This is a genomic window from Pseudomonas shiyinii, from assembly GCF_056725765.1.
In genome coordinates this window covers 4,405,360-4,857,274 of sequence record NZ_CM161522.1, presented here as the reverse complement: position 1 = coordinate 4,857,274, position 451,915 = coordinate 4,405,360, and the positions used below count along the sequence as shown (strand labels likewise).

The 451,915-nt window shown below is 63.2% G+C and carries 415 protein-coding genes, 1 tRNA gene and 7 pseudogenes; 217 read left to right on the top strand and 206 right to left on the bottom strand.

Annotation, left to right across the window (positions count from 1 at the left end):
* Positions 1–153 precede the first annotated feature (153 nt).
* The 18 genes from mnmG to arsJ all read left to right on the top strand — a co-directional run bounded on the left by mnmG (position 154) and on the right by arsJ (position 18,576).
* Positions 154–2,046, top strand: a complete 1,893-nt coding sequence (gene mnmG / locus ACXHGZ_RS22000; RefSeq protein WP_480461554.1) for a tRNA uridine-5-carboxymethylaminomethyl(34) synthesis enzyme MnmG — start codon at positions 154–156, stop codon at positions 2,044–2,046.
* The gene (rsmG, locus tag ACXHGZ_RS21995; protein WP_084855258.1) at positions 2,043–2,693 is read left to right on the top strand and encodes a 16S rRNA (guanine(527)-N(7))-methyltransferase RsmG; all 651 of its coding nucleotides are present in this window, start codon (positions 2,043–2,045) and stop codon (positions 2,691–2,693) included. Before mnmG ends, rsmG begins: the two co-directional genes overlap by 4 nt.
* 18 nt (positions 2,694–2,711) lie before the next feature.
* Positions 2,712–3,503: a ParA family protein gene (locus ACXHGZ_RS21990; RefSeq protein WP_084855259.1), complete on the top strand. Its 792-nt coding sequence runs from the start codon at positions 2,712–2,714 to the stop codon at positions 3,501–3,503.
* A 9-nt stretch (positions 3,504–3,512) separates the two neighbouring features.
* Positions 3,513–4,385: a ParB/RepB/Spo0J family partition protein gene (locus ACXHGZ_RS21985; RefSeq protein WP_480461553.1), complete on the top strand. Its 873-nt coding sequence runs from the start codon at positions 3,513–3,515 to the stop codon at positions 4,383–4,385.
* Positions 4,386–4,533: 148 nt separating this feature from the next.
* Complete coding sequence (locus ACXHGZ_RS21980; protein WP_084855261.1) at positions 4,534–4,941, top strand: F0F1 ATP synthase subunit I; 408 nt, start codon at positions 4,534–4,536, stop codon at positions 4,939–4,941.
* Positions 4,942–4,957: 16 nt separating this feature from the next.
* On the top strand, positions 4,958–5,827 hold the full coding sequence (atpB, locus tag ACXHGZ_RS21975; RefSeq protein WP_023383137.1) for a F0F1 ATP synthase subunit A: 870 nt from the start codon (positions 4,958–4,960) through the stop codon (positions 5,825–5,827).
* Between the two features lie 143 nt (positions 5,828–5,970).
* Positions 5,971–6,228 (top strand): F0F1 ATP synthase subunit C, encoded by a 258-nt coding sequence (gene atpE / locus ACXHGZ_RS21970; protein ID WP_003097235.1) that lies wholly within the window; start codon positions 5,971–5,973, stop codon positions 6,226–6,228.
* 57 nt (positions 6,229–6,285) lie between these two features.
* Complete coding sequence (locus ACXHGZ_RS21965) at positions 6,286–6,756, top strand: F0F1 ATP synthase subunit B (RefSeq protein ID WP_023383136.1); 471 nt, start codon at positions 6,286–6,288, stop codon at positions 6,754–6,756.
* A 12-nt stretch (positions 6,757–6,768) separates the two neighbouring features.
* A complete protein-coding gene (locus ACXHGZ_RS21960) occupies positions 6,769–7,305 on the top strand; it encodes a F0F1 ATP synthase subunit delta (RefSeq protein ID WP_043214190.1) in 537 nt (178 codons plus the stop codon).
* Positions 7,306–7,326: 21 nt separating this feature from the next.
* Positions 7,327–8,871, top strand: a complete 1,545-nt coding sequence (gene atpA, locus ACXHGZ_RS21955) for a F0F1 ATP synthase subunit alpha (RefSeq protein WP_084855262.1) — start codon at positions 7,327–7,329, stop codon at positions 8,869–8,871.
* A gap of 48 nt (positions 8,872–8,919) precedes the next feature.
* Positions 8,920–9,780, top strand: coding sequence for a F0F1 ATP synthase subunit gamma (gene atpG, locus ACXHGZ_RS21950; RefSeq protein ID WP_023383133.1), 861 nt, complete (start codon positions 8,920–8,922; stop codon positions 9,778–9,780).
* A 27-nt stretch (positions 9,781–9,807) separates the two neighbouring features.
* Positions 9,808–11,184: a F0F1 ATP synthase subunit beta gene (atpD, locus tag ACXHGZ_RS21945; RefSeq protein ID WP_023383132.1), complete on the top strand. Its 1,377-nt coding sequence runs from the start codon at positions 9,808–9,810 to the stop codon at positions 11,182–11,184.
* Between the two features lie 44 nt (positions 11,185–11,228).
* Positions 11,229–11,654 carry a F0F1 ATP synthase subunit epsilon gene (locus ACXHGZ_RS21940; protein WP_084855264.1) on the top strand — a complete coding sequence of 142 codons (426 nt, stop codon included), beginning with the start codon at positions 11,229–11,231 and terminating at the stop codon, positions 11,652–11,654.
* A 113-nt stretch (positions 11,655–11,767) separates the two neighbouring features.
* Entirely contained in the window at positions 11,768–13,135 is a 1,368-nt protein-coding gene (gene glmU, locus ACXHGZ_RS21935) for a bifunctional UDP-N-acetylglucosamine diphosphorylase/glucosamine-1-phosphate N-acetyltransferase GlmU (RefSeq protein WP_480461550.1), read from the top strand.
* A 241-nt stretch (positions 13,136–13,376) separates the two neighbouring features.
* Positions 13,377–14,153, top strand: coding sequence for a DeoR/GlpR family DNA-binding transcription regulator (locus ACXHGZ_RS21930; protein ID WP_084855266.1), 777 nt, complete (start codon positions 13,377–13,379; stop codon positions 14,151–14,153).
* Between the two features lie 2 nt (positions 14,154–14,155).
* Positions 14,156–15,991, top strand: a complete 1,836-nt coding sequence (gene glmS, locus ACXHGZ_RS21925) for a glutamine--fructose-6-phosphate transaminase (isomerizing) (protein WP_480461549.1) — start codon at positions 14,156–14,158, stop codon at positions 15,989–15,991.
* Positions 15,992–16,323: 332 nt separating this feature from the next.
* Positions 16,324–17,328: an ArsJ-associated glyceraldehyde-3-phosphate dehydrogenase gene (locus tag ACXHGZ_RS21920; protein WP_480461547.1), complete on the top strand. Its 1,005-nt coding sequence runs from the start codon at positions 16,324–16,326 to the stop codon at positions 17,326–17,328.
* 9 nt (positions 17,329–17,337) lie between these two features.
* A complete protein-coding gene (arsJ, locus tag ACXHGZ_RS21915) occupies positions 17,338–18,576 on the top strand; it encodes an organoarsenical effux MFS transporter ArsJ (RefSeq protein WP_480461545.1) in 1,239 nt (412 codons plus the stop codon).
* A 16-nt stretch (positions 18,577–18,592) separates the two neighbouring features.
* Here arsJ and ACXHGZ_RS21910 read toward each other — a convergent pair.
* From ACXHGZ_RS21910 to ACXHGZ_RS21880, 7 genes and pseudogenes are all read right to left on the bottom strand, one after another.
* Positions 18,593–18,824, bottom strand: a pseudogene (locus tag ACXHGZ_RS21910) (pyridine nucleotide-disulfide oxidoreductase); the annotation flags it as partial.
* A 6-nt stretch (positions 18,825–18,830) separates the two neighbouring features.
* A complete protein-coding gene (locus ACXHGZ_RS21905) occupies positions 18,831–20,168 on the bottom strand; it encodes an MFS transporter (protein WP_480461543.1) in 1,338 nt (445 codons plus the stop codon).
* A 53-nt stretch (positions 20,169–20,221) separates the two neighbouring features.
* Entirely contained in the window at positions 20,222–21,619 is a 1,398-nt protein-coding gene (bufA1, locus tag ACXHGZ_RS21900) for a BufA1 family periplasmic bufferin-type metallophore (RefSeq protein ID WP_480461542.1), read from the bottom strand.
* Positions 21,616–22,569 (bottom strand): LysR family transcriptional regulator, encoded by a 954-nt coding sequence (locus tag ACXHGZ_RS21895; RefSeq protein ID WP_480461541.1) that lies wholly within the window; start codon positions 22,567–22,569, stop codon positions 21,616–21,618. The genes bufA1 and ACXHGZ_RS21895 overlap by 4 nt, the downstream gene beginning before the upstream one ends.
* A gap of 95 nt (positions 22,570–22,664) precedes the next feature.
* Positions 22,665–23,315, bottom strand: a complete 651-nt coding sequence (gene leuD, locus ACXHGZ_RS21890; RefSeq protein WP_480461540.1) for a 3-isopropylmalate dehydratase small subunit — start codon at positions 23,313–23,315, stop codon at positions 22,665–22,667.
* Complete coding sequence (gene leuC / locus ACXHGZ_RS21885; protein WP_480461538.1) at positions 23,312–24,745, bottom strand: 3-isopropylmalate dehydratase large subunit; 1,434 nt, start codon at positions 24,743–24,745, stop codon at positions 23,312–23,314. The genes leuD and leuC overlap by 4 nt, the downstream gene beginning before the upstream one ends.
* A 93-nt stretch (positions 24,746–24,838) precedes the next feature.
* Positions 24,839–25,738, bottom strand: a complete 900-nt coding sequence (locus tag ACXHGZ_RS21880) for a LysR substrate-binding domain-containing protein (RefSeq protein ID WP_480461536.1) — start codon at positions 25,736–25,738, stop codon at positions 24,839–24,841.
* A gap of 270 nt (positions 25,739–26,008) precedes the next feature.
* On the opposite strand from ACXHGZ_RS21880, the gene ACXHGZ_RS21875 reads away from it, so the two are divergent.
* From ACXHGZ_RS21875 to ACXHGZ_RS21845, 7 genes are all read left to right on the top strand, one after another.
* The gene (locus ACXHGZ_RS21875) at positions 26,009–27,073 is read left to right on the top strand and encodes an iron-containing redox enzyme family protein (protein WP_480461534.1); all 1,065 of its coding nucleotides are present in this window, start codon (positions 26,009–26,011) and stop codon (positions 27,071–27,073) included.
* Between the two features lie 26 nt (positions 27,074–27,099).
* Entirely contained in the window at positions 27,100–28,272 is a 1,173-nt protein-coding gene (locus tag ACXHGZ_RS21870) for an aminotransferase class I/II-fold pyridoxal phosphate-dependent enzyme (RefSeq protein WP_480461531.1), read from the top strand.
* Between the two features lie 13 nt (positions 28,273–28,285).
* A complete protein-coding gene (locus ACXHGZ_RS21865; protein WP_480461530.1) occupies positions 28,286–28,501 on the top strand; it encodes a tautomerase family protein in 216 nt (71 codons plus the stop codon).
* 18 nt (positions 28,502–28,519) lie between these two features.
* Positions 28,520–29,164 carry a glutathione S-transferase family protein gene (locus ACXHGZ_RS21860; protein ID WP_480461528.1) on the top strand — a complete coding sequence of 215 codons (645 nt, stop codon included), beginning with the start codon at positions 28,520–28,522 and terminating at the stop codon, positions 29,162–29,164.
* Positions 29,165–29,219: 55 nt separating this feature from the next.
* On the top strand, positions 29,220–30,257 hold the full coding sequence (locus ACXHGZ_RS21855; RefSeq protein ID WP_480461527.1) for a cyclase family protein: 1,038 nt from the start codon (positions 29,220–29,222) through the stop codon (positions 30,255–30,257).
* 43 nt (positions 30,258–30,300) lie between these two features.
* Positions 30,301–31,512, top strand: a complete 1,212-nt coding sequence (locus ACXHGZ_RS21850) for an MFS transporter (protein ID WP_480461525.1) — start codon at positions 30,301–30,303, stop codon at positions 31,510–31,512.
* A 90-nt stretch (positions 31,513–31,602) separates the two neighbouring features.
* Positions 31,603–33,555 (top strand): aconitase family protein, encoded by a 1,953-nt coding sequence (locus ACXHGZ_RS21845; RefSeq protein ID WP_480461523.1) that lies wholly within the window; start codon positions 31,603–31,605, stop codon positions 33,553–33,555.
* Here the strand turns inward: ACXHGZ_RS21845 and ACXHGZ_RS21840 are convergent.
* From ACXHGZ_RS21840 to lpdA, 5 genes are all read right to left on the bottom strand, one after another.
* A complete protein-coding gene (locus tag ACXHGZ_RS21840; protein ID WP_480461521.1) occupies positions 33,552–34,313 on the bottom strand; it encodes an HvfC/BufC family peptide modification chaperone in 762 nt (253 codons plus the stop codon). The genes ACXHGZ_RS21845 and ACXHGZ_RS21840 overlap by 4 nt on opposite strands.
* Complete coding sequence (locus ACXHGZ_RS21835) at positions 34,310–35,089, bottom strand: MbnB/TglH/ChrH family RiPP precursor modification enzyme (protein ID WP_480461519.1); 780 nt, start codon at positions 35,087–35,089, stop codon at positions 34,310–34,312. The genes ACXHGZ_RS21840 and ACXHGZ_RS21835 overlap by 4 nt, the downstream gene beginning before the upstream one ends.
* A gap of 167 nt (positions 35,090–35,256) precedes the next feature.
* Complete coding sequence (locus ACXHGZ_RS21830) at positions 35,257–36,216, bottom strand: alpha/beta hydrolase (protein WP_480461518.1); 960 nt, start codon at positions 36,214–36,216, stop codon at positions 35,257–35,259.
* Entirely contained in the window at positions 36,213–37,151 is a 939-nt protein-coding gene (gene choX / locus ACXHGZ_RS21825; protein ID WP_480461516.1) for a choline ABC transporter substrate-binding protein, read from the bottom strand. Before choX ends, ACXHGZ_RS21830 begins: the two co-directional genes overlap by 4 nt.
* A 211-nt stretch (positions 37,152–37,362) precedes the next feature.
* A complete protein-coding gene (lpdA, locus tag ACXHGZ_RS21820; protein ID WP_224457464.1) occupies positions 37,363–38,763 on the bottom strand; it encodes a dihydrolipoyl dehydrogenase in 1,401 nt (466 codons plus the stop codon).
* A gap of 209 nt (positions 38,764–38,972) precedes the next feature.
* Here lpdA and cfaB point away from each other — a divergent pair, with 209 nt between their 5' ends.
* On the top strand, positions 38,973–40,157 hold the full coding sequence (gene cfaB, locus ACXHGZ_RS21815; RefSeq protein WP_480461513.1) for a C17 cyclopropane fatty acid synthase CfaB: 1,185 nt from the start codon (positions 38,973–38,975) through the stop codon (positions 40,155–40,157).
* A gap of 1 nt (position 40,158) precedes the next feature.
* Here the strand turns inward: cfaB and cls are convergent, their stop codons facing one another.
* A complete protein-coding gene (cls, locus tag ACXHGZ_RS21810; RefSeq protein WP_480461512.1) occupies positions 40,159–41,598 on the bottom strand; it encodes a cardiolipin synthase in 1,440 nt (479 codons plus the stop codon).
* 127 nt (positions 41,599–41,725) lie between these two features.
* On the opposite strand from cls, the gene ACXHGZ_RS21805 reads away from it, so the two are divergent.
* Entirely contained in the window at positions 41,726–42,253 is a 528-nt protein-coding gene (locus tag ACXHGZ_RS21805; protein WP_480461510.1) for a DUF3617 domain-containing protein, read from the top strand.
* Between the two features lie 3 nt (positions 42,254–42,256).
* Here ACXHGZ_RS21805 and folE2 read toward each other — a convergent pair whose 3' ends face one another.
* A complete protein-coding gene (gene folE2 / locus ACXHGZ_RS21800) occupies positions 42,257–43,144 on the bottom strand; it encodes a GTP cyclohydrolase FolE2 (RefSeq protein ID WP_480461508.1) in 888 nt (295 codons plus the stop codon).
* A 113-nt stretch (positions 43,145–43,257) separates the two neighbouring features.
* Between folE2 and zigA the strand changes: the two genes are divergently transcribed.
* Together zigA and ACXHGZ_RS21790 are read left to right on the top strand one after the other, a co-directional pair.
* On the top strand, positions 43,258–44,463 hold the full coding sequence (gene zigA / locus ACXHGZ_RS21795; RefSeq protein WP_480461506.1) for a zinc metallochaperone GTPase ZigA: 1,206 nt from the start codon (positions 43,258–43,260) through the stop codon (positions 44,461–44,463).
* A gap of 79 nt (positions 44,464–44,542) precedes the next feature.
* Complete coding sequence (locus tag ACXHGZ_RS21790; protein WP_480461504.1) at positions 44,543–45,511, top strand: CobW family GTP-binding protein; 969 nt, start codon at positions 44,543–44,545, stop codon at positions 45,509–45,511.
* On the opposite strand, the gene ACXHGZ_RS21785 is transcribed toward ACXHGZ_RS21790, so the two are convergent.
* A complete protein-coding gene (locus tag ACXHGZ_RS21785; protein ID WP_324813489.1) occupies positions 45,512–45,904 on the bottom strand; it encodes a DUF3301 domain-containing protein in 393 nt (130 codons plus the stop codon).
* Positions 45,905–46,020: 116 nt separating this feature from the next.
* Here ACXHGZ_RS21785 and pdxY point away from each other — a divergent pair, with 116 nt between their 5' ends.
* A complete protein-coding gene (gene pdxY, locus ACXHGZ_RS21780) occupies positions 46,021–46,893 on the top strand; it encodes a pyridoxal kinase PdxY (RefSeq protein WP_480461502.1) in 873 nt (290 codons plus the stop codon).
* A 41-nt stretch (positions 46,894–46,934) separates the two neighbouring features.
* Here the strand turns inward: pdxY and ACXHGZ_RS21775 are convergent, their stop codons facing one another.
* Entirely contained in the window at positions 46,935–47,420 is a 486-nt protein-coding gene (locus ACXHGZ_RS21775; protein ID WP_084855288.1) for an acyl-CoA thioesterase, read from the bottom strand.
* A gap of 322 nt (positions 47,421–47,742) precedes the next feature.
* Here ACXHGZ_RS21775 and ACXHGZ_RS21770 point away from each other — a divergent pair, with 322 nt between their 5' ends.
* Positions 47,743–49,503, top strand: coding sequence for a cation:proton antiporter (locus ACXHGZ_RS21770; RefSeq protein ID WP_224457455.1), 1,761 nt, complete (start codon positions 47,743–47,745; stop codon positions 49,501–49,503).
* 178 nt (positions 49,504–49,681) lie between these two features.
* Here ACXHGZ_RS21770 and ACXHGZ_RS21765 read toward each other — a convergent pair whose 3' ends face one another.
* From ACXHGZ_RS21765 to zwf, 4 genes are all read right to left on the bottom strand, one after another.
* Complete coding sequence (locus ACXHGZ_RS21765; protein WP_480461499.1) at positions 49,682–50,089, bottom strand: SMI1/KNR4 family protein; 408 nt, start codon at positions 50,087–50,089, stop codon at positions 49,682–49,684.
* Between the two features lie 230 nt (positions 50,090–50,319).
* A complete protein-coding gene (locus ACXHGZ_RS21760) occupies positions 50,320–51,168 on the bottom strand; it encodes a Tim44 domain-containing protein (RefSeq protein ID WP_480461497.1) in 849 nt (282 codons plus the stop codon).
* Between the two features lie 189 nt (positions 51,169–51,357).
* Positions 51,358–53,544: a DNA helicase II gene (uvrD, locus tag ACXHGZ_RS21755; protein ID WP_480461495.1), complete on the bottom strand. Its 2,187-nt coding sequence runs from the start codon at positions 53,542–53,544 to the stop codon at positions 51,358–51,360.
* An 86-nt stretch (positions 53,545–53,630) separates the two neighbouring features.
* The gene (gene zwf, locus ACXHGZ_RS21750) at positions 53,631–55,097 is read right to left on the bottom strand and encodes a glucose-6-phosphate dehydrogenase (RefSeq protein ID WP_480461493.1); all 1,467 of its coding nucleotides are present in this window, start codon (positions 55,095–55,097) and stop codon (positions 53,631–53,633) included.
* Positions 55,098–55,201: 104 nt separating this feature from the next.
* Here zwf and hexR point away from each other — a divergent pair, with 104 nt between their 5' ends.
* Positions 55,202–56,068, top strand: a complete 867-nt coding sequence (gene hexR, locus ACXHGZ_RS21745) for a transcriptional regulator HexR (protein ID WP_043209971.1) — start codon at positions 55,202–55,204, stop codon at positions 56,066–56,068.
* 142 nt (positions 56,069–56,210) lie between these two features.
* Positions 56,211–56,429 carry a PA3496 family putative envelope integrity protein gene (locus ACXHGZ_RS21740; protein ID WP_084855293.1) on the top strand — a complete coding sequence of 73 codons (219 nt, stop codon included), beginning with the start codon at positions 56,211–56,213 and terminating at the stop codon, positions 56,427–56,429.
* Here the strand turns inward: ACXHGZ_RS21740 and ACXHGZ_RS21735 are convergent.
* Positions 56,371–57,333, bottom strand: a complete 963-nt coding sequence (locus tag ACXHGZ_RS21735) for a LysR family transcriptional regulator (protein WP_084855294.1) — start codon at positions 57,331–57,333, stop codon at positions 56,371–56,373. The two genes, ACXHGZ_RS21740 and ACXHGZ_RS21735, sit on opposite strands and share 59 nt — an antisense overlap.
* Before the next feature lie 187 nt (positions 57,334–57,520).
* Here ACXHGZ_RS21735 and ACXHGZ_RS21730 point away from each other — a divergent pair, with 187 nt between their 5' ends.
* The gene (locus tag ACXHGZ_RS21730; RefSeq protein ID WP_070093419.1) at positions 57,521–58,936 is read left to right on the top strand and encodes an acetyl-CoA carboxylase biotin carboxylase subunit; all 1,416 of its coding nucleotides are present in this window, start codon (positions 57,521–57,523) and stop codon (positions 58,934–58,936) included.
* An 11-nt stretch (positions 58,937–58,947) separates the two neighbouring features.
* Positions 58,948–60,756, top strand: coding sequence for a sodium-extruding oxaloacetate decarboxylase subunit alpha (gene oadA, locus ACXHGZ_RS21725; protein ID WP_480461491.1), 1,809 nt, complete (start codon positions 58,948–58,950; stop codon positions 60,754–60,756).
* Between the two features lie 189 nt (positions 60,757–60,945).
* On the opposite strand, the gene ACXHGZ_RS21720 is transcribed toward oadA, so the two are convergent.
* Genes ACXHGZ_RS21720 through ACXHGZ_RS21710 form a run of 3 tightly spaced genes read right to left on the bottom strand, consistent with a single transcriptional unit; the run spans position 60,946 to position 62,719 of the window.
* The gene (locus tag ACXHGZ_RS21720) at positions 60,946–61,617 is read right to left on the bottom strand and encodes a GNAT family N-acetyltransferase (RefSeq protein WP_480461489.1); all 672 of its coding nucleotides are present in this window, start codon (positions 61,615–61,617) and stop codon (positions 60,946–60,948) included.
* A 7-nt stretch (positions 61,618–61,624) separates the two neighbouring features.
* The gene (locus ACXHGZ_RS21715; RefSeq protein ID WP_480461487.1) at positions 61,625–62,071 is read right to left on the bottom strand and encodes a GNAT family N-acetyltransferase; all 447 of its coding nucleotides are present in this window, start codon (positions 62,069–62,071) and stop codon (positions 61,625–61,627) included.
* A gap of 18 nt (positions 62,072–62,089) precedes the next feature.
* Positions 62,090–62,719 carry an FMN-binding negative transcriptional regulator gene (locus ACXHGZ_RS21710; RefSeq protein ID WP_480461486.1) on the bottom strand — a complete coding sequence of 210 codons (630 nt, stop codon included), beginning with the start codon at positions 62,717–62,719 and terminating at the stop codon, positions 62,090–62,092.
* 90 nt (positions 62,720–62,809) lie between these two features.
* On the opposite strand from ACXHGZ_RS21710, the gene pdxR reads away from it, so the two are divergent.
* Entirely contained in the window at positions 62,810–64,339 is a 1,530-nt protein-coding gene (pdxR, locus tag ACXHGZ_RS21705) for a MocR-like pyridoxine biosynthesis transcription factor PdxR (RefSeq protein WP_480461484.1), read from the top strand.
* A gap of 196 nt (positions 64,340–64,535) precedes the next feature.
* Here the strand turns inward: pdxR and ACXHGZ_RS21700 are convergent, their stop codons facing one another.
* From ACXHGZ_RS21700 to aspA, 4 genes are all read right to left on the bottom strand, one after another.
* On the bottom strand, positions 64,536–65,639 hold the full coding sequence (locus tag ACXHGZ_RS21700) for a polyamine ABC transporter substrate-binding protein (protein WP_480461483.1): 1,104 nt from the start codon (positions 65,637–65,639) through the stop codon (positions 64,536–64,538).
* 2 nt (positions 65,640–65,641) lie between these two features.
* Complete coding sequence (locus ACXHGZ_RS21695) at positions 65,642–66,682, bottom strand: histone deacetylase family protein (RefSeq protein ID WP_224457445.1); 1,041 nt, start codon at positions 66,680–66,682, stop codon at positions 65,642–65,644.
* Between the two features lie 414 nt (positions 66,683–67,096).
* The gene (locus ACXHGZ_RS21690; protein WP_480461482.1) at positions 67,097–68,089 is read right to left on the bottom strand and encodes an AraC family transcriptional regulator; all 993 of its coding nucleotides are present in this window, start codon (positions 68,087–68,089) and stop codon (positions 67,097–67,099) included.
* Positions 68,090–68,264: 175 nt separating this feature from the next.
* Positions 68,265–69,689: an aspartate ammonia-lyase gene (aspA, locus tag ACXHGZ_RS21685; protein ID WP_480461481.1), complete on the bottom strand. Its 1,425-nt coding sequence runs from the start codon at positions 69,687–69,689 to the stop codon at positions 68,265–68,267.
* A gap of 180 nt (positions 69,690–69,869) precedes the next feature.
* Between aspA and ACXHGZ_RS21680 the strand changes: the two genes are divergently transcribed.
* The 5 genes from ACXHGZ_RS21680 (at position 69,870) to ACXHGZ_RS21660 (ending at position 73,491) form a co-directional block, all read left to right on the top strand.
* Positions 69,870–70,811, top strand: coding sequence for a LysR substrate-binding domain-containing protein (locus ACXHGZ_RS21680; protein ID WP_084855304.1), 942 nt, complete (start codon positions 69,870–69,872; stop codon positions 70,809–70,811).
* Positions 70,812–70,982: 171 nt separating this feature from the next.
* On the top strand, positions 70,983–71,474 hold the full coding sequence (gene purE / locus ACXHGZ_RS21675) for a 5-(carboxyamino)imidazole ribonucleotide mutase (RefSeq protein WP_043209945.1): 492 nt from the start codon (positions 70,983–70,985) through the stop codon (positions 71,472–71,474).
* Between the two features lie 10 nt (positions 71,475–71,484).
* Complete coding sequence (locus ACXHGZ_RS21670; RefSeq protein WP_084855306.1) at positions 71,485–72,567, top strand: 5-(carboxyamino)imidazole ribonucleotide synthase; 1,083 nt, start codon at positions 71,485–71,487, stop codon at positions 72,565–72,567.
* Positions 72,568–72,661: 94 nt separating this feature from the next.
* Positions 72,662–72,910: a GlsB/YeaQ/YmgE family stress response membrane protein gene (locus tag ACXHGZ_RS21665; protein ID WP_084855307.1), complete on the top strand. Its 249-nt coding sequence runs from the start codon at positions 72,662–72,664 to the stop codon at positions 72,908–72,910.
* Positions 72,911–72,957: 47 nt separating this feature from the next.
* Positions 72,958–73,491: a DUF3299 domain-containing protein gene (locus tag ACXHGZ_RS21660; RefSeq protein WP_480461478.1), complete on the top strand. Its 534-nt coding sequence runs from the start codon at positions 72,958–72,960 to the stop codon at positions 73,489–73,491.
* Positions 73,492–73,809: 318 nt separating this feature from the next.
* Here the strand turns inward: ACXHGZ_RS21660 and ACXHGZ_RS21655 are convergent, their stop codons facing one another.
* Together ACXHGZ_RS21655 and ACXHGZ_RS21650 are read right to left on the bottom strand one after the other, a co-directional pair.
* Entirely contained in the window at positions 73,810–74,706 is an 897-nt protein-coding gene (locus ACXHGZ_RS21655) for a D-hexose-6-phosphate mutarotase (RefSeq protein WP_480461477.1), read from the bottom strand.
* A gap of 73 nt (positions 74,707–74,779) precedes the next feature.
* Complete coding sequence (locus ACXHGZ_RS21650) at positions 74,780–75,178, bottom strand: acyl-CoA thioesterase (protein ID WP_003253317.1); 399 nt, start codon at positions 75,176–75,178, stop codon at positions 74,780–74,782.
* 362 nt (positions 75,179–75,540) lie between these two features.
* On the opposite strand from ACXHGZ_RS21650, the gene ACXHGZ_RS21645 reads away from it, so the two are divergent.
* The 8 genes from ACXHGZ_RS21645 to ACXHGZ_RS21610 all read left to right on the top strand — a co-directional run bounded on the left by ACXHGZ_RS21645 (position 75,541) and on the right by ACXHGZ_RS21610 (position 86,013).
* Positions 75,541–76,830, top strand: a complete 1,290-nt coding sequence (locus ACXHGZ_RS21645; protein WP_480461475.1) for an MFS transporter — start codon at positions 75,541–75,543, stop codon at positions 76,828–76,830.
* A gap of 168 nt (positions 76,831–76,998) precedes the next feature.
* Positions 76,999–77,997, top strand: coding sequence for a phosphate ABC transporter substrate-binding protein PstS (locus ACXHGZ_RS21640; RefSeq protein ID WP_480461473.1), 999 nt, complete (start codon positions 76,999–77,001; stop codon positions 77,995–77,997).
* 140 nt (positions 77,998–78,137) lie between these two features.
* The gene (locus tag ACXHGZ_RS21635) at positions 78,138–80,426 is read left to right on the top strand and encodes an ABC transporter permease family protein (protein ID WP_480461471.1); all 2,289 of its coding nucleotides are present in this window, start codon (positions 78,138–78,140) and stop codon (positions 80,424–80,426) included.
* 17 nt (positions 80,427–80,443) lie between these two features.
* Positions 80,444–82,114 (top strand): phosphate ABC transporter permease PstA, encoded by a 1,671-nt coding sequence (gene pstA / locus ACXHGZ_RS21630; protein WP_084855313.1) that lies wholly within the window; start codon positions 80,444–80,446, stop codon positions 82,112–82,114.
* 72 nt (positions 82,115–82,186) lie between these two features.
* Complete coding sequence (gene pstB / locus ACXHGZ_RS21625) at positions 82,187–83,020, top strand: phosphate ABC transporter ATP-binding protein PstB (protein WP_480461468.1); 834 nt, start codon at positions 82,187–82,189, stop codon at positions 83,018–83,020.
* Positions 83,021–83,111: 91 nt separating this feature from the next.
* The gene (phoU, locus tag ACXHGZ_RS21620; protein ID WP_084855314.1) at positions 83,112–83,882 is read left to right on the top strand and encodes a phosphate signaling complex protein PhoU; all 771 of its coding nucleotides are present in this window, start codon (positions 83,112–83,114) and stop codon (positions 83,880–83,882) included.
* A 164-nt stretch (positions 83,883–84,046) separates the two neighbouring features.
* Complete coding sequence (locus tag ACXHGZ_RS21615; protein ID WP_480461466.1) at positions 84,047–84,949, top strand: response regulator; 903 nt, start codon at positions 84,047–84,049, stop codon at positions 84,947–84,949.
* 167 nt (positions 84,950–85,116) lie between these two features.
* On the top strand, positions 85,117–86,013 hold the full coding sequence (locus tag ACXHGZ_RS21610) for a peptidoglycan DD-metalloendopeptidase family protein (RefSeq protein WP_480461464.1): 897 nt from the start codon (positions 85,117–85,119) through the stop codon (positions 86,011–86,013).
* A gap of 151 nt (positions 86,014–86,164) precedes the next feature.
* On the opposite strand, the gene ACXHGZ_RS21605 is transcribed toward ACXHGZ_RS21610, so the two are convergent.
* The 3 genes from ACXHGZ_RS21605 to phoB form a co-directional block, all read right to left on the bottom strand.
* Positions 86,165–87,505: a hemolysin family protein gene (locus ACXHGZ_RS21605; RefSeq protein WP_084855317.1), complete on the bottom strand. Its 1,341-nt coding sequence runs from the start codon at positions 87,503–87,505 to the stop codon at positions 86,165–86,167.
* 291 nt (positions 87,506–87,796) lie between these two features.
* A complete protein-coding gene (gene phoR, locus ACXHGZ_RS21600; RefSeq protein WP_253249311.1) occupies positions 87,797–89,068 on the bottom strand; it encodes a phosphate regulon sensor histidine kinase PhoR in 1,272 nt (423 codons plus the stop codon).
* Between the two features lie 81 nt (positions 89,069–89,149).
* Positions 89,150–89,839: a phosphate regulon transcriptional regulator PhoB gene (phoB, locus tag ACXHGZ_RS21595; protein WP_003253341.1), complete on the bottom strand. Its 690-nt coding sequence runs from the start codon at positions 89,837–89,839 to the stop codon at positions 89,150–89,152.
* A gap of 172 nt (positions 89,840–90,011) precedes the next feature.
* Here phoB and ACXHGZ_RS21590 point away from each other — a divergent pair, with 172 nt between their 5' ends.
* The gene (locus tag ACXHGZ_RS21590; RefSeq protein WP_196155897.1) at positions 90,012–90,383 is read left to right on the top strand and encodes a COG4315 family predicted lipoprotein; all 372 of its coding nucleotides are present in this window, start codon (positions 90,012–90,014) and stop codon (positions 90,381–90,383) included.
* A gap of 109 nt (positions 90,384–90,492) precedes the next feature.
* Here the strand turns inward: ACXHGZ_RS21590 and ubiA are convergent, their stop codons facing one another.
* Together ubiA and ACXHGZ_RS21580 are read right to left on the bottom strand one after the other, a co-directional pair.
* On the bottom strand, positions 90,493–91,383 hold the full coding sequence (gene ubiA / locus ACXHGZ_RS21585) for a 4-hydroxybenzoate octaprenyltransferase (protein WP_196155896.1): 891 nt from the start codon (positions 91,381–91,383) through the stop codon (positions 90,493–90,495).
* The gene (locus ACXHGZ_RS21580; RefSeq protein WP_480461462.1) at positions 91,383–91,940 is read right to left on the bottom strand and encodes a chorismate--pyruvate lyase family protein; all 558 of its coding nucleotides are present in this window, start codon (positions 91,938–91,940) and stop codon (positions 91,383–91,385) included. Before ACXHGZ_RS21580 ends, ubiA begins: the two co-directional genes overlap by 1 nt.
* Positions 91,941–92,060: 120 nt before the next feature.
* On the opposite strand from ACXHGZ_RS21580, the gene ACXHGZ_RS21575 reads away from it, so the two are divergent.
* From ACXHGZ_RS21575 to ACXHGZ_RS21560, 4 genes are all read left to right on the top strand, one after another.
* The gene (locus ACXHGZ_RS21575) at positions 92,061–92,228 is read left to right on the top strand and encodes a rubredoxin (protein WP_011536423.1); all 168 of its coding nucleotides are present in this window, start codon (positions 92,061–92,063) and stop codon (positions 92,226–92,228) included.
* Positions 92,229–92,259: 31 nt separating this feature from the next.
* Positions 92,260–93,408: an NAD(P)/FAD-dependent oxidoreductase gene (locus tag ACXHGZ_RS21570; RefSeq protein ID WP_480461459.1), complete on the top strand. Its 1,149-nt coding sequence runs from the start codon at positions 92,260–92,262 to the stop codon at positions 93,406–93,408.
* A gap of 190 nt (positions 93,409–93,598) precedes the next feature.
* Positions 93,599–93,898 (top strand): HU family DNA-binding protein, encoded by a 300-nt coding sequence (locus ACXHGZ_RS21565; RefSeq protein ID WP_043209915.1) that lies wholly within the window; start codon positions 93,599–93,601, stop codon positions 93,896–93,898.
* Positions 93,899–94,052: 154 nt separating this feature from the next.
* Complete coding sequence (locus tag ACXHGZ_RS21560) at positions 94,053–94,430, top strand: helicase (protein WP_084855323.1); 378 nt, start codon at positions 94,053–94,055, stop codon at positions 94,428–94,430.
* A 134-nt stretch (positions 94,431–94,564) separates the two neighbouring features.
* On the opposite strand, the gene ACXHGZ_RS21555 is transcribed toward ACXHGZ_RS21560, so the two are convergent.
* The 6 genes from ACXHGZ_RS21555 to exbB all read right to left on the bottom strand — a co-directional run bounded on the left by ACXHGZ_RS21555 (position 94,565) and on the right by exbB (position 101,433).
* Positions 94,565–95,968: an aminoacyl-tRNA deacylase and HDOD domain-containing protein gene (locus tag ACXHGZ_RS21555; protein WP_480461457.1), complete on the bottom strand. Its 1,404-nt coding sequence runs from the start codon at positions 95,966–95,968 to the stop codon at positions 94,565–94,567.
* A gap of 202 nt (positions 95,969–96,170) precedes the next feature.
* Positions 96,171–98,249, bottom strand: coding sequence for an ATP-dependent DNA helicase RecG (gene recG / locus ACXHGZ_RS21550; RefSeq protein WP_480461455.1), 2,079 nt, complete (start codon positions 98,247–98,249; stop codon positions 96,171–96,173).
* A gap of 4 nt (positions 98,250–98,253) precedes the next feature.
* A complete protein-coding gene (locus ACXHGZ_RS21545) occupies positions 98,254–99,180 on the bottom strand; it encodes a hydrogen peroxide-inducible genes activator (protein WP_084855326.1) in 927 nt (308 codons plus the stop codon).
* Between the two features lie 94 nt (positions 99,181–99,274).
* Positions 99,275–100,009 (bottom strand): energy transducer TonB, encoded by a 735-nt coding sequence (locus ACXHGZ_RS21540; RefSeq protein WP_480461453.1) that lies wholly within the window; start codon positions 100,007–100,009, stop codon positions 99,275–99,277.
* The gene (exbD, locus tag ACXHGZ_RS21535; protein ID WP_196146529.1) at positions 100,006–100,434 is read right to left on the bottom strand and encodes a TonB system transport protein ExbD; all 429 of its coding nucleotides are present in this window, start codon (positions 100,432–100,434) and stop codon (positions 100,006–100,008) included. The genes ACXHGZ_RS21540 and exbD overlap by 4 nt, the downstream gene beginning before the upstream one ends.
* Before the next feature lie 3 nt (positions 100,435–100,437).
* A complete protein-coding gene (gene exbB, locus ACXHGZ_RS21530) occupies positions 100,438–101,433 on the bottom strand; it encodes a tonB-system energizer ExbB (RefSeq protein WP_480461451.1) in 996 nt (331 codons plus the stop codon).
* Between the two features lie 190 nt (positions 101,434–101,623).
* Between exbB and ACXHGZ_RS21525 the strand changes: the two genes are divergently transcribed.
* A complete protein-coding gene (locus tag ACXHGZ_RS21525) occupies positions 101,624–102,475 on the top strand; it encodes an SDR family oxidoreductase (protein ID WP_084855330.1) in 852 nt (283 codons plus the stop codon).
* A 104-nt stretch (positions 102,476–102,579) separates the two neighbouring features.
* Here the strand turns inward: ACXHGZ_RS21525 and ACXHGZ_RS21520 are convergent, their stop codons facing one another.
* From ACXHGZ_RS21520 to ACXHGZ_RS21500, 5 genes are all read right to left on the bottom strand, one after another.
* A complete protein-coding gene (locus ACXHGZ_RS21520; RefSeq protein WP_480461449.1) occupies positions 102,580–103,305 on the bottom strand; it encodes a hypothetical protein in 726 nt (241 codons plus the stop codon).
* Between the two features lie 57 nt (positions 103,306–103,362).
* A complete protein-coding gene (locus tag ACXHGZ_RS21515) occupies positions 103,363–103,743 on the bottom strand; it encodes a RidA family protein (RefSeq protein ID WP_043209898.1) in 381 nt (126 codons plus the stop codon).
* A gap of 21 nt (positions 103,744–103,764) precedes the next feature.
* A complete protein-coding gene (gene spoT / locus ACXHGZ_RS21510) occupies positions 103,765–105,873 on the bottom strand; it encodes a bifunctional GTP diphosphokinase/guanosine-3',5'-bis pyrophosphate 3'-pyrophosphohydrolase (protein WP_084855332.1) in 2,109 nt (702 codons plus the stop codon).
* 59 nt (positions 105,874–105,932) lie between these two features.
* The gene (gene rpoZ / locus ACXHGZ_RS21505; RefSeq protein ID WP_008091595.1) at positions 105,933–106,196 is read right to left on the bottom strand and encodes a DNA-directed RNA polymerase subunit omega; all 264 of its coding nucleotides are present in this window, start codon (positions 106,194–106,196) and stop codon (positions 105,933–105,935) included.
* Between the two features lie 258 nt (positions 106,197–106,454).
* Positions 106,455–107,327 (bottom strand): LysR family transcriptional regulator, encoded by an 873-nt coding sequence (locus ACXHGZ_RS21500; RefSeq protein WP_480461447.1) that lies wholly within the window; start codon positions 107,325–107,327, stop codon positions 106,455–106,457.
* 206 nt (positions 107,328–107,533) lie between these two features.
* On the opposite strand from ACXHGZ_RS21500, the gene ACXHGZ_RS21495 reads away from it, so the two are divergent.
* From ACXHGZ_RS21495 to ACXHGZ_RS21485, 3 genes are all read left to right on the top strand, one after another.
* Complete coding sequence (locus tag ACXHGZ_RS21495; protein ID WP_084855334.1) at positions 107,534–108,916, top strand: glutamine synthetase family protein; 1,383 nt, start codon at positions 107,534–107,536, stop codon at positions 108,914–108,916.
* 4 nt (positions 108,917–108,920) lie between these two features.
* Positions 108,921–109,676 (top strand): gamma-glutamyl-gamma-aminobutyrate hydrolase family protein, encoded by a 756-nt coding sequence (locus tag ACXHGZ_RS21490; RefSeq protein ID WP_480461446.1) that lies wholly within the window; start codon positions 108,921–108,923, stop codon positions 109,674–109,676.
* A gap of 132 nt (positions 109,677–109,808) precedes the next feature.
* Positions 109,809–111,353 carry an APC family permease gene (locus tag ACXHGZ_RS21485; protein ID WP_084855336.1) on the top strand — a complete coding sequence of 515 codons (1,545 nt, stop codon included), beginning with the start codon at positions 109,809–109,811 and terminating at the stop codon, positions 111,351–111,353.
* 79 nt (positions 111,354–111,432) lie between these two features.
* Here the strand turns inward: ACXHGZ_RS21485 and ACXHGZ_RS21480 are convergent, their stop codons facing one another.
* From ACXHGZ_RS21480 to ACXHGZ_RS21470, 3 genes are all read right to left on the bottom strand, one after another.
* Positions 111,433–112,395, bottom strand: a complete 963-nt coding sequence (locus ACXHGZ_RS21480; RefSeq protein ID WP_480459995.1) for an IS110 family transposase — start codon at positions 112,393–112,395, stop codon at positions 111,433–111,435.
* Positions 112,396–112,645: 250 nt separating this feature from the next.
* Positions 112,646–113,266 (bottom strand): guanylate kinase, encoded by a 621-nt coding sequence (gene gmk, locus ACXHGZ_RS21475; protein ID WP_480461444.1) that lies wholly within the window; start codon positions 113,264–113,266, stop codon positions 112,646–112,648.
* 13 nt (positions 113,267–113,279) lie between these two features.
* Positions 113,280–114,143 carry a YicC/YloC family endoribonuclease gene (locus ACXHGZ_RS21470; RefSeq protein WP_084855338.1) on the bottom strand — a complete coding sequence of 288 codons (864 nt, stop codon included), beginning with the start codon at positions 114,141–114,143 and terminating at the stop codon, positions 113,280–113,282.
* A 226-nt stretch (positions 114,144–114,369) separates the two neighbouring features.
* Between ACXHGZ_RS21470 and rph the strand changes: the two genes are divergently transcribed.
* Positions 114,370–115,092: a ribonuclease PH gene (gene rph / locus ACXHGZ_RS21465; RefSeq protein WP_084855339.1), complete on the top strand. Its 723-nt coding sequence runs from the start codon at positions 114,370–114,372 to the stop codon at positions 115,090–115,092.
* A 25-nt stretch (positions 115,093–115,117) separates the two neighbouring features.
* On the top strand, positions 115,118–115,486 hold the full coding sequence (locus ACXHGZ_RS21460) for a DUF4870 domain-containing protein (RefSeq protein WP_480461443.1): 369 nt from the start codon (positions 115,118–115,120) through the stop codon (positions 115,484–115,486).
* 103 nt (positions 115,487–115,589) lie between these two features.
* Here the strand turns inward: ACXHGZ_RS21460 and crc are convergent, their stop codons facing one another.
* The gene (gene crc, locus ACXHGZ_RS21455) at positions 115,590–116,369 is read right to left on the bottom strand and encodes a catabolite repression control protein Crc (RefSeq protein ID WP_084855341.1); all 780 of its coding nucleotides are present in this window, start codon (positions 116,367–116,369) and stop codon (positions 115,590–115,592) included.
* 80 nt (positions 116,370–116,449) lie between these two features.
* Between crc and pyrE the strand changes: the two genes are divergently transcribed.
* Positions 116,450–117,091: an orotate phosphoribosyltransferase gene (gene pyrE, locus ACXHGZ_RS21450; RefSeq protein ID WP_011536401.1), complete on the top strand. Its 642-nt coding sequence runs from the start codon at positions 116,450–116,452 to the stop codon at positions 117,089–117,091.
* Between the two features lie 153 nt (positions 117,092–117,244).
* On the opposite strand, the gene argB is transcribed toward pyrE, so the two are convergent.
* The 4 genes and pseudogenes from argB to coaBC form a co-directional block, all read right to left on the bottom strand.
* Entirely contained in the window at positions 117,245–118,150 is a 906-nt protein-coding gene (gene argB / locus ACXHGZ_RS21445) for an acetylglutamate kinase (protein WP_084855342.1), read from the bottom strand.
* 30 nt (positions 118,151–118,180) lie between these two features.
* Positions 118,181–119,554, bottom strand: a pseudogene (locus ACXHGZ_RS21440) (phosphomannomutase/phosphoglucomutase); the annotation flags it as partial.
* Positions 119,555–119,690: 136 nt separating this feature from the next.
* Positions 119,691–120,146, bottom strand: a complete 456-nt coding sequence (dut, locus tag ACXHGZ_RS21435; protein ID WP_084855344.1) for a dUTP diphosphatase — start codon at positions 120,144–120,146, stop codon at positions 119,691–119,693.
* A gap of 5 nt (positions 120,147–120,151) precedes the next feature.
* Complete coding sequence (gene coaBC, locus ACXHGZ_RS21430; protein ID WP_084855345.1) at positions 120,152–121,363, bottom strand: bifunctional phosphopantothenoylcysteine decarboxylase/phosphopantothenate--cysteine ligase CoaBC; 1,212 nt, start codon at positions 121,361–121,363, stop codon at positions 120,152–120,154.
* Between the two features lie 125 nt (positions 121,364–121,488).
* Here coaBC and radC point away from each other — a divergent pair, with 125 nt between their 5' ends.
* Positions 121,489–122,169: a RadC family protein gene (gene radC, locus ACXHGZ_RS21425; protein ID WP_480461442.1), complete on the top strand. Its 681-nt coding sequence runs from the start codon at positions 121,489–121,491 to the stop codon at positions 122,167–122,169.
* Positions 122,170–122,309: 140 nt separating this feature from the next.
* Here radC and ACXHGZ_RS21420 read toward each other — a convergent pair whose 3' ends face one another.
* Positions 122,310–123,899 carry an ABC transporter substrate-binding protein gene (locus ACXHGZ_RS21420; RefSeq protein WP_480461441.1) on the bottom strand — a complete coding sequence of 530 codons (1,590 nt, stop codon included), beginning with the start codon at positions 123,897–123,899 and terminating at the stop codon, positions 122,310–122,312.
* A gap of 366 nt (positions 123,900–124,265) precedes the next feature.
* Here ACXHGZ_RS21420 and rpmB point away from each other — a divergent pair, with 366 nt between their 5' ends.
* Together rpmB and rpmG are read left to right on the top strand one after the other, a co-directional pair.
* Positions 124,266–124,502, top strand: a complete 237-nt coding sequence (gene rpmB, locus ACXHGZ_RS21415; protein ID WP_043212989.1) for a 50S ribosomal protein L28 — start codon at positions 124,266–124,268, stop codon at positions 124,500–124,502.
* 11 nt (positions 124,503–124,513) lie between these two features.
* Entirely contained in the window at positions 124,514–124,669 is a 156-nt protein-coding gene (rpmG, locus tag ACXHGZ_RS21410; protein WP_003253507.1) for a 50S ribosomal protein L33, read from the top strand.
* A 67-nt stretch (positions 124,670–124,736) separates the two neighbouring features.
* Here rpmG and ACXHGZ_RS21405 read toward each other — a convergent pair whose 3' ends face one another.
* Positions 124,737–124,940: an I78 family peptidase inhibitor gene (locus tag ACXHGZ_RS21405; RefSeq protein WP_084855347.1), complete on the bottom strand. Its 204-nt coding sequence runs from the start codon at positions 124,938–124,940 to the stop codon at positions 124,737–124,739.
* 80 nt (positions 124,941–125,020) lie between these two features.
* Positions 125,021–125,380: a cupin domain-containing protein gene (locus tag ACXHGZ_RS21400; RefSeq protein ID WP_480461439.1), complete on the bottom strand. Its 360-nt coding sequence runs from the start codon at positions 125,378–125,380 to the stop codon at positions 125,021–125,023.
* A 196-nt stretch (positions 125,381–125,576) separates the two neighbouring features.
* Here ACXHGZ_RS21400 and ACXHGZ_RS21395 point away from each other — a divergent pair, with 196 nt between their 5' ends.
* Positions 125,577–127,070 carry an aldehyde dehydrogenase gene (locus ACXHGZ_RS21395; protein ID WP_480461438.1) on the top strand — a complete coding sequence of 498 codons (1,494 nt, stop codon included), beginning with the start codon at positions 125,577–125,579 and terminating at the stop codon, positions 127,068–127,070.
* A gap of 130 nt (positions 127,071–127,200) precedes the next feature.
* Positions 127,201–128,340, top strand: coding sequence for an MFS transporter (locus tag ACXHGZ_RS21390; RefSeq protein WP_480461436.1), 1,140 nt, complete (start codon positions 127,201–127,203; stop codon positions 128,338–128,340).
* Between the two features lie 108 nt (positions 128,341–128,448).
* Here ACXHGZ_RS21390 and ACXHGZ_RS21385 read toward each other — a convergent pair whose 3' ends face one another.
* Together ACXHGZ_RS21385 and ACXHGZ_RS21380 are read right to left on the bottom strand one after the other, a co-directional pair.
* Positions 128,449–130,005, bottom strand: a complete 1,557-nt coding sequence (locus tag ACXHGZ_RS21385) for a phospholipase D family protein (RefSeq protein WP_480461434.1) — start codon at positions 130,003–130,005, stop codon at positions 128,449–128,451.
* Between the two features lie 59 nt (positions 130,006–130,064).
* Positions 130,065–131,495, bottom strand: a complete 1,431-nt coding sequence (locus tag ACXHGZ_RS21380; protein ID WP_480461432.1) for an aminotransferase-like domain-containing protein — start codon at positions 131,493–131,495, stop codon at positions 130,065–130,067.
* A gap of 178 nt (positions 131,496–131,673) precedes the next feature.
* Here ACXHGZ_RS21380 and ACXHGZ_RS21375 point away from each other — a divergent pair, with 178 nt between their 5' ends.
* From ACXHGZ_RS21375 to ACXHGZ_RS21365, 3 genes are all read left to right on the top strand, one after another.
* Positions 131,674–131,904 carry a DUF1127 domain-containing protein gene (locus tag ACXHGZ_RS21375; protein ID WP_480461431.1) on the top strand — a complete coding sequence of 77 codons (231 nt, stop codon included), beginning with the start codon at positions 131,674–131,676 and terminating at the stop codon, positions 131,902–131,904.
* Between the two features lie 235 nt (positions 131,905–132,139).
* Positions 132,140–133,432 (top strand): NAD(P)/FAD-dependent oxidoreductase, encoded by a 1,293-nt coding sequence (locus ACXHGZ_RS21370; RefSeq protein ID WP_480461430.1) that lies wholly within the window; start codon positions 132,140–132,142, stop codon positions 133,430–133,432.
* 176 nt (positions 133,433–133,608) lie between these two features.
* Positions 133,609–133,962, top strand: a complete 354-nt coding sequence (locus tag ACXHGZ_RS21365) for a YkgJ family cysteine cluster protein (RefSeq protein ID WP_084855422.1) — start codon at positions 133,609–133,611, stop codon at positions 133,960–133,962.
* A gap of 3 nt (positions 133,963–133,965) precedes the next feature.
* Here the strand turns inward: ACXHGZ_RS21365 and ACXHGZ_RS21360 are convergent, their stop codons facing one another.
* Positions 133,966–134,454 (bottom strand): Lrp/AsnC ligand binding domain-containing protein, encoded by a 489-nt coding sequence (locus ACXHGZ_RS21360; protein WP_084855355.1) that lies wholly within the window; start codon positions 134,452–134,454, stop codon positions 133,966–133,968.
* A gap of 154 nt (positions 134,455–134,608) precedes the next feature.
* On the opposite strand from ACXHGZ_RS21360, the gene dadA reads away from it, so the two are divergent.
* From dadA to ACXHGZ_RS21335, 5 genes are all read left to right on the top strand, one after another.
* Entirely contained in the window at positions 134,609–135,910 is a 1,302-nt protein-coding gene (gene dadA, locus ACXHGZ_RS21355) for a D-amino acid dehydrogenase (RefSeq protein ID WP_084855356.1), read from the top strand.
* A gap of 121 nt (positions 135,911–136,031) precedes the next feature.
* The gene (alr, locus tag ACXHGZ_RS21350) at positions 136,032–137,105 is read left to right on the top strand and encodes an alanine racemase (RefSeq protein WP_480461429.1); all 1,074 of its coding nucleotides are present in this window, start codon (positions 136,032–136,034) and stop codon (positions 137,103–137,105) included.
* A gap of 110 nt (positions 137,106–137,215) precedes the next feature.
* Entirely contained in the window at positions 137,216–137,764 is a 549-nt protein-coding gene (locus ACXHGZ_RS21345) for a cupin domain-containing protein (RefSeq protein WP_084855358.1), read from the top strand.
* A gap of 154 nt (positions 137,765–137,918) precedes the next feature.
* Positions 137,919–138,323, top strand: coding sequence for a c-type cytochrome (locus ACXHGZ_RS21340; protein ID WP_224459389.1), 405 nt, complete (start codon positions 137,919–137,921; stop codon positions 138,321–138,323).
* 225 nt (positions 138,324–138,548) lie between these two features.
* Positions 138,549–140,408 (top strand): acetyl-CoA hydrolase/transferase C-terminal domain-containing protein, encoded by a 1,860-nt coding sequence (locus ACXHGZ_RS21335; RefSeq protein ID WP_480461428.1) that lies wholly within the window; start codon positions 138,549–138,551, stop codon positions 140,406–140,408.
* Between the two features lie 117 nt (positions 140,409–140,525).
* On the opposite strand, the gene xpt is transcribed toward ACXHGZ_RS21335, so the two are convergent.
* Both xpt and rep read right to left on the bottom strand, forming a co-directional pair.
* The gene (gene xpt, locus ACXHGZ_RS21330; protein ID WP_084855360.1) at positions 140,526–141,098 is read right to left on the bottom strand and encodes a xanthine phosphoribosyltransferase; all 573 of its coding nucleotides are present in this window, start codon (positions 141,096–141,098) and stop codon (positions 140,526–140,528) included.
* 72 nt (positions 141,099–141,170) lie between these two features.
* A complete protein-coding gene (rep, locus tag ACXHGZ_RS21325) occupies positions 141,171–143,180 on the bottom strand; it encodes a DNA helicase Rep (RefSeq protein WP_224457401.1) in 2,010 nt (669 codons plus the stop codon).
* A 251-nt stretch (positions 143,181–143,431) separates the two neighbouring features.
* Here rep and ACXHGZ_RS21320 point away from each other — a divergent pair, with 251 nt between their 5' ends.
* Positions 143,432–145,096, top strand: a complete 1,665-nt coding sequence (locus ACXHGZ_RS21320) for a putative bifunctional diguanylate cyclase/phosphodiesterase (RefSeq protein ID WP_480461426.1) — start codon at positions 143,432–143,434, stop codon at positions 145,094–145,096.
* Between the two features lie 97 nt (positions 145,097–145,193).
* On the opposite strand, the gene ACXHGZ_RS21315 is transcribed toward ACXHGZ_RS21320, so the two are convergent.
* Positions 145,194–146,582 carry a NorM family multidrug efflux MATE transporter gene (locus ACXHGZ_RS21315; protein ID WP_480461424.1) on the bottom strand — a complete coding sequence of 463 codons (1,389 nt, stop codon included), beginning with the start codon at positions 146,580–146,582 and terminating at the stop codon, positions 145,194–145,196.
* A gap of 157 nt (positions 146,583–146,739) precedes the next feature.
* On the opposite strand from ACXHGZ_RS21315, the gene ACXHGZ_RS21310 reads away from it, so the two are divergent.
* Positions 146,740–147,708, top strand: a complete 969-nt coding sequence (locus ACXHGZ_RS21310; RefSeq protein WP_480461423.1) for a LysR substrate-binding domain-containing protein — start codon at positions 146,740–146,742, stop codon at positions 147,706–147,708.
* 52 nt (positions 147,709–147,760) lie between these two features.
* Here the strand turns inward: ACXHGZ_RS21310 and hglS are convergent, their stop codons facing one another.
* Both hglS and ACXHGZ_RS21300 read right to left on the bottom strand, forming a co-directional pair.
* Positions 147,761–149,146: a 2-oxoadipate dioxygenase/decarboxylase HglS gene (gene hglS / locus ACXHGZ_RS21305; RefSeq protein ID WP_480461422.1), complete on the bottom strand. Its 1,386-nt coding sequence runs from the start codon at positions 149,144–149,146 to the stop codon at positions 147,761–147,763.
* A 176-nt stretch (positions 149,147–149,322) separates the two neighbouring features.
* Complete coding sequence (locus tag ACXHGZ_RS21300) at positions 149,323–150,213, bottom strand: LysR family transcriptional regulator (RefSeq protein WP_084855366.1); 891 nt, start codon at positions 150,211–150,213, stop codon at positions 149,323–149,325.
* Positions 150,214–150,349: 136 nt separating this feature from the next.
* Between ACXHGZ_RS21300 and amaB the strand changes: the two genes are divergently transcribed.
* Together amaB and amaA are read left to right on the top strand one after the other, a co-directional pair.
* Complete coding sequence (gene amaB, locus ACXHGZ_RS21295; RefSeq protein WP_480461420.1) at positions 150,350–151,840, top strand: L-piperidine-6-carboxylate dehydrogenase; 1,491 nt, start codon at positions 150,350–150,352, stop codon at positions 151,838–151,840.
* Positions 151,841–151,981: 141 nt separating this feature from the next.
* The gene (amaA, locus tag ACXHGZ_RS21290; RefSeq protein ID WP_480461418.1) at positions 151,982–153,268 is read left to right on the top strand and encodes an L-pipecolate oxidase; all 1,287 of its coding nucleotides are present in this window, start codon (positions 151,982–151,984) and stop codon (positions 153,266–153,268) included.
* Positions 153,269–153,280: 12 nt separating this feature from the next.
* Here amaA and ACXHGZ_RS21285 read toward each other — a convergent pair whose 3' ends face one another.
* Positions 153,281–154,708: a mechanosensitive ion channel domain-containing protein gene (locus ACXHGZ_RS21285; protein WP_480461417.1), complete on the bottom strand. Its 1,428-nt coding sequence runs from the start codon at positions 154,706–154,708 to the stop codon at positions 153,281–153,283.
* 287 nt (positions 154,709–154,995) lie between these two features.
* Here ACXHGZ_RS21285 and ACXHGZ_RS21280 point away from each other — a divergent pair.
* Positions 154,996–155,193: pseudogene (locus ACXHGZ_RS21280) on the top strand (cysteine hydrolase family protein); the annotation flags it as partial.
* Positions 155,194–155,217: 24 nt separating this feature from the next.
* On the opposite strand, the gene ACXHGZ_RS21275 reads toward ACXHGZ_RS21280, so the two are convergent.
* The 4 genes and pseudogenes from ACXHGZ_RS21275 to ACXHGZ_RS21260 all read right to left on the bottom strand — a co-directional run.
* Entirely contained in the window at positions 155,218–156,129 is a 912-nt protein-coding gene (locus ACXHGZ_RS21275) for a LysR substrate-binding domain-containing protein (protein WP_480461415.1), read from the bottom strand.
* A gap of 202 nt (positions 156,130–156,331) precedes the next feature.
* Positions 156,332–156,625, bottom strand: coding sequence for a hypothetical protein (locus ACXHGZ_RS21270; RefSeq protein ID WP_480461413.1), 294 nt, complete (start codon positions 156,623–156,625; stop codon positions 156,332–156,334).
* Between the two features lie 643 nt (positions 156,626–157,268).
* A complete protein-coding gene (locus ACXHGZ_RS21265) occupies positions 157,269–159,053 on the bottom strand; it encodes a monovalent cation:proton antiporter-2 (CPA2) family protein (RefSeq protein WP_480461412.1) in 1,785 nt (594 codons plus the stop codon).
* 407 nt (positions 159,054–159,460) lie between these two features.
* Positions 159,461–160,105, bottom strand: a pseudogene (locus ACXHGZ_RS21260) (ATP-binding protein); the annotation flags it as partial.
* A gap of 114 nt (positions 160,106–160,219) precedes the next feature.
* Between ACXHGZ_RS21260 and ACXHGZ_RS21255 the strand changes: the two are divergent.
* From ACXHGZ_RS21255 to ACXHGZ_RS21235, 5 genes are all read left to right on the top strand, one after another.
* Positions 160,220–160,903 (top strand): TnsA endonuclease N-terminal domain-containing protein, encoded by a 684-nt coding sequence (locus tag ACXHGZ_RS21255; protein ID WP_480461410.1) that lies wholly within the window; start codon positions 160,220–160,222, stop codon positions 160,901–160,903.
* A 2-nt stretch (positions 160,904–160,905) separates the two neighbouring features.
* Positions 160,906–162,825 (top strand): TnsB C-terminal domain-containing protein, encoded by a 1,920-nt coding sequence (locus ACXHGZ_RS21250; protein ID WP_480461409.1) that lies wholly within the window; start codon positions 160,906–160,908, stop codon positions 162,823–162,825.
* Positions 162,822–163,709 (top strand): TniB family NTP-binding protein, encoded by an 888-nt coding sequence (locus ACXHGZ_RS21245; protein WP_480461408.1) that lies wholly within the window; start codon positions 162,822–162,824, stop codon positions 163,707–163,709. The genes ACXHGZ_RS21250 and ACXHGZ_RS21245 overlap by 4 nt, the downstream gene beginning before the upstream one ends.
* Positions 163,670–164,782, top strand: a complete 1,113-nt coding sequence (locus ACXHGZ_RS21240) for a TniQ family protein (RefSeq protein ID WP_480461407.1) — start codon at positions 163,670–163,672, stop codon at positions 164,780–164,782. The genes ACXHGZ_RS21245 and ACXHGZ_RS21240 overlap by 40 nt, the downstream gene beginning before the upstream one ends.
* A 478-nt stretch (positions 164,783–165,260) precedes the next feature.
* The gene (locus tag ACXHGZ_RS21235) at positions 165,261–166,133 is read left to right on the top strand and encodes a hypothetical protein (protein WP_480461406.1); all 873 of its coding nucleotides are present in this window, start codon (positions 165,261–165,263) and stop codon (positions 166,131–166,133) included.
* A gap of 44 nt (positions 166,134–166,177) precedes the next feature.
* Here the strand turns inward: ACXHGZ_RS21235 and ACXHGZ_RS21230 are convergent.
* The 10 genes and pseudogenes from ACXHGZ_RS21230 to ACXHGZ_RS21185 all read right to left on the bottom strand — a co-directional run.
* Positions 166,178–166,531: pseudogene (locus ACXHGZ_RS21230) on the bottom strand (acetolactate synthase large subunit); the annotation flags it as partial.
* 117 nt (positions 166,532–166,648) lie between these two features.
* Positions 166,649–168,343, bottom strand: a complete 1,695-nt coding sequence (locus tag ACXHGZ_RS21225; RefSeq protein WP_480461405.1) for a hypothetical protein — start codon at positions 168,341–168,343, stop codon at positions 166,649–166,651.
* A gap of 61 nt (positions 168,344–168,404) precedes the next feature.
* Entirely contained in the window at positions 168,405–169,121 is a 717-nt protein-coding gene (locus ACXHGZ_RS21220) for a GIY-YIG nuclease family protein (RefSeq protein ID WP_480461404.1), read from the bottom strand.
* A 250-nt stretch (positions 169,122–169,371) separates the two neighbouring features.
* The gene (locus ACXHGZ_RS21215; RefSeq protein ID WP_480461402.1) at positions 169,372–169,923 is read right to left on the bottom strand and encodes a DUF6037 family protein; all 552 of its coding nucleotides are present in this window, start codon (positions 169,921–169,923) and stop codon (positions 169,372–169,374) included.
* A 54-nt stretch (positions 169,924–169,977) separates the two neighbouring features.
* Positions 169,978–170,322, bottom strand: a complete 345-nt coding sequence (locus tag ACXHGZ_RS21210; RefSeq protein WP_480461401.1) for a ubiquitination-like system serine protease family protein — start codon at positions 170,320–170,322, stop codon at positions 169,978–169,980.
* Positions 170,322–171,698, bottom strand: coding sequence for a ThiF family adenylyltransferase (locus ACXHGZ_RS21205; protein ID WP_480461400.1), 1,377 nt, complete (start codon positions 171,696–171,698; stop codon positions 170,322–170,324). Before ACXHGZ_RS21205 ends, ACXHGZ_RS21210 begins: the two co-directional genes overlap by 1 nt.
* Positions 171,695–172,786 (bottom strand): multiubiquitin domain-containing protein, encoded by a 1,092-nt coding sequence (locus ACXHGZ_RS21200; protein ID WP_480461398.1) that lies wholly within the window; start codon positions 172,784–172,786, stop codon positions 171,695–171,697. Before ACXHGZ_RS21200 ends, ACXHGZ_RS21205 begins: the two co-directional genes overlap by 4 nt.
* Before the next feature lie 241 nt (positions 172,787–173,027).
* Complete coding sequence (locus ACXHGZ_RS21195) at positions 173,028–173,279, bottom strand: DUF1508 domain-containing protein (RefSeq protein ID WP_480464111.1); 252 nt, start codon at positions 173,277–173,279, stop codon at positions 173,028–173,030.
* Positions 173,280–173,468: 189 nt separating this feature from the next.
* On the bottom strand, positions 173,469–174,032 hold the full coding sequence (locus ACXHGZ_RS21190; protein ID WP_480461396.1) for a MarR family transcriptional regulator: 564 nt from the start codon (positions 174,030–174,032) through the stop codon (positions 173,469–173,471).
* A 20-nt stretch (positions 174,033–174,052) separates the two neighbouring features.
* Entirely contained in the window at positions 174,053–175,141 is a 1,089-nt protein-coding gene (locus ACXHGZ_RS21185) for an ATPase (RefSeq protein WP_480461394.1), read from the bottom strand.
* Between the two features lie 1,197 nt (positions 175,142–176,338).
* On the opposite strand from ACXHGZ_RS21185, the gene ACXHGZ_RS21180 reads away from it, so the two are divergent.
* Both ACXHGZ_RS21180 and ACXHGZ_RS21175 read left to right on the top strand, forming a co-directional pair.
* Complete coding sequence (locus ACXHGZ_RS21180) at positions 176,339–176,617, top strand: hypothetical protein (protein WP_480461392.1); 279 nt, start codon at positions 176,339–176,341, stop codon at positions 176,615–176,617.
* Between the two features lie 395 nt (positions 176,618–177,012).
* Entirely contained in the window at positions 177,013–177,423 is a 411-nt protein-coding gene (locus ACXHGZ_RS21175) for a hypothetical protein (protein WP_480461390.1), read from the top strand.
* Here the strand turns inward: ACXHGZ_RS21175 and ACXHGZ_RS21170 are convergent.
* Positions 177,420–178,073: a hypothetical protein gene (locus tag ACXHGZ_RS21170; protein ID WP_480461389.1), complete on the bottom strand. Its 654-nt coding sequence runs from the start codon at positions 178,071–178,073 to the stop codon at positions 177,420–177,422. The two genes, ACXHGZ_RS21175 and ACXHGZ_RS21170, sit on opposite strands and share 4 nt — an antisense overlap.
* A gap of 5 nt (positions 178,074–178,078) precedes the next feature.
* Positions 178,079–179,116 carry an ImmA/IrrE family metallo-endopeptidase gene (locus ACXHGZ_RS21165; RefSeq protein ID WP_480461388.1) on the bottom strand — a complete coding sequence of 346 codons (1,038 nt, stop codon included), beginning with the start codon at positions 179,114–179,116 and terminating at the stop codon, positions 178,079–178,081.
* Between the two features lie 484 nt (positions 179,117–179,600).
* Between ACXHGZ_RS21165 and ACXHGZ_RS21160 the strand changes: the two genes are divergently transcribed.
* Positions 179,601–180,191 carry a sce7726 family protein gene (locus ACXHGZ_RS21160; protein ID WP_480461387.1) on the top strand — a complete coding sequence of 197 codons (591 nt, stop codon included), beginning with the start codon at positions 179,601–179,603 and terminating at the stop codon, positions 180,189–180,191.
* Here the strand turns inward: ACXHGZ_RS21160 and ACXHGZ_RS21155 are convergent.
* From ACXHGZ_RS21155 to ACXHGZ_RS21140, 4 genes are all read right to left on the bottom strand, one after another.
* Complete coding sequence (locus ACXHGZ_RS21155) at positions 180,175–181,203, bottom strand: beta family protein (protein ID WP_480461386.1); 1,029 nt, start codon at positions 181,201–181,203, stop codon at positions 180,175–180,177. The genes ACXHGZ_RS21160 and ACXHGZ_RS21155 overlap by 17 nt on opposite strands.
* Before the next feature lie 786 nt (positions 181,204–181,989).
* A complete protein-coding gene (locus ACXHGZ_RS21150) occupies positions 181,990–182,208 on the bottom strand; it encodes an NADAR domain-containing protein (protein WP_480461384.1) in 219 nt (72 codons plus the stop codon).
* Entirely contained in the window at positions 182,126–182,485 is a 360-nt protein-coding gene (ybiA, locus tag ACXHGZ_RS21145) for a riboflavin biosynthesis intermediates N-glycosidase (protein WP_480461383.1), read from the bottom strand. The genes ACXHGZ_RS21150 and ybiA overlap by 83 nt, the downstream gene beginning before the upstream one ends.
* A gap of 286 nt (positions 182,486–182,771) precedes the next feature.
* The gene (locus ACXHGZ_RS21140; RefSeq protein ID WP_480461382.1) at positions 182,772–183,284 is read right to left on the bottom strand and encodes an Lcl C-terminal domain-containing protein; all 513 of its coding nucleotides are present in this window, start codon (positions 183,282–183,284) and stop codon (positions 182,772–182,774) included.
* Positions 183,285–183,505: 221 nt separating this feature from the next.
* Between ACXHGZ_RS21140 and ACXHGZ_RS21135 the strand changes: the two genes are divergently transcribed.
* Positions 183,506–184,216 (top strand): hypothetical protein, encoded by a 711-nt coding sequence (locus tag ACXHGZ_RS21135; RefSeq protein WP_480461380.1) that lies wholly within the window; start codon positions 183,506–183,508, stop codon positions 184,214–184,216.
* A complete protein-coding gene (locus tag ACXHGZ_RS21130) occupies positions 184,209–184,868 on the top strand; it encodes an RES family NAD+ phosphorylase (RefSeq protein ID WP_480461378.1) in 660 nt (219 codons plus the stop codon). The genes ACXHGZ_RS21135 and ACXHGZ_RS21130 overlap by 8 nt, the downstream gene beginning before the upstream one ends.
* Positions 184,869–185,498: 630 nt before the next feature.
* On the opposite strand, the gene ACXHGZ_RS21125 is transcribed toward ACXHGZ_RS21130, so the two are convergent.
* Positions 185,499–186,674 carry an MFS transporter gene (locus ACXHGZ_RS21125; protein ID WP_480461376.1) on the bottom strand — a complete coding sequence of 392 codons (1,176 nt, stop codon included), beginning with the start codon at positions 186,672–186,674 and terminating at the stop codon, positions 185,499–185,501.
* Between the two features lie 560 nt (positions 186,675–187,234).
* On the opposite strand from ACXHGZ_RS21125, the gene ACXHGZ_RS21120 reads away from it, so the two are divergent.
* Positions 187,235–187,765: a helix-turn-helix transcriptional regulator gene (locus ACXHGZ_RS21120; RefSeq protein WP_480461375.1), complete on the top strand. Its 531-nt coding sequence runs from the start codon at positions 187,235–187,237 to the stop codon at positions 187,763–187,765.
* 50 nt (positions 187,766–187,815) lie between these two features.
* Here the strand turns inward: ACXHGZ_RS21120 and ACXHGZ_RS21115 are convergent, their stop codons facing one another.
* The 9 genes and pseudogenes from ACXHGZ_RS21115 to ACXHGZ_RS21075 all read right to left on the bottom strand — a co-directional run bounded on the left by ACXHGZ_RS21115 (position 187,816) and on the right by ACXHGZ_RS21075 (position 197,789).
* Positions 187,816–189,249, bottom strand: coding sequence for an amidase (locus ACXHGZ_RS21115; RefSeq protein WP_480461374.1), 1,434 nt, complete (start codon positions 189,247–189,249; stop codon positions 187,816–187,818).
* On the bottom strand, positions 189,242–190,570 hold the full coding sequence (locus tag ACXHGZ_RS21110) for an aspartate aminotransferase family protein (RefSeq protein ID WP_480461373.1): 1,329 nt from the start codon (positions 190,568–190,570) through the stop codon (positions 189,242–189,244). The genes ACXHGZ_RS21115 and ACXHGZ_RS21110 overlap by 8 nt, the downstream gene beginning before the upstream one ends.
* Positions 190,548–191,681 (bottom strand): aminotransferase class III-fold pyridoxal phosphate-dependent enzyme, encoded by a 1,134-nt coding sequence (locus ACXHGZ_RS21105; RefSeq protein WP_480461372.1) that lies wholly within the window; start codon positions 191,679–191,681, stop codon positions 190,548–190,550. The genes ACXHGZ_RS21110 and ACXHGZ_RS21105 overlap by 23 nt, the downstream gene beginning before the upstream one ends.
* Positions 191,681–192,550 carry a TauD/TfdA family dioxygenase gene (locus ACXHGZ_RS21100; protein ID WP_480461371.1) on the bottom strand — a complete coding sequence of 290 codons (870 nt, stop codon included), beginning with the start codon at positions 192,548–192,550 and terminating at the stop codon, positions 191,681–191,683. The genes ACXHGZ_RS21105 and ACXHGZ_RS21100 overlap by 1 nt, the downstream gene beginning before the upstream one ends.
* Positions 192,551–192,566: 16 nt before the next feature.
* Entirely contained in the window at positions 192,567–194,081 is a 1,515-nt protein-coding gene (locus ACXHGZ_RS21095) for an AMP-binding protein (RefSeq protein ID WP_480461369.1), read from the bottom strand.
* Positions 194,078–194,689, bottom strand: coding sequence for a thermostable hemolysin (locus ACXHGZ_RS21090; protein WP_480461368.1), 612 nt, complete (start codon positions 194,687–194,689; stop codon positions 194,078–194,080). Before ACXHGZ_RS21090 ends, ACXHGZ_RS21095 begins: the two co-directional genes overlap by 4 nt.
* An 814-nt stretch (positions 194,690–195,503) precedes the next feature.
* Complete coding sequence (locus tag ACXHGZ_RS21085) at positions 195,504–195,629, bottom strand: P-loop NTPase fold protein (RefSeq protein WP_480461367.1); 126 nt, start codon at positions 195,627–195,629, stop codon at positions 195,504–195,506.
* A gap of 869 nt (positions 195,630–196,498) precedes the next feature.
* Positions 196,499–197,350, bottom strand: a pseudogene (locus ACXHGZ_RS21080) (YifB family Mg chelatase-like AAA ATPase); the annotation flags it as partial.
* Between the two features lie 175 nt (positions 197,351–197,525).
* The gene (locus tag ACXHGZ_RS21075; protein ID WP_084855377.1) at positions 197,526–197,789 is read right to left on the bottom strand and encodes an accessory factor UbiK family protein; all 264 of its coding nucleotides are present in this window, start codon (positions 197,787–197,789) and stop codon (positions 197,526–197,528) included.
* A gap of 366 nt (positions 197,790–198,155) precedes the next feature.
* Here ACXHGZ_RS21075 and glnK point away from each other — a divergent pair, with 366 nt between their 5' ends.
* The 3 genes from glnK (at position 198,156) to sutA (ending at position 200,651) form a co-directional block, all read left to right on the top strand.
* On the top strand, positions 198,156–198,494 hold the full coding sequence (gene glnK / locus ACXHGZ_RS21070) for a P-II family nitrogen regulator (RefSeq protein ID WP_002555808.1): 339 nt from the start codon (positions 198,156–198,158) through the stop codon (positions 198,492–198,494).
* Between the two features lie 43 nt (positions 198,495–198,537).
* The gene (locus ACXHGZ_RS21065; protein WP_480461365.1) at positions 198,538–199,869 is read left to right on the top strand and encodes an ammonium transporter; all 1,332 of its coding nucleotides are present in this window, start codon (positions 198,538–198,540) and stop codon (positions 199,867–199,869) included.
* A 455-nt stretch (positions 199,870–200,324) separates the two neighbouring features.
* Positions 200,325–200,651 (top strand): dormancy-specific transcriptional regulator SutA, encoded by a 327-nt coding sequence (sutA, locus tag ACXHGZ_RS21060; protein WP_224457381.1) that lies wholly within the window; start codon positions 200,325–200,327, stop codon positions 200,649–200,651.
* Positions 200,652–200,830: 179 nt separating this feature from the next.
* Here the strand turns inward: sutA and ACXHGZ_RS21055 are convergent, their stop codons facing one another.
* Genes ACXHGZ_RS21055 through lptM form a run of 6 tightly spaced genes read right to left on the bottom strand, consistent with a single transcriptional unit; the run spans position 200,831 to position 205,444 of the window.
* Positions 200,831–201,526, bottom strand: a complete 696-nt coding sequence (locus tag ACXHGZ_RS21055) for an HAD family hydrolase (protein WP_480461364.1) — start codon at positions 201,524–201,526, stop codon at positions 200,831–200,833.
* On the bottom strand, positions 201,523–202,422 hold the full coding sequence (xerC, locus tag ACXHGZ_RS21050; protein WP_480461363.1) for a tyrosine recombinase XerC: 900 nt from the start codon (positions 202,420–202,422) through the stop codon (positions 201,523–201,525). The genes ACXHGZ_RS21055 and xerC overlap by 4 nt, the downstream gene beginning before the upstream one ends.
* The gene (locus tag ACXHGZ_RS21045; protein ID WP_196144629.1) at positions 202,422–203,132 is read right to left on the bottom strand and encodes a DUF484 family protein; all 711 of its coding nucleotides are present in this window, start codon (positions 203,130–203,132) and stop codon (positions 202,422–202,424) included. Before ACXHGZ_RS21045 ends, xerC begins: the two co-directional genes overlap by 1 nt.
* Before the next feature lie 13 nt (positions 203,133–203,145).
* Complete coding sequence (dapF, locus tag ACXHGZ_RS21040; protein WP_084855383.1) at positions 203,146–203,976, bottom strand: diaminopimelate epimerase; 831 nt, start codon at positions 203,974–203,976, stop codon at positions 203,146–203,148.
* A 4-nt stretch (positions 203,977–203,980) separates the two neighbouring features.
* Positions 203,981–205,228, bottom strand: coding sequence for a diaminopimelate decarboxylase (gene lysA, locus ACXHGZ_RS21035; protein WP_480461362.1), 1,248 nt, complete (start codon positions 205,226–205,228; stop codon positions 203,981–203,983).
* Between the two features lie 9 nt (positions 205,229–205,237).
* Complete coding sequence (gene lptM / locus ACXHGZ_RS21030) at positions 205,238–205,444, bottom strand: LPS translocon maturation chaperone LptM (protein ID WP_084855385.1); 207 nt, start codon at positions 205,442–205,444, stop codon at positions 205,238–205,240.
* 269 nt (positions 205,445–205,713) lie between these two features.
* Between lptM and cyaY the strand changes: the two genes are divergently transcribed.
* From cyaY to rnk, 3 genes are all read left to right on the top strand, one after another.
* Positions 205,714–206,046 carry an iron donor protein CyaY gene (gene cyaY / locus ACXHGZ_RS21025; RefSeq protein ID WP_043213409.1) on the top strand — a complete coding sequence of 111 codons (333 nt, stop codon included), beginning with the start codon at positions 205,714–205,716 and terminating at the stop codon, positions 206,044–206,046.
* A 1-nt stretch (position 206,047) separates the two neighbouring features.
* Positions 206,048–206,269, top strand: a complete 222-nt coding sequence (locus ACXHGZ_RS21020; protein ID WP_480461361.1) for a DUF1289 domain-containing protein — start codon at positions 206,048–206,050, stop codon at positions 206,267–206,269.
* Positions 206,270–206,402: 133 nt separating this feature from the next.
* Positions 206,403–206,813, top strand: a complete 411-nt coding sequence (rnk, locus tag ACXHGZ_RS21015) for a nucleoside diphosphate kinase regulator (protein WP_084855387.1) — start codon at positions 206,403–206,405, stop codon at positions 206,811–206,813.
* A gap of 144 nt (positions 206,814–206,957) precedes the next feature.
* On the opposite strand, the gene ACXHGZ_RS21010 is transcribed toward rnk, so the two are convergent.
* The 3 genes from ACXHGZ_RS21010 to ACXHGZ_RS21000 all read right to left on the bottom strand — a co-directional run bounded on the left by ACXHGZ_RS21010 (position 206,958) and on the right by ACXHGZ_RS21000 (position 210,678).
* On the bottom strand, positions 206,958–209,822 hold the full coding sequence (locus ACXHGZ_RS21010; RefSeq protein ID WP_480461358.1) for a class I adenylate cyclase: 2,865 nt from the start codon (positions 209,820–209,822) through the stop codon (positions 206,958–206,960).
* 237 nt (positions 209,823–210,059) lie between these two features.
* On the bottom strand, positions 210,060–210,305 hold the full coding sequence (locus ACXHGZ_RS21005) for a TIGR02647 family protein (RefSeq protein ID WP_084855389.1): 246 nt from the start codon (positions 210,303–210,305) through the stop codon (positions 210,060–210,062).
* 64 nt (positions 210,306–210,369) lie between these two features.
* The gene (locus tag ACXHGZ_RS21000; protein WP_084855390.1) at positions 210,370–210,678 is read right to left on the bottom strand and encodes a hypothetical protein; all 309 of its coding nucleotides are present in this window, start codon (positions 210,676–210,678) and stop codon (positions 210,370–210,372) included.
* Between the two features lie 147 nt (positions 210,679–210,825).
* On the opposite strand from ACXHGZ_RS21000, the gene ACXHGZ_RS20995 reads away from it, so the two are divergent.
* Complete coding sequence (locus ACXHGZ_RS20995) at positions 210,826–211,485, top strand: glutathione S-transferase (RefSeq protein ID WP_465001564.1); 660 nt, start codon at positions 210,826–210,828, stop codon at positions 211,483–211,485.
* Positions 211,486–211,623: 138 nt separating this feature from the next.
* On the opposite strand, the gene argH is transcribed toward ACXHGZ_RS20995, so the two are convergent.
* Positions 211,624–213,018 (bottom strand): argininosuccinate lyase, encoded by a 1,395-nt coding sequence (gene argH / locus ACXHGZ_RS20990; protein WP_070572082.1) that lies wholly within the window; start codon positions 213,016–213,018, stop codon positions 211,624–211,626.
* A 309-nt stretch (positions 213,019–213,327) separates the two neighbouring features.
* Here argH and ACXHGZ_RS20985 point away from each other — a divergent pair, with 309 nt between their 5' ends.
* The 7 genes from ACXHGZ_RS20985 to rsd all read left to right on the top strand — a co-directional run bounded on the left by ACXHGZ_RS20985 (position 213,328) and on the right by rsd (position 219,787).
* Positions 213,328–214,071, top strand: a complete 744-nt coding sequence (locus ACXHGZ_RS20985) for a LytR/AlgR family response regulator transcription factor (RefSeq protein WP_084855393.1) — start codon at positions 213,328–213,330, stop codon at positions 214,069–214,071.
* Between the two features lie 195 nt (positions 214,072–214,266).
* Positions 214,267–215,208: a hydroxymethylbilane synthase gene (gene hemC / locus ACXHGZ_RS20980; protein WP_480461355.1), complete on the top strand. Its 942-nt coding sequence runs from the start codon at positions 214,267–214,269 to the stop codon at positions 215,206–215,208.
* A complete protein-coding gene (locus ACXHGZ_RS20975) occupies positions 215,205–215,975 on the top strand; it encodes a uroporphyrinogen-III synthase (RefSeq protein WP_480461353.1) in 771 nt (256 codons plus the stop codon). The genes hemC and ACXHGZ_RS20975 overlap by 4 nt, the downstream gene beginning before the upstream one ends.
* A 45-nt stretch (positions 215,976–216,020) precedes the next feature.
* Positions 216,021–217,121, top strand: a complete 1,101-nt coding sequence (locus ACXHGZ_RS20970; RefSeq protein WP_480461351.1) for a uroporphyrinogen-III C-methyltransferase — start codon at positions 216,021–216,023, stop codon at positions 217,119–217,121.
* Complete coding sequence (locus tag ACXHGZ_RS20965) at positions 217,118–218,356, top strand: heme biosynthesis HemY N-terminal domain-containing protein (RefSeq protein ID WP_224457370.1); 1,239 nt, start codon at positions 217,118–217,120, stop codon at positions 218,354–218,356. The genes ACXHGZ_RS20970 and ACXHGZ_RS20965 overlap by 4 nt, the downstream gene beginning before the upstream one ends.
* A gap of 222 nt (positions 218,357–218,578) precedes the next feature.
* On the top strand, positions 218,579–219,085 hold the full coding sequence (locus ACXHGZ_RS20960; protein WP_084855398.1) for a disulfide bond formation protein B: 507 nt from the start codon (positions 218,579–218,581) through the stop codon (positions 219,083–219,085).
* A 231-nt stretch (positions 219,086–219,316) separates the two neighbouring features.
* Positions 219,317–219,787, top strand: a complete 471-nt coding sequence (gene rsd, locus ACXHGZ_RS20955) for a sigma D regulator (RefSeq protein WP_084855399.1) — start codon at positions 219,317–219,319, stop codon at positions 219,785–219,787.
* A 9-nt stretch (positions 219,788–219,796) separates the two neighbouring features.
* Here the strand turns inward: rsd and ACXHGZ_RS20950 are convergent, their stop codons facing one another.
* Complete coding sequence (locus ACXHGZ_RS20950; protein ID WP_480461347.1) at positions 219,797–220,459, bottom strand: FKBP-type peptidyl-prolyl cis-trans isomerase; 663 nt, start codon at positions 220,457–220,459, stop codon at positions 219,797–219,799.
* 224 nt (positions 220,460–220,683) lie between these two features.
* Here ACXHGZ_RS20950 and ACXHGZ_RS20945 point away from each other — a divergent pair, with 224 nt between their 5' ends.
* Positions 220,684–221,772, top strand: a complete 1,089-nt coding sequence (locus ACXHGZ_RS20945) for an AlgP family protein (RefSeq protein ID WP_480461345.1) — start codon at positions 220,684–220,686, stop codon at positions 221,770–221,772.
* Here ACXHGZ_RS20945 and ACXHGZ_RS20940 read toward each other — a convergent pair.
* A complete protein-coding gene (locus ACXHGZ_RS20940; protein WP_480461343.1) occupies positions 221,748–222,230 on the bottom strand; it encodes a TIGR02444 family protein in 483 nt (160 codons plus the stop codon). The two genes, ACXHGZ_RS20945 and ACXHGZ_RS20940, sit on opposite strands and share 25 nt — an antisense overlap.
* Before the next feature lie 69 nt (positions 222,231–222,299).
* Between ACXHGZ_RS20940 and ACXHGZ_RS20935 the strand changes: the two genes are divergently transcribed.
* From ACXHGZ_RS20935 to ACXHGZ_RS20925, 3 genes are all read left to right on the top strand, one after another.
* The gene (locus tag ACXHGZ_RS20935; RefSeq protein WP_480461341.1) at positions 222,300–224,210 is read left to right on the top strand and encodes an ATP-binding cassette domain-containing protein; all 1,911 of its coding nucleotides are present in this window, start codon (positions 222,300–222,302) and stop codon (positions 224,208–224,210) included.
* Entirely contained in the window at positions 224,210–224,797 is a 588-nt protein-coding gene (locus ACXHGZ_RS20930; protein WP_480461339.1) for a mechanosensitive ion channel domain-containing protein, read from the top strand. Before ACXHGZ_RS20935 ends, ACXHGZ_RS20930 begins: the two co-directional genes overlap by 1 nt.
* Before the next feature lie 150 nt (positions 224,798–224,947).
* Positions 224,948–225,580 (top strand): LysE family transporter, encoded by a 633-nt coding sequence (locus ACXHGZ_RS20925; protein WP_196144612.1) that lies wholly within the window; start codon positions 224,948–224,950, stop codon positions 225,578–225,580.
* A gap of 33 nt (positions 225,581–225,613) precedes the next feature.
* Here ACXHGZ_RS20925 and ACXHGZ_RS20920 read toward each other — a convergent pair whose 3' ends face one another.
* Complete coding sequence (locus tag ACXHGZ_RS20920) at positions 225,614–226,366, bottom strand: slipin family protein (protein WP_196144611.1); 753 nt, start codon at positions 226,364–226,366, stop codon at positions 225,614–225,616.
* A 2-nt stretch (positions 226,367–226,368) separates the two neighbouring features.
* Positions 226,369–227,715, bottom strand: a complete 1,347-nt coding sequence (locus ACXHGZ_RS20915; protein WP_480461337.1) for an NfeD family protein — start codon at positions 227,713–227,715, stop codon at positions 226,369–226,371.
* Positions 227,716–227,810: 95 nt separating this feature from the next.
* On the opposite strand from ACXHGZ_RS20915, the gene ACXHGZ_RS20910 reads away from it, so the two are divergent.
* The 3 genes from ACXHGZ_RS20910 to ACXHGZ_RS20900 all read left to right on the top strand — a co-directional run bounded on the left by ACXHGZ_RS20910 (position 227,811) and on the right by ACXHGZ_RS20900 (position 229,282).
* Entirely contained in the window at positions 227,811–228,269 is a 459-nt protein-coding gene (locus ACXHGZ_RS20910) for an aminoacyl-tRNA deacylase (protein ID WP_084855408.1), read from the top strand.
* A 61-nt stretch (positions 228,270–228,330) separates the two neighbouring features.
* Entirely contained in the window at positions 228,331–228,573 is a 243-nt protein-coding gene (locus tag ACXHGZ_RS20905; RefSeq protein WP_084855409.1) for a DUF2789 domain-containing protein, read from the top strand.
* A gap of 70 nt (positions 228,574–228,643) precedes the next feature.
* Entirely contained in the window at positions 228,644–229,282 is a 639-nt protein-coding gene (locus ACXHGZ_RS20900) for an NADH:ubiquinone oxidoreductase subunit N (RefSeq protein WP_324816390.1), read from the top strand.
* A gap of 117 nt (positions 229,283–229,399) precedes the next feature.
* Here ACXHGZ_RS20900 and ACXHGZ_RS20895 read toward each other — a convergent pair whose 3' ends face one another.
* The 4 genes from ACXHGZ_RS20895 to ACXHGZ_RS20880 form a co-directional block, all read right to left on the bottom strand.
* Positions 229,400–229,837, bottom strand: a complete 438-nt coding sequence (locus ACXHGZ_RS20895; protein WP_480461334.1) for a CBS domain-containing protein — start codon at positions 229,835–229,837, stop codon at positions 229,400–229,402.
* Between the two features lie 259 nt (positions 229,838–230,096).
* On the bottom strand, positions 230,097–231,830 hold the full coding sequence (locus ACXHGZ_RS20890) for a dipeptidase (RefSeq protein ID WP_480461333.1): 1,734 nt from the start codon (positions 231,828–231,830) through the stop codon (positions 230,097–230,099).
* 154 nt (positions 231,831–231,984) lie between these two features.
* Positions 231,985–232,983 carry an Abi family protein gene (locus ACXHGZ_RS20885; protein ID WP_480461331.1) on the bottom strand — a complete coding sequence of 333 codons (999 nt, stop codon included), beginning with the start codon at positions 232,981–232,983 and terminating at the stop codon, positions 231,985–231,987.
* A gap of 213 nt (positions 232,984–233,196) precedes the next feature.
* A tRNA-Arg gene (locus ACXHGZ_RS20880) sits at positions 233,197–233,273 on the bottom strand.
* A gap of 244 nt (positions 233,274–233,517) precedes the next feature.
* On the opposite strand from ACXHGZ_RS20880, the gene ACXHGZ_RS20875 reads away from it, so the two are divergent.
* From ACXHGZ_RS20875 to ACXHGZ_RS20825, 11 genes are all read left to right on the top strand, one after another.
* Positions 233,518–234,267, top strand: coding sequence for a GntR family transcriptional regulator (locus ACXHGZ_RS20875; RefSeq protein ID WP_224457359.1), 750 nt, complete (start codon positions 233,518–233,520; stop codon positions 234,265–234,267).
* Positions 234,264–235,988 (top strand): fumarate reductase/succinate dehydrogenase flavoprotein subunit, encoded by a 1,725-nt coding sequence (locus ACXHGZ_RS20870; RefSeq protein WP_084853615.1) that lies wholly within the window; start codon positions 234,264–234,266, stop codon positions 235,986–235,988. Before ACXHGZ_RS20875 ends, ACXHGZ_RS20870 begins: the two co-directional genes overlap by 4 nt.
* Positions 235,989–236,141: 153 nt before the next feature.
* Positions 236,142–236,387, top strand: a complete 246-nt coding sequence (locus tag ACXHGZ_RS20865) for a 4Fe-4S dicluster domain-containing protein (RefSeq protein WP_043208219.1) — start codon at positions 236,142–236,144, stop codon at positions 236,385–236,387.
* 123 nt (positions 236,388–236,510) lie between these two features.
* Entirely contained in the window at positions 236,511–237,917 is a 1,407-nt protein-coding gene (locus tag ACXHGZ_RS20860; protein ID WP_480461328.1) for an ABC transporter substrate-binding protein, read from the top strand.
* A 15-nt stretch (positions 237,918–237,932) separates the two neighbouring features.
* Positions 237,933–238,715, top strand: coding sequence for an ABC transporter permease (locus ACXHGZ_RS20855; RefSeq protein WP_480461327.1), 783 nt, complete (start codon positions 237,933–237,935; stop codon positions 238,713–238,715).
* Positions 238,715–239,572, top strand: coding sequence for an ABC transporter ATP-binding protein (locus ACXHGZ_RS20850; protein WP_480461325.1), 858 nt, complete (start codon positions 238,715–238,717; stop codon positions 239,570–239,572). The genes ACXHGZ_RS20855 and ACXHGZ_RS20850 overlap by 1 nt, the downstream gene beginning before the upstream one ends.
* Positions 239,569–240,534 carry a HEAT repeat domain-containing protein gene (locus ACXHGZ_RS20845; RefSeq protein ID WP_480461324.1) on the top strand — a complete coding sequence of 322 codons (966 nt, stop codon included), beginning with the start codon at positions 239,569–239,571 and terminating at the stop codon, positions 240,532–240,534. Before ACXHGZ_RS20850 ends, ACXHGZ_RS20845 begins: the two co-directional genes overlap by 4 nt.
* A complete protein-coding gene (locus ACXHGZ_RS20840; RefSeq protein ID WP_480461323.1) occupies positions 240,534–240,809 on the top strand; it encodes a DUF971 domain-containing protein in 276 nt (91 codons plus the stop codon). The genes ACXHGZ_RS20845 and ACXHGZ_RS20840 overlap by 1 nt, the downstream gene beginning before the upstream one ends.
* A 368-nt stretch (positions 240,810–241,177) precedes the next feature.
* Complete coding sequence (gene gabD, locus ACXHGZ_RS20835) at positions 241,178–242,620, top strand: NADP-dependent succinate-semialdehyde dehydrogenase (RefSeq protein ID WP_084853620.1); 1,443 nt, start codon at positions 241,178–241,180, stop codon at positions 242,618–242,620.
* Between the two features lie 181 nt (positions 242,621–242,801).
* Positions 242,802–244,079 (top strand): 4-aminobutyrate--2-oxoglutarate transaminase, encoded by a 1,278-nt coding sequence (gabT, locus tag ACXHGZ_RS20830; RefSeq protein WP_084853622.1) that lies wholly within the window; start codon positions 242,802–242,804, stop codon positions 244,077–244,079.
* A gap of 138 nt (positions 244,080–244,217) precedes the next feature.
* A complete protein-coding gene (locus ACXHGZ_RS20825; RefSeq protein ID WP_480461322.1) occupies positions 244,218–245,429 on the top strand; it encodes an HDOD domain-containing protein in 1,212 nt (403 codons plus the stop codon).
* 11 nt (positions 245,430–245,440) lie between these two features.
* Here the strand turns inward: ACXHGZ_RS20825 and ACXHGZ_RS20820 are convergent, their stop codons facing one another.
* Positions 245,441–246,472, bottom strand: coding sequence for a GGDEF domain-containing protein (locus ACXHGZ_RS20820; RefSeq protein ID WP_480464109.1), 1,032 nt, complete (start codon positions 246,470–246,472; stop codon positions 245,441–245,443).
* A 99-nt stretch (positions 246,473–246,571) separates the two neighbouring features.
* On the bottom strand, positions 246,572–247,756 hold the full coding sequence (gene desA, locus ACXHGZ_RS20815) for a delta-9 fatty acid desaturase DesA (protein ID WP_480461321.1): 1,185 nt from the start codon (positions 247,754–247,756) through the stop codon (positions 246,572–246,574).
* A 150-nt stretch (positions 247,757–247,906) separates the two neighbouring features.
* On the opposite strand from desA, the gene dibA reads away from it, so the two are divergent.
* Positions 247,907–249,802 (top strand): phosphodiesterase DibA, encoded by a 1,896-nt coding sequence (dibA, locus tag ACXHGZ_RS20810; protein WP_480461319.1) that lies wholly within the window; start codon positions 247,907–247,909, stop codon positions 249,800–249,802.
* Between the two features lie 166 nt (positions 249,803–249,968).
* Here dibA and ACXHGZ_RS20805 read toward each other — a convergent pair whose 3' ends face one another.
* The 9 genes from ACXHGZ_RS20805 to tcyJ all read right to left on the bottom strand — a co-directional run bounded on the left by ACXHGZ_RS20805 (position 249,969) and on the right by tcyJ (position 258,919).
* Complete coding sequence (locus ACXHGZ_RS20805; RefSeq protein ID WP_480461317.1) at positions 249,969–250,613, bottom strand: methionine ABC transporter permease; 645 nt, start codon at positions 250,611–250,613, stop codon at positions 249,969–249,971.
* Positions 250,603–251,709: a methionine ABC transporter ATP-binding protein gene (locus ACXHGZ_RS20800; protein ID WP_480461316.1), complete on the bottom strand. Its 1,107-nt coding sequence runs from the start codon at positions 251,707–251,709 to the stop codon at positions 250,603–250,605. The genes ACXHGZ_RS20805 and ACXHGZ_RS20800 overlap by 11 nt, the downstream gene beginning before the upstream one ends.
* Before the next feature lies 1 nt (position 251,710).
* Positions 251,711–252,511 (bottom strand): MetQ/NlpA family ABC transporter substrate-binding protein, encoded by an 801-nt coding sequence (locus ACXHGZ_RS20795; RefSeq protein ID WP_480461315.1) that lies wholly within the window; start codon positions 252,509–252,511, stop codon positions 251,711–251,713.
* Entirely contained in the window at positions 252,504–253,889 is a 1,386-nt protein-coding gene (locus tag ACXHGZ_RS20790; protein ID WP_480461313.1) for an LLM class flavin-dependent oxidoreductase, read from the bottom strand. Before ACXHGZ_RS20790 ends, ACXHGZ_RS20795 begins: the two co-directional genes overlap by 8 nt.
* On the bottom strand, positions 253,889–255,088 hold the full coding sequence (locus tag ACXHGZ_RS20785) for an SfnB family sulfur acquisition oxidoreductase (protein ID WP_480461311.1): 1,200 nt from the start codon (positions 255,086–255,088) through the stop codon (positions 253,889–253,891). Before ACXHGZ_RS20785 ends, ACXHGZ_RS20790 begins: the two co-directional genes overlap by 1 nt.
* Positions 255,089–255,226: 138 nt before the next feature.
* Positions 255,227–256,453, bottom strand: coding sequence for an SfnB family sulfur acquisition oxidoreductase (locus ACXHGZ_RS20780; protein ID WP_480461309.1), 1,227 nt, complete (start codon positions 256,451–256,453; stop codon positions 255,227–255,229).
* A 248-nt stretch (positions 256,454–256,701) separates the two neighbouring features.
* Positions 256,702–257,457, bottom strand: a complete 756-nt coding sequence (gene tcyN, locus ACXHGZ_RS20775; RefSeq protein ID WP_084853639.1) for an L-cystine ABC transporter ATP-binding protein TcyN — start codon at positions 257,455–257,457, stop codon at positions 256,702–256,704.
* 2 nt (positions 257,458–257,459) lie between these two features.
* Positions 257,460–258,128 carry a cystine ABC transporter permease gene (gene tcyL, locus ACXHGZ_RS20770; protein WP_084853640.1) on the bottom strand — a complete coding sequence of 223 codons (669 nt, stop codon included), beginning with the start codon at positions 258,126–258,128 and terminating at the stop codon, positions 257,460–257,462.
* Positions 258,125–258,919: a cystine ABC transporter substrate-binding protein gene (gene tcyJ, locus ACXHGZ_RS20765; protein ID WP_324819156.1), complete on the bottom strand. Its 795-nt coding sequence runs from the start codon at positions 258,917–258,919 to the stop codon at positions 258,125–258,127. The genes tcyL and tcyJ overlap by 4 nt, the downstream gene beginning before the upstream one ends.
* Before the next feature lie 297 nt (positions 258,920–259,216).
* Here tcyJ and epsC point away from each other — a divergent pair, with 297 nt between their 5' ends.
* Positions 259,217–260,149, top strand: coding sequence for a serine O-acetyltransferase EpsC (gene epsC / locus ACXHGZ_RS20760; RefSeq protein ID WP_084853643.1), 933 nt, complete (start codon positions 259,217–259,219; stop codon positions 260,147–260,149).
* A 331-nt stretch (positions 260,150–260,480) separates the two neighbouring features.
* Positions 260,481–262,442, top strand: coding sequence for a choline transporter BetT (gene betT, locus ACXHGZ_RS20755; protein WP_172402935.1), 1,962 nt, complete (start codon positions 260,481–260,483; stop codon positions 262,440–262,442).
* Positions 262,443–262,559: 117 nt separating this feature from the next.
* Here betT and tauD read toward each other — a convergent pair whose 3' ends face one another.
* From tauD to tauA, 4 genes are all read right to left on the bottom strand, one after another.
* Positions 262,560–263,393, bottom strand: a complete 834-nt coding sequence (tauD, locus tag ACXHGZ_RS20750) for a taurine dioxygenase (RefSeq protein WP_480461308.1) — start codon at positions 263,391–263,393, stop codon at positions 262,560–262,562.
* 70 nt (positions 263,394–263,463) lie between these two features.
* Positions 263,464–264,303, bottom strand: coding sequence for a taurine ABC transporter permease TauC (gene tauC, locus ACXHGZ_RS20745; RefSeq protein WP_480461307.1), 840 nt, complete (start codon positions 264,301–264,303; stop codon positions 263,464–263,466).
* Positions 264,300–265,094, bottom strand: a complete 795-nt coding sequence (gene tauB, locus ACXHGZ_RS20740; protein WP_480461306.1) for a taurine ABC transporter ATP-binding subunit — start codon at positions 265,092–265,094, stop codon at positions 264,300–264,302. Before tauB ends, tauC begins: the two co-directional genes overlap by 4 nt.
* A gap of 125 nt (positions 265,095–265,219) precedes the next feature.
* The gene (gene tauA / locus ACXHGZ_RS20735; RefSeq protein ID WP_480461305.1) at positions 265,220–266,191 is read right to left on the bottom strand and encodes a taurine ABC transporter substrate-binding protein; all 972 of its coding nucleotides are present in this window, start codon (positions 266,189–266,191) and stop codon (positions 265,220–265,222) included.
* Positions 266,192–266,688: 497 nt separating this feature from the next.
* Here tauA and ACXHGZ_RS20730 point away from each other — a divergent pair, with 497 nt between their 5' ends.
* The 9 genes and pseudogenes from ACXHGZ_RS20730 (at position 266,689) to ACXHGZ_RS20690 (ending at position 274,276) form a co-directional block, all read left to right on the top strand.
* On the top strand, positions 266,689–268,005 hold the full coding sequence (locus ACXHGZ_RS20730; protein ID WP_196155507.1) for an OprD family porin: 1,317 nt from the start codon (positions 266,689–266,691) through the stop codon (positions 268,003–268,005).
* A gap of 159 nt (positions 268,006–268,164) precedes the next feature.
* Complete coding sequence (locus ACXHGZ_RS20725) at positions 268,165–268,803, top strand: peroxiredoxin (RefSeq protein ID WP_480461303.1); 639 nt, start codon at positions 268,165–268,167, stop codon at positions 268,801–268,803.
* Between the two features lie 373 nt (positions 268,804–269,176).
* Positions 269,177–269,308, top strand: a pseudogene (locus tag ACXHGZ_RS20720) (DUF3077 domain-containing protein); the annotation flags it as partial.
* A gap of 247 nt (positions 269,309–269,555) precedes the next feature.
* On the top strand, positions 269,556–270,149 hold the full coding sequence (gene ssuE / locus ACXHGZ_RS20715) for an NADPH-dependent FMN reductase (RefSeq protein WP_480461301.1): 594 nt from the start codon (positions 269,556–269,558) through the stop codon (positions 270,147–270,149).
* Positions 270,150–270,241: 92 nt separating this feature from the next.
* A complete protein-coding gene (locus tag ACXHGZ_RS20710) occupies positions 270,242–271,207 on the top strand; it encodes a sulfonate ABC transporter substrate-binding protein (protein WP_480461300.1) in 966 nt (321 codons plus the stop codon).
* Between the two features lie 60 nt (positions 271,208–271,267).
* On the top strand, positions 271,268–272,416 hold the full coding sequence (gene ssuD / locus ACXHGZ_RS20705; protein ID WP_480461299.1) for an FMNH2-dependent alkanesulfonate monooxygenase: 1,149 nt from the start codon (positions 271,268–271,270) through the stop codon (positions 272,414–272,416).
* 10 nt (positions 272,417–272,426) lie between these two features.
* Positions 272,427–273,221 (top strand): aliphatic sulfonate ABC transporter permease SsuC, encoded by a 795-nt coding sequence (ssuC, locus tag ACXHGZ_RS20700; RefSeq protein WP_480461298.1) that lies wholly within the window; start codon positions 272,427–272,429, stop codon positions 273,219–273,221.
* Positions 273,218–274,030, top strand: a complete 813-nt coding sequence (ssuB, locus tag ACXHGZ_RS20695; protein WP_480461297.1) for an aliphatic sulfonates ABC transporter ATP-binding protein — start codon at positions 273,218–273,220, stop codon at positions 274,028–274,030. The genes ssuC and ssuB overlap by 4 nt, the downstream gene beginning before the upstream one ends.
* Positions 274,031–274,060: 30 nt before the next feature.
* The gene (locus ACXHGZ_RS20690; protein WP_003255829.1) at positions 274,061–274,276 is read left to right on the top strand and encodes a TOBE domain-containing protein; all 216 of its coding nucleotides are present in this window, start codon (positions 274,061–274,063) and stop codon (positions 274,274–274,276) included.
* Positions 274,277–274,325: 49 nt separating this feature from the next.
* Here ACXHGZ_RS20690 and ACXHGZ_RS20685 read toward each other — a convergent pair whose 3' ends face one another.
* The 5 genes from ACXHGZ_RS20685 to ACXHGZ_RS20665 form a co-directional block, all read right to left on the bottom strand.
* On the bottom strand, positions 274,326–279,794 hold the full coding sequence (locus ACXHGZ_RS20685) for a hypothetical protein (protein ID WP_480461296.1): 5,469 nt from the start codon (positions 279,792–279,794) through the stop codon (positions 274,326–274,328).
* 84 nt (positions 279,795–279,878) lie between these two features.
* Positions 279,879–280,505, bottom strand: coding sequence for a TetR/AcrR family transcriptional regulator (locus tag ACXHGZ_RS20680; RefSeq protein ID WP_480461294.1), 627 nt, complete (start codon positions 280,503–280,505; stop codon positions 279,879–279,881).
* Positions 280,505–282,082, bottom strand: coding sequence for a glutamate--cysteine ligase (gshA, locus tag ACXHGZ_RS20675; RefSeq protein ID WP_480461293.1), 1,578 nt, complete (start codon positions 282,080–282,082; stop codon positions 280,505–280,507). Before gshA ends, ACXHGZ_RS20680 begins: the two co-directional genes overlap by 1 nt.
* Before the next feature lie 268 nt (positions 282,083–282,350).
* Positions 282,351–282,734 (bottom strand): PaaI family thioesterase, encoded by a 384-nt coding sequence (locus ACXHGZ_RS20670; protein WP_084853675.1) that lies wholly within the window; start codon positions 282,732–282,734, stop codon positions 282,351–282,353.
* Positions 282,734–285,052 carry a Tex family protein gene (locus tag ACXHGZ_RS20665; RefSeq protein WP_480461291.1) on the bottom strand — a complete coding sequence of 773 codons (2,319 nt, stop codon included), beginning with the start codon at positions 285,050–285,052 and terminating at the stop codon, positions 282,734–282,736. Before ACXHGZ_RS20665 ends, ACXHGZ_RS20670 begins: the two co-directional genes overlap by 1 nt.
* 231 nt (positions 285,053–285,283) lie before the next feature.
* On the opposite strand from ACXHGZ_RS20665, the gene ompR reads away from it, so the two are divergent.
* Together ompR and ACXHGZ_RS20655 are read left to right on the top strand one after the other, a co-directional pair.
* Positions 285,284–286,024: an osmolarity response regulator transcription factor OmpR gene (ompR, locus tag ACXHGZ_RS20660; protein ID WP_084853679.1), complete on the top strand. Its 741-nt coding sequence runs from the start codon at positions 285,284–285,286 to the stop codon at positions 286,022–286,024.
* Between the two features lie 124 nt (positions 286,025–286,148).
* Entirely contained in the window at positions 286,149–287,462 is a 1,314-nt protein-coding gene (locus ACXHGZ_RS20655) for an ATP-binding protein (protein ID WP_084853681.1), read from the top strand.
* 87 nt (positions 287,463–287,549) lie between these two features.
* Here ACXHGZ_RS20655 and rimK read toward each other — a convergent pair whose 3' ends face one another.
* Positions 287,550–288,455 carry a 30S ribosomal protein S6--L-glutamate ligase gene (gene rimK, locus ACXHGZ_RS20650; protein ID WP_084853683.1) on the bottom strand — a complete coding sequence of 302 codons (906 nt, stop codon included), beginning with the start codon at positions 288,453–288,455 and terminating at the stop codon, positions 287,550–287,552.
* Positions 288,452–288,934 (bottom strand): retropepsin-like aspartic endopeptidase RimB, encoded by a 483-nt coding sequence (gene rimB / locus ACXHGZ_RS20645; RefSeq protein ID WP_084853684.1) that lies wholly within the window; start codon positions 288,932–288,934, stop codon positions 288,452–288,454. The genes rimK and rimB overlap by 4 nt, the downstream gene beginning before the upstream one ends.
* Before the next feature lie 109 nt (positions 288,935–289,043).
* On the opposite strand from rimB, the gene ACXHGZ_RS20640 reads away from it, so the two are divergent.
* Entirely contained in the window at positions 289,044–289,445 is a 402-nt protein-coding gene (locus ACXHGZ_RS20640; protein WP_084853686.1) for an RNA-binding S4 domain-containing protein, read from the top strand.
* Between the two features lie 99 nt (positions 289,446–289,544).
* Here ACXHGZ_RS20640 and ACXHGZ_RS20635 read toward each other — a convergent pair whose 3' ends face one another.
* Positions 289,545–290,345, bottom strand: a complete 801-nt coding sequence (locus tag ACXHGZ_RS20635) for a phosphatase PAP2 family protein (protein WP_480461288.1) — start codon at positions 290,343–290,345, stop codon at positions 289,545–289,547.
* 107 nt (positions 290,346–290,452) lie between these two features.
* On the opposite strand from ACXHGZ_RS20635, the gene hslO reads away from it, so the two are divergent.
* From hslO to ACXHGZ_RS20620, 3 genes are all read left to right on the top strand, one after another.
* Positions 290,453–291,352: an Hsp33 family molecular chaperone HslO gene (gene hslO, locus ACXHGZ_RS20630; RefSeq protein ID WP_368828777.1), complete on the top strand. Its 900-nt coding sequence runs from the start codon at positions 290,453–290,455 to the stop codon at positions 291,350–291,352.
* Positions 291,353–291,531: 179 nt separating this feature from the next.
* Positions 291,532–293,073, top strand: a complete 1,542-nt coding sequence (locus ACXHGZ_RS20625; protein WP_084853691.1) for a phosphoenolpyruvate carboxykinase — start codon at positions 291,532–291,534, stop codon at positions 293,071–293,073.
* A 156-nt stretch (positions 293,074–293,229) separates the two neighbouring features.
* A complete protein-coding gene (locus ACXHGZ_RS20620) occupies positions 293,230–293,664 on the top strand; it encodes an acyl-CoA thioesterase (protein WP_368828778.1) in 435 nt (144 codons plus the stop codon).
* Positions 293,665–293,738: 74 nt separating this feature from the next.
* On the opposite strand, the gene ACXHGZ_RS20615 is transcribed toward ACXHGZ_RS20620, so the two are convergent.
* A complete protein-coding gene (locus ACXHGZ_RS20615; RefSeq protein WP_368828779.1) occupies positions 293,739–294,224 on the bottom strand; it encodes a YMGG-like glycine zipper-containing protein in 486 nt (161 codons plus the stop codon).
* Positions 294,225–294,413: 189 nt separating this feature from the next.
* A complete protein-coding gene (fdhD, locus tag ACXHGZ_RS20610; protein ID WP_480461285.1) occupies positions 294,414–295,256 on the bottom strand; it encodes a formate dehydrogenase accessory sulfurtransferase FdhD in 843 nt (280 codons plus the stop codon).
* Between the two features lie 174 nt (positions 295,257–295,430).
* Between fdhD and lysM the strand changes: the two genes are divergently transcribed.
* Positions 295,431–295,871: a peptidoglycan-binding protein LysM gene (lysM, locus tag ACXHGZ_RS20605; RefSeq protein WP_480461284.1), complete on the top strand. Its 441-nt coding sequence runs from the start codon at positions 295,431–295,433 to the stop codon at positions 295,869–295,871.
* A 136-nt stretch (positions 295,872–296,007) separates the two neighbouring features.
* Here lysM and yrfG read toward each other — a convergent pair whose 3' ends face one another.
* The gene (gene yrfG / locus ACXHGZ_RS20600; RefSeq protein ID WP_480461282.1) at positions 296,008–296,670 is read right to left on the bottom strand and encodes a GMP/IMP nucleotidase; all 663 of its coding nucleotides are present in this window, start codon (positions 296,668–296,670) and stop codon (positions 296,008–296,010) included.
* A 64-nt stretch (positions 296,671–296,734) separates the two neighbouring features.
* On the opposite strand from yrfG, the gene nudE reads away from it, so the two are divergent.
* Positions 296,735–297,301, top strand: coding sequence for an ADP compounds hydrolase NudE (gene nudE / locus ACXHGZ_RS20595; protein WP_084853701.1), 567 nt, complete (start codon positions 296,735–296,737; stop codon positions 297,299–297,301).
* Positions 297,298–298,128, top strand: coding sequence for a 3'(2'),5'-bisphosphate nucleotidase CysQ (gene cysQ, locus ACXHGZ_RS20590; RefSeq protein ID WP_480461280.1), 831 nt, complete (start codon positions 297,298–297,300; stop codon positions 298,126–298,128). The genes nudE and cysQ overlap by 4 nt, the downstream gene beginning before the upstream one ends.
* Positions 298,129–298,345: 217 nt before the next feature.
* Here the strand turns inward: cysQ and ACXHGZ_RS20585 are convergent, their stop codons facing one another.
* The 3 genes from ACXHGZ_RS20585 to ACXHGZ_RS20575 are packed head-to-tail and all read right to left on the bottom strand — an operon-like array spanning position 298,346 to position 302,018.
* Positions 298,346–298,801: a thioesterase domain-containing protein gene (locus ACXHGZ_RS20585; protein ID WP_480461279.1), complete on the bottom strand. Its 456-nt coding sequence runs from the start codon at positions 298,799–298,801 to the stop codon at positions 298,346–298,348.
* Positions 298,798–300,207, bottom strand: coding sequence for a sigma-54-dependent transcriptional regulator (locus ACXHGZ_RS20580; RefSeq protein ID WP_480461277.1), 1,410 nt, complete (start codon positions 300,205–300,207; stop codon positions 298,798–298,800). The genes ACXHGZ_RS20585 and ACXHGZ_RS20580 overlap by 4 nt, the downstream gene beginning before the upstream one ends.
* Positions 300,204–302,018: a sensor histidine kinase gene (locus ACXHGZ_RS20575; protein ID WP_480461275.1), complete on the bottom strand. Its 1,815-nt coding sequence runs from the start codon at positions 302,016–302,018 to the stop codon at positions 300,204–300,206. The genes ACXHGZ_RS20580 and ACXHGZ_RS20575 overlap by 4 nt, the downstream gene beginning before the upstream one ends.
* Positions 302,019–302,166: 148 nt before the next feature.
* Here ACXHGZ_RS20575 and ACXHGZ_RS20570 point away from each other — a divergent pair, with 148 nt between their 5' ends.
* From ACXHGZ_RS20570 to ACXHGZ_RS20550, 5 genes are all read left to right on the top strand, one after another.
* Positions 302,167–305,064, top strand: a complete 2,898-nt coding sequence (locus ACXHGZ_RS20570) for an aminotransferase (RefSeq protein WP_480461273.1) — start codon at positions 302,167–302,169, stop codon at positions 305,062–305,064.
* Positions 305,065–305,304: 240 nt separating this feature from the next.
* Positions 305,305–306,411 (top strand): agmatine deiminase, encoded by a 1,107-nt coding sequence (gene aguA, locus ACXHGZ_RS20565; RefSeq protein WP_480461271.1) that lies wholly within the window; start codon positions 305,305–305,307, stop codon positions 306,409–306,411.
* A gap of 238 nt (positions 306,412–306,649) precedes the next feature.
* Positions 306,650–307,231, top strand: a complete 582-nt coding sequence (locus ACXHGZ_RS20560) for an alpha/beta hydrolase (RefSeq protein WP_324814302.1) — start codon at positions 306,650–306,652, stop codon at positions 307,229–307,231.
* Between the two features lie 64 nt (positions 307,232–307,295).
* Complete coding sequence (locus tag ACXHGZ_RS20555) at positions 307,296–308,243, top strand: sigma 54-interacting transcriptional regulator (protein ID WP_480461269.1); 948 nt, start codon at positions 307,296–307,298, stop codon at positions 308,241–308,243.
* Positions 308,244–308,419: 176 nt separating this feature from the next.
* Positions 308,420–309,205: a MetQ/NlpA family ABC transporter substrate-binding protein gene (locus tag ACXHGZ_RS20550; protein WP_480461268.1), complete on the top strand. Its 786-nt coding sequence runs from the start codon at positions 308,420–308,422 to the stop codon at positions 309,203–309,205.
* 286 nt (positions 309,206–309,491) lie between these two features.
* Here the strand turns inward: ACXHGZ_RS20550 and ACXHGZ_RS20545 are convergent, their stop codons facing one another.
* Positions 309,492–311,855, bottom strand: coding sequence for a penicillin acylase family protein (locus ACXHGZ_RS20545; RefSeq protein WP_480461266.1), 2,364 nt, complete (start codon positions 311,853–311,855; stop codon positions 309,492–309,494).
* A gap of 87 nt (positions 311,856–311,942) precedes the next feature.
* On the opposite strand from ACXHGZ_RS20545, the gene ACXHGZ_RS20540 reads away from it, so the two are divergent.
* Positions 311,943–312,509, top strand: coding sequence for a sugar O-acetyltransferase (locus tag ACXHGZ_RS20540; RefSeq protein ID WP_084853722.1), 567 nt, complete (start codon positions 311,943–311,945; stop codon positions 312,507–312,509).
* On the opposite strand, the gene ACXHGZ_RS20535 is transcribed toward ACXHGZ_RS20540, so the two are convergent.
* Positions 312,488–313,051 carry a DUF6436 domain-containing protein gene (locus ACXHGZ_RS20535; protein WP_480461265.1) on the bottom strand — a complete coding sequence of 188 codons (564 nt, stop codon included), beginning with the start codon at positions 313,049–313,051 and terminating at the stop codon, positions 312,488–312,490. The genes ACXHGZ_RS20540 and ACXHGZ_RS20535 overlap by 22 nt on opposite strands.
* A 116-nt stretch (positions 313,052–313,167) precedes the next feature.
* On the opposite strand from ACXHGZ_RS20535, the gene bipL reads away from it, so the two are divergent.
* A complete protein-coding gene (bipL, locus tag ACXHGZ_RS20530) occupies positions 313,168–314,097 on the top strand; it encodes a phospholipase BipL (protein ID WP_480461263.1) in 930 nt (309 codons plus the stop codon).
* Position 314,098: 1 nt separating this feature from the next.
* Here bipL and ACXHGZ_RS20525 read toward each other — a convergent pair whose 3' ends face one another.
* Entirely contained in the window at positions 314,099–314,851 is a 753-nt protein-coding gene (locus ACXHGZ_RS20525) for a hypothetical protein (RefSeq protein WP_480461261.1), read from the bottom strand.
* 114 nt (positions 314,852–314,965) lie between these two features.
* Here ACXHGZ_RS20525 and ACXHGZ_RS20520 point away from each other — a divergent pair, with 114 nt between their 5' ends.
* Both ACXHGZ_RS20520 and ACXHGZ_RS20515 read left to right on the top strand, forming a co-directional pair.
* On the top strand, positions 314,966–315,595 hold the full coding sequence (locus tag ACXHGZ_RS20520) for a 2OG-Fe(II) oxygenase (protein ID WP_480461259.1): 630 nt from the start codon (positions 314,966–314,968) through the stop codon (positions 315,593–315,595).
* A complete protein-coding gene (locus tag ACXHGZ_RS20515; RefSeq protein WP_480461257.1) occupies positions 315,576–316,085 on the top strand; it encodes a 2-thiouracil desulfurase family protein in 510 nt (169 codons plus the stop codon). Before ACXHGZ_RS20520 ends, ACXHGZ_RS20515 begins: the two co-directional genes overlap by 20 nt.
* A gap of 107 nt (positions 316,086–316,192) precedes the next feature.
* On the opposite strand, the gene ACXHGZ_RS20510 is transcribed toward ACXHGZ_RS20515, so the two are convergent.
* Positions 316,193–316,675: a substrate-binding periplasmic protein gene (locus tag ACXHGZ_RS20510; RefSeq protein WP_480461255.1), complete on the bottom strand. Its 483-nt coding sequence runs from the start codon at positions 316,673–316,675 to the stop codon at positions 316,193–316,195.
* A gap of 226 nt (positions 316,676–316,901) precedes the next feature.
* Here ACXHGZ_RS20510 and ACXHGZ_RS20505 point away from each other — a divergent pair, with 226 nt between their 5' ends.
* On the top strand, positions 316,902–317,378 hold the full coding sequence (locus tag ACXHGZ_RS20505; protein ID WP_224457301.1) for a DUF4399 domain-containing protein: 477 nt from the start codon (positions 316,902–316,904) through the stop codon (positions 317,376–317,378).
* A gap of 519 nt (positions 317,379–317,897) precedes the next feature.
* Positions 317,898–319,319 carry a group II intron reverse transcriptase/maturase gene (ltrA, locus tag ACXHGZ_RS20500; RefSeq protein ID WP_480460536.1) on the top strand — a complete coding sequence of 474 codons (1,422 nt, stop codon included), beginning with the start codon at positions 317,898–317,900 and terminating at the stop codon, positions 319,317–319,319.
* 83 nt (positions 319,320–319,402) lie between these two features.
* On the opposite strand, the gene serA is transcribed toward ltrA, so the two are convergent.
* Entirely contained in the window at positions 319,403–320,632 is a 1,230-nt protein-coding gene (serA, locus tag ACXHGZ_RS20495; protein ID WP_084853736.1) for a phosphoglycerate dehydrogenase, read from the bottom strand.
* A gap of 169 nt (positions 320,633–320,801) precedes the next feature.
* Between serA and ACXHGZ_RS20490 the strand changes: the two genes are divergently transcribed.
* From ACXHGZ_RS20490 to ACXHGZ_RS20475, 4 genes are all read left to right on the top strand, one after another.
* Positions 320,802–322,199, top strand: a complete 1,398-nt coding sequence (locus ACXHGZ_RS20490) for a D-2-hydroxyglutarate dehydrogenase (protein WP_480461254.1) — start codon at positions 320,802–320,804, stop codon at positions 322,197–322,199.
* Positions 322,200–322,224: 25 nt separating this feature from the next.
* Entirely contained in the window at positions 322,225–322,890 is a 666-nt protein-coding gene (locus tag ACXHGZ_RS20485) for a fumarylacetoacetate hydrolase family protein (RefSeq protein WP_480461253.1), read from the top strand.
* Between the two features lie 231 nt (positions 322,891–323,121).
* Positions 323,122–324,048 carry an SdiA-regulated domain-containing protein gene (locus tag ACXHGZ_RS20480; RefSeq protein WP_480461251.1) on the top strand — a complete coding sequence of 309 codons (927 nt, stop codon included), beginning with the start codon at positions 323,122–323,124 and terminating at the stop codon, positions 324,046–324,048.
* A gap of 91 nt (positions 324,049–324,139) precedes the next feature.
* Entirely contained in the window at positions 324,140–325,051 is a 912-nt protein-coding gene (locus tag ACXHGZ_RS20475; RefSeq protein ID WP_480461249.1) for an SdiA-regulated domain-containing protein, read from the top strand.
* 142 nt (positions 325,052–325,193) lie between these two features.
* Here ACXHGZ_RS20475 and rpiA read toward each other — a convergent pair whose 3' ends face one another.
* Positions 325,194–325,868 (bottom strand): ribose-5-phosphate isomerase RpiA, encoded by a 675-nt coding sequence (rpiA, locus tag ACXHGZ_RS20470; protein WP_084853742.1) that lies wholly within the window; start codon positions 325,866–325,868, stop codon positions 325,194–325,196.
* Positions 325,869–326,010: 142 nt separating this feature from the next.
* Between rpiA and ilvA the strand changes: the two genes are divergently transcribed.
* From ilvA to ptsP, 4 genes are all read left to right on the top strand, one after another.
* Positions 326,011–327,525, top strand: coding sequence for a threonine ammonia-lyase, biosynthetic (gene ilvA / locus ACXHGZ_RS20465; RefSeq protein ID WP_196156492.1), 1,515 nt, complete (start codon positions 326,011–326,013; stop codon positions 327,523–327,525).
* A 38-nt stretch (positions 327,526–327,563) separates the two neighbouring features.
* Positions 327,564–327,989 (top strand): DUF2269 family protein, encoded by a 426-nt coding sequence (locus ACXHGZ_RS20460; protein ID WP_084853746.1) that lies wholly within the window; start codon positions 327,564–327,566, stop codon positions 327,987–327,989.
* 376 nt (positions 327,990–328,365) lie between these two features.
* Entirely contained in the window at positions 328,366–328,845 is a 480-nt protein-coding gene (locus ACXHGZ_RS20455) for an RNA pyrophosphohydrolase (protein WP_029614755.1), read from the top strand.
* Positions 328,846–328,867: 22 nt separating this feature from the next.
* Positions 328,868–331,147 carry a phosphoenolpyruvate--protein phosphotransferase gene (ptsP, locus tag ACXHGZ_RS20450; protein ID WP_084853747.1) on the top strand — a complete coding sequence of 760 codons (2,280 nt, stop codon included), beginning with the start codon at positions 328,868–328,870 and terminating at the stop codon, positions 331,145–331,147.
* A 123-nt stretch (positions 331,148–331,270) separates the two neighbouring features.
* Here ptsP and ACXHGZ_RS20445 read toward each other — a convergent pair whose 3' ends face one another.
* Positions 331,271–332,017: an NRDE family protein gene (locus ACXHGZ_RS20445; RefSeq protein WP_480461246.1), complete on the bottom strand. Its 747-nt coding sequence runs from the start codon at positions 332,015–332,017 to the stop codon at positions 331,271–331,273.
* A gap of 129 nt (positions 332,018–332,146) precedes the next feature.
* Here ACXHGZ_RS20445 and ACXHGZ_RS20440 point away from each other — a divergent pair, with 129 nt between their 5' ends.
* The 3 genes from ACXHGZ_RS20440 to ACXHGZ_RS20430 are packed head-to-tail and all read left to right on the top strand — an operon-like array spanning position 332,147 to position 334,774.
* A complete protein-coding gene (locus tag ACXHGZ_RS20440; protein WP_084853750.1) occupies positions 332,147–332,929 on the top strand; it encodes a sulfite exporter TauE/SafE family protein in 783 nt (260 codons plus the stop codon).
* A gap of 15 nt (positions 332,930–332,944) precedes the next feature.
* On the top strand, positions 332,945–333,754 hold the full coding sequence (gene lgt / locus ACXHGZ_RS20435; RefSeq protein ID WP_480461245.1) for a prolipoprotein diacylglyceryl transferase: 810 nt from the start codon (positions 332,945–332,947) through the stop codon (positions 333,752–333,754).
* A gap of 48 nt (positions 333,755–333,802) precedes the next feature.
* Positions 333,803–334,774, top strand: coding sequence for a thymidylate synthase (locus tag ACXHGZ_RS20430; RefSeq protein WP_480461243.1), 972 nt, complete (start codon positions 333,803–333,805; stop codon positions 334,772–334,774).
* A gap of 125 nt (positions 334,775–334,899) precedes the next feature.
* On the opposite strand, the gene cadR is transcribed toward ACXHGZ_RS20430, so the two are convergent.
* A complete protein-coding gene (gene cadR / locus ACXHGZ_RS20425; RefSeq protein ID WP_084853755.1) occupies positions 334,900–335,343 on the bottom strand; it encodes a cadmium resistance transcriptional regulator CadR in 444 nt (147 codons plus the stop codon).
* Positions 335,344–335,468: 125 nt separating this feature from the next.
* Between cadR and ACXHGZ_RS20420 the strand changes: the two genes are divergently transcribed.
* The 5 genes from ACXHGZ_RS20420 (at position 335,469) to ACXHGZ_RS20400 (ending at position 342,583) form a co-directional block, all read left to right on the top strand.
* Entirely contained in the window at positions 335,469–337,721 is a 2,253-nt protein-coding gene (locus ACXHGZ_RS20420) for a heavy metal translocating P-type ATPase (RefSeq protein WP_480461240.1), read from the top strand.
* A gap of 10 nt (positions 337,722–337,731) precedes the next feature.
* A complete protein-coding gene (locus ACXHGZ_RS20415) occupies positions 337,732–338,601 on the top strand; it encodes a LysR family transcriptional regulator (protein ID WP_224457289.1) in 870 nt (289 codons plus the stop codon).
* Positions 338,602–338,736: 135 nt separating this feature from the next.
* Positions 338,737–339,801 carry a putative 2-aminoethylphosphonate ABC transporter ATP-binding protein gene (locus ACXHGZ_RS20410; protein WP_324815679.1) on the top strand — a complete coding sequence of 355 codons (1,065 nt, stop codon included), beginning with the start codon at positions 338,737–338,739 and terminating at the stop codon, positions 339,799–339,801.
* A 1-nt stretch (position 339,802) separates the two neighbouring features.
* A complete protein-coding gene (locus ACXHGZ_RS20405) occupies positions 339,803–341,527 on the top strand; it encodes a putative 2-aminoethylphosphonate ABC transporter permease subunit (protein WP_480461238.1) in 1,725 nt (574 codons plus the stop codon).
* Between the two features lie 30 nt (positions 341,528–341,557).
* Positions 341,558–342,583 (top strand): putative 2-aminoethylphosphonate ABC transporter substrate-binding protein, encoded by a 1,026-nt coding sequence (locus tag ACXHGZ_RS20400; protein ID WP_480461236.1) that lies wholly within the window; start codon positions 341,558–341,560, stop codon positions 342,581–342,583.
* Positions 342,584–342,678: 95 nt separating this feature from the next.
* On the opposite strand, the gene ACXHGZ_RS20395 is transcribed toward ACXHGZ_RS20400, so the two are convergent.
* The gene (locus ACXHGZ_RS20395) at positions 342,679–344,043 is read right to left on the bottom strand and encodes a GTPase/DUF3482 domain-containing protein (protein WP_480461234.1); all 1,365 of its coding nucleotides are present in this window, start codon (positions 344,041–344,043) and stop codon (positions 342,679–342,681) included.
* Positions 344,036–345,427 (bottom strand): DUF2868 domain-containing protein, encoded by a 1,392-nt coding sequence (locus ACXHGZ_RS20390; RefSeq protein WP_480461232.1) that lies wholly within the window; start codon positions 345,425–345,427, stop codon positions 344,036–344,038. Before ACXHGZ_RS20390 ends, ACXHGZ_RS20395 begins: the two co-directional genes overlap by 8 nt.
* A gap of 53 nt (positions 345,428–345,480) precedes the next feature.
* Between ACXHGZ_RS20390 and ACXHGZ_RS20385 the strand changes: the two genes are divergently transcribed.
* On the top strand, positions 345,481–345,996 hold the full coding sequence (locus ACXHGZ_RS20385; protein WP_480461231.1) for a dihydrofolate reductase: 516 nt from the start codon (positions 345,481–345,483) through the stop codon (positions 345,994–345,996).
* Positions 345,997–346,111: 115 nt separating this feature from the next.
* Here the strand turns inward: ACXHGZ_RS20385 and ACXHGZ_RS20380 are convergent, their stop codons facing one another.
* Positions 346,112–347,503, bottom strand: a complete 1,392-nt coding sequence (locus ACXHGZ_RS20380) for an L-cystine transporter (protein WP_480461229.1) — start codon at positions 347,501–347,503, stop codon at positions 346,112–346,114.
* Between the two features lie 245 nt (positions 347,504–347,748).
* On the opposite strand from ACXHGZ_RS20380, the gene ACXHGZ_RS20375 reads away from it, so the two are divergent.
* The gene (locus ACXHGZ_RS20375; protein WP_480461228.1) at positions 347,749–348,804 is read left to right on the top strand and encodes an HAD family hydrolase; all 1,056 of its coding nucleotides are present in this window, start codon (positions 347,749–347,751) and stop codon (positions 348,802–348,804) included.
* Positions 348,805–348,911: 107 nt separating this feature from the next.
* On the opposite strand, the gene ilvD is transcribed toward ACXHGZ_RS20375, so the two are convergent.
* From ilvD to ACXHGZ_RS20360, 3 genes are all read right to left on the bottom strand, one after another.
* Entirely contained in the window at positions 348,912–350,753 is a 1,842-nt protein-coding gene (ilvD, locus tag ACXHGZ_RS20370) for a dihydroxy-acid dehydratase (RefSeq protein ID WP_480461226.1), read from the bottom strand.
* A gap of 341 nt (positions 350,754–351,094) precedes the next feature.
* Positions 351,095–352,291, bottom strand: coding sequence for a class I SAM-dependent rRNA methyltransferase (locus ACXHGZ_RS20365; RefSeq protein WP_480461225.1), 1,197 nt, complete (start codon positions 352,289–352,291; stop codon positions 351,095–351,097).
* 154 nt (positions 352,292–352,445) lie between these two features.
* Positions 352,446–352,985 carry a type 1 glutamine amidotransferase domain-containing protein gene (locus ACXHGZ_RS20360; protein ID WP_324818858.1) on the bottom strand — a complete coding sequence of 180 codons (540 nt, stop codon included), beginning with the start codon at positions 352,983–352,985 and terminating at the stop codon, positions 352,446–352,448.
* A 192-nt stretch (positions 352,986–353,177) separates the two neighbouring features.
* Here ACXHGZ_RS20360 and ACXHGZ_RS20355 point away from each other — a divergent pair, with 192 nt between their 5' ends.
* Both ACXHGZ_RS20355 and mutM read left to right on the top strand, forming a co-directional pair.
* The gene (locus ACXHGZ_RS20355) at positions 353,178–353,990 is read left to right on the top strand and encodes an HDOD domain-containing protein (RefSeq protein ID WP_224459386.1); all 813 of its coding nucleotides are present in this window, start codon (positions 353,178–353,180) and stop codon (positions 353,988–353,990) included.
* A 4-nt stretch (positions 353,991–353,994) separates the two neighbouring features.
* Complete coding sequence (gene mutM / locus ACXHGZ_RS20350) at positions 353,995–354,807, top strand: bifunctional DNA-formamidopyrimidine glycosylase/DNA-(apurinic or apyrimidinic site) lyase (protein WP_368828803.1); 813 nt, start codon at positions 353,995–353,997, stop codon at positions 354,805–354,807.
* A 121-nt stretch (positions 354,808–354,928) separates the two neighbouring features.
* Here mutM and ACXHGZ_RS20345 read toward each other — a convergent pair whose 3' ends face one another.
* The 5 genes from ACXHGZ_RS20345 to ACXHGZ_RS20325 all read right to left on the bottom strand — a co-directional run bounded on the left by ACXHGZ_RS20345 (position 354,929) and on the right by ACXHGZ_RS20325 (position 359,435).
* Positions 354,929–355,180, bottom strand: a complete 252-nt coding sequence (locus ACXHGZ_RS20345) for a YfhL family 4Fe-4S dicluster ferredoxin (RefSeq protein ID WP_043208655.1) — start codon at positions 355,178–355,180, stop codon at positions 354,929–354,931.
* 109 nt (positions 355,181–355,289) lie between these two features.
* Positions 355,290–355,769: a pantetheine-phosphate adenylyltransferase gene (gene coaD, locus ACXHGZ_RS20340; RefSeq protein ID WP_003249065.1), complete on the bottom strand. Its 480-nt coding sequence runs from the start codon at positions 355,767–355,769 to the stop codon at positions 355,290–355,292.
* 112 nt (positions 355,770–355,881) lie between these two features.
* Positions 355,882–357,480, bottom strand: coding sequence for a GMC family oxidoreductase (locus ACXHGZ_RS20335; RefSeq protein WP_480461222.1), 1,599 nt, complete (start codon positions 357,478–357,480; stop codon positions 355,882–355,884).
* A gap of 25 nt (positions 357,481–357,505) precedes the next feature.
* The gene (locus ACXHGZ_RS20330; protein WP_480461220.1) at positions 357,506–357,991 is read right to left on the bottom strand and encodes a twin-arginine translocation pathway signal protein; all 486 of its coding nucleotides are present in this window, start codon (positions 357,989–357,991) and stop codon (positions 357,506–357,508) included.
* A 13-nt stretch (positions 357,992–358,004) separates the two neighbouring features.
* Positions 358,005–359,435, bottom strand: a complete 1,431-nt coding sequence (locus tag ACXHGZ_RS20325) for a coniferyl aldehyde dehydrogenase (protein ID WP_480461219.1) — start codon at positions 359,433–359,435, stop codon at positions 358,005–358,007.
* A 224-nt stretch (positions 359,436–359,659) separates the two neighbouring features.
* On the opposite strand from ACXHGZ_RS20325, the gene ACXHGZ_RS20320 reads away from it, so the two are divergent.
* Positions 359,660–360,325: a TetR/AcrR family transcriptional regulator gene (locus ACXHGZ_RS20320; protein WP_084853781.1), complete on the top strand. Its 666-nt coding sequence runs from the start codon at positions 359,660–359,662 to the stop codon at positions 360,323–360,325.
* Between the two features lie 36 nt (positions 360,326–360,361).
* Positions 360,362–361,216 (top strand): sulfurtransferase, encoded by an 855-nt coding sequence (locus ACXHGZ_RS20315; protein WP_480461217.1) that lies wholly within the window; start codon positions 360,362–360,364, stop codon positions 361,214–361,216.
* 105 nt (positions 361,217–361,321) lie between these two features.
* Here ACXHGZ_RS20315 and ACXHGZ_RS20310 read toward each other — a convergent pair whose 3' ends face one another.
* The 6 genes from ACXHGZ_RS20310 to ACXHGZ_RS20285 all read right to left on the bottom strand — a co-directional run bounded on the left by ACXHGZ_RS20310 (position 361,322) and on the right by ACXHGZ_RS20285 (position 368,655).
* Positions 361,322–362,317: a hydrolase gene (locus ACXHGZ_RS20310; protein WP_480461216.1), complete on the bottom strand. Its 996-nt coding sequence runs from the start codon at positions 362,315–362,317 to the stop codon at positions 361,322–361,324.
* A 47-nt stretch (positions 362,318–362,364) separates the two neighbouring features.
* The gene (locus tag ACXHGZ_RS20305; RefSeq protein ID WP_480461215.1) at positions 362,365–363,780 is read right to left on the bottom strand and encodes a M16 family metallopeptidase; all 1,416 of its coding nucleotides are present in this window, start codon (positions 363,778–363,780) and stop codon (positions 362,365–362,367) included.
* The gene (locus tag ACXHGZ_RS20300; RefSeq protein WP_480461213.1) at positions 363,777–365,120 is read right to left on the bottom strand and encodes a M16 family metallopeptidase; all 1,344 of its coding nucleotides are present in this window, start codon (positions 365,118–365,120) and stop codon (positions 363,777–363,779) included. Before ACXHGZ_RS20300 ends, ACXHGZ_RS20305 begins: the two co-directional genes overlap by 4 nt.
* A gap of 88 nt (positions 365,121–365,208) precedes the next feature.
* Entirely contained in the window at positions 365,209–365,811 is a 603-nt protein-coding gene (rsmD, locus tag ACXHGZ_RS20295) for a 16S rRNA (guanine(966)-N(2))-methyltransferase RsmD (RefSeq protein ID WP_480461211.1), read from the bottom strand.
* On the bottom strand, positions 365,811–367,307 hold the full coding sequence (locus tag ACXHGZ_RS20290) for a M16 family metallopeptidase (RefSeq protein WP_480461210.1): 1,497 nt from the start codon (positions 367,305–367,307) through the stop codon (positions 365,811–365,813). Before ACXHGZ_RS20290 ends, rsmD begins: the two co-directional genes overlap by 1 nt.
* On the bottom strand, positions 367,300–368,655 hold the full coding sequence (locus tag ACXHGZ_RS20285) for a M16 family metallopeptidase (protein WP_084853790.1): 1,356 nt from the start codon (positions 368,653–368,655) through the stop codon (positions 367,300–367,302). Before ACXHGZ_RS20285 ends, ACXHGZ_RS20290 begins: the two co-directional genes overlap by 8 nt.
* Positions 368,656–368,885: 230 nt before the next feature.
* On the opposite strand from ACXHGZ_RS20285, the gene ftsY reads away from it, so the two are divergent.
* The 4 genes from ftsY to rpoH all read left to right on the top strand — a co-directional run bounded on the left by ftsY (position 368,886) and on the right by rpoH (position 372,992).
* Positions 368,886–370,337, top strand: coding sequence for a signal recognition particle-docking protein FtsY (gene ftsY, locus ACXHGZ_RS20280; protein WP_480461208.1), 1,452 nt, complete (start codon positions 368,886–368,888; stop codon positions 370,335–370,337).
* Positions 370,334–371,005: a cell division ATP-binding protein FtsE gene (gene ftsE, locus ACXHGZ_RS20275; RefSeq protein ID WP_084853794.1), complete on the top strand. Its 672-nt coding sequence runs from the start codon at positions 370,334–370,336 to the stop codon at positions 371,003–371,005. The genes ftsY and ftsE overlap by 4 nt, the downstream gene beginning before the upstream one ends.
* Positions 371,002–372,027 carry a permease-like cell division protein FtsX gene (ftsX, locus tag ACXHGZ_RS20270; protein WP_480461206.1) on the top strand — a complete coding sequence of 342 codons (1,026 nt, stop codon included), beginning with the start codon at positions 371,002–371,004 and terminating at the stop codon, positions 372,025–372,027. Before ftsE ends, ftsX begins: the two co-directional genes overlap by 4 nt.
* Before the next feature lie 110 nt (positions 372,028–372,137).
* Positions 372,138–372,992: an RNA polymerase sigma factor RpoH gene (gene rpoH, locus ACXHGZ_RS20265; RefSeq protein WP_084853798.1), complete on the top strand. Its 855-nt coding sequence runs from the start codon at positions 372,138–372,140 to the stop codon at positions 372,990–372,992.
* A gap of 75 nt (positions 372,993–373,067) precedes the next feature.
* On the opposite strand, the gene mtgA is transcribed toward rpoH, so the two are convergent.
* Positions 373,068–373,766: a monofunctional biosynthetic peptidoglycan transglycosylase gene (gene mtgA / locus ACXHGZ_RS20260; protein ID WP_480461205.1), complete on the bottom strand. Its 699-nt coding sequence runs from the start codon at positions 373,764–373,766 to the stop codon at positions 373,068–373,070.
* A gap of 64 nt (positions 373,767–373,830) precedes the next feature.
* Here mtgA and ACXHGZ_RS20255 point away from each other — a divergent pair, with 64 nt between their 5' ends.
* The 4 genes from ACXHGZ_RS20255 (at position 373,831) to trmB (ending at position 376,087) form a co-directional block, all read left to right on the top strand.
* On the top strand, positions 373,831–374,202 hold the full coding sequence (locus tag ACXHGZ_RS20255; protein ID WP_480461204.1) for a DUF423 domain-containing protein: 372 nt from the start codon (positions 373,831–373,833) through the stop codon (positions 374,200–374,202).
* A gap of 103 nt (positions 374,203–374,305) precedes the next feature.
* Positions 374,306–374,506: a sulfur carrier protein ThiS gene (thiS, locus tag ACXHGZ_RS20250; protein ID WP_084854288.1), complete on the top strand. Its 201-nt coding sequence runs from the start codon at positions 374,306–374,308 to the stop codon at positions 374,504–374,506.
* Between the two features lie 54 nt (positions 374,507–374,560).
* The gene (locus tag ACXHGZ_RS20245) at positions 374,561–375,355 is read left to right on the top strand and encodes a thiazole synthase (RefSeq protein WP_043208630.1); all 795 of its coding nucleotides are present in this window, start codon (positions 374,561–374,563) and stop codon (positions 375,353–375,355) included.
* Between the two features lie 9 nt (positions 375,356–375,364).
* Positions 375,365–376,087 (top strand): tRNA (guanosine(46)-N7)-methyltransferase TrmB, encoded by a 723-nt coding sequence (trmB, locus tag ACXHGZ_RS20240; RefSeq protein WP_480461202.1) that lies wholly within the window; start codon positions 375,365–375,367, stop codon positions 376,085–376,087.
* Between the two features lie 308 nt (positions 376,088–376,395).
* Here trmB and ACXHGZ_RS20235 read toward each other — a convergent pair whose 3' ends face one another.
* The 9 genes from ACXHGZ_RS20235 to ACXHGZ_RS20195 all read right to left on the bottom strand — a co-directional run bounded on the left by ACXHGZ_RS20235 (position 376,396) and on the right by ACXHGZ_RS20195 (position 382,976).
* Positions 376,396–376,722 carry a DUF3392 family protein gene (locus ACXHGZ_RS20235; RefSeq protein ID WP_224457263.1) on the bottom strand — a complete coding sequence of 109 codons (327 nt, stop codon included), beginning with the start codon at positions 376,720–376,722 and terminating at the stop codon, positions 376,396–376,398.
* A 9-nt stretch (positions 376,723–376,731) separates the two neighbouring features.
* Entirely contained in the window at positions 376,732–377,919 is a 1,188-nt protein-coding gene (hemW, locus tag ACXHGZ_RS20230) for a radical SAM family heme chaperone HemW (protein ID WP_480461201.1), read from the bottom strand.
* Positions 377,916–378,512: an RdgB/HAM1 family non-canonical purine NTP pyrophosphatase gene (gene rdgB / locus ACXHGZ_RS20225; RefSeq protein WP_480461200.1), complete on the bottom strand. Its 597-nt coding sequence runs from the start codon at positions 378,510–378,512 to the stop codon at positions 377,916–377,918. Before rdgB ends, hemW begins: the two co-directional genes overlap by 4 nt.
* Positions 378,509–378,943 carry a DUF4426 domain-containing protein gene (locus ACXHGZ_RS20220; RefSeq protein ID WP_084853810.1) on the bottom strand — a complete coding sequence of 145 codons (435 nt, stop codon included), beginning with the start codon at positions 378,941–378,943 and terminating at the stop codon, positions 378,509–378,511. The genes rdgB and ACXHGZ_RS20220 overlap by 4 nt, the downstream gene beginning before the upstream one ends.
* A 32-nt stretch (positions 378,944–378,975) precedes the next feature.
* Positions 378,976–379,596, bottom strand: a complete 621-nt coding sequence (gene metW, locus ACXHGZ_RS20215; RefSeq protein WP_084853812.1) for a methionine biosynthesis protein MetW — start codon at positions 379,594–379,596, stop codon at positions 378,976–378,978.
* A 7-nt stretch (positions 379,597–379,603) separates the two neighbouring features.
* Positions 379,604–380,743 (bottom strand): homoserine O-succinyltransferase MetX, encoded by a 1,140-nt coding sequence (metX, locus tag ACXHGZ_RS20210; protein WP_324813669.1) that lies wholly within the window; start codon positions 380,741–380,743, stop codon positions 379,604–379,606.
* Positions 380,744–380,831: 88 nt separating this feature from the next.
* Positions 380,832–381,422: a YggT family protein gene (locus ACXHGZ_RS20205; RefSeq protein WP_084853815.1), complete on the bottom strand. Its 591-nt coding sequence runs from the start codon at positions 381,420–381,422 to the stop codon at positions 380,832–380,834.
* A 10-nt stretch (positions 381,423–381,432) separates the two neighbouring features.
* Positions 381,433–382,251 carry a pyrroline-5-carboxylate reductase gene (gene proC, locus ACXHGZ_RS20200; RefSeq protein WP_480461197.1) on the bottom strand — a complete coding sequence of 273 codons (819 nt, stop codon included), beginning with the start codon at positions 382,249–382,251 and terminating at the stop codon, positions 381,433–381,435.
* Positions 382,252–382,289: 38 nt separating this feature from the next.
* Positions 382,290–382,976 (bottom strand): YggS family pyridoxal phosphate-dependent enzyme, encoded by a 687-nt coding sequence (locus ACXHGZ_RS20195; protein WP_084853819.1) that lies wholly within the window; start codon positions 382,974–382,976, stop codon positions 382,290–382,292.
* Positions 382,977–383,042: 66 nt separating this feature from the next.
* Between ACXHGZ_RS20195 and ACXHGZ_RS20190 the strand changes: the two genes are divergently transcribed.
* The gene (locus ACXHGZ_RS20190) at positions 383,043–384,035 is read left to right on the top strand and encodes a type IV pilus twitching motility protein PilT (RefSeq protein WP_480461196.1); all 993 of its coding nucleotides are present in this window, start codon (positions 383,043–383,045) and stop codon (positions 384,033–384,035) included.
* A 301-nt stretch (positions 384,036–384,336) separates the two neighbouring features.
* Here ACXHGZ_RS20190 and ACXHGZ_RS20185 read toward each other — a convergent pair whose 3' ends face one another.
* Positions 384,337–384,969 (bottom strand): C40 family peptidase, encoded by a 633-nt coding sequence (locus ACXHGZ_RS20185; RefSeq protein WP_480461195.1) that lies wholly within the window; start codon positions 384,967–384,969, stop codon positions 384,337–384,339.
* A 168-nt stretch (positions 384,970–385,137) separates the two neighbouring features.
* On the opposite strand from ACXHGZ_RS20185, the gene ACXHGZ_RS20180 reads away from it, so the two are divergent.
* A complete protein-coding gene (locus ACXHGZ_RS20180) occupies positions 385,138–385,557 on the top strand; it encodes an NINE protein (RefSeq protein WP_084853824.1) in 420 nt (139 codons plus the stop codon).
* 45 nt (positions 385,558–385,602) lie between these two features.
* Here the strand turns inward: ACXHGZ_RS20180 and ACXHGZ_RS20175 are convergent, their stop codons facing one another.
* The 3 genes from ACXHGZ_RS20175 to ACXHGZ_RS20165 form a co-directional block, all read right to left on the bottom strand.
* Positions 385,603–386,301: an SPOR domain-containing protein gene (locus ACXHGZ_RS20175; RefSeq protein WP_084853826.1), complete on the bottom strand. Its 699-nt coding sequence runs from the start codon at positions 386,299–386,301 to the stop codon at positions 385,603–385,605.
* Position 386,302: 1 nt separating this feature from the next.
* Positions 386,303–388,039, bottom strand: coding sequence for an arginine--tRNA ligase (gene argS, locus ACXHGZ_RS20170; protein ID WP_480461193.1), 1,737 nt, complete (start codon positions 388,037–388,039; stop codon positions 386,303–386,305).
* A 200-nt stretch (positions 388,040–388,239) separates the two neighbouring features.
* Entirely contained in the window at positions 388,240–390,459 is a 2,220-nt protein-coding gene (locus tag ACXHGZ_RS20165) for a primosomal protein N' (protein WP_480461192.1), read from the bottom strand.
* A gap of 168 nt (positions 390,460–390,627) precedes the next feature.
* Here ACXHGZ_RS20165 and rpmE point away from each other — a divergent pair, with 168 nt between their 5' ends.
* The 4 genes from rpmE (at position 390,628) to ACXHGZ_RS20145 (ending at position 394,478) form a co-directional block, all read left to right on the top strand.
* A complete protein-coding gene (gene rpmE / locus ACXHGZ_RS20160) occupies positions 390,628–390,843 on the top strand; it encodes a 50S ribosomal protein L31 (RefSeq protein WP_084853831.1) in 216 nt (71 codons plus the stop codon).
* A gap of 2 nt (positions 390,844–390,845) precedes the next feature.
* Entirely contained in the window at positions 390,846–391,667 is an 822-nt protein-coding gene (locus tag ACXHGZ_RS20155) for a thermonuclease family protein (protein WP_480461191.1), read from the top strand.
* Positions 391,668–391,846: 179 nt separating this feature from the next.
* On the top strand, positions 391,847–393,115 hold the full coding sequence (locus ACXHGZ_RS20150) for a malic enzyme-like NAD(P)-binding protein (RefSeq protein WP_480461190.1): 1,269 nt from the start codon (positions 391,847–391,849) through the stop codon (positions 393,113–393,115).
* Between the two features lie 421 nt (positions 393,116–393,536).
* Entirely contained in the window at positions 393,537–394,478 is a 942-nt protein-coding gene (locus ACXHGZ_RS20145) for an IS110 family transposase (RefSeq protein WP_480464020.1), read from the top strand.
* A gap of 146 nt (positions 394,479–394,624) precedes the next feature.
* Here ACXHGZ_RS20145 and ACXHGZ_RS20140 read toward each other — a convergent pair whose 3' ends face one another.
* Complete coding sequence (locus tag ACXHGZ_RS20140; protein WP_480464106.1) at positions 394,625–397,075, bottom strand: penicillin-binding protein 1A; 2,451 nt, start codon at positions 397,073–397,075, stop codon at positions 394,625–394,627.
* A 163-nt stretch (positions 397,076–397,238) separates the two neighbouring features.
* On the opposite strand from ACXHGZ_RS20140, the gene pilM reads away from it, so the two are divergent.
* The 24 genes from pilM (at position 397,239) to ACXHGZ_RS20020 (ending at position 423,868) form a co-directional block, all read left to right on the top strand.
* Positions 397,239–398,099: a type IV pilus biogenesis protein PilM gene (pilM, locus tag ACXHGZ_RS20135; protein WP_480461188.1), complete on the top strand. Its 861-nt coding sequence runs from the start codon at positions 397,239–397,241 to the stop codon at positions 398,097–398,099.
* The gene (locus ACXHGZ_RS20130) at positions 398,096–398,635 is read left to right on the top strand and encodes a PilN domain-containing protein (protein ID WP_480461186.1); all 540 of its coding nucleotides are present in this window, start codon (positions 398,096–398,098) and stop codon (positions 398,633–398,635) included. Before pilM ends, ACXHGZ_RS20130 begins: the two co-directional genes overlap by 4 nt.
* Positions 398,632–399,648 carry a pilus assembly protein PilP gene (locus tag ACXHGZ_RS20125; RefSeq protein WP_480461185.1) on the top strand — a complete coding sequence of 339 codons (1,017 nt, stop codon included), beginning with the start codon at positions 398,632–398,634 and terminating at the stop codon, positions 399,646–399,648. Before ACXHGZ_RS20130 ends, ACXHGZ_RS20125 begins: the two co-directional genes overlap by 4 nt.
* On the top strand, positions 399,554–400,840 hold the full coding sequence (locus ACXHGZ_RS20120; RefSeq protein WP_480461183.1) for a type IV pilus secretin PilQ: 1,287 nt from the start codon (positions 399,554–399,556) through the stop codon (positions 400,838–400,840). The genes ACXHGZ_RS20125 and ACXHGZ_RS20120 overlap by 95 nt, the downstream gene beginning before the upstream one ends.
* 4 nt (positions 400,841–400,844) lie before the next feature.
* Entirely contained in the window at positions 400,845–401,363 is a 519-nt protein-coding gene (aroK, locus tag ACXHGZ_RS20115; protein WP_084853842.1) for a shikimate kinase AroK, read from the top strand.
* Positions 401,364–401,460: 97 nt separating this feature from the next.
* Positions 401,461–402,558, top strand: a complete 1,098-nt coding sequence (gene aroB / locus ACXHGZ_RS20110; protein WP_084853844.1) for a 3-dehydroquinate synthase — start codon at positions 401,461–401,463, stop codon at positions 402,556–402,558.
* Between the two features lie 15 nt (positions 402,559–402,573).
* Positions 402,574–404,178, top strand: coding sequence for an AAA family ATPase (locus ACXHGZ_RS20105; protein ID WP_480461182.1), 1,605 nt, complete (start codon positions 402,574–402,576; stop codon positions 404,176–404,178).
* 372 nt (positions 404,179–404,550) lie between these two features.
* Entirely contained in the window at positions 404,551–408,996 is a 4,446-nt protein-coding gene (gene gltB, locus ACXHGZ_RS20100) for a glutamate synthase large subunit (protein ID WP_480461180.1), read from the top strand.
* 106 nt (positions 408,997–409,102) lie between these two features.
* Positions 409,103–410,521 (top strand): FAD-dependent oxidoreductase, encoded by a 1,419-nt coding sequence (locus ACXHGZ_RS20095; protein ID WP_196144082.1) that lies wholly within the window; start codon positions 409,103–409,105, stop codon positions 410,519–410,521.
* 228 nt (positions 410,522–410,749) lie between these two features.
* On the top strand, positions 410,750–411,814 hold the full coding sequence (hemE, locus tag ACXHGZ_RS20090) for a uroporphyrinogen decarboxylase (protein WP_084853850.1): 1,065 nt from the start codon (positions 410,750–410,752) through the stop codon (positions 411,812–411,814).
* A gap of 347 nt (positions 411,815–412,161) precedes the next feature.
* Positions 412,162–413,601, top strand: coding sequence for an N-acetylglucosamine-binding protein GbpA (gene gbpA / locus ACXHGZ_RS20085; RefSeq protein WP_480461178.1), 1,440 nt, complete (start codon positions 412,162–412,164; stop codon positions 413,599–413,601).
* Between the two features lie 54 nt (positions 413,602–413,655).
* The gene (locus ACXHGZ_RS20080) at positions 413,656–414,168 is read left to right on the top strand and encodes a cytochrome b (RefSeq protein WP_480461177.1); all 513 of its coding nucleotides are present in this window, start codon (positions 413,656–413,658) and stop codon (positions 414,166–414,168) included.
* A gap of 17 nt (positions 414,169–414,185) precedes the next feature.
* On the top strand, positions 414,186–414,671 hold the full coding sequence (locus tag ACXHGZ_RS20075; protein ID WP_480461174.1) for a type II secretion system protein N: 486 nt from the start codon (positions 414,186–414,188) through the stop codon (positions 414,669–414,671).
* Positions 414,668–416,509, top strand: a complete 1,842-nt coding sequence (gene gspD, locus ACXHGZ_RS20070; RefSeq protein ID WP_480461172.1) for a type II secretion system secretin GspD — start codon at positions 414,668–414,670, stop codon at positions 416,507–416,509. Before ACXHGZ_RS20075 ends, gspD begins: the two co-directional genes overlap by 4 nt.
* Positions 416,506–417,969: a type II secretion system ATPase GspE gene (gene gspE, locus ACXHGZ_RS20065; protein ID WP_480461171.1), complete on the top strand. Its 1,464-nt coding sequence runs from the start codon at positions 416,506–416,508 to the stop codon at positions 417,967–417,969. Before gspD ends, gspE begins: the two co-directional genes overlap by 4 nt.
* Before the next feature lies 1 nt (position 417,970).
* Positions 417,971–419,176, top strand: coding sequence for a type II secretion system inner membrane protein GspF (gene gspF / locus ACXHGZ_RS20060; RefSeq protein WP_480461169.1), 1,206 nt, complete (start codon positions 417,971–417,973; stop codon positions 419,174–419,176).
* A 1-nt stretch (position 419,177) separates the two neighbouring features.
* Positions 419,178–419,624 carry a type II secretion system major pseudopilin GspG gene (gene gspG, locus ACXHGZ_RS20055; protein WP_084853860.1) on the top strand — a complete coding sequence of 149 codons (447 nt, stop codon included), beginning with the start codon at positions 419,178–419,180 and terminating at the stop codon, positions 419,622–419,624.
* Positions 419,621–420,085 carry a type II secretion system minor pseudopilin GspH gene (gene gspH, locus ACXHGZ_RS20050; protein WP_480461167.1) on the top strand — a complete coding sequence of 155 codons (465 nt, stop codon included), beginning with the start codon at positions 419,621–419,623 and terminating at the stop codon, positions 420,083–420,085. The genes gspG and gspH overlap by 4 nt, the downstream gene beginning before the upstream one ends.
* Positions 420,063–420,446: a type II secretion system minor pseudopilin GspI gene (gspI, locus tag ACXHGZ_RS20045; protein ID WP_480461165.1), complete on the top strand. Its 384-nt coding sequence runs from the start codon at positions 420,063–420,065 to the stop codon at positions 420,444–420,446. The genes gspH and gspI overlap by 23 nt, the downstream gene beginning before the upstream one ends.
* Complete coding sequence (gene gspJ / locus ACXHGZ_RS20040) at positions 420,433–421,026, top strand: type II secretion system minor pseudopilin GspJ (RefSeq protein ID WP_480461163.1); 594 nt, start codon at positions 420,433–420,435, stop codon at positions 421,024–421,026. The genes gspI and gspJ overlap by 14 nt, the downstream gene beginning before the upstream one ends.
* A complete protein-coding gene (locus ACXHGZ_RS20035; RefSeq protein WP_480461161.1) occupies positions 421,023–421,880 on the top strand; it encodes a type II secretion system minor pseudopilin in 858 nt (285 codons plus the stop codon). Before gspJ ends, ACXHGZ_RS20035 begins: the two co-directional genes overlap by 4 nt.
* On the top strand, positions 421,873–422,982 hold the full coding sequence (gspL, locus tag ACXHGZ_RS20030; protein WP_480461160.1) for a type II secretion system protein GspL: 1,110 nt from the start codon (positions 421,873–421,875) through the stop codon (positions 422,980–422,982). The genes ACXHGZ_RS20035 and gspL overlap by 8 nt, the downstream gene beginning before the upstream one ends.
* The gene (locus tag ACXHGZ_RS20025; RefSeq protein ID WP_480461158.1) at positions 422,979–423,449 is read left to right on the top strand and encodes a type II secretion system protein M; all 471 of its coding nucleotides are present in this window, start codon (positions 422,979–422,981) and stop codon (positions 423,447–423,449) included. The genes gspL and ACXHGZ_RS20025 overlap by 4 nt, the downstream gene beginning before the upstream one ends.
* Before the next feature lie 71 nt (positions 423,450–423,520).
* Positions 423,521–423,868, top strand: coding sequence for a YgiW/YdeI family stress tolerance OB fold protein (locus ACXHGZ_RS20020; RefSeq protein ID WP_324817429.1), 348 nt, complete (start codon positions 423,521–423,523; stop codon positions 423,866–423,868).
* Positions 423,869–423,904: 36 nt separating this feature from the next.
* Here the strand turns inward: ACXHGZ_RS20020 and ACXHGZ_RS20015 are convergent, their stop codons facing one another.
* Together ACXHGZ_RS20015 and ACXHGZ_RS20010 are read right to left on the bottom strand one after the other, a co-directional pair.
* On the bottom strand, positions 423,905–424,876 hold the full coding sequence (locus ACXHGZ_RS20015) for an IS110 family RNA-guided transposase (RefSeq protein ID WP_480460242.1): 972 nt from the start codon (positions 424,874–424,876) through the stop codon (positions 423,905–423,907).
* 269 nt (positions 424,877–425,145) lie between these two features.
* The gene (locus ACXHGZ_RS20010) at positions 425,146–426,408 is read right to left on the bottom strand and encodes an MFS transporter (protein ID WP_480461156.1); all 1,263 of its coding nucleotides are present in this window, start codon (positions 426,406–426,408) and stop codon (positions 425,146–425,148) included.
* A 121-nt stretch (positions 426,409–426,529) separates the two neighbouring features.
* Here ACXHGZ_RS20010 and ACXHGZ_RS20005 point away from each other — a divergent pair, with 121 nt between their 5' ends.
* Positions 426,530–427,411, top strand: coding sequence for a LysR family transcriptional regulator (locus ACXHGZ_RS20005; RefSeq protein ID WP_480461154.1), 882 nt, complete (start codon positions 426,530–426,532; stop codon positions 427,409–427,411).
* Between the two features lie 38 nt (positions 427,412–427,449).
* Here ACXHGZ_RS20005 and ACXHGZ_RS20000 read toward each other — a convergent pair whose 3' ends face one another.
* From ACXHGZ_RS20000 to ACXHGZ_RS19920, 17 genes are read right to left on the bottom strand one after another with little or no spacing between them, the layout of a single operon-like run.
* Positions 427,450–428,685 carry a beta-ketoacyl-ACP synthase gene (locus tag ACXHGZ_RS20000; RefSeq protein ID WP_480461153.1) on the bottom strand — a complete coding sequence of 412 codons (1,236 nt, stop codon included), beginning with the start codon at positions 428,683–428,685 and terminating at the stop codon, positions 427,450–427,452.
* Positions 428,685–429,413 (bottom strand): 3-oxoacyl-ACP reductase FabG, encoded by a 729-nt coding sequence (gene fabG / locus ACXHGZ_RS19995; protein WP_416767280.1) that lies wholly within the window; start codon positions 429,411–429,413, stop codon positions 428,685–428,687. Before fabG ends, ACXHGZ_RS20000 begins: the two co-directional genes overlap by 1 nt.
* Positions 429,406–429,876: a hotdog family protein gene (locus ACXHGZ_RS19990; RefSeq protein WP_324817096.1), complete on the bottom strand. Its 471-nt coding sequence runs from the start codon at positions 429,874–429,876 to the stop codon at positions 429,406–429,408. The genes fabG and ACXHGZ_RS19990 overlap by 8 nt, the downstream gene beginning before the upstream one ends.
* The gene (locus ACXHGZ_RS19985) at positions 429,873–431,066 is read right to left on the bottom strand and encodes a beta-ketoacyl-[acyl-carrier-protein] synthase family protein (protein WP_480461152.1); all 1,194 of its coding nucleotides are present in this window, start codon (positions 431,064–431,066) and stop codon (positions 429,873–429,875) included. Before ACXHGZ_RS19985 ends, ACXHGZ_RS19990 begins: the two co-directional genes overlap by 4 nt.
* Positions 431,063–431,548 carry a hypothetical protein gene (locus ACXHGZ_RS19980; RefSeq protein ID WP_480461151.1) on the bottom strand — a complete coding sequence of 162 codons (486 nt, stop codon included), beginning with the start codon at positions 431,546–431,548 and terminating at the stop codon, positions 431,063–431,065. The genes ACXHGZ_RS19985 and ACXHGZ_RS19980 overlap by 4 nt, the downstream gene beginning before the upstream one ends.
* A gap of 4 nt (positions 431,549–431,552) precedes the next feature.
* Positions 431,553–433,865 carry an MMPL family transporter gene (locus tag ACXHGZ_RS19975; protein WP_480464105.1) on the bottom strand — a complete coding sequence of 771 codons (2,313 nt, stop codon included), beginning with the start codon at positions 433,863–433,865 and terminating at the stop codon, positions 431,553–431,555.
* A complete protein-coding gene (locus ACXHGZ_RS19970) occupies positions 433,855–434,457 on the bottom strand; it encodes an outer membrane lipoprotein carrier protein LolA (protein ID WP_480461149.1) in 603 nt (200 codons plus the stop codon). The genes ACXHGZ_RS19975 and ACXHGZ_RS19970 overlap by 11 nt, the downstream gene beginning before the upstream one ends.
* Positions 434,454–434,879 carry an acyl-CoA thioesterase gene (locus ACXHGZ_RS19965; RefSeq protein ID WP_084853888.1) on the bottom strand — a complete coding sequence of 142 codons (426 nt, stop codon included), beginning with the start codon at positions 434,877–434,879 and terminating at the stop codon, positions 434,454–434,456. Before ACXHGZ_RS19965 ends, ACXHGZ_RS19970 begins: the two co-directional genes overlap by 4 nt.
* Complete coding sequence (locus ACXHGZ_RS19960; protein WP_480461147.1) at positions 434,872–436,416, bottom strand: HAL/PAL/TAL family ammonia-lyase; 1,545 nt, start codon at positions 436,414–436,416, stop codon at positions 434,872–434,874. Before ACXHGZ_RS19960 ends, ACXHGZ_RS19965 begins: the two co-directional genes overlap by 8 nt.
* Positions 436,397–437,335, bottom strand: coding sequence for a lysophospholipid acyltransferase family protein (locus ACXHGZ_RS19955; RefSeq protein WP_480461146.1), 939 nt, complete (start codon positions 437,333–437,335; stop codon positions 436,397–436,399). The genes ACXHGZ_RS19960 and ACXHGZ_RS19955 overlap by 20 nt, the downstream gene beginning before the upstream one ends.
* Positions 437,332–438,066: a glycosyltransferase family 2 protein gene (locus tag ACXHGZ_RS19950; protein ID WP_480461145.1), complete on the bottom strand. Its 735-nt coding sequence runs from the start codon at positions 438,064–438,066 to the stop codon at positions 437,332–437,334. The genes ACXHGZ_RS19955 and ACXHGZ_RS19950 overlap by 4 nt, the downstream gene beginning before the upstream one ends.
* Positions 438,059–439,738: an ApeI family dehydratase gene (locus tag ACXHGZ_RS19945; protein WP_480461144.1), complete on the bottom strand. Its 1,680-nt coding sequence runs from the start codon at positions 439,736–439,738 to the stop codon at positions 438,059–438,061. Before ACXHGZ_RS19945 ends, ACXHGZ_RS19950 begins: the two co-directional genes overlap by 8 nt.
* Complete coding sequence (locus tag ACXHGZ_RS19940; RefSeq protein WP_480461143.1) at positions 439,735–440,280, bottom strand: COG4648 family protein; 546 nt, start codon at positions 440,278–440,280, stop codon at positions 439,735–439,737. Before ACXHGZ_RS19940 ends, ACXHGZ_RS19945 begins: the two co-directional genes overlap by 4 nt.
* Positions 440,277–440,531 (bottom strand): acyl carrier protein, encoded by a 255-nt coding sequence (locus ACXHGZ_RS19935; RefSeq protein WP_084853898.1) that lies wholly within the window; start codon positions 440,529–440,531, stop codon positions 440,277–440,279. The genes ACXHGZ_RS19940 and ACXHGZ_RS19935 overlap by 4 nt, the downstream gene beginning before the upstream one ends.
* Before the next feature lie 9 nt (positions 440,532–440,540).
* On the bottom strand, positions 440,541–440,810 hold the full coding sequence (locus ACXHGZ_RS19930) for a phosphopantetheine-binding protein (protein WP_084853900.1): 270 nt from the start codon (positions 440,808–440,810) through the stop codon (positions 440,541–440,543).
* A complete protein-coding gene (locus tag ACXHGZ_RS19925; RefSeq protein WP_480461140.1) occupies positions 440,782–441,597 on the bottom strand; it encodes a lysophospholipid acyltransferase family protein in 816 nt (271 codons plus the stop codon). Before ACXHGZ_RS19925 ends, ACXHGZ_RS19930 begins: the two co-directional genes overlap by 29 nt.
* Positions 441,573–442,289, bottom strand: coding sequence for a beta-ketoacyl synthase chain length factor (locus ACXHGZ_RS19920; RefSeq protein WP_480461139.1), 717 nt, complete (start codon positions 442,287–442,289; stop codon positions 441,573–441,575). Before ACXHGZ_RS19920 ends, ACXHGZ_RS19925 begins: the two co-directional genes overlap by 25 nt.
* 316 nt (positions 442,290–442,605) lie before the next feature.
* On the opposite strand from ACXHGZ_RS19920, the gene ACXHGZ_RS19915 reads away from it, so the two are divergent.
* Positions 442,606–443,379, top strand: a complete 774-nt coding sequence (locus ACXHGZ_RS19915; protein WP_224457213.1) for a ParA family protein — start codon at positions 442,606–442,608, stop codon at positions 443,377–443,379.
* On the opposite strand, the gene trxC is transcribed toward ACXHGZ_RS19915, so the two are convergent.
* Positions 443,376–443,810 carry a thioredoxin TrxC gene (gene trxC / locus ACXHGZ_RS19910; RefSeq protein ID WP_480461137.1) on the bottom strand — a complete coding sequence of 145 codons (435 nt, stop codon included), beginning with the start codon at positions 443,808–443,810 and terminating at the stop codon, positions 443,376–443,378. The genes ACXHGZ_RS19915 and trxC overlap by 4 nt on opposite strands.
* A gap of 380 nt (positions 443,811–444,190) precedes the next feature.
* On the opposite strand from trxC, the gene ACXHGZ_RS19905 reads away from it, so the two are divergent.
* Complete coding sequence (locus ACXHGZ_RS19905; RefSeq protein WP_480460242.1) at positions 444,191–445,162, top strand: IS110 family RNA-guided transposase; 972 nt, start codon at positions 444,191–444,193, stop codon at positions 445,160–445,162.
* A 34-nt stretch (positions 445,163–445,196) separates the two neighbouring features.
* Here the strand turns inward: ACXHGZ_RS19905 and selO are convergent, their stop codons facing one another.
* The 3 genes from selO to ACXHGZ_RS19890 all read right to left on the bottom strand — a co-directional run bounded on the left by selO (position 445,197) and on the right by ACXHGZ_RS19890 (position 451,909).
* Complete coding sequence (selO, locus tag ACXHGZ_RS19900) at positions 445,197–446,657, bottom strand: protein adenylyltransferase SelO (protein WP_480461136.1); 1,461 nt, start codon at positions 446,655–446,657, stop codon at positions 445,197–445,199.
* A 165-nt stretch (positions 446,658–446,822) separates the two neighbouring features.
* On the bottom strand, positions 446,823–450,131 hold the full coding sequence (mscK, locus tag ACXHGZ_RS19895; RefSeq protein WP_480461135.1) for a mechanosensitive channel MscK: 3,309 nt from the start codon (positions 450,129–450,131) through the stop codon (positions 446,823–446,825).
* A gap of 35 nt (positions 450,132–450,166) precedes the next feature.
* On the bottom strand, positions 450,167–451,909 hold the full coding sequence (locus ACXHGZ_RS19890; RefSeq protein WP_480461134.1) for a potassium/proton antiporter: 1,743 nt from the start codon (positions 451,907–451,909) through the stop codon (positions 450,167–450,169).
* Between the last annotated feature and the right edge of the window lie 6 nt (positions 451,910–451,915).

Sequence of the window (451,915 nt, the reverse complement as noted above, 5' to 3'; positions counted from 1 at the left end):
AGCTTTTTTAAATTTTTCCTCTTTGTTTTCTTTTGCCCGCCACTCATCCACAGCCTGATCAAAATTTGCGCAAAAGGTTTCTTTAAGCGGGGGGAAGTCCCTATACTTGTCCGCTTACCTTCTCTATTCGCAAAAACAGGCACGAGGTGCGTGGTGGATTTCCCTTCCCGTTTTGAAGTGATCGTCATCGGCGGCGGCCATGCCGGTACCGAGGCTGCGCTTGCGTCCGCACGCATGGGTGTGAAAACCCTGCTGCTGACCCATAACGTGGAAACCCTCGGTCACATGAGCTGCAACCCGGCCATCGGTGGCATCGGCAAGAGCCATCTGGTCAAGGAAATCGATGCGCTCGGCGGCGCGATGGCGCTGGCCACCGACAAGAGCGGCATTCAGTTCCGCATCCTGAACAACCGCAAGGGCCCGGCCGTGCGTGCCACCCGTGCACAGGCAGACCGCGCCATCTACAAGGCAGTGGTCCGCGAGATCCTGGAAAACCAGCCGAACCTGTGGATATTCCAGCAGTCCTGTGATGATCTGATCGTCGAGCAGGACCAGGTCAAGGGCGTAGTCACCCAGATGGGCCTGCGTTTCTTCGCCGACGCCGTGGTACTGACCACCGGCACCTTCCTCGGTGGGCTTATCCACATCGGCTTGCAGAACCATTCCGGTGGCCGTGCCGGCGACCCGCCCTCGATTGCCCTGGCCCACCGCATGCGTGAACTTCCGCTGCGCGTCGGTCGCTTGAAAACCGGTACCCCACCGCGTATCGACGGGCGTTCGGTGGATTTCTCGGTAATGACCGAACAGCCGGGCGACACGCCGATCCCAGTGATGTCGTTCATGGGCAATGCCCAGATGCACCCGCGCCAGGTGAGCTGCTGGATCACCCATACCAACGCGCGCACCCACGAAATCATTGCCTCGAACCTCGACCGCTCGCCCATGTACTCGGGCGTGATCGAAGGTGTCGGGCCGCGCTATTGCCCGTCGATCGAGGACAAGATTCACCGTTTCGCCGACAAGGAAAGCCACCAGGTGTTCATCGAGCCAGAAGGCCTGACCACCCACGAGCTGTACCCCAACGGCATTTCCACGTCGCTGCCGTTCGATGTGCAGCTGGAGCTGGTGCGTTCGATCCGCGGTATGGAAAACGCCCATATCGTGCGGCCGGGCTATGCCATCGAGTACGACTACTTCGACCCGCGTGACCTCAAGTACAGCCTGGAGACCAAGGTCATCGGCGGCTTGTTCTTCGCCGGGCAGATCAACGGCACCACCGGTTACGAAGAAGCCGGCGCCCAAGGCCTGCTGGCCGGCACCAACGCTGCGCTGCGCGCGCAAGGGCGCGAAAGCTGGTGCCCACGCCGTGACGAGGCATACATCGGCGTGCTGGTCGATGACTTGATCACCCTGGGTACCCAGGAGCCGTACCGCATGTTCACCTCGCGCGCCGAATACCGGCTGATCCTGCGCGAGGACAACGCCGACCTGCGCCTGACCGAAAAAGGCCGCGAACTCGGCCTGATCGACGATGCGCGCTGGGCAGCCTTCTGCGCCAAGCGCGAAGGCATCGAGCGTGAGGAACAGCGGTTGAAGTCGACCTGGGTGCGCCCGAACACCGAACAAGGCCAAGCCATTGTGGATAAGTTCGGCACGCCGCTGAGCCATGAATACAGCCTGCTCAACCTGCTGGCTCGCCCGGAAATCGACTACGCTGGGCTGGTCGAAGTGACCGGCGGGGAACCAATCGATCCACAGGTGGCCGAACAGGTCGAGATCAAGACCAAGTACGCCGGCTACATCGATCGCCAGCAGGAAGAGATCGCCCGTCTGCGTGCCAGCGAAGACACCCACCTGCCTGTGGATATCGACTACACCACGATCTCCGGCCTGTCCAAGGAGATCCAGAGCAAGCTCGGCCAGACCCGTCCGCAAACCTTGGGCCAGGCGTCGCGCATCCCTGGCGTGACCCCGGCGGCGATTTCCCTGTTGCTGATTCATCTGAAGAAACGCGGCGCCGGCCGCGAATTGGAGCAAAGCGCTTGAGTTCCCTGGTCACCCCGCAACACGCAGAAGAGTTGTCCACAGGTGCGCGCCAGCTCGGTGTCGAGCTGAGCCCGCAGCAGCACGAGCAGCTGCTGGGTTACCTGGCCCTGCTGATCAAGTGGAACAAGGCCTACAACCTCACCGCCGTACGCGACCCCGACGAGATGGTGTCGCGTCACCTGCTCGACAGCCTGAGCGTGATGTCGTTTATCCACAGCGACACGCAACGTTGGCTCGATGTCGGCAGCGGTGGCGGCATGCCTGGCATCCCGCTGGCGATCCTGCATCCACACAAGCAGGTGACACTGCTCGACAGCAATGGCAAGAAAACCCGCTTCCTCACTCAGGTGAAAATGGAGCTGAAGCTGGACAACCTGGAGGTTATCCACAGCCGGGTCGAAGCGTTCCAGCCCCCGCAGCCGTTCTGCGGGATCATTTCGCGGGCCTTCAGCAGCATGGAGAATTTCACCAACTGGACGCGCCACCTGGGCGACGCGCGGACGCAATGGCTTGCAATGAAGGGGCTGCATCCTGCCGATGAACTGGTAGCATTGCCCGCAGACTTCACAGTGGAAAGCGAGCAGGCCCTGACCGTTCCGGGTTGCCAGGGCCAGCGCCATCTGCTGATACTGCGCCGCAAGGCATGACTGGGAACACACGCAACAATGGCTAAGGTATTCGCAATCGCGAACCAGAAGGGTGGTGTGGGCAAGACCACCACCTGTATCAATCTCGCCGCATCGCTGGCCGCGACCAAGCGCCGCGTGCTGCTGATCGACCTCGATCCGCAGGGCAACGCCACCATGGGCAGCGGTGTGGACAAGCACGAGCTCGAGCATTCGGTCTATGACCTGCTGATCGGGGAGTGCGACCTGGCCCAGGCGATGCATTTCTCCGAGCATGGCGGTTTCCAGCTGTTGCCGGCCAACCGCGACCTGACTGCCGCGGAAGTGGTACTGCTCGAGATGCAGATGAAGGAGAGCCGCCTGCGCAATGCGTTGGCGCCGATCCGCGACAACTACGATTTCATCCTCATCGACTGCCCGCCTTCGCTGTCGATGCTGACCCTCAATGCCCTGGTCGCCTCCGATGGCGTGATCATCCCGATGCAGTGCGAGTACTACGCACTGGAAGGTCTCAGCGACCTTGTGGATAACATCAAGCGCATCGCTGCCCGCCTGAACCCGGAGCTGAAGATCGAGGGCCTGTTGCGGACCATGTACGACCCGCGCCTGAGCCTGAACAACGACGTTTCGGCCCAGCTCAAGGAACATTTCGGCAGCCAGCTGTACGACACGGTCATCCCGCGCAACATCCGCCTGGCCGAGGCGCCGAGTTTCGGCATGCCGGCCCTGGCCTACGACAAACAATCGCGTGGCGCGCTGGCCTACCTGGCCCTGGCCGGGGAACTGGTTCGCCGCCAACGCCGTCAATCACGCACTGCACAAACAACTTAAGGAATCCGCATGGCCGTTAAGAAACGGGGTCTCGGACGTGGGTTGGATGCACTGCTCAGTGGTCCCTCCGTCAGCACGCTCGAAGAGCAGGCGGTGAAGGTCGACCAGAAGGAACTGCAACACCTGCCGGTCGAGCTGATCCAGCGTGGCAAGTACCAGCCACGCCGTGACATGGACCCCGAAGCGCTGGAAGAACTGGCGCACTCGATTCGCAACCAGGGCGTGATGCAACCGATCGTGGTCCGCCCGATCGGTGATAACCGCTACGAGATCATCGCCGGTGAACGCCGCTGGCGTGCCACCCAGCAGGCTGGCCTGGACACCATCCCGGCCATGGTCCGCGAGGTGCCCGACGAAGCGGCCATCGCCATGGCGCTGATCGAAAACATCCAGCGCGAGGACCTCAACCCCCTGGAAGAGGCCCTGGCGTTGCAGCGCCTGCAGCAGGAGTTCGAGCTGACCCAGCAACAGGTCGCCGATGCCGTGGGCAAGTCGCGGGTCACCGTGGCCAACCTGCTGCGGCTGATCTCGCTGCCCGAGGCGATCAAGACCATGCTCGCCCATGGCGACCTGGAAATGGGCCATGCCCGTGCGCTGCTTGGGCTGGAGGAAGATCGCCAGGAAGAGGGGGCGCGGCATGTTGTCGCACGTGGCCTGACCGTACGCCAAACCGAAGCGCTGGTACGCCAGTGGCTCAACGGCAAATCTGATCCGGTCGAACAGGCCAAACCTGATCCGGATATCGCACGCCTCGAACAGCGTCTGGCAGAGCGCCTGGGCTCGGCCGTGCAGATACGCCATGGCAACAAGGGCAAGGGCCAACTTGTAATTCGCTACAACTCCCTCGATGAGTTGCAAGGCGTGCTTGCTCACATCCGCTGAAACAATTCCCGTTGTAGCGCGCAGTCGGAAATCACTACGAAGAGTTGAATAGGGGTTAAACCACCCCTATACTCTGCGCGCATTTTGTCGGCACAAATTATGCCAAGTCATTGCTGACTTGACGGTCGACTTTCGAGGAGCAGTTGTGATGGAAATCCGCACGCCAAACCGCTTGCCTTTCCATCGCTGGGCGGTTTTTCCGGTGCTGCTGGCTCAATGTATCGTGTTTCTGCTGGCAACTCTGGTGTTGTGGCAGTGGCAAGGCGCGGTCAGCGGTTATTCAGGCCTCTGCGGAGGGTTGATCGCCTGGCTGCCCAATGTGTATTTCGCCTGGAAGGCATTTCGCTATAGCGGGGCCAGGGCAGCGCAGGCCATCGTCAAGTCGTTCTACGCGGGCGAGGCAGGCAAATTGATTTTGACGGCAGTGCTTTTTGCACTGACCTTCGCAGGAGTGAAGCCATTGGCGCCGTTAGCAGTATTCGGCGTCTTCCTGCTGACCCTACTGGTCAGCTGGTTCGCGCCCCTGCTGATGAATAAAAGACTTTCGAGACCTTAGGGCGTTTGAGGCAACCATGGCAGCAGAAACCGCTTCGGGCTATATCCAGCACCACTTGCAGAACCTGACCTACGGTCAACTACCAGACGGCAGCTGGGGCTTCGCCCATTCGGCTGCAGAAGCCAAGGCAATGGGCTTCTGGGCGTTCCACCTGGACACCCTGGGTTGGTCCGTCGCGCTGGGTCTGATCTTCCTGTTCATCTTCCGCATGGCGGCCAAGAAGGCGACTTCCGGCCAGCCTGGCGGCCTGCAGAACTTCGTCGAAGTGCTGGTGGACTTCGTCAACGGCAGCGTGAAGGACTCCTTCCACGGCCGCAGCCCGGTGATCGCCCCGCTGGCGCTGACCATCTTCGTCTGGGTATTCCTGATGAACGCCATCGACCTGGTACCGGTCGACTGGATTCCTCAGCTGGCCATCCTGATCTCCGGCGACCCGCACATTCCGTTCCGTGCCGTATCGACCACCGACCCGAACGCGACCCTGGCCATGGCCTTCTGCGTGTTCGCACTGATCATCTTCTACAGCATCAAGGTCAAGGGCCTGGGCGGCTTCATCGGTGAGCTGACCCTGCACCCGTTCGGCAGCAAGAACATCTTCGTGCAGATCCTGCTGATCCCGGTGAACTTCCTGCTGGAATTCGTCACCCTGATCGCCAAGCCGATCTCCCTGGCACTGCGTCTGTTCGGCAACATGTACGCCGGCGAGCTGGTGTTCATCCTGATCGCCGTGATGTTCGGCGCCGGCATCCTGTGGCTCAGCGGCCTGGGTGTGGTGCTGCAGTGGGCGTGGGCTGTGTTCCACATCCTGATCATCACCCTGCAAGCCTTCATCTTCATGATGCTTACCATCGTCTACCTGTCGATGGCTCACGAAGATAACCATTAAGACCGCCTCGCGTGTCTGATAGCCTTCCCCGCCTGTTTGGGGGGAAGGCCAAAAACGTCCGCAAGGGCAGCTGTACCAAACGATTTGTTTTACCGCTTCAAACTAAAAACCTAACCAATACGACGTAAAAGTCGGGAGGAAAGATGGAAACTGTAGTTGGTCTGACCGCTATCGCTGTTGCTCTGCTGATCGGCCTGGGTGCTCTGGGTACCGCCATTGGTTTCGGCCTGCTGGGCGGCAAGTTCCTGGAAGGCGCTGCTCGTCAGCCTGAGATGGTTCCGATGCTGCAGGTCAAGATGTTCATCGTCGCCGGTCTGCTCGACGCCGTAACCATGATCGGTGTTGGTATCGCTCTGTTCTTCACCTTCGCGAACCCCTTCGTTGGTCAGATCGCCGGCTAATCACTCGTTCCCACGAGTTGATTGGTGTGATGGACAAAGACCGAGCGAGGTGTTGGCGTGAACATTAATGCAACCCTGATTGGCCAATCCGTTGCTTTCCTGATTTTTGTGCTCTTCTGCATGAAGTACGTATGGCCTCCGGTCATCACTGCCCTGCAAGAGCGCCAAAAGAAGATTGCCGACGGCTTGGACGCTGCCAACCGCGCAGCTCGCGACCTGGAGCTGGCCCAAGAGAAAGCGGGTCAGCAACTGCGTGAAGCAAAGGCACAGGCAGCCGAAATCATTGAGCAAAGCAAGAAACGCGCTGCTCAGCTTGTCGAGGAAGCCCGTGAACAGGCTCGCGTCGAAGCTGACCGTGTGAAGGCTCAGGCTCAAGCCGAGATCGAACAGGAACTCAACAGCGTCAAAGACGCCCTGCGTGCCCAAGTGGGTGCCCTGGCCGTTGGCGGTGCTGAAAAGATCCTTGGCGCCACAATCGATCAAAACGCGCATGCGGAGCTGGTTAACAAACTGGCCGCTGAAATTTAAGCGAGGGCGATCATGGCAGAACTGACCACGTTGGCCCGACCTTACGCTAAGGCTGCCTTTGAGCATGCCCAGGCCCATCAGCAACTGGCCAATTGGTCAGCCATGCTCGGCCTGGCTGCTGCGGTGTCGGAAGACGACACCATGCAGCGCCTGCTCAAGGCCCCGCGACTGACAAGCGCAGAAAAGGCCGCCGCATTCATTGAAGTCTGCGGTGACAAGTTCGATGCACAGGCACAGAATTTCATTCATGTTGCCGCGGAAAACGACCGTCTCCTGCTTCTGCCGGAGATTGCGGCTCTGTTCGACCTGTACAAGGCCGAGCAAGAGAAGTCCGTGGACGTGGAAGTCACCAGTGCTTTTGCGTTGAACCAAGAACAGCAAGACAAACTCGCCAAGGTTCTCAGTGCACGGCTCAGCCGGGAAGTGCGCCTGCACGCGTCGGAGGATGCCAGCCTGATCGGCGGCGTCGTCATCCGCGCCGGCGACCTGGTAATCGATGGCTCGGTTCGCGGCAAGATCGCGAAACTGGCCGAAGCATTGAAATCTTGAGTTTGAAGGGGCAGCAGAGCAATGCAGCAACTCAATCCTTCCGAAATTAGTGAAATCATCAAGGGTCGCATCGAGAAGCTCGATGTCGGCTCCCAAGCCCGTAACGAAGGTACCGTCGTAAGCGTTTCCGACGGTATCGTGCGGATCCACGGTCTGGCCGACGTCATGTACGGCGAAATGATCGAGTTCCCGGGCGGCGTATACGGTATGGCACTGAACCTGGAGCAAGACTCCGTAGGTGCGGTGGTACTGGGTGCGTACACCTCCCTCGCCGAGGGCATGAGCGCCAAGTGCACCGGTCGCATCCTCGAAGTGCCGGTCGGCAAGGGCCTGCTGGGCCGCGTCGTTGACGCGCTGGGCAACCCGATCGATGGTAAAGGTCCTCTGACCACCACCGAAACCGACGCGGTCGAAAAGGTCGCTCCGGGCGTTATCTGGCGTAAGTCGGTAGACCAGCCTGTACAGACCGGCTACAAGTCGGTCGACGCCATGATCCCGGTTGGTCGTGGCCAGCGCGAGCTGATCATCGGTGACCGTCAGATCGGTAAGACCGCCATGGCGGTCGACGCGATCATCAACCAGAAAGACAGCGGCATCTTCTGCGTCTACGTGGCCGTCGGCCAGAAGCAGTCGACCATCGCCAACGTCGTTCGCAAGCTGGAAGAAGCCGGCGCCCTGGCCAACACCATCGTTGTTGCCGCCAGCGCCTCGGAATCCGCTGCACTGCAGTTCCTGGCTCCGTACGCCGGCTGCACCATGGGCGAATACTTCCGTGACCGCGGTGAAGACGCACTGATCGTTTACGATGACCTGTCCAAGCAGGCCGTTGCCTACCGTCAGATCTCCCTGCTGCTGCGCCGTCCGCCAGGACGTGAAGCGTATCCAGGCGACGTGTTCTATCTCCACTCCCGTCTCCTGGAGCGTGCATCGCGCGTTTCCGAAGAGTACGTCGAGAAGTTCACCAACGGTGCCGTAACTGGCAAGACCGGTTCCCTGACCGCTCTGCCGATCATCGAAACCCAGGCTGGCGACGTTTCCGCGTTCGTTCCGACCAACGTGATCTCGATCACCGACGGTCAGATCTTCCTGGAATCGGCCATGTTCAACTCGGGCATCCGCCCTGCAGTGAACGCCGGTGTTTCGGTATCCCGCGTAGGTGGTGCCGCTCAGACCAAGATCATCAAGAAGCTGTCCGGTGGTATCCGTACCGCTCTGGCTCAGTACCGTGAACTGGCGGCATTCGCCCAGTTCGCTTCTGACCTGGACGAGGCTACCCGCAAGCAGCTGGAGCATGGTCAGCGCGTTACCGAGCTGATGAAGCAGAAGCAGTACGCTCCGATGTCCATCGCGGACATGGCGCTGTCGCTGTACGCCGCTGAGCGTGGCTTCCTGACCGACGTAGAAGTCTCCAAGGTCGGTAGCTTCGAGCAAGCACTGATCGCCTACTTCCACCGTGATCACGCCGAACTGATGGCGAAGATCAACGTGAAGGGTGACTTCAACGACGAAATCGACGCTGGCATCAAAGCCGGTATCGAGAAGTTCAAGGCCACCCAGACCTGGTAAGCCGCAGCGGGGGCCGTGGCCCCCGCTTGCTAACCTGATAGGTGATACATGGCAGGCGCAAAAGAGATTCGCAGTAAGATTGCGAGCATCAAAAGCACGCAAAAAATTACCAGCGCCATGGAGAAAGTGGCGGTCAGCAAGATGCGCAAGGCTCAACTGCGCATGGCTGCTAGCCGTCCTTACGCGGAGCGTATCCGCCAGGTGATCGGTCATCTGGCCAACGCCAACCCGGAATACCGCCACCCGTTCATGATCGAGCGCCCTGTAAAGCGTGCCGGTTATATCGTGGTGAGCAGTGACCGTGGTCTGTGCGGTGGCTTGAACACCAACCTGTTCAAGGCCCTGGTCAAGGACATGAACGAAAACCGCGAACAGGGCGTGGAAATCGACCTGTGCGTGATCGGCAGCAAGGGTGCGACTTTCTTCCGCATCTTTGGCGGCAACGTCGTAGCCGCGATCAGCCACCTGGGCGAAGAGCCATCGATCAATGATCTGATCGGCTCCGTCAAGGTGATGCTGGACGCCTACCTGGACGGCCGTATCGATCGCCTCTCGGTGGTTTCGAACAAGTTCATCAACACCATGACCCAAAAGCCGACGGTCGAGCAATTGGTACCGTTGGTGGCAACCCCGGATCAGGATCTCAAGCATCACTGGGACTACCTGTACGAACCCGACGCAAAAGAGCTGCTGGACGGCTTGATGGTGCGTTACGTGGAGTCGCAGGTGTACCAAGCGGTGGTCGAGAACAATGCTGCTGAACAAGCGGCCCGGATGATCGCCATGAAGAACGCCACAGACAACGCCGGTGACCTGATCAGCGAACTCCAGCTGATCTACAACAAGGCGCGTCAGGCTGCGATCACCCAGGAGATCTCGGAAATCGTCGGCGGCGCTGCCGCGGTTTAACGGTTCAAATATTCAGAGGATCCAGCTATGAGTAGCGGACGTATCGTTCAAATCATCGGCGCCGTCATCGACGTGGAATTCCCACGTGACGTCGTGCCGAGTGTTTACAACGCGCTGAAAGTACAAGGCGCGGAAACCACCCTGGAAGTTCAGCAGCAGCTGGGCGACGGCGTGGTTCGTACCATTGCGATGGGCTCCACCGAAGGCCTGAAGCGCGGTCTGGATGTCGTCGACACCGGCGCTGCCATTTCTGTTCCGGTTGGTAAGGCCACTCTGGGCCGTATCATGGACGTTCTGGGCAACCCGATCGACGAAGCTGGCCCGATCGGCGAAGAAGAGCGTCGTGGCATCCACCAGAAAGCCCCTTCGTTCGCTGACCAGGCAGGCGGCAACGACCTGCTGGAAACCGGCATCAAGGTAATCGACCTGGTCTGCCCGTTCGCCAAGGGTGGTAAGGTTGGTCTGTTCGGTGGCGCCGGCGTCGGCAAGACCGTGAACATGATGGAACTGATCCGTAACATCGCCATCGAGCACAGCGGTTACTCCGTGTTCGCCGGTGTGGGTGAGCGTACTCGTGAGGGTAACGACTTCTACCACGAGATGAAGGACTCCAACGTTCTCGACAAGGTAGCGCTGGTCTACGGTCAGATGAACGAGCCACCAGGAAACCGTCTGCGCGTAGCGCTGACCGGCCTGACCATGGCCGAGAAGTTCCGTGACGAAGGTAACGACGTTCTGCTGTTCGTCGACAACATCTATCGTTACACCCTGGCCGGTACCGAAGTATCCGCACTGCTGGGCCGTATGCCTTCGGCAGTAGGTTACCAGCCGACCCTGGCCGAAGAGATGGGCGTTCTGCAAGAGCGTATTACTTCGACCAAAGAAGGTTCGATCACCTCGATCCAGGCCGTTTACGTTCCTGCGGACGACTTGACCGACCCATCGCCTGCCACCACCTTCGCCCACCTGGACGCCACCGTCGTTCTGTCCCGTGACATCGCCTCCCTGGGTATCTACCCAGCGGTCGACCCACTGGACTCGACTTCGCGCCAGCTGGACCCGAACGTGATCGGCAACGAGCACTACGAAACTGCCCGTCAGGTCCAGTATGTTCTGCAGCGCTACAAAGAGCTGAAGGACATCATCGCGATCCTGGGTATGGACGAACTGTCCGAAGCCGACAAGCAACTGGTAGCCCGTGCTCGTAAGATCCAGCGCTTCCTGTCGCAGCCGTTCTTCGTGGCCGAAGTCTTCACCGGTTCGCCAGGCAAGTACGTTTCCCTGAAAGACACCATCGCTGGCTTCAGCGGCATCCTCAAAGGTGACTACGACCACCTGCCAGAACAAGCGTTCTACATGGTCGGCAGCATCGACGAAGCGATCGAGAAAGCCAAGAAACTGTAATCCCGGCGCCCCGCAAGGGGCGCTAATCAGGTTGAGGCAAGCAGATGGCTATGACAGTCCATTGCGATATCGTCAGCGCGGAAGGAGAAATCTTCTCCGGTCTGGTCGAGATGGTGGTTGCGCACGGCAACCTGGGCGATCTGGGTATCGCTCCAGGCCACGCGCCGCTGATCACCAATCTGAAGCCAGGTCCGATCACGCTGACCAAGCAGGGTGGCGATCGCGAGGTGTTCTACATCTCCGGTGGTTTCCTGGAAGTGCAGCCGAACATGGTCAAGGTACTCGCCGACACCGTGCAGCGTGCAGCCGACCTGGACGAAGCCTCCGCTCAGGAAGCCGTCAAGGCTGCTGAGAAGGCCCTGCATGAGAAAGGCGCGGATTTCGACTACAGTGCCGCATCCGCACGTCTGGCCGAGGCCGCAGCCCAGCTGCGTACCGTCCAGCAGATCCGCAAGAAGTTCGGCGGCTGATACCGCAGGCTTCATGCAGATTGAGAAAAAGGGTAGCCATCGGCTACCCTTTTTCTTTTTTAATCTCCATTACACGGTCATGCCACTGACCGCCCAGGATTGGTAGCCAGTCAATGTCTCTCGATATCGTTATTCTCGCCGCCGGCCAAGGCACCCGCATGCGCTCGGCGTTGCCCAAGGTACTGCACCCGGTCGCCGGCAACTCCATGCTGGGCCATGTTATCCACAGCGCTCGCCAGCTGCAGCCCAAGGGTATTCACGTGGTCATCGGCCATGGGGCGGAACAGGTACGCGAGCGCCTGGCTGCAGACGACCTGAACTTCGTCATGCAGGACAAACAATTGGGTACCGGCCATGCCGTGGCCCAGGCGCTGCCAGCGATTACCGCAGACACCGTGCTGGTGCTCTACGGTGATGTACCGCTGATCGAGGTAGAAACCCTGCAGCGCTTGCTGGCCAAGGTCAGCGACAGCCAATTGGGCTTGTTGACCGTCAACCTCGAGGACCCGACGGGTTACGGCCGTATCGTTCGCGATGAACAAGGCCAGGTCGCGGCGATCGTCGAGCACAAGGATGCCAGCGAGGCGCAAAGGGCGATCAAGGAAGGCAACACTGGCATCCTCGCCATGCCGGCGGCGCGCCTGGCCGACTGGATGGGGCGCCTGTCCAACAACAACGCCCAGGGCGAGTACTACCTCACCGACGTGATCGCCATGGCCGTGGCCGATGGCCTGGTGGTCGCCACCGAGCAACCCCACGACCCGATGGAAGTGCAGGGCGCCAACGACCGTCGCCAGCTGTCCGAGCTGGAACGGCACTATCAACTGCGCGAAGGCCGCCGCCTGATGGCCCAGGGCGTGACCCTGCGTGACCCGTCGCGCTTCGATGTGCGGGGTGAAGTGACCGTTGGGCGCGATGTGCTGATCGATATCAACGTGATCCTCGAAGGCAAGGTGGTGATCGAGGACGACGTCCAGATCGGCCCGAACTGCGTCATCAAGAACAGCACCCTGCGCAAGGGTGCGATCATCAAGGCCAACAGCCACCTTGAAGGCGCTGTGATGGGCGAGGGTAGCGATGCCGGCCCATTCGCCCGTTTGCGCCCCGGCAGTGTATTGGAAGCCAAGGCCCATGTGGGTAACTTCGTCGAGCTGAAAAACGCCCACCTGGGCGAAGGCGCCAAGGCCGGCCACCTCACCTACCTGGGCGACGCCGAGATCGGTGCGCGCACCAACATCGGCGCGGGCACCATTACCTGCAACTACGATGGCGCCAACAAGTTCAAGACCGTGATGGGCGAGGACGTGTTCATCGGTTCGAACAATTCGCTGGTCGCGCCTGTGGAAATCCAGGCCGGCGCTACCACAGCTGCCGGTTCGACCATCACACAGGCCGTTGAAGCCGGTCAGTTGGCGGTCGGCCGGGCACGGCAGCGCAACATCGACGGCTGGAAGCGACCGGAGAAAATCAAAAAGGACTGATTTATCCACAATCGGTTATGCACAGGCCGGCTTATGTGAATAAGCCGGCTTTTTTTGTCCCGCATACAGCTTGTGGGAGCGGGTTTACCGCCAAGACCACGAGGGACAGCACAGTACGAAGGGCTGGGTCATTTCCCATCAGGTACGGCCTGCCCATAAAGATTTATCCACCGCTTGACGAAATGTCGGTCTTAGGTTTTGATTGCAACCATTATCTTTCGAATCGAAACTTAAGCCCGAAATGTCGAAACGAAACACCCCCCAGCGGCGACACAACATCCTGGCTTTGCTCAACGAGCAGGGCGAGGTGAGCGTGGACGCCTTGGCCAAGCGTTTCGAAACCTCAGAGGTGACCATCCGCAAGGACCTGGCCGCGCTCGAAGCCAACGGCCTGCTGCTACGCCGCTATGGCGGCGCCATCCCCGTCCCCCAGGAGATGTTGGTGGAAACGGTGCAGCCGGTGTCGAGCCACAAGCAAGCGATCGCCAAGGCAGCGGTAGGGCGCATCCGCGAACACGCGCGCATCATCATCGACAGCGGCAGCACCACGGCTGCCATGATTCCCCAACTGGGCCGCCAGCCCGGCCTGGTGGTGATGACCAACTCCCTGAATGTGGCCCGCGCCATCAGCGAACTCGAGCACGAACCGGTGCTGCTGATGACCGGCGGCACCTGGGACCCCCATTCCGAATCCTTCCAGGGCCAGGTCGCCGAGCAGGTACTACGCTCTTACGACTTCGACCAACTGTTCATCGGTGCCGACGGCATCGACCTGGCCCGTGGTACCACCACCTTCAACGAGTTGCTCGGCCTGAGCCGGGTGATGGCAGAGGTGGCCCGGGAAGTGATCGTCATGGTCGAGTCGGACAAGGTAGGGCGCAAGATTCCCAACCTCGAGCTGCCCTGGGGCAGCATCAACACCCTTATTACAGACGATCGCCTGCCGATGGAGGCACGCGAACAGATTCAAGCCCGCGGCATCAACCTGATCTGCGCCGCGATCAGCCAGGAGCAATAATCATGTGTGGAATCGTCGGGGCCGTAGCCGAACGTAATATCACCGCCATCCTCATCGAAGGCCTCAAGCGCCTGGAATACCGTGGGTATGACAGCGCTGGCCTGGCGGTCTTCACCCAGGCCGGTGAGCTCGAACGCCGTCGCCGCATTGGCAAGGTCAGCGAACTGGAGGCCGCCGTGGCAGCTGAGCCATTGGCCGGCCAGTTGGGCATCGCCCACACCCGTTGGGCCACTCACGGTGCGCCAAGCGAAACCAACGCCCACCCGCACTTCTCCAGCGATGATGTGGCGGTGGTACACAACGGCATCATCGAGAACCACGAAGCCCTGCGTGAAGAGCTCAAGGACCTGGGTTATGTCTTCGCTTCGCAAACCGACACCGAAGTCATCGTCCACCTGATCCACCACACCCTCAAGACCGTTCCCGACCTCACCGACGCCCTCAAGGTCGCCGTCAAGCGCCTGCATGGCGCCTACGGTCTGGCGCTGATCAGCAAGCAGCAGCCGGACCGCCTGGTCGCCGCGCGCAGCGGCAGCCCGCTGGTGATCGGCCTGGGCCTGGGCGAGAACTTCCTGGCCTCCGACCAATTGGCCCTGCGCCAGGTCACCGACCGCTTCATGTACCTCGAGGAAGGCGATATCGCCGAGATCCGTCGTGACCAGGTGAGCATCTGGGACCAGGCCGGGCACAAGGTTCAGCGCGAGACCGTGCAGTACCACGAAGGCGCCGAAGCAGCCGACAAGGGCGCCTATCGCCACTTCATGCTCAAGGAGATCCACGAGCAGCCGAACGTGGTCCAGCGCACCCTGGAAGGCCGTCTGGGCAAGGACCATGTCATGGTCCAGGCCTTCGGCCCACAGGCTGCCGAGCTGTTCGCCAAGGTGCGTAACGTGCAGATCGTCGCCTGCGGCACCAGCTATCACGCCGGCATGGTCGCCCGTTACTGGCTGGAAGAATTGGCCGGCATTCCTTGCCAGGTGGAAGTGGCCAGCGAATTCCGCTACCGCAAGGTGGTGGTGCAGCCGGACACCCTGTTCGTCTCCATCTCCCAGTCCGGCGAAACCGCCGACACCCTGGCGGCGCTGCGCAACGCCAAGGAGCTGGGCTTCCTGGGCAGCCTTGCCATCTGCAACGTGGGTATCAGTTCGCTGGTGCGCGAATCCGACCTGACCCTGCTGACCCTGGCGGGCCCGGAAATCGGCGTGGCCTCGACCAAGGCCTTCACCACCCAGCTGGTTTCGCTGATGTTGTTGACCCTGGCCCTGGGCCAGGTGCGCGGTACCCTGCAAGCCGGGGTCGAGGCCGAGCTGGTGGAAGAGTTGCGCCGCCTGCCTACCCGCCTGGGCGAAGCCCTGGCGATGGACGGCATCGTCGAGAAGACCGCCGAGCTGTTCGCCGACAAGCACCACACCCTGTTCCTCGGCCGTGGCGCCCAGTACCCGGTGGCCATGGAAGGTGCGCTCAAGCTCAAGGAGATCTCCTACATCCACGCCGAATCCTATCCGGCCGGCGAGCTCAAGCACGGCCCGCTGGCCCTGGTGGACAGCGATATGCCGGTGGTCACCGTGGCGCCGAACAACGAACTGCTGGAGAAGCTCAAGTCCAACCTGCAGGAAGTGCGTGCCCGTGGTGGCGAGCTGGTGGTGTTCGCCGACGAACAGGCCGGCATGACCAACGGCGAAGGCACCCATGTGATCAAGGTGCCGCACATCATCGATGCGCTGGCGCCGATCCTCTACACCATCCCGTTGCAGCTGCTGTCGTACTACGTGGCGGTGCTCAAGGGTACTGACGTCGACCAGCCGCGTAACCTGGCGAAATCGGTGACGGTGGAGTAAGGCGGTTTCATATTCATGGGGCTGGATTGAGACAATAACGTCTGTCACTGAACAAACTGTCACAGCAGCCACGGGAGCCCTCAGGGGCTCCCTGTCCCCTATTTGCGTATCCTGTGCTTCTGCAAATTCAACCAGATGAGTCGCTTAGCTCTTTTGTCTGATCCCAGCTGAAGAGGCCCACCCTGGCGCAGAGCGCTTAGGCTAGATCGGATCTGCCCAGAACGACCTTGGCACTCGGGCCGGTAGCGGTATTGAAATGGCCAAGAGCTGTCGAGGCGCGTTAATCAACGATCCATCTGAACGCTCGCTAATCGCATCTCGAGAACAAGAACATGGCTATCAAAGTAGGTTTCAACGGATTTGGGCGTATCGGTCGCTTAGCGCTTCGCGCGTCTTGGGAGTGGCCAGAATTCGAGTTCGTGCAGATCAATGATCCGGCTGGAGATGCCGAGACCCACGCCCACCTGATCAACTTCGACTCGGTCCATGGGCGCTGGCACCGTGAAGCACGTGCGCAAGGCGACTCGGTGGTGATCGACGGCAAGCGCATCAAGATCACCGCGAACAAGGTGATCGCTGACACCGACTGGTCGGGTTGTGACCTAGTCATCGAGGCCAGCGGCAAGATGAAATCGGTGGCCGTGCTCCAGGCCTACCTGGACCAAGGCGTTAAACGCGTGGTGGTGTGTGCGCCGGTGAAGGAAAAGGGCGCATTGAATGTGGTGATGGGGGTCAACCAGCACCTGTTCGAGCCGGCGCAGCACCGGATCGTTACCGCTGCGTCCTGCACCACCAACTGCCTGGCGCCAGTGGTCAAGGTCATTCACGAGAATCTGGGCATCCGCCACGGCTCGATCACCACTATCCATGACCTGACCAATACCCAGAGCATTCTGGATACGCCACATAAGGATCTGCGTCGCGCCCGGGCCTCAGGCATGAGCCTGATCCCTACCACCACAGGTTCAGCCACCGCGATCGCCGAGATCTTCCCCGAGCTACGCGGCAAACTGAACGGTCATGCCGTGCGCGTACCGTTGGCCAACGCCTCGCTGACCGACTGCGTGTTCGAAGTGGAGCGCGCGACCACTATCGAAGAGGTCAACGCCCTGCTCAAAGCCGCATCCGAAGGCCCGTTGAAGAACATCCTGGGCTATGAGGAACGTCCACTGGTGTCCATCGACTATCGCACCGACCCACGGTCCTCCATCATTGATGCGCTGTCGACGCTGGTGGTGAACGGCTCCCAGGTGAAGATCTACGCCTGGTACGACAACGAATGGGGCTATGCCAACCGTGCAGCGGAGTTGGCTCGACTGGTCGGTATGGCGGAGTAAGCAGCGATCATGAAGGCGTTGTCAGCCCTGTCTTCGGAAGTGCGTCAGTACCTGCTCGTTACCGGCAACTATTGGGCCTTCACCCTCACCGACGGTGCATTGCGCATGTTGGTGGTATTGCACTTCCATACCTTGGGCTACACGCCGCTGCAGATCGCGGCGCTGTTCCTGTTCTATGAGATTTTCGGTGTGATCACCAACCTGGTGGGCGGCTACCTCGGCGCCCGCCTGGGGCTCAATCGCACCATGAACATCGGCCTTGGCATGCAGGTCGTCGCCCTACTGATGCTCACGGCACCAGCAGCCTCGCTGACGGTGCCGTGGGTAATGGCCGCCCAGGCGCTGTCCGGTATCGCCAAGGACCTGAACAAGATGAGCGCCAAAAGCTCCATCAAGCTCCTGGTGCCGGACAGCCAGCAAGGCACCCTCTACAAATGGGTAGCCATCCTGACGGGCTCGAAAAACGCGCTCAAAGGCGTGGGCTTCTTCCTCGGGGGAGCACTGCTTGCGCTGCTCGGTTTTACCCAGGCGGTACTGGCCATGGCGGCGGTGCTGGCCCTGATCTGGATCGGCAGTCTGATCCTGCTGAAAAAGGACTTGGGCAAGGCCAAGGCCAAGCCGAAGTTCCGCGACATGCTATCCAAGAGCCGGGCCATTAACATCCTCTCGGCTGCACGGCTGTTTTTGTTCGGGGCGCGGGATGTTTGGTTCGTCGTGGCACTGCCGGTTTACCTGAGCTCTGCGTTTGGCTGGGATTTCTGGCTGGTCGGCGGCTTTTTGGCCGCCTGGGTAATCGGCTACGGCATCGTCCAGTCGTTTGCTCCCCATATCACCGGCAAGAAGCAGGGTCATATACCCGATGGCCGAGTAGCCTTCATCTGGGCAATCGCCCTGGCCGGACTGCCTGCGCTCATTGCCGTGGGCCTGTCGGCAGGCTGGTCGGCGCAGGTCGTCTTGCTCGCTGGGGTGATGCTGTTCGGCGTGCTGTTCGCTGTGAACTCATCGCTGCACAGCTACCTCATCGTCAGCTATGCCAAGGAAGACGGCGTCTCCCTGGATGTGGGCTTCTACTACATGTCCAACGCCCTGGGTCGCTTGGTCGGCACGCTGCTGTCAGGTTGGGTGTTTCAGGCCTATGGGTTGGAGGCTTGCTTGTGGATTTCCAGCATCTTCGTATTGGCCGCCGCACTCATCTCGATCGCGCTGCCCAGGCACAGTGAAATGGCACAGCAGCAACCTGATCAGTGAGGAAATGCGGGGGCCATCAGGCCCCCGCTTTCACCACAAACTGCTCGATTTCAGCTGCAGTAATGCGCGCTGTGCGGGGCACTCCGATCAAGGTTGCTGATGCAGAACCTGTCCACCGCCACAGCCTGGGCTCACTCACAGATCGGGTCCCTTCGACTTCTACACGTCCTTGCTCAGTAACACCCCCCAAGGCTCGCGAGGTGTCCCAAGGTGGGTTTGAACCCGGTGCACCAGATCACCGCATCCACTCAGTTTTAATGCTCTAACGCATCCGTCCGGATCGGTATTTTGTCATTAGGCAGCCCCCACATGACCACGCCTGCGCACAGGAAGCAAAATGGCGCTAGGACGAGCATCCCCATATAGGTATTACCAGTCACGTCATTGATATACCCCACCAACGTCGGTGCCACGATACCGCTCACCTGACCGATGCTGTTGATGGCGGCAATGCTGACTGCAATCGCCAGGCCATCGAAGGCCTTCTGCGGGATGGTCCAGAAAATCGGAATGGCGATGAAAATGCCTGATGTGGCCAGCACCAGAAAAGCTGTCAGTGCATAGGTCTGGCCATTGAAGCCACATGCCGCCAAGTAGCCGACACCCCCTACCAGCATGCAGCCCCAAAGATAGCGCTTGCGTTCCCCGCTGGCATCCGAGTGGCGTGTGACTATGACCATGCCGATAGCCGCGAACAGATAGGGGAGGGCTGTCAGCAGGCCCACTGTCAGTGGGTTGCTTACGCCGGCTGAGCTGATCAGGTGCGGCATCCAGAAATTCAGCCCGTAGGCCGTCAGTTTGATCATGAAGTACACGCTCGCCAGTACCAGGACTTCCCGCGTGCACAAGACCTTGAGCAATGGCGCCTGCCGTGGCGGCTCGATGCTTTTGTCGTTCTCCAGATTACGCAACAGCACGGTTTTTTCTTCATCCTTCAACCATGACGCGGAACGGATGTCGGCATCCAGCTTGAACAACACCACGATGCCCAGCAGTGCGCAAGGCAGCCCCGAGAGGACGAATAACCAGTGCCAGCCCGCCAGGCCGAGGAAACCGTCGAGGTAGTGAAGGACCAGCCCGGACAGTGGTGCGCCCAGCAGGCCCGACAGTGGAATCGAGAGAAACCAGATGCCATTGATGCTCGCCAGGTGTTTCTTGGGAAACCAGCAGGCCAGGTAGAACAGCAAGGCGGGCCCGAATCCGGCTTCCATCACGCCGATCAGAAAACGCAGGAAGTACAAGGTGTATTCGTCGTAGGCGAATACCAGGCAGGCCGTGGCGATGCCCCATGACACCATGATCCGGCAGATCCAGCTGGGAGCTCCGTACTTTTTCAAGCCGTAGCTGCTGGGCACTTCGAACAACACATAACCGAAGAAGAACACGCTGGCAGCGAAGCCATAGGCAGCATCGCTCAGGCCCAGTTCTGCCTGCATCTGGGCCTTGGCGAAGCTGATGTTGATGCGGTCGAAGTAGGAGAAGAGGAAACAGATGATCGTCAGCGGCAGTATGCGCCAGGCGATACGCCGGTAGAGCAGCAGTTCATGCAGGTCCGTCCCAAGCTCGGTTGCTCGTGGTGCCAGGGTAGTCATGGCAGTTCTCCTGTTTGTAATTGTTGGAAGGAGCCTTGCAGTGGGTATAGCGACTACAGGATGCGGGCCAGGCGGAAACCGATGTTGCGGGCACGCCCGTCTTGCTTGAATGCAGCACGGCTGGCTGAGCGGACGAAGGCGGGGACGTTGCTCCAGGAGCCACCGCGGATCACGCTGCGCTCGCACAATGGTTCGGTCCACGCCCGTTCATCCCGGGGGGCGCCGGTGTAATCGGCGTGCCAGCAATCGGCGGTGCGTTGCCAGACGTTGCCAAGCATGTCGTACAGGCCCCAGGGGTTGGCTGGGAACGAGCCGGTCGGCGCGGTGTTTACCCACTGATCAGCACCTTCGGCTCGGCCTGGGCAGCGTATTTGTGCTGGACAGTCGTCCTGGCCGTAGTTGGCATAACGGCGGGCAATATCGTTACCCCAACTGCGCGCGGTGGTGGTCCCGGCCCTGGCGGCATATTCCCATTGCGCTTCGCTGGGCAAGGCATAGCGCTGCCCGGTCTTGTCCTGCAGCCAAGTGATGTAATGGGCGATATCCGCCGTGCCGACATTGATCACTGGCCGTTCGCCGCGGCCGAACCCCTCGTCGCTAGGGCGATAGCCGGCGCAACCGCCTTCGCTCAGGCACAGGTCCCATTGAGCGAAGGTGATGGGGCGCGTGCTGATGGCGAATGCTTGGCCGATGGCGACCACATGCTGTTGTTCGTTGCCGAAACGTCCTGCTTCATCCGTAGGCGAACCCATGACGAAGCTGCCGGCGGGCAGAGCGATGAGTTCGGGACAACCCACCGCGCAATCGCTGAAGCGCGGCTGGCCGGCATGGGCATGACCTTCGAGCTGCTGTTGCAGCGCTTGCGCCTGATGCCTGTCGACGGCGGTCAGCGGCTGCTGGGCGGCGAGGTAGGCGGACAGGTTGTCGATCTGTGTGTCGTTCAGGTGGCGGGTCGCGGTGTTCATCACCGGGTCGGTGCGCTCGGCGCTTCTGAAATGCCGAAGCTGGTTCGCCAGGTAGCTGGCGTTCTGCCCTGCCAGCGCCGGGTAGTCGCTCGCACCGCCGACCCCGGCCGCACCATGGCAGGCGCTGCAGGCCGGGACTTTGGCGCTCTGGTCGCCAGCGGCGTACAGTTCGCCACCAGCAGCCAGGTCGGCCACCTGGCCGCTGGTGGCCGGAGGTGTCGCACAGGCCTTGGGCTGGGCCGCTACCTGGCCACCTTGGCTGATACAGGTACCTTTGGGCACCATGGTCCATTCGCCCGGGTCGCGGTCGTGTTGTGACATACCCGAGCAGGAGTGGAAGCAGGCGGTGTCCGCGCAATCGTTGTGGCCCTGCATGGCCACGCCATAACACACTTCCATCGCGTCGGGTGGGGGCTGCGTGGCCTGGGCGTGTGCCGCAGTCAGGCCGGAAAGTGCCACTGAAACCAGCATTTCGCGTACGTTCATGAGCGCGCCGCCATTGCCGGACGGCAGTGGCCAAGCGATGTAGGTGGCGGCATGCCTTGCAGGCTCAGCAGATGGCTGTACAGAGCCTGGGCGGGTGGGCACAACCGCTCGCTATCGAGGGCGGCGATGCGCAGGTCATGCGCCGACCATTCGTCTTCCAGGGGGATGGCAACCAGATCGAAATGTTCGCTGACTTCCTCATAAAGCCGCCCGGACATGATGCCAATCCCGAGGTTGGTGGCCACCATACGGCAGAGCGACTTGACGTCCGGCACATGGCCGCGCATGTCCGGGGCGTCGTGGTGCAGGGTTTCGTAACGTTTGTAGATCGAGGCGTAGGCATGCATGCCGATATGGGGATAGGTCAGGGTCTGTTCGAAATCAATAGGCCCGGCGCAGGCAAGCGGATGATCCGGTGCGGTGATCAGTACCAGGCGATCACTGCGGTAGGGCTCGCCCGGCAGCCGTTCGGTACCGTCCAATGAGACGAAGATGGCCAGGTCGGCTGCGCCGGATGCCATGACATCGACCAGTTGCTCGCTTTCGCAGGCCTGCAGGTCGATTCGCACATGACCGTGAGCCTGCATGTAGTCGGTCAGGTCAGCGGCCAGCGACTGACCGATGGCTGATGGGCTGGCGATGATTCGCACCCGGTCGTTGGCGGGCAACTGTCGGACCAGATCTTGGTGAATGTCATGTACACCTTGCAGCATCTGGCGTGCATGGCGCAGCAGGGTATGCCCCGCGCTAGTCAGTTGCATGCCTTGGCCGTTGCGCAGGAACAGTGAAGCGCCCAAGGCCTTTTCCAGGCTCACCAGGCGCTTGCTGGCGGCCGAGAGGGCGATACCCTCCCGGCGCGAAGCGCGGGTCAGTGTGCCTTCTTCACTGATTGCGAGCAGCAGTTTCAAGGTAACGAGGTCAACATGGTACAGGAGGCTAATCGGGCACATGGCTAATCCTTGCTTGCGGCCGGCGGCCGGCTTTTCCATCAGGTGGCCTGGCTCTGGTTGTTGTTGGCTCCAGGCTTCAGGTATCAGTGCTGGCCTCAGGCCAGGCGTTTCAGCAACCAGGGAAAGCGCGCCAAGTGGGCCGCTTCGAAGTCTCTGATTTGTTGTTCCTGCTGTAGTGTCAGGCCGACGTCGTCCAGACCGTTGAGCAGGCAGTGCTTCTTGAAGGCATCGATCTCGAAGCGGGCGCGCCAGCTGCCGTCGATGGTTTGCACGGTCTGGGCTGGCAGGTCTACCTGCAGTTGCATGGGCGAGTGCTGGGCTTCGTACCTGAACAGCCAGTCGACTTCGCTTTCGCTCAGCGCGATCGGCAACAGACCATTTTTGAAGCAGTTCTGGAAGAAAATGTCGGCGAAGCTTGGGGCGATCAGCACCCGAAAACCATACTGCTCCAGCGCCCAGGGGGCATGCTCGCGTGACGAGCCGCAACCGAAATTGGTACGCGCCAGCAGGATCGAGCAGCCTGCATAGCGTGGCTGGTTGAGGACGAAGTCCGGGTTGAGCGGGCGGGTCGAGCAGTCCTGCCCTGGTTCGCCGTGATCCAGATAGCGCCATTCGTCGAACAGGTTCGCAGCGAAGCCGGAACGGCGGATCGATTTCAGAAACTGCTTGGGCATGATCGCGTCGGTATCCACATTAGCGCGGTCCATGGGCGCAATGATGCCTTGCAATGTGTTGATCGGGTTCATTGCTGGCTCCTGTGAAATCCACGAACATCGACGAAGTGGCCGGTAACGGCGGCGGCGGCAGCCATGGCTGGGCTGACCAGATGGGTACGTCCGCCTTGACCCTGTCGGCCTTCGAAGTTGCGGTTGGAAGTGGATGCACAGCGTTCGCCGGGAGACAGGCGGTCATCGTTCATGGCCATGCACATGGAGCAACCGGGCTCACGCCATTCGAAGCCGGCAGCCTTGAAGATGGCGTCCAGGCCTTCCGCTTCAGCCTGGCGCTTCACCAAGCCTGAACCGGGTACCACCATGGCTCGCTTGATGCTGCTGGCCACCTGACGGCCATTGACGATAGCCGCTGCCTCGCGCAGGTCCTCGATGCGTGAATTGGTGCACGAACCGATAAAGATCTTGTCCAGCTGTATCTGACTGATCGGGGTGCCGGCGGCAAGGCCCATGTAGGCCAGGGCCTTCTTGTAACCCTCGCGCTTGACGGGGTCCTGTTCCTGCAACGGGTCGGGTACGCAGCCGTCGATCGCACTGGTCATTTCCGGTGAAGTTCCCCAGGTGACCTGTGGCTTGATCTGTCGGGCGTCTATGAAGACGCTGTGGTCGAAATGCGCATCCGGGTCCGAATGCAGTGTTTGCCAGTACGCCACGGCCTGGTCCCATTGCGCACCGGTTGGGGCCAGGGGCTTGCCGCGTACGTAATCAAGGGTGGTCTGATCGAAAGCGATCATACCTGCTCGTGCGCCTGCTTCGATCGACATGTTGCATACGGTCATGCGCTGCTCCATCGACATGGCGGCGATGGTGGTGCCGCAATATTCGATGGCGCAGCCGGTGGCACCTCCGGTACCGATCACGCCGATTACGGCGAGAATTACATCCTTGGCCGTAACCCCCATCCCCAGCGGGCCGTCGATCTGGACGCGCATGACCTTCATCTTGCGCGCTAACAAGGTCTGGGTGGTCAGCACATGCTCGACTTCCGACGTGCCGATACCATAGGCCAGGCAGGCGAAGGCTCCATGGGTGGAAGTATGCGAGTCGCCGCATACCACGGTCATGCCCGGCAACGTGGCGCCTTGCTCCGGACCAACCACGTGCTCGATACCCTGGCGTACATCATCCATGCCCAGATAGCTGATCGCGTTGCGGTGGGCGTTGCTGGCCAGGGTCTGCACCTGCAGTCGCGAGAACGGGTCGCTGATGGGGCTACCGTCACGCGGGCCGGTGGGTACGTTGTGATCGGCGATGGCCAGGTTCGAGGCCGGGCGCCATGCCGAGCGGCCGCGCATGGCCAGCGCTTCGAAAGCTTGCGGGCTGGATACTTCGTTGATCAGATGACGGTCGATGTACAGCAGGCCAGTGCCATCGACACTGGTGCTGATCAGGTGGGTTTCCCACAGCTTGTCGTACAAGGTCCGCGGTGTGGCCGTTTGAGACATGGGAGTGCTCCGTGCAGATGTCTCAAAATGTTACCAACGCTTCTGCAGGCCAGACGTGTCATATGCACATGGCTCCCATGCCGGTTGTTGAGGTCAATGATCTGCGAGGTAACTGATCAGTCCTCGGGCTGTGGCAGTCAGGCGGGCGCTATCGCGTGAGACCACGATCAGCTTGCGGGTTGCCCAGGCTTCAGCGATGGGCACGATCTTCAGGTCCAGCGCGCGGGTGTTGTATTCAGCCACCAGTTGCGGCACCACGGCGACACCGAGCTCGGCATGGACCATCCGGCACAGCACGTCGAGGCTACGCACCTGGATGGTCAACGACAGGGTCAGGCCTTGCTCGGCGGCCTGAAGATTGAGCAGTTTCATCAGGCTGGTTTCCGGGCCCAGGCCGACCAGGCGCTCTTGGACGATACAGCCCAGGTCGACCGAGCTGAGTGACGCCAGGCGATGCCGAGGTGGCACGATCAGCACCAGGCGGTCGGCGCGATAGGGCCGTGCCTCCATGCTTGCGGGCAAGTCCTGGGCATTGCAGATGCCGATTTCCGCGGTGCCTTCTTCAACACTGCGCAATACCTCGGCGGAGGCAATCTCGTCCACACGGATGTCCACTTCCGGGAACGAGCGCTGGAAAGATGCCAGATCCTCGGGCAGGAATTGCACGATGGCCGAAAGGTTGGCGGCAATCTTCACAGAACCTTTGGCACCTACTTGGAACTGCGAAATCTCGGCGTTGAGATTCTCCAGGCTTTCGAGCACGGCGCGCGCGTGGCGAGCGAGCATTTCGCCGACCGGAGTTACCGAAATCCCTCGGGATTGACGGTGGATCAACGGGGCGCCGACGAGGAGTTCGAGATCGGAGATCCGCCGGCTCACGGCGGAGGGCGTAATACATTCTCGCTCCGCGGCGCGGGCAATGTTCTGCTCTAGGTAGACCGCCAGAAATAGGCGTAGCGAGGTCAGGTCGAACTTACGCGTTAAATTGGTCACGGTAATAAACGATCCTTGTTTATATTATGTTGTTTTGTTATTGGCACGAGGCGCGAATTATCGTAGCAGCTCTCAGTGCCCGTGCCGAATGAAACTTTTGTTAGCCCGCTGGCAGTACGGACCTGCGCCGGATGTTGAGGCTTGTTGAAAATTGGCGAATGGCTAACCGCATTTGAGTCTGGCTAAGGTACGCCCTGAATTCGACGAGTGCGCCAACGCGATAAACCCCGTTGGGCAACGTGCTCGAGATTATCCAGGGAGAGTAAGGTTATGAATCACGTCGATGATCTGCTTACGTTTATCGAAGGCTACCAGGCGCACGGCAGCGCCGGGCGGACACCCTATCTGCTAGATCAGCCGCTTCGCCAGGCGATCTTGGACACTTGTCAGAGCCTTCAGAAACGGGGCCTTGCAGCAGATTCCGAAGCGCTGCAGAAGATTAACGCGGTATTGGCAAATATATACGAGTATCGTTTTTCTTTGCCCGGTGCCAATGCCGTTGATATTGATGTGTCATCGCTTTTCTCCGACGTCTGTGCCCTGCTGGAACCGGTGATACTTGAGGCTGAAATTGCCAAGATTCCCGCTGATATATTTGATCAGTTGCCCACGACCAGTGAAGCGTTCGTCGAATGGCTGAAGCAATACATCATTCAACACCCTGCCGGCTCTCATACCTTCTTCAATTACCTGAAAGATGAAGCCAGCCGTGAGGGCATGAAGATGTTCCTTGCCCAGGAAACCACATTGGACCCACGTTTCGATGACATCCTGGCCTTGATGCAGGTTGGCGTGACCGGTGCCGAGAAGATGGAAATTGCCAAGAACTATTTCGATGAAATGGGCAATGGCCAGGAAGACGAAGTGCATACGGTCCTGTTCAGCAAAGCGCTGACTGCGCTGGGGATCGACCAGTCGTACATCGACCGAATCCTGCTGCCCGAAGCCCTGTTGTGCGGCAACCTTTCCGCCTGCCTGGCCTTGAGTTCGCGTCACCATTACAAGGCCATCGGTTACTTCGGCGTCACCGAATTCCTCGCCCCTCGCCGTTTCAAGAAGATGGTCGCCGGTTGGCGTCGCCTGGGCCTGCCCGAAGCGGGCGTGGAATACCATGACCTGCATATCCGCGTGGATGCCATCCATGGCAAGGGCTGGTTCGACAATGCGATTGAGCCCGCCGCCCGACGCGATCCTGCCTTGATCAAGGAGATCCTGTTCGGTGCGCTGATCCGCCTGAGCTCGTCGCAAGCCTATCTCGACCGCCTGTTGCAGACGGTCACGGGGCTTGGCCATGTGCAGGTGGTGCAGCCGCACGTCGACAGTGCCGTGGCATGAGGGGCGGTGCGATGGAAAGCCCTGTCATGGTGCCCCTGCGTCCTGCTTCGGCATCGCTGGGGCTGGAACGTCTGGCAAGCTCGCAACTGGTAGGGGTTGCCCGTGAGGCATTTTCCCGCACTGGGGTGGACTTCCTGTGTTTTGGCGAAAGTGACCACCCTTGCCCGACAAGCGCGCTACAGGCACTGACCCAGGCGCTGCAGCAAGGGCATACGCGTTACCCGGATATCCGTGGTATCCCAGCGCTGCGTGAAGCGCTGGCGCGCTACCTCTGCGGGCTGCACCAGGTGGCCGTTGACGAGTCGCGCGTCGCGGTGACGGCATCGGGGATGGCCGCGCTGAACGTGGCGTTCGCCAGCCTGGTCCAGGCCGGCGACATCGTAGTGGTGATCGGCCCTTGCTGGCCCAACCCCTGCAACTTGGCTGAGTTACGTGGTGCACGGGTCAGGCGGGTGGCACTGCGCCAGGGCGTCGGCGGCTTCGTCCTCGACCTTGCAGAACTCGAAGCCGCGCTGTGGGGGGCTAAGGTGCTGGTGGTGAATTCACCGAACAATCCCACCGGCTGGACCGCAAGCAAGGATCAGCTGCGTCGCATTCTGGCGATGTGCCGGGCTCAGGGCGTCTGGGTGGTGAGTGACGAAGTCTATTCCCGCCTGACCTACGACGGCCGGACTGCGGCGCCTTCCATGCTCGAAGTGGCGGACGAACACGACCGCCTGATCGTATGCAACAGCTTCAGCAAGGGCTGGGCCATGACCGGCTTCCGGGTCGGTTGGCTGGTGCTGCCGCAGGGCCAGCGCGACGTGATCGGCGAGGTGATCGAGCTGACCCATTCAGGGGTGGCACCGTTCAACCAGTTGGCTGCCATGGCTGCCTTGGCCGATACCGACTTCGTCGAGGGTTTCAGGGCCTATTGCGAGCGTGGGCGGGCCATCGTCAGCAACGCCCTGGCCGGGCTCGACAATGTCGTCTACAGCCCGCCCCAGGCTGCGTTCTATGCCTTTCTCAAGGTGCGCGGCCTGCGCAATAGCCATGAATTCGCATTGAACCTGGTGCGCGAACACGGCGTGGCGCTGGCCCCTGGCACGGCGTTCGGCAGCGATGGAGAAGGCTACCTGCGCATTTGCTTCGCCCAGAAACCGGAGTTGCTCGAGCGAGCCATGACCAAGCTGGTCAAGGCCCTGGGCCAGATTGCCTGAAATAGGAGGTTGCATGCCGTACGTGAATATCAAGGTCACCGATGAAGGTGTCACGCGTGAACAGAAGCAAGCGCTGATCGCTGGTGTGACCACCGTGTTGCAGGAAGTGCTGGGCAAGAACCCGCACACCACGACCGTGGTGATCGATGAGATCAATGTCGACAACTGGGGCCTGGCCGGCGTTGCCGTGCCGGAGTACCGCAGCCGTTTTGCAAAGACCAATCGCTGATAACAAGGAGAAGCAGACATGCTGACAGTTTGGGGGCGTGAACGAGGCCTATGCGTGAAGAAGGTGCTTTGGTGCCTGGAAGATCTGGGCCTGGACTTCGAGCGTATCGACGCCGGCCGGCAGTATGGTCGTACCCACGAAGAGGAATACCTGCGGTTGAACCGCAACGGGCTGGTGCCGACACTGCTGGACGATGAGTTCGTACTGTGGGAATCCAACGCAATCATGCGCTATCTGGCTCGTCGGTACGGCAATGACACTCTGTACCCGCTCGAGCCTCGCCTGCACGCTGACGTCAACCGCTGGCTCGATTGGTCGATGGGCGCATTGTGGCCGGACATCGTGCCACTGTTCACCTCGCTGATCCGCACCGAACCGGCCAAGCGCGATCTGGCCGCGATCAAGGTGCAGTCCGAGCGCATCGCGCGCAACTGGCTGATCCTCGACGAATACCTGCAAGGCAAGCAGTACGTCACCGGTGAGCATTTCACCATCGCTGACATTGCCTTGGGCGTGCTTGCTCAGACCTACGAAACGTTCGAGCTCGACAACAAGCCCGACGCACCGCACCTGGCCGCATGGTACGCACGCATCAGCGAGCGACCAGGCTTCAAGCGTTATGCCGTGCTACCGCCGGAACAAGACCCTAGCGGGCACAAGTGAAGATCAGGTGGCGATGCATGCATCGCCACTTGTGTGTTTTCCTGGAGAACAGTCAATGCGATACAAGACACGTCCCGAGGGTGCCAACTGGGGCGACTTTGGTGCCGACGACCAACTCGGCAGGCTGAACCTGCTGACGCCGGCAAAGGTCCTGCAAGGGGTCGCCGAGGTACGCGAGGGCCGCTCGTTCTGCCTGAGCCTACCGCTGGACCTGCCCGGTGGTTCGAAATGGAACCCGCGCCGGCAACCGCCAGTGCTCAAGCCGGTCACACGCAACGAGCAATCCAACATCGATTACCACCTCTGCCAGGACGACCCGCACTGGACCGATGTGCTCTGTGATCACACCGTTACCTTGTGCACGCAGTATTCCACCCAGTGGGACAGCCTGGCGCAGGTCGGCAGCTTGTACGACCTGCATGGCGACGGGCAACTGCAAAGCTGCTACTACAACGGTTTCGCCGCCACCCCAGATGTATTCGGCGAGGTGGTGCGTGAGCCGGATGCCGAAGGGCAACTGCCAGCGACGCCGGCCAAGGTGCTGGGGGTTGAGCACATGGCTGCGACGGGCGTGCAGGGGCGCGGCGTGCTGATCGATCTGGAAGCGCATTTCGGCCGGCAGCGACGGCGCGTCGGGTTCGAGGACATCTTGAAGGTGATGGAGCTCGATGGCGTTGAAGTCGAGCCGGGCGACATCGTTCTCTTCCATACCGGCTTCGCCCAGATGCTGGTGGATATGGGGGGAGACCCTGATGTGCATTTGCTGGAGCGCTCGTGCGTCGAGCTGGACGGACGCGATCCGAAACTGCTGGAATGGGTGAGCAGCAGCGGTATCGCCGCCATTGCCGCCGACAATCATGCGGTCGAGGCCTATGACCCGATGGACAAGCTGGACCTGCCGGCCTACCCGATTCTGCCGTTGCACAACCTGTGCCTGTTCAAGCTTGGCATCCACCTCGGTGAATTGTGGCACCTGACGCCGCTGGCGCACTGGTTGCGCGCGAATGGGCGTAGCCGCTTCCTGTTGACCGCCCCGCCGCTAAGGCTGACGGGTGCGGTCGCTTCACCCGTTACACCTGTGGCAACGGTCTGATAGGCCGAAGACATTTTCAAACCGTATCGCAGGAGCGAAGGCAATGCAGTGGCAACGTAACCTGGCAATCTGTTTTTTTGGATCGTTCATCAACATTGTTGCCATGACCGTGCTGCTGCCGTTCCTGCCCATTTATGTGGAGCACCTGGGCGTCACAGGCGATGCCGAGATTGCCCGCTGGTCGGGCATCGCCTACGCCGCGACCTTCTTCAGCGCAGCTTTGGTGGCGCCACTCTGGGGACACCTGGCGGATCGCTACGGCAGCCGGCAGAACCTGATCCGGGCAAGTTTCGGCATGGTGATCAGCATGGGCCTGATCGGCATGGCACAGAGTGTCGAGCAACTGGTGGCACTGCGCCTGCTGGTCGGCCTGGCGGGTGGCTACACCTCTGGTTCCTACGTGCTGGTGGCAGCGCAAACGCCGAAGGACCGTTCGGCCTGGGCGCTGGGCGTACTGTCCTCCGGGATCATGGCTGGCGGTTTGGTCGGCCCGCTGCTTGGCGGGGTGCTGCCCAACATCGTCGATATCCGTACCATCTTCCTTGGGGCCAGCGGGTTGATCTTCTTCAACTTTTTGGCCACCTGCTTGTTCATCACGTCGTCCAAGGTGCTGACGAAGACCAGCAAGACCACTGTCGCCAGCGAGGCCGCGGTGCGACCAGACATGTCCATCGTCCTCACCATGCTGCTGGTGGCCATGATCCTGATGATGGCCAACATGTCGATCGAGCCGATCATCACACTGTATGTGCGCAGCCTCGGCGTGAGTGCACAGTCGGTCACGCCGCTGGCCGGCCTCTGCATGGCGGCATCGGCCCTGGGCAGCATCCTTTCGGCACCACGCCTTGGGAAATTGGCTGATCGCATCGGTGCCTTGAAGGTCATCGTGTTGTGCCTGACCATTGCCGGCTTGCTGTTGATTCCCCAGGCGCTGGTCACTGAGGCCTGGCAGTTGGTCGCCTTGCGCCTGGCGATGGGGCTGGCGCTGGGAGGGCTGATCCCCTGCGTGTCGGCGGTGATCCGGCAGAACGTTGGCGCGCACAGGGTCGGCAAGATGCTCGGCTACTCCACCTCGGCCCAGTACCTTGGGCAGGTCGCCGGCCCAATATTGGGTGGCTTCGCCGCCGGTTCCCTGGGCCTGCGTTTCGTCTTCGGTGCCACCAGCCTGGTGCTGCTGGCAACGGCCGGCTGGTGCTTGTTGCTGTTGTTGCGCGGCCAAATGGACGGCAACAAGACCTCACTCAGTGACAGCTGACCCAGCATGATGTTTGGGCACTGCTGCAGTGCCCATTTGGCAGCTTGAGCAACCAGGTAATCCATTAAGGTGGTGGTACGGAGGATTACTATGAATACCACCATCAACTTGGCAGGACGCATTCTTTACCTGAGCGATGACCCACAGATCATGCAGCGGCAATTGCAAGGCGAGGACTTCAGCCTCGCCCAGGCCGAACCGCTCAGAGACAACATTTCCACCGACGAGATCACGCCGGTCACCGTGATGCTCGACTATGATGAGCGTCTCGGTCGCTTTCCTTATGTAGGCTTCAAGTCAGCGGACACGCTGCCGGTCGGCGTCGATCAGGTCCGCCAGGGTGGTTTCAGCGTCACGGTGGCGGGCAGCCGTTATGGTAAGGGGTCTTCCCGTGAATCTTCACCGCTGGCCGAGTTGTCGGCGGGTATCCGCCTGATCGTGGCTCGCAGCTTCGAGCGTATCTACCAGCAGAACTGCGACAATCTGGGCATCCTGACCACCACGGACTTCGGTGTGCTCGATCGGATCGCTGCTGGCGAACCTATCTACCTCGAGGAATTCCTGGAGGGGCGTGATGAGCTGACCCAGCAGATTATTCGCAGCGGCGGCCTGCTCAGGTACAGCCGTAGCCTGGACTGGTCGGTCAACGGAGGGGCTCCAGCGTCGCGAACGGCTGGGCAAAAAACGCTGGTGGAAAAGATCATTGAACGCCACCTCCATGCCCAGTCACCGAAGCCTGAAAGGGGCGCTGGCGTATTCATCCGCGCCGACCTGCGCTTCAGCCACGACTACTTCACCGGCATGTGCGCGCACCTGCTGCATCAGGCCTATGGCGAGCCGGCATCGCTGGTCGATCCGCAGAGCATCATCACCTTCGAGGACCACCTGGTCCTGGCCAGCGAAAGCGTGCCGCATATCGAGCAGAACCTATTGCCTGGCATCCGCCACCTGGTCGATGGCCACGAGCGTTTCAGCCGACGCTACCCGGTGCGCAGCCATGGTGCGGACAAGCAGCGTGGTGGCTCCGAAGGCATCTGCCATGCCTTGATGATCGAACGCTATGCCTTGCCGGGCCAGGTAGTCATCGGCACCGATTCGCACACCCCGCACTCCGGGGCGTTGGGTTGCCTGGCCTTCGGCGTGGGCGCCAGCGATATGACCCACAGCTGGCACACCGGGCACGTACGCTGCAAAGTACCGGAAACGCTGCGTATCGAGGTCAGTGGGGAACTGGCCGAAGGGGTCATGGCCAAGGACCTGGTGCTGCACCTGCTGCGCCTGGCCTTCATACGCCAGGGCAAGGCCATCGGGTGTGTATTCGAGTTCGGCGGCTCGGCTGTCCGCAGGATGAGCGTCGATGAACGAGCGACCCTCACCAATATGGTGGCCGAGTTGGGTGGTATGACAGGTATTGTCGAGCCAGACGATAAGGTCGTGGAGTTCCTGCGCGAACGGCGCGGCGTCGAGGTACAGCTGGAACCGTGGATGAGCAGCGACCCGGACGCTGTGTACCGAGATGTGCTGCAAATCGATGCGTCGCAAGTGGGTGTGATGCTAGCGGCGCCCGGCGACCCCGGCAATGGTGTGGCAATCTCCGACGTGGCCGGCCCAGTGCGGGTAGACATCGCCTATGGCGGCTCCTGCACGGCAGGCAAGCGCAGCGATTTCGACGCCTATCACGAGGTGATCCAGTGGGCCCAGGCCAACGGCATCGTGCCGGCGTCGCACACCAGGTTCTTTCTCCAGTTCGGTACCGCCGATGTGCATGACTATTGCCGGGACCAAGGCTACCTGGAAACCTTCCGCCAGGCCGGTGTGCAGTTGATCATGCCGGGCTGTGGCGCCTGCGCGAACTGTGGACCCGGCCAGTCGACTTCAGCTGACCAGGTGACTGTCAGCGCCATTAACCGCAATTTCCCTGGACGTTCAGGGCCGGGCAGCGTATGGCTTGCCAGCCCCTATACCGTGGCGGCAAGTGCCCTGGCAGGCAGCCTGACCAGCTTTACGCAGTTGCAAAGCCGCTATGCTGCGGCAGCAGGCTAACCCACCAACAGCTGATCCATCGCCCAGCGGCGCAACAATGCGCCGCTTTGCTCGATGCGCTGCGCATCGGGGTAATCGACAGGGTGGTGGTCATAGGCGACCAGTATCGCCTTTTCCAACGAGCAACCCACTTGCAGTGCCTGGAGCGCGGCATATTCATAAGGCGGCACCCAGCGTACCCCTACCTGCCAGCACCGCCGATGCACGAGAAATTGCGGTAGCGCTTGCTGCGCGTCTTCAGGCGTCAAACGAGCATACGCGTGGTAGGCCGGCCAGGAACTGTTCAGCAATTGACAGGCCGGATGCAGCCCTACTCCGCGCTGCAGGCCTGCCTGGCCGGCGGCGAGGATCTCCGTCGAACTCAAGGCAGGGCTATTGGCTGCACGGTTGCAGCAGTGTACGGCCCACTCCAGGCGAGCCAGCATGGCCAAGTCCGACCCTCTGCCAAAGGCAGGCTGTTGCTCGAGAAAATCCCCAAGTCGGTCACCAAATAAGCCCAGGTCGCCTTCGGTGGACGGATGGTTGCGCCCATATTGTTCGCACAGCTGCGCAAAGACCATGGCCGGCAGCTGCTCACGCAACTTCGGATAGATCAGGCCCAAGGTGCGTTGCTGCTGGGCGGCCAGACGTCGCCGATAATGGTCGATGCCCTGGCGTGCCTGGTCTGATGTGATCCAAGCCTCCAGCGCGGTCTCATCGGAGCCGTTCAAGGCAGCGGCGAAATCCGCCTGCAGGCGAGCCAGTTGTTCCAGTGTCACGCCAGGCAACGCGCGGCCAGCGTGCGGGCGATCTCGACCTGCCCCAGCAAGACATCCAGACCAGGCAGGCGCACGTCCCACTCGATCATCGTAGGCACTGGGCCAAACCGGCGCAGGGCGTGTTGATACAGGTCCCACACTGGCGGCTCGATCATCGAGCCATGATCATCGATCAACCGCCCCTGTTGTCTGCTGAAGCCTGCCAGGTGAATTTCGCCGACCAAGCCCGGCTCGATATTGTCGAGTGCTTCGAATGCGCTCTCGCCATGGTTGTGCTCGTTAACGTACAAGTTGCTCAAGTCCAGCAAAATGCCGCAGCCGCTGCGTCGAGCCAATTCACATAGCAAACGGGCTTCGCTGTACTGATCCATGCGATAGCGCAACAAGGGGGCAAGGTTTTCAATCAGCAATTGCCGGTCCAAGCGCTGCTGTATGTGGATCAAGCGCGGCACCAGCAACGTCAGCGTGGCGTCGACCATAGGCAGCGGCAGCAAGTCATTGAAATGGCGGCCGCCATGGCTGTTCCAACACAGATGTTCTGAAATCTTAAGTGGGCGCAGTGCCGAGCATAGCGCTACCAGTCGTTCGATAGCGGCTTGCGGTGGGTTGTCCAGCGAGCCCAGCCCCAGGCCAACGCCGTGCAGGCTAAGCGGGTAGCGCTGGGCGATCTGCTCCAAGACATGGCGGTCCCAGCCACCGTCGGCGAAGTAATTCTCGGCATGTACCTCCAGCCAGTCCACCTCGACCTGGCTGTCGAGAAAAGCCTGGTAATGCAAAGGCCGTAATCCTACTCCGATAATGGGCTGTGTCATGTCGGTGAGCCGCTAAGGGTAAGGGGGCTAGCCTAGCATGGGCAGCACGGCGAACAGCGAGTGGCCCCCTGCCGATTGGGCATGGGAGACGTGCAAGCGCAGCAAGCCCGTTCAGATCCATGCCAACCTCATCAACGCACAGAAGGCCACTGCTGAACGCTTTGTGCCGGACAGGTCATCCTACCTGCCAGCATTTCGAACAACGCCTCGTACAAGCGCTCCACCTCTGGCAAACCCCTCGCCCGCAAGCACCCATGCACCAGCCCGTGGCCTGGAAAATAATCCACAGCCACCCCATCGCCACGTAGCCGCTCGGCATACAGTCGCCCATCGTCACGCAGGGGATCGAACTCGGCGACGCTGATAAAGGCTGGTGCCAGCCCGCGCAAATCATGCGCGCGCAATGGCAATGCCAGAGAGCTCCCGGTGAGTTCGGGCAGGTATGCGTCCAGGCACGCCTGCAGGTCCTCGCTGGACAACAGCGGCGCATCGGCGCACTCGCGTCGCGAAGCAGTGTTCTCGTCACCAAGGGCTGGATAGATCAATACCTGGGCGCAGGGCTGCTGCTCATCGGCATCCCGTAACGCCAGGCACAAGGCAGCGGCGAGGTTGCCACCGGCGCTGTCGCCGACCACTGCCATGCGCGCGCAGTCCACAGGCTCGCCGACAAGGCCATTACGCAATGCATGCCAGGCCGCGAGGCTGTCCTCCAGTGCGGCGGGGAAGGGATGTTCCGGTGCTAGCCGGTAATCCACCGCGACTACGAGCAAACCTAGCCGCGTGACCAGTTCTGTACAGAAGAACGCGTGCGAATCGAGGCCGCCGAGCATCCAGCCGCCTCCATGCAGGAACAGCACGGTGGGCCAACCGCCCGGCGGCGCCGGGCGGGCTGGGTAGAACAACCGCAACGGTGGCAACTGGACACGCTTCAGGTCGCGTACCTGCACGCCTGCCGGGGCCGGTGGGGTGAAGGCCGCTGCCATGCGCGAATAGGCCGTGCGTTGAGCGGCGAGCGACGAGTCGGCCACGGCGAAGGCGCGGGTGCGCTCGATGAAGGCCGTCATGCCGGCCGACAGAGGGTATGGGGTCATTGCTGGCTGGCGACCAGCGTTGCGTCGGCCGGTTTGCCCTCGAAGGTGGTCACCCCGGCGAGCCAGGTCGATACCTGCTCAGGGTGGGCCTTGAGCCAGGCGCGGGCGGCCTCCAGCGGCGCGGTGCGGTCCAGGATGGGTTCCATCACCTGGCTGACGCCCTCGCTGGTGAAGCGCAGATTGTGCAGCAGCTTGGCAACGTTGCCGCACTGCTGCTGGTAGCCGGCGGCGGTCATGATCGAGACCGTGGCAGAACCTTCGTTCGGGCCGAACGCATCGTCGCTGCCGGAGAGGTATTTCATGTCGATCTGCAGGTTCATCGGGTGTGGTTTCCAGCCGGCGAACACCACCCATTTCTGCTGATTGACGGCGCGCTTTACCGCCGTGAGCATGCCGGCCTCGCTGGACTCCACGCCCTGGAAACCTTTGAGGCCGAACTTGTCCTGGTCGATCATCTGTTGGGTGATGCGGTTCATGCCGCTGCCCGGTTCGATCAGGTAGATTCGGTTGTTCAGCTTGTCACGGAACCTGGCGATATCGGCGAAGGTCTTCAGGCCTGCGTCATAGGCGTAGGTGGGGACGGCATAGGTGGACTGCGCATCGCTCAAGGTGGCTGGGCTGATGACGTCGATCTGCTGCTTGTCGAGGTAGGGCTTGGCTACCGATTGCATGGTCGGCTGCCAATAGCCGAGGAAGATGTCGAGGCGTTTCTCGGCCATGCCGGCGAGGATGATCTGCTGCGAGGCGCTGGTCTGCTTGACCTTGTAGCCCAGGCTGTCGAGCAGGGCCTCGACCACTGCGCTGCTGGCGACCACATCGGTCCAGTTCACCGAGCCCATGCGCACGTTCTGGCAGGCGGCCGGCTCGGCGGCCCAGGTACCGCTGGCAACGCTCAACAACGCAGCGCAGGTGGCCGCTGTGATCGATCGCTTCATGACTTCTCCCTCGGGACGTTATCGTTGTTATGTCGTGGGGCCCCGCGCAGCGGTGGCTGTCGCTCACGTTACGGGCAGCCTGAAATAAAAAATCGCACTGAGGCGACTCGCAGTTGCACGGTGGCGACCGTGGAAACCTTAGCCGAGCAGGAAAAAAAGAAAGGGCGAACACCTGTGTTCGCCCTTTTGATGCACCCTCGTTTCGATGCGATCAGATTTGCATGGCCATGCCATCCACGTTCATCGCAGCCTGGCGCAGTGCCTCGGAGCGGGTCGGGTGAGGGTGGCAGGTGAGGGCGATGTCCTCGGCCGAGGCGGAGAACTCCATGGCCACGCAGAACTCGCCGATCATCTCGCTCACGCTTGGGCCCACCAGGTGCACGCCCAGCACCTCGTCGGTGTTGGCATCGGCGATGACCTTGGCGAAACCTTCGGTTTCATGGTTGATCTTGGCGCGGCTGTTGGCGGTGAAGGGGAACTTGCCGACCTTGTAGGCGCGGCCTTCGGCCTTGAGCTGTTCTTCGGTCTTGCCGACGCTGGCCAGTTCCGGGCGGGTATAGATGACGCCTGGGATCAGGTTGTAGTTGACCTCGTGGGCCTTGCCGGCGATACGCTCGATGCAGGAGACCGCCTCGTCCTCGGCCTTGTGCGCCAGCATCGGGCCGGACGTGACATCGCCGATCACCCAGATGCCTGGCACCGAGGAACGGTGATGCTCGTTGGCCAGCATGCCGCGCTTGTCGGTTTCAAGGCCGACGCTTTCCAGGTTCAGGCCTTGGGTGTAAGGGCGGCGGCCGATAGCCACCAGCACGTAGTCGGCCTGCAGGGTTTCGGCCGCGCCGCCGGCTGCAGGTTCCAGCGTGAGGCTGACGCTGTCGGCCGATGGGGTGGCCTGGGTCACCTTGCTGCCGAGCTTGAAGGCCATGCCTTGCTTGGCCAGGGCTTTCTGCAGGGTCTTGGCGGTTTCCTCGTCGGTACCGGGGCAGATACGGTCCAGGTATTCGATCACGGTCACTTCGGCACCCAGGCGGCGCCACACCGAGCCCAGTTCAAGGCCGATCACGCCGGCACCGATCACCACCAGGTGCTTGGGTACCTGGGGCAGCGACAGGGCGCCGGTGGAGTCGATGATGCGCTGGTTGTCGATGGTCACGCCTGGCAGCGGGGTGGGTTCGGAGCCGGTGGCGATGACGATGTCCTTGGCCTGCAACGTGGTCTCGCTGCCGTCCTCGGCCTTGACGATAACCTTGCCGACGCCGTCGAGGCGGCCCCAGCCCTTGACCCAGTCGACCTTGTTCTTGCGGAACAGGTATTCGATGCCCTTGGTCAGGCCGGTCACGCTTTCGTCCTTCTGCTTCATCATCTGGGCCAGGTTGAGCGTAGGCTTGACCTCGATTCCCAGGTGGGCGAACTCCTCGCCGGTGGCTGCTTCGTAGAGCTCCGACGCATGCAGGAGCGCCTTGGATGGCATGCAGCCGACATTCAAGCAGGTGCCGCCGAGGGTCGAGCGACCCTCCACACAGGCGACGCTCATGCCCAGCTGACCGGCGCGGATCGCTGCATTATAGCCACCGGGGCCGCCGCCAATGATCACCACATCATAGGATTTCATGGGTTTACTCCAGGAGTGAAGAAGCGCAAGAGGGCCACAAGATTAGTCTGCACAAGGAAAGTTGTATACAAAAATGCCTTCAATTTGTTTCGGATGCTTCTAGACCAAGGTCTGCATTCACGGAAACTTCCCACGAATGAACTACCCTGTTCCCGGTGACGTCCCAATTAGAGGCGCGACGTCTGGAAAAATGAAAGGGAGGGTCATTCATGCTTGCGCAACTTCCACCTGCGTTGCAGAGCTTGCACTTGCCTTTGCGTCTGAAGCTGTGGGACGGCAACCAGTTCGACCTGGGGCCGAGCCCGCAGGTCACCATCCTGGTCAAGGAGCCTCAGCTGATCTCCCAGCTGACCCATCCGAGCCTGGATGAACTGGGTGCCGCCTTTGTCGAAGGCAAGCTTGAGCTCGAAGGCGATATCGGGGAAGTCATCCGGGTCTGCGACGAGCTCAGCGAAGCCTTGCTGGAGGACGAAGACGAAACACCCCCTACGCGTACCGCGCATGACAAGGACACGGACGCTGAAGCCATTTCCTACCACTATGACTTGTCCAACGAGTTCTACCAGCTCTGGCTCGACCAGGACATGGCCTATTCCTGTGCCTACTTCCGCGAACCGGACAACACCCTCGACGAGGCCCAGCAGAACAAGTTCGACCACCTGTGCCGCAAGCTGCGCCTGCAGGCCGGTGACTACCTGCTCGACGTAGGCTGTGGTTGGGGTGGGCTGGCGCGGTTCGCCGCGCGTGAGTATGGCGCCAAGGTGTTCGGCATCACCCTGAGCAAGGAGCAGCTGAAACTGGGCCGCCAACGGGTCAAGGAAGAAGGGTTGGCCGATCAGGTCGACCTGCAGATCCTCGACTACCGGGACCTGCCCCAGGATGGACGGTTCGACAAGGTGGTGAGTGTCGGTATGTTCGAGCACGTCGGCCATGCCAACCTCGAGCTGTATTGCCAGAAGCTGTTCGGTGCCGTGCGCGAAGGCGGCCTGGTGATGAACCACGGCATCACGGCCAAGCACGTGGATGGGCGCCCGGTAGGGCGGGGGGCGGGTGAGTTCATCGACCGCTATGTCTTCCCCCATGGCGAGCTGCCGCATGTGTCGATGATCAGTGCGCGTATCTGCGAAGCAGGGCTTGAAATCGTTGACGTGGAAAGCCTGCGCCTGCACTACGCCAAGACCCTCAACCACTGGAGCGAGAACCTGGAGAACCAGTTGCACAAGGCGGCCGCCCTGGTGCCGGAGAAGACTTTGCGCATCTGGCGACTGTACCTGGCCGGCTGTGCCTATGCCTTCTCCAAGGGCTGGATCAACCTACACCAGATCCTCGCGGTCAAGCCTTATGCAGACGGGCACCACGACCTGCCTTGGACCCGCGAAGACCTCTACCGTTAACTCAAAGGATCGGCGATATCAGCCGCGCGATACGCATCCCGAGCCGTTGCAGGCGATGCGTATCGCGGCTGTCGTCGGCACTGATCTCCCTGGCCTCTTCGAAATCCTTCAGCAACATGGCCTCGACCTGGTCGGCGAAGGTGCGGTCCACGGTCAGCAGTGTGATCTCGAAATTCAACCGGAATGAACGGTTATCCAGGTTGGCACTGCCGATCGCACTGACCTCGTCATCCACCAGCACCACCTTCTGGTGCAGGAACCCTGGCTGGTAGCGGAACATTCTTACACCAGCACGTACCGCCTCGAACGCGAACAGGCTGGAGGCGGCGTAGACGATACGGTGGTCCGGCCGTGCCGGAATGAGGATACGTACATCGACCCCGCGCAGCACCGCGAGGCGCAGTGCCGCGAATACCGCTTCGTCGGGGATGAAGTAGGGGCTGGTGATCCATACCCGGCGGGTGGCCGAGTGGATAGCTTCGAGGAAGAACAGCGCACAGGTTTCCTGGGCATCGGCCGGGCCGCTGGCCAATGCCTGGCACAGCACACCGTTTTCCGGGTAGGTGTCGGGCAGGATCAGTGGCGGCAATTCACGCGCGGCCCAATACCAGTCCTCGGCAAACGACTCCTGCAGGCAGGCCAGCACTGGGCCGCTGACCTGTACATGGGTGTCGCGCCAAGGCGATAGCCGGGGATGTTCGCCGAGGTATTCGTCACCGACGTTGTGTCCACCCAGAAAGCCCAGCAAGCCATCGACCACCACGATCTTGCGATGGTTGCGGAAATTGACCTGGAAGCGGTTGAACCAGCCGCGGCGCGTGGCGAAGGCATGGATCTGCACACCTCCATCGCGCAGGGCCTGGCTATAGCTGGCCGGCAGCGCATGGCTGCCCACCCGGTCGTACAACACATAGACGCGCACCCCCTCGGCGGCCTTGCGCAGCAGTAGCTGTTGCAGCTTTCGGCCGAGGGTGTCGTCATGGATGATGAAGAACTGCACCAGGACCGCTTGGCGTGCCTCGGCGATGGCGGCGAAGATCGCGTCGAAGGTGGCCTTGCCGTTGATCAACAGCTTCACCTCGTTGTTCGCCAGGCAGGGCATGGGCCCCAGCTTGGGCATCGCGCGTAGGGCGGCATAACTCAGCGACTCGCGTGCCGTCAGGGCTTCCTCCACCCAGGGCCGCCAATTGAGGTTGGCCATGGCCACGTGCATCTCCTGATTGGCCTGGCGCCTGGCCTGGATGTAGGCATAGAAGGAGCGAGCACCGAAGACCAGATAAGGAATCAGTGTGAAGTAAGGAATGAAGAAGAGCGACATGGCCCAGGCGATCGCGCCCTGGGCGGTGCGTACGGTGAATACGGCATGCAGCGCGGCGACGATGCCGAGCAAGTGAATCAGGCCGAGTACATAGCCGAAAAAATAGGGGCTGTGGTAGTCCATACGCATCCTGCTTGCTGAGAGCACCGGGATAACAGAGCATGTTCCAGGCCCGCCTTGCAACCCGGAAGCGGAAATGGCGTCTAAGGCTCAACCGGCCAGTAGCCGGTCTTTCGAGGAGCATTCATCCATGAAGATTCGTCTGCCATTGTTGGCCCTGGCATTGGGCCTGGGTGCGCCATTGGTGCAAGCGCAGATGCTGCAACCGGGCTTGTGGGAACTGACCACCAGTAACATGCAGGTCGATGGTAAGCCGTTACCCAATATGGAGTTCATGCTCGGGCAGCTGAAGAACCTGCCACCGGAGCAGCGAGCCATGATGGAAGGGGTATTGGCCAAGCAGGGGATCACCCTGGCGGGAAAAGGCGTGCGTTCGTGCCTCACGCCTGAGCAGGTCAAGACTGATGACATCCCCTTGCAGGACCCTCAGTCCGGCTGCACCCAGAAGATCACCGAGCGTACGGGCAACGTATGGAAGTTCCAGTTCAACTGCCCACGAGCCCAAGGTAACGGTCAGGCAACCTTCCTCAGCGATCGAGAATTCCTGACCCAGGTCAGCGGTACCTTCAATGCCTCCGGTGTACAGCAGCACGGCAGCATGAACACCCGGGCCGTTTGGCTGGGCAGTGATTGTGGTGCGGTAAAGCCACGCAGCTGAGCATCACCAGCGGTATTGGCTGGCAGCAACCGCATCGTGGGCATGCAGGCTTTCTGCATGTTCCACACGCAGGCTGAAGCCAGCCGTCCAGTCCACTCCACGCAATGCCTGGTGCAGCCATCGCGCGGCGTCCTCGCAGAACATCAAGTTCTGGCCATTGGCCAAGGCGAATGCCTGTTCATCGGCGCGCTTTACCGCGGTCTGCACGGCTGTGCCCAAGGCTGCCTCGATCGTGTCGATCAGTTCGGTAATCGGCAGTTGAGCTAGGTTATCCCGTAGTTGAACGCGGACATGTGCTTGGCTGCGCTGGCTGTGTGGCGTGGCGACGATGCCCTGGTTGCTGCCTAGCCATTCCAACATTGCGGCTTGGTCGGGCATTTGTGTGGGGAAGTCGGTGAGAAATTGCTGTTGAATCAGCTGCCGGGCAAGCGCGGCGGAGCAAGGGCAAGTGGATGAATACGGCACCACAACGGATAGTTCCACGTGGAACATTTCATATTCGATCTTCGCATCAAGGGTAACGGGATAGCTCTTCCAGCCCGCCAAGGGGCTGACCAAGGCGGGCCGCTTCAGTAGGTGATCGAACCGTAGGCTCACATAGGCCGCAGACGATAACCCCTCATGGGTCGAGAGGAAGTCGGCCAGCAACCGGCGTAACGACAGCGGATTCAGCTCGGCCTGCTCGAGGGCTTCCAGCGCCAGGTACAGGCGCGACATGTGGATCCCTCGTGAAACACCATCTTCCAGATTGACGCCGACGTCTGCTTGCCCGCAGAGAACGCGGTCTTCATAGCGTAACGGCAAGGCGATGCCCTGCATGCCAACCCAGTCCAGGGGGAGCGTATGAGGTTGGGTTTGGGTGGCGATATCGGGAAGGGTCAGGCTGGTCATCTTGGCGATCCTGGTGAATGCAGCAGCGGCGCACGGGCTTGGCGAAATTGTATTGTTATAATATAACGTATGCAACGCATCGCTTCGAATGCCTTTGCCCGATGAGGTCCCCCATGCCCAACCGTCTCCCTGTCACCGTGCTGTCCGGCTTCCTGGGCGCCGGCAAGAGCACCTTGCTCAATCATGTACTGCGCAATCGCGAAAACCTGCGGGTGGCCGTGATCGTCAATGACATGAGCGAAATCAACATCGACGCCAGCGAAGTACAGCGAAACGTCAGCCTCAACCGGGCGCAAGAGAAGCTGGTGGAAATGAGCAATGGCTGCATCTGCTGCACCTTGCGCGAGGACTTGCTCGAGGAAGTGGCGAAGCTGGCGCGTGAGGGGCGTTTCGACTATCTATTGATCGAGTCCACCGGTATTTCCGAACCCCTCCCAGTGGCCGAAACGTTCACCTTCCGTGACGAGCAGGGGCGCAGCTTGTCCGATATGGCGCGCCTGGACACCATGGTCACGGTCGTCGACGGCCTCAACTTCCTGCGTGACTACCAGGCCGCCGACAGCCTGGCCAGCCGCGGCGAAACCCTGGGCGAGGAGGATGAGCGCTCGATCACTGACCTGCTGGTCGAACAGGTGGAATTCGCCGATGTGCTGCTGCTCAGCAAGATCGACCTGATCAGCCAGCATGAACGCGAAGAACTGATGGCTATCCTGCGCAGCCTCAATGCCCGGGCGCAGATCATCCCCATGGTCATGGGCCAGGTGCCGCTGGAACGCATCCTCGACACCGGCCTGTTCGACTTCGAACAGGCGGCCCAGGCCCCTGGCTGGCTACAGGAATTGCGTGGCGAGCACGTGCCGGAAACCGAGGAATACGGGATTGCGGCCACCACTTGGCAAGCTCGTCGGCCTTTTCACCCTGAGCGCTTCCACGACTTTATCCACAGCGAGTGGACCAATGGCCGCTTGCTGCGTTCGAAGGGGTTCTTCTGGCTGGCCAGCAAGTTCCAGGAGGCGGGCAGCTGGTCCCAGGCCGGTGGCATGATGCGCCATGGCATGGCAGGACGTTGGTGGCGCTTCGTTCCACGAGAGCACTGGCCACAGGACGAGGAGAGTACTGCCGCGATCCTCAAGCATTGGGCAGCCGAAAGCGGTGATTGCCGGCAAGAGCTGGTATTCATCGGCCAAAACGTCGACTTCAAACAGTTATCCACAGAACTGGAAGCGTGTTTGTTGACCGACGAGGAAATGGCGTTGGGCGAAATGGCCTGGCTTCGTTTCAACGACCCTTTCGGGCCTTGGTATGAAGAGGTGGCTTGAGCCTGTGGATATCAAGGACGCTTGACGGGCTTGATCGAAGGGGCATAGTGGGACGACCGCTTTTTCCAGGCACTTTCCCATGCTGCAGAACATCCCTACCCATGTGATCGCAGGCCCATTGGGCGCGGGCAAGACCAGCCTGATACGTCAGCTGTTGGCCCAGCGCCCTTCGAATGAACGATGGGCGGTCCTGGTCAATGAGTTCGGCCTGGTGGGCCTGGATGCGGCGCTTCTGAGCCGTGACAACGAGGGTATTGCCATTGGTGAAGTCGCCGGTGGCTGCCTGTGTTGCGTCAATGGCATGCCGTTTCAAGTCGGCCTGGGGCGTTTGCTGCGCAAGGCCAGGCCCGACCGCTTGTTCATCGAACCGTCCGGGCTTGGCCACCCGGTGCAGTTGCTTGACCAGCTCCGGCTGGCCCCGTGGTCAGGTGTGCTGGCAGTGCAGCCGCTGCTGATGGTCCTGGATACCCAGGCCTTGGCACGTGGCGAGCCATTGCCGGAAGCACAACAGACGGCCTTGGCGGCTGCCGGAGTGCTGGTCTTCAACAAATCGGCGTCTGTGGATGAACAAAACCGCCTGTTGATAAGTGCTCGATTGCCCCATTTGCCAGCCTATTGGACAGAGCATGGGGCATTTGCGTTGGATCATCTACCGAGCAGCGCTCTTGCATTGACAGAATCTGTGGATAAATCACCGGTGGATGAACCTGCGCCCGCCTTGAACGTGCTTTGGCCCGATCCACGCCAACCTATCTGTCTCGCTCAGGCCGGGGAGGGGGGATGGAGTATTGGTTGGCGCTGGCACCCTACGCAGCGTTTCGACTCGGGCCGCTTGGAGCGGTTTCTGCAAGCCTGGCGGTGGCGACGGGCCAAAGGTGTTATCCACAGCGCGATTGGCTGGCAGTCGTTCAACGCCCTCAACGGCGAGGAACTGAGCTGGCAGCCGAGCGAATGGCGCAAGGACACGCGGCTGGAACTGATCTTCGACCAGCCCCAGCCGCTGGACAGCTTGAAGGCCGCATTGGCTGCCTGCTGCCTGGATGACTGATCAGTTATGCCAGCGGTTGTGTTCCTGGCGCCACTGCTGCATCTCGATGACGTTGTCCGATCTGGGTGGCGTCTTGATCTCGAACGGGTAGGGTGCCAGTTCGATCTGCAGGGTGTGGGCGCCGAATTGGGTGACGGTACCCGGATGGCGTTGCTCGCCGGTGACGGTGAATTCGAACCCATAGATACGAGCCAGGCGCTTGCGCCCGTTGGCGTCGCGTACGAACCCGATGCGCTTGAGCGCGACGTTATCGTCGAGCAACTCGAGGTCGAGCTTGGCGCAATGCTGCTTGACCCGCGCGAGCGCCTTCTCGCGTAGCCCATGGTTGTGCCATAACCAGGCGCCGGCGGCGGCTACCACCATTAGGACGAACAGGTTCTCCAGGGTCAACATTTGCTTATGCTCCAAACAGGTCGGTCCAGCTTAACTGTGTCCCTGGCCTGTCGTACAGGTGGTAATCGGGTTCATACTGCGCGCCGCATACTTTTGAAACAGCTTTGGGAAATCGCATGAAACGTACACCGCATCTGCTTGCCATCCAGTCCCACGTGGTCTTCGGCCATGCCGGAAACAGCGCGGCGGTGTTCCCCATGCAACGGGTCGGCGTGAATGTCTGGCCACTCAATACCGTGCAGTTCTCCAACCATACCCAGTATGGCCAGTGGGCCGGCGAAGTGCTTGCTCCAGCGCAAATTCCTGCGTTGGTGGAAGGCATTTCCAACATCGGCGAGCTGGGTCACTGCGACGCGGTGTTGTCCGGATACCTGGGCAGTGCCGAACAAGGGCGTGCGATCCTGGCGGGTGTGCAGCGGATCAAGGCGGTGAACCCAAGGGCGCTGTACCTGTGCGACCCGGTCATGGGCCATGCGGAAAAAGGCTGCATCGTCCCGGAGGAGGTGAGCGAATTCCTGCTCGATGAGGCCGCTTCGGTCGCGGACATCCTCTGCCCGAACCAGCTCGAGCTGGACAGTTTCTGTGGCCGCAGGGCCCAGTCCCTGGACGATTGCGTAGGCATGGCCCGCGGCCTTCTCGAACGCGGCCCGAAGGTGGTGCTGGTCAAGCACCTGGCCTACCCGGGGCGCGCCGAGGATAGCTTCGAGATGCTGCTGGTTACCGGCGAAGGCTGCTGGCACCTGCGCCGACCGCTGCTGGCCTTTCCGCGCCAGCCGGTAGGCGTGGGTGATCTGACCTCGGGGCTGTTCCTGGCACGGGTATTGTTGGGCGAGAGCTGGGTCCAGGCCTTCGAGTTCACCGCTGCGGCCGTGCATGAGGTGCTGCTGGAAACCCAGGCCTGCGCCAGCTACGAACTGCAGCTGGTGCGAGCCCAGGATCGTATCGCCCATCCGCGCGTGCGCTTCGAGGCGCAACGTTTGGCGATCTAGGTCTCTCCAGCTGCTGCTTGTCCTTGCAGGCTCGGCAGGGATTAGATGGAGTCGGTCTTGAGGTTCTGGTAGCGCTGCTCCAGCTCCTGGCGGATCTGCCGGCGTTGCTGGCCCTGCAGGAAGCGGCGTTTTTCTTCGCTGGTTTGTGGCTGGCGAGGCGGTACCTGCACTGGTCGGCGGTTGTCGTCGACCGCGACCATGGTGAAGAAACAGCTGTTGGAGTGGCGCACGGAGCGTTCGCGGATGTTCTCGGTCACCACCTTGATGCCCACTTCCATCGAGGTATTGCCGGTGTAGTTGACCGAGGCGAGGAACGTCACCAGCTCGCCGACATGCACGGGCTCGCGGAAGATCACCTGGTCTACGGACAACGTCACCACATAGGTGCCGGCATAGCGGCTGGCGCAGGCGTAGGCGACTTCGTCGAGGTACTTGAGCAGGGTGCCGCCATGTACGTTGCCCGAGAAATTGGCCATGTCCGGGGTCATCAGGACAGTCATCGTCAACTGGGCGTTTCCAGGTTCCATAGTGTGCTCACGGGTTGGTTGCGCTGAAACGGGGCGGGTATCTGCAGACACTTCTGTTTCCCCTCAATGTGGTTTCACATCCTGGTACGGGACGTCGGCCGAAGCGCCATCGTCACGCGAATCATGCCATCGCTGGCGACGAAATCGCCGATCTGTTTCTTCATATTGCATCGGCTTTCCGCACACAGGCGCGATGTTAACCTGAGCGAGCCCATGCAACTTGGGCTTTCCTGCATTGAAACAGTATGTACTTGCTGCTCGCTCGGGTTTGCCTCGGCAGAGGAGCGGTCTGCCCCGGCAACGAGAAAAGGAGTCCCTCGCCATGCATGCCATCAGCTTCATTCAGGACCTGGCCGTGATCATGCTGGTGGCCGGGGTGGTCACCATTCTTTTCCACCGTTTCAAGCAGCCTGTCGTGTTGGGCTACATCGTCGCCGGCTTCATCATCGGCCCGCACACACCGCCTTTCGGCCTGATCCACGATGAAGACACCATCAAGACCCTGGCTGAACTCGGAGTGATTTTCCTGATGTTCTGTCTGGGCCTGGAATTCAGCTTGCGCAAGCTGTTCAAGGTCGGCGCCACCGCTTTCATCGCGGCCTTCCTGGAAATCGTCCTGATGATCTGGATCGGTTTCGAGATCGGCCGCTGGTTTGGCTGGAACACCATGGACTCACTGTTCCTGGGCGCGATTCTGGCTATTTCCTCGACCACCATCATCGTCAAGGCGCTCAACGACCTGAAGATGAAGCACGAGCGCTTCGCCCAATTGATCTTCGGTGTACTGATCGTGGAGGACATCCTTGGCATCGGCATCATTGCCCTGCTTTCAGGCATCGCGGTCAGCGGTACGGTCAGTTCGGGCGAGGTGTTCTCCACGGTGGGCAAGCTTTCCCTGTTCATGATCGTCGCCCTGGTCATCGGCATCCTGCTGGTGCCACGGCTGCTGGCCTACGTGGCGAAGTTCGAAAGCAACGAGATGCTGCTGATCACCGTGTTGGGCCTGTGCTTCGGCTTCTGCCTGTTGGTGGTCAAGCTCGAGTACAGCATGGTCCTGGGGGCGTTCCTGATCGGCGCGATCATGGCCGAATCCCGGCAGTTGCTTAAGATCGAGCGTCTGATCGAACCGGTACGCGACCTGTTCAGTGCCATCTTCTTCGTGGCCATCGGCCTGATGATCGACCCGCGCGTGCTGGTCGACTACGCCTGGCCGATTGCGGTAATCACCGTGGCGGTGGTGCTGGGCAAGATGCTGTCGTGCGGCATGGGGGCCTTTATCGCCGGCAACGACGGGAGGACCTCATTGCGGGTGGGGATGGGCCTTTCGCAGATCGGCGAATTCTCCTTCATCATCGCGGCCCTGGGTATGACCTTGCAGGTCACCAGTGACTTCCTCTACCCCGTAGCGGTGGCTGTCTCGGCCATTACGACGTTACTCACGCCCTACCTGATTCGCGCCGCCGACCCCTTGTCGCTGAAGCTCGGCAAGGTGGTGCCCGCTCGGCTGGCACGGGTGTTGTCGCTGTACGGTGAATGGCTGCGCAGCATCCAGCCTCATGGGGAAGGCGCCATGGTGGCTGCGATGATCCGGCGCATCCTGTTGCAGGTGGGTGTGAACCTGGCGTTGGTGATCGCGATCTTCTTCAGTGGCGGTTATTTCGCTGAGCGTATCGGCACCTGGCTCATGGAGTGGGTCGGTGATATCAGTCGGCAGAAGGCGTTGATCTGGGGCGCCGCGCTGTTGTTGTCGCTGCCGTTCCTGATTGCTGCCTACCGCAAGCTCAAGGCGCTTTCGATGTTGCTCGCCGAACTGGGCGTAAAGCCCGAGATGGCCGGGCGGCATACCCAGCGTGTGAGGCGAGTGATTGCCGAGGTGATTCCGTTGTTGTCGCTGTTGGTAATCTTCCTGCTGCTGTCCGCGCTTTCGGCGAGCATCCTGCCGACCAACGAGCTCTTGCTGGTGATCGCAGTGGTAGCGGCAGTCGTGGTGGCGTTGCTGTGGCGTTGGTTCATCCGGGTTCATTCCCGCATGCAGATCGCCCTGCTGGAAACGCTGGACAACAATCGTGACCAAACCCATTGAGGGGGAGGGCTTTCTGCGCTTGATTTGATCGAAGTCCGAGGGGATGGAGCGGTAGCGACGCGGCCAAGCGCAGAAAGCCAGGCGATTCTACGCGGAGTGGTGGCTAAGAGCCATGCTTGGCATGTAGGCAAAGCCTACAAAGACTGTAGGCTTTTGCTGGCCCTGTGCAGCGCAGGTGTCAGCTTTCCAGCCAGATATCCCTGGCCCAATGCCAGACAGATTCCCAGTTGTCTTCGGCGATGGCTTCTTCATCGCCATCCCATAGGACCACGGTGCCGTCTTCCTCGACACAGTAGTAGTTGTTGCCGTCCTGGCACAGGGGGATCAGGTCCCGGGGCACGCCCGCGTCCCAGGCGTTCGCGGCAACGTCTGGCAAATAGGTGTGGGACTGCGGATCGGTGACGGTGACAGGTTCCAGGCTGCCATAGACCACGTCGCTGACGGTCAGCAGAAATTCCTTGAACACGAAGGGAATATTGATGAACAGCTGCTCTTCGATCTCTACCAGCAAGTCCTCGTCTGGCAGCTCCAGCGGCACGGGGACTGGCTCATTGGCTTCCCGGAGTTGTTCGATCACTTCTTCCACGGCTTACATCCTCTGACCTTGATGACAACGCTGCGCGTTATACCCTAGTAGGCCAGTCTGCCAAAAGCAAAAACCCCGGGCAGGGGCGGAAACAAAAAGCTTGGGGCCGCTTTGCGGCCCTATCGCGGGACAAGCCCGCTCCTACAAGAACGGTGCAACACCGAACGCCAGGAGCGGGCTTGTCCCGCGATAGGGCTGCAAGGCAGCCCCAATATTTGCCAGACGAAGAATCAGCCGTTCTGGCGGATACCGGCGAGCAGCCAAGGCTGGTTCTCGCCCTGTGCACGCTCCATATGCCAGCTTTCGCTGAACGCTTCGCCCTGGTCGAAGCGCGAGGTCTTCGAAACGCCGTGGAAGGTCAGGGTCGCGATGGTCTTGTCGGCGCGGTCATCGACGCCTTCGAGCTGCACATCGAGGTTGTCGATGTAGGTGGATTGGAAGCCATCACCCAGGTCGGCACGCTCGCGCTTGAGGAATTCGAGCATCTGCGGGGTGACGAACTCGGCAATCTTGTCCATCTCGTTGGCATCCCAGTGTTGCTGCAGCGACATGAAGTGGTTGCGTGCGGCGCTCAGGAAGTTCTGCTCGTTGAACCAGGCCGGTGCGTTGATCACCGGTGCGGCGGCAGGCGCTGCGGCGCCACCGAAGACCGACGGCTGGGCTGGCTGGGCATGGCTTTCACGCTGGTAGGGTGCGTGGCCGGCGGCAGCGTGCTGCGGCTGCTGCTGACGACGACGCGCGGCGATGAAGCGGAACACCAGGAAGGCGATCAGGCCCATGATCAGGAAGTCGAGGATCTGCATGCCCTGGAAGCCGTCGCCCATGAACATGGAGGCCAGCAGGCCGCCCGCGGCGATACCGGCCAATGGGCCCAGCCAGCGCGAAGCACCGCTGGCGGCGGCCGGAGCACGGCCAGGAGCGGTCGGCGCGGCGGCCGGCGTGGTTGGCGTAGCCTGGCGGGTCTGGTGGATAGGCGCGGAGCCCGAGCTCTTGCCGCCGCCGAAACGCTTGGCGTTGGCGTCCAGGCTCAGCGTCAAGCCGACGCACAGCGCCAGTACGATGCTAAGAAAACGTTGCATAGATGGGATTTCCCCTGTGGGTGGATTGCACGCGCGTCATGTTGCACAGGTTATTGTGCACATGACCAGCGCCATAATGTTTCCATCTTTTGCCTGATGGGCCTGTACCCAAGCCCATTCAGTGCATAGGACCTTTCGTCAGTGGACGAAAGAAAAGTCTACAAGCGGCTGGAAGCCTTGCGTCCGGTATCAGATCGCTTCCAGTTTGGCGTAACCCAGCATCAGCCACTTGCTGCCCTCGGCGAAGTTGACCTGCACCCGTGCCTGGGCACCCGAGCCTTCGAAATTGAGGATCACGCCCTCACCGAACACCGAATGCTGCACCCGCTGGCCCAGGGTGAAGGCCGTTTGCGGAATGCTGGCGTTGGCGAACAGGCTGCTCGAGCTGCTCTGGTTCCCGCCGAAGGGGCGACTGACGCTATTGGACAGACGCACTTCCTGTACCAGCCCTGCCGGAATTTCCCGTACGAAACGCGACACCTTGTTATAGGTTTCGCTGCCATACAGGCGACGCGTTTCGGCGTAGGTCATGATCAGCTGGCGCATGGCCCGGGTGATGCCCACGTAAGCCAGGCGACGTTCCTCTTCCAGGCGGCCGGGCTCTTCCAGGCTCATCTTGTGAGGGAACAGGCCTTCTTCCATGCCTACCAGGAACACATAGGGGAACTCCAGGCCCTTGGCGCTGTGCAGCGTCATCAACTGCACGCTGTCTTCATGTTCGTCCGCCTGGGCATCGCCGGCTTCCAGGGAAGCATGGCCGAGGAAGGCCGACAGTGGCGAAAGGTCGGCATCCTCTTCGCTGGTCTCGAAGTTGCGTGCGGCGCTGACCAGTTCCTCAAGGTTTTCTACCCGTGCCTGGCCTTTTTCGCCTTTTTCTTCCTGGTGGTAGATGATCAGGCCGGACTGCTCGATGACGGTCTGGGTCATCAGGTGCAGTGGCATGTCCAGGGTCTTGGCTGCGAGGTTTTCCATCAGCTCGATGAAGGCGCCCAAGGCGCTTGCCGCGCGGCCTTTCAAGGCTTTGGCGGCGAGCAGTTGGCACATGGCCTCCCACATTGACAGCTGGCTATGCCGGGCGTGGTCACGGATGGCTTCGACGGTTTTCTCGCCGATGCCACGCGGCGGCACGTTGATCACCCGCTCGAGGGCAGCATCGTTGCCGCGGCCCTCGAGCAGGCGCAGGTACGCCATGGCGTTCTTGATTTCGGCGCGCTCGAAGAACCGTTGGCCGCCGTAGATGCGATAGGGAATGCGTTCGCGCAGCAGGGCTTCTTCCAATACCCGCGACTGGGCGTTGGAGCGATACAGGATGGCGATGTCGTTGCGCGCATTGCCTTGCCTGATCAGGCTCTCGATCGTCTCGACCACATAGCGTGCTTCGTCGTGTTCGTTATAGGCGGCGTACAACGTCAGCGGCTCGCCTTCGCCCATGTCGGTCCAGAGTTCCTTGCCCAGGCGCCCGCTGTTGTTGGCGATCAGGGCGTTGGCCGCCTTGAGGATGCCGCCGGTGGAACGGTAGTTCTGCTCCAGACGGATCAGCTCGGCATCAGGAAAATCGGCCGTGTACTGGTGAATGTTCTCGATCTTGGCTCCGCGCCAGCCATAGATCGACTGGTCATCGTCGCCCACGGCCATCAAGCTGCCGCCGTTCTGGCCAGCCAGTAGGCGCAGCCAGGCGTACTGCACAGCGTTGGTGTCCTGGAATTCGTCCACCAGCAAGTGACGGAAGCGTCGCTGGTAATGCTCGAGCAGCCCAGGGTGGTCGCGCCACAGGTCCAGGGCGCGCAGCAGCAACTCGGAGAAATCGATGACCCCGGCACGTTCACAGGCCTGCTCGTAGGCTTCGTAGATACTGCGCATGGTGCCCAGGAACAGGTCGCCGCCGGCCTGGATATGCTGCGGGCGCAGGCCTTCGTCCTTCTGCCCGTTGATGAACCACTGGGCCTGGCGTGCCGGCCAGCGCTGCTCGTCGAGGCCAAGCTCGCGAATCACCCGCTTGACCAGGCGCTGCTGGTCGTCGCTGTCGAGAATCTGGAAGTTCTGCACCAGGCGCGCTTCCTGCCAATGCGCACGCAACAGGCGGTGCGCAAGGCCGTGGAAGGTCCCGACCCACATGCCCGCTGGGTTGATGCCCAGCAGCTGCTCGATCCGCTGGCGCATTTCGGCGGCGGCCTTGTTGGTGAACGTCACCGACAGGATCGAATGCGGCGAAGCCTGCTCGACCTGAATCAGCCAGGCGATGCGGTGCACCAGCACGCGGGTTTTACCGGAACCGGCGCCAGCAAGCACCAGCTGACGCCCAAGCGTGGCCGCGACGGCCTGGCGTTGGGCATCATTGAGGGAGTTCAACAGGAGGGAGAGGTCGTCTGTGTGCATCCGGCCATTCTAGGGCCAAGCCGGTTAAGGGACAAACACCTACTGTATGAATATTCACCTTTTGATGTTGTCGCTCATCGGGTCGCTCATGACGCCCGGTCGCCGGTTGGGCTTCGATACCACTGGTTGCCATGCCTGGCCAGCAAACTGTTGGCCTGCTCTGGCCCGTTGCTTCCTGCAGCGTAGTGGCGAGGAGGCTGGAAGTGCTCCTCCCAGCCCTTGAGGATCGGGTCGATCCAGGCCCAGGCGGCTTCCACTTCGTCACGTCGCATGAACAGCGTCGAGTCCCCTTCGAGCACGTCCAGCAACAAACGCTCGTAGGCCTCCCAGCGGCGGGTCTGGCCGAACACCTGGGCCAGGTTCAGGTCCAGCTCGACCGGCGCCAGGCGCATGCCTTTGCCCGGGCTCTTGGTCATCATGCGCAGGCTGATGCGCTCCTCGGGCTGCAGCTGGATCAGCAGCTGGTTGACTTGGCCGCCGTTGAACAACTCGTGTGGCACCGGTTTGAATTGGATGACGATCTGCGATGAGCGCCGCGCCATGCGCTTGCCGGTACGTAGGTAGAAGGGCACGCCGGCCCAGCGCCAGTTGTCGATATGCGCGTGCACGGCGACGAAGGTCTCGGTGTCGCTGTCGTTGTCCACATCCTTTTCGAAGTAGTAGGCCGGCACTTCCTGGCCGCCGATGTGTCCGGCGCCATACTGGCCGCGCACGGTCTTGTCCTGCACGTCCTGGCCGGTTATCGGCTTTAGCGCCCGCAGGATCTTCACCTTTTCATCACGCACCGCCTCGGCGTCGAACTGCGCCGGTGGCTCCATGGCCACCAGGCACAACAGCTGCAATAGGTGGTTCTGCAGCATGTCGCGGGTCGCTCCCGCGCGGTCGTAGTAGGCGCCGCGGTTCTCCACGCCCAGGGTTTCGCACACGCTGATCTGTACATGGTCGACCTGGCTATTGCGCCAAACCGGCTCCAGCAGGGCATTGGCAAAACGCAGTGCCATGAGGTTCTGGACCGTTTCCTTGCCCAGGTAGTGGTCGATGCGAAACACCTGGGTCTCGTCGAATACCGCACCAATGGCTTCGTTGATCGCCGTGGCCGACTCCAGCGAGTGGCCGATGGGCTTCTCCAGCACGATGCGTGCTTCGCTGTCGGCAAGGCCGGCGATGCGCAGGTGGTTGGCGATGGGCACGAACAGGTTGGGTGCGGTGGCCAGGTAGTAGATGCGGGCCAGCCCTCCAGGCTCGCCCAGGTAGCGCGCAAGGCGCACGAAATCGGCGCTTTGCAAGGCATCCATGGCGAAATAGTCCAGGCGTGCACAGAAGCGCCGCCAGACATCTTCTTCGAAATCGTTGCGGGCGATCTGGGCCCGACAGTTACGTTCGGCGAGCTTGAGATACTCGTCCCGTGGCAGGTTGCGCCGGGCCAGGGCGATGATCCTCACGGCGTTGTGCAGGCGGCCCTCGCGATACAGGTGATAGAGCGCCGGCAGCAGTTTGTGCAGGGCCAGGTCGCCCGTACCACCGAATACCAGGATGTCGCAAGGAATAGTCAAAACCACCACTCTCCACATTCGTTTAGCTGGGCGGGTCGCGGGTCTTGTAGTATAACTACAAGAAAGCTACATCCCGGCCAGCCGATCATAACCGAGTCCAGCCTGTGAATCTGTTGCAACATATCGCCCAATCGCGCCATTTGCTGCGCAAATCGGAACTGAAAGTGGCCGACCATGTGCTGCTCGATCCGGCTGCCGTCATGCACAGCTCCATGGCCGACCTGGCTCACAGCGTTGGGATCAGCGAGCCGACCATCGTACGTTTTTGCCGGGCGATCGGTTGTTCGGGCTTCCAGGATCTCAAGCTCAAGCTGGCGCAGAGCCTGGCTGCTGGCGCCAGTTTCGGGCAGTTCGCGATCCATGAGGACGACTCGGTCGCCGACTACAGCCTGAAGATCTTCGATACCACGCTACATACCTTGATGGAGGTGCGCGAACACCTCAATCCCCAGGCCTTGCAACAGGCGGTAACCGCCATGGCCCAGGCCCAGCGCGTGGAGTTCTATGGCTTTGGTGCTTCCGGTGCGGTGGCGGCCGATGCCCAGCACAAGTTCTTCCGCCTGCTGCTCAGTGCCGCGGCCTATTCCGACCCGCACATGCAGGCCATGTCTGCGGTGACGCTCAAGCCTGGCGATGTGGCGGTGTGCATTTCCCAATCGGGCCGCTCCAAGGACCTGCTGATCACGGCCAACCTGGTGCGTGAAAGCGGGGCCAACCTGATCACCCTGTGCCCGAGCCAGACGCCGTTGGCTGAATTGTCCACCGTCAACCTGGCCATCGATGTGCATGAAGATACCGAGATCTACACCCCGCTGACCTCGCGTATCGCTCACCTGGTGGTGATCGACGTGCTGGCGATGGGCGTGGCCATGGCCCGCGGGCCGAGCCTGGTCAACCACCTCAAGAGCGTCAAGCGCAGCCTGCGCAGCCTGCGGCTGTCGCCCAAGTCGATCAAGGCTACCGACGACTGATCGCTGTAGCCTGTGCTGGCGCTTTCGCCCGCGAAAAGGCGGTATAGGCAGGAAAATTCACGATTCTGTCACCAAACCACCGCAAAACCGTAAACCCCCAAGGCCAGTCTGAAACTCCCGCATCCTTTCTGGGAGACAGGCAATGGCACGTGATCATGACGGTTCGTACCAACCCAGCGCCAAGGCTCGCAAGCAGCAGGAAAAGGACCAGCGCCGCATGGAGTTCCGCCGCGCGATCGAAAGCTACTGCGACCAGCGCCAACTGCTTCGCGAGATCACCGATTACCCTGACCTGCAAGACATCACGGTATGGCAGGTATCGGCGGCATCTTCCCCGAAAATCGCTCCACAAGCCCGCTGATCTTCGCACGTTCATTGCGGATGAACGCCAGGAACGCCAACGCCACCGGCGACTGACGCTTGGCCTTGGACTGCACCACGCACCAGCTGCGATACAGGGGTAGTTCTTCGACCGGCAACTCCTTCAACACGCCGGTGGCCAGCTCCATGTTCACGGCGTGGCGAGTCAGCAGGGCGACGCCCAGGCCTGCGATCACGCACTCGCGCTGGGCGTCGGCGGAGGCGACTTCCAGGGTCTGGGTGAAATGCACACGCTTATCCTTGAAGTATTCTTCGCAGGCCTTGCGCGTGCCCGAGCCCTGCTCGCGAACCAGTAGCGTGTGAGGCTCCAGGTCCTGCAGGCGGAGTTTTTCCAGCTTGCACAGCGGATGGTCCGGCGGTGCCACGGCAACGATAGGGTTGTTCAGGAACGGCATGAATTCCAGGCCCATGTCCTGGGGCACCATCGACATGATGATCAGGTCGTCGCGGTTGTCCGAGAGGCGCCGGATCGCCTGGGCGCGGTTGACCACCGTCAGGGTCAGGTTGACCTCTGGGTGGCGCTGCTTGAACGCGGCGAACAGGTGCGGCACGAAGTACTTGGCGCTGGATTCGATCGCCAGCTTGAGTTGCCCCTGCAGCGAGCCCTGCATGTCCGACAGCTGCATGTCGAGGTTTTCCAGGCGCCCGAAGATGTCCCGGCTGGCGCGTTGCAGGGCTTCGGCCGCCTCGGTGAGGTACAGCTTCTTGCCGACATATTCGAACAACGGCTGGCCGACCAGCTCTTCGAGCTGGCGGATCTGTAGACTTACGGCGGGTTGCGTCAACGCCATCTCTTCGGCCGCCCGGCTGTAGGAGCGCAGGTCGCACACTTCGTTGAAGATCTGCAACTGCCTTAAAGTCATGCGCATCAATGACTTACGCATTTTCCCCCGCCTCCGCGCAATACCTTGTTACGGCACTATAAGCTTTTGCTAATGCCGACCCTAACAAATATTGATTTTTGTTTATCAACCTACAGCGCTAGGGTGAATGTGCGACTGGCCAGCAGCGTCTGGTCACGCCGACCGGCAGTACCGGCTCGTGTGTTCCATCGGCTTTGGGAAGACTCCAGTGATAAAAAAAATCCTGATCGCCAACCGGGGTGAAATCGCAGTTCGGATCGTGCGTGCGTGCGCCGAGATGGGCATTCGCTCCGTGGCGATCTATTCCGACGCCGACCGTCATGCCTTGCACGTCAAGCGCGCCGACGAGGCCTACAGCATCGGTGCCGAGCCCCTGGCCGGCTACCTGAACCCGCGCAAGCTGGTGAACCTCGCTGTGGAGACCGGCTGCGACGCCTTGCACCCAGGTTACGGTTTCCTTTCGGAAAATGCTGAGCTGGCGGAAATCTGCGCCGAGCGTGGCATCAAGTTCATCGGGCCGGCCGCTGATGTCATTCGCCGCATGGGCGACAAGACCGAAGCGCGTCGCACCATGATCCAGGCCGGTGTCCCGGTCACCCCCGGTACCGAAGGCAACGTCGCCGATATCCATGAGGCCCTGGCCGAGGGCGACCGCATCGGTTACCCGGTAATGCTCAAGGCTACGTCCGGTGGCGGCGGCCGTGGTATCCGTCGCTGCAACAGCCGCGAGGAACTGGAGCAGGCCTTCCCCCGCGTGATTTCCGAAGCGACCAAGGCGTTCGGTTCGGCGGAAGTGTTCCTGGAGAAGTGCATCGTCAACCCCAAGCACATCGAGGCGCAGATCCTGGGTGACAGCTTCGGCAACGTGGTGCACCTGTTCGAGCGCGACTGCTCGATCCAGCGCCGTAACCAGAAGCTCATCGAGATCGCCCCAAGCCCCCAGCTGACCCCGGAGCAGCGTGCCTACATCGGCGACCTGGCCGTGCGCGCAGCCAAGGCAGTGAACTACGAGAACGCCGGTACCGTGGAGTTCCTGCTCGCCGATGGCGAGGTGTACTTCATGGAGATGAACACCCGTGTGCAGGTGGAACACACCATCACCGAGGAAATCACCGGCATCGACATCGTTCGCGAACAGATCCGCATCGCCTCGGGCCTGCCCCTGTCGGTCAAGCAGGAAGACATCCAGCACCGCGGCTATGCATTGCAGTTCCGTATCAACGCCGAAGATCCGAAGAACAACTTCCTGCCCAGCTTCGGCAAGATCACCCGTTACTACGCGCCCGGCGGCCCAGGCGTGCGTACCGATACCGCGATCTACACCGGCTATACCATCCCGCCGTTCTACGACTCCATGTGCCTGAAGCTGGTGGTCTGGGCGCTGACCTGGGAAGAAGCCATGGACCGCGGCCTGCGGGCCCTGGACGACATGCGCGTGCAAGGCGTCAAGACCACCGCCGCGTATTACCAGGAGATCCTGCGCAATCCGGAATTCCGTAGCGGCCAGTTCAACACCAGCTTCGTGGAAAGCCATCCGGAACTGACCAACTACTCGATCAAGCGCAAACCCGAAGAGCTGGCCCTGGCCATCGCCGCCGCCATTGCTGCACACGCAGGCCTGTGAGGAACCGAATAATGTCCAAGAAAATCTTTGTCACCGACACAATCCTGCGCGACGCCCACCAGTCCCTGCTGGCCACCCGCATGCGCACCGAAGACATGCTGCCGATCTGCGACAAGCTCGACAAGGTCGGCTACTGGTCGCTGGAAGTCTGGGGTGGCGCCACTTTCGATGCCTGCGTGCGCTTCCTCAAGGAAGACCCATGGGAGCGCCTGCGCAAGCTGCGCGCCGCACTGCCCAACACCCGCCTGCAGATGCTGCTGCGCGGCCAGAACCTGCTGGGCTACCGTCACTACAGCGATGACGTGGTCAAGGCCTTCGTCGCCAAGGCTGCGGTCAATGGCATCGACGTGTTCCGTATCTTCGACGCCATGAACGACGTGCGTAACCTGCGCGTGGCCATCGAGGCAGTCAAGGCTGCCGGCAAGCACGCCCAGGGCACCATCGCCTACACCACCAGCCCCGTGCACACCATCGATGCCTTCGTGGCCCAGGCCAAGCAGATGGAAGCCATGGGTTGCGACTCGGTGGCGATCAAGGACATGGCCGGCCTGCTGACCCCCTACGCTACCGGCGAGCTGGTCAAGGCGCTGAAGGCCGAGCAGTCGCTGCCGGTGTTCATCCATTCCCACGATACCGCGGGCCTGGCCGCCATGTGCCAGCTCAAGGCGGTGGAAAACGGTGCCGACCACATCGACACCGCTATCTCCAGCTTCGCCTGGGGTACCAGCCACCCGGGCACCGAGTCGATGGTCGCCGCCCTCAAGGGCACCGAGTTCGACACCGGCCTGGACCTGGAGCTGCTGCAGGAAATCGGCCTGTACTTCTATGCCGTACGCAAGAAGTACCACCAGTTCGAAAGCGAGTTCACCGCCGTGGATACCCGCGTGCAGGTCAACCAGGTCCCGGGCGGCATGATTTCCAACCTGGCCAACCAGCTCAAGGAGCAGGGCGCGCTCAACCGCATGAACGAAGTGCTGGCGGAAATTCCGCGGGTGCGCGAAGACCTCGGCTTCCCGCCGCTGGTCACCCCGACCTCGCAGATCGTCGGTACCCAGGCGTTCTTCAACGTGCTCGCCGGCGAGCGCTACAAGACCATCACCAACGAGGTGAAGCTGTACCTGCAAGGTGGCTATGGCAAGGCGCCGGGCGTGGTCAACGAGCAGCTTCGCCGCCAGGCGATCGGTAGCATCGATGCGATCGACGTGCGCCCGGCCGACTTGCTCAAGCCGGAGATGGCCAAGCTGCGTGCCGAGATCGGCAACCTGGCCCGCTGCGAGGAAGATGTGCTGACCTTCGCCATGTTCCCGGACATCGGCCGTAAGTTCCTCGAAGAGCGTGAAGCCGGCACCCTGGTTCCTGAAGCCCTGCTGCCGATTCCAGAAACGGGCGCTGTGGCCGGCCCGGGCGGCGAAGGTGTGCCGACCGAGTTCGTCATCGACGTACACGGCGAGACCTACCGCGTCGACATCACCGGTGTAGGTGTGAAGGCCGAGGGCAAGCGCCACTTCTACCTGTCCATCGACGGCATGCCGGAAGAGGTGGTCTTCGAGCCGTTGAACGAGTTCGTCAGCGGTGGCGGCAGCAAGCGCAAGCAGGCCAGCGGCCCAGGCCACGTAAGCACCACCATGCCGGGCAATATCGTCGATGTGCTGGTCAAGGAAGGTGACACGGTCAAGGCCGGCCAGCCGGTGCTGATCACCGAAGCCATGAAGATGGAGACCGAGGTCCAGGCGCCGATCGCCGGCAAGGTCACCGCCATCCACGTGGCCAAGGGCGATCGTGTCACGCCGGGCGAGATCCTGATCGAGATCGAAGGCTGATCGAAGCCTTCGACGACAAGCGGTTTACCTCATGGGGAGCGATATGCTCCCCTTTTTTTGTGCTGCCTCTTGTACGCAATCGCGGGGCAAGCCCGCTCCCACAGGCTGGACTGCTCCCGGTACCACTTTCTTGGGGCCGTCGACCTTGTGGGAGCGGGCTTGCCCCGCGATTGCGTCAGTTCTGGCGACTCAGTCCGTGCGGCAAGCCTCCAAAGTCTTCAATTGCCCGCCAGGCCGCTGATTCTCCTCGCTCAACCAGCGCTCGAACCCCGCTGCCACCGCCGGCCATTCCTCGTCGGTAATCGAATACCAGGCAGTATCGCGATTGTGGTCCTTGACCACCATGTGATTGCGGAACACCCCTTCGAAGACGAAGCCGAAACGCTCGGCTGCACGCTTGGAGCGGGCGTTGGCGTTGTTGCATTTCCATTCCAGGCGACGATTGCCCAGGGCGAAGCCGAGCTTGCCCAGCAGGTAGACCGCCTCGGTACCTTTCGGGGTGCGCTGCATGGCAGCGCCAAAGGCGATATGGCCGATCTCGATGCGGCCATGGTCGGGAACGATGGACATCAGGCTGAGAATACCCTGCACCTGGCCGTTGGCGCGGTCGATGACGCTGTAGAACAGCGGGTCGCGGCCTGTTGCATTGCCTTGCAGCCAGCGATCGAAGGCCTCGCGTTCGCTGAAGGGGCCATAGGGCAGGTAATCCCATAGGGCAGGGTCGGAGCCTGGGCCCTGCAAGACCGTCCACAGGTCTTCGCCGTGGCGTACCGGGTCGAGCTTCTCCAGGCGGATGAACCGGCCTTCGATGGGCTCGGCCTTGGGTGTTGCGGCGGGCTTGAAGTTCAGTGCGTCGCGCATGGTCGGCCTACAGTGGTTTACGGAATTGAATGAAACCTGGCCGTTCGGCGACCTGTTCGTACAGGCTGATCGCGGTGGCGTTGGTTTCGTGGGTCAGCCAGTGCACCTTGATGCAGCCGGCGGCCTTGGCGGTGGCATAGACATGCTCGATCAGTTGCCGGCCGATACCCAGGCCGCGCTGCTGGCCATCCACGTACAGGTCTTGCAGGTAGCACGAATTTTCGATGCTCCAGTTGGACCGATGATAGATCCAGTTGACCATCCCTACCGCCTTGCCATCGACCCACGCCAGGGCCGCATGGGTAGGCTCGTTCGGGTCGAGCAGGCGTTGCCAGGTGCTGGCGCTGACGGCTTCCGGCAGTTCGGTTTCATAAAACCGTAGGTAGGCCTGCCACAGGGCGAGCCAGGCAGCATGGTCGGTGGCGCTTACTGGGCGCAGGACAATCTCGGACATGGTGGTTTTCCTTTTCCTTCAGAGTGAATGCATGTGTGCGGCAAGCTGGTTGTCCAGGTGATCCGCGCTGGCGGCCAGGCCTTCGCGTACGCCTCGGATATCCTCGGCCGAGCGGTTCTGGCTGAGCTTGCGCGCGCCTTGCAGGCGGGTGATGGGCACGCGAATGCCGACGATGGCGCGAAGCATGCCGTCTAGGTAGTCGCGCGGGGCATCGCTCACCTTCCAAGGCTCGGCGCGCCCTTGTTCGTGACGATCGCTCAGGCGGCTGACAAGCTCGAGCAGGCGAGGGGCGTCGTGGAACACCTCGACCGGGCCGTAGGCATGGACGGCCAGGTAGTTCCATGTCGGCACTACCTTGTGATGCTCGGCTTTGCTCGGGTAGTAGGACGGGCTGACGTAGGCATCGGCGCCGGCGAATACCAGCAAGGCTTCACCGCCCTGGGCCAAGGCCTGCCATTGAGGGTTGGCCCGGGCCAGGTGGGCATAGACGGTCCCATATTCGCCTTCATGAGGTGCGAGCAAAACCGGCAGGTGGGTCGCCAGCAGGCCTTGTTCGCCATGGCTGACCAGTACGGCGAGGCGGGTGTCGAGCATCTGCTGGTGCAGGCGCTCGAGATCATGTTCCTGGTGGGGCTTGGCGTTGTACATGGCGCAGGTCCTTGTTCGATGGCTCCATCCTAGGCAGGCTATTGGTACCAGGTAAGAGCCAATAGCAGCTGTTTTGATAGGTCCAATACCATGCATGAACGCCCCTTTGCGTTGCCCTTCGACCCTGCCGGTATCGTGCTGGACCGCCGTCGTGGGCTCAGCCAACAGCTCTACCAGGCGCTGCGGGCAAGGGTGTTGGATGGTCGCCTGGGCAGCGGTACGCGTCTGCCGGCGACGCGTGACCTGGCTGCGATGCTGTCGCTTTCACGCAACAGTGTGGTGCGTGCCTATGACCAGCTATACGCCGAAGGCTATATCGAAAGCCGGGTCGGCGATGGCACCTATGTCAGCCAGCTTCCGAAACTATCCACACAACTGTCCACAGGGTTATCCCAGGGTTTATCAACAGGTTTATCCACAGTTTGCGTATCTGATACTGAGGATTTATCCAGCTCAGGTCGCTCTGGAAGCGCCATGGAGCGCCTGAAAACCCATCATCTTCCGCCGCCACGTACAGGTGCGCCGCGCGCATTTCGCGTCGGAGTTCCGGCGTTCGACCTGTTTCCTTTCCAGCTCTGGGCCAGGCTGCAAGCGGGTTTCTGGCGAAAACCGGATGCCGCACTGTTGGGCTATGGCGACCCTGCGGGTGAACCGCTGCTCAGGGGACTCATCGCCGCCTACCTACGTCGCTCGCGCGGGCTTGCTTGCACGGCTGAACAAATTGTGATCACCAGTGGTGCGCAAGAGGCCATAAGCCTTTGTGCACAGTTGCTGTTGCAGCCGGGCGACGAGGTAGCTGTGGAAAACCCTGGATACCGCGCGGCAGGTCATACCTTTGCCTTGGCCGGAGCCTGCGTGCGAGGCGTACCTGTGGATGAGGAAGGCCTGGACTGCGAACGCCTGGCGCAATTGGCCGAGTGCCGGCTGGCCTATGTCACACCGGCGCACCAGTACCCCACCGGTGTCACCATGAGCCTGGCCAGGCGGCTGTCGCTGCTGGACTGGGCCGAGCAGCGCAACGGTTGGGTGATCGAGGATGACTACGATGGCGAGTACCGCTACAGCGGCGCGCCCCTGGCGCCCCTCGCTGCCTTGGACCGGCAGGGGCGGGTTCTGTACGTGGGTACCTTCGGCAAGATCGCCTTTCCTGCCCTGCGCCTGGGTTACCTGGTGCTACCCCAGTGGCTGGTACAGCCGTTCAGCCAGGGGCGAGCACTGGCGGTGCGGCATTCGGAGATAGGTAACCAGCACGTCATGGCGCAGTTCATGGCCCAAGGGCATTTCCAACGGCACATCCGGCGCATGCGCAAGGCAGCGCTGGCACGGCGCAATGTGCTCAAGGCGGGTTGGCCTACCGGTGTGCCCGGATTGGGCGATATGCCGGAGGTGGCGGCGGGGCTGCATGTGCGGGTGGCTGTGGATAACTATGCGAGAGAGCAGGAACTGGTGGCGTTGGCCGAGGCGGTTGGCGTGGAGGTCAATCCGCTGAGCAGCTACTGGCTGGAAGACAGCGAGGTGCCTGTGGATAAACGAGCGGGGCTGGTGCTGGGGTTTGCGGCGGTGCCGGAGGCCCAGATTGCGGATGCGTTGATGCGGGTGCGCAGGGCATGGAGAACATGAGCGCCCGAAATCGCCGGCAAGCCGGCTCCCACAGGTCTGGCGGTGTTTCTGAAAACACGCAGGACAGGTGAAGCAGCTGTCTTGAGTGGCTTGCCCCGGCCCTATCGCGGACAAGCCAGCTCCCATAGGCCAGGCGGTGTTTTTGAAAACAGCGCAGAACAGGTGGGAGCCGGCTTGCCGGCGATCGGGCGTTAGGTCAGGTCCCGGACTTGATCCGTGTCCAGGCCCGGGTCCGTGCCCGCTCGGCGTCGCGCGGCAAGGGCTTCAAGGTATACAGCTTGGCCATCGCCTCGGCGGTCGGGTACAGGTTGGGGTTGTTGCGGATCGCCGGGCTGACCTTGTCGGTGGCATCCTTGTTCGGGTTGGGGTAGCCGACGAAGTCGCTGATCGGTGCGATCACCTCCGGCCTCAGCAGGTAGTTGATGAAGGCATGGGCGTCTTCCGGGTTGGCGGCATTCTTCGGGATGGCCAGCATGTCGAACCAGATCGGCGCGCCTTCCTTGGGCAGGCGCATGTCCACCACCACGCCGTTCTTGGCGTCGCGAGCACGGTTGGCTGCTTGCGAGAAGCTGCCCGAATAGCCCACGGCCACGCAGATATCGCCGTTGGCTATGTCCGCCATGTACTTGGAGGAGTGGAAGTAGGTGATATGCGGGCGGATCTTGAGCATCAGCGCTTCGGCTTTCTTGTAGTCGGCCGGCTTCTCGCTGTTGGGCGGCAGCCCAAGGTACTGCAGGGCCAGCGGCAAGATCTCCGACGGCGAATCGAGCAAGGCCACGCCGCACTGCTTGAGCTTGGCGATGTTCTCTTCCTTGAAGATCAGGTCCCAGCTGTCCACCGGGGCATCGTCACCCAGCGCGGCCTTGACCTTGTCGGGGTTGAAGCCGATCAGCACGGTGCCGTACATGTAAGGTACGGCATGCTTGTTACCGGGGTCGTTGGCCTCGATCAGCTTCATCAGCGCCGGATCCAGGTGCTGCCAGTTGGGCAGCTTGCTGCGGTCCAGGGGCTGGAACACCCCGGCCTCGATCTGCTTGGCCAGGAACACGTTCGACGGGACCACCACGTCATAGCCGGAGTTGCCCGTGAGCAGCTTGGCTTCCAGGGCTTCGTTGGTGTCGAAGATGTCGTAGATCAGCTTGACGCCGCTGTCCTGCTGAAAGTCCGTCAGGGTTTGCGGCGTGATGTAGTCGAACCAGTTGTACACCCGCAAGGTGCGCTGTTCGGCTTGGGCCTGCAGGGCGCCGGCCAAAAAGCCGGCGGCGAGGAGCGGGGCGAGCAGACGCGTGAGACGGGCCATGGTCAGGCTCCTGGCTGGGTGCGCTGGAAGCCTTCCAGCACGTTGACGGCATTGATACCGATTTCTTCCACAGCGTAGCCGCCTTCCATGACGAACAGGGTCGGCTTGCCCAGGCGGCCGATGCGTTCGCCCATGGCCAGGTAGTCGGGGCTGTCGAGCTTGAACTGGGAAATCGGGTCGTCCTTGAAGGTGTCCACGCCCAGGGAAACCACCACCACGTCCGGGGCGTAGGCGGCGATGCGCTGGCAGGCGTCTTCCAGCGCCTGGCTCCAGGCTGCCCAGTCACTGCCGGCGGGCAGGGGGTAGTTGATGTTGCAGCCTTCCCCGGCGCCTTCGCCGGTTTCGTCGGCATAACCGAGGAAGAACGGGAATTCGTCCTGGGGGTCGCCGTGGATCGAGGCGAAGAATACGTCGCCGCGCTGGTAGAAGATGTCCTGGGTGCCGTTGCCATGGTGGTAATCGACGTCCAGGATGGCGACCTTGCGGTGGCCTTGGTCGAGGAATGCCTGGGTCGCGATGGCGGCGTTGTTCAGGTAGCAATAACCGCCCATGACCTCGGCGGCGGCGTGGTGCCCTGGTGGGCGGCATAGGGCGAAGGCCGAGTGTGCGCCTTGCTGGATCGCCGCTTGGGCGGTAAGGGCAACCTGGGCTGCGCTGTAGGCGGCTTGCCAGGTACCGGCGGTGATCGGTGCGCCGGCATCGAAGCTGTAGTAGCCCAGCTCACCGTGCAGCCCGGTTGGCTTGACCTTGCGCAGTGTGCGCGCCGGCCAGGTGAACGGCAGCAGGTCGCCTTCCTGGCCCAGTTCGGCCCAGCGCGCCCAGGCGCCTTCGAAGAAGTCCAGGTAGTCGGCGCCATGCACCCGCAGCAGCGGGGCGCGGCCGAAGTCGCGCGGGCCTTCGATGGGGCCGAGGTTGCGCTTCTTTACTTGGTCCAGGACATGGTCGGCGCGCGAAGGCATCTCGAAGCAGGGCATCAGCTTGCCGTCGATCAGCTCGCAGCGGCCGTGGTGCAGGCGGTGATCATCGGAATAGATCGTCAGCACGTTGTTGTTCTCCGGTTTTTACTGGCGTGCCTCATTGTGTGAGGTGGCGTGGCCGGGGAGAACGACGGAAACGGCCAAAAGGGGATCGATGTGGCCAACGCCGGTGTGCGGCTTTTCTAGGCCCAATCGCCGGCAAGCCGACTCCCACCTGTTCTGCGCTGTACCTGTGGGAGATCACCCAGCCCTTCCGGGCTGCGCTGTCGCGCAGAGAACAAGCGGCCAATGCTGCCCCAGTGGGAGCGGCGGTGCGGCGGTCCGACTTGTCCCGCGATCAAGGGCGAAGCCCTTGTCAGGCGACGGTGATATCGGGGCCGGCCTGATCGCGGGACAAGCCCGCTCCCACTGGGTGCAGCAAATCAAATGGTCATGCGTTGTTCTATGAGAGCCGGAAAGCCGGCGATTGGGTCAATGCAGTCAGCCGCGAAAATGACTGGGCGCTACGCCGCTCCAGCGTTGGAAGGCATGCCGAAAACTCGCCGTCTCGCTGAAGCCCAGGGTTTCGGCGATGCGATAGATCGGCATTTGGTCCTCGGCCAGCAACTGCTTGGCCCGCTCGAAGCGCAGCTCATCGAGCAGTTGCTGATAGCTGCACCCCAGCGCCTGCAGGTGCCGGCGCAAGGTGCGCGAGGAGCAGTTCATCTGCCGCGCCAGGCCTTCGAGCCCTGGCGCGGTGTCCAGTTGCTGGAGCAGCAGCTGGCGAATGCGCCCCAGCCAGGCCTGGCGCCCGGTGAATTCCAGGTTGAGCTGCCGGCAGCGTTCGGCCATGGCCTTGTGGGTGATGGGGTCGGCCAAGGGCAGGGGCATGTCCAGCCAGCGGCGCTCGAAGGCGAATGCGTTGTCGCTGGCCGCGAAGCCCAGCGGGCACTGGAAGGCGTCTCCATACAGGTGATGGTACCCGGGCCTGAGGTACTCGAAGCGTGCCGCCAGCAGCGGTAGGGGTTTGCCCAGCAGGTCATCGCAGATGACCTTCAAGGAAACCAGGCAGAACTCCACGTTGAAAGCTGCCAGTTCCGGGCTGTCCCGGTAGTCGCTGGCGCTGAACCAGACCCGCTGGCCGTCATCCACCAAGCGCAGCTGGAAGGCGGTGCCCAACAACGCCGGGTAGCGCAGCGCCAGGCGCAGGGCGTCACCCAAAGTGGCACTGGAGAGTAGGGCGTAACCAAGCATCCCGTAGCACGACACATGCATGCGCCGGCCCAGCTCCAGGCCGATCTCCTCGCGCAAGGCCACGGCGTTGGCGCATACCTGCAATTCCTGCTGGGTGGTGATGCGCGCATCGGCATGGCCCAGGTCCGCCAGCGCGATGCCGCTGCCGGCCAGCAACCGCGAGGCATCGCAGCCTTCTTCCTGGAAGACCTTGAGTATCAGCGAAACCGCGTTGAGGGTGGTGAGGTGGCTGTGCAGCATGCTCGGTATCCCGTTGGGCTGGGAGGCATTATGGAGCAAGTTGTGTGCCGGGCGAGACAACCCTGCGACCCTGTGAAGGGCGGGCATAAAAAAAGGGCCCAAAGCGTTGCTCGGGCCCTTGAAAGGTTGAGAGGTGTCTAGTCCCTCGACCTGGTGAGACGTTTCAAGCCGTCGGTTACGCCTTCAGCGGAACCAGACGTGGGGCGATCATGTTCTCTGGACGCAGGATGTCGTTGAGCATCGCTTCGTCCAGCAGCTGTTCCTCGCGCACCAGTTCCAGCACGCCGCGGCCGGTTTCCAGGGCGACGCGGGCGATACGGGTGGCGTTTTCGTAGCCGATGTACGGGTTCAGGGCGGTGACCAGGCCGATCGAGTGCTCGACCAGTTCACGGCAGCGCTGTTCGTTGGCAGTGATGCCGACGATGCAGTGCTCGCGCAGCATGTCCATGGCGCGCTGGAGCAGGCGGATGGAGTCGAAGATCTTGTAGGCGATCAGCGGTTCCATGACGTTGAGCTGCAGCTGGCCGCCTTCGGCGGCGACGGTCAGGGCCAGGTCGTTGCCCATGATGGCGAAGGCGACCTGGTTGACGGCTTCCGGGATAACCGGGTTGACCTTGCCTGGCATGATCGAGCTGCCTGGCTGGCGAGCCGGCAGGTTGATCTCGTTGATGCCGGTGCGTGGGCCGCTGGAGAGCAGGCGCAGGTCGTTGCAGATCTTCGACAGCTTGACCGCGGTACGCTTGAGCATGCCGGAGAACAGTACGAAGGCACCCATGTCGGAGGTCGCTTCGATCAGGTCGGCAGCCGGGACCAGTGGCTGGCCACTGATGGTCGCCAGGCGCTGCACGGCCAGGGCCTGGTAGCCTGGGTCGGCGTTGATGCCGGTACCGATCGCGGTACCGCCCAGGTTGATCTCGGTCAAAAGGTCAGGCGCCAGGGAACGCAGACGGTTCAAGTCTTCGGTCATGGTGGTGGCGAAGGCGCGGAATTCCTGGCCCAGGGTCATCGGCACGGCGTCCTGCAGCTGGGTGCGGCCCATCTTCAGTACGTGATCGAATTCCTTGCCTTTTGCAGCGAAGGCCTGGATCAGGCTGTCGAGGCTGGCCAACAGGGCATCGTGGCCCAGCAGCAGGCCCAGACGGATGGCCGTCGGGTAGGCGTCGTTGGTCGACTGCGCCATGTTCACGTCGTTGTTCGGGTGCAGGTACTGGTACTCACCCTTCTTGTGGCCCATGGCCTCCAGCGCGACGTTGGCGATGACCTCGTTGGCGTTCATGTTGGTAGAAGTACCAGCACCGCCCTGGATCATGTCCACCACGAACTGGTCGTGGTATTCGCCGCGGATCAGGCGGGCGCAGGCCTCGCTGATGGCAGCGTGCTTGGCATCGCTCAGGTGGCCCAGCTCACGGTTGGCGTCGGCAGCGGCCTGCTTGACCATGGCCAGGGCCACGACCAGCTTCGGGTAGTGCGACAGCGGAACGCCGGAGAGGTGGAAGTTGTTGGCAGCGCGCAGGGTCTGGATGCCGTAGTAGGCATCGGCAGGGACTTCAAGGGTACCAAGCAGGTCTTTTTCGACGCGGAACGATGCAGCGGAGGACATGACGGATATCATCTCGATTTAAACCCGGCACCAGCCGGAATGGCGCCAATCCTAGGCCTGGGCGGATTTTGCGGCCAATGCTGTTGCACGCTAACCTATGCACAAACGGCATACCGATTCATGTGACGCCAATTGACAATCGAGCGTGTCCCATTTTGGTGCACGCTGGGAGATCGCTTCATGAACCTCGAAAGCAAGTGGTTGGAGGACTTCAGCGCCCTGGCCGCTACCCGCAGTTTTTCCCAGGCGGCGGAACGCCGTTTCGTGACCCAGCCAGCGTTCAGCCGACGGATCCGCAGCCTTGAGGCTGCCTTGGGCCTGACCTTGGTGAATCGTTCCCGCACGCCTATCGAACTGACCGAGGCCGGGCAGCTGTTTCTGGTCACCGCGCGTACCGTTGTCGACCAATTGAGCGAAGTTCTCCGGCATTTGCATCACCTGGAAGGTGGGCAGGGCGAAGTGGTGCAGGTGGCGGCGGCACACTCCCTGGCGTCGGGGTTCTTCCCACGTTGGGTCGCTCAGTTGCGCAACGATGGCTTGAACATCGCCACCCGCCTGGTCGCCACCAACGTAGGTGATGCGGTGCATGCACTGCGCGAAGGCGGTTGCGACCTGATGCTGGCCTTCTATGACCCGGACGCTGCCCTGCAGATGGATGCCGAGATCTTCCCGTCGCTGCACATGGGCACCACGGAAATGTTGCCGGTGTGTGCGGTGGGGGCCGATGGCAAGCCGTTGTTCGATCTCGAGGGTGAAAGCAGCGTGCCGTTGCTGGCCTACAGTGCCGGTGCCTTCCTCGGACGTTCGGTGAACCTGCTGCTGCGCCAGCGCAACCTGCGCTATACCACAGTCTATGAAACCGCCATGGCCGACAGTCTCAAGAGCATGGCCCTCGAGGGCATGGGCATCGCCTGGGTACCGCGGCTGTCGATGCGCGGCGAGCTGGAGCGTGGCGAACTGGCGATCTGTGGGGGCAGCCAGTGGCACGTACCACTGGAAATCCGCCTGTACCGCTGTGCCCTGGTGCGCAAGGCCAACGTACGCTTGCTGTGGCGTAAGCTCGAGGGCGGTACGGCAACTGCGCCAGTTGACCCAAAAGTCAGCCAAACCCCCGAAAAATAAGGCCGACAGTTGGTCGCCGGGGTGCCTTTACGGCACTGCCTTACGGTATACTGCGCGGCCCCTGGACCGGATCGATCCGGTCATTGATCAGCAAACAAGCCACGCCGGTCGTCCCGCGTGGCTTGTTGTTTTTTGACGCGCCCGCGGGCGCACAAGCGAAGAGGCTCGACGATGAGTGCACTGGTTGGCGTGATCATGGGCTCCAAGTCCGATTGGTCCACCCTTAGCCACACCGCCGATATGCTGGAAAAACTCGGCATTCCCTACGAGGTGAAGGTGGTTTCCGCCCACCGTACCCCGGATCTGCTGTTCCAGTACGCCGAGGAGGCCGAAGGCCGCGGCATCGAGGTGATCATCGCCGGTGCCGGTGGCGCTGCCCACCTGCCAGGCATGTGCGCCGCCAAGACCCACCTGCCGGTGCTGGGCGTGCCGGTACAGTCGTCGATGCTGTCGGGTGTCGATTCGCTGCTGTCGATCGTGCAGATGCCGGCAGGCGTGCCGGTCGCCACCCTGGCCATCGGCAAGGCCGGCGCGATCAACGCGGCACTGCTGTCGGCGAGCATCCTGGGCGCCAAGTACCCGCAGTACCACGCGGCACTCAAGCAGTTCCGCACGGAGCAGACCGAAACCGTCCTGGACAATCCGGACCCGCGCCAGGCCTGAGGCTATCAACATGAAGATCGGTGTAATCGGTGGCGGCCAGCTGGGCCGCATGCTGGCCTTGGCGGGAACGCCGCTGGGCATGAACTTCGCTTTCCTCGACCCCGCCCCGGACGCCTGCGCGGCGCCCTTGGGCGAGCACCTGCGGGCCGACTACGGCGACCAGGACCACTTGCGCCAGCTGGCTGACGAAGTCGACCTGGTGACCTTCGAGTTCGAGAGCGTCCCGGCCGAAACCGTGGCCTTCCTTTCGCAGTTTGTCCCGGTCTACCCGAGCGCCGAAGCCCTGCGCATCGCCCGTGACCGTCTGTTCGAGAAGAGCATGTTCCGCGACCTGGGCATCCCGACGCCGGCCTTCGCCGACATCCTGTCCCAGGAAGACCTGGACGCCGCCGTGGCCAGCATCGGCCTGCCGGCGGTGCTCAAGACCCGTACCCTGGGCTACGACGGCAAGGGCCAGAAGGTTCTGCGCACTGCCGATGACGTGGTGGGCACCTTTGCCGAACTGGGCAGCGTGCCGTGCCTGCTCGAAGGCTTCGTGCCATTCACCGGCGAAGTTTCGCTGGTGGCCGTGCGTGGCCGCGATGGCGAAACCCGCTTCTACCCGCTGGTGCACAACACCCATGAAAGCGGCATCCTGCGCCTGTCCGTAGCCAGCCAGGCGCACCCGCTGCAGGCCCTGGCCGAAGACTATGTCGGACGCGTGCTGCAGAAGCTGGACTACGTGGGCGTGATGGCCTTCGAGTTCTTCGAGGTGGACGGCGGCCTGAAGGCCAACGAGATCGCGCCACGGGTGCACAACTCCGGGCACTGGACCATCGAAGGCGCCGAGTGCAGCCAGTTCGAGAACCACCTGCGCGCCGTTGCCGGCCTGCCGCTGGGCTCCACCGCCAAGGTCGGCGAGAGCGCCATGCTCAACTTCATCGGTGAAGTGCCTGCGGTGGACAAGGTCGTGGCCATCGAGGGCTGCCACCTGCACCACTACGGCAAGGCGTTCAAGGTCGGTCGCAAGGTTGGCCATGCCACCCTGCGCTGCGCCGACATGGCCACGCTCAAAGGCAAGATCGCCGAAGTCGAAGCGCTGATCGCCGGCTGATTGAACCTCTGCCCCGGCAGGCCCTCTGAAATGGCAACAAGCCAAAGCGCTGTCTAGGCTTTGGCTTGTTCCATTTCATTGCAGAGGGATCGCCATGGGTATCATCGGAACCATCTTCATCGGCCTCATCGTCGGCCTGCTGGCCCGCTTCCTCAAGCCTGGGGACGACAGCATGGGCTGGATCATGACCATCCTCCTGGGCATCGCCGGCTCCCTGGTCGCCACCTACGGCGGGCAGGCCCTGGGTATCTACCAGGCGGGCCAGGCCGCCGGTTTCGTTGGCGCCCTGATCGGCGCCATCGTCCTATTGGTGATCTACGGATTCATCAAGAAACGCGGGTGACTGGTTTAGAATGCCCGGCAATTCACCCGAGTTGCCGAGCATTCTCCATGCGTGCGTTTTTCCTTGCTTCCCTGTTGTTGGCCAGCACCCTGGCCCATGCCGAATTGCCCGAGACCGACTGGCTGGAGCTGATGCCCAAGTCGGACCAGAAGGCGCTCGAGCAGATGCCCGAGATCGACCACAGCTCCCCCGAGGCCATGGGTACCTTCACCGACAAGGGTGGGCTCAAGCAGGCCAAGGGTTTGCCGGCGGTGATGTACTCGACCAAGACCGTGGCGGCCATGAACGGCAGGCAGATCCGCCTGGGCGGGTATCCGGTGCCATTGGAGAGCGATGCCAAGGGCAACAGCACACTGTTCTTCCTGGTGCCATACCCCGGCGCCTGCATCCACGTACCACCGCCGCCACCGAACCAGCTGGTGCTGGTGCGCTATCCCAAGGGGCTGAAGATCGACGACATCTACACGCCGTTGTGGGTCAGTGGGACGCTGAAGGTGGAAAAGGTCAGTAATGACCTGGCGGATGCGGCCTATGCCATGGATGCGCGGACGGTGAGGGTGGTGGAAGACGCCGATCTCTGATTTTCTTTCCGGCCCAATCGCCGGCAAGCCGGCTCCCACCTATGCTAGGGACACCGCCATACCTGTGGGAGATTACCCACCCCTTCGGGCTGCGCTGTCGCGCAGAGAACAAGCGGCCAATGCTGCCCCTGTGGGAGCGGCGGTGCGGCGGTCCGACTTGTCCCGCGATCAAGGGCGAAGCCCTTGTCAGGCGACGGTGATATCGGGTCCGGCCTAATCGCGGGACAAGCCCGCTCCCACAGGGTGCAGCAAATCAAATGGTCATGCGTTGTTCTATGAGAGCCGGCTTGCCGGCGATTGGGTAACGCAGAGGCCCCGCTACAAGGCCTCGCTGCCGATGGTGACGCTCAGTACGTGGCTTGCCCCGGGCGCCAGGGTCACCACGTCATCCCACACGTTCGCCGTCTCGATGCACAGCATCCGCTGCCAGCCATCATCCGCCATGTCTGGCAACGCCTTCGCGCGGTCGGCCCAGGGGTTCCAGATCACCGCAGAACGCGAACCAGTGCTTTGCAAGGTGATGCGGCGGTTCCAGTGCGGGTCGACGATCTTCAGCACGGCAGGCACCTGCAGGTAGATGCGGTCGGTTTCGCCGGCGAAATCCAGCGCGCCATGTTGCTGGCGCAGCGCCCAATCGGCCAGGGTTTCGATATAGCCCAGGCTCTCCACGCCTTCGACGCTTGCCTGGCGTACATCGCTCACGGCGAAGTAGCTGTGCAGCGCCTGGCTGAGGGTGACGCTGTCATTGCCCATGTTCTGGCTGCGCAGGGTCATCTTCAGCTGCGTGCCCATTTCGATCAGCAGCTTGAGCTCGACGTCATGGGGCCAGCCGGGCAGGTCGCCCTGGGCCTCGGGCAGGCTGAACTCGATGCGCAGGCGTTCGTCCGCTTCCTCGATACCCAGCAGCTGCCAGTCACGGGTGCGGGCCAGGCCATGGGCGGGTGCCTGTTCGCCTTGGTACATGGCCTGGACGGCCTGAGGGTTGCGCTGCAGGTTGCCGAACCAGGGCCAGCACACCGGCACGCCGGCGCGTACCGACTTGCCCTGGCGGAAGATGGCCTGGTCGCTGAGCCACAGCAGCGGCGGCTCGCCCAGTCGCTGATAGCTCAGGACCTGGGCGCCCTGTTGGGCGATCAGCAGTTCTGCATGCGCGCTGGTGATGCGCCAGCAGTTGAGCTCGCCGTGTTGTTCCGTTTCGACCTGGAAGGTAGCCATTGCGCTTGTCTCGTTGGGATGCAAATGAGGCCTTGGACCTCATGCCTTGCAACGAGTTTAACGCGCCTGTGGCTCAGCGACGAGGGACGGAGCGGGTGCGGCCACTGCCATCGATGGCGACGAACACGAAGACGGCTTCGGTGACCTTGCGCCATTCGCTGGACAGCGGGTCGTCGCTCCACACTTCCACCATCATCTGGATGGAGCTGCGGCCGATTTCCAGGGTCTGGGTATAGAAGGACAGCTGCGCGCCCACGGCGACCGGTACCAGGAACGCCATGCGATCGATGGCCACGGTGGCGACACGGCCACCGGCGACACGGCTGGCCATGGCCGTGCCGGCCAGGTCCATCTGGGCTACCAGCCAGCCGCCGAAGATATCGCCGAAACCGTTGGTTTCGCGCGGCAGGGCGGTAATCTGCAGGGCCAGGTCGCCCTGTGGGATGGGATCTTCTTGTTCGAGCTCAATCATGCGGTGGGGGCCTCGGACCCGTGACGCTTCGTTGGTTGGCGCAAAGAACGGACGCCGGGAAAACGATTCAGCTGAAAACATACTACGCTGATTTCGCTTCGGTGGGCGGCCAAAGGGAAACTCTGCGAAACCGCCTGAAACACTTGACCGGCGTTTTCGCACAACATCCCATGAGAGGCGCAACCTTTTCCTACGAGCGGCCAGTATATAGACCTGAACAGCCAGCGACGACCGTGCATTCATGAATATCTGTATGGATTTTGTACCGCTATGAGTCGCCTGCGGCAATTTGTTATCTTCGCCGGCGACATCCTCCAGAAGCCGCATGACAAACGGCCTGCACGACAATAAAGAGAAAAGCCATGACCTCCGTGCCGAGCAGTATCGAGCAGCCTTCGCGGCCGCTGACCCGCAGCGACTATAAAACCCTTTCCCTGTCCGCCCTCGGTGGAGCGTTGGAGTTCTACGACTTCATCATCTTCGTGTTCTTCGCCACGGTGGTCGGCAAACTGTTCTTCCCCGTCGACATGCCTGAGTGGCTGCGCCTGATGCAGACCTTCGGCATCTTCGCCGCCGGCTACCTGGCCCGGCCGCTGGGCGGTATCATCATGGCGCATTTCGGCGACCTGCTCGGGCGCAAGAAGATGTTCACCCTGAGCATTTTCATGATGGCGGTGCCGACCCTGGTCATGGGCTTGCTGCCGACCTATGCACAGATCGGCCTGTGGGCGCCGATCCTGCTGTTGGCGATGCGCGTGGTCCAGGGCGCCGCGATCGGTGGCGAGGTGCCAGGGGCCTGGGTGTTCGTGTCCGAGCACGTGCCGGCCCGTAACACCGGCTATGCCTGCGGCACGCTGACTGCCGGCCTGACCTCGGGCATCCTGCTCGGTTCGTTGGTGGCCACTTTGATCAACACCCTCTACAGCCCCGATGAAGTGGCGGCCTACGCTTGGCGTATTCCTTTCCTGTTGGGGGGCGTGTTCGGGCTGGTAGCGGTGTACCTGCGGCGCTGGCTGCATGAAACGCCGGTATTCGCCGAGATGCAGCAACGCAAGGCCCTGGCCGAAGAACTGCCGTTGCGCGCGGTGCTGCGCGACCACCGCGGCGCGATCATCCTATCGATGCTGTTGACCTGGTTGCTGTCGGCGGCCATCGTCGTGATCATCCTCATGACCCCGGCGCTGCTGCAGAGTCTTTACCAGGTCAGCCCCACCGATTCACTGAAAGCCAACAGCTTGGCCATCGTGCTGCTGAGCGTCGGCTGCGTCGCAGCCGGCAGCCTGGCCGACCGTTTCGGCGCCGGGCGGGTGTTCGTGGTGGGCAGCCTGCTGTTACTCGTGTCTTCGTGGGTGTTCTTCCACAGCCTGCCGAGCCGGCCTGACCTGTTGTTCCCGTTGTATGCGATCACTGGCCTGTGCGTGGGGATCGTCGGCGCGGTGCCCTACGTCATGGTCAAGGCATTCCCGCCGGTGGTGCGGTTCAGTGGGCTGTCATTCTCCTACAATTTGGCCTACGCGATCTTTGGCGGGTTGACGCCGATGGTGGTCACGGCGCTGCTGAAGTTCAGCCCGATGGCGCCGGCCTATTATGTGGCCGGGCTGTGCGCCGTTGGCCTGTTGGTGGGGGTGTACTTGTTGGCGACCAAGCGCTGATCCGGGCCTGAACAACCGCTCGCTGTAACATCCTGCAAAGGCCATCCCGGTTTCCGGTGATGGCCTTTCATCCAATTGTCACATTCGAGTCATAGAGTGTTCATGCGGCCTGCAGATACTTGGGCCCGTTCCATCTCACACCCCAAATATTCCTGCTAGGAGTTAGGCATGAAACTGAAGCGTTTGATGGCGGCCCTCACGTTCGCCGCCGCTGGCGTCGCTACCGCCAATGCGGTTGCCGCCGTCGATCCTGCAATCCCGACCTACACCAAGACCACTGGCGTATCGGGCAACCTCTCCAGCGTCGGTTCCGATACCCTGGCGAACCTGATGACTCTGTGGGCCGAGGCCTACAAGAAGGAATATCCGAACGTAAACATCCAGATCCAGGCTGCCGGTTCTTCCACTGCGCCACCCGCGCTGACCGAAGGCACCGCCAACCTTGGCCCGATGAGCCGCAAGATGAAGGATGTCGAGCTGCAGGCCTTCGAGCAGAAGTACGGCTACAAGCCGACCGCCATCCCGGTCGCCGTCGACGCCCTGGCTGTGTTCGTGCACAAGGACAACCCGATCAAGGGCCTGACCATGGCCCAGGTCGATGCGATCTTCTCCTCCACCCGTCTGTGCGGCGGCAAGGCCGACGTGAAGACCTGGGGCGACATCGGCGTGACCGGCGACCTGGCCAACAAGCCAATCCAGCTGTTCGGCCGCAACTCGGTATCCGGTACCTACGGCTATTTCAAGGAAGAAGCCCTGTGCAAAGGCGACTTCAAGCCTAACGTCAACGAACAGCCTGGCTCGGCCTCGGTCGTGCAGTCGATCAGCAGCTCGCTGAACGGCATCGGCTACTCGGGTATTGGCTACAAGACCGCCAGCGTCAAGACCGTACCGTTGGCCAAGAAGGAAGGTGGCGCGTTCGTCGAAGATAACGAAGCCAACGCCCTGAACGGCACCTACCCGCTGTCGCGCTTCCTGTACGTCTACGTCAACAAGGCCCCGAACAAGCCTCTGGCCCCGCTGGAAGCCGAGTTCGTCAAGCTGGTGCTGTCGCAGGCTGGCCAGCAGGTCGTGGTGAAGGACGGCTACATCCCGCTGCCGGCCAAGGTGGTCGACAAGACCCTGGCTGACCTGGGCCTGTCCCACGCCGGTAACGTTGCAAAAAAGTAAGTAACTGAGGAAGGGGCCGGTGCTTGATGCCCGGCCTTTTCCACGAATTCCCAGTCCGAAGCCAGGGCTCCTGAGCGGCGGGCTTTTTTGCGTCACTGCATTGTCATGTTTTTGTCATACGGGACCGCTAGGGTGTGCGCATGAATGATCTGGCCAACTCCACAATGACCCAAAATTCTCCCCCCGTGCGGATTGACTTCAATACGCCCGAGCTGCAACGCAAGCGGCGCCTGCGTGCGCTGAAGGACCGTCTGACCCGCTGGTACGTACTGGTGGGCGGGCTTGCCGTGCTGGCAGCCATCACCCTGATCTTCTTCTACCTGGCCTATGTGGTGCTGCCACTGTTCCAGGGCGCCACGCTTTCCAGCAAGAAGGCCCTGGAGCCGACCTGGCTGCAACAGGACGCCGGCAAGCCGCTGATGATCGCCCTCGAGGAGCAGAACCTCGTGGGCATGCGCGTTTCCGACAAGGGCCAGGCGCTGTTCTTCGACACCAAGACCGGTGCCGAGGTCAAGCGCATCGACCTGCCGCTGCCGGCGGGTGTCCAGGTAGCCTCGATCAGCGCCGACCAGCCGGGCAGCCCGATGGTGGTGCTGGGCTTGTCCAACGGCCAGGCGCTGGTGTTCAACCACAGCTACAAGATCACCTATCCGGACAACAAGAAGACCATCACCCCGGCCATCGACTTCCCGTATGGCCAGCAAGCGTTCACCCTGGACGACCAAGGCCGTGCCCTCGAACACGTCAGCGTCAACGTCAACGGTGACACCCTGCTGCTGGCCGGCTCTACCGGTTCGCACTTGCAGGTGGTCGAGCTGACTCGCGAAGAGAACATGATGACCGGCGAGGTCACCAGCGAGCAGACCCGCATCGACCTGCCGCAGATGACCGAGACGGTCAAGGCCATCTTCATCGACCCGCGCCAGCAGTGGCTGTACGTGGTCAACGGCCGCGCCACCGCCGATGTCTTCAGCCTGCGCGAGAAGAGCCTGAACGGGCGCTACAAGCTGTCCGAGGACGGCGATACCGAGATCACTGCCAGTGCCCAGCTGGTCGGCGGTATCTCGCTGATCTTCGGTGATTCCAAGGGCGGCCTGAGCCAGTGGTTCATGGCCCGTGACCCGGATGGCGAGTCGCGCTTCAAGCTGATCCGCAGCTTCCAGATGGGCAAGGCGCCGGTCGTACAGATCGATGCCGAAGAGCGTCGCAAGGGCTTCATCGCCCTGGACAGCGCAGGCCAGCTGGGCGTGTTCCACAGCACCGCGCACCGTACCCTGCTGGTCGAGCCGGCTGCCGAAGGTGCCGGTATCCTGGCCCTGTCGCCACGCGCCAACCGCATCATCATCGAACAGGGTGGCAAGCTGCTGCCGCTGAGCCTGAAGAACCCGCACCCTGAAGTGTCCTTCAGCGCGCTGTGGGGCAAGGTCTGGTACGAAAACTACGACGAGCCGAAGTACGTCTGGCAGTCCACCGCGTCCAATACCGACTTCGAGCCCAAGCTGAGCCTGTCGCCGCTGACCTTCGGTACCCTGAAGGCCGCGTTCTACGCGATGATCCTCGCCGCACCGCTGGCCATCGCCGCCGCCATCTACACCGCCTACTTCATGGCCCCAGGCATGCGCCGCAAGGTCAAGCCGGTGATCGAACTGATGGAAGCGATGCCGACGGTGATCCTGGGCTTCTTCGCCGGCCTGTTCCTGGCGCCATACCTTGAAGGCCACTTGCCGGGCGTGTTCAGCCTGCTGCTGATCCTGCCGATCGGTATCCTCGTTGCCGGCTTCACCTGGAGCCGCCTGCCCGAGTCGATCCGCCTGCGCATCCCGGATGGCTGGGAAGCGGCGATCCTGATCCCGGTGATCCTGGTGATCGGCTGGTTCGCCCTGTACATGAGCCCGTTCCTCGAGACCTGGTTCTTCGGCGGCGACATGCGCCTGTGGATCACCAACGATCTGCGTATCACCTACGACCAGCGCAACGCCCTGGTAGTCGGTATCGCCATGGGCTTCGCGGTCATCCCGAACATCTACTCTATCGCCGAGGACGCCGTGTTCAGCGTGCCGCGCAGCCTGACCCTGGGCTCCCTGGCCCTGGGCGCGACGCCCTGGCAGACCCTGACCCGCGTGGTCATCCTCACCGCCAGCCCGGGTATCTTCTCGGCGCTGATGATCGGCATGGGCCGTGCGGTGGGCGAGACCATGATCGTGCTCATGGCCACCGGCAACACCCCGGTCATGGAGCTGAACCTGTTCGAAGGCATGCGCACCCTGGCCGCCAACGTGGCCGTGGAAATGCCCGAATCGGAAGTCGGCGGCAGCCACTATCGTGTGCTGTTCCTCGCCGCCCTCGTGCTGCTGATGTTCACCTTCATCATGAACACCTTGGCCGAGCTGATTCGCCAGCGTCTGCGCAAGAAATACTCGTCGCTTTGATAGAAAGGTAGAGATCCGTGAAAAAGGATTCCCTCAAAGGCTGGTTCAAGAGCGGCGCCCCCGGCGTCTGGATCAGCGGTGGCGCGGTCGCCATGGCGGTGATCATGACCGTCGGCCTGCTTGCCGTGATCGCCGTCCGCGGCCTGGGCCACTTCTGGCCGGCCGACCTGATCCAGGCCACCTACAAGGTGCCCGGCCAGGGTGACCATGTGATCATCGGTGAGGTGGTGCAAAAGGAAGAAGTGCCACGCGCCCGCCTCAAGGGTGCCGGCCTGCCGGTGCCGGAGGAAGGCCCGGAGTTCATGACCCGCGAGCTGGTCAAGGTCGGTAACCGCGACCTCAACGGCAGCGACTTCACCTGGCTGGTCGGCGAGTGGCTGGTCGACCAGCAGAAGCCTGCCGACCTGATCGCCCTGGAGCGTCGTGAGTGGGGCAATTTCTACGGCTACCTGGTGAGCGTCAAGGAAGAAGGCCGCGTGGTCGCCGAAGGTGCGGGTGCCTGGGCCGAGCTGCAGGCGCGCCTCAAGCGTGCCGACCAGCTGGCCTCCGAGCTGCAGACTCTCGAGAAAAAGGACATCGGCGCCATCAACCATGGCCTGGAGCGCCTGCGCTTGCAGACCCGCAAGCTGGAACTCGACGGCAAGCTGGACGCCGCGGCCCAGGCCGATATCGAAGCCGATCGCGCCGAGCTGAACAACCGCTACAAGGCCATCGAAGAGCGCCTGACCGGCCTGCACCAGGCCTTCTCCCGCGACAGCCTGGTGGCCCGCGACGGCAATGGCCGCGAAGTGGAGATCAACCTGAGCAAGGTGGTCCACGCGTACCAGCCCAACGGCATGTCGGTCATGACCAAGATGGGCGTGTATTTCAGCAAGGTCTGGGAGTTCCTCAGCGACGACCCACGTGAAGCCAACACCGAGGGCGGTATCTTCCCGGCTATCTTCGGCACCGTGATGATGACCCTGATCATGGCCGTGATCGTCACCCCGTTCGGTGTGCTGGCGGCGGTCTACCTGCGCGAATACGCCAAGCAGGGCCCGGTGACGCGCCTGATCCGCATCGCCGTGAACAACCTCGCTGGCGTACCGGCGATCGTCTACGGTGTGTTCGGCCTGGGCTTCTTCGTCTATGTGCTGGGCGGCTCGATCGACCGGCTGTTCTTCCCCGAGGCGCTGCCAGCCCCGACCTTGGGCACCCCGGGCCTGCTGTGGGCCTCGCTGACCCTGGCATTGCTGGCCGTGCCGGTGGTGATCGTGGCTACCGAGGAAGGCCTGGCGCGGATCCCGCGTACCGTGCGCGAAGGCTCCCTGGCCCTGGGGGCGACCAAGGCCGAGACCTTGTGGAAAATCGTCCTGCCGATGGCAAGCCCGGCCATGATGACCGGCATGATCCTCGCCGTGGCCCGTGCCGCGGGCGAAGTGGCACCGCTGATGCTGGTGGGGGTGGTGAAACTGGCACCGTCGTTGCCGGTGGACGGCAACTACCCGTACCTGCACTTGGACCAGAAGATCATGCACCTGGGCTTCCATATCTACGACGTCGGCTTCCAGAGCCCCAACGTCGAGGCTGCGCGGCCGCTGGTGTATGCCACCGCGCTGCTGCTGGTGCTGGTGATCGCCACCCTCAACCTCTCGGCGGTGTGGATCCGTAACCACCTGCGCGAGAAGTACAAGGCCCTCGACAGCTGATCCTGATTGCAAGCGTGCCGCCCGTGAGCCGGGCGGCCCTTTGAAACGAATTGATAGCGTATGGAGTTGACCATGCAGCAAGAATCCCACGCCCACGGCATCGACATGTCCGCCCTGGGCCGCGACAAGCAGAGCCTGCGCCTGGCTGAAGAAACCGTGGCCATCGAAGTACCCGGCCTGTCCCTGTTCTATGGCGACAAGCAAGCCCTGTTCGACGTGCAGATGAATATCCCCAAGCAGCGCGTGACCGCCTTCATCGGCCCCTCCGGTTGCGGCAAGTCGACCCTGCTGCGCACCTTCAACCGCATGAACGACCTGGTCGACGGTTGCCGCGTGGAAGGCGCCATCAACCTGTATGGCCACAACATCTACCACAAGGGCGAGGACGTGGCCGAGCTGCGCCGCCGGGTCGGCATGGTGTTCCAGAAGCCCAACCCGTTCCCCAAGACCATCTATGAAAACGTGGTCTACGGCCTGCGTATCCAGGGCATCAACAAGAAGCGCGTGCTCGACGAGGCGGTCGAATGGGCCCTGAAGGGCGCCGCGCTGTGGGACGAGGTCAAGGACCGCCTGCACGATTCGGCCCTGGGCCTGTCCGGTGGTCAGCAGCAGCGTCTGGTCATCGCCCGCACCATCGCCGTGGAGCCCGAGGTCCTGCTGCTCGACGAACCGTGCTCGGCACTGGACCCGATCTCGACCCTGAAGGTCGAGGAGCTGATCTACGAGCTCAAGTCCAAGTACACCATCGTCATCGTGACCCACAACATGCAGCAGGCGGCGCGTGTCTCGGACTACACCGCGTTCATGTACATGGGCAAGCTGGTCGAATTCGGTGATACCGACACCCTGTTCACCAATCCGGCGAAGAAGCAGACCGAAGACTACATCACCGGTCGCTACGGCTAATCCCCGGCTCCCACAGGATGTGTGCTGCTGTGCGGCACCCGGGAACGATACGAATTACTTGAAGCTTGCAGCTTCTTCGCGGAGCGAAACGATGATCAACAAAGAGAGCCTCACCCATCACATCTCCCAGCAGTTCAACGCCGAGCTCGAAGAGGTGCGCAGCCACCTCCTGGCGATGGGCGGCCTGGTCGAGAAGCAGGTCAACGACGCGGTCACCGCGCTGATCGAGGCCGATTCGGGCCTGGCCCAGCAGGTCCGTGAAGTCGACGAACAGATCAACCAGATGGAGCGCAACATCGACGAGGAATGCGTACGCATCCTCGCTCGCCGCCAACCGGCAGCCTCCGACCTGCGCCTGATCATCAGCATCTCCAAGTCGGTGATCGACCTGGAGCGCATCGGCGACGAATCCACCAAGATCGCCCGCCGCGCCATCCAGCTGTGCGAGGAGGGCGAGTCACCCCGTGGTTACGTCGAGGTGCGCCACATCGGCGACCAGGTGCGCAACATGGTGCGTGATGCACTGGACGCCTTCGCCCGCTTCGATGCCGACCTTGCGCTGTCGGTGGCCCAGTACGATAAGACCATCGACCGTGAATACAAGACCGCGCTGCGCGAGCTGGTCACCTACATGATGGAAGACCCGCGTTCGATCTCCCGCGTACTGAGCGTGATCTGGGCCTTGCGTTCGCTGGAGCGCATCGGCGACCACGCGCGCAACATCTCCGAGCTGGTGATCTACCTCGTGCGCGGCACCGATGTACGCCACATGGGCCTCAAGCGCATGAAGGCCGAAGTGCAGGGCGAAGCGGCGGACGATGCCGAAATCGCTAATGTTCCGGCGCAATCGGACGATAAGTAAGGTTGCTCCCGAGCATCGACGCCCGGCCTAGGCCGGGCGTTTTCGTTTGCGGTCGGGCAGCCGGCAGGCACCCGCGAACGATGAGAGAAGTCCCGGCGTGACCCATGGTTTGGCAAATGGCCATCAGTCGGCGGTAAGCTAGTCGGGGTTCAAGAGGAGTATCGATGAGTAAGGTCAACGTGCTGGTCGTGGATGATGCGCCGTTCATTCGCGACCTGGTGAGGAAGTGTCTGCGCAATGCCTTCCCGGGCATCGCCATCGAGGACGCGGTCAATGGTCGCAAGGCCATGACCCTGTTGGGCAAGGAGCGCTTCGACCTGGTCTTGTGCGACTGGGAAATGCCGGAAATGTCCGGCCTGGAACTGCTCACCTGGTGCCGCCAGCAGGCCGAGCTCAAGGACCTGCAGTTCATCATGGTGACCAGCCGTGGCGACAAGGAGAACGTGATCCAGGCCATCCAGGCCGGTGTATCCGATTTCGTGGGCAAGCCGTTCACCAACGAGCAATTGCTGACCAAGGTGAAGAAGGCCCTGACCAAGCTGGGCAAACTCGAAGGCCTGATGAACAGTGCGCCGGCTCGCATCAATTCGGCATTCGCCAACGATTCGTTGAGCGCACTCACCGGCGGGCGGGCCGAGACGGTCAAGGCCCCCGTGGCGGCCGTCGCGGCGCCCAGCAAGCCGTTGATCAGCACACCGGCGCCCAAGAGTGCGGCGGCAACGGCCCAGAGTGGGCGTGGCCAGGGCCAGCTGCGGCTTTCCAGCGGTACCCAGGCGTGTGTGATCAAGGCCTTGAGCCTCAAGGAAGCCTTGCTGGTGGTACGCCGCGGCACGACCTTGCCGCAGGTGCTCGAAGGCGCGGTGCTGGACCTGGAGCAGGGCGAGAATGCCGAGGTGGCACGCCTCAATGGCTATCTGCATGCGGTGGCTGCCCTGGAGGCCAAGCCCGACAGCGACTGGCTGCAACTGACCTTCAAATTCGTCGACCAGGATGCACAGAAGCTCGACTACCTGTCGCGGCTGATCGCCCGTGGCACCGCCCAGAAGCACTTCACCCCTGGCGCCTGAGCTATCGCAATCGCGGGACACACCGCTCTCACAGGCACACTGCGACCCTGGAGGAGCGGGCTTGTCCCGCGATGAAGACAGCCGACCAATTCCCGACCAACTGCAACACCTCGCCTGAAAGTGGCTGCTAGGCTTCGATTCATAACAACTATCAAAAAGCCACTATCATGCCCGCCCGCCTGCTGCTGTTCTGTGCCTTGCTCACGGCCTCGGCGTCGAGCCTGGGCATGACCCTCTACAAAACCACCGATGCCTTTGGTGTGGTGTCCTACTCCGAAAACCCGCTGCCTGGCGCCAGGCCGTTCGTACTGCGCGAACCCATGATCGAGCGTCTGGACAGCCAGGTACGCTTGCGCGTCGTGGAGGTTGCCGGGGGTACCCGCTTCTTCGCGCGCAACGAGTTGTTCGCCCCGGTGGAGGTCGAGCTTCGCCTGTATCGCCTGGTCGATGCCCAAGGTGGCAATGCGCCCCGGATCATCCGGCGTGTGGTGCCGCCGCGTTCGAGCCAGGCGCTGACCGTGGTGACCGCCGTGCCGGGCGGGCGCCTGCGTTATGAGACGAAATTCCGCCATGCCTTGGGCGACCCGAGCAAGCGACCCCAGGCCTTCCGCTATCCGTTCCCCTGGCGCGGTGGCCCGTTCCGCTTGAGCCAGGGGCCCAACGGGCGTTTCAGCCATTTCGGGCCCAAGGGGCGCTACGCGATGGACATCGCCATGCCCGAAGGCACGCCGATCGTCGCGGCGCGCGAAGGCGTGGTGGTGAAGGTGGAGAACCGCCAGCATGGTCGCGGCAACAACCCGGCGGGCAACTTCGTCAGGATTCTGCACCCGGACGGCACCATGGGGGTGTACTTGCACCTGATGCGCGGGTCGGTGGTGGTCAGCGAAGGGCAGCGGGTGGCCCAGGGCGCGCTGCTGGCCAGGTCGGGAAATACCGGCAACAGCAGCGGGCCGCACCTGCATTTCGTGGTGCAGCGCAATGTGGGGCTGGCGCTGGAGTCGATTCCCTACCGCTTCAACCGGCCGATTGGCGGGTTGCCGGATTTCACGGCAGGGAACCCTTGATTCGTATTGCCCGAGCCGATGCCCTGTAGGAGCGGGCTTGTCCCGCGATCAAGGGCGAAGCCCTTGCCAGGCGACAGAGATATCGGGCCAGGCCCAATCGCGGGACAAGCCCGCTCCTACAGGGTTCAATGGTGCATCTGGGAAAGAGCGCTCAATCGAGCTTGAGCACCTTGGCCAGCACGATCTTCGGCCCTTTCATCTTCTTGATGATGATGCGCAAGCCTTCGACTTCCAGCACTTCCTCTTCCTCCGGCACGCGCTTGAGCGTTTCGTATACCAGCCCTGCCAGGGTTTCGGCCTCGATGTGGTCCAGGTCAACGCCCAGCAGGCGCTCGACCTTGAACAGCGGCGTATCGCCACGTACCAACAGCTTGCCGGGCTGATAGGCGAGGATGCCGCGCTCGGTCTTGCGGTGTTCGTCCTGGATGTCGCCCACCAGCACTTCCAGCACGTCCTCCATGGTCAGGTAGCCGATCACCTTGCCGTCGGCCTCCTCGACCAGCACGAAGTGCGCGCCGCCCTTGCGGAACTGCTCCAGTAGTTGGGCCAGCGGCATGTGCCGGGACACCCGCTCCAGAGGGCGTGCCAGCTCGTCGAGGTCGATGGTCGCGGGCAGGTGGTCGAGTTCGGCCAGCTCCAGCAGCAGGTCCTTGATGTGCAGCAGGCCGGTGAACTCCTCGCGCTCGGCGTCGTAGACCGGGTAGCGGCTGAACTTGTGACGGCGCACCAGCGCCAGGATCTCCTTGAGCGGGGCATGGGCATCGATGCTGACCATGTCCTCGCGGGAGTTGGCCCAGTCGACCACTTCCAGCTCGCCCATCTCCACGGCCGAGGCCAGCACACGCATGCCCTGGTCGCTCGGATCCTGGCCGCGGCTGGAGTGCAGGATCAGCTTGAGCTCTTCGCGGCTGTAGTGGTGCTCATGGTGTGGGCCGGGCTCGCCCTGGCCAGCGATGCGCAGGATGGTGTTGGCGCTGGCGTTGAGCAGGTAGATGGCCGGGTACATGAGCCAGTAGAACAGGTACAGCGGAACGGCCGTCCACAGCGACAGCAGTTCGGGCTTGCGGATCGCCCACGACTTGGGTGCCAGCTCGCCGACCACGATGTGCAGGTAGGAGATCACGAAGAAGGCGACGAAGAAGGAGATCGCCTTGACCAGCTCCGGCGTGTCGACGCCCACAGCGGCCAGCACCGGCTCGAGCAGGTGGGCGAAGGCCGGCTCGCCGACCCAGCCCAGGCCCAGGGACGCCAGGGTGATACCCAGCTGGCAGGCTGACAGGTAGGCGTCCAGTTGATTGTGGACCTTGCGCAGAATGCTGCCCCGCCAGCCATGCAGCTCGGCGATGGACTCGACGCGGGTGGCGCGCAGCTTGACCATGGCGAACTCGGCGGCCACGAAGAAGCCGTTGAGCAGCACCAGGAGGAAGGCGAAGAGAATCATGCCGAAATCGGCAAAGAGAGAGATGAAGCTGAAACCAGGGGAAGGGTCCATGATGGAGTTTTTACGGGGTCCGTCTTGATAATGGTGAGAAAAAAAGTGCCAGCGATGGCTGGCACAGGGGATCCAATGTAGCGGCTGGAGCTGCAAAAGCAAAGGGTAGTGGTCTTGTTGGGGCTGCTTTGCGGCCCAATCGCCGGCAAGCCGGCTCCCACATCTGTTATTCGCTCCTTGTGGGAGCAAGGTCTTGAGTTGCTTGCCCCGGCTCTGTCGCGGTGTCGCTGAAAACAGCGCACGACAGGTGGGAGCCGGCTTGCCGGCGATTGGGCTGCGAAGCAGCCCCTCTCAGTGCTTACCGTTGGCCAATTGCGCCGGCGCGAAATGACACGTGAAGGTACTGCCATGCCCCGGCACGCTACTGATCTCAAGGCGCGCACGATGGCGCAGCAGCACGTGCTTGACGATGGCCAGGCCCAGCCCTGTGCCGCCGGTGTTGGAGGCGCGGCTGGAGTCGACCCGGTAGAAGCGTTCGGTCAGGCGCGGCAGGTGCTTGGCATCGATGCCGATCCCTGAGTCCTGCACGGACAGGTGGGCGCCTTGGTCGTCGGCCCACCAACGAACCCGGATGGTGCCTTCGTCCTGGGTGTACTTCACCGCATTGAACACCAGGTTGGAAAAGGCACTGCGCAGTTCCGACTCGCTGCCCTTCAAACGCACCCCTGGCGCGGCGTCCAGCGTGATGCGCTGGTTGCGCGGGCCGGATAGTGCCTGGGCATCGCTGGTGATCGATTGCAACAGGGCGTCGACCGCCACCGGCTGGTTGTCCGAGGGGTAATCGGTCGCCTCGAGCTTGGCCAGCAGCAGCAGGTCGTTGAGCAGCGTCTGCATGCGCGAACCTTGCTGGCTCATCTGCTGCAATGCCCGGTTCCAGCGTGGGTTCACGTCCTCGACGTTGTCGAGCAAGGTCTCCAGGTAGCCGGTGATCACCGTCAACGGCGTGCGCAGTTCGTGGGAGACGTTGGCGACGAAGTCCTTGCGCATCTGTTCGAGCTGGTGGATACGGGTGACATCGCGTACCAGCATCAGGTGCTCGTTGTTGCCGTAGCGGGTGATGTGCAGTTGCACACGCAGACGGTCATTGATCGGCGACGGGATTTCCAGCGGCTCGAGGTAGTTCTCGGCCTCGAAGTATTCCTTGAAGCGCGGGTGGCGTACCAGGTTGGTGACCGGCTGGCCCCCGTCCTGCGGGGTCTTGAAGCCCAGCAAGGTCTCGGCGGCGCGGTTCCACCACTCCAGGTTGCCTTCGCTGTCGAGCATGATCACCGCGTCGCGCAGCGCCGCGGTGGACTCCTGGACGCGGTCGATCACTGCCTGCAGGCGGCCACGCACGCGTTGGTCGCGGCGCTGCAGGTGGTAGATGCTGTCGAACACTTCGCCCCACAGGCCGTAGCCGTCGGGCGGGGCTTCATCGGGCTGGTGGTTGCGCAGCCAATCGTGCAGGCGCAGCAGTTGCTTGAGGGTCCAGCCCAGGTAGAGCGCAAGGCCGATGGCCAGGCTCCACCCGTAGTAGCCGCTGACCAGCCCGCCGACCAGGCAGACGGTGATCAGCAGCAGCATGTGGCGAATCAGGGTCGCGTGCCAGTTCTGGTTCAATTGACGGTCCTTGTACAGCGGCTTGCGGCGTGGCTTCGGGCTGGATCAGCTCTTGGTAGAGAAGCGGTAGCCGGTGCCCCGGACGGTTTGTACCAGATTTTCGTAGGCTTCACCCAATGCCTTGCGCAGGCGGCGGATATGCACGTCGACCGTGCGTTCCTCGACATAGACGTTGCCGCCCCAGACCTGGTCGAGCAGTTGACCGCGGGTATAGGCGCGCTCCTGGTGGGTCATGAAGAACTGCAGCAGGCGGTATTCGGTGGGGCCCATCTCGGCCGGCTTGCCATCGATGGTGACGCGGTGGCTGATCGGGTCGAGCAGCAGGCCGCCGACTTCGATCGGCGCTTCGCTGTCGCTCGGGCCGGTGCGGCGTAGCACGGCCTTGAGCCGGGCCACCAGTTCGCGTGGCGAGAACGGCTTGGTGATGTAGTCGTCGGCGCCGACTTCAAGGCCCTGGATCTTGTTGTCCTCTTCACCTTTGGCGGTGAGCATGATGATCGGGATATCACCGGTCAGCTCGTCACGCTTGAGGCGCCGCGCCAGTTCGATGCCCGAGGTGCCGGGCAGCATCCAGTCGAGCAGGATCAGGTCCGGCTTGCGATCGACGATGATGGCATGGGCTTGCTGGGAGTTCTCCGCTTCCAGGCAGTCATAGCCGGCCATTTCCAATGCAACGGCGATCATCTCGCGAATGGGCGCTTCGTCGTCGACGATCAGAATGTTTCTGCCAACCATGCTTGATACCTCTCCCGGGAACTGTGTCTGGCCCGCATTAGATAACGGAATTATTGCAGCTGTGTGACAGGCCATTGGCGTTTATGGCGACATTCCATGACTGGACTAGGCTTGAAAGGGCCGCCGAGGCGGTGTTTCAGCCCCCACTCCCCCCGAAACGATGGTGATTCCAATGACACGACATACGCTGAGCTGGATGGCCCTTTTCGCTGCGCTGGCGCTACCGGGGGTGGCGTCTGCCCACCACGCGATGGAGAAGGATGGCATGTGGGTCGATCATGCCGGCATGACCCTCTACACGTTCGACAAGGATGCCGACGGCAAGTCCATGTGCAACGGCGAATGCGCCAAGAACTGGCCGCCGCTGCTGGTCAAGCCCGACGACGAAGCCGCCAAGGACAAATGGACCCAGGTCACCCGTGACGACGGGGCCAAGCAGTGGGCCTATGACGGCAAGCCGCTGTACACCTTCATCAAGGACAAGAAGGCCGGGGACAAGACCGGCGATGGCGTGAAGGACGTCTGGCATATCGCCAAGCCTTGAAGCTACGGGCCCAATCGTCGGCAAGCCAGGTCCCACTGTTGGTGGCACTGAGCCCTTGTGGGAGCCGGCTTGCCGGCGATTGGGCTGCAAGGCAGCCCCCTGAGCCCCTTCAGCGCAACGCGTAATCCAGCACCACGCCGATGAAGATCAGCATCCCCGCCCAGTGATTGTGCAGGAACGCCTTGAAGCACGACTCCCGGTCCAGCCTGCGCGTCGACCAGTACTCCCAGGCAAAGCACGCCGCCGCCGCCAGCAAGCCCAGGTGGAACCAACCGCCCATGTCGAAATGGCTGCCGGCGAGCAGCAGGCACCCCAGCGAGAGCATCTGCAGTGTCAGGATGATCGTCCGGTCGGCCTCGCCGAACAGGATCGCCGTGGACTTCACGCCGATCTTCAGGTCATCGTCACGGTCGACCATGGCGTAGTAGGTGTCGTAGCCCACGGTCCACAGCAGGTTGGCGATGTACAGCAGCCAGGCGCTGGCCGGCAGCTCGCCACCTGCGGCGGTGAAGGCCATGGGGATGCCCCAGGAATAAGCAGCGCCCAGCACCACCTGGGGGTAATAGGTGTAGCGCTTCATGAACGGGTAGCAGAATGCCAGGGCTACTGCACCGAACGACAGCCACACGGTCCTGGCATTGGTGCACAGCACCAGCAGGAAGCTCACGCCGACCAGGATGGCGAACAGCATCAGCGCTTCGCGGGGCTTCACCCGGCCACTGGCCAGCGGTCGGTCAGCCGTACGCTTGACGTGGCCGTCCACCTTGCGGTCGGCGAAGTCATTGATGCAGCAACCGGCTGCGCGCATCAGCACCACGCCCAGGCCGAAGATCAGTACGTTGGCCAGGGTCGGCGAGCCGTTGCCGGCGATCCATACCGCCGACAAGGTCGGCCACAGCAGCAGGTAGATGCCGATCGGGCGGTCCATGCGGCTGAGCTGGATGAAGTCCCAGGCCCGAGGGTGCAGGCGGTTGAACGACTTGAGCAAGTGCAGGTACATCAGCGGTTTTCCTCCTTGGCCACGCGCCACAGCTCTGGCAGAAAAACCTCGGCCACCAGGACGTCGAGGTTGTCACGTTCGAAGCGCGAGCGCCGCCCCCACAAATCGTCATGGACTACGTCGAGCGGCAACCAACTCCGTGGATAGCGGCAAACCTCGATAGGATGACGAATGAACGCCTGGTCGCAGAACAGCAGTTCGCCCAACGAGCGGCTGCCCAGCGTTTCCAGGTCCAGGCCGCCCCGTTCCAGGGCGCTGCGGCTGGCCACGCTGCGGGCGAATACCCATGGTTGGCCATGCCCGCGCAGGTACACCTCGCGCACCCAACCTTCGGCGCCTGGCGCGAGGCCCAGCGCTTGGCATTCATCATCACGCAGCGATTGCCAGCCTTCGAACAGCGGGTCGACGGCGAAATGGTCTTGGGACAGATGGACCAGCCGGCGGGTCAGGGAGCCTTCATCGAACAGCCAGCCGAGGGTCGGCTGGTCGACATCGGTTGCCAGCTGTGAATACGGCAGCCACGCGACAGCGGCTGCTTGCGGGGATTCGTACGACACGTCGATATGCTTGTTACAGCCAGAGAGGCCGCGAGCTTAGCATGATTGCCCCGACTGCTTGCATAATGGCGGCCGCCCCTACAGGCAGTCAGCACATTAAAGACGAGGAAAACCAACCCCATGAAAAAGTGGCAATGTATTGTCTGCGGCCTGATCTACGACGAAGCCGAGGGCTGGCCGGACGACGGCATCGCCCCAGGCACTCGCTGGGAAGACGTGCCGGAAGACTGGCTGTGCCCCGACTGCGGTGTCGGCAAGAGCGACTTCGAAATGATCGCCATCGGCTGATCGCAACCCATTCAACGAGAGGAAGCACGACATGACGTCCCCTGTGGTGATCATTGGTACCGGCCTGGCCGGTTACAACCTGGCCCGCGAGTTTCGCAAGCTCGACGACCAGACGCCGCTGCTGCTGATCACCGCCGACGACGGTCGTTCCTACTCCAAGCCCATGCTCTCCACGGGCTTTGCCAAGCACAAGGATGCCGACGGCCTGTGCATGGCCGAGCCGGGCGCCATGGCCGAGCAGCTCAAGGCCGAGATCCGCACGCACACCCGCATCAGCGGCATCGATCCAGGGCACAAGCGCCTGTGGATCGGCGAGGAAGCGGTCGAGTACCGCGACCTGGTGCTCGCCTGGGGTGCCCAGACGGTGCAGGTGCCGATCGAAGGCGATGGCGGCGACCTGGTGTTTCCCATCAATGACCTGGAAGACTACGCGCGCTTTCGTGCCGCAGCGGCAGGCAAGCGCCGTGTGCTGATCCTCGGGGCCGGCCTGATCGGTTGCGAATTCGCCAACGACATGAGCCTGGGCGGCTACGAAATCGATGTGGTCGCGCCTTGCGAACAGGTGATGCCGACCCTGCTGCATCCCGCCGCGGCCAGCGCTGTGCAGGCTGGCCTGGAAGGCCTGGGCGTGCGCTTCCACCTGGGGCCCGTATTGACCCGGCTGCAACATGCTGACGACGGCCTCGAGGCGCATCTGTCCGATGGCAGCGTGATCGCCTGCGACCTGGTTGTGTCGGCCATCGGCCTGCGTCCACGCACCGACCTGGCTGCCGCTGCTGGCCTGCAGGTCAATCGTGGTGTGGTGGTGGATCGCCAGTTGCGTACCTCCCACGGCAATATCTTCGCCCTGGGTGACTGCGCCGAGGTCGATGGGGTCAACCTGCTGTATGTCATGCCGCTGATGACCTGCGCGCGTGCCCTGGCTCAAACCCTGGCCGGCAACCCCACCGCCGTGGCCTACGGGCCTATGCCGGTCACGGTCAAGACCCCGGCCTGCCCGCTGGTGGTTTCGCCGCCACCGCCGGGCCATGAAGGTGTCTGGCAGGTGGAGGGACAGGGCGCCGACCTCAAGGTGCTCTGCCATGCGGGCGACGGGAAGCTGCTGGGCTACGCGTTGACTGGCACGGCGGTGATGGAGAAGCTGGCGCTGAATCGGCAGTTGCCACCCTTGATGGCATAAATAGCGGGCGCTCTGTCGGGTATGGCCTGTCCTTGGCGCGACAATGGCCGCCCAGGCACTGGCGCGCCTTCGGTGGGCGTGCCATCCTCACTTCCGTCTGCCGCAGATTAGAGCCTGCGGTGCCTTTGAACGCTGCTTCACACGGCAGCACGGCAATAACAACAAGAAATCCCGTCCAAGAGGCTTCACTATGCGTAAACCAGAACTCGCCGCTGTTATCGCCGAAAAGGCCGATCTGACCAAGGAAAAGGCCAACCAGGTCTTGAATGCCATCCTCGACAGCATCACCGGTGCGCTGGACAAGGACACCGTCACCCTGGTCGGTTTCGGTACCTTTGAAAAACGTCATCGTGGTGCTCGCACCGGCAAGAACCCGCAGACCGGCCAGCCGGTCAAGATCAAGGCCAGCAATACCGTGGCTTTCAAGCCTGGCAAGAACCTGCGCGACAGCGTCAACCAACCTGCCAAGCCAGCAAAGAAAGGCAAGTGATCGGTTTTCGATAATCACCTTATCCGAACGGGCGCCCTGGGCGCCCGTTGTGCATTCTGGGAAACGGAAAAGCCCCGAAACAGCAGAGTTGCATTCCACGTCCGATAAAAGGATAAACTGCGCGGCTCAGTCACTTTTTAGTCGAGGCGTGTAGATGAAGTTTCGCTTCCTGCTCTGGGCCATGGGGCTGCTGATGGCTCGGGCCAGCCGCAACAACCCGGCGTTTCAGCAACAATTGCGGGACAAGGACCTGGTCTTCCAGATGCAGACCCTCGACGGCAAGGTGGGCCGACACTTCATCGTCAGTGGCGAGCGCATCAGCAGCAAGGGCGGCCTGCATCCCCAGCCGGCCTTCGCCATCGCCTTCAAGGACGCGGCCTACGGCTTCAACACGCTGCAGGCTGGCAACAAGCAGCTGGCCTTCATGCAAGGGATCCAGGATAAGAGCATACAGATCAAGGGCAACCCGGCACTGGTCATCTGGTTCCAGGGCCTGATGAAATACCTGAAGCCGAAGAAAAAAGGCCGATAGGGCGGCTGCTCGGGCCAATCGCCGGCAAGCCGGCTCCCACAAGTAAGCGGCGTCTCTGAAAACAGCGCAGGACAGGTAGGAGCCGGCTTGCCGGCGATGAGGCGCAGCAGGCGATACAGGTCTACCCGCGCGACTCAATGCGGCGTGTGGAACTGGGACGCCAGCTCGCGCAGCAGGGTCTCGGCCTCCAGCACCTTGGTCACTGCATCTTCCGCTTTCTCCCGGGTCAGGCTCAGGCGTTCGAGCAAGGCATCCGGAATCTCTTCCTGGGGCCCGGTGCCGATGCCCCGGGCACGTAACAGGCGTACCGCCAGGCATACCAGGTTGGGGAAGGCTGCATATTCGCCGTCATAGCTCGGGTCGTGCTGGAAGCGCAGCGCGGCGGAGAGCTCTTCCGGCATGTCCCACAGCTTCATCAACCAGGCGCCGATCTGTTCACGACTGATGCCCAGCAGGTGCTGTTCCACGAAGGTGTGGCACAGGTGTGGGTTGACCTCGAGGTGGCGGCAGATCAGTGAAAAGTGCGGCGGGAAGACGTGGGCCAGCAACAGGTAGCCGAAGTTGTGCAGCAGGCCAGCCAGGTAGGTCAGGCCTGCCTCGGGGCGCTCGGCACGGGGCATGGCCCGGGTCAGGCCTTCGATCACCGCGGCGGTGTAGATCGACTGTTGCCAGTACGGCGTGGCTTCCTGCGGGTGGTCCTTGGGCAGGCTCAAGGTCTTGCCCAGCGCCAGGCCCAGGGCCAGGTTGATCACCAGGTCGAAGCCCAGCACACGGACGATGGCGTCTTCCACCGAGCGGATCTTGCCGGGAGACGCGTAGTAGGGCGATGCGGCCCAGCTGACCACCTGGGCCGCCAGGGCCGGGTCGGTTTCCACCACACCGGTGATGTCGTCGATGCTGGCATTGGGGTCGACGCGCAGTTTGATGATCTTCTGCGCCGTGTCGGCCAGCGGCGGGATCTCGATGGTCTGTTCCAGGCGTTGCTGGATACGGCGAGCGGTAAAGGCCTGGACGGCGCGGCTGATTTCCTTGGAGTCGTCGTCGGGGCGGTCCAAATTCGGGCGAATGGCCTCGATCTGTTCCCCGAAATGGCCGGCGCTTGCCTTGGCCAGCATGCGCTTGAAGTCTTCACGTGGAATCTCGAGCAGCAGGCCGCGCTCGCCGGACTGGATCAGCAGGTTGTCGGCCTGCAGCAGGCTGGCTTCGTAGAGGCACGGGTAGCTGGTCAGGGCCGGGATCCCGGGCAGGGTCTTGAGGGCGTGTTTGTCGAGCATATGCTTGAGGCGCGCCACCGGCACGGCTACCAGCTTGCGCCCGGTCAGCTCGGTCAGGCGGTTGAGGTCCAGCAGTTGGTCCTGCGGGAACAGCACCATCAGGGCGCCGACCTCGTCGTCTAGGAGAATCGCCTGGACACGTGCGCTGGCCGGCAGTTGCGTATGCTCGGGTACTTCGCGGTAGGGCACGCCAAGCTTGTCGAGCAGCAGCCGGATGACAGACGGTGCGTGTGGGGTTGCGGTGTCCAGGGCAACTTCAGTCATGGTCTGTGTCCACGGTTTTCTTTAAACGCGAAGTATAACCAGCCTGGGCCGGGGCTGGATCCATTCTGTTTCAGAACGAATAGGGTTCCCCTTGTAGGAGCGGGCTTGTCCCGCGATTGCGATGTCGGCTTCACTGCCGCAATCGCGGGGCAAGCCCGCTCCTACAGGAAGGCGGACAACATTAGAACGAGCCGGCTTGCCGTCAAACCTGCCCGTACTGCTGGCCATGGCGCAACCAGCGGTCGAGCAGCGGGCTGACGTGGTCCGGCCAGCGTGCCAGCAGCGCCTGGGCGGCATCGCGCACTGCCGGGAGCAGGTCGGCGTCGCGCATCAGGTCGGCCACCTTGAACTGGAGTAGGCCGGTCTGGCGGGTTCCCAGCATTTCCCCGGGCCCGCGCAACTCCAGGTCTTTTTCGGCAATCACGAATCCGTCGTTGGTTTCGCGCATGATGCCCAGCCGTTCGCGGCCGATCTGCGACAAAGGCGGATGGTAGAGCAGCACGCAATGGCTGACGGCGCTGCCCCGACCCACACGGCCGCGCAACTGGTGCAACTGGGCCAGACCCAGGCGCTCGGGGTTCTCGATGATCATCAGGCTGGCGTTGGGCACGTCCACCCCCACCTCGATGACCGTGGTGGCGACCAGCAGCTGGAGGTTGCCGGCCTTGAACTCGGCCATCACTGCGGCTTTCTCGGCCGGTTTCATGCGCCCGTGGATCAGGCCCACGCGCAGTTCGCCCAGGGCGCTGCCGAGCTCCTCGAAGGTGCTTTCGGCCGCTTGGCAGGTCAGCTCCTCGGACTCCTCGATCAAGGTACACACCCAGTACGCCTGGCGCCCTTCGGCGCAGGCGGCGCGCACCCGCTCGACCACTTCGAAGCGGCGGCTGTCGGCCACCAGCACGGTATTGACCGGGGTACGGCCAGGCGGCAGTTCGTCGAGTACTGAGGTGTCCAGGTCGGCGTAGGCGCTCATGGCCAGTGTGCGCGGGATCGGCGTGGCGGTCATGATCAACTGGTGTGGGCACAGCTGGCCGGCCACGCCCTTCTGACGCAGGGCCAGGCGCTGCTGCACGCCGAAACGGTGCTGTTCGTCGATGATCGCCAGGGCCAGGTGGCGGAACTTCACTTCCTCCTGGAACAGGGCATGGGTGCCCACTACCATCGGCACGCCGCTGGCGATCTGCTCCAGGGCGCTGGCGCGGGCCTTGCCCTTGAGCTTTCCGGCCAGCCAGGCCACTTCGATGCCCAGGGGCTCGAGCCAGCGCTTGAAGGTCAGGTAATGCTGTTCGGCGAGGATCTCCGTGGGTGCCATGAGCGCCACCTGGTAGCCGGCCTCCAGGGCCTGGAGCGCGGCGAGGGCGGCGACGACCGTCTTGCCAGCTCCGACATCGCCCTGGACCAGGCGCATCATCGGCTCAGGCTGGCTGAGGTCGTAGGCGATCTCGTTGGCGACCCGTTGCTGGGCGCCGGTGGGGTTGAACCCCAGGTTGGCCAGGTACTGAGCCGGCAGGCGACTGGCCTTGGGCAAGACCGGGGCGCGCAGGGTGCGCAGGCTTTCACGCAGGCGTTGCTGGGAAAGCTGGTGGGTCAGCAGCTCTTCGAAGGCCAGGCGGTGCTGGGCCCAGTGCTGACCCTCGGCGAGCTCGTCCAGGTCGGCGTCGGCCGGAGGGTTGTGCAGGTAGCGGATGGCATCGTCCAGCGGCGCCAATTGGTAGTCCCGGGCCAGTTCCGCAGGCAGCCAGTCGGGCAGGCTGCGCGGACCGAGCATGGCCAGGCTCTGCTGGCAGAGCAGACGCAGGCGTTGCTGGGTCAGGCCTTCGGTGGTGGGGTAGATCGGCGTCAGGGTCTGCTCCACCGGTGGTGCTGGTTCGCTGCCATTGAGCGCGCGGTATTCCGGGTGGTAGATCTCCAGCCCCGAGGCACCGGGGCGGGCCTCGCCGTAGCAGCGCAGGTGGGTACCGCGCTTGAGGCCTTCCTTCTGGGCATTGCTGAAATGGTAGAAGCGCAGGCTCAGCACGCCGGTACCGTCACCCAACCGCACCACCAGGCTGCGGCGCTTGCCCATGGTCACGTCGGCACCGCTGACCACGCCCTCGATCACCGCGTCCTGGCCCGGGCGCAAGGCTCCGATGGGCACTACGCGGGTACGGTCCTGGTAGCGCAGGGGCAGGTGGAACAGCAGGTCCTGCAGGTTCTCCAGGCCAACCTTGGCCAGTTTCTCGGCCATGGCATCGCCCACGCCCTTGAGGGCGGTGACCGGGACGTTCGACAGCTCGGTCATGGGCTCAGGCCGATTTGTCCGCGGGCGGCTTGGCGACCGAGCAGAGGCGGATCGAGTCGGCGAGGATCTCGATGGCCTTCGGCCTCGGGAAGCTGGCGCGCCAGGCGATGGCCACGGTGCGGAACGGCGAGGGCGGCGTCAGTGGGCGCACTTCGATCACACCAGGGGCGTAATGGTGGCTATGGACAGCCGATAGCGGCAGGATCGATACACCCAGGCCCGAGGCGACCATGTGGCGGATGGTTTCCAGCGAACTGGACTCGACCGTGGTGTGCTTGGAGCCTTCGCCGCCCTTGTTGATGGTCGGGCAGGCCTCGAGCACCTGGTCGCGGAAGCAGTGGCCTTCACCAAGCAGCAGCAGGCTCTTGTCGTTGAGCATGGCCGTGTCGATGGTCTTCTTGGCGGTCCAGGGGTGGTCGGCTGGCATCAGCGCGTAGAAGGGCTCGTCGTACAGCGGCAGGGTCAGCACGTCGGCCTCGTTGAACGGCAGGGCGATGATCACTGCATCCAGTTCGCCGTTGCGCAGTTTCTCGCGCAGTACGTGGGTGAAGTTTTCCTCGATGTACAGCGGCATCTGCGGGGCGACCCGGTGCAGCTGGGGAATGAGGTGGGGGAACAGATAGGGGCCGACGGTATAGATGGCCCCGACCTTCAGCGGCGCGGTCAGCTGGTTCTTGCCGGCCTGGGCCAGTTCACGGATGCCCTGGGCCTGTTCCAGCACCTTCTGGGCCTGGGCGACGATGCTTTCGCCGACCGGGGTCAGGCGCACCGCGCTCTTGCTGCGTTCGAAGATCAGTACACCGAGCTCGTCCTCGAGCTTCTTCACCCCGACCGACAGGGTCGGCTGGCTGACATGGCAACGCTCGGCGGCGTGGCCGAAATGCTGCTCCTGGGCGAGTGTGACGATGTAGCGTAATTCTGTGAGGGTCATAACGTGCGTCCATGAAGTTGCGGCCCCAGCATAGCGGCTGCAATCGATAGACGCACGTTATCAGACTTGCCGTTTTGTGACAGAAGCAAACGCCTCAGCGGCGGTCCAGCGAGTAGACGAACGGTGCTACCACCTCGATCTGGCCATTGTTCAGCAGCTCCTTCGGCGGCTTGGGTACAGGCTGCGCCCGGCGGATCATCTCCAGGGTCGCCCGGTCCAGCGCCGCGCTGCCCGAACCACCGGCGAGGGCGAACGACAGTACCTTGCCATCGGCATCGACCACGAAACGCAGCCGGTTGATGCCTTGCAGGCCGCGACGGCGTGCGTCTTCCGGGTAGCGCTTGTACTTGGCCAGGTGGCGCAGCAGGTCGCTCTGCCAGGTCGGCAAGGCTTTGCTGTTGGCCGCGACGCTCGGTGCCGGTGCTGCCGACTTCTGCGGTGGCGTGTTGCTTGGCGGCGTATCGACGACTTCTTCCTTGGCCGGCGGCAGGTCCTTCGGCGGCTCAGGCTTCTTCTCGGGCTTGGGCGGCTGCGGCTTGGCCTTCGGCTTGGGCGGCTTGGGAACGGCGATCTTCGGCTTGGGCGCTTCCACCAGCTTGGGCAGCGGTGGCTCTTCGACCGGGGCCGGAGGCTTCGGCGCAGCCTTGGGCGGTGGCGGTGGTGCTGGCGCAGGAAGTGGCGCCAGCTCGACCATCATGGCTGCCGGCGGCAACTCGATGGCCTGGGGTACCGACCAGTTCAGCGTCAGCAGTACCGCCAGGGCGTGCACGCCCAGCACGATCGCCAGGCTGACGCCGTAGCGCGCCAGGTTGGACCGTGTGTTCGTCATTGCTTGGCTGCCGTTTCGAGGCCGACCAGGCCGACCTTGAGGTAGCCGGCCGCGCGCATGGTGTTCATCACATCCATCAGGTCGCCGTAGTCAACACCCTTGTCGGCCTGGAAGAAGATGGTGGTTTCCTTGTCGCCCTTGGTCTTGGCGTCGAGCATCGCACCCAGCTGGTCACGCTGGGCCACCTCGTCATCGCCGACGTACAGCTTCTTGTCGGTCTTGACGCTGACGAACACCGGCTTCTCGGGCCTTGGCGCCGGCTTGGCGCTGGAGGCAGGCAGGTCGACCTTGATGTCGACAGTGGCCAGTGGTGCCGCGACCATGAAGATGATCAGCAGCACCAGCATCACGTCGATGAAGGGTGTGACGTTGATTTCGTGGTTTTCGGCGAGGTCGTCGCCACCTTCGTTGAGATGCAGGCCCATGGCTTACCCCACTTTGACCACGTGCGGGGCGACGCGCTCGCTGCCCTGGTGGTCCAGGTCGCGGCTGACCAGCAGCAGGACCTGCGCCGAAGCGTCGGAGACCTGGGCCTTGTAGCCGGCGATGGAGCGGGCGAAGACGTTGTAGATGACCACGGCAGGAATCGCCGCGACCAAGCCCAGGGCAGTGGCCAGCAGGGCTTCGGCGATGCCGGGGGCGACCACGGCCAGGTTGGTGGTCTGGGTCTTGGCGATGCCGATGAAGCTGTTCATGATGCCCCACACGGTACCGAACAGGCCCACGAAGGGTGCGGTGGAGCCGATGGTGGCAAGCATTCCGGTGCCGCTGCTCATGCTACGGCCGCTGGCGGCGACCAGACGCTCCAGGCGGAAGCTCACGCGTTCCTTGATACCTTCCTTTTCGCGAGCATTGGCCGACAGGCGCATTTCATCCAGGGCATCATGGACCAGGGTGTGGGCCAGGGTGCCTGGCTTGTTGGCGGCGTCGCTGGCTTCCTTGAGGCTGGCGGCCTTCTTCAGGAGTGCGATTTCACCGCGCAGGCGACGCTTGGCGCCCATCAGCTCGAAGCCCTTGGCGATCCAGATGGTCCAGGTGATCAGCGAGGCGATGGCCAGGCCGATCATCACGGCTTTGACGACCACGTCGGCGTTCTTGTACATGCCCCATGGGGACAGGTCGTGGGCCATGCCCAGGGAGGTGTCCTCGACCAGGGCCTGGACGTTCTCGTCGCCAGCGGCCTGGGCATCGGCCGGTGCGGCAGCGGCGTTGGCATTGGTGGTGTCGGTCGGCGCCTTGGCATCGGTTGCCGGAGCCTGTACGGGAGCTGCAGGGGCTGCGGCGGCTGCCGGGGTGTTGGTGGCGGGTGCGACAGGCTCATCGGCCATGGCGGTCGGGGCCAGCACCAGGCTGAGCGTCAGCGCGGCGATGGCGCGCCAGGCGCGCGACGTGGTTGGCGAAGCGGAGGGTTGAGTACGTGTCATGCTGGCCGGACCTGATGAAGAAAAAGATTGATGTTCCCCACGGCCTCGAGACAGGCCGAGAACAGACAGGGCGCCATTATTGCAAGTAATTCTTGTTAGCAGAAGTAATAAAGTTGCCTTTTTTAACCAACGTCTAGCCGCCCATCGATTAATCCGGCTAGCCTGAACCTTTGGCCTTGGGAGTGTGGAGATGTCGGAACCATCCGTGTTGATCGTGGGCTGTGGCGATGTAGGTGGCCGCCTGGCGCGACAACTGCTTGCCCAGGGTTGGCAGGTCAGCGGCTTGCGGCGCTCTGTCGAGCACCTTCCGGCTGGCGTATGGCCGATCGCCGCCGACCTGGCCGAGCCGACGATTCCAGCGGCTTGGCCGGCGCGGTCGCCGGACTACCTGGTGTATTGCGTGGCGGCCAGCCAGCACGACGAGGCGGGCTACCGACAGGCCTATGTCGAGGGGCTGCGCCATGTGCTGGGTTGGTTGGCGGAGCGTGGACAGCGGCCGCGACGAGTGCTGTTCGTGTCCAGCAGCAGCGTGTATGGCCAGGCCGATGGCGAATGGATCGACGAGCGCGCGGTCACCGAGCCCCAGGGCTATTCGGGGCGGGTAATGCTGGAGGCGGAGCAATTGGCACTGCACAGTGGGCTGCCGGCCTCCATCGTGCGCCTGACCGGCATCTATGGCCCGGGGCGCGAATGGTTGCTCAGTCAGGTACGCCAAGGTTACCGCGTGGCCGAGGAGCCACCACTGTACGGTAATCGCATCCATGCCGAGGATGCCGCGGGGTTGATCGCGTTCCTGCTGCAGGCCGATGCGCAGGGTGTGGCGCTGGATGACTGCTATATCGGCGTGGACGACGACCCGGCGCCGCTGGCCGATGTGGTGGCCTGGTTGCGCCAGTACATGGGGGTCACCGAGTGGTCGGACGAGCAGCGGGTGCGCCGCACCGGCAGCAAGCGGTGCAGCAATGCGCGGGCCAGGGCGTTGGGCTGGATGCCGCAGTACCCGAGCTACAAGGACGGCTATGCGGCCATCCTGAAGGGGTAGGCTTCAGTGCCCAATCGCCGGCAAGCCGGCTCCCACAGAGGTGGTGCCTGCCGCACCTGTGGGAGCCGGCTTGCCGGCGATTGGGTCATCGAAACCGATAAAGGTCAGTCGCGCTCCAGCACCCACTGCCGAGCACCTGGCGCCAGTTGCGGCTTCTCGTCAGGTTGCGCGCGGTTGACGGCCTGAAGGATCTCCAGCGTGTCGTCATCGCGCTTGAAAATCCAGGGTGCCCCGCGCCGGTCGCGCTCCAGCCACAGGCTGTCGTTGTCGCCGCCCATGTCGGCGCAATCGCCGGCCAGGCACAGGGCGTAGCGGTCGAGGTTGGGCAGGCCTGTCACCCTGCCGTTCTCGGCAAAGCGCACCACCGCCCCCTGGCCGGGGCCTTCAATGATCTTCCAGTCGCCGCCCAGGTAGGCCTTGTACAGAGCCTTTTCAAAACTGCCGCCCAGCGGGGCGTTGGCGGGTGCGGCCTTGACCCGTACGAACGTTTGCTTTTCGCCGGCCTGCGAGGTGGTGCGCAGGGTGTCGCCGTCCAGGTTCAATTGTTCGGTCTGGCCGCCAGAGAAGCTGGCTTGCCATTGGTCTTCCTTGGCACTGAGGTAGCCGTCGACCGCCTCGAAGCCATTGCTGTAGCTGGCCTGCTGGTTGGCGACGTCGATCTTCCATTCGAGTACCGGCCCGTGCTCGTTCAGGGCCTGGTGCAGGCTGCCGCCATCGGCGGCATCGATGGCGTCCTGATTGATCCAGGTGCCGTTGTAGTCTTCGGGCTTGTGGCTGGCACAGCCGCCCAGAAGCAGGGCTGCCAGTGCAAGGGAAAGGGCGTGGCGCATGGTGCTGGAACCTTGGGGAAGGGAAGGTGACGGGCGGGCAGCCCGTCACCACGGGCATCACTCGATGACCAGGATCGCGTCCATCTCGACCTGCGAGCCTTTCGGCAGCGCGGCAACGCCGATGGCGGCACGGGCCGGGTAGGGCTGTTCGAAGTAACGGCCCATGATCTCGTTGACCTTGGCGAAGTGGCTCAGGTCGGTGAGGAAGATGTTCAGCTTGACGATGTCCTTGAACGAACCACCGGCAGCCTCGGCCACGGCCTTGAGGTTCTCGAAGACCTGGACGGTCTGGGCTTCGAAGCCTTCGACCAGTTCCATGGTCTTCGGGTCCAGCGGGATCTGGCCGGACATGTACACGGTGTTGCCGGCCTTGATCGCCTGGGAGTAGGTGCCGATGGCGGCTGGGGCCTTATCGCTGTTGATGACGGTCTTGGTCATGATGACTCCTTGGTTGACGGACTACGTACGCATGCGGGTGATGCGGACCACGCCGGTCAGGGTACGCAACTTCTTGATCACGCGGGCCAGGTGCACGCGGTCGCGCACGCTGACCACCAGTTGGACCACGCTGATACGGCCGTCGCGTTCGTCCATGCTGATTTTTTCGATATTGCCGTCGGCGGCGTTGACGCTGCTGGCCAGCAGCGCGATCAGGCCGCGCTGGTGTTCCAGCTCGACGCGCAGCTCGACATTGAATTCGCCGGTGATGTCCTTGGCCCAGGAGAGCTGCACGCACTTCTCCGGGTTGTGGCGGATTTCACTGATGTTACGGCAGTTTTCCAGGTGCACGACCATGCCCTTGCCTGCCGAGAGGTGGCCGACGATCGGGTCGCCTGGGATCGGCGTGCAGCACTTGGCGTAGCTGAGCACCAGGCCTTCGGTACCACGGATGGCCAGCGGGCCCTCGGGGGCCGGCAATTGTTCGCCCTCGGCGGACAACAGGCGGCGGGCGACCACATAGGCCATGCGGTTGCCCAGGCCGATGTCTTCGAGCAGGTCTTCGATCAGCTCCAGGCGGTACTCGGCGAGGATGGCCTGGATGCGCTCCGGGGGGATTTGCTCCAGGCTGCTGTCGAAGCCGGTGAGCACCTTGTTCAGCAGGCGCTCGCCCAGGCTGATGGATTCGGAGCGGCGTTGCTGCTTGAGGGCGTGGCGAATGTGCGTGCGTGCCTTGCCGGTGACCACGAAATTGAGCCAGGCCGGGTTCGGCCGTGCGCCCGGGGCACTGACGATCTCCACGGTCGAGCCGCTCTGCAGCGGCTCGGACAGGGGCGCCAGGCGGCGGTTGATACGGCAGGCGATGCAGCTGTTGCCCACATCAGTATGCACCGCGTAGGCGAAGTCGACGGCGGTGGAGCCTTTGGGCAGCTCCATGATCCGGCCCTTGGGCGTGAAGACGTAGACCTCGTCCGGGAACAGGTCGATCTTCACGCTTTCGATGAATTCCAGGGAGTTGCCGGCGCGTTGCTGCAGCTCGAGGATACCCTTGACCCACTGGCGGGCGCGGGCGTGGTTGCCCTTGGGCTGCTCGTCCTCGTTGGACTTGTACAGCCAATGGGCGGCGATGCCATTGTTGGCCATCTCTTCCATTTCGCGGGTGCGGATCTGGATCTCGATGGGCACGCCATGCATGCCGAACAGCGTGGTGTGCAGCGACTGGTAGCCGTTGGCCTTGGGAATCGCGATGTAGTCCTTGAAGCGACCAGGCAATGGCTTGTACAAGTTGTGCACGGCGCCAAGCACGCGGTAGCAGGTGTCGACCTTGTCGACGATGATGCGGAAGGCGTACACGTCCATGATCTCGTTGAAGGCGCGGCGCTTGCCGCGCATCTTCTTGTAGATGCCATAGAGGTGTTTCTGCCGACCGCTGACCTCACCCTCGATGCCGTCTGCCGCCAGGCAGTTGGCCAGGGAATGCTCGATCTTGGCGACGATTTCCTTGCGGTTGCCACGGGCGCTCTTGACTGCGCGGTGGATCAGCGAGGAGCGCATCGGGTGCATGGCCTTGAAGCCGAGGTCCTCGAACTCCACGCGCACGTTGTGCATGCCCAGGCGGTTGGCGATGGGGGCGTAGATCTCGAGGGTTTCCTTGGCGATGCGTCGGCGTTTTTCGCCCGAAAGCACTTCCAGGGTGCGCATGTTGTGCAAGCGGTCGGCCAGCTTGACCAGGATCACGCGGATGTCGCGGGCCATGGCCATGGCCATCTTCTGGAAGTTCTCGGCCTGGGCCTCGGCCTTGGTCTCGAAGTTCATCTGGGTCAGCTTGCTGACCCCGTCGACCAGCTCGGCGACCGTCTCGCCGAACTGCTGGCAGAGGGCTTCCTTGGCGATGCCGGTGTCTTCGATCACATCGTGCAGCATGGCGGCCATCAGGCTCTGATGGTCCATGTGCATGTCGGCCAGGATGCTGGCCACGGCCAGCGGGTGGGTCACGTAGGGTTCGCCGCTGCGGCGGCGTTGGCCATCGTGCGCCTGTTCGGCGTAGAAGTAGGCCCGGCGGACCAGGTTGACCTGGTCGGGGCCGAGATAGGTCGACAGCCGTTCGGCGAGGGCTTCTATACCCGGCATGGGGTCACCTCCTGCCGAGGAAGAATGCCTTGTGCCGCGCGACGTCGACCGGGCATGAATCAGACAGCCTCGTTGTTTTCGTCCTCGAACGCGGCGAAGACCGGATCTTCGGTGACGATCTCTTCGGCGGCGATGAACTCAGGGGTGACGATACCTTCGGCGATTTCGCGCAGGGCGACGACAGTTGGCTTGTCGTTTTCCCATGCTACCCGCGGCTCTTTGCCGCCGGTGGCCAGTTGACGGGCGCGCTTGGTCGAGAGCATGACCAGCTCAAAGCGGTTATCCACGTGTTCCAGGCAGTCTTCAACAGTTACGCGGGCCATGGTCTTCCTCAGTAGCAAATGCGGTAGGCGTGCAGCCCAGATTGGGCAGGCGGACTCGATAGTTTAAAAAATCACCAGCCAATAGGGAAGGGTTGTTTTGTCGAGTGGTCACCTTCAAGCCCTGTGTTGCCTTCTTCGCGGCTGAAGCCCACACAGGGGCAGCATTGTCCTCAGGCTCATCACTGCACCCAGTGGGAGCGGCTTCAGCCGCGAAAGGGCCGGAACAGACACCCTCGATACCTGAGCCCGACGATAACCTCAGAGCATCGCGTCACGCAATCGCGGCGTCAGCTCCTCGAACAGCGTCTGCACCGAGCGTAGCGCCCGGCAATCCGGGCGGGTCAGCAGCCACAGCTGGGTATCGCAGCCCGGCAGGGGGCCGCTCAGGGCTTCGACTTCCGGCAGGGCGTCGACCATGTAGTCGGGCAGCGCCGCCACGCCCAGGCCGGTGCTCACCAGCTGGGCGATGGTCGACATGCTGCTGCACTGGTAGCGCGGGTTAAGCCCCGGATACTGCTGGTTGCGCCAGACCACCGTGGGGTGATCCTGCATGGAGTCGTCCGGGGCGATCCACGGCACGTTGTTGTGCGACTCGGCCAGGCGTTCGCGCCACTGTGGCTGGCCGCAGACCACATAGGACGTGGCGCCCAGGCAGCGGCCGACCAGGTGTTCCGGCGGCGTGTTGGTCAGGCGCAGGGCGATGTCGGCATCGCGCCGGCTGAGGTTGGCAAAGGTATTGGAGGTGCCCATCTCCAGCGACAGGGCCGGGTAGTTCGACATGAAGTCGGCCAGCGCCGGCAGCAGCAGGCTGTGCATCACCGCCTCGGTGCAGGTCAGGCGGACGGTGCCGCTGACCACCTGTTCACCGCTGGTCAGGGCGATACGCGCGGCATCGAGGGCCTGTTCGGCACGCTCGGCCTGTTCGGCCAGGGCCTGGGCGGTATCGGTAGGCAGGTAGCCTTTGCGGCTCTTGACGAACAGCGCCGTGCCCAGCGCCGACTCCAGCCGGCGGATGGAGCGGAACACGGTCGAGACGTCGACCTTCAGCAGCTCGGCGGCCTTGGCCAGCGAGCGACCGCGCTCCAGGGCGAGCACCAGGGAGAGGTCCGCATGGGTAATCTGGTATTGCATCGATGCACGCTCTGTTTGCCGTAATGCCAATGTCTGTTGCGTAGGTGCCATTTTATAGTGGAACGGCACCCGGTAATCAATGCGCCGGATCCGCACCCTATCCCCACGATGGGACAGTGAAAAGAACAACAGTACAACCATCGCCGCCCGCAAGGCGCCAGCCGTATCCCTCCACATCGCCGCCCCGAATCAAAGGATGTACAGCCATGACGTCGGTCACTCCGTGCGCCAGTTCTGCCAGCGAGATGAATGAATTCCTAGAGGCTCATCCGGATACGCAGTTCGTCGATCTGCTGATCTCCGACATGAACGGGGTGGTCCGTGGCAAGCGCATCGAGCGCGCGAGCCTGCACAAGGTATACGAGAAAGGCATCAACCTGCCGGCGTCGCTGTTCGCCCTGGATATCAACGGCTCCACCGTCGAGAGCACCGGCCTTGGCCTGGACATTGGCGATGCCGACCGTATCTGCCGCCCGATCCCGGGCACGCTGTCCGACGAGCCCTGGCAGAAGCGCCCCACCGCCCAGTTGCTGATGACCATGCACGAGCTGGACGGTGCGCCGTTCTTCGCTGACCCGCGCGAAGTGCTGCGCCAGGTGGTCGGCAAGTTCGACGCATTGGGCCTGGATATCTGCGCGGCGTTCGAGCTGGAGTTCTACCTGATCGACCAGGACAACCTCAATGGCCGCCCACAGCCGCCGCGCTCGCCGATTTCCGGCAAGCGCCCGCAGTCGACCCAGGTGTATCTGATCGATGACCTGGACGAATACGCCGACTGCCTGCAGGACATGCTCGAGGCTGCCAAGGAACAGGGCATTCCTGCCGATGCCATCGTCAAGGAAAGTGCCCCGGCGCAGTTCGAGGTCAACCTGCATCACGTCGCCGACCCGCTCAAGGCCTGCGACTATGCGATTCTGCTCAAGCGCCTGATCAAGAACATCGCCTACGACCATGAAATGGACACCACCTTCATGGCCAAGCCCTACCCGGGCCAGGCGGGCAATGGCCTGCACGTGCATATCTCGCTGCTGGACAAGAAGACCGGCAAGAACATCTTCGCCAGCGCAGACCCGCTGCAAAGCGAGGCGCTGCGCCACGCCATCGGTGGCGTGCTGGAGACCATGCCGGCATCCATGGCTTTCCTCTGCCCGAACATCAACTCCTATCGCCGCTTCGGTGCGCAGTTCTATGTGCCCAATGCGCCGAGCTGGGGCCTGGACAACCGCACCGTGGCCCTGCGCGTGCCGACCGACAGCAGCGAGAACGTGCGCATCGAACACCGCGTGGCCGGAGCCGATGCCAACCCGTACCTGATGCTTGCCGCGATCCTGGCCGGCATTCACCACGGCCTGACCAACAAGGTCGAGCCGGGCGAGCCGATCGAAGGCAACTCCTACGAGCAGCTCGAGCAAAGCCTGCCGAACAACCTGCGCGATGCACTGCGCGCACTGGATGACAGCGAAGTCCTCAACCAATACATCAGCCCGGACTACATCGACATCTTCGTGGCCTGCAAGGAAAGCGAGCTGGCCGAGTTCGAAGTGTCGATCTCCGACCTCGAGTACAACTGGTACCTGCACACGGTGTAAGCCCATGAGCGCAAATGCGGTCCCTCTGATCGGTGTCAGCGCCTGCCGCCAGCAGGTGGGGAAGAACTCGTCGCACACGGTGGGCGACAAGTATGTCGAGGCGGCCGGCTTTGCCGGGCTTCCGCTGATCCTGCCGGCGCGCGACGGGGGCAGTGACCCCCAGGCGCTGGTGGCGCGGCTCGATGGCATTCTTTTTACCGGCTCGCCTTCAAATGTCGAGCCGCATCATTACAATGGCGCCCCCAGCGTGGAAGGCACTCGGCACGACCTCGCGCGTGACCGCCTGACCTTGCCTTTGCTGCAGGCGGCCATTGCCGCCGGCGTGCCGGTGTTCTGCATTTGCCGTGGCTTCCAGGAACTGAATGTGGCCCTTGGTGGTTCACTGCACCAGCGTGTGCAGGAACTGCCCGGCTACCTGGACCACCGAGAACCTGAGGATGCACCCCTTGAGGTGCAGTACGGCCCTCGACATCCCGTGGCCATCGAGCCGGGCGGGTTGTTCGAGGGCTTGGGCCTGGCTGCGCAGTTCGAGGTCAACTCGCTGCACAGCCAGGGCATCGACCGCCTGGCCCCTGGGCTGCGTGTCGAGGCGCGGGCCCCGGATGGCCTGATCGAAGCGGTGTCGATGCCTGACGCTCCGGGCTTCGTGCTCGGGGTGCAGTGGCACCCGGAATGGCGTTTCGCCGAAAACCCGGTCTCCCGGCGCCTTTTCCAGGCGTTCCGCGAGGCCTGCATCGCCCATGCTGCACGGGAGGGTTAACGGCAGAAGCATTCTGACGTCATTACCCGAAGGTCTCGGATGACCCGCTCCCCTGCAACAGCTTTCAATGAGTGAAGCGGGCCTTGTTCGCAAGGCCCGTGAAAACAATACCAATAGTTACGGCAAATACTCATGAGCGAATACACTGAAGCCGGCCGCCCACCCGACGTGGCGACCGACGCAGGCAACACCCAGCGCGCCAGCAAGGGCCTGGCAAAGGGCCGCCTGGGCCTGCTGGCCAGCGTGGTGCTGGGCATTTCCACCATCGCGCCGGTCTATACCCTGACCGGCGCCCTCGGGCCGACCGTACGTGAGGTGGGCGCCCACCTGCCGGCAGTGTTCATCGTGGGCTTCTTGCCCATGCTGCTGGTGGCTCTTGGCTACCGCGAGCTCAACGCCGCCGAGCCTGACAGCGGCACGTCATTCACCTGGTCGGCACGTGCCTTCGGGCCGATGATCGGCTGGATCGGTGGCTGGGGGCTGGTCGTCGCGACCACCATCGTGCTGTCCAACCTGGCGGGCGTGGCCGTCGATTTCTTCTATTTGTTCCTCGGCCAGATCACTGGGCAACAGGCGTTGGCCGCGTTGGCGGACAACCTGTTGATCAACGTGGTGACCTGCTGCGTGTTCATCGCCCTGGCCGTGTGGATCTGCTGCCGAGGCATGGGCACCACCATGACCGTGCAGTACGGCCTGGTCGCTCTGCAGCTGCTGGTGCTCATCGGCTTTGCCTTCGCCGCCTTCGGCGAGACCACTGCGCCGCCACCGCTGGCCTTCGACCTGTCCTGGTTCAACCCGTTTGGCGTCGAGTCGTTCTCGGCGTTCGCCGCTGGTCTGTCGCTGTCGATCTTCATCTTCTGGGGTTGGGACGTTTGCCTGACGGTCAGCGAGGAGTCGATCGGCAGTGACGAGGTACCCGGCAAGGCCGCCACCTGGACCGTGCTGCTGATCCTCGGCCTTTACCTGGTCACTGCCATCGCCACCCTGCAATTCGCCGGGATCAGCGACGTCGGCCTGGGCCTTGGCAACCCGCGCATCCAGGAGAACGTCTTCGCCCACCTGGCCGGCCCGGTCATGGGGCCGCTGGCGATCCTGATGTCCATCGCGGTACTGGCCAGCACCGCCGCCTCCTTGCAGTCGACCTTCGTCTCGCCGGCGCGCACGCTGCTTGCCATGGGCTACTACGGCGCCGTGCCGCAGCGTTTCGCCAGTGTCTGCCCGCGCTCGCAGACTCCGCGTTACGCCACCATCTGTGCCGGTGTCGCCGCGGCGGTGTTCTACGTGACCATGCGCACCCTCAGCGAGAACGTGCTGGCCGACACCATCACGGCCCTGGGCATGATGATCTGCTTCTATTATTCGCTGACGGCCTTCGCCTGCGTCTGGTATTTCCGAGACAGCCTGTTCGACAGCGTGCGCCACTTCTTCATGCGTGGCCTGTGCCCGCTGGTGGGTGGGGTGATCCTGTCGGTGATCTTCGTGCGCACCGCGATCGACAGTGCCTCACCGGACTTCGGCAGCGGCTCGCATGTTGGCGGGTTGGGGCTGGTGTTCGTGATCGCGGCGATCATCTCGGCGCTGGGGATCGTGCTGATGGTGCTGTCGCGCTGGCGCGCGCCGGCCTATTTCCTGGGTGCCACCTTGCAGCAGCAGGCCAAGCTTCGATTGCAGGAGTGATGAAAAAGGGGCTGCCTTGCAGCTCAATCGCGGGCCAAGCCCGCTCCCACAGGGTTCGTCAACGGCCTTGTGGGAGATTCTATGGTTGTGGGCAAGCATTTTTAGCTGTTCTGGTGACGTATTCGCCCTGGCTCTTCAGTAGGGCGAATGCGACTCTGGCGAGCTTTCTGGCCAAGATCACCAGGGCCTCAGTAGTGGCCTTACCCTTGCCCCTATGGTGTGCATAAACGTCTTTCCAGACCGCTGATCGACTAGCTGACATGGCCGCATTGTGCAAAAGGCGTCGTATCTCAGAACAACCCCGTTTGGTGAGCCGCCGACGGCCAGTTTTTTGCCCGGAGTCAGAGATTTGCAAGTCCATGCCCAAGAAAGCGATGAATGAATCACCATTCTTGAAATCCCCCCGGATAAACGCTGTCACCAACCCCACAGCGGTCAAAAATCCGATGCCTTCTATCTTTTGGCAACGGGCGACCTGCTCGCTTAATCCTGCTTCGCGTACCAACTCCTTGAGCTTTTTCTGAAGCAGTACATCGAGTTTCTCCATGCTCTTGGCAAAGGATTTGAACACGGTCTCAAGGCTTCTCTCATTGGACCAGCTTTGCGTCAAGGCGGTGCGTGCCGAGACCAGCGAGGCGCGGCGACGCAGAAGGCTCTGGAGCTTGCCGTAGACGGCTGGAGGTGGGCTCCAAGGACGTAGTCCACTGCCTTCGCGGGAAAGATAGCGAGAGAGTAGATAAGCGTCAGAGGCGTCCGTCTTCACCCGACCACCGACGCTCTTTCGATAGTTACTGAGCTGGAAGCCATCGACCACGTAGACTTCAAAGCCTTTTTCATAAGCCATCTCCACCAGGTCGAGATGGTAGGTATTCGTTGCTTCGACGCAGATAGCGGTATTGGCGGGTTGTTGTCCCAGCCATTTCTTGATTTCGGGTTTGGTATTTTTCAGCGAGGACTGTTCATCACGGTCTTCGAAATGGACAACCAATTCGACTTTGGCCACATCCACACCAATGATGAATTGGCTTACCTGCATTGCCATTGGCCACACTCCCACGTATGGTTTTTCTGCTTGGAGGGGTTTTCACCAAGAGGCGCTGGCTTGCTTCTATCGTCGCTTGCAAACGATGCATTCTTTATCGGCGCTTTGGTGAAGGGGTGGGGCGATGTCTCCCACGGTCTGTACTGCGGCTAACAGTCAGAATCGGCTTTTTCGTCCCACCACCCCTTCAAGTATCACCATACAAGCGGGCTTGGCCCGCGATTGGGGCGCAAAGCGGCCCCTTTTGCTTTCAGCCGATCAGTTGCTTGAGCAGTGTTTCATGACGCTGCTGCTGTTTCTTCAACCGCAGGCGGTTGGCAACGAACACCGCCTTCAATTCGTTCAGCGCCACGTCGAAATCATCATTGATGATGACGTAGTCGTACTCGTCGTAGTGCTGCATCTCGCTGACCGCTTCCTTCATGCGGCCTTCGATGATGGCCTCGCTGTCCTGGCCACGGTTGTCCAGGCGCTGGCGCAGGGCCTGCTGGCTCGGCGGCAGGATGAACACCGACAGTGCCTCGGGCATCAGCTTGCGCACCTGCTGTGCGCCTTGCCAGTCGATTTCCAGGATCAGGTCGTAGCCTTGTTCGAGGGTCTGCTGCAACGCGCTGCGTGAGGTGCCGTAGAAGTTGCCGAAGACTTCGGCGTGCTCGAGGAAGTCGCCTTGCTCGATCAGGGCCTTGAACGCCTCGTGCTGGACGAAGTGATAGTTCACCCCGTGCTGCTCGCCCGGGCGCATTGCGCGGGTGGTGTGGGAGACCGAGACGCGGATTTTCGGGTCGTCCTTGGTCAACGCGGTGACCAGGCTGGTCTTGCCGGCACCGGAAGGGGCCGAGACGATATAGAGGGTGCCGCTGCTGTGGTTCATGGTAGGGGTGGCCTTACTCGATGTTCTGTACTTGTTCACGCATCTGTTCGATCAATACCTTGAGGTTGACCGCCGCCTGGGTGCTGCGTGGGTCGAACGCCTTGGAGCCCAGGGTGTTGGCCTCGCGGTTGAGTTCCTGCATCAGGAAGTCCAGGCGCCTGCCGGCGGCGCCGCCGGACTTGAGCACCCGGCGCACTTCGGTGATATGGGTGCTGAGGCGGTCCAGTTCCTCGGCGACGTCGCTCTTCTGCGCCAGCAGGACCATCTCCTGCTCCAGGCGCTGCGGGTCGAGCTCGGCCTGCAGGTCGGCGAAGCGGTCGAGGATACGTTGGCGTTGAGCGGCCAGCATCTGCGGCACCAGGGCGCGTAGGGTGGTGACTTCGGTAGCCATGCTGTCCAGGCGTTCGTTGATCAGCCGGGCCAGCTCGAGGCCTTCGCGCTGGCGCCCGGCCTTGAGCTCGGCCAAGGCTTCGTCGAACAGGGCCATGGCTTCGGCGTTGAGAGCCTGGGGATCGCTGGCATCGCCCACCAGCACGCCCGGCCAGGCCAGGACTTCCAAAGGGTTGAGCGGTGCCGGTTGCTTGATCAGCCCGGCGACGGTTTCCGCAGCGGCCACCAGCTGTGCGGCACGCTCGCGGTCGACCTGCAAGGGCTTGCCGGTGCTGTCTTCGCTCAAGCGCAGGGTGCACTCCACCTTGCCCCGCGACAGGCCCTGGCGCAGGCCTTCGCGCACGGCGCCTTCCAGGTCGCGCAGGGCCTCGGGCAGGCGCAGGTGGGGCTCCAGGTAGCGGTGGTTGACCGAGCGGAGCTCCCAGGCCAGGGTGCCTTGGCTGCCGGCGCGCTCGACTCGAGCAAAAGCGGTCATGCTGTGCACCATGGAGAGTACCTCGCGAAATCTGAATGAACGGGGAAGCCTTTCGGCTGCAAGGCGCGGGATTGTAACGCAGTGCGGCGTGGGCGCCCAATCCACCCATGTTACAGACAGCCTGGCGCCGGTGTAGGGAAAGACGACAGGCTGCCGGGCCGCGACAATAGGCATGTCCTCCTGGGGCGGCGGGCCTTATAATGCTCCGCAGATTCAAGTCCCGGTACAGGTATCCCAGATGAAACGTCCAAGTGGTCGCGCCGCCGATCAGCTCCGCTCGATCCGCATCACCCGCAACTACACCAAGCACGCCGAGGGGTCGGTACTGGTCGAGTTCGGCGACACCAAGGTCGTCTGCACGGTCAGCGTCGAGAATGGTGTTCCCCGCTTCCTCAAGGGCCAGGGCCAAGGCTGGCTGACCGCCGAATATGGCATGCTGCCGCGCTCCACCGGCGAGCGTAACCAGCGCGAGGCGAGCCGTGGCAAGCAGGGTGGCCGTACCCTGGAAATCCAGCGCCTGATCGGCCGCTCGCTGCGCGCCGCGCTGGACATGAGCAAGCTGGGCGATATCACCCTGTACGTCGACTGCGACGTGATCCAAGCCGACGGTGGTACCCGTACCGCTTCGATCACCGGCGCCATGGTCGCCCTGTGCGACGCCCTGGCCGTGATCAAGAAACGCGGCGGCCTCAAGGGCGGCAACCCGCTCAAGCACATGATCGCTGCCGTGTCCGTGGGCATGTACCAGGGCGAAGCGGTGCTCGACCTGGACTACCTGGAAGACTCCGCCGCCGAGACCGACCTGAACGTGGTCATGACCAGCGCCGGAGGCTTCATCGAAGTGCAGGGCACCGCAGAAGGCGCTCCGTTCCAGCCGGAAGACTTCAACGCCATGTTGGCCCTGGCCCAGAAGGGCATGAACGAAATCTTCGAACTGCAAAAGGCCTCGCTGGCCGATTGATCGCTACGCCAAGGAGGTGTGGAACATGAACGAACCTGATCTGCCGATCACGCCGCCCAATGCCGAAATCCGGCAGTGGGCGATGTTCTGCCACCTCTCGGCGCTGATTGGCCTGGTGGTGCCGCTCGGGCACCTGCTGGGCCCATTGGTGATGTGGATCTGGAAGCGTGAACTGGACCCGTTCATCGATGCCCAGGGCAAGGAGGCGCTGAACTTCCAGATCAGCGTGACCATCGCTGGGTTCATCTGCTTCCTGCTGATGTTCGTGCTGGTGGGAATCGTGCTGTTCGCCATCCTGACGGTGGCGGTGCTGGTTCTGGCCATTGTTGCGGGGGTCAAGGCCAATGAAGGCAAGCCTTACCGTTATCCGCTGATCTGGCGGCCGATCAAGTAAGGCTGGTTGCCCCAATCGCCGGCAAACAGGCTCCCACAGGGGCCTGCACAATCCCTGTGGGAGCCGGCTTGCCGGCGATTGGGCTGCAGGGCAGCCCCAACGGTCAGATGGTCAACGTCCAGTCGTAGTCCACGATCAGCGGTGCATGCTGGGAGAAGCGTGGCTGGCGCGGCAGGCGTGCATTGCGTACGAAGCGGCGCAGGCCCGGGGTGAGGATCTGGTAGTCGAACCGGTACCCCAGGTTGAGCATCTCGGCCTGTTCGTTGTCCGGCCACCAGCTGTACTGGTCGCCTTCACGGCTGACTTCGCGCAGGGCATCGACATAGCCCATGTCGCCGACGATCGCGTCCATCCAGGCGCGCTCCGGCGCCAGGAAGCCCGGCGATTGCTGGCTGTCGCGCCAGTTCTTGATGTCCAGCTTCTGCTGCGCCACGTACAACGAGCCACAATAGATGTACTCGCGACGCTTGCGGCGCTGCTTGTCCAGGTACTTGGCGAAGTCGTCCATCAACTTGAACTTCTGGTTCAAGTCTTCGTCGCCGTTCATGCCCGAAGGCAGCAGCAGGCTGGCAATACTGACTTTGTCGAAATCTGCTTGCAGGTAACGCCCGTAGCGGTCGGCTGTCTCGAAGCCCAGGCCGGTGATGACTGCCTTGGGCTGCATCCGCGAATACAGTGCCACGCCACCTTGGGCTGGCACCTCCGCGTCGCAGGCGTAAAGGAAATAGCCATCGAGCTGGAAAGCTGGGTCGTCGAGTTCAAAGGCCGAGGCGCGGGTATCCTGAAGGCAGATGACGTCGGCATTCTGGGCTTGCAGCCAGCTGAGCAGTCCACGCTCGGCCGCAGCCTGAATGCCATTTACGTTCACACTGATGATCCGCATAAATGGCCCCAAAAATCTCGTGCGTGTATGATACCCGAGCTCAACTCATTTAGCTAAATCCGTGGTATTCGGGACTCTTCATGCAGCCGTATCAGCGCGACTTCATTCGTTTTGCCATCGATCGCGGGGTTCTGCGCTTCGGTGAGTTCACCCTGAAATCGGGGCGTACCAGCCCGTACTTCTTCAATGCCGGCCTGTTCAATACAGGTTCGGCCCTGGCCCAACTGGGGCGTTGCTATGCGGCGGCCATCGTCGACAGCAAGATCCCGTTCGACGTGCTGTTCGGCCCGGCCTACAAGGGTATCCCCCTGGCGGCGGCGACCGCCGTGGCCCTGGCCGAGCAGCACCAGCTCGACGTGCCTTGGTGCTTCAACCGCAAGGAAGCCAAGGACCACGGCGAAGGCGGCAGCCTGGTCGGCGCCCCGCTGGCCGGTGACGTGCTGATCATCGACGACGTGATCACCGCCGGTACTGCCATCCGCGAGGTCATGCAGATCATCAATGCCCAGCAGGCCAAGGCCGCAGGCGTGCTGATCGCGCTGAACCGCGAAGAGCGCGGCAATGGCGAGCTGTCGGCGATCCAGGAAGTCGAGCGCGACTTCGGCATCCCGGTGGTCAGCATCGTGTCGCTGACCCAGGTGCTGGAGTTCCTGGCCGACGACCCGCAGCTCAAGCAGCACCTGCCGGCTGTCGAGGCCTATCGGGCGCAGTACGGGATCTGATCAGGATCAATGCAAGCAAAAAAGGCGACCCTCAGGTCGCCTTTTTTGTAGCCGTTGTGCGTACAGGCCTTATCGCCGGCAAGCCGGCTCCCACAAGGATTGCACTGCCCCCCTGTGGGAGCCGGCTTGCCGGCGATGGGGGCTGCTGACGACTCAGGAGCGCTTGGTGTTGGTGATCAGGGTACCGACACCGCTGTCGGTGAAGATCTCCAGCAACACGGCGTTCGGTACGCGCCCATCGATGATGTGCGAGCTGTTCACGCCGCCTTGCACCGCTTCCAGGGCGCACTTGATCTTCGGCAGCATGCCGCCGTAGATGGTGCCGTCGGCGATCAGTTCGTTGACCTGCTCGGTGGTCAGGCCCGTCAGCACCGTGCCTTGCTTGTCCATCAGGCCGGCGATGTTGGTGAGCAGCATCAGCTTCTCGGCCTTCAGCGCCTCGGCCACCTTGCCGGCCACCAGGTCGGCATTGATGTTGTACGATTCGCCGTTCTTGCCCACGCCGATCGGGGCGATCACCGGAATGAAGTCGCCCTTGACCAGCATGTTGAGCAGGTCGGTGTTGACGCTTTCCACTTCACCCACATGACCGATGTCGATGATTTCCGGCTGGGTCATCTCCGGGGTCTGGCGGCTGACGGTGAGCTTCTTGGCGCGGATCAGCTCCGCATCCTTGCCGGTCAGGCCAATGGCGCTACCACCATGGCGGTTGATCAGGTTGACGATGTCCTTGTTGACCTGGCCGCCCAGCACCATTTCCACCACGTCCATGGTCGCCGAGTCGGTGACGCGCATGCCATCGATGAAATGGCTTTCGATCGACAGGCGCTTGAGCAGGTCGCCGATCTGCGGGCCGCCACCGTGCACGACCACCGGGTTGATGCCCACGGCCTTCATCAGCACGATGTCACGGGCAAAGCCGGTCTTGAGCTCTTCGCTCTCCATCGCGTTGCCGCCGTACTTGATCACCAGGGTCTTGCCGACAAAGCGGCGAATGTAGGGCAGTGCTTCGGACAAAACCTCGGCTACATGGGAAGCGGCATCGCGATCGAGGGTCATGCAGGGCTCCAGGTAAGGAACGGATAGTCGTCAGAACGGCAGTTGCAGGCCTGATTCGACCCGCAGCAACTGCTCGCGGAATACAGCCTTGATACGTTGCAGTTCGGCGTCGCTGTCGGCCTCGAAGCGCAGCACCAGCACCGGCGTGGTGTTGGAGGCGCGGACCAGGCCCCAGCCATGGGCGTAGTCGACCCGCACACCGTCGATGGTGGTGAGGTTGGCATCGCCCCAGGCAGCGTCGCGTTGCAGTGCATCAATGATGCTGAATTTACTCTCGTCGGTCACATCAATATTGATTTCCGGCGTGGAAATATCGTTCGGGAACGCAGCGAACAGGCTTTCAGCGTCCTGGCCGGCCTTGCTGAGGATCTCCAGCAGGCGCGCGGCGCTGTAGATGCCGTCGTCGAAACCGTACCAGCGTTCCTTGATGAAGATATGCCCGCTCATCTCGCCGGCCAGCAGCGAGCCGGTCTGCTTCATTTTCTTCTTGATCAACGAATGGCCGGTCTTCCACATCAGGGCGCGGCCACCGTGTTGTTCGATCAGCGGGGTCAGACGGCGGGTGCACTTGACGTCGAAGATGATCTCGGCGCCTGGGTTGCGCGACAGCACGTCCTGGGCGAAGAGCATCAGCAGGCGGTCGGGGTAGACGATGTTGCCGGTATTGGTCACCACGCCCACGCGATCGCCGTCACCGTCGAAGGCAAGGCCGATGTCGGCACCGGTTTCCTTGACCTTGGCGATCAGGTCCTCGAGGTTCTCGGGCTTGCCCGGGTCCGGGTGGTGGTTGGGGAAGTTGCCGTCGACCTCGCAGAACAGCGGGATGACCTCGCAGCCCAGGGCTTCGATCATCTGCGGGGCGATGACGCCGGCGGCGCCGTTGCCGCAATCGACCACGACCTTGAGCTTCTTGGCCAGTTTCACGTCGCCGGTGATCTGCTGGAAGTAGCGCTGGAGGATCTCGACCTTCTCGACGCGGCCTTCGCCACGGGTGAGGTCATTGGTCTTGAGGCGGGTCAGCAGGGCCTGGATCTGCTCGTTGGCCAGGGTGTCGCCGGCGATGACGATCTTGAAACCGTTGTAGTCAGGCGGATTGTGGCTGCCGGTGAGCATCACGCCGGACTTGCCGGCCAGTACATTGGCGGCGTAGTACAGCGCCGGGGTCGGCACCAGGCCGACGTCGCTGACCTGGCAGCCGGCATCGGCCAGGCCCTTGATCAGTTGTTCCACCAGCATCGGGCCGGACAGGCGGCCGTCGCGGCCAACCGAGACCTGGGGTTCGCCCTGGGCCAGGCTCTGGGCGCCGATGGCGCGGCCGATCCAGTAGGCGGTCTCGCCCGTCAAGGTCTTGCCGACCACACCGCGGATGTCATAGGCGCGGAAGATGCTCTCGGGCAGTGCGGGTACCAGGTGGGCCATGTCGTTCATCTCTGGGGGTGCTCCAATAATCAAAGGCTTCTGGGCAGGCGCAAACTGAACGCTTGGACGGTGCATTTGCCAGAGAGTTCGCCATCCATGGCCCAACGGTCGGTCTATCGGCTCAGTGGCTACCGGAATGGCCGAAGCCGCCCGCGCCGCGCTGGCTCTCGTCGAACGACTCGACGATGTCGAAATGCGCCTGCACCACCGGTACCAGTACCAGCTGGGCGATGCGCTCGCCGATGGCGATGGTGAAGGGCGTCTGGCCGCGGTTCCAGCAGGAGACCATCAGCTCGCCCTGGTAGTCCGAGTCGATCAGGCCGACCAGGTTGCCCAGCACGATGCCGTGCTTGTGGCCCAGGCCCGAGCGCGGAAGGATCATGGCGGCCAGGCCCGGGTCGCCGATATAGACCGACAGGCCGGTTGGGATCAGCAGGGTCTGGCCCGGCTCCAGGACGGTGTCTTCCTTGAGCATGGCGCGCAGGTCCAGGCCGGCGGAGCCGGGTGTGGCGTACTGCGGCAGCGGGAATTCGTTGCCCAGGCGAGGGTCGAGGATCTTGGCTTGAAGAGCGTGCATGTAACTTATTGAACCTGGTTGAGCCGTTCGGCGATGAAGGCGACCAACTGACGAGCGATCTTGCCCTTGCTGGTCTGCGCGAAGAGGGTCTGGTGCTGCTGGCGGTCGATCACGGTCAGGGCGTTTTCCTCGCTGTTGAAGCCGATGCTGGGGTTGGCCACATCATTGGCGACGATCAGGTCGAGGTTCTTGTCCTTGAGCTTGCGCGTGGCGTAATCGAGCAGGTGTTCGGTTTCGGCGGCGAAGCCGACGCTGAACGGGCGGTCGGCACGGCCGGCGATGGTCGCAAGGATATCCGGATTGCGCACCATCTGCAGCAGCATGCCGTCACCGGTCGTAGGATCTTTCTTGAGTTTTTGCGGGGCGACGACTTCCGGGCGGTAGTCCGCGACCGCGGCCGAGGCGATGAACAGATCGCACGGCATGGCCGCCTCGCACGCCGCGAGCATGTCCCGTGCGCTGACCACGTCGATCCGGTTGACCCGGTCGGGGGTCGGCAGGTGCACAGGACCCGTGACGAGGGTCACCCGAGCGCCGGCTTCGGCGGCCGCCTCGGCCAGGGCGAAGCCCATCTTCCCCGAACTATGATTGGTGATGTAACGCACCGGGTCGATGTTTTCCTGGGTGGGGCCGGCGGTGATCAGCACGTGTTTGCCGGTCAGTGCCTGGCGTTTGAAGCTCTCGGCTGCGCACCAGGCAAGGTCCGTGGCCTCGAGCATGCGCCCCAGCCCCACGTCGCCGCAGGCCTGGCTGCCGGAGGCCGGGCCGAACACCTGGATACCGCGGCTCTTGAGCAGTTCGAGGTTGGCCTGGGTGGCCGGGTCGCGCCACATGGCCTGGTTCATCGCCGGGGCGACGGCCACGGTGGCATCGGTGGCCAGCACCAGGGTGGTCAGCAGGTCGTCGGCCATGCCTTGGGCCAGGCGTGCCATGAGGTCGGCGGTGGCCGGGGCGATCAATACCAGGTCGGCCCACTTGGCCAGTTCGATGTGCCCCATGGCCGCTTCGGCCGCGGGGTCGAGCAGATCCATGTGCACCGGGTGGCCGGACAGCGCCTGCAGGGTCAGCGGGGTGATGAACTCGGCACCACCTCGGGTCATGACGACGCGCACCTGCGCACCGTGTTCCAGGAGTCGGCGAATCAGCTCGGCGCTCTTGTAGGCGGCGATGCCGCCACCCACGCCGAGAACGATGCGCTTGCGATACAGCCGCTGCATAGGCTTGCCTTTTTCCAGTGAAAGCGGGCGGCGACGACAACTGCCTGCGGCAGAACGTCGCATCTACGGAGCGGGATAGATTAACACAGGGCCGAAACGGGCCGCAGTAACACGCAAGGAGGGGTATGAACATCAGGGAGTGGCCGGCGGATGAACGGCCGCGGGAGAAACTGTTGCAACGCGGTGCGGCCGTGCTGTCCGATGCCGAATTGCTTGCTGTATTACTGGGCTCGGGTGTAGCCGGGCGCAACGTGCTGGACCTTGCGCGCGGGCTGTTGGCGCGCTTTGGCGGGCTCAGGCAGTTTCTCGAGGCCGGCCGCGAAGCCGTACTGCGAGAGCCAGGCATGGGACCTGTGAAATACGCGCAGTTGCAAGCCTTGCTGGAGATCGGCAGGCGTTATCTGGGTGAGTCCATCGAGCGTGAGCCGGCCCTGGAGAGCCCGGCGTCTGTGCGGCGCTACCTCAAATCCATGCTGCGCCATGAGGCCAGCGAGGTATTCGGCTGTCTGTTTCTGGACACCAAGCACAGGCCGATTGCGTTCGAGATCCTGTTCAGAGGGACGGTCAACCGAGCGGACGTCTACCCCCGTGAAGTGGTGCGGCGCTCATTGCTGCACAATGCGGCGGCGTTGATCTTGTGCCACAACCATCCTTCGGGCAACAGCGAGCCGAGCCAGGATGACGTGCACCTGACGGTTTCGCTGAAGCGGGGGCTGGCATTGATCGATGTGCGGGTGTTGGATCACATCATCATTGGCGACGGGGAGCCGCTGTCGATGGTCGAGCAGGGGTGGCTCGTAACCTAGCTATCCCCAGGCCCTCACCATCCTGGAGCGGCCTTGTGCCGCGAAAGGGCTGCGCAGCAGCCCCTTGCCTCGTGGTGGGCAGTAGAGCCCTGGGGCCGCGTTGCGGCCCTTTCGCGGCGCAAGGCCGCTCCTACAGGGCTTTAGCGATTGACGGAGACCTTGCTGAAGTCCAGCCGCCCGAACGGGCTCACCTGGTACCCCTCCACCCCCTGGCGCAGCAGCGTGGCCGCAGTCGGGTGGGCCAGCGGTAACCAGAGGGCCTGCTGGTGGATCAGCGTCTGCGCCTGCTGGTACAGACGGCTGCGCACGCTCTGGTCGTTGGTGGTGCGTCCGGCGCTGATCAACTGGTCCAGGCGGTTGTCGCAAAAGCGCGCGAAGTTGGTCCCCGACTTTACCGCCGCGCAGGAAAACTGCGGGCTGAGGAAGTTGTCCGGGTCGCCGTTGTCGCCTGCCCAACCCATGAACAGCAAGTCATGCTCGCCAGCCTTGGCCCGGCGGATCAGCTCGCCCCATTCGATGACGCGGATCTCGGCCTTGATGCCGATCTTGGCAAGGTCCGCCTGGAGCATCTGCGCGCCCAGGTTCGGGTTTGGGTTGAGCAGGCTGCCCGAGGGGCGGGTCCAGATCGTCGTGGCGAAGCCGTCTGCCAGCCCGGCCTTGGCCAGCAGCGCCTTGGCCTTTTTCAGGTCCAATGGGTAGCCGGTCAGGTCCTTGGCGTAGCTCCAAGTGTTGGGCGGGTAGGGGCCGTTGGCTGCGGTGGCGGTGCCCTCGAACACCGCCTTGAGGTACGCGGGCTTGTCGAAGGCAAGGTTGATCGCCTGGCGCACCTCGGGCTTGTCCAGTGGCGGATGCTGGCTGTTGAGGGCGACGAAGGCGGTCATGAAGGCAGGGGTGGACGCGACCTTGAGGCTGCCGTCCTTGCCGGCTTCGGCGATATCCAGCGGCTTGGGCGACAATGCCACTTGGCATTCGCCACGCTTGATTTTCTGCAGGCGTACGTTGGCGTCTGGTGTGATGGCGTAGATCAACGGGTCGATGGTCGGCTTGCCAGCAAAGTAGTCGGGGTTGGCGCGGTAGCGCACCACGGCGTCCTTCTGGAAGCGCTGGAACACGAACGGCCCGGTGCCCACCGGTTGGCTGTTGAGCTTCTCCGGCGTGCCAGCCTTGAGCAGCTTGTCGGCATACTCGGCGGAGTAGATCGAGGCGAAGCCCATGCTCAAGGTGGCCAGGAAGGTGGCATCCGGGTGGGTCAGGGTGAAGCGCACGGTGTGCGGCTCCGGTGCCTCGATCAGCTTGATCAGGCTGCCCAGTTGCAGCGACTGGGCGTGCGGGTAGCCGCCCGCAGCGGTCTTGTGCCAGGCATGGGCGGGGTAGAGCATGCGCTGGAAGCTGAACAGCACGTCGTCGGCATCCAGCGTGCGGCTGGGCTTGAACCAGGGCGTGGTATGGAACTTCACGTCGTTGCGCAGCCTGAAGTCGTAGACCGTGCCGTCATCGGACACCGTCCAGCTTTCGGCCAGGCTGGGCACCACCTTGCCCAGGCTGGCATCGAACTCCACCAGGCGGTTCATCAGCACGTCTGCCGAGGCATTGGTGGTGGTCAACGAATTGTACTGGACCACGTCGAAACCTTCGGGGCTGGCCTCGGTGCAGACGGCAAGCGGCGCTGCCTGGGCGAGGCCCGTGGCGAACAGGGAAGCGAACAACAACGAAAGGGCGGCGGCACGCATGGTGGCTCCTTGGCTGGCCAGATGGCCCATTTTATCGATCTATGCAGTCGGAAACGTCCTACCCTAGTGTGCACATCGCTAAATGACCACCCTCTTTTTCATGGGCACGGCGACGAGCGGTCGACAGCGCGCAGGGCTTGTCGCTATGCTGGCCTGGCGCGCTCGGCCCATTCAGGCAACGCATCTTCTGTTGTTGTGGCCGAGTCTTTCTGGTATAAAGCAGCGCTCTTTTCTAGGGGCACGGTCTGTCGCGCAAGCGGATCCGGTCGATAAGACCCCCGGAAACACGGCGCCTGGCGCCATAGACTGAGAGATTAAGCGGCCAACCCATGCCGGGTTGGGCATGTGGTTTTAGAGGGCTGAGGCATGTCGAGAGTCTGTCAAGTTACCGGTAAGGGTCCGGTAACCGGGAACAACATTTCCCACGCAAACAACAAAACCCGTCGTCGTTTCCTGCCGAACCTGCAGCACCACCGTTTCTGGGTTGAATCCGAGAAGCGTTTCGTGCGTCTGCGCGTTTCCGCCAAGGGCATGCGTATCATCGACAAGCGCGGTATCGATGCCGTCCTGGCCGACATCCGTCGCGCTGGCGCCAAGGTTTAAGGGAGAACATCATGCGTGAATTGATCCGTCTGGTTTCGAGTGCCGGTACCGGCCACTTCTACACCACCGACAAGAACAAGCGCACCACCCCGGACAAGATCGAGATCAAGAAATACGATCCGGTCGTTCGCAAGCACGTGGTGTACAAGGAAGCCAAGATCAAGTAATTGATCGGCGACCTAAAAAAACCCGCTTCCGTGAGGAAGCGGGTTTTTTTATGCCCGGCGTTCAGCTTCAGTTGAACGCGAAGCCCGAAACCGCGCCGCTTGCATCGACACGTACATGCACGCGTTCGGGGTCGAACTCACGCGTGGACATTTCATTGGGGCCTACCACGCGTGTGCGACCGGTGACCTGGGTGATGGCGGTTTTGATCGACCCTTCATAGGGAATGCCGACCAGGTGTTGCAGCGCTTGCACGACTTCTTCATTGGTCATGGGGGTACTCCTTGGTTGATGGATTGCCCGGATGGGCCGGGCCATCCTCTCGCCAGGGGAGCTTGCGCCTGCGTTAACTATTACTTTTGTTCGAACATGACGTAGATCTTGCGGCAAGGCTCGAGGACTTCCCAGGTGCCCTTGAAGCCTGCAGGAATCACGAAACGATCACCGGTACGCAAGGTCTTGGCATTGCCGTCCTGGTCGCGCAGCACCGAGACCCCTTGGGTGATTTCACAGTACTCGTGCTCGGTGTAGTTCACCGTCCATTGGCCGACCGCACCTTCCCATACACCGGCGGCGAACTGGCCGCAGGGGCTTGAGTAGTGGTTGTAGACTGCCTGGTCGGGTTCGCCCTTGAGGATTTTCTCCGCCGCTGGGCGATAGCGTTCTGCCTCGGTGAGTGCCTGGGCGAAATCGATGATGCTGTTGATGGTCATGGTGAGGCCCTCTTGTTGTTTAATAAAATGCACATCAGTAGGCTTTTAGGCCTTTCGTGTCAAATATATTGATAGTTTTACCGGGCTGGTTTAGGGTGGCGGGTGCCAGTATGCGCTTGTCGCCCGGCCAGAATTTTCGACAACGTCGTGATGTCCTCAGTACGGCGTTGCACCTTAACAAGAGGAGGAGTTTCGTATGACCACCCTGACTCGTGCGGATTGGGAACAGCGTGCCCAACAACTGAAGATCGAAGGTCGCGCCTTCATCAACGGCGAATACACCGATGCCGCATCCGGTGAAACCTTCGACTGCCTGAGCCCGGTGGACGGACGCTTCCTGGCCAAGATCGCCAGCTGCGACCTGGCCGACGCCAACCGTGCCGTCGAGAATGCCCGCGCCGTGTTCGAATCCGGCGTCTGGTCGCGCCTGGCCCCGGCCAAGCGCAAGGCCACCTTGATCCGTTTCGCAGGCCTGCTGCGCGAGCACGTCGAAGAGCTGGCCCTGCTGGAAACCCTGGACATGGGCAAGCCGATCGGTGACTCCTCCACCATCGATGTCCCAGGTGCCGCCAACGCCATCCACTGGACCGCCGAAGCCATCGACAAGGTCTACGACGAAGTCGCCCCGACCCCGCACGACCAGCTCGGCTTGGTCACCCGCGAGCCGGTGGGTGTGGTGGGTGCCATCGTGCCGTGGAACTTCCCGCTGCTGATGGCTTGCTGGAAGCTCGGCCCGGCCCTGGCCACCGGTAACTCCATCGTGCTCAAGCCGTCGGAAAAGTCACCGCTGACTGCCATCCGCATCGCCCAGCTGGCCATCGAAGCCGGTATTCCGGCTGGTGTGCTGAACGTGCTGCCTGGCTACGGCCACACCGTGGGCAAGGCCCTGGCCCTGCATATGGACGTCGACACCCTGGTGTTCACCGGCTCCACCAAGATCGCCAAGCAGCTGATGGTCTATGCGGGCGAGTCGAACATGAAGCGTGTCTGGCTGGAAGCCGGCGGCAAGAGCCCGAACATTGTGTTCGCCGACGCGCCTGACCTGAAGGCTGCCGCCGAGGCCGCTGCCAGCGCCATCGCCTTCAACCAGGGCGAAGTCTGCACTGCCGGCTCCCGCCTGCTGGTCGAGCGCTCGATCAAGGCCCAGTTCCTGCCGATGGTGGTCGAGGCCCTGAAGGCCTGGAAGCCGGGCAACCCGCTGGATCCCGCGACCACCGTCGGTGCGTTGGTCGATACCCAGCAGATGAACACCGTGCTGTCCTACATCGAGGCCGGCCACCAGGATGGCGCCAAGCTGCTGGCTGGCGGCAAGCGCACCCTGGAGGAAACCGGCGGCACCTATGTCGAGCCGACCATCTTCGACGGCGTGACCAACGCCATGAAGATCGCCAAGGAAGAGATCTTCGGCCCCGTGCTGTCGGTGATCACCTTCGACACCGCAGAAGAGGCCGTGGCCATCGCCAACGACACGCCATACGGGCTGGCTGCCGGCATCTGGACCTCGGACATTTCCAAGGCCCACCAGACCGCCCGCGCTGTGCGCGCCGGCAGCGTGTGGGTCAACCAGTACGATGGCGGCGACATGACCGCGCCGTTCGGCGGCTTCAAGCAGTCGGGCAATGGCCGTGACAAGTCGCTGCACGCACTGGAGAAGTACACCGAGCTGAAGGCGACCTGGATCAAGCTGTAATTCAGCGCGGACGCTTCGCGGGTAAACCCGCTCTCACAGGTTTCATATCGCCCTTAATAATGGCGTAGTACCTGTGGGAGCGGGTTTACCCGCGAATGGGGTTCTGAAAACTAAGCCTAGGAGGGCTGCCATGCGTTGGGGAACCTACTTTGCCGTACTGGCCTCGGTACTCAGCGTTGGGCTCGCGCTCGGCGTGAGCATGCCGTTGGTGTCCCTGCGCCTGGAGGGCTGGGGCTACGGTGGGTTCGCCATCGGCGTGATGGCGGCGATGCCAGCTTTCGGTGTGCTGCTCGGTGCCAGCCTGGCCAGTCGCCTGGCCGGGTGGGTCGGCGTGCCGGCTGCCATGCGCCTGTGCCTGTGGGGCGGCGCCTTGTCGATCGGCCTGGTGGCGCTGTTGCCCAGCTATCCGTTGTGGCTGGCGCTGCGCCTGGCGATCGGCATGGCCCTGACCGTGGTATTCATCCTTGGCGAAAGCTGGATCAACCAACTGGTGATCGAGCAGTGGCGGGGACGGCTGGTGGCGCTGTATGGCAGCAGCTACGCGTTGAGCCAGCTGGCCGGGCCACTGGTGCTGGGGCTGCTGGGCTCGGACGACGATTTCGGCTTCTGGGTCGCGACGGTCTTGCTGCTGTGTGCGCCGTTGCTGCTGTTGAGGCGCGGTGGTGCTCCGAGCACCGATGCGTGCAGCGTCACCTTTGGCGACCTGTTCGGTTTCTGTCGGCGCCTGCCGGTGATCGCCTGGGCCATTGCCCTGTTCGCTGCGTTCGAGGCGATGATCCTGACGCTGTTGCCGGTGTACTGCCTGCAGCAAGGGTTCACGGCAGAGGTGGCATTGTTCATGGTCAGCACCGTGGTGGTGGGCGATGCGGTGCTGCAGCTGCCGATCGGTGCCCTGGCCGACTGCATGTCGCGGCGGACCCTGTTCAGTGGCTGTGCCCTGGCGTTGCTCGTTTCCAGCCTGGCGATTCCGCTGGCCTTGCACACGCCTGCGATCTGGCCGGTATGGGTGCTGTTCGGCGCCAGTGCCGGTGGCCTGTTCACCTTGTCGCTGGTGTTGATCGGCGAGCGTTACCGGGACGATGAGCTGGTGCGCGCCAATGCGCATGTGGCGCAGCTGTGGGGCATAGGTTGCCTGCTCGGGCCGCTGATCGCTGGCGCAGGGAGCCAATGGATCAGTGGGCATGCATTGCCGTGGCTGATGGCGGCGGGGGCGGCAGGGCTGGTGGTGTTGACCCGCCGGCGGGATGCCTTCGAGCCTGCTTCGGCCTGATAAGGAATTTGCGCCCATTCGCGGGTAAACCCGCTCCCACACGTTATGCAGGGCTCTCAATGACAGCGCTGTACCTGTGGGAGCGGGTTTACCCCGAATGGCGGCGGCTCACAGCATCTTCTCCAGCCCCACCGCCTTGCTGATCCAGGCATTGAAGCGCCGCCACAGCCCGCCTGGCTCGGAGGTGAGCATGCGCCGCTTGCCGTTGTCCTCGGTCACCCATACCACTTGGTCGCCCACCAGTTTTGCCTGGTAGCTCAGCGCCGGCGCCATGCCTTCGACAGCCATTTCCCGGGTGTATTCGGCCAGTTCCGGGCTGTCCACCAGTACGCCGACCTCGGTGTTCCACAGCACGGAACGCGGGTCGAAGTTGAATGAGCCGATGAAGGTCTTGCGCCGGTCGAAGACGATTGCCTTGCTGTGCAGGCTGGAGTCGGAGCTGCCGCGAAAGCTCAGGCTGCGATAGGCACTGGGGTCGCCCGGCTGGCGGCGCAGCTCGTACAGCTGCACGCCGTGTTCGAGCAGGGCACGGCGGTAGGGGGCGTAGCCGCCATGCACCGCCGGCACGTCGGTGGCTTCCAGGGAGTTGGTCAGCAGCTTGATCGAGGTGCCCGCATCGGCTCGGCTGGTGAGGTACAGCAGGCCGGACTCCCCCGGCACGAAATACGCGGACACCAGGATCAGTTCGTGCTGTACCTTGGCCAACTCCGGTGCCAGCTGCTGGGTCATCAGCAGGTGCGGGTCCGGCTCGTCCTGGGCCAGAACCTTGCTCGGTGAGTCCCACAGGGCCTGGCTGTGGGCCCAGATCAGCTCGTTGCGCCAAGTGTCCAGGCGTGGGCGGGACTGGTAGGCCATCAGTCGGTCGTACAACGCTTTGTGTTTGACCCGTGCCTGGGCCAGGGAGATTTCCAGGCGTTTGCGGCTGGCGCGCAGGTCGGCTGCGTCTGGTTGGCGCCAGAGGAAGTCGCCGATCGGCCGGCTCAGGGCGCTGTTCCAGTACTGGTCGAAGCTGTGCCCGAGCTGCTCGGCCACCGGGCCCACGCCGAGCAGGTCGATATCGGTGAAGTTCAGGTTGGGCTCGGCATCGAAATATTCGTCGCCGATGTTGCGCCCACCGACGATGGCCATGCTGTTGTCCACCAGGAACAGCTTGTTGTGCATGCGCCGATGCTGGCGCGACAGGTTGAACAGCCGGCCCACGGCGCGGGTGGCCCCCGTGCTGCGTCCCAGGTGCAGGGGGTTGAATACGCGGATATGGATGTTCGGGTGGGCGGCCAGGGTGCCCATCAGCGTGTCCAGGCCGTCGCTGGTGGTGTCGTCGAGCAGGATGCGTACCCGCACGCCGCGGTCGGCGGCACGCAGCAGTTCATGCACCAGGGCGCGGGTGCTCAGGCCGTCATGGACGATGTAGTACTGCAGGTCGATGCTCGCCTGGGCGTTGCGAATCAGCTCGGCGCGGGCACGAAAGGCCTCGTTGCTGTTGGGCAGCAGGCGGAAACCTGAGCGGCCCTCGTAAGGCGCGGCCTGGCGCTGCACCGAGCGGCCGAAGGCCGAATCGCTGGCCGGCAGCGCCTGGCTGACCTGGCGTGGTGTGCCGACGCTGGCGCAGCCCGACAGGCCAAGCAACAGCGCCAGCAAGAGAGGCAGAGCTCGCTGGAGTCTCAAGGGTAGAACGTCCTGTACAGCAAAGGCCTATGGGTTGGACCGTGGAGGGCGGCGCAAAGTTACGCTGGGCTTTCGTCCGCTTCCAGTAGACGAAGGGCGGTTTCGCCCACCTTGCGCACAGCGTCTTCGATCTGCGGCGTGGGCCGTGCGGCAAAGTTCATGCGCAGGCAGTGCCGGTACTTGCCCGACGCCGAGAAGATGCTGCCAACCGCAATCTGCACCCCCTGCTCCAGTAAAGCCCGGTTCAGGCGTAGCGTGTCGAAACTTTCCGGCAATTCGACCCACAGCATGAAGCCGCCCTGGGGCCGGCTGGCGCGGGTGCCTGCGGGGAAGTAGCGGGTGACCCAGTCGCTCATCTGGTCGCGGCCACGCTGGTACTGGCTGCGCATGCGTCTTACGTGGGGGTGGTAGTGCCCAGCCTCGATGAAGTCGGCGATGGCCAGCTGCGGCTGACAGGCCGTGCTGCCAGTGCTGATGTACTTCATGTGCAACACCCGCTCCAGGTAGCGCCCGGGTGCCACCCAGCCGACCCGCAGCCCCGGCGCCAGGGTCTTGGAGAAGGAACTGCACAGCAGCACGCGGCCGTCTTCGTCGAACGACTTGATGGTCCGCGGGCGAGGGTAGGTGTAGGCCAGGTCGCCGTAGACATCGTCTTCGAGGATCGCCACGTCATAGCGCTGGGCGAGGTTCAGCAGGGCTTTCTTGCGCGCCTCCGGCATGATGTAGCCCAGGGGGTTGTTGCAGCTGGGGGTGAGCTGGATGAGCTTGATCGGCCATTGCTCCAGCGCCAGTTCCAGGGCCTCCAGGCTGATGCCCTGGAGCGGGTCGGTAGGGATCTCCAGGGCCTTCATGCCCAGGCCCTTGAGGGTCTGCATGGCGCCATGGAAGCTGGGCGATTCCACCGCAACGATATCGCCTGGCTCGCATACGGCGCGGATACTGGTAGACAGCGCCTCATGGCAGCCCGTGGTCACCACCAGGTCGGCCGAGCCCAGACGGCAGCCGGAATCCAGCATCAGCCGTGCGATCTGCTCGCGCAGGGCGAGGTTGCCGTGGATGTTGTCGTAGTACAGCCCCGGCATGTCCTGGCGTCGGCTGAGCTGGGCGAGGCTGCGCAGCAGGGGTTTCAAGGTCGGGCTGTCGATGTCGGGCATGCCGCGACCCAGCTGCATGACATTCTTCTGCGGTGTGCTGCGCACCAGTTCCAGCACCTGCTCCCACTGGGAGATATCCACCGGCCGCTGGGCCGGGCGGCTGACGGCGGGAAGGGCAGGGAGGCTGCGGTCTTCGGCGACAAAATAGCCGGACTTGGGCCGCGGCGAGACCAGGCCATTGTCCTCGAGCAGGCGATAGGCCTGCTGCACCGTGCTCAGGCTGACCCCATGTTCCAGGCTCAACGCACGCACCGAGGGCAGGCGCTGGCCGGGGCGGTACAGGCCTTGTTCTATGCGGGCGCCGAGCAGTTCGGCGAGGTTGAGGTAGAGCGTCACGGCATACTCCTGCGCCAAGTGGGCATGCAGACCAGTACAGATCGGCTGAAAATACAGCATTCAGGGCCCGCCCGGCCAATTCTGTATGGAAATAATAAATCCGTATTGGATCTGTATGGCCTTGGGTGCCGACGGGCATGCTTCTCCTACAGTATCTACTGATCGGGAGAGGGCAGCGATGGACGGCATGAGCGATGTGCGCTTGCAACTGTTGGCCAAGGAACTGGACGCCGGGCAGCGGGACAAGGTCTATGGCGCACCGGCGGGCCTGGGCCGGTGGGGTTTGATGGTGCATCGCTGGCGCACCCGCAGGCACTTGTTGCAGCTCGACGATGCCCAGCTTCGGGATATCGGGCTCAGTTGGGCGCAGGCGCGGGAGGAAGGACGCAAACCCTTCTGGAAACGTTGAACACGGTCCCCTGTAGGAGCGGGCTTGCCCCGCGATCGGGCGCGCAGCGACTGTAAAATCAGCCACTACGTTTCACCCGTTGGACCTTGTTTTCCTGGTTTACGGCCGCTGCGCGCCCGATCGCGGGGCAAGCCCGCTCCTACAGGGGACCGCGTCAACCTGGGTTGCCGGTTGCCCGCCCCAGAGCCCCGGCTTATCCTCCTCGCCTAGCCCACCTGCCCCAGGACCCAACCCGATGATCCACAGCGCGCAGCACGCCGCCTCCTACTATGCCGCCAGCAGCGCGCCCCACCCTGACCACGCCTTCCTGCAAGGCGACCATCGCGCTGATGTCTGCATCGTCGGTGGCGGTTATTCCGGCCTCAATGCCGCCATCGAGCTGGCCGAGCGCGGGCTTTCGGTGATCCTGCTGGAGGCGCGCAAGATTGGCTGGGGCGCCAGCGGGCGTAACGGTGGGCAGTTGATCCGCGGGGTCGGCCATGGGCTGGAGCAGTTCCTGCCGGTCATCGGCGAGGACGGCGTGCGCAGCATGAAGCTCATGGGCCTGGAGGCTGTGGACATCGTCCGCGAGCGCATCGAGCGCCATGCCATCGCCTGCGACCTGACCTGGGGTTACTGCGACCTGGCCAACAAGCCGGGCGAACTGCAAGGCTTTGCCGAAGACGCCGAAGAACTGCGCAGCCTGGGCTATCGCCATGAACTACGCCTGGTGCAGAAGGACGATATCCACAGCGTGGTCGGCTCCGACCGCTATGTCGGCGGCTTGATCGACATGGGCTCGGGGCACCTGCACCCGCTGAACCTCGCACTCGGCGAAGCCGCCGTGGCCAGCCGCCTGGGCGTGGGCCTGTACGAACAATCGGAAGTCGTTCGCATCGACTACGGCCCCGAAGTGACCGTGCATACCGCCCAGGGCCGCGTACGTGCCAAGACCTTGGTACTGTGCTGCAACGCCTACCACAACGACCTGAACCGCGAACTCGGGGGCAAGGTGCTGCCCGCCGGCAGCTACATCATCGCCACCGAGCCGTTGGGCGAAGAGCGTGCCCGCCAGTTGCTGCCGCAGAACATGGCCGTGTGCGACCAGCGCGTGGCCCTGGACTACTACCGGCTCTCTGCCGACCACCGCCTGCTGTTCGGCGGCGCCTGCCATTATTCCGGTCGCGACCCGCAGGACATCGCCGCCTATATGCGGCCCAAACTGCTCAAGGTCTTCCCGCAGCTGACCGACGTGCGTATCGACTACCAATGGGGCGGCATGATCGGCATCGGGGCCAACCGCCTGCCGCAGATCGGCCGCCTGGCCAGCCAGCCGAACGTCTATTACGCCCAGGCCTATTCCGGCCATGGCGTGAACGCCACCCACCTGGCCGCGCGGCTGCTGGGCGAGGCCATCAGCGGCCAGCACAGCGGGCGCTTCGACCTGTTCGCCAGGGTGCCGCATATCACCTTCCCCGGCGGCAAGCTGCTGCGCTCGCCGCTGTTGGCCCTGGGGATGCTCTGGCATCGCCTGAAAGAGCTGGCCTGACACCCCTTTGTAGGAGCGGCCTTGTGCCGCGAAAGGGGGGCGCAGCGCCCCCCAGAACTTCAGCTTCGCTGCATAGGTTGCCGGGGCCGCTTTGCGGCCCATTCGCGGCACAAGGCCGCTCCTACCGAAGGGCGGCGCGATATAATCTGGTCAATTTTCCAGCTTTGTACCCGACCATGTCCTGCAACAGCCACAAGATCCATTTCCTGCGCGAACTGATCCCTTCCTTCGAATGCGAACCCGGCTGCCACGACTGCTGCGGCCCGGTCACCACTTCGGCCGAAGAGATGGCCCGCCTGCCACGTAAACCCCGCGCCGAGCAGGATGCTGCGCTGGAGCGCCTGGACTGTGTGCACCTGGGCCCCAACGGCTGCACGGTCTACGAAGAGCGCCCGATGATCTGCCGCCTGTTCGGCACCACGCCACGCCTGGCCTGCCCGCGGGGACGGGGGCCCGAACAGATGATCGAACCCGAGGCCGAGCAACTGGTGCATCAGTTCATTGCCAGCACCCGCCAGGTGCTGGTCTGAACCTTATTCCGGAATTGGCAGGCAGAGGCTTTCCTTCACCTCTTCCATGACGATGTAGCTCTTGGACTCGCGCACATGCGGCAGCTTGAGCAGGATGTCGCCAAGCAGTTTGCGATAGGAGGCCATTTCCGAGATACGCGCCTTCACCAGGTAGTCGAAGTCGCCGGAGACCAAGTGGCACTCCAACACGTGGGGCAGCTTGAGCACCGCGCGGCGGAACTCCTCGAAGGTGTCGCCGGACTTGTAGTCCAGGCTGATCTCGACGAACACCAGCAGGCTACCCTTGAGGTGCTGCGGGTTGAGCCGGGCGTTGTAGCCCATGATGATCCCCTCGCGCTCCAGCCGGCGTACCCGCTCGGTGCATGGCGTGGTGGAAAGGCCGACCTTTTCGCCCAGTTCGGTGAACGAGATGCGCCCGTCGTTCTGCAGGATGCGCAGGATATTGCGGTCGATCTTGTCCAGTTCACGCTTGCTCTGGTGCTGGGTTCTCATAGGGGATGCCCCTCCGTGAAAGGCGATTTTGCCGAGAATTCTCGCCAAATATAGGCTTTTATATAGTGAAATGCACTGGCTATTCCTCCATATACTGCGCCCATCCAGCCATTTCAACAAAAGTCTGCGGTTGACCGCGTGCGAGGGATAAACAATGCGAGTTCTGGTACTTGGTAGCGGTGTGATCGGAACCGCCAGTGCCTACTATCTGGCCCGGCAAGGTTTCGAAGTGACGGTGGTCGACCGCCAACCAGCGGTGGCCATGGAAACCAGCTTCGCCAACGCCGGCCAGATCTCGCCCGGCTATGCCTCGCCCTGGGCCGCCCCTGGCGTGCCGCTGAAGGCTATCAAGTGGCTGCTCGAGCGCCACGCCCCCCTTGCCATCAAGCTTACCGGTGACGTCGATCAGTACCTGTGGATGGCGCAGATGCTGCGCAACTGCACGGCCAACCGCTACGCGGTGAACAAGGAGCGCATGGTGCGTTTGTCCGAGTACAGCCGCGACTGCCTCGACGAACTGCGCGCCGAAACCGGTATCGCCTACGAAAACCGCTCCCTGGGCACCACCCAACTGTTCCGTACCCAGGCGCAGGTGGATGCCGCCGCCAAGGATATCGCCGTGCTCGAACAGTCCGGCGTGCCCTACGAGCTGCTCGACCGCGATGGCATCGCCCGCGTCGAACCTGCCCTGGCCGGGGTGAAGAACATCCTGGCCGGTGCCCTGCGCCTGCCCAACGACCAGACCGGCGACTGCCAGCTGTTCACCACCAAACTGGCCGAAATGGCGGTCAAGCTGGGCGTGGAATTCCGCTTCGACCAGAACATCCAGCGCCTGGATTTCGCTGGTGACCGCATCAACGGTGTATGGATCGACGGCAAGCTGGAAACCGCCGACCGCTACGTGCTGGCCCTGGGCAGCTACTCGCCGCAAATGCTCAAGCCGCTGGGTATCAAGGCGCCGGTTTACCCGCTCAAAGGCTACTCGTTGACCGTGCCGATCACCAATGCCGACATGGCGCCGACCTCGACCATTCTGGATGAAACCTACAAGGTCGCCATCACCCGGTTCGACAACCGAATCCGCGTGGGTGGCATGGCCGAGATCGCCGGCTTCGACCTTTCGCTGAACCCGCGCCGGCGCGAAACGCTGGAGATGATCGTCAATGACCTCTATCCTCGCGGCGGCGACCTGAGCCAGGCCAGTTTCTGGACCGGCCTGCGCCCGGCCACCCCGGATGGCACCCCGATCGTGGGCGCCACCCCGTACCGCAACCTGTTCCTGAACACCGGTCACGGTACCTTGGGCTGGACCATGGCCTGTGGCTCCGGTCGCCTGCTGGCCGATCTGATCGCGCGCAAGAAGCCGCAGATCAGTGCCGAAGGCCTCGACATTTCCCGTTATGGCAACAACCGGGAAGTGGCCAAGCACGGCCAGGCTGAGCCTGTGCATCAGTAACTGGCCTGCTTCACCGGCCCTGTCACCGGCAAGCCGCTCCCACGCCAGCCCTGTGTGGGCGCCGGCTTGCCGGTGACAGGGAAAAACCGATTTCAACCTGAACCACCATAAGGCTGCCGCCATGCGTCCCGCCCGTGCCCTCATCGACCTCCAAGCCCTTCGCCACAACTATCGCCTGGCCCGTGAACTGTCCGGTGCCAAGGCCCTGGCCGTGATCAAGGCCGATGCCTATGGGCATGGCGCAGTGCGTTGTGCCCTGGCCCTGGAAACCGAAGCCGATGGCTTTGCGGTGGCCTGCATCGAGGAAGCGCTCGAGCTGCGTGCCGCCGGGATCAAGGCGCCGGTGCTGCTGCTAGAAGGTTTCTTCGAAGCCAGCGAGCTGGCGCTGATCGCCGAGCACGACCTGTGGTGCGTGGTGCAGTCGCTGTGGCAGCTGGAAGCGATCGAGCAGACAACCGTCCACAAGCCATTGACCGTCTGGCTGAAGATGGACACCGGCATGCATCGTGTCGGCCTGCACCCGAAGGATTACCAAGAGGCCTACCAGCGCCTGCTGGCCAGCGGCAAGGTCGCACGCATCGTGCTCATGAGTCACTTCGCCCGGGCCGATGAACTGGACGCGGACGCCACGTCGCAGCAGGTGGCGGTGTTCGAAGCCGCCCGCCAGGGCCTGACCGCCGAATGCAGCCTGCGCAATTCGCCCGCGGTCCTGGGCTGGCCCCAGGTACCGAGCGACTGGGTACGCCCGGGCATCATGCTCTACGGTGCCACGCCCTTCGAAGTCTCCCAGCCCCAGGCCGAGCGCCTGCAACCGGTGATGACCCTGCAATCGCGCGTCATCGGCGTGCGTGAACTGCCGGCCGGCGAGCCGGTGGGCTACGGCGCCAAGTTCATCACCCCACGCCCGACCCGGGTCGGCGTGGTCGCCATGGGCTATGCCGATGGCTACCCACGCCAGGCGCCCACCGGCACCCCGGTGATGGTCGCCGGCAAGCGCAGCCAACTGATCGGGCGGGTGTCCATGGACATGCTCTGCATCGACCTGACCGACGTGCCCGAGGCGACCCTCGGCAGCCCGGTGGAGCTGTGGGGCAAGCAGGTGCTGGCCAGCGAGGTGGCGGCCCAGGCGGGCATGATCCCGTACCAGATCTTCTGCAACCTCAAGCGCGTACCGCTGGACTATATCGGCGAATAAGCGGCCGAAGCGGACAGGCTGCGGGGTAAAGTGTTGTAAATACTGAACGGCATCGCCATCATATCGTTCACACTTTGCTCCCACCTCGACCGTTTCAGGAGGCTCCAGCTTTGGACGTCGGTGAACGACTGCAAGCCATCCGCAAGCTCAAGGGCCTGTCCCAGCGTGAACTCGCCAAGCGCGCGGGCGTTACCAACAGCACCATCTCGATGATCGAGAAGAACAGCGTGAGCCCGTCGATCAGCTCCCTGCGCAAGGTGCTCAGTGGCATTCCCATGTCGATGGTGGAATTCTTTTCTGTCGAGCTCGCCCCCGAAAGCCCCACCCAGATCGTCTACAAGGCCCATGAGCTGATCGACATCTCCGACGGTGCGGTGACCATGAAACTGGTGGGCAAGTCGCACCCCAACCGGGCCATCGCCTTCCTCAATGAGGTGTACCCGCCTGGCGCCGACACCGGTGAGGAAATGCTCACCCATGACGGCGAGGAAACCGGCATCCTGCTGGAAGGGCGCCTGGAGCTGGTGGTCGGTACCGAGACCTTCGTCCTCGAAGCAGGCGACAGCTATTACTTCGAAAGCACCCGGCCGCACCGTTTTCGCAACCCCTTCGACGAGCCTGCCCGGCTGATCAGCGCAGCGACACCATCGAACTTTTGATCCAGCGCAGTGCATTGTTGCGGCAATATCCCTTTCCCTTGTGGGGTCGTTTCACGGGCCCTGGGTTCCCGCTATACTTTCAAACGCTCGCAGATCCGTGGCCGCGGGCGTGATTAGCCACCATGAGGGTGTTCGCGTGAACCAAATCAAGAAGATGCTGGCCGTACCAGCAGCCGTATTCGCCCTTTGGGCAATGAGCGCAACCGCTGCGACCAACGACGACCTTGCCAAGCGCCTCGAGCCGGTCGGCCAGGTGTGCGTCCAGGGCCAGGAATGCAAAGGCATGGCCGTGGCTGCCACTGCAGGGGGCGGCGGCGCCAAGACACCGGACGAAGTCATTGCCAAGCACTGCAACGCCTGCCATGGCAGCGGGCTGCTCGGCGCACCGAAGATCGGCGACACCGCCGCCTGGAAGGAACGCGCGGACCACCAGGGCGGCCTCGACGGCATCCTGGCCAAGGCCATCACCGGCATCAACGCCATGCCGCCGAAAGGCACCTGCGCCGACTGCTCCGACGAAGAGCTCAAGGGCGCCATCAAGAAGATGTCGGGGCTTTGAGCCGAGCCTGATATTCGCAAGCCCGCCTTTCATGGCGGGCTTTGTATTCTAGGGCTCGCCGGCCCAATCGCGGGACAAGCCCGCTCCCACAGGTTCAATGCTACCCTCCAGAGCGGCGCGAAACCTGTGGGAGCGGGCTTGTCCCGCGATGGGCCGGCATGTTCAGCAACCTGTCCAAAGCCCTTGTCCAATCCCTGCATGCATGGATGTTCACAGGAGGCCTAGATGACGCAACGCGTTTCCATCGAACAAGCGGTAGAACAGGTCCTCGCCCGCCTGCCAGCCCATATCCACATGGGCCTGCCGCTGGGCCTGGGCAAGCCCAATGCCTTCGTCAACGCGCTCTACGCCCGGATACGCGAATGCCCCGAGCGCCAGCTGACGATCTACACCGCCCTCAGCCTCGGCCGACCGCCGCTGGGCGATGGGCTGCAGCGGCGCTTCCTGGAGCCGTTCGTGGAGCGGGTCTTCGCCGACTACGAAGAGCTCGACTACCTTGCCGACCTGCGCAACGACACCCTGCCTGCGAACATCCGCATCGAGCAGTTCTTCCTGCAGCCGGGCAGCCTGCTGCACAGCGAAGCGGCGCAGCAGGATTACGTCAGCAGCAACTACAGCCATGCGGCGCGCGACATCAACGCCAAGGGTTTGAACCTGGTCGCCCAATTGGTGGCCACCACGCCCGAGCGCCCAGGCCAGCTCAGCCTGGCCTGCAACCCGGACATCACCCTCGACCTGCTGCCGATGCTGGCCCGCCGCCGCGCTGCGGGCGAAACCATCCTGTTGCTCGGCCAGGCGCACACCGAGCTGCCTTACATGCCTGGCGATGCCGAGCTTGGCGAGGACGACTTCGACCTGTTGATCGAGGCGCCCGAGCGGCGGCGGTTGTTCTCCACGCCGAACATGCCGGTATCGACCCAGGACCACTGCATCGGCCTGCATGCCAGTGCCCTGGTACGCGATGGCGGCACCCTGCAGATCGGCATCGGCGCCATGGGCGATGCGGTGGCTGCCGCGCTGCTGGCCCGCCAGGGGGACAACGCCGGTTATCGTGCCGTGCTCCAGGCGTTGGACGTCACCTCTTGGCAGGTTCTGATAGACCGTGAGGGAGGTCTGGATGCCTTCGCCGAGGGGCTCTACGGTTGCAGCGAAATGTTCGTCAATGGCCTGCTGGCGCTGGTCGAGGCAGGGGTGATCCGGCGCCCGGCCGATGAGCGCGGGGTCCTGGTGCACGGCGGGTTCTTCCTGGGCCCGCAGGCGTTCTACCAGCGCTTGCGGGAAATGTCCCTCGAGCAACGTAGGCGCTTCGCCATGACCGGCATCGGCTTCATCAACGAGCTGTATGGCCAGGAAGCGCTCAAGCGCCGCCAGCGCCGCGATGCCCGCTTCGTCAACACGGTGTTCGGCATGACCTTGCTAGGGGCTGGCGTGGCCGACCAGCTCGAGGACGGTCGGGTGCTCAGCGGCGTAGGCGGGCAATACAACTTCGTCGCCCAGGGCCATGCCCTGGAAGGCGGGCGCTCGATCCTGCTGCTGCGCAGCTGGCGCGAGGCAGGGGGCGAGGTCACTTCCAATCTGTTCTGGAGCTACGGCCATTGCACCATTCCTCGGCATCTGCGCGACATCGTGGTGACCGAATACGGCATCGCCGACCTGCGCGGGCAGACCGACAGCGAGGTGATCGCCAGGTTGCTGGCGATCAGCGACTCACGCTTCCAGCCGCAATTGATGGAGCAGGCCAAGGCAGCGGGCAAGCTGCCGAAAGACTTCCAGCTGGATGCGCGCTTCACCGACAACACGCCCGAGCGCCTGGAGGCGATCCGCGAGCAACATGGGCGGTTGTTCCCGGAGTATCCACTGGGGTGCGACTTCACGGCTGAAGAGCGGGATTTGCTACGCGCGCTGAACTGGCTCAAGAGCAAGTTCAAGCTGAGCGAGGTGCTGGAGCTGGGCAAGGCGGCGTTGGACGCGCCCGCACCGGAAGCCTACGCGGCGCAGTTGGCGCGCATGGGGTTGGAGCAGCCGCAAGGGCTCAAGGAAGAGCTCTACCAGCGGCTGTTGCTGGCAGGGTTGGCGGCAACCTGATGAATGGCCGGGGCTGCTGTGCAGCCCTTTCGCGGCACAAGGCCGCTCCTACAGGGAACGCGATCTTCTGGAGCGGCCTTGTGCCGCGAAAGGGCCGCACAGCGGCCCCTATGGTCATCACTCGATGAACGTGACCACGCCACCTTCCAGCGACTTCACCCGGGCCAGCGACTCGACGCGATAGCCCTGGCGATCCAGTTCGGCACGGCCGCCCTGGAACGATTTCTCGATCACGATGCCCAGGCCAGCAACGGTGGCGCCGGCCTGCTTGATGATCGAGATCAGCGCCTGGGAGGCTTTGCCATTGGCCAGGAAGTCGTCGATCACCAGCACGCGGTCGCTGCTGTTGAGATGGCGTGGCGAGATGGCCACGGTGTTCTCGGTCTGCTTGGTGAAGGAGTACACCGAGGCGGTCAGCAGGTTCTCGGTCAGGGTCAGCGACTGGTGCTTGCGGGCGAAGATCACCGGCACGCCCAGTTTCAGGCCGGTCATCACCGCTGGGGCGATACCGGACGCTTCGATGGTGACGATCTTGGTCACGCCCGAATCGGCGAACAGGCGGGCGAACTCGTCACCGATCAGCTGCATCAGCGCCGGGTCGATCTGATGGTTGAGAAACGCGTCGACTTTGAGAACCTGGTCGGAAAGCACGATGCCTTCTTCGCGAATCTTCTGCTGCAGTGCTTCCACTGTGGTATTCCTCGATGTAGCAAAGGTGGCCGCAGCCAGGGCCGCGACAAAGGTTTAAAGAGTAAGGGTTGGTCAGCGTTTGAGCATTGCCCGGATGTCGGCCAGTGCGTTGTTACCGCGAGCGGCCTTCACCTCGACTGGCGCATCGTCCAGGCCTTCCCAGGCCAGGTCGTCCGGCGGCAGTTCGTCGAGGAACCGGCTGGGCGTGCAGTCGATGATTTCGCCGTACTGCTTGCGCTTGGCGGCGAAGGTGAACGCCAGGGTCTGGCGCGCGCGGGTAATGCCCACGTAGGCCAGGCGCCGCTCTTCCTCGATGGTGTCGGCCTCGATGCTGGAGCGGTGCGGGAGGATTTCCTCCTCCATGCCCATGATGAACACGTAAGGGAATTCCAGGCCCTTGGAGGCATGCAGGGTCATCATCTGCACACCTTCGGCGTTTTCTTCCTCTTCCTGCTGGCGCTCGAGCATGTCGCGCAGTACCAGCTTGCCGATGGCGTCCTCGATGGTCATGTCACCCTCTTCGTCCTTCTCGAGGGTGTTCTTCAGGGCATCGATCAGGAACCAGACGTTGCTGATACGAAACTCTGCGGCTTTGTCGCTGGCAGTGTTCTGGCGGATCCAGTTCTCGTAGTCGATGTCGCGGACCATGTCGTGCAGGGCGGCGATCGGGTCTTCCAGGGCCACGCGCTGGCGCACCCCGTCGAGCCAATGCTTGAAGCGCTGCAGGCGCTCTGTATAGCGAGCATCGAGGTGCTCGCCCAGGCCCAGCTCCTCGCTGGCGGCATACATCGACACGCCACGCTCGGTGGCATAGTTGCCGAGCTTTTCCAGGGTCGTGGAGCCGATCTCCCGGCGCGGTACGTTGATCACCCGCAGGTAGGCGTTGTCGTCGTCCGGGTTGACCAGCAGGCGCAGGTAGGCCATGAGGTCCTTGACTTCCTGGCGACCGAAGAAGCTGTTGCCGCCGGAGAGGCGGTAGGGCACCTGGTGGTGCTGGAGCTTGAGCTCGATCAGCTTGGCCTGGTAGTTGCCCCGGTAGAGGATCGCGAAGTCGCTGTAGGGCCGGTCGGTGCGCAGGTGCAGGGTGAGGATCTCCATGGCCACGCGCTCGGCCTCGGCTTCCTCGTTCTTGCAGCGGATCACGCGGATCTCGTCACCTACACCCATTTCGCTCCACAACTGCTTTTCGAAGGCGTGAGGGTTGTTGGCGATCAGCACGTTGGCGCAGCGCAGGATGCGGCTGGTGGAGCGGTAGTTCTGCTCCAGCATCACCACCTTCAGGGAGGGGTAGTCCTCCTTGAGCAGCATGAGGTTTTCCGGGCGGGCGCCACGCCAGGCATAGATCGACTGGTCGTCGTCGCCCACTACGGTGAACTGGTTGCGCATGCCGATCAGCATCTTCACCAGCAGGTACTGGCTGGCGTTGGTGTCCTGGTACTCGTCCACCAGCAGGTAGCGCACGCGGTTCTGCCAGCGCTCCAGGACATCCTTGTGTTCCTCGAACAGCTTCACCGGCAGCAGGATGAGGTCGTCGAAGTCCACCGCGTTGTACGCCTTGAGCGTACGCTGGTAATGGGTGTAGACGATGGCGGCGGTCTGCTCGCGCGGGTTGCGCGCCTTTTCCAGGGCCTCGGCCGGCAGGATCAGGTCGTTCTTCCAGGCACCGATCATGTTCTTGATCTCGTCGATGCCGTCGTCGCCGGAGTATTCCTTCTGCATGATGTCCGACAGCAATGCCTTGATGTCGGTCTCGTCGAAGATCGAGAAGCCAGGCTTGTAGCCCAGGCGTTCGTGCTCCTTGCGGATGATGTTCAGGCCCAGGTTGTGGAAGGTGCACACGGTCAGGCCGCGGCCTTCGCCGGGGCGCAGCAGGGTGCCGACCCGCTCCTTCATCTCGCGCGCCGCCTTGTTGGTGAAGGTCATGGCCACGATGTACTGGGCACGGATGCCACAGTTCTGGATGAGGTGGGCGATCTTGCGTGTGATCACGCTGGTCTTGCCGGAGCCTGCACCGGCGAGCACCAATAGAGGGCCGCCGACGTAGTCACAGGCTTCCTGTTGCCGGGGATTGAGTCGGGACATGCTAGAAACCGGGGGTCACCAGAAAATAGCCGCGCATTCTAGCAGGCATGGGGCGGTTGTGGCGCGACCGTCTGACAGTGTGACGCAGTGCATGAATCAGATTTGCCGCTTTCGTCGGTTTCGCGCAGGATGCACGACATAATGCGTCGGGGTGCTGGCCAAGGAATGGCACCTGGAGTAAAAATCATTTTCACTCATGAGGTGGGGATGCCTGCGCTCGCCGTTCTACCGTCCAAGCCTGAGGAGCCCGCTTGTCCACGCCTGTCGAACCGTTGCGTTTGCTGCTGTTGGCCGATGAGCCGGAATGGGCCGCCCTGCTGCGCGAGTGCTTGCAGCCGTTGGCGGGCAGCGCGGTATTGCTGACTGCACCGAACTGGGAGTCGGTCGACAGCCTGTTCGCCCATGATCGCCAGGCTGTAGTGCTGGCCACTCCAGCCCTGCAGCCGGCACCAGGCCGCTGCGACCTGCCGACCATCCTGCTGCTCGACCACGAGCCCGAGACGCCGCCGGCAGCGGTCAGCGACTGGCTGGTGCGCGGGCAATTGAACAGCGATGCCCTGCGCCGCTCCCTGCGGCATGTTCGCGAACGAGGTGTGCTGGTGGCTACGCTGCAGCGCCTGGCCGAGCAGGACCCGTTGACCGGCATCGCCAATCGCCAGGGCTTCCAGGCCCTGTTGACCGCGCGCCTGGCGCAGAACGAAGGCCGTGGTGTCGCCCTCGGCCACCTGGACCTGGACAACTTCCGTCACGTCAACGATGCCCTTGGCCACCAGGGCGGCGACCGGCTGATCCTGCAGGTGGTTGCACGCCTGAAACAGCAATTGGAGGCGGGCGACCAGCTGGCCCGCCTGGGCAGCGACGAGTTCGCCTTGCTGATCGACACCCGGCGCGATGCCAACCGCGCCGAATGGGTGGCCGAACGCATTGTCGAGGCCTTGGCCGAACCCTACTGGATCGACGGCGAAAGCCTGCTGCTCGGTTGCAGCCTGGGCCTGGCCCACGCCCGGGCCCAGGCCGGCGCCGACCCGCTGATGTGGCATGCCCATATCGCCATGCGCCAGGCCAAGGGCAGCCAGGGCTGTACCTTCCATGTGTTCAACGAACGGATCAACCGCAACGCGCGCAGCCTGGCCGACCTGGAAGGTGAGCTGCGCCGAGCGCTGCGCCGTGACGAACTGGAGTTGCATTACCAGCCGCGGCTGAGCCTCGCCGACGGGCGGATCGTCGGGCTCGAGGCCCTGGTACGCTGGCGCCACGCCGAGCGCGGGCTATTGCCACCGAGCGAGTTCGTGCCCCTGGCCGAACAGAGCGGCTTGATCGTACCGCTGGGCTACTGGGTGATTTCCCGCGCCCTGCGCGATATGCAGGCCCTGAACGAAGGCGGCCTGGCGCCACTGCACATGGCGGTGAACCTGAGTTTCCGCCAGTTCCAGGACAGCCAGCTGCTGGCCACCTTGAGCCGCCTGATCATCGAGCATGGCGTCGACGCACGTTGGTTGGAATTCGAACTCACCGAAACCGCGGTGATGCGCCGCAACGAGTTGGTACAGCAGACCATGGACGCCCTGGGGCGCCTGGGAGTGCGCTTTTCGCTGGACGACTTCGGCACGGGCTTTTCATCGTTCGTGCACCTGAACAGCCTGCCGATCACCTTGCTCAAGGTCGATCGCAGCTTCGTCGCCGGTATGGAGCTGCGCGAGGAGAACCGCAAGCTGGTGCATGCCATGATCAACCTGGCGCACAACCTCAACCTGGAGGTGGTCGCCGAAGGGGTGGAAACGCAGGAACAGTTGGCGTTGCTGCAGGGGTTTGGCTGTGATCAGGTGCAGGGCTTCCTGGTCAGCAAACCGTTGCCGGTGGACGAGTTGGTGAGCTACCTGCAGCAGGCGACCGGGCCGCAGGTGGTGAGCCTGTAATTGAAGGGGAGGGCTCGCCCTCCATCGCGGCACAAGGCCGCTCCTACAGGCGCGTGCTGACTGTAGGAGCGGAAAGGGCCGCAAGGCGGCCCAGGGCTCAAACCGACACTACTTCAGCTGCTGTCTTCTGCGCCTTGCCCAGCAACCGCCGCGTCCGCCACTCGAAGCCGATGGTCAGTGCCACTGCCGCGCAGGCCAGGCCCAATGCCAAGCCCCACCACACACCCACCGCACCGCCACCGAGGGTGAAGGTGAACAGCCAGGCGCTGGGCGCGCCCACCAGCCAGTAGCAGCACAGGCCGATGAGGAAGGTGGTCTTGGCGTCCTTCAGGCCACGGATCGAGCCCATGGCGATGGTTTGCATGCCATCGAACAGTTCGAACCAGGCCGCCACCATCAACAGGTTCACGGCCAGCTGGAAGATCGCCGCGAAGGCCGGGTCGTTCCGGTCGATGAACAACGCCACCAGTGCCTCAGGCAGCAGCCAGAACAGCGCCGCGAAGGCGAACATGATCATTGCCCCGAAGCCGATTCCCACCCGCCCGGCACTTCGTGCTGCCAACAGGTTGCCTGCACCGTAGTACAAGCCCACACGCATGGTCACGGCATAGGAAAGCCCCGTCGGCACCATGAACGCCGTGGAGACGATCTGCAGGGCGATCTGGTGCGCCGCCAGCTCTGTGCTGCCCAGCACACCCATGCACAGGGCGGCGAAGGCGAACAGGCCGACTTCTACCATGTAGGTGCCGCCGATCGGCAAGCCCAGGCGCCACAGCTCGCGCAGCGCCGGCAGCGAAGGCCGCGACAGGCCCTTGCGCAGCGGGTAGTCGGCATAGGCCTTGTGCCAGCGGATATACAGCGCCAGGGCGATGGCCATGCCCATGGACACCACGGCGGTAACCAGGCCGATGCCCATCAGGCCCAGCTTGGGCAGGCCGAACATGCCTTCGATCAAGGCGTGGTTGAACAGGTAGTTGAGCACCGTGCCCACCAGGCTGATCACCATCACCGGCGTCGAACGGCCCAGGGCGCTGGTGAAGCCGCGCAGGGCCATGAACGTCAGGTAGCCGGGCAGGGCCAGAGGCAGCAGGGTGAGGAATTCCATGGCCGAGGCGACGTTCTCGGGCTTCTGGCCGAACAGCAGCAGGGCCGGCTCCAGGTTCCACAGCACCAGCCCGGCCCCCAAGGCCAGGCCCCAGGCCAGCCACAGCCCGTTCTGCGCCAGCCGGGTCGCGCCGGGCACATCGCCTGCGCCCTGGCGAATGGCGACCAGTGTGCCGACGGCGGCAATCACACCCAGGCAGAAGATCGACACGAACGAATAGCTGGCCGCGCCCAGGCCGCCACCGGCCAGGGCCTGGGGGCTGATACGGGCCATCATCAGGGTGTCGGTCAGCACCATCAGCATGTGCGCCAACTGCGAGGCGATCAGCGGGCCGGCCAGGCGCAGCAGAGCCTTGAGTTCGGTGGTGGGCGCGACATGCATGGAGGTGTCCTTTTTCCGGGTCCTGTTGAGCGAGGCATCGATTCTGAGGCTTCGGTCAACTTTGCACAAAAGGATAAAAGCGATCGTTGGCATGAGTTGAACTCATGTATGTATGATCCATTGCATTCCATTGGTGTTCCCGCAGGGCAGGTGCGAAATGTCCCGTCAGCTTCCCCCGCTGTATGCGTTGCGCGCATTCGAAGCCGCTGCCCGGCTGAGCTCGTTCACCCGGGCCGGCGAGGAGCTGTCCATTACCCAGAGCGCGGTCAGCCGGCACATCCGCACCCTGGAGGAGCACTTCGCCTGTCGCCTGTTCGTACGCAACGGGCGCAGCCTGCAGCTCACCGAGGCGGCGCGGGTACTGCTGCCAGGTGTGCGCGATGGCTTCAGCGCGTTGGAGCGGGCCTGCGATACCTTGCGCGGCGAGGACGACATCCTGCGCATGAAGGCCCCTTCGACCCTGACCATGCGTTGGCTGTTGGCGCGCCTGAGCCAGTTCCGCCACCAGCAGCCGGGCAACGAAGTGCAGCTGACCAGTGCCTGGATGGATGTGGACCACGTGGACTTCAACCAGGAGCCCTTCGATTGTGCGGTATTGCTCAGCGACGGGGTGTTCCCGGCCGACTGGGAAGTGCGGCGGCTGTTCTCGGAGCTGTTGATCCCGGTGGGGGCACCCGACCTGCTCAAGGACGGGCCCTGGGACGAACGACGCCTGGCGGGTATCGAGTTGCTGCATCCCACGCCCGATAAGCGCGACTGGCGTGCCTGGCTGGCGCGCATGGGGCTTGCCGACAAGGTCTCGCTCAAGGGCGGGCAGGTGTTCGATACCTTGGAGTTGGGCATGATCGCGGCGGCACGTGGCTATGGCATTTCCATGGGCGACTTGCTGATGGTCGCCGAGGATGTCGCCCAGGGGAGGTTGAGCCTGCCGTGGCCGACGGCTGTGCCCAGTGGCATGGATTACTACCTGGTGTGGCCACGCACGCGGCCTGGGGGAGAACGGTTGCGTCGGTTGAGTGCATTTCTGCAGGAACAGGCTGCGGCGATGAACCTGCCGGATGTGCGTATCCTCGAGGGCCAATCGCGGGACAAGCCCGCTCCCACGGCAAGCGTACAGTTCTCGTGAACAGTGGCGAACCTGTGGGAGCGGGCTTGCCCCGCGATCGCGACCTGAAGCCTTACAATGCGCCCAGGTTCAGCGCCTGGGCACAGGCCTGCAGCGACCGCTGCTCGCTCTGGGCATACAAGGCCAGCTCATCCTGCACCTTCATTTGCAGCGCTGCTTCGAAGGCAGCGCGGTTGGCATTGCTGCCATAGTCGGCCTGGGCATCGTCGCCCAGGTTGGACTGGAAGATCCCCGCCGCGCTCACCGGCAGGAAGTCCTCGTACACCAACGCCTCGAAGTGCACATGGCCGGCGTCGATCAAGCCCTGCAAGGTGGTCGGACGGCCCTGCTGATCACGCTCGGCCAAGCCCTTCTCGGTCGCGAAGTAACGGAAGTACGCCAGCCCTTGCTCGCGCATCTGCGCCAGGTCATCGGGAAACTCGGCGAAGTGCTCGGCCAGCAGCGCCATATAGCGTTCGGCATTGGCCTCGGCCGGCACGCCGCCCAGGGCGGCGCGGGTGGCGTCGAGCAGGCGGTCGTAGAGCTGACGGCCTTTGGGCGTCAGCGCCGCGCCACGCTGTTCGATCTCGCCGAAGCGTGCCGTATGGCTGCCTTGCGCGTCGCTGAAGGCGACCTTTTCCTGCAATGCCTTGAAGCTGGTCTGGCGTAGCAGGATCGGGTGACGGCGGGTGGGCGGGCCTTCGACCACCGCCTTGGGCGGGATGCCCTTGGCCGGCATGCCCAGCTGGATGGCGTCGATGTCCAGGGTGCGCGGGGTCAGGTGGTTGATGTGCGGGCCTTTGAAGGCCACCACATCGGCGATCAGGCGATGCTGATCGTGCAACTGCTGGTATTGCTCGGCGGTCACCGTCGCGTCCTGGTGCCAGCGGAAGGTGTGCAGCGCTTCCTGGACGAAGGCCTCGGCATCGGCAGCGCCCAGGCCACCGTCGCGCTCGCATTGGGCGATCAGTTCAAGGGCCCGTGGACTGAAGATCTTGCGCTTGGCCAGGATGCCCTGGGCCAGCTCGCGCAGGTGCGGGTTGTCGATCAGCTCCAGGCGCAGCAGGGAAGTGAACACGCGGAACGGGCTGATGTGCAGCGACTGTTCATGCACGGCGCGGAAGGCGGTGGAATGCACCGGCACGCCGGCCGAGCTCAGGTCGTAGTAGCCCACCGGCTCCATGCCCATGACCGCGAACAGCCGGGCGATGGTCGCCAGCTCCTCGGCGGTGCCGACGCGGATGGCACCATGGCGCTCCTGGTCGAGGCGCTCGATCTCACCGGTCCAGCGCAGGGCCTCGGCGACCGTGGGCTGCTGGCTCATCACCTGCTGGTTGATTTCGCTCACCAGCTCCAGCAGCGTGCCGTACAGGGGCACTTCCTGTTTGTACATGAGCGACATGGCGGCAGAGAACTGCGCACGGATGCTGTCGGGGCTGACGAAATCATGGGCGGGCATCGCTAGCTTCCTGGAGGTGAGTGGATACCCGTACATGAAAGCGGGGAATGCACCTCCCCCACAAGCGAAAAAAAGTGCAGGTGTCATTCCTTTTGCGATTGATGATGGCGAGTGTTGCGCCATCCCTGTAGGAGCGGGCTTGCCCCGCGACGGCCCGCAAAGCGGGCCGATAACAGTCAGCCCTGCAATTGCTCCCGAACCCACTCCACTAATGCCCGCACCTTCGGCACCTCCGCCGCATGTTCGGCAAAGGCCAGGTAATGGGCCCCGGGGCTCTTCATCGCATAGTCCCAGGCCACCACCAGGCTGCCCTCGGCCAGTTCCTTGCTCACCAGGTAGCGCGGCACCAGCGCCACGCCACAACCGGCCTGGGCTGCACTCAATGCCATGTAGAACGTGTCGAAGCGCGGCCCGTGGTAGCTGTTGTCGGTGTGCAGCCGCTGCTCCAGGAACCATTCATGCCAGGCCTCTGGCCGCGAGGTGCTTTGCAGCAGCACCAGCTCGGCCACTTCGCTGGCATCGTGCAAGGCTCGCCCCTGCAGCAGCTCGGGTGCACACACCGGCACGACCTCCTCGCCGAACAGTTCCACGCAGGTGGCGCCCGGCCAGGTGCCCTGGCCATAGAAGAACACCGCGTCGGCCGAGCCCTGAAGCAGGGCGAAAGGCTCCATCTCGTTGCGGATGTCGAGATGGATGTTGGGGTGGCGCTTGCCGAACCCCTTCAAGTGCGGGATCAACCAACGCACACCGAAACTTGGCTGGGTGGCTACCTTCAAGACTTCGGTCTGCTCGCCGTAGGTCAGTACGTAGCGGCTGGACATGTCCACCTGGGTCAGAATCTTGTTGACCTCGGCCAGGTACAGCGAGCCCGCGGGCGTCAGTTGCAGGCGCCGGCGAATGCGCAGGAACAGGTGGTGACGGAGCATTTCCTCGAGCTGTGCCACCTGCTTGCTGACCGCGCTCTGGGTCAGGTGCAGTTCTTCGGCGGCACGGGTGAAGCTCAGGTGACGGGCAGCGGCCTCGAAGCACTGCAGGGCAGTCATCGATGGCACCAGGCGTTTGGACATAGCGGTCTCTACGGCGGATTGTTCATTACCTGGCGGAATGATATGCGGAATAAAGGTCGTTTGTTGCGCCAGTGTCATCGGATTAATACTGATCCACATCAGGTTTTCAACCCTCCACCTTCTGTAGGAGAAGCACATGGTCGCTGGATTGCTCGAGCGCCTTGGCGTTGCCGCCGAGGCTTACACCCAGGGTGACTACCCTGTTCACACGCCGATCGACGGCAGCCAGATCGCCTCGGTGAAGCTGCTCGACAAGGCCCAGACCACCGCGCGTATCGACCAGGCGCAAAAAGCCTTCGAGGCCTGGCGCAACGTGCCGGCCCCGCGCCGCGGCGAGCTGGTGCGCCTGTTTGGCGAGGTATTGCGTGCCCATAAGGCCGAGCTGGGCGAGCTGGTGTCCATCGAGGCCGGCAAGATCACCCAGGAAGGCCTGGGCGAAGTCCAGGAAATGATCGATATCTGCGACTTCGCCGTCGGCCTGTCGCGCCAGCTGTATGGCCTGACCATCGCCTCCGAGCGCCCGGGCCACCACATGCGTGAATCCTGGCACCCACTGGGCGTGGTTGGCGTAATCAGCGCCTTCAACTTCCCGGTTGCGGTCTGGGCCTGGAACACCGCGTTGGCCCTGGTGTGCGGCAACGCCGTGGTATGGAAACCGTCCGAGAAGACCCCGCTGACCGCCCTGGCCTGCCAGGCGTTGTTCGAAAAAGCCTTGAATGCCTTTGGTGAGGCGCCGCAGGGCCTGAGCCAGCTGGTGATCGGCGGCCGTGAAGCCGGCGAAGCCCTGGTGGACGACCCGCGCGTACCGCTGGTGAGCGCCACCGGCAGCACCCGTATGGGGCGCGAAGTCGGCCCGCGCGTCGCGGCCCGCTTCGGGCGCAGCATCCTCGAGCTGGGTGGCAACAACGCCATGATCCTGGCCCCGAGCGCGGACCTGGACCTGGCCGTGCGCGGCATCCTGTTCTCGGCGGTCGGTACCGCCGGCCAACGCTGCACCACCCTGCGCCGCCTGATCGTGCACCGCTCCATCAAGGATGAGGTGGTTGCCCGTGTCAAAGCCGCCTACGGCAAGGTACGCATCGGTGACCCACGCAAGGACAACCTGGTCGGCCCGCTGATCGACAAGCAGTCCTTCGACGCCATGCAAGGCGCGTTGGCCAAGGCCCGCGACGAAGGTGGCCAGGTGTTTGGCGGCGAGCGCCAGCTGGCCAGCGAATACCCGAACGCCTACTACGTTTCGCCGGCCATCGCCGAGATGCCGGGCCAGAGCGACGTGGTGCGCCACGAGACCTTCGCCCCGATCCTCTACGTGCTGGCCTATGATGACTTCGAAGAGGCCCTGCGCCTGAACAACGAAGTGCCACAAGGCCTGTCCTCGTGCATCTTCACCACCGACATCCGCGAGGCCGAACGCTTCCAGAGCGCTTCGGGCAGCGACTGCGGCATCGCCAACGTCAACATCGGCACCAGCGGTGCGGAGATCGGTGGCGCCTTCGGCGGCGAGAAGGAAACCGGCGGTGGCCGTGAGTCCGGCTCGGATGCCTGGAAGGGCTACATGCGTCGGCAGACCAACACCGTGAACTACTCGCGCGAGCTGCCGCTGGCGCAGGGGATCGTGTTCGACTGATGATCGCACGCGGGGGCTCTGCCCCCGTATCGCGGGACAAGCCCGCTCCCACAGGGCTCAGCGCAATCCTGTGGGAGCGGGCTTGTCCCGCGATGGGTCGCAATGCGGCCCCAACAAGAACAACATTGCTGGAGCCGGGCCATGTCCGAACTGCGTCAAGAATGTCTGTGGGAATTCGTCACCAAGCCAACCGTCGCCACCCAGGCCCTGGCCGGTGAGCACAAGGCCGATGTCTGCGTGATCGGCGGTGGCATCACGGGCCTGTCGGCGGCGATCCACCTGCTCGAGCAAGGCAAATCGGTGATCCTGCTGGAGGCCTGGAAGATCGGCCATGGTGGCTCCGGACGCAACGTCGGACTGGTCAACGCCGGTACCTGGATCCGCCCCGACGACGTCGAGGCGACCCTTGGCCTGCAGCAGGGCAGCCGCTTGAACAAGGTGCTTGGCGAAGCTCCGGGCGAAGTGTTCGCCATGATCGAGCGCCTGGGCATCGACTGCCAGGCCCAGCACAAGGGCACCCTGCACATGGCGCACAATGCCACCGGCATCGCCGACCTGGAGGCCCGCCATGCCCAGTGGAGCCGACGCGGCGCCGACGTCGAACTGTTGACCGGCACGCGTTGCCAGGAATATTGCGGCACCGACAAGATTTCCGCCGCGCTGCTCGACCGCCGCGCCGGCACCATCAACCCGATGGGGTACACCCAAGGCCTGGCCGCTGCCGTGGTACGCCTGGGCGGCCAATTGTTCCAGCAGTCCTCGGTCCAAGGCCTGGAGCGCGACGGCGATGGCTGGCGGGTGAATACCGCCCGTGGCTCGGTGCGTGCCGACAAGGTGGTGATTTCCACTGGCGCGTACACCGAAGGCGAGTGGAGCAACCTGCAGAAGCACTTCTTCCGGGGCTATTACTACCAGGTCGCGTCCAAGCCTTTGCAAGGCGCGGCGGCGGACAAGGTCCTGCCCCATGGTCAAGGTTCCTGGGACACCCGTACCGTGCTCAGCAGTATTCGCCGCGACGACCAGGGCCGCCTGTTGCTGGGCAGCCTGGGCCGGGTCGACAACAAGCCGGCCTGGTTCGTGCGCAGCTGGGCCGACCGCATCCAGAGCCATTACTACCCGGAATTGGGCAAGGTCGAATGGGAAATGCACTGGACCGGCTGCATCGACTTCACCCCCGATCACCTGATGCGCCTGTTCGAACCGGCCCCTGGGTTGGTGGCGGTGACCGGCTACAACGGCCGCGGCAACACCACCGGCACGGTGATCGGCCGGGCGTTTGCCGAATTCCTGCTCAAGGATGACCCGGACAGCCTGCCGATCCCGTTCTCGCCGATGAAGCCGGTGAGTGCCCCCTCGTTGCGTACCGCGTTCTATGAGTCCGGGTTCTCGCTGTATCACGCGGGCCAGTGCCTGCGGGTAGTGCTGTAGGCGCGTCGAGGCTTACTTGTGCAACCAGCTCAGGAACCCGCCTTTCTTCACTTCCGGCGGTTTCTGCAGCAACAGTGATTCCCGGCTCTGGCGGCGGAACCGCTGCAGTTTGGTCAGTGCCGACTGCACCTCGCCACGCTTGACCAGGCAGCTGCGTACCTGCTCCTTGTCGATGCGATAGAGCAGGCAGCCGGTCAGCGTGCGGAACTCGGCGAAGGACGCCTCGTCGTCGGTCAACCCTTCGATCCCCAACACCTCGCCCGGCCCCATGCGCCCGGCCTCGACCAGCCGCTCGCCATCGCGGATCGAGGCCGAGACCACACCACTGCCGATCACCAGCAAATGGTCGGAGTGCTCGCCCACGCCGAGGATCACCTGGTCGGCCAGGTATTCCACGGCTGTCATGCGCTGGCTCAGGGCATCGCGCTCTTCGCCGGTCAACGAGCGGAACACCCGCACCTCGTCCAGCAAGTCGCGTTGGCGACTTCGTGGTGGCAGGGCCAGGTCGACGTTCCACATCACGCCGCTGGCCTCCAGGTGGCGGTGGGCCAGGTCGAACAGCTGGTTACGCACCTCGGTCTTGCGTTCCATGCTGGCGACGAAGCCGCTGGCCTCGTACTCCACCGACTCGAGGGTCGAGGCTTTCACCGTGACCTTGGGCTTGGGCGTGGCCAGCAACGCGCTGGTGCCCTGCAGCGCCTTTTCCAAAGCATCGAATACCCGTTTGGGCCGCATCTTGGCCGGCACCACCACGCTGATCGATACCCCGTGCACATCCGCCGGGCGGCTGAAGTTGAGCAGCCTGGCTTTGGCCACCACCGAGTTGGGCACCACGGCCAGGCTGCCGGTGCCGGTGAGCAGCCGCGTGGCGCGCCAGTCGATGTCCAATACCTTGCCTTCGGTGCCGTCGATGGAGATCGAGTCGCCGATCTGGTAGGGCCGCGTGGTGTTCAGCACGATGCCGGAGAACACGTCCGCCAGGGTGCTCTGCAACGCCAGGCCGATGACGATGGCCATGACGCCGGAGGTGGCCAGCAACCCTTTGACCGGCAGTTGCATCACGTAGGCCGCCGCGGCCACCACCGCGGCGAGAAAGATCAGCGCGCCCAGCACGTCCTGCAGTAGACGCCCACCATGGCCGCCTCGCGCCACCAGCAGCAGGCCGAACACCACCGTGACCGTACGCGCGCCGAACAGCCACCAGGCGATTTCCAGCAGGGTGGCGATCAGGTTGCGCGGCACATCGTCTGGCCAGGGCGCAGGTTGCAACGGGCTCAGGCCGGCGGTGAGCAAGACCCAGCTGAACAGCAGGAAGATCACCAGCCGGGCAGCGATGCGACAGGCCCGGCGCTCGACCGGGATCAGCTGCCAGAGCAGCAAGTCCAGGAGCACCAGGCAGGCGCCGAGCAGCAGCGGTGAGGACTGGATGAAGGCCAGCATGATGGTCTCGGTTCAAGGACGGATGGGGGAAGTAAAGAGCACGTTGGGCAGGCAGGCAATGGATGGCGCCATCGGTCCGTACGCGGGTAAACCCCACAGGGATTTCGCAAGTCTTGAGAGCGGCCCAATCTCGGTGGGAGCTGGCGACAGCCTGCGATGGGCTGCAAAGCAGCCCCAAGACTTCAAATGGTGGAGCCCCTGAAGACTCAAGGGGCCGCTTTGCGGCCCATCGCAGGCTGTCGCCAGCTCCCACGAAGCAAGCGGAGCCTGGGCCGTATTTGCACGAGTATTTCAACCTACCGACCATCCTCACCACCAGCTTAGAGCAAGGCCCCAACGGCCCGCTGGTGCCGGAGCTCAAGGCCATGCTCCCGGACGCGCCCTACATCGCCCGTCCTGGCCAGATCAACGTCTGGGACAACGAGGACTTCGTCAAGGCCGTGAAGGCCACCGGCAAGAAGCAATTGATCATCGCCGGTGTAGTACCGAAGTGTTTGCTGGTGAACGCGTCACGCCATATCGCTGACCGCGAACTCTTCCGCCAGGTGATCGATCAACGCCCGTACCGACGGTAGCAGCCCTCGCCGCGACGGGAAGATCGCATGGACAATCCCGCAGCGTGGCTGCCAGCCCGGCAGCATCTCCACCAGCCTGCCTGCCGCCAGGTCTTCACGGACTGCCACTCGAGGCAAGTGTGCGATACCGACACCTGCCACGACGAAATTACGCAAGGTGGGCAGGTCGTCGGTGACCACCTTCGGCGTATGCGTGATCACCAGCTTGTCCTTCATGTGCTCGTTCTCGTACAGCTCCCACTGGTATTCGCGCTGCGAGCCACCCCAGTGCAGGCTGGGCAATTGCCCCAGCATCTGTGGATCGAAGCCCTCGGGCAGTTGCTCGAGGAACGCCGGCCGGCCGACCAGGCATTGGGTGCTGTTGCTCAGCACCTTCATCACCATGTCGGTGTTCTCCAAGGGTGGGAAGCGTACCCGCAAGGCCAGGTCGAAGCCTTCATGGAGCAGGTCGACCCGGCGGTTGGTGCTTTCGATGAACAACTCCACCTGCGGGTACTTGGCCATGTAGCGGGTGAGCATCGGCCCGACCCAGGCATTGAGCAGGGTCGTGGGGCAACTGATACGTACCAGCCCACGGGGCTCGCTGCGGTTGCGCTCGATGATCTCCGCCGCCCCCTCGGCCTCCACGCGCATGGCCAGGCAGCGCTGGTAGTAGGCCTGGCCGATCTCGGTCAGCGAGCAGTGCCGGCTGGTGCGCTGCAGCAGGCGCACGCCCAGGCGCTCTTCCAGGTCGGCGATGCGCCGGCTGAGCTTGGACTTGGGAATGTCCAGCGCCCGGCCAGCCGGGGCGAAGCCGCCGTGCTCGACTACCTGGGTGAAGTAGTAGAGGGAATTGAGGTCTTCCAATGATCGTCTCCGGATGCGTGGCTGCCTGTACTGGCCTCTTCGCGGCTAAAGCCGCTCCGTTGTGGGGCGGCTCCAGATGCGAAAGGGCTGGCGTAGATAGTACAAAACAATCGTCCATGAAACAGAACGCCAGCTGAATCGCGCCGGCTGCGGTTAATATCAGGCAACTCGATGGGTGGTTGCCTGGGGTGGTGGCAATACCTCAATTCACGGGCTGCGATTCGATCCCATCCAGCAGCGCCTCAATCAACCCCTCTGCCATTTCGACTGCATTCAGGGTGCTCCAGAACAGGCTCTTGCCGGTTTCGTCCAGGTGTTCCAAAGCCTTGTAGCCACAGTCGTAGGCACCTCGCAGATACTGTGCGACGTGTACAAGGGCGTCATGGGCGGATACGTCCGGATTTACCGTGAACAATGGTGGATGGCCGGCGTCGCAGCGGCTGAAGGCACGTTGTGTGGTGTTGGGGAGGGGTGGATCGGGGACGATCTTTTTCATTGCAGTGTGCTCTCTAGGTTGTACTGCAACCATTCGTTTCCACGCGAAGGGTGGCAGTTGTACGCGGGGTGGAAAACCGGTGAGAGGCAACCCGGTAGGCCATACGGCCTCCCGCGCACAACTGCCATTGAAGACAGCACCTCAGACCTAGACGGGTTTCCACACCCGATCGCTGAACCGACAGCGACCCGGCAAGCCTAGAGAGCAGGCTTTCCCCGGACAATCAGACGGGCGTCGACACGGTGTGTACGATAAATCCCCACGCTGCACGCATACGTAGGAAATGGCTCGCGATGAAGTAGGGCGTTGCTGAGAGGTTTGTGTTTTGAAGCTGTGCACGGGCTATCGGGTGACCGCCTTTGAGGGGGTAGCGCTTATGAGATCGAGCGCCGCCCGCGCGGCGCATCGCGAGCTACGCTCGCTCCTACGTTTATTTACGGCCAGTAACGCCTGTGACAGGCGCGCGCGACCGCCTGGTTCATACGACACGATATTGCGTCTGGCGCCAAAGCGTTCGCGCGAAAATGCCACAGGATGGACTGGCCCGAAACAAACGTAGGAGCGAGCGTAGCTCGCGATGCGCCGCGCGGGCGGCGCTCGATTTTGAAGGCGCTACAACTCCCAAGACCTACGCCACAAGGGCTCAATCGGTATCCGATTCAAACAACCGCTCCAACTCCAACCGCGCCTCCTTGGCCGTCTGCATCACCTTGGCCCGGTCATCGCGAACCTGCCCTTGGGCGACCAGCACCTCTTCGTCATGCTGGGCGAACCGTTCGATCCGGTCGGCTGCCTGTTCGTCGCTCAAGCCCAACCCCACCAATGCCCGGCGGCTCATCTCCAGGCTGGAGTAGAACGTCTCGCGGATCGGCTCGGCGCCTACATCCACCAACTTGTGCACATGCTGGCGGTTGCGTGCGCGGGCCAACACCTTCAGGTGCGGGTATAGGCGCTTGACCCGCTCCGCCGTGCGGGTGGTGACGTCTGGGTCGTCGGTGGTAATGACGAAATATTCCGCCTCGCCGACCTTGGCTGCATGCAGTACTTCCGAGCGCAGCGGGTCGCCGTAGAACACCGGGGCCTGCTCGAACATGCGGGTCATCTCGATGGCGTCCACAGACGTTTCCAGGGCGATGAAGGGGATTTTCTGGGCGCGCAGGATGCGCGAAACGATCTGGCCCATGCGGCCCATGCCGACGATCACCACCCGTGGCGTGTCGGTCTGGATCTGCTTGTACTGCTCGGGCACCTCACGCGTGGCTTGCGGGCGCTTGAGGGCGCGGGCGCAACCGAGCATCAGCAGGGGCGTGATGGCCATCGACAGGGTGATGGTCATCAACAGCAGGTCGTAGGTCTGGGTGTCGAACAGGCCCTGGTCCTTGCCCAGCTTGAACACCACGAAGGCGAATTCACCGCCCGCCGCCAGCACCATGCCCAGGCGCAAGGCACTGGTGCTGCTCAGGCCTGCGACGCGGCCGACACCGATCAACAGCGCCAACTTCACCGCGACCAGGAGCAGGGTCAGGCCCAGCAGTACGAAGGGCATCTCCAGCAGCAAGCCCAGGTTGGCGCCCATGCCTACGCTGATGAAGAACAGGCCCAGCAGCAGCCCCTTGAACGGTTCGATTTGCGACTCCAGTTCGTGGCGGTATTCGGAGTCCGCCAGCAGCAGGCCGGCGAGGAAGGCGCCCAGGGCCATGGAAATGCCGGCTTCCTCCATCAGCCAGGCGGTGCCGATCACCACCAGCAATGCAGTGGCGGTCGAGACCTCAGGGATGCCGGTACGGGCTACGGTGCGGAACACCGGGCGCAGCAGGTAACGGCCGCCGACGATGACGATGGCGATGCTGGCGAACACCTTCAGGCCATGTTCCAGGCTGTCGCCCTGGCTGGTGTCCGGGCCGCTGGCGGCCAGCAGAGGGACGAGGGCGATGAGCGGGATCGCTGCGATGTCCTGCATCAGCAGGATGGCGAATGCCAGGCGCCCGTGAGGGGCGTTGAGCTGCTTGGTTTCCGCCAGGCTCTGCAGGCCCAAGGCGGTGGACGACAATGCCAGGCCCAGGCCGAGCACGACCGCTGCCGGCAGCGACTGGCCGAAGCCGAACAGGGCGATGGCGCCGATGACCGCGCCAGTCAGCAACACCTGGGCGGTGCCGACACCAAACACCGATTTGCGCATCAGCCACAGGCGTTTCGGCGACAGCTCCAGGCCGATGATGAACAGCAGCAGAACTACACCCAACTCGGAAATATGCGCGACGCTTTCGGTATCGCGGATCAGCCCCAGGGCCTGTGGGCCGATGGCCACGCCAGCGAGCAGGTAGCCGATCACTGCGCCCAGTTGCAGACGCTTGGCCAGTGGGACTGCCAGGACAGCGGCGAGCAGGAAGATCACTGCGGTTTGTAGAAGGCTGCCTTCGTGGGGCATTGCTCGGGCTCCTTGAGCGGCTTGTAGGGGGTTGGTGCAGCAGTATCAGCTTACGCCAGGGTAAGCGAGGGGAGCATTTTCGTCCGGGGATCGAAACAGGACAATCCAGGTTTCCCGAGAAGCAGCGTTCTGTCATTGGCACCTTTGCAGGCCCCCATCGCGGGACATGCCCACAGGGATTTCGCGAGTTTTTAGAGCGGCGCAATCTCGGTGGGAGCTGGCGGAGCCTGCGATGGGCTGCAAAGCAGCCCCAAGCCTTCAAACGGTGGAGCTCTTCAGACTCAAGGGGCCGCTTTGCGGCCCATCGCAGGCTCCGCCAGCTCCTACACGTCATCGCCACCCTGAGCACGGCGGCAAACCTGTGGGAGCGGGCTTGCCCCGCGATGGAGTCGCCTGCATTGCCGTGGTCAGGAACCAGGCCGATACTGCAGCGCTTCGGCCAGGTGCGCACGGCCAATGCGCTTCACCTGCTCGAGATCAGCCAGCGTGCGGGCCACCTTGAGCAGGCGATGGGCTGCGCGCAACGACAAGGTCAAACGCTCGCAGGCACCTTCCAGCCAGGCCTGGTCGGCAGGCTCCAGTACGCAGTGGTGGCGCAGGCCATTGAGGTCGAGAAAGGCATTGGCGCACCCTTGGCGGCGTTGCTGCAGCTCGCGGGCCTTGGCCACCAGGCGGGCGACGCTGGCGCTGGAGTCGCCGCTGGGTTCGTTGGTCAGCACCGTGCTTTCCCGTGCCACGGTCAGATGCAGGTCGATGCGGTCGAGCAGGGGGCCGGAAAGCTTGTTGCGGTAGCGCTGGATCTGTTCGGTGCTGCAGCGGCAGCGCCCGGTGGGGTCGCCCAGGTAGCCGCACGGGCAGGGATTCATCGCAGCCACCAACTGGAAGCGCGCCGGGAAGCGGACCCGGTCCTTGGCCCGCGCCACCACGATCTCGCCGGACTCCAAGGGTTCGCGAAGTACTTCGAGTACACGCCGCTCAAACTCTGGCAATTCGTCCAGAAACAGCACGCCATGGTGCGCCAGGGTGATCTCTCCTGGTTGCGGCCGGCTGCCCCTGTAGGAATCTGAATAAAATGCGACAACTGTGTCCTGAACACCTTGATTTCTCAGTGGCACGTCCAGTGATAGCTGCGACGTATTTCTTAAATAGCTGCGACGGACCTAAGAATGGCTTCAAATAACCGCGACAAACCTAGACCAATCCCGGTCCGTCCGATCAAACCCACCAAGCGCAGCGTGTCCGGGGTTTTTCCGTTCCGCGGCGAGGGCGGTATTCCGTATGAATCGCTTCTTGAGCGGGACTTCATCCTTCGCACTGAATTTTCGATGGATGTCCTAGCGATCACGTCGCAGCCAGTGGCGATCCCGTTCAGTGTCAATGGGCGCTCATATACCTACACGCCTGATTTCCTGGTCCAGTTCCGGCTCGGTGATCGTGGTCTCAATGACTGGCCAAAGCCCTTGCTTGTTGAAGTAAAGCCGGAGGCCGAGTGGCGGAAAAATTGGCAGGCATGGCTTCCGAAATGGAAAGCCGCCTGGCGATACGCTCGGGACCAAGGGTGGATTTTCCACATCCATGACGAGTCGAGAATTCGGGACACCGCACTACAGAACATCAAGTTTCTGGAGCGTTACGAGCGAATGACTTTCGCTCCCGAAGACAGCGACTGGATCATCGAGTCGGTGAAGAAAATGGGCGTAGCTCCCGTCCATTACCTGCTGGCGTTGCACTCCTGTGACTACTACCGAGCTGAGTGTATTAGTCATCTGTGGCATCTCATAGCTACTCGGCGGCTAACCTGCGACATTCGCCTTCCTCTGAACAATTTCCTAGAAGTTTGGGTGGTTTAACCATGGACAGTGAAAATCCAGATAGCCAGTTGGTCCCCTATGAGCCTGACCGGAGCCAGGTGACTATTGAGGTGGGGGCGATCGTCGCCCATGGTGACTCTGCGTATCGGATTTCTCAGATCCTTGATTTCCGCACCGTAGTTGGCGTGGAACTCGATTCGGGTAAAGCCGCTGCTCTACCCATCGGAAGCCTGAGAGCGGTTAAGCGGGAGCGGGTTGATGGCCTGTACGCGAATTATGATATTTCGCTGATTGGTAGCGAGGATTGGGCGGAGGCTCAAAGGCGTTACTCTGCTATCCAGCCGCTGCTAGGCAGCACGATTGTGGGGCGGAGTGACGCCCTTGTCAGGGCTAATGCGATCGGCGTAGATGTTGCTACCTTGTATCGCTGGATCAAGCGATACAAGGATTGGGGCGAAATGCTGGCGCTGGTTCCGCGCAGGAGAGGATGGCGAGAGGGTAGCTCGCGTCTATCAGAGGAAGTGAACCAGATCATCGAAAAGGTCATCACCAACTTCTACTTGAAGCCCCAGCGCCCCACGATACCGGCCACGATTCAGGCAATCGTTGATGCCTGTGAAGAGGCGCAACTCACCCCGCCAGGTAAGACGGCTATCCGGGCAAGGTTAAAAGGTATCCCAGACAAAGCGTATCTCCGTGGCCGAGGCTTTGCGGAAATGGCCCGGAACAAATACACCCCCACTCCCGGCTCCTTCCCGGATGCAGACTACCCTCTTGCAGTCGTGCAGATTGACCACACGCCTATGGACATTCTGTTGGTCGACGATGTCCACAGGCGCTCAATCGGTAGGGTATGGATCACCTTCTCGATCGACGTTTTCAGCCGAATGATCACTGGCTACTACTTGTCGCTTGATGCTCCAGCAGGGATTTCGGTGGCGATGTGTGTCGCGCACGCCATTCTGCCCAAGGAGGAATGGCTTCTCGCACATGGCGTCGAGGGAGACTGGCCGGTTTGGGGCAAGCCCAAGATCTTGCATGCGGATAATGGTCCCGATTTTCAGAGCCAAGACGTTAAGAAATCATGCTCGAACTACGGGATCGAAAACCGGTTCAGGCCAGTGAAACGCCCGCGCTACGGGGCGCATATTGAGCGTCTCATGGGCACCTTCGCTCAAACGCTGAAAGACATGCCAGGGAGGACCTACAGCAATAAAGCCGAGCGCGACGGCTATGATTCGGAGAGGCATGCTGCGCTGACTTTCGATGAGTTCGAAACGTGGTTGATCAGGGAAATTCTGATTTACAACGAGTCCTACCATTCGAAGATTTTCATGAGTCCGCGCAGAAAGTGGCATATCGGCATATTTGGCAATACTGATCAAGACCCCTTGGTTGGGATCCCACCTCGGCCGACTGACCCCTTCACTCTGCAGAGAGACTTTTTGCCGTCTTTTGATCGGACTGTTCAACACTACGGTGTACAGATTGATCTCCTCTATTACTCCGAAGCCTTGAGGCCTTGGATCAATGCCAGGGACCAGAATACGGGTAAAGCGCAGACATTCGTTTTCCGTCGTGACCCTCGTGATATCAGCTTCATCTGGTTTTTTGATCCACTGCTCAAGCAATACTTCAAGGTGCCTGCCTCGAACCAGGCGTTTCCGGCTGCCAGTATCTGGGAGTACAAGGCGGCCAAGAAGCGTGCAGTTGACGAGGGCCGTGCCGATATCAACGAAATGCTGATCAAGCGTTACATCCTTGAAAACCGAGAGTTGGTTGCAAAGGCCGAAGCGCAGACAGCCAAGACCAGACGACAAGCCCAGCGGCACCGGGTGCATTCGAAAGGTAAGACCCCCGCCGAACCAAACCCTCAGAAGGCCAAAATTGCTCCTGCCCCTGCGAGGGCGTTCGTGAACATGGTGGATGGCGACCTTGACGACTTCGGTGATATCTCATGACTCAGTACAAACACATCCATCCCGAGTTTCGACCTGTCATGCTCCAGTCGGATCAAGGGCGTATTGATTTTCTCTATGAGCCACGTTGGATCGGCTATCCCGTAGCGCAAAGGTTGATGGACCTCCTGCATCATCTGATGACCGTACCGAAGCGGCCCCGAATGCCCAATCTTTTAGTTGTGGGGAGCTCCAACAACGGTAAAACAACCATTCTCACGAAGTTCGACTCACTATACGGTGAGGGCTATACCGACTCTGAGGGGGAGCCTGTCAAACCCATCATCAGGATCGATGCTCCTCCTTCCGCTGATGAGCGATCGCTCTACTGTGCGATTTTGGAGCGATTTTGGGCGCCCTATCGGACGACGGATGCCATTCCAAAACTGCGATATCAGGTGATACACCAGATGCGTCAGAATCAAGTGAGGATACTCATCATCGATGAGTTTCATTCCATGCTGGAGGGAACGCCCAGAAAGCAGCGAGAGATGATGAACGTCATCAAGTTGCTTTGTAACGAGCTTGCGATACCGGTCATCGGTGTAGGGACGGAAGACGCTGTCCGGGTGTTACATACTGATCCTCAGCATGCGAGCCGGTTCGATGTATTTCCCTTGCGGAACTGGAAGATGGATGTGGAGTTTCAGCGATTTCTGAAAGGGTTCGAATCCGTACTCCCGCTGCGTGAGGCCTCTGGGCTTTTCACGCCTCATTTGGCAGGCCTGCTGCATGGCATATCTGAAGGGAACACTGGTGACTTGCACAGGCTTTTGGTTGAGTGCGCCACGGAGGCGATTCGTTCGGGTAAGGAGAGGATTGACGCTGACATCATCAAGAGCAAGTCATGGCTTCAACCTACTCGTGGCATTCGCGAATTGATGTAGTAAATCCGCAGTGGCCGAAAGCAAGGAGCTTGCTGGTTGATGAGCTCCTTTCTTCTTGGCTCATCCGCAATGCTTTTGCGCATGGCTGTTCACCGATGACGCTCACCGGAAGTCTATGGCCAGGCTGGCGATGCTGGACTGTTGATGTAGATAGAGGAATTCTGCCTGAGCGGGCGTTGTCGTTGGCTAAAATGACAGGTGTCGGAGTATCAGATATCTGTGCCGCGACCCTACACCCCATTGCATCAGCCATAAATCCAGACCTGGATTCCAAGAAAGGCATGTGGCCATGGATCCTAGCTCTTGGAGAGCGTAATCGGCGCCATGCCGGCGGCCTGCAATGTTGTCCTGTTTGTATGTTGGAGGGCACGCCCTACTACCGAGTCTCATGGCGCTTGGCTTGGCACACTTGCTGTGAAAAGCACTTGGTGAGACTGATCGATCGCTGCCCAAGATGCGGCTCACCACTACAACCTCATAACCTGCTGCAGATCGACTCAAATTGCGCCCATTGTGACCGCTGTCATATCCCGTTGAGCACTTCATCTCATGAGCTTGGGTTCGCCCCTGGTGCTCTCGCCTTTCAGTATGCAGGGGATGACGCCATTAATGGCGTAAACCACGATACGGATGCATCCTGTGACCCAGTCGCATGGTTTCAGCGGGCACGTTTTATTTTTGGGGTACTAAGGGTTTCCAGTACGAACGATTCAAAAACCTTTGCGTGCTTTAGGGAAGCCTTCAACCTCGGTCATCTTGCTCGTCCTGACTCTGGCCTACCGATTGAAATGCTTTCGGTTCAAGAAAGAATGGATTTCCTAGCGGCAGTTTGGAAGGTTGTTGAGATGGGCGAGCACCAGTTGATTGAGGTGATTCAAGCCTGCTCCCTGCCTCGACACTCTGTTCCAGTACCGGCCGGATATGTCTCGCCTGCGTTGCAGGAAATGATCAATAAGCTTCCGCCAGGTAGTGCAAGAACGCGTGCAGCCAAGCGCATGCGATCTCCAGTTTCACGGCAGACCGTTGAAAAGCTGTGGGCCCGCTTGAAACGAAAGGTATATCGAGATGGCTGAGGGGCGTTCGGTAGAGCGTGCCTGCTGTTCGGTATGTGGTCAGAATATGCAGAAAGCTCACCGTGTCTATTTCAGCGTGCGCTACTGCAAGGGTTGCTACGCCAATCTCGTCTCTGCCCCATGTGTTCGCTGCCGGCGTACCGGGAGGCCGCTAGGACGGATCACGCCCTATGGGCCCGCTTGTAACTCCTGCGCTCACTACTTCACTGACGCACGGCCCTGCGACATATGTAATGCGCCCTCGACGCGCCTCTCTAAAAAAAGCATTGGTGATAGGGAGCTGAGCTGCTGCCCAAAATGTGCGAGCAACGCGCAGACATGCCCAAGCTGCGGGCGATACCGAGTATTGATCGATGGCCGTTGCGGTGTCAGGGAGTGTCGGCTCTGTACGCAGGTGGGTAGCATCCAATGCCGAACCTGCGGCGAGATCTCCCCGGCCGGATATGGGGTTGAATGTCGAAATTGCTACAGTCGCCGTGTGTTCCAGAAGCGTCTGCAGATCAACATTGAGGCACTCACTCATGATGGTTTTCGTGAGGCTTATACCGAGTATGGCGCGTGGCTTCTCGCTCGGGCCGGCCCGGCGAGGGCGGCCCGGCTGATCAATCGCCATCTGGAAAGTTTTCGGGAAATGAACGCTCTCTGGAGGAAGTTACCCACTTATCAGGAACTGCTGGAAGCCAAAGGTGCGCTTTGGATAAGGCGTGCGAAACTGCCGGTGCAGTGGATGATCGAGGAACGTGCGATGCAGATCGATGCCGCGCTGAAGACTGAGCTAACAGAGACGCGTCGTATCGACGGCATCCTCGCTTCTGTGCCTTCGGAGACAGGTCGAAATCTGCTCGAGAATTACCGCCTCCACCTTGAATCTAAACCCTATAGACGAGCGAATTCCCTGAGGTCTATTCGGATGGCACTTCGTAGTGGGGCAAATCTTGTTCTCGCCAGTGAGACAACTGGCAACCCGTTTCCGACTTCGCATTCGTTGAGGTCATTGCTGACCGAAACACCAGGGGTCGCTGCTTCCCTGAGCAGCTTTGTCAGCTTTCTGAACAAATTTCATGGGGCTGCCATCGAGTTTCCTGAGGATAATCGCGATGCCATCATGCGTAGGCGCAGTCGTTTTGAAAGAGATCTCAGATTGCTCATGGACGAGGCTGTTGCGGGTACAGATGTCCTTGATCGGTGGCAGGTGGCTGCCTTGGGTTACTTCCATGGCGTGGCCAAGGTCCATAAAAAGGAGATGCCGCTGATAACTTTTCCTGATCAGGATGGGCTGCTCGTCAAGCTGAGGGGACAGGACTACTGGATCCCATTACCACTCGGCGCAGGTGGTGAAGGGCACGGTTAACGTGTGTCGCTAGTTTTGAGCTCGAGACCAGCCTGAAAGAAGGCTATGTCCAAAAGACGTTCTTGGGGGAAGACAGGGACGCGGTCATCATCGGCGCCTTCGGTAATCTGGGCCTCGTGCGCATCACGGATGTATATCAGGCGGGTGAAGTCCCACTGCGCGGTGGCTTTCAGCTCCTCGCTGATCTGCTATACGGCGTTGGCGATGTCGTCGATCACTTTCACCAGTGGGAAGTACACGCCATCGACCTGTGCGGAGCGAAAGCTGCTGTAGATGACCTCGGTGCCGCCAAGGATCATGAAAAACGGCGGTTTCTCGATCACCTGGTCGATGTTGATGATCAGGTCGGCCGCTTCAATGGCCCGGTGAACGAAGTCGCCGGACGACAGCGCGGCGTTGGCGGCACTGATCATGTCTGTCGCTGGTTGTGTTGCATTCTTGAATGGCCAGGGCCTTAATCGGTTCGGATGGGCGGCCCACAATGAGGGATTTGCGTGCGGAGTTTCGCACGCCCATTAGTATCCGATTAGCTTGCGCAGATGGCTAAGAACTACCGTGCCGAAAGGCTGAGGGCCTTCTTCCTTGGGGCGGTGGACAAAGGTGCGGTGTGGGTAGTTGGACGTCTGAGTTGATTTGATCCGACAATCATTTGCAATAATATTATTAAAGATTACCGCCAACTCTGTATCAGCTACATTTTTATTGGATGGAAGCTCTACCATGAGGCCTCTGTAGCTATCTTCGGCGTGCTTGATTATACCGTTGTCATCTGTGGAACTCCTGGGTTTTCGGTAGAGCTCCAGAATATAAATATGTCTCCCGTTCACCATCATTCGAATGATCAGTACGCGCTTTGGCATGCGGGTGGAAATTCCCTTATTATTGGGAGCGAAGCTCAAATGCTCAAATCTTGGCACTCCCTCGACTTGGAAGCCAGACTCTTTCGTATACCAGCCTACCTCACTGATATACTCGGGAAGGCTCTGAGCCAGAGATAGGCAGGTCTGCCACATCTGTGCAATTATTCCTTCTGGTGTAGCTTCTGGCGAGATATGTTCGCTTTTTCCTCCGCCTTTGCCATTACCCCGGGCGTCTCCAGGGGCAAGTCGATCCTTATCACTTCCAGGCACCGGTCGACCTGTTCGGCCAGGAATCCATTTCTTTCTATGGTGAATTTTTCGCTTTGGTCCGATGGTTCGGAAAGGCGGGTCATAAACGACCCGTGAAGTCTGGCTGTTGGGCGCTTCGGTGCTGGTGAGGGATATTGTTACGGTAGAGGAGCCCGGCGTAAGCTTGCGGGAATAGGGGCGTCCAGCGCTCGTACCTTGTTCTCCTGCATCCTTTGTGTAGCGTTTATATTCAACCGTAATCGGCGGACCATCAGGGTTGCTCAGTCCGTCGATCCTCAGCAATAGAAAGGTGTTGCGGTCGATTCGATAACCGTGCCCCTCTATCTGTCCCCAGCCCTTGAACCAAGGGGCGACCTGGATGAATGCTTGGGCGCCAGGTTTGAATTCTGCTTGTAGTTTATTATGAAGACGTTGGCATAGGCCTCGGGTATAATCGTCGTACATGGCATGTGCAAGAAACGGAGCCTCGCGGATCGACACTCCACGTTCTAGCTTTAGCAGAAGCTGTTCTGAGTTTGGATCAAACTCATAGAAATACAGATCCCTGATCTTTTCGAGACCATAGGTCGCAAGCAGTCGCGCGGTTTCTGAGCTTCTCCCATAGCATCGGGTTAAGAACTCTAGGCACGGCACTAGTATTCTTTGACCTGTTTTTGTCTCTAGTTGGATGAGCCAGCTGGATCCGCAATGTTTAGGAAACTGCTGCATGTAGCTTTCGAAAAGTCCGGCCGACCTAGCCGTCACCAACTTCCAGTGCCCTGGTTCGAAGTTGACTGTTGTCTGTCGCAGCCGATCCATGCCGATTTCGCCGGTCAAGTTACCTTGCGCCCAGACTGTTCCTGCCCTCAGGCTTCCCAAGTGTGAAATCGCCACATTTACATGGACGTATGAGCCAAAATTATTGTCCGGATGAAGTGTCCTGAACGTGACTTCGGAAAGCGGGACGGTGTTCGGGCTATGATTTTTCTGCAGACCGCCATGCCAGCAGACCACTATTTGGCCTCGAACTTGCGCAAGCTCTTTAAAGTGAAAATTGCTCGATCCGATTCCTGGCTTGCGAATTTTGTAAGGGTCTAGCATCAGCGCCTCGAGCAGGGGACAAGGAGGCTGAGTACACAGCTATAGCACTGGAATGACTTTCTCATGTGTCGAAGTCCATTTCGGCCTGAAGAGGAGGTGCCTCCTTGGCATACAGTGGCTGCAGGGTGAGCTTTTTCATGATGATGTCGGCTAGCGGTATCGACATGGCTTGTACCTCTGCCACCGGCCAACTCATTGGCTGGCCAGGTAGGCTTTCAGGCTTAGGGAGCCTTCCCCAGTTGTGGACGTCAGGCGCCTCAAATCCAGCCTTCAGCGCACACTCGAGCCAGTAACCTTCAAAGTGGGTTGCATTACTTTGGGTGCCTGCAACCCAGGTCAGTACGGCAGCCCGAACGTCCACTTGCTCGTGTTTTGCCCATTCGAATAGCGCGTACGAACTGTGTCCTACTCGCGCGTGATTGAAATGCTCTCGCAGGCGCTTGCGCAGATTGGCTGCCTGGCCGATGTAACAGGCTTTACGAGAACCGTCATCGCTCTGTGCGGTCAGCGCATAAATCCAGTAGCCGGCCGTCTCCGTCCGAAGCAGGATTTTCTCAGGGCTTAGCGATGGACGGTCTTTGAAATCGAAGCGGACTCTGAACCGCTTTCCGCTCTTGCACAGGAAGCCGGCGTAGTCACGACCGTTACGCGTGACGCTTAGGTCGTTGCTTGCGGCTATTGCGAGTAACTGGTGTCGAGTTCGAATCAGCCCAGCATCAATCGCGGCCTGCATAGTGCTCTTTAGCCGCCTGGCATGTTCGATCGCTTCCCGGTCCATTTGGGCTCCTGGTGGCTCTTTGCAATCAGAGCCTACGGTCAACAACATGAGGAAGGCAACTCGTGCGTGGGGCAAAGCAGCCCCCCAGAACGCACCGGCCCCATTTCTCGACTACTGTTTGATGGCTATTGGCCTTGTTGTCTCAGGCTCACACGGGATTGGGAGCGGACGGATAGCGTCATTGGCGCAAGTGATGCTAGGAGTTCGCTTGTATCCCAAACAGCCACATTGGCTTATTGACGGTCCTAGCTTATTTCCAGGATCTATCAAGATCCTCTGCGCTCCATCTGGATGACGCCCGGTGTTTGATGCTGAACGCATATGCTTGCGGCCCTAAGAGTTTCAATGTCTTTTCTAGGTTCTCGCTTCGAGGGCTTCTATCCGTCCAGTAGATCCACGCGTCGAAAAATGGTCGGTCCCGCTCCTCGAGGTCATGGCGAAGATTCAGTATCTGTACTGTCGAAGGCATCCTGCCTGGTTCGGCCTCATCTGGTACCGACAGGTCCAACGCTTGGAAGAAACGTGAGGTACTGAAGCCTTGGGTAGATAGCCCGTGAGTTCTTAGGAGATCCAGTAGCTCGTTGAGGGTGCCTTTGCTCAAATAGCTCGACAGATGAAAATCATTGGAGATCGGGAACAGGAAGAACCTGGGACTCACTCCCCGCGAGGTCAGCGAGAGCTCGTAGCCCCCTCGCATGGAGAACAAGCAGTCGAAGCTGGCCGCTCCATTTGTGAAGAGAAATTGTTGCATATCGACATCCAGCGCTTGCATGCTCTGCGCCAGTCGTTCCAATCCATTCATGTGCATTAAATTTTCCTCTCGTAGTGCTGGGTGCAGTTGTTCGGGTGTAATTGCTTAACTGCACCAGTGAATACGGCCTTTTTTGAGCCAGAAATGTGAGCGGCAGCCGTTATTCAGCCACACAGAGGGGTGAAGCGAAGGGTGACCATCAGCGTCGACCGTGTAGTCCCATCGCGGCCTCGCTTCATCAATAACCAGAAGCTCGATCGTTCGGCCGCACCCACAGGGACACTGCATCCCGACACACCAGTCTTCGCTGCCATCCTGAGCCAAAACAATCGTGCGAATCGGCATTTCGGGCGGCAGAGAGTCCCCCTTGACGACGATGAGCCGCCGAGGGGGAAGCAGGTGGTCAAATTTCAGAACGACTTTGCGTAGGAATGCCTTGAGCATGCTCATCAAACAACTCCCAGGGCCGGAAGGCCCAGCAGAGGCTCGGAGTCGCCTTGTGCAAGAGTAGGAGACGCGCACCGTGGGAGGTCGCGTTCGGCTTCGTACTCCTCGTAGCCCCCGGAGAGCGAAAACCGAGTGCGTGCATATTTATGGTTGGGATCTTCACGGAAGGGGAAGACGCGAGCGACAAACTCGTTCACGCATGCGCTGGCCGCGCGCATGTTCAACGTGATAACGGACGGCGCCTCTTCTGGAATCCCTGAGATGTACCCCTGCTTTACCTGCTCACTGTGGGCCATGGGGTCCGTGTTCTTCAGTTCCTCGGCACTCAGCGACTGGGCGGTGTAGACCTCTCTGGCGAAGAGCGTTGAGCCGCCTGGCTGAACGTAGTCGATTCGCCCCAGCACATCATGGATTCTCCGTACGCCCGTGTTGGACAAGCGTGTCGGGATGGTTACGCCCACATCGAACAGAGGGAGAAGGAAGCTCGATGCCATAAGGTCGCAGATCAGCCTTCCCTGATGCGAATCAACGCAGCAGAAGAGTACGTCGGCGTCGGCCACAGCCAACACTGCTTCCCTGCTCATCACAGTATCGTTGATGGCCTTGACGATGTTGGAGCCGCGGATTCGTTCGATGGCATCGGCGAAAACGTCGACCTTGGGCCGGCAGTTCTCTGCGTCTGCAAGCGTGGAGTTGAGGATGCGGTTGAGGTTCTTATATTCGACCTGGTCGTGGTCGATCAGAATCAACCGGCCGACGCCAAGTCGGGTGAGTTGCTCTGCCACAATCGAGCCCGTTCCCGACACACCAATGACCGCTGCGGTGAGGTGACCGAGACTGGCAGTCATATCGGAGGTGAAAGCTAATGGTGGTGGCTGATCAGAGCCGTCAGGGAACCAGTAACGAATGTCATCGCCTGGGACCGTCACCATGTCGATGTCTTCGGGAGAGCCGCCGTTGTGGTAGACCCGCGCCCGCATGGCCCCGTTAGGGGTCATGATCGCTGAACCGTGGATCGCTTCGACCCCTTGGTACAAAGACACCATAGTGCCCGAGTCACTGTCATCATCGACCTGGGAGAACTGGAACAGTCCTCCAGGGTGAGAATGAACAAGGATGATCGAACGCTTTTGATGGAGCGCTTGATCAATCGCCTGCTCGAGGTAATCGCCTGGCCAGGTGATCGAGTGGGGTTGCCTGACCGCGCACTCCTCGTAGGGCACCAGAATCAGTTCCTTCGACAGGAGCTTGAATGCGGAACCAGGGGTGCGGGTACAGATGAGGATAGCGGCGGCCTCTTTACCGTCCCCCGGGAACAGGTGTTCCCGGAGAGCAGTATAGATCTCGGCCGTCAGTACGAGGCGAGATCCGTTGTTCACTGGTCAACCTCCTTGTGGAGGCAGCCATCGGCCATCGCCAGCTGGGTCATGACGTTGTCGGTCGTTGGGTTCCACGCGCGGTGGCGAGACCAACGCTGGAAGGGGACCCCATCAACGTTCACCGTCGCTTCTGTTTGGGGGATCAGGGCGCCGTCAGCCTTACGGACCGCTGGGTACAGGTAGAACATGTCCATGGCGGTGCTGGGGTAGGTCGAGGGGATGCTCAGTGCTAGTTGAACGGCTTCTTCGGAGAAGCCGCGTGGCAGCTGGTAATCGTGGATCAGCAACCAACGGCCACCGTCGCTGGCCAGCCGGGTTTCCCAGTGGTACCCCACAGCGTTCAGGTGCTGCTCGTCGCGATCAAGCAGTTTGAACTCGCGGCGAACCGGCTGAGCTGCCTCGCCGTTGCTCACGTCCTTCTGCGTCAGACGCAGCTTCTCGATGCCTGCCGGGCGCAGATCGATCTGGTCGTCGATAGTCAGGGCACGCTTGGGTTGATCACGAACGATCAAGAAAATCTGCCAGTTATGGTTCGGGTCCAGGCTCGCGGCCGAGATGGCCTCACGTACCGAAATGACCGGCTTCGAGAAGTCGTAGTTCTCGCCCTGGATATTCAGCTTCCAGATCGCCTTGCGGGTGATGAAGCGTTCGATGCCAGCCTCATCCAGGTCAATGAGCTGGTTGTCTTCGACCTCTAGGTCGACCTCATCCTCCCGCTCCAAGAGCAGACGTTTAGCTGGGTCAACCTCGGCGAGCTTGCGGACGGTATGCCCGGAGATTTTTGCGCATGGCCACTCCAGGCGAGCGCCGTCGACAGTCAGGATGTATTTGCGGTCAGACTCGATGACGATGAAGCGGTTTACGCCGTCCTGCAGCGTGACCAGTTCCTCTGGGCGGATATCTTCCTGAGCACCCGAGTCGAGCAACTGCAGCACGATCGGCAACTGGTCAGGCTTGAAGTGAGCTGCAGCGGCGATCTGCGCACCGTTAACCTTACGGTCATCGAGACGGACTTGGCGGAACTTCAGATCATGGCCTGCCACCTCAACGGTGAAAGGGATCGGGTGACACGATTGTTCATTTTGCATGGGTAAAACCTCTTTATTTTCCGCACACAGGCGGCTAGTTAGCTTCGTGGAGGGAAGCCAGATTTAGCCGTAGAGGAGGAGAGTCCCAATCAGTTCTTGACTGGTGCGGAACACGCGGAGATACTCATGCTTCGCTTTGAGGCATCCCGACTCAGACCTAGCGCAATGTGGCGTTGCGCTAGGTTTCTCACCTACGTTGTATCGTTCTTCTTTCTAGGCACTCGCTGGTTCTTCTTACCTCCTATCTCAAGTCGTGAATCCGAGCTGCGGAAGCATACCGCTTCACGGCGCTGATGACTTTTTCCCTTTCCTCAGCCGAAGTGCATCCTGGCCCTTGGCTGATAGTCTTGTTGTTCGAAGCTCTAAGGCAGAACGTGAAGCCCGACGCATCGTCAAACCGGTTGTAGAACCTGTCATAAGGCGAGTGCTCTCGGCACGATTCAATCCCTCTGATACAGCCAGCGAAGGCCTTGTGGGGTTCGCTTCGCAGCATCACCTGGTTGTCTGCTGCCACGAACTGGTAGAACCAGCCCCCTCCCTGCAGCCTGTGAACCTCGAACCTCGCTTTCATCGTTGAGCCCCTTGTTACTCAAATCTCGTTCAGTGATTCTGTTTACCGGAAGCCCAAAAAAAATGGAGGCATGTGCAGATCATACCTCCATTTCTCGATAAAGCAACCCCTTTAAGCAGAATTGCCGATCACCTTGTAAACGAATTCCTTACCGCCGCTGCCAGCGGACATCTCTACACGTGTGATGAAGCCTTCTTCTGACAGGCGTTTGAGGCGCGTACTGGCGTTCTGAACGCTCATTTCAAGAGCCTGAGCAACCTGTGTAGTGGTAACGGAACGATTAGACAGGACTACGTTGAGGAGGGGGAGACTCGACGGCGAAGGTTCGGGACCCACGAATCTACATTGGTCGTTCACCCAGCATGTAACACGAAAATCTCCAGATAGCGCAGCACCTTCTAGGTTTGCGATAATATCCTCATCGGCTAAGTCGCAGATAAAGAAAGAGATTTTCTTTGCATATTGTTTAAAGGTGAATATAAGTGACTCACGAAGAAAAGAAACATCGGCCCCATCAATATTCTTGAGGGAGATGCCAATTGTTTTAATGCCTACTAGTTTGGCAATGTGTTCCAACAATTGAGCATGAGCCTTTCTACCCCTAAGCGTACCATAGGGGTTGCTGCTTCCGTCCGTGAAGTCGCGAAGGGCGATTATGTAAGTTTTCTCGTTCATGGCATGAGTTTAACCAGAATTTATTTATCTGTCAAGTTGAATTCAAATACTATGTGTGTGCCTAGAAGTTTCGGTAAGCCTACACGCCAACTATGTTTGTATAGGTCATGGTTTTTATAAGTAAGCGTTACTGAAAAATCTTCTTGTCTAATACTGACTTTAGCATTTAGGCTTTCGGCCTGTCCTGAGCTTATATTTAAACCGGCGCCGCCTCTTCCGCGCTTGCTCAATCCGCCCTTACGCATTGCATGGATGATAAGTTGTGCATCGGACGCCTCCAGCGATTCTGGAAATTGGTCCGCAACCTCAGGATAGTGAACCGCTAGTGCAGGTCTGAGAGTCTGACAAATGCCTTTTCCAGAGTCAGAAACCACCGCGACAATAGACGTTGAGCCTTTCAATTTGTAGCTCTGGAGCCCGGCAAATCCGGGAATAATGGTCTCAGAGTGCTCTTCTGCGTTTCCAATCAGCTCACCAAAAACCGTATGCAACTTGTTGGCGTGAAGGTCGCCAAAAGCTTCGGCAAAGCTAAGTTTGAACCGTTCAGGAACGTTGTCGTCGCTTGCTGCATCGATAGGAAGAAGCTCGACAAGGTTCTTGTTGTTTGCTTTCAATCCATCGGAATTTAAGCTGGCGGGGCGACGCGGGAGCACTTTTACACTTCTATCGAGTCGCTCGAAGAAATAGGCTCGCTTTAGATAGGAAAGTGCTTCAGGATTTTCGCTGAAATCGAGCTCAACTATAGGTTTTACTTTAGCTAGCTGATTTGCTAGCGCAAGGATTCTAGCAGCAGCGCAAAAAAGTACCTTACGCTCCTTAGGGATTTTCAGCACAATGTGCCCGTGTCCACAATCTAGCGGCGAGCCGTGTTTGGCTAGAGAACGTTCAAAATGCTCTTGTGTGATCCAAGTGCTACTTGCTGTGAACTCTATTTGAAGGCATGCATCTTTCTTCAACAACCATGCAGAGTTTTCGTTCTGTACGAATTCCTCGAGGTTGTCGTAAAGAAATTTTGTAACGTCTCGGCGTTCGACATTTAAACGCTTGGCGATCTCCCGAGCCTTCAGCGCTGGGCTACCACTCAATATTTGGACAATCCGTTTCCGCATGGATGTTCGCTTAGCTCATTGATAATCGATTGTCTCGAAGGGTCCAATACCATTTGGGCCTTCCTGCACTTGGCGCTGGCCAGATGGGTGCGGGATTATACAGACAGACTGGTGAGGTCGAAATGCCACCAGTCGCTTTTATAGATTGTCGCCCTAGACCGCTGGAGCTGGATGAAACTGACGTTCTGGGTTAGCTGGCAGCAAATGGAGTCTGCAGCACAGCGGGTTCTGCGAAAGGGCAATTTTTAAAGAGCGTGTAGCTCGAAGCTTGAGCTAGCAGTGACAGTGGGAGCGGCGAGCAGGTTCAACCTTAAATACTGTATGAATACACAGTACTCTAGTAAGCCTCAGGATCGCAAGCACATTACGGAAGCGTGAAGGGTTTGAACACCTGAAAGCGCTTTTAGGGGCTGCACTTGTTGTAGTCCATTCGACTGGCAATCAGGTGTAGCAGTCGGTCTGCTTCCAGATTTGCTCTGGCCGAGGCCTGTATAATGGAAATTGACTTTTAGCGATCCAGTAGCGGACCAGGTGCGATCTAAGGCCCTACTACGTGGCGGGTATTAAATGCGCATGCTTACCGTTAGTCGGGCCAAAGCAGACACTGAAGCGAATTGGGGATGACGTTTGCCGGAGTCATGAGCCGCCGTCTTTGTCCGTAAGCGAGGGAGGCTCGTCCTGCTCTGTCTTTACAAGACTACGGCGGGCTGGAGACGACGATGTATCTACTAAGCTCATCTTCTAATACCCAACGCCTACGCGCCTCCCTGGTCCAGCTTCCGTCGGGAGTAGTGGTGGGCGTCTCAAGGCGAGTCGAGGAGCATTGATATGCAATGCGACGTGTTCAGGTTGTCAACACGCCTCGATACCGGTGAGCTACAGTTCGCCGCTCTCCAAGCGCGTTGGGGATTGGGTAGCCAGCATAACGGAGAACAGTCCCGCTCCATCTCTGCGGGGGCTGTTTCTTCGCTACCCTTGCATATTTCAAACAGGAGCGTCGAATCCAAGGCTTGTTCGATCAGAACGACCCGGCAGCGACCTCTGACGACCTCGGCTTGTTAGCCGGGGAAAAGTGCCGCAGCAACTGACCGGCATTCGCCATTTCGTTTGTGCTGCCAGCTTCAGTGGCGATTCGATCTGCGAAATCTATGGGGCAGATGCTGGATTTCTCGGTTTACGTCGAGCAGGGAGTTAAAGATGAACGACGACGTCTATCCACAGGCCGACCACTATCGCTCATGCTATCGGACCATCCTTCGTAGCGTGGATGAGCGGTATGATATTCGAGGATATGTTCTGGCAGAGATGGTGAAAGCCTGCCTTCAAAATCGTGCCAGCCTACCTGCGGTGCATCGCTCCTTTTTTGCGGTATATGCGTCAGCGGAGGCGATGAGTTTTCTGGAAAAAAGCACGGCCAGACTGCTGTTTGGCCCAAGCGGACGCTTCTCGCCAGGGGAATATCGGTATTCAACGTAGCATTCCCGGGTTCCTGCCAGCCCCTTCCAGCGACTCGTGCAAGCACGCCACCATCTCGTTAGACTGGCTCTGCTGTATCAGTGAGGCGGACCCTCTAGGGAGTTATCGAAGCACGCGAGCCGCTTATACACCGGTCATCGATGCCCTTCGCTCCGACTACGACGCAGAAGCTGCAGGCGGCCTTCCTGAAATCAATTGCGACCAATCGAAGGCTTCGTAGCCACTCTCCATTGAGCGAGTTCATATTCCTAACGCGACAGGAACCTAAATCCAGCGTGTCTTGTTTGCGGCGGCTGCCTGGCTGAGCTGCCTCTGTTACCTGGAGCTTCCTTTTGTCGATAGTCGACAATTGCGTTGATCGCACTGGCATGATGGTCCGAAGGCATGGCCGTGCTATGCATCCAATGGCCAGTTTCGAGAGTTTCGCTCCTGCGGCGACGGAGATGAGGTCTATCGCAACGGACACTCAGCAACAGAGGCTACAGTGTGCTCGACGGAAAATACTACAGAGCGGCGATTGGCTCTCTGCAGATGAACTGTCGGCGCTCGCGTCGCCTGGCGATCAAATCAGTGAAGCAAACCTTTCTCTCTGGCGTCGTACCGATCAGATTTTTGCCATAAGCAGCGCTGGAATAGACTATTTTCCGCGGTACGTGTTGGACACAGAGCATGGTTATCAACCTGTCCCAGATATCCACATCGTCATACGTGTGCTCAAGACGATGAAAAGCGATTGGGAGATGCTGGAGCGACTCAACGCCGAGATCAAGCGCCGCACCGATGTCGTGGGTAATTCAAAGGGCTAGGCAGTAAGCGGCACGATACCTTTTAATTCCAAGGACACCCATAGCTGACGAGTGTCTCGATGTAACTGACCCAGATAGCTGGCCAGCGCATCCAGTACGCTCGATTCGTCCGCAGCCTGTGAGCGTCCGAACGCCATGCTCAGTGTCATATCGACGTCGCTGCGAGCCCGGACTTTTGCTGAAACCTGCTCAAACTTGCTATGTTTCAGAATCAGTACCAATGCTTCTTCGAGGCAGATCAGGCGCGCCCACAGACTGTCTGTGGCTTTTTTTGCGTCAATCCTGGACAAGGCGACAAATGCCTTCTTATCCCCGCTAAGCATTCGGTCATCGGGGCTTTGGTACAGTGCAGCAAACAGGACCGCCTCGCCCGAATCGATATCGGGGCGCTCTACGTCCAGGAAAAAGTTGGATTGATCGACAAGCACTTCAACTATTTTGGCATGCCGTACCAGCTCTTTAGCCTGGGTGACCGCCGCATCTGATCCCAGCTTCTTCAACGCAGCCGAGGGGTTGTTTAACCGGAGCTGGAATGGCAATTGAGGCAGAATGGCCATATCGGCCAGACTGCAACCCAAGGCTTGGGCGAGCTCATTGATGAGCTCGTACTGGCACAGTTTTCGAGCTGCGTCACTATCGAGGAGGTACAAGGCGCTTACTCACCAAATCCCTGGATTGTCAGAAGGTATTCTTTGTTCTCGGTGCTTAACTCGTCCAGAGAGATGCCATCGAGAAAGTACTGCTGGATCACATCTATCGCGCTTGGCTGTGAAGGGCTGTAGCCCAAAGCCTGATTGGCGCGAGCCCAGTCGTTATGCTTTTTGGCATACGAAAGGATCAGATGCCCAGGATCAATCCCAAGCGCTCGTCCGAGTACAACTGCTTTGGCCGCGAGTGCGGTACCGGAAGAGAGGCGACCCACCGAGTCAAGAGGCTTCGAATGCCCATTGCGGATCAGGGCCAGTGCGAAGGCATCTGCCTCCTTTTCCTCTGAATCTTTACGTTGGCTGGAGACCTCGATCAGCGAGTCTGTAACCTCAGCCATATCCTCGTCGATCAACACGCCATCGGCTCCCAAGTGTCCCCTGAGGATGTGGCCAAGTTCATGAGCTAAGACAAAGAGCTGCCGTGAGTGCTGCGGGCTGCTGAAACCCAAAACAATGACTGGACGGCCATCGACGCTGACAGTCATGCCGATCATACGCTTACTGGATTTGGGCAGGTCTTTTAGGTAGAGCACGGGAATGCCATGCGCCCAGCAGAGCCTCAGCACTCCCTCAAAGTCGACGTATTGTTTTCCAGACAGTGCGAGGATCTCGTCACGCAGCTCCTTGGGATCTGCCGAGGGGGCCATGTAACGGGCTTTGGCACCGAATAGTGCCAGCTTGGAAATGGCCAGGCCCAGACCGGCAGCCACATTGAGCTCCGCCTCGGCGGTATCAGTTCGTCGCTTGAACCTGGCCCCGCGCGCATTGGCCTCTATGTGAAGTTCGCCGTCCACTCCAAAGCGAGCCTCGAGCCCGAGCCTTTGTTTAAGGATCAACGCGAACTGCAGGGCTCCTGCACTGGTCTTGAATAGGCTGTTATCCCACCAGTCGGGTAATAGCTTCTCAATGTAGGCGCGCGGGTAGCCCGCAGCTTTCAAAGAGTTGAAAGCTGACTTCACTGTCACCGGGGTGGAAGCCTCATCCATAGCTCCTCCTGTTTAACTCGGTACTTAGTGCCATTTTCACAGAGACGCCTTTTGGTGGGCAAACAGCAATTGAGCCAGGAGCTTGGCGTGCTGTTCTGAGCCGTCCCAGATGGACCCAAGAGCATCCATCAGGATAGATGAGCTACGTGGGTCGACCTGCTCGGCAAAAATCGAAATTTCTGCATAAGAGCATAGGCGTTTGATCGTGCTGCTGACCCGTCGCGGATGTCCATTGAGATTACGGAACACCTGCGACTGGTTGATGCCTGTAGCCCTTGAAATAGCTGAAGTCGAGGTTAGCCCGCATCGGTCGAAGTGCTGACGGAGCTCAACCTGGAGCTGGCGAATGTCTTTTATGCGATTCATTAAATAATAATAGCATATTTGCATAGATGCCTGGCTAGTGTATCATTTCAGCGGGGCTGGCCGAATGGGTTACACTATTCAGCTGTGTATTGGCGACGTTTCTATCAGGGTTACATCAATGCGTGAGGCACAGATCAAGCGAGCATTGGCGCATCATCTGGATTGTGTCCGCGACAGCATGTCGAGCATGATCCTGGAGGAGTTGCAGCTCAATGGCGGCGAGATCCGTGCCGACGTAGTCGATGTGCACGACATGCACTGCTACGAGATCAAGAGCGAAGGCGACTCGCTGAAGCGGTTGCTGGGTCAAGGTTGCCGTTACGCACGAGTCTTTGATCACGTCACCTTGGTCACCACCGAGCGCCACCTCAAAAAAGCAATACCCATGCTGCCGAAGTGGTGGGGAATTTTGCTGGTCCCGGAGAACGAGGACGCCGCCTTCAAACAGGTGCGTGTCGCCAAGCCCAACAAGGGCCACGAACCCGAGGTCTTGGCAACACTGCTCAACCGAGACGAGTGCATGTCGATCTTGGAGGCGCGCAGCTCGCTGCGCGGATGGCGTGGAAAAAGTCTCTACGTGCTTCAAGAGCGAGTGGCTGAATTACTCACTCTTGATGAGCTCAGGGAGATGGTGCGCAGTTACCTCATGAAGCGGGGCGAGGCCCATGTGGCAGCCGAGCCCTACGACTTGTTCAGTACTGCTCTTTGACGACAAAAGCGATGTGATGGATCCAGGCTTCTGTCAGATGTGCCGTGGCGCCTGACTTCTTGTTTCGATCTGGCACGCTGTCGTCCGCTCTGATCGCCATCTGACGATCGCCGAGGGAGAAGTCGCCTCCTTTGAAGTCCTCGGCGTACTGGTTTACCAAAATCACTGACAAGTCGATGGAGTCCTGCTTGCGCTTTCCCGTGGCCTTGAGGATCAGCCAATCCTTGGCCCGGGTGTATCGCAGGGCGACCTTCTTAGCGATCTTTTTCAGGATTTCCTCCGTCCACTTTGGCGACAGGATGCCGTAATCGGAATAGCCGAGCCCAATTTCTGGCACTGCCGTATTGAGCTCCTTCCAGAGCTTCCAGTCATTGCGGTCGTACTCTGCCATGTTCGCCACTTCAAGCAGGCTTTCGGGGTAGGCCCCAGAGGTGAGGTGCACGGTCTGGAAGCCAAATGCCTTCAGTTTCCCCAGGGCATCCGCGAATGAGCGCAGGGACTCAGGCGACCAGGTTGCAGGGCATTCGCCGAGATCAACCATCAGTCGCGGTTCCACCTTGAGTTGGCCAAGCATCTCGCAGGCCTTCTCAGCTCGGGTCAGATGATCCTGCCCCAACGCAAAACCTTCCAACCGCAGCCGAATCACGACCGTCTCAAAGGTTGAAAGCAGCCGTTGCATGCTCTCGCTAAGTTCCAAGGCATCACGGGAATCTATTACGGGGATGATGGGGTAGTTCTTGTCGCCGGCAACGGTGAGAAACGACTCGAACTCGCTCATTCGACGGCCGATCAGTCGACCCGACGGGTCTGCGTAGTCCACCAACACCGTGCCTTTCCAGTAATGGTAAACCTCGGACATCAGCAGCTCATGGTAAGTCACCCCCCTGACCTCGATGCAAGGCCACACGTGGTCAGTGAGTTCCTCGGCTACCGCCGAAAGCGCCTTCTGCTCGGCTTTTTGCCACTTGATAACCGGGATATAGGGCGGATGGCTGGTGTAATGAATCGGCATTTCCTCTCCTTGGCGCGCGGCACTATTGTGCCATCATATTACTGTGGCTCGACCGGGCAAGCGAGGGGGTGTCTCTGGTAGTGGTGTTGAAGGCAATAAAGTTCGGCACCCACCAATTTAGATTGATACTGTCGAGAATCCGGCAGGGCAAGACTCCAGGCTGAAGCCCGGGAAGAGATGGCCGGGCAAGGCGCCCAGTCAGTGGGTTCGTTGGTATGAGGAAGATTGCCCGTGGCTTGGGTGTGTCAGAAGCGGTCGCCTCTCGGGCCCATCGTCGTCACTACACGGTTCATTCCCCCAGGCAGCTATCCAAGAGACGTGCTCCAAAGTTGCTAACGGGCATCAGTTGGATTCCTCAGTGCGGAGTCGAGCGGCTTGGGCAGGCGGCGCCTCACCAGCCACAGCTGAGGCTGACGCTTAATACGCATTGACTGCGTCGGCTCGAAGCCCGATGGTTTGCGTAGAGATACCCTCGTAATTCGTGGATGTGGAATGAATCAGCTTCAGTGAGCGGGAGGAAAAACATGGCCAGGCAAACGGCCCAGGACCGGGCCAGACGTTTAGAGCAGGGCCGTTGCCCTATCCATGGCATCGACATGCCTCAGGTGGGATTGAACACTGGCGGCCCAGGCCTTGTGGTGGAGTGCCCGAGAAAAGACTGCAACATCCGGGGGAAGAGTCTTGAACCTTCAGGCCCGGTCGATTTGCTTGCCGAATTCGAAGGGGTCATCGCTTCAGGCGACGTGTGAAAGGTGCTCGGCCGCGAGCATAGTCAGGTCCTGGTGTTTAACTTTCAGTCTGGGCCGTCTGCAGTTGTGCCCGAACTTGCTCGAGCACCACCCCCCAGCGATTCTGGCCGTTCCACGTTTCTGGGTTAAGAATCCGAGGATCATGCTCGGCCAGGCCGACGCCCCAGATGCGGTCATAGGTTGGCCTCGACCAGTTTCGTTTCCCCGGTGGCGAGAAGGGCCGCTTTGAGAGCCGGGTTCTGAGAGAACTTTGCATAGCAACCGTGGGCTACGATGCGTACGCGACGTTCCGCCCAGAGGGGCTCTATGTAACCGGCGACTGACCGTCCTAACGCCTTATGGTCTCGAGGATTGGTTACCAACAAGTTCTTGCGAGCAGTTTCCTCGTCACCAAAGAGTTTCGCCTTCGCGAACATCATCATTTGCTCCATGCAGCAGAAGCGTACGCCTTTGACCTCGAACTCCGACCGGAACCAGTTTGAGAAAGGATCATGTTCGCGGAAGAAGATTGTCATGTTCCCTTTGGTGATCATCAGCGCTATCCCATTTTGGCGTTACGTTGCACCAGGTTGCCCTGGACTGTTTGTCGAGGACTGCATTATTGCCGAAGGGGGAGCGTGCCAGAAGCCAGATGCGGGCACAGGCTGGCCGTGCCTTGGGACGACGAGGATAGTCAGGATTGGGCCGAGTTTCGGTGGCTGGAGCTTAGGAAGATCAACGACTAACGACGACGAAGCGCCCGACCAAAAATGTGGGGGAGTCAACTGCAACAGGCGTGAAACTGACGGCTGATCGAGGGCTGGATCTGGAGCTTGCCGTTTACGGAAGGAGTCTCCGGAACGGGCGCACCAGGCGCGCTCCGAACTTGACGTCTTCGAAGATCCAGCCATTGTCGAAATAAAGGCCCAAGGCACAGTTGGCGCCAGACTGAGTTGACGACCAGTAGACACAGTTCTTGGCAAACGATTCAGGCGCGATCTTACACGCATGGTGAAGCGCGTCGATGGCTGGCAGGAAGAAGTCGGTGTGCCCTTCTGCCGTGAAGCCAATCGCAGCAATCGCGGCAGGGTGTCGTCCTTGCTGTTTGATAAGCAAATCAGTATTTGCTTGCCCGTCAAACCGACAGATTGCTGTGCCCACCACGCCGTCGTCGCCGTAAGTGTGGCGCCCTGGGGCATCGTTGGCGGCTGCGATCGTGTGAAACGCGCCGTCAGCATATTGGAGCAGGCCTAAGTAGATGCCACCTTGGCCTGGCCACATTTCGCCGATAGGCGGCGGTGAGAGCGTCACTGAGAGGTTGCTCAAGGTAGGTTGCTGGTGGATAAGAGTCATGGTCTTGGCTCCTGGAAGGACTGCCTGCGATTGTCTCCGGCGAGGGAGCGTGCCACTAGCCGGTGCCTGCCCTTTGAACCCAGGGTCCTCCATGGTGCTACGCACTGAAATCGAACGAGGCCGGTTATCGGTCCAGGGGGCGATTGTGTTGCTCGTTGACCGCAGCTAGATTAGATTGGTTATTGCCGTAAACGGTAATACAGGTCATTCCAGAGGTTGTCATGGCAGAGCCAGCAGACGTCATCCAAATCAGCCGTCCCGTCACCCGCACCGGCGACCAGATGTTTGATGTGCACGTTGGCGAGAGCATCGGTACTTTGGAGACGATCAACATCGAGGGTACTTACCACACCTGCATTGTCATCTCCGTGCACAGCAACTCCGAAGCGTCCGTTGATGCGCTCGTCCACACGTTGGATATGGTCGGCCAGCAGTTCCAGTCTCGGGTCGAAGAAGTCGGGCGTGAGTCCATCAAGCGGATCGTTGAGGTCTTGGTGCCAACCAAGCCGGTCTCCTCATCAAAGCTCCTTCAGGCCAAGATGCTGATGAAGGCGAAAACCGCGGTGCTCGAAAGCGGTGATTGGGTCACGGCGTCGGAGATTGCCGATCTGGCTCAGCTCAGCGCCAGCAATCCGTCCTCGCAGCCCAGCAAGTGGAAGCGGGAGAAGCGTATCTTTGCTATCACCCACAACGGCACCGACTACTTTCCGCTGTACGGCTTGGACGAGACGCGTGGTTATCGTCCTCTGTCTCAGCTTAAGGACGTGATCATGGTGCTCGAGTCCGCCAAGGATGCCTGGCAGATGGCGTATTGGTTCATGTCCAATAACAGCTGGCTGGCATCCAAGAGGCCGCAAGATCTCTTGCGGTCGGACCCGGAGCGTGTCATTGAGGCCGCGCGGGAGGAAGTCGCGGAGATCTCGCATGGCTGATCAGTCCAAACCTGATAAGCCACCGGCCACACTCCACCTATCCCACTTCGTCATGCCCTCCGGCACCTTGTTGCACCGCGTACACCAGGAACGCTTCGGTGCGACGGAGTACAACCCCACGAGGGGCGGCAACGCCCGGTTCAGCCCGCTGACCGATGCCGCGGGAGCGATCGTTCCGACCCTTTACGCCGGGAGCACGTTCCATTGTGCGGTGATGGAAACGGCATTTCATGACGTGAGCTACGCCCCGGGGCTGAAAACTTTCCAGCAGAAGCGACTCAATGGCCTGAATCACTCCGTCATCCGCACAGCCAAAGACCTGACACTCGTCGATCTTTCGACCAAGGCACTTCGGCGACTGGGCATTGAGCGCCAGCACCTAATAGATACGCCTGCCTCGGAGTACGATTACACCAGGTCCTGGGCCAAGGCGATTCATCAGCTTGCGCCAGAGGCGCAAGGGCTGCGCTGGGTCTCTCGCCAGGATGACCAGGCCCAAGCCTATATCCTCTTTGGTGATCGCGTGAGTGAGGGGGCGCTAGTAGAGCATGATGTCGGGCGTGATCTGCAGGACGATCCCGGCACTTTCGGGCAGCTGCTATTGCTGGCGGAGATGATCGGTGTCCTGCTACTCCCAGAGGAGGAGCCCTGACAGGGCACAGGGCTCCCTTGACCGAATGGCCGAGCGTAGTCACCCGGCCCCAGCGTTCCCCGTTACGCGGTGATGCCCAGACTGACATCCTTGATCGCGTTCTCAAATTGCTCCTCGATCCGCGCCAGGTCGTCTGCCACTGTCTTGTCGAGCCGCTCCTCGACGAAGCGGGGAAGGTGTAGGAGTCTGAATAAGATGCGACGGATGACGCCATTCACCCTGATGCGCAAAGCATCACGTTCATCTCAGTCTCATCACCCGCTATCGCTGCCGGTACGAACACCACCCCGGTGTCACTCACTCCGAAGGACATCGCCACTCTGGAAAATGTTTTCCATCTGGATTGGAAACGCAGAACCAGTGAATCTTGTTCACTTAGTCATTCTCGAATGGCAGTAAAGTGGAGTACGACAGCTCGTCACCCTCTACGGCGGCAAGCACTTGGTCAAGCACTGTGGGAAATTGCAACTGACTTGACCGAGTGTTTGCAAGCCACTTGACAACCTGTTTGCATTCGTCTTGACCAGCCATTTGCATCGGATGTGAGCAGCGCACGGGTACGTCTTGACCGGCAAAAATCGACCCAGAGCGGACGCCCACGGTTGATCCCACCTCCAGCATCGGAAGTTTTCAAGTATCACTGGCAAGCTTAATTGGACGATGGGTATTAGGATGGAGGAAGGCGCTTAGGGCAAGCAGTACCACAGACCCTATGATCATTAAACCCCAGGCCCAATACAGGGAGCTAAGGTGGTCCCGTAATAAACCTGCGATTACTGGCATTGTCGCAGCGATGATATAGCCACCACCTTGTACAAAGGCCAAGAGTTCGCTGGCACTTTCGGGAGAGCTAGCGTGATCTAAGGTGACAATCAGCGTCAACGGGAACAGCGCACCAATACCCAGGCCCAGGCATACAATCGCGATCAACGCGAGCTGATTTGGAGCGGCAATCAAGCAAGTTAAGCCACTAATCAAAAGTAAAATTACCAAGATCAGGAGAGGTCGCCGGTCAGGGAAGCGATGGATTAGCGAGGACACCAATAGCCCAGCTATTACTTCCGTAAGCGTCAGAGCACCGAGCAGATAGCCAGAATCTGCAGCTGCCCATCCGACCTGGATGTAAAATGGCGGTAACCAAGCCAGTACTAAAGTGTAAGCGCCTGTACCGATACCAAAAAATACTAACAGCAACCATGCTTGTGCATTGCGATAGGGCAAGCTTACCGATGCAGAATAGGGGGAGGTCCGACCAGCGGCAAGAACCCAGGCAACCAGTGCGAGTACTGCGGGTAGGGCTGCGAACCCCAGCGTGAGCTTCCAGCCAAAAAACGCTGCGCCAGGTGCGGCTGTGGCTGCTGCCAAAGCAGCTCCGCCCATAATGCCCGTAGTGAACAATCCCATCAGCATACCGGCGCTTTCTGGATGGCTACGTTTGATAAAAGCGGGCATGAGCGCTTGAATGAAAGCAATGCCGATGCCACCCAGCATGGCCGTAGCGATGATTGATCCGGCAGAATCGACATAGATACGAGCGGCACAACTCAAGGCAATCAGCGTTATACCCATTCCTACACCTTTGACTTCGCCAACTATCCGCAGAAGCCATGGTCCAGCCAAGGCAAACAAGCCCATCATCATTACAGGCAGGGTCGTCAAAAGCCCCCCTTCCGCATTAGATAACCCAAGGTCGTCCTGCATAAGATCTAACAGTGGACCGACCGAGGCCATGATGGGGCGCAGATTGATGCCGACCAACACCGCCAGCAAGATAACGCACGCTTTTGAAGGAGAATCACGCAACATGGGGTTGCTCCAGCAGAGAATTCGAGGTCGCGGGATCGATCGCCAAGGTGCGGCGATGACGGGATAAATAGTCATGTTCGTAAGCCTGGGAGGCAGGTCGCTCCAGACAACCAGACTGGATAGCGAACCGAGGGCTTTGGGGCCGAATGGGTGGCTGTCCATTGGTTAGATAACGCCGATGTTGCGCGTAGTGATCATGTTCTTGATTCTGCTCGGCGACACCGTTGTGGCCACTTCGATACATTAGAGAGAGAAGGCAACATCCGCTTGCTCGACTTGAACGGTACTCCCTTGGGCTAGTCCATAAAACCGCGTAGATTCCCTGACCTGCATTCATGATGCCTCCTATGCATCTGAGCCGCATTGCCTAAATGGAAGGTTACGTATACCCTCAATAAAACAAGCAATGCCTTTTTTTATTCTTGTGAAGGGATCTTATTTTGTCAAGCAAACAGTTTGAAAATTCAGAGGGGACGCTACAGTCCACGGGCGATCGCCTTCTGCAGTTGCTCAAGTCGAGGGGCCCACAACAGGCGTCGGTTGCAGGCGGGTTGTTGGGCATGACCTCAGAAGCTGCCCGGCAGCAGTTCGTGAAACTCGCCAGCTCAGGCCTCGTGGTGGCGTATTCCGAGCCGCGTGGTGTTGGGCGCCCGGCTCAGTATTGGCAGCTTACGAGCAAAGGCCACGCCCGGTTTCCGGATGCACACTCCGAGCTAACCATCCAGTTACTGAACTCTGTGAGAAAGACTTTTGGCGAAGCAGCTATTGATAAGCTGATCGATGTCAGAGAGCAGCAAAACCTGGAGAACTACCGAGCTGCTTTAAGCTCGGCACAAACCCTTGCGGAAAAACTGCAATGCCTGGTCGAGGTCCGTACGCGAGAAGGCTATATGGCCGAATATCATGAAGAAGGAGAGGGTTTCATTTTCATTGAAAACCATTGCCCTATCTGCTCGGCTGCGACAGTGTGCCAAGGCTTTTGTCGCTCGGAGTTGGAAATTTTCGAGAAAGTCTTGGGCGCAAAGGTGGAACGAATTGAACATATCCTGCTGGAGGCGCGCCGCTGTGCATATCGTGTAATGCCCGCTTAACTACAAAAAATCTGTGGGTCAAGGAACTTGACCCACAGAAGCGTAGTGAGTCAGCTCTCTACCAGCTCGGGCACGGACTGGAGAGCAGTGCTGACATGGGCGGGCTCCCACTTGGGAAGTACCTCCTCCAGCTGCCGAGCGAATGCAAGTAACTTAGCTTCCTGCCAGTGCGCGGACACGATCTGGATGCCTATTGGCATACCTGTCGATTGATCTGTACCTGCCCGAAGTACAACCGCGGGCGAGCCAGAAAGACTGAACGGGAAAACAAATCCATACTTCGAGCGATCCTCAAGAGATTGGCCGTGCCTGAAGGCGATATCTGGGTAAACCGGAGTAATCAGCAAGTCGTACTTCCGGAAGAACGCGGCAAGTTTGTATTTGAACTGATCAAAGGCAATCCAATCCTGCTTCATTTCGAGGGTGCTGGGGCATACCTCCTCACTCATGTCAATCAGCCCCTGGAGCTGAGGCGTCGTTGTAGACTTTCCGATGTCTTTTAGAAGCTGCTTCCAACCATGGCCTCCATCTCCTCCCGTAATGAAGAGACGCCACATTACTTCGCTCGCTTCTTCGAACTGGTCAGGACAAGCTTCGGTGATGTCCTCGGTGAACTCTGGAATGAGACGAAGGACCTCTGTCAGAACAGCACTCACCGATGCGGCAATCGGCAAGCGCTCGCTTCCCATAAGGAAAGCGACACGAGGCTTGCTCTTGGCGGGTGGCTCGACTGGCCATGGAGCATCAACGGTGTCTGGATCGTGGCCGTCTGGCCCGGCAATCAACCGGCCCATTAGTTCCAGGTCGGCAACGTGCTTCGCCATCACCCCGAAGCTTGACGTATGGTGGAATAGCCCTGCGCGCTCTCTTGGGAACTGACCGGTAAGAGGTACACGTCCTTGGGTCAGTTTCAAAGAACAGATGCCCGTAAAATGCGCAGGTATACGAACACTGCCTCCAGCATCTGAAGCCAGCCCCGCCGGCGACAAGCCTGCTGCAATTGCAGCAGCCTCACCACCACTGCTGCCTCCAGGAGTGCGCGATACGTCATAGGGATTGTTGGTCCGGCCATAAACCAGATTGTTACTCTCAAACGACATGCACAACTCTGGAACATTGGTCAGTCCCAAAATGATCGCGCCGGCCTGACGAAGCCTGGCGACAGCCGTTGCGTCTACCTCGCTGGGACCACTCATGAACTCGGCTACACCACGGGACAAGGTGAAACCTTTTACATGCAAGACGTCTTTGATAGTGATAGGAACACCGTGCAATGGACCTAGGCTGGTACCATTGGCGGCCATTGCATCGGCTGCCGCGGCCTGCTGCACCAGGGCTTCACGTTCGGGCCGTTGAATGATGGCATTGAGAGCAGGGTTCAGCGCATCAATCTTGCTGAGATAATGTTCAACCAACTCGACGCTGGTGATCGTGCCACGTTGAACGTGTTCTGCCATTTGCACCAATGTCAGGCCTTCAATCATCTTTGCTTCCTTTCGGTAAAATTGCGTAAGGCAATTTGTAAAGGTTTGATATCACGCCGCTGAGCAGTTTCAGCTTCCAACGTGGTTGCGAGCTCACAGAGTCCAGAACCTTCTCCAGCTCAGTCAGCACGTGCTCGACCTGTGCCACGGTAATGGTCAAGGGTGGGTAGAAGCGCAGCACTGGTTGTTTTGCCTTCTCATTCATAGAGTGTCCGGCATGAATGCCCTTGCGGCCGAGCGCGGTGCAAATCAACGCCTCATACACCGCTCCGTTCAAGCGAATGCCGGTCATCAAGCCGATAGCGGGAGCATCTTTAATGACGGTAGGGTATTTGTTGGCGAGGCGTTGCAACCCTGTGCCCAGGACGTTGGCAGCAGCCTTGGATTTTTCAATCAGACGTTGTGATGTCAACACCTCAATAGCAGCTAACGCCACAGAGCACGCATAAGGCTGGCCACCCTGACTGGTCGTATCCATTGCCGAATGATGGGAGAGGTGTGCGCCATAAAGGATGGCACCAATGGCCGCGTATCCGCCGGTTAGCCCTTTGGACAAAACGATGATGTCAGGCAAAACATCTTCATATTCAATCGCAAACCATTTGCCGCAACGGCCAAAGGCTGTCTGGATTTCATCGGCCACAAGCAGGGCGCCTGCAGCGCTGCAGCGCTCACGGATGCGTTTGAGGTATCCAGCTGGCGGCAGCCGCAAATATGCGCCCCCCAAAATGGGCTCTATGAAAACTGCGGCGGTATCGGTCGTGATCGCTGACTCCAGTGCCTGGAAGTCGCCATAGGGTATGAACACAACGTCCTGTCGGTTCAAGCCCAGTTCATTACTGGCATGCTGTTGACCGAGGATATTCATGGTGGCGAGCGTTTTGCCATGATACGACTGCTGCATCACCACGATCCGGTTTTTGGGCGCCCGTGTCGCGAGCACGTAGCGGAGTACCTGCTCGATGGCCTCGGCGCCGGTCATCGTGTAGCGAACCTGATCCCACTCACCGGGTACGATCTCACGAAGTTTTTCAGTCAATCTGATTTGCTCGGTAGACACTGTACCCGCCGGTACAGCGGCGAGGGTGCCCAATTGTGCTGCCGCAGCAGCACGCACCACTGGATTTCCATGACCAATCAGGAAGATCCCGTAGCTGCAGGCGCAATCGAGATACTCGGTACCGCGGTGATCGGTGACCAGGCAATCATTGGCGCTCTGCTCCACGCCAGTATTTGCGATTCGGTAGAGCTTGGCGGCAGAGGGAGTCCAGTGCTGGTAGCAAGCGTTAATCCAGGCATTACGCGACTTTTTGGTAAGCATTTTTCAACAAGTCCAGAATGGAGTGGGCGACAGACGAAACAACTTCCTTTCGCGCAGTGAGTGGTGGCCGAATGATCAACTCAGCACCTTCAGGTGAACTTAGGTGAAAGCCAGCCTGACCCAGATTTGCATGGACCTCTCGGGCATGTGACTCATTGGCAAAGGTGAGTGATACCCAGCCCCCGAACCGTGTTGGGGCAAACTCCTGCAGGGCCAGTTCTATCAACTTTCCATTTTCTGCCGCGTTGTTCCAAAGTGACTGCGTTTGAGCGAAATGCAGCGCAGCCAGTGCCGCGACACAAGCCGGTGGGTTACCGGCGGTCGTGCTGCCATGCTTGGCGGGTGAGCTACGGCCATACACAGCATTTGCCAGTTCGTGGCGCGTGGTGTAGGTACCAATTGGGATACAGCCGCCACCGAGGTTGTTGCCCATGACGATCACATCCGGCGTACCACCATATAGGGTGTGAGACAGCTTATGGCCCAAGTGCCCCAGACATGTGTCCAAGTCGCTGTAGATGCTCAGCACACCATGCTGCGAGGCTGCACGCTGAGCTCTATTGATGCTAGCGAGGGGCATGAACATTCGTTGATCGGTTTCCGACTTCGTGAAGGGACCATGGCAAAACGCGAAGCAATCCTCCCACGCGTCAAAGGCCTCTAGTTCTGCCGCCGTGGAGATCGGGATGATGCGGATCCCCAAGTAGGCCGCGAGTTCACGTTGGGCCGCTGATGGTTTGAGTAATTGCCCATGGCTCATTTGACCGTAATGGTTGTGGGCTACGTATGCTAATGTCTTGCGTCCTGGGCTTAGCGCACGCGCCAGTTTAAGGGCTCCCTCGAACGCTTCATCGCCACTGTTACAGACATAGCTGTTTTGGTAGCGAGGTCCCAACCAGGTCGACAGCGTTTCGCAAAGCTGCAACAGCGGGGTGCTCAGCAGTACGCGGCTGGAAAGACCAACACGGTTCTGGATTTGCTCTATTGCAGCGTCCTGGACTTCCTTGACCTGGTAACCAAAGCCACCGGACAAGTCATAGTTGATGTCACCATTGCTCAACCAGAATGTTTCGCGTTCCGCCTTTGACACGACTTTAAAATTCATCTTCATCACCGGTAGCTCAGTGCATTGAAAATTGTCCGCTGCGAATCCACTATTCGCTCTCGACCGTGCATTACCCTGCGATTGTCAATCATCACGACATCGCCATCTTGCCAACCCACCCTGTGTGTATGTCGAGCAGTCACTTCCTCTACTTCTTCCAGCAAGGAGGGTGCAAAGCGCTCACCATCGGCAAAGTCAATGATGGGTTTTTCGTAGTTGAATGACGGGCCAAGAATGCTATTGGCAAAGGCTTCTTTGTCGCTAAAAACCGATGCCTGAATCGCGGAAACGACAAAGGCATACGAAACACAATCGTCCTTTTCGTGATAAGTGACACTGGTGCCAGGGTCCGATGAGACGATCGCTACTAGGTCGGAGAATTTCACGTCATCTATATGCCGAATAGATGGGTTGTAATGACAGACAATGCGACGCCATTTGTCGCCTGGCACGGTACGACGGTAACGAATCGGTTTTTTTCGGAATTTTTCAGCCAGTCCGGCTGAAAGATCGCGCAGCACCGATTGGCCATCACATAACGTCGTTTGTGAGCCGACTTTCGGCGCATTCTGGCAGTAGAACCAAGTCAAATCTGGCCAAATAGGAGCGTTACCATTCTCGCAATGAAGCCCCACTGCATCCATACCTGCATCGACCAGCTGTGCTACGCCACCTTCAATGGTTCTTCCCGGGTCGAGGCTGAGTTTCGAACTGTGTTGTTTGACAAAAGATGTGAAGGTGTGCAGGTCTTGGAAACAGTCGCGAAACATCACCACGCCATAGGTTTTCAGGGCGTCGAAGACTGCAGCCGTGTCCATGTCCATAATGTGCGGATGCTTGACTATCTGATGCGCGGTATAAATTTTTTTATCCATGTCATTGAACTCCTTTTCAATGAGTTGAAGCAGCCTCGTGTTCTTCAGCGGCAGCGGCTGTCAGGATTCGCCGTTTCTCGATCAGGGTCTTGGTGGCTAACGCCTGCAGTAAGGGGGCATCCTCATGCAGCACGCGCAGTTTTTGTGGACGTTCGACTTCAGAGAACCATTCCTTGGACCATTGCTTTACCTGCTCGACATCGAAGTGGGGAGAGACCACTAGCGCTATTGTCAGCTCGGCATTGGTTCCTAGGTAAAGGATGGCCTCCTTCACGCCTGGTTGTTCACGGAAGGACATTTCCACCTGTTCTGGAGAAACGTTCCTCCCGTTTGGCAGACAGATGAGGTTTTTCGCCCGACCTATGACATACAGGAAGCCGTCTTCATCAATTTGGCCCAGATCGCCGGTATCCAGCCAGCCGTCAGCGCCTACCTGACATGCGCTCGGATCGACCCAGGAGTAACCCGCAAATATCGAAGCGCTCCTGATTTCGATACGGCCTTCACTGTTTATACGTACTTCAACGTGCGCTAATGGCTTGCCAACGCTGCCTATTTTCCTTGCTTGGGAAGTGCTGACGCTGATCACCGAGCCGTTTTCGCTAAGCCCATAACCCTCATATACCGTAATGCCCAGCCGCTCGAGGCGCTCGAGTGCGCGTGCACTTACCGGAGCACCACCTGCTGTGATGTGCAGGTTGGTCTTAAAGTAGCTAGCCAGTGCCGTATCGTTTTCTACACGTGCCAGTAGTGCCTCAAGCATGACCGGAGGCACGGTCATGGCAGTTGCACCACAGTCGATCACACGCGTAATCAGCGCTTGCATATCCACGTTGGGCTCGCCGATCAGGGGAACGGTCGGCGGCAGAAATTGAATCTTGCCTCCGCTGAGCAAGGGTAGATAAACGGCGGTGACTTGCTCGATAAGCAAACTTAGCGGAACCAGGGAAAGGTAATGCTTATGTATGGGCCGAGGAACTCGTTCAAGTAGCGAATGCAGCATCACACTCAGACCGCCCAGGCTTTGCTTCACACCTTTGGGACGGCTGGTGGTTCCTGAGGTGTGAATGATTTTGCACACCCAGTCGGCAGACCGGGTTTGCCGTGTGCCGGTTGGGTGAGGGTGGGCATGCTGATAGACATCCTTGACGCAGATTGCATTCAAGGTGGCCAACTCCCATTTCTCCTCCAGCACCTGTCTGCCCTTGGTATCTACCAAAAAAGCCGTGCATCGGTGGGCAAGAAACTCTGCCTGATAGCGGCTAAAACCTAGTGGTAAGGGCAATGTGGTGTAACCAAATGCAAGGCATGCAAGGTCGGCGATTACCCAGTCTGCGCTATTGGACATTACGATTCCGATCACAGCATCCTGGTCCAGGCCTGATGCCACCAAGTGTTCGCCTAACTGCATAACGCGCTGATAAAGGGTTTTACCATCAATGAATTCGGGGCGATTGCTTGAGCAGTCAATGATACGGATTGCATCGGGTTTAGACTGAATTTCATCAAGCATGTGTTGGATGAAGTTCATGATGCGATACTCCGAAGCTCAGGCTGGAGGTGGAATTCAGTGTGCAGCATGGTTTCGCGATAATGCGACTCCATTTCATTTAGCCTGATATAGCCCGTGATGGGTTGATCGTCGTAGTAACTTCCCCAGGTTATTCCCTCGGTGCGAGGGGCTCGATTCATGTCTGCCGAGCAAATGGGCACAAAATTAACTTTGCACTGCATCATGACCTGAATCGAACGAGGGTTCGAGGTACACAAAAGGTATCGAGCCCCCAGGCACCAACTGACCACAGATAGCATTTTGAACATGCAGCGGCCAGCAGCGCTGTTCACCGACGCCACGCTGCCGATCTCGGCGACTGTGCTTCGCTCGACCCTTCTGCTTTCAAGGCCGGAAAGAATTTTTTCGCAATTTTCATTGATGTAGTTTTCTGAAAACAGCTTTCCTTCACCAGCAAACCATATTCCGGCACAGGCCTGTATGGATTTCTCATCCTCTGACACAATTAGGAAATAATCGGGGGACGGAGCTATTACAGCGCCATAAGCATTTTTGTACCGCAACTTTACAAATTCCTGTGCCGCACTCCATTGCGGAGATTGGCGCTTTACTAGATGCGCACGCACTTGAATTTCCTCATCGGCTGAGTTTGGATGCACGACGGCTAGCGTATTAACCATCAACTCTTTGCGGCAATAAAAATGTAACTTGTCTCAACTAGTTGGTGAGCGTTTCCAATCGCTTCGCTAGACCGGCAATAGGAATAGCACAGCGATTTTGAATATTCCAATTTTTTCTTGTTTTTTTGGGGCGATCAATGCAAGTTATTGATTCACAAAGATTTAGTCTTCTTGCTGAGAGGTGCGCCGCGCGGGGGGGGGCGTATCCTATCTTGTCATGCGCATCACAGAGCCAATAGTATTAGCAGTACAATGACCATTCAAAAGCGTGAGGCCGACGGCTGTATGCACTCGATTGGTTTCTTTCGCGCTGAGTATGAGTGTCGGCAACTGCATGATCTGCAAAATGGAAACTCTATAATTTTTCATTCAGCTGGAATAGTTGAGCAGGTAACCCAATCTCTTTTCACTTACCTGAAGCAAGATCTCAGTGTATCGAAAACCCGGATGGATCGGCTTTGACAAGAGATTCCACCGCCCTCCTTGCACGCCTCCACATCGCGCTACTCGAAATTTCGAGGATTTCTGACCGGAGACTTTCCACATGAACAAGGAGTGCTCTTTCAAATCAGGTACTGCCGGAACTGCAGGCGAAATTATCAAACGGCCTGCAATCTATCCTGTTAGGAGGACCTTCTAGATTACTCTCGCGGAAAAACGAAGCGGCTTATCTCGACCAACGCATGATCCAGAAACGGAAAACCCCCGTAGATACGGGGGACTACACGTTGTCTCAAACTTTATTGTTTTGTGTCGATCTTTATTGTTCAAAGCCACTGGCTTCCAGTTGCTCAATCACCAGGTGCTTCAAGGATGATTTTCCGTAGCCCCATCCTCCACGGATCGCAAAAACGCGGCCCTCTCGGAGGCTGAGTTCGGAAAGCACCCGGCAATCCGATGAGCGAAATCACCTCTCCTGAGTTTGTCTTCGGATGCCGATCGAATGGGGGCTTCTGATCCGATTTCTACTGACTGGACCGAGGCAGGCTCCTCAGTCGCCTGGACCCGACATGTAGCAATCCAATTTTTAAGGTTCGTCAGTATGTCGGTCATCGGATTGAGCCTCCACGAGATCGCAATAAAAGGGATACCTTGGAAGGCACAGCGTGCTGCCTGGTTGTGCCGTCGATTGGCTACCGGCTGGGCGGGGTGGTCCGTTACGAGGAGGCCAGTTATCACCGACAAGATGCCGAAAAATTCCAAACATCACTTAAAATCCGTCAGTAAGCGCGCCTCACGGCACGCCAATCGCGGCAGTGTCTATCACAGGGACACCAACGTTGGACCGATCTGCTGTTCAACCACGCCTGTACCAGTGTGTCCAAGTTGCTCGAGCTGAGCTCCCAAGTCACCAGCATCGAGCATGGTGCACCCGAACTTACTGATCCAGCTGGAGGCCTGGCGCACATCGCCACGCTGATCCTCTCCGGTGTCGATCTTGATGATGTTGAAAAGGGTCGGCTGGACCTGCGCGTCAATCTGGCATTGTTATGCGCTGCGAATCACCGACGGATTGGAATTTGCATCGCTACGTCGCGCAGTGGAAGATGTTCTAGACCCTTACTGACCGGTGATGGCACACAGGTTTCACTCCTGCTGCGCTTGGTCGGTCGCAGCTGCAGAATCGTAGTCTCATCCGTCAGTAGCTGCGAGCGTACAAAGGAGGGATTGCGGGCTGTCGAGCGTGGATTGCTGATGAGTGGCTGCGGCAGGCTCGTCGCAACAATTCCAGGAACGTCGCATTTATTTAAGAATCCTACAGCCCCCGCCCACCAGGGCCGGTCCTGACGCTGAGTGATGAGGGTGTCGGAAAGGCCTCTGCGGCCAGCAGTCCAGCGGCTTGTGGCCGCTGACCGACTGGATCGCCGCCACTTCCAGGGCTTCGCGTTCATCCAGCGGGGGAAGCAACCCGGGCAGGCGGCTGGCGAGCAATGTCTTGCCGGTACCTGGCGGGCCTGTAAAAAGCAGGTTATGGGCTCCCGCCGCCGCCACCAGCAGCGCACGCTTGGCGGCGGCCTGGCCTTGTACTTCGCTGAGGTCGGGGTAGGGCCGGCTGCGCAGCAGCAAGCCGTTGGCCGCATAGGGTGGCAGGGGCACCTGGCCGTTGAGATGGGCGACCAGCTCCAGTAGATGGCCCACCGCATAGACCACCAGGCCGCTAGCCAGGCTCGCCTCTTCCGCATTCTCCTTCGGCACGACCAACGCCCGCCCGGCCTCCCGTGCCGCCAGCGCTGCCGGCAAGACGCCCTGTACCGGGCGCAACCCACCCGACAAGGCCAGCTCACCGATGCACTCGATCTCGCTCAAGGTCGCCACCGGCACCTGGCCATTGGCGGCGAGGATGCCCAGGGCGATGGCCAGGTCGTAACGGCCGCCGTCCTTGGGCAGGTCGGCGGGCGCGAGGTTCTGGGTGATGCGTCGGTTGGGGTAGTCCAACCCGGAGTTGACGATGGCGCTGCGCACCCGGTCCTTGCTTTCCTTGACCGTGGCTTCGGGCAGGCCGACCAGGGTCAGGGTTGGGAGGCCATTGGCCAGGTGGGTTTCGACGCTGACAGCGGGTGCCAGCACCCCGACCTGGGCGCGGCTGTGGACGAGGGCGAGGGACATGGACACTCCGTGGTCGCTTGTGAGGAACCGCTTCCTGCGGTTTGGCAAGCATAGAGCGCCTGGGGGAGGGTAATCGCGAAAGAGTGCGTCGGGGTTTTGCAGCGAAACGGGTCAAGGTCAGGTTTGGGCCGCTGTGCGGCCCTTCGCGGATGAACCCCCACAAGGGTTCCGGCTGTCATTCCTGGGCAGGCGGCGCGACCCGGGCCTCCAGCTCGGCCAGTTGCTTCTCCAGCGCTTCCAGGCGGGCGCGGGTGCGCGCCAGGACGACCATCTGGCTGTCGAATTCGTCCCGGCTGACCAGGTCCAGCTTGCTGAAGGCACCTTGCATCAGGACCTTGAACTGGCTTTCCAGTTCGGCGCGGGGTTGGGCGGTGTCGCCGCTGAACAGGCGGGAGGCCTGGTCGCTCAGGGCGTCGAGGAAGGCTTTTGGCGCGAGCATGTTGGGCTGTCCGCTGAATCAATGAGAAGGCGGGCAGTGTAACACGCGCCCCGGCGGGGCTCGCGCTGCACAGGTTTTGCGCAATACGCCAGGCCAGCATGCACCAGAATTGTGCGCCTTTTGCCTGATGGCGATTGGCCAAGCATTCGAATTTACAGTAACTATTTGTTTTTTATGGCTTTGTTCGAACTGGCAAGGTTTCTGCTAAGACCTCTGCGAGCCATGCACTGATGCAGTTCCTTGAACTAGGCAGCGCGCATGCGATGCCAGATGCCGCCGACGGCGCGTTACAAAGCCAGGCGCTGCGCTTAGACTTGAGACGGGTTTGTTTTCCTGGGGCAAGTCCACCAAATCGGGAGAAGTTTCATGAAGCTAGTCACTGCCATCATCAAGCCGTTCAAGCTGGACGACGTGCGCGAGTCGCTGTCGGAAATCGGCGTGCAGGGCATCACCGTGACCGAAGTCAAAGGCTTCGGTCGGCAGAAAGGCCATACCGAGCTGTACCGCGGTGCCGAGTACGTGGTCGATTTCCTGCCCAAGGTGAAGATCGACGTCGCCATCGACGACAAGGATCTTGACCGGGTCATCGAAGCCATCACCAAGGCAGCCAACACCGGCAAGATCGGTGACGGCAAGATCTTCGTGGTCAATCTGGAGCAGGCCATTCGCATCCGTACCGGCGAAACCGATACCGACGCGATCTAAGCAACACAGCCTCACCAAACCCAACGCCCCAGGAGAAAACAACATGACTCTGCGCAAGATCGCAGGGCTAGGAGCCCTATTGTCCCTCGTAATGCCCGGCCTGGCCCTGGCAGAGGAAGCTGCCCCGGCGCTGAACTCCGGTGACACCGCCTGGATGCTCACCGCCACGGCGCTGGTGCTGTTCATGACCATTCCGGGCCTGGCGCTGTTCTACGGCGGCATGGTGCGCTCGAAGAACGTGCTGTCGGTGATGATGCAATGCTTCGCCATCACCGGCCTGATGAGCATTCTCTGGGTCATCTATGGCTACAGCCTGGCATTCGATACCTCCGGTATGGAAAAAGGCGTGGTCAACCTCAATTCCTTCATCGGCGGCTTTTCCAAGGCGTTCCTCAGCGGTGTCACGCCTCAGAGCCTGACCTCGGCTGCCGCGCTGTTCCCCGAAGCGGTGTTCATCACCTTCCAGATGACCTTCGCCATCATCACCCCGGCGCTGATCGTCGGTGCTTTCGCCGAGCGCATGAAGTTCTCTGCGATGTTGGTGTTCATGGGCGTGTGGTTCACCTTGGTCTACGCACCGATCGCCCATATGGTCTGGAGCGGTGACGGTGCACTGATGTGGGACTGGGGTGTACTGGACTTCGCCGGTGGCACCGTGGTGCACATCAACGCTGGTATCGCAGGCCTGGTCTGCTGCCTGGTGCTGGGCAAGCGCAAGGGCTACCCGACCACGCCGATGGCCCCGCACAACCTGGGCTATACCCTGACGGGCGCCGCGATGCTGTGGATCGGCTGGTTCGGTTTCAACGCAGGTTCCGCCGCCGCTGCCAACGGCACCGCCGGCATGGCCATGCTTGTCACCCAGATCGCCACCGCCGCCGCGGCCCTGGGCTGGATGTTCGCCGAATGGATCGGCCACGGTAAACCCAGCGCCCTGGGCATCGCCTCGGGTGTGGTCGCCGGCCTTGTGGCCATCACGCCGGCTGCTGGTACCGTCGGTCCGATGGGTGCGCTGGTGATTGGCCTGGCTTCGGGCGTGATCTGCTATTTCTGCGCAACCAGCCTCAAGCGCAAGCTCGGCTACGACGACTCTCTGGATGCCTTCGGCGTACACGGGGTCGGTGGCATCGTCGGTGCCATCCTCACCGGCGTATTCGCAGCGCCTGCCCTGGGCGGCTTTGGTGCGGTCGAAGACATAGGCGCACAGGTCTGGGTGCAGACCAAGGGCGTGCTGTTCACCGTGGTCTACACCGCCATTGCCACCTACGTGATCCTCAAGGTGCTCGACGGCCTGATGGGGCTGCGGGTCAATGACGAAGAAGAGTCGGTCGGCCTCGACCTGGCTCAGCACAACGAACGCGGCTACAACCTGTAACCGCAACGCGGTAGAAAATCGCCCGGTTCGCCGGGCTTTTTTTTGCCTGGAATTCGCTATTTGGCGTAGGGCAAACGGTTTACCCGGCACGTTCGTGACATTCGTAAAAAACTTACAGGTTGCCAGGCGTTCAGGGAGCTTTGCTTTTTTCACGAGCGCGCTAGAATGCGCGCCGAAGGGTGTTTGATGAGCTGTCCACACTCTTCTCAACCCTTTGCTAGGCTTGCAATAGCGCATGGCCAGCAGGTAATTGCCGGCGCTTTTTTCCGGCCGATGGCTCGATGATTTTTCAGGCACTGCCAGGAGCAGGGCCTGTAGGGCGGCAGTCTCCCATCAGGAGATGGATGCCCGGGCAGTGGCCAACCCACGGCCAGTTGAATTTTCACTGGTGGACGCCGGTCTACGGCTCCACTGGTCTATAACTAACCTGCTTTTCGCAAGTCATGAGGTAGAACATGAGCGACGACGATCTGGAAAATGACGACCTCGAAGTAGGCGACGAAGACGAGGCCGATGAGGGCCTTGAAGCTGCAGCCGACGACGGCGCGGAAGATGCCGGCGAAGACGACAGCCCCGCACCTGCCGCCAAGGGCAAATCCAAGGCAGCAGTCTCGGTAGACGAGATGCCGAGCATGGAGGCCAAGCAGAAGGAGCGCGATGCGCTGGCCAAGGCCATGGAAGAGTTCCTTGCACGTGGTGGCAAGGTTCAAGAGGTCGAAGCCAACGTGGTCGCCGATCCGCCCAAGAAGCCGGACAACAAGTACGGCAGCCGCCCTATCTGAGTGGCTGGATGCAAGAAAGCCCGCCGTCGCTGCGGGCTTTTTTGTGTATGGCGATCCGGTGGTTAGTGCTGCCCCTGTGGGAGCGGCCTTGTGCCGCGATCAAGGGCGAAGCCCTTGCCAGGCGACGGTGATATCGGGTCGGGCCTAATCGCGGGGCAAGCCCGCTCCCACAGACCCGTTCACCGCCAGCGGGTCAGGATGTCCGGCAACTGGGAAAGCCGTTGGATCTCGGCATCCGGCGCCTGCTCGCCCGCCCAGGCCTTGCCCTGGGGGTTGAACCACACCGCCCGTAGCCCGGCGCGCTGGGCGCCAGCGATGTCGTCACCGGGATGGTCGCCGATGTGCACGGCAGCGCCGGCCTCCACCTCGCCACGGCGCAGGGCCTCCAGAAACGGTGCCGGGTCCGGCTTGCCGATGCCCAGGTCCTCGGCGCACAAGGCGAACCGGAAATAGTCCGCCAGCCCCAGGCGACGCACATCGGCGTTGCCATTGGTGACCACGCCGAGGATGTACTGGTGACGCAGAATCTCCAGCACCGGTTGCACCTCGGGGAACACCTCGACCTGGTGACGGGCATGGAGGAATACCTCGAACCCTTCGTTGGCCAGTTCCTGGGCCTGTTTTGCGCTGTAGCCGACTTCTTCCAGGGCATGGAACAGCACCCGGCGGCGCAGGGCGCTGATCCGGTGCTTGAGGCCAGGCTCGGCCTGTACCAGACGCTCACGGATGGCGAACAGGTGTTCGACCGGGATCGGCCCCAAGCTCGGGGCGTTGGCCTCGAGCCAGTCGCGCAGGACGATCTCGGCGCTGGCGATCACCGGTGCGGTGTCCCACAGGGTGTCGTCCAGGTCGAAGGTGATCAGCTTGATGCTCATGAGTCTGTGCCTTTGCTGCGTTTGGCCCGAGGATGGGCGCTGTCGTACACCGCGGCCAGGTGTTGGAAGTCCAGGTGGGTGTAGATCTGCGTGGTGCTGATGTCGGCGTGGCCGAGCATCTCCTGCACGGCGCGCAGGTCCTGGGACGACTCCAGCAGGTGGCTGGCGAAGGAATGGCGAAGCATGTGCGGGTGCAGGTGCTGGCCGAGCTCCCGCTCGCCGGCAGTCTTGACCCGTACTTGAATGGCGCGTGGGCTGAGGCGGTTGCCCTGGCGGGTGACGAACACGGCATTGTCCCGTGGGGCGCTGATGCCGCGCAGCTTGAACCACTCCTGCAGGGCCTCGCGGGCTTTGCGGCCGACCGGCAGGACGCGGGCCTTGCCGCCCTTGCCCAGGACCTGGACCAACCCGCCGGCCAGGTCCAGGTGCTCCATGTCGAGGTTGGTCAGCTCCGACAGGCGCAGCCCGGACGAATAGAGCAGCTCGAGGATGGCCTGGTCGCGTCGGGCGATGAAGTCGTCATCGACGCCGCCGTCGAGCAGTTGCAGTGCGCGGTCGGTATCCAGGGTCTTGGGCAGGCGCCGTTCACCTTTGGGTGGCGATAGGCCGTTGGCTGGATCGTGCTGGCACAGGCCTTCGCGGTTGAGGTAGCGGTACAGGCCCCGCACTGCCGAGAGCAGGCGTGCCAGGCTGCGCGACGACTGGCCGTGGTGGTGCTGGCGTGCGACCAGCTGGCGCAGTTGCTGTACCTGCAGCGCCTCCCAGCCGTCGATGCCTTGGCTGTTGCAGTATTCGATGACCTTCTGCAGGTCGCGACGGTAGGCCAGCAGGGTGTGGTCGGACACCTGGCGCTCGTTGCGCAGGTGTGCGCAATAAGCCTCCAGCTGGCGTTCCATCAGCGCACCGGTCGCAGGGTCTGGGTGAAGCGTGGGACGACACGGCCGAGCACTTCGGCGATGTAGCCGAGGAACAGGGTGCCGACGCTGCTCTTGTAGTGCTGCGGGTCGCGGCTGCCGATTGCGAGCACGCCATGCAGCCCCTGGTATTCCAGGGCGGCCACGGCACTGGAGCCGACTTCCTTGCGTTGCTCCTCGCCGAACAGGAAGGCCAGCTCGTGCTCGCGCAAGTTGCCGCTGACCGTCTTGCCACTGCCCAGGAGCGCGCCGATGGCCTGCTGGGCCTCGCCATTGCTGGCCCAGCGACCGACCGGGGCGGCCGTTTCGCCGAACAGGATCAGGCTGACGAAGGGCACCTGGAATTCCTGGCGCAGGCTGTCCTCGACCGCCATCACCACTTCCTCCAGGCTGCCTGCGTCGAGCAGGTCGAGGATCAGCCGTCGGGTCTTGTCGAACAGCCGGTCGTTGTCCCGGGCCACGTCCATCAACTGCGACAGGCGATGGCGCATCTCGATGTTGCGGTCGCGCAGCAGCTTGAGCTGGCGTTCCACCAGCGACACGCTGTCACCGCGCTGGTGCGGGATGCGCTGTTCGACCAGCAACTCGTCGTGTTCGGCGAAGAAGGTCGGGTGGGCGCGCAGGTAGGCGACCACGGCCTCGGCATCGAGGTCCTGGGCCTGCTTGGGTGCAGCCTGGGGCTGATCGGTCATGGCGGTTACTCGCTTAAAGACGAACCTGTCCTTCGTAGACGCGCACGGCGGGGCCGGTCATCAGTACGGGCTTGCCGGGGCCGGCCCATTCGATGTTCAGGCGCCCGCCCGGCAGGTCGATGGTCACCGGCGAATCCATCCAGCCTTGGCTGATGGCGGCCACGGCAGCGGCGCAGGCGCCGGTACCGCAGGCCTGGGTCTCGCCGGCGCCACGTTCCCACACGCGCAGGTTGGCGCGGTGGCGGTCGATGACCTGGATGAAGCCGGCGTTGACCCGCTGCGGGAAGCGCGGGTGGTGTTCGATCTTCGGCCCGAGTTCATGCACCGGCGCGGTGCGCACGTCGTCGACACGCAGCACCGAATGGGGGTTGCCCATGGAAACGGCGGCGATCGAATGGACCTGGCCGTCGACTTCCAACGGGTAGCTCAGGGCCTGTTTATCGGCGACGAAGGGTATTTCAGCCGGGACGAAGCGCGGAGGGCCCATGTCGACGCACACCTGGCCATCGTTGCGCACGTCCAGCTCGATGATGCCGCCCTTGGTTTCCACGCGGATACGCTTCTTGGCGGTCAGGCGCTTGTCCAGCACGAAGCGGGCGAAGCAGCGCGCACCGTTGCCGCACTGTTCGACTTCGGAGCCATCAGCGTTGAAGATCCGGTAGCGGAAATCCACGTCCGGGTTGCTGGGGGCCTCGACGATCAGCAGCTGGTCGAAGCCCACGCCAGTGTGGCGGTCGCCCCACTGTTTGGCGTGCTTGGGCTGGATATGCGCGTGCTGGCTGACCAGGTCCAGGACCATGAAGTCGTTGCCCAGCCCATGCATCTTGGTGAAACGCAGCAGCATGGGGTCACTCCGGGAGCAGGCTTTCGCCGGCGAACAGTTCGGCGATGGTTTCCCGGCGACGGACCTCGAAGGCCTGGTCGCCGTCGACCAGCACTTCGGCACAGCGGCCACGGGTGTTGTAGTTCGAGCTCATGACAAAACCATAGGCGCCCGCGGACTGGACAGCCAGCAGGTCGCCTTCGGCCAGGTTCAGCACGCGGTCCTTGGCCAGGAAGTCACCGGTCTCGCAGATCGGGCCGACCAGGTCGTAGCTGCGGCCTTCGCCCTGGCGTGGCTTGACCGCGCTGACACCCATCCAGGCCTGGTAAAGGGCTGGGCGGATCAGGTCGTTCATCGCCGCATCGATGATGGCGAAGTCCTTGTGTTCGGTGTGCTTGAGGTATTCGACCTGGGTCAGCAGCACGCCGGCATTGGCGACGATGTAGCGGCCAGGTTCGAACACCAGGGCCAGGTCGCGCTCGCCTACGCGCTCGCGGATCGCCTTGATGTAGTCGGCCACCAGCGGCGGCTGTTCGTCGCGGTAGCGCACGCCGACGCCGCCACCCAGGTCCAGGTGACGCAGGTGGATGCCGCACTCGGCCAGGCGGTCGACCAGCACCAGCAGGCGGTCGAGGGCATCGAGGAACGGCTCGACGGTGGTCAGCTGCGAACCGATATGGCAGTCGACACCGACCACATCCAGGTTGGGCAACTGCGCGGCGCGTACGTAGATGGCCTCGGCGTCGGCAATGGCGATGCCGAACTTGTTCTCTTTCAGGCCGGTGGAGATGTACGGGTGGGTACCGGCATCGACGTCCGGGTTAACTCGCAGCGACACCGGTGCGACCTTGCCCATCTCGGCCGCCACGACCTGCAGGCGTTCGAGCTCGTCGGTGGACTCGACGTTGAAGCAGTGCACACCCACTTCCAGGGCGCGGCGCATGTCGTCGCGGGTCTTGCCGACGCCGGAGAACACCACGCGGTCGGCACGCCCGCCGGCGGCCAGCACACGCTCCAGCTCACCGCCGGAGACGATGTCGAAGCCCGCGCCCAGGCGCGCCAGGACGTTCAGCACGCCCAGGTTGGAGTTGGCCTTGACCGCGAAGCACACCAGGTGCTCGACACCTTGCAGGGCGTCGGCGTAGCTGCGGTACTGGGCTTCGATGTGGGCACGCGAGTAGACGTAGGTGGGGGTGCCGAAACGTTCGGCGATGGCCGACAAGGCCACGCCTTCCGCGAACAGCTCACCGTCGCGGTAGTTGAAAGCGTCCATTGGATTTCCTTACTGCTCGGGCTGCGGCTCTTGCTGGGCGGGTTCGGCGGCATCGACCGGTGCAGCCGGCTCGGCAGCTTGATGCTGGTGCGACTTGTGGCTGTCCTTACCGTCCTTGCCTTCTTCAGGCAGGTACAGAGGGCCCTTCTGACCGCAGGCCGAAACGAGGCAGGCAACCGCGACCAGCGCCGCGAGGGAGGAAATCAGGCGCTTCATTGGCGAATCCTTTGAAATATGCAGTATTACGCCCGAGTATACCGAGCGCCTGCGGGCTTGCCTATGCAAGGACCGGTCCGCCTGGCGGACATACAGCCTGCATGCTGTTGGCGGGTGAACTCGTTCCGACTGGGCCGAACGCTGGGCTGCGGGAGCGGTTCTACCTACGAACGGAGCGCCGCCGACCCAGATGCTAACCTTTGCATTCGCCGGCGAGCGCCCGTATCTTGCCCGGCTTGCCGTAAGCAGCCAATTTCGAGGTTCCTGCAATGAGTTTGAGCGAAGCGCGTTTCCACGACCTGGTCGACGCGACCCAACAGGCCCTGGAAGACCTGTTCGATGAAAGCGGGCTGGATGTGGACATGGAGAACTCCGCCGGGGTGCTCACCATCAAGTTCGACAGTGGCAGCCAACTGATCTTCAGCCGTCAGGAGCCGCTGCGCCAGCTGTGGCTGGCCGACCGCTCGGGGGGCTTCCACTTCGATTATGACGAAGAGAGCGGCAAATGGGTCTGCGAGAAGAGCGAGGAGCTGCTGGGCGAGATGCTCGAGCGCATTGTCTGGGAGCGCGCCGGCGAGAAGCTGGACTTCGACGAGATCTGAGATGAGCGAGCAACCCCGGCCGCCCAAGCCGCTGTACAGCAACGTAAGCCCGGCGGTGCCTTCGCCGTGTGTCAGCGTTTGCCGGCTCGACGAGCGCAGGGTCTGCACCGGTTGTTTCCGTCATGTGGAACACATCCGTGAATGGCGCTCGGCAGACGACGAACGGCGCCGCCAGATCTGCCGCGAAGCCCAGGTGCTACGGGCGCAGCACAGCACTCGATGATGCCATGGGCTTGAGTATTTGCCCGGCTGTGGTAGTGTCGGGTTTGCGTCGTTGACGCCAAAAGCATTCACAAACCCCGCCCTTGGGCGGGGTTTTGCTTTATCTGCCTGTTAAAAAGGAGTCTGACTGGATCATGAGCACCAAGCCTTCCCTCATCCTCACCCGATTGGACGTACAGCGTCTGGAGCGTCTGATCGACAGCCTCGACGAAAGTACGCCGGGTGTGCTCGCCTTGCAGGACGAGCTGGACCGCGCCGAGCAGGTGGTGGGTCACGAGGAGGTCCCGGCCGGGGTGGTGACCATGAACTCGCGCGTGCACTGCCGCGAGGAAGCCAGCGGCAAGGACTATCACCTGACCCTGGTGTACCCGAAGGATGCCGGCGGCGAAGGCAAGGTGTCGATCCTCGCACCGATCGGCTGCGCGCTGCTGGGGTTGTCGGTGGGCGAGCAGATCGACTGGCCGGCGCCGGGCGGCAAGACACTCAAGCTGACGTTGCTGGAGGTCGAGTACCAGCCGGAAGCGGCGGGTGATTTCGACCTTTGAACGGTAGGGTAGGGGCGAATGCCTGCCAGTTAAGGCCCCATCGCCGGCAAGCCGGCTCCCACCTGTCCTGCGCTGCTGTTGTAGACACCGCGGAACCTGTGGGAGCCGGCTTGCCGGCGATAGGCTGCAACGCAGCCCCCGATCTCAAGGCTCCCGCACCGCCTGCAACTGCTCCAGCCCTTCATTCAACGCCTTCTCCAGCTCGGTCTTGTAGCGCAAGTACAGCGCAGTCGAACCCTGCTCATCCTCCAGCAGCTCGGACAGGTCCAGGTCGGTGATGTAGCAGCGGTAGCTGCCCGCACTGCGGCGCTGGCCAAGAATCTGGCGGGCGACCACGGCATACAGCTGGTCGCCATGCTCCAGCTGGGAAAACTCCAGCTGGTCGCAGTAGAGCGTCACATGCACCTCGTCATCCGCACCGGCCTGCAGGATCGCCTGGACTTCATAGCCACCTCGGCCACCCTCTTCGTTCGGCACAGGCCGCGGCTCCAGGCTACGCGCCTTGCCGTTGCCCGACGGCAGCAGCTGGTAGTAGAAGATCTCCAGCGACGCCTGCTGCAGGCTCTCCAGCGGCAGCTGGGCGTCGCGGCGAACCACCACCGAGCGCAAGAAACGTTGCAACGGTAGCAGCAGGTGCGCCTCGTCCTGCAAAGGCAGGCGCTGTTGCCACAGCGCGTTGTATTCATCGAGCACATACAGGTCGGCCCAGCCCTCGAACAGGCGGTAGAACACCTGGATGCAATGGGGGCGTCCCTGTTCCAGCAGCAGTGGCAGGTCATGATCCTGCAAGGCATTGGCATCCAGGTGCAGGGGGCTGTAGGCGCCACGCTCCTCGCCCAGGCACGCCAGCACCGCCTCGTGGTCGGGGAGCGTGGCGAGGGTGACCTGGCCGGGCTCGAGCTCCAGCACATGGGTATGCTGCGCAACCTGCAGCAGGTAACGGTGGTTCAGGCCCTGGTCGAGCAACTGTTGTACGGTGGCGAAGATGCCCTCGACCCGTTGGGTGATGGCCTGGGCGCGGTTGTGGCAGAAGCAGCGCACCCGCAGGCGCGGGCGATGACGGCGCTGGCCGAGGCTGTTGAGGTAGTCGCGCAGACAGCGCACCAGGGCGTGTTCGCCGTCGTAGCGGTGCACCAGCACTTCGTTCCAGCTGTTGAGGGTGACCTGGTCCAGGGTCAGCACCAGGTTCTCGCGCACGCCCGCGTAGCTCAGCGAGTCCGTGCGTTCGGTGGTCATCAGGATGTTCAGGTCGCGATGCTGGCGCAACGGGTCGATGCCGACATTGACCAGCAGCAGGATCTCGTCGGCCACGCTCGGTTGCAGCAGGCGGATCTCGCTGACGGTTTCCAGTGGCAGTGCGATCGTGTGTTGCAGGGCGCCCAGCAGGTTGAACAGCTCGAACTCGGTCAGGTCACTGCTTCCAGGGTGCAGCGCCAGGCGTGTGCTGCTGTCGATCACGCCATTGCGATGGGCCCAGGTGAGCAGCTCGAGCAGCTCGCGGCAGCGTTTGATGGGGCTGAAATGCTCCCATTCGTGCACGCCCAGGTTGCCGTTGTACAAGCCCCAGTGGCAGGTGCCGGGCTCCTTTCGGTTGGGCGATTGCACTAGCGTCAGGGTGTCCTCGGCCAGGTCCGGTGCGATGCCCGGGTTGATCACCTCGATCTTGCCGGCGCGGCGTTCGAAGGCTGCATACAAGCGGCGGCCCAGGACGTTGAGGTCGCGTTGGTCGGCCCGGGTGCTGGCGTTCTGGCCGCGGGCGAACTGGGTGAGGAATCGGTAGCTGTGGTTGAGCTCGGCTACCAGCTCACGGCGTTCGACGGCGACTTGGCGCACCTTCCACTGGGCACGGCTGTCGAGCATCGCCAGTTGGCGTTCGTCCCAGCCCCATTCCCCGGCCAGGCGTTGCAGCAACTGGCGTTGCCAGCCACCGGCACGGGCGCGGCCGTGCTCGCTGAGCTTCTTGTTGACCTTCAGGTACAGGCTGCGCCGTACCAGTTCGAGGCGTGCGGTTTCGCCACGGCCTTGCAGGTAATGTTCGATACGCCGGTAGACCATCACGTACGGGTCCAGGGCGTCCAGGTCCAGGTGGTTGGCGAACACTGCCTGCTTGTAGTCCAGGCTCAGGCAGCGCACGCCAGGGTGCTCGCTGGCGTAGGCCTCGGTCAGCAGGAGCTTGAGCAATGATTTGTAAGGTGAGTCGATGCCCTTGAACAGCTGCCACAGCCCGGCACCGACGAACTCGCCGGGCGGAATGTGCGCCAGATGACCGAGGTCGAGGTCGTCCTCGGCACGGATGAAGCGCTTGGACAGCAGCGTCTGGGTGTAGGCCCGGTAGTTGTGCTCTTCGTACACCGGTACCAACCACCATAAGGGCGTACGCCCGCCCAACCAGATGGCGGTGCGGTAGAACTCGTCCAGCAGCAGGTAGTGCTGGGTGGTGCCGCAGTCATCCGAGCTCAGCTGGCCATTGCGCTCGCCGTCGACGAACCCCTGGGGTTCTATGAGAAAGAAGTGCGCCTCCGCGCCTTGGCTGGCCGCCCAGGCCTCGAGCAGCTGGCATTTGCGCCGCAGTTCGGCCAGTTCATGTTCGCCAAGCCCCGGGGCATGGCACACCCATACATCCATGTCGCTTTGCTCGGCCTGGGCCAGCGTGCCCAGGCTGCCCATCAGGAACAGGCCGTGGATGGGCTGCGGCACATTGCCCTGGCGGGCTTTGTGGGTGAAGGAGCGCGTCAGGCGCTGGGCCTCGGCCAGCAACTGCGGGCCGGGCTCGAAGCCGGACAGGCCGGCGGGGGTGTTGCCCGAGACGTAGCCTGGCAACAGCGGGTGATTGACGTGGAACAGCAGCGGCAACAGGGTCAGCACGTGTTGCTGGCGTGCCGAAAGGCCTTCCCGTGCCCGCTCCAGGCGCTCCTGGTTGACGTGCAGGAAGCGCGCACGCAGTTTCGCCAGTTCCTTGCGGTCGATGCCTTGGTCGAGGTCGGGGCAGATTTCGTGGGGGCGGTTCATTGCGTACTCAGGGCTTCCAGGCGCTGCGGCGAGTTTAGCCTGAGTATTGCAGTCGGATAAGCGATAAGTGGCTTTTTGACGTCATTTTCCTGCTGCTGCCGCCCCCTCTGTGGGAGCGGGCTTGCCCCGCGATCAAGGGCGAAGCCCTTGCCATGCAACTACGATGGCAGGGCTGGCCCAATCGCGGGACAAGCCCGCAGGGGAGGAGGCGTGGTATTCCTGAGGCGCGGGTTTGGCTCAGGCCGGTTGTGCCGCCTTGAGGATGGTCAGCACCTGCTGGACACTCTGGGCGGCATCGAGCCCCAGGCTGGTCAGGTAGCCGCCGTCGGGCTGGTCGGTGAGTTGCTTTTCGTACAGGCGCCGGGCGGCAGCCACCAGGGCAGGGGAGGCATTGCTGTGGACCTTGATGCCTTCCTGGTGGGAATCCAGGTTGAACAGGGCGAGGACTTCCAGTTCGGCGATCAGTTCGGGGGTGAAGGACATGGCGACTCCTGACTTCCAGACGAGGACGGAGGCACCGTGGTCGGTGCCTGATCCTGGAGTGTAGTCAGGCTTCGTCGTTGTCGCCTTGATCTGCTTCAGGTGGAAGCTCGGGCAGGGCGCGCAGGGCGTTCTCGTACCACTCGCCATTGAACGGACGGTCTTCATCGAGCATGGCATCGATCTCGATGGCCAGCACGTGGGCCATGAGGTTGAGGATGTCCTCGCGCTCGTAGCCGACCAGGGTCAGTTTATTGAAGGTAGCCTTGGCCGCTGGCGGCTCGCCGCTTTCGATCTGGTTCTCGATGGCCTGGGTCAGGGTCGCCTCGACGAAGGCTTCCTCTTCATTATTGTCGATGTCGCTGGGCTCGCTCATGGCTGTGCTCCTGGGATGGGATGCACAGTGTGCCATGCCCGCGTCGGCGATGCCTGGCCATCGACCTGGCGGATGATGCTGGCCAGCCGCAGGCGATGGGGCTATAAACAGCCGGCTCATCCCACTACGGCCTGGAGGCTGTAACCAATGCTCAAGCTACATGGATTTGCCGTCAGCAATTACTACAACATGGTCAAGCTGGCCCTGCTGGAAAAAGGCCTGCCCTTCGAAGAAGTGCTGCTCTTCCCCAGCCAGACGCCGCAGTCCCTGGCCATCAGCCCGCGTGGCAAGGTGCCGGTGCTGGAGACCGAACATGGCTTTCTCAGCGAGACCAGCGTGATTCTCGACTACATCGAGCAGACCCAAGGTGGCAAGCCGCTGCTGCCGGCCGATGCCTTCGCCCAAGCCAAGGTGCGTGAGCTGCTCAAGGAAATCGAGCTGTACATCGAGCTGCCGGCGCGCACCTGCTACCCGGAAGCCTTCTTCGGCATGGCGGTTGAGCCGGTGGTCAAGGAGCGTGCCCGCGCCGACTTGCTGGCAGGGTTCGCCACGCTCAAGCGCAATGGCCGTTTCGCTCCCTATGTGGCGGGCGAACAGATGACCTTGGCCGACCTGATGTTCTGCTTCTCGGTGGACCTGGCCTGTGCAGTGGGCAAAAAAGTGCTGAACATCGACTTCCTGGCGGATTTCCCGCAGGCCGAGGCGTTGATGAAGACATTCGCGGACAATCCGCACGTGGCGCAGATCGCGGCAGACAAGGACGCGGCGATGCCGGCGTTCCTGGAGATGGTGCGCGGCAAGCGTTGAGATGAGAAGGGGGCTGCTGTGCACCCCAATCGCCGGCGAGCCGGCTCCCACAGGTACGGCGGTGCCTCTGAAAACAGCGCGAGGCCTGTGGCAGCCGGCTCGCCGGCGATTGGGCCGCCAGGCGGCCCCAAGGGTGACTTAGCGTGAAGCCAGCAGTGCCTTGCCGCGTGCCACGGCTGCACGCACCTGGGCCGGAGCGGTGCCGCCGATGTGGTTGCGCGCATTGACCGACCCTTCCAGGGTCAGCACGGCAAACACATCCTGCTCGATCTGGTCGCTGAACTGGCGCAGTTCGTCCAGGCTCATCTCGGCCAGGTCCTTGCCGGTGTCCACGCCGTATTTCACCGCGTGGCCGACGATCTCGTGGCAGTCGCGGAACGGCAGGCCACGGCGCACCAGGTAGTCGGCCAGGTCCGTGGCGGTGGAGAAGCCGCGCAGGGCCGCTTCACGCATGATGGCGTGCTTGGGCTTGATCGCCGGGATCATGTCGGCGAAGGCCCGCAGCGAGTCGCGCAGGGTGTCGGCGGCGTCGAACAGCGGTTCCTTGTCTTCCTGGTTGTCCTTGTTGTAGGCCAGCGGCTGGCCTTTCATCAGGGTCAGCAGGCCGGTCAGGGCGCCGAACACGCGGCCGCTCTTGCCGCGCACCAGCTCCGGGACGTCCGGGTTCTTCTTCTGCGGCATGATCGAGCTGCCGGTGCAGAAGCGATCGGGCAGGTCGATGAACTGGAACTGGGCGCTGGTCCACAGCACCAGTTCTTCGGAGAAGCGCGACAGGTGCATCATCGCCAGGCTCGCCGCGGCGCAGAATTCGATGGCGAAGTCGCGGTCGGAAACACCGTCCAGCGAGTTGCCGGCCACGGCCTCGAAGCCCAGCAGCTTGCAGGTCAGCTCACGGTCGATCGGGTAGGTGGTGCCTGCCAGCGCGGCGCTGCCCAGGGGCATGCGGTTGGTGCGCTTGCGGCAGTCGACCAGGCGCTCGTAGTCACGGCTGAGCATTTCGAACCAGGCCAGCAGGTGGTGGCCGAAGGTGACCGGCTGGGCCGTCTGCAGGTGGGTGAAGCCCGGCATGATGGTCTCGGCTTCGCGCTCGGCCTGCTCCAGCAGGCCCTGCTGCAGGCGGGTGATCTCGGCGAGGATCAGGTCGATCTCGTCGCGCAGCCAGAGGCGGATGTCGGTGGCCACCTGGTCGTTGCGGCTGCGACCGGTGTGCAGCTTCTTGCCGGTGATGCCGATGCGGTCGGTCAGGCGTGCTTCGATGTTCATGTGCACGTCTTCGAGGTCCACACGCCAGTCGAAGCTGCCAGCCTCGATCTCGCCCTGGATGGTCTTCAGGCCATCGATGATGGCATCGCGCTCGGCATCGGTGAGCACGCCGACCTGCGCCAGCATGGTGGCGTGGGCGATCGAACCCATGATGTCGTGACGGTACAGGCGCTTGTCGAAATCGACCGAGGCGGTGAAACGGGCGACGAAGGCGTCGACGGGCTCACTGAAGCGGCCGCCCCAGGACTGATTGGTCTTGTCGGTGCTCATGGATTCACTCGTTGAAGGCGTGAACGAAAAAAGTGGCGCCGATCATAGCAGGGTTGGGGCACGCGCCGCAGGGCGCTGGTCGAGAGAATCCGCCGAAAATGCGTGCCAGCATCGGATGTGGGGATATTCAACGATTGAACGGCAGTGTTCCACGAAGCGTCTACAGTTGGACAAAGGACTGGCAGCGAATCTGTCAGGTCAGTGAATCTTTGGCCATCGCATCGGTCTAGAGCGTGACCGCGCTGTCGGTCACCCTACATCTGTCTACGCTATACCCATGCGAGACTCACTCAGGAATCCAGCGTAATCATGAATGTCCTGATCGTTGATGACGAACCCCTGGCCCGCGAACGCCTTGGCAGGCTGCTTGGCGAGCTGGAGGGCTACACCGTGCTGGAGCCCAGCGCCACCAACGGCGAGGAGGCCCTGGCCTTGATCGAAAGCCTCAAGCCCGATGTGGTCCTGTTGGACATCGGCATGCCCGGCGTTGATGGCCTGCAGGTCGCCGCCCGCCTGTGCGAACGCGAGGCACCGCCGGCGGTGGTGTTCTGCACCGGTGATGATGAATACGGAAGCCAGGCCTTCAAGGACAGTACCCTCAGCCACGTCACCAAGCCCATCCAACCCCAGGCCCTGCGCGATGCCTTGCGCAAGGCCGACAAACCCAACCGTGCCCAGCTCGCCGCCCTTACCCGGCCTGCCAATGAAGGCGGTGGGCCGCGCAGCCATATCAGTGCAAGGACGCGTAAAGGCATCGAGTTGATCCCGTTGCCCCAGGTCATCTATTTCATCGCCGACCACAAGTACGTGACCTTGCGCCACGAAGCCGGCGAGGTCCTGCTGGACGAGCCGCTCAAGGCCCTGGAAGACGAATTCGGTGAGCGCTTCGTGCGCATCCACCGTAACGCGCTGGTCGCCCGTGAACGTATCGAACGCCTGCAGCGTACGCCGCTGGGGCATTTCCAGCTGTACCTCAAGGGCCTGGACGGTGACGCCCTGACCGTCAGCCGCCGCCATGTGGCCGGCGTGCGCAAGATGATGCAGACCCTCTGAGCCTGCTGCGGCCCTATTGGCGGCAAGACGGCTCCCACAGGAATACCGCCAGGTTCGCGCATTGCACCATTTCCGTGGGAGCCGGCTTGCCGGCGATTGGGGTGGCCCAGGCAACAAAGGATCCTGACCCATATCTGCAAGCGACCCCGACGATGCTGTTATCATCGACAGCATTTCTTTGGTTCGGGGCGTTCCATGTCCACTCGCGAAATCCGCATTGCCACCCGTAAAAGTGCCTTGGCCCTGTGGCAGGCCGAATACGTCAAGGCCCGCCTGGAACAGGCCCATCCTGGCCTGGTCGTGACTTTGGTGCCCATGGTCAGCCGCGGCGACAAGCTGCTCGACGCTCCGCTGGCGAAGATCGGCGGCAAGGGGCTGTTCGTCAAGGAGCTGGAAACGGCCCTGCTGGACAACGAAGCCGACATCGCCGTGCACTCGATGAAGGATGTGCCCATGGACTTCCCCGAGGGCCTGGGCCTGTATTGCATCTGCGAGCGTGAAGACCCCCGCGATGCCTTCGTTTCCAACCGTTTCTCCAGCCTCGAAGAACTGCCGGCCGGCAGCATCGTCGGCACCTCCAGCCTGCGCCGCCAGGCACAGCTGCTGGCTCGCCGCCCAGACCTGCAGATCCGCTTCCTGCGTGGCAACGTCAACACCCGTCTGGCCAAGCTCGATGCCGGTGAATACGACGCCATCATCCTTGCCGCGGCCGGCCTGATCCGCCTGGGCTTCGAAGACCGTATCCGCTCCAGCATCAGTGTCGAAGACAGCCTGCCAGCGGGCGGGCAGGGCGCAGTGGGTATCGAGTGCCGCAGCGCCGACCAGGCGATCCATGCCCTGCTGGCGCCTTTGCATCACGTCGACACCGCCGACCGGGTGGTGGCCGAGCGGGCCTTGAACAAACGTCTGAACGGCGGCTGCCAGGTGCCGATCGCCTGCTACGCGGTGCTCGAAGGCGAGCAACTGTGGCTGCGTGGCCTGGTCGGCCAGCCCAGTGGTGGCACCTTGCTGGTGGCCGATGCCCGGGCGCCGCGCGGCGAGGCCGAGGCGCTGGGTGTGCAGGTTGCCGAGGCCCTGCTGGCACAGGGCGCCGAGGCGATCCTCAAGGACGTATACGGCGAGGCCGGCCACCCGTGAACCCCTGGCGCCTGCTGCTGACCCGCCCTGAAGAGGAGTGCCAGGCGCTGGCGCAAAGCCTCGCGCAGGTGGGTATCGCCAGCAGCAGCCTGCCGTTGCTGGCCATCGCGCCTGTTACGCTCGAGACGCCGCAGACCGGGATGCTTGCGCAACTGCAGGCGTACCAGGCGATCATCGTGGTCAGCAAGCCGGCTGCTCGCCTGTTGCTCGAACACCTGGCCACGGCTGGCCTGAAGCCGCCATGCCGGGGCTGGTTCACGGTGGGCGCGGCCACGGCCCAGGTGCTCGAGCGCCACGGCCTGCACGCCAGCTTCCCAGCCCAAGGCGATGACAGCGAGGCCTTGCTCGCGCTGCCCCAGCTGCGCGAGGCTATCGCCGAGGTCGCCAGGCCACGGGTTTTGATCGTCCGTGGTGTGGGAGGTCGCGAACTGTTGGCCGGGCGTCTTGGAGAGCAAGGTGCTAGTGTCGATTATCTGGAACTGTATCGCCGCAACCTGCCGGAGTATCCGGCCGGTACCCTGCTGCGCCGCGTCGAGGCGGAACGCCTCAACGGTCTGGTGGTCAGCAGTGGGCAGGGCCTCGAGCACCTGCTGCAGCTGGCGGGCACCGATTGGCCGCGCCTCTCGCACCTGCCATTGTTCGTGCCGAGCCCCAGGGTCGCCGAACAAGCCAGGGCGGCAGGCGGCCAACAGATTGTGGATTGCCGTGGCGCCAGTGCCACGGCCTTGATTGCTGCGGTGCAGCGAAGTGCTGCACCTGCCGACTAAGGCGCTAAGCTGTATGCGACGCGCCCCCATGCAAAGGATGGATACGTGAGCGAAACTGTCTTGTCCAACAACGAACAACCTACGGCGTCCGAGACGCCGGAATCCACCTCCGCCACGCCTGCCAAGCGCTCTGGCAATGGCTTGGCGCTGTTGGCTCTGCTGCTGGGTGCGGCTGGGGTCGCAGTCGGTGGTTGGGGCGTCTGGCAGGTTCGCCAGCTGCAAGGCACCGAGCAAGGCCAGGGCCAGCACCTGCAAACCCTCAACGAGCGCACGGCCGCCTTGCAGCAGCGCGAACAGCAGATCAGCGCCCAGCTGGCCAGTCTGCCGGCAGCCAGTGAGCTGGAAGATCGCCGGCGCCTGGTGGCCCAACTGCAGGGCGACCAGCAACGCCTGAGCCAGCGCCTGGAGACGGTGCTCGGCGAAAGCCGCAAGGAATGGCGCCTGGCCGAGGCCGAGCACCTGCTGCGCCTGGCGACCCTGCGCCTGTCGGCCCTGCAGGACATCACCAGCGCCAAGGCGCTGGTCGAAGGCGCCGACGAGATCCTGCGCGAGCAGAGCGACCCGGGCGCCTTCGCCGCCCGCGAGCAACTGGCCCGCAGCCTTGCGACCCTCAACAGCACCGAACAGCCGGATCGCACCGGCCTGTTCCTCAAGCTCGCCGCCCAGCGCGAGCTGGTCCAGCAACTCAGCGCCCAGGCGCCGGAGTTCGAAACCAAGGCTGACGCCCTGGGGGCACTGACCGCCGACGGCGACGGTGCCAGCCGCCTGTCCCAGTGGTGGGCCGAGATCTCCAAGTACTTCCAGATCGAGTTCAATGCCGATGAGAACGTGCGGCCGCTGCTGTCCGGGCAGTCGCTGAACCAGTTGCGCCTGGCCCTGAGCCTGACCATCGAACAGGCCCAATGGGCCGCGCTCAATGGCGACGCCAAGGTCTATACCCAGGCTCTGGACGATGCGCGCAGCGTACTGCTGGCCAACTTCAACGCCGACAACCCGCAGAGCAAGGCCATGCTTGCCAGCCTCAACGAACTGGCCGAGCAGCCGGTCTCGGTGGTCACCCCTGACCTGAGCGAGAGCCTGGCGGCGGTGCAGGCCTATATCCAGCGCAGCCACCTGCCGGCCGAAGCCGAAGGGGGCAAGCCATGAAGCGTGTCTACCTGCTGGCGGTACTGGCGATCGTGGTGGCCGCGGCATTGGGCATCGCGGTGGCCAAGCACAGCGGCTATGTGCTGATCGCCTATGGTGGGTTCCGTTACCAGTCCGGGCTGTGGGCGGCCTTGGCGGCGCTGGTTGCCGTCGTCGTGGTGCTCTGGTTGCTGCGTTACCTGGTGGGCCTGGTGCTGACCTCCACTGGCGTGGTCAACCCTTGGTCGCGCCGCAACCGCAGCCGGCGCACCCGCATCGCCATCGAGCAAGGCCAGCTGGACCTGGCCGAAGGCCGCTGGGCCAGTGCCCAGCGCCACTTGCACCGGGCGGCCGAGGCCGAGCGCCAGCCGCTGCTCTACTACCTTGGCGCGGCGCGTGCCGCCAACGAACTGGGCCGAGCAGAGGAGAGCGACAACCTGCTCGAGCGTGCCCTCGAGCGCCAGCCACAGGCCGAACTGGCCATCGCCTTGACTCACGCGCAGCTGCAGATGGACCGTGGCGATATCGGCGGCGCCCATGAAACTTTGCTGGCCATGCAGGAGCGCCACCCGCACAACCCGCAGGTGCTGCGCCTGCTGCATCGCCTGCACCTGGAGACCGGTGACTGGTCGGCCCTCATCCGGCTGCTGCCCGAGTTGCGCAAGGGCAAGGTGCTGCCAGCCAAGGAACTGGCCGAACTGGAGCAACGTGCCTGGGGCCAGAACCTGGGCTTGGCCGCGACCCGCGGCGAAGACCCGCAGGCGGCCCGGCAGGCACTGGAACGAGCCTGGCAACAGCTGACCGCTGCCCAGCGCCAGGAGCCGCAGTTGGTTTCGGCGTATGCCGAGCAATTGCGCCAGGTCGGAGCCCAGGGCGAGGCCGAGCAGGTGCTGCGCGCTGCCCTCAAGCGGCAGTATGAAAGCCACCTGGCCCGGCTGTATGGCCTGGTGCGCGGTGACGATACCGCCCGCCAGTTGCAAACGGCCGAGGGCTGGCTCAAGGAGCACCCACAAGACCCGAGCCTGTTGCTGACCCTGGGGCGGCTGAGCCTGCAGAACCGCCTGTGGGGCAAGGCCCGTGACTACCTGGAGAGCAGCTTGCGCATGGAGCGCAACCCGGAAGCCTGTGCCGAATTGGCCCGCCTGCTTGCCGGGCTTGGGGAAACCGAGCGCAGCAACCAGTTGTTCCAGGAGGGCCTGGGCCTGCTGGACGAGCGCCTGCTAGCCCTGCCTCTACCCGAAGGCGTGCGTGCCTGACCCGACACAAGTGCCCATGCCACCCCGTGGGCACTTGTGTCAGTAACTTCTCCGGTGGCATCGCCAGTGTTTACGCTGGCCTGCTTCGGAAACTTCCTACAGGAAATTGAACACTTTCCTTTTTCAATCAGGGACTTGTCTTCCCGGTAGTGCCTTGAAACAAAGCGTGTCTTTCCTCTACCGTTCCGGACTACTTCATCCAACCCGGGACTTTCCTTGCCCATGCTGCCGGCCCGTTTGCGCGTCTTCTTCCTACCAGGCTGGCTCGCCTCGATGGCGGTCCTGATCGCCTCTTTCCATCTCGAGCATGTGTTGAACCTGGTGCCATGTCCGCTGTGCTTCAGCCAGCGACTGCTGTTGGGGATGTATTCGCTGATCTGCCTATGCGCCATTGTCCACAGGCCGCAATTGCGTGGCAGTCGCAACTATGCCGGGCTGGCGCTGGCCAGTTCGGTGGGGGGCGCGTTGCTGGCGGCGCGGCATGTCTGGCTGCAGGGAGCGGGTGCGGTGGTCGAGACCTGCCAGATGCCGTTCGGGCGGGTCGTGGAGCAATCCTGGCGCGAGGCCTTGAGGCAACTTCTGTTCGGTGGCCCCGACTGCACCTCGTTGACTTGGAGCTTCATCGACCTGACCCTGCCCGAATGGAGCCTGCTGGCCTTCCTGCTGTTATCGACGCTACCCCTGGGGTGGTTGGTTGCGTATCGCTTGCACATGATCGACAAAGGTTGACCCATGGCAAGCGCGATGGGATTGTTCGACCAGCGGTGCCCCGGAAGGGGATTAAACGCTTGTATGAACTTTGTCCGCTGCGTACCTTGAAGGCCAGCACGCGCGGGAATAATCTCCCAGCACGCATACCGAAAACACAACTGCTCGATGCCGTCCTGCTGATGTCACCTTTGTGCTGCGGTGTTTATGCGCGAGGTGCAGCGGCATCAACCCAGAAGGGATGAGATAGCCATGCTCGATAGTTGTCAGAACGCTCAGGAACGCTGGGGTGGGGTTCACAAGCTGATCGATCGTTGGCTCAAGGAGCGGGAGGAGCTGGTCAAGGCTTTTCGCACCTTGCGCGATGCCAAGCCAGCCTTTGCCGACAAGGACAAGAACCGCGACTTCTGTGCGGTGCTGGTCGATTATGTGTCGGCGTGGCATTTCGAAGTCTGCGAACAATTGGTCACGGAGGCCAAGGCGTTCGGTGACAACGAGGCTCTGAAGCTGGCCGAGGATATCAATCCGCGAATCAATGACATTACCCAGATCGCCCTGGCCTTCAATGACCATTGCGAGAAAGGGGAATGCAAGGACACAGAGCGCTTCGCCGAAAAACTGGGCAAGCTCGGCAGCTTGCTGCATGAGCGCTTCGAGCTGGAAGACTGCCTGATCGAAGTGCTGCACAACGCGCACAAGGAAGAGAGCGCGGTGCAGGCCTGACGGCCTGTGTCAGTTGGCGACCGCCAGCAGTTCGATTTCAAACACCAGGGGCGTGTAAGGGGCGATCAGGTCGCCCGCGCCTTCGGCGCCATAGGCCTGCGCCGAGGGGATCACCAGGCGCCACTTCGCCCCTGCCTTCATGCGCGGCAAGGCTGCCTGCCACCCTTCGATTACCGAATCCAGGCTGAACCACTGCGGTTGCAGGCTCTGGTCGAAGACCGAGCCGTCCGGCAGTTTCCCCACGTAGCGTACCTGCACCTTGCCGCCGGCCCTGGGGGCGTCGCCATTGCCACGCGCCAGTTCAGTGTAAAGGATGCCCCCGTCCAGCTCATGCATGCCGGCGCGCGCCCGCTCGCTGGCCATGAAGCGTTTTTCGTCCGCCTGTAGCCGCTCGATCTCGGCCTGCTCTGCCGCTGCGTTGGCCCGTTCCTCGTGCTGCTGGAGGATGGCCTGCATGCGCGGCTTTTCCAGTTTCAGTGGCTGGCCTTGGTAGGCCTGGCGCAACCCTTCGAGCAGTGCATCGAGCTGTAGGCCGGGAACTTCGGCGCGCAGGCGCTCACCGAGGCTCGCGCCCAGGCTGTAGGCCAGGTCATGGTCATTGGCAGGGGTATCAGGATCGGCCAGGGCAAAGGGGGCTGCCAGGCACAGGCTCAGGACAAGATAACGAGGCACGTTCAACTCCGGTTGGGAGGAACGGAAAGTATGCCAGCCTTGTTGATGAAAGATATGTAAATATCAGCAACACTTTATTGACCAACTACACTTGCACCGAGCTGCAAGATGACAACTTTGCCCAGGCATGCAACGCGGCATCAATATTACGGTCAACATGCCCTAGCGGCGTAAGCAGCAGAAGCATAGTATGAGCCGCACTCTCGTCAGCCAGGAGGTAAGCCATGTCGGCCAAGAAGAAGCCAGTCAGTACGCCGTTGCACCTGCTCCAGCAACTTTCGGGCAGCCTGCTCGAACATTTGGAAGATGCCTGCTCGCAAGCGCTGGCGGATGCCGAGAAACTCCTGACCAAGTTGGAAAAGCAACGTGGCAAGGCGCAGGAGAAACTCCACAATGCGCGCCTGAAGTTGCAGGACGCCGCCAAGGCCGGTAAAGCCAAGGCCCAGGGCAAGGCCCAGAAAGCAGCCGGCGAACTTGAAGAGTTGCTCGATTCGCTCAAAGAGCGTCAGGCACAGACTCGCACTTATATTCAACAGCTCAAGCGCGATGCCCAGGAAAGCCTGAAGCTGGCTCAGGGTGTCGGCAAGGTACGCGAAGCCGCCGGCAAGGCGCTTGACCAACGTGCCGCCGCTGCCAAGGCTCCGGCGCGGGTGGTGGCCAAGCCTGCGGCCAAGGCGCCGGTGAAAGCCGCGGCCAAACCGGCTGCCAAGCCGGCCGCCAAAGCGGCCCCAGCCAAGGCTTCCGCTAAACCGGCTAGCGCTCGCACTGCCGCTGCCAAACCTGCTGCAAAACCGGCCGCCGCCAAAGCCGCTGCTGCCAAGCCGGCTACCCGCAGCGCCGCCAAGCCCGCAGCCACGAAGACTGCTGCTGCCAAACCAGCCGCGCGTACCGCTGCTGCCAAACCCGCTGCGACCAAAGCTGCCGCTGCCAAGCCTGCTGCCAAAGCCACCGCTGCCAAGCCAGCTGCCGCCAAGGCCGCTGCCGCGAAGCCCGCAGCCAAACCAGCCGCCACCAAGGCTGCTGCCAAGCCCGCAGCCAAACCTACCGCGGCCAAGAGCGCCGCCGCCAAGCCGGCTGCCAAACCCGCTGCTGCCAAGGCCACCGCTAGCAAGCCCGCAGCCAGACCCGCTGCGGCAAAAGCCCCGGCCAAGCCAGCTGCAGGCAAGCCTGCCGCCAGCAAGCCTGCCGAAACCAAGCCATCCACGCCGGCGGTAAGCAGCAGCTCGGCGCCAGCGACCCACTCGGCGGCACCGGCTGCCGCTTCGCCAGCACCGGCCAGCAGCCCGGCTCAGTCGCCTTCGTCGGCGTCCTGAAGCCCTTCGGCCACGACGCGCAGTTGACGCAGCGCGTCGTGGTCGCGGGCCTGCTCTGGCGCCAGCCAGGGCAGCCAGTCTTCCGCAGGGTGGCCCTGCGTAGTGGGCCATGCCTGTGCCCGCTGCTCCAGGCGTGCCAGCAAGGTGCGCTCGGCCTCCAATTCCAACCCTTTCACTCGCTCGCGCAACGCCGCCAGCTGCGGGTCGTCCTGCACGCCGGCACGCCACTGTTGGCGTAGCGTTCGCAACGGCGTCACGACCTGGTGTTGCCAGGGCGCGGCAAGCTCCTGCAGTGCACGCACCCGCTCGGCATCCGGCGCCACGCCACGCGCTCGCAGCCAGGTGCCGCACAGCAGCAGGCAGACATCACCGCCCAGTGCCTGCAAGGTCAGGCAGGCGCTTTCAACCCCCGGCCGGGTGTACAGGGCCAGGGCGTAGTTCCACAAATCGTCGTGCATGTTCGGGCTCGCCAGTGGTCAAGGTGGCCTGTGTGCTCCAGTGGGAAGCTGATAGACTCCGCGACCATCATGATCAGACTATCCAACCTCACTTTACAGCGTGGTCCGCAGCGCTTGCTAGAAGGCGCCGAGATGACCCTGCACGCCGGTCACAAAGCCGGCCTGATCGGCGCCAACGGCGCCGGAAAATCCAGTTTGTTCGCCTTGCTGCGTGGCGAGCTGTCACCCGATGGCGGCGACTGCCAACTGCCGGCCGACTGGCGCATCGCCCACATGCGCCAGGAAGTCGATACCCTCGACCGCCTGGCCGTGGACTATGTGCTCGACGGTGACGTGCGCCTGCGCAAGGTCCAGGCTGAACTGGCCGCCGCCGAGGCTGCCCATGATGGGACCGCCCTGGCACGCCTGCACAGTGAGCTGGACAGCGCTGACGGCTATACCGCCGATGCCCGAGCACGCAAGTTGCTGGCCGGGCTCGGGTTCACTGCCGAACAGATGGATCGCCGCGTCGGCGACTTCTCCGGTGGCTGGCGGATGCGCCTGAACCTGGCCCAGGCGCTGATGTGCCCGTCCGACCTGCTGCTGCTCGACGAACCCACCAACCACCTGGACCTGGACGCCATCCTCTGGCTGGAAGACTGGCTCAAGGGCTACCCCGGCACGCTGTTGCTGATTTCCCACGACCGCGACTTCCTCGATGCGGTGGTCGACCATGTGGTGCACGTCGAACAGCGCAAGCTCAACCTCTACAAGGGCGGCTATACCGCCTTCGAGCGCACCCGGGCCGAGCGCCTGGCGCAGCAGCAGCAGGCCTACGAGAAGCAGCAGGCTCGCCGTGCGCACATGGAGAAGTACATCGCCCGCTTCCGCGCCCAGGCCACCAAGGCTCGCCAGGCGCAGAGCCGGATCAAGGCATTGGAGCGGATGGAAGAGCTGTCGGCGGCCCATGTGGATTCGCCGTTCGACTTCGTCTTCCGTGAGTCGGAGAAGATCTCCAACCCCTTGCTCGACCTTTCCGAAGGTCGGCTCGGTTATGGCGACAAGGCCGTTCTGGAGAAGGTCAAGCTGCAGCTGGCCCCCGGTGCCCGTATCGGCCTGCTCGGCCCCAACGGCGCCGGTAAGTCGACCCTGATCAAGAACCTGGCCGGTGAACTGCAACCGCTTGCCGGGCGCCTGGTCCGTGGCGAGAACCTGGCCGTGGGCTATTTCGCCCAGCACCAGCTCGACTCGCTGGACGACAAGGCAAGCCCGTTGCTGCACCTGCAACGCATCGCACCTGCCGAGCGCGAGCAGACCCTGCGTGACTTCCTCGGTGGCTTCGACTTTCACGGCGACCGCGTCGACGAGCCTGTGGTGAACTTCTCCGGTGGCGAGAAGGCGCGCCTGGCCCTGGCGTTGATCGCCTGGGAGCGGCCCAACCTGCTGCTGCTCGACGAACCGACCAACCACCTGGACCTGGAGATGCGTCTGGCCCTGACCATGGCCCTGCAGGAATTCAGCGGCGCGGTGGTGGTGGTTTCCCACGATCGTCACCTGCTCAAGAGCACCACGGATGACTTCCTGCTGGTGGCCGACGGCAAAGTCGAGGCCTTCGATGGCGACCTGGACGATTACAGCCGCTGGCTGATCGATTACCGCCAGCGCAGCGCCCCTGCCGGCAATGCCCCCGTCAACCCGGACAAGACCGACAAGAAGGCCCAGCGCCAGGCTGCCGCCGCCTTGCGCCAGCAACTGGCGCCACACAAGCGCGCAGCCGAGAAGCTGGAAGCCGAGCTGAACCAGGTGCACGGGCAATTGGCCGAGATCGAAGCCGCCCTGGGCGATGCCAGCCTCTACGAAGCGGCTCGCAAGGATGAATTGCGTGACCTGCTGGCCCGCCAGACCAAGCTCAAGCAGCGTGAAGGTGAGCTTGAGGAAGCCTGGATGGAAGCCCTGGAGACCCTCGAGAGCATGCAGGCCGAACTCGAGGCGCTGTCCTGATGGAGGCGTTGCGTTCGCTGCTGCCGGGGCAATGGATGGATGCGTTCTGGCTGGGGTTGCAGATCCTGCTGATCCTGGTCGCCGCGTTCATCCTGCAGCGGGTGGTCGCGCGGGGCCTGAAGAGCCTGGGCGAGCGCTACCCGCTGCCGCCGGAGCTGCTGGTGCCGGTGCGTGGTGCCCTGCGCTGGCTGATCATGGGCAGCGCATTGTTGTTCGTGCTGGAGCGCATGGGCGTCTCGGCCACGGTGCTGTGGACGGCCCTGTCGGGCTTCGTGGCCGTGGCAGCGGTGGCGTTCTTCGCCATCTGGAGCGTGTTGTCCAACCTGCTCTGCGCGGTGCTGATCTTCACGGTCGGGCCGTTTCGCATCGGCGATGTGGTCGAGCTGGTCGATACCCTGGACAAGCCCGGGGTCAAGGGCCGGGTGATCGCCATCAACCTGTTGTACACCACGCTGATGGAAACGCCCGAGGCGGGCGGGGCGCTGGTGCAAGTGCCGAACAGCCAGTTCTTCCAGAAGGCTGTGCGCCGCTGGCGAGGGACCGAGGTGCCGGTCGTGACCAAGGGTGAGGCGGTCGAGGCTGATTGATCGCTGGAACCGTATCGGGCTCGGCGGTATGCCTGTGAGAGCGAGTTTACCCGTGAAAAAGCCTGCACCGGCACCCTAAAAATCGCTGGTTATTTTTTCGCCAAGACCGTAGCTTAACGTTTTGCAACATTTGTTCGAGCGAGGTGTGCGATGTCGATGGAAACCTGGTTGGCCTTTTTTGCCGCATGCTGGGTGATCAGCCTGTCGCCGGGTGCCGGGGCCATTGCCTCGATGTCTAGCGGGCTGCAGTACGGTTTTTGGCGTGGCTACTGGAACGCCCTGGGCCTGCAACTGGGCCTGATCGTGCAGATCGCCGTCATCGCCGCTGGTGTCGGCGCCATCCTCGCGGCATCGGCCACCGCCTTCCAGCTCATCAAGTGGTTCGGTGTCGGCTACCTGGTGTACCTGGCCTACAAGCAATGGCGCGCTTTGCCCATGGACATGAGCGACTCCTCTGCCGTGCGGCCGATCGGCAAGCCGTTGAGCCTGGTGTTCCGTGGCTTCCTGGTCAACGTCAGCAACCCCAAGGCCCTGGTGTTCATGCTCGCGGTGCTGCCGCAGTTCATCAACCCCCATGAGCCGTTGCTGCCGCAGTACCTGGCCATTACCGCGACCATGATCACCGTCGACATGCTGGTGATGGCTGGCTACACAGGGCTCGCAGCCCGCGTGCTGCGGTTGCTGCGCACACCCAAGCAGCAGAAGCGCCTGAACCGCACCTTCGCCGGGCTGTTCATCGGTGCGGCGACCTTCCTGGCCACCTTGCGCCGCGCGCCGGTCTGACCTGCCGCAGACGGCCCTGCAGAGACAGGGCCTTCACGGCTGTTTATCGACCAACCCCTTGAGCAGGTCCACCGGCAGCGGAAAGACGATGGTCGAGCTCTTGTCCCCAGCAATCGTTCCCAGGGTCTGCATGTAGCGCAACTGCATCGCTCCCGGCTCCTTGCCAAGCATCTGCGCGGCCTGCATCAATTTCTCCGAGGCCTGCAATTCCCCTTCGGCATGGATCACCTTGGCCCGCCGTTCGCGTTCGGCCTCGGCCTGGCGGGCGATGGCGCGCACCATCGACTCGTTGAGGTCGACGTGCTTGATCTCGACGTTGGCCACCTTGATACCCCAGGCATCGGTCTGGGCGTCGAGCACCTGGCGAATGTCCGAGTTCAGTTGCTCGCGCTCGGCCAGCAATTCATCGAGCTCATGCTTGCCCAGTACTGCGCGCAGGGTGGTCTGGGCCAGCTGGCTGGTGGCACTGAAGAAGTCCTCTACCTGGATGATCGCCTTCTGCGGGTCGAGCACGCGAAAATACACCACGGCATTGACCTTGACCGAGACGTTGTCGCGGGTGATCACATCCTGGGTCGGCACATCGAGTACCACCGTGCGCAGGTCGACCCGCACCATCTGCTGGATACCTGGGATCAGGAGGATGAGCCCAGGCCCTTTGACCTGCCAGAAGCGCCCCAGCTGGAACACCACACCACGCTCGTATTCGCGCAGGATGCGCAGGGCCGAAAGCAGCAGCAGGCCCAATACCGCCAGCACCGCGCCGAAACCGAATTGAACGAACATCGTCACTCTCCTTGCGCGCCGGGCGCGATGGCGCTGACCTCCAGCATCACGCCACGGCGGGCTGTCACGCGCACATGTTGCCCAGTTTGCAACGGGGTCGTGCACTGGGCTTGCCATTGTTCGCCCTGGGCCTGCACCGAGCCGCAGAACGGGTTGTCCGCCATTACCTGGGTCACCGTGACCAGGCTGCCGACCAGGCCGGCATCGCCACTGACCAGGGCGCGTTGCCGCGCCTTGATGGCCATGCCCAACACGCCGCCGAGCAGCAGGGCCGAGACCACTGCCAGGGCGACGATCAGCGCCAGCGGGATGCCGAAGCCAGGGGCGTCGGTATCGATCAGGATCACCGCGCCCACCACGAAGGCGACGATGCCGCCGAAACCGACCACGCCGAAGCTCGGCAGGAACGCCTCGGCGATCATGAACGCTACGCCGAGCAAGACCAGGGCCACCCCGGCGTAGCTCACCGGCAACAGCTGCAGGGCGTACAGCGCCAGCAGCAGGCAGATACCGCCCACCACGCCGCCGACACCGGAGCCTGGGTTGATGAACTCGAACAGCAGGCCGTAGATGCCGATCATGATCAGGATCAGCGCCACACTGGGGTTGGTGATCACCGCCAGCAGGCGAGTGCGCCAGTCGGGCAGGTGTTCGACCACGGCCGCTCCTGCCGTGTGCAACTGGCGGGGCTGGTCGGCGGCGACCAGGGTCTTGCCGTCCAGTTGTGCGAGCAGCTCGGGCAGGTCGTGGGCCACCTGGTCGATGACCTTGATGCGCAGCGCCTCGCTGGCCGACAGGCTCACCGCCTCGCGTACCGCCTGTTCCGCCCAGTCGGCGTTGCGCCCGCGCAGTTGGGCCAGGCCGCGGATATAGGCTGCGGCATCGTTGACCTGCTTGCGGGCCAGGGCATCGTCCTCGCTGGGCCCGTCTGGCGCCGGTTTGCCAGGCGACGGCGCACCAACCTGCACCGGCGTGGCCGCGCCCAGGTTGGTGCCCGGGGCCATGGCCGCCACGTGGCTGGCGTACAGGATGTACGTCCCGGCGCTGGCTGCGCGGGCGCCGCCGGGAGCGACGAAGCTGGCCACCGGCACGGGGCTGGCGAGGATGGCCTTGATGATCTGACGCATGGAGGTATCCAGCCCGCCGGGCGTATCCAGGCGGATCACCACCAACTGCGCACCTTGTTCCTGGGCCTGTTCCAGGCCTCGCACCAGGTAGTCGGCACTGGCCGGGCCGATGGCGTCGTCTACGCTCAGCACCCAGACGCTGGCGCCGGGCACCGCCTGGCCGCCCGGGACGGTGCCGAGCAACAGCACAAGCAGCAGCCAACGCCAGCAGCGAGCGATCACCTATCGTCACCTCGTCAGGTCCTGTCAACGAAGTTTAGTCGTGCCTGCCGGACCACGGCCTAAACTTGCAGATGGGGGTAAACCGGAGGTGCATCATGCGTATGGCCAAGACCCTGCAGCAGCGCCTGGACAAGGCCAACTGCGATTACGACATCATTCCCCATCCTCACTCGGCCACGAGCCTGGAGTCGGCGCGCACGGCCGGCGTTCCCGCAGAGCGGGTCGCCAAGTCGGTGATGCTCGACGACCGCCATGGCAACTACATCATGGCCGTGCTACCGGCCAACCGGCATCTGGATATGAGCAAGATCCGCATGTCCGGCGCCTGGCAGCTGACCCGCGAAAGCGGCTTGCCGACCCTGTTCGGCGACTGCGAGCGTGGCGCCGTGCCAGCGCTTGGCGATGCCTATGACATAAAAATGTTGCTCGACCCGAGCCTTACCCGCCAGGGTGATGTCTACCTGGAGGCGGGTGACCACGATCACTTGATCCACATGAGCATGGAGCAGTACCTGAAGCTGGTTCCGCATGCCGAAGTGCGCGAACTGTGCTGATGTCCCTCAACCCATTGCCGGGCTGGCGTCGTGGACGACCCGCCCGGCCGCAGGAGGAATCATGGAAGCACCGATCCATCCGTTCGCCGAACTGTTCAAGCAACTGGGGCTGGCGGACGATGCCGAGAGCATCGACAAGTTCATCACCACCCACTCGCCGCTCAAGAATGAGATCAAGCTGGTGGATGCGCCGTTCTGGACCGAGGCCCAGCGCGCCTTTCTCAAGGAAAGCGTGATAGACGACGCCGATTGGGCCGTGCCGTTCGATCAACTCAACGAGGCGTTGCGCCGACCCAGGCAATAAAGCGCCGAGTGGCACCTGATGGGTGATGGGGCCGTTGCTATGCTCAGGTAAAACAACAGGGGATAGCGTGATGAAAGATCCCTACGCATCAGGTTTCTGGTGCTCCGTGACGATCCTGGGCATCCTGACGGCCGGTTACTTCTACGGTATCCGCCATGTCCACTCCATGGGCCACGCGCTGCAGTTCATGTATGCCGCTGCCGCGATCACGGCGGCAGCGGTGCTCTGCGTGCTGGCATGGATCGCCTGGCAGCAGTTGCGCTTGAACAAGCGCGAGGTGAGCCAGGGCCATACGCTGTTGGCCATCTGGAACACCAAGGTCGCGCTGCGGCGCGTCGAGACCGTGTTCGACCGTTATTTCTGGGGCAGCTACTGGCATTCCGGGCGGACTTTCGAGGAGGTCATGGGCGAGCTCAAGGGCACGCCGCTGGAACAGAGCCTGGATGCGCTCAAGCGCCAATGCCGGGAGCTTGACCGGGAGGTCCATGACCACCAGCATCGCTGGCTGGCCAATGCCCGCGACCTTTCCAGCGTGGCCACGGCCATGGCTCGCGAGCGTTACCAGCTGGACTTGTGCGACTCGCAAGGGCGCGAGGGCGGCAACACGGCCGTGCTCAACCGCGACTTGGAAGTGCTGGTGTACACCTGGTCAGCGCGCCTGCGCAGCTTCGACCATCAGTTGGACGAGCTGGAGCGTGCTTACCATTGAGGGGTAGGGGCTGCGTTGCCGCCCGATCGCGGCACAAGGCCGCTCCTACATCGATTGGCGAGTTTCCTGTAGGAGCAGCCTTGTGCCGCGATCGGGGCGCGAAGCGGCCCAACCCGCTTACTCACCGCGAATGTACTGCTCCAACTGCAGGATCAGGTTGGCCTGCTCGGCAATGGTTTCCTTGACCAGGTCACCGATCGACAGCAGGCCGAGCAGCTCGCCATTGCTCACTACCGGCAGGTGGCGCAGGTGGCGGTTGGTCATCAGGTTCATGCAGTACTCAAGGTTCTGCTTGGGCTCGACCGTGACCACCGGCGTGCTCATGATCTCGCGCACGGGGGTGGCGGCCGAAGAGCGGCCCTTGAGCACCAGCTTGCGGGCATAGTCGCGTTCGCTGACGATCCCCACCACCTGGTTGTCTTCCACCACCGGCAATGCGCCGATGTTTTTTTCTGCCAGCAGTTTGAGGGCGTCGAGCACCGAGTCGTCAGGGCCGATGGTGTAGACGGTCTGATGCTGTGACTTGGTCTTGAGCAATTGTTCGACGTTCTTCATACGGGCCTCTGCAGGTGGAAAAATCGAGGGGTCGATTTAACTAAAGCATCCGGCATGCCGACCTGCACGGCAATGCAGGAAACGGCATCGACGCGATTGAAAAACGTCATGGCAGTCACCCCGGCATCGTCTGTTGGGGCTGCGCTGGTTCTGTAGGAGTGGGCTTGTCCCGCGATCAAGGGCGAAGCCCTTGCCATGTAATCGCGTGGTCGGGCCGGCCCAATCGCGGGACAAGCCCACTCCTACAGGAGGGAACACTTCAGAGCTTGGGCATCTGCCCGATCCGCGCGACCATCTCGCTGATGATCTGCAAATCGAGCATGAACTGCTCCACGGTCTTGAACTCGTTGTCGTTGTGCCCGGTGTACTTCACGTTGGGCATGGCCAGGCCGAATTGCACCCCATTGGGCAGGTCATGCACCGAAGTCGCGCCGGCGGAGGTGCCGAACTCGTGGGGCAAGCCGAGGTTTTCGGTGGCCACGTCGAGCAGGGCCTTGACCCACTCGCCTTCCGGGTTGCGGTACATCGGCTCGTCGAGGCTGTAGTCGAAGGCCACCGACGTATGGCTGCCACGTGCCCAGGTGCCCAGCTTGTCAGCCAGGTCGTCCTTGATCGCGGCGATCGGCTTGCCTTTCGGGATGCGCAGGTTGACTGCGAGTTTCAAGGCCTTCTGGTCGAGGCCGACGTAGGTCAGCGAGGCGGTCAGCGGGCCCATGAACGCATCCTCGAAGCCCACGCCCAGCTTCTTGCCCAGGTAGTCCAGGCCCCAGTTGTCGGCCGCGTAGCGGGCAGCGTCGGTGATGTGGTTGTGCTTGAGCGGCACCTGGTCACCGAGGCCATTGAGGAAGTCGAGCATGCGCGCTACCGGGTTGACCCCCGACTCCGGCTCCGAGGAGTGGGCCGAGACGCCGGTGACGGTCAGGATCACCTCCTTGCCGGCTACCTTGGCATCGATGGTGAAGTCCCCACCGTTGCGCTTGACGTACTCATCGCCCGCTTTCTTCAGGCCCTCGGCCAGTGCGGCTGGGTTGTCGCCGAGCAAGGTCGCCACCGAGGTGGAGGGGATCTGGTTGGTGGCCAGCCCGCCTGTGAGCTGGGTGACTTCCGCGCCCTTGCCGGTGGCCGGGCGTCGACGGAAGCTGGCCATCACGGTGCCGTAGCCTTTTTCCGCGATCACCACGGGGTAGCCGCCATCCAGGGCCAGGTTGTAGTTGGGCTTGGGGTTGCGGGCGAAATAGTAGGGGATGGCCTCGCCGGTGGTTTCCTCGGTGGTGTCCACCAGCAGCTTGAACTGGCGGGCCAGCGGCAGCTTTTCGTCCTTGGCCACTTTCAAGGCGTACAGCGCCACGACGATACCGTTCTTGTCGTCCTCGGTGCCGCGGCCATACATGCGGTCGCCGACCAAGGTGACCTTGAACGGGTCCAGGCGCGTGCCATCCTCGAGCTTCCAGTTGGCCGGGTTCACCGGCACCACGTCAGCATGGGCGTGGATACCGACGACTTCCTTGTCGTTGTCACCCAGGGAGATCTCGTAGACCCGGTTGTCGATGTTACGGAAGGTCAGACCGAAACCCTCGGCCAGCGCCTTGATCTTGTCGGCGATCTTGAGGAACTCGGGGTTCTCGTGCTGCGGCACGCCCTCGACCTGGAAGGTCGGGATGGCCACCAGTTCACGCAGGGTCTCGGTGGCGGCCTTGCCGTACTTGATGCGGGTGTAGAGACCGAGCAGGCGGTTGATTTCATTCTGCTGGTCGGCGGACAGCGGCTTGTTGGCCAGGTAGGCCTTTACCGTGGCGGCGAGGTTGTCCGCCTTGGCCAGGTCGCTGTCTGCCAGCTTGCCGAGGAACTGACGGAAGCCAGCCGGGTCGCTGCCGTCGTATGCCTTGAGGATAGCGGCCGATTGCTGTGGCGTGAGGTTGGCCTGGGCCGGGCCGGCGAACAGCCCAAGGCTGGCGAGCAGTAGCGTGGCGGTGGTGAGTTTTTTCAGGGTCATGGGTCAGCGCAGTCCTTCGCAGATCATGGGAAGTGGAGCCCGCTCCGTAGGAACGGGAAGGCACCCACGCTAACACCAATGACCTGCCTCAGGGGAGAGGCACAATGGCACTGACGCACAAACGAAAGAGCCGGAAACTCTTCGAAGGGTTGCTCTAAATCCTTATCTGCCAGAACGGATCTTCTTGCCAATCACGCGGAAAGCCCATGGCATGCAATGGGACTTCCGGAAACTCGGCCAGTAAATCATGAAGACGACGATCCCAGCTGGTATGAGGGCTCACTTGGCGCATCAACAAGTTGAGGATGCACAAAACGGTGAATACACGAGCATGTTGACCAGGATGTTGGAGGTGCTTGGGCCAGAGGAAAGTGACGGATCTAGGCAACTCAGGACGAATCCCCAACTCTCGATTCCACAAGCGTGCATGATGGGCACAAATATTCCGAATGGTGGTGAGGGTGTGCAGCCAGGATTGCAGGAGAGGGCCGGGCAACGCCAACCGACGAGCAATAGCTTTACGATCAGCATCCCTGGCTAAGCCTTTGAACAAGTGGGAAAGGTCACCTAGAGTGATTTCTTCCATCGCAGCCCAAGCGGGCATCAGCGCCGGCGTGTCATAGCTCAGGGTGTAGTGGCGTGCATAGCTTTCCTTGCTTCTCAAGCTTTTAAGCTGCTGTTTGCGAAGCATGGGCATGCTGGATGTATCGATGCGTTGGCATTCTCGTAGATAGTCGCGGCGAGCCTTTTCTTGTTTGTCTCGTATCGCGCCGAGAAGCTCTTGGTGACGATAGCCGCGTTGGAACAGCTCGCGCTCCAAATACCAATGCGCCCCATGCGCAGGTCCCATGTGGTTGCTGATTGCGGTGCGTGTCGCTACTTCAATTCGCTCGACCGCGTCGATGACCAGCAATCGTAAGCGACGATCAAAATCGTATAAGCGGGTAAGTGAGCGCAGCCTGGTTCCTGGTTTGAAACCGTGGTCCGGATCATCGGAAACCTGAAAGGGGCGCATATAGGGCGTAAGGCGAAAGAAGCTGACTGCCTCCAGAAAACAAAGCGCTTTGGTTTCGTTTTGAATAACAAGCCCGCGCCCTCTTAGCAATGCCAATTGCTCGGGAACACTAATCGCGGGCTTGAGAAAGCGCTTCATAAGGGATTGGCCAGGCAAAAAAAACCCGCTCAATTTGTGCATGGTTGCCGAGGCAACCAGAGGCATGGCGGGTGTGTTGTGGCCAAGGTTATGGAGCTGCGCCCAGTTTTGCAAGACGCTTGACGCTGCGCTGACCGGTGGAGATGTAAACGCATCTTGCAAGGCTTCAGCACAAACGAAAAAGCCCCGGGAAATCTCCCAGGGCTTCAGGTATGGCGCACTCGGCGGGATTCGAACCCACGACCCCTGCCTTCGGAGGGCAGTACTCTATCCAGCTGAGCTACGAGTGCAACGGGGCGCATGATACCCATCTCCGGGGGTTGCGTCCATCGCCTTGATCTGTAGCTGTTTTTGCCACAAGACGGTGATGACCCCATCGTGGGGCGAGCCCGCTCCCACCAGAGGGCGCTCAGCGAGCCCGCAATGAGCGCTGCCATAATGTTATGCGATATCGGTATTTCCCATGCCGTTCTTATGCTTGCTATTCTCTCATCACAACTTGTTATAACAAGTCAGCCTACAGCGAAGAGAACCATGGCCGAACTGCTCCCCTTGTCCCCGGTACCGCTCTACACCCAGCTCAAGGAAGTGCTGCGCGAGCGCATCCTCGATGGCACCTACCCACCCCACAGCCGCATGCCGTCGGAAAGCGAACTGGGCAAGGCGTTCGATGTCAGCCGTATCACGGTACGCCAGGCCCTGGGCGACCTGCAGAAGGAGGGGCTGATCTTCAAGATCCACGGCAAGGGCACCTTCGTGGCCAAGCCCAAGGCATTCCAGAACGTGACCCACCTGCAAGGGCTGGCCGAGTCCATGACCCAGATGGGCTACGAGGTGCTCAACCGGCTGCGCAGTTTCCGCCATGTGCCGGCCAGTGCGCTGGTGGCGGCGCGGCTGCAGGTGGAGGAGGGCAGCCTGGTCACCGAGATCCGCCGGGTGCGCTTGATCAACCGCGAACCGGTGTCGCTGGAGCTGACCTGGCTGCCCAAGGCCGTAGGCGAGAAGCTGGAGAAAGCCGACCTGGCCACCTGCGACATCTTCCTGCTGCTGGAGAACGATTGCGGCATCCCGCTGGGCCATGCGGACCTGGCCATCGACGCGGTGCTCGCCGACCGTGACCTGACCCAGGCGCTGGAGGTCGAGGAGGGCTCGCCGATCATGCGTATCGAGCGCCTGACCCACGCCGCCGACGGCACGCCGCTGGACTTCGAACACCTCTACTACCGCGGCGATGCCTTCCAGTACCGCCTGCGCATCGACCGCCAGAAAGGAGCCAAGGCATGACCCTCGACACACGCGACTACGACATCATCGTCATCGGCGGCGGCACTGCAGGGCCCATGGCGGCGATCAAGGCCAAGGAGCAGGACAAGACCCTGCGCGTGCTGCTGCTGGAAAAAGCCAACGTCAAGCGCAGCGGTGCCATCAGCATGGGCATGGATGGCCTGAACAATGCGATCGTCCCCGGCCATGCCACGCCGGAGCAGTACACCAAGGAAATCACCGTGGCCAACGACGGCATCGTCAACCAGGCCGCTGTGCATGCCTATGCCACCCACAGCTTCGAGACCCTCGAGCAATTGGACCGCTGGGGTGTGAAGTTCGAGAAGGACGAAACCGGCGACTATGCGGTGAAGAAGGTCCACCACATGGGCGCCTACGTGCTGCCCATGCCTGAGGGCCACGACATCAAGAAAGTGCTCTATCGCCAGCTCAAGCGCGCGCGGGTCGAGATCAGCAACCGCGTGGTCTGCACCCGCGTGCTGCTGGACGCTGAAGGCGCTGCGGCCGGGGTGATGGGCTTCGACTGCCGCAGCGGCGAATTCCAGGTGATCCGCGCCAAGGCGGTGATCCTCGCCTGTGGCGCGGCCGGGCGCCTGGGCTTGCCGTCGTCGGGCTACCTGATGGGCACCTACGAGAACCCGACCAATGCTGGCGACGGTTATGCCATGGCCTACCACGCCGGGGCGGAGCTGGCGAACCTGGAGTGCTTCCAGATCAACCCACTGATCAAGGACTACAACGGCCCAGCCTGCGCCTATGTCACCGGCCCCTTGGGCGGCTACACGGCCAACGGCAAGGGTGAGCGCTTCATCGAGTGCGACTACTGGAGCGGGCAGATGATGTGGGAGTTCCACCAGGAGCTGGAGGGCGGCAACGGCCCGGTGTTCCTCAAGCTCGACCACCTGGCCGAGGAAACCATCCAGGACATCGAGCAGATCCTGCACAGTAATGAACGCCCCAGCCGTGGCCAGTTCCATGCCGGGCGCGGTACCGACTATCGCCAGCACATGGTGGAGATGCACATCTCCGAGATCGGTTTCTGTTCCGGGCACTCGGCCTCGGGCGTGTGGGTCAACGAGAAGGCCGAAACCAGTGTGCAAGGCCTGTACGCTGCCGGAGACATGGCGGCGGTACCGCACAACTACATGCTGGGCGCGTTCACCTATGGCTGGTTCGCCGGGGTCAACGCTGCCCGCTATGTGGCCGGGCGCGCGCTGGCCGAGGTGGACCCGGCCCAGGTCGAGCGCGAGCGCGAGCGGGTGTTCGCCCCGCTGCGGCGTGAGCACGGCCTGCCGCCGGCCCAGGTGGAGTACAAGCTGCGGCGCATGGTCAACGACTACCTGCAGCCGCCGAAAGTGACCAAGAAGATGGAAATCGGCCTGGCACGCTTCGCCGAGATCGAACGGGACCTATCGCAGATGAAGGCCAATAACCCCCATGAGCTGATGCGCGCCATGGAGGTGAGCGTGATCCGCGACTGCGCCGAAATGGCCGCGCGTGCCTCGCTGTTCCGCGAGGAGAGCCGGTGGGGCTTGTATCACCACCGGGTCGACTTCCCCGAGCGCAACGATGGCGAGTGGTTCTGCCATTGCCATCTGAAGAAGGACGAGGCCGGGCGGATGACCAGTTTCAAGAAGCCGGTGGAGCCGTACCTGATTCCCCTGGACGCCCAGGAACAGAGCGCATACGACCGGCTGCGAGTGAAGGCCGACGCCGCGTGAATGGGGCCGCTGTGCGGTCCAATCGCGGGGTCAGGCCGGTCCCACAGGCTGGCTCACCCAGGAGACACCTGTAGGAGCGGGCTTGCCCCGCGATTGGGCCGGTAGCCTTTCGACAACCAACCATGCGAACCACAGGCTTCAAGGAGCCCTGAGATGGCCTACCAACCCCAAGAAATCTTCTTTCGCAGCAACGCCCCGGTCACCATCGACGAAGACAAGTGCATCGCCGAAAAAGGCTGCACCGTCTGCGTCGAGGTCTGCCCCATGGACCTGTTGGCGATCAACCCAGCCACCCAGAAGGCCTACATGGCCTTCGACGAATGCTGGTACTGCATGCCGTGCGAGAAAGACTGCCCGACAGGCGCAGTGAAGGTGGATATCCCCTACCTGCTGCGTTGACACCATGCAACCCGCCATCCGGCCCGCCGCCGGACGCCATTGGAAATGCCCCCTCGTTTCCCACCACCGCGCCAGGTGGCGGAGACGATGCCAACACTCAAGAACGATTCGAGGGGAAACATCATGCGCCTTGCAGCAACCGTGGCCGGCCTCGTGCTGGCAACCTTTGGCCTGAACGCCAACGCCGAAACCATCCGTGTCGCGATCGGCACCCAGGACACCACCATCAACTGCGCCACTGGCGGCCTGTTGATCCGTGAACTGGGCCTTCTGGAGAAGTACCTGCCCCATGACGGCAAGTACAAGGACGCGACCTACCAGGTCGAATGGAAGAACTTCACCAGCGGCGCGCCGCTGACCAACGAGATGGTCGCCGGCAAGCTCGACTTCGGCGCCATGGCCGACTTCCCCGGCTCGTTCAACGGGGTCGCGCACCTGGATGCGGGCAAGCGCAGCCTGTTCATCAGCGTGTTGTCCGGCAGCGTACAGGGCAGCGGCAACGGCATCGTGGTGCCGGCGGCGTCGAACGTGCAGTCGTTGGCCGAACTCAAGGGCAAGACCATATCCGTGCCGTTCGCCTCCACCGCCCATGGCATGTTGCTGCGCGCGGTCGCCGCCCAGGGGTGGGACCCACAGAAGGACGTGCGGATCATCGCCCAGGCGCCAGAAATTGCAGGTTCCGCCCTGCGCAGCAACCGCATCGAGGCCCACGCCGATTTCGTGCCTTTCGCCGAACTGTTCCCCAACCGCGGCTTCGCCCGCAAGATCTATGACGGCGCCCAGGCCAGTGCGCCGACCTTCCACGGCGCCCTGGTCGATGCCGACTATGCCAGCCGCTACCCCGAGGTGGTCACCGCCTACCTGCGCGCCAGCCTCGAGGCCGACCGCCTGATCGCTGCCGAGCCTGAGAAGTACAGCGAGCTGATCGAAAAAGTCACCGGCATCGAGGCCGAGGTCAACTACCTGTTCCATGGCCCGCTCGGCCTGCAGACGCGCGACCTGACCTGGAAGCCTGAATACCGCAAGGCCGTAGCCACGTCCATCGAGACCCTCAAGCTGTTGAAGAAGACCGACCGTGGCCTGGATACCGCCCGGTTCATCGACGACCAGTACATCCGCGCCGCCTTCAAGCAGGCCGGCCTGGACTACGACAAGGCCCTGGCCAACTACGCCCCGTTGCCGCTCCAGGCCAACGACGCGCTGACGGGCCAGCCGATCACCGACTTCACCCGGCTGGCGCAGATCTGGGTGCGAGGCGAGGACAAGGTTCGTCACTACGCCTCCCCACAAGCCGCGCTTGGCGCCTTGGCGCAGCTGGAGCAGGAGGGCAAGGACATCCGTGCCATCTATGCCCAGGCCGCCGACAGCGGCATCAAGCTGCTGGCAAACCAAGCCTGGTTCGTGCGCAATGCCAAGGGTGAACTGGCGGCCTTCCTGCTCAAGGACCAGGCCGAGCAGTACGCCAAGGCCCACGGCGGCGAAGCGCTGGACTTCGCCAATGCCAACCGCAAGCTGCTCGCCCAGCGCTGATCCGGAGATGCCCTGATGACCCGCGATCTCACGCGCTGGCCGCTGCGCCTGGCCTCGCTGCTGGCCTGCCTGCTGTTCTGGCAGCTGGCCGCTCGCCACAAGCTGGACCTGGGCCTGGTCACCTTCACCTACGTGCCAACGCCCGATGCCGTGCTCGCCGCCGCCTGGCAATTGCTGGCCTCCAACGCCCTGCTGGCGCACCTGGGCAGCAGCCTGGCACGGGTGTTCACCGGTTACCTGGCCGCCGCCGTGCTGGGCGTGGCGCTGGGGTTGCTGGTCGGTCGCTCGAAATGGGCCGAGGCTACGCTGCTGCCACCACTGGAGGTGCTGCGCCCGATCCCGGCGGTGGCCTGGATTCCGTTGGCGATTCTGATGTTCCCTTCGTCGGAGCTGTCGATGGTGTTCATCACCTTCACCGGTGCGCTGTTTCCGATCCTGCTCAACACCGTGCATGGCGTCGAGGCGATCGACCCGCGCCTGGTTGCCTCGGCGCGCAGCCTGGGGGCCGGACGCTGGTCGATCCTGCGTGAAGTGGTGTTGCCAGGGGCCTTGCCCAGCATCATCACGGGCCTGGCCATTGGCATGGGCACTTCGTGGTTCTGCCTGGTCACCGCCGAGATGATTTCGGGGCAATTCGGTATCGGTTACTACACCTGGGAGTCCTACACCCTGCAGAACTACCCGGACATCATCGTGGGCATGCTGTTGATCGGCGTATTGGGGATGGGCAGCAGCAGCCTGGTCAGGTGCCTCGGGGCGCTCGCCACGCCCTGGTACCGTGCGCGGAGGGCAGCCTGATGAACGGCTACCGACAGACGTTGGAACCCGGGCGCATCGAGGCATGCGGCGTGTCGATTCGCCTCGGTCAGGGGCGGGATGCCTTCGAGGCGGTGCAGGCCCTGGATTTCTCTATCGCCCCGGGGGAATTCGTGTGCATTCTCGGCCCGTCCGGCTGCGGCAAGTCGACCTTGCTCGGCGCCCTGGCCGGCCACCTGGCCCCAAGCAGCGGGCAGCTGGACGTCGATGGCCTGGCCATCGACGGTCCTTCACCCCAGCGCGGCATGGTGTTCCAGCACCACACCCTGCTGCCCTGGCGCAGCGTGCTCGACAACGTCGCCTTCGGCTTGAAGATGCAGGGCGTTGGCAAGGCCGAACGCCAGGCGCGCGCCCGGGACATGCTCCGGCTGGTCGGGCTGGAGGATTTCGCCAGCCGTTGGCCGAGCCAGCTTTCCGGGGGCATGCAACAACGCGCCGAGATCGCCCGGGTGTTGATCAACCGCCCACGCCTGCTGTTGATGGACGAACCGTTCGGTGCCCTCGATGCCCAAACCCGTTCGCGCATGCAGGAGCTGTTGCTGGAGATCTGGAGCGGCATCCGTACCACCGTGGTGTTCGTTACTCATGACATCGACGAGGCGCTGTTCCTTGCTGACCGCATCCTGGTGATGAGCCCGCGCCCTGGCCGCTTCATCGACGACCTGCAACTGACCTTCCCACGCCCGCGCCGCGCCAGCCTGCTGACCAGCCCGGCGTTCACTCATCTCAAGCGCCATTGCCTGGCACTGCTACGCCACGAGGAAGGCCGCGAACTGCCGCGCCTGACGCCCTTGGGCTTGCCAGGCACCGACCACCCATCGCTGCGGATTGCCCTATGACCGAACGAACCACCGACAACCCCGACATCCACCAACTGCTGCCCCGCCTGGCTGACACCGACGCGGGGGTGCGGCGCATCGCCCTGATCGAACTGGCCGACCTGGAAGACCCGGACGGCCTGCCCTGGCTGACCGACGCCCTGCTGGTGGACAGCGACCCCGAGGTGCGCGTCGAGGCCGCGCGTTTGCTGGAAGCCTGGGAAGCACCCGAAGTGGTACAGGCGCTGTGCGCGGCCCTGGCCGACACTGCCGAGCCGGTGCGCCAGGCGGCGGCCCAGAGCCTGAGCGAGCTCAAGTCCCTGGAGACCGGCCTGCTCATCCTGCCCTGGGCCGAGCATGCCGATGGGTTCGTGCGCGCCAGCGCGCTGCGGGCGCTGCGCGAGCTGCGCCTGGAAGAGGCTGCAGCCCCTGCCTTGAGGGCGCTCGATGACGCGGAGGCTGCCGTACGCCGTGAGGCGGTGGGTATCCTCGGCTGGCTGAAACATGCGCCTGCCTTGCCGGCCCTGGCCCGGTTGGCGACCGAGGAAATGGACACCGAGGTGCGCCGCGCCGCGATCGGTGCGCTGGGGCTGGCACGTGATGCGGGTGTGCTGCCGGCGCTGGTCATGGCATTGCGCGACGAGGCCTGGCAGGTGCGCGAGGAGGCGGCCACCACGCTGGGCAAGGTCGGCCTTGGCGAGGCGGGCCCGGCCTTGGTCGAGGCGCTCGAGGACGCTTACTGGCAAGTGCGCCTGCGCGCAGCCCGGGCCTTGGGTCGGCTGCGCCACGACGCGGCGCTGGAGCCCCTGGCCAGCTTGTTGGGCCACGGCATCGCGAACCTGCGCAAGGAGGCAGCCCTGGCCTTGGGCGAGCTGGGCCAGGCCCGGGCATTGCCTGCATTGCAGGCCGCCGAAGCCGATGCCGACCCGGAGGTGCGCAAGGCCGTGCGCATTGCCTTGGCCCAGTTGCAAGGCGCGGTGTGATGGACGCGCCCAGTGCCGTGCGCAACTTGCGTGGGCAAGGCGAACTGGCGGTGCAGTGGGGCGAGACCTGGCAGGTGGTCAGCCATGCGCGGCTGCGCGGTGCCTGCCCCTGTTCGCAGTGCCGGGCGGCGGCATTGCGGGGTGGGATCGCCCTGGTACGCGAAGATGTGCGGGTGGAGCGTATCGCGTTGCAAGGGTATGGGGTGCAACTGGTCTTCAGCGACGGGCATGACCGGGGCATCTACCCATGGAGCTATCTGCGTAGCCTCGGGTAGGGCTGCGCCGGCCGTTGGTCCCTACGCCATTCTTCCTTCATGACACTGGGCTAACCTGTACTGGCCTCATCGCCGGCAAGCCGGCTCCCACCTGCCCTGCACTGTTTTCAGAGACACCGCCGTACCTGGGGGAGCCGGCTTGCCGGCGGTAGGAGTGGCCACCGATGTTCAACCGTTCGTTCTTTTTTTCGAACAGCCTATTGTCCAACACCCCAGCAGCCGCTTAGCATTCCGTTTGAGATTTCAAACGCTCGATGCCCAGGCGTTGAACACCCCTGGTGCAAGAATTCCTGATGGCGCCCCCAAGGTGCCTTTCAACAATCAATAATCAGCCCCGTCCGTGCACGGTGCTTTCAAGGGAATCCGACATGCAGCTCAAAGACGCTCAGTTGTTCCGCCAGCAAGCCTTCATCAACGGTGAGTGGCTGGACGCGGACAACGGTCAGACCATCAAGGTGACCAACCCGGCCACCGGTGAAGTCATCGGTTCCGTGCCGAAGATGGGCGCCGCCGAAACCCGCCGCGCCATCGAGGCTGCCGACAAGGCCCTGCCGGCCTGGCGCGCACTGACCGCCAAAGAGCGTGCTGGCAAGCTGCGTCGCTGGTTCGAGCTGATGATCGAGCACCAGGACGACCTGGCCCGCCTGATGACCACCGAGCAGGGCAAGCCACTGGCCGAAGCCAAGGGCGAGATCGCCTACGCCGCCTCGTTCATCGAGTGGTTCGCCGAAGAAGGCAAGCGTGTCTACGGTGACGTGATTCCTGGCCACCAGCCGGACAAGCGCCTGATCGTCATCAAGCAGCCGATCGGTGTCACCGCCGCCATCACCCCGTGGAACTTCCCGGCCGCGATGATCACCCGTAAAGCCGGCCCGGCCCTGGCCGCTGGCTGCACCATGGTCCTCAAGCCTGCTTCCCAAACCCCATACTCCGCCCTGGCCTTGGTCGAGCTGGCCAACCGTGCCGGCATCCCGGCTGGCGTGCTGAGCGTGGTGACCGGCAGCGCTGGCGAAGTCGGCGGCGAGCTGACCAGCAACGCCCTGGTGCGCAAGCTGTCCTTCACCGGCTCCACCGAAATCGGTCGCCAGCTGATGGAAGAATGCGCCAAGGACATCAAGAAGGTCTCCCTGGAGCTGGGCGGCAACGCGCCGTTCATCGTGTTCGACGACGCCGACCTGGACAAGGCGGTCGAGGGCGCGATCATCTCCAAGTACCGCAACAACGGCCAGACCTGCGTCTGCGCCAACCGTATCTACGTGCAGGACGGCGTCTACGACGCATTCGCCGAGAAGCTCAAGGCCGCTGTCGCCAAGCTGAAGATCGGTAACGGCCTGGAAGAAGGCACCACTACGGGGCCGCTGATCGACGGCAAGGCTGTCGCCAAGGTCCAGGAGCACATCGAAGACGCAGTCTCCAAGGGCGCCAAGGTGCTGTCCGGCGGCAAGCTGATCGAAGGTAACTTCTTCGAGCCGACCATCCTGGTCGACGTACCGAAGAGCGCTGCCGTGGCCAAGGAAGAAACCTTCGGCCCGCTGGCGCCGCTGTTCCGCTTCAAAGACGAAGCCGAAGTCATCGCCATGTCCAACGACACCGAGTTCGGCCTGGCTTCGTACTTCTACGCCCGTGACATGAGCCGTGTGTTCCGTGTCGCCGAGGCCCTGGAGTACGGCATGGTCGGTATCAACACCGGCCTGATCTCCAACGAAGTGGCACCGTTCGGTGGCATCAAAGCCTCGGGCCTGGGCCGCGAAGGTTCCAAGTACGGCATCGAGGACTACCTCGAGATCAAGTACCTGTGCATCAGCATCTGATCACGTACTGAATTTCCCTCTGCCAGCGGGGCGCGAGAGCGACGTCTCGCTGGCCTTTTTGACACCGTAGTACTTGGTGGCCAGGGCGTTCACGACAGTCGATCAACGAATACTGTGCGTGGTCGCATCCAGCCACCCCCGAATAACAGCGCCATCTTGAGTCGGCGCGAATGAGGGCATTATGAGCAAGACCAACGAATCCTTGATGCAACGCCGTGTCAACGCCGTCCCACGTGGCGTTGGCCAGATCCACCCGATCTTCGTCGACACCGCGAAGAACTCGACCGTGATCGACGTTGAAGGCCGCGAACTGATCGACTTCGCCGGCGGCATCGCAGTACTGAACACCGGCCACCTGCACCCGAAAGTGGTTGCCGCCGTTCAAGAGCAGCTGACCAAAGTCAGCCACACCTGCTTCCAGGTTCTGGCGTACGAGCCCTACGTAGAGCTGTGCGAGAAGATCAACTCGATGGTCCCGGGCGACTTCGCCAAGAAGACCCTGCTGGTCTCCACCGGTTCCGAAGCCGTCGAGAACGCCGTGAAGATCGCCCGTGCCGCCACTGGCCGTGCCGGCGTGATCGCCTTCACCGGCGGCTACCACGGCCGCACCATGATGACCCTGGGCCTGACCGGCAAGGTCGTGCCGTACTCCGCTGGCATGGGCCTGATGCCAGGCGGCATCTTCCGCGCCCTGTTCCCGAGCGAACTGCACGGCATCAGCGTTGACGACGCTATCGCCTCGGTCGAGCGCATCTTCAAGAACGACGCCGAGCCACGCGACATCGCTGCCATCATCCTCGAGCCGGTACAAGGCGAAGGCGGCTTCCTGCCAGCGCCGAAAGAGTTGATGAAGCGCCTGCGCGCTCTGTGCGACCAGCACGGCATCCTGCTGATCGCCGACGAAGTCCAGACTGGTGCTGGCCGTACCGGTACCTTCTTCGCCATGGAGCAGATGGGCGTCGCGCCTGATCTGACCACCTTCGCCAAGTCCATTGCCGGCGGCTTCCCGCTGGCCGGTGTGTGCGGCAAGGCCGAGTACATGGACGCCATCGCCCCGGGCGGCCTGGGCGGCACCTATGCCGGTTCGCCGATCGCCTGCGCCGCGGCCCTGGCCGTCATCAAGGTGTTCGAAGAAGAGAAACTGCTGGACCGCAGCAAGGCTGTGGGCGAGCGCCTGACCACCGGCCTGCGCAAAATCCAGGAAAAGCACCCGATCATCGGTGATGTCCGCGGCCTGGGCTCGATGATTGCTGTGGAAGTCTTCGAGAAAGGCACCCACACCCCGAACGCTGCCGCAGTCGCCCAGGTTGTGGCCAAGGCGCGTGACAAGGGCCTGATCCTGCTGTCTTGCGGCACCTACGGCAACGTCCTGCGTATCCTGGTTCCGCTGACCGCGGAAGATGCGCTGCTGGACAAGGGCCTGGCGATCATCGAAGAGTGCTTCGCCGAGCTTGCCTGAATGTGACAGGCGTCAGAAAAAAACCCGCTTCGGCGGGTTTTTTTTATGCCCAATACCGGAGCGGAACGCTATCGTTGTGCCATGGATTCGCTTGGATGCTGCGACGGATCGCATGTAAAGGATTGCCAGGAGTCGCCGATGAGCGCTGCAAACCCCACCCCGCCTTGTGTCCTGATCGCCGAAGGCGATCCCTGGGTGCGCGACATGCTCCGCGAGATGCTGCTCAGCGTGCGTTGCGATGCACGCCTGCAGGTCTGCGCCGACGGCCCGGAGGCCCTGGCCGCGCTGGCGAGCAAGCCCGACCTGATCATCGCCGCCCGTGAGCTGGCCGGTGTCGATGGCCTCGACCTGCTGCGCAACGTGCGGGCCAAGGGGCACAAGCCCGCGCTGCCGTTCATCCTGATGAGCGAGCGCAACGACAGCGCCAGCGTGCATGAAGTGCTGCCGCTGCACCCCACGGCCTACCTGAGCAAACCCTTGGACCTGGACACCCTGCGCCAGCGCCTGGAGAAACTGCTGCTGGACGTCGGCGAACAGATCGCCTGCCCGGTGGCGCCATTGCCGCCGGGCATCACGTTGGCGGCCTACCTGGAGCAACGCCGGGCCAGTGCCGATGGCGGCCCACTGTTCGCCGATGTGCAGGTGGCGATCAAGCGTGCACTCGATCCCCATGGGCTGGACCTCAAGCTGCTCGAGCAGGAGCTGCGCAACGACCCGCAGATCACCGCGGTATTGATCGCTGCTGCCAACAGCGCCGCCCTGCACAGTGAAGTACCGGTGCAGACCCTGTTGCAGGCCTTGGGCAAGCTGGGCAGTACCCAGAGCATGAACCTGATCCTGGGCCTGACCCTCAAGCGCAGCGCGCGGCTGAGCGACCCGATGCTGGCCGACCCTGCGGCCCGTTACTGGGACCTCTCGCTGCACACCGCCGAATATGCGCGCAGCCTGGCGCGCCTGCTGGAACTGGAAGAAGAGCGGTGCTATTGCGCAGGTTTGCTGCATTGCCTGGGTGACCTGGCGGTGCTGCGTTGCCTGCAGGAGTGGCGCCTGGCCGGCGGCGAACTGGACGAGGGCCAGGTGCAACGAGCGCTCGACGAATACGGCGCCGCCTTCGGCTCGGCGTTGCGCACGCGCTGGCGTTTGCCGTTGGGGCTGCGCGAACTGATCGCGGCGATCTACCAGTTGGGCGGCGGGGTGTATTCGCGGGAGATCCTGGCCATGAACCTGGCCGGTCAGTTGTCGCGGCTGCCGGCCGGGCAGGGGCTGGAGAAAGTGGCCAGCAACAAGACGGCGCGGTTGCTCAAGCTGGGGTTGGCGGAGTTGAGCCGGCTGCGCAAGGTCGAGGGCTGAATGTCAGGAATCTATGCCCGAACGATCTGGTTCTTGCCCTGGCGCTTGGCCTGGTACATGGCCGCATCGGCGCGGGCGAACAGGGCGTCGATGTTGTCGTCTTCATCGGTCAGCCCGGTCACGCCCTGGCTGACCGTGACGCCATAGGTTTCCTGCCCATGGTTGAAACGCTGGCGCTGGATCTCCCGTTGCAGGCGGTCGGCGATCTGTTCGGCGATTTCGGCGGTGCAACCGGGAAACACGGCGGCGAATTCCTCGCCACCGATGCGCCCGAACAAATCACCTCGGCGTAGTACGGCGCGGCCGCTGTCGGCGATACGCTGCAGCACCTGGTCGCCTTCCTGGTGGCCGTAGCTGTCATTGATGCGCTTGAAGTCGTCGATATCCAACAACAGGAAGGCCAGGGGCGTGCCTTCCTCGCGGGCGGTTTCCAATGCCTGCCGGGCGCACTCGAAGAAGTGCCGGCGGTTGCTGCTCTGGGTCAGCACATCGGTGGTGGCCAGGCGCTGCAGCTCGCCTTCGAGCTGTTTTTTCTCGGTGATGTCCTCGGCGATGCCGACGATGATCACCCGCTGGTCCGCCTCGCGCTGCTGGTTGACGTAGCATTTGTCGCTCAGCCAGCGTATCTCGCCGGCTGCATTGATGATGCGGTACTCACGGTTTTCCACCGCGCCATGGAGCAGCACCTGGGCCAGGCTGTGCTCGGCGTATTCAAGGTCATCGGGGTAGATGCTGTCGCGCCACTCGTTGTAGTCGGCCAGCACCAGGCCGGCGGGGCGGCCGAAGATACGCTCGTAGGCGGGGCTTACATAGAGCACCCGGTGGGTTTCCCAGTCGAAGGCCCAGAGCACGACATTGACGCTGTCGAGCAGGGAACTGTAGAGCTGCTCGCGTTCGCTCAGGCGGGCGACCTCGCCCTGGGCATGGAGCAGGGCGAGCAGGGTTTGGGCGGTTTCCGGCGGTGCAGTGCCGGGTAAGGTTGGAGTGAGGTCTTTGGCCATGAGCACGGAATGGTTCTCGGCATTGAAGCGTGCGGCCACGATCCGGCCCGCCACGCGGGCGATATGCCGGATTTGAGTCGGGAACAGGCGGCGAAGTTCCGGGCGGCACGCCCTGTCGCAGGGCGTGCCGATCAACGGCGATCAGGCCCCGGTAGGGCGTAGGGAATAGGTCTTGAGTTGGCCGGCGAAGTCGCGCAGGGCGTGGATGCCGCTGGCCTCGGCCTCGTGTACCCAATCCTTCATGGCGGCCAGCATGTCGTGGCCGTTGGCGCTGGTGCGCGCCCAGATCTGCTGCAGGGCCAGGCGCTTCTCATAGATGGTCTTGAGTGCCTGGCTATGGGCGAGCATGGACTCGATGCGTACGTGATGACGGTCTTGCAGCAGGCTGGTTTCACGCGACAGCAGGCGTTTGGCGTGGCGCAGACGATGGCGCACCGAAGCGTCGACCCGTGCCAGTTCCTGCTTGACCAGGGGCGCGATGACCAGCTTGCGGTACTGGGCCATGATCTGGAACCGGTTGTTGAGGATCGCCATGGCGGTGTCCATGTCCAGGTGCGCCTTGCCTGCGACCTGGTGGGCGATGGGGGCCACACGCTGCACCTTGGCCAGGCGCAGCAGGCACAGCAGGCGGATCCACATCCAGCCCATGTCGAATTCCCAGCGCTTGACCGAGAGCTTGGCCGAGTTGGGGTAGGTGTGGTGGTTGTTGTGCAGCTCCTCGCCACCGATCACGATGCCCCAGGGCACCAGGTTGGTGGCGGCGTCGCGGCATTCGAAGTTGCGGTAGCCCAGCGCGTGGCCCAGGCCGTTGACCACGCCGGCAGCCCAGAACGGAATCCACATCATCTGGATCGCCCAGATGGTGATGCCGATGGTGCCGAACAGCAGCAGGTCGATGGCTGCCATCAGCGCGATGCCACCGAACTTGTAGCGCGAGTAGAGGTTGCGCTCGACCCAGTCGTCCGGGCAGTTCTTGCCGTAGATGCGCAGGGTCTCGGGGTTGCGCGCCTCCTCGCGGTACAGCTCGGCGCCCTTGCGTAGCACCGTACCCAGGCCCTTGTGCACGGGGCTGTGCGGGTCGTCGGGGGTTTCGCACTTGGCGTGGTGCTTGCGGTGCACGGCCGTCCATTCACGGGTGTTCTGCGCAGTGGTCAGCCACAGCCAGAAGCGGAAGAAGTGCTTGAGACCGGCGTTGAGCTCCAGCGCGCGGTGGGCGGAATAGCGATGCAGGTAAAGGGTGACGCTGATGATCGTCACGTGGGTCATCAGCAGGGTGACGCCGACCAGTTGCCAGGCCGACAAGTCGAGCAGACCGTAGTACCACATAGGTGTAGAAACCCTCGAAAAAACAGGGGAACAGCGCTGGCATTATCCCTGGGTGGCGAAATAAAACCAGTCGACCTTTCCGCTAGCAAGTCACGGCATGTTTCAGCCTTTATAATGCCCCATTATTTTTCATGGGCTTACCCACCCGACATGTCTGTTTCCGTTCGCGACGCCTTGCGCATGGCTGCGTTGTACCTGGTGTTCTCGATGCTTTGGCTGGTGGCGTCCGAGCACGTGTTGCAGGGTTTGTTCCTGGACCCGCAGTTGCTGGCGGCAGGGCGCATGGCCAACGTATTCGTGTGGATGCTGGTCAGCGCCGCGCTGATCTTCGTCTCGCGGGCCCGCCTGCTCAAATTCATTGGCATCGGCGCCCGCCTGCGCAGCGAGGACCGCGAACGCCTGCGCATGGCCGCTGCGGTATTCGACAGTACCCTCGAAGGCGTGCTGGTGACCGACAGCAGTGGCCTGATCGTGCACGTCAACCGTGCCTTCATGCGCATCACCGGCTACAGCCGGGACGAAGTGATCGGCCAGCGCCCGAGCAAGTTCAAGTCCGGCCGCCATGGCGCGGGGTTCTATCAGCAGATCTATGCCGCGCTGGCGGAAAAGGGCGAGTGGAGCGGGGAGATCTGGAACCGGCGCAAGAGCGGTGAAATCTACCCGCAATGGCAGACCATCTGTGCCATCCGCGACGACAGCGGTGCCCTCAGCCACTATGTGGCAGTGTTCAGCGACATCAGTGCGATCAAGCACTCCGAACAGGAGCTGGCCTACCTGGCGCACCACGACCCGCTGACGGGCCTGCCCAACCGCCTGCTGTTCAGCGACCGTGCCGAGCAAGCCCTGGCCAATGCCCAGGCCAGCAAGCGCGGCTGCGCGTTGCTGCTGCTGGACCTCGACCATTTCCAGAGCATCAACGATGGCCTCGGTCATACCGTGGGCGACCAGTTGCTCAAGCTGGTGGGCGAGCGCCTGCGCGAAACCGTGGGCAGTGGTGTGACACTGGCGCGTCTGGGCGGTGACGAATTCGGTGTGCTGGCCGAGGGCTGCGAGCAGGTGGGGCAGGCAGCGACCTTGGCCCAGACCCTGTTGGAGCAGATGCGCGAGCCGTTCGTGTTCGATGACCAGCGCTTGTTCGTAGGTGTCAGTATCGGTATCAGCCTGTTCCCCAGCGATGCACAGAGCGCTGCGCAACTGCTGCGCAACGCGGACGCGGCACTGGGCAAGGCCAAGCACAACGGCCGTGCCTGCTATGCGTTGTACACCGAAGAGCTGACGGCCCATGCCCAGCACCGGGTCGAGACCGCCGGTGAGCTGCGCAGGGCCCTCGAGCACCAGGAGCTGCGGGTGTTCTACCAGCCGGTGCACGACCTGTTCAGCGGGCAGCTGGTCGGCGTCGAGGCGCTGGTACGCTGGGAGCACCCCACCCGTGGGCTGGTGTCGCCGGGGGAGTTCATTCCCATCGCCGAGCGTACCGGCCTGATCGCCGAGATCGATGCCTGGGTGCTGCGCCAGTCGTGCCGGCAGATGGTGCAGTGGCAGCGTGAAGGGCGCCAGTTGCGCTTCGTTGCGGTGAACATCTCCGCCCGGCTGTTTGGCCAGCGGGAGCTGTACCGGCAGGTGGCCGAGGTGCTGCATGACACCGGGCTGGATCCGGCGCTGCTGGAGTTGGAAGTCACCGAGAGCGCGGTGATGGAGGACCCGGAAGTGGCGCTCGAACAGCTGCACCGGCTGCGTGAGCTGGGGCTGAACCTGGCCATCGACGACTTTGGAACCGGCTACTCGTCGTTGCTGCGGCTCAAGCGCCTGCCGGTGCAGAAGCTCAAGATCGACCAGGGCTTCGTCGCCGGGCTGCCTGAGGACGAGGACGACATCGCCATCGTGCGGGTGATCATCGCCCTGGCCCGAAGCATGGGTATGCAGGTGCATGCCGAAGGGATCGAACAGGCCGAGCAGGCACGGTTCCTGTTGGAACAGCAGTGCGATGTGGGGCAAGGGTATTGGTTCGGGCGACCCGTGCCGGCGGGCGACTTGCGCTGGGGTTGAACGCGATCGACTGCGCTGCCGCGCAGAGAACAAGCGGCCGATGCTTGCCCCCTGTGGGAGCGGGCTTGTCCCGCGATCACGGGCGAAGCCCTTGCCAGGCGACGGTGATATCGGGCCCGGCCCAATCGCGGGACAAGCCCGCTCCCACATAGTGGTTCCAAGTGACCTAACGCTTGTTCAACCTCTTGGCCAGCCGGTCGCCACCCAGCTGGATCACCGCGACCAGCGCCACCAGCATGGCGATCACGGTCAGCATGATCTGGCTGTCGAATCGCTGGTACCCATACCGGTAGGCGATATCGCCCAGCCCACCGGCACCAATGGCGCCGGCCATGGCCGAGGAGTTGATCAGCGTCACCAGGGTGATGGTGAAGCCACCGACGATACCCGGCAGCGCCTCGGGCAGCAGCACATGCCAGACGATGTGCCAGCGCCGGCAGCCCATGGCCTGGGCGGCCTCCACCAAGCCATGGTCGACCTCGCGCAGGCTCACCTCGGCGATACGGGCGAAGAACGGCGTGGCGGCGATGGTCAGGGGTACCACCGCGGCCCACACACCGTAGGTGGTGCCGACCACCAGGCGGGTGAAGGGGATCAGCGCGACCATCAGGATCAGGAACGGGATCGAGCGGAACAGGTTGACGATGGCGCCCAGCGTGCGGTTCAACGTCGGTGCCTCGAAGATTCCGCCCTTGTCGCTGGTCACCAGGAACACCGCCATCGGGACGCCGACCAGCAGGGCAACCAGCGATGACACACCCACCATCAGCAAGGTATCGAGCAAGCCTTCGAGCAGGCGATCAAACCACATAGCCCAGTACCTCCGCGTCCTCGGCCCAGCTGCGGGCACGTTCGAGCAAGTGCGACACCTCATGGGGCGAGCCTTGCACCGACAGGATCAATTGCCCCAGGGCATGGGCGCCGATGGTCTCGATGCCGCCTTGGAGCAGGCGCACCCGGCCGCCGAGATCGGCGAACAGGTCCGACAGCGCCGGCTCGCCCAGCAGGCTCAGGCGCAGCACCACGGCAGCGCCTTTCCCAGGCTCCGGGCGTAGGCTGGCCTGCAGCGCGGCAGGCAGCCTGGCTTGCAAGGGTGCCAGCAGGGTTCGGGTCACCTCGTGCCGGGGTGTGCCGAATACCCGCCAGACTTCGCCCTGCTCGACCACCTCGCCGCGTTCGAGTACCACGACCCGGTGGCAAATATCGCGGATCACGGCCATTTCATGGGTGATCAGCACCACAGTCAGGCCCAGGCGCTGGTTGATGTCGCGCAACAGCTCGAGGATCGAGGCGGTGGTTTCCGGGTCCAGGGCCGAGGTGGCTTCGTCGCACAACAAGATCTCGGGGTCGTGCACCAGCGCGCGGGCGATGCCGACACGCTGTTTTTGCCCGCCGGACAGTTGCCCCGGGTATACGTCGTGCTTGTGCGCCAGGCCCACCAGCTCCAGCAGTTCACGCACCTTGCGGTGGCGCTCGGCCTGAGGCACGCTGGCCACCTTCAGGGGCAACTCGATGTTCTGCCAGACCGTCTTGGCCGACATCAGGTTGAAGTGCTGGAAGATCATGCCGATGCGCCGGCGCAGGGCGACCAGCCGCTGTTCGTCGAACGCGGCGATGTCCACCTGGTCGATCAACACCCGGCCCTGGCTGGGCTGTTCCAGGCGGTTGATGGTGCGCAGCAAGGACGACTTGCCGGCACCGCTGCGGCCGATGATGCCGAAGATCTCGCCGCGGCGGATGTTCAGGTCGATGCCGTGCAGGGCGGGCTGGTCCTGCCCTGGGTAGGTCTTGCCCAGGCCGATGAAGCGGACGTGGGCTTCGTTGACCTCCGGGCGTAGAGCCTGCTGGCGGGCCAGGGGCGGCGAAAGGTTCGAAAGGGGCGCCCCGAGGGCGTTGGCGCTGCTCATCTCAACCCTCCCAGCCGGCCTGGTAGAGGCTGCCATGGGCCTTGTCCAGGGCTGCGCGCACCGCCGGCGAGTGCTGGTAGATATCGACGAACTTCGCCAGGCGCGGGTCGTCCTTGCTCTGCGGGCGAATGACGAACTGGATCACGTACTCCTTGTTCTCCAGGCCGTCGAACAGCAGTGCCGAGGTGGCGTCGAAACTATTGGCCAGGCGGATATAGGCCGGATAGCCCTGGACCAGGTCGGCGTCGTCATAGGCCCGCACCAGCTGCACCGCCTCCACCTGGAGGATCTTCAGTTTCTTCGGGTTGGCGATGATGTCTTCCTCGGTCGCCTTGTAACCCACGCCCGGCTTGAGCGTGATCAACCCGGCCTTGGCCAGCAGTTGCAGCCCGCGGCCGCTGTTGATCGGATCGTTTGCGATGGCCACGCTGGCGCCCTCGGGCAGTTCGCTGAATTGCTTGTACTGCTTCGAGTACAGCCCGACGTTGTTGATGATGCCTGGGGCGTAGGGCACCAGGTCGAAACCGGCGGCGGCCTTGGCGTTCTCGAGGAAGGGAATGTGCTGGAAGTAGTTCACGTCGATGTCACCGCTCTGCAGGCTGACATTGGGCGCGATCCAGTCGCTGAACTCGATCAGCTTCACCTCCAGGCCCTGCTTGTGCGCCTCCTCCACGGCTGCTTCCAGTGGAATGGCGAAGGCGGCGGTGGTGCCGATCTTCAGGGGTTCGGCGCCGAGTGCGCCGGTGACGATACCCAGGGACAGGGCAGCGGCCGCGACGGGCCGGAACAGTTTCTCAAGCATGGTGCAGGGCTCCAGTCGGGGTGGTGGGGGTGCGGTAGGTGGCGCCGGGGTGGTCGGCGGGCAGGTGGGGGTGGCTTGCCTGGAACAGCTTCTGACGCAAAGTGCCCTGTGCGTAGGCGGTCTTGTAGCGGCCGCGACGTTGCAGCTCGGGTATCACCAGGTCGATGAAGTCCTCGTAGCTCTCCGGAGTGACGGTACGGGTCAGGTTGAAACCGTCCAGGCCGGTCTGGTCGATCCAGTCGATCAACTGCTCGGCGACCTGCCCAGGTGCGCCGACCAAGGTCACGTAGCGCCCGCCCAGGGCGTGTTGCTGCAGCAGGCGGCGGCGGGTCCAGGCGCTGTCTTGCAACTGGCGGGTGGCGGATTGGATGGCGTTGCCCTTGGCGAAACCGATCGGCTCGTCGAGCCCGTAGGCGGCGAAATCGATGCCGGTGGAGCTGGCGAAATGCGCCACGCCTGCTTCTGCGCTGGCATGGCGCAGATACTCGGCATGCTTGGCGTGGGCCTCGGCCTCGGTAGGTGCAACGATCACCGTGATGCCCAGGAAGACCTTGATCGCCTGTGGGTCGCGGCCCGCGGCCCTGGCTGCGGCGCGCACGTTGTCGACCTGGGCGCGGGTGGCTTCCTGGCTCTGGCCACCGATGAACACGCATTCGGCGTGGTGCCCGGCGAAGGCCAGGCCACGGGGCGAGCTGCCGGCCTGGAACAGCACCGGGGTGCGCTGGGGCGAGGGTTCGCACAGGTGGTAGCCCTCGACCTTGTAGAACTCGCCATGGTGGCGGACCTTGTGCACCTTGTCCGGCTGGGCATAGACCCGGCGTTCGCGGTCAACGACCACTGCATCGTCCTCCCAGCTGCCTTCGAGCAGCTTGTACAGCACCTGCAGGTATTCGTCGGCCTGGTCGTAGCGCCGATCGTGCTCGGGTTGTCGCGCCAGGCCCATGGCCCGGGCGGCGCTGTCCAGGTAACCGGTGACGATGTTCCAGCCGACCCGGCCGCCGCTCAGGTGGTCGAGCGTCGACAGGCGCCGGGCGAACAGGTAGGGCGCTTCGTAGGTGAGGTTGGCGGTGACGCCGAAGCCCAGATGCTCGGTGACGGCAGCCATGGCCGAGACCAGCAGCAACGGGTCGTTGACCGGCAGCTGGACGGACTCTTTCAGGGGCACGTCAACGGACTGCCCGTAGACATCGTAGGTGCCGACGATGTCGGCAATGAACAGGCCGTCGAACAGCCCGCGCTCGAGCAGGCGTGCCAGGTCGGTCCAGTAGGCCAGGGTCTTGTATTGGGTCGAGGTGTCCCGAGGGTGGGTCCACAGACCATGGTTGATATGCCCGACGCAGTTCATGTTGAAAGCATTGAGCAGGATGTGCCTGGCCATCAGATGGTCCCTCGACGTGGCGGGTTTTCCCCGTTGAGGTAGTAGTTGCCGATGGCGTGGTACTTCCAGCGCACCGGGTCGTGCAAGGTATGTACCCGGGCGTTGCGCCAGTGGCGGTCGAGGTTGTGCTCGGCCAGGGTGGCCTGGCTGCCGGCCAGCTCGAACAAGGTGCTGCCGGCGGCGAGGGAAATCTCCGTACTGATCGCCCGGGCCTCGGCCACGGCGATGGAGGCGGCCGCGACATTGTCGGCACTGCTGTCGTCGCGGGCCCGGTCGAGGTATTCGCCGGCCCGCTCCAGCAGCGCTTCGGCCGCGTGCAGGCGGATGGCGAGGTGGCCGAAGCTCTTCAACGTCAACGGGTCATCGCTGGCCTTGTCCAGGCCGGCGTCGATCCACGGTCGGCTGCGTGTACGCACGAAGTGCAGGGCGTCGTCGAGTGCGGCGCGGGCGATGCCGGTGTCGATGGCGGCATGAAGGATCTGCGCCAGGGGGCCGACCGGGGTGGGGCGCTCGAAGGCGCTCTGGAAGGGCACGACATCTTCGCTGCGCACGGGCACGTTGTCGAACACCACCGAACCACTGCCGGTGGTGCGCTGGCCGAAACCGCTCCAGTCGTCGATCACCTTCAGGCCGGGGCTGTCGGCAGGCACGAACACCAGGTGTTGCACGCCGTCTTCATCCACCACCGAGGTGGGGATACGCTGGGCGTACAGCGCGCCGGTCGCATAGAACTTGCGGCCCTCGATGCGCAGGCTGTCGCCCTCGCGTATCAGGCGGGTGGTGCGATCGTGGGCGGTGCGGGTACCCAGTTCTGCCAAGGCATTGCCGAAGCGCTGGCCAGCCAGTACCTCGGCATAGAGGCGCTGCTGCTGATGCAGGGTGCCGTTCACGCGGAGCACTTCCAGGGCATAGAAATGATTCTGCGGGATCTGCCCCAGGGCGGCGTCGCCCTGGGCAATACGGGCCACGACCTTGGCCAGGGTGACGTTGGACACACCTGCACCGCCGAAGGCCTTGGGTACGCTGATGGCCCACAGGCCAGAACGGGTGAACAGGTCGAGTTCAGCGTGAGGCAGGCGGCGCTCGCGGTCGCGCAGGGCGCTGTCGCGGTGCAGGTAGTGGGCGATGTCCTCGGCGACGGCCAGGGCCTGGGCGTCGGAGGTGATGAGCGCCGGTTTGGGCGTGGTCAATGCGTTCATGTGTTTCTCCAGTGGGAGCGCCGGGGCCGCTTCGCGCCCCTTTCGCGGGGCAAGCCCGCTCCTACAGGAGAACGCATACCCCTGCAGGAGCGGCCTTGCGCCGCGAAAGGGCTGCGTAGCAGCCCCAGGGCTCGCCAATCAGATCCAGGAATGCCGCGCAGGGCGTGTGCCGTTCAGGTGCCAGGCACCCACGGCGTGGTATTTCCAGCGCACTGGGTCATGCAAGGTGTGCACGCGGGCGTTGCGCCAGTGCCGGTCGAGGTTGAACTCGGCGAGGGTGGCACGGCTGCCGGCCAGTTCGAACAGCTTCTCGCTCGCCTGCAACGCGACCTCGGTGGTCAGCACCTTGGCCTCGGCCACGGCGATCGAGGCTCGTGCCGCGCCGTCCTCGTCCACCGGGCCGGCATTGATTTCGTCGAGCACGCGCGCAGCCTTGCACAGCAGGGCCTGGGCGGCATGCAGTTCGAGCTTCAAGCGGCCGATGTCGGCGATCACGTAAGGGTCGTCGCTGGCGCGCTCTACCTTGGCCTCGATCCACGGGCGGGATTTTTCCCGCACGAAGCTGATGGCATCCTCGATGGCCGCTTCGGCGATGCCGGCATCGATGGCCGCCTGGATCAATTGCGAGGCGGCGCCCTGGGTGCTGGGCACCTCGCGCAGGCGCCAGCTGTCGATCACCAGGTCGGCTTCGACCGGCACCTGGTCGAGCAGGACGGTGCCGCTGGCCGTGGTGCGCTGGCCGAAGCCAGACCAGTCATCGACGATCCGCAGCCCTGGGCTGCCCCGGCGTACGAACGCCAGGCGCTGGCGGCCTTCATCGTCCAGAGCCTTGACTGCCACCCAGTGGGCGAACAGGGCGCCGGTGGAGTAGAACTTCTCACCGCTGATGCGATAGCGATCGCCGTCGCGGGTGATCCGTGCCTTGAGGGTCAGGGTGTCCTTGGTGGCACGCTCAGGCCCGGCGTTGCCGATGCGCCAGCCGTCGAGCACGGAGCGAAAGAGCACCGCCTGCTGGGCCTCGGTGGCGGTCAGGCGTAGCAGTTGGATGATGCCGAAGTGGTTTTGCGGAATCTGCCCCAGGGCCGGGTCGGCGGCGCTGATCAGGCGGAAGACTTCGGCGATGGTCTCGAAGGAGACCTCGGGGCCGCCATGGGCCTTGGGGATGCTGATGCTGCCCAGGCCGCTGCGGGTGAACTGTTCGATTTCCGTCCATGGCAGCTTGCGCTGCTGGTCGCGGCGCGCGGCCTGCTGGCGGGCGGTATGTGCCAGTTCGCGGGCCGCTTGCAGGGCCTGGGCGTCGTTTTGCAGTACCGTGGCCGGCAGCAACAGGGGCGAGCTGTCGAGATCGCTGGTGGACCTGACCATTCCTTACCTCACAAAGTTGAAAACGTCGCCGGTGGCGACAGACATTTGCTGGTCCGGTGGTCCGGTCTATATACCGTATGCGCTTATAAAAACTTTATGAACTAACTTTTTGGACTATATATAGAAGTTTGCATCTTGTTGGCCGAGCATTGCGCAATCGCCGGCGAGCCGGCTCCCACAGGGTTCGGCACAGCCCGTGTGGGAGCCGGCTTGCCGGCGATTGCGTCATTCAGTAGAACGTTGAAAACTCAGCCTGCCGCTGTACCCAGAAACTTGCGCAGGAACTGCCGCGTGCGCTCTTCCCTGGGGTTGGCGAACAGTGCCTTGGCTTCGCCCTGCTCCACGATCACACCCTTGTCGAAGAAGATCACCCGGTTGGCCACGTCCCGGGCGAAGCTCATCTCGTGGGTGACGATGATCATGGTGCGCTTCTCCTCGGCAAGGCCGCGGATGGTCTCCAGCACCTCGCCGACCAGCTCGGGGTCGAGTGCCGAGGTCGGTTCGTCGAAGAGGATTACCTCCGGCTCCATGGCCAGGGCCCGGGCGATGGCCACCCGTTGTTGCTGCCCGCCGGACAGGCGCCGTGGGTAGGCGTCTTCCTTGCCGGCCAGGCCGACCTTGGCCAGCAGCCGTCGACCCAGTTCGATGGCTTGGTCGCGGGGCGTCTTCTTGACGATCACCGGCCCTTCGATGACGTTCTCCAGCGCCGAGCGGTGGGGGAACAGGTTGAAGTTCTGGAACACGAACCCGGCCTGCTGGCGCAGGCGGCGGATCGCACCTTGCTGGCTGCCCAGCGGGCGGTTGGCGTCGATGCTGATGTCACCGATCTGGATGCGCCCGGCGTCAGGCGTCTCCAGCAGGTTGAGGCAGCGCAGGAAGGTGGTCTTGCCCGAACCGCTGGGGCCGATGATGGCCACCACCTCGCCGGGCTGGACCGTCAGGTCGATACCGTCGAGCACGGTGTGGCCCTTGAACTGCTTGGTCAGGCCTTGTACTGCGATCATCTTCAGTGCTCCTGGTCATGCTGGTTGACCCGCGCTTCCATGCGGTTCTGGAAGTGCGCGAGGATGCTGCACAGGACCCAGTAGATCACGGCAACGGCCAGGTACATGGTGAAGACCTCGAAGGTCCGTGCGGTGATCAGCTGGGCCTGGCGGAACAGCTCCGGCACCTGGATGGTCGCTGCCAGGGCGGTGTCCTTGACCAGCGAGATGAAGCTGTTGCCCAGCGGCGGCAAGGCCGTGCGCATGGCCTGGGGTAGGATTGCCCGGCGCATGGCCTGGGTGCGGGTCATGCCGATGCTGGCGGCGGCTTCCCATTGGCCACGGTCGATCGAGGAGATCGCCGCGCGCAGGATTTCACAGATGTACGCCGCCATGTTCAGCGACAGGCCGATCAGTGACGCCGGTATCGGGTCGAGCTCGATACCGATCTGCGGCATGCCGAAGTAGATGACGAACAGTTGCACCAGCAGCGGCGTGCCGCGGAAGAACGACACATAAATCCTGGCCAGCCAGTTCAGCGGCAGGATCTTCGACAGGCGCATCAAGGCCAGGGCAAAGCCCAGGACCAGCCCGAAGAACATGCCGCCGACACTGAGCAGCACTGTGTAGCCAGCGCCCTTCAACAGGAAGGGCGTGGAGTCGATGACGAGTTGCAGGCTTTCGGCGATCATTTGGTGACGTCGGCACCGAAGTATTTCTCGGACAGCTTGGCCAGGGAGCCATCAGCCTTGAGCTTGTCCAGCGCCTTGTTGATCGCCTCGAGCAGCTCAGGCTCGCCCTTGCGCAGGGCCACGCCCGACTCCAGGCGCGAGAAGGCCTCGCCGGCGAGCTGGGTGTCCTTGGCTTTCTGCGCGTACTCCAGGGCGGCCAGGCGGTCGATCAGGATCGCATCGATGCGGCCATTGCGCAGGTCGGCGAACTTGCTCGGGTCGTCTTCGTAGGTGCGCACGTCAGCTTGCGGGACGTCTTTCTTCACCCACTGCTCGTAGTTGGTGCCCAGGCCCACGCCGACTTTCTTACCGGCCAGGTCCTGCGCGGTCTTGATGTTCAGCTGCTCGGCCTTCTTCTTCAGGATCAGGGCCTGGATGCCGGAGATGGTGTAGGGCTCAGAGAAGTCGTACTTCTTCTTGCGCTCATCGGAAATGGTGACTTGGTTGACCACCACGTCCAGGCGCTTGGACTCGAGCGCGGCGAGGATGCCATCCCACTTGGTCGGCTGGATCTTGGCCTTGACGCCCAGCTCCTTGGCCAGGAGCTCGGAAAGCTCCACTTCGAAGCCGGCGAGCTTGCCGTCTTCATCGACGAAGCTGAACGGCGGGTAGGTGCCTTCCAGGCCGATGCTGATGCTGCCTTTTTCCTGGATGTTCTTCAGCTGCTCGCCGGCGAAGGCCTGGCTGAACAGGCCGGTGCCCAGCAGGAGGGCAAGGCTGGCGTTGAGAAGTGGCTTGGTGAATCTGGTCATGGCTGGGCCCCGCGCTTGTTGTGGAAGTAGTGGGTGGCGACTATAGGGGTGGGCTTATTAGGCCTGGAAATAATAAAAACTTATTTTGTTATTTCTTTTCTGTGTTTTGTCGAGGGTTCGGCAGCCTTTGAGGGTAGGCCACGAACGTCAGTTCGTCGTCTGCTTATACCCGACTTAGCGCAGGATGGAATAAAGCGTTGTTTTTTCCAAGAGACGGATTTGCCGTAGAGTGGATCGCACCGGCGGCGTCATTCCCCAAAGAGGCTTTCCAACAAGCCGCCGAGCCAGGAGAACACCGTGAGCGAACATCCATCCACAGGCCGTTGGCAACTGCAGGGTATCGTCAGTGACTTGCGCAGTGCCCGCGAACAATGGCGAACCCGCAACGGCCGCAGCAGCGGCGAGCAGGGCGGGCGCGAGCTACCGTCGCGCGAGGCCATGCGGCACATCCTCGAGCAATTGTGCGGGGCATTGTTTCCCATGCGCCTGGGGCCGGTGGACCTGCGTGAAGAGAGCGAGGACTTCTATGTCGGCCATACGCTGGACGCCGCGCTGACGGCATTGCTGGCCCAGGCACGCCTGGAGCTGCGCTACGCTGCGCGCCAGGGCAAGGCCGAGGTGACGGATGTCGACGCCCATGCCCTGCACCTGATCCAGGGCTTCGCCGCCGCCTTGCCGGGGTTGCGCGTGCTGCTCGATACCGACGTACTGGCCGCCTACCAGGGCGACCCGGCGGCGCGCAGCGTCGACGAGGTGCTGCTGTGCTACCCCGGTATCCTGGCCATCATCCACCACCGCCTGGCCCATCACCTGTACCAGGCTGGCCTGCCGCTGCTGGCGCGGATCAGTTCAGAGCTGGCCCATTCGGCCACCGGCATCGATATCCACCCTGGCGCGCAGATCGGCCCGAGCTTCTTCATCGACCATGGCACCGGTGTGGTGATCGGCGAGACGGCGATCATCGGCGAGCGGGTGCGCATCTACCAGGCCGTGACCCTGGGCGCCAAGCGCTTTCCGGCGGACGAGACCGGCATGCTGCACAAGGGCGAGCCGCGCCATCCGATCGTCGAGGACGATGTGGTGATCTATGCGGGCGCGACCATCCTGGGGCGCATCACCATCGGCAAGGGCTCGACCATCGGCGGCAATGTCTGGTTGACCCGCAGCGTGCCTGCCGAGAGCAACATCACCCAGGCGAATCTGCAACTGGAATGCGAGGGGCAAAAGTAAGCCTGGGCCTCAAGGGTTGGCTGTGCCGACGCAATCGCGGGACAAGCCCGCTCCCACAGGGAAGGCGCTGTGCTTGAGCGCAGTGAAGATCCTGTGGGAGCGGGCTTGTCCCGCGATTGCGGCTTGAGGTTCAACGGTCGGGCAAGGTCGCATTGAACGCCGATCCATGTTTAACTTGAACGCTTGTTCAAAGTAAAACGCTGGTCCATTGCCGGTGTTCAACAGGAGGCCCCCCTTTGCTGAACCCGTTCAATCCGAACCTTTCACCGCTCCACGAGGTGCACACCTCATGAGTGCACCGACACCCTCACTTGCCAATGGCAAGATCCGCATGAACCCCCCGGTGTTCTATTTCGCGGCAAGTTTCATCCTCATCTTCGGCCTGGTGGTCATCGCCAACCCCACCGCAGCAGGCGAGTGGCTGCTCGCGGCGCAGAACTGGGCGGCCAATACCGTGGGCTGGTACTACATGCTGGCCATGACCCTGTACCTGGTCTTCGTGGTGGTCACCGCCTTGTCCGGCTACGGCAAGATCAAGCTCGGTGCCGACCACGACGAGCCCGAGTTCAGCTACCTGTCCTGGGCCGGCATGCTGTTCGCCGCCGGCATCAGCATCACCCTGTTCTTCTTCTGTGTCTCCGAACCGCTGACCCACATGATGCAGCCGCCCCAGGGCGAAGGCGGCACGGTGGAGGCCGGGCGCCAGGCGATGGAGCTGCTGTTCCTGCATTGGGGCCTGCACGGCTGGGGCGTGTTCGCCTTCGTCGGCATGGCCCTGGCCTACTTCGCCTACCGGCATAACTTGCCGCTGGCGCTGCGCTCGGCCCTGTACCCACTGATCGGCAAGCGCATCAATGGCCCGATCGGCTACGCGGTGGACGGCTTCGGCATCATCGCCACGGTGTTCGGCCTGGGCGCCGACATGGGCTTTGGCGTACTGCACCTGAACGCGGGCCTGGACTACCTGTTCGGTATCAGCCACAGCCAGTGGGTGCAGGTGATCCTCATTACCCTGATGATGGGCGCCGCGGTGGCCGTGGCGGTCGCCGGGGTGGAGAAGGGCGTGCGGGTGATGAGCGACATCAACCTGTTCCTGGCTTGTGCGCTGCTCTTGTTCGTGTTGTTCGCAGGCCCTACCCAGCACCTGTTCAATACCCTGATCCAGAACCTGGGCGATTACCTCGGTGCCTTGCCGCGCAAGACCTTCGATGTGTATGCCTACGGCGAGAACCGCGACTGGCTCGGCGGCTGGACCGTGTTCTACTGGGCCTGGTGGATTGCCTGGGCGCCGTTCGTTGGCCTGTTCATCGCGCGTATCTCCCGCGGGCGCACCATCCGTGAATTCGTCTTCGGCGTGCTGCTCATCCCGCTGGGCTTCACCCTGGCGTGGATGTCTATCTTCGGCAACAGCGCCATGACCCAGGTGCTCGACCATGGCCTGACCGCCCTCGGCCAGTCGGCTTTGGAAAACCCGTCGATGAGCCTTTACCTGCTGCTGGAAACCTATCCGTGGAGCAAGGCGGTGATCGCGGTGACGGTGTTCATCAGCTTCGTGTTCTTCGTCACCTCCGCCGACTCTGGCACCGTGGTGCTCTCGACCCTGTCGGCCAAGGGTGGCGAGGCCGATGAGGACGGCCCGAACTGGCTGCGCATCTTCTGGGGCGCGATGACCGCGCTGGTGACCATCGGCCTGCTGTTCGCCGGCAGCATCGATTCGCTGAAGTCGGCGGTGGTGCTGACCTCGCTGCCGTTCTCGCTGATCCTGCTGTGCATGATGTGGGGGCTGCACAAGGCGTTCTACCTGGAGTCCCAGCGGCAGATCGCGCAGATGCATTCGCTGGCGCCGTTCGCCGTGTCGCGCCGTGGCCGTGGTGGCTGGCGCCAGCGCCTGAGCCAGGCGGTGCACTTCCCATCGCGCGACGAGGTGTACCGCTTCATGGACGACGTGGTGCGCCCGGCCATCGGCGAGGTGAGCGAGGTGTTCATGCAAAAAGGGGTGAACCTGATCACCCAGGACGACCCCAGCCACGACAACGTCAGCCTGAAGATCGGCCTGGGCGAGGAACAGCCGTTCATCTACCAGGTGCAGATGCGCGGCTACTTCACGCCTTCGTTCGCCCTGGGCGGGCTGGGCACCCAGGAGTTGAAGAACCGCCGTTACTACCGTGCCGAGGTGCACCTGGCCGAAGGTAGCCAGAACTACGACCTGGTGGGCTACAGCAAGGAGCAGATCATCAACGACATCCTCGACCAGTACGAGCGGCACATGCAGTTCCTGCATCTGGTCCGCTAGATCGCTGGGGCTGCGCTGCAGCCCAATCGCGGGACAAGCCCGCTCCTACAAAAGACCGCGATCGCCTGTAGGAGCGGCCTTGTGCCGCGAAAGGAGGCCGCAGGCCTCCCGCTCCCATCAGAACGGCGCATCCCCCAGGATGGTCGCCCGATGCATCACCCGCCGGTTCGGCCGGTAGTCGTCCACCGCGAAATGCTGGGTCACGCGGTTGTCCCAGAACGCCACGTCATTCTCCTGCCATCTCCAGCGAATGCTGAACTCCGGCCGCGTGGCATGGGCGAACAGCAGCTTGAGCAGCGCCTCGCTTTCCTGCTCGTTCAATTCATTGATCCGCGTGGTGAACCCTTCGTTGACGAACAACGCCTTGCGCCCGCTGACCGGATGGGTGCGCACCACCGGGTGCGACAGTGGCGGGTTGTTGCGTCGGGTGGCCTCCCAGCGCGCCAGGTCTTCGGCGGTGGTGCCGAAGCGCTCCAGTGGGAATGACTTGGTGAAATCATGGGTCGCGGTGAGGCCGTCGAGCATCTCCCGCAGCGGCGCCGACAGCGCCTCGAAGGCCGCGATACCGCTGGCCCAGAGGGTGTCGCCACCGAAGGCCGGCAATTGTTTGGCACTGAGCACCGCGCCCAGGGCAGGTGTCGGCAAAAAGGTCACGTCGGTGTGCCACACGGCGTTGTCGCGGACGTCGGTGACCGCCGTATCCAAGATCAATACCTGGGGCGTTTCCGGCACGTTGGGGTAGATCGGGTGGATGTGCAGGTCGCCGAACTGGGCTGCGAACCTGGCCTGCTGCGCAGGTGTGATCGGTTGGTCGCGGAAGAACAGCACCTGGTGCCTGAGCAGCGCCTGCTCGATGGCGTCGCGTTGCTCGAGGGTGATGTCGCGGCTCAGGTCCACGCCGCTGATCTGGGCGCCGAGCGCGGGGCTCAGGGGGGTGATGGTCAGGCTCATGTCGGTCTCGCTTGAAGGGTGTGTGCCGGTCGGTCAGATCGGGTGGTGGCTTTTGCGCGGGTAAACCGGGTCAGTGGCTCTGCCCATGCCAGGGCACCAGCTTGCGTTGCAGGGCGCGCAGGCCCATTTCCAGGGCGAAGGCGATCAGGGCGATCAGCAGGATGCCCAGCACCACCACGTCGGTGACCAGGAACTGCGCCGCCGACTGCACCATGAAGCCCAGGCCGCTGGTGGCGGCGATCAGCTCGGCGGCCACCAGGGTCGACCAGCCGACGCCCAGGCCGATGCGGATGCCGGTCAGGATGTCGGGCAGTGCGCTGGGCAGGATCACGTGGCGAACCAGCTGGGCTCGGGTCGCGCCCAGGGACTGCGCGGCGCGCAGCTTGGCCGGGTCGACCGTGCGCACACCGGTGGCGGTGGCGATGGCGATCGGGGCGAAGATGGCCAGGTAGATCAGCAACACCTTCGACAGCTCGCCGATGCCGCACCAGATCACGATCAACGGCAGGTAGGCCAGCGGTGGGATCGGCCGGTAGAACTCGATCAGCGGGTCGAGGATGCCCCGGGCCACGCGGTTGTGGCCGATGGCGATGCCGATCGGAATGGCGCTGAGGATGGCGGCAGCCAGGGCCAGGCCGATGCGCCCGAGGCTGGCGCCCAGATGTTGCCAGAGGCTCGCGTCCATGTAGCCCTGGGTGAGCAGGGCCCAGGCCTTGGCCAGGATGTCGGCAGGCGAGGGTAGGAACAGCGGCTCGATCCAGCCGGCCGCCGTCACCAGCCACCAGGCCAGCAACAGGGTGGCGAGGGTCAGGGCGCTGATCCAGCGGGTGGGCAGCGGGCGGCGTGCGTTGGGTGTGACGGTTGGCCGGGCGACAGGCTTGTCGCTGACCGGCAGGTCCAGGCTGCTCATGCGGGCTCCTGCCGACGGGCGGCGTCGCGTTGGGAAAACACCCGCGCCAGCACGTGCTCGCGGGTCTCGATGAAACGTGGGTCGGACTTGATCGCCCGCGCCGATTCGCCGGCGGCGTAGCGCTGCCCGAAATCCAGCTGCAGGCGCTCGACCACCCGCCCTGGGTTGGGGGCCAGCAACACCAATTCGCTGGCCAGGAACACGGCTTCCTCGATGTCATGGGTGATCAGCAACACGGGCTTGGCCGTGCGCTGCCAGACCTGCAGCAGCAGTTCCTGCATCTGCTCACGGGTGAACGCGTCGAGGGCGCCGAAGGGTTCGTCCATCAGCAGCACCCGCGGGTCTGCCGCCAGCGCCCGGGCCAGGCCTACGCGTTGCTTCTGGCCGCCGGAGAGCTGCCAGATGTGGCGGTCGCCGAAGCCTGCGAGGTCGACCAGCGCCAGCAGCTCGCGGGCCTTGGCTTCGCGCTGGGCGCGAGGCATACCAGCCAGTTCCAGGCCGAAGGCGACGTTGCCCAGCACGTCCTGCCAGGGCAGCAGGGCATCGTCCTGGAACACCACGCCGCGTTCGGCACCGGGGCCTTCGACCGGCTTGCCGTCAAGGGTGATGCGGCCTGCGCTGGGGGCGACGAAGCCGGCGATGAGGTTGAGCAGCGAGGTCTTGCCGCTGCCGGAAGGGCCCAGGGCCACCAGCAACTGGCGTGGCCCGAGGCTCAGGTTGATGTCGGCCAGCACCGGGGCGTCGGTGCCGGGGTACTGTGCGCTGATGCGCTCCAGCTCGAGCAAGGCCATGGCAGGCTCCGTCGTGAATACTGCTGTTGATCAGGACCGCGGCACACCCTAATCGCGGGAGGTTTTGCGGTGATCTTTGTAGGAGCGGGCTTGTCCCGCGATTGGCCGCACAGCGGCCCCCGTGTTCAGTTGGGCAGGTATTGCGCGCTGACGTACGGCGAGTAGTCCGGCAGCACTGCTTCGACCTTGCCTTGCTGCTTGAGGAAAGTGGCGGTGTCGGTCAGCGCCTGGGTGGTCGGCGCGCCCAGGGCACTGGCCTGGTCGGCTGCCAGCGGGTACACGTTGCCCTGCAGCAGCACCGGGATATCCGCAGGCTTGGCGCCCGACAGCTTGGCCAGCTTGCTGACGTTGTCCGGGTTGGCCAGCCAGGCGTTCGGGTCCTTGCGGTAGTCGGCGTAGGCGTCGAGGGTGACTTTGGCGAACGATTTGACGATGTCGGGGTGCTTGGCGGCGAAGTCCTTGCGCACGATCCATGCATCGAAGGTCGGCGCACCCTTGCCGGCCAGCTCGCCGGAGGTGATCAGCACCTTGCCGTTTTCCTTGGCCACGCCCAGGGCCGGGTCCCAGACGTAGGTGGCATCGATGTCGCCACGCTTCCAGGCGGCGATGATCGCCGGCGGCGCGAGGTTGAGGATCTGTACCTTGGCTGGGTCGATGTTCCACTGCTTGAGCGCCGCCAGCAGGCTGTAGTGCCCGGTGGATACGAACGGCACGGCGACTTTCTTGCCGACCAGGTCTTGCGGGGTCTTGATGCTGTCGCGGGCCACCAAGGCCTCGCCAGCGCCGATCTGGGTGGCGATCAGGAAGGTTTCCACTGGCAGCTTGCGAGTGGCGGCGGCGGCCAGGGGGCTGGGGCCCAGGTAGCCGATCTGCACGTCGCCGGAGGCGACGGCGGTGATCACATCGGCGCCGTTGTCGAACTTGCGCCAGTCGATGCTGGCCTGGCTGGCTTTCTCGTAGGTGCCGTCGACCTGGGCGACCTTGGCCGGGTCGACGGTGGTCTGGTAGGCCACCGTCAGGTCGGCAGCCTGGGCCAACCAGCTGGTGCTGGCGAGGGTCAGGGCAGCGAACAGGCGCAGCGGAGTGTGCGGGGTCATGGGTGAACTCCTCGTCAGGCAATGGGGCTTGAATGACGAGGAGACTAATTGATCTAAGAAATCAAAAATAAATAACTTTTGGTCATTAGCTTAGGAGGCAAATGAATCGTACCGACGTGCAGCCGGCTGAGCGCGATGGCGAAATCCTGACCAGCTGCTAGGCTTTTTCGATTTTGCGGGAGGTGGAAGGCGCCTATAGGCAAACGTTTGCAAATAACCTAAAGGAATGAAATCACCTTGCCGATACAACTTTTGGCTGTAATGGTTCCAAAGATATTCCCTAAAAGTCTTAGAAATTCATAAAACAGTCATTTTGGATTTATAGGATTGTCATTATCCTGTTTGCGCAGACGGCGTCTTAGACCTTAGTCGCGAAACGGTTTGTAACGATTGACTTGGCGGACATGGGTTGGTGCTAAATCGGCCCATCCCGGTGAGCAGGGCGTCAGACCCTGCCACCTGAGACGCATAAAAATTAGAACGTAGAGGAGCAAAACATGTACAAGTCCAGCCTGGCTCTGGCCGTGGCACTGGGGGTTCTCGCCCAACAAGCAGGTGCTGCAGGGTTCGTCGAGGACAGCAAGCTGTCCCTCAGCTCGCGCACCATGTACTTCAACAATGACAATCGTGAAGCCCATAGCGATCCTCGCCCGGACCAGCGTGAATCCGGCCAGGGCTTCAAGCTCGACTACATTTCGGGCTTCACCGAAGGTACTGTGGGCTTTGGTGTCGATGCTCAAGCGCTGTGGGGCATCCATCTGGATGGTGGCCAGGGTTATCACAAGGGTGGCTTCTTCCCTGACGATGGCGACGGCTCCGCGAGCCAGTGGGCGCGCTTTGGCGCCAACGCCAAGGCCCGCTTCTCCAAGACCGAGGCGCACTTCGGTAGCGCACTGGCACCGAACCTGCCGATCCTGGTCTCCAACGATGGTCGACTGCTGCCGCAGACCTTCGAGGGTGGCACCATCACCTCGAAGGAAATCGACAACCTGACCATCAACGCCGGCCAGCTGACCCATGCGATGGGCCGTGCCTCGAGCAACCGTACCGGTCTCTCTGTCCAGGGCGCTACCCAGGAAAGCAACAAGTTCCGTTACGCCGGTGCTGACTGGAAGGTCACCAAGGACCTGACCCTGCAGTACTACTACTCCAACCTCGAAGACTTCTACAAACAGCACTTCCTGGGCGCGACACACGTGTTCCAGATCGCTGACGACCAGTCGTTCAAGACCGACCTGCGCTACTTCGACAGCAGCAAGGATGGCCGCAACGGCGAAGCGGGTTACGAGTTCAAGAACAACAATGGCTACGCCAAGAACCCTGGCGAGGTTGATAACAAGACCTGGTCGGCCATGTTCACCTACACCCTCGGTGCCCACTCTCTGATGCTCGGTCATCAGCAGGTCAGCGACGATGGCGGTTTCGTATGGCTGAACCAAGGCAGCTTGGTTGATGAAGGCGCGGGCGGTTCTAGCTTCTACCTGTTCACCGACAGCATGATCAACCAGTTCGCCAAGGCAGGTGAGAACACCACCTTCGGCCAGTACTCCTACGACTTCGCGCGTCTGGGCGTACCGGGCCTGAAGGCGTCCGTGGCCTACTTGCGTGGCGAGGATGGCCGCAGCACCAATGGCCATGGCACCTTCAGCGAATGGGAGCGTGACGCACGTATCGATTATGTGCTGCAGGAAGGCACCCTCAAAGGCCTGGGCTTCAGCCTGCGCCAAGGTGTCTACCGTGGTACCGGTTCGGGATCGGCGAACGACCAGGACCAGACTCGCTTCATCGTGAACTACACTTACAACTTCCTGTAAGCCGTAGTCGAAAAGAAGCCTCGCCTAGCGCGAGGCTTTTTTGTGACTGACATCAGATATGCATTTCAGTAATAAATAAATCAGTATTTATTCTTTTTATTTTTATGAATGAGCAGGCACAGTGAACCCATAGACCAGACACAGCCCAGGAGCCCACCCATGAGCCTGAAACTCGGCGACATCGCCCCCGATTTCGAACAGGATTCCAGCGCCGGCAACATCCGTTTCCACGAGTGGCTGGGCAACAGCTGGGGCGTGCTGTTTTCCCACCCGGCCGACTTCACCCCGGTGTGCACCACCGAGCTGGGCCTGACCGCCAAGCTCAAGGACGAATTCGCCAAGCGTGGCGTCAAGGCCATCGCCCTGTCGGTGGACCCGGTCGACTCGCATACCCGCTGGATCGACGACATCAACGAGACCCAGAACACCGTGGTCAACTTCCCGATCCTCGCCGACGCCGACCGGAAGGTCTCCGACCTGTACGACCTGATCCACCCCAACGCCAGCGACACCCTGACGGTGCGCTCGCTGTTCGTCATCGACCCGAACAAGAAGGTGCGCCTGACCATCACCTACCCGGCGAGCACCGGGCGCAACTTCAACGAAATCCTGCGGGTGATCGACTCGCTGCAATTGACCGACAACCACAAGGTGGCCACGCCAGCGAACTGGCAGGATGGCGATGAAGTGGTAATCGTGCCGTCGCTCAAGGACGAGGACGAAATCAAGCAGCGCTTCCCCAAAGGGTACCGGGCGGTCAAACCCTACCTGCGTCTGACCCCGCAGCCGAATCGTTAGGATCCTTCGTTGCAATGCTCTTGCCATAGCAGGGATTTTGGGCCGTTTCGACGGCCCTTTTTATGGTTTTGAGGGTGTGTCAGGGCTGCCCGGTGTTCGTCGTGAAAAGGTTCAGCGCCTATTCGATCGAGCGCCGCCCGCGCGGCGCATCGCGAGCTACGCTCGCTCCTACGTTTGTTTACGGCCAGTAACGCCTGTGACAGGCCCGCGCGATCGCCTGGGTCGTACGACACAATCTTGCGTCAGACGCCAAAGCGTTCGCGCGAAAATTCCACAGGATTAATTGGCTCAAAACAAACGTAGGAGCGAGCGTAGCTCGCGATGCGCCGCGTGGGCGACGCTCGATCTGTGCATCACCTTAAATCCCAAGGCATGCATCCGTCATCTGGCCTGTGAGGCCGAAATGGAAGGCGATCGGATTGCGGGCAGTACGACCCGGATCCTCAGTGCCATGGCCAAGGCGTTGATCGATGATATGGAGATTGGGATGAGTCGTAGGGCCTAGAGGCCCGCCTTGCAGCCCTTTCGCGGCACAAGTCCGCTCCTACAAGGCCAGCATGCGCCAATCCATGTAGGAGCGGCCTTGTGCCGCGAAAGGGCTGCAAAGCAGCCCCAGCACATATATTTCAATATGAAATAAACAAATGAAAAAATATGATTTCTAGATATATGTGACAGGCTGTTAATGTCGATTCCATTCCAGCGGGGCCAACCCCTCGCGGTCCCGTAATCGAATCGAAGGAAGCGTTTCAATGCTGGTTGTTTCTATCGGTGGTAGCCCCAGTCTTCGTTCACGCTCCGGCGTGCTGCTCGAGCGTTCGCGCCAGTGGCTGCAGGGCCGAGGCGTGGAGGTGGTGACCTTCCAGGTACGCGAATTCCCCGCCGAGGACCTGCTCCATGCCCGCTTCGACAGCCCGCAGGTGCAGCACTTCCAGCAACTGGTCGCCCAGGCCGATGGCCTGGTGGTCGCCACTCCGGTGTACAAGGCATCGTTCGCCGGCGCTCTGAAAACCCTGCTCGACCTGCTGCCCGAGCGTGCGCTCGAACACAAGGTCGTGCTGCCCATCGCCACCGGCGGCAGCATCGCCCACATGCTGGCGGTGGACTACGCACTCAAACCGGTGCTGTCGGCGTTAAAGGCCCAAGAGACCCTGCAAGGGATCTTCGCCGACGACAGCCAGATCGCCTACGGCGAGCACGGCAAGCCGGCGCAGGTGGCCGATGCGCTGCAGGCGCGTCTGCTGGACTCGCTGGAGCAGTTCCACGGCGCCCTGGCTCGACGCCCCAACCCCGTAGCCCCGGGAGTTCTTAACGAACGCCTGCTCACCGCTCGCTGGAGCATCTGAGCCGGCAGACCGCTTCACCGCTTTTCCACCTTACTCGCCCGCCAACGAGGCAAGCAGGTGCAACCCGAACCCAACTCGCACAGGAGAGCGCCATGCGCACAGTCTTCTTGCGTCGTGGTCTGGTCGCCCTGTTCGCGGCGGCTGTGTCCTTCGGCGCCATCACCCAGGCTCAGGCCGAAAGCCTGCGTATCGGTTACCAGAAATACGGCACCCTGGTGCTGCTCAAGGCCAAGGGCACCTTGGAAAAGCGCCTGGCCGAGCAGGGCATCCAGGTCCAGTGGACCGAGTTCCCCGGCGGCCCGCAGCTGCTCGAAGGGCTGAACGTCGGCTCGATCGACTTCGGGGTCACCGGCGAGACGCCACCGGTGTTCGCCCAGGCAGCGGGTGCCGATCTGCTCTATGTGGCCTATGAGCCGCCAGCCCCGTACAGTGAGGCGATCCTGGTGCCCAAGGGCTCGCCCATCCAGTCGGTGAAGGCACTCAAGGGCAAGAAGGTCGCCTTCAACAAAGGTTCCAACGTGCACTACCTGCTGGTCCGCGCCCTGGAAGATGCAGGCCTGAAGTACAGCGACATCCAGCCGGTTTACTTGCCGCCCGCCGATGCCCGCGCTGCCTTCGAGCGGGGCAGCGTCGACGCCTGGGTGATCTGGGACCCGTACCAGGCCGCCGCCGAGCAGCAGCTGCAAGCCCGCACCCTGCGTGACGGCAAGGGCCTGGTGGACAACCACCAGTTCTACCTGGCCACCCGTACGTATGCCACGGCCCACCCGGCAGTGATCAATACCCTGGTCGATGAAGTGCGTGCCATTGGTGAATGGTCCCAGGCCAACCCGCAGGAGGTCACCGACCAGGTGGCGCCGTTGCTCGGCCTGCCGGCCGACATCACCCTCACCTCGGTCAAGCGCCAGGGCTTCGGGGCCACGCCGCTGACGCCCGAGGTGGTCGCCGCGCAGCAGAAGATCGCCGACACCTTCCAGGCCCTGAAGCTGATCCCCAAGCCCTTGAGCATCAAGGATGTGATCTGGACACCCCCAGCCAAGGTCGCCAGCGCGCCTTGACCGATTCGCCAGCGCCGGGGCGTGGCCCCGGCCCGAGCCAACCTTGAGGAGACAACTCCAATGAGCCTGAACATCTTCTGGTTCCTCCCGACCCATGGTGACGGCAAGTACCTGGGCACCACCGACGGCGCCCGGGCAGTCGACCACGGCTACCTGCAGCAGATCGCCCAGGCGGCCGACCGCCTCGGCTTCGGCGGCGTGCTGATCCCTACCGGACGCTCCTGCGAGGACTCCTGGCTGGTGGCGGCGTCGCTGATCCCGGTGACCCAGCGCCTGAAGTTCCTGGTGGCCCTGCGTCCCGGCATCATTTCGCCCACCGTGGCGGCGCGCCAGGCGGCGACCCTCGATCGCCTGTCCAACGGCCGGGCTCTGTTCAACCTGGTAACCGGCGGTGACCCGGACGAGCTGGCCGGCGATGGCCTGCACCTGGACCACGAGGCACGCTACGAGGCGTCGGTGGAGTTCACCCGCATCTGGCGCAAGGTACTCGAAGGCGACGTGGTCGACTATGCCGGCAAGCACATCCAGGTCAAGGGCGCCAAGCTACTCTACCCGCCGATCCAGCAGCCGCGTCCGCCGCTGTATTTCGGCGGCTCGTCCGATGCCGCCCAGGACCTGGCCGCCGAGCAGGTCGAGCTGTACCTGACCTGGGGCGAGCCGCCCGCCGCGGTGGCCGAGAAGATCGCCCAGGTTCGCCAGAAAGCCGCAGCCCTGGGGCGTGAGGTGCGCTTCGGCATCCGCCTGCATGTGATCGTGCGTGAAACCAACGCAGAGGCCTGGGCGGCTGCCGACAAGCTCATCTCGCACCTGGACGACGACACCATTGCCCGTGCCCAGGCGTCCCTGGCGCGCTTCGATTCGGTTGGCCAGCAGCGCATGGCCGCCCTGCACGGTGGCAAGCGCGACAAGCTCGAGGTCAGCCCCAACCTGTGGGCCGGCGTCGGCCTGGTGCGCGGCGGTGCCGGTACCGCGCTGGTGGGCGATGGCCCGACCGTGGCGGCGCGGGTCAAGGAGTACGCAGCGTTGGGCATCGATACCTTCATCTTCTCCGGTTATCCCCACCTGGAAGAGTCGTATCGGGTCGCCGAGCTGCTGTTCCCGCACTTGGATGTGCAGCGCCCCGAACAGCCCAAGAGCGGCGGTTACGTGAGCCCGTTCGGCGAGATGGTGGCCAACGACATCCTGCCCAAGTCCGTGGCGCAGAGCTGAGGGCCTGGTCATGAGTCGTGCAACCTCTTCCTGGTCGAAGCGCCTGGCACCCTGGGTCTTGCCACTGCTGCTGTTGGTGGTGTGGCAACTGGCGGTGGCCAGCGGCTGGCTGTCGACCCGCATCCTGCCGGCGCCGAGCGCGGTGGTCAGCGCAGGCGTCGAGCTGGTGCGCAGCGGCGAGATCTGGACGCACCTGGCCATCAGCGGCTGGCGCGCTGCCTTGGGCTTTTTGATCGGCGGCAGCATCGGCCTGGTGCTGGGTTTCATTACGGGCCTGTCGAACTGGGGTGAACGCCTGCTCGACAGCTCGGTGCAGATGATCCGCAACGTGCCGCACCTGGCGCTGATCCCGCTGGTGATCCTGTGGTTCGGCATCGATGAGTCGGCGAAGATTTTCCTGGTGGCGCTGGGGACCTTGTTCCCGATCTACCTCAACACCTACCACGGTATCCGCAACGTCGACCCGGCCCTGGTGGAGATGGCGCGCAGCTATGGCCTGTCGGGCCTGGGCCTGTTCCGCCAGGTGATCCTGCCGGGGGCGCTGCCCTCGATCCTGGTGGGCGTGCGCTTCGCCCTGGGCTTCATGTGGCTGACGCTGATCGTCGCCGAGACCATCTCGGCCAACGCGGGCATCGGCTACCTGGCGATGAACGCACGGGAATTCCTGCAGACCGACGTGGTGGTGCTGGCCATCGTCCTGTACGCCGTGCTCGGCAAGCTCGCCGACCTGGCCGCCCGAGGCCTGGAGCGTGTCTGGCTGCGTTGGCACCCGGCCTATCAAGCAGCGAAGAAGGAGGGCGCATGACCGTGCTCAAGGAACAGCCGCCGCGCCTGCTGCGCGGCATCCCCCTGGCGGTGCAGGGCGTGCGCAAGGCGTTCGGCCCGCGCGAGGTGCTGGGGGGCATCGACCTGCACATTCCGGCTGGCCAGTTCGTCGCTATCGTGGGGCGTAGTGGCTGTGGCAAGAGTACCTTGCTGCGCCTGCTGGCGGGCCTCGACCAACCCAGCGCCGGCCAGTTGCTCGCCGGTGCCGCGCCCTTGGATCAAGCCCGCGAGGAAACCCGACTGATGTTCCAGGACGCGCGCCTGCTGCCCTGGAAGAAGGTGATCGACAACGTCGGCCTGGGCCTTTCCGGCAACTGGCGCGCCGATGCCCTGCAGGCGCTGGAGGCCGTCGGCCTGGCAGAGCGGGCCAATGACTGGCCGGCTGCGTTGTCGGGCGGCCAGAAACAGCGCGTGGCCCTGGCCCGGGCGCTGATTCACAAGCCGCGCCTGTTGCTGTTGGACGAGCCGTTGGGTGCGCTGGATGCGCTGACGCGGATCGAGATGCAGCAACTGATCGAACGCCTGTGGCACCAGCATGGCTTCACCGTGCTGCTGGTCACCCACGACGTCAACGAGGCCGTTGCCGTGGCCGACCGGGTGATCCTGATCGAGGATGGCGCCGTGGGCCTGGACCTGGCCATCGACCTGCCCCGGCCAAGGGCCCGTGGCTCGCATCGCCTGGCGGCGCTGGAAAGCGAAGTCCTCGACCGTGTTCTTGCCGTCCCGGGCACACCGCCCGAGCCGGAACCTGTAGCGCCTTTGCCCACGCAGTTGCGTTGGGCGCATTGACCCCTGTAGCCATCGAGAAGGAATCAAGCCATGACCATCAAAGCCATCAACGTCCGCAACCAGTTCAAAGGCACCGTGAAGGAAATCCTCGAAGGGCCGGTATTGTCGGAAATCGACGTGCAGACCGCCTCCGGCATCGTCACGTCGGTGATCACTACCCGTTCCGTGCGTGAGCTGGAACTGCAGGTAGGCAGCGAAGTGATCGCCTTCGTCAAATCCACCGAAGTGTCGATTGCCAAGCTGTGAGGCATGACGCCCGGGCCGATTGCCAGCCCGGGCGTCAGCCGGTTCAGGCCTACGCCGGGCGCAAGCCACCGAACAGCGCATTGGCCTGGGCTTCGGTCAGCGGGCCGCGCCAGGCATTTGTTTTCTGGTTTCGCTCACTCGCCAGTTTCAGATGGCCAGCCTCCAAACCGCCGAACTGCTGGCGTGGCCGCTTCTTGAAGTGAAAATGCGCATACCAGAGGGTATTGCCCGTGGTGCTGTCGGTGATCTGGTACTCCTCCAGGTATTCGATGGGCTGGCCCTGCTTGTTCTTGGCAGGATCAAGAACTCGCGACCACGTAAGGGTCACTTCACCTTCGGTCTTGAGGTACTCCAGGTGACCCGCCGTGGGGGTTTGCGTGGCTTTGGTCTGCTCGATCCTCAAGCGTCGTCCCAGCGCATCCAGCTGCGTAGCTGAGTTTTCCAATCGGCGCACCATATCGCGCAGGGCATCGGAGATGTCTCCACCCGCCTGGTCTGTGATCGACGTGGCGAGTTCACGCAGCGGACTGGCGCAACCCTTTGCGTAGTCTTCCAGGTCTTGGGGAAGCATGTTCAGTGTTTTGTAGCGCTGCAGGGACGCTTCCACGTCCGGGACTTTGGCCAAGCGGCGTTGAGCCGCGGTTTCCAGTTGTTGCAGCGTGGCATTGTAGCCTGGGCGGGTGGCTTGGTTGCTCCGCCAGGTGCCTTGTGGCGTTCTGCTGAAGACCGCATGGGCTTCGTTCGTGGCATTGTTGGCGATCTGCATCTGTCGCTGGCCATCCACGGTGCCTTCGCGACCAATGTACAGCTGCTGGTCCTCGGTCTCGAACAGGCGTGGCTTGCTTGCCCCTCTGCGGGAAGGAGGGGCGGCTGGGCGCGGAGCGGTCGCGGCGAGCGCCTGTTCCGTTTCGCGGAGCAGGAGTGATAGTTCAGTGCGCATCTTGCTGATCGCGTTGGCCTGGACATGGTCCGGGTAAGTGTCTTTCCAGATGCGCATGCACGTATCGAAGCGTCGATAACGCTCCTGCAACTGGTTCAGGAGGCGATGTTCCTGACGACGGCTGAGGTTGACCAACCACAGGTCGCCATGACTGAACAGGGCGCTGCGTAGCGCGGTGAGTTCGGTGTTGAGATGACGCAAGAAGACGATGTCGAACACCGCGTCCGGGGACATCAATGTCGAGCCCAGGGCTGACAGGCGGACCACCCGATAACCCTCCGGGTGCAGTGGGATATCCAGCGCGTCAAGGTCCTGGATGTAACGCGTCAGGTTATCGCCTTGCATGTGGCTTCTCAGCCTTGTGCTGCGCCGAAGTTCCTGTTCGAGCTCACCCAGCGTGGTGGCCAGCTCGCTGTTCGCTCGTTGCATGTCGATCACGAGGGTACGTGCTTGAGCGTGGGAGGTGAGGGCATCGAAATCGGCGTCCTGGAATGACACGGCTCGCCTGAATCGTTCGGACATGCTCAGGTACAGCTGCTCGATCAGCTTTGGATGCTGTCGTCCCAGGTCGAACGCGATTTCGTGGATGAAGCCTCGTGTATTGGTTCGGCCGATATCGGCGCGCAGGGACCTCATGCGTTCCAGGGCCTGTTCATGAAAGTCCAGGTAGTTGCGCAGATGGACCACCAAATCGTCCCGGGCGTTGTTGACCACGGCGTCTGAAGCACGCGGCCCCACAGGGCCGTTGGGGCCTATACCCTGCGCTCGGTTAAGGGCATCGGCCTTGGCCGAAACCTGTGCCCTGTGGGTCTGCCTGTTGGTGTGGATCTCGCTCAGGATATCCAAGGGCGTCAACTGCCTCGGTTGCAGGCCGAGGGCGCCCCGCAGGCTTGCCAGGCCACGGTCGTAGAACGCACTGATGTACGCTCCACCACCCGCCAGCCCGCTGTCGACCAGATGACCGGTCAAGCTGCCATGGGTTTCCCAGACACCCGTGTCGCCGAGGCGTACCGGCTGCTTGTAGGTGCGAGTGGCAGTGGCTTTCAGGCGCCAGGTGAGGTGGGTGTTGTCCCATTCGACCTGGTAGTAGCGACCGTTGCGGATGATGTAGTCAGCCTTCGATTCTACCTGACGGTGAACACCGACGCCGTTGGCACTGGGGTGGAGGGTCCAAGGTCCTGTCGGCACGTCGGTTTCGTAGCCGCTGAAGGACGTCGAATGTTTGTAGTGAGCCGCTTTGAGGGTGGTGCTTGCCAGTTGCCTTTGCTGGGTTCGCACACGCGCCAGCTGGCTTACGTTGGCGGGAAGTGCTGCGCTTGGCGTCAAATCCATGAGCGCGTCGACCAGCGACAGAAACACGCTGTTCAGATGTTCGATACCGTTTGCCGAGTCGCCACGAAGAAACGCCTCGACACTGGCGTTGGCGGCATGCCAGCCGTCATACAAGGCGACGCCCGAGCCCACCAGAGGGACGAAACCCAGGGCCATTTTGATGTAGTCGTACACGCGACCATGACGGATGGCCTCGGACTCCAGGTACAGATCGACCTGGCTACGGGAAGTGGCGCGGTTCTCCTGGATCAGGCGGCCCATGACCAGGTTCGCCTGATAGGTGGCGAGCAGGCCGGGCAGCTTGATGCCAGGCGCGATGAACCCCGAAAAGCTTTTGCTCAGGGCCGTATTGATGTAGGCCAGGTGGTCGGCCAGGGCATCATCGAGCGGCAGCTTGGCCAGGTAGCTGCGCATACTCTCGGCCAGCGCCATGTGCTCAAGGGCCCGGCAGGCTAGCGTTGGGTTCTCATGTTGGCTGATGACCTTTCCGTCGGGCGCATCGGGCAACAGCATCAGAGTCGGACCTGTCGCCGCCTGCAACAGGAAAATGCCCGAGAGGGTCACTGCTGTGCTGGTACCATCGGCCGCGGTGCCAGGGCGCAGGACCACCGAGTGGAAATTGATGGTGGGGGCCCCATCGGTACGCGCTTGTTCCTGGCAAAACAGCTCGAGCATGCGCTGACCCGCTGCATCCAGGGCGTCCGGCTGGCTAAGGGCGATGATTCTGAGCTGGTGCACGAAGGGGGCTCGCAAGGTTTCCTGGCGATGCTCGCTTTCGAAGGCAGTCTCTTCCGATAATCCTTTGAAAGTGTCGATGATGCGTTGCTCGTAGGCGTTGGGCAGATCGAGCTTTTTCACCAGGTTGACGATGTAGGTCAGGCTGACGCCGGCGCGAATCTCTGGCTCGACCGGGCCGTCTGAAAAAAGAACGTTGGCATTGGTCAGGCGCAGTTTCAGGTCATCGTCGAGCGCCCACAGCAGAAAATTCGCCAGCTCGATGGTGCTGCGCGACTTGCTGAATACGACGACTTCCTTGAAGGCATGGCCGATACCGGACTCCCCCATAGGGATGCGTTGTCGGCTGATGCTGTCGGCGATATCCAGTTTGATGACCGGAATCGTCTTGGCGTCGAAGTCTGTGCGCAGTTGCTGCTCCAGTGCGCTGCGTGCGAACTTCCCACGCTCGGGGAGATCACGTTCGAGCAATTGGCTGGACGCCAGCATGGCGCCGCGCAGCGCCTGTACTTCGGCGGCCAGTTGGGCACCTGAGGCGGGGGCCAGGCTGCGCAGTGACGCCAGGTGGGTGCCGATCCAGTCGGTGCGGTTTCGCTCGGCCTGGCGGGCAAGGGCCAGCCTGCGCGCCAGGTTGGTACCCAGCCCCAGGCGTGCCTCGACCGCTCCCAGCGACGGATCCTGTGGCAGGCTGGCCTGGATGGTCTGGATGCAATAGTCGAATGCATGGGTGGTGATCGGCTGGCAGACGAGCTCCAGGGATTGGGGGTGATCGTACAGGGCATCGAGCAGCGCCTGGGGGCCTTGCGGCCAAGCGCCGTGCACCAGGGATTCGGGCCAGGCACCGCACAGAGTGGCTTGCACGCGCTCGGCCAGTTGCGCCTGGCTTTCAAGGTGCATCAGCCCGCCTTCACGCCCGGCCAGGAACACCAGCCATGAGCGGTCCGGTTCGAGCGTATCGGTATCCGGCACGCCCTGCAGTGCCAGCAGGCCAGTCAATTGCCATGATCTCGAGCCGACCTTGATGTGTACGGCATAGGGTTGCACCCTGCGCTGAAGGCTGGGTTCGGGGCGTTCCACGAGCTGTTCTACCCAGCTCAGGTGCTTGTCTCGCAACTCGCCCAACAGGTGTTGGAAACGCGCCTCGCCTTTCAGTGCGCGCGCCAGAAGCTGGCTCAGATGGTCGAACCGGCTGGCATCTGTGTGCTGCTCACTCCACGTTGCCGAGTTGATGCTCGTCGGCAACTGGGAAAACAACTGCTCGAACTGGGTGGCAATGGCATCAAGTTCTGCCTGGTGGTCCCTGAGCTTGGCCATCTTGTTCGAGGACGGGGCGGTGTCATCACCCAGGTAGGCTGCAAGAAGCTGTTCCTGCCGTGCGACGCGCTGCTTGCGCCAGCCCAAGGGGAGCCTGACAGGCAGGGCGTCGAAGTGCAGCTCATCCATGGCCAGTTGCTGATCATAGGTGATAAGCGAATCGATCTTCTGTTCAAGTGTTTTAGTCAGGGCTGGACGTGGATCGAATGCTCGTTTTTCTTCCCAGGCCTGGAGTGTCGTCCAATCCAACGGGTCGGTCTCGCTTTCCTGTGCGGCTTCGGTCAAACGGTTCGAGGTGATGCGCTGCTTGTGGGCCAGGATTTCATCGACCCATTCGCCAAACCCATCGCCCTTGGTATCGACCCAGTCGATGGCACTGTCGTCGCTTCCCAGCACCAGAGGAGAGGCGGGTGCTGGCCAGAGCATGTAGCGATTGCCGTGGAGCCAGGTGCGTAGGTCGTTCTGGTCGGCGAAGGTGTGGATTGTGGTGTCCCCGTCGGGCCTGTACAGCAGCCAGCGGGCTTCTTCGGCGCGGGGCTTGATGAGCAGTGTGGTGATGCAGGTCTCGGCCTTGCCGTCGGGATGTACCCAACGAGCCAGCGCGTACTCAGAGGGCGAATCGGGCTGGCCCTGGAGCCAGGCCGCCGTATTGATCTGATCGAGCCCGAGCGCCAGGTCCAGGCTCGCGGCGAAATGCTTGTGCAGTGACTGTGCTGCATGGGTTTTGCGGGAAACAGCCTTGCCTGGCATGCGACCGGACCAGTAGGCGGTCCAGGCCGAGATGCCGGTGCCGGCCCAGACGGGTACAAGCCCGGATTGCCAGTCATCGGCTGTCCAGGTGGCATAGGGAGAATCTTCAGGAAACCCCCAGGGTTGCCAATTGGCGAAGGGCGTGGCGAATGCGGGGCTGGCCAGGATCCGGGCAGCAAGGGTCAGCAACGTGACTTGGCCGGAGTCATGTTTCAGGCCGCAGGCGTAGGGGTCGACTTTAAACTGACGTTCGAGTTGGTACCGCAAGGTGTCCTTGAGCCGAGGGGCTTGCGCGTCCAGTTTTTGCAGCGCCTCGGCTGCATCCAGGCGGCGTTGCCTGGCGACGCGCAGCGCTTCGCCACGACCTGCGCTGATTGCCGGTACCGGTGGAGTGAGCGCAGCAGTCGAGTCGAAGGATAGAAAGTCGGATGGGGTGGTATGGGGCATGAGTGCCTCTCTGAAATGGTGGCATGTGGAAAAAGCCACTATTTCAGCGAGTGCAGGAATCGATAGGTGTTATATATGCACCGATCAGCGCTTGGGCAGGAAAGGCGGCAAGTACAGCCCCAGATAAGCCTCGAACACCCGCTTGCCCTCTTCGGCCATGCGCGGGGTGATCGCCCCGTGCAACTGCACCGACCGTGCATAAACCCGGTCGCTCAACTCCATGGCCAATGCGAACACATCCACCTCCGTCGGCATGGCGGGCAGCTGGAAATGCTGGTCGAACAGCTTGTGCATCAGTTCACCCAGCTCCATGTCGTGCAGGCGGTCGGCCTGGACCACTTCGCTCAGCCCGTGCTGGGCCAGGATCAGCTGGCGCGCTGCGGCGTCCTCGTTATAGATATCCAGCATGCGTTGTTCGACCAGTCGCGAGAGGTCGTGCCAGGTGCTCAGAGCTGAGCTGTCGATCGGCGCGCAGAGCGCTTCGCGAAAGGCCAGGTGCACATCGGCGGTCAGGGCTTCGAGCAGCGCCGGGACGCTGGCGAAGAAGTGATAGACCGACGAGGGGGGAATCTGCGCCCGCTCGGCCACGCTGTAGATCGACAGGCCTGCCACGCCCTGGTCGGCCAGCAGCTCACGCGCCGCCGCCAGGATCGAAGCGATCCTGGCCTGGCTGCTGGCGCGGGGCTTGCGCGGGCTGACGGTGCGGCTCATCAGTTGCTGATCGCCAGGATACTGGCCTGGTAGGCGCCGACGAACAGGTCGAAGTCACCGACTTCCTGCTGTTCCAGACGCGATTGCTCGGCCAGCGATTCGCGCGCCAGGGTCTCGAAGGCCTGTTGGCGTTCGATATCCAGCGGCTGCTCACGGAAGGTCTCGGCGTGCAGGCGGCTCTGGCGTAGCGCGAACTGGACGAAGGTCTCGTCATGCTCGGTCATGCGCGCCAGTACCTGGGCCGACGGCGTCAGCGAGGCGTCGTCGACCTTCGCCTGCTGTGCGGCCAGCGCCTTGGCGTGCTCGTCGCCACCCTGGGCGCGGTCGAGCAGCTCGGCCAGTGGCGCGATGCGGGTGATCAGCTCGCTGGCCCAGTCGCGCAGGCCGATCGGTTGACCATCGCGGTGCAGTTCCAGGCCGGGGCGACGGCCTTCCTTGACCACGGTGAGGAAGTTGCTGGTGCACTGGCCGCACTCACCATTGCCCAGCTGCGGGCTGTCGTTGAGTGCGCAGAACAGCAGGAAAGCGTCGAGGAAACGCGCCTGGGGCAGGTCGATGCCCACCGGCAGGAACGGGTTGATGTCCAGGCAGCGTACTTCGACGTACTGCACACCACGGGACATCAGTGCCTGGATCGGCCGCTCGCCGGTGTAGGTGACGCGCTTGGGCCGGATGTTCGAGTAGTACTCGTTCTCGATCTGCAGGATGTTGGTGTTCAGTTGCACCCACTCGCCATCCTTGTGGGTGCCGATTTCCACGTAGGGCGGGTAGGGCGTGCCTACCGCCTTGCGCAGGCTGTCGGTGTAGCTGGCCAGGTCGTTGTAGCACGGCGTCAGGCCCGCCTGGGCGTTGCTCTGGTAGCCCAGGTCGCTCATGCGCAGGCTGGTGGCATAGGGCAGGTACAGGGTCTCGGCGTCCAACTCCTCGAGCTGGTGCGGGTGACCGCGCAGGAAGCCTTTGTCCAGTGCCGGCGATGCGCCGAACAGGTACATCAGCAGCCAGCTGTAGCGGCGGAAGTTGCGGATCAGCGCGATGTACGCCGCCGACTGGAAGTCGCGGTCGTTCTGCTCGCTGCCTTCAGCTTCGCGTAGCAATGGCCACAGCGCCTCGGGCAGGGAGAAGTTGTAGTGGATACCGGCGATGCATTGCATGGTACGGCCGTAGCGCAAGGCCAGGCCCTTGCGATAGACATGCTTGAGCTTGCCGATGTTGGAGCTGCCATATTCGGCGATCGGGATGTCCTCCTCGGCCGGCAGCGCGCAGGGCATCGAGGGGCTCCACAGGTATTCGTCGCCGAGCTTGGTGTAGACGAAACGGTGGATCTGGTCGAGGCTCTCGAGCACTTGGGCCGGGTCCGCCAGGGCTGGAGTGATGAACTCCAGCAGCGACTCGGAATAATCCGTGGTGATCTGCTCGTTGGTCAGCGCCGAACCCAGGGCTTCGGGGTGCGGGGTCTGGGCCAGGCGACCTTCGTCGGTCACGCGCAGGCATTCGCGCTCAATACCGTGCAGGCACTGCTTGAGCAGGGGGAGATTGGCGCCGAGCAGGCTCAGGCGGCGGTTGAGGAGTTCGCTCAAGATGGATTCCTTCACGCGTCAGTCGCCCCAATATGGGGGTAGAGATGACGGTCTACAAGGGTAGGGACAAAGGAACTGGCGTTGTCGCCTGGTTTACGCGGTTCCAGCGCTTGTTTGTCTGGCTGTCGCCGCGTGCCCCATCGCGGGACAAGCCCGCTCCCACAGGGTTCGGCGTGATCCTGTGGGAGCAGGCTTGTCCCGCGATGGAGCGCGCAACGGCCCCAGGCTTTCATTGCTGCTGAAAATACCGCAGATAAGCCTTGGTGAGCTAGAGAACGGCGAAGGTTCCTTGCGCCTTGGCCACGAGCTTGTCGCCCTGGAATACGTCGGCGTCGACCACGAGGGTGCGGCGCCCGGCGTGCAGCACACGTGCCGTGCACACGACTTCGCCGTCGCTCACGGCTCGCAGGTAGTTGATCTTGCATTCGATCGTCACGCTCTGCTGGTCGAAGCCATGGCTGGCCGAGCAGGCCAGACCCATGGCGATGTCCACCAGGCTGAAGATCGCCCCGCCATGCAGCTTCTGGCCGCGGTTGCGCAGGTGCGGCTCGAGTGCCAGGGCCACCTCGGCCACGCCTGTTTCCAAGCGTTGCAGGCGGCAGCCCAGGAGCTGGCTGAAGGCGCTTTCGACGTATTCGGCCGGAACGTCCATCACTTCTTCTTCAGTTGCTTGGCATTGGCGAACAGGGCTGCCATGGCATTGTTGGCCGGCGCCGCGGCGGTTTCGCGCTGGCGCGGCGCCTGCTGCGGACGGTTACCGCTGCCCCGGTTGCTGCCCCGGTTGCCATCGACCTTCTCGCCTGGGGTATCGCCCATACGCATGGACAGGCCCACGCGCTTGCGCGGGATGTCCACTTCCATGACCTTCACCTTGACCACATCACCTGCCTTGACCGCTTCGCGGGGGTCCTTGACGAACTTCTCCGAGAGCGCCGAGATATGCACCAAGCCGTCCTGGTGCACACCGATGTCGACGAAGGCGCCAAAGTTAGTGACGTTGGTCACCACGCCTTCGAGGATCATGCCCGGCTGCAGGTCCTTGAGGTCCTCGACGCCGTCCTGGAACGTAGCGGTCTTGAACTCGGGACGTGGGTCGCGGCCAGGCTTGTCCAGTTCCTGGAGAATGTCGGTGACGGTGGGCAGGCCGAAAGTCTCGTCGGTGAACTTCTTCGGGTCCAGGCGCTTGAGGAAGCTGCTGTCACCGATCAAGGAACGGATGTCGCGGCCGGTATCGGCGGCGATGCGCTGCACCAGCGGGTAGGCCTCAGGGTGCACCGCCGAGGCGTCCAATGGGTTGTCGCCGTTCATCACCCGCAGGAAGCCTGCGGCCTGTTCGAAGGTTTTCTCGCCCAGGCGGCTGACCTTCTTCAGCGCCGCGCGGGTGGCGAACGGGCCATTGGCGTCGCGGTGGGCGACGATGTTCTGGGCCAGGGTCGCGTTGAGGCCGGAAATGCGGGTCAGCAAGGCCACCGAGGCGGTGTTGACGTCTACGCCCACGGCGTTCACACAGTCCTCGACCACGGCGTCCAGGCCGCGGGCCAGCTTCACCTGGGAGACGTCGTGCTGGTACTGGCCGACGCCGATGGATTTAGGGTCGATCTTCACCAGCTCGGCCAGCGGGTCCTGCAGCCGGCGGGCGATGGACACGGCGCCACGGATCGAAACGTCCAGGTCCGGGAACTCACGGGCGGCCAGTTCAGAGGCCGAGTACACCGATGCGCCGGCTTCGGAGACCATGATCTTGGTGATCTTCAGGGCTGGGTATTTCTTGACCAGTTCGGCCACCAGCTTGTCGCTTTCGCGGCTGGCGGTGCCGTTGCCGATGGCGATCAGCTCCACCGAGTGCTTGGCACACAGGGCCGCGAGGATGGAAATGGTGCGGTCCCAGTCGTTCTTCGGCGCGTGCGGGTACACCGTGGTGTGATCCAGCAGCTTGCCGGTGGCGTCGACCACGGCGACCTTGCAGCCGGTGCGCAGGCCCGGGTCGAAGCCCAGGGTGGCACGCGGGCCGGCCGGGGCGGCCAGCAGCAGGTCGTGCAGGTTATGGGCGAAGACGTTGATCGCCTCGCCTTCGGCGTTGTCGCGCAGTTCGCCGAACAGGTCGGTTTCCAGGTGGGTGTACAGCTTGACCTTCCAGGTCCAGCGCACCACCTCGGCCAGCCATTTGTCGGCCGGGCGGTTGCGGTTGTCCAGGCCGAAGTGGCTGGCGATCATCAGCTCGCACGGGTGCAGGGTGCCTGGCAGCTCTTCGCCCACCTTCAAAGAAGCGCTGAGCACGCCTTCGTTGCGGCCCCGGAAGATCGCCAGGGCGCGGTGCGAGGGTACGTTGCGCAGCAATTCGTCATGGGCGAAGTAATCGCGGAACTTGGCGCCTTCCTCTTCCTTGCCCGCCACCACGCGGGCGCTGAGTACCGACTCCTGCTTGAGGAAGCCACGCAGCTTGTCGAGCAGGGCGGCGTCCTCGGCGAAGCGCTCCATGAGGATGTACTTGGCGCCCTCCAGCGCGGCCTTGACGTCGGCCACGCCTTTTTCGGCATCGACGAAACGCGCCGCTTCGGTCTCCGGGGTCAGCTGCGGGTCGCCGAGCAGGCCGTCGGCCAGCTCGCCCAGGCCGGCTTCCAGGGCGATCTGGCCTTTGGTGCGGCGCTTCTGCTTGTAGGGAAGATAAAGGTCTTCCAGACGGGTCTTGGTGTCGGCGAGCTTGATTTCGCGGGCCAGCTCCGGGGTCAGCTTGCCCTGTTCCTCGATGCTGGCCAGGATGCTGGCACGCCGCTCGTCGAGCTCGCGCAGGTAGCGCAGGCGTTCCTCCAGGTGACGCAGCTGGGTGTCGTCCAGGCTGCCGGTCACCTCCTTGCGGTAACGGGCGATGAAAGGCACCGTCGAGCCTTCGTCCAACAGGGCCACGGCCGCTTCGACCTGCTGTGGGCGAACGCCCAGTTCCTCGGCGATACGGCTGTTGATGCTATCCATGAGAACCACCTGACAAATTGAGAATGCTGGAGGCCGCGAAGGGGGCGTACAGGCCCGGCGGCGCTGGATGAAAGCGGCGCATTATACCCATCGTGCCGAGCTTGCGGTGATGGCGCCGGGCCAGCGCGGGCCGGATGGGAACTGGCGCCAGGGGAAAAATCTGCTAACAATGCACACGGCACGCATGGCAGTGGCTACGCCATAATGCGCGCGATACCAAAGGAGTTTTTCATGACCAGCACCGCAAACACCGCCGAAGGCGACAAGATTCTCATCGTCGATGACGATCCGGGGCTGAGCAGCCTGCTGGAGCGTTTTTTCACCAGCAAGGGCTACCGCGCCCGCACGGTGCCCAATACCGAGCAGATGGACCGCCTGCTGTCGCGTGAAGTCTTCAACCTGGTGGTGCTCGACCTCATGCTGCCCGGCGAGGATGGCCTTGCAGCCTGCAAGCGCCTGCGTGCGGCGAACAACCAGATCCCGATCATCATGCTCACCGCCAAGGGCGACGAACTCAGCCGCATCAAGGGCCTGGAGCTGGGCGCCGACGACTACCTCGGCAAACCGTTCAACCCTGATGAACTGGTCGCACGGGTCAAGGCCGTGCTGCGTCGTCAGGCACCCTCGGTACCGGGTGCGCCCGGCAGCGAGGAGGAGACCGTCACGTTCGGCGACTACGAGCTGTCGCTGGCCACCCGTGAGCTCAAGCGCGGCGAAGAAGTCCATATGCTGACCACCGGCGAATTCGCCGTGCTCAAGGCCCTGGTGATGCATGCCCGCGAGCCGCTGACCCGCGACAAGCTGATGAACCTGGCCCGTGGCCGTGAGTGGGATGCCTTGGAGCGTTCCATCGACGTGCAGATCTCGCGCCTGCGCCGCATGATCGAGCCAGACCCCTCCAAACCGCGCTACATCCAGACTGTGTGGGGCGTAGGCTACGTCTTCGTGCCGGACGGAAACACCAGCAAATGACCTTCAGCCTGCAGGCTTGCCAGCACGCGGCAGGGCGACCCGAATGGGTCGCCCTGTTTGCGTCTGAGGCAGGCTTGCAGCCCGGCGAGCCTTCGCCCGCGACCGCAGCGCAGTAGTTGTCCAGATGAAAACGCCCCTTTGGTTCCCACAAAGCTTCTTCGCCCGCACCCTGTGGCTGGTGTTGATCGTCGTCCTGTTTTCCAAGGCACTGACCTTGGTGTACCTGTTGATGAACGAGGATGTGCTGGTCGATCGCCAGTACAGCCATGGCGTGGCGCTGACGCTGCGCGCCTACTGGGCGGCCGACGAGGAAAACCGTGAGAAGATCGCCGAAGCCGCCGGCCTGATCCGGGTGACCGGCGCTGGCGTGCCCGAGGGCGAGCAGCACTGGCCCTACAGCGAGATCTACCAGCGCCAGATGCAGGCCGAGCTGGGCGAGGATACCGAAGTACGCCTGCGCATCCATGCGCCACCTGCCTTGTGGGTCAACGCGCCCAGCCTGGGCCCGGGCTGGCTGAAGGTTCCGCTGTACCCGCACCCGCTGCGCGGGCAGAAGATCTGGAACGTGCTGGGTTGGTTCCTGGCCATCGGCCTGTTGTCCACCGCTTCGGCATGGATCTTCGTGCGCCAGCTCAACCAGCCGCTCAAGCGCCTGGTATTCGCCGCCCGGCAACTGGGCCAGGGGCGCAGCGTGCGTCTGCCGATCAGCGATACACCAAGCGAAATGACCGAGGTGTACCGGGCATTCAACCAGATGGCCGAGGATGTCGAGCAGGCTGGGCGCGAGCGTGAACTGATGTTGGCGGGGGTCTCCCATGACCTGCGCACACCGCTGACCCGGTTGCGCCTGTCGCTGTCGCTGTTGGCCAACGACAGCGAGCTGACCGATGACATGGTCCGCGATATCGAGGACATGGACGCCATTCTCGACCAGTTCCTGGCGTTCATCCGTGATGGCCGCGACGAGCCGGTGGAGGAAGCCGACCTGGGCGACCTGGTGCGCGAAGTGGTGGCGCCGTACAACCAGCCCGAGGAGCGGGTGCGGCTGTGCCTGGAGCCGATCCCGCCATTCCCGCTGCGTCGGGTGTCGCTCAAGCGCATGCTGGGCAACCTCATCGGCAACGCCTTGCACCATGCCGGCAAGGGCGTCGAGGTGGCGGCCTATGTATCGGGCGACCAGAGCGCGCCCTATGTGGTGCTCAGTGTGCTGGACCGTGGGGCAGGGATCGACGAGTCGGAGCTGGAGACCATCTTCAACCCGTTCATCCGTGGGGACCGTGCCCGCGGTGGCAAGGGCACCGGGCTGGGGTTGGCGATCGTCAAGCGAATCGCGGCGCAGCATGGCGGGAATGTGGAGCTGCGCAACCGGTCGGGTGGCGGGATCGAGGCGCGGGTGAGGTTGCCGTTGGGGTTGTTGCTGCCGCGTAATGCAGTGTGACGCATACACGCCCAATCGCCGGCAAGCCGGCTCCTACAGGGATGGCGCAGGGCCTCTTGTGGGAGCCGGCTCGCCGGCGATTGGGCTTTACCCTTTTCCCTTGGTCCGGGTCTGGTTGGGCCCGCCGTTCTTCTCCAGATGCCCGATGATCATCCCGGCCACATCCTTGCCGGTGGTGACTTCGATGCCTTCCAGCCCAGGCGATGAGTTCACCTCCATCACCAGCGGCCCATGATTGGAGCGCAGGATATCCACGCCGGCCACGCTCAGGCCCATCACCTTGGCCGCGCGAATGGCGGTCATGCGCTCCTCCGGCGTGATCTTGATCAGGCTGGCGACACCACCGCGGTGCAGGTTGGAGCGGAACTCGCCAGGCTTGGCCTGGCGCTTCATCGAGGCGATGACCTTGTCGCCGACGACGAAGCAGCGGATATCGGCACCGCCCGCTTCCTTGATGTATTCCTGGACCATGATGTTCTGCTTCAGGCCCATGAAGGCCTCGATCACCGACTCGGCGGCCTTGGTGGTTTCGCACAACACCACGCCGATGCCTTGGGTGCCTTCGAGCACCTTGATCACCAGCGGTGCGCCGTTGACCATCTGGATCAGGTCGGGAATGTCGTCCGGCGAATGGGCGAAGCCTGTGATCGGCAGGCCGACGCCACGTCGCGACAGCAACTGCAGCGAGCGCAGCTTGTCTCGCGAGCGGGCGATGGCCACCGACTCGTTGAGCGGGTAGACCCCCATCATCTCGAACTGGCGCAGCACCGCGCAGCCGTAGAAGGTGACCGAGGCGCCGATGCGCGGGATCACCGCATCGAAGCCTTCCAGCGGTTTGCCACGGTAGTGGATCTGTGGCTTGTGGCTGGCGATGTTCATGTACGCACGCAAGGTATCGATCACCACCATTTCATGACCGCGCTGGGTACCGGCTTCGACCAGGCGGCGGGTGGAATACAGACGCGGGTTGCGCGATAGCACAGCGATCTTCATGCAGCACCTGTAACAGGGGAAAGGGTGGCCGGGAAGGCCGGTTTGTCCTGGACGTACTTCACGCCTGGGTTGACCACCAGCTGGCCGTGGATCAGCGCCTTGGAACCCAGCAGCAACCGGTAGCGCATGTTCTTGCGACAGGCCAGGGTGAACTCCACCTCCCAGACCCGGTCGCCCAACGCCAGCGGTGTGCGGATCACATAGCGGACCTGGGCCTGGCCGTTGGAGCTCTTGATGGTTTTCATCGTGACCAACGGCGCCTCGCAGCGGCGATGGCGCAGCTGCACTACCGAGCCCAGGTGGGCGGTGAAACGTACCCAGGGCTGGCCGTCGCGCTCGAACGGCTCCACGTCGGTGGCATGCAGGCTGGAGGTGCTGGCGCCGGTATCGATCTTGGCGCGCAGGCCGGCCAAGCCGAGGTCGGGCAGGGCGACCCACTCGCGCAGGCCGATCACAGTCAGATGGTCAAATGTCTTCACGAAACACACCCTGCGGATGAGGTGGTGAACTGTAAGCGCGGCGCGGACTTTTTGCATCCGCAAGTTACGGTAGTACAGTTCCGTTAAAGACAGAATTCGAGGTGGCGCAATGGCACACAAGCCAGAAGAAGACGACAAGGTCCGCCTGGACAAATGGCTGTGGGCGGCGCGGTTCTACAAGACCCGCGCCTTGGCCAAGGCAGCGATCGAAAGTGGCAAGGTGCACTGCCGGGGCGAGCGCTGCAAGCCGGGCAAGGAGCCGCGGGTCGGCGATGAGTTCGTGCTACGAACAGGCTTCGACGAGCGCACCGTGGTGGTCAAGGCGCTTTCCGATGTGCGCCGTGGCGCGCCGCAGGCGCAGGCGCTGTACGAGGAAACCCAGGAGAGCGTGCGCAAGCGCGAGCAGGCCGCCGAGATGCGCAAGGCCGGGGCCATGGGCGTCACCACCGATGGGCGCCCGACCAAGAAGCAGCGGCGGCAGATTCATCAACTGCAGGGCAGTTACGACTGAAAGGCCCAATCGCGGGGCAAGCCCCACAGATTGTCAGCGTGGTGCCCCTGTAGGAGCGGGCTTGTCCCGCGATTGGGCTGCGAAGCAGCCCCAGGTCGATCAGGCACTGCGTATGACGCTCATCCGCCCAACCAGCGGCAACCGCGCCAACACCCCGAACAACGGCGCGGTCCAGCGCAGCAGCGCTGCGCTGGCCTTGGCCACCAGCGGTGTATAGCAGCTCCAAGCCAACGCCAGCAGCGCCATCAGCAGCCCGCCGATGTAGTCGTCCTGCCCCCAATGGGCGCCTGCCACCAGGCGCGGCAGCATGAACAGCAGCGCCAACCCCCAAATTGCCAGGCGCTGCACCAAGCCGCGGCTGAACAGGTTCATGAACAGCGCCCAGATCAGCAGCACCGAGGCGTGGTCACCCGGAAAACTCTGGCTGGAGCGGTCCTTGAGTTCCCATTTCGCTTCCAGGTTCGGGTAGTAGTCGCTCAGGTGCACGACGTTGTCGAAGACCATCGACGGGCTGTTATGTTGCCAGCCCATGATCGTCACCCACTTGGAAAACAGCGCACGAATCACCACTAAGAGAATCAGCGTGACGAGAAAGCCCAGGAAGGCTTCGCGTACCTGACCCGCTTTGAACACCCAATTGCCGCGGATCAACAGGGCCAGCAGGATGAGGCCAACGACGATATCGAATGGGCGCAGGCTGCCGACGGTCCAGATATAGCGCCAGACCGTGTTGTCGGCCAGCGGTGCATTGAGGCTGTGGAACAGCCATTCGTCGAAAGTCAGGCACAAGATCTGGCCAAAGGGCCATAACCAGAAACACAGTAATGCAACAGACACCAAGGTGCAGGCCAGCAAAGGTCCCCAGGACCACCTTGCTTGGAACAGTGGTCGATTGTCCATAAAATACCTCTATTACCAGCGGGTTCGAGCATCTTGTGAATGCTCTCCAACAGGGCCTCGTAAACCCTTGTAATCATTTTGTCATCATTTTCAGATAGCCAGAACCTATGAGCGATTTGCCCGATACCGATTTCACCCAGCGTTTCATCTTCGACGACCGCGATATCCGCGGCGAGTGGGTGGCGCTCGACCAGAGCTATGCCGACGTCCTGGCCCGTCATCCCTACCCGCAACCGGTCGCCTCGCTGCTCGGCGAGCTGATGGCCGCCACCGCCTTGCTGGTAGGTGCACTGAAGTTCGATGGCCTGCTGATTCTCCAGGCGCGTTCGGCCGGCCCTATCCCCCTTTTGATGGTGGAATGCTCGGGCGAACGTGATATCCGCGGCATGGCACGCTACGAAGAAGATCAGATTCCCGATGGCGCGACCCTGGCCCAGCTGATGCCCGACGGCCACCTGACCCTGACCATCGACCCGGTCAAGGGCCAACGCTACCAAGGTACCGTCGACCTCGATGGCACCAACCTGTCCGAATGCTTCACCAACTACTTCGTGCAGTCGCAGCAGCTCAATACCCGCTTCTGGCTCAACGCCGAGGGCGGCAAGGCGCGTGGCCTGCTACTGCAGCAACTGCCCCGCGACCGCCAGCCTGACGACGAAGAGCGTGAGGAAAGCTGGCAGCATGTGGTAGCCCTGGCCAGCACGTTGAAGCCTGAAGAGTGGCCGCTGGACAACGAAACGCTGCTGCATCGCCTCTACCACGAAGATGCCGTGCGCCTGTTCGACATCCAGCCGCTGCGCTTCCGCTGCAGCTGCTCGCGCGAGCGCTCCGGCAACGCCCTGGTCAGCCTCGGCGAGCAGGATGCCAAGGCGCTGGTCGAGGAGTGCGGCGGCAAGGTCGAGATCGATTGCCAGTTCTGCAACGAACGCTATTTCTTCGATACGAGCGATGTGGCGCAATTGTTTGCCGGTGGCGGTACCGAGCTTCCGTCAGATACTCAGCACTGAAACGTTTAACTACAGGAAAATCTCCTGTCGAATTGCGCAAAAGCGCAGTTCTGACAGGAGGGGCCTACTTTTTTTGGGCTTTTCTGGCATAATCCGGCCACTTTTTTCGCTGTAGTAGTTTAAAACAGACGACTACAAAACGTTTGGAGCACTCGGCCTCGGGCCGGATGGGGTATCTCATGACGCAAGCCAACAACACCGTGTACACCGACCTGACCGTCGATGAACTGGTAAAAGAAGCGCTGTCCCGCGGTGAAGGCGAGCTGGCCGATACTGGCGCACTGGTCGTGAAAACCGGTCATCGTACCGGTCGTTCGCCGGCAGACCGTTTCATCGTCGACGAGCCCAGCACTTCCTCCGCCATCGCCTGGGGGCCGATCAACCGCAAGTTCCCGGCTGACAAGTTCGATGCCCTGTGGGCCCGCGTCGAGGCGTTCAACAACGCCCAGGAACACTTCGTTTCCCACGTTCACGTAGGCGCTGCCGCCGAGCACTACCTGGCGGTCAAGATGACCACCCAGACTGCCTGGCAGAACCTGTTCGGCCGTTGCCTGTTCATCAACCCCGCCCAGTACAACCCGGCTGGCCGTGAAGAGTGGCAGGTGCTGAACGTCGCCAACTTCGAATGTGTCCCCGAGCGCGACGGTACCAACTCCGACGGCTGCGTCATCATCAACTTCGCCCAGAAGAAAGTGCTGATCGCCGGCATGCGTTATGCCGGTGAAATGAAGAAAGCCATGTTCTCCGTGCAGAACTTCCTGCTGCCAGCTGCCGACGTGCTGCCGATGCACTGCGCGGCCAACATCGGCGAAGCGGGCGACGTGACCCTGTTCTTCGGCCTGTCCGGCACCGGCAAGACCACCCTGTCGGCCGACGAAAGCCGCTACCTGATCGGTGACGACGAGCACGGTTGGGGCGAAGGTGTTGTCTTCAACATCGAAGGCGGCTGCTACGCCAAGTGCATCGACCTGTCCGAGAAGAACGAGCCGGTCATCTGGAAAGCCATCAAGCATGGCGCGGTGCTGGAGAACGTCGTGCTCGACGACGCCAAGCACGCCGACTACGCCGACGGCAGCCTGACCCAGAACAGCCGCGCCGCCTACCCGCTGGAGCACGTCGAGAAGCGTTCCGAGAAGAACCTGGGCGGCGAGCCGAATGCGGTCATCTTCCTGACCTGCGACCTGACCGGCGTACTGCCTCCTGTGTCGATCCTGAACAACGAGCAGGCGGCCTACCACTTCCTGTCCGGCTACACCGCGCTGGTCGGCTCCACCGAAATGGGCTCGGGCGGCGGCATCAAGTCGACCTTCTCCACCTGCTTCGGCGCCCCGTTCTTCCCGCGCCCGGCCGGCGAATATGCCGAACTGCTGATCAAGCGCATCAAGGGCTTCGGCTCCAAGGTCTACCTGGTCAACACCGGTTGGACCGGTGGTGGCTACGGCGTTGGCAAGCGCTTCAGCATCCCGACCACCCGTGCCGTGATCGCCGCGATCCAGAGCGGTGCCTTGGTCGGTGCCGAGACCGAGCACCTGGACATCATCAACCTGGATGTGCCGAAGGCCGTGCCGGGCGTCGAAACCGTCCTGCTCAACCCGCGCAACACCTGGGCTGACCCGGCTGCCTACGACGAAGCCGCCAAGGGCCTGGCCAAGCTGTTCATCGAGAACTTCCAGAAGTTCGATGTCTCCGAGGCCATCAAGGCCGCAGGCCCGCAGCTGTAAGCTGTAGCCGGCACGGATCAAGAAGCCGCCCTTTGGGGCGGCTTTTTTGTATCCGATACGAGTGCAATGGTAAGGTCGCTGACGTTAGGCCGGGCCGCCGCTCCTTGGCCCTGCACGATGCTATCTTCACTTTGGGTAACCAAGCCTGGGTAACCTATGACCGAATCCCCTCAGCGCAGCCATTTCAACCATTTCCATCCCATCCTCACCCGCCCGCAGGATAACGACCTCAATGGCCACATCGCTGGCGCCACGGTGCATGGCTACTTCGAGACGGCGCTGCAGGCGTTCCTTGTGGAACAGGCCGAGCTGGACCTGCGTGACGGCGAGCTGGCTGGGGTGGTGATCAGTTCGGCGGCGCAGTTCTATGCCCTGCCAGGGTTTCCTGATGTGCTGGAAGTGGGCCTGGGCGTGGCGCGCCTGGCGGGCAGTACCGTGGAATACCGCCTGGCGCTGTTTCGCCCCGGCGAGGCGCAGGCCCTGGCGGCAGGTACCTTGGTGCAGGTGTTCGTGGAGCGTGCGTCGGGCCAGCCGGTGGCCTTGGCCGATACATTGCGCATGACCCTGGTGGGCCTGCAGCTCAACGGCTGATCATCGATCCACCGCAAACGAAAAGGCCCTGCCGGTCAGGGCAGGGCCTTCTTGTGGACTAAGCTATTCAGCGATCAGTCGTCATAACGCCAGTGGCGCTTGTGCTTGCGATGGCCGTAGTGGTGGCCACGGTCCCAGTGGCGACGGCCATCATAGTCGCGACGATAACGGCGACGATCGTCCCAATCGTCTTCGTCGGCCTTGTTGCCCAGGTAGTTACCCAGCGCACCACCGACGCCACCGCCTGCGGCTGCACCAATGTGGCTACCAGTGGTGCCCCCCATCGAACGACCGACCACGTTACCGCCGGCAGCGCCCAGAGCGCCACCGATGGCGGCTTCACCGCGCTGGCGCTTGTCGGCACCCAGGGCACCGCCGGCCGCACCGCCCAAGCCGGCACCAATGGCGCCGCCGGTGCTACCACCGATGGAGTTGCCCACTACGGAGCCGAGTACCCCACCCAATGCGCCGCCAATGCCGGCCTCGGTATTGCCGCCTGCCATGGCAACGCCGCTGAGCAGGCTAAAGGACAACAACAGAATCGAGGAGTACTTCTTCATTCAAGAGAGCCTCATAGGGATGACGAGGCGAATGTGAGGCTCGGCGAGGCGTCTGGCAATTGAAATCCGACGAGTAGCACGAGTTGTACACAATTCTCTAACTTATTGTTTTCTATATGGAACTTTCTTCATTTTCGCGTGTCTGAGCTATTTGAAACCAAGCCCTGCCCACCCCGGACAGGGCTTTTTTCATGGCTGTTTGCCAGCCTCCATGACCGGGCTGAACACGCGCGGCGGGCTGTGCTTGGGCAGGTGGATCAGGTTGAGGTTGTGTTTGCGCGCCCATTGCAGCGCCAAGCCGGTAGGGGCCGAGAGGCTGACCAGGGTCTGGATGCCGGCACGCAACACTTTCTGGATCAGTTCCAGGCTGCAGCGGCTGGTGACGATGGCCAGGCCGCCGTCGGTGTCGATGCGCTGGCGCAGTAGGGCGCCGATCAGCTTGTCCAGGGCATTGTGCCGACCGATATCTTCGCGGCCCATGAGCAGTTGGCCTTGTCGGTCCATGAACAGGGCGGCATGCACCGCGCCGCAATGCTGTCCCAAAGGCTGGTAGGCATCGATGCGTTGGCGCAGGCCGGCCAGCCATTGAGCTGGCGGCAGCGGTGCACCGGGCAGTTCGGCCAGCTCCGGCAACGCCTGCTCCAGGGCTTCGACGCCACACAGGCCGCAACCGCTGGTGCCGGCCAACTGGCGGCGCTGGTGCTTCAGGTTCCAGAACGCACGGCTGGAGATCTCCAGGTCCGCATACAAGGCCGAGCCGCTGCCGGACAGCTTCACGTCATAGATTTCATCGGTGCTTTCGACAATGCCGCTGCCGACACTGAAGCCGACCGCGAAGTCTTCCAGGTCGGTGGGGCTGACCAGCATCACCGCCTGGTTCAGGCCGTTGTAGGCGATGGCCAGGGCGACTTCCTCGGCGAGCGGGGTCGAGTCTGCTGCACCATCGGTGAGCTGCACGTAGTCGTAGGTATTGCTGGCGGCCGGCAGAGCAGCAGGCATGGATGCCGCGCAGACCGGGGGTTTGCTGTTCATCAGGGCGGATCACCGGCGGCTTTGTTACGGCACAAGCCTATGCCCCTGGGGCAGTGGCGTCCAGTTGCCAGGTTCTATGCCGTGATAGAGCGGATTGATCGGCTTCCGGGCGGCAGAGTGGGCAAAGCTGTCCTAGACTCCTGCTTCCTGGAATTCACCATCAAGGAGTGTGACATGAGCCTGTTCAGTTTCGTGAAGGAAGCCGGCGAAAAGCTGATCGACCTGCTGACACCCGGTAACGCCAATGCCGAGGAGCAACTCAAGAAGCATGTAGAAAGCGTTGGCCTGGGCAACCCGAACATTTCCGCCACGGTCGAGGGCGATAAGATCATTCTCAAGGGCGAGGTTGCCAGCCAGGAGGAGAAGGAGAAGATCATCCTGGCTGCGGGCAACATCGACGGCGTCGCCACGGTGGATGACCAGATCACCGTCACCGGGCCGGTGGCCCAGGCAGCGCGCTTCGTCACGGTGAAAAAGGGCGACACCCTCAGTGCCATTGCCAAGGCCGCGTACGGCGATGCCAACCAGTACAACAAGATCTTCGAGGCCAACAAACCGATGCTCAAGCACCCGGACAAGATCTACCCGGGGCAGGTGCTGCGTATTCCTGACTGACCCTATGCCGTAACCTGTACCGGCCCTAGCGCGGGACAAGCCCGCTTCCACAGGGGCAGCATTCGCTCGTGCCCGTTGCAAGGCAGTTGATGCGACGGTGACCCCTATGGGAGCGGGTTTACCCGCGAATGCCTTGTCACAGTCCCGCCAGCAACGCCCGGTAATCCTCCACCGCCGCGAACTCCTGGGTATCGCGTGGTCCCGCCTTGCTGTCGGGTTCACGCACCGCCAGCAGGTGCTGCACACCAAAGTGCCGTGCACTGCGCAGAATCGCCAGGGTATCGTCGATGAACAGGCTGCGCGCGGGCTCGAAGCCGATATCCGCCTGCAGCGCATCCCAGAACTGCGCGCTTTCCTTCGGGTAACCGTAGTCATGGGAGCTGATCAGCCGCTCGAAGTACGGCGCCAGCTCCACCCGCTCCAGCTTCAGCGACAGCGAGTCGCGATGGGCGTTGGTGATCAATATCACCCGTTTGTCGGCCTTGCGTAGCGCCTCGAGGAAGGTGTCGGCATCCGGGCGCAGGGCGATCAGGTCGGCGATTTCCTGCTTGAGCTCGCGGATCGGCAGCTTCAGCTCGCGGCTCCAGAAGTCCAGGCAGTACCAGTTCAGGGTACCGGCGTTGCGCTCGAACAATGGCTGCAGCTCCAGCTCCGCCATGGCCCGGCTGATGCCGTGCAGCTCGGCATAGCGCTGGGGCAGGTGTTCCAGCCAGAACTGGTTGTCGTAGTGCAGGTCGAGCAGGGTGCCATCCATGTCCAGCAGGACGGTATCGATGGCGGACCAGGGAAGAACAGGCATGGGAAACTCTCGATCGGTCGGCAAGCCACGGTATAGTAACCCGTTCACGCCAAGGAGCCGCCCCATGCGCCAGAAACCCACCGTACTCGCTCGCGAAATCGTCGCCAGCAGCCGCCTGTTCCGCGTCGAAGCCGTGCAGTTGCGCTTTTCCAACGGCACCGAGCGGACCTACGAGCGCCTGGTCGGCCGCGGCAACGGCTATGGTGCGGTGATGGTGGTGGCGATGCTCGACGCCGAGCATGCGGTCCTGGTGGAAGAGTACTGTGGTGGCACCGACGAATATGAATTGTCGTTGCCCAAGGGCCTGATCGAGCCGGGGGAGGACGTGCTGGCGGCCGCCAACCGTGAGCTCAAGGAGGAGGCAGGTTTCGGCGCGCACCAGCTGGAGCACCTGACCGAGCTGTCGCTCTCGCCTGGCTACATGAGCCAGAAGATCCAGGTGGTGCTGGCCACCGACCTTTATGAAGAACGCCTCGAAGGTGACGAGCCGGAGCCGATGCGCGTGGACAAGGTCAACCTGCGCGAGCTGTCGGCCTTGGCCATGCACCCGCAGTTCTCCGAAGGCCGGGCCTTGGCGGCGCTGTATCTGGCTCGTGACCTGTTGATCCAGCGGGGGCAGTTGAGCGCATGAACGACCAGCAGCTGATGCTCGAAGTGGTAAAGCTGGCCCGCCTGGCTGGCGAGTCGATCCTGCCGTTCTGGCGTGCCAACGTGGCGGTGACCAACAAGGCGGACGATTCGCCGGTGACCGCGGCCGACCTCGCTGCCCACCGGGTGATCGCCGAGGGCTTGCAGGCCTTGGCGCCGCACATCCCGGTGCTGTCCGAAGAAGACTGCGACATCGCCCTGGGCGAACGCCGGGCCTGGACACGCTGGTGGTTGGTCGACCCCCTGGACGGCACCAAGGAGTTCATCGCTGGCAGCGAGGAGTTCACGGTCAACATCGCCTTGATCGAGCGCGGCGAGGTGGTGTTCGGCGTGGTGTCGATGCCGACCAACGGCTGCTGTTATTTCGGCGGCCGCCAGTTGGGTGCATGGCGCGCGCAAGCGGGCGCCGAGGCCGAGCCGATTCAGGTGCGCCGGCAACCGCCACAGGAAGGGCGTTTCACCGTTGTGGCCAGCAAACGGCATTCCAGCCCGCAGCAGGAGGCGTTGCTGGGTGGGTTGGGCAGTGCGGTCGGGGAGCTGGAGCTGGCCAACGTGGGCAGCTCGCTGAAGTTCTGCCTGCTGGCCGAAGGGGCAGCCGATTGCTATCCACGGCTGGCGCCGACGTCGCAATGGGACACTGCTGCCGCCCAGGGCGTGCTCGAAGGCGCTGGGGGCGAGGTGATAGGCCTTGATGGCCAGCCGTTCCGCTATCCGGCGCGTGAATCGTTGCTCAACCCGTTCTTCCTCGCCTTGCCGGCTGCGGCGCCGTGGCGTGCGGCACTGTTGCAGTTGGCTGCTGCGATCGGTTGAGGTTGGGCGGGGCGGCGGTGCAGCCCCATCGCCGGCAAGCCGGCTCCCACAAGAATATGCCGTACACCCGGTCCCGGTGGGGGCAACTGCCTTGAATGCTAGCCCCGGCCCTATCGGTGGCAAGCCAGTTCTCACCGGTAGGGCGGGGTCTCTTAAAGCAGCGCAGGGCAGGTGGGAGCCGGCTTGCCGGCGATGGGGCGCGAAGCGGCCCTATATGTCAGCGATGCAACACGTACTGCCCGCTGAATTTCACGGCAGGCGCGTCACTGCCAGCATTGCACACCACCGTCTCGAGGGTCAGCCGCGCCCGCCCTCGGCGCTGGTACATCGCCAGGAAGCGCTCCCAGGTCTTCTTGTCCGGCGCCGGGCAACTGGCGATAGCCGCCCCGGTGACCGGTAGCGGATAGCTGATCTGGCCTTCCTGGATGACGATATGCCCATCGTCGATACCCAGCTCGCGCAGGCGCAGGTGCAACCAGCCCCAGCCCACCAGCACCGCGGCGCAATACAGGCTGCCGCCGAACATGGTGCTCTTGTGGTTGACGTTGGGCGCCAGCGGCAACTGCAGGCGCAGGCGCTGGTCGTGCCAGTCGATGACGGCCATGCCCATCTCGCGGGTCAGGGGAATGTCGTTATGCAGTACGGACTGCAGGTACTGGCTGTCGCTGGTCATGGGCGGTTGTCCTCCGGGTCGTCTTGCCCGCTGGCGCTGTCGGCGAAGCTCAGGCCGTGCTTGCGCAGCTTGTCGTGCAGGGTCTTGCGCGGAATGCCGAGGGCCTCGGCCAGGCTGCGCATGGAGCTGTGTGGCTGAGCCAGTTCGGCAGCGATCAGCGAGCGCTCGAAATGCTCGACCTGTTCGCTGAGGTTGCCGGTTCGTACAGGCTCGGCGGTGGCGGGGGCAGCAGGCGCCTGGCCATCGAGGGCCAGCTCCAGGCCCAGGGCGAAGCGTTCGGCGGCGTTCTGCAGCTCGCGCACATTGCCTGGCCAGTCGTGGCGCAGCAGCAGGGCGCGATGGGCGGGTTGCAGGCTGTTGGCCGGCAGGCCATGGCGCTGGCTGGCGGCATCGGCGAAATGCTGGAACAGCACCAGGATATCGTCGCCGCGCTCGCGCAGGGGCGGGATGCGCAGGGGCGCCACGTTCAGGCGGTAGTACAGGTCGGCGCGGAAGCGCCCCTGGTCGGCGGCCTGGCGCAGGTCCTCCTTGGTGGCGGCGATGATGCGGATATCCAGCGGGATCAGCTGGTTGCCGCCCAGGCGCTCCACCACGCGCTCCTGCAGAAGGCGCAGCAGCTTGACCTGCACATCCAGGCTCATGCTTTCGATTTCGTCGAGGAACAGCGTGCCCCCGTTGGCGAATTCGAACTTGCCGATACGGCGCTTCTGCGCCCCGGTGAAGGCGCCCGGCTCATGGCCGAACAGTTCGCTTTCGACCACCGACTCGGCGAGCGCGCCGGCATTGATCGCCACGAACGGGCCGTCGCGACGGCTCGACAGGTCGTGCAGGGCGCGGGCCACGACTTCTTTGCCGGCACCGGTTTCGCCAAGGATCAGCACGTCGGCGCGGGTCGCAGCCAGGGCACCGATCTGCTCGCGCAGGCGCTGCATGGCCGGCGACTGGCCGACCAGGCGCGCGGACAGCTCCTGGCGGTCGCTCAGGGCCAGGCGCAGGCTGCGGTTGTCCAGCACCAGGCGGCGCAGGGCCAAGGCGCGGCGCACGCTGTCGAGCAGGGCATCGCTGGCGAAGGGTTTTTCCAGAAAGTCATAGGCACCGGCGCGCATGGCCTGCACGGCCAGCGGCACGTCGCCGTGGCCGGTGATCAGCAGCACCGGCAGCTCGCTGTCGCGCCCGTGCAGTTGTTCCAATAGTTGCAGGCCATCGATGCCGGGCATGCGGATGTCGCTGACCACCACGCCAGGCCAGTCCGGCTCGATACGCTCGGCCAGCCCCTGGGCATCGGCCAGGGCCGCGACCTTGAGCCCGGCCAGGTCCAGGGTCTGGCCCAGGGCCTGGCGCAGGTGCGGATCGTCGTCCACCAGGATGACCTGGGTGCGGCTGTCGATCTGTGTCTCGGTCGTCATGCCGAGGGGTCCTCCGAAGATTGCAGGTTGGCGCCGGGCTTGGCCACGCGCAGTCGCAGGGTCAGCAGGGCGCCGCCTTCCGGGTGGTTACCCAGCAGCAGCTCGCCGCCCAGGGCATGCATCAGGCTTTCGCAGATGGCCAGCCCCAACCCCAGGCCCTGGGTGCGGGTCTTGGTGGTGAAGAAGGGCTCCTTGGCATGCTCCAGGGCCTGGCGGCTGAAACCGGGGCCATTGTCGCGAATGTACAGGTAGACGCAGTCATCCTGGCGTTCGGCACTGAGCCATAGCTTGCGTGGGTTGGCTTTTTCGGTGAGTGCGTCGAGGGCGTTGGCCAACAGGTTGCCAAGTACCTGGCGCAGGCGCGTTTCGCCGGCCTGCACCCAGAGTGTGGCCTCGGGCAGGTCGCGTACCAGCTCCACGGCCATGGCCCGGCGACGCTTGGCCAGCAGCGCCAGGGCATCGTCCAGCGCCGGCTGCAGGGCCACGCTTTCCGGCGCGTGCTGGTCGCGGCGGGCAAAGGCACGCAGGTGGGTGATGATCGAGGCCATGCGACCGGTCAGCTCGCCGATCAGCTTGAGGTTGCCGCGTACGTCCTCGGTGCGCTGGTGGTCCAGGAGGATCTCGGCGTTCTCGGCATAGCTGCGGATCGCCGCCAGGGGCTGGTTGAGTTCATGGCTGATGCTCGCCGACATGGTGCCGAGCACCGACAACTTGCCCGCCTGGACCAGTTCATCCTGGGCGCGCACCAGCTCCTGCTGGGCCTGTTCGCGCTCGAGCACTTCTTTCTTCAGCCGGGTATTGAGGCCCTCGAGGTCGGCGGTGCGCTCCATGACGCGTTGTTCAAGCTGTTGGCGCCCGCGCGCCTCGAAGTCGATGCGGTCGATGTAGTGGCGCCGACGCTGCATCACCAGGCCGGCCAGCAGCATCAGCACCAGCAAGGCGCCAGCGCCGATGGCCATGACGGTCTGCACCGAGCGATCGACCAGGATGCGCGGGGCAAGGATGCTGACCTGCCAGCCGGTCTCCTTGATGTCGCGGGTCTGTACCAGCCAGGCGGCAGGGTTGAGGTTCAGCGGCTGGGGCGCCTGGGTCGGGTAGGGCTGGATGGCGACGATCGCCTCGCGCTCGGCCGGGGTCAGCTCGCGGGTGGCGCGGAAACGCCAGTCCGGGCGGGAGGTCAGGACCACCACGCCGTTCTGGTCGGTCAGCAGCAGTTGCTCGGGCGTACGTCCCCACAGGGTCTCGGTGTGGTCGAGGTCGACCTTGACCACCAACACGCCTACGACCTTGTCCCGGTCGTGCACCGCCGCAGCGAAGAAGTAGCCGCGCTTGGCCGACGTGGTGCCCTGGCCGAAGAAGCGCCCCAGGCGCCCCTCCATGGCTTCGAGGAAGTAGGGGCGAAAGGCGAAGTTGCGGCCCACGAAGCTGTCGTGCTTGTCCCAGTTGGACGCCGCCAGGGTATTGCCGCTGACATCCATCAGGTACATCACCTCGGCGCCGGTCTGCCTGGCGATTTCCTTGAGCAGGCGGTTGGCGTTGGTGATCGCCTCGGTCTTGAACGGGTCGTGCAGCGCACCGCGCAGGGCCGGCAGGTCGCCGAGGATGCGCGGCAGGGTCTCGTAGCGGTGCAGGGTGCCCAGCAGGTTGGCGACATAGAGGTCGAGGGTCTGGCGATTCTGCGAGGCCAGCTCATCCTGGTAGTAGCGCTCGGCCAGGTGATGCAGCGGCCAGAGCAGGGGTGCCAGGCACAGGGCCAGCAGGGCGAGGCTGCGCCAGCGTGGGCGTCGTGGAGGCGTTTGGGTTGGAATCATCTATACGGGCGCCAGAAGGATCTGGCGCAATTATGCGCTACTTGCGTCTGTCCACCAGCGCCGCATAGCCATGCTTTTGTCATCGGCCTCTTGTATATCGCCGTGAGCAGTGGCGATATAGGCGACAAAAAAACCGAGGTTCCCTCCCATGCCCTTGAGCACCCTGATCCAGCGTTCCAGCCAGCCCAGCCCCTCGCTCAGCGAAGCCCAGGCCCACGCCCTGCTGCGAGCGCACTACGACCTGGCAGGGCGCTTGCAACCGTTGGGCAGCCAGCAGGACTTGAACCTGTTGTTGGACTGCGACCAGGGGCGCTTCGTGCTCAAGGCCTGCCACGGCAGCTATGCCCAGGTGGAGCTCGAGGCGCAGCATGCGGCGCTGGCCTACCTGGGCGAACAGGGCCTGCCGGTGCCACAGGTGCGCCGGGCGCGCGCTGGCCAGGACCTGCTGGCCGTGGAGGTCGACGGTCAGCCACTGCGGGTGCGCCTGCTCGACTACATCGATGGCCAGCCGCTGACCCGTCTTGCGCACATGCCGGCAAGGCTGGTAGCCGAGCTGGGCGCGCTGTGCGCCCGGGTCGACCAGGCCCTGGCCGGCTTCGATCACCCTGGCCTCGAGCGCACCCTGCAATGGGACCCGCGCCACGCCCAGGGGCTGATCGAACACTTGCTGCCGGTGCTGGGCGACGAGCGCCGCCAACGCGTCGAGCGCGTCACTGGCTTGGCCGTCGACTGTCTGCAGCCGCTGGTGGTCGATCTGCCGACCCAGGCCGTGCACCTGGACATCACCGATGACAATACCGTCTGGGCGCGTGACGAGGCGCGCCAGTGGCAGTTGCAGGGCGTCATCGACTTCGGCGACCTGCTGCGCACCTGGCGCATCGCCGACCTGTCCGTCACCTGCGCGGCGCTGCTGCACCATGCCGAAGGCGACCCGCTGCGCATCCTGCCGGCCGTTCGTGCCTATCACGCCGTCAACCCGCTGCAGGAGGCCGAACTGCGCGCTCTGTGGCCGCTGGTGCTGATGCGTGCCGCCGTGTTGGTGCTCAGCAGCGAACAGCAGTTGCGGGTCGACCCGGGCAATCAATACATCCGCGATAACATCGCCCATGAATGGGCCATCTTCGATACGGCCGCTGCCGTGCCGCTCGCCCTGATGGAAGCTGCGATTCTCCAGGCCGCGGGCGGTGCGCTGGCGCCTCTGGGGCTGGCTGGATGCGCGCCGTTGATCCCGGCCCTGGTGGGGCAGGCGGTGACACGCGTCGATCTCGGGGTGCTCAGCCCGCACTGCGAGGCGGGCAATTGGGAGCAGCCGGGCTTCGACCAGCGGCTGCTGGCTGCCCAGGCAGGCCCGGCCTGTACCCTGCACGGCCAGTATCGGCTGTCGCAGACCCATATCGACCGCCCCGAGGAGCCAGCCACCTGCGCCTTGGGCGTGGAGCTCAGCGTACCGGCCGGCACCGCGCTGCAGGCCCCTGAGGCGGGCACCTGGGAGCGTACCGGGGACGGTCGCGGACGATTGCGCACCGCAGCCTGGAGCCTTTGGCTGAGCGGGCTGGAAGAGGCGCCGGCAGACGGCCAGGCGCTGGCCAAGGGGCAGCCCTTGGGACTGACCTGCGGCTTTCTCAATGTCCAGTTGTGCCGGGGCGACGAACAGCGCCCGCCGTTCTTCGCCACGCCGTCCCAGGCCGACGCCTGGCTGGCCCTGTGCCCGTCGCCGCGCGCCCTGCTCGGGTTCGATTGCGACGCCGAGCCGCTGGTCGATGCCCAGGCCTTGCTGGCGCGCCGCGATGCCAGCTTCGCCCGTTCGCAGAAGCATTACTACGCCCAGCCGCCGCATATCGAGCGTGGCTGGCGCAACTACCTGATCGACATGCAGGGCCGCTCCTACCTGGACATGCTCAACAACGTTGCCGTGCTGGGCCATGGCCATCCGCGCATGGCCGCCGAGTCGGCACGCCAGTGGTCGTTGGTCAATACCAACTCACGCTTCCACTATGCGGCCATCGCCGAATTCTCCGAGCGCCTGCTCGAGTTGGCACCGGAGGGCTTCGACCGGGTGTTCCTGGTCAACAGCGGCACCGAGGCCAACGACCTGGCCATCCGCCTGGCCTGGGCCTACAGCGGTGGGCGCGACCTGCTCAGCGTGCTGGAGGCCTACCATGGCTGGTCGGTGGCCACCGACGCCATCTCCACCTCCATCGCCGACAACCCCCAGGCCTTGGAAACCCGCCCGGACTGGGTACACCCGGTGGAAGCGCCGAACACCTTCCGCGGGCGCTTCCGTGGCCCGGACTGTGCAGCGGGCTACCTGCGCGATGTCGATGCCAAGCTTGCCGACCTGGATGCTCGTGGCCGCCAGCTGGCCGGTTTCATCTGCGAGCCGGTGTATGGCAATGCCGGCGGCATTGCCTTGCCGGCAGGCTACCTGCGCGAAGCCTACGCCAAGGTACGCGCCCGCGGCGGCGTGTGCATCGCCGACGAGGTGCAGGTCGGCTATGGCCGCCTGGGCGAGTATTTCTGGGGCTTCGAAGAGCAAGGCGTGGTGCCGGACATCATCACCATGGCCAAGGGCATGGGCAATGGCCAGCCGCTGGGCGCGGTGATCACCCGCCGTGAGATTGCCGAGGCCTTGGAGGCCGAGGGCTACTTCTTCTCTTCGGCCGGCGGTAGCCCGGTCAGTTGCCGTATCGGCATGGCGGTGCTGGATGTGATGCAGGAGGAGGGCTTGTGGGAAAACACCCGGGAAGTCGGGCGCTATTTCAAGGCCCGCCTGCAGGCGCTCGTCGATAAACATCCGCTTGCCGGTGCCGCCCACGGTTCCGGTTTCTACCTGGGTCTGGAGCTGGTGCGCGACCGCCAGACCCTGGAGCCGGCCACCGAGGAAACCATGGCCCTGTGCAACCGCCTGCGCGACCTGGGCATCTTCATGCAGCCGACCGGTGATTACCTGAACATCCTCAAGATCAAGCCACCCATGTGCACCACGCGCGCCAGCGTGGACTACTTCGTCGATTGCGTGGATCGGATTCTCGGCGAAGGCCTCTAACACCTGCATTAGTAGCCACCTGAGCCGATTGTTATCGGCTTTGGTGGCGTTTTTATGGGCGAAATATTTTGTCCTACGGCTTCTAAGTTCGATTTTTATCGAGTATATAATGAGGTACCGAACAGGGCAGCTGGGCAGCCTATCGCGGCACAAGCCCGCTCCAGGGGGCTGCGTTTTCCCGACGCCCCGATTGATCAACGACCTGGCGCAGTCGGCGCCGGGCTTTTGCAGAGGTTACCGATGAAGACCCTCAATTCGACCCCGCGTGCCGACGGTTTCCACATGCCCGCCGAATGGGCACCACAGACCCAAGTGTGGATGGTCTGGCCGGAGCGCCCGGACAACTGGCGCCTGGGCGGCAAGCCGGCGCAGGCCGCCCACGTGACCCTGGCCAAGGCCATCGCCCGCTTCGAGCCCGTGACCGTCGCGGTCTCCGCTGGCCAGTACGAGAACGCTCGCCGTCAACTGGATATCCCCAATATTCGTGTGGTGGAAATCAGCAACGACGACGCCTGGGTACGTGATACCGGCCCGACCTTCGTCATCAACGACCACGGCGAAGTGCGCGGGGTGGACTGGGGCTTCAATGCCTGGGGCGGTTTCGATGGCGGCCTGTACGCACCCTGGAACCGTGACGAGGAGCTGGCCGCCAAGGTCCTGGAAATGGAGCGCTGCCAGCGCTACCACACCGAAGGCTTCGTGCTCGAAGGCGGCTCGATCCATGTCGATGGCGAAGGTACCCTGATCACCACCGAAGAGTGCCTGCTCAACCGCAACCGCAACCCGCACCTCTCCCGCGAGCAGATCGAAGAGGTTCTGCGCGAGCATCTGGCGGTGGACACCATCATCTGGTTGCCGGATGGCCTGTACAACGACGAGACCGACGGCCACGTCGACAACTTCTGCTGCTATGTCAGCCCAGGCGAAGTGCTGCTGGCCTGGACCGATGACGTCAACGACCCGAACTACGCCCGTTGCCAGGCTGCCTATGACGTGCTGAAGAACAGCCGCGACGCCAAGGGCCGCGAGTTCGTCGTGCACAAGATGCCGATCCCGGGCCCGCTGTATGCCACCGAGGAGGAATGCGCCGGTGTCGACCAGGTGGCTGGCAGCCAGGAGCGTGACCCGTCGGTGCGCCTGGCCGGTTCCTACGTCAACTTCCTGATCGTCAATGGCGGCATTATCGCGCCGAGCTTCGACGACCCGGCGGACGCTCAGGCACGCACGATTCTGGCCAAGCTGTTCCCGGACCACGAGGTGGTGATGATCCCGGGGCGCGAATTGCTCCTGGGTGGCGGCAACATTCACTGCCTGACTCAGCAGCAGCCGGCGCCGGTCAAGCGCTGAATTCAGCGCTTGTGATCATTGGGGCTGCTGTGCAGCCCTTCGCGGCACAAGGCCGCTCCTACAGAGATCCTGCGTGCCTCTGCGTCTTCTCTTTATGTAGGAGCGGCCTTGTTCCGCGATGGGCCGCCTCGCGGCCCTTTGGATTCTAGGTTATAAGTAAATATCTTCTTATTCCTTTACTGATATAAACGCCTCCCTATACTTGAGCCCAAGCACGCAAACTTCTGGAGGCGTCCCCATGCGCAATGAGTCGATTCGTTACCTGATTGTGCCGGGCTGGCAAGGATCGCCAGACAACCATTGGCAAAGTCACTGGCAGCGCAGCCTGCCCAACAGTGCCCGGGTCGAGCAGCACGACTGGCTCACCCCGCAGCGGCATGACTGGGTGCACGCGCTGGAGCAGGCGATCGCCGCCGAACGCTCGCCGGTGATCCTGATCGCCCACAGCCTGGGCTGCATCACTGTCGCCCACTGGGCTGCGCAGGCAAGCCCAGCCCTGCTGCGCCAAGTGCACGGGGCGCTGCTGGTGGCGCCGGCGGACGTGGAGCGGCCGACCTGTGCGCCGGCGCTGCGCAATTTCGCGCCGATCCCGCTGCAGGCCCTGCCGTTCCCCAGCCAGGTGGTCAGCTCCGACAACGACCCGGCGGTGAGCGTGCCGCGTGCGCTGCACCTGGCACGGGCATGGGGCGCCGAGGCGGGGCTGCTGGCCAACGCCGGTCACATCAACGTCAAGTCCGGCCACGAGCGTTGGGAACAAGGCTTCGCCTACCTCTACCGGCTGCAGGGTCGGATCGAGCAGCGGGCCTTGCGCCGCGCCTGATCCACCACCGCGTCCCTGAATACCTTGACGCCCGGCCGGCAACGGCCTCGGGCGGGAGCTCGTCATGACTGTGCACAACGCTTTCGGCCAGCCGCTGCTGACCTTTCCCGAACTGGACAAGAGCCCGCTGAGCATCCGTGCCAAGGCCCTGGTGTTCATCGACCCGCGCTCGCAACAGTTGCGCGACGCCCTGGAGCGCCTGGCGCTGCAACCGGTGCCGGTGTTGATCCGCGGCGAGACCGGCACCGGCAAGGAGCTGTTGGCCCGTCAGGTGCATCGGGCCAGCGACCGTGGCGGCTTGTTCGTCTCGGTGAGCTGCGCGGCGATCAGCCCGACCTATGCCGATGCCGAGCTGTTCGGCTACAGCGCCGGTGCCCAGGGCGGGACGGCCGGCGGCCGGGCCGGCTGGTTCGGTTCGGCCAACGGCGGCACCTTGTACCTGGACGAGATCGCCGACCTGCCGCTGGCGATCCAGGGCAAGCTGCTGGCGGCGCTGGAAAACCGCGAGGTCACCCGTGTCGGTGCCCAGCGGCCGCAACCGGTGGACGTACGCTTGGTCGCCGCCTCCAGCATCGACCTGGCCCAGGCCGTGCGCGCCGGGCATTTCAACGAACGCCTCTACCATTACCTGCGTGAAGGCCAGCTGGAGCTGCCGGCGTTGCGCGAGCGGGTCGGGGACATTCTGCCGTTGGCCGAGTATTTCGTAGGTATCTACAGCGTGCGTCTGGGCCGCTCGGTGCCGCTGATCAGCGAGGCCGCGCAGCAAGCCCTGGAAGCCCATGCATGGCCGGGCAATACCCGGGAGCTCGAGAACGTCATCCATTTTGCCCTGCTGGTGAGCGAGGGCGGGCAGATCCTGCCAGAGCATCTGGACCTGCCGGACACCACACCCTTGTCCAGCCTGGCCCGGCAGCTCGAGCAACTGGTCCGCAGCCGCGATCCGCAGACCCGGCATGCCGTGCGCCGGTTGCTGGAGGACTCATTGACGGGCCTGAACGCCTCCGCACGCTAGGGCAGGCGGTCCGCTCATGCTCGAAGCCTATAATGGCCGTTTGTTTTTGGAATAAGCAGCTAAGCAAAAGATATTGTTAAGGAATAAAAATTCCCGGTATCGTCCGTTTCACGCCCCTGCCGAAGGGGCACCGACTTCGCCACTTCGATGGCATCAGCTTGATAACAAGGATCACCATGAAAAAGACCCTGCTGACCGCAGCCCTGGCCGCAGCCCTGTCGCTGACCGGCTTCGCCAACGCCGCTGAAAAACTGGTGGTAGCTGCCACCCCGGTGCCCCACGCCGAGATCCTCGAGTTGATCAAGCCGACCCTGGCCAAGGAAGGCGTGGACCTGCAGATCAAGGTCTTCACCGACTACGTGCAGCCCAACGTCCAAGTCGACCAGAAGCGCCTGGACGCCAACTACTTCCAGACCCTGCCGTACCTGAAGAACTTCAACGAAGGCAAGGGCACGCACCTTGAAACCGTCATTGGCGTGCATGTCGAACCGTTCGGTGGCTATTCGAAGAAGGTCAAGAGCCTGGCTGACCTGGAAGAGGGCGCCACCGTCGCGATCCCCAACGAAGGCAGCAACAGCGGCCGTGCACTGCTGCTCTTGCAGAAGGCTGGCCTGATCACCCTGAAAGACCCCAAGAACGCCCTGGCCACCCCGAAGGACATCGCCGAGAACCCGAAGAAGCTCAAGTTCCGCGAGCTGGAGTCGGCCATGCTGCCGCGTGTGCTGGACCAGGTTGATCTGGACATGATCAACACCAACTATGCCCTGGAAGCTGGCTTGAACCCGGCCAAGGACGCCCTGGTGATCGAGGGCAGCGACTCGCCCTACGTGAACTTCCTGGTCGCCCGCCCGGACAACAAGGACAGCGAGGCCATCCAGAAACTGGCCAAGGCGCTGACCAGCCCAGAGGTAAAGGCATTCATCGCCAAGAAATACAGCGGTGCGGTATTGCCGGCGTTCTGATTCAAGCGCCTGGAAACGACAACGCCGACGCATCTTGCGTCGGCGTTGTCGTTTCTGCGGGGACCAATCAGCGCGAGTTGGCCAGCGCCCGGCGCAAGGCCAGGAGCCATTGAAGCTGTTCGTTGGAAACCGGCGGGCAAGAGCTGTTCATTGTTGTCGTTCCAAGTGAGGGCCGTACGGGTCAGAGCTCTTGGAAAAGGTTTTTGCCAGAAAGATCCCGTGCGGGCGCAAATTTCCGGCTAATCCGACGAGCGTGATACTGGGGCTGCGTAGCAGCCCTGTACATTCATCCGCCGGGCACCAGCCGTAGCGTGCTCTGGGCCGGAATCTCCCCCATCCGTACCCTGTGATAGCGCCCTTCGATGTAATCCTGCGCCTGGTCGTCGTAATGCCGGTCGAAGGGCACGCCGCTTTGCCCTACGGGGTTGATGGTCAGTGCGGCGCCGGGGTCGGCGAAATCGATCAGCCGCCGGGTCGAGGGGCCGTAGTTGACCGGCCAGGGGGCTGGGCCGATCTTCGCCGACAGGTTGTTCGGCACCTCGTGGCTGCCGGGCGCGGCGAACGGGCCGACGTTGAACAGCAGGTTCAGCGGCTTCTTCGCGCTCAGCGGGTGGTTGTGGGTCAAGGTGTGGGCCTTGCCCCATTGCCAGCTGGCCGGGTCCTTGCCCATCACCTCGCGCAAATGCGCGAGGCTGCGCTGCCAGGCCAGCCGGACGATGGCAGTACGGTCGGTGTGCTCGTTGCTGCCTTGCATGTTCCACCAAGGCGCATCTGGGTCGGCAGCCAAGCGCGGCAGGGCGGCATCGATGAGGCGGGTATTGATCAAGGCCGGGAACCAGGTGTCGCCGAGTTCATCGTGCAGGGCGGTGAAGGCCAGGTCGTAGAGGAACTGGTTGAACAAGGTCGCGCTGGTGGAGCCCAGCGGGTAGTCCCCGCGCCAGGCGGCCAACTGCTCCACCAGTTCCTTTTCCTCATCGCCCTGGGCGATGGCGCGCAAGGTGCCCAGCAGCGGCGCCAAGGTCCTCGGGCCATAGTCCGTGGCGTCGTCGAGCTGCAGGGCCTGGCTGTTCTGGGTATCCCATTTGATGCTCGGGTCGGCCAGGTGCCGGTCGAGCTGGCGGCCGCGGTCCGGCAGGTTGTAGTAGCCCGGGATTGGCACCACCGCTGGGGGCTGGGCATTTGCCGAGACGATGTAGCCGCTGGCGGGGTTCTCCTGCTGCGGGTTGACGCTGAAGGGGTAGAAACCGAGCTTGTCGGCCTGGGCCGTGCTGCCGTCGAGGATGAAGGCCGGGTCGACGCCGTCTGGGCGGATCGGCAGTTGCGCGGCCGCCCACCAGCCGATATCGCCCCGGGCATGGGCCCAGACCAGGTTCAGCCCGGGCGCCTGGACCTTGGCTGCCGCCTCGCGCATCTTGGCCAGGGTGTCGGCGCGGTTGATCTGGTAGAAGCCGTCCAGGATCGGGTTCTCGGTTTCCAGGAACGCCCACCACATGGCGATGGGCGTGGCGCCGGCGGTTTCGCCCAGTACGGCATTGACGATCGGGCCGTGGTGCGAGCGCTGCAGGGTGATGCTCACTGGCGCTTCGCCCTTGACCGCAATCTGCTGTTCGCTTCGCTCCAGTGGCTGCCAGCGGCCATCGATACGCACCTGGGTCGGGTCGTCCGGGTTGACTTGCTCGGCCACCAGGTCGACATCGTCGTTCTGGAACATGGTCAGGCTCCAGCCGAAGTCGTGGTTGTGGCCGAGCAGGGCGAAGGGGTTCAAGGCTTGGAAGTAGCCGTACAGGTTGAAGCCCGGCGCCGACAGCTCCGCTTCGTACCATACGGCCGGCACGGCGAAGCCGATGTGCGGGTCGCCTGCCAGCAGCGGTCGGCCGCTGCCGGTGCGGCTGCCGGCGACGGCCCAGGCATTGCTGCCTTCGAACTGGGGTAGGTCGGCATCGGCCAGGGCTTCGTGGCTCAAGCGCGCCAAGTGCTCCAGGCTGCGCCAGTCAGCGGTCGCCAGGGGCCTGGCCAGGGCGCCTTCGGGCTGCCAGCGCAGGTCGAAGATCTTCAGGTAGTCGGTACCGAGCTGGTCGCGTACATAGGTGAGCGCCGGCTCGGTGCGAAACGCGGCGGCGAAGCTGTAGGCCAGGTAGCCGGCGATGCTGAGGGTGTCCTCGGCGGTGAAGGGGCGCGGCGTGATGCCCAGCAGGTCGAACTCCATGGGCCTTGGGTGGCTGGCCTGCCATTGGTTGACGCCGTCCAGGTAGGCTTGCAGAGCCTGCCAGGCGGGTGATTGCCGGTCCTGGCGCTGGGCCATGCGCGCGGCCTGCTCGCGAATGCGCAGGCTGCGGAACAGGGTATCGGTGGGCAGCAGTTTGGCGCCCAGCACCTCGGCCAGTTCGCCCCGGGCCAGGCGGCGCAGGATCTCCATCTGGAACAAGCGGTCCTGGGCGTGCACGTAGCCCAGGGCGCGGTACAGGTCTGGTTCGTTGCCAGCCAGCAGGTGAGGCACGCCGCGGGCGTCGTAGCGCACGCTGACCGGCGCCTGCAGGCCAGCGATGGCGACCTCGCCCTCGCGCTGCGGTTGCTTGCTCTGCACGTACCAGAAACCGGCACCCACGGCGGCGGCGACCACCACTGCCAGCAGGGTCAGGCTGCGCTTCATCGAGACTCCTTGTGCACTCGAGCGAAAAATGTGGTCCGATCATCGACGGATTCGCGAACTCAGCATAGCCCCCTGGAAGGAGTCTCCATGTCCCTGAGCGAAAAACAGAAAATGCTGGCCGGCCAGCTCTACCACGCTGGGTGCCCTGAGCTGCAGGCCGAGCAGATCGCCAACAAGCACTGGATGCACCGCTACAACAACAGCGCCGACCTGCTCAACGATGCCCGCCACGGGCTGTTGGTCGCGCACTTCGCCCATGCGGGCAGCGGTGCGGTGATCCGCCCGCCGTTCTACTGCGACTATGGCTACAACATCAGTGTCGGCGCCAATACCTTCATCAACTTCAACTGCGTGATCCTCGACGTGCTGCCCGTGCGCATCGGCGAAGACTGCCAGATCGGCCCGGCGGTGCAGATCTATACCGCCGACCACCCGCTCGACCCCGAGGTGCGCCGCACGGGGCTCGAAAGCGGGCGGCCGGTGACTATCGGCGACAACGTGTGGATCGGTGGCGGGGCGATCATCCTGCCGGGGGTGACCATCGGCGACAATGCGGTGATCGGCGCCGGCAGCGTGGTGACCCGTGACGTGCCGGCGGGCGCGATCGCGGTGGGCAACCCGGCGCGGGTGCGTCAGCCGGCCCAGGGGCAATAGCAGCCCTGGGCCAGGGTGTTGGACGCATTGACCGAACGGCCCTCGAGCAGTGCCTTGAGGATCGGCTCGACGAAGCTGTTGCTGGCATTGCACACCGCGCCTTCGCTGTAGGGGCCGAAGTAGGCCAGGCGGCCTTCTCGGTCCCAGATCGCCACGGCGGGCGAGGCGGGGATCCGCTCGCTGCCGGGCAACAGGGCCAGGGGCTTGAGGCCGGTGAGGTTGGCCGGCAACTGACCGTGGCTGCCGGCTTTTTGCACGACATGGAAGCTCACGCCCTGGGGTGCGAAGTGTTCGACCAGTTCACCCAGGTGTTGCTGGTTGCCGACGTTACAGGGGCAGGCAGGGTCCCAGAAATGCACGACCCGGATCGGCCCTGGGCCAGCGTGCTCTGGTGGCAGCTGCAGTTGGCCGCCTTCGAACAGTGTGGCCTGGTTGTCGAAGGGGCGCAGGTAGCGGGCCTGGAAACTCGCGTAGGCCCACCAGAGGGCGGCCGCGCAGAGCAACAGCGCGAGGGTGGTCAGCAGGGTTTTCCGGATAGGCATGGTGTGTTCGCATGGCTGTGGGGCGCCGCAGGCCCGTAGAAAGCGGTCTAGCTTGCCACGATGCGACCCAGGGCTGAATATCACAGGTCAATACTCGCTTTGCCGTGGATGTACCGATGCCTGCCTCTTTTCACCCTGACCTGCTGCGCGCCAGCCTCTGGCCCTTGGCCGACCGCCAACCGTTGTCGCCCCAGGCGCGGGAGTACCGGCATTATTACGGTCTGGACCTTCCCGCACGGCAAAGCTGGCTGGGCGTGTTCCAGGCGGCGGAGTTCGAGCTGGTGGGGCAGGTGTGGTTGCCGCAGCAACCGGTGGCGACCCTGTTTCTGCTGCATGGCTACTACGACCACATGGGCCTGTACTGCCATGTGGTCGAATGGGCCTTGCAACAGGGCTTCGCGGTGATCAGCTGCGACCTTCCCGGGCATGGGCTGTCCAGCGGTGAGCGGGCCAGCATCGCCGACTTCGGCATCTATCAGCAGATGCTCGATGCCTTGTTCGAGCAGGCGCGTAAGCTCGACCTGCCGCGCCCCTGGCACCTGTGCGGGCAAAGCACCGGCGGGGCGATCGTGGTCGATCACCTGCTGCACCGGGGCGAGCAAAGCCCGGCCGATGGCCAGGTGATCCTGCTGGCGCCCCTGGTGCGGCCTCGGGCCTGGCATTGGTCCAAGTTCAGCTATTGCGTGCTGCGCCACTTCGTCAACGGCATCGAGCGGCGCTTCAGCGAGAATAGCAACGACCCGGCCTTCCTGCCGTTCCTCGAGGCCGACCCACTGCAGCCACGCCAGCTACCCACCGCCTGGGTCGGTGCCCTGGTGGCCTGGGTCAAGCGCATCGAGGCCGCGCCGCACAGCCTGCGGCGGCCGTTGATTGTACAAGGGGAAGCGGACGGCACGGTGGACTGGCCCTACAACCTCAAGGTGCTCAAGGCCAAGTTCGCCGACCCGCAGATCCTGCTGCTGCCCGAGGCCAGGCATCACCTGGCCAACGAACTGCCGGGAATCCGCCAGCGCTACTTCGCCTTCCTCGACCAGCGCCTGGGTTGACTCAGTTCAGGTCGGCAGCGTTCTGGCCGACGGCCAGGCCCGCGCGCACGGCGGCGATGGCGGCCTTGTAGTAGGCCTGGCCGTCGGCCGATTCGGCGAAGGTGGCGAACGCTTCCAGTTCGGTGTCGGAGAGGTCGCGATAGACATACAGCAGGGTATTGTTGAGGTCTTCGCCGATCTGCTGCATCAGGCGTTGCCGCTGGCCATCGAGCAGGCCTTGGGCCTGGCCTGCGCCGAACAAGCCGGGCAGCATCGAGCTCAGGCTGTCGGCCGCCACGCCGGCAATCGCCAGGCTGACCTCGGCACCGGCCTCCCGAGCCGGCAGGGCCTGGGCCAGGTGACCGATGATCAACAGGCGGTTATCACTTGCCTGGATCTTCGGCAGGCCCTTGGCATGCTTGGCCAGTTGGTCCTTGCGTGTGGCCAGCAGTTCGGCAGCCACCACCTTGCGCCCCAGGGGCGACTGGAAAAAGGCCAGTGCGGGCGACGGGTTCGGCAGGTTGGCGCGCAATTGCGCCTGGGCCCGGCGGTCGATGGCCTGGGCCTGGAAGCGTTGGTTGCTGTTGTTGACCAGCGCCTGGTAGACAGCCGGAGGCAGGCTGTTCTTGTAACGCTGCTGGGCGGCGCTCACCGCGTCGGTGAAGTGGGCGCGCTGGTCGGGCCAGCCGGCGGCCTTGTACAACTGGTCGAGGCTGTCTGCCCAGACAGGCATGGTGCAGCACATCATCAGCAGCAGGGAAAACAAACGGCGCATTCAGGACTCCTGTCGGCAGGCCGCTATTGTCCGTGGCGCGGCGGGGCTTTGTCGAGACGCCGATGACGGTTGGCGGCCAAGTGGCGCTGTCGGTTTTCATGGCGAGTGGATACTATGCGTCATCATCTCTCTCTTGAGTATCCGATGCTTTCCAACATTGTCGATGAGCTGGCCAACCACGGTTGGAGCCGGCAACCCTTGTTTGTGCCTGCTGCACTGACTCGCGTCTTGGCGGCCGAGTGTCGACAACGTTCTGCCGAGGGCGAGCTGAGCCCTGCCAGCGTGGGCCGTGGCATCGGGCAGGAGGTGCGCGAAACGATCCGTGGCGACCATATCCAATGGATCGAGCCGGGCCAGTCCGAGGCCTGCGATCGCTACCTGGACATCATGGAAGGCCTGCGCCAGGCATTGAACCAGGGCCTGTACCTAGGGCTCGAAGATTTTGAATGCCACTTCGCGTTGTACCCCCAGGGCGCGTTCTACCGTCGCCATCTCGATCGCTTTCGCGACGACGACCGGCGCGCGGTGTCGGTGGTGCTCTATCTGAACGAAAATTGGCATCCCGAGGATGGAGGGCAATTGCGCATGTTTCTCGCCGATGGGGTGGAGCACGACGTGCAACCGGAAGCGGGCACTCTGGTGGTGTTCCTGTCGGGCGACATCCCCCACGAAGTATTGCCGGCTGGGCGCGAGCGCCTGTCCTTGACCGGCTGGTTCCGTCGCCGTGGCAGCGACCTGTTCTGAGTCGGCCAAGGTCCTGGTCAGCGCCTGCCTGCTGGGGCAGCCGGTGCGCTACGATGGGCGCGACAGTGGCCACCCCGACGTGCTGCAGCGCTGGCAGGCCGAAGGGCGCGTGGTAGCGCTTTGCCCGGAGGTGGCCGGCGGCCTGCCGACACCGCGCCCGCCTGCGGAAATTCCGGGTGGGCAGGGCGGGGCCGTGCTGGATGGCCAGGCCCAGGTCGTGACGGTGGCTGGAAGCGATGTCAGCGCAGCGTTCTTGGCGGGTGCACGGCAGGCCCTGGCCTTGGTCCGCCAGTATGGCATCCGGGTTGCAGTGCTCAAGTCGGGCAGCCCGTCCTGTGGCAACCGGTTGACCTATGACGGGACGTTCAGCGGGGTGAAGGTCGCGGGTGAAGGCGTGACCACGGCACTGCTGCGGCGCGAAGGGGTGCAAGTGTTCAGCGAGCTGGAGTTGGACGCTGCACAGCGGGCGCTGGCTGACTTGGAGAATTGAGGCGGCTGTACGGCCACTCGCCGGCAAGCCGGCTCCCACAGGTATGGCGGTGTTGCTAAGGACAGCGCAGGGCAGGTGGGAGTTGGCTTGCCGGCGAAAGGGTAGGGTTACTGGCCAGCGGCCGTCTCTCGTGCACCCTTGAGCCACTTTTGCTCCAGCGCCGCCAGCCGGCCGTCTTCCTTGATCCGTTGCAGGGCATTGTTCACTGCGGTTTCGAAGGCCGGGTTGTCTTTCTGGAACGGAATCACCCGGGCCTCACTGCCGTAAGGCTCGCTGACGGCCAGTTGCGAGGCCTGCTCGGGCTTGGGCTGGTCGAGCGCAATGTCGAACTTGCCGCTCTCCACGCCCGGGATCGCTTCTTCTGCAGGGGCTTCGATGAATTCGGCGCGTACGTCCAGCTCCTTGGCCAGTGCCTGGCCCAGCTCAACGTCGAAGCCGGTCAGGTGTTCGTTCTCCTTGAACGCGTAGGGCGGTGTATCCGCTTGCACGGCAATGCGCAGTTCGCCCCGGTCGTTGACCTCGTCTATCAGTTCGGCCTGGGCCAGTGGACTGATCGCAAGTGCCAGCAATATGCCAATGCTCAACCGCATGAATGCCCCCATTCTTGTTTGGCAGATGAATTTAATGCCGCAGCTTTGTGCCATGCCGCGGTCACGGTGCAGGCTAAGACCTCCACGCGCTTCCAATGTTTAGCTGCAGTCCAAATATTTCTCGCCACCGCCGACGAGACCTTTGCACACAATTGAACTATGTTGTTCTAGCGCCGCCGTTCGCCTATGGACAGTGGTCAATGGAAGTGAAACACAGGAGAAGTGAATGAACAGCCTATTTTCGCGTGCTGCCGTTGCCGGCCTGCTGATGGGGGCGTCGGTTCTGGCCAGCGCCGCGGATGCCCTGAAGAGCCAGGAGCCGCCCCAGGGCGCCAAGGTCTTCATCGTTGCCCCTGCCGATGGCGCCACCGTCGACAAGACCTTCACGGTCAAGTTCGGCATCGAAGGCATGGGGCTCAAGCCTGCAGGCGACCAGACGCCGCATACGGGCCATCACCACTTGCTGGTGGATGTAGACAAGGCACCTCTGGCCGACCAGCCGTTGCCCACCAGTCTGATGCCGGAAAACAACGCCCCGCTGCCGGCCGGCCCGCAAGTGCTGCACTTCGGCAAGGCCCAGACCGAGGCCACCATCACCCTGACACCGGGCAAGCACACCTTGCAGCTGGTGCTGGGCGACATGTACCACGTGCCGTTCAAGCCGAGCGTCGAGTCGCAGAAGATTACCGTGACCGTGAAGTAACGGCTGGAGACTTCGCGGGTTTACCCGCGAAGCAGGCGCTACTGAACGCATAGGCACAAAAAAGGGAGGCCACCCGGGCCTCCCTTTTTCATGGTGCGCCAGGCATGGCGCGTTGCGCGCAAGCGCAACCCGCTTGGCTGTGGTGGTCGAGTGGGTGACTTGGAGGTGAAAGTCCTCTACACACCCGGCAAGGGGAAGTGTTAGCCAGAGGCAAGGGTGTCGCGGGTGACTGCGAATCTGAAGGAAGCCCGAGGCAAAATGCTGGCCTGACGTACAGGAAGCGGATTAGGCGGCGCAGCGGGGTAAGACGGCTATGATCGTCAAAGCCCAATACTTGCACGGAACGCTGCGACGTAGATCCGACAGGCATAAGCAGGAAGGTCACGCGAATTACCCTGGGAGATCTGCATGTTTGCCTTTGTGCTACCGAGCGTCGAGAGGCGACGGGATGAATGTGCAGAAGTCAGCCGAGGCCGTAGTAAGTGACGGCTAACCACGTCACCAAGGGCCGAACAGGTTATGCCGCCAGTAGGCGTCACTGTCTCGTTGGTAGCCGCAATGCAGAAATTTCCCACAGCGGAAACTGTTATTCCGAGTCCTGGCCAGAAGTCGAGGATGATGCATGACAGTGCAAAGGTATCGACGGCGTCAGTGGCGTGGACGAACGCGGAGCCGGACACGCTGATGGAGCGGGTGCTTGCACCGACGAACCTCAAGCGTGCGTATCAACGCGTGGTCAGCAACAAGGGAGCGCCGGGTGCCGATGGCATGAAGGTCGCTGACTTGGCGGGCTATGTGAGACAGTATTGGTCAATCCTCAAGGCCAGGTTGTTGGCCGGCGAATATCATCCCCAGACAGTGCGAGCGGTTGAAATTCCCAAGCCGCAGGGCGGCACCCGGCAACTGGGAATTCCCAGCGTCGTGGATCGCCTGATCCAACAAGCACTACTGCAACAGCTCACGCCTATCTTCGATCCGCTGTTTTCGGACTACAGCTACGGCTTTCGTCCAGGCAGAAGCGCCCATCAGGCTGTAGAAATGGCTCGAACCCACGTGGCGGCAGGTCATCGCTGGTGTGTGGAACTTGATCTGGAGAAGTTCTTCGATCGGGTCAACCACGACATACTCATGGCCTGTATCGAGCGCCGGATCGAAGACAAGCGCGTGCTCAGGCTCATCCGCCGCTACCTCGAAGCCGGGGTCATGTCGGGCGGCGTCGTTAGCCAACGGCGGGAAGGGACGCCGCAAGGTGGCCCGCTTTCGCCTCTGCTGTCGAACATCCTGCTCGATGAACTCGACCGAGAGTTGGAGCGACGGGGCCATCGCTTCGTACGATATGCCGATGACGCGAACATTTATGTGCGCAGTCCTCGTGCTGGCGAGCGAGTGATGGACGGTGTGGAGCGCTTCTTGAGCCAGCGCCTGAAACTGACGGTGAATCGAAAGAAGAGCCGTGTCTCAAGGGCTTGGAAGTGTGAATACCTGGGCTATGGAATGAGCCGGCACATACAGCCGAGACTGCGTGTGGCGATGATGAGCCTAGGCCGCATACGTGACCGGCTGAGAGAATTGCTACGCGGTGCGCGGGGTCGCAAGGTGGCAAACGTCATCGAGTGGATAAACCCTGTGCTGCGAGGCTGGGCGAGTTACTTCCAGCTCAGCCAGAGCAAGCGGCCGCTTGAAGAGTTGGATAGCTGGGTCAGGCACAAACTTCGCTGTGCCATCTGGCGACAATGGAAGCGGCCCTCTACGAGGGCGCGCAACCTGATGCGTCTGGGGTTAAGCGAGGAACGGGCCTGCAAATCAGCCTTCAATGGCCGAGGCCCATGGTGGAACTCCGGAGCGCCACATATGAATCAGGCGCTGCCGAAGAAGCTATGGAATCAACTCGGACTGGTCTCGATACTGGATACGATCAACAGGCTTAGCCGCATAACCTGAACCGCCGTGTACGGAACCGTACGCACGGTGGTGTGAGAGGACGGCGGGTCAGGGCCCGCCTCCTACTCGATCAGCGGTATCGCTTAGAACAGCACGCGGGAACGGATGGTGCCCTTGACCTGCTGCAGCTTCTCCTGCGCCAGGTCGGAGTACTCGGCATCCACGTCGATGACCACGTAACCGACTTTCTCGTCGGTCTGCAGGAACTGGCCGGAGATGTTGATACCGTTTTCGGCGAACACTTTGTTGATCTCGCTGAGCACGCCCGGGATGTTTTCATGGATGTGCAGCAGGCGGTGCTTGCCAGGGTGCGCCGGCAGGGCGACTTCCGGGAAGTTGACCGACGAGACGGAAGTGCCGTTGTCGCTGTACTTGACCAGCTTCTCGGCCACTTCCAGGCCGATATTGGCCTGGGCTTCGGCAGTGGAACCACCGATGTGCGGGGTCAGGATCACGTTGTCCAGGCCACGCAGCGGGCTTTCGAACTGCTCGTCATTGGAGCGTGGCTCGACCGGGAACACGTCGATGGCGGCGCCGATCAGGTGCTTGTCCTTGATGGCGGCAGCCAGGTGGTCCAGCTCGACCACGGTGCCACGGGCAGCATTGATCAGGATCGAACCCTTCTTCATCGCGCGGATTTCCTTCTCGCCGATCATCCACTGGGTGGACGGCAGCTCAGGCACGTGCAGCGAGACGATGTCGGCCAGGCCCAGCAGCTCGTGCAGGCTGGTCACCTGGGTGGCGTTGCCCAGCGGCAGTTTGGTCAGCGGGTCGTAGAAGTACACCTGCATGCCCAGGCTTTCGGCCAGGACCGACAGTTGGGTGCCGATCGAGCCGTAGCCGACGATGCCCAGCTTCTTGCCACGGATCTCGAAGGAGTTGGCTGCGCTCTTGATCCAGCCACCGCGGTGGCAGGAGGCGTTCTTCTCGGGGATGCCGCGCAGCAGCAGGATGGCTTCGGCCAGCACCAGCTCGGCGACGGAACGGGTGTTGGAGTAGGGGGCATTGAACACGGCGATGCCGCGCTCGCGAGCCGCGGCCAGGTCGACCTGGTTGGTGCCGATGCAGAAGCAGCCGACTGCAACCAGCTTCTTCGCGCAGTCGAAGATCTCTTCGGTCAGCTGGGTGCGGGAGCGAATGCCGATGAAGTGGGCGTCGGCGATCTTTTCCTTCAGCTCGGCTTCCGGCAAGGAACCAGTGAGGTATTCGATGTTGGTGTACCCGGCAGCCTTGAGGGTATCGACCGCATTCTGGTGCACACCTTCAAGAAGAAGGAACCTGATCTTGCTCTTGTCGAGAGAAGTCTTGCTCATCTGCGTAAACCTGTATCCCGGAGAAAAAATGGCAGGGGGTAAAGCGGCGCGGCGTCGGCCTTAGCACGAACGGCGGGAGCGCTATGCTAGCATACGCGACAGACACTGAGCTTATCCCGACAGGTGAAGAGTGCTCAGGGTGACTATGAATAGTTCGAGAGTTCTACCGATGACCCACACAGCGGTACTTGATGAGCTGATGACCCTGGTCGACCCGAGCAAGGTCCTCACCGACCCGGCTTCGCTCGAGGCCTACGGCAAGGACTGGACCAAGCACTATCCACCGGCACCCTCGGCGATCGTCTTCCCGCGCTCGATCGAGCAGGTGCAGGCCATCGTCGCCTGGGCCAACCGCCACAAGGTCGCACTGGTGCCCTCGGGCGGGCGTACCGGCCTTTCCGGCGCCGCAGTCGCTGCCAATGGCGAAGTGGTGGTGGCCTTCGACGCCATGAACAAGATCCTGGACTTCAACGCCTTCGACCGTACCGTGGTGTGCCAGCCAGGCGTGGTCACTCGCCAGCTGCAACAGTTCGCCGAGGAGCACGGGCTTTACTACCCGGTTGACTTCGCCTCGTCCGGCTCCAGCCAGATCGGCGGCAACATCGGCACCAATGCCGGTGGGATCAAGGTCATTCGCTACGGTATGACCCGTAACTGGGTCGCTGGCATCAAAGTGGTGACCGGTAAGGGCGAGCTGCTCGAGCTGAACAAGGACCTGATCAAGAACGCCACCGGCTACGACCTGCGCCAGCTGTTCATCGGCGCCGAGGGCACGCTGGGCTTCGTGGTCGAGGCGACCATGCGCCTGGACCGCGCCCCGCGCAACCTCACCGCGATGGTCCTGGGCACCCCTGACTTCGACTCGATCATGCCGGTGCTGCACGCCTTCCAGGGCCGGCTCGACCTCACCGCGTTCGAGTTCTTCTCCGACAAGGCGCTGGCCAAGGTCATGGGCCGCGGCGACGTGCCGCCGCCGTTCGAGACCGATTGCCCGTTCTATGCCTTGCTGGAGTTCGAAGCCAGCAACGAGGACGTGGCCAACGAAGCCCTGGCCACCTTCGAGCACTGCGTCGAGGAGGGTTGGGTCCTCGATGGGGTGATGAGCCAGAGCGAGACCCAGTTGAAGAACCTGTGGAAGCTGCGCGAGTACATCTCCGAGACCATCTCCCACTGGACGCCTTACAAGAACGACATCTCGGTCACTGTCTCCAAGGTACCGGCGTTCCTGCGCGACATCGACGCCATCGTCGGCCAGCACTACCCGGATTTCGAAGTGGTCTGGTACGGCCATATCGGCGACGGCAACCTGCACCTGAACATCCTCAAGCCCGACCACATGGCCAAGGATGAGTTCTTCGCCCGCTGCGCCACGGTGAACAAATGGGTGTTCGAGATCGTCGAGCGCTACAACGGCTCGATCTCCGCCGAGCACGGCGTGGGCATGACCAAGCGCGACTACCTGGGCTACAGCCGCTCTGCTGCCGAAATCGTCTGCATGAAGGCGATCAAGGCGGTATTCGATCCAAACGGCATCATGAATCCGGGTAAGATCTTCGCTCCTGAATAAAAAGCAGTATCCAGAGGAGTCGGCCATGAGTTACCAGCACCAGTACCTAGACGGCACGCGCATCCACTTCCCGCTGGGCAAGGTGGTCTGCATCGGCCGTAACTATGCCGAGCACGCCAAGGAGCTGGACAACCCCATTCCCAGCGAGCCGCTGTTGTTCATCAAGCCAGGCAGTTGCGTGGTCCCTCTGGAAGGTGGCTTCAAGATCCCCAACGACCGCGGCGCGGTGCATTACGAGGCCGAGATCGCAGTATTGCTGGGCAAGCCGTTGTCCACCCACCCATCCGAGGAAGAGGTGCGCGACGCCATCTCCGGGTTCGCCCCGGCCCTGGACCTGACCCTGCGCGACGTGCAGGCCAGGCTCAAGGAAAAGGGCCTGCCATGGGAGCTGGCCAAGAGCTTCGATGGCGCCTGCGTACTGCCGCCGTTCGTGGTCGCCGACAGCTTCGAGGACCTGGCCGATATCGGCATTCGCCTGTCGATCAACGGCCAGGTGCGCCAGGACGGCAACAGCGCCCTGATGCTCAACCCCATCGTGCCGATCATCCAGCACATCGCGGCGCACTTCTCGCTGCAGCCGGGCGATGTGATCCTTACCGGTACGCCGGCGGGTGTGGGCCCGCTGGAAGTCGGAGATGAGCTGGTGCTGGAGTTGCCGGGGGCGAGCCGGTTCGAAAGCCGGGTGCTCTGAACTGCGTATGGCTTGAGGTTTTTTTTGGGGCCGCTGTGCGGCCCTTTCGCGGCACAAGGCCGCTCCTACAGGCGCGGCCGTGTAGGAGCGGCCTGTGCCGCGAAAGGGCTGCAAAGCAGCCCCATCGACGATTTGCCATTTTTTTCACAAAGCATCTGGATAATCCTGCCGATCACCTTCGTCCGCCGGCGTTATGGAGAACTTCGGCAATCTATCCAGGAAGCATCGTCGATGGCCGTCTCCCCCAGCGCTCCCGTTCCTCCCCTGCACAAACGCAGCATTTTCCGGCGCTGGCAGCTCTGGCTCGGCCTGGCCGTGGTGCTCGGCTACGGCCTGTCGGTGATCATGCATTGGGATGACCGCGGCCTGCTGTGGCTCAAGGAAGGCATGGAAAGCAAGGCCGAGCGGGTGGAAAGCGTCTGGTTACCGGACTACGTGGCGGATATCGAGGCCAAGGTCCTGCCGGGCATGTCCGACGACGAGCCGTCGGACCTGGCGTTCAACCCTCTGACCCGTACTCTGTTCGCCGTGATGGGCAACAACCCCTTCCTCGTCGAGTTGAACCTCGACGGTGAGGTGCTGCGCAAGATGCCGCTGGTGGGCTGGGACAACCCGGAGGGTGTCGCCGTATTGGCCAACGGCCAGTTGGCGATCGTCGACGAGCGCAAGCACGACCTGACCCTGGTGACCGTGGATGCCCATACTGCCAGCCTGAATCATGCCGACTACCCGCACTACGACCTGGGCGAGTCAGCCAACAAGAACAAGGGCTTCGAGGCGGTCGCCTGGGATCCGGCGCACCAGCGGCTGCTGATCGGCGAGGAGCGCCCACCGAAGCTGTATACCTGGGCCACCGACGGCAAGAGCCCGTTGACCGGTGACAAGCAGGCGCTGCCCAGCGATGAGCTGGACCTGCGCAACCTCTCGGCGCTTGGCGTAGACCCTCGCACCGGCCACGTGCTGGTGCTGTCCGCAGACTCCAACATGCTGCTCGAGCTGGATGAAAAAGGTGAGCAGGTCAGCTTCATGACCCTGTTGGGGGGCTTCAACGGGCTCGAGCGTACCATTCCGCGCGCCGAAGGCGTGGCCATGGACGACCAGGGCACGCTGTACATGGTGAGCGAACCTGACCTTTTCTACCGATTCAGAAAAAACTGAAGCGGTCCGTCGTTTTTTCAGTAGTGGCATTAAGCTTTATTTCAGCTGATTCGTGGTTAGATTCGTCATTCTTTTGTCGAGTCTGCCCCCAATGCGCCGTCGCCCACGCCTTTTACGTATCCTGGTCTTGCTCCTGGCTGGAGCGCTGCTGCTCGCCGGCCTCGCGGCCCAGGAGTTTCGCCTGTTCGAGCGTGGCTGGTTCAACCTGCGCACCTGGTGGCAACCCGCTGAGCTGAGCATGGGGCTCGATCGCTACCAGGTCGTGGTGGAGGGGCAGCCCATCGAAGGGCTGGACGATGACATCTCGGCGCTGACCTACGACCCGGACCGCAAGAGCCTGTTCACCGTCACCAATGCCCGTTCGGAACTGATCGAGCTTTCTCTGGACGGCCGCATCCTGCGCCGTGTGCCGCTGACCGGCTTCGGCGACCCCGAGGCCGTCGAGTACGTGGGGCCCAACAGCTATGTGATCACCGACGAGCGCCAGCAGCGGCTGATCCGCGTGCGCCTGGACGATGACACGCTGTTTCTCGACGCCAACGACGCCGAGCAGCTCACACTGGGTATTGGTCTGAACGGCAACAAAGGCTTCGAGGGCCTGGCCTACGACTCCGTGGGCAAGCGCCTGTTCGTGGCCAAGGAACGCGACCCCATGATGATCTACGAGATCCACGGTTTCCCCCACGACAAGCCCGAACAGCCCTACGCCGTGCATGTGGTGCAGGACCGCAAGCGTGATTCGCGGTTGTTCGTGCGTGACCTGTCGAGCCTGCAGTTCGATGAGCGCAGCGGCCACCTGCTGGCGCTGTCGGACGAGTCGAGGCTGGTGCTGGAGCTGGATGTGAAGGGGAGGCCGCTGAGCACCCTGTCGCTGAACAAGGGCTTCCAGGGCCTCAAGCGCAGCGTGCCGCAGGCGGAGGGCATCGCCATGGACGATGCCGGGACCATCTACCTGGTCAGTGAGCCGAACCTGTTCTACGTGTTCAAGCAACCAGCAGATTGATACGTCCATTGGAGCGGCCTTGTGCCGCGATCGGGCGCGAAGCGGCCGTAAACCCTGAAATCTCGGTCTGTCTGGGTTACCGAGGTGGCAAGTTTTACGGCCGCTTCGCGCCCGATCGCGGCGCAAGGCCGCTCCTACAGGATTATTCGGCCTTGAGGCTCTTCACGCCTTCGGCGGTGCCCAGCAGCAACAGGTCGGCCGGGCGCGCCGCGAACAGGCCGTTGGTGACCACGCCGACGATGGCGTTGATCTGGCGCTCCAGGCCCACCGGGTCGGTGATCTGCAGGTTGTGCACATCGAGGATGACGTTGCCGTTGTCGGTCACCACGCCTTCGCGGTACACCGGGTCGCCGCCGAGCTTGACCAACTGGCGCGCTACATGGCTGCGGGCCATCGGGATCACTTCCACCGGCAGCGGGAAGGCACCCAGCACCGGCACCAGCTTGCTGGCATCGGCGATGCAGATGAAGGTCTTGGCCACCGCCGCGACGATCTTCTCGCGGGTCAGGGCCGCGCCGCCGCCCTTGATCAGGTTCAGGTGCGCATCGCTTTCGTCGGCGCCGTCGACGTAGAACTCCAGCTCGCTGACGCTGTTGAGCTCGTAGACAGGAATGCCATGGCCTTTCAGGCGCTCGGCGGTGGCCTCGGAGCTGGCGACGGCGCCGTCGAAGGCGGTCTTGTGCTTGGCCAGGGCATCGATGAAGAAGTTGGCGGTCGAACCGGTGCCGACGCCGACGACGCTTTTCTCATCCAGCTTGGGCAGAATGAAGTCGACGGCAGCCTGGGCGACGGCCTGTTTGAGTTGGTCCTGGGTCATGCGGGCTCCGAGAGGGCGGGAGTTCGAAAGCTGCCTATTATAGCGGCAAGCGCCAGCAAAACCTCGGTTTCGCTGTGGTCGCCCGACGTGGCGCTGGGGTAGACTCCCAGGCCTTGTCCCGCGGCCCAGTGATGCTTTCCCGATGCTCGAACAGTACGTCAAGAAGATCCTCACCTCGCGCGTCTACGACGTCGCCGTCGAAACCCCGCTGCAGAGCGCCGGCCAGCTGAGCAAACGGCTGGGCAACCAGGTCTTGCTCAAGCGCGAGGACCTGCAGCCGGTGTTCTCCTTCAAGATCCGCGGGGCGTACAACAAGCTGGCGCAGCTGAGCCCGGAAGAGCTGGCCCGTGGCGTGGTCACCGCCTCGGCCGGCAACCACGCCCAGGGCGTGGCCCTGGCCGCACGGGAGCTGGGCATCAAGGCGACCATCGTGATGCCCAAGACTACCCCGGAGATCAAGGTCGAGGGCGTGCGCTCGCGCGGTGGTAAGGTGGTGCTGCATGGCGATTCCTTCCCTGAGGCGCTGGCCTATTCCCTGAAGCTGGTGGATGAAAAAGGCTTCGTCTACATCCACCCCTATGACGACCCGCACACCATCGCCGGGCAAGGCACCGTAGCCATGGAGATCCTGCGCCAGCACCCAGGCCGTCTGGACGCGATCTTCGTGCCGGTCGGTGGCGGCGGCCTGATCGCCGGCATCGCCGCCTACGTGAAGTACCTGCGCCCGGAGATCAAGGTGATCGGCGTCGAGCCGGACGACTCCAACTGCCTGCAGGCCGCCATGGCTGCCGGCGAGCGGGTGGTGCTGCCACAGGTCGGGCTGTTCGCCGACGGCGTGGCGGTGGCGCAGATCGGCCAGCATACCTTCGACATCTGCCGTCACCATGTGGATGAGGTGGTGACGGTCAGTACCGACGAGATCTGTGCGGCGATCAAGGATATCTACGACGATACCCGCTCGATCACCGAGCCTGCCGGCGCCTTGGGCGTCGCGGGCATCAAGAAGTACGTGGAGCTGCATGGGGTGACGGGCCAGACCCTGGTGGCCATCGATTCCGGCGCCAACGTCAACTTCGACCGCCTGCGCCATGTGGCCGAGCGCGCCGAGCTGGGCGAGAAGCGCGAGGCGATCATCGCTGTGACCATTCCTGAGCGCCCGGGCAGCTTCAAGGCTTTCTGCGAGGCCATCGGCAAGCGCCAGATCACCGAGTTCAACTACCGGTACCACGCCGACAAGGAAGCACACATCTTCGTCGGCGTGCAGACCCATCCGGAAACCGACCCGCGGGCCGCCCTGGTGCAACAGCTGGTCGAGCAAGGGTTCCCGGTCACCGACCTGACCGATAACGAGCTGGCCAAGCTGCATATCCGCCACATGGTCGGCGGCCATTCGGCGGGGGCCAGCGACGAGATGGTGCTGCGCTTCGAGTTCCCGGAGCGCCCGGGTGCTTTGTTCAACTTCCTGACCAAGCTGGGCGGGCGCTGGAACATCTCCATGTTCCACTACCGCAACCATGGTGCCGCCGATGGCCGGGTGGTGGCAGGCCTGCAGGTGCCCGACGACGAGCGCCACCTGGTGCCTGCGGCCCTGGCCAAGATCGGCTACCCGTACTGGGACGAGACCGACAACCCAGCCTACAAGCTGTTCCTGGGTTGAGCGACTAAGCTTGGCCTAACACTCAAGGACGTGAAGCAATGGAATACCTGACCACCCTCAAGGCCGCGCACATCGCCGCCACCGTATTGCTGCTGGCCGGCGCCCTGGGCCTGGCCGCCTGGACCCTGCTCGCTCGGCGGCGTGGCGATGAGCAGGCGTATGGCAAGTTGCTGCGTCGGCCGCTGGTGTTCGTCTGGTTGCTGATGGGGCTGTGCCTGGTGAGCATGCCGTTCACCGGCTGGTGGCTGGTGCACCTGGTCGGCTGGCCGCTGGGCCAGACCTGGATCCTGGCCTCGAGCGTCATCTATACGCTCGGTGCGTTCAGCGCCTGGTGGTTGCTGGTGCGCCTGAACCGGCTGCGCAAGGCCGAGCCTGTCGGGCTTCGTTTTACCCTGGCGCTGGCGGTGATCAGCGGGGTGTGCTTGCTGTCCATTGCCGGGCTGATGGGCGCCAAACCGGTTTGAACGGGAAGGGCGTCTGGTTTGGGGATGTGGTGCCCGTGAGATCGAGCGCCGCCCGCGCGGCGCATCGCGAGCTGCGCTCGCTCCTACGTTTGTTTCGGGCCAGTAACGCCTGTAACAGGCGCGCGCGACCGCCTGGTTCGTGCGACACGATATTGCGTCATGCTCCAAGGCGTCCGCGCGAAAATCCCCCAGGCATAATTGGTCCGAAACAAACGTAGGAGCGAGCGCAGCTCGCGATGCGCCGCGCGGGCGGCGCTCGATCTACCAGGCACCATAACCCTCAAACCATACTCCCGAACAAAGCTTGGCGGGCGCGTTGCTGCGCTCGTGAGCTTTGTGGAACAATGCGATGACATGCGTTTGCGAGGTTGCTGCCGTGATCGACCCGGATGGTTTTCGCCCCAATGTCGGGATCATTCTCACGAATGATGCCGGGCAGGTGCTATGGGCTCGCCGGATCAACCAGGATGCCTGGCAGTTCCCCCAGGGTGGCATCAACCCTGACGAGACGCCGGAAGATGCCCTGTACCGCGAGTTGAACGAAGAAGTGGGCCTGGAGCGCGAGGATGTGGAAATTCTTGCCTGCACCCGTGGCTGGTTGCGGTATCGTTTACCCCAGCGACTGGTGCGCACCCATAGCCAGCCTTTGTGCATCGGTCAGAAACAGAAATGGTTCCTGCTGCGCCTGGTGTCCAACGAGCAGCGGGTGCGCATGGACCTGACCGGCAAGCCGGAATTCGACGGCTGGCGTTGGGTCAGCTACTGGTATCCCTTGGGCCAGGTGGTGACATTCAAGCGCGAGGTCTATCGCCGCGCCTTGAAAGAGCTTGCCCCGCGCCTGTTGACGCGCGACTGACGACGGAGTCCGACCCCGAGCCATGCTCAATACGCTGCGCAAGATCGTCCAGGAAGTTAACTCCGCCAAAGATCTCAAGACGGCGTTGGGGATCATTGTCTTGCGCGTCAAGGAAGCCATGGGCAGCCAGGTCTGCTCGGTCTACCTGCTCGACCCGGACACCAACCGCTTCGTGTTGATGGCCACTGAAGGCCTGAACAAGCGCTCCATCGGCAAGGTCAGCATGGCCCCCAACGAAGGCCTGGTCGGCCTGGTCGGTACCCGGGAAGAGCCGCTGAACCTCGAGGACGCCGCCGCCCACCCCCGTTACCGTTACTTCGCCGAAACTGGCGAGGAGCGCTTTGCCTCCTTCCTCGGTGCACCGATCATCCACCACCGCCGCGTCGTGGGCGTGTTGGTCATCCAGCAGAAGGAGCGCCGCCAGTTCGATGAAGGCGAGGAAGCCTTCCTGGTCACCATGAGCGCCCAGCTCGCCGGCGTGATCGCCCATGCCGAGGCCACCGGCTCCATCCGCGGCCTGGGCCGTCAGGGCAAGGGGATCCAGGAGGCCCGTTTCGTCGGCGTGCCCGGTTCGCCGGGCGCTGCCGTCGGCAGGGCCGTGGTGATGCTGCCGCCGGCCGACCTGGAAGTCGTCCCGGACAAGACCGTCGAGGACATCGACACCGAACTCAAGCTGTTCAACAACGCCCTGGAGGGCGTTCGCGCCGACATGCGCAAGCTGTCGGCCAAGCTCGCCACCCAGCTGCGCCCTGAAGAGCGCGCGCTGTTCGACGTCTACCTGATGATGCTCGAGGATGCCGCTCTCGGTGGCGAGGTGATCGAGGTCATCAAGACCGGCCAGTGGGCCCAAGGCGCTCTGCGCCAGGTCGTGGGCGAGCACGTCAACCGTTTCGAGCTGATGGACGATGACTACCTGCGCGAGCGGGCTTCGGACGTCAAGGACCTCGGCCGCCGCCTGCTGGCCTATCTCCAGCAAGCGCGCTCGCAGTCGCTGGTCTATGCCGACAACACCATCCTGGTCAGCGAGGAGCTGACCCCGGCCATGCTGGGCGAGGTGCCCGAAGGCAAGCTGGTAGGCCTGGTCTCGGTACTGGGGTCGGGCAACTCGCACGTGGCGATCCTGGCGCGGGCCATGGGTATCCCGACGGTCATGGGCCTGGTCGACCTGCCGTATTCGAAGGTCGACGGCATCGAGCTGATCGTCGACGGCTACAAGGGGGAAGTGTTCACCAACCCGGGCGAGGTGCTGCGCAAGCAGTACAGCGACGTGGTCGAGGAAGAGCGCCAGCTCGCCCAGGGGCTGGATGCCCTGCGCGAACTGCCCTGCGTCACCCCGGACGGCCACCGCATGCCGCTGTGGGTCAACACCGGCTTGCTCGCCGATGTCGCCCGTGCCCAGCAGCGCGGCGCCGAAGGCGTGGGCCTGTACCGCACCGAAGTGCCGTTCATGATCAACCAACGCTTCCCCAGCGAGAAGGAACAGCTGGCGATCTATCGTGAGCAGCTGCAGGCGTTCCACCCGTTGCCGGTGACCATGCGCAGCCTCGACATCGGTGGCGACAAAGCGCTTTCGTATTTCCCGATCAAGGAAGAAAACCCCTTCCTTGGCTGGCGCGGTATCCGCGTCACCCTCGACCACCCGGAAATCTTCCTGGTGCAGACCCGCGCCATGCTCAAGGCCAGCGAGGGCTTGAACAACCTGCGCATCCTGTTGCCGATGATTTCCGGCATCCATGAGCTGGAAGAGGCGCTGCATCTGATCCACCGCGCCTGGGGCGAGGTGCGGGATGAAGGTACCGACGTGCCGATGCCGCCGGTCGGGGTGATGGTCGAAATTCCTGCGGCGGTCTACCAGACCCGTGAGCTAGCACGCCAGGTGGACTTCCTCTCGGTCGGCTCCAACGACCTGACCCAGTACCTGCTGGCGGTCGACCGTAACAACCCGCGGGTCGCCGACCTCTACGACTACCTGCACCCAGCCGTGCTGCAAGCCCTGCAGACGGTGGTGCGTGACGCCCACGCCGAAGGCAAGCCGGTGAGCATCTGTGGTGAGATGGCCGGTGACCCGGCTGCGGCCGTGCTGTTGATGGCCATGGGCTTCGACAGCCTGTCGATGAACGCCACCAACCTGCCGAAGGTGAAGTGGATGCTGCGCCAGATCAACCTGAGCAAGGCCAAGGAGCTGCTGACCGAGGCCATGGCCCATGACAACCCGCAGGTTATCCACAGTGCGTTGCAGCTGGCCCTGAAGAACCTGGGGCTGGCGCGGATGATCGGGCCTGGGGCCAACAAGACCCTCTGACATTTCCCTTTTGGGCTGCTTCGCAGCCCATCGCGGGGCAAGCCCGCTCCTACACCGACCGCGTGGAGCGCCCAATGCTGTGTTGTAGGAGCGGCCTTGTGCCGCGAAAGGGCCCCCCATTCGCTAGACCAGAATCTCCACTTCTCCCAGATGGCCACCAAACGGCCCGAAACTGCGCTCGATCATCCGTCGCCGCCCCTGAGCATCCACGATCAGCACCGTACTGGCCCGTGTCCCGTAGTTCTGGCTGGCGATAAACACACTCGACAGTAGCTTCTCGGTCGCCAGCCCCACACCGGTCTCCGGCAGATCCGCTTCCGGTGCAGGCTCGCCATCACCCAGCAACCCCAGCAGCCGCTGCGGGTCCGGGTCGTCGAGCACGGCCTGCAGCCCTCTGCGTGCCTTGATCAGTTTGGGCCAGGGCGTATCCAACCCGGCATTGGACACGCCATATATACCCGGCTCGAGCAGGCGCGGCGCCACCTCGCGGGCATGCAGGTAACCCAGCCGCTCGCCGTCGCCCACCAGCAGGTTGAACCCTGAATACTGGCTGGCGCGGCTGGCCACCTGGTCCAGGTAGGCGTCCACGTCCAGCGTGCCACTGAGGTAGGCCGCCACCAGTTCGCCACGGGAACGCGGCCCAAGGGGCTGGCCGGGGTCGCGAATGTTGGTCAGTGCGGCGAACCGACCGTTCGGGCCGACACCCAGCCAGGTGCCGCCGGCTTCCAGGTCGCGCCCGGCATACACGCCGGGGGCATCTTTCCAGGCCTCCAGGGCCTGGGTGGGCCGGGCATAGAATTCGTCGCGGTTGGCCGCGACGATCAGCGGCAGGGCATGCCCTGGCCGCCAGGCGAACACGATCAGGCACATGGCAGGGCCTCGGTTGTTTTGGCCACTCTACCGGCTGGCCCGTGTCGATCCAACATCTGACACAGAGTTCACTAGAGCCCCAGGGCTGGCATCCGTTACCATGCCGGATTGTTTCCATGGGGACGGCGAATGGAATTCGTACTCTATCTGTTGTTGGGCGCATGTGCCGGCGTACTGGCGGGCCTGTTCGGCGTGGGCGGTGGCATCATCATCGTGCCGGTGCTGGTGTTCAGCTTCACCTTGCAGGGCTTCGACCCGTCGGTGCTGACCCACCTGGCCGTCGGTACCTCGCTGGCGACCATCGTCTTCACCTCCATCAACGCCGTGCTGGAACACCAGCGCAAAGGCGCGGTGCAATGGCCGATCTTCGCCTGGATGACCCTGGGCATCCTCATCGGTGCCGGCATCGGCGCCAAGACCGCCTCATTGATCCAGGGGCCGATGCTGCAGAAGATCATCGGCGTGTTCGCCCTGGTGATCGCCGTGCAGATGGCCCTGGACCTCAAGCCCAAGGCCAGCCGTGGCATCCCCGGCAAGCCCGGGTTGGTCGGCGCTGGTGGGGTGATTGGCTGGGCCTCGGCGATCTTCGGCATCGGCGGCGGCTCGCTGACCGTGCCGTTCCTGACCTGGCGCAGCCTGCCGATGCAGAAGGCCGTGGCCACCTCCTCGGCCTGCGGCCTGCCGATCGCCCTGGCCAGCGCCCTGAGCTTCATGTGGCTGGGCTGGCACGACGAGCACCTGCCGGCCCACAGCCTGGGTTACGTCTACCTACCTGCGCTGGTGGGTATTGCCGTGACCAGCATGTTTTTCGCCCGCTTCGGCGCGCGCCTGGCACACCGGTTGTCGCCGCGTCTGCTCAAGCGCCTGTTTGCCGCGCTGCTGTTCTGCGTCGGCCTGAGCTTCCTGATTTGACCTAGAGGAACCACCATGCTGCCTTACCCGCAGATCGACCCCGTGGCCGTGGCCATCGGCCCGCTGAAAATCCATTGGTACGGGTTGATGTACCTGATCGGCATCGGCGGTGCCTGGCTGCTCGCCTCGCGTCGGCTGAACCGCTTCGACCCCACCTGGACCCGCGAAAAACTCTCCGACCTGGTGTTCTGGCTGTCGATGGGCGTGATCGTCGGCGGGCGCCTGGGCTACGTGCTGTTCTATGACCTGCACCAGTACCTGGCCAACCCGACCTTGATCTTAGAAGTGTGGAAGGGCGGCATGTCATTCCATGGCGGGTTCATCGGCGTGATGCTGGCGGCGCTGTGGTTCGGCAAGCGCAACAACAAGTCGTTCTTCGAACTGATGGATTTCGTCGCCCCACTGGTGCCGATCGGCCTGGGCGCCGGGCGCATCGGCAACTTCATCAATGCCGAGCTATGGGGCAAGGCCACCGACGTGCCTTGGGCGATGATCTTCCCGCCGTTCAGCGACCCGGCCCAGCTGCCGCGTCACCCGTCGCAGCTGTATCAGTTCGCCCTCGAAGGTGTGGCATTATTCGTCATCCTCTGGCTGTACTCGCGCAAGCCGCGCCCGACCATGGCCGTCTCCGGCATGTTCGCGTTGTTCTACGGCATCTTCCGCTTCATCGTGGAATTCGTGCGGGTGCCCGACGCCCAGCTGGGCTACATCGCCTTCGGCTGGTTGACCATGGGTCAGCTGCTCTGCGTGCCGATGATCGTCGGCGGCATCTTCCTGATCTGGTGGGCCTACAACCGTAAACCGACGGCCAAGGCCACCGTTTGACTCTCACGGCAGGGGCGATCCTCCTGCCGTTCTTGCTACAGGTAAGCCATGAAACAGTATCTAGACCTGGTCCGCGACGTCATCGAAAACGGCACGTTGCAGGAAAACCGCACCGGTATCCGCACCATCAGCCTGCCGGGCGCCATGCTGCGTTTCGACCTGCAAAAGGGCTTCCCGGCCATCACCACGCGCAAGCTGGCGTTCAAGTCGGCGATCGGCGAGATGGTGGGCTTCCTGCGCGGCGTGAAGAACGCCGGCCAGTTCCGCGAGCTGGGCTGCAAGGTCTGGGACCAGAACGCCAACGAAAATGCCCAGTGGCTGGCCAACCCGTTCCGCCAGGGCCATGACGACCTCGGCGAGATCTACGGTGTGCAGTGGCGCCAGTGGCCGGGCTACAAGCGCATCCCGCTGAGCAACCCGGCTGCCATCGAAATGGCCGAGAGGGCCGGTTTTCGCCGGATCGCCCAGGACGAGGAAGACGGCCAGGCGTTCGTCATCCTGTACAAGGCCATCGACCAGGTGCGCCAGTGCCTGGACACCATCGCCAACGACCCGGGCAGCCGGCGCATCCTGTTCCACGGCTGGAACTGCGCCCAGCTCGATGAAATGGCGCTGCCGCCGTGCCACCTGCTGTACCAGTTCCACCCCAATGTCGAGACGCGGGAAATCTCCCTGACCCTCTACATCCGCTCCAACGACCTGGGCCTGGGCACGCCGTTCAACCTGACCGAGGGCGCAGCGCTGCTGTCGCTGTTCGGCCGCCTGACCGGCTATACCCCACGCTGGTTCACCTACTTCATCGGCGATGCCCATGTGTATGAGAACCACCTGGACATGTTGAACGAGCAGATGAAGCGCGAGCCGCTGGCAGCGCCGAAGCTGGTGATCAGCGACCGGGTACCGGCCTTTGCCGAGACGGGCAAATACGAGCCCGAGTGGCTGGAGCAGATCGAGCCGAGCGACTTCTGGCTGGAAGGGTACGAGCACCATGCGCCGATGACGGCGCCGATGGCGGTCTGACCTCTGGATCGTCGGGGCTGCTGCGCAGCCCATCGCGGGGCAAGCCCGCTCCTACAGGTTTGGCGCCGATCCTGATCTTGTGCTGTGTCTGTGGGAGCGGGCTTGTCCCGCGATGGGCCGCAAGATCAATGTCCGTGGCTGCGCCCCACATGCGAGTGTTCGGTCTCGGGCACCGATACCGCCCCGTTCGTCTCCAACTGTTGCAGGATCGCGCACTCCGACCCTTTGGCATTGCATCGCTGGCGCAACTCCACCAGTTGCGCCTGCAACGCCATCAATCCATCGATCCGCGCCTGCACATGCTCGATATGTTCGTCGATCAGCGCATTGACGCTGCCGCACGAGCCATCGGGGCTGTCACGTAGCGTCAGCAGGCTGCGGATCTCGTCCAGGGTCATGTCCAGTGTGCGGCAATTGCGGATGAAGGTCAGTCGCTCCACGTGGGCCTGGGTGTAGAGCCGGTAGTTGCCTTCGGTGCGTGCCGGTTCCGGCAGCAGTTGCTCGCGCTCGTAGTAACGGATGGTCTCCACGGCGCAATCGGTGGCCTTGGCCAGTTCTCCGATCTTCATGGCGAATCTCCAGGGGAGGGGTTGACCCTATAGTGGCTACAGGGTGTTCACTTGGCAACAACCCACTTTGTAGACGCGGGCTTGCCCGCGCCTACAAAGGCCAGTGCTCAGTTAAGGACGCGTCCATGAACCAGCCTGTCAGCCATGAACACACGCATGACCACGCCCATGACCACGGCCAGGAAGGCCATCGCCATGATGCCCACGCCCACAGTTGCTGCAGCGCCGCGGCGGCACCTGCCAGGGTGAAACTGACCCAAGCGGCCAGTGCCGGCGCTCGGCTCAGCCGCTTCCGCATCGAGGCGATGGACTGCCCTACCGAGCAGAGCCTGATCCAGGACAAGCTCGGCAAGCTGGCCGGGGTCGAGCAACTGGAATTCAACCTGATCAACCGGGTGCTCGGTGTGCATCACACCCTGGGCGGCACCGCTGAGATCGAACAGGCCATCGACAGCTTGGGCATGCATGCCGAGCCCCTGGCCAGCGAGGACGACGGTACCCACACCGCACCGCAGCCCGGCAAGACCCGTTGGTGGCCGCTGGCGCTTTCCGGCGTGGCGGCGATCGCCGCCGAGGTGGTGCACTTCGCTGACCTGGCGCCGGAATGGGTCGTTGCCGCCCTGGCGCTGGTGGCCATCCTGGGCTGTGGCCTGGGGACCTACAAGAAGGGCTGGATCGCCCTGAAGAACCGCAACCTCAACATCAACGCCTTGATGAGCATCGCCGTCACCGGCGCGGTGTTGATCGGCCAATGGCCGGAAGCGGCCATGGTCATGGTGTTGTTCACGGTCGCCGAACTGATCGAGGCACGTTCGCTGGACCGTGCCCGCAACGCCATCGGTGGCTTGATGCAACTGAGCCCGGACATGGCTACGGTACGACAGGCCGATGGCCAGTGGCGTGAGGTGGAGGTTCGTGAGGTTGCCTTGGGGGCGTTGGTGCGGGTGCGCCCGGGCGAGCGCATCGGCCTGGATGGCGAAGTGGTCAGCGGGCAATCGAGCGTCGATCAGGCGCCGATCACCGGCGAAAGCCTGCCGGTCGAAAAGGCGGTGGGCGACAAGCTGTTCGCCGGTACCATCAACCAGGCCGGCGCGCTGGAGTACCGCGTCACGGCCCTGGCCGGCCAGTCGACCCTGGCGCGCATCATCAAGGCCGTCGAAGAGGCCCAGGGCGCCCGGGCACCGACCCAGCGCTTCGTCGACCAGTTCTCGCGTATCTATACGCCGGCGGTATTCGTCGTGGCCCTGGCGGTGGCGATCATCCCGCCGTTGTTCATGGCCGGCGCCTGGTTCGACTGGATCTACCGTGCCCTGGTGCTGCTGGTGGTGGCATGCCCGTGCGCACTGGTGATCTCCACGCCGGTGACCATCGTCAGCGGCTTGGCCGCCGCGGCGCGCAAGGGCATCCTGATCAAGGGCGGAGTCTACCTGGAGGGCGGCCGCAAGCTGGACTTCCTCGCCCTGGACAAGACCGGCACCATCACCCATGGCAAGCCGGTGCAGACCGACAGCAAAGTCCTCGATCCGTTGTTCGAAGGCCGTGCCCAGGCCTTGGCCGCGAGCCTCGCGGCGCGCTCCGACCACCCGGTTTCTGGGGCCATCGCCGAGCTGGCGCGAGCGCAAGGCCTGGCTTTGGAAGAGGTCGGCGAATTCACCGCCCTGGCCGGCCGTGGCGTGCGCGGTGAAATCGGGGGCGTGCGCTATCACCTGGGCAACCATCGCCTGGTCGAGGAGCTGGGCCTGTGCTCGCCAGCGCTCGAGGCCGAGCTGGATCAACTGGAGCGCCAAGGCAAGACAGTGGTGCTGCTGCTCGACGGCTCCGGCCCGCTGGCGCTGTTCGCCGTGGCCGACACGGTCAAGGACAGCAGCCGCCAGGCCATCGCCGAACTGCACGCGCTGGGCATCAAGACTGTCATGCTGACCGGCGACAATCCGCACACGGCCCAGGCCATCGCCGCCCAGGTGGGCATCGACCGCGCCGAGGGTAACCTGCTGCCTGCGGACAAGCTCGGCAGCATCGAGCAGCTGTATGCCCAGGGGCATCGTGTGGGTATGGTCGGCGATGGCATAAACGACGCACCGGCCCTGGCCCGTGCCGAGATCGGTTTCGCCATGGCGGCCGCGGGCACCGACACCGCCATCGAGACCGCCGATGTGGCACTGATGGACGACGACTTGCGCAAAATCCCCGCCTTCGTCAGGCTGTCGCGCCAAAGTGCGGCGATACTCACCCAGAACATCGTGCTGGCCCTGGGTATCAAGGCGATTTTTCTGGCGATCACTTTCGCCGGCTTGGCGACCATGTGGATGGCGGTGTTCGCCGACATGGGCGTGAGCCTTCTGGTGGTGTTCAACGGCTTGCGCCTGCTGCGCAAATAGAGGTTTCGCGATGCTGAGCGCCGAGCTCAAGGCTTTCTACATGGTGGCCCGCCTGGGCAGCATTACCCTGGCCGCAAAGAAGCTCGGGCTCAGCCAGCCCACGGTGACCACGCAGATCCGCAACCTGGAGAGCCAGTACGCGGTGGAGCTGTTCTACCGTGGCGGGCGGCGCCTGGTGCTGAGCGAGGAGGGCGCACGGTTGCTGCCGATGGTCAAGGCGTTGCTCCAGCAGGAAGCCGACATCGAATTCGAACTGCGCAACAGCGGCCAGGCCCAGGGCGGCTTGCGCATCGCAGCCACCGCACCGTACTACATCCTCGACCTGGTGAAGGTCTTCCGCGAACGCCTGCCCCAGGTGGGGCTGACGGTGGAGATCGGCAACTCCCAGCAGGTGCTGGAAATGCTCGAGGACTACCGGGTGGACATTGCGGCATCGTCGCAGCTGGTGGAGGACAATCGCCTGGTGCGCAAGGTGTTGGGGGCCGACCCGCTGGTGGTGGCGGTGCACCGCAATCACCCGTTGGCCCATCGGGAAACGGTGTCGATCGAGACGCTGGCCGGGCACTGCCTGTTGATGCGCGAGCAGGGCTCGACCACCCGCAAGCTGACCGAACGGATGCTCGAGGAGGCCGGGATCGGTGGCGGGACGCTGCTGGAGATCGGCAGCCGCGAGTCGATCCGCGAGGCGGTGTTGCGCAACATCGGCATCAGCATCATCGCCCGCCATGAAGTGCCGCATAACCCGGAGCTGCGGGTGCTGGCACTGGACAATGCGCCGGTGATGCATGAGTACCTGTATTGCCTCAAGGAGCGGCGCCAGGCCAGGTTGCCAGCGGCCTTCCTGGGCGTGGCGCAAGAGGTGGTTGGGTCGCAGTTCTAGATCGGTGTTGGCCTCTTCGCGGGTAAATTCATTACAAAATTTTTGAATAGCACTATCGGCTGCTTTTGCCTCCTAGCCACATAACCTTCGCATTGAGTTCCTAGCATGGGCCCATCTGTTCGATGAGGCCCTGTCATGAACAACGCCATCACCACCCCGGGCGCACAAATGAAAGTGCGCGGTATCCACAAGCGCTTCGGCGCCTTCACCGCGCTGAACGATGTGTCCCTGGACATCGCCGCAGGCGAGCTGGTCTGCCTGCTCGGCCCCTCGGGCTGTGGCAAGACCACTCTGCTGCGTTGCATCGCCGGCCTGGAGCGCCAGGATCGCGGCGAGCTGTACATCGGCGAGCGCGACATCTCCGAGCTGCCGCCCCAGGCCCGTGACTACGGCATCCTGTTCCAGTCCTACGCGCTGTTCCCCAACCTCACCGTCGAGGCCAACATCGCCTACGGCCTGACCGGCTGCAGCCGCGAAGAGGCCCGCCATCGAGTGGCCGAGATGCTCGAGCTGGTCGGCCTTTCCGGCAGCGAGAAGAAGTACCCGGGCCAGTTGTCTGGCGGCCAACAACAGCGCGTGGCCCTGGCCCGCGCCCTGGCGCCGGCGCCTTCGCTGCTGTTGCTCGACGAGCCGATGTCGGCCCTCGATGCCCGCGTGCGCGAGCACCTGTGCACCGAGCTGCGCCAGCTGCAGCGTCAGCTGGGCATCACCACCTTGATGGTGACCCACAACCAGGACGAAGCCATGCTGATGGCCGACCGCATCGCCGTGATGAACCACGGCCAGGTCGAGCAGTACGCCACACCGCAGGAAATCTACGACCAACCCGCCACGCCCTTCGTCGCCGAGTTCGTCGGCCAGGGCAACTGGCTGCCATTCCAGCGCAGCGGCGAGCATCACGCCCAGGTCGGTGACGTGAACATGCGCCTGGCACCGGGCGTCGTGCAGGCTGGCAGTGGCCGCCTGTTCTGCCGGCCGGAGGCGATCACCGTCAACCCGCCGGTGCATGAGGAAAACCTGTTCCCGGCCCTGGTACGGGAAATCACCTTCCTCGGCAACCGCTGCCGCATGAGCTTCGAGCTCAAGGCCCTGCCAGGCCATTCCCTGCTGGCGGAAGTGGCCCCCGAGGCCATGCCGCGCCTGGGGTCCCAGGACATCTGGGTGGCTCTGCCACCGCGCAGCCTGCAGGTCTTTGCCTGAGATGGCCGCGCCCATGTCCGTGCCGATCGCCCAGGCCAAGGCTGCGCCCCGCAGTGGTGTGACCCTGGGGGATCGCCTGTTTGTCGTCGGCGGCAAGAGTCTGTTGCTGGCCCTGCTCATCCTCGCCGTGCTGATGCCGTTGTTGGCGATCTTCTGGCGCGGCTTCAATGGCGAGGCCGGCCAAGGTGGCGGCCTGGTTGCGGCCCGCGAGCTGTTCGCCAGCGAGAATTTCCACTGGTTGCTGGGCAACAGCCTCAAGGTCGCCTTCAGTGTCGCAGCCATCGTCGTGCCGCTGGCCTACCTGTTCGCCTACGCCCTGCAACGCACCCTGATACCGGCCAAGGGCCTGTGGCGCGGGATTTCCCTGTTGCCACTGCTGGCGCCGTCGATGTTGCCGGCCATCGCCCTGGTGTACCTGTTCGGCAACCAGGGTTTGCTGCGCGGGTTGTTGTCCGACAACGTCTATGGCTTCTGGGGCATCGTCCTGGGCGAGGCCATCTACACCTTCCCCCATGCCTTGATGATCCTGCTCTCGGCACTGTCGCTGGCCGATGCCCGGCTGTTCGATGCTGCCTCGAGCATGGGCGCGGGGCCCTGGCGGGCGTTTCGCAGCGTCACCTGGCCGGGCACGCGCCAGGCGGTGTTCGCCGCGTTCTGCCTGGTGTTCACCTTGACCATCACTGATTTCGGTGTGCCGGTGGTGGTGGGCGGCGACTACCAGGTGCTGGCGCTGGAGGCCTACAAGGCTGTGGTGGGCCAGCAGCAGTTCGGCCGTGGCGCGCTGATCGGCATGGTCCTGCTGGTGCCGGCGCTGCTGAGCTTTGCCGTGGATGCCTGGCTGCGTCGTCGCCAGGGCGAAGCGATGAGTGGCCGTGCCCAGGTGTTCCAGCCCAAGCCTTCGCGCAGCCGTGACGCCTGCTTCCTGGTCATCGTGTTGCTGGTGTGCGCGGTGCTGCTGCTGGTCATCGGCATGGCGGTGTATTCGTCGCTGGTCAAATTCTGGCCCTATAACCTGTCGCTGTCGTTCAAGCACTACCTGTTCGACGACACCGCCGGTGGCGGCTGGCTGGCCTATCGCAACAGCGTGACCATGGCCGTGGCCACCTCGCTGATCGGCAGCGTGGTGATCTTCACCGGCGCCTACCTGATGGAGAAGACCCAGGGCCAACGGCTGCTCAACCAGGCCTTGCGCCTGCTGAGCTTCATCCCCATGGCCGTGCCTGGGTTGGTGCTGGGCCTGGGCTACGTGTTCTTCTTCAACCTGGCAGGCAACCCGCTGCACGTGTTCTACGGCGGCATGGCGCTGCTGGTGGTATGCACCATCGCCCACTACCTGACCACCGCGCAGATGACCGCGACCACCGCGCTGCGCCAGCTCGACGGCGAGTTCGAAGCCGCTGCACTGTCGCTCAAGGCGCCGCTGTACAAGCATTTTGCCCGGGTCACCGTGCCGATCTGCCTGCCGGCGCTGCTGGACATCATCCGCTACCTGTTCGTCTCGGCGATGACCACGGTGTCGGCGGCGATCTTCCTGTACAGCCCCGACACCATCCTCGCCGCCGTCGCCGTGTTGAACATGGACGACGCCGGCAACGTGGGCGGCGCTGCCGCCATGTCGACCCTGATCCTGCTGACCAGCGCGACGGCCTCGCTGCTGCTGGCCGGTGCTTCCCGCGGCCTGCTGCGCCGCTCCCAGGCCTGGCGCCAGCGCGCCCCCGGCCACTGACCGACTGCCAACCCTGTAAGGAACCGCATCATGTTCAAGCCCCTCGCACTTGTCGCTGCCGTATCCGCCGTGTTCAGCCTGCAGGCTTCGGCTGCCGCGACCCAGCTGACCGTGTACACGGCCCTCGAGGCCGAGCAGCTCAAGCTTTACAAGCAGGCCTTCGAGAAGGCCAACCCGGACATCGAGATCAAGTGGGTGCGCGACTCCACCGGCATCATCACCGCCAAGCTGCTGGCCGAGAAGGACCGCCCGCAGGCCGATGTGGTCTGGGGCTTGGCGGCCTCCAGCCTGGCGATCCTCGACCAGAACGGCATGCTCGAAGCCTATGCGCCCAAAGACCTGGGCAAGATCTCGCCGAACTACCGGGATGCGGCCAACCCGCCGGCCTGGGTCGGCATGGACGTATGGGCCGCGACCCTCTGCTTCAACACCATCGAGGCCGAGAAGCAGGGGCTGAGCAAGCCGGTGAGCTGGCAGGACCTGACCAAGCCTGAGTACAAGGGCAAGATCGTCATGCCCAACCCGGCCTCGTCCGGCACGGGCTTCCTGGATGTCAGCGCTTGGTTGCAGACCTTTGGCGAGCCGCAGGGCTGGGCCTACATGGACGCCCTGCACCAGAACATCGGCCAGTACGTCCATTCCGGGTCCAAACCGTGCAAGCTGGCGGCGGCCGGCGAATTCCCGATCGGTATCTCGTTCGAGTACCCGGCCGTGCAGCTCAAGCGCCAGGGCGCGCCGCTGGACATCGTCCTGCCGAAGGAAGGCCTGGGCTGGGAGATCGAGGCCACCGCCGTGATCAAGGGGTCGCCGAAGGCCGATGCGGCCAAACGCCTGGCCGACTTCTCGGCAAGCCCGGCCGCCATGGAGCTGTACAAGGAGAACTTCGCCGTACTGGCCGCGCCGGGTATCGCCAAGCCGCAGACCGAGTTGCCGGCGGACTACGAGCAGCGCCTGATCAAGAACGATTTTGCCTGGGCGTCGAAGAACCGCGACGAGATTCTCGCCGAGTGGCGCAAGCGCTATGACGGCAAGTCGGAGAAGGTGGCCCAGCAGTAAACGTTCTGCGAGGCCTGCGGCCTCGAATCGCCGGCAAGCCGGCTCCCACCGGGCCTTGGCCATCCCTGTGGGAGCCGGCTTGCCGGCGATTGGGCCTAAAGGTCCTTCACCAAGGCTTCGAGCTGCTCCTGCCGTTCGGTCTGGTTGAGCCGCGCCCCAGGGTTGAGCGACGACCACTGCGGATGCGCCCGCGCACGCTTGAGTGCTTCGGGCAGCTTGCCCTCGCGCCAGGTGCTTTCATCCGGTTGACCCAGGCGAATGCTGTCCTGCGCCGCGTGCCCGCGGCTGTCGAGGGCTGCGATCAGCTGCTGTTGGCGCAACGCCAACAGGCGCAGCACGGTGTCGTCCACGGTCAGCTCACGCTGGCCCTTGAGCTTGCCCATCAACCGCGACCCATAGTTGCGCGCCGTCTGCAGCGCACCGCCGGCAATGGCCCCGGCCAGCGCTGCGGCGCCCAGGGTCAGGCCGCCCACCAACAGGTCCACACCGGCGCCGGCGGCGGCACCGGCCGCGACGCCGCTGCCCAGGCGTACGCCGAGCAGCTTTAGGGTTTCGGGGTTGAACAGATCGTCCCCCCAGCGCCCGTCCAGCAAGGGCAGGTCGCTGGCATGGGCGTCCTCGCGACGGAAGGCGTAGAGCTTGAGCAGCGCCTCGACGCAGCGTTGCTCCCGTTGGCGCACATCGTGGCGCAGGGTTTCGATGGCCCGGGCCTCGGCGGCCGGCTCGGCGGCTACGCTGCGCCGGCAGGCGGCGCAGTCGAGCAGCAGCTCGGCGACCAGGCGCCTGGCACCCTGGCGCCGGGCCAGGCGCTGGGCCTGCTGGTCATCGATCAGGCGTTGCAGGGCAAGGCGGGCATCTTCGAGCAGCAAGGCCAAGCTCTCATACAGACGGCGCTCGCCATCCTCCGGTGGCGCCACGCTGTCGAACCGCACCAGCGCGTGCAAGCCCAGGCGGGCCAAGGCCTCGCGCCACTCCGGCTCGCGGTGCTGGCTGCTGGCGACGAAGTTGAGCACCGGCAACAGCGGCTTGCCGCAACCGGCCAGGACTTCCAGTTCGTCGCGGTACTTGGCCAGCACCGGCTCGCGGGCATCGATCACGTAGAGCCCGGCATCGCTGGCCAGCAGCTGTCGCAGTACCTTGGCTTCCTGCTCGAAGCGCTGGCGGGCCTCGCTGCCCTGCAGGAAGCGCTCCAGCCGCGCCGGGCCATCCAGGCGTTCGCCGGGGCGTTCCAGGCGCTCCAGGTAATCGAGCAGGGCGATGGCGTCTTCCAGCCCAGGTGTGTCGTACAGCTCGAGCAAGGGCTGGCCATCCACCGACAAGCGTGCGCCCTCCACATGGCGGGTGGTGCTGGGGCGATGGGATACCTCGCCGAAGCCGACGTCACGGGTCAGGGTGCGCAGCAAGGATGTCTTGCCGACGTTGGTATGGCCGACCACGGCCAGCTTCAGGGGCTCAGTCATGGCCATGCTCCAGCCAGGTCAAGGGTGCGGTATCGGCATGGGGCAGGCCGAGGCGATCGAGGGCGTCGTGCCAGTCGCCCAGGCGGTCGGCGTCCAGCGCTTGGCCGGGAAGGGCCTGGAGCAGCCAGATCCGCGTGGCACCGGCGTTGCGTGCCAGCTCGGCCAACAGCGCGAGGCTGCCGCGATCTGGCGAGCGGCGCGGGTCGCAGGCAATGGCCAGGCGTGCCGGCGGGAAGCGGCTGAGCTGCTCCAACAGCTTGTGGCGTGACTCGCGACTGTCGAGCACGCCGGCATTGCCGATGCTAGGGGGCAAGGCCGGTGGCCAGGGGCGCTGGTCGTCCAGCTCCAGGCCGACCAACAGGGCGCCGCCGTCCTGGGTATCGCGCTGGGCTGCCTGGAACTGCGGCAGGGCCTCGGGGGCCGCATCTTGCACGCCGAGCCGCTCGCTGCTGGGCATCAGCACATCGCGCAGTTGGCTGTAGCCCGGCAGGTTCAGGTCCAGGGCCAGGCGCTCGCGCCCCTGGTGCCAACGCCACAGGCACAGGGCGGTCAAGAGTAGGCGTGGCAACAGCCCATACACCAGCACCACGCCAAGCAGCCAGCTGGCCCAGGCCTGGCGCGCCAGCTCCAGCGCTGGCGAGGTGTCGCCGCTGGCGCGGATCATGGCCTCGTCCGGCACGGCGAAGCCCAGCAGCGACGGCAGTGCGCCCAGGGCCTGGGTCAGGCCAATGAAGGGTTCGGCGGCCAGCAGGGTAGTTTCCCAGACGAAGCCGTAGCGTCGGGTGGCCAGCAGGGCCAACAGCATGCCCAGCGCGACCGCCATCGCCAGCAGCCACAGGCCGTGCACCAGCACGCCCAGCAGCCAGCGATTAAGGCGTTGGCGCTGCAGCATCACCAGCAGGGCCGGAGCCAGGTGCGCGGCCTTGGCGTCGCGCGCCAGGCGCTCGCTGAGCCATAGCCACAGGCGGCCAAGGCCCGCACCCTGCTCGCCGGCCAGCAGCAGGCCCGCTGCCCAGCCCAGCAGCATCAACAGGTTCAGGCCAAGCAGGCTGCCCAAGGCCCAGAACACATTCACCGGGCGCTGGCCATCGCCCAGGGCCGCCAGGCCCAGGCCTGCGCCGCTGAGGGTGGCAAGCAGCAACAGGGCCAGCAAGGCCAGGCGCGCGCCTTGTTTCCAATGGCGCAGGGCATCGGCCATGCCATCGCGTTCTGCCAGCCACAGGGCGCGGGTTTCGATGCGCGCCGCCAGGTCGCCACCTTGCTGGCGGGCGCGACGGTTGGCTTCCTGGTCCTCCAGGGGGCCGGCCTGTTCTTCACGCAGGCGCACCGCTTCGGTGAGCCAGCGTTTGTCGAATCGGGTGGGTGCAGTCACGAGCTCTTCCATTGCGCAGGTCAGGGCAAAGCATAACCCAGGCGCTGGGTGCTATCCTCGCCAGCATGAATACATCACTCCCTCTCAGCCTGATCGCGGCGCTCGCCGAGAACCGCGTGATCGGCATCGACAATTCCATGCCCTGGCACCTGCCGGGGGATTTCAAATACTTCAAGGCCACCACCCTGGGCAAGCCGATCATCATGGGGCGCAAGACCTGGGACTCGCTCGGGCGGCCGCTGCCGGGGCGGCTGAACATCGTGGTCAGCCGCCAGCCGGGGCTGGTGCTGGCCGGGGCCGAGGTGTTCCCGTCGCTGGAGGCCGCGGTGACGCGCGCCGAGCAGTGGGCGCAGGAGCAGGGGGTTGGCGAACTGATGCTGATCGGTGGCGCCCAGCTGTATGGGCAGGCGCTGGAGAAAGGGCTGGTGAAGCGGATGTACCTGACCCGAGTGGAGCTGTCGCCGGAGGGGGATGCGTGGTTCCCTGAGTTCGACAAGGCGCAATGGGCGCTGATGTCGAGTGAGCCGCAGGTGGAGGAAGGCAAGCCCGCCTATCATTTCGAGGTCTGGGATCGGGTTTGAGCGCGCTGGGGCTGCTTTGCAGCCCTTTCGCGGCACAAGGCCGCTCCTACACCCGCTGCGCGCTATCTGTAGGAGCGGCAGCGCCGCGAAAGGGCCGCACAGCGGCCCCAAAGCCTCAGGATTGACTCAGCTGCGCATGCTCGTCGCCTGCCAGCACCTCCTTGTCGGTCTCTTTCAACAGCTGGCTGGTCACCACCCCCGCCATCATCGACCCATTCACGTTCAACGCCGTGCGGCCCATGTCGATCAGCGGCTCCACCGAGATCAGCAGCGCCACCAGCTCTACCGGCAGGCCCATGGCCGGCAGCACGATCAGCGCGGCGAAGGTCGCGCCGCCGCCGACGCCGGCCACGCCCGCCGAGCTGAGGGTGACGATGGCCACCAGGGTGGCGATCCACAGCGGGTCGAAGGTATCGATGCCCACCGCCGGGGCGACCATCACCGCCAGCATGGCGGGGTACAGGCCGGCGCAGCCGTTCTGGCCGATGGTCGCGCCGAACGAGGCGCTGAAGCTGGCGATCGACTGCGGCACACCCAGGCGACGGGTCTGCGCCTCGATGTTCAGCGGGATGCTCGCGGCGCTGGAACGGCTGGTGAAGGCGAACGTCAGTACCGGCCAGACTTTACGGAAGAAGCGCAGCGGGCTGACGCCGGTCGCGGCCAGGACCAGGCCGTGGACCACGAACATCAGGCCCAGGCCGAGGTACGAGACCACCACGAAGCTGCCCAGCTTGAGAATGTCGTCCAGGTTGGAGCTGGCCACCACCTTGGTCATCAACGCCAACACACCGTAGGGGGTGAGTTTCATCACCAGACGCACCAGGCGCATCACCCAGGCTTGCAGGGTATCGATCGCGGCCAGGGCGCGGCTGCCCTTGTCGGCGTCGTCCTTGATCAGCTGCAGCGCTGCCAGGCCCAGGAACACGGCGAAGATCACCACGCTGATGATCGAGGTCGGCTTGGCCCGCGCCAGGTCGCCCACCGGGTTGCTGGGGATGAACGACAACAGCAGCTGCGGGATGTTGAGGTCGGCGACCTTGCCGGCATAGTCGCTGTGGATGGCCTGCAGGCGGGCGCTTTCCTGGGCGCCGGCGACCAGCCCCTCGGCGCTGAGGCCGAACAGGTTGGTCAGGACGATGCCGACCAGTGCGGCGATGGCGGTGGTCAGCAGCAGCGTGCCGATGCTCAGCACGCTGATCCTGCCCAGCGAGGAGGCATTGTGCAGGCGCGCCACGGCGCTGAGGATCGAGGCGAAGATCAGCGGCATGACGATCATCTGCAACAGGCCGACGTAGCCGTTGCCGACCAGGTCGAGCCAGCCGATGGTGGCCTTGAGGACCGGATGGCCGGCGCCGTAGAAGGTGTGCAGCACCAGGCCGAACAGTACGCCCAGCACCAGGCCGAGCAGGACTTTCTTGGCCAGGCTCCAGTCGGTACGGCGGGTTTGCGCCAGGCCCAGCAGCAAGGCCAGGAACGCCAGCAGGTTGAGTGACAACGGCAGGTTCATTGAAGCTCCAGGGTAAAGCAGAAGGGGCACCGCCTCTGGATGAGCGATTGCGAACGGAAATGCTAACAGCCTGAAAACAAACGAAATTATATCTAAATCGAATTTGCTTAGTCGTTATTGGAATATGCGAGTGTCGTTTTTGGGATGTCAGGTGGCGCTTCAAGCAGGTTGAAGGTCGTTGTCGGAGCCTTGTGCAAGGAGGGCTTTGTCTAGCGTTGCAGATCCACTGTTCAGGAGAACTTGCAATGAAGTCTGCTCCGAAAGTCCTCGCCGCGGGCCTGGCCCTGCTGCTCAGCGTCGAGACATGGGCCACCGAGCTCAAGCACTGGCCCGCAGAGGCCGCCAAGCAGTTGGACAGCATGATTGCGGCCAATGCCAACAAAGGTAACTACGCAGTCTTCGACATGGACAACACCAGCTACCGCTTCGATCTGGAAGAAGCCCTGCTGCCGTTCATGGAGAACAAGGGCCTGATCACCCGTGACAAGCTCGACCCCTCGTTGAAGCTGATGCCCTTCAAGGACACCGCCGAGCACAAGGAGAGCCTGTTCAGCTACTACTACCGGCTGTGCGAAGTCGACGACATGGTCTGCTACCCCTGGGTTGCCCAGGTGTTTTCCGGCTTCACCCTCAAGGAGCTGAAGGTCCAGGTCGACGAGATGATGGCCGCCGGCAAACCGATCCCTGCCACCTATTTCGAGGGCGACCAGGTCAAGCGCATGGAGGTGCAGCCGCCGAAGGTCTTCACCGGGCAGACCGAGCTGTTCAACAAGCTGATGGAGAATGGCATCGACGTCTATGTGATCTCCGCCGCGTCCGAGGAACTGGTGCGGATGGTCGCCTCCGATCCCAAGTACGGCTATAACGTCAAGCCGCAGAACGTCATCGGCGTGAGCCTGCTGCTCAAGGACCGCGCCAACGGCCAGCTGACCACGGCACGCAAGCAGATCGCCGAAGGGGGCTATGACCCGAAGGCCAACCAGAACCTGGAGCTGACGCCCTACCTGTGGACCCCGGCCACCTGGATGGCGGGCAAGCAGGCCGCGATCCTCACCTATATCGACCAGTGGAAGAAGCCGGTGCTGGTCGGCGGCGACACGCCCACCAGCGATGGCTACATGCAGTTCCATGGTGTGGATGTAGGCAAGGGCGGCATCCACCTGTGGATCAACCGCAAGGCCAAGTACATGGACCAGATGAATGGCATGATCGCCAAGAACGCTGCGGCCCAGGCCAAGGAAGGGCTGCCGGTGACGGCGGACAAGAACTGGGTGATCGTGACGCCGGAGCAGATCCAGTAACACCTTGGGGCTGCCTTGCAGCCCTTTCGCGGCACAAGGCCGCTCCTACAGGGATCACGCAGACCTCTGTAGGAGCGGCCTTGTGCCGCGAAGCGGCCCTCTTGGCCTTACAGCCCTTCGAGCATCGCCTTGTTGCGCACCGCACCCTTGTCGGCGCTGGTGGCCAGCAGGGCATACGCCTTCAGCGCGGTGGTCACCTTGCGTGGGCGGGCTTCGGCCGGCTTCCAGCCTTTCTTGTCCTGCTCGATGCGCCGGTGGGCCAGCTCCTCGTCGCTGACCAACAGGTTGATCGAGCGGTTGGGAATGTCGATGAGGATCTTGTCACCATCGCGCACCAGGCCGATGGCGCCCCCTGCAGCGGCTTCCGGCGAGGCGTGGCCGATCGACAGGCCCGAGGTGCCGCCGGAGAAGCGGCCATCGGTGAGCAGGGCGCAGGCCTTGCCCAGGCCCTTGGACTTCAGGTACGAGGTCGGGTAGAGCATTTCCTGCATGCCAGGGCCGCCCTTCGGGCCTTCGTAGCGGATGATGACCACGTCGCCTGCCTTCACTTCGTCGGCGAGGATGCCGCGCACGGCGCTGTCCTGGCTCTCGAAGATCTTGGCCGTGCCTTCGAACACCAGGATCGACTCGTCGACACCGGCCGTCTTCACCACGCAACCGTCCATCGCGATATTGCCGTACAGCACCGCCAGGCCACCCTCCTGGGAGTAGGCGTGCTCGACGCTGCGGATGCAGCCTTCGGTGCGGTCGGTGTCCAGGGTCGGCCAGCGGGTCGACTGGCTGAAGGCAACCTGGGTCGGGATGCCGGCCGGGCCTGCCTTGAAGAATTCATGCACGGCCGGCTCGTTGGTCTGGGTGATGTCCCACTTGGCGATGGCTTCTTCCATGCTCGGGCTGTGCACGGTCGGCAGGTCGGTGTGCAGCAGGCCGCCACGGGCCAGCTCGCCGAGGATGCTGATGATGCCGCCGGCGCGGTGCACGTCTTCCATGTGGTACTTCTGGATGTTCGGCGCCACCTTGCACAATTGCGGCACCTTGCGCGACAGGCGATCGATGTCACGCAGGTCGAAGTCCACCTCGGCCTCCTGGGCCGCGGCCAGCAGGTGCAGGATGGTGTTGGTCGAACCGCCCATGGCGATGTCCAGCGTCATGGCGTTCTCGAAAGCCTTGAAGCTGGCGATGTTGCGCGGCAGGACCGAGGTGTCGTTGTCGCCGTAGTAGCGCTTGCACAGCTCGACGATGGTGCGTCCGGCGGTCAGGAACAGCTGTTCACGGTCGGCATGGGTGGCCAGGGTCGAGCCGTTGCCCGGCAGGGCCAGGCCCAGGGCCTCGGTCAGGCAGTTCATGGAGTTGGCGGTGAACATGCCGGAGCAGGAACCGCAGGTCGGGCAGGCGCTGCGCTCGTACTCGGCGACTTTTTCGTCGGATGCCGAGGAGTCGGCGGCGATGACCATGGCGTCGACCAGGTCCAGGCCATGGCTGGCCAGCTTGGTCTTGCCGGCTTCCATCGGGCCGCCGGAAACGAAGATCACCGGGATGTTCAGGCGCAGGGCGGCCATCAGCATGCCGGGGGTGATCTTGTCGCAGTTGGAGATGCATACGATGGCGTCGGCGCAGTGGGCGTTGACCATGTACTCCACGGCGTCGGCGATGATCTCGCGGCTCGGCAGCGAGTACAGCATGCCGTCATGGCCCATGGCGATGCCATCGTCGACGGCGATGGTGTTGAACTCCTTGGCCACGCCACCGGCGCGTTCGATCTCGCGGGCCACCAGCTGGCCCAGGTCCTTCAGGTGCACGTGCCCTGGGACGAACTGGGTGAACGAGTTGGCGATGGCGATGATCGGTTTCTTGAAGTCTTCGTCCTTCATCCCGGTGGCGCGCCACAATGCACGGGCGCCGGCCATGTTGCGGCCCTGGGTGGAAGTCTTGGAACGATAATCAGGCATGAAGCACTCCTGGCGGCTGAATCAGGTCACGAATAGGGGAGTGAGCTTCTCTTTTCCTTGACGCCGAGGCCGGTTGCCGCTGGCACGGATGGGGGTCGAAGACCGCGCGGGATCGCCGCAGGCTCGACCAGAGCTCATAAACCCGCCGGGGATGACTGGCGATGAATGGGTCGATTCTACACCGCTGGCGCCCGGAGGGAATGGGCATATGGATGGTCGGCGGCCTCTGCCTCGGGGATCGCGACGTAGGCAGTGGATCGCTGAGTGAAACGGGGGCCGCGTTGCGGCCCTTTCGCGGCGCAAGGCCGCTCTACAGGGTTTGGCGTATGCAGGAGCTGCCATCAGCTATTGGGCAGCAACCGGCAGGTGATGCTCTTGATGTAGCGGGTCTCGGCGATGGCCGGGTGGACCGGATGGTCCGGGCCCTGGCCGCCGCGCTCGAGCAGCTGCAGGTTGCGGTCCAGGTGGCGGGCGCTGGTCAGCAGGATGTTGTGCAGGTCGTCCTCGGGCAAGTGCATCGAGCACGAGGCGCTGACCAGGATGCCGTCCTTGGTCAGCATGCGCATGGCCTGTTCATTGAGGCGGCGGTAGGCGGCCTCGCCGTTCTTCAGGTCCTTCTTGCGTTTGATGAAGGCGGGTGGGTCGGCGATGATCACGTCGAAGCGCTCCTCGGCCGCCTTCAGCTCACGCAGGGCCTCGAACACGTCGCCTTCGATGCAGGTCAGCTTCTCGGCGATGCCGTTGAGCGCTGCGTTGCGCTCCACGCCATCGAGGGCGAAGCCCGAGGCATCCACGCAGAACACTTCGCTGGCACCGAACGCGCCGGCCTGCACGCCCCAGCCGCCGATGTAGCTGAATAGGTCCAGCACGCGCTTGCCCTTCACGTACGGCGCCAGGCGCGCGCGGTTCATACGGTGGTCGTAGAACCAGCCGGTCTTCTGGCCGTCACGCACCGGCGCTTCGAACTTCACACCGTTCTCCACCAGCGGTACCCAGTCCGGTACTTCGCCGTAGACCGTCTCGACGTAGCGTTCCAGGCCTTCGGCATCGCGGGCCGCGGAGTCGTTCTTGAACAGGATGCCGCTGGGCTTGAGCACCTGTACCAGGGCGGCGATCACGTCGTCCTTGTGGGCTTCCATGGTGGCCGAGGCCAACTGCACCACCAGGATGTCATGGAAGCGATCGACCACCAGGCCAGGCAGCAGGTCCGAGTCGCCGTAGACCAAGCGGTAGCAGGGCTGGTCGAACAGGCGCTCGCGCAGGGACAGGGCGACGTTCAGACGGTGCACCAGCAGCGACTTGTCCAGCGGCAGCTTGGCGTCGCGCGACAGCAGGCGAGCGCAGATCAGGTTGTTGGGGCTTACCGCCACCACGCCCAGCGGCTTGCCGGTGGCCGTCTCGAGGATCGCCTGCTGGCCGGCGCGCAGGCCTTGCAGCGGGGTCGCGGCAACGTCGACTTCATTGCTGTAGACCCACAGGTGGCCGGCGCGCAGGCGGCGGTCGGCATTGGCTTTGAGGCGAAGGCTGGGCAGGGACATGACGTCGCTCCGGGAAAAAAGAGCGGGATTATAGCGCGTTGATGGAGGCGCAGGCGTTGGCCCTGTCGGAATTTCAATGCTCTTGAAGGCCCAATCGCCGGCAAGCCGGCTCCTACCGGAACGGGTGCACGGCCCTTGCCGGCGATTGGGGGGCTCAGGCTGCCAGGGCCTTGACCAGCTGTTCGCTGAACGCCGGGATATCATCGGGCTTGCGGCTGGTGATCAGGTTGCCGTCGACCACCACCTCCTCGTCCACCCAGTTGCCGCCGGCGTTGCGGATATCATCCTGCAAGGTCTTGTAGCTGGTCAGTCGGCGCCCCTGGGCCAGGCCGCACGACACCAGCAACCAGGCGCCATGGCAGATCACTGCCAGCGGCTTGTTGGCCGAGTCATGGCTCTTCACCAGTTTCTGCGCCGCCGGAATGATCCGGATGGTATCGGAGTTCTGGACCCCGCCGGGCAGTACCAAGGCATCGTAGAGATCGAGGCTGGCCGCTTCGAAGGTGGCATCCACGGCGAACTCGTCCGCGGGTTTGTCATGGTTCCAGCCGCGTACGCTGCCTTCCTTGGCGCTCAGGATGTCGACCACCGCGCCGTTGCGTTCCAAGGCCTCGCGAGGGCCGGTGAGCTCTACCTGCTCGAAACCGTCGGTCACCAGGAAAGCCACGCGCTTGCCGTTGAGTGTTGCGCTCATGGGAGTGTTCTCCTTTTCGGGATGGGCCTGTGAAAGGAGGCCCGCAAGGCGTGGGGAAAGTTCCGGCGCAACGCGCCAGTGGGTGCCCCGTCGGGCGGACGAGGGTAGAATTCACCGTCCTTACCGAGTGTGCGCCCCATGTCCCAGGAACTCAGCCCCGAACAGATCCAGCAAGCCCTGCAAGGGATCAGCATTCCACCGCAGCCGCAGATCATGGTCGACCTGCAGTTCGAGCAGTACATGCCCGACCCTGACCTGGAAACCATCGCCCGGTTGATCGCCCAGGACCCAGGCCTGTCCGGTGCCTTGCTCAAGCTGGTGAACTCGCCGCACTTCGGCCTGGCCAACAAGATCGGCTCGATTCAGCGTGCAGTGAACCTGTTGGGCAGCCGCTCGATCATCAACCTGATCAATGCCCAGTCGATCAAGGGCGAGATGAGTGACGAAACCATCGTCACCCTCAACCGCTTCTGGGACACCGCCCAAGACGTGGCCATGACCTGCCTGACCCTGGCCAAGCGCACCGGCATCCAGGCGGTTGACGAGGCCTACACCCTGGGCCTGTTCCACGATTGCGGCGTGCCGTTGATGCTCAAGCGCTTCCCCGACTACATGGAGGTGCTGGAGGCGTCCTACGCCAATGCCGGTATGGACACGCGAGTGGTGGACACGGAAAACCGCACCTTCAACACCAACCATGCGGTGGTGGGCTATTTCACCGCCAAGTCCTGGCGCTTGCCGGAGCACATCAGCTCGGCGATCGCCAACCATCACAACGCCTTGGCGATCTTCCGCGACGAGTCTTCGCGCAACACCCAGCTCAAGAACCTGCTGGCGGTGCTGAAGATGGCCGAGCATATCTGTGCATCCCACCGGGTGCTGGGCAACCAGGCCCAGGACCACGAGTGGGACGTGGTCGGCCCGCTGGTGCTCGACTACATCGGGCTGTCGGAGTACGACTTCGAACACCTCAAGCAAACCATTCGCGAATTGGGCGGGCACTGACACCATGCCGGAACTACCTGAAGTCGAGACCACCCGGCGCGGCATCGCGCCGTACCTGGAAGGCCAGCGGGTCAGCCGCGTACTGGTACGCGACCGGCGCCTGCGCTGGCCGATCCCCGAAGACCTGGACATCCGCCTGTCCGGACAACGCATCGTCACCGTGCAGCGGCGGGCCAAATACCTGTTGATCAATGCCGAGGTCGGCACCTTGATCAGCCACCTGGGCATGTCGGGCAACCTGCGCCTGGTGGAGCAGGGCCTGCCCGTGGGCAAGCACGAGCATGTGGATATCGAGCTGGAATCGGGGCTGGCGCTGCGCTACACCGACCCGCGCCGTTTCGGTGCCATGCTGTGGAGCCTGGACCCGCTCAACCACGAGCTGCTGGTGCGCCTGGGGCCGGAGCCCTTGACCGACCTGTTCGATGGCGAGCGCTTGTTCCAGTTGTCCCGCGGGCGGTCCATGGCGGTCAAGCCCTTCATCATGGACAACGCCGTGGTGGTGGGCGTGGGTAACATCTACGCCACCGAGGCGCTGTTCGCGGCTGGCATCGACCCACGACGCGAAGCCGGGGGGATTTCCCGGGCGCGCTACCTGAAGCTGGCGATCGAGATCAAGCGGGTGCTGGCCGCGGCGATCGAGCAGGGCGGGACCACGCTGCGCGACTTCATCGGCGGCGATGGGCAGCCGGGGTACTTCCAGCAGGAGCTGTTCGTGTACGGGCGGGGCGGGCAGCCGTGCAAAGTGTGCGGCACGCCGTTGCGCGAGGTGAAGCTGGGGCAGCGGGCAAGCGTCTATTGCCCGCGCTGCCAGCGCTGAGGCGTTTCGCTGTACCCCTGAGCGGCCTTGTGCCGCGATCAAGGGCGAAGCCCTTGCCATACACATGTGCCGGCCCCATCGCGGGACAAGCCCGCTCCTACAAGAGTCCTGAGGCTACAGGTCAAGCCTTGCCGGTGATGCGCTTGTACTTTTCCATCAGCTCGTCATGGGTCTCCGGGTGGGCTTCATCCAGGGGGATGCAGTCGACCGGGCAGACCTGCTGGCACTGCGGCTCGTCGTAGTGGCCTACGCACTGGGTGCACAGGTTGGGGTCGATCACGTAGATCTCTTCGCCTTGGGAGATGGCCGCGTTCGGGCACTCGGGTTCGCAGACGTCGCAGTTGATGCAATCGTCGGTGATGATCAGGGACATGGGGGCTCCGGCCGGGGCTCTTGGCCCGGGCATGTATCAAACCAGTGGGCACAATTGTGCCGCATTCGCGCCCGCAGTGCACGCGGGCGCGATGATCAGGCAGTGGCGGTCACTTCTTGAAGCGTTCGGTCAGCGCGTCGGCCACCACTGGGTGGACGAACTTGCTGATGTCGCCGCCCAGCGCGGCGATTTCCCGGACCAGCGTCGAGGAAATGAACGAGTAGCGCTCCGAAGGCGTCAGGAAGAGGCTCTCGACGTCCGGCGCCAACTGGCGGTTCATGTTGGCCAGCTGGAACTCGTACTCGAAGTCCGACACCGCGCGCAGGCCGCGCAAGAACACATTGGCACCTTGTTCCTTGGCGAAGTGCGCCAGCAGGCTGGAAAAACCGATGACTTCGACATTGGGCAGGTGCTTGGTGACCTCACGGGCCAGTTCCACGCGTTGTTCCAAGGGGAACAGCGGGTTCTTCTTCGGGCTGGCCGCCACCGCGATGATCACATGGTCGAACAGACGCGAGGCGCGCTCGACCAGGTCGCCATGGCCTTTGGTAATGGGGTCGAAAGTACCCGGGTACAACACTCGGTTCATCGCGTCATCCTGGCTGGGAGTGCGTTGGGGAGTCGGATGGTAGCGCAGCGACTGCGCCCGGCCAAGTCGCGCGGCCGATTGGGGGCACTATAGACAGCCAGCCCGTGGCTTGTCATGCGCCCTGTGCCAGTCGGCTGGCCAGGGCCTCGCTGAGCAGGGCGCAAAGGGCATAGACCGACAGTTGCGGGTTGGCACCGATGCTGGTGGGGAAGAGCGAGCCGTCATGGATCGACAGGTTCTCCAACTGGTGGTGCCGCCCAAGGCTGTCGCACACCGCCTGGCGCGGGTCTTCGCCGAGGGCACAACCACCCATCACATGGGCACTGCCCAGGCGGGTCCGGAAGGGCTCCAGGCGCAGCTCGTCGATCATCGCCAGGGTGGGGGGCAGTGCACTGGCAAAGCGGGCATCGCTGTGTACTGGCATCACCCGGGCAGCCCCAGCGGCGAACTGGATCTGCGCCATGCTCCGGTAGGCCCGGAGCAGGCCATCGCGCAGGTAGTCGGTGAGCGGGTAGTCGAGCACGGGCGAGCCGTCGCCGCGCAGCTCCACCTGGCCGCCCTGGCTTTGCGGGTGGAAGCCATCGCGTAGCAGCGCCAGCATCACGTGGGTATGGGGCAGTTCGGCCATGCGCCGGGCGTTTTCCTCGCCGTAGGCACCCAACAGCGTGCTGGCAAGGGCCGGGTGCAGCGGGGGCACCTCCAGTTTGTAGCCGATAGGCCCGTCGACGCCGCCTTGCCACTGGAACTCGTCACTGTAGATCGATTGGGGGGCGCCGTAGTACGGATCGATGCGCTCGCCGAACACGGCCGCGCTGAAATTGACCAGGTGCAGGAAGGTGCGCTTGCCCAGGCGCTGGTGCGGATCGGGGGCCTCGGACCGTAGCAGCAGGGCCGGGCTGTTGATGCCGCCGCCGGCCAGGATGTAATGCCGGGCCCGTACGCGGACTTGATGCCCGTTCGGCGCTATCCCCTGGCTGTCGAGCGCTTGGCACAGCAATTGGGAGATGCGTTCGCCGTTGTGCTCCAAGCGCTGCGCACGGGCCAGGTACAGCAGCTCGCCGCCCTGCTCGAGCGTCGCCGGGATGCGCGTCACCAGCATCGACTGCTTGGCATTGACCGGACAGCCCATGCCGCAGTAGCCCAGGTTGCGGCAGCCGCGCACGTTGCGCGGGATCACTGCCCAGCGGTAGCCGAGTGCTTCGCAGCCACGGCGCAGCACATCGTTGTTGGCGTTGGGCGGCATGATCCAGGGCGTGATGCCAAGGTCTTGCTCGACGCGTTCGAACCAAGGGCGCAGCGCTTCGCTGTCCAGCCCCTTCACGCTGTGCTCGCGTGCCCAATGCTCGAGGGTTTGCGCAGGCGTACGGAAGCTCGATGTCCAGTTCACCAGGGTGGTACCTCCCACGGCACGGCCCTGGAGGATGGTGATGGCGCCATCCTTGCTCATGCGCCCGAGGCCTTCCTGGTACAGGTGGGCGTAGGCTTCGTTTTCCAGCAGATGGAAGTCGCTGCTGGTCTTGAGCGGGCCTTCCTCGATCAACAGCACCTTGAAGCCTGCGGCACTGAGGATGTGCGCGCTGGTGGCCCCGCCTGCGCCGCTGCCGATCACGGCGACGTCCGCCTCCAGCGTCAGGTCCTGGCTCAGCCGCGAGCCATCATGGGTGATCCAGCCGCGGGCAAGGCCTTGGCGAAACGGGTCGGTCGTAGGCATTCGGGGGTGCTCTTGTGGTGAGGGGTCAGACCTTCGGCGGCCCGGGGTAGCCGCAGGCGGCCCAGGCCTCGGGGCGCTCGTACCAGGCCATCAGCAGCAATTGCAGCAGCGAGGCATGGCCCATGCGCAGCAGGTCCAGCGAACTGTTGCTCCAGCGGCGCAGGAAGGCGTTCACCTGGGCGGGGCTGGCGGTTTCCCAGCTGGCCCAGATGCCGGTCAACGGGCCGCGGGTCAGCGGCAGGCTGAGCACGTCGAGCAACTGGCGGGTAAGCTTGAGCATCTGTGGCGACAGCGCAGCGAGCTTATGGTCCAGGCTGTGCAGCACCAGCGGCGTGGAGGCCTGGGTGCCGGCAAGCACCACCGGTATCAGTGCACTGAGCACCGGCAGGTCATCGTCGCGCAGCACGCGCAAGCCCGCTGCCGGTGCCTGGGGCGTGCAGCCAACCAGGCTGGCAGTGGCCAGGAAGGCGCTGGCGCCGAGGCTGAAGGCAAGCAGGTCACGGCGGTGCATGGGCGGGCCTCGCTCAGCGGATGAACAGTTTGAAGACCAGGCGCTGCAAGGCTTTGCCATAAGGCGGGTAGATCAGCCGGGCGGCGTTCAAGCGCTGCTTGGCCAGCACGGCCTTGGCCTTGCTGAAGGTCAGGAACCCCTCGTGGCCATGGTAATGGCCCATGCCTGAGGGGCCGATACCGCCGAATGGCAGGTCGTCCTGGGCCACGTGCAGCAGGGTGTCGTTCAGGCAGACGCCACCGGAATGGGTATGGCTCAGCACATAGGCCTGCTCGGCACGGTCATACCCGAAGTAGTACAGCGCCAATGGCCGTGGGCATGCGTTGATATAGGCCAATGCCTGCTCGAGGGTGTCGTAGGGCACCAGCGGCAGTACCGGGCCGAAGATCTCGTCCTGCATCACCTGCATGTCGTCGCGTACCTCGAGCACCAGGTGGGGCGGCAGGCGCCGGCCCTGGCGGGGTTCGCCGGGGTAGAGGTCGAGCACCCGGGCGCCTTTGTCACGGGCGTCGGCCAGCAGGAGCTCCAGGCGTTGCAGCTGTCGCGGGTTGATGATGGCGCTGTAGTCGGGGTTATCGGCGATGCGTGGGTACAGCCGGTGTACGGCGCGCCGGTAGGCCTCGGCAAAGGCGTCCAGGCGCTCGCGGGGTACGAGCGCATAGTCGGGGGCGACGCAGGTCTGCCCGGCATTGACCAGTTTGCCGAAGGCGATGCGCTCGGCGGCGGTGTCCAGGAGCACGCTGCTGGAGACGATGGCCGGCGATTTGCCGCCCAGCTCGAGCGTGACCGGCGTGAGGTTCTGCGCGGCCGCCGCCATCACATGGCGTCCCACGCCAGTGGCGCCGGTGAACAGCAGGTGATCGAAGGGTAGGCGGGAAAAGGTCTGGCCGACCTCTACCTCGCCGAGCACGACGCTCACCAGGTCGTTGGGAAACACGCGTTCCAGCAAGGCCTTGAGCAGCACCCCAGTGGCTGGCGTGGCTTCGCTGAGCTTGAGCATCACCCGGTTGCCTGCGGCCAGGGCGCAGGTCAGCGGGCCGATGGCCAGGAGCAGCGGGTAGTTCCAGGGCACGATGACGCCCACCACGCCCAAAGGCTGGTAGAGCACCTGGGCACGGGCCGGCTGGAAGGCCAGGCCGACCTTGCGTCGAGAGGGTTGCATCCAGCGCTGCAGGTGTCGCTCGGCATGGCGAAGTCCTTGGACGGACGGCAGCAGCTCAGCCAGCCGGGTCTCGTCGGCACTGCGGCCTTCGAAGTCGCGATCGATGGCCTCGATCAACGGTTGTTGGTGCTCCAGCAACAGCTCGCGCAGGCTTTTCAGCCATTGCCGGCGCTGGGCGGCCGGAGGCATCGGGTTTGCGGCGAAGGCAGTGCGCTGAGCGGCGAACGTCGCCTGTAGGTCGAGGTCGCAATGCATAGGAGACTGGCTGATTGGCGAGTTCATGGCGGCTCCGCGAAGGTGCGTTATGCCTAGAGCCTATACTCTAATTTTTGCCTTGTGCAGCCCAGAAGGGCCAGGTACCGAATTACTTATCGGCAGCTGGCCCTGCCGGAGCGGGCTGCGATCCGCCAAGCCAGAGGTGCTGCAGGCAAACACCACACAAACCATCGGTACATCCTTTGGCCGATACGCCGTAAGATGAAGCATCGCAGAACATGGAGCTGAGCATGGCCCCGCGCATGAAGACCCGAGAGCGCATCGTGCAGAACAGCCTGGAGTTGTTCAACCAGCAGGGCGAACGCAGCGTCAGCACCAACCACATTGCCGCGCATATGGAAATTTCGCCCGGCAACCTGTACTACCACTTTCCCAACAAGCAAGCGATCATCGCCGTGCTGTTCAGCCAGTACGAAGAGCTGGTGGACAGCTTCCTGCGCCCGCCGCAGGGGCGGGCCGCCACGGTCGAAGACAAGCGTTTCTACCTCAAGGCCCTGCTGGCCGCGATGTGGAACTACCGTTTCCTGCACCGCGACCTCGAGCACCTGCTCGAGAGCGACCCTGAGCTGGCGGCCCGCTACCGGCGCTTCTCCCAGCGTTGCCTGCAGCAGGCCCAGGCCATCTACCGGGGGTTCGTCGATGCCGGCATCCTGGCGATGGACGCGGCGCAGATCGAATCGCTGACCATCAACGCCTGGATTGTCCTGACATCCTGGGTGCGTTTTCTCAGCACCACCCGCGAGCATTCCGCCCACCTGGGCGAAGAAGCCTTCAAGCGCGGTGTCTACCAGGTGCTGTTGCTGGAGCTGGGCTTCGTCACGCCCAGTGCCCGCACCGCCGTGGATGCCCTCTGCGACGAGTTCCACGTTCCCTTCAACCAGGCCCTGGAGCAATGAGCCAGGGTTTTTCGTGCCATCGATCAGGAGATTGTCATGCCCCTTGCGCAATTGATCACCCCACTGCAGTTGGCCGAGCGCCTGGAAGCGCCGGGGCTGGTGGTTCTCGATTGTCGTTTTGCCCTGGAGGATGTGGATTACGGCCAGCGCAGCTATGCCCAGGGGCATATCGCCGGCGCGCACTTCGCTGACCTGGAGCGTGACCTGAGTGGGCCGGTGGTCAAAGGCCATACTGGCCGTCATCCTTTGCCTGACCCGCAGCGGCTGCAGGAGCGATTGCGCGACTGGGGCGTGGACAACGACAGCCAGGTGGTGCTGTACGACGATGGCCCGGGTGCATTTGCCGCCCGCGCCTGGTGGCTGCTGGCCTGGCTGGGCAAGCGCGATGGCGTGTGCATTCTCGATGGTGGCCTGAAGGCCTGGCATGCGTCACACCTGCCGTTGAGCCTCGACCCACCGGCCCGGCGCGAAGGGAACTTCACCGGCAAGCCGGACATGAAGCTGGTGATCGATGCCGAACACCTGGCCAAGCGCCTGGACGCGCCGGAACTGACCCTGATCGATGCCCGCGGCTTGCCGCGTTTTCGCGGCGAGGTCGAGCCGATCGACCCTGTGGCCGGGCATATTCCCGGCGCCCAGTGCGCGGCGTTCACCGACAACCTGGGGCCGGATGGGCGTTTCCTGCCTGTGGACCAGCTCAAGCAGCGCTTTGCCGAAAAGCTCGCAGGCCGGGCGCCGGAACAGCTGGTGGCGTACTGCGGGTCCGGTGTGACCGCGTGCCACAACCTGTTCGCCCTGGCGTTGGCGGGGTATCCGCTGGGGCGGCTGTATGCAGGCTCGTGGAGTGAATGGATCAACGACCCGTCGCGTGGCGTGGCCAGGGGGGACTGAGCTGGCCCCGATCGCCGGCAAGCCGGCTCCCACAGGTATGGCGGTATATCGGAAAACAGCGCAGGGCAGGTGGGAGCCGGCTTGCCGGCGATAGGGCCCTGGCGTTCAAGTCCCCTCGGCCAGCCATTGCGGGATCCTGCGCTCAAGGTAATACCCTGGGTTACGCAGGCTCCCCTCGACAAATCCCACATGCCCGCCACGTGCATGCAGCTCGAAATGAGTCTGCGGCGCCAATTCGTCCCTGCCGGGCAGGCTGTGCCTGAACACGAACGGATCATCGCTGGAATGGATGATCAAGGTCGGCGTTCGGTTTCCGCCCAGGTAATAGCGGCTTGACGCACGTCGGTAATAATCATGGGCGTCGCGAAAACCATTGAGCGGTGCCGTGATCTTGCCGTCGAAGTCCCAGAAGGTGCGCAGGTTGCGCAACGACCCCAGCCTTTCCAGTTCGGCCAGGCCCTCGAGGTGGCCGTTGTCGCGAAAATGCTGTTGCTTGCGCTGTACGTACGCCCGCATTTCGCGCATGAAATGTGCCTGGTAGACCTTGGAAAACCCCAGGCCGATGCGATCGGCGCACTGGTCCAGGCGAAACGGCACCGACACGGCGACCGCCGCTTCCAGTTGGCTGGCCGAGCCACTTTCGCCCAGGTACTTGAGCAATACATTGCCCCCCAACGAATAGCCCACCGCATACAGCGGCGCCAGGGGGCGTTGGGCGCGCAGGTGGCGAACGGCTTCAGCCAGGTCTTCGCTCGCGCCGGAGTGGTAGCTGCGCGCCAACAGGTTCGGTTCACCGGAGCAACCACGCCAGTTCACCGCGACGCTGGCCCAGCCGCGTGCCTGCAACGCCTGTTGCAAGCCTTTCACATAGGGTGAGTGGGACGAGCCGGTCAAGCCGTGCAACACCATGACCACAGGCGTATCGGCCTGGTGCGGGCCGTGCCAGTCGAGGTCGAGGAAGTCGCCATCGGCCAGCCACAGGCGTTCGCGGGTACGTGATAGGTCGGCGAGCTTGCGCCACAGCGGCCCCCACAACGTTTGCAGATGCGGGTTGGAGAGGCCGGCGGCGGGAACGAAACGGGCTGGGGCAGGGCTTGGCATGCTGGGCGACTCGTGTTGTGCCTGTCTAGCTTGCCATGAAGTGTTGCCTATGGGTGGGGCGGTTCGCCAATGGTCGCAGTTGTGGGCAGCGGTTGCTGCTCGACGGAGGGCCCAAGGCTGGCGAAACAGGCGTGCTGCATGTCCAGCCCGCGGGCAGCCTGGCGGATGTCCTCCGAGGTCAGCGCCGCGAGTTTATCCAAGAGCGTCGCCAAGTGATCGGCGGGCAGGTTCTGGTTGCCAAGGTTCACCAGGCCTATGGCGAGGGCTGCGCTGTTGGCCATGGCGCGTAGCAGCTTGCCCGCGGTCTGATTCAGGGCGAACTGGCATTCGCCCAGTGTGGGGCCATGCTGGATAAAGCAGTTGACCAGGTCCGATACCAACGCCTGGGAAGCATCCCGGTATTGCGGTTGGACCTCCCACATGATGTGCCAGAGGCAACCGGCATCCATGGGCACCAGGTTGGAGCTGACGGCATAGGTGAGGGCTCGGCGGGTGCGCAGTTCCGTCGTCAGGCGCGACTGGAAACTGCCGCCGAGCATTTCATCGGCCATCAACAAGGCTGGATAGTCCGTGTCGGTGGGGTAGGCGCGCAGTGGGAGGGTAAGCAGGACCGTGGTGCTGGCCCCGGATCGCTCGATATGCAGTGGCTGGGCCTTGGCCAGGGGCAGTGGAGCGGGCGTGGTTGACATCCACTGGCGTGGCAACGCCTGGGTCAGGGACGCGACGAGGGTTTCGGCTTCTTCAAGCGACAGGTCGCCGACCAATCCGATTTCGAGGTTTTGGGCTGAATAGGCCTTGCGATGGAAAGCGACCACTTGTTCCGGTGTTATACCGGCAAGGCCCTCGGGTGTGCCGGCAGGCGAGGTTGCGTAGGGATGCCCGCTGAACAGACGGCGCGCAGTCTCCTCGAACAGCAGGGCTCGTGCGCTGCGGCTGTTGCTTCGATGGTAATTGACCAGGCGTTCGCGGATTTTCCCGATATCGGCGTCACGAAAGGCCGGCTTGGCGACCATCGCAGTGACCAGCTGCATCGCACCGTCACGCAGCGCAGGCGTACTCAGGCCTCGCAGGCTGACGATGGCGCAGTCCTGGCTGATTTTTCTATCCAGGATCGCGCCTAGCCCCTCCAATCGATCGGCGAACCGGGCCGCGTCGAGGTCCCCTGTGCCTTGGTCGAGTGTGTAGAGTGCGAGTGCCGCCAGCCCGTGGGTGTCACCATCAGCGGCACTGCCCGCCTTGAAGCGCAGCACCAGGTCGAAGACGGGCCTGTCGTGAATGGGTACGAGATGAGCCTGGGTGCCCTCTTTGGTACGCCATCGATGGATTTCAGCCGAGAGCGGTTGAAGGTGCGTGAAATCGATGCCCTGGAGCGAACTCAGGCCTACCAACTGCGTGTCGAAGCTGTAATCCGCCGGGGACCGGCAGGTTTCATGTGCTGCGGAAGAAGTGGGCGTATCGGTCATGCTGGCGCTCCTTGCAGAAGGTAGGTTGTTGTCAGGCGTTCCCGGGACAAGTAATTGGCCGCGACCTGTTGCAAGGTCGTGCTGGACAGGTTCTGAAGGATGCGTGGTTCCTCTGCCAAGGCGGTCGGGTCCAACCCGGCCGCAGCAGCATGTCCGATCCGCGTTGCCTTTTCCTCGAGCGTGGCGCTTTCATGGAGTTCACGGGCAAGCAAGCGGAGTTTCTGGCGTTGGAGTACGTGCTCCGGCAAGGGTGCGCTTCGCAGCTCATCGATCAGTTGCCAGATCTCGACAGCCGCTTGCTGAGGCGTGGCGGCGCTGTTGGGTGGCATGAATGCCATGAGGGTGAACAGCGAGTCCCCCTGCAACTGGTGGTCATAGCTGACAGAGGCGGTTCTGAGGAACAGGCGGTCGCGGACCAGGCGACTGTAGAGCAGCGCACTGAAGCCATCGCCGAGAATCGCTGCGAGCAGGCGCAGGGCTAGCATCGTCTCCACCGAGGGCGCAGTGGCGTGGCTCGGGACGTTGAACGACATGAACAGGGCATTGGGGAGTGTCGGATCGACGAGCTGTTGGTCGCGTTCCTTGAGCTCGCCTGAGTGCCGAAGCGAGGGTTTGTCACGCAATGGCACGGGCGGCAACGCCGCGAAGTAGGTTTCGACCTGCTGGCGAAGCTGCTGCAGGCCGGTCGCTCCAACAACCACGAGGCTCGCATTGTTGGGGTGGTACCAAGTGCGGTACCAGGTATGGACCGTCGCTAGGTCCATGTCCGCCAGGTCGATCGCATGGCCGAAGCTGGGCTCGGCATAGGGTGTGTCGCCGTGGGCAAGTTTCTGGTGCTGTTCATATGCTCGTTGCAGCGACGAGCCACCTACCTTCAGGCGGCGTTCGCTTTCGACTACTTGGACTTCCAGCTCGAACACTGTCTGGTCGAGGTTTGCAGTGGCCATGGCGTCTGCCATCAGTTCCAGTGCCACCGGCAGCCGGGCGGCGGGCAAGGTGATTTCAAAAACGGTGGAATCACTGTGGGTGGTCGCGTTGGCTACACCGCCCAGGCGAGCGATCAGGCGCGAATAGAGCCCTGCCGGTAACTTGCTGCTGCCTCTGAATATCAGGTGCTCGAGCAGGTGGGACAGGTTCGAGCGCCCAGGCGGTTCGTGGCTCACGCCGATGTGATACCAGATCTGGACCGCCACCAATGGTGCACTGTGGTTTTCGCACAGGTAGACCGAAAGGCCGTTGTCCAGGGTGAAATGCTGGATGGCAGGCATCCTGACAGATGCGAGCACGCCCAGGCTGTCGGAGATCGCCTCGGCGTCGGGGCGTTGCAAGAGAGAAGGCATCGCTGAAGTGCTCTTGTGGGTATAGGCCGGAGCAGCTTCAGCGAAAGGGGGAGACCGCCTGCGTTACATAGTTAGGCAGGCGGTGGCATCAGCCTCGTTGCCAGAGGGCGTAATGCACCTGCCCGGTCTTTTTCTCCCTGTGCAGGCGCCAATTGCCGGGCATCTGCAGGGAGGAGGGCGCGGCTTCGCTCTCGGTGTAGATCCAGGCCTGTTCACGTAGCCATTGGTTTTGCTCGAGCAGGTCGCAGGCGTTGGTCAATAGGTCCTGATGGAACGGAGGGTCGAGGAACACCAGGTCGAACTGCTGCTTCGCCGGGTTCTGCAGATAGCGCAGGGCGTCGGTCTGCAGAATCTGGCCACGTGGGCAGCGCAGGATCTCGAGGTTGTTCTTCAGGTTGGCGATGGCCGCCGGGTTGCTGTCCAGGGCCACGGCATCCTCAGCCCCGCGGGACAGGGCCTCGAGCACCAGGGCACCGCTGCCGGTGAAGGCGTCGAGTACCTGGGCACCCTCGATATAGGGCGCCAGCCAGTTGAACAGGGTTTCGCGCACGCGGTCCGGCGTCGGGCGCAGGCCTTCGCCGTCCGGCACGGCCAGGCGACGGCTGCGCCACTCGCCGGCGATGATGCGCAGGTGGCCTTGCCCCTTGCTGTGGGCCGGGCCCGGGCGGGCGGTGTGGGTTGGCTTGGCCATTAGTGCTCCGGTACGCCAAGCGGTTGCTCGGCGGGTTTGTCAGTGGGCGGTGGCAGCGGTTTCTGCGCCACGGTCGGGCCGACGGTGACGATCACCAGCTTGTCCACGGCCAGGTGCTTGTTCAGTGCCGCCTTGACCTGTTCGGCGGTCAGGGCTTGGGACTGCTGCATGAAGTCCTCCAACCAGGTCAGCGGCAGGTTGTAGAAGCCGATGGCACCCAGCTGGCCGACGATGCTCGAATTGCTGGCGTTGGACAACGGGAAGCTGCCGGCCAGCTCGCGCTTGGCATCGTCCAGCTCTTGCTGGGTAGGGCCCTGCTCGAGATAGTCGGCGAGGATGCCCTGGACCAGCTTGAGGGTCGCTTCGCTGAGTTCGGCGCGGGTCTGCAGGTTGATCATGAACGGGCCGCGTACCTGCATCGGGCTGAAGGCCGAATAGACGCCGTAGGTCAGGCCGCGTTTCTCGCGTACTTCGCTCATCAGGCGAGTGCCGAAGGCACCGCCGCCGAGGATCTGGTTACCCAGGGACAGGGCCGGCCAGTCCGGGTCCTGGCGGTCGATGCCCATCTCGGCGAGCATCAGGTGGGTCTGCTTGCTCGGGAAGTCGATGTGGGCCAGGCCCGCCTTGGGCTCGGCAGGCTCAGCGGGCTTGGGCAGCGCCGGGCCCTTGGGCAGGGCGGCGGACACCTGGGCGGCGATGGCTTCGGCTTCGGCGCGGCTGAGATCGCCGACCAGGGCGATCACTGCGTTGCCGGCTGTGTAGGCCTTGGCGTGGAAGGCGCGCAGCTGATCCAGGGTGATGCCGGGGACGCTCTGGGCAGTCCCATCGCTCGGGTGGGCGTAGGGGTGGTCGCCGTAGAGCTTGGCGAACAAGGCCTTGCCGGCGATCTTGCCTGGGTTCTGCTTTTCGTACTCGAAACCGGCCAACAGTTGGTTCTTGATGCGCTTGAGGGCATCCTCCGGGAAGGTCGGCTTGCCCACCACGTCGGCGAACAGCTTCAGGGCCGGCTCGCGCTTGTCCGGGGTGCTGAGGCTGCGCAGCGTGGCCACGGCCATGTCACGGTAGGAGCCGTTGCCGAAATCCGCCCCCAGGCTTTCGAAGCCCTGGGCGATGGCGGTGACGTCCTTGCCGGCCACGCCTTCGTTGAGCATGGCGTTGGTCAGTGTCGCCAGGCCCGGCACGTCGCCGTCCTGGCTGCTGCCGGCGGCGAAGGTCAGGCGCAGGTCGAACATCGGCAGCTCACGGGCCTCCACGAACAGCACACGGGCACCTTCGGCGGTGTTCCAGTTCTGGATGTTCAGCGTGCGCCGGGTAGGCGCCTTGCCGTCCAGCTCGGCCAAGGACTGCAGGGTATTGGCCGGGCGGGCCGCCGGGGCCTTGCCTTCGGCGCTGCTGCCCGATTGGGCCGGGCGGGCGAGGATGAGGGCCAGGGCCACCACCACGGCGATGATGCCGAGGCCAAGCAGGGTATAGCGGGGGGCGCTGCGATCACTCATGAGCGGACTCCTCGGGCAGTACATGGGCAACGCTCAGGCGTTCGCGGGTGAAGTAGGTGCGTGCGGCGTCCTGGATGTCCTGCGGGGTCACGCGTTTGAGCTCGTCCAGTTCGCTGTCGATCAGCTTCCAGGACAGGCCCACGGTTTCCAGCTGGCCGATGGTGGTGGCCTGGCTGCTGATGGAGTCGCGGTCGTAGACCAGGCCGGCGATCACCTGGGCGCGCACGCGCTCGAGTTCCTCGGCGGTAGGCGGCGTGGTCTTGAGTTCGTCGAGCAGTTGCCAGATGCCTTTTTCCACGTCGGCGAGGGACTTCTGCTTCTGCACGTTCGGCGTGGCCGAGATCATGAACAGGCTGTCACCCCGGGTGAAGGCGTTGTAGCCTGAAGAGGCACCGGCCACCAGCTCCTGGCCGCGCTCCAGGCGCGCCGGCATGCGCGCGCTGTAGCCGCCGTCGAGCAGGGCAGAGATCAGGCGTAGGGCATGGACGGTGCGCGGGTCCTTGGCAGTGGCCAGGCCCGGTACGTTGAAGCCGTAGATCAGGCTCGGCAGTTGGGTGCGTACATGCAGGGTCAGCTGGCGCAGGCCCGGCTCGGCCAGCTCCAGGGGCAGCTTGGCCGGAGGCACCGCGCGCTTGGGAATGGCACCGAAGTATTTCTGCGCCAGGCCCTTGACCTCCTCGGGCGTGACATCGCCGACCACCACCAGGGTGGCATTGTTCGGCGCGTACCAGGACTCGTACCAGTGACGCAGCTCCTCGACCTTCATGCGCTCCAGGTCGGCCATCCAGCCGATGGTCGGCGTGTGGTAGCCGCTGGCCGGGTAGGCCATGGCGCGGAACAGTTCGAAGGCCTTGGCGTTGGGCTGGTCGTCGGTGCGCAGGCGGCGTTCTTCCTTGATGACCTCGATCTCGCGGCTGAACTCGTCGGCCGGCAGGCGCAGGCTGGCCAGGCGGTCGGCCTCCAGCTCCAGGGCCACCGGCAGGCGGTCGCGGGCGAGCACCTGGTAGTAGGCGGTGTAGTCGTCGCTGGTGAAGGCGTTTTCCTCGGCGCCGAGGTCGCGCAGGATGCGCGAGGCCTCGCCCGGGCCGACCTTGGCGCTGCCCTTGAACATCATGTGCTCGAGGGCGTGGGACAGGCCGGTCTGGCCCGGCGTCTCGTAGCTGGAGCCGACCTTGTACCAGATCTGCGAGACCACCACCGGCGCGCGGTGGTCCTCGCGCACGACCACCTTCAGGCCGTTGTCGAGGATGAACTCATGGGTGGGTTGCAGATCGGCGGCCAGGGCCGCGAACGGCAGGCAGAGCGTGCTGAGCAACAGGCCAGCGGCGCGGCGGGCTAGAGCATTCATACGTTGGATAACCTGTACGGCGGCCCGCTTGGCTTAGCGTCGGCGGGCCAGGAGGTGCTAGGATACTGATCCGGTTGCCTGGCGACCATGCCTGTCGCCGTTCTGGCCTGCGGGCTTGGCGACAAAATATTGCGCATGAACCAGCCGGATTCAAAATAGTCTGTTCTGCGTTTAGAGAATTCCCGATGCGCCACTGGTGGCCCATCGCTACCCTGAGATAGCCGTCTTCCATGTTTGGTTCCAACGACGACAAAAAAGCGCCGGCCGAGGCTGGCGAGAAGAAAGGCCTGTTCAGCTGGTTTCGCAAGAAGCCGCAGCAACCTGTCGCCGAACAGCCACAAACCCCTGAACCGCAGGCCGTAGAACCGGCTGCGCCGCAGACCCCCGTCGAGCAGCCCGAGGTTGCTCCGGTCGAGCCCGTGGCCCCGGTCGTGCAAGCGCCAGCTCCCGAGCCCGTCGCCTCCGAGCTCCTGCAGGCGCCACGGCCGGAGCCGGTCGCGTCCGTGCCGGTGCAGGCGCCTGCACCGGAGCCTGTGGCGTCCATACCGCTGCAAGCCGTGCAACCGGTCGTGGAACCGGTGCCCGAGCCCACTGCGCCGGTCAGCAACCTGGTGTTGCCGGTAGCCGAAGAACCGGTGGCCCTGGTGCCGGACCTCGAACAGAAAGCGCCGCCGGCCATTCCCGAGCGCCCTGTCGCCGAGCCTGAGTCCGAGCCGGCCGCTCCGGCACCTGTCGCCACCGAGCAAGCCAAGGTCGGCTTCTTCGCCCGCCTCAAGCAGGGCCTGTCCAAGACCAGCGCCAGCATCGGCGAGGGCATGGCCAGCCTGTTCCTGGGCAAGAAAGCCATCGATGACGACCTGCTCGACGAAATCGAGACCCGCCTGCTGACCGCCGACGTGGGCGTCGAGGCCACCTCGGTGATCGTGCAGAACCTGACCCAGAAGGTCGCCCGCAAGCAGCTGGCCGACGCCGATGCGCTGTACAAGTCGCTGCAGGAAGAGCTGGCCGCGCTGCTGCGCCCGGTCGAACAGCCGCTGAAGATCCAGTCGCAGACCAAGCCCTACGTGATCCTCGTGGTCGGCGTGAACGGTGCCGGCAAGACCACCACCATCGGCAAGCTGGCCAAGAAGCTGCAGTTGGAGGGCAAGAAGGTCATGCTGGCGGCCGGCGATACCTTCCGCGCTGCGGCGGTGGAGCAGCTGCAGGTGTGGGGCGAGCGCAACCAGATCCCGGTCATCGCCCAGCACACCGGTGCCGACTCGGCCTCGGTGATCTTCGATGCCGTGCAGGCCGCCAAGGCTCGCGGCGTGGATGTGCTGATCGCCGACACCGCCGGTCGCCTGCACACCAAGGACAACCTGATGGAAGAGTTGAAGAAGGTGCGCCGGGTCATCGGCAAGCTCGATGCCGAGGCGCCCCATGAGGTCCTGCTGGTACTGGACGCCGGTACCGGGCAGAACGCAATCAGCCAGGCCAAGTACTTCAACCAGAGCGTCGAGCTGACCGGCCTGGCCCTGACCAAGCTGGACGGTACCGCAAAAGGCGGAGTGATCTTCGCCCTGGCCAAGCAGTTCAACCTGCCGATCCGCTTCATCGGCGTCGGCGAAGGTATCGACGACCTGCGCACCTTCGAAGCCGAGCCTTTCGTCAAAGCCTTGTTTGCCGAGCGGGAGCATCCATGATCCGATTCGAACAGGTTGCCAAGCGCTATCCCAACGGCCATGTCGGCCTGCACGAGCTGAGCTTCCGGGCGCGCCGGGGCGAGTTCCTGTTCGTCACCGGCCACTCGGGCGCGGGCAAGAGCACCTTGCTGCGCCTGTTGCTGGCCATGGAACGCCCCACCAGCGGCAAGCTGATGCTGGCCGGCCAGGATCTGGGGCAGATCAGCAACGCACAGATTCCTTTCCTGCGTCGGCAGATCGGCGTGGTCTTCCAGAACCACCAACTGCTGTTCGACCGCACGGTGTTCAACAACATCGCGTTGCCGCTGCAGATTCTCGGGCTGTCCAAGCCCGAGATCGCCAAACGCGTGGATTCGGCGCTGGAGCGTGTGTCCCTGAGCGATAAGGGCGAGCTGTTCCCGGCGGACCTCTCCACCGGGCAGCAACAGCGGGTGGGCATCGCCCGCGCCATCGTCCACCAGCCGGCCTTGCTGCTGGCCGACGAACCCACCGGTAACCTCGACCCGCGCCTGGCCGCCGAGATCATGGGCGTGTTCGAGGACATCAACCGCCTGGGCACCACGGTATTGATCGCCAGCCACGACCTGGCGCTGATCGCGCGCATGCGTCACCGCATGCTGACCTTGCAGCGCGGTCGCTTGATCGGCGATGGGGAGGCCGGGCAATGAACACGACACGTACGCCGAAGGTCTCCGAGCGCGTCGCGCCGAAAGCCGCCGACCCGCAGCCGAACAAGCAGCGCGGCGGCCATGACGATGACGGCCCGGATTTCCGCACTCTGTTGCATGCGTGGCTGGAAAGCCACCGGGCCAGCCTGGCCGACAGCCTGCGCCGCCTGGGCAAGCAGCCGATCGGCAGCTTCTTCACCTGCCTGGTCATGGCCGTGGCACTGAGCATGCCCATGGGCCTGTCGTTGCTGCTCAAGAATGTCGAGAAACTCGGAGGCTCCTGGCAGCGCGCCGCGCAGATCTCCCTGTACCTCAAGCTCGATGCGGGCAGCAAGGAAGGCGAGGCACTGCGTGACGAGATAAAAGGCATGCCCGGCGTGGCCGATGCCCAATATGTCAGCCGCGAGCAGGCGCTGGAGGAGTTCCAGCAGCAATCCGGCCTGGGCGAGGCCCTGCGCGAATTGCCAGACAACCCGCTGCCCGGCGTGGTGGTGGTGACCCCCACCGAAGTCGACAAGCCGGCCCTGGAAGCCTTGCGCCAGCGCCTGTCGGAGTTGCCACGGGTCGAGGTAGCGCAGTTGGACCTGGTGTGGGTGGAGCGCCTGGCGGCGATCCTCAAGCTGGGCGATCGCTTCGTGTTCGGCCTGGCTGTGATGCTCGTATCGGCCCTGTTGTTAGTAATCGGTAACACAATTCGTCTACATATCGAGAACCGCCGCATCGAGATCGAAGTGATCAAGCTGGTAGGCGGTACCGACAGCTACGTCCGTCGCCCCTTCCTCTACATGGGCGCGCTCTACGGCCTGGGTGCCGGCGTGCTGGCCTGGGGCATCCTGGCCTTCTCGCTGGACTGGCTCAACGATGCGGTCGTGGACCTTTCCGGGTTGTATGGCAGTGATTTCGCCCTGGCAGGTGTACCAGGGTCGGATGGACTTTCGCTCTTGATCGGTGCTGTACTGTTGGGGTATATCGGTGCGTGGATCGCGGTCGCTCGTCACCTGAACGAGCTGGCACCACGATAATGTTTTTACGCCAGCATTGACTTTCTTATCATTCTGGGAACTTGTTTCGCGGTTTCCGGTCAATGTTGGCAGTGCCCAAAAGGCACGAGTTCGTGAGTCGGAGGTACTTAATGACCACTTCGTTGCAACCTGCCTATGCCCTGGTTCCCGGTGCAAACCTGGAAGCCTACGTGCACACGGTCAACAGCATCCCGTTGCTGACGGTCGAGCAGGAGCGTGAACTGGCCGAGCGTCTCTACTATGAGCAGGATCTCGAGGCCGCTCGGCAAATGGTGATGGCCCACCTGCGTTTCGTCGTACATATCGCCCGTAGCTATGCAGGCTATGGGCTGGCCCAGGCCGACCTTATCCAGGAAGGCAACGTTGGCCTGATGAAAGCTGTAAAGCGTTTCAACCCGGAAATGGGCGTGCGCCTGGTGTCCTTCGCAGTGCACTGGATCAAGGCCGAGATCCATGAGTTCATCCTGCGCAACTGGCGTATCGTCAAGGTGGCGACCACCAAGGCCCAGCGCAAGCTGTTCTTCAACCTGCGCAGCCAGAAGAAGCGCCTGGCCTGGCTGAACAATGACGAAGTCCATCGCGTGGCCGAGAGCCTGGGCGTGGAGCCGCGTGAAGTGCGCGAGATGGAAAGCCGCCTGAGCGGCCAGGACATGGCCTTCGACCCGGCCGCCGAGGCCGACGATGACAGCGCCTTCCAGTCGCCTGCACATTACCTGGAAGACCACCGCTACGACCCGGCCGTACAGCTGGAGGATGCCGACTGGAGCGACAACTCCACCAGCAACCTGCACGATGCCCTGCAGGGCCTGGACGAGCGTAGCCGGGACATTCTTTACCAGCGCTGGCTGGCCGAGGAAAAGGCTACCTTGCATGAGCTGGCGGATAAGTACAGCGTATCGGCGGAGCGTATCCGTCAGTTGGAAAAGAACGCGATGAACAAGGTCAAGGCGTTGATCACGGTCTGATCACCCTTGGCTGGATGTACAAAGCCGCTGCTCTCGGAAGAGGCAGCGGCTTTTTTGTCGGGGGTGTCCCAGCGTTCAGGGGCGAAGCTGCATCAGGTAGCTGGGCCCGCCCAACTGGCTCATCTGCCGGCGGATCCAGCCGGCGCGGTTGGCCACATAGGCACTGGGTCGGCTGGCACTCCACTTCAACGGGCTGGGCAGCACGGCCGCCAGTTGCGCGGCCTGTTGGCGCGAAAGGCGGCTGGCATCCACACCGAAGTGGTAGCGGGCAGCCGCCTGGGCGCCGAATACTCCTTTGCTCCATTCGGCGCTGTTCAGGTAGACCTCCAGGATCCGCTGCTTGGACCAGAACAGCTCGATCAGCGCCGTGAACCAGGCCTCCAGCCCCTTGCGCAGCCAACTGCGGCCGGACCACAGGAACAGGTTCTTGGCCACCTGCTGGGTCAGGGTGCTGGCCCCGCGGATCTTGCCGCCGCGCTCGTTGTAGGCCAGCGCAGCCTGGATGGCCGGCAGGTCGAAGCCCCAATGGTTGGCGAACTTCTGGTCCTCACCGGCGATGACCGCCACCTTGAGTTCATCGGAGATCCGCTCCCAGGGCGTCCAGTCCCGCTGCAGGTCGATCGGCTCGCCGCTGACCCATGACTGCACCTTGCGCTCGACCATCAATGCCGTACCCGGCGGCGGCACCCAGCGCAGGGCCAGCACCACGACGATGCTGCCGGCGGCGAACCAGAGCAGGGCGCGGACGAGGCGGCGGATTAGGGATGACAACATAGCGATGGCTTGGCCGGACCGGTGGAACGGGCCATTATACAGACCCGTTTCCAGGAGTCGTCCCATGCTTCGCAGCTTCCTGATACTCGCTGCCTTCTTCGGCTTCACCGGCGTGGGCCTGGGGGCTTTCGCCGCCCATGGCCTGAAGAGCCGCCTGAGCGCCGATTACCTGGCGATCTTCCAGACCGGCGTGACCTATCAACTGGTGCATGCCCTGGCCCTGCTTGGCGTCGCGCTGCTCTCGGTGCACCTGCCCGGGCGCCTGGCCGGTTGGGCCGGTGGGCTGTTCGCCATTGGGATCGTGCTGTTCTCCGGCAGCCTGTATGTGCTGACCCTAAGCGGCCTGGGCAAGCTTGGTATCATCACACCCATCGGTGGCCTGTGTTTCCTGGCCGGCTGGTTGTGCCTGGGGCTGGCCGCCTGGCGCCTGAGCTGACCAAGTGGTCCACAATCGCGACTAATGGCGTCGGCCACCCTTGGGTTGGCATGCGGATCGGGGCTAGAATGCGGACCCCCAAAGCACAATGGTGGCCGTGCGCATGCGCATTCAACTGAACGGTGAACCTTACGAATTGCCCGATGGCGAGAGCGTCGCGTCCCTGCTGGGCCGGCTGGAGCTCGCCGGCCGCCGGGTGGCGGTGGAACTGAACCTGGATATCGTCCCGCGCAGCCAGCACGAAAGCACGCAGCTGAGCGAAGGCGACCAGGTCGAAGTGGTCCATGCCATCGGTGGCGGCTGAGTCCCGCCTGGCGATTCACCTGCAAGCCCTGCAACCTTTTCCAGAGGATCCACGATGAGCAACGTTCGTAGCGACAAGCCCTTCACCCTGGCCGGGCGCACTTTCCAGTCGCGCCTGCTGGTCGGCACCGGCAAGTACCGTGACATGGAAGAAACCCGCCTGGCCATCGAAGCCTCGGGTGCCGAGATCGTCACCGTTGCCGTGCGCCGCACCAACATCGGCCAGAACCCGGGTGAGCCGAACCTGCTCGATGTGCTGCCGCCGGACCGCTACACCATCCTGCCGAACACTGCCGGTTGCTACGACGCCGTCGAAGCGGTGCGCACCTGCCGTCTGGCCCGTGAGCTGCTCGACGGCCACAATCTGGTCAAGCTGGAAGTGCTGGCCGACCAGAAGACCCTGTTCCCCAACGTCATCGAGACCCTCAAGGCCGCCGAAGTGCTGGTCAAGGACGGTTTCGACGTGATGGTGTACACCAGCGACGACCCGATCATCGCCCGTCAACTGGCCGAAGCCGGCTGCATCGCGGTGATGCCGCTGGCGGGCCTGATCGGCACCGGCCTGGGTATCTGCAACCCCTACAACCTGCAGATCATCCTGGAAGAATCCAAGGTGCCGGTGCTGGTCGATGCCGGCGTAGGTACTGCTTCCGACGCCACCATCGCCATGGAGATGGGCTGCGAGGCAGTGCTGATGAACTCGGCCATTGCCCATGCCCAGCAGCCGGTGCTGATGGCTGAGGCCATGAAGCACGCCATCGTCGCTGGTCGCATGGCCTACCTGGCCGGGCGCATGCCGAAGAAACTCTATGCCAGCGCCTCGTCGCCGCTGGAAGGTCTGATCAAGTAAGAGCCCCTGATGACTGAATCGCAAGACACGCCGATCACCACCGACGGCGAAGCCCGCCCGCACCGCCGCATCAAGAGTTTCGTGATGCGCGCCGGGCGTATGACCGAAGGCCAGCAACGCGGCCTGGAGCAGGGCGGCCCCCTGTTCATCCTGCCCCTGGCCGACAGCCCGGTGGACTACGACCAGGTGTTCGGCCGTTCGGCGCCGCGCACCCTGGAGATCGGCTTCGGCATGGGCCATTCCCTGCTGGAGATGGCCGCGGCCGCGCCTGAGTTGGATTTCATCGGTGTCGAAGTGCACCGTCCGGGTGTCGGTGCACTGCTCAATGGCGTATTGACCCAGGGCCTGAAGAACCTGCGGGTGTACGATTGCGACGCCATCGAGGTGCTCAACCGCTGCGTGGCCGACAACAGCCTCGACCGTTTGATGCTGTTCTTCCCCGACCCATGGCACAAGGCTCGCCATCACAAGCGCCGCATCGTCCAGCCGGAGTTCGCTGAGCTGGTGCGTCGCAAGCTCAAGGTAGGCGGCGTGTTCCATATGGCTACCGACTGGGAGCCCTATGCCGAGCACATGCTGGAGGTGATGAAGGTCGCGCCGGGTTACCGTAACCAGTCGCCTGATGGCACCTATGTCCCACGCCCGACAGAGCGCCCGATCACCAAGTTCGAGCGCCGTGGCGAGCGCCTTGGCCATGGTGTTTGGGACCTGAAGTTCGAAAAGGTCGAGTGATCGGTTTTCAATAAACCGCCCTCAGGACGGTAACACCAGCCAGTCAAGCCTTATCGGCTGCACTTGGGGCTGCTTTGCAGCCCATCGCAGGCAAGCCGGCTCCCACAAGTAAGGCGTCAGCCTCGAGGACAGCATTGTCCCTGTGGGAGCGGGCTTGTCCCGCGATCAAGGGCGAAGCCCTTGCCAGGCGACGGTGATATCGGGCCCGGCCTAATCGCGGGACAAGCCCGCTCCCACAGGGCGCCGCAAATCAAATGGTCATGCGTTGTTCTGTGGGAGCCGGCTTGCCGGCGATGGGCCTCAGCGGATCAGCCGCGGCGGTCTGCCACCACGCCGATCAGGACCAGCACCACCAGCAGCACCGGCGCCAGGGCGTAGTTGTTGAACTGGGCCAGCCCCTTCACCACCCAGGGCGTTGCGTAGATCAACGCGGCGCCGCTGCCGATCATCACCAGCAGCGCCATGAAGGGCACGCGCAGGGCGCCGGCCAGGCCACCCAGGCGTCCTTCCACCCAGCCCTTGATGTCGGTGCCGAACAGCACCAGCAGACAGCCTACCAAGGCCAGGGAGATTTCCGACAGGTTGCTGCGGCTCCAACGAGAAACGGTCGCGAGCAGGTCAAGTACCAGATCCATGGGTCATCCTTAGGTCAAGAAGTACTGCAACAGGTCATTGAGAAACAGCTGGCCCCGGGGCGTAGCCACCAGCCGATCCGGTTCGACCTGTAAAAGGCCCTTTCGTTCTGCCTCGTGCCTGGCTTCTGCCAACTGCGAAAGCGCAAGCCCGGTGCGTTGGCTGAACAGCTCGGCTTCCACCCCGTGGGTGAGGCGCAGGGCGTTCATCAGGAACTCGAACGGTAGCTCGTCCACCGGTAGCAACTTTTCCCCGGCTTTGAACGGCTTGGCCAGGTTCAGGTAGTCCTTGGGCAAACGGGTCTTCCAGGTGCGCAGGATGCGCCCATCGGCGAAGGTCAGTTTGCCGTGGGCGCCGGCACCGATACCGATGAAGTCGCCAAAGCGCCAGTAATTGAGGTTGTGCCTGGCGGCGCGGCCCGCCTGGGCATAGGCCGAAACTTCGTACTGCTGGAAGCCGTTCACGGCCATCAAGGCCTGCCCGGCTTCCTGGATGTCCCACAGGATGTCGTCTTCGGGCAACTGCGGTGGCTGGTTCCAGAATACGGTGTTCGGCTCGACGGTCAGCTGGTACCAGGACAAATGGGTCGGCCCCAGGTCGATGGCTTGGCGCAGATCTGCCAGGGCATCCTCCAGCGACTGGTCGGGCAGGCCGTGCATCAGGTCCATGTTGAAATTGTCGAAGCCGGCTGCCCGTGCCATGCCGGCAGCGCGGACCGCCTCGTCGCCGTTGTGGATGCGCCCCAGGGCCTGGAGCTTGGCTGGCTGAAAGCTCTGCACGCCGATGGACAGGCGGTTGATGCCCGTTTGCCGGTAGGCCTTGAACTTCTCTTGCTCGAAGGTCCCGGGGTTGGCCTCGAGGGTGATCTCGATGTCCGTGGCGAACGGGATGCGTTGCTCTACGCCGCGCAGCAGTCGCCCCAAGGCATTGGCGCTGAACAGGCTCGGCGTGCCGCCGCCGAAGAAGATCGAACTGAGCTCGCGGCCCTGCACGGCGGCCATCTCCTGGTCCAGGTCGGTCAGCAGGGCATCGACATACGCCTCTTCCGGCAACTCAGGGCCGGCGGCATGGGAATTGAAGTCGCAATAGGGGCATTTGCGCACGCACCACGGAATGTGGATATACAGGGCCAGAGGTGGCAGCGTGGCGAAACCCGCCGCACCAGGATGGCGCGGCTGGGTGGACAGCGTTTCGGTCATTTCAGGCCCAGACGTTGACGCAGCAGGGCCATGGCGCGGGCGCGGTGGCTGAGCTGGTTCTTTTCCAGGGGGCTGAGGTCGGCGCTGGAGCACTTGCGCTCCGGAACCCAGAACAGCGGGTCGTAGCCGAAGCCGTGCTCGCCGCTGGCTTCGAACAGGATGCTGCCGTGCCACAGGCCTTCGCAGAGGATGGGCAATGGGTCCTCGGCATGACGCACCAGGGCCAGGACGCAGACGAACTGCGCGCCGCGCTCCTCGATCGGAACGTCCTTCAAGGCTTCGAGCAGCTTGGCGTTGTTCGCCGCATCGCCTTTGCCATCGGCGTAGCGCGCCGAGTAGATGCCCGGAGCGCCGCCGAGGCAGTCCACCGCAAGGCCCGAGTCGTCCGCCAGGGCGGGCAGGCCGGAGATGCGTGCGGCATTGCGGGCCTTGAGGATGGCGTTCTCGACGAACGACAGGCCGGTCTCCTCAGGCTCCACCTGGCTGAATTCGCCGATCGAGCGCAGGTGCACGGACTCGCCGAGCATGGCCTGCAGTTCCTTGAGTTTGCCGGCGTTGTGGCTGGCCAATACGAGTTGCTGGAAATTCATCATTCGCCTGGGAACACTTCCTGGTTGAAGCTGAGTTTATGGCTGACACCGCCGGTTTCGACGTTGACGTCGAAGGTCAGGGTTTCCGGCTGTTCGATCTTGAACTGGGCGATGTAGTACACCGCGCCCTGGTCGCTGATCTGCTTGAACGACAGCGGGCTGCTACGCCCGGTCAGGTCCTTCACCGTGCCGCTGACCACCGCCATGCCTGGCTTGCCGGCCTTGAGCACGGCAATGTTGAGCACGCCCTGGTTCTTGCTGCGGGTCAGGCCCGTGGCGGCGGCCACGTCCGGCTGCAGCATGCTCGAGGTGAAGGCGCTGTAATGCACCGTGACGTCGCCGAAGACTTCCTTGCGCTCCGGCCTGGCGGGGTCTGCGGCCAGTACCGGCAGGGCCAGGCACAGGCTGATCAGGAATAGGGCTAGGCGACGCATGGTGCAATCCTCCAATGGGTTGGACGCGAGGTTCAGACCGCGACCTGATGTTCTGGCAGGCCGCGGCTACTGACGCGATAAATGCCGATCTCCCCTAGAAGATTAGGCCATAGCCGGCCCGCCCACCCATTACGGTGCAGATGATCGACCGCCAGACGGTCGATGACCTTGGCGTTGCGCTCGTGGCACAGCTCTTCGAAGTCGGCGAAGGTGCAGAAGTGGATGTTCGGCGTGTTGTACCAGGTGTAGGGCATGAAGTCCGAGACCGGCATGCGACCTTTGGTCGCCAGGTACCAACGGCAACGCCAGTGGCCGAAGTTGGGGAAGGTAATGATGCATTGACGCCCCACACGCAGCATCTCGTCGAGGATGCGGTCGGGGTACTCCACGGCCTGCAGGGCCTGGGTCATGACCACCACGTCGAAGCTGTTGCTGGCGAAGTTGCCCAAGCCCTTGTCCAGGTCCTGCTCGATGACGTTGACGCCCTTGGCCACGCAGGCGGCGATGTTGTCGGCGTCGATCTCCAGGCCATAGCCGGTGACCTGCTTGCGCTCGCGCAACGAGGCCAGCAGTTCGCCGCTGCCGCAGCCCAGGTCGAGTACCCGGCTGCCGGCGGGGATCCAGTCGTGGATGATTTCCAGGTCGGCTCTCATGCTGTCCTCAGATGGCGATGCGGTTCATGTAGTTCGCGAAACCCTGCATGTAGCGAGGCGTGGGGATCAGGAAGGCATCGTGCCCGTAAGGTGAGTCAATCTCCAGGTAGCAGACGTTCTTGCGTGCTGCCATCAGGGCGTCGACGATCTCCCGCGAACGCGCCGGGGAGAAGCGCCAGTCGGTGGTGAATGACATGATGCAGTAGTCCGCCGAGACGTGTGCCAGGGTAGCGGCCAGATCGCCGCCGTGGCTTGCGGCCGGGTCGAAATAGTCCAGCGCCTTGGTCATCAGCAGGTAGGTATTGGCGTCGAAGCGCCCGGAGAACTCCTCGCCCTGGTAGCGCAGGTAGCTCTCGACCTGGAACTCGACACTGTGGAAGTCGTAGTTGAGCTTGTCGCTCTTGAGCTCGCGACCGAATTTCTCACCCATGGAGTCGTCGGACAGGTAGGTGATATGGCCGACCATGCGCGCCAGCATCAGGCCGCGCTTGGGAATCACGCCTTGGTCCTGGAACGAGCCGCCGTGGAACTCCGGGTCGGTGAGGATGGCCTGGCGTGCCACCTCGTTGAAGGCGATGTTCTGTGCCGAGAGTTTGGGGGCCGAGGCAATGTCCACGCAATGGCGAACGCGGTCCGGGTAGCTGATGGTCCACTGCAGCGCCTGCATGCCGCCCAGGCTGCCGCCGACCACGGCGGCCCACTGGCCGATGCCCAGGCGGTCGGCCAGGCGCGCCTGGCTGTGTACCCAGTCTTCCACGGTCAGGACCGGGAATTCCGCGCCGTAGGGCTTGCCGGTGGCCGGGTTGATGCTGCTCGGGCCGGTGCTGCCGTTGCAGCCGCCCAGGTTGTTCAGGCTGACCACGAAGAAGCGGTTGGTGTCGATCGGTTTGCCAGGGCCTATGCAGCTGTCCCACCAGCCCGGCTTGCGGTCGGTAGGGGCGTGGTAGCCCGCGGCATGGTGGTGGCCGGACAACGCGTGGCAGATCAGCACGGCATTGCTGGCAGTACTGTTGAGGGTGCCATAGGTTTCGTAGACCAGCTCGTAGCTGGCCAGGGAGCGGCCGCAGGCCAGGGCCAGCGGCTCATCGAACCGGGCGGTTTGCGGTGTTACCAGACCAACGGAATCTTCGGGAAGGACAGTGGACATCGACCCTGCTCACGCTTGACGGAGGCGTAAGTCTAAAGAGGGCCACCCCCAGCGGCAAGCGAAGGCTTGCCGCTGGGGGCAAGGTCGGTCAGATCATTCGCCACAGCTCTTGTGGCATGCCAGCGTAGGCGGCCAGCGGGGGCATGACGAACGACTGGATCACCTGGATCGCCAGGAATGCGAAGATCGGCGAAATGTCCATGCCGCCGAGGTTCGGGACCAGGCGACGGAACGGCGCCAGCACCGGTTCGCTGATCTGGTAGGCCAGTTCGGCCGCCGGGTTGTGGCTGTTGGGGGCGACCCAGGACACGATCACCATGACGATCATCGCCACCCAGAAGATCTTCAGGAACAGCGAGGTGACACCGATGATCGCCCACATCAGCAGGTGCAAGACGTCGCCGAAGGTACCGTAGCTGACCATCAGCACGAAGGCCATCAACAGCGCCTGGATCACCACCGACAGCACCAGGGACGAAGTGTCCAGGCCACCGACGCTGGGGATGATGCGGCGAAGCGGCTTGAGCAGCGGCTGGGTGGCGCGCACCGCGAACTGGCTCAGCGGGTTGTAGAAGTCGGCCTTGACCAGTTGCAGTACGAAGCGTAGCAGGACGATCACCAGGTACAGGCTGACCAGGGTTTGCACCACGAAGATCGCGGCGCCGGACAATGCATTCATCGACAGCTCCTTATTTGCCCAGTTGCTCGGCCAGTTCGGCGGAACGTTTTGCTGCGGCCTCCAGTGCCTGCTCGACGATGGCCTCGAAGCCATTGCCTTGGAACGACTTGATCGCAGCCTCCGTGGTGCCGGCCGGCGAGGTCACGCGGCGGCGCAGTTCGGCGGCGTCGACGTCGCTGGCTACGGCCATGTGCGCGGCGCCCAGGGCGGTCTGCAAGGTCAGCTGGGAGGCGGTTTCGCGCGGCAGGCCGAGCTTCTCGCCGGCGGCGGTCATGGCCTCGATCAGCAGGAAGAAGTAGGCCGGGCCGCTGCCGGAAACGGCGGTGACGGCATCGAGCTGCTGCTCCTGCTCCAGCCACAGCACGGTGCCCACGGCAGACAGCAATTGCTCGGCCTGCTGGCGCTGCTCGGCCGAGACTTCGACGGTGGCGTACAGGCCGCTGGCGCCCTGGCGCAGCAGGGCCGGGGTATTGGGCATGCAGCGCACCACCGGGCGGGCGCCGAGCCAGGCCTGGAGGCTGGCGCAGGTGATGCCGGCAGCGATGGAAACGATCAGCTGGCCTGGGGCGAGGTGTGGCTGCAGGGCTTGGCACACGGCCTTCATGACCTGGGGCTTGACCGACAGGACGATCACGTCTGCGCCGGTAATGGCCTGGGCGTTGTCTTCGAAGGCTTCGATGCCATGCTCGGCGCTGATCCGCGCCCGGGTCTCGGCGCCCGGGTCGCTGGCGCGGATCTGCGCGGCATCCAGGCCCTGGGCACGCAGGCCGCCGATCAGGCTGGCGGCCATGTTGCCGGCGCCGATAAAGGCAATTCGTGTCTTGCTCATGTCAGGTCCTTGAGGGAGAGAGTGAGTAAAGCATGGATTCAGGCGGCGCCGTAGTCGCGCGCCCCGAACAGGGCGGTGCCGATACGTACCCAGGTCGCTCCCTGGGCGATGGCGGCCTCGAGGTCGTGGCTCATGCCCATGGACAAGGTATCCAGGCCTAGGCCAAGGCCTTCCTGCAACTGGCGCAGGCTGGCGAAGGCGGCCTCCTGGGCGGCGCGGTCATCGGTGGGCTCGGGGATCGCCATCAGGCCACGCAGGCGTAGCCGGGGCAGGGCCGCCACGGCCTGGGCCAGGGCTGGCAGGTCGGCGGGGGTGCAGCCGGACTTGCTGTCCTCGCCGCTGACATTCACCTGCAGACAGATGTTCAGCGGCGCCAGGCCCTCGGGGCGTTGTTCGGACAGGCGTTGGGCGATCTTCAGGCGGTCCACGGAATGTACCCAGTCGAAATGCTCGGCAATGGCCTTGGTCTTGTTCGACTGAATGGGGCCGATGAAGTGCCAGATCAAGGGCAGGTCATCGAGCTCGACCTGCTTGGCCAGGGCCTCCTGGAGGTAGTTCTCGCCGACATCGCGCACGCCTGCAGCGTGGATCTCGCGGATGGCGCTGGCCGGTTTGGTCTTGCTCACCGCCAACAGCTGGACGCTGGCCGGGTCGCGTCCGGCGGCCTGTGCTGCGCTGTCGATGCGAGCGGCGAGGGCGGAAAGGTTGTCTGCTATGGTGGACATGGAATCGATGCCGACGGCTCTGTGGTCTGCGGCATTCTACCTGCTTGATGGCCTTTGGGGAGTCTCATGGATGTGACCGACCTGCTGGCCCGGGCCAAGGCTGCGGGGGCGTCTGACCTGCACCTGGCCGCGGGCGAAATTCCCATGCTGCGCCTGGATGGCCAGCTGCAGCGCCTGGACCTGCCGCCCCTGGCGGCCTGCGCCCTCGAGGATGCATTGGCGCCGCTGCTGGACCAAGCACAGCGGCGCCAATGGGCGAGTGGCGATGAGCTGGACCTGGCCGTGACGCTGCCGGGCCCTGTGCGTATCCGCTTGAACCTGTACCGCCAACGCAATGGGCCCGGGGCGAGCCTGCGCTTGCTACCCAGCCGCGTGCTGACCGTGGATGAGCTGGGCCTGGAGGAAGTGTTTCAGCCTGTTGCGCAGTGGCGCGACGGCCTGGTGCTGGTCGGCGGGCCGACCGGCAGCGGCAAGTCGTCCACCGTGGCGGCCCTGGTCGACAAGCTCAACCACACGCACGCCTTGCACATCATCACGCTCGAAGACCCTGTTGAACTTATCCACAGCAGCCAGCGCAGCCTGGTCAGCCAGCGTGAGATCGGCCGCGACTGCCGGGATTTCGCCCAGGGGCTGCGCAGCGCCTTGCGTCAGGACCCGGATGTGATCGTGATCGGTGAATTGCGTGACCTGGAGAGTATTCGCCTGGCCTTGCGTGCGGCGGAAACCGGCCACTTGGTGCTGGCGACCGTGCACACCCGCTCGGCGGTGAACAGCATCGACCGGTTGGTGGAGGTGTTTGCCGCAGAAGAAAAGGCGCTGGTACGGGCGATGCTGGCGGAGTCGTTGCGCCTGGTGGTGGCGCAGGTGCTGGTCAAGCGTGTGGGCGGTGGCCGGGTGGCTGCACGGGAAGTGCTGGTGGCGACGCCTGCGGTGCGCAACCTGATCCGCGAGGGGCGGATGGCGCAGTTGCAGTCCGTGATGCAGACCGGGGCGGCGGCGGGGATGAAGACGATGGAGATGGCGTTGCAGGCGTTGCGAGAGCGGGGCGAGGTAGCGTAACGCGGTCACGGACGGACGTCGGAGGGGCGGGCCGGGCCCGATATCGCTATGCCTGGCAAGGGCTGCGCCCTTGATCGCGGGACAAGCCCGCTCCCACAAGGGACCACGTACTGCCGGGCGGGTATTGTTCTCCAGGATCCAGTCATAAGCTGTGCTGACTACACAATTCAGACAGATCGCCTCCCCTGTGGGAGCGGGCTTGTCCCGCGATCAAGGACGAAGCCCTTGCCAGGCAGTGGTGCTAAATGCTTGTCCACAACGACTGAATCACCCACAAGGAGCAGGGCCTATGGGGACAGGTTCAGCGCTTGGCCAGTGCCAGCGTCTGTTCTTTGGGTAGCACCCGCTTGGCCACCACGTAATGCCGTTGCCAGTACGGCTTGCTCAAGGTATCGATGCTCACCCGCTTGCCGGTCCGCGGCGCGTGGATGAAGCGGTCGTTGCCCAGGTAGATGGCCACGTGATTGACCCGGCGGCTCTTGATGTTGAAGAAGATCAGGTCGCCTGGCTTGAGGTCGCTCTTGGCCACCTTGACGCCATGCCCGCGGGCCATGGCATTGGAGGTGCGCGGCAGGTCGACGTCGGCGACATCGGTGAAGGCGTACTTGACCAGCCCGCTGCAGTCGAAGCCCTTGCTCGGGCTGCTGCCGCCCCAGCGGTAGGGCGTGCCGAGTACATTGACGGCACGGCTGAGCACATTGCTGCTCTGCTTGGCCGACATCATGGCCACAGGCAGTTGGCTGGAGACCTTGGCGGCGTTGCTCGGGCGAGCGCGCAAGCTGGTCAGCTTGATCGGCGTGCGCTTTACGGTGCTACTGGCGTTGGTGGTGTAGCCGGTAAACCCGTTGGGAAGACGTTGCTCACGGTTGGTGGCGTGGGCGGCCAGGGGTAACAGAAGGCAGAGGGTCAGCCATGTCTTGAACAAAGGCGGCATAGTTGAAACTCTTTTAGGTATGTGTTGGCTGTATGGCGCGCAACTCTATAACACCTACGGTGGGTTTTTCGTTCCGTTGGTCGATTGCGCGGGTACCATACGTCGGCTTCCAAGGAAAAAGTCACAAATTTCCTTAGAAAATTTTTCACTAACCCAAGGAGGACAAGCATGAATGGTTATCAACAGGGGGCGCCGTTGCACGACACCCACAGCAAGGTCCTGGGTTATCTCTTGTGGATCTTCGGCTTTACCGGCTCGCACCGCTTCTACTACGGCAAGCCGATCACAGGCACCCTCTGGTTCTTCACCTTGGGCCTGTTCGGCATTGGCTGGCTGATCGACCTGTTCCTGATTCCATCGATGGACCGCGAGGCGGACATGCGCTTCCAGCCAGGGAGGGTGGACTACAACCTGGCATGGATCCTCCTGACCTTCCTGGGGATCTTCGGTGCGCATCGCCTTTACCAGGGCAAGTGGATCAGCGCCTTGATCTACCTGCTCACCGGTGGCCTGTTCCTGGTGGGCGTGCTGTATGACTTCTGGACCCTCAACAGCCAGATTTCCCAGGTCAACGCCGAACGCCGCTGACAGAAAAAAGGCCTTGTCGCGTGGGGCGGCAAGGCCTTCTTTTGTTTACTGGCGGGTCTGTCGTTGCTGCAACAGCAGGTTGCCAAAGCCTGCCCCGGCCAGTTGCTTCTGTGCCCCGGTCAGCTGTTCACGGTTGCTGAACGGGCCGACCAGTACGCGGTACCAGGTCTCGTCCTTCACCGTCCCCGACTCCACCTTGACCGACTGGCCGAGCAGGATGATCTGCGCCCGGACCTTGTCGGCATCGGCCTGCTTGCGGAACGAGCCGGCCTGGAGGAAGAACTGCGTGGTCGCTGCCGGCTTGATCACCGGGGGCGCAGGCGGAGGTGTCTGCCCCATCAGGGCGGCCTGGGCGCGGGCGGTGTCGATCTTCGCCGCTTCCGCCGGTGTGACCGGCTTGACCGGTTGCGCCGGCACCGGTGGAGTTTTTTCCGGCACGGCTTCGGGCGGCACGATGACCTCCGACTCCGGCAGCAGCGTATAGAAGTCGTACTTGGGCTTGACCGGCTGCTGCTGCGCAGGCGCGCTGCCTTTACCGGCTTCGGCGACCTTCGCAGGCTTCTGCTGCTCGGGCTTGGTGCGCTTGATGTCGTCGCCGCCAGGCTCGAGCTTCATCAGGAAGACGATGAAGGCGCCGACGGTCAGGCCGACCGCCAGCCAGATCCAGCCCGGGATCGGCTGTTTGGCCGGTGCCTGGTTACGGCTGGCGCCACGCTTGGGTGCGGGTTTTTTCTTGGCAGCCAACTTACATGCGCTCCAGGGTTTCCAGGCCGAGCAGTTCCAGGCCCTGCTTGAGGGTCCGGCCGGTCAGGGCGGCCAGGCGCAGACGGCTCTGTTGCTGCTCGGCGGTCTCGGCGGCGAGGATCGGGCAGTTCTCGTAGAAGCTGGAGAACAGGCCGGCGATGTCGTACAGGTAGCTGCACAGCACGTGTGGGGTGCCCTTCTCGGCCACGTTGTTGAGCACTTCGCCGAACTGCGCCAGGCGGGCGGCCAGGTCCTGCTCGTGGGCAGCCTGCAGGGTGATCTTGCCCTCGACTTCGTCAAAGCCCTTGCCCAGCTTGCGGAACACACTGGCCACGCGGGTGTAGGCGTACAGCAGGTACGGCGCGGTGTTGCCGTCGAAATTGAGCATCAGCTCGAAGTTGAAGCTGTAGTCGCTGGTGCGGTGCTTGGACAGGTCTGCGTACTTCACTGCGCCGATGCCGACCACTTCACCGATGCGGCGCAATTCGTCCTCGGACAGGCTCGGGTTCTTGTCCTTGACCAGGGTATAGGCGCGTTCCTTGGCCTCTGTGAGCAGGTCGATCAGCTTCACGGTGCCGCCGTCGCGGGTCTTGAACGGGCGGCCATCGGCGCCGTTCATGGTGCCGAAGCCCATGTGCTCCATCTGCATCGGGTGGCCGACGAAACCTGCACGGCGGGCGACTTCGAATACCTGGTTGAAATGCAGGGCCTGGCGCTGGTCGACGAAGTACAGGGCACGATCGGCCTTGAGCACATTGCTGCGGTAGCGTACGGCGGCAAGGTCGGTGGTGGCATAGAGGTAGCCACCGTCGGCCTTCTGCACGATCACCGGCAGCGGCTCGCCTTCGGCATTCTTGAATTCGTCGAGGAATACGCACTGGGCGCCCTGGTCCTCGACCAGCAGGCCCTTGGCCTTGAGGTCGGCCACGACATTGGCCAGGTCGGCGTTGTAGGCGCTTTCGCCCATCACATCGGCCATGGTCAGTTTGACATTGAGCAGCTCGTAGGTCTTCTGGCAGTGGGACAGGGAGATGTCCTTGAAGCGTGTCCACAGAGCCATGCACTCGGGGTCGCCGGCCTGCAGCTTGACCACCAGGCCACGGGCGCGGGTGGCGAATGCTTCGGACTCGTCGAAGCGCTTCTTGGCTGCGCGGTAGAAGTTCTCCAGGTCCGACAGTTCGTCGCTGGTGATCGGGTTCTCTTCCAGGTAGGCCAACAGCATGCCGAACTGGGTGCCCCAGTCGCCCACGTGGTTCTGGCGGATCACCTGGTCGCCGAGGAACTCCAGGACCCGGGCGACGCTGTCGCCGATGATGGTCGAGCGCAGATGGCCGACGTGCATTTCTTTGGCCAGGTTCGGTGCCGACAGGTCGATCACCACCTTCTCGCTCGGGCCGGCCTTGCGCACGCCCAGGTGATCGTCGGCCAGGGCGGCGTCCAGGCGGTTGGCCAGCGCCTGGGTGTTCTGGAAGAAGTTAAGGAAGCCTGGGCCTGCGATTTCGACCTTGGTGATGTCGTCGCTGGCCGGCAGGGCATGGATGAGTTTTTCGGCCAGGTCGCGTGGCTTCATGCCGGCGGGCTTGGCCAGCATCATGGCGATATTGCTGGCGAAATCGCCGTGGGTTTTGTCCCGGGCATTTTCCACCTGGATCGCCGGCGTCAGCCCTTCAGGCAGCACGCCGTCGGTGACGAGTTGGGTGAGGGCTTGCTGGATCAGCTGGCGAATGGTGTCTTTCATGGCGTTCTCTTTTCGACCGCAAGCGCGGTGGGGCGCTTCGATGCGCAGGTGGAAAAACTGGGCATTATCCGTTCCCGGGGGCGTGTTGCCAACCTTTGGTGCTGCATGGTCCGGCCCTATCGCCGGCTACAGGTACGGCGTTGTCTCTGAAACAGTGCAGGGCAGGTGGGAGCCGGCTTGCCGGCGATAGGGCGATCGGTTCAGTACAGGTCGACCGGGTCCACGTCCAGCGACCAGCGTACCTGGCGCCCTGACGGCATGTGCTCCAACACTAGCAACCAGGCGCTGATCAGTCGATGCAAAGGCGCCCGGGCATTGGCCTGGAGCAATAATTGCGCGCGGAAGCGCCCGGCCCGGCGCTCCATGGGCGCCGGTACCGGGCCGAGCAGCTCGATACCGTGCAGGTTCTGCTCGGCCAGCAGGCGTTCGGCCGCGGCGCAGGCCTCGTCGAGAAAGCTCTCCGCCTGGCCCGGCTTGTGCGCCTCGGCGCGCAGCAAGGCCAAATGGGCGAAAGGGGGCAGGCCTGCAGCCCGACGTTCGCTCAGGGCCTGTTCGGCGAAGGCGAAGTAGCCCTGCTCGGTCAGCTGCACCAGCAAGGGGTGCTCGGCCAGGTGGGTCTGGATGATCACCTTGCCTGGCTCCTCGGCCCGCCCGGCGCGGCCGGCCACCTGGACAATCAGCTGGGTCATGCGCTCGCTGGCGCGGAAATCGCCGGAGAACAGGCCGCCATCGGCGTCGAGGATGGCCACCAGCGTCACCCGGGGGAAGTGGTGTCCCTTGGCCAGCATCTGCGTCCCGACCAGGATGCTGGGCTGGCCGCGCTGGATGGTGGTGAACAGGTTGTGCATGGCGTCCTTGCGCGAGGTGCTGTCGCGGTCGACGCGTAGGACAGGGTAGTCGGGGAACAGCGTTTTCAGGCGCTCCTCGGCCCGCTCGGTGCCCGCGCCCACCGGGCGCAGGTCCACATGGGCACACTGCGGGCACTGGTGCGGCAAACGCTCGTCGTGGCCGCAATGGTGACAGCGCAGCACACCGGAGCGTTGGTGTACGGTCATCCGCGCATCGCAGCGTGGGCATTCGCTCAGCCAGCCGCAGTCATGGCACAGCAGCGTCGGGGCGAAGCCGCGGCGGTTGAGGAATACCAGCACTTGTTGGCCGGCTTCCAGGGTCTGGCGGATGGCTTGCTGCAGCGGGCCGCTGATGCCGCTGTCCAGGGGCAGGCTGCGCACATCCAGGCGCAGGAAACGAGGGGCACGTGCGCCGCCGGCGCGCTGGTTCATGCGCAGCAGGCCGTAGCGCCCGCTGTGGGCGTTGTGCAGGCTTTCCAGCGAGGGCGTGGCGGAGCCGAGCAGGATCGGGATGTTTTCCTGGTGGGCACGAACCACGGCCAGGTCCCGGGCGTGGTAGCGCAGGCCTTCTTGCTGCTTATAGGAGCCGTCGTGCTCCTCATCGATGATGATCAGGCCGGGGTTCTTCATGGGCGTGAACAGCGCCGAGCGCGTGCCGATGATGATGTCGGCCTCGCCATCGCGGGCCGCCAGCCAGGCATCGAGGCGCTCACGGTCGCCTACCGCCGAGTGCAGCAGGGCGATGCGGGCATTGAAACGCTGCTCGAAACGCGCCAGGGTCTGTGGCCCCAGGTTGATCTCGGGGATCAGGATCAATGCCTGCTTGCCCGCTTCCAGGGTTTCGCGGATCAGCTGCAGGTAGACCTCGGTCTTGCCGCTGCCCGTCACCCCGGCCAGGAGGAAGGCGTGGAAGGCGCCGAAGCCCGAGCGCACGGCATCGAAGGCAGCCAGCTGCTCCTCGTTCAGGGGCAGTTCCGGCTGTGCCAGCCAATGTTCGTGACGGGCCTGGGGCAGGTGGCGGCGTATTTCCACCTGGACCAGTTCCTTGGCCAGCAACAGATCCAGGCTGTCCTTGTTCAGGCCCAGCTTGGCCAGCAGGCTGTGGGCGACACCGTGGGGGTGTTGCGACAACGTCTTGAGGGCTTCGCGCTGGCGCGGTGCGCGGGCGATACGCGGGTCTTCCAGGCGGGCGCCGGGCGCCACGTGCCAGAAGCGCTCCTGGCGCATTTCGGCCGGCTCGCCCTGGCGCAGCAGGGTCGGCAGGGCCCAGTTCAGGGTGTCGCCCAGGCTGTGCTGGTAATACTGCGAGGTCCACAGGCACAGCTTGAACAGCGCGGCGGGCAGCGGCGAGACCGGGTCGAGCAGGGCGCTGGCAGGCTTGAGCTTGTCTGCCGGGACTTCGCTCTTGTCGCAGACTTCCACCAGCACGCCGATCATCTCCCGGCGCCCGAACGGCACGCGGATGCGCATGCCTGGCACCAGCGCCTGGCGGGCCATGCTGGCCGGAGCCCGATAGTCGAACAGGCGACGCAGGGGCGAGGGCAGGGCAAGGCGCAGGATGACGTCGGACACGCGGAAGGTCTCTGGAGGGCATTTCGGAATCCGCCGAGACTAGCAGACGACAGTCGGTGATCGCGACACCTTGCGTTGGCGTGATGCTCTGGTATTATTCGCCGCCTAATTACGTGCGGTATTCAACAATTGGTGTTGGGTGGCGGCACGCAGCTCGAGGAAGTGACGATGAAACCAGAAATTCACCCGAATTACGAAGTAGTTGCAGTCACCTGCAGCTGCGGCAACAAGTTCGAGACCCGTTCGACCCTGGCCAAGCCTCTGTCGATCGACGTCTGCTCCCAGTGCCACCCGTTCTACACTGGCAAGCAGAAGGTCCTGGACACCGGTGGTCGCGTACAGAAGTTCGCCGATCGCTTCGGTATGTTCGGTACCAAGAAGTAATCATGCGTATGGCGAACCCCTCGGGTTTCGCGCTGCTGCAGAAAAAGGCGCCCCTTGTGGGCGCTTTTTTTGTGGGCGCGATCTGGCACCTCCCCGCCCTGGCCTACTGCCCCCTCCCCGACAAACCGCAGCAAGTGGCGGTGCGCCAGGTGGTCGATGGCGACACCTTGCGCCTGAGCGATGGGCGCAGCGTGCGAATGATTGGGCTCAACGCACCGGAAATCGGCCGCAAGGGGCGCACCAGCGAACCCTATGCCGAGGCCGCCAAGCGCCGCCTGCAAGCCTTGGTGAAAGCCAGCGACGGGCGCGTCGGCCTGGTGCCGGGCGTGGAGTCGAAAGACAAGTACGGGCGCACCTTGGCGCATATCTATGGTCGCAATGGCGACAATCTCGAGGCGGTATTGCTCAGCGAGGGGTTGGGCTATCGGGTCGCGGTGGCGCCCAACGTCACCCTCGCTCCCTGCCAGCAGCAAGCCGAGCAAGCGGCCAGGGCAGCCCGAACCGGGCTCTGGCGGCAATCGCCGGTGCTGGGTGACGGCGATGTGCGACAGTCTGGGTTCGCCATCATCAGCGGCAAAGTCCAGGGCATCGAGCGCAATCGTGGCGGCGTCTGGCTCGATCTTGGCGAGCAAGTGGTGCTGCAGGTTCCCGCTCGTCTGCAACGCAACTTCCCGGCAAGGTTCTTCGATAATCTCAAGGGACGCCAGGTCGAGGCGCGTGGCTGGGTGCTGGATCGTTCCCGCAAGGGCGGCCTGAAGCCAGGGCAGCGGCGTTGGTTGTTGCCATTGACCGATCCGAGCATGTTGGAGCGTGTTTCAGGTTAAATAGTTGTAGACATTTCGCTATTGGATTGTACACACTTGATGGCGTATGCCCCGTGGGTTATAGCGTAAAGTCGTAGGCTAAAGGCCTTGACACAAGTGACCGGGCAGTCTTGTAGCCCCCCGGCTCTTTGCGTATCCTCGGCGGTCCGTCAGAACAGTAAACAAGCGGAATGCCCACCATGTCAGACCTGAAAACCGCCGCTCTCGAATATCACGCTCAGCCTCGCCCGGGGAAACTGAGCGTCGAGCTCACCAAGCCAACCGCAACCGCTCGTGACCTGGCCCTGGCCTACAGCCCGGGCGTCGCCGAGCCGGTGCGCGAGATTGGCCGTGACCCAGAGCTGGCCTACAAGTACACCGGCAAGGGCAACCTGGTCGCGGTGATTTCCGATGGTACCGCCATCCTCGGCCTCGGCGACCTGGGCCCGCTGGCCTCCAAGCCGGTCATGGAAGGCAAGGGTGTTCTGTTCAAGCGTTTCGCCGGTATCGACGTGTTCGACATCGAAGTCGACTCGGAAAGCCCGCAGGCCTTCATCGACACCGTCAAGCGCATCTCCATCACCTTCGGTGGCATCAACCTGGAAGACATCAAGGCGCCTGAGTGCTTCGAGATCGAGCGCACCCTGATCGAGCAGTGCGACATCCCGGTCTTCCACGATGACCAGCACGGTACCGCGATCGTCACCGCGGCCGGCATGATCAACGCCCTGGAAATCGCCGGCAAGAAGCTCGAAGACGCCAAGATCGTCTGCCTGGGTGCCGGCGCTGCCGCCATCTCCTGCATGAAGCTGCTGGTCAGCATGGGTGCCAAGGTCGAGAACATCTTCATGATCGACCGTACTGGCGTCATCCACGCCGGCCGCGACGACCTGAACCAATACAAGGCCCAGTTCGCCCACGCCACCGACAAGCGCACCCTGGCTGACGCCCTGGAAGGTGCCGACGTGTTCGTCGGTCTGTCCGGCCCGAATCTGCTGAGCGCCGAAGGCCTGAAGTCCATGGCGGCCAACCCGATCGTGTTCGCCTGCTCGAACCCGGACCCGGAAATCGCCCCGGAACTGGCCCACGCCACCCGCAACGACGTGATCATGGCCACCGGTCGTTCCGACTACCCGAATCAGGTCAACAACGTACTGGGCTTCCCGTTCATCTTCCGTGGTGCCCTGGACGTTCGCGCCAAGCGCATCAACGAAGAAATGAAGATCGCTGCCGCCATCGCCCTGAAGGACCTGGCCAAGCTGCCGGTGCCGAAGGAAGTGTGCGACGCCTACGGCGTACAGGCCCTGGAATTCGGCCGTGAGTACATCATTCCGAAGCCGATGGACCCACGCCTGATCACCGTCGTCTCCGACGCCGTGGCCAAGGCCGCCATCGAGTCCGGCGTAGCTACCCTGCCGTATCCGAAGCACTACCCGCTGCAGAACGTGAACGACGTGTTCAACGGCTGACCCAGGCCGTAGCGCCATGAAAAAGCCCCGGCTCGTGAGAGTCGGGGCTTTTTCGTTTGGGGCTCCCAGCCCTGCGCTGTTTTTAGAGACACCGCCATACCTGTGGGGCGGAGCCTGCGATGGGCCGCACAGCGGCCCCTTGAGTCTGGAGGGGTTCCACCGTTTGAGGGCTTGGGGCTGCTTTGCAGCCCATCGCAGGCTGTCGCCAGCTTGTATGGTAGGACTTGAAGGGGGGAGGAGGGACAACGCCAGCTTCTGACTGTTGCCGCAGTACAGACCGTGGGAGATTTCGCCCCGCCTCCCTTCCACCCAAGCGCCGATAAAGAATACTTCCGGCTCGACCGACGAAAGTAACAAGCCTGCGCCGCTGGGTGGGTCCCTTCAAGTACTCAAACCTTATCGGGGAGCATGCCCAATGGCAATGTCGGAACCTAATGCCGAAGCGATTATCGGTGTTGATGTCGCCAAGAGTGAGTTGGTGATCTTCAACGAGGAGCGCGATCAACTGATCACGATTCCTAATACCAAGCCGGAGATCAAGAAATGGCTGAAGGCACTGCCGGCTCGGGTGCGCATAGCCATCGAGGCCACCAATATTTACCACGTACTGTTTGCGGATTTGGCCTACGAGGCGGGGTGCACCGTGTACTTGGTCGATGGTTACGCACTCAGCCATTACCGCAAAGGCATTAACGTTAGAGCCAAAACAGATGCTATCGATGCCCGTCTGTTGGCTCGCTACCTGCGCAATGAATGCGAAGACTTGCATCCATGGACACCCCCACCACCGCTCTATCGTCGGCTTTTGAGTCTCTTTAGACGGCGCGCAGGCGTGGTGCAGGCTCGTACTGCACTTACCCAGAGCTGGGCCAATGAGCCCATGCTGAAGACCGCGTTTAACAATCACCTGGCATCAATGCAAAGGCTTGAGCTGCTGCTCGAGAAGTTAATCAAGGATTTGCTCGAAGAGGCAGGGCTGATGTCACTAGTCAAACGGTGCATGAAGATCGAGGGCATTGGTTTTCTGACCGCAGCCCGGTTGGTCACGTCTTATCAGCGTGGAGAATTCAAGAATAGCGATGCCTTTATCGCCTTTCTCGGGATGGATTTAAGAGTGGCCCAATCAGGACAAAAGAAAGGGCTCTCCAAGCTCACTAAACGAGGCGATCCCGAGGCGCGTCGGTTACTTCACAATGCGGCGATGTCGGCTCGTCGCACCTCTGCTTGGAAAGCGTTTTATGAGGCTCAACGAGCGCGTGGTTTTAGCACGACTCAAGCGTTGGTCATGCTTGCCCGCAAACTGGCACGGCTGGCATTCGCTCTGCTGAAAAGCGGTAGTGAATACCAGTCGAAGGCAGTTTGAGCTTGCCCAAAACCATAGAATCTCCCACCGAGATTGCGCCGCTCTCAAGACTGCGAAATCACTGTGGGAGCCGGCTTGCCGGCGATAGGGCCGGCAAGAGAGTCGCTCCCATAGGGGCGATCTCCTGAAAGTGGACGTCGCGCCTGCTAGAACAGATCCATCGGCGCGGCTTCGTCCGCCGGCAGCGGGCTGCCGGGAATGGCGCCATTGCCCAGCTCGTCCACCGAAGGCGGCGAATCCTCGGCCTTGAACAGCTCGAAATAGGCGTTCGGCGTGCTCGGTGTGGCCGCACGGCCGCTGACCGGGTCGACCCGCAGGCTGAGGATGCCCTCCGGCTCGGCGGGCGCGTGCTCGGGTTTGTCCTTGAGTGCAGCGCCCATGAAGCTCATCCAGATCGGCAGCGCCGCGGTGCCGCCATACTCGCGTCGGCCCAGGGTTTCCGGCTGGTCGAAGCCCACCCATACGGTGGTGACGTAGTCGGCGTTGTAGCCGGTGAACCAGGCGTCCTTGGATTCGTTGGTGGTGCCGGTCTTGCCTGCCAGGTCGCTGCGACCCAGGGCCAGGGCTCGGCGGCCGGTACCGCGCTTGATTACGTCCTGGAGCATGCTGGTGAGGATGTAGGTGGTGCGCCCATCGATGATGCGTTCGGCTACCGCTGGCACCTGCAGCTGTGGCGTAGCCTGGCCGGCGACCACGGGCGCTTCGCCGGGCAGGGCGGAGGTGCTGATCGGTTGTTCCGGAGCGGCGATGCCGGCCTGGTCCTGGTCGCCTTGTGGGACCCGGGCCGGGTTGGCGGTGAACAGGGTCTCGCCGTTACGGCTCTCGATGCGCTCGATCAGGTACGGGCTGATCTTGTAGCCGCCGTTGGCGAAGGTGCTCCAGCCAGTGGCGATCTCCATCGGGGTGAGGGTCGCGGTGCCCAGGGCCAGGGACAGGTTCGGCGGCAGGTCCTGCTTGTTGAAGCCGAACTTGGTGATGTAGTCGATGGTCTTGCCTACACCCATCGATTGCAGCAGACGGATCGAGACCAGGTTGCGCGACTTGTACAGCGCTTCGCGCATGCGGATCGGGCCCAGGAAGGTGTTGGTGTCGTTCTTCGGGCGCCAGACCTTGTCCAGGTACTCATCGACGAACACGATCGGCGCGTCGTTCACCAGGCTGGCCGCCGTGTAGCCGCTGTCGAGTGCGGCACTGTAGACGAATGGCTTGAAGCTCGAGCCCGGCTGACGCTTGGCCTGCATGGCGCGGTTGTAGTTGCTCTGTTCGAACGAGAAGCCGCCGACCAGGGCGCGGATGGCGCCGCTGTACGGGTCGAGGGTGACCAGGGCGCTCTGCGCGCCGGGGACCTGGCTGAACTTGAGCTTGCCGTCTTCCAGGCGCTGGATGCGGACCAGGTCGCCGACCTGGGCCACGTCCTTCGGCGACTGCGGGGAGCGGCCCTGGGCATTGCTGTTGATGAACGGGCGGGCCCACTTCATGGTGTCCCAGGCGACATGTTCCTGCTGGCCACCGCGGGTCAGCACCTGCAGGCCGTCAGCCTGCACCTGGGTGACGATGGCCGGTTCCAGGCCGCCCAGGATGCGCTGCTTACCCAGCTCCTGCTGCCAGGCTTCGAGGGACTTGCCCGGGAAGCGCGCCTCCGGGCCTCGGTAGCCGTGGCGTTCATCATAGGCGGACAAGCCGTTGAGCACGGCCTTGTTGGCCATTTCCTGCATGTCGCTCGGCACCGTGGTGGTGACGCGGAAACCTTCGGTGTAGGCCTCGCTGCCATAGCGGCCGACCATTTCGGCGCGGGCCATCTCGGCGATGTAGGGCGCGTTCACTTCTGGCGTCGGTACGTGGTAGCTGGCATTGAGCGGCTCGGCCAGGGCGGCTTCGTAGCTGGCCTGGTCGATCTTGCCGAGCTTGTACATGCGCCCCAGGATCCAGTCGCGACGCTCCTTGGCGCGCGCCGGGTTGGCCAGCGGGTTGAAGCGCGAAGGGGCCTTGGGCAGGCCGGCGATCATGGCCATCTGCGCCAGGCTGACGTCACGGATCGACTTGCCGTAGTACACCTGTGCCGCAGCCTCGATGCCGTAGGCGCGGTTGCCCAGGTAGATCTTGTTGACGTACAGCTCGAGGATCTCGTCCTTGGTCAGCTCGCGTTCGATCTGCAGGGCCAGGAGGATCTCGTTGGTCTTGCGCGAGAAGCTGCGCTCGCTGGTGAGGAAGTAGTTCTTCGCCACCTGCATGGTGATGGTGCTGCCGCCGGTCTGGATGTGGCCGGACTTCACCAGCTGGGTCGCGGCACGCATCAGGCTGCTCGGGTCGACCCCGTAGTGGTTGAGGAAGTTGTCGTCCTCGGCTGACAGAAGCGCCTGGATGAATTGTGGGGGGATGTCCGCGAAGCGGATCGGCGAGCGGCGCATCTCGCCAAACTCGGCAATCAGCTTGCCGTCGCTGCTGTATACCCTCAAGGGGATCTGCAACTGGATGCTTCTGAGGGACTCGACCGAGGGGAGGCTGGGGCTAAGATACAGAAACGCACCGCTCACACCGAGTACGAGCGCGCAGATGACTGCGACGAAAGACCACCAGAAGAACTTCAGCAGACGTATCAAGGCTTTTGGGTGTCCAGGTTGGGAGTGGATTGCACGCGGTCCGGCGGACAGGAAAAAACGCTGGGCATTATAAGCATTTTTCGCTTTGCCGGGGTGACCGGCCGGCCTGGGCGGTCGGCTCCGGTGGCGCGGTATTGCGACGAACTGTCAGGAAAACGCCATGCTTGGACGCTTCGGCAGGGATGCCGGTTCACTGCTGGGGGTGGAAATTGCCTCCGATTCCGTTCGAATCCTTCAATTGCAAGGGCGCCGCGGGCGTCGTTCGGTCGGGGCCTGGGCGCTGGAACCTTTCGAATCGCCGGAGGGCGGGTGGGCTACCCGCCCCGATGTGGTGGCCGGTGCGCTGCGGCGCGCCTGGCATCGCAGCGGTAGCCGGCAACGCCAGGCGGCAGTCGCCCTGCCGGCCTCGGAGGTGATCTGCAAGGTCTGTCGGTTGCCTGCGGGATTGTCCGAAGCCGAGATGGAGGCACAACTGCTGGTGGAGGCCGAGCGCCTGTTTCCCTTCCCCTTGCAGGACCTGGCGCTGGATTTCCAGGTGCTGGAGCCTGCGGTTGGCCAGGCCGGTGAAGCCCGCGTGCTGGTGGGGGCGTGCCGCCAGCAGTCTCTCGCACCATTGGAAGAGGTGCTCGGCAGCGCCGGGCTGCAGCCCGTGGCAGTGGAGGTCGACAGCATTGCCCTGGCGCGGGCCCTGCCAGCAGGCGACGGTTCGCCGGCATTGCTTCGGATCGAGCCGGACTGTGCGGTGCTGCATGGCTGGCCGGAGCCTGGTCTGCCCCAACGGACGACGCTGCGGCTGCTCGCCTCGGAGGATCGCTCACTGGCTGTCGAGCGTGTCGCGCAGTGGTTGCGCAGTGCCGTGTCGTTGGCCCTGTACGAGCCTCTTCTGGTCGCCGCCGACGAAGGTTGGGTCGATGCCTTGTCCGAGCAGTTGGGCATGCCCTGCAAGGTATTCCAGCCGTTTACCCGGTTCGATCCAAGCCTGGTGCTGGCGTTGGGCCTGGCGATGGGGGATACCCGATGAGGGTGCGCCTGAACCTGTTGCCCTGGCGCGAGCATCGCCGCCTGGTGGCTGTGCGGCGGTTCAAGGCGACACTGGTCGTCTGTCTGCTGTTCGCGCTCGGTGGCGTGATGCTGTTGGACCAGCTGGCACGCCAGCGCCTGCAGCAACAAGCCTTGGCGGCCACCGCCAGGCAAGCAGCCCTGCAGCCGGTGGAGCAGGCCCTGGCGCGTATCGAGGCGCTACGTGAGCAGCGCCTGAGCATCGAAGGGCAAACCCGTGCGCTGGCGCGCTTGAGGTCCGGCCAGGGCGCGTTCGTGACAATGCTGCTGGAGCTCGAACGGGTAATACCTGACGGATTGCACCTGAGCGAGCTGCAACTCAAGGAAGACGAGGTTCGGCTGTTGGGGCTGACGGCCTCTCCAGCGGTGCTTGCCCAGTTCATGCGTGACTTGACGCAGGCCTCGGTATTGCAAGGCTTGGAGTTGAAACGGCTTCGCAACCTGCCTGCCGGAGACGAGTTCCTGTTGGTCGCGCGCCTATCGGCAACCTGGTCATGAAGGGGCTGGGCGAGGCGCAGTGGTCGGAGTGGGTTGGCCGTTCACGGGTCGTCATGGTGGTTGCCCCTGGGCTGGTCATGCTGGCGGTATTTCTCCTCGGGTGGCGCCTTTTCCTGCAGGAAAGCCATCGGGCCTTGCAGCACGGCGAGACCTCAGCTGATGGCTTGCGCCTGGTGCACGAGCGCAAGGCCCAGGCCGCTCGTCAGCTGCAGCCGGCCACCGAGGCGCTGGCCGACGTGCAGCGTCAGTTGCTCGACGCGCGCTGGCGACTTTCGGCAGGGGAGGACATGAGCGACCTGTTGGACGGGTTGGCCAGCTCCGGGCACGCCTTGGGATTGGTGTTCGAGCAGCTCGATGTGTTGCCTGAGGGCGCCGGGCCGGGGTACCGGGTGGTGCCGCTCGAAATCCAGGTCATCGGCACCTACCCGGCCTTGCGATCTTGGCTGCAGGCGTGGCTGGATCAAGTTCGCTTGTTGCGGCCTACGTATCTGGAATTGACCGGCGTGCAAGGTCGGCCGGGTGTGCGGCGCCTGAGCTTGCAGGTCGAGTCGTACCATCCCGCAGAGGCCCTGGCAGCGCCGGCTTCGTTAGCCCATGAGCCGGCGCGGTCTGTTGCCCAGCCTGCCAACGTGGATCTGTTCGCGCCGTGGTCGATGCAAAAGCCGCCTGGAGGCTTGGCCGGGGTTGCGCTTGCACAGGTGGAAATGGTGGGGAGCCTGTCGCGCAATGGGCGAAACCAGGCGTTGCTCCAGGCTGCGGGTCGCCTTTACCGGGTGGGCGAGGGTGACAGGCTGGGCCGTGACCAGGGCATTGTCGTGGCGGTGAGCGGCCAACAGGTCGAAGTGCGTGAGCGTGTATTCGTCGCAGGTGCCTGGCACGAGCGGACGGCATACCTGAGGCTAAGGAAGCAGGTGGGTAATGAGGTCATGGATGAGCGTGAACGGGCTGGGGAAATGGATGCTGGCAATACTCCTGACGGGCCAGGCCAGCATGGCGCTGGGCAGTCGGGATGAGCCGCTCTCGCTGAACTTCCAGGACATAGAGGTGCGTGCGGCGCTGCAGGTGCTCGCCGACTTTGCCGGTGTCAACCTGGTGGCCAGCGACACCGTGCAAGGCAACCTGACCCTGCGCCTGGAGGGGGTGCCCTGGGAGCAGGCCCTTGACCTTGTGCTGCGCAGCAAGGGCTTGGCCCGACGTGAGGAGGGCAATGTACTGCTGGTGGCACCGGCAGCCGAGTTGGCCGAGCAATTTCGCGAAGCACGCTTGGGGCAGGCGCTGGATGCGCAACAGCAGCCCATGCGTCGGGCATTGCTGCCGATTCACCACGCCAAGGCTGCGGACCTGGCCGAGCTGTTGCTGGCTGCGCTGGCCGACGATGGCATCCTCACCGGGCGCGGCAGCCTGAGCGTGGACGCCCGCACCAACACCTTGGTGGTCTACCAGCCTGCCGATCGGCTGGCCGAACTGCGACAGTTGGTGGCGCAGTTGGACGTGCCGGTGCGCCAGGTGCTGATCGAGGCGCGGATCGTCGAGGCCAATGTCGACTATGAAAAGAGCCTGGGGGTGAAATGGGGCGCGCCGCTGCAGGGCGAGGAGGCTCGCCTGGGCAAGGATCTGTTCGTCGATCTGGGCGTGGAACGGGCCAGTTCGGGTGTCGGGCTGGGCCTGCTACGTGGGGGCACATTGCTGGACCTGGAACTCAGTGCCATGGAGAAGAGCGGTAACGGCGAGATCATCTCCCAGCCGAAGGTGGTCACGGCGGACAAGGAAACGGCGCGGATCCTCAAGGGTACGGAGGTCCCCTACCAGGAAACCAGCAAGAGCGGCGCCACCTCCATCTCGTTTCGCGAAGCATCGCTTTCATTGGAGGTCACGCCGCAGATCACGCCGGACGGCAAGGTGATCATGGCGGTGAGGGTGACCAAGGACGAGCCTGACTACGTCAATGCACTGAACAACGTACCGCCGATCCGCAAGAACGAGGTCAACGCCAAGGTCCGGGTGGCCGATGGCCAGACCATCGTCATCGGTGGCGTCTACTCGACCACGCAAAACAAAGTGGTCGACAAGGTGCCATTTTTGGGCGATCTGCCGTATGTTGGGCGGCTGTTTCGACGCGATGCATTACAAGAGAAAAAATCCGAGCTGCTGGTCTTCCTGACTCCGCGTATCATGAGTGACCAGGCGATTGCTGTGAGTCGTTGATTCTGTGCGAAATTTGATACTTGTGGGGCCCATGGGCGCTGGTAAAAGCACCATCGGACGCCTTTTGGCCAAAGAGCTGCGCCTGCTGTTCAAGGATTCCGACAAGGAAATCGAGCTGCGAACCGGCGCCAATATCCCGTGGATCTTCGACAAGGAAGGCGAGCCGGGTTTTCGTGACCGTGAGCAGGCCATGATCGCCGAGCTTTGCGCCCTCGATGGTGTGGTCCTGGCAACCGGTGGCGGTGCAGTGATGCGCGAGGCCAACCGCAAGGCCCTGCACGACGGCGGGCGGGTGATCTACCTGCACGCCTCGGTGGAGCAGCAGGTCGGGCGTACCGCCCGCGACCGCAACCGCCCTTTGTTGCGCACGGCCAACCCCGAGGCGACCCTGCGTGCCCTGTTGGAAACCCGGGACCCGCTGTACCGAGAGATTGCCGACCTGGTGGTGGAAACCGACGAACGGCCGCCGCGCATGGTGGTGCTCGACATTCTCGAGCGCCTGGAGAAGTTGCCGCCCCGGTAAGCCGGGACTATGCTCGGCGACCAACGCCGAGGCGGGTTGAACGTTACCGCGCGGTGTCGCCTGGACGATGCCGCGCCCTAGTACATTGTGGGGATACATGCAGACACTAAAGGTCGACCTGGGCGAACGCAGCTACCCGATCTACATTGGCGAAGGCCTGCTGGACCAGCCTGAACTGCTGGCACCGCACATTGCCGGGCGGCAGGTCGCCATCGTTTCCAACGAAACCGTCGCGCCCCTGTATCTCGAGCGCCTGAGCCGAACCCTCGGTGCCTATTCGGTGCTGCCGGTGGTGCTGCCCGATGGCGAGGCCCACAAGAACTGGCAAACCCTGCAACTGATCTTCGATGCCCTGCTCACTGCGCGCCACGACCGCCGCACCACAGTGGTGGCCCTGGGCGGTGGCGTGATCGGCGACATGGCCGGTTTCGCCGCCGCCTGCTACCAGCGCGGCGTCGACTTCATCCAGGTGCCGACCACCCTGTTGTCCCAGGTGGACTCGTCGGTAGGCGGCAAGACCGGCATCAACCACCCGCTGGGCAAGAACATGGTAGGCGCGTTCTACCAGCCCAATGCGGTCCTGATCGACACCACCAGCCTCAAGACCCTGCCCGAGCGTGAGCTGTCGGCGGGCCTGGCGGAAGTGATCAAGTACGGCCTGATCTGCGACGAGCCATTCCTGACCTGGCTCGAAGAACACATGGGTGCCTTGCGCGCGCTGGAGCCTGCCGCCCTGACCGAGGCCATCCGCCGCTCCTGCGCCGCGAAGGCGGCCGTGGTCGGTGCCGACGAGCGCGAGTCCGGCGTGCGGGCGACCCTGAACCTCGGCCACACCTTCGGCCATGCCATCGAGACCCACATGGGCTATGGCATCTGGCTGCATGGAGAGGCGGTGGCCGCTGGTACCGTGATGGCCCTGGAGATGTCCATGCGCCTGGGCTGGATCGACCAGCCCGCGCGGGACCGTGGCATTCGCCTGCTGCAGGCTGCAGGCCTGCCGGTGGTGCCGCCCGAGGAAATGACCCCAGCGCATTTCATGGAGCACATGGCGGTCGACAAGAAGGTGCTCGACGGTCGCTTGCGCCTGGTGCTGCTGCGCCAGATGGGCGAGGCCGTGGTGACCGACGACTATCCGAAAGAGATTCTTCAAGCCACGCTGGCGGCGGACTACCGCGCGATCGTGGCCCAGCTTTGAGGTTGTGACAGCGCGATGACCAGTTTGCATGCCGATGAGGCGTTTCTCGACCACTACCAGTTGAGCCATGACCCGTTCGCACCTCGGGTGCCCGGCTTCAAGTTCTTCCCCGCCCAGCGCAAGCCGGTGCTGGGCCAGCTCCATCACCTGGCACGCTACAGCCAGCTGATGCTGGTGGTCACCGGCCCCATGGGCAGCGGCAAGACCCTGCTGCGCCAGGCCCTGGTGGCCAGCACCAACAAGCAGTCGGTGCAGAGCGTAGTGGTGTCTGCTCGCGGCGCGGGCGATGCGGCCAGCGTGCTCGGCCAGGTGGCCCAGGCGCTCGACGTGGCCCATGCCGAGGTCCAGGCCATTCTTGCCCAGGTGGTGCAGTTGGCACTGACCGGCCAGGAAGTCTATTTGCTGGTGGACGATGCGGAACAACTGGACGAGTCGGCACTCCAAGCGTTGCTGGAGTTGGCGGCCGGCGTTCCTGAAGGGCGTCCGCACGTATTCCTGTTCGGCGAGCCGTCGTTGATCGCTGGCCTGGAAGGGCTCGATGCCGGTGGCGAGCGGTTCCATGTCATCGAGCTTGCCCCGTACAGCGAGGAGGAGACCCGCGAGTACCTGGAGCAGCGCCTGGATGGCGCGGGCCGAGGCATCGAGGTGTTCACCCGCGAACAGATCGTCGACATCCATGAAAACTCGGACGGCTGGCCTGGAACGATCAACCAGGTTGCCCGCGATACCTTGATCGAAGCCATGATCGCCAGCCGCAGTACGGCCAAGCGACCATCCATGGGGTTCAATATGCCTAAGAAACATGTGCTAGCGCTGTCCGCTGTCGTCGTGGTCGCGGTTGCCGCGGCGGTGCTGATGCCCAAGAAGAGCGACAAACCCGCCGAGGCGCCGGCCGCCCAGGCCCAGCTGCCTCTGGGCGAAGGCCAGCCGGCCATCGAGTTCTCCGGCTCATCGCAGCCCATGCCGCTGCCGCTGGTTGGTCAATCGCAGCCGGTGATGCGTGAGCCGCTGGCCCAGGCGGCCGGGATGGGTGACGGCGAGGAAGGCAGCCCGGCTGGCGACACCGCGCTGCAACCCGCTACGCCACCGACCGTGACCACGACCGCGCCGCCGCAGGGCATGCCTGCTGGCCCTGCACCGGCTCCAGCGCAGCCTGTGACCAATGCTGCGCCCCAGACCATCGCCACGGCGCCCGCGCAGCCGGTTGCGCCGGCGCCCAAGCCTGTTGCCACCCAGCCGGCCAAACCGGTTGCACCTGCCAAGCCTGCTCCGGCACCGACCCAGGTGGCCACGGCCAAGCCGGCGGCCAAACCTGCCGCGGGCGGTTCGGGCAACAGCAGCTGGTACACCGGCCAGAAAGCCGGCAACTACGTGGTGCAGATCCTGGGGACCAGCTCCGAGGCGTCGGCCCAAGCCTTCGTCAAGGCCCAGGGTGGCGACTATCGCTACTTCAAGAAAACCCTGCAGGGCAAGCCGCTGTACGTGGTCACCTACGGTAATTTCGCCAATCGCGATGCAGCGGTTGCGGCAATCAAGAACTTGCCAGCCAAGGTCCAGGCTGGTAAACCTTGGCCTCGTACCGTCGGCAGCGTCCAACAAGAGCTGGCGGCGGCCCGCTGATACCTTCCGGGCGGCAACACCCCGCCGCCCAGTTGCAAAGCGATTCCCGACTTGCAGAGCCTGCTGCGCCTGAGCGCGGCAGGCTTTTCTGTCCCAGACTGCCGGCCACAAGCCCACTCTTGCAGTCCTGGCTGAAACGCTTCAGACTCGAGCCAAGCCGCTATCACGGCTCATGGCGCAAAAACATTCAAAAATGCGACATAAGTTTTCAATGATGCGTCATGAAAATTTGTGGGCGTTGCTGTCCCTGTGCAACAATGGTTTCCCATTGCCCACCGCAAAAAGCTGGCGTTTGATCGGCGTGGATGGTAAGTGGTTGTACTAAAAAGAGATTTGCCTTCGTTGAGAGGCGAACCTGGTGAGAAAGTGTCTATGAAAACAGGTCTGTACCATCCCGAAGAATTCAAGGACAACTGTGGTTTCGGCCTGATCGCCCATATGACGGGCGAGGCGAGCCACCATCTTCTGCAAACCGCCATGCAGGCACTGACCTGCATGACCCACCGCGGCGGTATCAACGCCGACGGCAAGACCGGCGACGGTTGCGGCCTGCTGATGCAGAAGCCCGATCAGTTCCTGCGTGCCGTGGCCCAGGAACACTTCGCCGTCGAGCTGCCCAAGCAGTATGCCGTCGGCATGGTGTTCTTCAACCAGGACCCGGTGAAGGCCGAGGCGGCCCGCGCCAACATGGACCGCGAAATCGTCAATGCCGGCCTGAAGCTGATCGGCTGGCGCAAGGTGCCTATCGACACCCGCGTACTCGGCCGCCTGGCCCTGGAGCGCCTGCCGCAGATCGAACAGGTGTTCATCGGCGGTGAAGGCCTGAGCGACCAGGAGTTCGCGATCAAGCTGTTCAGCGCGCGTCGTCGCTCGTCCGTGGCCAACGCCCACGACGCTGACCACTACATCTGCAGCTTCTCGCACAAGACCATCATCTACAAAGGCCTGATGATGCCGGCGGATCTCGCCGCCTTCTTCCCGGACCTGGGCGATGAACGCCTGAAAACCGCCATCTGCGTCTTCCACCAGCGCTTTTCCACCAACACCCTGCCGAAGTGGCCGTTGGCCCAGCCCTTCCGCTTCCTCGCCCACAACGGCGAGATCAACACCATCACCGGCAACCGCAACTGGGCCGTGGCCCGTCGCACCAAGTTCGCCAACGACCTGATCCCCGACCTCGAAGAGCTCGGCCCGTTGGTCAACCGCGTCGGTTCGGACTCCTCGAGCATGGACAACATGCTCGAACTGATGGTCACCGGTGGTATCGACCTGTTCCGCGGCGTGCGCATGCTGGTGCCGCCGGCCTGGCAGAACGTCGAGACCATGGACGCCGATCTGCGCGCCTTCTACGAATACAACTCCATGCACATGGAACCGTGGGACGGCCCGGCCGGTATCGTCATGACCGAAGGCCGCCACGCGGTCTGCCTGCTCGACCGTAACGGCCTGCGCCCGGCGCGCTGGGTCACCACCAAGAACGGCTACATCACCCTGGCGTCGGAAATCGGTGTGTGGGACTACAAGCCCGAGGACGTCCTGGCCAAGGGCCGCGTCGGCCCGGGCCAGATCTTCGCCGTGGACACCGAGACCGGCCAGATCCTCGACACCGATGCCATCGACAACCGCCTCAAGTCGCGCCACCCATACAAGCGCTGGCTGCGCCAGCACGCCCTGCGCATCCAGGCGACCCTGACCGACGACCAGGGCGTGGCCAGCTACGATGCCGACCAGCTCAAGCAGTACATGAAGATGTTCCAAGTCACCTTCGAGGAGCGTGACCAGGTGCTGCGTCCGCTCGGTGAACAAGGCCAGGAAGCCGTGGGCTCGATGGGCGACGACACGCCGATGGCCGTATTGTCCCAGCGCGTGCGTTCGCCGTACGACTTCTTCCGCCAGCAGTTCGCCCAGGTGACCAACCCGCCGATCGACCCACTGCGCGAAGCGATCGTCATGTCCCTGGAGATCTGCCTGGGTGCAGAGCGCAATATCTTCCAGGAGTCCCCGGAGCATGCCTCCCGGGTGATCCTCAGCTCGCCGGTGATCTCCCCGGCCAAGTGGCGCTCGTTGATGAACCTCGAGCGCGAGGGCTTCGACCGCCAGCTGATCGACCTCAACTACGAGGAAAGCGTCGGCCTGGAAGCGGCCATCCGCAATATCGCCGACCAGGCCGAAGAGGCCGTGCGCAGCGGCAAGACCCAGCTGGTGCTGAGCGACCGCTATATCGCCCCGGGCAAGCTGCCGGTGCATGCTTCCCTGGCCGTCGGCGCAGTGCACCACCGTCTGACCGAACAGGGCCTGCGGTGCGACAGCAACATCCTGGTGGAAACCGCCACCGCCCGTGACCCGCATCATTTCGCGGTGCTGATCGGCTTCGGTGCTTCCGCCGTGTACCCGTACCTGGCCTACGAAGTCCTGGCCGACCTGATCCGCACCGGCGAGGTGCTCGGCGACCTGGACGAAGTCTTCAAGTACTACCGCAAGGGCATCTCCAAAGGCCTTCTGAAGATCCTGTCGAAGATGGGTATCTCGACCATCGCTTCGTACCGTGGCGCCCAGCTGTTCGAAGCCGTGGGCCTGGCCGAGGAAGTGGTCGGCCTGAGCTTCAAGGGTGTGTCCAGCCGGATCAAGGGCGCACGTTTCGTCGACCTGGAGAGCGACCAGAAGCTGCTGGCCGCCGAAGCCTGGAGTGCGCGCAAGCCGATCCAGCAGGGCGGCCTGCTCAAGTTCGTCCACGGTGGCGAATACCACGCCTACAACCCGGATGTGGTCAACACCTTGCAGGCTGCCGTGCAGCAGGGCGACTACGCCAAGTTCAAGGAATACACCACGCTGGTCGACCAGCGTCCGGTGTCGATGATCCGCGACCTGCTGAAAGTGAAGGTCGCTGACCAGGCGCTGCCGTTGGAGCAGGTCGAGCCGCTGGAAGAGATCCTCAAGCGTTTCGACTCCGCGGGCATCTCCCTCGGTGCCCTGTCGCCGGAAGCCCACGAAGCCCTGGCCGAGGCCATGAACCGCCTGGGCGCGCGCTCCAACTCCGGTGAGGGCGGCGAAGACCCGGCGCGCTACGGCACCATCAAGAGCTCGAAGATCAAGCAGGTGGCTACCGGCCGTTTCGGCGTCACCCCCGAATACCTGGTCAATGCCGAAGTGCTGCAGATCAAGGTGGCCCAGGGCGCCAAGCCCGGTGAGGGTGGTCAGCTGCCCGGCGGCAAGGTCAACGGCCTGATCGCCCGCCTGCGCTATGCCGTGCCGGGCGTGACCTTGATCTCGCCACCGCCGCACCACGACATCTACTCGATCGAAGACCTGGCCCAGCTGATCTACGACCTCAAGCAGGTCAACCCGCAGGCCCTGGTATCGGTCAAGCTCGTGGCCGAGGCGGGGGTGGGCACCATCGCCGCCGGCGTGGCCAAGGCCTATGCCGACCTGATCACCATTTCCGGCTACGATGGCGGCACCGGCGCTTCGCCGCTGACCTCCATCAAGTATGCCGGCGCCCCATGGGAACTGGGCCTGGCCGAAACCCACCAGACCCTGCGTGGCAACGACCTGCGCGGCAAGGTGCGGGTACAGACCGACGGCGGCCTGAAAACCGGCCTGGATGTGATCAAGGCCGCGATCCTCGGCGCCGAAAGCTTCGGCTTCGGCACCGCGCCGATGATCGCCCTGGGTTGCAAGTACCTGCGCATCTGCCACCTGAACAACTGCGCCACGGGCGTGGCCACCCAGAACGACAAGCTGCGCAAGGACCACTACATCGGTACCGTCGACATGGTGGTGAACTTCTTCACCTTCGTCGCCATCGAGACCCGCGAGTGGCTGGCCAAGCTGGGCGTGCGCAGCCTGGGCGAACTGATCGGTCGCACCGACCTGTTGGAAGTGCTGCCTGGCGACACCGAGCGCCAGCAGTACCTGGACCTCAGCCCGCTGCTGGGCAGCGCCCACGTTCCGGCCGACAAGCCACAGTTCTGCGAAGTCGACAAGAACCCGCCGTTCGACAAGGGCGAGCTGGCCGAGAAGATGGTCGAGATGGCCCTGCCGGCCGTTCGCGACCTGGCCGGTGGCGAGTTCAGCCTGGATATCTGCAACTGCGACCGCTCCATCGGTGCGCGTGTCTCCGGCGAGATCGCCCGCCTGCATGGCAACCAGGGCATGGCCGGCGCGCCGATCACCTTCCGCTTCAAGGGCACCGCAGGCCAGAGCTTCGGGGTATGGAACGCCGGTGGCCTGAACCTGCACCTGGAAGGCGACGCCAACGACTACGTTGGCAAGGGCATGACCGGGGGCAAGCTGACCATCGTGCCGCCTGCCGGCAGCCCGTTCGAAACCCAGCACAGCGCCATCATCGGCAACACCTGCCTGTATGGCGCCACCGGCGGCAAGCTGTTCGCTGCCGGCACCGCGGGCGAGCGCTTCGCTGTGCGTAACTCCGGCGCCCACGCTGTGGTCGAGGGTACCGGCGATCACTGCTGTGAATACATGACCGGCGGCTTTGTCTGCGTCCTGGGCAAGACCGGTTACAACTTCGGTTCTGGCATGACGGGCGGTTTCGCCTACGTGCTCGACATGGACAACACCTTCGTCGACAAACTCAACCACGAGCTGGTGGAAATCCAGCGGATCAGTGGCGAGGCGATGGAGGCCTACCGCAGCCACCTGGCGCGCGTCCTTGCCGAATACGTGGAAGAAACCGGCAGCGAGTGGGGGCGCGAGCTCTCGGAGAACCTGGACGACTACGTGCGGCGCTTCTGGCTGGTCAAGCCGAAGGCGGCCAACCTCAAGCAACTGCTGTCCAGCACCCGTGCCAACCCGCAGTAACAACAGCTGCAAGTGGCAAGCCCCGTGCGCGGGGCTTGCCCGGCTCAAGTGATCGTCTTGCAGCTTGCGGCCCAGGCCAGCAACTGCGGTATAGAGGTTTTGAAAAATGGCTGAACGTCTGAACAACGACTTCCAGTTCATCGAAGTAGGGCGCAAGGACCCCAAGAAGAAGCTCCTGCGCCAGCGCAAGAAGGAGTTCGTGGAAATCTACGAACCCTTCAAGCCGCAACAGTCCGTGGAGCAGGCACACCGCTGCCTGGGCTGCGGCAACCCGTATTGCGAGTGGAAGTGCCCGGTGCACAACTTCATCCCCAACTGGCTGAAGCTGGTGTCCGAAGGCAACATCCTCGCGGCGGCGGAGCTGTCGCATCAAACCAACACCCTGCCGGAAGTGTGCGGCCGCGTGTGCCCGCAGGATCGCCTCTGCGAAGGTGCCTGCACGCTGAACGACGGCTTCGGCGCGGTGACCATCGGCTCGGTGGAGAAGTACATCACCGATACTGCCTTCGCCATGGGCTGGCGCCCGGACATGTCCAAGGTCAAGCCGACCGGCAAGCGCGTCGCGATCATCGGCGCGGGCCCTGCGGGCCTGGGGTGTGCCGACGTGCTGGTGCGTGCCGGCGTGACCCCGGTGGTGTTCGACCGCAACCCGGAGATCGGTGGCCTGCTGACCTTCGGCATCCCCGAGTTCAAGCTGGAAAAGACCGTGCTCAGCAATCGCCGTGAAGTCTTCACTGGCATGGGCATCGAGTTCCGCCTGAACACCGAAGTGGGCAAGGACATCACCATGGAGCAGCTGCTCGCCGATTACGACGCGGTGTTCATGGGCATGGGCACCTACACCTACATGAAGGGCGGCTTCCCCGGCGAAGACCTGCCAGGTGTGCATGACGCCCTGGATTTCCTGATCGCCAACGTCAACCGCAACCTGGGCTTCGAGAAGTCGCCGGAAGACTTCGTCGACATGCAGGGCAAGAAGGTCGTGGTGCTCGGTGGTGGCGACACCGCGATGGACTGCAACCGCACGTCGATCCGCCAGGGCGCCAAGTCGGTGACCTGTGCCTACCGGCGTGACGAAGCCAACATGCCGGGCTCGCGCCGCGAGGTGAAGAACGCCAAGGAAGAGGGCGTGAAGTTCCTCTATAACCGTCAGCCCATCGCCATCGTCGGCGAGGACAAGGTCGAAGGCGTGAAGGTGGTCGAGACCCGTCTCGGCGAGCCGGACGCCCGTGGCCGTCGCAGCCCCGAGCCGATCCCGGGCTCCGAGGAGATCCTGCCGGCCGATGCCGTGGTGATCGCCTTCGGCTTCCGCCCGAGCCCGGCGCCGTGGTTCGAGCAGCATGGTATCCAGCTGGACAGCCAAGGCCGCGTGGTGGCGCCGGAGAAGGGCAAGTTCAAGCACCAGACCAGCAACCCGAAAGTATTCGCCGGTGGTGACATGGTGCGCGGTTCGGACCTGGTGGTTACTGCCATCTTCGAAGGGCGTACGGCCGCTGAAGGTATCCTGGACTACCTGGAAGTCTGATCCAGTGTTGGGGGCCGCTGTGCGGCCCTTTGGCGCAAGGCCGCTCCTACAGCATATGCGTGATCCCCTGTAGGAGCGGCCTTGCGCCGCGAAAGGGCTGCAAAACAGCCCCCTCGCTATGCATTTTGTATACAAAAACCATTGATCCACGGCATCCAATAGACAAACAGCCGTGCCTTTTCTCCGTGCGTCTGAGAAAATGCCCGCACTTTTTTGCTGGATGCCGACATGACTGCCCTGAAGAACGATCGTTTCCTGCGTGCACTGCTCAAGCAACCCGTAGACGTCACCCCGGTCTGGATGATGCGCCAGGCTGGCCGCTACCTTCCGGAATACCGCGCCAGCCGTGCCAAGGCCGGTGATTTCATGAGCTTGTGCATGAACCCGCAGTTCGCCTGCGAGGTCACCCTGCAGCCGCTGGACCGCTACCCGCTGGATGCGGCGATTCTCTTCTCGGACATCCTCACCATCCCTGACGCCATGGGCCAGGGCCTGTACTTCGAAACCGGCGAAGGCCCGCGTTTCAAGAAGGTCGTCAGCACCCTGGCCGACATCGAGGCGCTGCCGGTGCCCGACCCGCAGAAGGACCTGGGCTACGTGATGGACGCCGTCAGCACCATCCGCCGCGAGCTCAACGGCCGCGTGCCGCTGATCGGCTTCTCCGGCAGCCCCTGGACCCTGGCCACCTATATGGTCGAAGGCGGTTCCTCCAAGGACTTCCGCAAGACCAAGGCCATGCTCTACGACAACCCCCAGGCGATGCACCTGCTGCTGGACAAGCTGGCCCAGTCGGTCACCCGCTACCTCAACGGCCAGATCCAGGCCGGTGCCCAGGCGGTGCAGATCTTCGATACCTGGGGCGGCAACCTGTCGGCGGCGGCCTACCAGGAATTCTCCCTGGCCTACATGCGCAAGATCGTCAGCGGCCTGATTCGCGAACACGACGGGCGCAAGGTACCGGTGATCCTGTTCACCAAGAACGGCGGCATCTGGCTGGAAAGCATCGCCGAAGCCGGCGCCGATGCCCTGGGCCTGGACTGGACCTGCGAAATCGGCGATGCCCGTCGCCGCGTGGGCGACAAGGTCGCGCTGCAAGGCAACATGGACCCGACCGTGCTGTACGCCAAGCCCGAGGCCATTCGCCAGGAAGTGGCGCGGATTCTCGAAAGCTACGGGCATGGCAGCGGCCATGTGTTCAACCTGGGGCACGGCATTACCCCGGAAGTGGACCCGGAGCATGCCGGTGTGTTCATCAACGCAGTGCATGAATTGTCGGCGCGGTATCACGGCTGAACCGAAGGGAGGGTTCTCCTGCAATAGGGGAACCCACCTATTAAAGAACTACCGCTTCAATACGTTATATTGACCTCGCGAGTTCACTATTACCGCACCTATTTGGTGCGTGGGTGAACAAAATTATTTTTGTTAATAAAAATTATTCGAATCAATTGGTGTGGTCATACCTACTAATCTTGCGAGTTCTGTAGAACTTTCCTACATAACGAACTCCGATGACGTAGTTAGATTGCGATCGTCACTTGCACCGGGTCTTATCGAGTGCTTGCTGGCTACTAAGCGTCTAATAATTTCTTCGGAGTTTTCTTGTGACTACCAGAAGTGTAATGTGTAAAGGGTTTGCCTTGAGCGGCCTTTGGGTCGCGGTTCTTGGTGCGGGCCTGCATGCGCAAGTTGCTAGCGCGCATGGTTATACCAGCGAGCCACCTTCTCGTGCCTATGTGTGCCAGCTGGGCAAGAATATCAATTGTGGCGGAGCGGCGTACGAGCCCCAGTCTGTCAGTGAAGTTGCCAAGGGGTTTCCGGTCGGCGGCCCCGTTGATGGGAAAATCGCCAGTGGTGGTGAGCGTCCTGATTTTGCCCTGCTCGATGAGCAATCGGCCAATCGTTGGCATTTGACGCCGATCACCGACCGCAATATCGAGTTTGACTGGTACTACCATGCAGGTCACGAAACGACGAAGTGGGAATACTTCATCACCAAGAGCGGGTGGAACCCCAATGCACCGTTAAGCCGCAGTGCGTTCGAGCTCACGCCTTTCTGCGAGGTGGATGGTCATGGCAAACCGGCCCGTGGTGAAGGTAATCCGACCCACGGACCTGCGATCGAGAAGCATCATTGCACTCTGCCGACCGATCGCTCTGGGCACCATGTCATTCTCGGTGTATGGACTATCGACAATACCGCCAACGCCTTCCACAACGTCATGGATGTCGATATCCAGCTAGACGGTGGTCCGGTACCGGAGTGGTCTCCGGTATCCCTAATCAACCCCAATGCCGATATGATAGTAGGTGATAGGGTAATTGCCCGGGCATTCCAAGGTGCGACAGAAAGTGCCGACTACAGTGTCGGTATTACAATCGACACGCCTGAAGAAGCTAAGGCGGATAACTGGACCTATAAACTCGCCAAACGCTTCAATGATACTCAGAGCCTCGTACGTGCCGGCCAGCTCGATGCCGAGGGTAATATCGAGGCGGTGCCAGGTAAAAATACGGTATTCGCCAAGGCGGAATCCGGGGTCACCAGTTACCAATACCAGATCCAAAGCGCGCCTGGTGGTGATCACTGGATGAAGTTTAGTGACCTGAAGCCGGAATACACGTTGAAAGATGGCAAAGCCCGTGTGGACTTCAATGTCGCTTCGGATGTGGATTACTTGAAGGTCAAGGCGCAATTGTTCAATGAGGCGAACAAGGAGGTCGGCGGGAGTGAGATGAAACTTCATCTTGGCGCCGGTCAGTTCGTGATCGATGCCACCAGCACAGAAGGTACACACACGGTCAAACTCGTGGGTACAGACGCTCACAACCGCGTGATGTTGCAACAAGAGAAGGTCGTCGAGCTCAAAGCCGCTGCCGAAGTGGGCTACGACTTCGTGTTCCCTGAGTCGCTCAAGAGCTACCAGGCAGGCACTAAGGTGCTGCAGCCGAAAAATGGCAAAGTTTACGAGTGCAAGCCGTTCCCGTACTCAGGTTACTGCCAACAGTACTCGGAAAGCGCCAACGGCTATGAGCCTGGTGTCGGCACTAACTGGGCTGCTGGCTGGACTGAGCTCTGATACACGGATCCTGGCGCGCCTTCAAGGGGCGCCAGGGACTGTGGGATATCTTCTATGCAATCGCAAAAATACTGCTGGCAGCAGATCCTCCTGCACTGGGTCTCCGCCCTGGTCATCATCTGGGTGTTGATCAGCGGCTTCTCTGTCGCGCACCTCGAGGTTGATCCTTTCACTTTCCATTTGGTCGCGTTCTTCAACGTCGCCCTGACCACGCTGTTCATCCCGATCTTCCTGCTGCGCTGGCTGGTGCGTCTGGTCGAGCCCGCGCCCAAGAGCCTGCATGACGACCCGCGCAATCGCCGCATCGCCCATGTCGTGCATGAAGCCCTGTACTGGACCATCGCCACCGTCCTGTTGTCCGGTGTGCTGATGATGGACCGCGACATCGATGTCTTCGGCTGGTTCGCCATCGCGCCGGTGCTGAGCGACCCGTTCTGGCACAGTGCTTGGTTCAACCTCCACATTGCATCCTGCCTGCTGTTGGCGCTGGGCGTGGCGATGCATATCGCCGCGGTGGTGCTGCATGAGCTGTCCGGGCGGCGGGTACTTCGGCGGATGCTGCCCTGAATCCTATGAAGCTTTCCGTGCACCTGCCCTGGGCTGCGATGGTGCTGGCCACAGGGGCCCTGCTGATATGGCGTGAAGCGGCCAACCCGGTGGTGGCAGACGCTGCTGCCCCGGCCGTGCCCGTGGCCCCTGCGTCGGCTGCGCAAAAGCCATTGCCTGTGGCCACCCTGGCCCTGGCGTTCGGCTTCCACGCACCGGGCCAGCCCCAGTCGAGCCGGTCGGACATCACCCTCAAGGCCACGTTCGTTTCCAGCCAGGGCGATGCCCGCGCGCTGGTCAAAAGCGCCAACGGCGATGCCATCTACCGGGTCGGCGACCGCCTGCCGGGCGGCGGTGTGCTGCGGCGTATCGACGTGCGCTCCATCGTGCTCTGGGTCGGTGGCCTCGAAGAAGCCGTGTCGCTGTCGACCAGCAGTTCTCCTGTATTCCAAGCGACCGGCAGCGCCAAGGGTGCTGCCTCGGTTTCCCCTTCTTCACCCCGCCTGTTGCGGGAGGTGCAATGACTTTCAAGCGATACCTGCGCGCCGTCTCTCTCGGCGCCTGCCTTACCCTGACCTGTTCCCTGGCGTTGGCCGACGAGCCTACCTGGCAGCTGGCGATGAGCGATGCCGACGTGCGCGATGTGGTACGCGAAGTGGGGGCGATACTCGACCAGACGATCATCCTGGACCCGCGTGTACAGGGGCGGATCACTGTCCTGTCCAGCGAGGCGCTCGACCGTGGAGGTATACGCCGGCTGTTCTATTCGGTGCTCAACGCCCAGGGCTTCGCCGCAGTGAACGACGGTGACCGGCTGTTGGTTCTGCCGGCCAGCGAAGCCAAGGCCTGGGCCAACCAGCAGGTCGAGGCCATCCCGGCAGCATTCACGACACGCGTGCTGCCCTTGTCCGGCAGTACCGCATCGGACCTGGCAGGGCTGCTGCGCCCGTTGGTTTCCAGCAATGGCTATATCGGCCCTTCCAGTTCGGCCAATGCCTTGGTGGTCACCGACTCGGCTGCCAATCTGGACCGCCTGGAAGACCTGGTGCTGCAGCTCGACAGCGGCCAGCGGCATGACTATGAACTGGTGACCCTACACAAGGCCCAGGCCAGCGACGTGCTGGCAGTGGTGGAAGGAGCCGCCGGTGGTCCGGAGAGCGGCGTGCGGGTGCTGGCCGACCTGCCAGGCAACCGCCTGCTCATCCTCGGGCCCGCCAAGTCGCGTCAGCGCCTGGCGCAGTTGAGCCGCTCGCTGGATGTCCCTGCGCCTACCGCCTCACAGAACTGGCGTGTGGTCCGCTTGCAGCACAGCAATGCCGAGCAGTTGGCTGAAGTATTGGGTGATGTGGGCAAGCGCCTGGACGGTAAGCCGACCGGTGACGGCCTTGGCGAGACGCTCAACGGTGAAGCCATGGTCAAGGCCGATGCCAACCAGAACGCCTTGGTGCTGTTGGGCGAACCCCAGACCCTGGGCAGCGTCGAGCAGATCATCGAACAACTGGACCAACCACGGGCCCAGGTGTTGATCCATGCGGCCATCGTCGAAGTCAGCGGTGACATCAACGAGGCCCTCGGCCTGCAATGGGGCATCGACAAGGGCGGCCTGAAGGGTGGCATCACCTTCCCGGACAGCGGCGCTTCGCTGGCCGATCTGCTCGGCGAGGGCAAGTCCATCCCGGCGGGCGCTGCCGTGGCCATCGGCTCGGATCGCTTCGGCCTGCTGGTGTCGGCCCTGGCCAGCAATACCCGCAGCAACCTGCTGTCCACCCCCAGTCTGTTGACCCTCGACAACCAGGAAGCGCAGATCCTCGTCGGCCAGAACGTGCCGTTCAAGACCGGCTCCTATACCACCACCGGCAGTGGCGCGGACAACCCGTTCACCACCGTCGAGCGCAAGGACATCGGTATCAGCCTGAAGGTGCGCCCGCACATCAACGAAGGCCGGACCTTGCGCCTCGAGGTCGAACAGGAAAGCTCGGAGCTCGCCCCGAGCACGCTGGAAAACGACCTGATCACCAACAAGCGCACGCTCAAGAGCACCATCCTCGCCGCGGATGGCGAGATCATCGTGATCGGTGGCTTGATCAAGGACAGCGTACGAAAAGAGCAGCGTGGTGTACCGTTGCTCAGCCGTATTCCCTGGGTGGGTAGCCTGTTCCGCTGGAACCGGGATGTCCAGGAAAAGACCAACCTGATGGTCTTCCTGCGCCCCACCATCCTGCGCAGCCAGGCCGAGCTGGTCCAGGCAGGACGACGCGCCTACGAAAACGTTCGTGCAGTGGACGACTCGGTGCTGCCGGAGGACGCCCAGAAGCTGTTCGAGGCCCAGCGCCTGCCTGACAACCAAGGCGGCCGTCGATGACTGCCAGCCTGCCGTTCAGCTTCGCCCGGCGCCACGGCATTCTGCTCGACCAGCAGGCGGACGAACCTGCCTTGCTGATGCGCGAGGATGCATCGCTGGCCGCCATGGCCGAGGCCTGCCGCTTGGTGGGCAGTGCCTGGCCGCTGCGCCAGGTGGATGACGCCTGCTTTGCCGAGCGCCTGGCCAGCTGCTATGGCGGCAGCCAGGACGCGGCGCAGGCGGTGGTCCAGGGGCTGGACCAGGAAATCGACCTGTCCCGCCTGGCCGAAGCCTTGCCGCAGACCTGCGACCTGCTCGACCAACAGGACGATGCGCCGATCATTCGCCTGCTCAATGCCCTGCTCAGCGAGGCCGTCCGCTCCAGGGCTTCGGATATCCACCTGGAAACTTTCGAGCAGCAGCTGCGGGTGCGCATGCGCATCGACGGCGTGATGCGCGAAGTGCTGGCGCCGCCGCGGGAGCTTTCCGCCTTGCTGGTTTCGCGCATCAAGGTCATGGCGCGCCTGGACATTGCCGAGAAACGCGTGCCCCAGGATGGCCGGATCAGCCTGCGCCTGGCCGGTCATGAGGTCGATGTGCGGGTCTCGACCCTGCCGGCGGCCCATGGTGAACGGGTGGTTCTGCGCCTGCTGGACAAGCAGGCGGTGCGCCTGGATATCGACCATATGCAAATGGCAGGTTCGGTGCGCACGGGCTTCTTGCGCATGCTGGAAAAACCCCACGGTATCTTCCTGGTCACCGGCCCTACCGGCTCCGGCAAGACCACCACGCTGTACACGGCGCTGTCCTACCTCAACCAGGTATCGCGCAACATCCTCACGGTGGAAGACCCGATCGAATACCACCTGCCCGGCATCGGCCAGACCCAGGTCAACACCAAGGTCGACATGACCTTCGCCCGGGGCCTGCGCGCCATCCTGCGCCAGGACCCGGACGTGGTCATGGTCGGCGAGATCCGCGACCGGGAAACCGCCGACATCGCCGTCCAGGCCTCGCTGACCGGGCACCTGGTGCTGTCCACCCTGCACACCAACAGCGCGTTGGGTGCCATCACGCGTCTGGCGGACATGGGCATCGACACCTGCCTGCTCGCCTCGTCGCTGGCCGGGGTCATGGCCCAGCGCCTGGTGCGCAGGCTCTGCCCGCACTGCAAGGTCGCCTGCGAGGTGGACGATGCCATTGCCAGCGCGCTGGGGCACCCCGCCGAACGGCCGGCGGTGGTCTACAAGGCCCAAGGGTGCAGCGAATGCCAGCAGGGTTACAGCGGCCGCCTGGCCTTGCATGAAATGGTGGTGGTCGAACCGCCGCTGGCGCAGGCGATCCATACGCACGCGTCCCAGGCACAGATGCTGGAACTGATCCGCCAGGACACGCCGAGCCTGTTCCAACATGGCGTCGAGCGTGTCCGCCAAGGGCAGACCAGCGTGGAAGAACTGCTGCGCGTGACGGGGCACGACTGACATGGCGTTGTTTCGCTATCAGGCCCAGGATGCCCGCGGCGCCCGCCAACGGGGCACATTGGAAGCGCCGGGCGCGCGCCAGGCCCGGCAGGCCCTGCGCGACCAGGGGCTGCTGGTGCTGCAGATCGAACCTGTACGGGAATCGCCTTTCCATGGCCTGCTGGCGCGCAACCACCTGAGCCTTGCCCGGCGCTCGCTGCTGACCCGGCAACTGGCGACCTTGCTGCATGCGGGGGTGCCGCTGACCGAAGCCTTGCAGGCTGTCGCTGCGCAAACCACTCAACGCCAGGTGCGGCAGGTGCTGCGCGGCGTGGCTGAGCGCGTCGCCGAAGGCCACGCCCTGGCGCAAGCGCTTGGGGCTTATCCACAGGCGTTTCCCATGGTCTACCGGGCCACTGTCGCCGCGGCGGAGCGCTCGGGGCACCTGGCCGGGGTACTCGACCGCCTGGCCGAACATGGCGAGAACCAGCAGGCCCTGCGCCAGAAAGTCCAGCTGGCGATGGTGTACCCGGTGATCCTGCTGGTGGTCTCGTTGCTGGTGGTGGGCTTCCTGCTGGGCTATGTGGTGCCGGATGTCGTGCAGGCGTTCTCCCGGGACCAGGCCCAACTACCCATGGCGACCCAGGTGCTGATTGCGCTCAGCGACGCCACCCACCGCTACGGAGTGCTGGGCGTTGCGGCCCTGGCGGCAGCGGCTGCGGCGGTGTACTGGGCCTTGCGTCATCCTGGCCGACGCCGGAAATGGCATGGTGTGTCGTTGCGCCTGCCGGCATACGGCGAGTTCGTTCGCGCCAGTGAAGCGGCGCGTTTCATCAGCACCTTGGCGATCCTCGGCCGCAGCGGTGTCGCCCTGGTCGAAGCCATGCACATCGGTGCCGGTGTCATCGGCAACCTGGTATTGCGCGAGCGCTTGCTGGAAGCCGCCCGCGAGCTTGGCGAAGGCGCCACGCTGGCCAACTGCCTGGCGCGCAGCGAGACCTTGCCGCCCCTGATGCTGCACATGATCGCCAGCGGCGAGCGCGCCGGTGAGCTGGACACGATGCTCGAACGTGCCGCCGACCTTCAAGGCAAGCAGCTGGCGGGGCGGATATCCCTGCTGGTGAGCCTTTGCGAACCCCTGATGCTGCTGGTGATGGGCGGCATCGTGTTGTTCATCGTGCTCGCCATCCTGTTGCCGATCCTCAACCTCAACCAACTGGTCAATTGATATGTCCATTCGTTCCGCGCGCCGCACACAACGCGGCTTCACCCTTATCGAGATCATGGTGGTGGTCATCATCCTTGGCGTGCTGGGCGCGCTGGTGCTGCCCAATGTGATGAGCCGTCCGGACCACGCCAAGCTCACTGCGGCCCGTACCGACATCCAGTCGATTTCCACCGCCCTGGAAATCTACCGGCTGGACAACGGCCGCTACCCAAGCACTGCCCAGGGCCTCGACGCCCTGGTCAAACGTCCCACCGTGGCGCCGTTGCCGCGTCAGTGGAATGCCCAGGGATACCTCAAGAGCACGCCTACCGACCCGTGGGGCTCGCCTTACCAGTACACGAGCCCCGGTACGCGTTCGAGCCAGGGTTACGACCTTTATTCCCTGGGCGCCGATGGCCAACCAGGTGGCGAGGGCATGGATGCCGATATCGGTAACTGGCTCGAATGACAGGGTGCCGCTCCCGGGGCTTCACCCTGTTGGAACTGCTGGTGGTCATCGCGTTGCTGGGCATCGTCATGGCCATGGCAGGGCTGACGTTCGGGCGTGACCCACAGCGTGTGGCCAGGCAGGAGGCCGGCCTTTTCCTGCAGATGCTGCAGCATGCGCGGCAACAGGCGGTGCTGGAGGGGCGTGTACTGGGCATTCGCGTCGACACCCAGGGCTATCGCTTGCTCAAGGCGGCCGGGCAAGGCTGGGAGCCTGCAGGCCCGCCGCGAGCTCTCGAACTGGAGCTGCGCCTGGAGATCGACGGGGTGCCTGTATCGACTTCCCCACGCGGCAACGCACCGCAATTACTGATGTACGGCAACGACGAACACACCCCTTTCTCGTTGTATTTCATGGCACCGGACAGGCGCCTGGCCAGGGTGTCGAGCGATGGACTCAATGATCCGAAACTCACGCCGTGAGCGCGGCTTCACCTTGCTGGAGGTCTTGGTTGCGCTGGCGATCTTCGCGGTTCTGGCGGTGGCGGTGAGCTCGGCTACCCGGCATGTCCTGATGCAGTCCCAGGGCTTGCAGGACCGCCTGTTCGCCAGCTGGATCGCCGACAACCACCTGGCCGAACTGCGCCTGCAGCCGAGACGTGGCGACGGGCAGCGCCCCATGGAGGTGTCCTTCGACCAACGACGCTGGACAGTGGCTCAAGAGCGCCGTCGCCTGGGGGACCGGGGCCTGGTCGAAGTGGTCGTGCGGGTCGGCCTGGCAGCGGACCGCCAGGTGCTGCACCAGGCCACCGGTTGGTTGGAGGACGTCGATGGGGCGAAGTGATCGTGGCCGCAAGCGTCGTCAGCGGGGCTTCACCTTGATCGAGCTGCTGTTGGCCATCGCCCTATTTGCATTGTTGGCGGTCGGGACCGCGCGCTTGCTCGATGTGTTGGTCCGAGCCGATGGCAAGCGCCAGGAGCAGGCCGAAGACGTGCGCGCCTTGGGCAGGGCGATGAGCCTGATCCAGCGGGATGCGTTGCACGGCTATCTCCCTGCGAGCCTGAAACAGCATGGCTTTGGCGTCATGCTGGAGCAGCAGCGCATGGCGTGGTGGATTGCAGGTGTGCAGGACAGCCAGCCCTTGCCGCGCAGCGAACTGCGGCTGGTCAACTACTGGTTGAAGGATGGCGTGCTATGGCGTCAGCGCCATGCGCTGGAGCACGGCCAGGGTGCGCCCCAGCGCTTGCTCGATGGCGTCGTCGAGCTGCGTTGGCGCTTGTATGTGCCGGATGTCGGGTGGCAGGCACACTGGCCGATCGTCCAACGTCGGCCGGCGCCGCCGCAGGCATTGGAGATCATTCTGTCCACCAAGCGGTTTCAACAGGTACGGCGTGTATTTCCCTTGGCCGGGGCCAGCCAATGAAGCGCAGGCGACAAGAGGGGCTGGCCCTGGTCACGGTGCTGTTGATCATGGCGCTGCTGTCGCTGCTGGTCGCCGGCATGCTGCGCAGCCATCAGTTGCTGTTGGGGGGCGTTACCCAGCAGATGGAGGCCACGCGACTGCTGCAGCTGGCCCATGGCGCGGAGCGCAGGGTTCTGCTGCAGCTTCGTCAGCAGGTGGCCGAGGTCGTGCAGGTCGCCCACGGTGGTCAGCGATGGGCCCGCGTCCAATCGCTGTCGCTGGGTGAGGGGCGGGTTCGCACGCAGCTTTCGGACCTGTCGGCGCGTTTCAACCTGGGGGCATTGCTGGCGCGCAAGACCCCCGACCCGATACTGCTCGAACGCTGGGAACGCCTCTGCCAGGCGTTGCAGATAGAGCCCCCTGAGCTGGACAACCTGGCCGGGCAACCGCTGCTGGATCCGACGCAACTGCGCGCGTTGCCGGGCGTGTCCGCCGAGGTGATGGACCGCCTGAGGCCCTGGGTCGTTGCGTTGCCCAAGGAGGCCCGGCTCAACATCAATACCGCCCCGGCACAGCTCTTGGCTGCGCTGGAGGGGCTGTCGCCGGCGGTTGCGCGTCAGTTGGTGGCTGAGCGGCCCGAGCAGGGCTACACCCGGGTCGACCAGTTCCTGGCCCTGCCACAGGTGGATGGCCTTGGCATCACCAGCCGTGGGTTGACGGTGAGCAGCCAGTGGTTTCGACTCGAGGTGCAGGTGGAGCTCGGTGGCAGGCGGATGTACCTGTACAGCGACCTGGAAATCGATCTGAACACGCACCGGGTTCGTGTGGTGCGACGTGTGTTTTCTGCAATGCGGGAGCAAATGCCGGATGAGTGACAATTGGTTGTACCTGCTGCCCGCAGGAACAGGGGCGATCGATACGCAGTGGCCTGTGTGGGTGCGAACGGCCGCTGGCGAGCTGCACCGCACCTGCATGGGTGAAGCGGCGTCGATCCTGGGCGGCGCGGCAGTGGTAGTGGTGCCGATGGAAATGGTCGGCAGCTGCGAAGTCGGCCCGGTGCCAGGCCGGCGCCCCAAGCCCGATACCTTGGCCTTCGCCGCCGAGGATCAGCTGGCAGCACCGCTGGAGAGCGTGCACCTGGCCTTCGGCCCTGCGAACGAGCAGGGGCATCGTCGGGGGCTTGTGATTGACCGAGAGGCCATGGACAGCCTGCTGGCCCTGCTGCAGGCACAGGATATCGAACCGCTTGCCCTGCATGTCGATGCTGACCTGCTGTGTGGCGAACCCGCGTGCGCGTTGTGGGTCGAGGGGCGTTGGTTGATTGGCGGTACCGGGGGGCCACGGTTGGCTGCCGCCCCTCAGGTCGCCGAAGTGCTGGCGCAAAAGCTGCCGGCCATGGCGTGGCTGGCCGAAACGCAGCCTGCAGGGCTTGCCCTGCGTACCCAATCGGTCCCCTGTGCCTTCGATACGCTCAGGCAAGGCCGCGGGCAGGCCATCGACCTGCTTCAAGGCGCCTATCGACGGCGCCGTGCGAGCGTGCCCTGGCGTGCCCTGGCGGTTGGGGTGGTGATGGCGTTCGCGATGGTGTGCGTGGCCGATTACCTGCGCGCAGGCTGGCTGCTGCAACGTACGGCGCAGCTGCAGGCGGAAAGTCGCCAGGCCTTTCAACGTTGGGCGCCCGGGCAGCCTGTCAGTGCGGATCTCGCCAGCCAGATACGGGCGCTCGAATACCACCCGCAACCGACAACGGCCATAGAAGGGCTGGCGTCGCTCGGCGAGCAGTTGGTCGAAACCGGGAACGTAACCGTTACCCAGGCGACGCTGAGCGCCGCCGAAGGCTGGCGCGTGGAGGTGCTGGCGCAAGGGTTCGAAGACCTCGAGCGCCTTCGCCAACGCGTTCCGGCGGTATCGATGGATCAGGCCCGCCAGGACGAACGGGGTGTGCGGGCCACGCTGACCTGGAGGGCAGCACGATGATGCAATGGCGCGAACATGCCTTGATGCGCCAATGGCGACAGATACCGGGCGAGCGACGGATGACGATCGTCATCGCCCTATGGGCGTTGGCCTTGGTTGCGTTGTGGCAGCTGGCCTGGGTACCAGGCCAGGCACGTCTGCAGCAGGCTGAGCAGGCATTGGCCCGAGAACAGGCGCTGGCCGCCCATCTGCAGCGGGTATCGGCCGGGCCAGCCCGGAAGCAGGAGGCCGTCCAGGCGTTGACACCGGCCAGGCTGAGCGAGCGTGCCCAGGCGGCGGGCGTGCGTATCATCGGCCTCGAGACCAGGGCGCAGCAGGTCGAGGTCAGCCTCGAGGGCTCGCCTGCGTTGGTGTTCGCGTGGTTGCATTCGCTGGAGCGCGAAGGTGGGCGCGTGCGGGAGATGCAGCTGCAGGTCGTTGGCGAGCAGCTTCAGGCAAGGGTCGGCCTGGAGCTGGAGGAGACGTGAGGCTGATTAAGCTTCGCTTCAGCCTGCTTCGGTAGGCTGTTCCCATCGAAACCGAAACAGGACCTGACACCATGAAAACCCGTTACCTCGCCCTGATCCTCGCCCCGTTGTTCAGCACTGCCGCCCTGGCGGCCGGCTACACCGGCCCTGGCGCCCAGTCGGTGACCACCGTCGCCGCCGCCAACGATGCCGCCGACGACACACCGGTGGTGCTGCAAGGCTTTGTGACCAAGAAGATCAACAACGACGACAAATACGAGTTCAAGGACAACACCGGCACCATCACCGTCGAGATCGATGACGAAGACCTGCCGCAGACGCCGTTCAACGACAAGACCAAGGTCAAGCTCACCGGCGAGGTGGAGAAACACCTGATGAGCCGTGAAGTGGATGTGGACATCGTCGAGATCGTCAACTGACGAAACGGCGCAACCCTGTAGATACCGTCTTGACCCTCACCCCGCAAGGGCGATTTGAGGGTCAAACGGTTTACCGGACTTCACCACGCCATACACCAGGTGCAAAAGCTTGCGCATAGCAGCGCAAACTATCTGCTTATAGGCTTTACGCCGGCTGTTCAAACGCTCTGCCAGTGCCTTCACGACCGGGTTGTGTCTGATCGAGACCGTGCCTGACATCCACAAGCCGGCGCGCAGCCTCGGCGCTCCTGTGCGAGAAATGGTCGATTGGCCAATCTTCTCCCCCGATTGATGGATCATCGGGTTCAGACCTGCAAACGCAACAATGGCTGACGGGCTTTCGTATTTCAGCGGATCACCCAGTTCTGCGAGGATCAGTGCGGCTGTGGTATCACCCAGACCATCAATCGATGTAATCAGTTTTCGCCGTTGGCGCAGATCCGGATCGTCATCGATCGTCTGCTCAATCGCCTTGCGGGTTTTCTCTATTTCTTCGGTGATATGCCCAATTACAGCTCTGATTGACTCCTGCACAGCTGTCTGCGCCACATCCAGACGGTTCTGCTCCATCTGCTGCATTTCTTTCAGGTCGTCCAGACGCCGTACTAAGGCCCGCAAGCGCCGCTGAGCTGGCGGCTCAGGCTCCCACTGACGGAGCTCATCCTGTTTTTGCTGGCCATAAGCAGCAATAACCTTGGCATCAGCCTTATCGGTTTTGACGCGTCGAAGGTCGGCCTCGGCAAACTTGGCAATTACGGCGGGATTCAGAATGCACACCCGGTAACCCTTGGCATGAAGGCAATCGGCAAGCGCCTCGTGATAAGTGCCAGTGGCCTCCATGACAACCCAGGCACGCGGTTCGGCATGTTTCTCAAGCCAGGTTGCGAACTGCTCAAAACCACTCGGATCATTGGACAGCTTGGCCTTGGTGCGAACCTTCCCATTGGGAAGTGGAGTCGCAATATCGAAGGATCGCTTGGCTACATCGACGCCAACAACAACAGACATGATCTTCTCCTTCAGACAACGAAAGTTCGATCACCCAGCACTCGGTTCAACCTTGTGAATGCGTGCTCACGCCGGGGGCGGGCACTAGATACCGTTCGAACTGTTCGAGTGGGGTTGGAGGGTCTGAGCGTTATCTACAATACGGGCTCGATGCCCTTGGAGCGGCTCCGCTTCATGACCCTCCCTCGATGATCAGTCGAGAACTTTCGCCTCTTGGAAGGCGAAAGTCGAGATACAAGGAGCGGCCTTGTGCCGCGAAAGGGCCGCTCCTACATCGATGGTGTGGAAGACTTCGGCGGCAACCTGCTCAGGTGCAACGCCACTAGCAACGCCACCGCCAGCAGGCTGCCGATGAACAACCCGATGCCGTTCCATCCGGCCTGGTGCCAGAACACCCCGCCCGCCGTCCCGGCGACGCTGGAACCTGCGTAATAGCAGAACAGGTACAGCGACGATGCCTGCCCCTTGGCCTTCAATGCCCGGCGCCCGATCCAGCTGCTGGCCACCGAGTGTGCGCCGAAGAAGCCGAAGGTGAATACCAGCATGCCCAGGATCACCATCGTGAGCGGGTTGGCCAAGGTCAGCAACAAGCCGCCGGCCATCACCAGGATGCTCGACCAGAACACCTTGCGCCGGCCCAGTTTGTCCGCCAGCGCGCCCACCTGGGCGGAGCTGTAGATGCCCGACAGATACACCACCGACAGCAGGCCCACCAAGGCCTGGTTCATGTGGTAGGGCCCTGCCAGCAGGCGATAGCCGATGTAGTTGAACAAGGTGACGAAGGCGCCCATCAGCAGGAAGGCCTCGAGGAACAGCCAGGGCAGGCCGGCATCACGAAAATGCATGGCGAAGCCGTCCAGCAGGCTGCGAGGGTTCATGGGCTGGGGGCGGAAATTGCGGGATTCGGGCAGCACCTTCCAGAACACCAACGCCGCCACCAGGGCCAGGCCGCCGATGGCCAGCATCGCAGTGTGCCAACTGACGAAGTCGATCAGCACACCGCTGATCAGGCGCCCGCTCATGCCGCCGATGGCATTGCCACCGATGTACAGGCCCATGGCCAGGCCGATGTGCTGTGGATGGATTTCTTCGCTCAGGTAGGTCATGGCCACGGCGGCCAGGCCACTCAAGGCCAGCCCCACCAGTGCCCGGGTGGCCAGTACCAGCTCCCAGGTCGGCATCACCGCGCTGGCCAAGGTTGCCAGGGCGGCGCAGAGCAAGGCGCAGACCATGACCGGCTTGCGGCCTATACGGTCGGAAATCGGCCCGGTGACCAGCAGGCCGAAGGCCAGCATGGCGGTGGATACCGAAAGCACCAGGCTGCTCTGCGCGGCGTTGATGGAAAACTCCTGTGACAGCAAGGGCATCATCGGCTGTACGCAATACAACAGGGCGAAGGTGGCGAAGCCGCCGCTGAACAGCGCCAGCACGGTCTTGATGAAGGCGGGCGTGCCTTTTTCGATCCAGACGTCGTTACGGGCCGGCGTGTCAGGCTCGGGGTCGAGGGAAAGCGGGGCGACGACGGATTTCACGGAGAGTACCTCGGGCGCTGGGCCGGTGTTGCGTTGCAAAAAATCATATAGCTGGCTAATGAATACATCCAATATATTGTTCGACCTGTTTAAGACGTTCTACGACTTGTTCGGAGGGGCCATGGAGTTGCGTCACCTGCGGTATTTCATCGCTGTGGCCGAAGAACTGCACTTCGGTCGTGCTGCCCAGCAGCTGGGCATTTCGCAACCGCCATTGAGCCAGCAGATCCAGGCTCTGGAGCAGGAACTGGGCGCGCGCCTGTTCGAGCGCACCAACCGCCGGGTCGAACTGAGCGAGGCCGGGCGCCTGTTCCTCGACGAAGCGCGCCAGGTCCTGGCCCAAGTGGAAAAGGCCGCGGATGTTGCTCGGCGTGCGCAGTTGGGTGAGCTGGGCGAGATGAAGATCGGCTTCACCTCTTCGGCGCCGTTCACGTCGAGGATCCCCAAGGCGCTGCATGCCTTTCGCCAGCGCTTTCCCGCGGTGCACCTGAACCTGCGCGAGATGAGCAGCCGTGACGTGGCCGATGCGGTGTTCGACGAAACCATCGAAGTCGGCCTGATGCGCCCGATGGCATTGCCCGAAGGGCTGGTGGCCACCGAACTGTTCAGCGAGCCGCTGGTAGCGGTGATCCATACCTCCCATCCCCTGGCCCAGGGCAGCGAACAGGGTGTGTACATGCAGGCCCTGGCCAACGAGCCCTTCGTGTTCTTCCCACGCAGCTACGGCAGCGGGTTGCATGCGCAGTTGCTGAGCCTGGCGCGCCAGGCCGGGTTCAGCCCGCATTTCGCCCAGGAAGCGGGCGAGGCGATGACCATCATCGGCCTGGTGTCGGCGGGGTTGGGTGTGTCGGTGCTGCCGGCCTCGTTCCAGCGTATGCGTATCGATGGCGTGGTGTACCGGACCCTGCTGGATGAGGGCGCGACGACCGCGGTGTGGCTGGTCCAGCGGCAGGCGGCAGGTTCGGCCATGGCCAGGGCGTTTGCCGAATTGTTGACCCGGTAGGGCACTGCTGTTCGCCGCTGCGCTTTAAGTGAACAGTATTAGCCTGTGACCGGCCAGCGTCGGAACACCAACGAGGTGTTCACCCCGCCAAAGGCGAAGTTGTTGTTCATCACATGCTCATGCTGCATGGCCCGGAACCCGCCACGCAGGTAGTCCAGCTCGCCGCAACGGGGGTCGATGTGGTCGAGGTTCAGGGTATGCACGTATTGGTCGCGGTTCATCATCTCGATGCTGAACCAGGACTCCAGCGCCCCGCAGGCCCCCAGGGTATGGCCGAGGAAGCTCTTCTGCGAACTGATGGCCATGCGCGGGCCGAACAGCTCATGGGTGGCCAGCGTCTCGGCGATGTCGCCTTGCTCGGTGGCGGTGCCATGGCCATTGACGTAGCCGATGGCCTCGGGCCCAAGGCCGGCGTCTTCCAGCGCCAGCTCCATGGCCCGGCGCATGGTGGCCTGTTCGGGGCGGGTGATGTGCTGGCCGTCGGCGTTGCTGCCGAAACCGACGATCTCGGCATGGATACGGGCGCCCCGAGCCAGGGCGTGCTGCAACTCCTCGAGCACCAGCATGCCAGCGCCTTCGCCCACCACCAGGCCATCCCGTGCGCTGTCGTAGGGCCGTGGGGTCAGGGACGGGGTATCGTTCTTCAGGCTGGTGGCGTACAGCGCGTCGAAGACCATGGCCTCGCTGGGGCACAGCTCTTCGGCGCCGCCGGCGAGCATCAGCGGCAGGCGCCCGTACTTGATCGCTTCGTACGCATAGCCGATGCCCTGGCTGCCGCTGGTGCAGGCACTGGAGGTAGGGATCAGGCGCCCGGTGAGGCCGAAGAAGATGCTGATGTTGGCCGCGGTGGTGTGCGGCATCATGCGTACGTAGGAGTTGGCGTTCAGGCCATCGGCCTTGGAATTGAGCAGCATGTTGCCGAAGGCCTTGATCTCTTCGGTGCTGCCGATCGACGAGCCGCAGGCGACCCCCATGCGGCCGTCTCGGATGCTCGGGTCGTCGAGCAGCCCGGCGTCGAGCAGCGCCTGCTCGGCAGCCGCCACTGCCAGGCGGGCCACCCGGCCCATGCTGCGCAGCTGCTTGCGGGTCCAGTGCGCGGGCACCTGGAAGCCGTCCACGGGCCCGGCCAGGCGGGTATTGAGCTCCTCGAAGCGGTCCCATTCGTCCATGCGCCGGATACCGCTGCGGTTGGCGGCGAACTGCGCAGCGATGCTCGTCCAGTCGTTGCCCAGGGCAGTGATGCCGGCCATGCCGGTGACCACGACACGGCGCATCAGCACAGCCCTCCGTTGACCGCCAGGACCTGGCGGGTGATGTAGGCGGCTTCGTCCGACATCAGGAAATTCACCGCGCCCGCCACTTCCTCGGGCGTGCCCATGCGTTGCGCCGGGATCATCTTCAGCAGCTCCTCCACCGGCACCTGTTCGTCGAGCATGGCGGTATCGATCAGGCCCGGCGCCACGCAGTTGACCGTGATGCGGCGCTTGCCCAGCTCGATGGCCAGCGCCTTCGCCGCACCGATCAGGCCGGCCTTGGAAGCGCTGTAGTTGACCTGGCCACGGTTGCCGATCAGGCCGGACACCGAGGTGATGCAGACGATCCGGCCAGGGGCACGGCGGCGGATCATCGGCATGATCAGCGGGTGCAGCACGTTGTAGAAACCGTCGAGGTTGGTGCGCATGACGGTATCCCAGTCGTCCTCGGTCAGCGCCGGGAAGGCGCCGTCACGGGTCAGCCCGGCATTGCACACCACGCCGTAATAGGCGCCATGGGCTTCGACATCGGCCTCGAGCGCCGCGGCACAGCCGCCTCGGTCGGCCACGTCGAACTGCAGGACCCGCGCCTGGCGGCCCAGGGCACGGACTTCGCCGGCGACCGCTTCGGCCTCGTCTCGCGCGCTGCGGCAATGCAGGGCCAGGTCGAAGCCGGCGCGGGCCAGGCGCAGGGCGATGGCGCGCCCGATCCCTCGGCTGGAACCGGTGACCAGAATGGTGTCAGTCATGCTGCGACTCCTCCGGGCCCGCCTCGGCCAGATAGCTGGCGGCTTGCGGCGGGCGGTAGACATTCAGGCGGGCGCTGGCATCTATGCCTTCGCCGCGCAGGTGGCATTCGAACACGCCCATGCCGTTTTCGTCCTCGAGCGAACGCAGGGCATGGATATGCAACTGCGCACCGGCGGGAAACGCCTCGACATTGCATTCGAACTTGCGCGTGCCGAGCAAAAAGCCCATTTCCACAGGGCGCCCCTGGCGACGCGCCTGGCAGCCGGCATAGGCTGCCACGCTCTGGGCCATCAGTTCCAGGCCAAGCCAGGCGGGCAGGCTGCCGTCGGCCCGGTTGAACTGGCCATCGGGGCGAACCGTCGTGCAGGTGTGGATCTGCTCGTCGTCGCAGCTGTCGATGCGCTCGATGAGGATCATGTCCCCGGCGTGGGGCAGCAGTTCGGCCAAGGGCCAAGTGATCATGGGGCATCTCCGAGAATCAGGCTGACATTGTTGCCACCGAAGGCGAACGAATTGCTCATCAGCCGGCGTGGCCCGTGCGCTGGCAGGCGCTGGCGGCCATCGACCAGGTTCAGGCCCGGCAAGCCCGGGTCGGGCTGGCCATCCCAGCAATGGGGTGGCAACAGGCCCTGCGGGTTGTGCCGGCTCAGGCTCAGCCAGCAGAACGCGGCTTCCAGCGCGCCGGCAGCCCCCAGGGTATGGCCGGTCATGGGCTTGCTGGACGAGCAGGGCAACTGGCCGCCGAACAGGCCGTGCACGGCCAGGCATTCCATGGCGTCGTTGTGCACGGTGGCGGTGCCGTGCAGGTTCAGGTAATCGACCTGCCCTGGCGTCAGGCCTGCATTGTCCAGTGCTTTGCGCATGGCCTGCAAGGCGCCCTTGCCGCTGGGGTCCGGTGCCGAGATATGGAACGCATCGGAACTGGCGCCAGCGCCGAGCAGGGCGATGCCGTGCCCGTCGGGTGTCGCTTGGCGGGTCATCAGGAACAGGGCAGCCCCTTCGCCGATGTTGATACCGTCGCGGTTGGCCGAGAGCGGGTTGCAGCGCTGCTCACTGACGGCCTCCAGGGCAGTGAAGCCGTTGAGCGTCAGGCTGCAGAGGCTGTCCACGCCACCGCACAGCACGGCATCGCACAGGCCCAGGTCGAGCAGGCGTCGTGCGCTGAGCAGCGCGCGGCCGCTGGAGGTGCAAGCGGTGGACAACACGTAGGCCGGCCCTTGCAGGCCCAGCCAGGCTGCCAGGAAGTTCGCCGGCGCGCTGAGCTCCTGTTGGTCGTAGCGGTAGTCGGCTGGGAAGCGGCCCGCCTGGAGGTAATGGGCGATGCCGGTGGTGGCTTCGGCGATCCCCGAGGTGCTGGTGCCCAGCACTACGCCGACCCGTTGCGGGCCGTGGCGCTCGAGGGCTTGCCGGATAGCCGGTTCGATCTGCAAGGCGGCGGCCAGCAGCAACTGGTTGTTGCGGCTCTGGTGGCCGGGCAGCGGCAGCTCGGGCAGTGGCCCGGTCACGGCACCTACCGGCAGGCGGCGCCCGGGCACCCAGCCGTCCTGCAGCTGCATGCCGGAGCAGTCGCCGGCAAAGAGCCGGCGGGCCACGTCGGCCTGGTCGTGCCCGAGGGCGCAGACCAGGCCCAGGGCGTCGAGGAAGGCGGTCATGGTGCGTTCTCGCTGGGCAAGGGGGAAACGTAGTAGCGCAGGCCTTGATCGAGGGCCAGGGTGAAGTCGTCGGCAGTGCGATAGGTGACGCGCCAGCGGCCTGGCAGGCGACGTTGCTGGTCGTGGCCGATGGCTCGGGGATAAAGCCGGGACAGTTGGGCCTCTGGGGTCAGGGCGAACAGCATGGCGGCGAACAGCTCGCGGGCGGCAGGGTTCGGCGGCAGCAGGCCGTCGGCTTGCCACTGCTGGCCTTCGAGCAACTGGCGTGCCTGGGGAACGCCCAGCAGGTCCAGCAGCGACCAGCGCAGATGGCCGTCTTCACGCTGGATCACCAGCAACCAGTCCTGGCGTTGGCCGCCTTGTTCCTGCTGCACATGGAACTGGCGCGGCAGCTCGAGCGGGGGCAGTTGCTCGGGCAGGGGCGGCTGCCAGGTGCAGGCACCGAGCAGCAACAGCATCATCACGGTCAACAGGTGTTTCATGGCGCTATGTCCCTTGCTCACGGCTCGCCGCCCAAGGCGCCAGCAGGAAGCTGAACACCAGCCCCAGGCTTACGGCCAGGCCGAAGTTGCTCACTGCCGGCGTGCTGGACAGCGCCAGCAGGCCGAACGACAACCAAGTGGTGGCCGCCGCCAGCAAGGTGCCCAGCAGGCTGACCTCGGTACCGCCGATGCGCTCATGCATCAGGATGGCATAGTCCACGCCGATGGCGGTCACCAGCAGCAGGCCGAACAGGCTGAACAGGGTCAGTGGCTGCCCCAGCCAGCCGAGGCAGGCCAGGCTGCACAACGCCGCCAGCAGCGGCAGGGCGACGATGCGCAAGGCCGCGCCCAGCCCGAAGGGCAGCACCAGCAGTACCAGGATCAGCCCACAGGACAGCAGCTTGAGTTCGGCGGCGCTGACCTGGGTGGCGGCGAACAGCTGGTTGAGTTCGCCCAAGCGGTCGACCAACTGCACGCCCGGCAAATCCTGAGCCTGCAGGCGAAGCAGGGCGACATCGCCCTGGCCTTGCAGGCTGACGACGGCGGCCACGCCATCGTCGGTGCTGCCCAGCCACAGCGGCCGCCAGGCTTCGCCCAGCGGCCCGGTGAGTACCTGGTCGATCGTCAGCAGGGGCAAGGCCTGCAGCTGCTGCAGCTCGCCGCGCAAGGCTGTTTCAGGCACCCCCAGGGCCAGCAGGGGTTGCCAGTGGTCGGGCAACTGCCCCAAGGCCTGCTGCAACTGCCGTTGCTGCGCCGGGCTGGCCACCCGCTGGCTGAGCGTCATGTAGCCCTTGAGCTTGCCCAGGTCGACCAGTTCATCGAGTTTGCCGGCCAGTGTCTGCAGGCGCTCGAGCAGCTGTGTTTCATCGCTGGCGCGCACCAGGTAGAACTGGCTGGTCGGCTGGTAGCCCGTGATCCGGGCCACGGCCTGGGCTTCTTCGAGCAGCTGTGGCGGTGCACCGACCCACTGGCGGATGTCGTTTCGTGTCTGCAGCTGCCACAAACCTGCAGCGCAGAACGCCAGCAGCAGGGCAAGCAGGGCGGCGCTCGGTACCTTGGCCAACACACGTTCGCGCAGGTCGGTCAGCCTCTGGGCGATACGCAGCGGCCAGCGCGCCGGGCGCAGCTGCGTGCCGCCGAACAAGGCCGGCAGCAGGCACACCGCGCTCAGGTAGGCGCCGACCAGGCCGGCGGCGGAAAATGCCGCGATCTGGGTCAGCGCCGGGAAGGGCGTGAAGGCCAGCGCCAGGTAGCCGATGCAGGTGGTCGCCAGGCTCAGGCTCAGCCCGGGCAAGGTCAGACGCACGGCTGTCCAGCTGTGCCAGGGGCGCAGGCTCCAGCTCTTGGACAGGTAGTGCAGCGGGTAGTCCACCGCCACGCCGATCAGGCTCGAACCCAGCACCAGGGTCATGACATGCACGCGGCCGAACAGGGCCGTGCAGATCACCGTGCCGAACAGCATGCCCACCAGCACCGGCACGAAGGCCAACAGGGCCTGCCAGCGACGGAACGCCAGCAGCAACAACAGAAGGATACCCAGCGTGGCGCCGCCGCCGACCCAAGTGATTTCCTGGTTGGCCTGGCGCTGTCCGCTGGCCGCATGCAGCAGCCCACTGGCGGCCAGCAGTTGGGCACCTTGCTGTTCGGCCTGCTGACGGCCGATGGCGAGCAGGTCGGCGATCTGCAACGGCAGCTGCAGGTCGAAGGCATCGCCCCGGGTGCTGGCACGCAGCATCACCCAGTGCCTACCGCCTGCCTCCGCGACCAGGGCGCCGCTGGCCGTGTCCAGCTCGACATTGGCGGGTTTCGGTTGGCTGGCCTGGACGCGCGCACCCAGGCCCAGCCAGTCGTCCTGGTTGGCCAGCAGGCTGAAGCCTGCGAAAGGGTCGAACAGCGCCTGCACGCGTTGTTCGATGAAGGTGTCGGGCTGTGTCAGCAGCTGTTGGCGGTCGGTGGCGCCGAGCATCGCCAGGCGGCCTTGCAGCATCTGGGCGCGCATGGCCTGCAGGTCGGTCTGCAGGTTCCATTGCACCTGCTCGAACAGGCCGCTGGCCTGCCACTGGCCCGCCAGGCGCTCGGCCAGGTCCAGCGCCTGCTGGCGGTCGGCATGACCGACCAGTACCAGCAGCTGGCGGTTGAGCGGCGCTTGCATGCGCTGCTCGGCGCGTGCGACCAGTTCGTCCTGCGCAGCCCCTGGCACCAGGGTCATCAGGTCAGCGGAAACGGGGGCGCCGCGATGCCATTGCCAACCGGCCAGGGCGAGCACGGCCAGCAACAGGGCCAGGAACAGCCTGGGCAGCAGTCGTTCAGTCGGCAAAGTCACTGCGCTCCGAATCGCTCAAGGCCGTGGCGCCGGTGCTGCCAGGCATACGCAGCACGGTGCTGTCGCCCTGGGTTTCGGCCAGCACGATACGGTCCACGAAACGCCCGCCGGCAATATCGATGTGGGTGAACACCTGCTTGAGCAGCAACGAACGAGGCACCAGGTGCAATTGCCAGTGTTCGGCATCGCCGGTGAGGCTCAGTTCGAAGTCGCGCTGCAGGCCACTGCTGTCGCCTTGCAGCACGGCGAAGAACAGGCGGTTCTGCTGCGCCCCGGCACTCTGGCTGGGCAGCTTCTGCCAACCACTGGCGTCGCGCCGGGCTATGCCGTCGGCGGTGATGCGGTAGTCCTGGCGCAGCGGTGTCTGCAGCAGCCAGAGCAACCCGTGGTCCCGGGCCAGGACGAAGCGGCCCTGGCTCACCAGCGGTTGGGGCAGGGCGCGCAAGTGCTTCTCCTGGACGAAGGGGCCCTTCACCACTGCCGAAGCACCGAGCTGTTTTTGCAGATCATCCAGGCTGAACGCCATGGCCTGCCGGCTGGCCAACAGCAAGGCGGCCATCAGCAGGTAGCCGGCCAGGCGCCTCATGCCAGCACCTTGCCGACGGCGTCGAGCATGGCCTGGGGCGAGGCCAGCTGCATTTCGCCGCTGTCGATGTGCACCGCGACCTGTACCGTGCTGGCGCGGGTCATGCGCTCGCCGCTGAGTGCATCGCTGATCAGGTAGTTGATCTTCAGGCGATGCTCCCATTCCACCAGGCTGGCACGTACCTTCAGGCGCTGGCCGAAGGTGGCGCCGCGAATGTAGCGCAGTTGCAGGTCGATCACCGGCCACATGTAGCCGCTGGCCTGCATGCGCGGGTAGTCGTGGCCCAGGCGTTCGAGCAGGGCGCAACGGGCTACTTCCAGATACTTGACGTAGTGGCCGTGCCAGACGATGTGCATGCTGTCGACATCGAAGAAGGGCACGAGGATCTCCGTGTCCACATGGAATACCCCAGGCTTACGCATGCAGCCTCCAGTGGCGTTCGCCGATACGCGCCAGGCACAGGCGCAGTTCGCGCTCCAGAGCGCGGTCCTCGATGACGGGGGCGAAGTCCTGCAGCAGGGCAGCATGCATGCTTGCCAGTGCCGGCGGCAACGGGTTGGCATCGGCCGCACGGCCGCGCAGCCACACCCCCTGGTTGGCGGCCAACAGAGTCGCTGCGGCCACCTGTTCGCTCAGCTCCAGCACGCGCAAGGCATCCCGGGCGGCGATGGTGCCCATGCTCACTTTGTCCTGGTTGTGGCACTCGGTGGAGCGCGAGAACACGCTGGCCGGCAGGGTCAGCTTGAGGGCCTCGGCGGTCCAGGCACTGGCGCCGATCTGCACGGCCTTGAAGCCATGGTTGAGCATCGCGCGCCCGGGCTCGGCGCCGGACAGGTTGCTGGGCAGGCCATGGTTGTAGCGCGCGTCCACCAGCAGCGCCAGCTGGCGGTCGAGCAGGTCGGCGACATTGGCTACCAGGGTCTTGAGGCTGTCCATGGCGAACGCGATATGGCCGCCATAGAAATGCCCGCCATGCAGCACCCGCTCGGCGTCGCCGTCGATGATCGGGTTGTCGTTGGCGCTGTTGAGCTCGGTCTCGATGAAGCTGCGCAACCAGCCCAGGCTGTCGGCCAGCACGCCCAGCACATGGGGCGCGCAACGCAGCGAGTAGCGATCCTGCAAGCGGTGTAGGGGTGCCGCCGGGGCCTCGATGGCCAGGTCCTGGCGCAACCAGGCGGCGACCTGGTTCTGGCCGGGGTGTGGCTTGGCGGCGAACAGGCGCTCGTCGAAGTGCTCGGGGTTGCCTTGCAGGGCGATGACGTTCAGCGCCGTGATGCGCGTGGCCAGGTGCAGCAGGTAATCCGCGCGGGCATAGGCCAGGCAGGCCAGGCCGGTCATCACCGCGGTGCCGTTCATCAGCGCCAGGGCCTCCTTGGGGCGCAGCACCAGGGGCTGCCAGCCCAGCTCGCGGTGTACATCGGCGCTGTCACGGCGCTGCCCCAGGTACATCACTTCGCGCTCGCCCGACAAGGCTGCAGCGACGTAGGACAGCGGTGTCAGGTCGCCGCTGGCGCCGACCGAGCCTTCCTCGGGAATCAGCGGCAGGATGTCGTGCTCGAGAAACGCCTGCAGGCGCTCCAGCAACGCCACGCGCACCCCCGACATGCCGTGGCTCAGTGAGCGCAGCCGGGCCGCCAGCACCGCCCGTGTGGCCGGCGCGTCGAGCAGCCGGCCAAGGCCACAGCCGTGGAAGGTGTACAGGTGGCGCGGCAAGGCCTCGACATGCTCCAGCGGCACGGCCACCACGCAGGAGTCGCCATAGCCGGTGGTGACGCCGTAGATCACCCCTTCCTTGTCCAGCAGGCTGTCGACGAAACGCGTGCCGCGGGCGATGCGCTCGCGGTACGCGGCGTCTTCCTGCAACAGCGGGCGGGCCTGGCGTTGGCTCAGGGCCAGGATGTCCTCGATGGCGAGCGGGGCCTCGCCAAAGGTCACGGGCTCATGGGGATGCGTCGTCATCGTCGTTCCAGAAAGGGTAGAAGTTGAACCACTGGCCAGGGGCCTGCAGACAATAATGACCTAGGCGGGCGGCATAGCGCCCGGCCCATTCGGCAATCACCTGCTCGCGCAGGTCGCGGCGCCACTGCAGGTGCTCGGCGAATGGCTCCAGGGTGATCCGGTAGCGGCCCTGGTGCTTGAGGCAGAACAGCAGGTTGACCGGGCAGCCCAGCAGGCCCGCCAGGAGCCAGGGGCCTTGGGGGAAGGCCGCCCGGTGGCCGAGAAAGTCCACGGCCACGGTGCGGCTGCCGTGCAAAGGCACGCGGTCGCCGGCGATGGCCAGCCATTCGCCGCGCTCCAGGCGCTCGGACAGTTGCAGCATGATCGCCGGGTCCAGCTCGCTGACCTGGATCAGCCGCAGGTGGCTGGCTCCGGCCTCGCCCAGCAGGCGGTTGAAGCGTTCGGCGTGGCGGGTGTGCACCAGTACGTTCATGGTCACCCGCTCGCCCAACTCCGCCAGGGCCCGGCAGACTTCCAGGTTGCCCAGGTGTGCGCCGACCAACATCTGCCCACGGCGGCCGCGCAATTGCCGGCGTAGCTGGCTGGGGTCGTCGATCTCGATATCTTCAAGGCGTAGTCGACCGTTCCAGGCGTCCAGCTTGTCCAGCAAGGCGTCGGCGAAGGCCATGAACTGGCCGAACACTCGCCCATGGGTCGGTGCCGGTACCTGGCCGCCGCTCCAGGCGGCCAGCCGTTGCTGGTACTGCCAGGCGCTGCGCCGGGCCTTGCGACCGAACAGGAAGAAATACAAAACGATGCCGTGGATCAACGGACTGAGCAGGCGTCGACCGAGCAGACGCACCAGCACGGCGGTCAGCTTCATCAGCCAGAAGCTGCCGCGTTCGCGCTGTTCGGCCCAGTGCCGGGAAGGGCGGCTCATCGTCGCCACCTGCGCCAGAGGATCTGCGGGGCGCGCAGCAGCATGCCGAAGAACAGCCGGGCGTGCATCCGCGAGATCAGCACGTTGTCGCGCAGCAGGCGAAAATGCGAGACGCCATCGCTCGGGTAATGCACCCGGATCGGCCGCCAGCGCATCGGCTGCCCGCGCCAGGCCAGGCGCACCAGGACCTCCGTGTCGAAATCCATGCGCCGCCCGAGGCGTACCCTGTCCAGCAACGCCAGGGTTGGGACGAGCGGGTACACGCGAAACCCGCACATCGAGTCCGGGATGGCCAGCGACAAGGTGTTGATCCACACCCAGACGTGGGTCAGGTAGCGCCCATAGAGGCGCCCCTTGGGCACGCTGGCGTCGTACTGTGGATAACCGCACACCAGGGCCTGTGGGCAAGCCCTCGAGTCGGCCAGGAATGCGTGGACATCGGCAAGGTCGTGCTGGCCATCGGCGTCCACCTGCAAGGCATGGGTGAAGCCCAGCCGGGCGGCTTCGCGCAGGCCGGCCATCACCGCGCCGCCCTTGCCCTGGTTGACGGCCAGGCGCACCAGGAACACCTGCTCCTGCCTGGCCAACTGATCCAGCACCTCGGCGCAAGGCGCGTGGCTGGCATCATCCACCAGCACGCAAGGCAACCCGGTGCCGAGCACCTGGGTGACCACCGCCGGCACGGCGTGTTCATGGTCGTATACCGGGATCACGGCGCAAGGCTTATGCACGGCCGGGCTCCAGGAGAATACGGCCGCTGGAGCAGGCCTGGCCGTTGCTGGCGTAGGTGAAGTACAGTTTGCCGCGCTGGGCATCGTAGCGCAGGGTCAGCTCCAGTTCGTCGCCTGGGCGAACCAGTTGCTGGAACTTCAGCACTTCCATGCCGGCGAAGCGCAGCCCTTGCGGCAGCAGGGGCGTGGCCAGGGTCATGGCCCAGTCGACCTGCACCACGCCGGGCAGAATGGGGGTGGTGGGAAAGTGGCCGGTGAAGCAGGCCAGGTCCGCCGGTACCGCCAGGCGCAGGCTCAGTTGTTGGTCGTCAGGTGTCGCCTGGAGCACGTCTGGAGCATTGTTGCGTGGGGCCTGCAGCAGTGCTTGGACCTGCGCCTGGGGCAGTTTGCCCTGGCCGTTGAGCGGCAGTTGCCGCAGCAGGCGCCAGCGCCGTGGCAGGGCCAGGCGCTCGCAATGTTGCGCCAGGTGCTGGCGCAGCGTATCGAGCAGGGCACGACGCCCCTGGGTACGCAGCTGATGCAGGCCAGCGGGGCTGGGCACGAGCAAGACGCCGAGGAACGCACGGCCTTGCTGCACAACGCCCAGTCGCGCTTCGCTGACCCATTCATGGGCGCACAGCGCCTGCTCCAGCAGCGGCAGCGAGATGCGCTTTTCTTCGAGCTTGACGATGCGGTCCAGGCGCCCAAGCAGGTGGAAGCGGCCATCGTCGGTGAACTGCACGGCATCGGCGGTGTGTTCGACATGGCCTTGCGGCAGGTAGGGCGAGGCGACACACAGGGCGCCGTCCGCCGATTGGCTCAGGGTAATGCCTTCGAATGGACGCCATGGGGCATCGCCTTCGCGCCAGGCGATGCCACCGGTCTCGGAGCTTCCGAGAATCTCCACCGGCCATTGGCCCAGGCGCCGATGCAACTGCTGCGCGGCGTCCTCGGGCAGGGCACCGCCGGAGGAGAACACCCGGCGCACCTGGCCCAGGGCTGGCCAATCGAGGTTGTCGCCCATGCGCTTGAGCAGTGCCGGGCTCGCCACCCAGGCGAAGCCCGGCTGTTCGCGGCTGGCACGCTGCAGGTCCTCCGGGAAGGGCAGCTGGCGACGCAGGAAGCCGCGCCCGGCGCACAGCGGCCAGAGGACGCGGAACAACAACCCGTAGATGTGTTGGGTGGCGACGCTGCCGATGATCCAGGCATCGCCCAGGTCGGAGCCCCAGAGGCGCTCAAGGGCTTGCACTTCGTTGGCCAGCTGGCGCAGTTGCTTGTCGATGCGCTTGGGCTCGCCGCTGGAGCCTGAGGTGCATAGGCTGATCCGGCAGGCATCCAGGTCCAGGTCGGCAGGTGCCAGCGGTACGCCTGAAAGCGACGCCAGGCTGTGGTCGCCCGGCTGGTCGCTGAGCCACAGCTCGACCTGGTCGCTCCAGCGCGCACGGGTCTGTGGCTGCAGGTCGGCGGGCAGCAGTACCTGGGCCCCGGCTCGCCAGGCGCCCAGCAAGGCAATGGCCAGTTCGCCGGCATCCTCCAAGTGCACCGCCAGGCGCTGCACGCCACGTTCGCGCAGGCCACCTGCCAGGCACAGGGCGGCCTGGCAGAGGGTGGCGTGGTCCAGCGCAGGCGCGCGGGTAACGACCCGAGGGGCGGCCTGTGGCTGCAGCAGGTGCTGGGGTTCGATCCAGTTCATGAGCGTGCTCGCATACGTTGCCTGGCCAGCCATTCCACGGCGAACAGCAGCCCCATGGCCAGATAGGCGATCAGGCCGTTGTAGAGGGTCCACCAGGCCAGCGGCGCCCATAGGGTCAGGCCTGCGGCGATGAGGCCGTTGGCCAGGAAGAACAGGCACCAGACCTGGGTCACCCGACGTGTGTAGGTAATAGCGGCGGCAGGCAGCTGCGGCTCGCGCAAGCGTGCCAGGCGTTCCACCAACGGTGGCCCGTACCTGAGGCTGGAGGCGAACAGCGCCAGCAGGAACCCATTGACCAGCACCGGGTACCAGCGCAGCAGCTGGCGGCTGTCGGACAGTGCCAGCAGCGCGCAGAAGGCCAAGGCGATGGTGGTCATCCACAGGTTGCCGGGCCGGCGCGGCGCGCCCAAAGCGCGGGCCAGCCACAATATGGCGAGCACCAGGGCGAATTGCCAGGGGGCGAAACGGGCCAGGCCGTAGTGCACGGCGAAGGGGTAGAGCACCCCGGCCAGCACCAGGCCGAGGCCGACCAGGCGCTTCATGCGGCGGAATTCACCAGGCGGTGCACCGCCTCGACCACATCCTCGACGGTGCGCACGGACTTGAAGTCCTCGGCGGTGATCTTCTTGCCGGTCTGACGCTTGATATGGTCGATCAGATCGATGGCGTCGATGCTGTCGATTTCCAGGTCCTGGTAGAGGTGGGACTCCGGGCGAATGCTGGCCGGATCGAGCTCGAACAGCTCGACCAGGGCATCGCGCAGAAGGTTGAAGATGGCTTCGCGGTTTTGCATGGTGCGGTCTCAGGCAGCCTGTCGGGCAGTGATGAATGCCGCCAAGGTGGCGACATTGGTGAAATGGGAACGGGTGTCCTTGGCGTCGGCATCGATCTTGATGCCGAAGCGCTTCTGCAGGGCCAGGCCCAGTTCCAGGGCATCCACCGAATCCAGGCCCAGGCCTTCGCCGAACAGCGGTTGCTGGTCATCGATGTCCTGGACGCCGATGTCCTCCAGGCCCAGGGCGTCGATGATCAGTTGCTTGATATCACGGTGCAGGTTGTGTGGATCGCTCATCTTCGGCGAGCTCCTTGAAGAAGTACTGGTGCAGGTAGTCGTTGAGGCGGCGCGAGGCCACCGGAGCCGGGCCCAGCGCGGCGAAGGTGGCCGGGTCGATGTCGGCGCCGACGCGCAGGCGAAAGTGCACGCGGCGGTGCGGGATGCGGTACCAGGGCTCATGCTTGGTCAGTGTGCTGGGGCTGACGCTGATCGTCACCGGTGTGATGATTTTCGCACCGCGCAGGGCGATGGCCGCGGCGCCACGATGAAAGGCCGGGGCCTGGCCGGGCGGGGTACGGGTACCTTCGGGGAAGATGATCAGCGGCTGGCCCTGGCGCAGGGTCGCGGCGGCGGTTTCCAGCATCTGCAGGCTGCCGTCGTTGCCGATATAGCCCGCTTCACGCACCGGGCCGCGGGTGAACAGGTTGTCGAACAGGCTTTGCTTCACCACGCAGTTGGCGTTGCGCGCCAGGCCGATGAGGAACACCACGTCGATCAGTGAGGGGTGGTTGGCGATGACCAGCTGGCCGGAGCGCCCCAGGCGCTCGGCCCCCTCCACCTCATAGGTCAGCACGCCGGTGACCCGCATGAAGCGGATGAAACGCCAGAACAGCCAGCCGATGGTACGTCGGGCACGGCGTTGGTGACGCGCCGCGCCACCGGGCAGGCAGGCCAGCAACGGGAACACCAGCACACGCAGACACAGACTGCCGACGCCGAAAACGGCGAAGCTCAGCGCGGTCGCCAGCAGGCGCCAGGGGTAGGCGTCCGTTGGCCTGTTCACGCGAGCCGATGCCAGTTCCATGACCGCAGGGCTCCTGGGTGAGTGAGTCGGGCCTGGCCGGCGAGCAGGTTCTTCAGCCAGTTCAGGGCGTGGGGCAGGGCGGCGGGGGTGGTGCTGCTGCCGGGGGCCATGTCCAGGCGCCACTGGCTGCCGGGGGTGAGCAACAGGCCGAGGGCATAGCTGAAGGGCACATCTTCGACCGATGGGCTGTAGGCCTCGGGTGGCGTCTCCTCGGCCACGATCAGCAGCACTGCGGGTGCACCGTCGTGCAGCAGGCCGGCAGCCTCCAGCAGGCCTTGCTCGAAACCATCGCCTGCGGCGGCCAGGGCGGTCATCTCGCAGGTCTGCCCACGCATGATCGACCACAGCCCGATCACCGCGTTGTGCACCGAGAGGCTGAACTGCGTCGGCGAGAGTGGCTGGCCCTGGGCGAGTTCGCCGAGCATGGAGAAGGTGCGCGGCGTTTCGCCATGGCGCGACGCATATACCAGCGGCAGCGCGTCGTGGCCCTCGGCCAATGGCCAGCCGACGGCGAACGCCATACGTGCCAACAGGCCCAGGCGCCTGCGTTGCAGGGCTGGCAGGAACGAAACGTCCGGCGCCGGGCCGTCGCCCTGCGGCAGTGACCTACCCTCGGCCCAGGCACGCCAGTCAGCAGGCGTCTGCAGGCCAGGGGCCCAGGCGCGCCATTGGCTGATGTTGAAAGTGATCACGATGTGTCTGGTTCCCGCCCTGAAAGACTTCCTTTGGCCAAGGAATGCGTCGGAACAATGACCTGACAGGGATTGGTGCTCGTCGAGTGGCGCGCATTATCCCGGTGCAGGCGATCTGTAGCAAATACCCGTTGGACAATGGCGAACGGGCAAGTCGCCGGCCAGGGATGAAAGGTTCTATCGTTTGCCGGCATTTTCCGATGAACGGTGTAAGCAATATATCGGCCTGCAGGTAGGAAGGTTGAGGCAGGCGGTACTGGTCATTGTCATGCGCGGGCCACATACTCGGGCATTCGTTGATACACGGAGGTCTCCCATGCGGCGCGTGGTATTCAATCAGAAAGGGGGCGTGGGCAAGTCGAGTATTGCCTGCAACCTGGCGGCGGTCAGTGCCAATGAAGGCTACCGGACCTTGCTGGTGGACCTGGATGCCCAGGCCAACTCGACCCAGTACCTCACCGGGCTCACCGGCGAGGATATCCCCATGGGTATCGCCGATTTCTTCAAGCAGACCCTTTCCAGCGGGCCGTTCGCCAAGAAGAACCGGGTGGACATCTACGAAACGCCGTTCGACAACCTGCACGTGGTCACCGCTACACCGGAGCTGGCCGACCTGCAGCCCAAGCTCGAGGCCAAGCACAAGATCAACAAGCTGCGCAAGTTGCTCGACGAGCTCGACGAGGACTACGAGCGGATCTACATCGATACCCCGCCTGCGTTGAACTTCTATGCCGTTTCCGCGCTGATCGCAGCGGATCGGGTATTGATTCCTTTCGATTGCGACAGCTTCTCGCGCCAGGCCCTGTATGGGCTGCTGGCGGAGATTGAGGAGCTCAGGGATGACCACAACGAGGAGCTGGTGGTCGAAGGTATCGTCGTCAACCAGTTCCAGTCACGGGCCAGCCTGCCGCAGCAGATGCTCGACGAGCTGCTGGCCGAGGGCCTGCCGGTGTTGCCGGTGTACCTGGGCAGTTCGGTGAAGATGCGCGAGTCGCACCACGCCAGCTTGCCGCTGATCCATCTGGAGCCGCGGCACAAGTTGACCCAGCAGTTCGTCGAGTTGCATGCGCTGCTCGAAGAAAACGCCTAGACCCCCTGGCTACGCAACCACTCCAGCAACGACTGGAGGGGAAACGCCCCTGCCTGGCGACCGACTTCGCGGCCGTTCCTGAACAGGATCAGGCTGGGGATCGAGCGGATGCCCAGCTGCCCGGCCAGGTTGCGGTTGGCCTCGCTGTCGAGCTTGGCCAGGCGGCAGCGGCCGGTGAGTTGGCGGGCGGCCTGTTCGAAGACCGGAGCGAAGGATTTGCACGGGCCGCACCAGTCGGCCCAGACATCGAGCAACAGGGGCAGGTCGCCTTTGATCTGGCTGGCGTAGCTGCGCTCGGTAAGGTCGAAGGGCTTACCCAGCAGTACGTCCTGTTTGCAGCGGCCGCATTTGGGGGCATCGCCCAGTCGCTCGGCCGGCAGGCGGTTGAGACCGTTGCAGTGGGGGCATGGGATTAGCATTGGGTCGAACATGGTGTTTCCTCTTCAAGTCTTGCGCGCCCCTTGTAGGAGCGGCCTTGTGCCGCGATGGGGCGCGAAGCGGTCCTGATCCTGATGCACCGCGTTCGCTGGTCCTAGGGCCGCTGCGCGCCCCATCGCGGCACAAGGCCGCTCCTTGTATCTCGACTTTCGCCTTCCAAGAGGCGAAAGTTCTCGACTGATCATCGAGGGAGGGTCATGAAGCGGAGCCGCTCCAAGGGCATCGAGCCCGTATTGTAGATAACGCTCAGACCCTCCAACCCCACTCGAACAGTTCGAACGGTATCTAGTGCCCGCCCCCGGCGTGAGCACGCATTCACAAGGTTGAACCGAGTGCTGGGTGATCGAACTTTCGTTGTCTGAAGGAGAAGATCATGTCTGTTGTTGTTGGCGTCGATGTAGCCAAGCGATCCTTCGATATTGCGACTCCACTTCCCAATGGGAAGGTTCGCACCAAGGCCAAGCTGTCCAATGATCCGAGTGGTTTTGAGCAGTTCGCAACCTGGCTTGAGAAACATGCCGAACCGCGTGCCTGGGTTGTCATGGAGGCTACTGGCACTTATCACGAGGCGCTTGCCGATTGCCTTCATGCCAAGGGTTACCGGGTGTGCATTCTGAATCCCGCCGTAATTGCCAAGTTTGCCGAGGCCGACCTTCGACGCGTCAAAACCGATAAGGCTGATGCCAAAGTTATTGCTGCTTATGGCCAGCAAAAACAGGATGAGCTCCGTCAGTGGGAGCCTGAGCCGCCAGCTCAGCGGCGTTTGCGGGCCTTAGTACGGCGTCTGGACGACCTGAAAGAAATGCAGCAGATGGAGCAGAACCGTCTGGATGTGGCGCAGACAGCTGTGCAGGAGTCAATCAGAGCTGTAATTGGGCATATCACCGAAGAAATAGAGAAAACCCGCAAGGCGATTGAGCAGACGATCGATGACGATCCGGATCTGCGCCAACGGCGAAAACTGATTACATCGATTGATGGTCTGGGTGATACCACAGCCGCACTGATCCTCGCAGAACTGGGTGATCCGCTGAAATACGAAAGCCCGTCAGCCATTGTTGCGTTTGCAGGTCTGAACCCGATGATCCATCAATCGGGGGAGAAGATTGGCCAATCGACCATTTCTCGCACAGGAGCGCCGAGGCTGCGCGCCGGCTTGTGGATGTCAGGCACGGTCTCGATCAGACACAACCCGGTCGTGAAGGCACTGGCAGAGCGTTTGAACAGCCGGCGTAAAGCCTATAAGCAGATAGTTTGCGCTGCTATGCGCAAGCTTTTGCACCTGGTGTATGGCGTGGTGAAGTCCGGTAAACCGTTTGACCCTCAAATCGCCCTTGCGGGGTGAGGGTCAAGACGGTATCTACAGGAGTACGTGATCTTCAGGATGAGCAGCTGATTTCCAGGTGCTTGCCCCACTCGGGCGGACGCTCGGCGTAGGCCTGCATCCCGGGTTGTTCTTCGAATGGGTTGCTCAGCACCTGATGCAAGCGCCGCACTTCGCCGTAGTCCCCGGCTTCGGCCGCTTCGATGGCCTTTTGCGCCAGGTAGTTGCGCAGGATGTACAGCGGGTTGACCGCATGCATGCGCGCGCGCCGGCCTTCGGCATGGGTGGGTTCGCGTTCACAGCGGGCCAGGTAGTCCTGGCTCCACGCATCGAAACCGGCCAGGTCGATGAAGTCGTTGCGTACCACCTTCAGGGCATCTGCCACCGGTCGGTCGCCCAGCTTGCGGAAGAACAGGTTGTAGTCCACACCGCCGCTTTGCATGCGTTGCAGCAGGCGCTCGACCAGTGCCATATCGTCATCCTCGGCGGTGGTCAGGCCCAGGCGCCGGCGCATGAGGTCCAGGTAGTGGGCCTGGTACAGCGGCAGGAACAGCCCCAGGGCCTCCTTGAGAGGCTCCACCTCGATCACGGTGGTCAGGGCCTGGGCCAGGGCGCTCAGGTTCCAGTGGGCGATGGGCACCTGGTTGGAATAGCTGTAGCGGCCGCGGTCATCGGAGTGGTTGCAGATGAAGTTGGCGTCGAAATCATCGAGGAAGGCGTATGGGCCGAAGTCGAAGGTGATGCCCAGGATCGACATGTTGTCGGTGTTCATCACCCCGTGACAGAAACCGTAGGCCTGCCAGTAGGCGATCAGCTCGGCGTTGCGCTCGACGATGGTGCGGAACATCGCCAGGTACGGCTGTTCGGCTTCGCGGCATTCGGGGTAGTGCTGCTCCAGCACATGGTCGATGAGCACCTTCTGCTGTTCGGGCTGGCGGGTGTAGTAGAAGTACTCGAAATGCCCGAAGCGGATGTGGCTCTGGGCCAGGCGCAGGAGCATGGCAGCGCTTTCACGGGTTTCGCGCCAGACTGTGGTGCTCGAGCCGATCACGCACAAGGCGCGGCTGCTGGGGATGCCCAGGGCATGCAAGGCCTCGGAGGCGAGGAATTCACGGATCGAGGAGCGCAGCACGGCACGGCCATCGCCCATGCGCGAATAGGGCGTCTGGCCGGCGCCCTTGAGGTGCAGGTCCCAGTGCTCGCCGGCGTCGTTGAGGACTTCGCCCAGCAGCAGGCCACGGCCATCGCCCAGGCGCGGGTTGTAGGAGCCGAACTGGTGGCCGGAATAGACCATGGCACGCGGGTCGGCCTCTTCCCACAGCTTGTGGCCGCTGAACAGCTCGGCGAACACCGGCAGTTCGGCCTGGGCCGGGTCCAGGTCGAGCAGGGCCATGGCCGCCTCGCTGGCCACCACCAGGCGTGGCTCGGCGATGGGGTCGGGCAGCACCTCGGTGGAGAAGGCGTCGCCCAGGCGGGCGAAGCGGTTGTCGAAGGTCAGTTGGTCGAAGGCTTTCACGGGGCCTGCTCCTGGGCTTTGGGGCTGAGGGGCCGCGTTGCGGCCCGTCGCGGGGCAAGCCCGCTCCTACAAGGGACGCGCGGAACCTGTAGGAGCGGGCTTGCCCCGCGAACGAGGGCGCAGCCCTTGCAAGGATTCTGCACAGAATAAAGTATTCGAGTGCACTCAGGCCGATGCAGTGCCATCCGGTTTCAGGTTTTCCGCCGGCACCAGCTGTTGCTTGCCGCCCTTGGTGTCGATCAGGAACACCTCCACCTGGCGTACCGAGATCTTGATGCCATGGGCCTTGAATTCGCGGCTGATGTAGCGGTTGAGCTCATCGAGCGTCGGGTTGCGGTCGCCCAGGTCGCGCACATGCATGCGCAGCTCATGGTCCAGCGAGCTCTCGCCGAAGTTGAGGAAGTACACGATCGGCTCCGGGTCCTTGAGCACCCGGGGGTTTTCATGGGCGCCCTTGAGCAGCAGGTCGCGCACCAGGTCCAGGTCCGAACCGTAGTCGATGCCAAGCTTCAGGGTGACCCGGGTGACCGTATCGGTCAGCGACCAGTTGATCAACTGGCCGGTGATGAAGGTCTTGTTGGGGACGATGATGTCCTTGCGGTCGAAGTCGGTGATGGTGGTCGCCCGGATGCGGATCTTGCTCACCGTGCCCGACAGGTTGCCGATGGTGATGGTGTCGCCGATGCGCACTGGGCGCTCGAACAGAATCATGATGCCGGAGATGAAGTTGGCGAAGATCTCCTGCATGCCGAAGCCAAGCCCCAGCGACAGGGCCGCCACCAGCCATTGCAGCTTGTCCCAGCTCACCCCGAGCGTGGCCAGGGTGCTGACGATGCCGACCCCGGCGATCACATAGGAGAGCAGCGTGGTGATGGCGTAGGCGCTGCCCTGGGCAAGGTTCAGGCGCGACAGTACCAGCACTTCGAGCAGGCCGGGCAGGTTGCTGGCCAGGGCCACGGTGATGCCGGCGATCACCAGGGCGCCGAGCAGGTCGCCGAGGCTGATCGGCACCATGCTCGCCGCTGCGCCGGTGCCGCTGCTGTATTCGTACAGGGTCACGTTGTTGAGGTAGGAGAACACGGTGATCAGGTCCGACCAGACCCAGTACAGGCCACCGATGAAGCCGCCCAGCAGGGCCAGGCGGATCAGGCGCAGGGACTGCTGGTTGACCTGTTCGATGTCCAGGGTCGGCTCTTCGGTGATCACTTCGCCGTCGAGCCCTTCCTTGACGGCCTGGCGCTTGCTCAGCGCGCGCTGGTAGGCCAGGCGCCGCGCGGCCACCGACAGGCCGCGCACGAACGCCGCCTCGATCACCAGCCAGAACAGCAGCAGGTACAAGGTGTAGATCAGCCGGTCGGTGAGCTTCAGGGCGGTGTAGTAGTAGCCGAAGCACACCGCCACGAACAGGGCGATGGGCAGCGCGGTGAAGGCCACCCCGACTGCCTTGCGGAACAGCGAGGTGTCGCGGTGCGCCGGGCTGCTGAGCAGCAGGCGGCTGAGCAGCCAGGCCATCAGGGCATAGCAGGTCAGCACCACCCCGATGCCCAGCACGTCGTCGGCCAGGGCCGAAGGCTGGTGCTCGGCCACCGCCACCACGCCGACCAGGGCCAGCACCACGGTACCCAGGCGGCGTACCCAGCCGCGCAAGAATTCGACCTGAGGCTTGTACCAGCGGAAGTGGATCTCGGCCACACCGCCCGGGGCGAGGATACGGTAGGCGGTGTAGAACACCAGCCAGGCCTGGGCGATCTGCCACAGGGCGGCGCCCAGGTTGGCGTTCTGCCCCCGGGCGTCGATCTGCAGGGCGTAGCCGGCCAGGGCCAGGCCGAGAGCGACCGGCAGGGCCAGGAGAATGTTGATCAAGATCGCCTGGGGTGTGTGCCACTGGCTGTCGCGGCGGAAATGGCCGATGTCCTGGTGCACCTTGCCCAGGCGCTGGTACAGGTACTTGCGTCGCCACAGCAGCGCGCCGATCACCAGCAACAACGGCAGGAACAGCAGCGGCCGCTGGACCAGGCCATCGGCCAGCTCCTTGATGCCCGAACCCCACGGCAGGTTGGCCACCTGGTCGGCGAGACGCTGCGGTACATAGCTCAGCCATTCCCAGTCCAGGGGCTTGTTGCTGGGGATCCAGAACATCTGCTCTTCCAGGGTGGTGCGCAGGTTCTGGGCGGTGCCGAGCAACTGCTTCTGGTTCAGCTGCAGGGTGATGGACTCGTTGAGCAAGGCCGACAGCTCACGGTTCAGGCGCTCGAGCAGGTCGCTGCGGGTGATCACCACTTCGAGCAAGGCCTTGCGCAGCTGGGGCGTGGCGTCCTCACCGGGCTGGTTGGCCAGCAGCTTGTCGACATAGGTGGACGGGCTGCTGATCTGCTCGCGCTGCTGGTTGACCTCGAACTGGTACAGGCGGATGTCGGCGATCTGGTCGGCCAGGTCGCGGTCGACCTTCAGGTGCGGCAGGGATTGCTTCTGCTTGTACAGGATCTTCGACAGCAACAGGCTGCCCTTGAGCACGTCGATCTGCTCGTCCAGGGCCTGGTCGGCCTGGGTCAGGCTGTCGAGCTGCTGTTTGGTGCGCAGGTTCTGCTGGGTGACTTCGTTGAGGCGGTCGGTGCTTCTGAGCAGGTAGTCGGAGAGCTTGAGGTTGGCCGTGCTTTCGTTGGCCAGCAAGGTGCTGCCGCCAGCCTTCTGCGCCTCGATCGACTGTTGGGTGACGGTCTGCTGGGACTGGGCCAGGCGCTTGTCGTTGATCAACGTCTGCAGGTCCTGGATTTCCTGCTCCAGGCGCGTGGCGCGTTCGATCAAAAGGTCGTGACGGGCGTTGCCCAGGTCCTGCAGCAGGCTGTTGCTGGCCATCTCCTGGCGGCGCAGCAAGATCCGGCTGTCGAGGGCGGCAAGCTCGGCGGTGAGCTGGTTGCGCAGGTCGGCGGTCAGCGGCTTGCCGTTGTCCTTGCCGCTCTTGAGGCTGTTGTTGATCTGCTGGATGCGCGTCTGGCTGCTGCTGATCTCGGCCTGGGCCCGCTCCGGGCGGGTCTGGGAATTGATGATCAGGCTGTTGGCCTCCGACAGCGCCTTTTGCAGGTCGCCCTGCTGGGCACTGCGCTCGCCGAGCATCTGCTCGAGCTGGGGCACGCCCAGGTTCGCATAGCGCTGGGCCACCGGCACGGTCTTGCTGTCCTTGAGCTTGGCAAGCTCGCGCTGGCTTTCGCGGATTTCGTTGGGCGCGCCGGCGATCTGCTGCTTGAGGTCGGCCAGCTTGCGTGTGTTGTCCTCTTGGCTGGCGATCAGGCTCAAGGTCTGCTCGAGCACCTGCTGCAGGGCCTTCTGCTCGGCTTCGGGCAACTTGCGGTCGGCGATCTTGTCCAGGCTGCCCTGGATGCCGGCGGCGCTGGGCGCCTCGGCCGCAGAGGCCAGGAACGAAAGTGACAGGCACAACCCGAGCAGGGCTGCGCTGAGTGTTGAACGCAGGGACATAGGCAGAATTCTTGTGAAACGAGGCAAATCGGAGTTTAGAGGAACAACCCGGGACCGGGGCGAGTACCTTCGGGGAATCTGACGCCCACTTTCTGGATCTTGTTCCCTTCCATGGTCGCCACGGTCCAGATCGTGCTGTTCCATTCGACCTGGTCACCTACTACTGGAGCGCCTCCGACCTTTTGTCGGATGAACTGCGCCAGCGGCATTTTCGCGTCCAGGCCTTCGAGTTTCAGACCATAGAGCGCAGCCACCGCGCCGAGCTCGGCATCGCCTTCGAGCACGAAGTCTCCGAAGAAGCGCAGGTCCAGGCCGCGTTGCGGTGCCTGGCTGAACAGTTTGCCCAGGGCTGGCAGGTTATGCTCGTGGCCGATCACACAGAGCATATCGCCGACCTCCAGCACCGTGCTGCCCGAGGGGTGCAGCAGTTGTTCGCCGCGAAACAGGGCGGCGATACGCGTGCCCTCGGGCATCTTCAGCTCGCGCAGCGCGGCGCCGATGCACCATTTCTCAGCACCCAGGCGGTAGACGAACAGCTCCCATTCGCTGGTGATGTGCACTTCCAGGGCGGAGCGGGAGATCGGGGCCGGGTCCGGCGGCACCGTGACCTTCAGCAGCTTGGCCATCCACGGCAGGCTGGTGCCTTGCACCAGCAGCGATACCAGGACGATGAAGAACGCCAGGTTGAAGAACAGCTGGGCATCCGGCAGCCCGGCCATCAGCGGGAACACGGCAAGGATGATGGGAACCGCGCCGCGCAGGCCGACCCAGGAAATGAACGCCTTCTCTCGGCCATGGAAGGCCTTGAACGGCAACAGGCTGGCGACCACCGACAGCGGCCGGGCGAACAGGATCATCCACAGCGCCAGGCCCAGGGCCGGCAGGGCGATGGGCAACAGGTCGTGGGGCGTGACCAGCAGGCCCAGCACCAGGAACATGCCGATCTGTGCGAGCCAGGCCATGCCATCGAGCATGTGCAGGATGCCGTGGCGGCTGCGGATCGGTCGGTTGCCCAACACCAGGCCGCACAGGTACACGGCCAGGAAGCCGCTGCCGTGCAGGGCGTTGGTCAGGGAGAACACCGCCAGGCCGCCGGCGATCACCAGGATCGGGTACAGGCCGCCGGCGAGGCTGATGCGGTTGACCAGCTGCAACATCAGCCAGCCGCCACCCAGGCCCAGCAAGCTGCCGATGCCGAACTCGCGCAGCAGGTGGTTGAGCAGGCTCCAGTGCAGGCCGGTCTGGCCGCTGACGATCATGTCGATGAGGGTGACGGTGAGAAATACCGCCATCGGGTCGTTGCTGCCCGACTCGATTTCCAGCGTGGCCGAGACCCGCTCGTTCAGGCCCTTGCCGCCGAGCAGCGAGAACACCGCTGCTGCGTCCGTGGAACCGACGATGGCGCCGATCAGCAGGCCTTGGATCAGGCTCAGGTCGAACAGCCAGGCGGCGACCATGCCGGTCAGGCCGGTGGTGATCAGCACGCCCACCGTGGCCAGCGACAAGGCTGGCCACAGGGCCACGCGAAAGCTCGCCACCCGGGTGCGCAGGCCGCCGTCGAGCAGGATCACGGCCAGGGCCAGGTTGCCCACCAGGTAGGCGGTCGGGTAGTTGTTGAAGATGATGCCGCCACCATCGACCCCGGCAGCCATGCCGACGGCGAGGATGATGACCAGGATAGGAATGCCCAGGCGGGATGACAGCGAGCTGACCAGGATACTTGCCCCGACCAGCAGTGCGCCGATCAGGAACAGGCTGTTGATGGTGCTCGCATCCAAAGGCAG

Bases quoted from the DNA above. Each gene is read 5' to 3' on its own strand.
- ACXHGZ_RS21990 (WP_084855259.1), top strand. From the start codon at position 2,712: ATGGCTAAGGTATTCGCAATCGCGAACCAGAAGGGTGGTGTGGGCAAG.
- ACXHGZ_RS21985 (WP_480461553.1), top strand. From the start codon at position 3,513: ATGGCCGTTAAGAAACGGGGTCTCGGACGTGGGTTGGATGCACTGCTC.
- ACXHGZ_RS21980 (WP_084855261.1), top strand. From the start codon at position 4,534: ATGGAAATCCGCACGCCAAACCGCTTGCCTTTCCATCGCTGGGCGGTT.
- atpB (WP_023383137.1), top strand. From the start codon at position 4,958: ATGGCAGCAGAAACCGCTTCGGGCTATATCCAGCACCACTTGCAGAAC.
- atpE (WP_003097235.1), top strand. From the start codon at position 5,971: ATGGAAACTGTAGTTGGTCTGACCGCTATCGCTGTTGCTCTGCTGATC.
- ACXHGZ_RS21960 (WP_043214190.1), top strand. From the start codon at position 6,769: ATGGCAGAACTGACCACGTTGGCCCGACCTTACGCTAAGGCTGCCTTT.
- atpA (WP_084855262.1), top strand. From the start codon at position 7,327: ATGCAGCAACTCAATCCTTCCGAAATTAGTGAAATCATCAAGGGTCGC.
- atpG (WP_023383133.1), top strand. From the start codon at position 8,920: ATGGCAGGCGCAAAAGAGATTCGCAGTAAGATTGCGAGCATCAAAAGC.
- atpD (WP_023383132.1), top strand. From the start codon at position 9,808: ATGAGTAGCGGACGTATCGTTCAAATCATCGGCGCCGTCATCGACGTG.
- ACXHGZ_RS21940 (WP_084855264.1), top strand. From the start codon at position 11,229: ATGGCTATGACAGTCCATTGCGATATCGTCAGCGCGGAAGGAGAAATC.
- glmU (WP_480461550.1), top strand. From the start codon at position 11,768: ATGTCTCTCGATATCGTTATTCTCGCCGCCGGCCAAGGCACCCGCATG.
- ACXHGZ_RS21930 (WP_084855266.1), top strand. From the start codon at position 13,377: ATGTCGAAACGAAACACCCCCCAGCGGCGACACAACATCCTGGCTTTG.
- glmS (WP_480461549.1), top strand. From the start codon at position 14,156: ATGTGTGGAATCGTCGGGGCCGTAGCCGAACGTAATATCACCGCCATC.
- ACXHGZ_RS21920 (WP_480461547.1), top strand. From the start codon at position 16,324: ATGGCTATCAAAGTAGGTTTCAACGGATTTGGGCGTATCGGTCGCTTA.
- arsJ (WP_480461545.1), top strand. From the start codon at position 17,338: ATGAAGGCGTTGTCAGCCCTGTCTTCGGAAGTGCGTCAGTACCTGCTC.
- ACXHGZ_RS21905 (WP_480461543.1), bottom strand. From the start codon at position 20,168: ATGACTACCCTGGCACCACGAGCAACCGAGCTTGGGACGGACCTGCAT.
- bufA1 (WP_480461542.1), bottom strand. From the start codon at position 21,619: ATGAACGTACGCGAAATGCTGGTTTCAGTGGCACTTTCCGGCCTGACT.
- ACXHGZ_RS21895 (WP_480461541.1), bottom strand. From the start codon at position 22,569: ATGTGCCCGATTAGCCTCCTGTACCATGTTGACCTCGTTACCTTGAAA.
- leuD (WP_480461540.1), bottom strand. From the start codon at position 23,315: ATGAACCCGATCAACACATTGCAAGGCATCATTGCGCCCATGGACCGC.
- leuC (WP_480461538.1), bottom strand. From the start codon at position 24,745: ATGTCTCAAACGGCCACACCGCGGACCTTGTACGACAAGCTGTGGGAA.
- ACXHGZ_RS21875 (WP_480461534.1), top strand. From the start codon at position 26,009: ATGAATCACGTCGATGATCTGCTTACGTTTATCGAAGGCTACCAGGCG.
- ACXHGZ_RS21870 (WP_480461531.1), top strand. From the start codon at position 27,100: ATGGTGCCCCTGCGTCCTGCTTCGGCATCGCTGGGGCTGGAACGTCTG.
- ACXHGZ_RS21865 (WP_480461530.1), top strand. From the start codon at position 28,286: ATGCCGTACGTGAATATCAAGGTCACCGATGAAGGTGTCACGCGTGAA.
- ACXHGZ_RS21860 (WP_480461528.1), top strand. From the start codon at position 28,520: ATGCTGACAGTTTGGGGGCGTGAACGAGGCCTATGCGTGAAGAAGGTG.
- ACXHGZ_RS21855 (WP_480461527.1), top strand. From the start codon at position 29,220: ATGCGATACAAGACACGTCCCGAGGGTGCCAACTGGGGCGACTTTGGT.
- ACXHGZ_RS21850 (WP_480461525.1), top strand. From the start codon at position 30,301: ATGCAGTGGCAACGTAACCTGGCAATCTGTTTTTTTGGATCGTTCATC.
- ACXHGZ_RS21845 (WP_480461523.1), top strand. From the start codon at position 31,603: ATGAATACCACCATCAACTTGGCAGGACGCATTCTTTACCTGAGCGAT.
- ACXHGZ_RS21830 (WP_480461518.1), bottom strand. From the start codon at position 36,216: ATGACCCCATACCCTCTGTCGGCCGGCATGACGGCCTTCATCGAGCGC.
- choX (WP_480461516.1), bottom strand. From the start codon at position 37,151: ATGAAGCGATCGATCACAGCGGCCACCTGCGCTGCGTTGTTGAGCGTT.
- lpdA (WP_224457464.1), bottom strand. From the start codon at position 38,763: ATGAAATCCTATGATGTGGTGATCATTGGCGGCGGCCCCGGTGGCTAT.
- cfaB (WP_480461513.1), top strand. From the start codon at position 38,973: ATGCTTGCGCAACTTCCACCTGCGTTGCAGAGCTTGCACTTGCCTTTG.
- cls (WP_480461512.1), bottom strand. From the start codon at position 41,598: ATGGACTACCACAGCCCCTATTTTTTCGGCTATGTACTCGGCCTGATT.
- ACXHGZ_RS21805 (WP_480461510.1), top strand. From the start codon at position 41,726: ATGAAGATTCGTCTGCCATTGTTGGCCCTGGCATTGGGCCTGGGTGCG.
- folE2 (WP_480461508.1), bottom strand. From the start codon at position 43,144: ATGACCAGCCTGACCCTTCCCGATATCGCCACCCAAACCCAACCTCAT.
- zigA (WP_480461506.1), top strand. From the start codon at position 43,258: ATGCCCAACCGTCTCCCTGTCACCGTGCTGTCCGGCTTCCTGGGCGCC.
- ACXHGZ_RS21790 (WP_480461504.1), top strand. From the start codon at position 44,543: ATGCTGCAGAACATCCCTACCCATGTGATCGCAGGCCCATTGGGCGCG.
- ACXHGZ_RS21785 (WP_324813489.1), bottom strand. From the start codon at position 45,904: ATGTTGACCCTGGAGAACCTGTTCGTCCTAATGGTGGTAGCCGCCGCC.
- pdxY (WP_480461502.1), top strand. From the start codon at position 46,021: ATGAAACGTACACCGCATCTGCTTGCCATCCAGTCCCACGTGGTCTTC.
- ACXHGZ_RS21775 (WP_084855288.1), bottom strand. From the start codon at position 47,420: ATGGAACCTGGAAACGCCCAGTTGACGATGACTGTCCTGATGACCCCG.
- ACXHGZ_RS21770 (WP_224457455.1), top strand. From the start codon at position 47,743: ATGCATGCCATCAGCTTCATTCAGGACCTGGCCGTGATCATGCTGGTG.
- ACXHGZ_RS21760 (WP_480461497.1), bottom strand. From the start codon at position 51,168: ATGCAACGTTTTCTTAGCATCGTACTGGCGCTGTGCGTCGGCTTGACG.
- uvrD (WP_480461495.1), bottom strand. From the start codon at position 53,544: ATGCACACAGACGACCTCTCCCTCCTGTTGAACTCCCTCAATGATGCC.
- ACXHGZ_RS21740 (WP_084855293.1), top strand. From the start codon at position 56,211: ATGGCACGTGATCATGACGGTTCGTACCAACCCAGCGCCAAGGCTCGC.
- ACXHGZ_RS21735 (WP_084855294.1), bottom strand. From the start codon at position 57,333: ATGCGTAAGTCATTGATGCGCATGACTTTAAGGCAGTTGCAGATCTTC.
- oadA (WP_480461491.1), top strand. From the start codon at position 58,948: ATGTCCAAGAAAATCTTTGTCACCGACACAATCCTGCGCGACGCCCAC.
- ACXHGZ_RS21720 (WP_480461489.1), bottom strand. From the start codon at position 61,617: ATGCGCGACGCACTGAACTTCAAGCCCGCCGCAACACCCAAGGCCGAG.
- ACXHGZ_RS21715 (WP_480461487.1), bottom strand. From the start codon at position 62,071: ATGTCCGAGATTGTCCTGCGCCCAGTAAGCGCCACCGACCATGCTGCC.
- ACXHGZ_RS21710 (WP_480461486.1), bottom strand. From the start codon at position 62,719: ATGTACAACGCCAAGCCCCACCAGGAACATGATCTCGAGCGCCTGCAC.
- pdxR (WP_480461484.1), top strand. From the start codon at position 62,810: ATGCATGAACGCCCCTTTGCGTTGCCCTTCGACCCTGCCGGTATCGTG.
- ACXHGZ_RS21700 (WP_480461483.1), bottom strand. From the start codon at position 65,639: ATGGCCCGTCTCACGCGTCTGCTCGCCCCGCTCCTCGCCGCCGGCTTT.
- ACXHGZ_RS21690 (WP_480461482.1), bottom strand. From the start codon at position 68,089: ATGCTGCACAGCCACCTCACCACCCTCAACGCGGTTTCGCTGATACTC.
- aspA (WP_480461481.1), bottom strand. From the start codon at position 69,689: ATGTCCTCCGCTGCATCGTTCCGCGTCGAAAAAGACCTGCTTGGTACC.
- ACXHGZ_RS21680 (WP_084855304.1), top strand. From the start codon at position 69,870: ATGAACCTCGAAAGCAAGTGGTTGGAGGACTTCAGCGCCCTGGCCGCT.
- purE (WP_043209945.1), top strand. From the start codon at position 70,983: ATGAGTGCACTGGTTGGCGTGATCATGGGCTCCAAGTCCGATTGGTCC.
- ACXHGZ_RS21670 (WP_084855306.1), top strand. From the start codon at position 71,485: ATGAAGATCGGTGTAATCGGTGGCGGCCAGCTGGGCCGCATGCTGGCC.
- ACXHGZ_RS21665 (WP_084855307.1), top strand. From the start codon at position 72,662: ATGGGTATCATCGGAACCATCTTCATCGGCCTCATCGTCGGCCTGCTG.
- ACXHGZ_RS21660 (WP_480461478.1), top strand. From the start codon at position 72,958: ATGCGTGCGTTTTTCCTTGCTTCCCTGTTGTTGGCCAGCACCCTGGCC.
- ACXHGZ_RS21655 (WP_480461477.1), bottom strand. From the start codon at position 74,706: ATGGCTACCTTCCAGGTCGAAACGGAACAACACGGCGAGCTCAACTGC.
- ACXHGZ_RS21650 (WP_003253317.1), bottom strand. From the start codon at position 75,178: ATGATTGAGCTCGAACAAGAAGATCCCATCCCACAGGGCGACCTGGCC.
- ACXHGZ_RS21645 (WP_480461475.1), top strand. From the start codon at position 75,541: ATGACCTCCGTGCCGAGCAGTATCGAGCAGCCTTCGCGGCCGCTGACC.
- ACXHGZ_RS21640 (WP_480461473.1), top strand. From the start codon at position 76,999: ATGAAACTGAAGCGTTTGATGGCGGCCCTCACGTTCGCCGCCGCTGGC.
- ACXHGZ_RS21635 (WP_480461471.1), top strand. From the start codon at position 78,138: ATGAATGATCTGGCCAACTCCACAATGACCCAAAATTCTCCCCCCGTG.
- pstB (WP_480461468.1), top strand. From the start codon at position 82,187: ATGCAGCAAGAATCCCACGCCCACGGCATCGACATGTCCGCCCTGGGC.
- phoU (WP_084855314.1), top strand. From the start codon at position 83,112: ATGATCAACAAAGAGAGCCTCACCCATCACATCTCCCAGCAGTTCAAC.
- ACXHGZ_RS21615 (WP_480461466.1), top strand. From the start codon at position 84,047: ATGAGTAAGGTCAACGTGCTGGTCGTGGATGATGCGCCGTTCATTCGC.
- ACXHGZ_RS21610 (WP_480461464.1), top strand. From the start codon at position 85,117: ATGCCCGCCCGCCTGCTGCTGTTCTGTGCCTTGCTCACGGCCTCGGCG.
- ACXHGZ_RS21605 (WP_084855317.1), bottom strand. From the start codon at position 87,505: ATGGACCCTTCCCCTGGTTTCAGCTTCATCTCTCTCTTTGCCGATTTC.
- phoR (WP_253249311.1), bottom strand. From the start codon at position 89,068: ATGCTGCTGCTGATCACCGTCTGCCTGGTCGGCGGGCTGGTCAGCGGC.
- phoB (WP_003253341.1), bottom strand. From the start codon at position 89,839: ATGGTTGGCAGAAACATTCTGATCGTCGACGACGAAGCGCCCATTCGC.
- ACXHGZ_RS21590 (WP_196155897.1), top strand. From the start codon at position 90,012: ATGACACGACATACGCTGAGCTGGATGGCCCTTTTCGCTGCGCTGGCG.
- ubiA (WP_196155896.1), bottom strand. From the start codon at position 91,383: ATGTACCTGCACTTGCTCAAGTCGTTCAACCGCCTGCACCCTCGGGCC.
- ACXHGZ_RS21575 (WP_011536423.1), top strand. From the start codon at position 92,061: ATGAAAAAGTGGCAATGTATTGTCTGCGGCCTGATCTACGACGAAGCC.
- ACXHGZ_RS21570 (WP_480461459.1), top strand. From the start codon at position 92,260: ATGACGTCCCCTGTGGTGATCATTGGTACCGGCCTGGCCGGTTACAAC.
- ACXHGZ_RS21565 (WP_043209915.1), top strand. From the start codon at position 93,599: ATGCGTAAACCAGAACTCGCCGCTGTTATCGCCGAAAAGGCCGATCTG.
- ACXHGZ_RS21560 (WP_084855323.1), top strand. From the start codon at position 94,053: ATGAAGTTTCGCTTCCTGCTCTGGGCCATGGGGCTGCTGATGGCTCGG.
- ACXHGZ_RS21555 (WP_480461457.1), bottom strand. From the start codon at position 95,968: ATGACTGAAGTTGCCCTGGACACCGCAACCCCACACGCACCGTCTGTC.
- recG (WP_480461455.1), bottom strand. From the start codon at position 98,249: ATGACCGAGCTGTCGAACGTCCCGGTCACCGCCCTCAAGGGCGTGGGC.
- ACXHGZ_RS21545 (WP_084855326.1), bottom strand. From the start codon at position 99,180: ATGACCCTCACAGAATTACGCTACATCGTCACACTCGCCCAGGAGCAG.
- ACXHGZ_RS21540 (WP_480461453.1), bottom strand. From the start codon at position 100,009: ATGACGAACACACGGTCCAACCTGGCGCGCTACGGCGTCAGCCTGGCG.
- exbD (WP_196146529.1), bottom strand. From the start codon at position 100,434: ATGGGCCTGCATCTCAACGAAGGTGGCGACGACCTCGCCGAAAACCAC.
- exbB (WP_480461451.1), bottom strand. From the start codon at position 101,433: ATGACACGTACTCAACCCTCCGCTTCGCCAACCACGTCGCGCGCCTGG.
- ACXHGZ_RS21525 (WP_084855330.1), top strand. From the start codon at position 101,624: ATGTCGGAACCATCCGTGTTGATCGTGGGCTGTGGCGATGTAGGTGGC.
- ACXHGZ_RS21520 (WP_480461449.1), bottom strand. From the start codon at position 103,305: ATGCGCCACGCCCTTTCCCTTGCACTGGCAGCCCTGCTTCTGGGCGGC.
- ACXHGZ_RS21515 (WP_043209898.1), bottom strand. From the start codon at position 103,743: ATGACCAAGACCGTCATCAACAGCGATAAGGCCCCAGCCGCCATCGGC.
- spoT (WP_084855332.1), bottom strand. From the start codon at position 105,873: ATGCCGGGTATAGAAGCCCTCGCCGAACGGCTGTCGACCTATCTCGGC.
- rpoZ (WP_008091595.1), bottom strand. From the start codon at position 106,196: ATGGCCCGCGTAACTGTTGAAGACTGCCTGGAACACGTGGATAACCGC.
- ACXHGZ_RS21500 (WP_480461447.1), bottom strand. From the start codon at position 107,327: ATGCAATACCAGATTACCCATGCGGACCTCTCCCTGGTGCTCGCCCTG.
- ACXHGZ_RS21495 (WP_084855334.1), top strand. From the start codon at position 107,534: ATGACGTCGGTCACTCCGTGCGCCAGTTCTGCCAGCGAGATGAATGAA.
- ACXHGZ_RS21490 (WP_480461446.1), top strand. From the start codon at position 108,921: ATGAGCGCAAATGCGGTCCCTCTGATCGGTGTCAGCGCCTGCCGCCAG.
- ACXHGZ_RS21485 (WP_084855336.1), top strand. From the start codon at position 109,809: ATGAGCGAATACACTGAAGCCGGCCGCCCACCCGACGTGGCGACCGAC.
- ACXHGZ_RS21480 (WP_480459995.1), bottom strand. From the start codon at position 112,395: ATGGCAATGCAGGTAAGCCAATTCATCATTGGTGTGGATGTGGCCAAA.
- gmk (WP_480461444.1), bottom strand. From the start codon at position 113,266: ATGAACCACAGCAGCGGCACCCTCTATATCGTCTCGGCCCCTTCCGGT.
- ACXHGZ_RS21470 (WP_084855338.1), bottom strand. From the start codon at position 114,143: ATGGTGCACAGCATGACCGCTTTTGCTCGAGTCGAGCGCGCCGGCAGC.
- rph (WP_084855339.1), top strand. From the start codon at position 114,370: ATGAAACGTCCAAGTGGTCGCGCCGCCGATCAGCTCCGCTCGATCCGC.
- ACXHGZ_RS21460 (WP_480461443.1), top strand. From the start codon at position 115,118: ATGAACGAACCTGATCTGCCGATCACGCCGCCCAATGCCGAAATCCGG.
- crc (WP_084855341.1), bottom strand. From the start codon at position 116,369: ATGCGGATCATCAGTGTGAACGTAAATGGCATTCAGGCTGCGGCCGAG.
- pyrE (WP_011536401.1), top strand. From the start codon at position 116,450: ATGCAGCCGTATCAGCGCGACTTCATTCGTTTTGCCATCGATCGCGGG.
- argB (WP_084855342.1), bottom strand. From the start codon at position 118,150: ATGACCCTCGATCGCGATGCCGCTTCCCATGTAGCCGAGGTTTTGTCC.
- dut (WP_084855344.1), bottom strand. From the start codon at position 120,146: ATGCACGCTCTTCAAGCCAAGATCCTCGACCCTCGCCTGGGCAACGAA.
- coaBC (WP_084855345.1), bottom strand. From the start codon at position 121,363: ATGCAGCGGCTGTATCGCAAGCGCATCGTTCTCGGCGTGGGTGGCGGC.
- radC (WP_480461442.1), top strand. From the start codon at position 121,489: ATGAACATCAGGGAGTGGCCGGCGGATGAACGGCCGCGGGAGAAACTG.
- ACXHGZ_RS21420 (WP_480461441.1), bottom strand. From the start codon at position 123,899: ATGCGTGCCGCCGCCCTTTCGTTGTTGTTCGCTTCCCTGTTCGCCACG.
- rpmB (WP_043212989.1), top strand. From the start codon at position 124,266: ATGTCGAGAGTCTGTCAAGTTACCGGTAAGGGTCCGGTAACCGGGAAC.
- rpmG (WP_003253507.1), top strand. From the start codon at position 124,514: ATGCGTGAATTGATCCGTCTGGTTTCGAGTGCCGGTACCGGCCACTTC.
- ACXHGZ_RS21405 (WP_084855347.1), bottom strand. From the start codon at position 124,940: ATGACCAATGAAGAAGTCGTGCAAGCGCTGCAACACCTGGTCGGCATT.
- ACXHGZ_RS21400 (WP_480461439.1), bottom strand. From the start codon at position 125,380: ATGACCATCAACAGCATCATCGATTTCGCCCAGGCACTCACCGAGGCA.
- ACXHGZ_RS21395 (WP_480461438.1), top strand. From the start codon at position 125,577: ATGACCACCCTGACTCGTGCGGATTGGGAACAGCGTGCCCAACAACTG.
- ACXHGZ_RS21390 (WP_480461436.1), top strand. From the start codon at position 127,201: ATGCGTTGGGGAACCTACTTTGCCGTACTGGCCTCGGTACTCAGCGTT.
- ACXHGZ_RS21375 (WP_480461431.1), top strand. From the start codon at position 131,674: ATGGACGGCATGAGCGATGTGCGCTTGCAACTGTTGGCCAAGGAACTG.
- ACXHGZ_RS21370 (WP_480461430.1), top strand. From the start codon at position 132,140: ATGATCCACAGCGCGCAGCACGCCGCCTCCTACTATGCCGCCAGCAGC.
- ACXHGZ_RS21365 (WP_084855422.1), top strand. From the start codon at position 133,609: ATGTCCTGCAACAGCCACAAGATCCATTTCCTGCGCGAACTGATCCCT.
- ACXHGZ_RS21360 (WP_084855355.1), bottom strand. From the start codon at position 134,454: ATGAGAACCCAGCACCAGAGCAAGCGTGAACTGGACAAGATCGACCGC.
- dadA (WP_084855356.1), top strand. From the start codon at position 134,609: ATGCGAGTTCTGGTACTTGGTAGCGGTGTGATCGGAACCGCCAGTGCC.
- alr (WP_480461429.1), top strand. From the start codon at position 136,032: ATGCGTCCCGCCCGTGCCCTCATCGACCTCCAAGCCCTTCGCCACAAC.
- ACXHGZ_RS21340 (WP_224459389.1), top strand. From the start codon at position 137,919: ATGCTGGCCGTACCAGCAGCCGTATTCGCCCTTTGGGCAATGAGCGCA.
- ACXHGZ_RS21335 (WP_480461428.1), top strand. From the start codon at position 138,549: ATGACGCAACGCGTTTCCATCGAACAAGCGGTAGAACAGGTCCTCGCC.
- rep (WP_224457401.1), bottom strand. From the start codon at position 143,180: ATGTCCCGACTCAATCCCCGGCAACAGGAAGCCTGTGACTACGTCGGC.
- ACXHGZ_RS21315 (WP_480461424.1), bottom strand. From the start codon at position 146,582: ATGCATGTCGCGCCCACCACCGAACTCAAGGCTCTGCTGCGCCTGGCC.
- ACXHGZ_RS21310 (WP_480461423.1), top strand. From the start codon at position 146,740: ATGTCCCGTCAGCTTCCCCCGCTGTATGCGTTGCGCGCATTCGAAGCC.
- hglS (WP_480461422.1), bottom strand. From the start codon at position 149,146: ATGCCCGCCCATGATTTCGTCAGCCCCGACAGCATCCGTGCGCAGTTC.
- ACXHGZ_RS21300 (WP_084855366.1), bottom strand. From the start codon at position 150,213: ATGTCCAAACGCCTGGTGCCATCGATGACTGCCCTGCAGTGCTTCGAG.
- amaB (WP_480461420.1), top strand. From the start codon at position 150,350: ATGGTCGCTGGATTGCTCGAGCGCCTTGGCGTTGCCGCCGAGGCTTAC.
- amaA (WP_480461418.1), top strand. From the start codon at position 151,982: ATGTCCGAACTGCGTCAAGAATGTCTGTGGGAATTCGTCACCAAGCCA.
- ACXHGZ_RS21285 (WP_480461417.1), bottom strand. From the start codon at position 154,708: ATGCTGGCCTTCATCCAGTCCTCACCGCTGCTGCTCGGCGCCTGCCTG.
- ACXHGZ_RS21270 (WP_480461413.1), bottom strand. From the start codon at position 156,625: ATGAAAAAGATCGTCCCCGATCCACCCCTCCCCAACACCACACAACGT.
- ACXHGZ_RS21265 (WP_480461412.1), bottom strand. From the start codon at position 159,053: ATGCCCCACGAAGGCAGCCTTCTACAAACCGCAGTGATCTTCCTGCTC.
- ACXHGZ_RS21255 (WP_480461410.1), top strand. From the start codon at position 160,220: ATGGCTTCAAATAACCGCGACAAACCTAGACCAATCCCGGTCCGTCCG.
- ACXHGZ_RS21250 (WP_480461409.1), top strand. From the start codon at position 160,906: ATGGACAGTGAAAATCCAGATAGCCAGTTGGTCCCCTATGAGCCTGAC.
- ACXHGZ_RS21245 (WP_480461408.1), top strand. From the start codon at position 162,822: ATGACTCAGTACAAACACATCCATCCCGAGTTTCGACCTGTCATGCTC.
- ACXHGZ_RS21240 (WP_480461407.1), top strand. From the start codon at position 163,670: ATGGCTTCAACCTACTCGTGGCATTCGCGAATTGATGTAGTAAATCCG.
- ACXHGZ_RS21225 (WP_480461405.1), bottom strand. From the start codon at position 168,343: ATGCTAGACCCTTACAAAATTCGCAAGCCAGGAATCGGATCGAGCAAT.
- ACXHGZ_RS21220 (WP_480461404.1), bottom strand. From the start codon at position 169,121: ATGGACCGGGAAGCGATCGAACATGCCAGGCGGCTAAAGAGCACTATG.
- ACXHGZ_RS21215 (WP_480461402.1), bottom strand. From the start codon at position 169,923: ATGAATGGATTGGAACGACTGGCGCAGAGCATGCAAGCGCTGGATGTC.
- ACXHGZ_RS21210 (WP_480461401.1), bottom strand. From the start codon at position 170,322: ATGAGCATGCTCAAGGCATTCCTACGCAAAGTCGTTCTGAAATTTGAC.
- ACXHGZ_RS21200 (WP_480461398.1), bottom strand. From the start codon at position 172,786: ATGCAAAATGAACAATCGTGTCACCCGATCCCTTTCACCGTTGAGGTG.
- ACXHGZ_RS21195 (WP_480464111.1), bottom strand. From the start codon at position 173,279: ATGCTGCGAAGCGAACCCCACAAGGCCTTCGCTGGCTGTATCAGAGGG.
- ACXHGZ_RS21190 (WP_480461396.1), bottom strand. From the start codon at position 174,032: ATGAACGAGAAAACTTACATAATCGCCCTTCGCGACTTCACGGACGGA.
- ACXHGZ_RS21185 (WP_480461394.1), bottom strand. From the start codon at position 175,141: ATGCGGAAACGGATTGTCCAAATATTGAGTGGTAGCCCAGCGCTGAAG.
- ACXHGZ_RS21180 (WP_480461392.1), top strand. From the start codon at position 176,339: ATGAACGACGACGTCTATCCACAGGCCGACCACTATCGCTCATGCTAT.
- ACXHGZ_RS21175 (WP_480461390.1), top strand. From the start codon at position 177,013: ATGCATCCAATGGCCAGTTTCGAGAGTTTCGCTCCTGCGGCGACGGAG.
- ACXHGZ_RS21165 (WP_480461388.1), bottom strand. From the start codon at position 179,116: ATGGATGAGGCTTCCACCCCGGTGACAGTGAAGTCAGCTTTCAACTCT.
- ACXHGZ_RS21160 (WP_480461387.1), top strand. From the start codon at position 179,601: ATGCGTGAGGCACAGATCAAGCGAGCATTGGCGCATCATCTGGATTGT.
- ACXHGZ_RS21155 (WP_480461386.1), bottom strand. From the start codon at position 181,203: ATGCCGATTCATTACACCAGCCATCCGCCCTATATCCCGGTTATCAAG.
- ACXHGZ_RS21150 (WP_480461384.1), bottom strand. From the start codon at position 182,208: ATGCAAAGTTCTCTCAGAACCCGGCTCTCAAAGCGGCCCTTCTCGCCA.
- ybiA (WP_480461383.1), bottom strand. From the start codon at position 182,485: ATGATCACCAAAGGGAACATGACAATCTTCTTCCGCGAACATGATCCT.
- ACXHGZ_RS21140 (WP_480461382.1), bottom strand. From the start codon at position 183,284: ATGACTCTTATCCACCAGCAACCTACCTTGAGCAACCTCTCAGTGACG.
- ACXHGZ_RS21135 (WP_480461380.1), top strand. From the start codon at position 183,506: ATGGCAGAGCCAGCAGACGTCATCCAAATCAGCCGTCCCGTCACCCGC.
- ACXHGZ_RS21130 (WP_480461378.1), top strand. From the start codon at position 184,209: ATGGCTGATCAGTCCAAACCTGATAAGCCACCGGCCACACTCCACCTA.
- ACXHGZ_RS21125 (WP_480461376.1), bottom strand. From the start codon at position 186,674: ATGTTGCGTGATTCTCCTTCAAAAGCGTGCGTTATCTTGCTGGCGGTG.
- ACXHGZ_RS21120 (WP_480461375.1), top strand. From the start codon at position 187,235: ATGACCTCAGAAGCTGCCCGGCAGCAGTTCGTGAAACTCGCCAGCTCA.
- ACXHGZ_RS21115 (WP_480461374.1), bottom strand. From the start codon at position 189,249: ATGATTGAAGGCCTGACATTGGTGCAAATGGCAGAACACGTTCAACGT.
- ACXHGZ_RS21110 (WP_480461373.1), bottom strand. From the start codon at position 190,570: ATGCTTACCAAAAAGTCGCGTAATGCCTGGATTAACGCTTGCTACCAG.
- ACXHGZ_RS21105 (WP_480461372.1), bottom strand. From the start codon at position 191,681: ATGAAGATGAATTTTAAAGTCGTGTCAAAGGCGGAACGCGAAACATTC.
- ACXHGZ_RS21100 (WP_480461371.1), bottom strand. From the start codon at position 192,550: ATGGATAAAAAAATTTATACCGCGCATCAGATAGTCAAGCATCCGCAC.
- ACXHGZ_RS21095 (WP_480461369.1), bottom strand. From the start codon at position 194,081: ATGAACTTCATCCAACACATGCTTGATGAAATTCAGTCTAAACCCGAT.
- ACXHGZ_RS21075 (WP_084855377.1), bottom strand. From the start codon at position 197,789: ATGCTCGCGCCAAAAGCCTTCCTCGACGCCCTGAGCGACCAGGCCTCC.
- glnK (WP_002555808.1), top strand. From the start codon at position 198,156: ATGAAGCTAGTCACTGCCATCATCAAGCCGTTCAAGCTGGACGACGTG.
- ACXHGZ_RS21065 (WP_480461365.1), top strand. From the start codon at position 198,538: ATGACTCTGCGCAAGATCGCAGGGCTAGGAGCCCTATTGTCCCTCGTA.
- sutA (WP_224457381.1), top strand. From the start codon at position 200,325: ATGAGCGACGACGATCTGGAAAATGACGACCTCGAAGTAGGCGACGAA.
- ACXHGZ_RS21055 (WP_480461364.1), bottom strand. From the start codon at position 201,526: ATGAGCATCAAGCTGATCACCTTCGACCTGGACGACACCCTGTGGGAC.
- xerC (WP_480461363.1), bottom strand. From the start codon at position 202,422: ATGGAACGCCAGCTGGAGGCTTATTGCGCACACCTGCGCAACGAGCGC.
- ACXHGZ_RS21045 (WP_196144629.1), bottom strand. From the start codon at position 203,132: ATGACCGATCAGCCCCAGGCTGCACCCAAGCAGGCCCAGGACCTCGAT.
- dapF (WP_084855383.1), bottom strand. From the start codon at position 203,976: ATGCTGCTGCGTTTCACCAAGATGCATGGGCTGGGCAACGACTTCATG.
- lysA (WP_480461362.1), bottom strand. From the start codon at position 205,228: ATGGACGCTTTCAACTACCGCGACGGTGAGCTGTTCGCGGAAGGCGTG.
- lptM (WP_084855385.1), bottom strand. From the start codon at position 205,444: ATGAAGCGCCTGATTTCCTCCCTCGCGGCGCTGGTCGCGGTTGCCTGC.
- cyaY (WP_043213409.1), top strand. From the start codon at position 205,714: ATGAGTTTGAGCGAAGCGCGTTTCCACGACCTGGTCGACGCGACCCAA.
- ACXHGZ_RS21020 (WP_480461361.1), top strand. From the start codon at position 206,048: ATGAGCGAGCAACCCCGGCCGCCCAAGCCGCTGTACAGCAACGTAAGC.
- rnk (WP_084855387.1), top strand. From the start codon at position 206,403: ATGAGCACCAAGCCTTCCCTCATCCTCACCCGATTGGACGTACAGCGT.
- ACXHGZ_RS21010 (WP_480461358.1), bottom strand. From the start codon at position 209,822: ATGAACCGCCCCCACGAAATCTGCCCCGACCTCGACCAAGGCATCGAC.
- ACXHGZ_RS21005 (WP_084855389.1), bottom strand. From the start codon at position 210,305: ATGTCCTTCACCCCCGAACTGATCGCCGAACTGGAAGTCCTCGCCCTG.
- ACXHGZ_RS21000 (WP_084855390.1), bottom strand. From the start codon at position 210,678: ATGAGCGAGCCCAGCGACATCGACAATAATGAAGAGGAAGCCTTCGTC.
- ACXHGZ_RS20995 (WP_465001564.1), top strand. From the start codon at position 210,826: ATGCTCAAGCTACATGGATTTGCCGTCAGCAATTACTACAACATGGTC.
- argH (WP_070572082.1), bottom strand. From the start codon at position 213,018: ATGAGCACCGACAAGACCAATCAGTCCTGGGGCGGCCGCTTCAGTGAG.
- ACXHGZ_RS20985 (WP_084855393.1), top strand. From the start codon at position 213,328: ATGAATGTCCTGATCGTTGATGACGAACCCCTGGCCCGCGAACGCCTT.
- hemC (WP_480461355.1), top strand. From the start codon at position 214,267: ATGTCCACTCGCGAAATCCGCATTGCCACCCGTAAAAGTGCCTTGGCC.
- ACXHGZ_RS20965 (WP_224457370.1), top strand. From the start codon at position 217,118: ATGAAGCGTGTCTACCTGCTGGCGGTACTGGCGATCGTGGTGGCCGCG.
- ACXHGZ_RS20960 (WP_084855398.1), top strand. From the start codon at position 218,579: ATGCTGCCGGCCCGTTTGCGCGTCTTCTTCCTACCAGGCTGGCTCGCC.
- rsd (WP_084855399.1), top strand. From the start codon at position 219,317: ATGCTCGATAGTTGTCAGAACGCTCAGGAACGCTGGGGTGGGGTTCAC.
- ACXHGZ_RS20945 (WP_480461345.1), top strand. From the start codon at position 220,684: ATGTCGGCCAAGAAGAAGCCAGTCAGTACGCCGTTGCACCTGCTCCAG.
- ACXHGZ_RS20940 (WP_480461343.1), bottom strand. From the start codon at position 222,230: ATGCACGACGATTTGTGGAACTACGCCCTGGCCCTGTACACCCGGCCG.
- ACXHGZ_RS20935 (WP_480461341.1), top strand. From the start codon at position 222,300: ATGATCAGACTATCCAACCTCACTTTACAGCGTGGTCCGCAGCGCTTG.
- ACXHGZ_RS20930 (WP_480461339.1), top strand. From the start codon at position 224,210: ATGGAGGCGTTGCGTTCGCTGCTGCCGGGGCAATGGATGGATGCGTTC.
- ACXHGZ_RS20925 (WP_196144612.1), top strand. From the start codon at position 224,948: ATGTCGATGGAAACCTGGTTGGCCTTTTTTGCCGCATGCTGGGTGATC.
- ACXHGZ_RS20920 (WP_196144611.1), bottom strand. From the start codon at position 226,366: ATGTTCGTTCAATTCGGTTTCGGCGCGGTGCTGGCGGTATTGGGCCTG.
- ACXHGZ_RS20910 (WP_084855408.1), top strand. From the start codon at position 227,811: ATGCGTATGGCCAAGACCCTGCAGCAGCGCCTGGACAAGGCCAACTGC.
- ACXHGZ_RS20905 (WP_084855409.1), top strand. From the start codon at position 228,331: ATGGAAGCACCGATCCATCCGTTCGCCGAACTGTTCAAGCAACTGGGG.
- ACXHGZ_RS20900 (WP_324816390.1), top strand. From the start codon at position 228,644: ATGAAAGATCCCTACGCATCAGGTTTCTGGTGCTCCGTGACGATCCTG.
- ACXHGZ_RS20895 (WP_480461334.1), bottom strand. From the start codon at position 229,837: ATGAAGAACGTCGAACAATTGCTCAAGACCAAGTCACAGCATCAGACC.
- ACXHGZ_RS20890 (WP_480461333.1), bottom strand. From the start codon at position 231,830: ATGACCCTGAAAAAACTCACCACCGCCACGCTACTGCTCGCCAGCCTT.
- ACXHGZ_RS20885 (WP_480461331.1), bottom strand. From the start codon at position 232,983: ATGAAGCGCTTTCTCAAGCCCGCGATTAGTGTTCCCGAGCAATTGGCA.
- ACXHGZ_RS20875 (WP_224457359.1), top strand. From the start codon at position 233,518: ATGGCCGAACTGCTCCCCTTGTCCCCGGTACCGCTCTACACCCAGCTC.
- ACXHGZ_RS20870 (WP_084853615.1), top strand. From the start codon at position 234,264: ATGACCCTCGACACACGCGACTACGACATCATCGTCATCGGCGGCGGC.
- ACXHGZ_RS20865 (WP_043208219.1), top strand. From the start codon at position 236,142: ATGGCCTACCAACCCCAAGAAATCTTCTTTCGCAGCAACGCCCCGGTC.
- ACXHGZ_RS20860 (WP_480461328.1), top strand. From the start codon at position 236,511: ATGCGCCTTGCAGCAACCGTGGCCGGCCTCGTGCTGGCAACCTTTGGC.
- ACXHGZ_RS20855 (WP_480461327.1), top strand. From the start codon at position 237,933: ATGACCCGCGATCTCACGCGCTGGCCGCTGCGCCTGGCCTCGCTGCTG.
- ACXHGZ_RS20850 (WP_480461325.1), top strand. From the start codon at position 238,715: ATGAACGGCTACCGACAGACGTTGGAACCCGGGCGCATCGAGGCATGC.
- ACXHGZ_RS20845 (WP_480461324.1), top strand. From the start codon at position 239,569: ATGACCGAACGAACCACCGACAACCCCGACATCCACCAACTGCTGCCC.
- ACXHGZ_RS20840 (WP_480461323.1), top strand. From the start codon at position 240,534: ATGGACGCGCCCAGTGCCGTGCGCAACTTGCGTGGGCAAGGCGAACTG.
- gabD (WP_084853620.1), top strand. From the start codon at position 241,178: ATGCAGCTCAAAGACGCTCAGTTGTTCCGCCAGCAAGCCTTCATCAAC.
- gabT (WP_084853622.1), top strand. From the start codon at position 242,802: ATGAGCAAGACCAACGAATCCTTGATGCAACGCCGTGTCAACGCCGTC.
- ACXHGZ_RS20825 (WP_480461322.1), top strand. From the start codon at position 244,218: ATGAGCGCTGCAAACCCCACCCCGCCTTGTGTCCTGATCGCCGAAGGC.
- desA (WP_480461321.1), bottom strand. From the start codon at position 247,756: ATGTGGTACTACGGTCTGCTCGACTTGTCGGCCTGGCAACTGGTCGGC.
- dibA (WP_480461319.1), top strand. From the start codon at position 247,907: ATGTCTGTTTCCGTTCGCGACGCCTTGCGCATGGCTGCGTTGTACCTG.
- ACXHGZ_RS20805 (WP_480461317.1), bottom strand. From the start codon at position 250,613: ATGTGGTTTGATCGCCTGCTCGAAGGCTTGCTCGATACCTTGCTGATG.
- ACXHGZ_RS20800 (WP_480461316.1), bottom strand. From the start codon at position 251,709: ATGAGCAGCGCCAACGCCCTCGGGGCGCCCCTTTCGAACCTTTCGCCG.
- ACXHGZ_RS20795 (WP_480461315.1), bottom strand. From the start codon at position 252,511: ATGCTTGAGAAACTGTTCCGGCCCGTCGCGGCCGCTGCCCTGTCCCTG.
- ACXHGZ_RS20790 (WP_480461313.1), bottom strand. From the start codon at position 253,889: ATGGCCAGGCACATCCTGCTCAATGCTTTCAACATGAACTGCGTCGGG.
- ACXHGZ_RS20785 (WP_480461311.1), bottom strand. From the start codon at position 255,088: ATGAACGCATTGACCACGCCCAAACCGGCGCTCATCACCTCCGACGCC.
- ACXHGZ_RS20780 (WP_480461309.1), bottom strand. From the start codon at position 256,453: ATGGTCAGGTCCACCAGCGATCTCGACAGCTCGCCCCTGTTGCTGCCG.
- tcyN (WP_084853639.1), bottom strand. From the start codon at position 257,457: ATGATCGCAGTACAAGGCCTGACCAAGCAGTTCAAGGGCCACACCGTG.
- tcyL (WP_084853640.1), bottom strand. From the start codon at position 258,128: ATGATCGCCGAAAGCCTGCAACTCGTCATCGACTCCACGCCCTTCCTG.
- tcyJ (WP_324819156.1), bottom strand. From the start codon at position 258,919: ATGACCAGATTCACCAAGCCACTTCTCAACGCCAGCCTTGCCCTCCTG.
- betT (WP_172402935.1), top strand. From the start codon at position 260,481: ATGAACCCCCCGGTGTTCTATTTCGCGGCAAGTTTCATCCTCATCTTC.
- tauD (WP_480461308.1), bottom strand. From the start codon at position 263,393: ATGAGCCTGACCATCACCCCCCTGAGCCCCGCGCTCGGCGCCCAGATC.
- tauC (WP_480461307.1), bottom strand. From the start codon at position 264,303: ATGAGCAGCCTGGACCTGCCGGTCAGCGACAAGCCTGTCGCCCGGCCA.
- tauB (WP_480461306.1), bottom strand. From the start codon at position 265,094: ATGGCCTTGCTCGAGCTGGAGCGCATCAGCGCACAGTACCCCGGCACC.
- tauA (WP_480461305.1), bottom strand. From the start codon at position 266,191: ATGACCCCGCACACTCCGCTGCGCCTGTTCGCTGCCCTGACCCTCGCC.
- ACXHGZ_RS20730 (WP_196155507.1), top strand. From the start codon at position 266,689: ATGTACAAGTCCAGCCTGGCTCTGGCCGTGGCACTGGGGGTTCTCGCC.
- ACXHGZ_RS20725 (WP_480461303.1), top strand. From the start codon at position 268,165: ATGAGCCTGAAACTCGGCGACATCGCCCCCGATTTCGAACAGGATTCC.
- ssuE (WP_480461301.1), top strand. From the start codon at position 269,556: ATGCTGGTTGTTTCTATCGGTGGTAGCCCCAGTCTTCGTTCACGCTCC.
- ACXHGZ_RS20710 (WP_480461300.1), top strand. From the start codon at position 270,242: ATGCGCACAGTCTTCTTGCGTCGTGGTCTGGTCGCCCTGTTCGCGGCG.
- ssuD (WP_480461299.1), top strand. From the start codon at position 271,268: ATGAGCCTGAACATCTTCTGGTTCCTCCCGACCCATGGTGACGGCAAG.
- ssuC (WP_480461298.1), top strand. From the start codon at position 272,427: ATGAGTCGTGCAACCTCTTCCTGGTCGAAGCGCCTGGCACCCTGGGTC.
- ssuB (WP_480461297.1), top strand. From the start codon at position 273,218: ATGACCGTGCTCAAGGAACAGCCGCCGCGCCTGCTGCGCGGCATCCCC.
- ACXHGZ_RS20690 (WP_003255829.1), top strand. From the start codon at position 274,061: ATGACCATCAAAGCCATCAACGTCCGCAACCAGTTCAAAGGCACCGTG.
- ACXHGZ_RS20685 (WP_480461296.1), bottom strand. From the start codon at position 279,794: ATGCCCCATACCACCCCATCCGACTTTCTATCCTTCGACTCGACTGCT.
- ACXHGZ_RS20680 (WP_480461294.1), bottom strand. From the start codon at position 280,505: ATGAGCCGCACCGTCAGCCCGCGCAAGCCCCGCGCCAGCAGCCAGGCC.
- ACXHGZ_RS20670 (WP_084853675.1), bottom strand. From the start codon at position 282,734: ATGGACGTTCCGGCCGAATACGTCGAAAGCGCCTTCAGCCAGCTCCTG.
- ACXHGZ_RS20665 (WP_480461291.1), bottom strand. From the start codon at position 285,052: ATGGATAGCATCAACAGCCGTATCGCCGAGGAACTGGGCGTTCGCCCA.
- ompR (WP_084853679.1), top strand. From the start codon at position 285,284: ATGACCAGCACCGCAAACACCGCCGAAGGCGACAAGATTCTCATCGTC.
- ACXHGZ_RS20655 (WP_084853681.1), top strand. From the start codon at position 286,149: ATGAAAACGCCCCTTTGGTTCCCACAAAGCTTCTTCGCCCGCACCCTG.
- rimK (WP_084853683.1), bottom strand. From the start codon at position 288,455: ATGAAGATCGCTGTGCTATCGCGCAACCCGCGTCTGTATTCCACCCGC.
- ACXHGZ_RS20640 (WP_084853686.1), top strand. From the start codon at position 289,044: ATGGCACACAAGCCAGAAGAAGACGACAAGGTCCGCCTGGACAAATGG.
- ACXHGZ_RS20635 (WP_480461288.1), bottom strand. From the start codon at position 290,345: ATGGACAATCGACCACTGTTCCAAGCAAGGTGGTCCTGGGGACCTTTG.
- hslO (WP_368828777.1), top strand. From the start codon at position 290,453: ATGAGCGATTTGCCCGATACCGATTTCACCCAGCGTTTCATCTTCGAC.
- ACXHGZ_RS20625 (WP_084853691.1), top strand. From the start codon at position 291,532: ATGACGCAAGCCAACAACACCGTGTACACCGACCTGACCGTCGATGAA.
- ACXHGZ_RS20620 (WP_368828778.1), top strand. From the start codon at position 293,230: ATGACCGAATCCCCTCAGCGCAGCCATTTCAACCATTTCCATCCCATC.
- ACXHGZ_RS20615 (WP_368828779.1), bottom strand. From the start codon at position 294,224: ATGAAGAAGTACTCCTCGATTCTGTTGTTGTCCTTTAGCCTGCTCAGC.
- fdhD (WP_480461285.1), bottom strand. From the start codon at position 295,256: ATGAACAGCAAACCCCCGGTCTGCGCGGCATCCATGCCTGCTGCTCTG.
- lysM (WP_480461284.1), top strand. From the start codon at position 295,431: ATGAGCCTGTTCAGTTTCGTGAAGGAAGCCGGCGAAAAGCTGATCGAC.
- yrfG (WP_480461282.1), bottom strand. From the start codon at position 296,670: ATGCCTGTTCTTCCCTGGTCCGCCATCGATACCGTCCTGCTGGACATG.
- nudE (WP_084853701.1), top strand. From the start codon at position 296,735: ATGCGCCAGAAACCCACCGTACTCGCTCGCGAAATCGTCGCCAGCAGC.
- cysQ (WP_480461280.1), top strand. From the start codon at position 297,298: ATGAACGACCAGCAGCTGATGCTCGAAGTGGTAAAGCTGGCCCGCCTG.
- ACXHGZ_RS20585 (WP_480461279.1), bottom strand. From the start codon at position 298,801: ATGACCAGCGACAGCCAGTACCTGCAGTCCGTACTGCATAACGACATT.
- ACXHGZ_RS20580 (WP_480461277.1), bottom strand. From the start codon at position 300,207: ATGACGACCGAGACACAGATCGACAGCCGCACCCAGGTCATCCTGGTG.
- ACXHGZ_RS20575 (WP_480461275.1), bottom strand. From the start codon at position 302,018: ATGATTCCAACCCAAACGCCTCCACGACGCCCACGCTGGCGCAGCCTC.
- ACXHGZ_RS20570 (WP_480461273.1), top strand. From the start codon at position 302,167: ATGCCCTTGAGCACCCTGATCCAGCGTTCCAGCCAGCCCAGCCCCTCG.
- aguA (WP_480461271.1), top strand. From the start codon at position 305,305: ATGAAGACCCTCAATTCGACCCCGCGTGCCGACGGTTTCCACATGCCC.
- ACXHGZ_RS20560 (WP_324814302.1), top strand. From the start codon at position 306,650: ATGCGCAATGAGTCGATTCGTTACCTGATTGTGCCGGGCTGGCAAGGA.
- ACXHGZ_RS20555 (WP_480461269.1), top strand. From the start codon at position 307,296: ATGACTGTGCACAACGCTTTCGGCCAGCCGCTGCTGACCTTTCCCGAA.
- ACXHGZ_RS20550 (WP_480461268.1), top strand. From the start codon at position 308,420: ATGAAAAAGACCCTGCTGACCGCAGCCCTGGCCGCAGCCCTGTCGCTG.
- ACXHGZ_RS20545 (WP_480461266.1), bottom strand. From the start codon at position 311,855: ATGAAGCGCAGCCTGACCCTGCTGGCAGTGGTGGTCGCCGCCGCCGTG.
- ACXHGZ_RS20540 (WP_084853722.1), top strand. From the start codon at position 311,943: ATGTCCCTGAGCGAAAAACAGAAAATGCTGGCCGGCCAGCTCTACCAC.
- ACXHGZ_RS20535 (WP_480461265.1), bottom strand. From the start codon at position 313,051: ATGCCTATCCGGAAAACCCTGCTGACCACCCTCGCGCTGTTGCTCTGC.
- bipL (WP_480461263.1), top strand. From the start codon at position 313,168: ATGCCTGCCTCTTTTCACCCTGACCTGCTGCGCGCCAGCCTCTGGCCC.
- ACXHGZ_RS20525 (WP_480461261.1), bottom strand. From the start codon at position 314,851: ATGCGCCGTTTGTTTTCCCTGCTGCTGATGATGTGCTGCACCATGCCT.
- ACXHGZ_RS20520 (WP_480461259.1), top strand. From the start codon at position 314,966: ATGCGTCATCATCTCTCTCTTGAGTATCCGATGCTTTCCAACATTGTC.
- ACXHGZ_RS20510 (WP_480461255.1), bottom strand. From the start codon at position 316,675: ATGCGGTTGAGCATTGGCATATTGCTGGCACTTGCGATCAGTCCACTG.
- ACXHGZ_RS20505 (WP_224457301.1), top strand. From the start codon at position 316,902: ATGAACAGCCTATTTTCGCGTGCTGCCGTTGCCGGCCTGCTGATGGGG.
- ltrA (WP_480460536.1), top strand. From the start codon at position 317,898: ATGCCGCCAGTAGGCGTCACTGTCTCGTTGGTAGCCGCAATGCAGAAA.
- serA (WP_084853736.1), bottom strand. From the start codon at position 320,632: ATGAGCAAGACTTCTCTCGACAAGAGCAAGATCAGGTTCCTTCTTCTT.
- ACXHGZ_RS20490 (WP_480461254.1), top strand. From the start codon at position 320,802: ATGACCCACACAGCGGTACTTGATGAGCTGATGACCCTGGTCGACCCG.
- ACXHGZ_RS20485 (WP_480461253.1), top strand. From the start codon at position 322,225: ATGAGTTACCAGCACCAGTACCTAGACGGCACGCGCATCCACTTCCCG.
- ACXHGZ_RS20480 (WP_480461251.1), top strand. From the start codon at position 323,122: ATGGCCGTCTCCCCCAGCGCTCCCGTTCCTCCCCTGCACAAACGCAGC.
- ACXHGZ_RS20475 (WP_480461249.1), top strand. From the start codon at position 324,140: ATGCGCCGTCGCCCACGCCTTTTACGTATCCTGGTCTTGCTCCTGGCT.
- rpiA (WP_084853742.1), bottom strand. From the start codon at position 325,868: ATGACCCAGGACCAACTCAAACAGGCCGTCGCCCAGGCTGCCGTCGAC.
- ilvA (WP_196156492.1), top strand. From the start codon at position 326,011: ATGCTCGAACAGTACGTCAAGAAGATCCTCACCTCGCGCGTCTACGAC.
- ACXHGZ_RS20460 (WP_084853746.1), top strand. From the start codon at position 327,564: ATGGAATACCTGACCACCCTCAAGGCCGCGCACATCGCCGCCACCGTA.
- ptsP (WP_084853747.1), top strand. From the start codon at position 328,868: ATGCTCAATACGCTGCGCAAGATCGTCCAGGAAGTTAACTCCGCCAAA.
- ACXHGZ_RS20445 (WP_480461246.1), bottom strand. From the start codon at position 332,017: ATGTGCCTGATCGTGTTCGCCTGGCGGCCAGGGCATGCCCTGCCGCTG.
- ACXHGZ_RS20440 (WP_084853750.1), top strand. From the start codon at position 332,147: ATGGAATTCGTACTCTATCTGTTGTTGGGCGCATGTGCCGGCGTACTG.
- lgt (WP_480461245.1), top strand. From the start codon at position 332,945: ATGCTGCCTTACCCGCAGATCGACCCCGTGGCCGTGGCCATCGGCCCG.
- ACXHGZ_RS20430 (WP_480461243.1), top strand. From the start codon at position 333,803: ATGAAACAGTATCTAGACCTGGTCCGCGACGTCATCGAAAACGGCACG.
- cadR (WP_084853755.1), bottom strand. From the start codon at position 335,343: ATGAAGATCGGAGAACTGGCCAAGGCCACCGATTGCGCCGTGGAGACC.
- ACXHGZ_RS20420 (WP_480461240.1), top strand. From the start codon at position 335,469: ATGAACCAGCCTGTCAGCCATGAACACACGCATGACCACGCCCATGAC.
- ACXHGZ_RS20415 (WP_224457289.1), top strand. From the start codon at position 337,732: ATGCTGAGCGCCGAGCTCAAGGCTTTCTACATGGTGGCCCGCCTGGGC.
- ACXHGZ_RS20410 (WP_324815679.1), top strand. From the start codon at position 338,737: ATGAACAACGCCATCACCACCCCGGGCGCACAAATGAAAGTGCGCGGT.
- ACXHGZ_RS20405 (WP_480461238.1), top strand. From the start codon at position 339,803: ATGGCCGCGCCCATGTCCGTGCCGATCGCCCAGGCCAAGGCTGCGCCC.
- ACXHGZ_RS20400 (WP_480461236.1), top strand. From the start codon at position 341,558: ATGTTCAAGCCCCTCGCACTTGTCGCTGCCGTATCCGCCGTGTTCAGC.
- ACXHGZ_RS20395 (WP_480461234.1), bottom strand. From the start codon at position 344,043: ATGACTGAGCCCCTGAAGCTGGCCGTGGTCGGCCATACCAACGTCGGC.
- ACXHGZ_RS20390 (WP_480461232.1), bottom strand. From the start codon at position 345,427: ATGGAAGAGCTCGTGACTGCACCCACCCGATTCGACAAACGCTGGCTC.
- ACXHGZ_RS20385 (WP_480461231.1), top strand. From the start codon at position 345,481: ATGAATACATCACTCCCTCTCAGCCTGATCGCGGCGCTCGCCGAGAAC.
- ACXHGZ_RS20380 (WP_480461229.1), bottom strand. From the start codon at position 347,503: ATGAACCTGCCGTTGTCACTCAACCTGCTGGCGTTCCTGGCCTTGCTG.
- ACXHGZ_RS20375 (WP_480461228.1), top strand. From the start codon at position 347,749: ATGAAGTCTGCTCCGAAAGTCCTCGCCGCGGGCCTGGCCCTGCTGCTC.
- ilvD (WP_480461226.1), bottom strand. From the start codon at position 350,753: ATGCCTGATTATCGTTCCAAGACTTCCACCCAGGGCCGCAACATGGCC.
- ACXHGZ_RS20365 (WP_480461225.1), bottom strand. From the start codon at position 352,291: ATGTCCCTGCCCAGCCTTCGCCTCAAAGCCAATGCCGACCGCCGCCTG.
- ACXHGZ_RS20360 (WP_324818858.1), bottom strand. From the start codon at position 352,985: ATGAGCGCAACACTCAACGGCAAGCGCGTGGCTTTCCTGGTGACCGAC.
- mutM (WP_368828803.1), top strand. From the start codon at position 353,995: ATGCCGGAACTACCTGAAGTCGAGACCACCCGGCGCGGCATCGCGCCG.
- ACXHGZ_RS20345 (WP_043208655.1), bottom strand. From the start codon at position 355,180: ATGTCCCTGATCATCACCGACGATTGCATCAACTGCGACGTCTGCGAA.
- coaD (WP_003249065.1), bottom strand. From the start codon at position 355,769: ATGAACCGAGTGTTGTACCCGGGTACTTTCGACCCCATTACCAAAGGC.
- ACXHGZ_RS20335 (WP_480461222.1), bottom strand. From the start codon at position 357,480: ATGCCTACGACCGACCCGTTTCGCCAAGGCCTTGCCCGCGGCTGGATC.
- ACXHGZ_RS20330 (WP_480461220.1), bottom strand. From the start codon at position 357,991: ATGCACCGCCGTGACCTGCTTGCCTTCAGCCTCGGCGCCAGCGCCTTC.
- ACXHGZ_RS20325 (WP_480461219.1), bottom strand. From the start codon at position 359,435: ATGAACTCGCCAATCAGCCAGTCTCCTATGCATTGCGACCTCGACCTA.
- ACXHGZ_RS20320 (WP_084853781.1), top strand. From the start codon at position 359,660: ATGGCCCCGCGCATGAAGACCCGAGAGCGCATCGTGCAGAACAGCCTG.
- ACXHGZ_RS20315 (WP_480461217.1), top strand. From the start codon at position 360,362: ATGCCCCTTGCGCAATTGATCACCCCACTGCAGTTGGCCGAGCGCCTG.
- ACXHGZ_RS20310 (WP_480461216.1), bottom strand. From the start codon at position 362,317: ATGCCAAGCCCTGCCCCAGCCCGTTTCGTTCCCGCCGCCGGCCTCTCC.
- ACXHGZ_RS20305 (WP_480461215.1), bottom strand. From the start codon at position 363,780: ATGACCGATACGCCCACTTCTTCCGCAGCACATGAAACCTGCCGGTCC.
- ACXHGZ_RS20300 (WP_480461213.1), bottom strand. From the start codon at position 365,120: ATGCCTTCTCTCTTGCAACGCCCCGACGCCGAGGCGATCTCCGACAGC.
- rsmD (WP_480461211.1), bottom strand. From the start codon at position 365,811: ATGGCCAAGCCAACCCACACCGCCCGCCCGGGCCCGGCCCACAGCAAG.
- ACXHGZ_RS20290 (WP_480461210.1), bottom strand. From the start codon at position 367,307: ATGAGTGATCGCAGCGCCCCCCGCTATACCCTGCTTGGCCTCGGCATC.
- ACXHGZ_RS20285 (WP_084853790.1), bottom strand. From the start codon at position 368,655: ATGAATGCTCTAGCCCGCCGCGCCGCTGGCCTGTTGCTCAGCACGCTC.
- ftsY (WP_480461208.1), top strand. From the start codon at position 368,886: ATGTTTGGTTCCAACGACGACAAAAAAGCGCCGGCCGAGGCTGGCGAG.
- ftsE (WP_084853794.1), top strand. From the start codon at position 370,334: ATGATCCGATTCGAACAGGTTGCCAAGCGCTATCCCAACGGCCATGTC.
- ftsX (WP_480461206.1), top strand. From the start codon at position 371,002: ATGAACACGACACGTACGCCGAAGGTCTCCGAGCGCGTCGCGCCGAAA.
- rpoH (WP_084853798.1), top strand. From the start codon at position 372,138: ATGACCACTTCGTTGCAACCTGCCTATGCCCTGGTTCCCGGTGCAAAC.
- mtgA (WP_480461205.1), bottom strand. From the start codon at position 373,766: ATGTTGTCATCCCTAATCCGCCGCCTCGTCCGCGCCCTGCTCTGGTTC.
- ACXHGZ_RS20255 (WP_480461204.1), top strand. From the start codon at position 373,831: ATGCTTCGCAGCTTCCTGATACTCGCTGCCTTCTTCGGCTTCACCGGC.
- thiS (WP_084854288.1), top strand. From the start codon at position 374,306: ATGCGCATTCAACTGAACGGTGAACCTTACGAATTGCCCGATGGCGAG.
- ACXHGZ_RS20245 (WP_043208630.1), top strand. From the start codon at position 374,561: ATGAGCAACGTTCGTAGCGACAAGCCCTTCACCCTGGCCGGGCGCACT.
- trmB (WP_480461202.1), top strand. From the start codon at position 375,365: ATGACTGAATCGCAAGACACGCCGATCACCACCGACGGCGAAGCCCGC.
- ACXHGZ_RS20235 (WP_224457263.1), bottom strand. From the start codon at position 376,722: ATGGATCTGGTACTTGACCTGCTCGCGACCGTTTCTCGTTGGAGCCGC.
- hemW (WP_480461201.1), bottom strand. From the start codon at position 377,919: ATGACCGAAACGCTGTCCACCCAGCCGCGCCATCCTGGTGCGGCGGGT.
- rdgB (WP_480461200.1), bottom strand. From the start codon at position 378,512: ATGATGAATTTCCAGCAACTCGTATTGGCCAGCCACAACGCCGGCAAA.
- ACXHGZ_RS20220 (WP_084853810.1), bottom strand. From the start codon at position 378,943: ATGCGTCGCCTAGCCCTATTCCTGATCAGCCTGTGCCTGGCCCTGCCG.
- metW (WP_084853812.1), bottom strand. From the start codon at position 379,596: ATGAGAGCCGACCTGGAAATCATCCACGACTGGATCCCCGCCGGCAGC.
- metX (WP_324813669.1), bottom strand. From the start codon at position 380,743: ATGTCCACTGTCCTTCCCGAAGATTCCGTTGGTCTGGTAACACCGCAA.
- ACXHGZ_RS20205 (WP_084853815.1), bottom strand. From the start codon at position 381,422: ATGAATGCATTGTCCGGCGCCGCGATCTTCGTGGTGCAAACCCTGGTC.
- proC (WP_480461197.1), bottom strand. From the start codon at position 382,251: ATGAGCAAGACACGAATTGCCTTTATCGGCGCCGGCAACATGGCCGCC.
- ACXHGZ_RS20195 (WP_084853819.1), bottom strand. From the start codon at position 382,976: ATGTCCACCATAGCAGACAACCTTTCCGCCCTCGCCGCTCGCATCGAC.
- ACXHGZ_RS20190 (WP_480461196.1), top strand. From the start codon at position 383,043: ATGGATGTGACCGACCTGCTGGCCCGGGCCAAGGCTGCGGGGGCGTCT.
- ACXHGZ_RS20185 (WP_480461195.1), bottom strand. From the start codon at position 384,969: ATGCCGCCTTTGTTCAAGACATGGCTGACCCTCTGCCTTCTGTTACCC.
- ACXHGZ_RS20180 (WP_084853824.1), top strand. From the start codon at position 385,138: ATGAATGGTTATCAACAGGGGGCGCCGTTGCACGACACCCACAGCAAG.
- argS (WP_480461193.1), bottom strand. From the start codon at position 388,039: ATGAAAGACACCATTCGCCAGCTGATCCAGCAAGCCCTCACCCAACTC.
- rpmE (WP_084853831.1), top strand. From the start codon at position 390,628: ATGAAACCAGAAATTCACCCGAATTACGAAGTAGTTGCAGTCACCTGC.
- ACXHGZ_RS20155 (WP_480461191.1), top strand. From the start codon at position 390,846: ATGCGTATGGCGAACCCCTCGGGTTTCGCGCTGCTGCAGAAAAAGGCG.
- ACXHGZ_RS20150 (WP_480461190.1), top strand. From the start codon at position 391,847: ATGTCAGACCTGAAAACCGCCGCTCTCGAATATCACGCTCAGCCTCGC.
- ACXHGZ_RS20145 (WP_480464020.1), top strand. From the start codon at position 393,537: ATGTCGGAACCTAATGCCGAAGCGATTATCGGTGTTGATGTCGCCAAG.
- pilM (WP_480461188.1), top strand. From the start codon at position 397,239: ATGCTTGGACGCTTCGGCAGGGATGCCGGTTCACTGCTGGGGGTGGAA.
- ACXHGZ_RS20130 (WP_480461186.1), top strand. From the start codon at position 398,096: ATGAGGGTGCGCCTGAACCTGTTGCCCTGGCGCGAGCATCGCCGCCTG.
- ACXHGZ_RS20125 (WP_480461185.1), top strand. From the start codon at position 398,632: ATGAAGGGGCTGGGCGAGGCGCAGTGGTCGGAGTGGGTTGGCCGTTCA.
- ACXHGZ_RS20120 (WP_480461183.1), top strand. From the start codon at position 399,554: ATGAGGTCATGGATGAGCGTGAACGGGCTGGGGAAATGGATGCTGGCA.
- aroB (WP_084853844.1), top strand. From the start codon at position 401,461: ATGCAGACACTAAAGGTCGACCTGGGCGAACGCAGCTACCCGATCTAC.
- ACXHGZ_RS20105 (WP_480461182.1), top strand. From the start codon at position 402,574: ATGACCAGTTTGCATGCCGATGAGGCGTTTCTCGACCACTACCAGTTG.
- gltB (WP_480461180.1), top strand. From the start codon at position 404,551: ATGAAAACAGGTCTGTACCATCCCGAAGAATTCAAGGACAACTGTGGT.
- ACXHGZ_RS20095 (WP_196144082.1), top strand. From the start codon at position 409,103: ATGGCTGAACGTCTGAACAACGACTTCCAGTTCATCGAAGTAGGGCGC.
- hemE (WP_084853850.1), top strand. From the start codon at position 410,750: ATGACTGCCCTGAAGAACGATCGTTTCCTGCGTGCACTGCTCAAGCAA.
- ACXHGZ_RS20080 (WP_480461177.1), top strand. From the start codon at position 413,656: ATGCAATCGCAAAAATACTGCTGGCAGCAGATCCTCCTGCACTGGGTC.
- gspD (WP_480461172.1), top strand. From the start codon at position 414,668: ATGACTTTCAAGCGATACCTGCGCGCCGTCTCTCTCGGCGCCTGCCTT.
- gspE (WP_480461171.1), top strand. From the start codon at position 416,506: ATGACTGCCAGCCTGCCGTTCAGCTTCGCCCGGCGCCACGGCATTCTG.
- gspF (WP_480461169.1), top strand. From the start codon at position 417,971: ATGGCGTTGTTTCGCTATCAGGCCCAGGATGCCCGCGGCGCCCGCCAA.
- gspG (WP_084853860.1), top strand. From the start codon at position 419,178: ATGTCCATTCGTTCCGCGCGCCGCACACAACGCGGCTTCACCCTTATC.
- gspH (WP_480461167.1), top strand. From the start codon at position 419,621: ATGACAGGGTGCCGCTCCCGGGGCTTCACCCTGTTGGAACTGCTGGTG.
- gspI (WP_480461165.1), top strand. From the start codon at position 420,063: ATGATCCGAAACTCACGCCGTGAGCGCGGCTTCACCTTGCTGGAGGTC.
- gspJ (WP_480461163.1), top strand. From the start codon at position 420,433: ATGGGGCGAAGTGATCGTGGCCGCAAGCGTCGTCAGCGGGGCTTCACC.
- ACXHGZ_RS20035 (WP_480461161.1), top strand. From the start codon at position 421,023: ATGAAGCGCAGGCGACAAGAGGGGCTGGCCCTGGTCACGGTGCTGTTG.
- gspL (WP_480461160.1), top strand. From the start codon at position 421,873: ATGAGTGACAATTGGTTGTACCTGCTGCCCGCAGGAACAGGGGCGATC.
- ACXHGZ_RS20025 (WP_480461158.1), top strand. From the start codon at position 422,979: ATGATGCAATGGCGCGAACATGCCTTGATGCGCCAATGGCGACAGATA.
- ACXHGZ_RS20020 (WP_324817429.1), top strand. From the start codon at position 423,521: ATGAAAACCCGTTACCTCGCCCTGATCCTCGCCCCGTTGTTCAGCACT.
- ACXHGZ_RS20015 (WP_480460242.1), bottom strand. From the start codon at position 424,876: ATGTCTGTTGTTGTTGGCGTCGATGTAGCCAAGCGATCCTTCGATATT.
- ACXHGZ_RS20005 (WP_480461154.1), top strand. From the start codon at position 426,530: ATGGAGTTGCGTCACCTGCGGTATTTCATCGCTGTGGCCGAAGAACTG.
- ACXHGZ_RS20000 (WP_480461153.1), bottom strand. From the start codon at position 428,685: ATGCGCCGTGTCGTGGTCACCGGCATGGCCGGCATCACTGCCCTGGGC.
- fabG (WP_416767280.1), bottom strand. From the start codon at position 429,413: ATGACTGACACCATTCTGGTCACCGGTTCCAGCCGAGGGATCGGGCGC.
- ACXHGZ_RS19990 (WP_324817096.1), bottom strand. From the start codon at position 429,876: ATGATCACTTGGCCCTTGGCCGAACTGCTGCCCCACGCCGGGGACATG.
- ACXHGZ_RS19985 (WP_480461152.1), bottom strand. From the start codon at position 431,066: ATGACCGCCTTCCTCGACGCCCTGGGCCTGGTCTGCGCCCTCGGGCAC.
- ACXHGZ_RS19980 (WP_480461151.1), bottom strand. From the start codon at position 431,548: ATGAAACACCTGTTGACCGTGATGATGCTGTTGCTGCTCGGTGCCTGC.
- ACXHGZ_RS19970 (WP_480461149.1), bottom strand. From the start codon at position 434,457: ATGAGGCGCCTGGCCGGCTACCTGCTGATGGCCGCCTTGCTGTTGGCC.
- ACXHGZ_RS19965 (WP_084853888.1), bottom strand. From the start codon at position 434,879: ATGCGTAAGCCTGGGGTATTCCATGTGGACACGGAGATCCTCGTGCCC.
- ACXHGZ_RS19960 (WP_480461147.1), bottom strand. From the start codon at position 436,416: ATGACGACGCATCCCCATGAGCCCGTGACCTTTGGCGAGGCCCCGCTC.
- ACXHGZ_RS19955 (WP_480461146.1), bottom strand. From the start codon at position 437,335: ATGAGCCGCCCTTCCCGGCACTGGGCCGAACAGCGCGAACGCGGCAGC.
- ACXHGZ_RS19945 (WP_480461144.1), bottom strand. From the start codon at position 439,738: ATGAACTGGATCGAACCCCAGCACCTGCTGCAGCCACAGGCCGCCCCT.
- ACXHGZ_RS19940 (WP_480461143.1), bottom strand. From the start codon at position 440,280: ATGAAGCGCCTGGTCGGCCTCGGCCTGGTGCTGGCCGGGGTGCTCTAC.
- ACXHGZ_RS19935 (WP_084853898.1), bottom strand. From the start codon at position 440,531: ATGCAAAACCGCGAAGCCATCTTCAACCTTCTGCGCGATGCCCTGGTC.
- ACXHGZ_RS19930 (WP_084853900.1), bottom strand. From the start codon at position 440,810: ATGAGCGATCCACACAACCTGCACCGTGATATCAAGCAACTGATCATC.
- ACXHGZ_RS19925 (WP_480461140.1), bottom strand. From the start codon at position 441,597: ATGGAACTGGCATCGGCTCGCGTGAACAGGCCAACGGACGCCTACCCC.
- ACXHGZ_RS19915 (WP_224457213.1), top strand. From the start codon at position 442,606: ATGCGGCGCGTGGTATTCAATCAGAAAGGGGGCGTGGGCAAGTCGAGT.
- trxC (WP_480461137.1), bottom strand. From the start codon at position 443,810: ATGTTCGACCCAATGCTAATCCCATGCCCCCACTGCAACGGTCTCAAC.
- ACXHGZ_RS19905 (WP_480460242.1), top strand. From the start codon at position 444,191: ATGTCTGTTGTTGTTGGCGTCGATGTAGCCAAGCGATCCTTCGATATT.
- mscK (WP_480461135.1), bottom strand. From the start codon at position 450,131: ATGTCCCTGCGTTCAACACTCAGCGCAGCCCTGCTCGGGTTGTGCCTG.